This window comes from Shinella sp. H4-D48 (assembly GCF_022637395.1).
Taxonomy (GTDB): Bacteria; Pseudomonadota; Alphaproteobacteria; order Rhizobiales; family Rhizobiaceae; genus Shinella; species Shinella sedimenti.
This window is the reverse complement of the sequence record NZ_CP093337.1, coordinates 535,720-991,752: the sequence shown is the minus strand read 5'-3', so window position 1 is coordinate 991,752 and position 456,033 is coordinate 535,720. Positions and strand designations below refer to the sequence as shown.

Below are 456,033 nucleotides of genomic sequence, written 5' to 3'. Positions count from 1 at the left end.
GCGGTTGCTGCACGTTACGACGATACGTGGGTTCTCGTGCAGGGTGGCTACAAGAAAGGCCACGAAACGAAGAACCGCGGTGAAATCGGTGGTTACGGCAACACCCGCACGGAAGCCAATCCGTCCGATTTTGTACAGAGAAACCTCCTTGTCAAATTCCATCAATATCTCGAAGGCGGTCACCGTCTCGGCCTGACAGCGGATCTTTACAATCGCGACCAGGACATCGACAACCTGCGAGGCACAACAGGCAGCTACCAGGAGGGCACGTTCAAAAGCGGAGAGGAAGTCGACCGCAAGCGCATTTCCGCATCCTACGATTTCGAATCCACGGATGACTCTGATATTGTCGACAAAGCCAATATCAACATCTACTGGCAGAAAGAGCAGCTCAATAACACGACGGACGCAATTCGTAACATAGACGGCCGTGCTTTTATTCCTGGCGCAGCTGCATTGCTTTATGGCCCTCCTTACGGGATCTACAAGCGCGACAATATGATTGATCAGTCCTCCTACGGCATCAATGGAAATGCTGAAAAGGATGTGCTGATCGGAGGCATAAGCAACACTTTCCGGTTCGGCGGTGAAATCTACTGGCAGAAGACACAACAATATTCTGCCGGCGTCGATAATTGCCCGGACGTCGATTGGTCTACGATTCCCCAACTCGTCTTCATGGGTATTCCCATGGGCCCGCAGTCGTGCCGCATGCTGCACACCAACGCATCCGACATGCCCGATGTGGACAGCACCGTGGCAGGCCTGTTTCTCGAAGACGACATTAAGTTCTTCGATAACCGCCTGACAGTGACGCCAGGCGTGCGCCTGGACTGGTACAGACATTCGCCTCAGCGGACGGCGACCTTCGAAAGCAGCCCGAACTATGACCCGGCTTACATGAAGAAAGCCGATGACTTCGGCATCTCGCCCAAGTTGCGTCTGGCATGGCAGGCAACCGAGGAACTGGAACTCTTCACCCAGTACGCCCGCGGCTTCCGCGCGCCGAGCGTGACCGAACTCTATCAGAACTACGGCGCGCCCGGCTCGTATGCCCGCTTGGGCAACCCGAACCTGGATACGGAAACCAGCAACGGCTTTGAAGCCGGTGCGCGGTACGAGAGCGACGACTACACGCTGTCTGCCACGGTCTTCAACAACTACTACCGCAACTTCATCGACACGGTTGTCATCGCCCCCCCAGGTGGCGATTATCCGGTCGGTGGCATTACGGGCTACGAAAATCGCAACAAGGTGCGGATCTACGGTGTCGAACTCGGCGGCGAATGGCGCTTCCATGAAAACTGGCGCACATGGGGTTCGGTGGCCTGGTCGCATGGCAAGGACACGCAGAAGGACGACTACCTCAACTCCGTCGCCCCGCTGCGCGCCATTGTCGGTCTCGGCTACGCAACGGAGACTTGGGGCAGTGATCTCTCCCTGACTATGGCATCGGCCCGCAACAAAGTCAGCCGTGGCGAAACCAGCAACGGCCAAGTAACGGGCAAGGGATTCGAAGCGCCGGGTTATGGCATCGTTGATGCGACCGTCTGGTGGCAGCCGGAAAAGATCGGCGACACCGATCTGAGCGGCCTGCGCGTCCAGGCCGGCGTCTTCAACGTCTTCAACAAGCGCTACTGGAATGCGATCGACGTGCCGGCAGACACGTCGCTTGCCGCCCGCGACTACTTCAGCGAACCGGGCCGGACCTTCAAGGTCTCGATTACGAAGAAGTTTTGATCGCTCGCAAAACCTGAGAAAGCCCGCCTGACGGCGGGCTTTTGCATTTACAGGCCGAGTCGCGGCAACCAAATCGGTTCCACGGCGTTTCAATCCTGCTCTTCAGTGGGAGACAGGTCCGATCGCTACCATTTCTCGCATAGCGCTTATTGCTGCCATGCTTACCCTCACAGGCGCCGCCGAGCTGCCGGAGAACGGGCCGCGGCCAATTGCGCGACCGGAGGAAAAAGTCACGCTAGGAACGGAAAAGGCCACGCCGGATGGCGCCGCCGAGCCCGACAAGGACAAGGCCTCCGACCAGGGCAAGACGACACAAAAGGACAACGGTAAGTCAGACGACAAGGAGAAGGCTGCCGACAAGGAAAAGGATGCCGAGGAAGAGAAAGCCGCGGAGCGGCCTAAGGAGAGCGCGGCAGATGAGGCGGCGTGCCGGGTTGCCTTGCAGAAGATCGGCGCCGTCTTCACGGACGCTCCGGCCATCGAGGACGGCATGGCCTGCGGTATAGACAAGCCTCTCCTGCTAAGTGCGCTCAAGGATGGTGTGAAGGTCGAGCCCCCTGCCACGGTGCGTTGCGAAACAGCCCTCCAGCTTGCGCGCTGGATGGAAGGTTCGGTGGCGCCGGCCCTTTCGACGGCCATGCCGGGCGAGACCATAAACCAGCTCGCGCAGGCATCCGCCTACGTTTGCCGAAACCGCAACAATGCCGAGACCGGGCGGATTTCCGAACACGCTTTCGGCAATGCCATCGACATCGCCGGCTTCACGCTGAAAAGCGGCGAGACCATCACCATCCGCCCGGCCGACAAGGACCCGTCCCTCGAAGGTGCGTTCCAGCGCGCCATCACGGAGGCCGCCTGCCTCTATTTCACGACGGTGCTCGATCCCGGCAGCGACGCCGCGCACGAGAACCACCTGCATCTCGATGTGAAGGAACGGCGCGGCGGCTATCGCTATTGCTGGTAAGGCGCGCAGATTAATTGCACGGGCCTCCTGAAAAGACCCTTCGGGCCACCTATCTGTCCCGGACCCGCTCTATCCTCAAAGGTCCCCATATGACGATCACGCCCTACGAAATCTCCGTGCCCACCTTCCAGCGCGGCTTTGCCGTGCTTTCTAAATTGCTCGACAAAGCGGAGGCGTTTGCAGAAGAGCGCAAGATCAAGCCGGAAGTGCTGGTCGAGGCGCGGCTGGCACCCGACATGCTGTCGCTGGCCGGCCAGGTCCAGCGGATGAGCGACACGGCGAAGTTCGCTGCCGCGCGCCTCACCGGCACGGAAGCGCCGAGCTTCGCGGATGACGAAAAGACGCTCGCCGACCTGCGCGCCCGCATTGCCAGGACCACCGATTATCTCGCTTCCGTGCCGCAGGACGCTTTCGACGGCGCGACGGAGCGCATGGTCACGGTAAAATCGCGCGGCGGCGAACACACTTCGACCGGCAAGGAATATCTCCTCACCTTCGCGCTGCCGAACTTCTACTTCCACCTCACGACCGCCTACGCGATCCTGCGGCACAATGGCGTGCCGGTCGGCAAGCTGGATTATCTCGGCCGCGCATAGCCGGAAACGTTGGGGGCGCCCTGCGGCGCCCCCAAATCTCAGAACAGGCCTTCGATATGCCCCTGGTCGTTCAGTCGGATCCGTTCCGACGACGGCGACCTCGGCAGGCCGGGCATGGTCATGATCTCGCCTGTGATGACCACGACGAAACCGGCGCCGGCAGAAAGCCGTACCTCGCGCACCGGCACGACATGCCCGGAGGGCGCGCCACGCAGGTTCGGATCGGTCGAGAACGAATATTGCGTCTTGGCCATGCAGACCGGCAGGTGCCCGTAGCCCTGAGCCTCCCAGGCATGCAACTGGTCGCGCACGCTCTTGTCCGCGGTGATCTCCGAGGCGTGATAGATCTCCCGGGCGATGGTGTCGATCTTCTCGAAGAGCGGCATGTCGTCGGGGTAGAGCGGAGAAAACTGCGCGTGGCCGGACTCGGCCAGTTCCACCACCTTGTGCGCCAGTTCCTCGATGCCCGCCGAGCCTTCCGCCCAATGCTTGCACAGCACGGCTTCCGCGCCCAGTGTCGCCACATAGTCCTTCACCGCCTGGATTTCCGCGGCCGTGTCGGACGTGAAGTGGTTGATCGCCACCACGACCGGAACGCCGAATTTCTTGACGTTCTGCACGTGCCGGCCGAGATTGGCGCAGCCCTTGTTCACCGCCTCGATGTTCTCGTGACCGAGATCGTCCTTCTTCACCCCACCATTCATCTTCATGGCCCGCACCGTGGCAACGATGACGGCCACATCAGGCTTCAGCCCGGCCTTGCGGCACTTGATATCGAAGAATTTCTCCGCGCCGAGATCGGCGCCGAAGCCGGCTTCCGTCACGACATAGTCGGCAAGCTTCAGCGCCGTCGTCGTGGCAATGACGGAGTTGCAGCCATGCGCGATATTGGCAAAGGGACCGCCGTGCACGAAGGCGGGATTGTTTTCCAGCGTCTGTACGAGGTTCGGCTGCATGGCGTCCTTCAAGAGCACCGTCATCGCGCCGTCCGCCTTGATATCGCGTGCGAAAACCGGTGACTTGTCGCGCCGGTAACCGATGATGATATTGCCAAGGCGCTTTTCGAGATCCTTGAGATCGACCGAAAGACACAGGATCGCCATGACCTCCGAAGCGACGGTGATGTCGAAACCCGTCTCTCGCGGATAGCCGTTGGCGACGCCGCCGAGCGACCCAACGATGTGGCGTAGCGCGCGATCGTTCATGTCCATCACACGGCGCCAGGCGATGCGGCGCACATCGATGTTCTGCTCGTTGCCCCAATAGATGTGGTTGTCGATGAGCGCGGACAAAAGATTGTGCGCCGAAGTGATGGCGTGGAAATCGCCGGTGAAATGGAGGTTCATGTCCTCCATCGGCACGACCTGCGCATAACCGCCGCCAGCCGCCCCGCCTTTCACGCCGAAACACGGACCGAGCGATGCCTCGCGGATGCAGGTTATCGCCTGTCTGCCGATGCGGTTGAGGCCATCGCCGAGGCCGACCGTGGTCGTCGTCTTGCCCTCGCCGGCCGGCGTGGGGTTGATGGCGGTGACGAGGATCAGTCTGCCGTTCTTGCGGTCTTGCTGCGCAGCGATGAACGCGGCGTCGATCTTCGCCTTGTCGTGACCGTAGGGGATCAGGTGTTCGGACGGGATGCCGAGCTTCGCCCCGATTTCGACGATGGGTTTCTTTTTCGCGGCGCGGGCAATTTCAATATCGGACTTCACATCGGCCATACGGTGTCGCTCCCTCTTCAGCGTTTTTGGCTACCACGGGCTCCTCTCCCGTAGCGGCACTTTCTTGTCTTGGCGCGTCATTTCATCGTGAAGCTGTGTGCGATGCCACGCCGGAATTTGCCGCCCGGTACGCCAGAAACGACATGCAGCCCCTAAATTGCGCCCGAACTAAAAACGGCACGCATCTGACGATGCGTGCCGTCCAGAATGGATCGGGTGATCAGCGTGCCAGAACGTCGCGCATTTCCACGAGGTTGGAGCGTACGCGCAGGATATAGAAGCCGATGGTGGCCAGGTGCGTCGGCATGATCCAGCCGTCCTCGCGACCGTTGGAGATGATCGCCGGCTGGATGTTGAGGGCCGAGCGCAGCTGCTTGATGCTTTCCGTCCAAAGCGGCTCGATGCCGCGCGCCTTGATCACTGCGTCGAAATCCGCGCCGGCGGCGGAAAGAATACCGTAATAGCCGTAGAGCTGGCCATAGGCGAACCAGAATCGATCATCCGCTCGCGTGTCGAACCAGCCGCCATTGTGGAATTCGGAGCGCTCGCGAATGATGGCCGAGGTGGAGCCTATGTCATTCGAAATGCGGTCGAGGAACTCGATCAGGTTGTCGGAGCGGCCATCGAAGATCGCGTCGCACGCCTCGAGCGACGCGTTGAACTTGCGCAGGTCCGCCATCGCGGTGCGGTAGTAGTTCGGCGTCGGGGTCTTGGGCAGCAGTGAATCGGAGCCAAAATACCAGGTTTCCTCGTCGAACTGCATATTGCCGCGAGCGCGCTGGAGATCGGCGTTGATACCGGACGTGCCGCGAACGCGGCCGAGCGCATCCACGAGCTCGACGGCCGTGCGGCGGACGGTCTGGTTGACGCCGCGCTGGAACGCCGCCTTGTTGTCAAACCACGGCGTCCTGTCCCAGTCGAGCCCGAACAGGCCGAGCTTGTAGAGCAGCATGGACGAAATCCAGGCGTTCTGGTTGACGTTGTAGTCGATGAGATCGGCCGTCACGTCAACGATGGCCGAGCGCACGCAGGTCTTCGGCGCCGGCTCTGCGATTTCACCGGCGGCCGGCGTGGTGGTCGTCGTGGTTGAAGACGCTCCCGCATCCTGTTTGCGCTGCGCGAGGTTGTAGTTGTTGATGTAGTCAGGATTGAATCCGCTCCAGACCTGCGTCTGCCAGATGAAATAGGCATAGAAGCCGACGAGCAAAAGCACGCCGATGCCGATCGGTCCCTTGATGATCCAGCTGCGCTCGCGGCACCAGTTCGTCGCCGTGACGAAGGGCCAGAGCAGCCAGGCGACCGCGGTGCCGATGCCCCGGCCGATGGCCGAAAAGATGCGCTGGAAGAACGCGACGACCGGATCAAGCATAAGGGTCATCCTCTCTGATGCCGTAAAGTTTCCTGCGGAAGGCAGCCTTGTCTTGCAGATAGGTCCGCGTCAACGTCGCAACAACATAGGCGCGGAACTTTTCGCTGTATTGATCGTAGGCCGTGTAGAAACCCTGCTTGTCGAACACGAAGCGGGATACGAAGTCGTAGGGAACCATCTGCGAAATCAGACGGTTGACCAGCCACTGATCGGGATGCGCCGGGGCCGCGCGCACCAGCATGAACCGCCGCTCCGGCGCGATGTCGGCAATCTTGATCTCGCCCGTCGCCGCCACCGTGCGGATCGCCTCTTGCAGGAAGGGATAGGTCCCGTCGCGCGCCACGCGATCCGCATTGCGGTGCATCCAGGTCTGCAGCCAGATCCGGTCCATCTTTTCCAGATCGGTTGTCGGATCGGCCTGGTTGACGAGGTTCACGATCGTCATGTCTGCCCGGTGCTGGAAGAGCCCCGACGGCTCCACCCACGAGGCGCGCGGCAGTTCCAGTCGCCCCGTGGAGGCAAGGAAATCGAAGATGCGCTTATGGTCGTCGAGCGCGATGTAGCTGACCTGCCACGGGCGCGAACGGCGGAAGCCCGGCACGGTCGGATCGCAGACGACAGTCGTCGTCTTGTCGTCGAGAAAGACATAGACGCCGCCGAAATGGTTCGCCCAGTAAGCATCATGACGGAACACCAGCTGGTCGGGCACCAGCGCGTTCTGCCTGATGTCGCCGGTCTGTTTGGCGAGGTCCACCATGCGGTTGAGCATCGCATCGTCCGACCAGGCGTTCGGCACTGTCTTCAACCGATCGACCAGCCCGCGCAGCTCCGCCGCCTTGCCGAGCATGTCTTCGGCCGATAGCACCTTGAAGCGCACCTCGTTGATCGACAGCAGGTCGTCGATATCGTTGACGACCGAAACCGAGTCCTCGATCTCGCCATAGAGAGCATCGCGAATGGTGATCGCATTGATCGCCCGCGCATTCGCCGAGAAGAATTCGTGCATCAGCGCGGCGGTATTGGAAAAGCTCGTATGCACCACCGGCAGGTTCACCTGGTCCGGCGTCATGATGATGAAACGGCGGTTGACCCGGTTCGGATCGAGATAATCACGGTCGCCAAGCTCGTCGGCAATTTCCGGCGAAAAGCCCGTCATGTCGATGCGGAAACGGGAAAGCGCCGTGCGCCGCATGCCGAACCCGTCGAGCGCCTTGTTGTAGCGCTCGACAAGATGCGGCTCATCGATCGGCAGCAAACGCCCATAGATCAGTTCGGCTTCGAGGAGGAGTTTCATGCCGAGACACCGGAAACTTCAGGAATATATTTCACGCCGATGTCCTACACGAACGACAACCACGACAAGCCTGTTGTCCTGGATGTCACAAATGATCCGATAGTCGCCAACGCGATACCGCCAATAGCTTCCCAGCCGCGCGCCCTGCAAAGCGCTGCCCAGCAGGCGAGGATTTTCCGAGGAAGCAAGCTTCGTGACAAGAAAATTAAGAATGCGCTTTGCCTCGACATGACCGAGTTTATCGAGCTCTTTCTTAGCCCCTTCGGTGATCTCAATCGCCCAGGCCAAGCTCGTCCTCAACCTCCTTCAGAGAATAGACACGGCTTTCGCCACGCCGCACGTGCTCAAGTTCCTGCTCCGCGAGATAAATATCCTCGAGATCCTCGATATGCTGTTCAATGGCCTCGCGAATGTAATATGTCGCTGTGCGCCCAGTCCGCGCGGCCAACGCCTGCAGCCGCTCATAGGTCTCGTCAGGAAGTCGGATTGCCGTCTGTCTCGCCATGCCATCCTCCTTGGGGTACATGTATCCCTAACATATAGCATCTGTGCCAAGACTTTTCCAACAAAGCCGCTACCACCGCCCCTCGGCCTTCATCTTCTCCATTTCGCGGATCGCCTTCTCGCGCTGGCGTTCGCGGCGGATGATGTCGGAGACGGCGGCGTCGTCGGATTTGTCGGTGTAACGGAATTCCGAGTCGGCGTAGCGGTTGATCTCCTGCAGCACCATGTCCATCGAGATCGGGCCGCGCAGCTCCTCGATCATGGCCTTCTTCTCGTCGTAGCTCTTGTGCATGAAAGTGCCGGCATCCACGAACCAGTCGTCCGGCAGGTCCACGTCCATCGCGCGCATCTTGATCGCGTCGGTGATGTTCTTGATGGCGCGGCCGGTGAAGCGCGGCTCGGCAACCTTGATGCGGTGAAGATAGGCACCGACATCGGCGAGCGAGCGTATGGCGCCATGCTCCTTCTCATGCGCTTCCCACACGGCAAGCAACCCCTCTTCCTGCGGCCTGGCGTGCTGCCCGTAGGAGGTCGAGACGGCGCGCTTGATCTCCTGCCCCTCGAACAACGTGTGCTCGCCAAGCGGGATCGAGTGGTTCTTGCCGACCAGCATGGCGAAAATGTCGATATAGTCGTCTTCGGTCTGCGGCCCGTCCACCAGCCAGCGGGCGCCGGCGCGCTGGCGCAGCGCGTCGTCCACATTCTCCGGATAGTTGGAGAACATGCCGAAGGTGCAATTGCCGCGCACCACCGTCGAGGCGCCGGCGAAGCTTTCCATCAGCACCGCCGTCACCTCGTGCTGACCCGCGGACGCCCGGTCGTCGGAGCGCTTGGCAGCGACCTGGTCGACATCGTCGATGGTCCCGAAGCCGATCGCCTTCGGATTTATGACGTTGGTCACGAACTCCTTGCAGTTCTGGCCGGATTTGCCCTGATAGGACGAGATCTGGTCGACGCCGAAATTCTCGTAATGGAAGGCGTAGCCGGCGGTCTGGCAATAATCGTTGACGAGGCCGGCCAGCATCTGGATCAGGATCGTCTTGCCGGTGCCCGGCATGCCGTCGCCGATGAAGGTGAAGAGGAAGCCGCCGAGTTCCACGAACGGGTTCATCTGCCGTTCGAAATCATAGGCGACGAGCATCTTGGCGAGCTTCATCGCCTGATATTTGGCGATGTGGTTGCCGATGATCTCGTTCGGCTTCTTGAAGGTCATGGAAAGCGGCTTGCGCTTCTGGCCCGGCGCCACGTCGAAACCGGAGAGCGTGAAATCGTCCTGCTCGATGCGGATATGCGCGTTCTCGAAGCCGGCAAGCCCAGTGAAACGGGCGCGGCGCGAGATCAGCCCCTCGATGGCGACGCGCGAAAAGGCACGGGCACGGCTGACAAGGGCCGCGTCATCAGGCGCGCCGGCAAGTGTACGATCCAGCCCGGAGATCATGCTTTTCAGCGCATCCTGTGGCGTGTCGAACAGATAGTCCGGCTCCCCGCCGTCCTCCACCGGTTCCCCCTCGCCCGGCAATGTGGCACCGAGATAGGCGGCAAGGGTGAAAGCAGCGATATAGGCGGACGCCGCAAGCAGCGCCTTGAACTGGTTGGCCTCGTCACCGGAAAGCGGCGCGGCAAGATTGCGTGATTGCAAACCCTCAAGGTTCGTCTGGCGCGAAAAGGCATCCGTCACGGCAAGCGCGACCTGAAGCCCGCGCCGCGTGCGGTAGAGCACGGCGTGCTGCTGCGGCGACAGCAGCGGATCGCCGGCCCGCACCGCCTGGATGGTCCTTGCCAGCTCCACCTCGCGCGTGCGCCGCGCACCGGCGGTCGAGACGGTGGAGACGAAACGGCGTCCGGTACCGGCAAGGGCGGTTCCGTTCTTGCCGTCATCGCTTTCAAGGATCACAAGCTTGGAAACGAGGCTCTGTGCGGCGGCCTGATGTTTGGCGATGTCGTCTTCGTGGATCGTCGTCAATCCGGCATTGAGGCTCATGGGGAATCCTTATGCAAAATCCGGGAATGCGGGCCGAGACCATTTGGCCTCAAACCTCGCTGATCACCTGGTTTCCTGAAATCACATGCACCTTGTAGGCGCCGAAAATGCCTTCGGTTTCCCCGGCGGCGTAGAGCGCCTGATAGGCATCGTGCGGCACAAGCGCATGTTTCTCATAGGCGCTGACGCCCATGCGGGTGGCTTCGAGATCGCTGGTCTCGATGTGGAATTCCTCCTGCGCCGGCGTCGAGCTCCAGAAGCCCTTCTGGGCGGGGCGCTCGGCCTTTGAGAACACCTCCTGCACCGTCCAGGTCAGAAGCCAGGCGTTTTCCGGCCGGCGCACCTTGGAGAGGATATCGTTGATACGCGCATTGTTCTCTGTGATGCCGGCCGAATAGAACGGCCCCAGCACGATGCGGCGCAGCTGCTTGGGATGCAGCGTGGGGAAATCCTTGTCGAGGTTGGTGGCGATCGTCACCGGCGTCAGCGAATAGGCGCTGTTCTTGAGGGCGAAATCGTCGAAGCGGCTGGCAAGCTCCGGGTTGAGCAGCCCGCCGACCGGCAGCGGAATGTCGACATCCGGATTTAGCTTGCCGTCCTTCGTCACGAGCATCTTCACGACGTTTTCGCTCGAATCCTCGATCATCGCCATATAGACCATCGGCAGCGTCGCCGAGCCGTCGAACGCCCCCCAGCACACCACGTAGTAGGGCCGCATGGTCTTGGGATTGACCGCGACGCGAATGGTCTCGGGCAGCACGAAGGGCGAGAAGATGTCGCCCTTGCCGATCTGCTCCAGATAGAGCCGTTCGGCCATGCGGGCCTGCAGATCGCTCGGGAACGCCTTCTGGCGAAGAATGAAATCCGCCATTTCCGTGCGCAGCTGGTCGGCATTCGGCATGGAGGAAAGCCGTTTTTCCGCGCTCTGCCGGTCGTTTTCCAGTTCCAGCACGTTCTGGAACACCGGGAATCCGCTTTCGGCCCGCGACACGCGGAACTGGTCGACGAAGCCGATGCGGTTCTCCCAGCAGGCAAAGGACGCCTTCAGCCGCGCGAGATAGGGCATGATCACCTCGCCCACCACGGAATTGCGGTAGAGCGGCGAATTGCGGTCGCCGAGAAAGATCTCGAGACCGCCGAGCGCGGATCGGATGGTGGAAAAATACTGCGCGATGGCGCTGTCGGCTGGCGCGTTCATTGGGGGTGTGCCCCATTGCTCGTGAAGGCGGAAAACACCCCCCTCTGCCCTGCCGGGCATCTCCCCCACAAGGGGGGAGATGGGATGGGGTGAACGACCTGCCCTTCCTTGACGTCGACCGCTGACACTTTTGTGACGTCACGATCGAGACGCGGACCGCGCGAACTGCCGATCTCCCCCCTTGTGGGGGAGATGCCCGGCAGGGCAGAGGGGGGTGTCACCGCGCCCCGTAATCCCATGCCTGAAACCATCACGACTTCACGTAGTTCGCGGCGTTGTGCTTGTCCATGACGGCCTGGAACCGGCGGGCGAAGGCGTCGTCGGCAAGTTTCTTGCGGCGCTGGATGTCCTGCGTCGCCAGCATGTTCTTCTCGTGCATCTCCAGGAGGTCGCCGATATGGCGCTGCGAAGCGGAGCCGATGCCGGCCATGGTTTCCTCGGCGGCCGTATCGACCTGCGAGCCGAGCGTGTTGATCTTGTGCGCCACGTCCTGCTGGGCAGCCGTCTTCAGCGAGTCTTCCAGCGCCTTGTAGAGCACGATGCGCTGCTCGGTATCGATAGTCAGCTTGTTGATCAGCGTGTTCTGGGCGGCGATCTGGTTGTTGAGCGAATCCACGAAGGTCTGGAACATCGAGGTGTAGCGCTCCAGCGTCTGGCTTTCGGCCAGAAGCTCCTGCTCCTTCGCCTGCATCTGGTTGTACTCGGTCGCCAGCGCCGAGCGCTCGCCTTCGAGATCCGTGCGGGCGCGCTGGTCCGTGGAGGCGGCGATGCGGTTTTCGAGGTCCATCAGCAGCGGGTTCAGTTCCTCGATACGCTTCTGGGTGGCCTCCAGATTGGTCATCGTGCCCTTGCGGCGCTCGATCACGCTGATCAGGCTGGCCTCGGAAGTCTTGTAGCGCTGCTCGAGGATCGACTTCTGCTCCTTGAGGATGCCGACGATCGTGTCGGACTTGGCGAGCAGTTCCTGCAGGTTGCCGGCAAGCGACATGTTGCGCACACGGTCGGTGCGCATGCGCTGCATCTTCTGCTTGGAGAACATGCCGATGAACTTTTCGTAGCCCGTATAGCTCTTCATGCTCTCGAATTCGGTGCCGAAGATGTTGGTCGCATCCTCCAGCCCGATGATGAGGTCGGCGATGTTGCCTTCCATGACCTTCTGCTGGTTGATGACGTCCTGAATGCGGGCGTTCTCGATATCGAAATTGACGTCGCCGAGCTTGGTATCCGCCTTGGCGAATTGCTCCAGCACGATGCCGGACTGCTCCAGCTTGCCGCGCATCTGGTCGACGACCGAGCGGGTTTTCTCAATTTCCGTATCGAAGTTCTGAAGTGTGGCCATATGCCTCTATCCCCTTGAGCTCTCCACGGCAGACGTCTTCGCCCCCCGATTTATTCCGGCGCAACACTATACGATTTCAGACAGATAGGAACCTGCCTGCGTGTTTTCCCGCAGAACATGTGGGACAGGCGGGACGCGCCGCAAGGCTGCGCGGGAAATTTTTCAGCGCCCGCTAGGGGGCCGGGGCCGCCTTCAGGAACGCAATGAGATTTGCGATCTCCTCCGCCTTGCGCAATCCGGCAAACGTCATGCGCGTGCCAGGCACCATCGCCTTGGGCGCCATGAGGTATTCGGCCAGAAGTGCTTCGTCCCAAACCTTGCCGCCCTCGGCGAAAGCCTTCATGGCGGGCGAATACGTATAATCCGCAACGGACGCGACGGGCCGGCCCACGATGCTGGCCAGCGTCGGCCCCACGCGGTTGACCGGTTCGATGGAGTGGCAGGCCTGGCATTTGCGGAAGACCGCGGCACCGGCGGCAGCGTCCCCGTCCGCGAAGGCCGGGGTGACAAGACAGAGCAAGGCGGCCAGTGCGGCAAGCGGCTTCATCGCGGGGCTCCTTTGCCGGCGCCGAACCTCAGTCGGTATTCATTATGTCGTCCCAATGCCGGCGGCAGTAGGATACATATTTGTCATTGCCGCCGATTTCCACCTGCGCGCCCGATTTCGCCACCTCGCCGTCGGCGCCGAGCCGCACCACCATCGTGGCCTTGCGCCCGCAATGGCAGATGGTGCGAACCTCGCGCATTTCGTCGGCTATGGCGAGCAGCGCCTTCGAACCGGGAAACAGCTTGCCCTGGAAATCCGTGCGCAGGCCGTAGGCCATGACGGGGACATGCAGCCGGTCGGCCACGCGGGCGAGCTGCCAGACCTGTTCCTCCGTCAGGAACTGCGCCTCATCGACGAAGACGCAGGCAATCGGCCCCTCGCCGTTGCCACTCAGCTCCTCGATATGGCGATAGAGATCGTCGCTCTGGTCGAATGCGATGGCGTCGGCGGAAAGGCCGATGCGTGAGGAGATGCGGCCGGCACCGGCGCGGTCGTCGAAGGAGGCGATGAAGATCGCCGCGCGCATGCCGCGTTCGCGGTAGTTGTAGGACGCCTGAAGCAGCAGGGTCGACTTGCCCGCATTCATCGTCGCATAGCTGAAATAGAGTTTGGCCATGATTTTCTCCGTCCCCGCCTCATGGCCCGTCGGGGGGCGATTTTCCAGCCGCAAACGGCTGAAAACCACAGAAAACACGGGGGCCCATCCGGTGCGACATAGATGTGTTAAATTGCGAACAGGCCCGAAATTTATTGGACCTTTCAGGGGCTTCCGGCTAGTTCAGACGGCTTGAAAGCCCATTGTTTTGATGATTTTCTAATACACCAGTTATAAGGGGAGCCATAAAATGAACTCTGCATCGCCATTCAAGACCCTGCTTGCCGCCGCCGTTTCCGTCATCGCGCTGGGCGTAGCCGGCGCATCCGCCGCCGAAGCCGAAAGCTGTGGCAAGGTCCGTTTCTCGGATGTCGGCTGGACGGACATCACCGCGACCACCGCCACCGCCACGACCATCCTCAAGAACCTCGGCTACGAGACGGAAGTCACCGTGCTTTCGGTGCCCGTCACCTACACCTCGCTGTCGAACAAGGACATCGACGTTTTCCTCGGCAACTGGATGCCGACGATGGAAGCCGACATCAAGCCCTTCCGCGAGGACGGCTCGGTCGAGACCGTGCGCGAAAACCTGGAGGGCGCCAAGTACACGCTGGCGACCAATGCCAAGGGTGCCGAACTCGGCATCAAGGATTTCGGCGACATCGCCAAGCACAAGGACGAGCTGGGCTCCAAGATCTACGGCATCGAGCCGGGCAATGACGGCAACCGTCTGATCATTGACATGGTATCGGGCAACAAGTTCGACCTTTCGGCCTTTGAAGTGGTTGAATCCTCCGAGCAGGGCATGCTGGCCGAAGTCGCCCGCGCCGAGCAGGACGGCACGCCGGTCGTCTTCTTGGGCTGGGAGCCGCATCCGATGAACGCCAACTTCAAGCTGACCTACCTCACCGGCGGTGATGACGTCTTCGGCCCCAACTTCGGCGGCGCGACGATCTACACCAACGTTCGCAAGGGCTACACGACCGAGTGCCCGAATGTCGGCAAATTCCTGCAGAACCTCAAGTTCTCGCTGGAAATGGAAAACCAGATCATGGGCAAGATCCTGAACGACGGTCAGGATCCGGAAGCCGCGGCAACCGAATGGCTGAAGGCCAACCCGGCCGCCATCGAGCCGTGGCTCGCCGGCGTCACGACGAAGGACGGCAGCGGCGAGGCCCTGCCGGCGGTCAAAACCGCGCTTGGTCTCTAACAGACAAGAATCGGGCGGGGAGGAAACTTTCCCGCCCTTCTTGCCGCCGGATACTGCGATAGCTTCAGACATATCCGAGCGGTTTTGCGCCTGCGCCTGCGGACGCCTTGCTGCAAATATTCGCACTCCAGCCAGGGACCTACTCTCGTGGATTGGCTTACCGTTTCCAAAATTCCGATCGGCCCCATCGCCAAAGAGGTTGTCAGCTGGCTGACGACGAACGGCAAGGGACTGTTTGATTTCCTGAAAGTCTTCCTGCAGGCCGGCATCGATGCCGTGCTCTATGTGCTGCAGGGCCCGTTCGCCAGCGCCGGCGGCAAATTCGGCTATTCCATCGCCCTCATCCTGCTCGTCTCGGCCGCAAGCTGGTATTTCCGCCGGTCCGTCGGAGTGGCGCTCTTCACCTTCTTGGGCCTCTTGCTCATCGTGAACCAGGGCTACTGGAAGGAAACCACGGAAACGCTGGCCCTCGTTCTGGCCGCAACCGGCGTCAGCATGGTCGTCGGCGTGCCGCTTGGCATCACGGCCGCCCGCCGACCCTGGTTCTATTCCATCCTGCGGCCGATCCTCGATCTCATGCAGACGATCCCGACCTTCGTCTACCTGATCCCGGCTCTCATCCTTTTCGGCCTCGGCATGGTGCCTGGCCTGATCGCGACGGTGATCTTCGCCATCCCCGCGCCGATCCGCCTCACCCGCCTCGGTATCATCTCCACGCCGCCCGCGCTGGTCGAAGCCGCACAGGCCTTCGGCGCGACGCCGGGTCAGGTGCTGCGCAAGGTCGAGCTGCCCTTCGCCATGCCGCAGATCATGGCGGGCCTCACGCAGACAATCATGCTGTCGCTGTCGATGGTGGTCATCGCCGCCCTCGTCGGCGCCAAGGGCCTTGGCGTTCCCGTCGTACGCGCCCTCAACACCGTGAACATCTCGATGGGTTTCGAGGCGGGCCTGTGTATCGTCATTCTCGCGATCATTCTCGATCGCCTCTTCCGCGCCGCTGATGAAGGAGACGGCAAATGACCGACGCTGTCGTCTTCAACAACGTTTCCATCATCTTCGGCGACAATCCGCAGAGAGCGCTCGCTCTGGCCGATGCCGGCAAATCGCGCGACGAGATCGGCGCCGAAACCGGACTGGTGCTCGGCGTGGCCGATGCCACGCTGTCGATAAACGAGGGCGAAATCCTCGTTCTGATGGGCCTGTCCGGCTCGGGCAAGTCGACGCTGCTGCGCGCCGTCAACGGACTTGCACCCGTCGTGCGCGGCGACGTTGCGGTCAAGGCCGGCAACGGCGCGGTGACCCCCTACAAGGCGACGCCCAAGGCGCTGCGCGACTTCCGCATGCACACCGTCTCCATGGTGTTCCAGCAGTTCGCGCTCCTGCCTTGGCGCACGGTTGCCGACAATGTCGGCTTCGGCCTGGAGCTTGCCGGCGTGCCTGATAGCGAGCGCAAGGCCCGCGTCGCCGAGCAACTCGAACTCGTCAACCTCACCAAATGGGCGAACCGCAAGGTCAACGAGCTTTCGGGCGGCATGCAGCAGCGTGTCGGCCTCGCGAGAGCGTTTGCGACGGGCGCGCCGATCCTGCTCATGGACGAGCCGTTCTCCGCGCTCGACCCGCTGATCCGCACCCGCCTGCAGGATGAACTCCTGGAGTTCCAGCGCCGGCTGAAGAAGACCATCATCTTCGTCAGCCATGACCTGGATGAGGCCTTCCGCATCGGCAACCGCATCGCCATCATGGAAGGCGGACGCATCATCCAGTGCGGCACGCCGCAGGAGATCGTAAAGAACCCGGCCAACCAGTATGTCGCGGATTTCGTGCAGAACATGAATCCGATCAACATGCTGACGGCGCACGATGTCATGCAGCCCGGCGCCTCGCACAGCGGCACCGTCACGGCCACCACCGCGCCGGAAACGCCGCTGGTCGATGTGCTCGACGCCATGGCGCGCACGCCCGGCAATGTCGGCGTCGTCGAGAACGGCACCGTCGTCGGCACGATCAGCGCACAGGACATCATAGGCGGATTGACGCGCCACCGCCGACGCGGCTGACAACCGGCTAGCTTCGGTCTAGACAGGGCGGCGCTCTCCGGGGCGCCGCCTTTTTCTTGCCGATACGGAGCCGAACCATGACCGAGAAGGACAAACCCAGCGTTTTGCGCGAAACCGACGACGAGGCGCGCCACCTCGCCCGCACGCTGCTTCGCTCCGCCCGCTCCTGCGCGCTGGCCGTGCTCGAGCCGGAGACTGGCGCGCCCTTCGCCAGCCGCACGCTGACGGGCACCGACACGGACGGCACGCCGGTCATCCTCGTTTCGGCGCTTTCCGTTCACACCACGGCGCTGCGCGCCGATCCGCGCGCCTCCCTGCTGGCGGGCGAACCCGGCAAGGGAGATCCGCTCGCCTATGCCCGCCTCACAGTGCTTTGCGAGGCCGAGGAAGTATCACGCGAAAGTGAAGCCCGCGTGGCACTTCGCGAACGCTTCATCCGCCGCCATCCTAAAGCGAAACTCTATATCGATTTTCCCGATTTCGCCTTCTTCCGCCTTGTCCCACAGCGCGCCCTTCTCAACGGCGGCTTCGGCAAGGCCTTCGTGCTGACGGCGGACGATCTGCTGATTCGCTCGCCGACCCGCGCCGCCCTCGCAGCCATGGAGCAAGGCGCGATCGACCACATGAACAGCGACCATGCGGAAGCCGCAGGCCTCTACGCAGCCCATTATTGCGGCGCTAAAGAGGGGAATTGGCGCATTGTCGGCCTTGATGCCGCCGGTGTCGATCTCGCGAGCGGAGACCAGTTGAAGCGCCTCGAATTCCCGCATGAGCTGACAGATGCCGACGCGCTTCGCGGTGAACTGGCCCGTCTGCTGCGGGAGGCGCGCCAACCCGCCTGACCCGCGCCAACGGCTTCCTCAGCAACTCTCTTGGCATCAAGACTTGAATATGGCAGTCATATTAGCGCTATGCGTGTATTCCTACCCCCATTTCTTGCCCTTGATGCAGGAGGTTTTGTTTATATGCTTACAAGCGCATTAACTTAAAACGTCATGATTTGAAGCGGAAACGCCCAGAGGAGTTTTCAAATGGATAAGATTTCTGAGGCTGAACATGCGCAGGCCGAAGTTGCATCCGACTTCCTGTCCGCTATGGCCAACCCCAAAAGGTTATTGATTCTGCGGGTTCTGGTCGGCGGCGAAATCGCCGTTGGCGCGCTCGCAACCAAGGTCGGCCTCAGCCAGTCGGCGCTTTCGCAGCACCTGTCCAAACTGCGCGCGCAGAACCTCGTCACCACCCGCCGCGACGCCCAGACCATCTACTATTCCAGCAAGTCCGCAGCCGTTCTCACGATCCTCGATTCGCTGGACCGCATCTACGCCGCGCCGGGCGCGGAAAAGAAGCTGCGCATCGCCTGAGACACCAGACCAATCGTCTCTTCACGCCTCGGCCGAAAGTCCGGGGCGTTTGCTTGTGCGCAATCCCGCAACGCCTTGACGGTAGCCGGCGCGTTGATAGTTTGACCACGGGGTAAAAATCTCGAAGCATTTGCCGGCCGGCATAGCCCTTTGGGCCCGGCACTTCACGGACCATGGAGAACCGCATGTCCAACCGCCTGAACACCCCCAACGATCTGCGTGCCTTCTGGATGCCGTTCACGGCAAACCGGCAGTTCAAGAAGGAGCCGCGCCTCTTCGTCGGCGCCAAGGACATGTATTACACGACGCACGACGGTCGTCAGGTGCTGGATGGCACCGCTGGCCTGTGGTGCGTGAATGCCGGCCACTGCCGCCCCAAGATCACCGAGGCGATCCGCGAACAGGCAGGCGAGCTCGACTATGCGCCCGCTTTCCAGCTCGGCCATCCCAAGGCCTTCGAACTTGCCAACCGCCTGGTGGACATCGCGCCCGAGGGCATGAACCACGTCCTCTACACCAATTCCGGTTCCGAATCGGTCGAAACGGCGCTGAAAGTGGCTTTGGCCTATCATCGCGCCAAGGGCGACGGCTCGCGCTTCCGCCTTGTCGGCCGTGAACGCGGCTATCACGGTGTCAATTTCGGCGGTATCTCCGTCGGCGGCATCGTCTCCAACCGCAAGATGTTCGGCACGCTGCTGACCGGCGTCGATCACATGCCGCACACGCATTTCCCCGACAAGAACGCGTTTTCGCGCGGTGAGCCGGAGCATGGCGGCGACATCGCCAGCGAATTGCAGCGCATCATCACCCTGCATGACGCCTCCACCATCGCGGCCGTCATCGTCGAGCCGGTCGCCGGCTCCACCGGCGTTCTCATCCCGCCGAAGGGCTACCTCCAGAAGCTGCGCGATATCTGCACGCAGCACGGCATCCTGCTCATCTTCGACGAAGTCATCACCGGTTTCGGCCGCCTCGGCGCACCCTTCGCCGCGCAGTATTTCGACGTGAAGCCCGATATCATCACCACGGCGAAGGGCCTCACCAACGGCGTGATCCCGATGGGCGCCGTCTTCGTGACCTCCGAGATCCATGACACGTTCATGAGCGGCCCGGAGCACATGATCGAGTTCTTCCACGGCTACACCTATTCGGGCAACCCGATCGCCTGTGCGGCCGCACTCGGCACGCTCGATACCTACAAGGAAGAGGGCCTGCTGACGCGCGCCAGCGAACTCGCCTCCTACTGGGAAGACGGCCTGCATTCTCTGAAGGATTGCCCCAACGTCATCGACATCAGAAATGTCGGCCTGATCGGCGCCATCGAGCTTTCGCCCATCGCGGGCGAGCCCACCAAGCGCGCCTTTAACGCCTTCCTCAAGGCCTATGAGCAGGGCCTGCTCATACGCACGACAGGCGACATCATCGCGCTATCGCCGCCGCTGATCATCGAGAAACACCATATCGACGAGCTGTTCGGCAAGCTGCGCGACGTGCTTCAAGACAACATCTGAGGCGACCTGCAGGTCGCATACAGGTGATTTCCCGTCGCGCCGGTCCCATAGGGACGGCGCGGCGGGCCGCATCATCTCCGTACCGTGATCCGGGTCGGCTCCCCGCATGGTGGGAGAAAGTCCATGCGATCGATCCATCTGGCTTTTGTCCTGCTCGGCCTCTTCTGGGGATCGAATTTCATCTACATGAAATGGGCGTCGGAGCTCATCACGCCCGCGCAGATCACGCTGCTGCGGGTATTCTTCGGCTTCCTTCCGCTCGCAGCCGTCGCTTGGCAGCGCGGCGTGATCCCCAGGGAGCAGATACGGCATCTGCCACATTTTCTCGTCATGGCGGTGCTGGCGACGGCTTTCTATTATTTCGCGATCGCGGAAGGCACCGCGCGCCTGCCGTCCGGCATTGCAGGTGTTCTCGGCGGATCGATTTCGCTCTTCACCACCATCGCCACGCTTCTTTTTCTACGAACGGAAAGACCCAATGCGCTGATGCTTGCCGGTGTGGTGACAGGTTTTGCCGGCATCGTCCTGATTGCCCGGCCCTGGGAGCGCGCGGGCGGCAGCATCGATATCGACGGCGTGCTGTGGATGCTCGCCGCCACGGGCATCCTCGGTCTCTCCTATGTCTATGTGCGCCGCTTCCTCTCGCCCCATGAGCTGCCGCCGCTGGCACTCGCCACATGGCAGACGGGACTTGCCCTGCTCGTGTTGCTCGCCGTCACCGACCGATCGGGCATCACGGCCATCCTAGGCGACTGGCACGCGGCCGCGGGTGTAGCCATCGGGCTCGGCATTCTCGGCACGGGCATGGCCTTCCTGATCTACTATTATCTGTTACAGGAGCTGGGCGCCGTGGCCGCTCGGGCGCGACATACATCACGCCGAACGTCGCTCTGCTGATCGGCTGGGCGGCCGGCGAGACGGTCGGCACACTGGAAATCGCCGCCATTATCCTTGTGCTCACCAGCATCGCGATGTTGCAGATCGGCCGGCAACGCGCCCTGCGCGAGACGCGGCGATGAGATTTGCGCTACAGTAAGGCCGGCTTTCCGCAAAAGGAGATTCGATGCCGACGAACACCCGTATCGAGAACGCTTTCCTCACCGTCGACATTTCTTCCCTCGGCGCCGAGATGCAGTCCATAACGTCCGCGGATGGCGGGAGGTGGCTGTGGAACGGCGACGCCGCCTTCTGGACGGGCCGCTCCCCGGTGCTGTTTCCCATCGTCGGCAAGGCGCCGAACGATACGCTGGCGATCGACGGCAATCCCTATCCCATGGCCCAGCACGGCTTTGCCCGGCGACGGGAGTTCACGATCGAAACGAGATCGGCCACCGCATGCCGTTATGTTCTGGAGGCCTCCGACGAGACCCGCGCCGTCTATCCGTTCGATTTCCGTCTCACGGTCGAGCACAGCCTTGATGATCGCACGTTGACGGTGACCAGCACGGTTGAAAACCGGGGCAGCGCGCCGATGCCCTTCGGCTTCGGCTATCATCCCGCTTTCTCCTGGCCACTGCCGGGAGCGGAGGGCAAGCCGCATACGGTGACGCTTGCAAATGGCGGCGAGCCGCTGCGCCAACCGCTGGAAAACGGCCTTCTCTCCACGAACCGCACGCCATCCCCCTTTGAGCGAGGGCGCCTCGTGCTCGCACATGAACTGTTTGCCAACGACGCTTTGGTCTTTCCCGAGGGAGCCGGCGATAGCCTCGTCTACGCCGCCGAAGACGGTCCATCCCTCGCCTTCCGTTTCGACAACCTGCCGAACCTCGCGCTGTGGACGAAGCCCGGCGCGCCCTTCCTCTGTGTCGAACCCTGGCACGGCACGGCGGCGGAATGCGGCGCTTCGCCCGAACTGAAGGACCGGCCCTATACCAGCGTGCTGGAAAGCGGCGAAGCGAAGCGTTTCGCCTTCTCGGTGACCTTTTCCGCCTGAGGTTTTACCCGCCCGGCCCTTCCCTCCGGCGCCCACCCCGCTAGAGTCGCAGAAAAGGATTCAGGAGACCCGCCATGACCGACTTGGAACGCATCATCGACCAGGGAACAGGCCGCGAGCCGGCCGATATCGTCCTGAAGGGCGGACAGTTCTTCGATCTGGTGACAGGCGAACTCGTGGCGTCCGACATCGCGATCTGCGGTGACCGCATCGTCGGCACCTGCGGCACCTACAAGGGCAGGACGGAAATCGACATCACCGGCCGCATCGTCGTGCCGGGTTTCATCGACACGCACCTGCACATCGAATCATCGCTCGTCACACCGCACGAATTCGATCGCTGCGTGCTGCCTTACGGCGTCACGACGGTGATCTGCGATCCGCACGAGATCGCCAATGTGCTCGGCACGGAAGGTATCCAGTTCTTCCTCGACAGCGCCATGCAGACGATCATGGATATCCGTGTGCAGCTGTCGAGCTGTGTGCCCGCGACGCATCTGGAAACTTCAGGCGCCGATCTGCCCGTCGAGCGGCTGCTGCCGTTCCGTGATCATCCCAAGGTCATCGGCCTCGCCGAATTCATGAATTTCCCTGGCGTCATCCACAAGGATCCGATCTGCCTTGCCAAGCTGGAGGCGTTCCAGGGCGGCCATATCGATGGGCACGCACCGCTGCTTCTGGGCAATGACCTCAACGGCTACCTTTCCGCCGGCATCCGCACCGAGCATGAATGCACCACCGCCGAGGAAGCGCTGGAGAAGATCCGCAAGGGCATGCACATCCTCATTCGCGAGGGTTCCGTCTCCAAGGATCTGCTGGCACTGCTGCCGATCATGACGGAACGCCTGTCGCCCTTCCTTGCGCTCTGCACGGACGACCGCAATCCGCTCGACATCGCCGAGCAGGGCCATCTCGATTACATGATCCGCACCGCGATCGCGCATGGCCGGGCGCCGCTTGCCGTCTACCGTGCGGCCTCCATTTCCGCTGCCAAGGCCTTCGGCCTCAACGACCGCGGCCTCGTCGCACCCGGCTGGCGCGCCGACCTCGTCGTCATCGACACGCTGGAAAGCTGCAAGGCCAAGATGGTGTTTTCCGCCGGCCGGCCGGTGGACGACGCCCTCTTCGCCACGCGCTCTGCCGTGGAGCCCGTCGGGCTGGACAGCGTCAAGGCGCGGCCCGTGGAGGCCGCCCATTTCGCCGTGCCCGCCACCGACGCCGAGACACCTGTCATCGGCGTGCTGCCGGGCAAGATCATCACGGAACACCGGCGCTACCGCCTGCCCGCTAAAGGCAACCAGACGACCGTCGATCTGGCGCAGGACATCATCAAGGTCGCCGTCATCGAGCGCCACGGCAAGAACGGCAACCATGCCAACGGCTTCGTGCAGGGCTTCGGCCTGAAGAAGGGCGCTATTGCCTCGACGGTCGGCCATGACAGCCACAATATCTGCGTGGTCGGCGTCGATGAAGACGACATGGCGCGCGCCGCAAACCGGCTTGGCGAGATCAAGGGCGGCTTCGTCGTGGTGGAGAATGGCGAGGTCACCGGCGAGATCGCCCTGCCCGTCGCCGGCCTGATGAGCCTCGAGCCTTATGAGAGTGTGCGCGACACCCTGCACCACCTCCGCCAGGCCGCCTTCGCGCTTGGTGCAACGCTGGAAGAACCCTTCCTCCAGCTAGCCTTCCTGCCGCTCCCCGTCATTCCCCATCTGAAGATCTCCGACCGCGGTATGGTGGACGTGGACCGGTTCATGCTGATCGGGTGACGTTTGCCCTTTGGCTGGTTTTTCTCGTACAATATGTACGAAACTCGTACATTCGGTACGAAAGGAGCATGGCATGATGAAACTGGAACAGATCGAGAAGAGCGTCGCAGAGCTGAGCCCCGACGAATTCGACCGTTTCTCCGCCTGGTTCGAAGCACTTCAGGCCCAACGCTGGGATCGGGATTTGGTTGAGGACGCCGGCAAAGGCGTCCTGGACGAACTTGCCGAACGTGCCCTGTCCGATTTTCGCAACAACAGGACCCGCCCGCTTTGAAACATCATGCCACGGAGGCGTTCTGGGCATGTTACGAAGCGTTGCCGTCCCATATCCGTGAGCAGGCCGACAAAAATTTTACACTGTTGAAAGCCAACCCTGCGCACCCGTCCCTGCAGCTGAAGCCGGTGGGACGCCTGTGGTCAGTCCGCGTCGGCCTTTCCTGGCGCGCCCTTGCGGCGCAGGATCATAGGACAGACACGCTTGTCTGGTTCTGGATAGGCTCTCATGCCGACTACGACCGCCTGGTAGGGCGAAAAAGCTAAACCCGCACACACGCCATATCCAGCCCGTCCAGCTCGATCGTGCCGTCCTTCAGCTTCGCGCCGAAGCCCGGAACGGAGACCGGCTGGCCGAGCTTGAGCGATTTCGCCGGCACGAATTCGGCCTTCTCGCGCGTCAGGTTGAAGACGAAGAGCAGCTTCTCGCCTCCCTTTTCGCGCGTAAAGGCGAGAATGTCCTGGTTGGAATGCACAAAGGCCATGTCGCCGTCGTGCAGCAGGTCGTGCGCCTTGCGGAAGGCGAGTGTCGCGCGATAGTGGTTGAGAACGGATCCCGCGATCTTTTCCTGTGTGTCGACGGCGTGGCGCGCATGGTCCTCCGGCACCGGGAGCCAGGGCTTGGCCGTGCTGAAACCGGCATGCGCCTCGCCATGCTGCCAGGGCATAGGTGTGCGGCATCCGTCACGCCCCTTGAATGCCGGCCAGAAGCGAATGCCGTAGGGATCGCGCAGGTCCTCGAAGGCAAGGTCGGCTTCTGTCAGCCCAAGCTCCTCGCCCTGGTAGAGGCAGATCGAACCGCGCAGCGTCGACAGCAGCGTAATTGCTAGCTTGGCCACCCGCTCGCGCTCCTCCGGCCCCTTGATGAAGCGGCTGACATGACGGTTGACGTCGTGATTGGAGAAGGCCCAGCAGACCCAGCCGTCGGTCACCGCGCGCTGGAAGGCCTGCACGCACTTACGGATATGCTCGGCGGTGAAATCCGGGCCGAGCAGGTCGAACGTGTAGCACATGTTGAGCTTGTCGCCGCCACCGGTATAGTCGGCAACCGTCTTCAGCGAGCGCGCACCGTCGCCGACCTCGCCCACCGTCATACGCCCGGAATACTCGTCGAGCAGCGCGCGAAAACGCTTGAGGAAATCGATGTTCTCCGGCTGCGTCTTGTCATAGCGATGCGACTGCATGCCGTAGGGGTTCACGTCGGGCGCATCCAAACCGATCTCTTCAGGGTCGGGCTCGTGCGGCGGGTTGTCGCGCAGCTTCCTGTCGTGGAAATAGAAGTTCACCGTGTCGAGCCGGAAGCCGTCGATGCCGCGGTCGAGCCAAAAGCGCACGGTCTTCAAGAGCGCATCCTGCACATCCGGATTGTGGAAGTTCAGATCCGGCTGCGAGGTCAGGAAGTTGTGCATGTAATATTGCTTGCGCACACCGTCCCATTCCCAGCCCGGCCCGCCGAAGATCGACAGCCAGTTGTTGGGCGCGGTGCCGTCGCGCTTGGGGTCGGCCCAGACATACCAGTCCGCCTTGGGGTTGTCCCGGCTCGCGCGGCTTTCGATGAACCACGGATGCTGGTCAGATGTGTGCGAGATCACCTGGTCGATAATGACCTTCATGCCGAGGCGGTGCGCCTCCGCCAGCATGGCGTCGAAATCGGCGAGCGTGCCGAACATCGGATCGACATCGCAATAATCCGAGACGTCATAGCCCATGTCGGCCATCGGCGACTTGAAGAAGGGCGACAGCCAGATGGCGTCGACGCCGAGCGAAGCGATGTGCCCGAGCCGCCGGGTGATGCCGCGCAGATCCCCCATCCCATCCCCGGTCGTGTCCTGAAACGAGCGCGGATAGACCTGATAGATCACCGCGCCGCGCCACCAATCGTCGGCCTTCTTACGGGGCTTGGTCATGCATTCTCGCTCCGGTTGGTTTGCGTTCGGCCAAGATGTAGCGCGCGCCCGGTGGAGGGTAAACGGCGCGCGGCGGGATTTTTCGCAGGTTGACGAAGCGGCAGCAGGTCTTGATGATACCCCGGATCCCAAGACGAAATTCCCAGGACAGGTTGACCGCATGACAGCTGACGTCACCCTTTTGCCAGATGAAGCCTTTGTGCTTGCGAAAACCGCGCTGATGCGTGTCGGCATGGTCGAGGCGGCGGCAGCTGCCCTTGCCCGCGCGAGCGTGGATGCCGAAGCCGCCGGCAAGGGTGCGGTCGGCTTTGCCCACCTCACCGATTATCTCCACGCCCTCGTCGATGGCCGTATCGATGGGCGCGCCGAGCCCCTCATCACGTCTCCCGTGCCCGCCATCCTGAAATGCGACGTCATGGGCGGCGTGGCGCAATATGGTTTCGACATGGCCTGCGAGGAGCTCGTCACAAAGGCGAAAGCACTCGGCGTCTCCATCTTCACCGCGCACAACAGCTACACGACGGGCGAACTCGGCTGGTATGCCGCACGCCTCGCGGCGGAGGGCCTGGTCGCCATCGCCGCGACGAACGGGCCGGCCCTGCTCGCCGGCGCCGGCGCCACCCAGCCTGTCTATTCCACCAATCCGCTGGCCTTCGCCGCACCGCTTGCCGATGGCCGGTTCGTGCTGATGGACCAGTCCTCCAGCGCCACCGCCTTCGTGAAGGTGCGCGAGGCCGCAGCGCGCGGTGAGCCGATCCCGGACGACTGGGCGCTCGATCAGGACGGCAGCCCGACGACCGATCCCTTCGCCGCCATGCAGGGCGCGCTGCTTGCCTTCGGCGGGGCACGTGGCGCCAACATCGCCCTGATGGTCGAAATCCTCGCCGCGGGAATGACCGGCGCGAACTGGTCGCTCGACGCGCCGGATTTCCAGGCGGGTGACGCTTCGCCCGGTGCCGGCCTCTTCGTGCTGGCCTTGTCGCCGCAACTTCTGGCCGATGATTTCACCGCACGGCTCGAGGCGCAGGCGGAACGGCTTTCCCGCGATTACGGTGTCCATGTGCCCGGTCTCGATCGCCTTTCGCGGCAACAGGCCGCCGAAAGCGCGGGCATCGTCTTGCCGCGCCAACTCTTTGACAGTATTTCCTCTTTCCGGCGCAATTAGGCGGGAGGAACAGGGCATGACAGGGCGGCTGCTTGCAATCGGCGAATGCATGGTGGAACTGATGCAGGCGGAAGGCGGGCTGCTGCGCAAAGGCTATGCCGGCGATACCTTCAACACTGCCTATTATGCCCGCCAGTACCTCCCATCGGACTGGAGCGTCGACTACCTCTCCGCCGTCGGAACGGACACGATTTCCGACGAAATGCTCGCCTTCATGCAGGGCCACGGCATCGGCACCGAGCATGTTGCCCAAATCGAGGGCCGCTCGCCCGGCCTCTACATGATCCATCTGAAGGATGGCGAGCGCAGCTTCTCCTACTGGCGCTCCGCTTCTGCCGCCAGGCTGCTGGCGCGTGACGGCGATCGTCTGCGCGCGGCGATGGATGCGTCTGACCTCCTCGTCTTCTCTGGCATAACGCTGGCGATCCTGCCGCCGGAAGATGTGGAAACGCTGCTGGCCGAGTTGCGCCGCGCGAAGGCCACCGGCAAGCGCATCGCCTTCGATCCCAATATCCGCCCCCGGCTATGGGACGATGCCGCGCGCATGCGCGACACGATCACCGAAGGCGCACGCGCCGCCACCCTCGTCATGCCGAGCCTGGACGACGAAACGACCCATTTCGGCGATGCCGGGCTGGAAGAGACCATCGCCCGCTATCGCGCGCTCGGCGTGGCCGACCTGGTGGTGAAGGATGGCGCCGAGGGCGCGACGCTGGTCTTCGGCGAGGAGCGCAGCCACGCCCCGTCCGCGAAGGTCGAGACGATCATCGACACGACGAGCGCCGGTGACAGCTTCAACGGCGCTTTTCTCGCCCGCCTCGCCACGGGTGCGAGCCCGCAGGACGCCGCGCGGTTTGCCGCAAACGTCGCCGCCGCCGTCATCCAGCATCACGGCGCACTGGTGGCCAGGGACAAGCTGCCGGAAGCCTGATTGATCGGATCGGCGCCAAAATCGATCGGCCGTGCACCGACGCGGATGGAGTCTGCGCCTACACTTTTCCTGTCTCCAAGGTACACAGGAAAAGACCATGACCATATCCCGCTGCATGGCGACCTTCATCGCTGCCCTCTCCTTTTGCCCCCTTGCCGCCCATGCGGCCGATTTCACCGTGACCAGCAGGGCCTTCGCCTCCGGGCAGGTCCAGCCGGCCCAGTTCTCCGACATCATGGGCTGCACAGGGCAAAATCTCTCACCCGATATCCACTGGTCCAACGCGCCTGAGGGCACGAGGAGTTTCGTGGTGACGATCTATGACAAGGATGCCCCGACGGGCTCCGGCTGGTGGCATTGGGTCGTGGTGGACCTGCCGGCGGACGCAACCTCGCTCCCGGCCGGCGCCGGCAACGGCAAAGCCGGGATACCGGAGGGTGCACGCATGACCCCGACGGATATGGGGGCACCCGGCTTCCTCGGCGCCTGCCCGCCGGAAGGACCGGAGCACGATTACACCATCACCGTGAAAGCGCTCGGGATCGACAGACTGCCGGTGCCCGACAATGCGACGCCCGCCATGGTCGGCTTCGTGAGCAATATGAATGCGCTTGCGACAGCGACCATTTCCGCCAAGGGCAAGCGCTGATGGCCGACGTCTTGCCCGGCCCGGCCGCGAAAGGCTAGGCTCGGGCAGGAACAAGGATGAACCGGATGAGCATCGCCATACGCCCTGATGTCGGCGCTTCCGCACGCATCGTGCAGTATAACCGGCTGCGCTATGCCAATATCCTGATCAATCGCCCGGTCCTTATCCTGGTCGAGCGCGGCACGAAGATACTGCGCAGCGGCGAGGAGGAATGGGTGGTGCCGGCCGGCGGGTGCATCGCGCTTGCCCAGGGCGAGACCTTCGATGTGGTGAACGCGTCCGAGGGCGAGCACGCCTATGAAGCGCGCTGGATCGCCTTCGAGCCGGATACCGTGGGCGCCTTCGCCGCCAAGTCTGGGCAAGGCCGGCCTTTCCCCCGCGCTTTCCCGATCCACGGCCCCCACAAGCGGTTCCATGATGCCTTCGCCGATTGCGCGCAGGCGATCACCGAGCCGGGCGGCATCCCGGTCGAGATTGCCCGACACCGTCTCGACGAACTCCTGCTCTGGCTCGATCTGGCCGGTGGGCGTTTTGCTCCACCAAGACCGCCCGGCTTCAGCGACCGCGTACGCGACCTCATCTCGAATGAACCGAACGGGGACTGGACGAGCATGCGGCTCTGCCACCTCACTGGCGTCAGCGAGGCAACCTTGCGGCGCAAGCTCGCGGCGGAAAACTGGTCACTGCAGTCGCTGCTGATCGATGTGCGTATGTCGATCGCCATGCAGCTCCTGCAATCCACTGACCTTTCGATCCTGCGCATCGCGGAGGCGGTCGGCTACGAATCGCAATCCCGTTTTGCCGTGCGGTTTCGCGCGCGCTTCGGTTTTGCGCCAAGCGCGATCCGCGGGCACATCAGACCTGACCCGAAAATCAGCGCCTCTTCTTCGCCTTCGAGGCATACGGATTGTCCGTTGCCCTGAAGTGGATGCGGATCGGCACGCCCGGCATGTTGAAATCGTTGCGCAGACCATTGGTGAGGTAGCGGATATAGGATTCCGGCACGGCATCGGGACGCGTGCAGGAGATCATGAAGCCCGGCGGGCGGGCCTTCACCTGCGTCATGTATTTCAGCTTCAGGCGCCGGCCCGAGACGGCCGGCGGCGGATGCTGCGTCTGCTGCGCATCCAGCCAGCGGTTGAGCTTGGCAGTAGAGATGCGGCGGTTCCAGGTGCGATCCGTGTCGATCACGGCCTGCATCAGCTTGTCGAGGCCGCGGCCGGTCTGGCCGGAAACGGGAACCGCGCGGATACCGCGCGCCTGCGGCAGCAGCCGGTCCGTCTTCTCGCGCAGATCCGCCAGCACCGCCTGCGGGTCGTCGATCAGGTCCCACTTGTTGAAAGCAAGCACGGCTGCGCGGCCCTCGCGCAATACGAGGTCGACGATCTGCAAATCCTGCTTTTCGAAGGGAATGGTCGAATCGAAGACGATGACGACGGTCTCCGCGAAGCGGATGGCGCGCAGGCCGTCGGCAACCGATAGCTTCTCCAGTTTCTCCTGCACGCGCGCCTTGCGCCGCATGCCGGCCGTGTCGAACATCTTGATCGTCCGGTCGTTCCAGCTCCAGTCGACGGAGATGGAATCGCGCGTGATGCCCGCCTCCGGGCCGGTCAGCAGCCGGTCTTCGCCGAGGAAGCGGTTGATCAGCGTCGACTTGCCGGCATTCGGCCGACCGACGATGGCCACGCGCAGCGGCTTCGTCTCGTCATATTCCGGCTCGTAGTCGTCGTCGCGCTCGATGCCCTGCTCGGCGGCTTCCGCGCGCAGGTCGATATTGGTGACGGCCTCGTCCTCTTCCGGATAGGCCCGCTCCTCGCCGATGGCGGCGACGATCGCGTCGCGCAGGTCGAGCATGCCCTGGCCGTGTTCGGCCGAAATCGGCGTCGGCTCGCCAAGCCCCAGCGTGAACGCGTCATAGAAACCGCCGTCGGAGCCGCGGGCTTCCGACTTGTTGGCGACGAGCACGACGGGCTTGCCCTTCTTGCGCAGCATTTCGGCGAGCGCCTGGTCGACGGGCGTCAGCCCCATCTTGGCATCCACGACGAAGAGCGACAGGTCGGCCTCGTCGATGGCGGCTTCCGTCTGGGCGCGCATGCGGCCCTGCAGCGTTTCGGGTGCGGCCTCTTCGAGACCCGCCGTGTCGACGATGCGGAATTTCAGGTCGATGAGACGGGCGTCGCCCGGCCGGCGGTCACGCGTCACGCCGGGGGTATCGTCGACCAGCGCAAGCTTCTTGCCCACGAGCCTGTTGAACAGGGTGGACTTGCCGACATTCGGGCGTCCGACAATGGCGACGGTGAAGCTCATGGATCAATTCCGTTTCGGTGTCCGGCGAAAGCCGGATCAGGAGGACAGCTTGCCGCTTGCCGTAATCAGGTCAAGCAGCATCTGCGCACGGTTGGCGACGTTGCGCGGCGTCTCGTTGTCGTTGAGGATCGCGTCGAACCATTCCTTGGCGCGTGCGTAATCCCCATGCTTGTAGGCGGACAGGCCGAGAACCTCGCGCGCGGAGTGGCGCGTGGCGCTCTGCGGCGTGGTCAGCTGCTCGACTTCAGCGGAAACCTGCTCGTAGGTTCCGGTGTCGACCAGAAGATAGGCGGCGCGCAGGCGGGCGGCATCGCGCACCGGCTGCGGCACGGATGTATCCTTGGCGATGGCGGTGAAGGCGTTGACGGCGCCCTGCGCATCCGTTTCGGCCAGAAGCGAGGCCGAGCGCATGCGGGCGAGCACGGGATAGGAGCCGAAGCCTTCCTTCTCGAGCTTGCCGAGGGCTGCAAGCGCCTCGTCCTTCTTGCCGTCGCGGGCAAGTGTCAGCGCGGCCAGGAACTCGTCGCCGGCCGCGGATGCTTCCGAATCCCGCCAGTATTCGTAGCTCACCTTGCCGATTGTGCCGAGAACGACCAGTACGGCAATGCCGATGAGAATGCGTCCGAAACGCTTCCAGACCAGACGCATCTGGTCCGAGCGCAGTTCCTCATTCACCTCGCGGATAAAGCTGTCGTCCTGATTTACCATTCCCTGCCCGGCTCTTGCTGACGATTGGAGTTCGCGCCTTCTACTCCATTTTGGCCGCGTTGTAAGGGGGCAGGCGCGAAAAGCGCCGGTTCAGCCCCCGATCACGGCAGCGGCGCGACGCCAATCAACCATTCGTGAAGCTTGAAGAGGATCACGAGGTAGAGCGCGAGGCCGATGACGACGGAAATCGCATCGTATTTGGCCGACACGAAGACCGGCAGTTTCGTCTCGCCATTGGCGATGCGCTTCTTCAAAGTGATGCGCAGGATCACCGCCCAGGCGAGAATGGTCACGAAGAGCAGCACGGAATAGCTCTCGCCGTTGGCCAGAAGATGCGCCAGCGCCCAGATCTTGATCGCGACGAGGATCGGAAACTTCAGCTTTGTGCGGATATGGCCGGCCGGGAGAAACCCGGCGACGAGACAGATCGAGGCGATCAGCATCAGCGTCAGCGCGATATGCGATAGGAATTTCGGCGGGAAATAGAGCATCTCCCCGCCATTCTCGCGCGCCTGGACAAAACCGTAGGCGATGAGCGCAAGGCTTACGAGCGAGGCGATGCCATGCAGGGCCATCCAACCCGGCTTGCCGAGCGCTGCGATGGCGGAATTGCGCAGCCCGGGCGCGATGGGCCTCAGCAGATGCGTGGCGATGAAGAGAACGAGACCGGCGACGAGCAGCGTCATGATAATGCCCCTTGAAGAACTTCCGGCCGCAGGGCCGTTTGCGCAGGAATATCCGTCACGGAACGATAATGCCAGCCCGATCAAAGGATTGCCGCATTCACAATCGATGACGGACCCTTTGCAAATTGTCGCGGGTGGTCCTCTTGTCGTTGTTTTCGTCTCGTTTCGTCCTTCTTTGCCTTTCCGTAGCCGTGGCCGCCGTGCCGGCGCTTGCCGAGGACAAGGCCGGCGAGACGGTCAAACGCAAGCAGCTCGTCATCGTCTCCTTCGACGGCGCGCATGACAATGCGCTCTGGGAGAAGAGCCGCGCCATGGCCAAGCGCACCGGCGCGCATTTCACCTACTTCCTCTCCTGCACCTTCCTCTTCCCGAGGGAGGACCGGGCAACCTATCAGGCGCCGCACGAAAAGCGCGGCCGCTCGAATGTGGGCTTTTCGCCGGACAGGCAGGATACGTTGCTCAGGCTCAGCGAAATCTGGATGGCGAAACAGGAAGGCCACGATATCGGCAGCCATGCCTGCGGCCATTTCGACGGCGGCAAATGGAGCGAGAAGGACTGGACGGCAGAGTTCACCTTCTTCACCGATGCGCTGAAGAACGGCTGGCGCAATGCCGGGGCGCCCGAGCGCGAGCCCGCCGACTGGCAACGCTTCGTGAAAGAGGACATCAAGGGCTTCCGCGCACCCTACCTCTCCGCCGGCCCCGGCCTCGTCAAGGCGCTGGAGGCGAAAGGCTTCACCTACGATGCGAGCCTCGTCACCAAGGGGCCGGCCATGCCGGTCACCAGCGGCGATATCGCCCGCTTCGGCCTGCCGCTCATTCCCGAAGGCGCCTCCCAGCGCCCTGTCATCGCCATGGATTACAACCTCTATGTCCGCCATTCCAAGGGCAAGGAGAACCCCGAAAAGAGCGCGGCCTTCGAGGACAGCACGCTGAAAGCCTACCGCGAGGCCTTCACCGGACAATATGACGGCGCGCGCATTCCCCTCCAGCTCGGCTTCCATTTTGTCGAGATGAATGCCGGCGCGTACTGGCGCGCCCTCAACCGTTTCCTGACCGAGACCTGCGGCAAGGAGGATGTGGCCTGTGTCAGCTATGCCCAGGCAATGGACATTCTCGCCAAGGAAAAAAGGGCGGCCGGAGCCGCCCTCTGATCGTTTAAGGTCGAAGCGTTACGGTCGATTGGCCGCAAGCTCCCCTTCGGCAGCTTCCCGCTCCAGGTAACGCTGGTCGATTTCCGGCAGCGGCTTGTCATCGATCGCCGCTTCGAAGGCTTTCAGACGCTTGTAGATGGAAAGCAGCTCGATAATGGTCGACCAGTAGCTGACAAGGTACTGGAAGGAATCCGTCACCTGGCCAAAGGCCGTGCTGATCTGCTGCCACAGGCCCATCGTGATCTTGCCCGCAGCAACGGTGGGAATCAGGATGAAGGTGAGGAAGCTGCCGTCGAGCTGGTTGTAGCCGAAGCGCGCGATGTTGAAGTAGCAATAGTGCCAGTACATGCGGAAGTAGTTCTTGCGCACATTGTTGAACAGCTCCCGCACCGTGACGGGCTGTGCCCGGTCCGCGTCGTCCTCGCCATAGACGAGTTCCTTACGATAGGCCGCCTCGACGCGCTGGTTGCGGAATTGCAGGCCCGGCAGCTTGATACCGGCGAGCGCCAGCAGCGCCGTGCCGAAGATTGACCAGCCGATGGCCAGCCAGAACAGCGAGTGCGGAATGGCGCCGAGAACCGGCACATCCGCCATATGCTCGGACAGCTTGAAGAGCAGCGGCAGGAACACGACGAGCGTCATGATGGAGTTGATGAAGACGACGCCGAGGCCTTCGACGATATTGGCGAAGCGCATCGTGTCTTCCTGCACACGCTGCGAGGCGCCTTCGATATGCCGCAGCTTCGGCCAGAGCGACATGTAATAGTCATTCATCGCGGTGCGCCAGCGGAAGACGTAGTGGTTGGTGAAGAAGGCCGTGACGACATTGATGACGACGGCGACGGCACCGATCTGCAGGAAGTAGATCTGCATGTCCCACAGTTCGGTCGCGGTGACGTTTCCGGGCCCGGTCAGGCCTTTCTGGAAGAGGTCGAAGAACGGGCCGCGCCAGTTGTTGATGGCGACATAGGCCTGCACGGTGAAATAGGCGATGAAGATGAGGAACGCGGTGCCCCAGATCGACCAGTTCGTCCAGGGATGGTCACGCGCGATCACCTTCCAGGCTCCACCGAAGATCGCGACGAAGATCGCGAAATACAGGTAGAACCAGAGATTGTCGGGAGAGAAGAAGTAGGCGATGCCGAGCGGCGCGGCCTCACCGGGCGCCAGTGGCGGCAAGCCGATCGCCGCCCCCATTTGCGGCCCCACCGTATACCAGACCACCATGCAGATGATCGACCAGACGACGAAGGACGAGAAGAACAGCTTGGGCTGCGGGAAGAAGGAATGGAACAAGGGCGAGACTCTCGATCGTTCAGCGGCAGCGGCACCGCCAATTCACGCTGAATCTAGAGGAGTTTGCGCGCCGCAACAATTACCGTGGGCCGGCATTACGGAGATTTAATGGAAAGCGCTCCGCCGGCGACGACCGTCACCGCGGCGATCAATAAGATGCCGGCTGCGACAAGGCTCGGCAGCACATAGCTGCCGGTCTGCGCGGCCAGTACGCCGGCGCCGAGCGGGCCGACGATCTGCCCCACCCCGAAGGCGGCCGTCATCAGCGCCAGCACCTGGCGCGGGCTGTCGCTTGCCAGTCTGCGGCCGAGCTGCAAGCCGTAAGCCGTCACGATCATGAAGGTGAAGCCGAGCAGCGCGCCGCCGATGAGGGCCGATGCCGGAAACGGCAGCACGACGGTCGCCGCGACACCGACCGCTTCCAAAAGAAGCGCGGCCAGATAGGTTGCTGCCACGCCGAGACGGCGCTCGACAGGGCGCCATGCAAAAAGGGAGATTGCCGCAGCCGCGCCGGTCACGAGCCAGGTGAGGCATTCCAGCAGCGGATCATGGGCGCCCGCGCGCGCGATGGCCACGATGAAGGTGGCGGTGACGACATAGCCGATGCCGAACAGGCCATAGCTCGCCGTCAGCGCCACCAGTGGCCGCGTCCATCTGATGGACGGCTCGCGTCGGGAGCCAGCCTGCGCGGCCGGACGGGGCAGAAGAAGCGCCACGGCTGCAAGGCCGACAGCCCCCAGAAGCCCGCCGGCCAGCCAGTCGATGCGCCACGGCGAAATCGCCGTGGGCGGAACCAGCGACAGGACATAGACGAGCACCGCCGAAACCGCGATGCCGCAGCCGACGCCGGAAAAATGCGCCCGCTGCACGCGCGGATCGCCGTGGCTGAGGCCGATGGAAAGCACGATGCCGGAGGTGAAGATCATGGCGAAGGCGCTGGCGAGCCCTGCAAGGAAACGAATGACGGAGAGCACCGCGACATCGGACGCCAGCGCCATGGCAAACAGCAGCAGCACAGTGGCGGCGAGCGCACCGATTGCCAGAGGCCTCTCCCGGCCGGTGGCCCAGCCGTGGGCGGCAAGCAGTGCTCCCAGCAGGTAGCCCGCGAAATTTGCCGCGGCAATCACGCCGGCCTCGGCCGCATCAAGACCAAGCCCCGTCATCATGCCCGGCAGCACGGGTGTGTAGAAGAACCGGCCGATGCCCATCGCAACGGCCATCGCGACCGCGCCGGAAAGCGCGGCCCGCACCGGCTCGCGGGACAGGAAATTTGTGCACTGCGTCATGGCGCGACCATGGCACCGCGGCGCCAGGCGAACAAACGAGATAAATTGATCCGTCGATCAGCGCCGTTGAAGGCTCAGCCCGGCAGCGTGACGACGAGCGGCCCGTTGCGGGTGGCCACCACCGTGTGCTCGAACTGCACGGTCGGCGCGCTCGGCTCGCTGTAGAGCGTCCACTCGTCCTTGTCGCCGCTGCCCGCCCAGTTGGCGCCGAGCGACAGGAACGGCTCCACCGTGAAAACCAGGCCTTCCGTCATGCGGCGCTTTTCCTGTGGGTCTGGCCAGGTCGCGATTTCCGTGGGCTCCTCGTGCAGCGACCGGCCGACGCCGTGGCTCGCAAGATTGGCGATCAGCGTGTAACGGTTCTTTCGGGCGAATTCGCCGATGGCGTTGCCCACCTGCGCGAAAGGCTTTCCGGTCTTGACCTCCTTGAGCCCCACCCAGAGCGCCCGCTTGCCGTCACGGCAAAGGCGCTCCACGGCAGGCGTCGAACGGCCCAAGGTGAAGGATGCGCCCGTATCGGCAAAATAACCGTCCCGCACCGCCGAGACGTCGATATTGATGAGATCGCCGTTCCTGATCACGCGTTCGCCGGGAATGCCGTGCGCAACTTCCTCGTTGATGCTGATGCAGGTCGCGCCCGGAAACTTGTAGCAGCTCTCCGGTGCGGAGGTGGCACCCGCCTCCTCCAGCATGCGCCGGCCGATCAGGTCGAGTTCGCCGGTCGTCATGCCCGGCCGGACGGCCGTCGACATATGCTGCAGAACATTGGCGCAGATTCGCCCGATGGCCTTCAGGCCCTCCAGGTCTTCATCATTTTCTAGAGTCATCGCATCTCTCTTTCGCGGGGCGTCCTAACACAACCGCGCGCCGCTGTCAGGCGGGAGCGGGCGCCTCCGCCGTCTTGTCCTCGGCCAGCATCTCGCGCACCAGCGGCGCGACCTTCGTGCCGTAGAGTTCGATCCCGCGAAGAAGCCGGTCATGCGGCATCAGCCCGATTGCCATCTGCAAAAGAAAGCGATCGTTGCGGAAAATCCGCTGATGCGCCACGATCTTGCGCGCCACCGTCTCCGGGTCGCCCAGGAACAGATGGCCGTCAGGTCCGGTCGACTGGTCGAACTGCGCCCGGCTGGTGGGTCCCCAGCCGCGCTCGCCACCGATGCGGTTCATCACCGCAGCCTGCGGGCCATAGAACGTGTCGGCAGCCTCCTGCGTGGTGTCAGCGATGAAACCGTGAACGTTGATGCTCGTCTTCAGCCCCGCTGCGTCCTGGCCCGCGCGGCGAGCAGCCTCGCGGTAGAGATCGAAGAGCGGCGCATAGCGCGCCGGCGTGCCGCCGATGATGGCGAGCGCCAGCGGCAGGCCATAGGCGCCCGCGCGCGCCACCGATTGCGGCGTGCCGCCGACGGCAATCCAGATCGGCAGCCGGCCATGGACCGGCCGGGGATAAACACCGAGCCCGGGCAGCGGCGCGCGCATGGTGCCGTTCCACGAGACCTTTTCGCTCTCGTTGAGCGCGAGCAGCAGATCCAGCTTCTCCTCGAAGAGCTTGTCGTAATCGTCGAGCGCATAGCCGAACAGCGGGAAGGATTCGATGAAGGAGCCGCGCCCCGCCATGATTTCGGCCCGGCCACCCGAGATGAGGTCGACAGTCGAGAACTGCTGAAACACCCGCACCGGATCGTCCGACGACAGCACCGTCACCGCACTTGAGAGCCGAATGGTCTTCGTGCGCGCCGCTGCCGCCGCCAACACGACGGCGGGGGCAGACGCCGCATAGTCCGGACGGTGATGTTCACCAAGTCCGAACACGTCGAGGCCGACCTGATCGGCAAGCTCGATCTCGTCAAGCAGCTCTTTCAGCCGCCGCTCCCCATCCCGACCCTTGTCGGCGGCATTGGGATCGACATCGGCGAAGGTATAGAGGCCAAGTTCCATGGGAGGTTCCAGATCAGAGGATTTTCCCTGAAATATGGCGTCCGCGCCCCGGTTGAAAGCCCCGCTCGGGAAACAGTGTGTTTACGGAGCGCTTGAAGGCACGGCACCTGCGGCCATCTCACGCTGCAGGCTGTCGAGATGCTGGCGGATATGCGCGGCTTCCGCGGTAGAGGTGGCAAGTGCGATCGCCTTGCCGAAGGCGTCGCGGGCCTCGGCATAGCGGCCGAGCTGTTTCAGGAGCCCGCCGCGCAGGCCGTGGAAGTAGAAGTAGCCCGAAAGCGTATCCGCCAGCGGCTCCACCAGCGCCAGTGCGGCCTCCGGCCCCGCGCGCTTCGACACCGCCACCGCCCGGTTGAGCGTCACGACCGGCGACGGCTGGAGGCGCTCCAGTGTCTGGTAGAGAAGATCTATCTCCAGCCAGTCGGTTTGCGCGGCAGTCAGCGCGCGGGCATGCAGCGCGGCAATCGCCGCCTGGATCTGGAATGGCCCCGGCGCGCGATGGCGCAGCGCCTTGTCGATAAGCACCAGTGCTTCGTCGATCATGCCGCGGTCCCAGAGCGCCCGGTCCTGGTCCTCCAGAAGCACGATCTGGCCGTCGCCGTCGAAACGCGCCTTGCGCCGCGCATGCTGGAGCAGCAGCAGCGCCGTCAGCCCCATGATCTCCGGTTCGGCCGGAAACAGCACCAAAAGCAACCGCGCCAGCCGGATCGCCTCCGCGCAGAACGGCGTATCGAGCTTTTCCGGCGCGCCGGCCGAATAGCCCTCGTTGAAGACGAGATAGATCATCGCGGCGACACGGCCGAGGCGTTCGGCGCGCGCCATCGCATCCGGCGTCTCGAAGGCAACGCCCGCCGCGCCGATCCGCGCTTTGGCCCGCGTGATGCGCTGCTCCATCGCCGCTTCCGATACGAGGAACGCGCGCGCGATCTGGCGCACGGAAAGCCCGGAAACGATGCGCAGCGCCAGCGCGATCTGCTGTGTCGCCGGCAGTTCGGGATGGCAGCAGACAAAGAGCAGCCGCAGAATATCGTCGCGGTAATGCGCGCCGTCCAGCCGGTCGGCCATGTCCGCCTCCCGGTCCTCGAGGTCGGAGAGCATCTCTTCGGGCGGCAGCGGCTGGGTCTTTGCCCGCTTGCGCACCTGGTCGATACCACTGTTGCGGCCCACGAAGATCAGCCAGGCCGCGGGGTCGCGCGGCGGTCCCTTTTCCGGCCAGGTCTTCAGCGCCCTGAGACAGGCCTCCTGAAAGGCCTCCTGCGCGAGGTCGAGGTCACGGAAATAGCGCAGAAGCGCGCCCATGGCCTGCGGCCGCGCCGATGTGAGCGCAAGATCGATCCAGCCGGGGTCCGTCATGCGATGGGCACTCCCGGCATGAAATATTGCAGCGGCCGGATTTCATAGGTGCCGTGCGCCGGATTGGCGGCGGAAAGCTCGCGCGCGAAGGTGATCGCCTCCTCCAGCGTCTCGGCCTGCACCACGAAGAAGCCGAGGAACTGTTCCTTCGTCTCGGCAAACGGCCCGTCCATCACGATGGCGTCGGTCGCGCCCTTGCGCACCGTCACGGCCGCCGTCGTCGGCATCAGGCGGGCGACAGGCCCCAGCTTGCCGGCCTCGGCATAACGCTGGTTGACGGCGCCGAGATCGGCCATGACCTTGTCGTCCTGCTCCTTCGACCAGGCACAGACTTCACTTTCGGAATCGTAGCAGAGAACGGCATACAGCATGGAAACCTCCCGTTGGCTGGAAGACGTAGACGTAGCGCGTCCGCCGACAGGCCGCACCGGATTATTTTCACCGGATCAGATCTTGAAGACGTCGTCCTGCTGGAACACGATGACATAGCCGCCTGTCGACGCCCCCTGGTCAGCCCAGGCCTGCAACTGCGCGTGATACGGCTCCAGCCGCCAGATATCCGCGTGATCGGGATCGACCAGAACGGTGATCTGCGGCCCCTGCCGATAGATCATCATGTGGGAACGCGACGGGTCCCAGGCAGCGCCGAGCGTAGCGTCCGTCATCCACAGACAGAGAAAATCCCGGCAGACAGACGGCCGCTCCTCGTAGATCGAACAGCCCTTGCCAGCAATACAATGCCGGCACCAGGCGTTGGCCGGCTTGTCGAACAGGTCGATATCGGGCAGCCGGCAACACAGCGTGCATCCACCGCACGCCCGGCCCGGCACGGTGGCGGGCGAAGGCGTCGCGCACCGGTCTTCGGCCTGCGGCATGGCGATCTCCATTGACAAACCGGCCGATCCATACCGCTCCGCCCGCCGTCATGCACCGATTTTCTGCACGCATCCGCCGCCGGGCTGGCAAAGCAGAGAAATCGGGCTTAGTTACCGCCAGAGGGAGGACCGAACGCATGACGGTGTTGCAGACCAAGCAACTGACACTGACCCCGTGCACGCCTGACGACCGCGCCGATTTCATCGCGCTCGAAAGCGATCCCGCAGTCATGCGCTTCCTCAATGGCGGCCACCCGGTCGGAAAGGCGGAGAGCGACCCGGATGCAACCTTCCTCATGCCGCGCGGCACCGAGCCCCATGTCTGGACCGTCCGACGCACCGCCAGCCGGGTCTTCGTCGGCTGGATCTGCCTTTGGCCGGAAACGGGAAGGCTGGCCGAACTCGGCTACCGCCTGCGACAGGCGCAATGGGGCCACGGTTTTGCATCGGAAAGTGCCGCAGCCCTTGTGAACTGGGGGTTCGAGAACGCCGGCTACGATACCATCGTCGCCTGCACGATGGCCGTGAACCATCCCTCGCGCCGCGTCATGGAAAAGCTCGGCATGCGCCCCACGCGCACCGTCGATGTTACCGGCCCGGACATCTTCCCGGGCTGCGAACAGGGCGAAGTATGGTACGAGCTGAACCGCGCGGACTGGAAGGGCGCCAGACCGCCCTCCCCGTGACCAAAATCCTAGCCGGCGCTCAGCGTGCGGCGAACCGCATCTTTCCAGCCCTTGATCTTCGTCGCGCGGGTCTTCTCATCCATTTTGGGCTCGAAGCGCGTGTCGCGCGCCCAGGACTTGGCAAAGCCCTTGCGGTCCGGCCACACGCCGGCGCGCTGGCCGGCAAGCCATGCGGCCCCCAGCGCCGTCGTCTCCAGAATGGTCGGGCGGTCGACGGGCGCGTCGAGAATGTCGGCAAGGCGCTGCATCGTCCAGTCGGAGGCGACCATGCCTCCATCGACGCGCAGCACCGTTTCCTTGCCGTTCGCCTTCCAGTCCTTGTGCATGGCGTCGAGCAGGTCGCGCGTCTGGTAGCACACGGCTTCAAGCGCGGCGCGGGCGAATTCCGCCGGCCCCGTATTGCGCGTCATGCCGTAGATCGCCGCTCGCGCCTCCGGGTCCCAGTGCGGCGCGCCCAGCCCTGTGAAGGCAGGCACGAGATAGACATTTTGCGTCGGGTCGGCCTTGGCCGCGAGATCGCCGGTATCGGCGGCCGACTTGATGACCTTCAGCCCGTCGCGCAACCATTGCACGGCCGCCCCCGCAATGAAGATCGAACCCTCGAGCGCATAGGTCGTCTCGCCGTCCAGCCGGTAGGCGATGGTGGTCAGCAGCCGGTTCTTCGAGCGCACCATGTCCGGGCCGGTGTTGAGCAGCGCAAAGCAGCCGGTGCCATAGGTAGATTTCATCATTCCCGGCTCGAAGCAGGCCTGGCCGATGGTCGCAGCCTGCTGGTCGCCGGCCACGCCGAGGATCGGGATTTCCGCACCGAACAGGCTTTTCTCCGTCACGCCGAAATCCGCCGCGCAGTCCAGCACCTCGGGCAGCATGGCCGTGGGCACGCGCAGGATGTCGAGGAGGTCGTCGTCCCAGCTGTTGTCGGCGATGTTGTACATCAGCGTGCGGCTGGCATTGGTGGCGTCGGTGACATGGGCCGTGCCGCCGGTCAGCCGCCAGATCAGGAATGAATCGATGGTGCCGAAGCACAGGTCGCCCTTGGCCGCGCGGGCGCGGGCGCCCTTCACATTGGAGAGCAGCCAGGACAGTTTGGTGCCCGAGAAATAGGGATCGAGCAGCAGGCCGGTCTTCTTCGTGAAGGTCTTTTCAAGGTCCTGCCGCTTCAGCTTCTCGCAATAGGAGGCCGTGCGGCGGTCCTGCCAGACGATGGCATTGTGGATCGCCTTGCCGCTCTCGCGCTCCCACACCACGACCGTCTCGCGCTGGTTGGTGATGCCGATGGCGGAAATGTCGGAGGCCTTGACGTCGGCCTTTTTCAGCGCCGCCTTGACTGACCAGACGACGCTTTCCCAGATCTCCTCCGGATCGTGCTCCACCCAGCCGGACTGCGGAAAGATCTGCGTGAATTCCTTCTGCCCCGAACCGACGACCTTCTGCTTGCCGTCGAAAACGATCGCCCGGCTCGATGTCGTGCCCTGATCGATCGCGAGAACATATCCGCTCATTCCGCCCTCCCGTTGCGGGCCTCTCCAGGACCCTTCGAATCTTCAATACGATACAAAAACGAATGTCAAAGGAAAATAAAACGCACCTTTGCTCCGCTTCCAGCGGGACTGTACCGCGCGCAAAACGCAATTGTCATTGCTTGAATTTTGGGCGTAGGCTGCCGACATCAGAGCATGAACTGGAGATTGCCCTCATGAAAAGCGTCGTCGTCACCGGCTCGACCAGCGGCATCGGTCTCGCCATCGCCACCGCCTTTGCCGAAAACAACGCCAATGTCGTCATCAACGGCTTCGGCGCGGCCGATGAGATCGAGGCGATCCGCGCGAAGCTCGACGGGCTCGGCAAGGGCAAGGTGCTCTACCACCCCGCCGACATGACCAAACCGCACGAGATTTCCGACCTCATCCAGACGGCGGTCGAACAGTTCGACGGCGTCGATATCCTCGTCAACAATGCCGGCATCCAGCATGTCGAGAAGATCGAGGACTTTCCCGTGGAGAAGTGGGACCAGATCATCGCGATCAATCTTTCCAGCTCCTTCCACACCATTCGCAATGCCGTGCCGCACATGAAGCGCAAGGGCTGGGGCCGCATCATCAACATCGCCTCCGCGCACGGCCTGGTCGCCTCCCCCTTCAAGGCCGCCTATGTCGCCGCCAAGCACGGCGTCATGGGTCTCACGAAGACCGTGGCGCTGGAAGTTGCCGAAAACCGCATCACCGCCAACACCATCTGCCCCGGCTATGTGCTCACACCCCTCGTCGAAAAACAGATCCCCGATACGGCCAAGGCCCGCGGCATCAGCGAGGCCGAGGTGAAATCGGATGTCATGCTGAAATTCCAGCCCACCAAGGAATTCGTCGGCACCGACGAGGTCGCGGCCATCGCGCTTTTCCTCGCCTCGGATGCGGCAAAGTCCATCAACGGCACCCACATCTCCGTCGATGGCGGCTGGACCGCCCAGTAAGAACAAACAACCGATAAGCAGCAAACAAGAAGACAACAATGAATTTTCTGCAGGACAGCCTGGAGGGTTTTCTCGCCCGGGAACACCGCGTCGTCATCGTCGATATCACCGCCGTCAAGGGCTCGGCCCCGCGCGACGCCGGCGCCTTCATGCTGGTGGCGCCGACCGATATTCACGGCACCATCGGCGGCGGGCAGCTGGAATACGAAGCCATCGAGAACGCGCGCAAGCTGCTGGCCGAGGCCGGCGGCGAGCCGGTGCTCGAGATCCAGCTTGGCCCCGAGATCGGCGAGTGCTGCGGCGGCCGCGTCACGCTGACCTTCACCTTTGCGGACGAGCCAGCCCGCGCCGCGCTGGATGCACGGCTGGCCGAGGATGAGCGGCGCAAGCCGCAGGTCTGGGTCTTCGGCGCGGGCCATGTCGGGCGCGCGCTGGCCGATGCGCTGACGCCTCTGCCGCTCAAGGTTTTCGTCGTGGAGACGCGCGAGACCGAACTCGACCAGATGACCTCGGAGGTGCATCATCGGCTGAACGCCATGCCGGAATCGGTGGTCGCGGACATTCCGCCGGGCTCGGCCGTCGTCATCGTCACGCATGATCACGCGCTCGATTTCATGATCGCGCGCGAAGCGCTCGCCCGCACCGACCTTGCCTATATCGGCATGGTCGGCTCGAAGTCGAAGCGCGCCAGCTTCCTGCACACGCTGGATGAGGAAGGCATCGAGCGCAGCGTGGCCGACAGGCTCGTCCTGCCGATTGGCGGAACGGCCGTGAACGACAAGCGGCCTGAGGTTATCGCCGCCATGACCGCCGCCGAACTGCTCGTCGCCTTCGCCGCGAAAACCCAGGGCATTTCCAGCCGAAGCGGGATTGCTTCGGTATCGAATGATCCGGCAGGGCTCTAACAGCGCCCGTCAAGAAAGCCGAGATCCCGTTTCAGGTGATCCGATAGCGCGGTGACGTCGAGCCGCGATATAGCCGCCCGCTGCCGGCGGAAGATGCCGTGTGACAGCCTTTGCCAGAAAGTGAGTTCACGAAACGGCAGGACGCCGACGGGCTCCCGATCAACAGCGTAGGACATGATGAAGCCTCGAAATTTCCAGTGATGGATTGCACGATGCCCTGGAAAATGTTGGAATTCCAATCGAACCTTCATCTACATCCATAAAGAGAACTTGGCCTTGAAGATGTCCCGGAACGTCCCGCTCAATGCGCTACGCGTCTTCGAGGCGGCCGCACGTCACGGCAGCTTCACCCGCGCCGGCGACGAGCTCGGCATGACCCAGACGGCGGTCAGCTACCAGATCAAGCTTCTGGAGGAGACGCTCGGCGTAACGCTCTTCCTGCGCCAGCCGCGTCAGGTCGTGCTGAGCGAGGCCGGCGAGCGTCTGCGGCCCAAGGTGGCGGAAGGTCTCGGCAAGCTCGCCGAAGCCATCGCCGACCTGAAGGGCGCGAGCGAGGAAAAGCTGCATATCAATTCCACGCCCACCTTCGCCACGCAGTGGCTGAGCCGCACGCTCGGCGATTTCCAGCTCAAGCATCCGGCCATCGCGGTGCGGCTGTCCACATCGCAGGACCTGATCGATTTCTCACGCGAGGAGGCCGATGTCTCGATCCGCTGGGGCAAGGGTGACTGGCCGGGTCTTGCCTGCCACCGCGTCATGCGCATGGATTTCGCACCGATGCTCAGCCCCAAACTTGCCGAGACGATCGGCGGCATCCGCGCGCCCGCCGACCTCCTGAAACTGCCCATCATCAGCCCGCTGGACATCTGGTGGCGCACCTGGTTTGCCGCCGCGGGCATCGATGATCCGGGCCTGGAACGCTTTCCGGCCAACGAGCTGGGCGTCCAGACCATCGACGCACAGGTCGCCATGGCCGGCCAGGGCGTCGCCATTCTTAATCCCGGCCATTTTCGCGCCGAAGTCGCCGCCGGCCAGCTCTACCAGCCCTTCGAGCTTACCTGCAACGACGGCCGCGACTACTGGCTCGCCTACCCCGAGAACCGCCGCAACATCCGCAAGATCAAGGCCTTCCACGACTGGATCCTCACTGCCTTGCCCAAGGCGGTGTGAGGGACGGCACCTGCACGCACGCCGCCCCGCCCTCTCAACTGTCCCAACCTTTCCGCCGTCATCCCCAGGCTTGCGGGGACTGTGACGCCACAACAGCGAAATGCGGGGACATCGACGCCGGAAAAACCCAATTCTTCCAATCCTCGCCGCCCTTTTCATCCGCAAATCATCCTCGCCTTCCGCGCATCGCCTATCCTGAACGTCCTTCCGCCGCCGGACGGATCGCGTAACGTGTCGATGCGGGCGGGAGGAGGCGCTTTCGTTGTCTGCCGTAACGTGCGGCAGGGGCGAAAGAGGTTTGGAGCGACGAGGGGGTGACGCCCTTCGCCGTGCGGGGCTTCCCCCTTCCCCGGGTCACGGGGTCGGTTTGGGTCCGCCATGCAGGCAGAGTGGCAGCGCATATCCCCGAAAAGTGCGGAACGCGGTTTTCGGAAAAGGCATATGCGCCAACAAACTGCGCAGCGAAGCCCTGCCATGCCTGAAGGAGGACAAGACCGCCTCCGAAGAACGCCTGGGCCGCGCGAAAGCGAAGCCACCACACACACCCTTTCCAGAGGCAACGCTTTCGCGCGGTTCTCCGGATTGCCGAATGCCCATCACCCCGGCGGTCCTCCGTACGGGCTGAACCGCATGGCGGACAGCATATGCATTCACCCTTCCCTCGCCCGCGAATCTTGCGCAATGTGGCAGTCGGCGCGATCATCAGAGGGGAAGACCGCATGTACGAATATGCCATTGCCTGGGAGTGGATGACCTTCGCCGTCCGCTGGCTGCATGTCATCACCGCCATCGCCTGGATCGGCTCGTCCTTCTACTTCATCGCGCTCGATCTCGGCCTGGTGAAACGGCCGCATCTTCCCGCCGGCGCCTATGGCGAGGAATGGCAGGTTCATGGCGGCGGCTTCTACCACATCCAGAAATACCTCGTGGCACCGGCCTCCATGCCCGAGCATCTGACGTGGTTCAAATGGGAAAGCTACATGACCTGGCTTTCCGGCTTCGCGCTGCTCTGTCTCGTCTATTACGGCGGCGCCGACCTCTTCCTCGTCGATCGCAACGTGCTGGATGTCTCAACGCCGGTGGCGATCCTCATCTCGCTCGCCTCCCTGGCGCTCGGCTGGATTCTCTACGACCTGCTGTGCAAGTCACCGCTCGGCAAAAACACATGGGGACTGATGATCGTCCTCTACTTCATTCTCGTCGCCATGGCCTGGGGCTATACGCAGGTCTTCACCGGCCGCGCCGCCTTCCTGCATCTCGGCGCCTTCACCGCCACGATCATGTCGGCGAACGTCTTCTTCGTCATCATGCCGAACCAGCGTGTGGTGGTGGCCGATCTCATTGCCGGCCGCACGCCCGATCCGAAATACGGCGTCATCGCCAAACAGCGCTCCACCCACAACAACTACCTGACGCTGCCCGTCATCTTCTTCATGCTGTCGAACCACTATCCGCTCGCCTTCGCGACGGCCTTCAACTGGATCATCGCCGCCCTCGTCTTCCTGATGGGCGTGACCATCCGCCACTGGTTCAACACCACCCACGCCCGCAAGGGTAAACCGACCTGGACCTGGCTCGTCACGGCGCTCATCTTCCTCGTCATCATGTGGCTGTCCACCGTACCGAAGGTCCTGACCGGCGAGCGTGCCGATGCCGCCCTGCCGCCGGCCGCCCAGCGTTTCGCCTCAAACGGCCATTTTCCCGCGGTTCGCGATCTCGTCTCGACGCGCTGTTCCATGTGCCATGCGGCAGAGCCGGTCTGGGAAGGCCTGCGTGCTGCACCCAAAGACGTTGTGTTCGAAAGCGACAAGCAGATTGCCCTTCATGCCCGCGAGATCTATCTGCAGGCAGGGCGCAGCCACGCCATGCCGCCGGGCAACCTCACCGGCATGACGCCTCAGGAGCGCGCCCTCATCACCGCGTGGTTCGAAACATCGACAGAAGGAAGCTGACCGCCATGACACAAACCCTCGTTCGCGGACGTCTGCTCTCCTTCGTGCGCCGCCCGCAGGCCATCGATGACACGGCGAGCTATCGCTACGAGGAGGACGGCGGTTTGCTGGTGGAGGACGGCAGGATCGTCGCGGCCGGCCCCTATGGCACCGTGCGCGCCGAGGCCGCCGCGGATGCCGAGGAGATCGATCATCGTCCGCATCTCATCCTGCCCGGCCTCATCGACACGCACCTGCACTTCCCGCAGATGCAGGTAATCGGCTCCTATGCCGCAAACCTGCTCGAATGGCTCAACACCTACACCTTCCCCGAGGAATGCCGTTTCGTCGAAAGCGAACACGCCGCGCGCATCGCAAGGCACTTCTACGACGAGATGATCCGTCACGGCACGACGACGGCCGTCGCCTACTGCTCCGTGCACAAGGCCTCGGCCGACGCCTATTTCGCCGAGGCCCTGAAGCGCGGCATGCGCATGGTCGGCGGCAAGGTCATGATGGACCGCAACGCCCCGCAGGGCCTGCTCGATACGCCGCAGATGGGCTACGACGAGACACGCGCCGTCATTGCCGAATGGCACGGCAAGGGCCGCAACCACGTCGCCATCACGCCGCGCTTCGCCATCACCTCAACGCCGGCACAGATGGAAATGACGGCCGCACTCGCCCGAGAGTTCCCGGACCTGCACATCCAGACGCATCTGTCCGAAAACCACGATGAAATTCGTTTCACGGGCGAGCTCTACCCCGACGCCATCGACTACACGGATATCTACGCGAAGTACGGCCTGCTCGGCCCCAAAAGCCTGTTCGGCCACTGCATCCACCTTTCCGAGCGAGAGGCGGATGCGATGAGCGAGGCGGGCGCGGTCGCCGTGCATTGCCCCACATCGAACCTGTTCCTCGGCTCCGGCCTCTTCCCCTTGAAGGCGCTGTCACGTCGGGAAAAGCCGGTGCGCATCGGCGTCGCCACCGATATCGGCGGCGGCACGAGCTATTCCATGCTCAAGACGATGGACGAGGCCTACAAGATCCAGCAGTTGCTGGGCGAACGGCTGAACCCGTTCGAGAGCTTCTATCACATGACGCTTGGCAATGCCGAAGCGCTTTCGCTGTCCGACCATATCGGCACGCTGGAAGCAGGCACGGATGCCGATTTCGTCGTGCTGGACGCCGCCGCCACCCCGGCCATGGCGCTGAAGATGGAAGTCACACGCTCCCTCACCGACGAGCTTTTCCTGCTCCAGACGATGGGCGACGACCGCGCCGTGCGCGAAACCTACGTGGCGGGCAAGGCGATGAAAGCTGCGTTATAAGCATTTCAACCAACGCGAAGTCGCTTCGGCGTAGAGCATTTCCGAACCCGAAATGCTCTAGCTCCCGCGATAGGTCGAGTAGCCGTAGGGCGAAAGCAGCAGGGGCACGTGGTAGTGGCTCGACGGGTCGGCGATGCCGAAGCGTAGCGGGATCCGGTCGAGGAAGGCCGGCTCCGGCAGATCAGCGCCTGTGCCGCGCAGATAATCCCCGGCGTGGAACACCAGTTCATAGACCCCCGCCATGAAACCGACACCCTCGACGAGCGCGCCATCCACGCGTCCGTCCCCGTTGGTCGTGACGGTGGTAATATGCTGGCGCTCCTCGTTTTCGATCCAGTAGAGATCGATGCGCAGACCGGCGGCGGGTTTGCCGAGCGCGGTATCTAGCACATGGGTGGTGAGGCGTCCGGGCTTGCTCATGGCGTCCTCTCAAGGCTTCTCGATGATGAAAGGCGTGTCGAAGAAATGCTCTTCCAGATTGACGCCCCCGCCGAGGCGGTCGACGACGAGAAAATCACTGACGGCGCCGACCGCGATCAGCGGATGGTGCCACACGTTGCGCCGGTAGTTGATGCCCTGGCGTCCGCCTGCGCGAAACACCTGCGGCCTGCCGGGCCTGCCGCCCTCATCCTCTGCCACCACGACCAGCCAGGGCCGGTCGTCCAGCGGCGAGAAGCTCTGGCTGCCGAACGGATGGCGCTCCATCATGTCGATCGCATAGGGGAAGGTGCGCGGACTGCCACGGAAGAGGTTGATGATGACCTTTGCATCCTCACCCGTCGCCTCGGCCTCGGCCAGCGCATGGTAGCGCTCGGTCGTGCCGCCGTTGATGTGGCGCATGGTGGCGGGGTCCGCCTCGACCACCGTGCCGAACGGCGCGAAGGCTTCGCGGGTCAGCGGCCGGATCGTCAGTGTCTCAGCCATCGGACAGCCCTCCCGGGGAGAGGAAGGGCGGTCGTGGGTCATCGGGCATCGTCAGTCTCCGGGGAGCAGAGCAGTCAATCTCAGGAGCGCGATGCGCTCCACCTGGGTTTTCGCGGCCTCGAATTCCGCCTGCGCGGAATTGTCGATACGCGTCTCGAAGGCAGCGAGGATATCGTTTTTGGTCAGACCCTTCACTGCGATGATGAAGGGAAAGCCGAATTTTTCGATGTAAGCGGTGTTGAGTGCTGTAAAGCGCGCATGCTCTTCAGCGCTCAGCCGGTCGAGCCCGGCGCCGGCCTGCTCCCTACGGCTGTCCTCCGTCAGTCCGCCGGCAATCGCCAGCTTGCCGGCGAGGTCGGGATGCGCCCGCAGCACACCCAACTGCTCGTCCGCGCTCGCCTTGCGGAAAACTTCGGTCAGCGCAGCATGCACGCCGGCCGCCGTCATCGGCTCCGGCACGGTGCCGGCGTCCAGCGCCCGCTCGGCAATGAAGGGCGAATGCTCGAAGACGCCGCCGAAACGGGCAAGGAAATCCGCGCGCTCGATCATGCGCCCCGGCCTCTCGACGGATGATGGTTCTCGATCCAGTGGCGGGCGATGTCGATACGGCGCGGGATCCACACCTTCTCGTGGCCGAGCACGTAATCGACGAAACGGGCGAGCGCGGCGACACGGCCGGGGCGCCCGACGAGGCGGCAGTGCAGGCCGATATTCAGCATCTTCGGGCTGCCTTCGGCGCCTTCCTGATAGAGCACGTCGAAGGCGTCCTTCAGGTAGGTGAAGAACTGGTCGCCGGTATTGAAACCCTGCGGGGTCGCGAAACGCATGTCGTTGGTTTCGAGCGTGTACGGGATGATCAGGAAGGGCTCGCCGTCGAGACCCGGCACCCAGTAGGGCAGATCGTCGGCGTAGGAATCGGAGGAGTAGACGAAACCGCCCTCCTCCATGATGAGCCGCAGCGTGTTGGCCGAGGGTTTGCCCTGATACATGCCGAGCGGATGCGAGCCGGTCAGTTCCTTGTGCAGGCGCACGGCCTCGCGGATATGCTGGCGTTCCGTCTCCTCGGAGAAATCCTTGTATTCCAGCCAGCGGTAGCCGTGGCTGGCGATTTCCCAGCCCGCCTCCTTCATGGCCGCGACCGCTTCGGGATTGCGCGCCATGGCGAGCGTCACGCCGTAGACCGTGGTCGTCACATTGCGGCTGGTGAAGAGCCGGTGCAGGCGCCAGAAGCCGGCGCGCGATCCGTATTCGTAGATCGATTCCATGTTGAGGTTGCGCTGGCCGGGCCAGGCCGCCGCGCCGACGATTTCCGACAGCAGGCATTCGGAGGCGGGATCTCCGTCCAGAATGCAGCTCTCGCCGCCTTCCTCGTAGTTGATCACGAACTGCACGGCGATATTCGCATCGCCAGGCCAGCGCACTACGGGCGGGTTACGGCCGTAGCCGATGAGGTCGCGTGCGTAAGTCTTGTCCGTCATTCCATCTCCTCGGCCATCTCCTCGCGCCCTCCGTCGCGGAGAGCTTCACCCTAGCACCGGAGCGCCCGAAGTCGAACGAAATCTGGCACTTGAGAGGAACCATTAGCGCCCGGGACCGTTTTCTGTCCATGTCAACCAAGGAGAAACACTATGGCCATGCAGGATGCAAACATTCGCGAAACCCAGGATCTCATTGCCAGTGACAAGGTCGAAGGCACGAGCGTTTACGGTGCCGATGGCAAGCATATCGGCTCGGTCGAGCGCCTGATCCTCGACAAGAGAAGGGGTCATGTTTCCTACGCTGTGCTCAGCTTCGGCGGCTTCCTCGGCATCGGCAGCGATCACTATCCGCTGCCCTGGGGCAAGCTGAACTATGACGAAGGCCTCGGCGGCTATCGCGTCGATCTTACCAAGGAACAGGTCGAAAAAGCGCCGCACTATGAGAGCGATGCGGAATATGAGTGGAACCGCCAGAACGGCAAGGTGATCCACGACTATTACGGCGTCCCGCCTTACTGGATGTAAGGGACGCTAGAGACGTCGGGCTTCCTCGAAGTGGGCTGCGACGGCGAAAGAGGGCGGTACGTCGAGCGTGCCGCCCTCGATCTCATTCAGCACCTGTCGAGCGAGGCGATGCGCGATGCCGAAACTCACCTTGAACCCGCCGGCCATCAGGCTGATACGGGCGTGATCGGGGTGACGCCCGACCATCGGTTCGCGGCCGATAGCCCTCGGCCGCAGCCCGGCCCAGCGCTCCACGACGGGCGCGTCGGCAAGGACCGGCGCCGTCAGACGCGCCCTGTCGATCAGCGCATCGAGCAGGCCGTCGGTTCCGTAGGGTTCGGCGAAATCGTTCTCGCTGGTGCTGCCCACGGCAACGAGGCCGTCCTCATGCGGCACGACATAGAGACCATCGGCGAAAATCACCGGCAAAGCCGGGTCGACCGACGCACGCAACAACGCTGCCTGCCCCTTGACCGCCCTGCCGAACGGACGAGCGACTGGTTGGGAAAAAGAGGCGAGCAGGTCAAACGCCTCGACACCGGCGGCCAGCACGCAATGACCAAAGGGTAGATCCGTCCCGTCATCAAGCCGCGCGATTGCGGCATCAGGATCAAGACTGGCGAGCCCGACACCTTCACGGATCGTGACGTTTGCCCGTTGCCCAAGCGCAGCCTTCAACGCCGAAACCAGCGCCCTGGGCGCCAGCCGGGCGGCAAGGCGGTCGTAAACGACGCCATGCGCCATGACCGCAGGTGCCGGCCAGCCGGACACTGGCGCCGTGTCCAGCACCTCGAAAGCGAAGGAGCGGTCCGGCGTCTGCCATACAGAGAGCGCCTCGTTTGCGGTGCGCAGGGCAAGGTCGCGGTTGTGCGGCTTGGGCAGTGGAATGAGGCGGCCGGAGCGGCGGTAACCGGCCGAAAGGCCCGTTTCGGCCTCAAGCGCGGCGATCTCGGCCTCCAGCGAGACCAGCGCCTCGAACTGAAAACCTTTCTTGGCGTTCCAGCGATCCGGCAGATGCGCCATCAGCGCGCCGAGCAGGCCGCCGCTGGCGCCAGAGCCGATCCGCCGCTTCTCAACAAGCGTGACCGAGCGGCCGCTGCGCGCGGCATAGAGCGCCGTCCACAGGCCCATGACCCCGCCGCCGACGACAAGGAGGTCCACGCCCGGTTGACCGGCGGCCTTCCCGCGATTATCGGCATGCGCCATGGCTGATCACGATCCTGAAAACACGACTGATAAGACGGCCCTCGACTGGCACGAGGGCGATATGCCCTATTCCCGCGCCTTTGACGATCACTTTTATTGCCGCAGCGACGGCCGGCTGGAATGCGGCCACGTCTTCCTTGCGGGCAACGATCTGCCGCACCGCTGGCAGCGCGGCGGCGCGTTCCGCATCGGCGAACTCGGCTTCGGCACCGGTCTCAATCTCTGCGAAACCTGGCGACAATGGCGTGAAAGCGCGCCTGAGGGCGCAAGCCTTCACTTCACTTCCTTCGAGCTTTTTCCGATGGCACGCGCCGATATCGACCGCGCGCTGTCGCATTGGCCGGAAATCGACCGTGAACGCGCGCTGCTCACCGCAAAATGGCCCGATGCGCCGGAAGGCCGCGTCGAGATCGCGCTTGAGCCCTCCGTTCGTCTCACCGTCGTCTGCGGCGCGGCACTCGATAGCTTGCAGGCAGGCGAAAAGCCCTTCGACGCATGGTATCTCGATGGCTTCGCGCCGTCCCGTAACCCGGACATGTGGTCGCCGGAACTCATGCAGGCGGTTTTCAGGCTCACCGCACCGGGCGGACGTTTCGCCACCTATGCTGCGGCCGGGTTCGTGCGGCGCAACCTCGCCGCAGCCGGCTTCAACGTCGAGCGACGGCCGGGTTTTGCGGGCAAGCGCGAAATGTTGTGCGGCGAGAGACCCGCTTCCTGAGGCTCAGTGCGGCCTGCCCTTTGCGGCGGCGGCCTTGCTGCGCTTCAGCCAGCGGTCGAGCTGCTCTTCAAGCTTCTCGGTACTGATCGGCTTGGCGAGATAGTCGTCCATGCCGGCGGCAAGGCATTCCTCGCGGTCGCCGTGCAGCACATGCGCCGTAACGGCGACGATCGGAACGCGGTTGCCGGTGCCGCGCTCCAGCTCGCGGATCGCGCGGCTTGCCTCCAGCCCGTTCATCAAGGGCATGGAGATGTCCATGAGGATGACGCCGGGCGGGCTTTCCCGGAAGATTGCGACCGCCTCCTCGCCATTGCCCACGATGCGGAAGCGCAGCCCCGCGGCGGTCAGCATCTGCGTGAAGAGGATCTGGTTGACCTCGTTGTCTTCGGCCACCAGCACGTCAAGCGTCTCGCCCTCGGCCTGAACGGCCGGCGTCATCGGCGCGGAGGTCGGCCGCAAGGGCAATATGTTGTTTTCGACCGCCGCTGCCGCGCCGCGGCGGTTTTGGACGCTGCGTGCCGCCCGCAGCACTTCCGATACCGTTTCGTGCAACTGGTCTGCACGCACCGGCTTCATGAGATGCGCCTGCACATCCTGCGCGGCGAGCATATCATCTTCGGTCGAAAGGTTCATCGAGGTCAGCACGATCAGCGAAATGGCCGCCGTGCCGGGATGGCTGCGAAGGGCCGCAACGAAAGCGGGCGAATGCTCGGGCCGGTAATCCAGAATGACCGCATCGACCCGCACGCCGGCATCCTCGGCCGCCGCCAGAACCGCAAGCGCCTCGTCTTCAGAAGCGACCGCCGTCGCATCGAAACCCCAGTCGAGCAGCATGTCGTGAGACGCCTTGCGCGACAGCGCATGCGCGTCGACGACGACGATACGCGCGGTTTTCATCCGGGCAGGCACGATACGGTCCGGCACCGGCGCAGCAGCAAGCGCCATCGGCAGGCGCACCGTGAAGACCGAGCCGGTGCCAATCTCGCTCTTTGCCTCCAGCGTGCCACCGAAAAGGCGTGTCAGCCCGTCCGTGATGGCAAGGCCGAGGCCCGTTCCCTCATGACGGCGGGTCGACGAACTGTCGACCTGCGAGAACTTCTCGAAGATCGATTCCATCTTCTCGGTGGGAATGCCGGCACCGGTATCCTCGACGCGTATGACGATCTCCACGCCGGCTTCGGTCTGATGGGAGGCCAGATCGATGAGGACATGGCCCCGGTCGGTGAACTTTACCGCATTGCCGACGAGGTTCGTGATGATCTGACGAAAGCGCCCGGCGTCGCCGCTGACGACCGCCGGCATGTTGGCCGCGCCGCGCACGACGAGTTCGATGTCCTTTTCGGCCGCCCGCGCAGACAGCAGCGTCGCGACATCCTCAACGGCCTCGACCGGGTTGAACACCACGTCGCGCAGCGTCATCTGCCCCGCATCGATCTTCGAAAAATCGAGGATGTCATTGATGATCGTCAGCAGCGCATTGCCCGACTTCACCATGATGTCGATGAAGGTCTTCTGGCGCGTGTCGAGCTGCGACTTGGCGAGAAGTTCGGCCATGCCGAGCACGCCGTTCATGGGCGTGCGGATTTCATGGCTCATATTGGCCAGAAATTCCGACTTCGCCCGGTCTGCCATCTCGGCGTGGGTGACGAGCCGGCGCAACTCGTCCTCGCGGCTCTTGATATCCGTGATGTCGGAGAAAACGACAACCGAACGGCCGCGTCCCGTCGGCGTGACATCGAGGCGCAACCAGCGTTGATAGCCGCTGAAAACGGTGAGCGTCGCCGGCTTGCCGGTGAAGAGTATGCGGCCAAAATCGCGCGTTTCGACCCGCTCGTCTCCCACGAACCCGGCGATTTCGCGGTCGGCGCAGCTTTGCACCAGATCCGCAAGCCGCGCGCCGGGCTGCAGCAGATGCGCCGGCATCGCGATCATCGACGCCAGCGCCTCGTTGGACAGGACGACGGTTCCATCCTCGACGATGAGCAGGCCCTGGCTCATCGAGGAAACCGCATCCTTCATGAGGCTGCCCACGTCTTCCAGAGCGCTGCGGGTTTCCAGAACCTCGCGCTCGCGTTCACGCCGGTCCGTAATGTCGATGAAGGTAAGAAGGCAGCGGTCGCCCGAAATCGTGCAGCCGGCCTCTATCAGCGTGCGGCCGTTCGCATAGGCGACCTCGCGTGCCGATCGGGTACCGGAACGTATGGAACACAGCGCCTGCTCGTGACTTTCCAGGCTCGACCCACAGCCGCCCTCGCTTTCCCCACCCTGGTCGCGCAGGAACCGCATCAACTCGCCGAGCGGGCGCCCCCTCATGGGCGGCAGCACCCCATCCCACAAGGACTGAAAAGCGCCATTGACAAGCTCGATGACACCGATCCCGTCCACGACAACGATGCCGACTGGCAGCGATTCCACGACGCTTTCGAGATCCGAGCGGGCGGCTTCGGCCTGTCGCTGCGCCTCGATCAGCTGCGCCTCGCGCTTCATCAGCACGGTCGTGTCGGTGATCGAGCCGATCAGGTAGCGCTTGTCATCCAGCGTCGTGACGCGGTAGAGCCGCGAAATCGTCGGAAGGGCAGAGCCATCGGCGCGCACATACTCGACCTCGCTCTCGACAAGTTCGCCTGTGTCGAGCACGAACTGGTTCTGCTCGTGGAACGCCTCGCCCTGCTCGGGATACATTTCCCGCGTGGTCAGCCCAAGCAGTTCCTCCGGCTGTCGGCCGATCAACTCGACGAAGGCGCGGTTCGCAAAGATCATCCGCTGCTCTTCGTCGCGCATGAAGCTGGCGACGGGAAGCTCGTCGAGCAATGCGCGGTAAAGGCCGATTTCCTGCAATTGCTGGGTCAGGCGATGTTCGCTGTCGCGTACGGCGGTCGCGTCGATTCGCAAAATCACAAGCGCGCCATCCGGCCGGCGCTGCGTGACGATGCGCATCCACCCCTCGCCGACCCGAACGATGGTCTCGAAGAGCGGCAGGTCATAGCTTGCCAGGCGCGCTGCGATCCAGGCTGCACGCTCGGCCTGTGGCTGGTCCCCGACCTCAAGATCGTGCAGGGCGGCGGCAAGAGCGGCAAGAGCGACGGGACCATCCGCCGCATCGCCGAGAAGCCCTTTGTAGAATTCCCGCATCACGCCGTTTGCATAAGCCAGACGATTATCCGCCCCGAAAACGGCGACGCCGGCGCCGAGCGTCTCGAGTGCCTCGACAATGCCGTCGCGGCTGTTCGGGCTTGCGGGCGGCGTACCGTTGGCGTTGGCCGCAGCTGGTGCGGCTGTCGCTGCCAACGGCGTGAACAGGCCGACGAGGATGGAGAGCGCAGGCGACAACCGCTCACGCCTGAGCGCGATGTCGAAACTGCCACTGCCGAAGGGATGGATGAACCGGGCCTGTTCGGGATTACCGAAAACCAGACAGCGGCGCTCCGGGTCGTCCCGGTCGCCAAGCCCGGCGGCCTCGCCGATCTCGTCGCTGCGCTGGCCAATCATCGCCGCAGCGTTCAGGCCGAAGAGACCCGCATAGGCCTCGTTTACCGCGAGATAGCGCAGCTCGCTGCTCTTGACGTAGGCCGGATAAGGATGGGCGCGGACCCGCGCACAGGCCGCTTCCAGCAATTCGTCTTGAGTTTCGGCCATGCCAGTACTCCCCGAAGCGGCACGGAAGGAAGGTTTCACACAGCTCGGGGAGTATCACCAATCCTTGAACGGATGGTTAACACTTCGTTGCCACGACTTGAGTGGCCTGCTTATCGATCACGGCATCTGCCTGTCGCAAATGGCTGGGCATTTCGCCGGCCGATATGCGACAAGGGCGCAATGGCAGAACAGACCGGGGTCGCGCCGCATGGGTGACGTCATCAAGCTCGAAAACCATCTCGAAAATCCGGCGTCCGACGCCCCGCTGGAGCGCCGTCGTCGCACCGGCGGACGCAGCGCTGAACGGGTCCGCCGACCGCCGGCCACCGCGAAATATCTCAACCTCATCAATACGACGGCCCCGTCGGCCGTGCTTTCGGCGGACGCGCTCGAAGCGGTGCATCAGGCCTCGCTCACTATTCTTGAAGACATCGGCATGGATATCATCCTGCCGGAAGCGCGCGAGCGTATGAAGGCGGCCGGCGCCGATGTCACTCCCGGCACCGACCGCGTGCGCTTCGACCGCGGGCTCATCATGGACATGATGGCCTCCGTTCCGTCAGGCTTCACGATGCATGCGCGCAATCCCGTGCGCAATGTCGAGATCGGCGGGGACAATCTCGTCTTCGCGCAGGTCGCGTCCGCACCCTTCGTGGCGGATCGCGAGGGCGGCCGCCGCGCCGGCAACCAGGACGACTTCCGCAAGCTGGTGAAACTCGCCCAGTCCTACGACATCATCCACACGACGGGCGGCTATCCCGTCGAGCCGGTGGACATCCACGCGTCGGTGCGCCACCTCGATTGCCTGTCCGATCTGGTGAAGCTCACCGACAAGGTGTTTCACGTCTATTCGCTCGGCAGGCAGCGCAATCTCGACGGCATAGAGATCGCCCGCATCGGCCGCGGTATCTCGATGGAGCAGATGGAACGCGAGCCCTCGCTGTTCACCATCATCAACACCTCCTCGCCGCTACGCCTCGACGGGCCGATGCTGCAGGGCATCATCGAGATGTCGTCGCGCAATCAGGTCGTGGTGGTCACGCCCTTCACCCTTGCGGGCGCCATGGCGCCGGTCACGGTTGCGGGTGCGGTGGTGCAGCAGAATGCCGAAGCGCTCGCCGGCATCGCCTTCACGCAGATGGTGCGGCGCGGCGCGCCGGTCATGTATGGCGGCTTCACCTCGAATGTCGACATGAAGACCGGCGCACCGGCCTTCGGCACGCCGGAATATATGAAGGCGGTCATTGCCGGCGGCCAGCTTGCCCGCAAGTACAACATTCCCTATCGCACCTCCAACACAAACGCCTCCAATACGCTGGATGCGCAGTCGGCTTATGAATCGGCCTTCTCGCTGTGGGCGCTGACCCAGGGCGGCGGCAACTTCATCATGCATGCGGCCGGCTGGACAGAGGGTGGCCTGACGGCGTCCTTCGAGAAGTTCATTCTCGACGTGGACATGCTGCAGATGGTGGCGGAATACCTGACGCCGCTCGATGTGAGCGCGGATGCGCTGGGCGTGGACGCGGTGCGCGATGTCGGCCCGGGCGGCCATTTCTTCGGCACGCCGCATACTCTGGCGCGCTACGAGACCGCCTTCTACTCACCGATCCTGTCGGACTGGCGCAATTTCGAAACCTGGACGGAAGCCGGCCGGCCGACCACCTACGATCATGCCAACCGGGTCTTCAAGGAAAAGCTCAATAACTATGAGCAACCGCCGCTCGACCCCGCGATCGAGGACGAACTGGATGCGTTCGTCGCCAAGCGCAAGGAAGAGGGCGGCGTTCCGACGGATTTCTAAACGAAATCAGGCGTTGAACATGATCGAGCGGACGGATGAAATGAGCTTTTCCGTCGGCAGGTTCGAAAAGTTCTTGTCGATCTCGGCCATGGTCAGCGTGCGGGATTTGTCGGAGAGCTTGTTGCGCAGATCGCCGAGCGTCTGCGGAGCGGCGCAGACGACGAGCCGGTCGAAGGCGCCTTCGGCAGCGTAATCATCAATCCGCCCGGCAACTTCAGCGGTGAACTTCTGCTGTTCATCGCGCACCGGATCGCTGGAATACTCCATGGCGGAGCGGCCGGGGCCGACCGAGGAATGGCTGCGGCCAGGCTTGTCGGCCATGATGTCCTGCACTCGCTTCGGTTCCCAGCGGAAGACCTCCTGCTCAGGGCTCTGCGATTCGTCCTTCAGCAGGTTCACGCCTTTCAGAAGGCGGGCCTGATTGCCGTCGGCGGCGAGAATCCAAGTCGTAGCGGTCATATTTCACTCCCGTAGCAAGGTTCATCGGTGCAGATCATCTGCGTCGAGAAGCATCCCACATGATTGTGGCCGGATGCGTATCATCCAACGCAACGCGCCCCTTCAGGTTCCGGGTGTCCGCACTCACGAAGCTGTTGGAAAGCTGCGAGCGCCTCTATCACCTTGGCGGAGACGCCCGGTAAAGTCGCCCACCGACAGGAGAAGACCGATGGCCGAACCGCTGAAAAATCTGCTGCATCCCGGGCTCGTGAAGGAGATGGCCGCGCATATCTCCCGCGCAGCACCCGATTTCGACGGCAGCCGGTTCAACGATCTGGCGACGGTGGATATGGATGCGCTCGAGCTGATGCAGCGGGCCGATCAGATCAAGCACGCGTTGGCGCAGACCCTTCCGGCTGATTATCCCGCTGCCGCCGCCATCCTGCGCCGCGCCCTGCCAGCGGAGGATAAGCCCGGCCTCTCCGGATGGGCACTGCTGCCGGTCAACCAGTTCGTTTCCGAATACGGCCTCGGGCATTTCGATCTGTCGCTTGCGCTTTTGAAAGCGCTGACGCCGCATTTCACCGCCGAATTCGGCATTCGCCGGTTCATCCATGCCGATCAGGACCGAGCGCTTGCCGAAATCTCCGGCTGGGTGAGCGATGACAATCACCATGTTCGCCGGCTCGCCAGCGAGGGCACCCGTCCCCGCCTGCCCTGGGCCATGCGCCTGCCCGGCCTCGTCAAGAACCCCGATCCGATCCTGCCGATTCTGATTGCCCTTCTCGACGACCCCGAGGACTATGTGCGCCGCTCGGTCGCCAACAGCCTGAACGACATCGCCAAGGACCACCCTGCCCTCGTCGCCGACTTCGTGGAGCGCCATATCCCGGGCGCCTCCCCGCAGCGCCGGCAATTGCTGCGCCACGCCTCGCGCACCCTGCTCAAGAAGGGACATGAAAAGGCGCTCGCCAATTTCGGCTTCGCGGCCGCCAAGGGCGTCACGGCAGCGCTGACCGTCGCCACGCCCGTCGTCGTCTTCGGCGACAAGCTGGGCTTCTCGATCGATGTCACGAATGGCGACAAGGCCCCGCAACGGCTGATGGTCGACTACGCCATCCATCATGTGAAGGCGAACGGCACGCTGGCGCCGAAGGTCTTCAAATGGAAGCAGCTCGACCTGCCCGCCGGTGCGCGCCAGACCATCACCAAGGACCACGCCATCCGCGCGATCACCACCAGGGTTTATTACCCCGGAACGCACCGCATCGAGGTGCTGATCAACGGCGCGATATCGGCTGCGGCCGACTTCGATCTGCGCATGGAGTGACGGTTGCGCTTTCGCAGCTGCGAAAACAGGACTTGACTTTTTGCCGTAAAACAACGACATGAGCCCCAGCGTCGCCCTTCGGCCGCCGCGTGAGCGAGCCTGCGATTTCCCACTTTCGGGATGCTAAGAAGGACAAGCGCAAGAGAACGATCCGTCTCCCATTTTTCGGATGCCTGCGCAGACGACTGCCAACCAACCCACAAGTTCCCAATTCACGCGGGGTTCTTGACGCCGAACGAAACCGGAAACGCATGGTGCGTTCCGGCGATTTGCGTTTGGCGCCCCGAAAGGTATTTGACTTGACCACTTTTCACGACCTCGGCCTCTCGAAGACCATCGTCGATACCCTTACCGCCCTCGGTTTCGAAAAAGCCACGCCCATCCAGGCGAAGGCCATTCCGCTCGTCCTCGAAGGCTCCGACCTGATCGGTCTCGCCCAGACCGGCACCGGCAAGACGGCCGCTTTCGGCCTGCCGATGATCGAAAAGCTGCTGGCCGACGCCCGTCGTCCCGACCCGCGCAACATCCGCGCCCTCATTCTCGCCCCGACCCGCGAACTGGTGAACCAGATCGCTGAAAACCTGCGCGACTTCGTGAAGAAGACCCCGCTGCGTGTCGTCACCGTCGTGGGCGGTGCCTCCATCAACAAGCAGTCGGAAATGCTTTCCCGCGGCACCGACATCCTCGTTGCCACGCCCGGACGTCTGCTCGACCTCGTCGCCCGCAAATCGGTGACGCTGACGCAGGCCCGCTACCTCGTGCTCGACGAGGCCGACCAGATGCTGGACCTCGGCTTCATCCACGACCTGCGCAAGATTTCCAAGATGGTGCCGAAGAACCGCCAGACGCTGCTGTTCTCGGCCACCATGCCGAAGCTGATCGGCGAACTGGCTGGCGAATATCTCGTCAACCCGAAGAAGGTCGAAGTGACCCCTCCGGGCAAGGCGGCCGACAAGGTGGAACAGTATGTCCACCACGTTCCGGGCAAGGACCAGAAGGCGCAGATCCTGCGCAAGACGCTCACCGACAATCCGGATGGCCTGTCGCTCGTCTTCTCGCGCACCAAGCATGGCGCCGAGAAGCTGATGAAGCATCTCGACCATATCGGCTTCAAGGCCGCCTCCATCCACGGCAACAAGAGCCAGGGCCAGCGCGAGCGCGCCCTCAAGGCCTTCCGTGACGGCGAAATCCGCGTTCTCGTGGCAACCGACGTTGCTGCCCGCGGCATCGACATTCCCGGCGTCACGCATGTCTACAACTACGACCTGCCGGAAGTGCCGGACGCCTATGTCCACCGCATCGGCCGCACGGCCCGCAACGGCCGCGACGGCATCGCGATCGCCTTCTGCACACCCGACGAAGCGCACCTGCTGCGCGACATCGAAAAGCTGATGGGCATCCAGATCACCGTTGCCAGCGGCGAAGCCCCGGCTGTCATCACCGCCGGTCCCGGCGGCAAGTCGCGCAAGGGTCGCGGCAACGGCGGCGGCGGTCAGCGCTCCGGCAGCGGCCGCGCCGGCCAGCGCCCGGCCCGCAAGCCCTTCAGCGACGGTGCACAGGCAACGGAAGGTGCGGCCCCTTCGGGCGCCAAGCGCCCGCAGCACGGCCGCCCGGCCCAGAAGCAGGGCGAACGCCAGAATCGCAACCATGGCGGCGGCAATGGCCGCCCGCAGCAGGGCAAGCCGCGCCGGTCCGAAGGCCAGCGCCGCGAACAGGCCTGAGCCCACGACAGAGATGAACACGAACGGCGGGCTTTGGCCCGCCGTTTTCGTATGTGGAACACGCGCTTCATCGCTACGAAAGCGTTAAGCCGTCTTTGCCAATTTTAAATGTATATTAATGCAGTTTTAACGGCATCCGGCCATTTGCCGGGCCTTCCGTTGGCTTTCGGGCCGCCAGCATGCAGGCTTACGCTTCGTTTTCATGCGTGAGTTTTGCCCGAATGATATCCTTCATCGTCAGGCTGAGGAGCCGCGCCCATTTCACCATCCGGGCCAAGGCGAACCGCGGCGTGCTGCTTTCACGGCCTGACCCGCGCCGACGCATTGCCTTGCTCATTGTCGGCTTCATCTTGCTCTATACCGGCGTCGGCGCGCGCCTGGTGCAATACGGTCTCACCGATACGCTGACGGCGGGTGCCATCAACTTCAACCAGCACACCGTCGCCTCGCGCCCCGATATCCTCGACCGTCACGGACAACTCCTGGCGACGGATATCAACACCGTCTCGCTCTATGCCGAGCCGCGCAGGGTAATCGATGCCGACGAGGTGATCGAGAAGCTCGCCACCGTCATTCCCGACCTCGACTGGAGCGAAACGCACCGCAGGCTCAAATCGAAGTCGGCGTTTCAATGGCTGCGCCGCCAGCTTACGCCGCGCCAGCAGGCCGACATTCTCGCGCTCGGTATCCCCGGTATCGGTTTTCGCCCGGAAAAGCGGCGCTTCTATCCCGGCGGCTCGACCGCGGCCCACGTCGTAGGACACGTGAACATCGACAATCTCGGCCTTGCCGGCATGGAACGCTATATCGACCAGCAGGGTTATGCCGATCTCAGGGCGGCGGGGCTGACGAACGATACGCGCATGGAACCCGTTCGCCTGTCGATCGACCTGCGCGTCCAGCACATCGTACGCGATGTCGTCCAGAGTGCGATGACGAAATACGAGGCGGAAGCGGCCGGTGCGGTCATCGTTGATGCCGAGACCGGCGAGGTGCTCGCCATGGCCTCCGTGCCGGATTACGATCCCAACCAGCCCTCGCGCACGCTGGCCGACGGCAGCATCGACCGGGAGTATGAAAAGGGCTGGTTCAACCGGGTGAGCAACGCCACCTTCGAAATGGGCTCGACGTTCAAGGGCTTCACGCTCGCCATGGGACTGGATGCGGGGCATATCACGCTGTCTTCCGTCGTCGATGCCTCACGCCCCATCCGCATGGGCGGCTTCACCATCCGCGATTTCAGAGGCAAGAACCGGCCTCTCACCATCCCCGAAGTGTTCCAGTATTCCTCCAATATCGGCACGGCCGCCGTTGCCGACCGGGTCGGCATGGACGGGCATCGCGAATTCCTGACCCGGCTTGGCCTGTTGTCGAAGATGGAAACCGAGATGCCGGGCGTTGCGACCCCCACCCAGCCGCGGATATGGAAGAAGATCAACTCCGTCACCATCTCCTTCGGCCACGGCGTCGCCACCACGCCGCTTCAGACGGCGGTTGCAGCGGCGGCGCTCATCAACGGCGGAAACCTCATCAATCCGACCTTCCTTCCCCGCTCGAAAGACGCCGCAGACGAGATCGCCCGCGCGGTGGTGAAGAACAAGACCAGCGACGACATGCGCTTCCTCTATCGCTGGAACGGCATGAACGGCTCCGGCCGCTCCGCGCAGGTCGAGGGCTTCGACGTCGGCGGCAAGACCGGCACGGCCGACAAGGTGATCAACGGGCGATACGCCAAGGACATCAACTTCAATGCCTTTATCGCCGGCTTTCCGATGGCGAAGCCACGCTATGTCGTGCTGACATTCGTCGACGCGCCGAAGACCGGCGAGAACGGCGGACGCACCGCGGCCTCGACCGCCGCACCCATAACCAAGGAGATCATTTCACGCTCGGCCGCCCTTCTCGGCGTGCAACCCACGTTCGGAACGACGGACAATCCACTGGAGCTTGTGGACTACTAGCAAGCTGTGCAGAACGGTGTTCGGTCACGCCGCAGCGGCGATGTCCTTGCGGTTGGTGAGATAGACACCGGCGACCACGATGGCGGTGCCGAGGATCATCGGGACGGTCAGTTCTTCTCCAAAAACCGCTGCGGCCTGAAGGGCTGCGAGCGGCGGCACGAGATAGATCAGCGAGGCCGCGCGCGAGACCTGGCCGCGGCGCAGAAGATAGAGCAGCAGCAGGATCGCTCCCATCGAAATGCCCAGCACGGACCAGGCGAGCAGCGCGACGAAGGCAAAGCCGAAATCGACATGCTGGGTCTCCAGCGCCAGCGCGAAGGGCACGGTGACGATCACCGCGCCGATATATTGCAGCGTGGCGATCGCCCTGATGTCGCCCGTGCGCAGATATTGCTTCTGGTAGATCGTGCCATAGGTGACGGCGGCCATGCCGAGCATATTGATGATGATGGCGAAGGCAGGAATTTCCGACGCGCCGTGGCCGAAGAACTTCGGCACGACGGCAAGCAGCACGCCGGAAAAGCCGAGACCAAGGCCCGCCTTCTGTGTTGTGCTCAATCGCTCGCCGATGAAGAACGGGGCGGCGAGCGCCGTCATCAGCGGCTGCAGCGCGGCGATGATGGACGAGAGCGCCGCCGGCACCCCCTGCCCGATCGCCCACCACAGCGCGCCGAGATACAAGCCGTGCAGGAAGGCGCCGGAAATGACGGCGTGGGCGACGGTGCGCCCATCACGCGGCCAGGACACGCCCGACGCCAGACACAGGCCGGCAAACAACACCGCGGCGACGAGATAGCGGATGCTGAGGAAGGTCAGCGGTTCGGAAACGATCGTTGCATATTTCGCGACGACCCAGCCGGTCGACCAGAGCAGAACGAAGATGGCAGGCGCCAGGCGGTCGAGCGACATGGGATTACCGGCAGGAGGACATTCGTACGCGAGCGATAGGACCAGACCCGACACCGGTCAAAGGAATTTCCCTGAAACTTAGGTTCAGCAAAAGCGTGGCCGATGAGCCTTTCGGCATCTGCCGTTTTTTTCGGCAATCAGTTTTCTAGTCGATGCCACCAGCTGCTCTGCGTGGCCCCGCAGGCGGCAGCGAAGGGCCGAGTCATCGGGCGGAGCGGGCAGTCCAACTCCGACGCGAATTCTTCATAGCTAATTGAGCATGGTTCTTGCATTGCCCCTTGTGTTGTACTCAAATGGGAAAAAAGGGGAACACGCCTTTGGCATTTGACGAAATGATGAATGCGGTTTCAAATCCGCGCCAGCCTTACGAAAACTATCATGAATGGTACGAGGGGCAGGATCGGGCCCGCCTGATTGCCAAATCGAAGGAAGCCGAAAACCTCTTTCGAAAGACCGGCATCACCTTCGCGGTCTACGGTCACGAAGACAGCTCCGAAAAGCTCATCCCCTTCGACATCATCCCCCGCATCATTTCCGGCCGAGAATGGCGCAAGCTCGCCCAGGGCATCGAACAGCGGGTCATCGCCCTCAACGCCTTTCTCGACGACATTTACCACAAGCAGGAAATCATCAAGGCCGGCCGCATTCCCCGCGAGCTGATCGAGCGCAACGAGGCCTTCCTGCCGCAGATGATCGGCTTCAAGCCGCCGGGCGGCGTCTACACCCATATCGTCGGCACCGACATCGTGCGCACGGGCGAAGACCAGTTCTACGTGCTGGAAGACAATGCCCGCACCCCTTCCGGCGTCAGCTACATGCTGGAAAACCGGGAAACCATGATGCAGATGTTCCCGGAGCTGTTCCACATCAACAAGGTGCGGCCCGTCGAGGACTATCCCAAGCTTCTGCGCCAGAGCCTTGCCTCGCTCGCCCCTCCCGGCTGTTCGGGCAAGCCGCGCGTGGCGGTGCTGACGCCCGGTATCTTCAACTCCGCCTATTACGAACACGCCTTCCTGGCCGACATGATGGGCGTGGAACTGGTGGAAGGCTCGGACCTGCGCGTCGTGGACGGCAAGGTGAAGATGCGCACGACGCGCGGCTACGAGGCCATCGATGTGCTCTACCGCCGCGTCGACGATGATTTCCTCGACCCGCTGACCTTCCGGCCGGATTCCGCACTCGGCATCCCCGGCATCATGGACGTCTACCGTGCCGGCAACATCACCATCGCCAACGCGCCCGGCACCGGCATTTCGGACGACAAGGCGATCTATTCCTACATGCCGGAGATCGTCGAGTTCTATACCGGCCGCAAGGCCATGCTGGAGAACGTGCCGACCTGGCGCTGCTCGGAAGAGGACAGCCTGAAATACGTTCTCGAACACCTGAGCGAACTCGTCGTGAAGGAAGTGCACGGCTCCGGCGGCTACGGCATGCTGGTCGGCCCCACCGCGTCGAGGAAGGAATGTGCGGCCTTCGCCGAGAAGCTGAAGGCCCGGCCCTCCAACTATATCGCGCAGCCGACGCTGTCGCTTTCCACCGTTCCCATCATGGTCAACAAGGGCATCGCGCCGCGGCACGTCGACCTTCGACCATATGTGCTCGTGTCCGACAAGGTGCAGATCATTCCCGGCGGGCTGACCCGCGTGGCGCTGAAAGAAGGCTCGCTGGTGGTCAACTCCAGCCAGGGCGGCGGCACGAAGGACACCTGGGTACTGGAGGACTGAGCCGATGCTGGGACGCACTGCAAACGGCCTATACTGGATGTTCCGCTATATCGAGCGGGCTGAAAACATTGCCCGCCTGATCGACGCGGGCCTGCGCATGGCGCTCACGCGCTCCGGCTCGTCGGAAGAGGACTGGGACGGCGTGCTGCAAAGCGCAGGCGTGAGAGAGGATTTCGACGCCGTGCACGCCACGCTGACAAGCGCGGATGCGATCGACTTTCTGCTGCGCGACCGCGCAAACCCCTCGAGCGTGATGTCGTGCATCGATTCGGCGCGCAACAACGCCCGCATGGTGCGCACCGCGCTGACCCGGGAGACCTGGGAAGCGACAAACGAGTGCTGGATCGAGCTGAAACAGCTCCTGTCCAAACGCGCCAAGCCGGCCGACATGCCCGAGATCATCGATGTCATCAAGCGCAGGACCGGCCTAATCCGCGGCGCGTTCCACGGCACCATGCTGCGCGATGACATCTATAACTTCTCGCGCATCGGCACCTTCATCGAGCGGGCGGACAACACCGCGCGCATTCTCGACGTCAAATACTACGTGCTGCTGCCGGCCATCGCCAAGGTCGGATCCTCGCTCGACAACAAGCAGTGGGAGTCCATCCTGCGCTCCGTCTCGGCGCACCGCTCGTACAGCTGGGTCTATGACGGCGACTATTCGCCCGCCAACATCGCGGATTTCCTGATCCTCAACGACCGTATGCCACGCTCGCTGGCCTATAGCTACGACAAGATCGTGACCAATCTCGGCTATCTCGCCAGGCTCTACGGCGAGAGCCATGCCGCCCATGACACGGCGTCCTCGACCATGCTGCTGCTGCGCAGCCGCGCCATGGAAGACATCATGGAACAGGGCCTGCACGAATTCATCGAGGAATTCATCGTCTATAACAACCGCCTCGGGGAAGAGATCTCCGAAGGCTACCGTTTCTATCGCTAGCGGCTGACGAGGGCAGAGGATGCGACTGAAGATCAGCCACACGACGGAATATCATTATGCCGACCCCGTGCAGTACTCGCTGCAACGGCTGCGCCTGACGCCCAGGAACTATCCGGGCCAGACCGTGCGGGACTGGAAGACCACCGTGCATGGCGCCAATCTCGAGGCAGGTTATACCGATCATTTCGGCAACCACGTCGATCTCGTCAGCACGGACGCCGAGCAGGTGACGATCCGCATTGTCGCTGAAGGCGAGGTGGAGACGGAAGACCGGGCCGGCGTGTTCGGGCCGCACCAGGGTTTCGTGCCGCTCTGGCTCTACCTGCGCGAGACGCCGCTCACCAAGCCCGGCAGGCTTGTCCGCGAACTGGCCAAGTCGTCTGCCGGCGACAGCGAGCTTTCGCGCATGCACGACCTGATGGCGAAGCTGCACGAGGCTGTCGCCTACCGGCAGGGCGAGACCGCGGCGGACACGACGGCCGAACAGGCTCTGGAGAAAAAGCAGGGCGTCTGCCAGGACCATGCCCATGTCCTCATTTCCGCCGCGCGCCATCTCGGCCTGCCGGCCCGCTATGTCTCGGGCTACCTGCTCATGGACGAGCCGGCGCAGACCGCGAGCCACGCCTGGGCGGAGGTTCATCTGCAGGGCCTCGGCTGGGTCGGGTTCGATGCGGCCAACAAGATCTGCCCCGACGAGCGGTATGTGCGGCTGTCGACCGGCCTCGACTACAGGGACGCGGCCCCCGTGTCCGGCATGGTGGTGGGACTTGCAGCGGAGACGATGAATGTCGCGATCCGCGTGGAAGAGACTGGTCAGAGCCAGTCGCAAAGCCAGAGTTGAGACGTGGCGGCCGAAAAGGCCGCCACGTCTGTGCCACTAGCGGGATGCCGTTTCCAGCAGACGGCAGAGCGACACGAGACTCGCGTCGTAACCGCCGCTATTCACGCTGCGGCAACGCTTGATGAGCTGCATGCGCTCGCTGCGCGACATCTGCGAGAATTGCCGCAGGACATCGCGATCACGGCCCCTTGGGCCCGTCGACGTGCCACCGCCCGGATTGCTCGGCGTGACGCCCGTGCCTCCACCGATGCCGACATCAACATTCGCATCAAGCAGGCCGCGTCCGCCGACATTCGCACCGACATTGGCACGCAGCCCGTTGGCACCGCCGACACGGGCATTCACGCCGGCATCAACCAGTCCGCGGGAACCGCCGACATTCGCATTCACCCCGGCATTCACACCGTTGCGGCCGCCGACGGAGGCGGTCGTGCGGGAATCCGCCAGTCCGCGCGAGCCGCCGACCGTTGTGTTCGAGCGTGCGTTGATACCGTTGGAACCGCCGACGCTGGCACCGACGCCAACGCTTGCAAGGCCCTTGCTACCCCCGACATTGGCACCGACACCGGCTTTCACACCGCCGACGCTGACGCCAACGCCGACTCCAAGTCCGCCACGGCTTTTCTGCTGAGCAAGCGCGTGCACGGGCACGGCAAGAACCACCGCAGCCAGCAACGCACCCGTAATTCTGGGGATCGAAACGCCTTGTGATCTTTCAAACATGGGAACCTACCTTTCAGCGAACGGGCCGGGATTGGACCGTATCGTAAGTTGAAAGGGCGCGATGGCTCGCCGGTTCCGTGCGGGAACGAAAATGACCGGTAAAGGGGAAAAAAAATCGTTGCCAGCGGAGTGAGACATCAACCGGCTGTCTCGAAACGATACAAATCGGGCGCGGCTCCTGGAACCGCGCCCGCGAAAGCTCAGTGACTGTCTTTGCCGACCGCGCTGCCACGGCAGCCCTTGAGGAAGTCGAGGTCCGCGCCGGTATCGGCACCCTGCACGTGCTGCTGGTGCAGCCAGGCGTAGCCCGAGGCGGGCTGCTCGTGGTTCGGCTGCCATTCGGCGAGGCGACGCGCCAGCTCCTCGTCCGAGATGTCGAGATGCAGGCGACGGTTCGGCACATCAAGCTCGATCATGTCGCCATTCTTCACGACCGCCAGCGGGCCGCCGACGGCGGCTTCCGGCGAGGTGTGCAGGACGACGGTGCCATAGGCCGTGCCGGACATGCGGGCATCGGAGATGCGTACCATGTCGGTGATGCCCTTTTTCAGCACCTTGGGCGGAAGGCCCATATTGCCGACCTCGGCCATGCCGGGATACCCCCTCGGACCGCAGTTCTTCATGACCATGACGCAGGTCTCGTCGATGTCGAGATTGTCGTCGTTGATCTTGGCCTTGTAGTCGTCGATATCCTCGAAGACGACGGCGCGGCCGCGATGCGTCAGAAGATGCGGCGAGGCTGCCGACGGCTTCAGCACCGCGCCCTTCGGCGCGAGATTGCCGCGCACGACGACGATGCCGCCCGACTGCGTCAGCGCTTTTTCAGCCGGCAGGATGACGTCCTCGTTCCAGTTGACGACATCCTTCACCTCGTCCCAGACGGTCTCGCCCGAAACGGTGATGGCATCCTTGTGCAACAGGCCCGCTTCGCCGAGGCGCTTCAGTACGACCGGAAGACCGCCGGCATAGAAGAACTCTTCCATCAGGTACTTGCCCGACGGCATGAGGTTGACGATGGTGGGCACGTCGCGGCCGCAACGATCCCAGTCGTCCAGCGTCAGGTCGATGCCGACGCGGCCGGCCATGGCGAGCAGGTGGATGACCGCATTGGTCGAGCCGCCGATGGCCGCATTGGTGCGGATGGCATTCTCGAAGGCCTGCTTCGTCATGATATCAGACGGCTTCAGGTCGTCCTTGACCATCTGGACGATGCGACGACCGGTAAGCTGCGCCACGACCTTGCGGCGGCTGTCGACGCCCGGAATGGCCGCATTGCCTGACAGCGCCATACCCAGGGCCTCGGCCATGGAAGCCATGGTGGAGGCCGTACCCATCGTGTTGCAGGTGCCCGACGAACGGCTCATCGAGGCCTCGGCCTCGAGGAATTCGGCCTGCGTCATCTCGCCGGCCTTCACCATCTCGGAGAACTTCCAAAGATGCGTGCCGGAACCGACACGCTCGCCGCGGAAATAACCGTTCAGCATCGGCCCGCCGGTGACGACGATCGAAGGCAGATCGACGGAGGCGGCGGCCATCAAAAGCGACGGCGTGGTCTTGTCACAGCCGACCATGAGCACGCAGCCATCCATGGGTTGGCCGCGAATGGTTTCCTCGATGGCGAGAGCCGCGAGGTTGCGATACATCATCGCCGTAGGGCGGAACGTGTTCTCCGACGCCGAGAAGACCGGTACTTCCATCGGGAAACCGCCGGCCTCCCAGATGCCCGCCTTCACCTTCTCTGCAAGCTCGCGCAGGTGGCCGTTGCAGGGCGTCATGTCCGACCAGGTGTTGAGGATGCCGATCACCGGCCGTCCGTCGAACAGGTCATGCGGATAACCCTGGTTCTTCATCCAGCCGCGATGGTAGATCACGTCACGGCTGGTGCCGCCGTACCATTCCTGCGACCGCAGCCTGCGCGGCCATTCCGCTTTCTTCGTCATCTTTACAGTCCTTGAAGGGACCGCCCGGAAGCCCGAACGGCCTTTGTCTCACGCCAGGGTGTAGGCGGTCTTGACGGTTGTGTAGAATTCGTTGGCGTATTTGCCCTGCTCGCGCGAGCCGAAGGACGATCCCTTGCGCCCACCGAACGGCACATGGAAATCGACACCCGCCGTCGGCAGGTTGACCATCACCATGCCGGCCTCGGCATTGCGCTTGAAATGGGTGGCGTGCTTGAGGCTGGTCGTCGCGATGCCCGAGGACAGGCCGAACGGCGTGTCGTTGGCAATCGCCAGCGCTTCCTCGTAATCCTTGACGCGGATAACGGCGGCGACGGGGCCGAAGATCTCCTCGCGCGAGATGCGCATGTCGTTCGTGGCCTCGGTAAAGAGCGCCGGCGCCAGATAGAAGCCGGGCGTGTCGCGCTTCAGAAGATCGCCACCGAAGGCGAGCTTTGCGCCTTCCTTTTGGCCGATCTCGATATAGTCGGTGTCCTGCTTGAGCTGCGTTTCATCCACGACCGGGCCGATATGCGTGCCGGCCTTGAGCGCATCGTCCACGACGACGCTCTTCAGCCGCTCGCCCACCGCGGCGACGAACCGGTCATGAATGCCTTCCGTCACGATGACGCGCGAGGAGGCCGTGCAGCGCTGGCCGGTCGAGAAGAAGGCCGAGTTGACGGCGGCTTCGACCGCGACGCCGAGATCGGCATCGTCGAGCACGACGAAGGGGTTCTTTCCGCCCATTTCGAGCTGGTACTTGCGGTTATGCTCGACGGAGGCGACGGCGACACGCTTGCCCGTACCGGTGGAGCCGGTGAACGTGATGGCGTTGACATCAGGGCTGTCCAGCATGGTCTGGCCGACGACCGAGCCCTTGCCCATGACAAGGTTCAGGACGCCCTTCGGCAGGCCGGCCCGCACGAGGATATCGACGATGGCCCAGGAGCAGCCCGGCACCAGTTCGGCCGGCTTGAAGACGACCGTGTTGCCATAGCAGAGCGCGGGCGCGATCTTCCAGGCGGGAATGGCGATGGGGAAGTTCCAGGGCGTGATAATGCCGACGACGCCGACCGGCTCGCGGGTGATCTCAACGCCGATATTCGGCCGCACCGACGGCAGCACCTCACCGGCAAGCCGCAGACATTCACCGGCGAAGAAATCGAAGATCTGGCCGGCGCGCACCGTTTCGCCGATACCTTCCGCCAGCGTCTTGCCCTCTTCGCGCGACAGGAGGCGACCAAGCTCGTCCTTGCGGGCGAGGATCTCATCGGCAGCCTTGCGCAGGATGGCGTGGCGCTCGAGAATGCCCGAGCGCGACCAGGCAGGAAACGCTGCCTTTGCCGCAGCGATGGCCGCCTTGGTGTCTTCGACGGAGGCGCGGGCATAGGTTCCGACGACGTCGCCGGTATTCGACGGGTTGATATTCTCGACGCCGTCTGCACCGACCCATTCGCCGGCAATCAGGTTCTGGTGGATCGTCATGGTATCAGCCTCCTATCCGCAGCCTCAGAGCTGGCGGATTTCGATCTCTTCTTCCTTGGCGATGGCAAGCGGATTGCGCAGCGGCAGGCCGAACCCGTCAGCGCCGATCTCGAACACGTCACCTTCCTGCGTGCGGATGCCGTCGCCGAAGGACAGCGTCGCCGTGCCGAACATATGGACGTGGATATCGCCCGGCACGCGGAACAGGCCGTATTTGAAGTGGTGATATTCGAGATTGGCGAAGGTGTGGGACATGTTCGCCTCGCCGGAGACGAACGGCTTTTCCCACAGAACCTTGCCGTCGCGGACGATGCGCGAGAAACCTCTGATGTCATCGGGCGCGGCGCCGATGCGGATTTCCGGGCCGAAGCTCGCCTGACGCAGCTTCGAGTGCGCAAGGTAGAGATAGTTGATGCGCTCCGTCACATGATCGGAGAATTCGTTCGACACGGCAAAGCCGATGCGGAAGGGCGAGCCGTCAGCAGCGATGACGTAAATGCCGGCCATTTCCGGCTCTTCACCACCATCAAGCGCGAAGGACGGCGAGGTGAGCGCGGCACCCGGCGCGACGGACTGCGTGCCGTTGCCCTTGTAGAACCATTCCGGCTGGACGCCCTTCTCGCCGGGCTTCGGCTTGCCGTTCTCAAGCCCCATGCGGAACATCTTCATGGAGTCCGTCAGCGTCTCCTCGGCGGCTTCCGACGTCTTCTTGTGCATGGAATCGCGCGTGGCGGCCGAACCGAGATGGGTGAGGCCCGTGCCCGTGAGATGCAGATGCGCAGCATCCGGATGGGTGATGGGCGGCAGAAGGCGACCGGCGGCATAGGCCGCCTCGAGATCGACCTCGTCGCCAAAGCCCTTGCCCTCGATGACGGCCTTCAGCGACGTACCGGCATTGGCGGCTTCCATGGCCAGTGCATAGACGCTCTCCGCACCCTTGACCGCGCGGCCCTTGCCGCCTTCTTCGCGTGCTACGACCGTGATCGAACCGTCAGCGTTGGATACCTGCGAAATCAGCATTTCCGTTTCCTTCCTCAACCCGGCATCAGCCAAGGCTTCGCACCTGCGGCGGACACACGCCGCCGCACTGGCCGCTGGCGCGGCCGGTCAAACATGCTTGCAACCTGTTTGGCCTGACCGGTTACCCGGTCAGCCCTTGTTCTTGTTGTAGACGTCGAAGAACACGGCAGCGAGCAGCACCAGGCCCTTGATGAGCTGCTGGTAGTCGATGCCGATGCCCATGATCGACATGCCGTTGTTCATGACGCCCATGATGAACGCGCCGATGACCGCGCCCGTGATCTTGCCCACGCCGCCCGAAGCCGACGCACCGCCGATGAAGCAGGCCGCGATCACGTCGAGCTCGAAGCCGACGCCAGCTTTCGGCGTCGCTGAATTCAGGCGGGCCGCGATGATCATGCCGGCAAGTGCGGCAAGCGCGCCCATGTTGACGAAGGTGTAGAAGGTCAGCCGCTCGGTGTTGATACCGGAAAGCTTCGCCGCCTTCTCGTTTCCGCCCATCGCATAGACGCGACGGCCGATCGTCGTGCGCGTCGTCACGAAGGTGTAGAAGGCGATCAGCACGCCCATGACGACGAGAACGTTCGGCAGGCCGCGATAGGTCGCGAGCTGGAAGCCGAGGAAGATCGCCACGGCGCCGATGATCAGCATCTGCACGGCGAAGAAGGCGAAGGGCTCGTTCTCGGTTTCATGCAGCGCGTTGAGACGACGCTCGCGCAGGCCGGCATAGATGGCGTAGGCCACGAGCAGCACGATCATGACCAGCGCGAAATAGTTCTTGATCAGGCTCGTCGAAGGATCGGTGAAGGACAGGAAGTCCGGCACGAAACCCGTCGAGAGTATCTGGAAATCCTTCGGAAACGGACCGACGGGGCGGCCACCGAGCACGACATAGGTCATGCCGCGGAAAACCAGCATACCCGCAAGCGTCACGATGAAGGACGGGATCTTCTGGTAGGCCACCCAGTAGCCCTGCGCCGCGCCCATGACCGCACCGACGAGGATGCACGCCGGCACAACGACAATGGCCGGAAGGCCCCATTTCACCAGCATGATCGCCGATATGGCGCCGATGAAGGCGACGATGGAGCCGACGGACAGGTCGATATGCCCCGCCACGATGATCAGCAGCATGCCCAGCGCCATGATGACGATGAACGAGTTCTGCAACACGAGGTTGGTGATGTTGACCGGGCGGAAGAGGACGCCGTTGGTGATGACCTGGAAGAAGATCATGATCACGACGAGCGCGACCAGCAGGCCATACTCGCGGATGTTCTTCTTGAGATAATCCCCCACCGAAGGCTGGGGCGTCTTTGTCGCTGTATCGGTGGCCATTAGTGTTTCTCCCCGGAGCGCATGATGGCGCGCATGATGGATTCCTGGCTTGCTTCCGCCTTGGAGAGCTCGGCCACGATGCGTCCTTCGTTCATGACATAGATGCGATCGCAGGTCCCGAGCAGTTCCGGCATCTCCGACGAGATCATCAGGATGCCCTTGCCCTCGGCGGCAAGCTGGTTGATGATGGTATAGATTTCGAACTTGGCGCCGACATCGATGCCGCGCGTGGGTTCATCGAGGATCAGCACCTCGGGATTGGTGAACAGCCATTTCGACAGAACCACCTTCTGCTGATTGCCGCCCGAAAGATTGACCGCTTCCTGATAGATCGAATGCGAGCGGATGCGCAGCTTCTGGCGATAGCCGGAGGCGACCTTCGCTTCCTCATGGTTGTCGATGACCGTTGCCTTCGAGACGCCGCCGAGATTGGCGAGCGTCGTGTTGTGCATGATGTTGTCGATCAGCACGAGGCCGAGATGCTTGCGGTCCTCCGTCACATAGGCAAGGCCGGCGTCGATCGCCTTGGGGATGGTACTGACGTCGACCGGCTTGCCGCGCATGCTGACTTCACCGGTGATCTTGTGACCCCAGCTGCGGCCGAACAGGCTCATCGCCGTTTCCGTCCGCCCTGCCCCCATGAGGCCGGCAATGCCGACGACTTCGCCGGCGCGCACGGTAAAATTAACATCGTGCAGGAACTGCCGGTCGCGGTGGTGCTGATGGAAGACGTTCCAGTTCTTCACCTCCAGCAGCGTCTCGCCGACCTTGGGCTCGCGCGGCGGGTAGCGGTCTTCCATCTCGCGGCCGACCATGCCCTTGATGATGCGGTCTTCGGAAATGTCCTCGTTATGACAGTCGAGCGTCTCGACCGTGCCGCCGTCGCGCAGGATGGTGATCTGGTCGGCGACCTTCTTGATCTCGTTCAGCTTGTGCGAAATGATGATCGAGGTCATGCCCTGGGCGCGGAACTCCACGAGCAGCTTCAGGAGCGCATCGGAGTCCTTCTCGTTGAGCGAGGCCGTCGGCTCGTCGAGAATGAGCAGGCGCACCTTTTTTGAGAGCGCCTTGGCGATCTCGACGAGCTGCTGCTTGCCCACGCCGATATCGGTAATCAGCGTGCCGGGCGATTCCTTCAGGCCGACCTTGTCCAGCAGTTCCTGTGTGCGGCGAAACGCCTTTTTCCAGTCGATGATGCCGTTGGTCGCGACCTCGTTGCCGAGGAAGATGTTTTCGGCAATCGAGAGCAACGGCACGAGTGCCAGCTCCTGGTGAATGATGATGATGCCCAGATGCTCGCTGTCGGAGATCGTGGAGAAACGGCGGACTTCGCCGTCGAAATGGATTTCACCCTCGTAGGAGCCGGCCGGATAGACGCCGCTCAACACTTTCATCAGGGTGGATTTGCCGGCGCCGTTTTCGCCGACAAGGGCGTGAATCTCGCCTTCGCGGACCTTCAGATTGACGTTGTCGAGCGCCTTTACGCCCGGGAACGTCTTCGTGATGCCACGCATTTCGAGAAGGGTCTTGCTCATATACAGTTTCCAGCGGTCATCCCCACCGGGCGGCGGGGGAACCGAGCCTATTCGCTCTGCGATCCGGAGAAAAGAGGGTCCGCACGCGAAGCGCGAACCCCCGGGAACAAAAGAACGATCAGTTCTTGATCTGGTCTTCCGTGTAGTAGGCCGAGTCCGTGACGAGGATCTTCTCGGCATTGGACTTGTCCACGGCAACCGGCTTCAGCAGGTAGGACGGAACGACCTTGACGCCGTTGTCGTAGGTCTTGGTGTCGTTCACTTCCGGCTCCTTGCCTTCCATGATCGCGTTGACCATGCCGACGGTGACCTTGGCGAGTTCGCGCGTGTCCTTGAAGACCGTCGAATACTGTTCGTCGGCGAGGATCGACTTGACGGACGGCAGTTCTGCGTCCTGGCCGGTGACGATGGCCATCGGCTGGTCGCCCGAGCCGTAGCCGACGCCCTTCAGGGCCGAGATGATGCCGATCGAAAGGCCGTCATAAGGCGAAAGAACGCCATCGACGCGGCCATCGGTGTAGGTCGAGGACAGCAGGTTTTCCATGCGGGCCTGAGCCACGGCACCGTCCCAACGCAGCGTGCCGACGGTTTCCATGCCGGTCTGGCCGGACTTGATGACGATGTCACCCTTGTCGATCAGCGGCTGGAGAACCGACATCGCGCCGTCATAGAAGAAGAAGGCGTTGTTGTCGTCCGGCGAACCGCCGAAGAGCTCGACGTTCCACGGCTTGGTGTCCGGGAACTTCGCCTTCAGGCCATCGACGAGGCTGGTGGCTTGGAGAACACCGACCTGGAAGTTGTCGAAGGTGGCGTAGTAGCTGACATTGCCCGAATCGCGGATGAGGCGGTCGTAAGCGATGACCTTGACGCCGGCGTCGGCAGCCTTCTGGAGAATGTCGGACAGCGTCGTGCCGTCGATGGCGCCGATGACCAGAACCTTGGCACCCTTGGTGACCATGTTCTCGATCTGGGCCAGCTGGTTCGGGATGTCGTCGTCAGCAAACTGCAGGTCCGGGGTGTAGCCGGCTTCCTTGAACAGCTTTTCCATCGTCTCGCCGTCGGAAATCCAGCGGGTGGACGTCTTGGTGGGCATGGAGATGCCGACCATGCCCTTATCCTGGGCAAAGGACGGCGCCACGAACGACGCGACGCTCATGGCAGCGGCGGCGAGCAGCGAAGTGATCATTTTCATTGAAAGGTCTCTCCCTTTTGCGCACTGGCCCGAACTTCCAGCCAGGCATTGTTCTGTGCGTGATGAGCCGCATTCAGACGGCGGTCCAGGCTGGCAGATACTTCGTCCAGCCGTTCCCCTCCCCAGAGCCCAGCGCACATTCAGCAAGAAATCCACGGAATTGCCATAACTGTCAAATGCAATAAGCTTCTAAAGGGATATCAAAACTGATATATAAAAGCCGATATATATTATTTTTGAGAAAGCGACCGCATGCGCCCGGATGATATCAAAGACGACCCGCGCTTTATCGAGGGCGGAGGCGATGCCCTTCAGACGGTCGGCCTGCTGCGCAGCGGCCTCAAGCTCAACCACCTGCGCATGATCCTCGCCATCGAGGAACACAAGCAGGTCAGCGCCGCCGCCGATGTTCTCAACATATCGCAGCCGGCCGCATCGCGCATGCTGACGGACATGGAGACAATTCTCAAGGCGCAGCTTTGCGAACGCGCAGCGCGCGGCGTCACGCTCACCGCCGCCGGTCGCGCGCTGGCCCGTCGGGCCCGCGCCATCCTGCTCGAACTGCGCGAGGTCGATCGCGAGCTTTCGGCGCTGAAATCCGGTACCGGCGGCTCGGTCTTTCTAGGATCGGTGACGGCCCCCGCCATCAGCCTCGCGGTGCCCGCCATCAAGCAGGTCAGCGCCGCCTATCCCGGCATCGAGGTGAATGTGCGTGTCGAAACGAGCAACGTTCTCGCCCGCGAGCTGCTTGATGCCAAACAGGATTTCATCATTGCCCGCGTGCCCGACGACCTCAATCCGCGCCTGTTCGACGTGACCGAGATCGGCATCGAGAAGGCCTGCCTCATCGTGCGCAAGGGGCATCCCCTGACGGAGAAGCCGGTCGTCCAGCTGACCGACCTGCCGCATTACGACTGGGTCTTCCAGTCCGCCGGCACACTTTTGCGACGGCGCATCGAGGAACTGTTCATCGCCGCCGGCGTGCCGCTGCCGTCCACCGTCGTCAACACCTCATCGATCCTGCTGACGACCGCCATCGTGCACGGTTCGAACGCGATTGCCCCCGTCGCGCGCGATATGGCGACCTTCATCGCAGATGTCGGCGCGCAGGCCGGCGAGATCCGCATTCTCGACACGGATTTCGAGATTGACATCAAGCCCTACAGCCTTATCTCGGTCAAAGGGCGGGCGCTGCCACCCAGCGCCAAACTGCTCTACGATCTGATCTGGCAGCGCAGCCAGACGATTTCGCCGGATTGAGCAAGGACACACGATGCTCGGCATGACGGTTTTCGAATCCGTACTGGAAAGGCTGAAGGCCGAAGCGCTTCAGGCCGAGCCAGAAGAGGACGCCGCGCCAATCGCGCCCGCATCGACGATACGCGGCCTGACCAGCGGCTTTACCGGTCCCGGCGGCAGCGATGCCTTCGTTTCAGGCTCGCAGGCGGCGGCCGCCTATCTCGATCTCTATGAGGAGACGACGCCGCCGGAACCCGCCAAACCCGATCCGTCACCACCACCGCCGGCACCACCGCCGCATCTGCTGCGCACCGCCCCCGAGGAAGTGGCCGACGATCTGGCACTCGATGGGACGCAAAGCGTTGACGATCTCGTCGGGCTGCGCCGGCGTTTCGCGCGCGACAACCATCCCGATCAGGCGCCGCCGGACATGCGCGCCAACGCCACCCTGCGCATGAAGATCGCCAATATGCTGATCGACGAGACGATCCGGCGGATCAACGTGGAAAAGAGCCTCGGGATCTCGCGCTAGCTCTTTGTTTCGCCAGTCTCTTCCACTGGTTTTTCGGCGGCGGCGGACGGCTTGAAGAAGAGGATCAGGTTGGCGAAGACATAGGCGGTCACGACGAGGAAGATCGTGCCCCAAGTCTGCTCGTTGTTGTAGAATTCCACGGCCGTCCATGCCGCACAGACCACGACCAGCAGCAGCCGCCGCCAAAGCGGCCGGTAGAACGGATGGTCGGTGTCGATGATCTTCATGAACGTCTCCTCGGGCCTCTGCGCGCTTACATAGGCGGTTTTCCGGCATTAGGAAACCGGCTTTGCTTTCGGCCATCGCGCAACGGCATCATCGCAACAATCCGCTTTGACGCGCCTGACTGACGTGGCGATCATCGTGCGTGCATGCGAGGCCGCCGATCCGCGGCCGCAAAGACCGGAGGAAACCATTCATGCCGCAGCTGACCTTTGCCCTCAACCATATGACCGCTCCATCCCTGCCGCTCGACGCCTTCTTCGCGCTGGCTGCCGATCTGGGGATAAAGGCGGTCGAAATCCGCAACGATCTGCCCGGCAACGCCATTCACGACGGCACCACGCCCACCGATGTGAAGGCGGCCGCGCAGCGACACGGCCTCACCATCATCTCGATCAACGCCCTGCAACGCTTCAACGCATGGTCGCACGAGCGGGAGGCCGAAGCGCGCGCACTCATCGACTACGCCGAAGCCTGCGGCGCCCGGGCGCTGGTGCTCGTGCCGAAAAACGATGGCACCGGACGAGCCGACGGCGAACGGCAGGCAAATTTGCGAGCAGCGCTGACAGCCCTGAAGCCGCTGCTGGATAAGGCTGGCATCATCGGGCTCGTCGAACCGCTCGGTTTCGAAATCCGCTCGCTTCGCTCCAAGCGGGAAGCGGCAGAGGCGATCCGATCCGTCGGCGGCGAAGGCACCTTCCGCCTCGTGCACGACACGTTCCATCACCACCTTGCCGGTGAGCCCGAGCTTTTTGCCGACCTGACGGGACTTGTCCACATCTCGGGCGTCGAGGACAGCGGCATTGCCATCGGCGATCTGCGCGACAGTCACAGGGTGTTGGTCGGTCCCGGCGACACTCTGGGCAATGTCGAGCAGATCAAAGCGCTGATTGCCGCCGGGTATGCCGGGCCGCTGTCGTTCGAACCCTTCGCATCCGTCGTACACGATCTGCCCGACCCGAAGACCGCGATCGCCGGGAGCATGGCTTTCCTTCGCGAAACCGTCTGACCGGACACGGCGGGCCGTAAGACACGGCGCTGCTTTTCACCACCCCTCATGCCGATCCCGGGACTGCGATGGAACAGACTTGACGCCACGCCCACAAATGGAATAAACATTCCGAAGTTTGAAATTCGCGGTTTGTTTATTCTGTTTTGATCCTTGCGTCCCGGGAGGAGCAAAGGTCATAGGCCTGCAAGGGCCGACCATCCGGATATGTCTGTGGTGCACCGGACACCACCTTGAGGAGGATACGACATGAAAAAATTCATCCTTGGCTCGGCACTCGCCGTCATGATGTCCACCGCCGCCCATGCCGAGACGATCGGCGTGACGATGGCGCAGTTCGACGACAACTTCCTGACCGTTCTGCGCAATGGCATGTCCGACTACGCCAAGACGATGGACGGCGTCCAGCTGCAGATCGAGGACGCGCAGAACGACGTCGCCAAGCAGCAGAGCCAGATTCAGAACTTCATCGCGTCCGGCGTGGATGCCATCATCGTGACCGCGGTCGACACCGATGCGACCGCTGCCATGTCGAAGGCCGCTGCCGATGCGGGTATTCCGCTCGTCTACGTCAACCGCGAGCCGGTCAATGTCGATCAGCTTCCCGAAAAGCAGGCGTTCGTGGCCTCGGAAGAAACCGTCGCCGGCACGCTGGAGACGCAGGAGGTCTGCCGCCTGCTCAACGGCAAGGGCAAGGCCGTCATCATGATGGGCGAACTTTCCAACCAGGGCGCACGCATGCGCACCAAGGCCGTCCATGACGTTCTCGCCACCGACGAATGCAAGGGCATCGAGATCGTCGAGGAGCAGACCGCCAACTGGCAGCGCACGCAGGGCCAGGATCTCGTGACCAACTGGCTGGCTGCCGGCGTCGAGTTCGACGCCGTGATCGCCAACAACGACGAGATGGCTATCGGCGCGGCGCAGGCACTCAAGGCCGCCGGCCGTTCGATGGACAGCGTCGTGATCGCAGGCGTCGATGCCACCCAGGACGCGCTTGCCGCGATGGCGGCCGGCGATCTTGACGTCACCGTCTTCCAGGACGCGGCGGGCCAGGGCAAGGGTGCACTCGACGCGGCAATCAAGCTTGCCAAGGGCGAGAAGGTCGAGGCGAAGGTCTACATTCCCTTCCAGCTCGTGACCCCGGCCAACATCGCCGACTACCAGCAGAAGAACTGATCGAGCAGGGCATCGAAAGCCTATGACAGGGAGGGCCGCGCCTTCGCGCGCGGTTCTCCGGTTTCAGGTCGATCCGGGAGGGAGAGGACGATGGTCAGTCCGACCACCATGGCCGCGGTTCGTGCAAGCGGCGCCATTCCGAATGCTGAATACCTGCTCTCCGCAGAGGGCATCCGAAAGGAATTTCCGGGTGTCGTCGCGCTCGACGACGTCCAGTTCAAGCTCAAGCGCGGCTCGGTGCACGCGCTGATGGGCGAAAACGGCGCAGGCAAGTCCACGCTGATGAAGATCCTCGCCGGCATCTACACGCCCGACCAGGGCGAGGTGCTGCTCAAGGGACAGAAGATCCGCCTGCAATCGCCGCTCGACGCGTTGGAGAACGGCATCGCCATGATCCATCAGGAACTCAACCTGATGCCCTTCATGACGGTGGCTGAAAACATATGGATCCGCCGCGAGCCGAAGAATCGCTTCGGCTTCGTCAATCACGGTGAGATGAACCGCAAGACGGCCGCGCTCTTCAACCGCCTCAACATTACCATGGACCCGCAAACGCAGGTTCGCGACCTCTCGGTCGCCAATCGCCAGATGGTGGAGATCGCCAAGGCCGTTTCATACGAAAGCGATGTCCTCATCATGGACGAGCCGACTTCCGCGCTGACCGAGCGCGAGGTGGCCCACCTCTTCACGATCATCCGCGACCTGCGCGCGCAGGGCATCGGCATCGTCTACATCACGCACAAGATGAACGAGCTGTTCGAGATCGCGGACGAGTTCTCGGTGTTCCGCGACGGCAAGTACATCGGCACGCATGCCTCCAGCGACGTGACGCGCGACGACATCATCCGCATGATGGTGGGCCGCGAGATCACGCAGATGTTCCCCAAGGAAGAGGTGCCGATCGGCGACGTCGTCCTGTCAGTGAAGGAGTTGAGCCTCAAGGGCGTCTTCCACGACGTGTCCTTCGATGTGCGCGCCGGCGAGATCCTCGGCATTGCCGGGCTCGTGGGCTCCGGCCGCTCGAATGTGGCCGAGGCGATCTTCGGCGTCACGCCGGCAACGTCGGGCACGATTTCGATCAATGGCAAAGAGGTCGATATCGACAGCGCGAACACGGCGATCAGGCACCGCATGGCGTTTCTGACGGAAGACCGCAAGGACACGGGCTGCCTTCTGATCCTCGATATCCTCGAGAACATGCAGATCGCCGTTCTCCAGGACCGGTTCGTCAAGGGCGGGTTCGTTTCCGAACGCGCGCTGACGAAGGTCTGCGAGGAGATGAGCAGCAAGCTGCGGGTCAAGACGCCGAACCTTTCGGAGCGCATCGAGAACCTGTCGGGCGGCAACCAGCAGAAGGTGCTGATCGGCCGCTGGCTCCTCACCAATCCGCGCATCCTCATTCTCGATGAGCCGACACGCGGCATCGATGTCGGCGCCAAGGCGGAAATCCACCGCTTCGTGACCGAACTCGCCCGCGACGGCGTCGCCGTCATCATGATCTCGTCGGAAATGCCGGAGGTCCTCGGCATGAGCGACCGCATCATGGTCATGCACGAGGGGCGCGTCACGGGCTTCCTCGATCGCGCGGAGGCGACGCAGGTCAAGGTCATGGAACTGGCAGCCCAGTAAATTCAGGCCCAACGGCCACCAGGGAGGTAATCATGAGCACGAATTCCGCAGCGCAGGCGCAGGCCGCAGCGCAGAAATCTGCCCGCCGGCTCCCGCCGGAACTCAACATCTTTCTCGTCCTCATCGGCATCGCGCTGGTCTATGAAGTCCTCGGCTGGATCTTCGTCGGCCAAAGCTTCCTGATGAACACGCAGCGCCTGACGATCATCATCCTTCAGGTCGCCGTCATCGGCATCATCGCCGTCGGCGTGACGCAGGTCATCATCACCGGCGGCATCGACCTGTCCTCGGGCTCGGTGGTCGGCATGACGGCAATGTTCAGCGCCTCCCTCGCGCAGGCCTCGACGTGGCCGCGCGCCCTCTATCCCTCGCTGACCGACCTGCCGGTCATCGTGCCGCTCGCGGTCGGCATCGGCGTCGGCCTGCTGGCCGGCTTCATCAACGGCCAGCTGATCGCCAAGACCAAGATCCCGCCCTTCATCGCGACCCTCGGCATGATGGTGTCGGCGCGCGGCATTTCGAAGTGGTACACCAAGGGGCAGCCGGTCTCGGGCCTTACCGAACAGTTCAGCTTCATCGGCACCGGCATCTGGCCCGTCGTCATCTTCCTCGTCGTCGCGGTGATCTTCCACATCGCGCTGCGCTATACGCGCTACGGCAAGTTCACCTATGCCATCGGCGCCAATGTGCAGGCCGCGCGCGTCTCCGGCATCAATGTCGAATCGCATCTCGTGAAGGTCTATGCCATCGCCGGCGCGCTGGCCGGCCTTGCCGGCGTCGTCACCGCGGCCCGTGCCCAGACGGCTCAGGCCGGCATGGGCGTGATGTACGAACTCGATGCCATCGCGGCCGCGGTCATCGGCGGCACCTCGCTTGCCGGCGGCGTCGGACGCATCACCGGCACGGTCATCGGCACCGTCATCCTCGGCGTCATGACCTCGGGCTTTACCTTCCTGCGCGTCGACGCCTACTATCAGGAAATCGTCAAAGGGGTGATCATCGTCGCCGCCGTCGTCGTCGACGTCTACAGACAGAAGAAGCGCAAGACGTAATTTTAGGCAGTAAGCAGCAGGCGATGGAAATGCCTCTCGACTAGCAACCCGCTATTCCCTACCGCCTTAACTCCTACCGCCTATCTCCAAAATCAAAGAGGACAACATGACTGTAAGATTTGGTCTCCTCGGCGCCGGCCGCATCGGCAAGGTCCATGCCAAGGCAGTGACCGGCAACCCGGACGCCAGGCTGGTTGCGGTCGCCGATGCCTTTCCGGCGGCAGCCGAGGCGATCGCCCAGCAATACGGCTGTGACGTGCGCACGATCGAGGCCATCGAGGCGGCGAGCGACATCGATGCCGTGGTGATCTGCACCCCGACCGATACCCATGCGGACCTTATCGAGCGCTTCTCGCGCGCCGGCAAGGCGATCTTCTGCGAAAAGCCGATCGATCTCTCGGTCGAGCGCGTCAGGGCCTGCATGAAGGTGGTCGAGGAGACCAAGGGCAAGCTGATGGTCGGCTTCAACCGCCGCTTCGATCCGCATTTCATGGCCGTGCGCAAGGCTATCGACGACGGCCGCATCGGCGACGTCGAGATGGTGACGATCACCTCGCGCGATCCCGGCGCCCCGCCGGTGGACTATATCAAGCGTTCGGGCGGCATCTTCCGCGACATGACGATCCATGACTTCGACATGGCGCGCTTCCTGCTCGGCGAAGAGGTGGCAACGGTTTCGGCAACTGCCGCCGTGCTGGTCGACCCGGAAATCGGCAAGGCCGGCGACTATGACAGCGTCTCCGTCATCCTCCAGACGAAGTCCGGCAGGCAGGCCATCATCTCCAATTCTCGCCGCGCCACCTACGGCTACGACCAGCGCATCGAGGTGCACGGCTCCAAGGGCGTCGTCTCCGCTGAAAACCAGCGCCCGGTCTCCATCGAGATCGCCAATGGCGACGGCTATACGCGCCCGCCGCTGCACGACTTCTTCATGACCCGCTACACGGAAGCCTATGCCAACGAGATCGCGAGCTTCATTGCCGCAATCGAGAAGGGCGCCACCATCACGCCGTCCGGCGCCGATGGTCTTGCGGCCCTGCTGCTCGCCGATGCCGCCGTGAAATCCGTGGAAGAGAAACGGCAGATCGCCGTCGCCTGACGGCCATCTCCTCCCAAGCAACTGGCCGGGCGCTTCGTCGTCCGGCCTTTTTTGTTCGGCGTCATTGCGCAGCCTTCGCCGCGATGATGTCGTGATCCATCTCCGCCAGCGCGCGGGCGAGATGTCCTTCCAGCACCAGCGTCGCCTCCTCCGGCACAACGGAAATCGGCGGCGCGCCGAAAAGCCGGACCTGCTGCGATTGCGCAAGGCCCTCCTCCATGCCGCGCTGCATGAGATCGAAATAGCGCGTGCCCGGTCCTGTGATGGCGATCGGCATGGTCTCATACAGGCTCACCATGCGCGACAGCCCCTGCCCCAGCGCAAGACCCGCCTGGCGGAAGGCGTATTCCGACATGCGATGGCCCTGGCGCGCCCTGAGCGCGATCTTGTCCATTTCCGCAAGCGGCACGAATTTGGCAGGTATGGTATCCGGCGGCACTTCGAACGCGGTGCGCAGGATGCCGTAAAAACCCGCCGAGGCCTCGATGCAGCCCTGCGCGCCGCACCGGCAGAGCTTGCCGTCCGCCGAGTTGAGCATATGGCCGAAATTCGGCGCCGTGACGGTCAGTTCGCCCACACGATCGAAACGCGCGATGCCAAGTCCGATGCTGTGCCCGAGAGACAAAGCGGCCACCGCATGCAGATCGTTCATGCGCGCCTTTTCCATGCGCGAGGCCATGGCATGGGCCACCAGCAGCGTTTCGTTGCTGAGCAGGATCTTGGCCCGCCAGGCCGGCTGAAGCAAGCCTGCAAAATCGACCTGCTCCGCCCCGAAGACCGGCGACCAGACGAGCCGCGCCGATGCAGAATCGACCAGCCCCTTGCTGCTGATGGAAACGACCAGCACATCGTCGTGCCGGATTTGCGACCGTTCCACCAGCCTTTCAAGCGCAGCAACAAAGGCGGCCGCGAACGGCTCGGTCGAAACATCCGCATGGTTGCGCGGCTCCTCGAAACGGTCGAGCAATGTGCCGCCGTAATCGGCCAGCGAATATTGCACCATGTCTGAAGAGATGCGCACGGCGATGAGGTAGCCCGCCTCGCGCCGCTGCCCGAAGATGACGCGGGGACGTCCGCGCGTTGCCGCAGCCTGCTGCTCGCGGCGTTCCAGAACGTCCGCCTTCTCCAATTCCGCAGTGATGGCGGAGACGGTGGCGGATGCCAGGCCGGTATGCTGGGAAATTTCGGTATGGGCGAGCGGGCCATGCCGGCGAAGCGATGCCAGAACGAGCGCGCTGTTTTGCTGACGCACAAGCTCCGTGCTCGATTTTGTCAGCATCTTCCGATTCCATTCGCTCTTTCAGGCGGCAACACATGCTCCTCCCAAAGCATCTGTCACGCTGTCATTCAAGGCTTCACGCCCTGGTTGACAGCCTGGAAAACTTCTGACATTTATTTTCTCGACTGTCGAGAAAAAAGTCCCGGCATGATCGGGAGGGGCATCGAGGCAGTATTATCGTGACCGGTTGTTGATGGGGCGGGAGGTTCGCCCGGCGACCGGCGTTCACTTGGGAGGATATTATGAAGTCCGTTTTGAAGCTGATGGCAGGGGCTGCCATCATCGTTTCCATGCATTCCGCTGTTCACGCCAAGGACCTCGTGGTCGGCGTTTCCTGGTCCAACTTCCAGGAAGAGCGCTGGAAAACCGACGAAGCCGCCATCAAGGCCGCTCTCGAAGCAACCGGCGACAAATACATTTCCGCTGACGCCCAGTCGTCGGCAGCCAAGCAGCTGACCGACGTCGAGTCGCTGATCGCCCAGGGCGCCAACGCCATCATCGTGCTCGCCCAGGACAGCGACGCCATCGGCCCGGCCATCGAGAAGGCCGCGGCGGAAGGCATCCCGGTCGTCGGTTACGACCGCCTGATCGAGAACCCCTCGGCCTTCTACATCACCTTCGACAACAAGGAAGTCGGCCGCATGCAGGCCCGCGAAGTGTTCAAGGTGAAGCCGGAAGGCAACTACGTCTTCATCAAGGGCAACTCGGCCGACCCGAATGCCGACTTCCTCTTCGCCGGTCAGCAAGAAGTGCTGAAGGAAGCGATGGATGCCGGCAAGATCAAGAATGTCGGTGAAGCCTACACCGATGGCTGGAAGCCGGAAAATGCCCAGAAGAACATGGAGCAGTTCCTGACGGCGAACGACAACAAGGTCGACGCGGTCGTCGCCTCGAACGACGGCACGGCCGGTGGTGCGATTGCCGCACTCGCAGCTCAGGGCCTCGCCGGTTCCGTTCCGGTCTCCGGCCAGGATGCCGACCACGCTGCGCTCAACCGCGTTGCGCTCGGTACGCAGACGGTCTCCGTATGGAAGGACTCGCGTGAACTCGGCAAGCGCGCTGCGGAAATCGCGGCCCAGCTCGCCGGCGGCAAGACCATGGACGAAATCGAAGGCGTCACCACCTTCAACGGCGGCCCGAAGGGCGTCGAGATGAAGTCTGTCTTCCTTGCACCGCTGCCCATCACCAAGGACAACCTGAACGTCGTCATCGACGCGGGCTGGATCTCCAAGGAAGCAGCCTGCCAGGGCGTTGCCGCCGGCTCCGTCGCGGCCTGCAACTGACCGCCCGCATCCGGGCAATACGCTGACCATCGACCAGGCGCCGCGACACCACGTTGCGGCGCCTGTTCAAAATGGGCAGCAGGCGCGGGACGACACGGCAATCGATCCTTGAAAAACCGCCCGGACGGATACGTTCAACAGACATGAGGGAACGGCAAAGCCATGGCCGACATCACCAATACCGCAGCCAATCGCGCGCGATCGGCAAGCGAGAACCCGGTGAAGCGCTTCTTTCGCGCCACCGAAATCGACACGCGCCTGCTTGGCATGGTCGGTGCCCTGCTGATCATCTGGATCGGCTTCAACATTCTGTCGGGCGGCCTGTTCCTGACACCGCGCAACCTGTGGAACCTCTCCGTTCAGACCGCCTCCGTTGCCGTCATGGCAACCGGCATGGTGCTGGTCATCGTCACCCGCAATATCGATCTGTCGGTCGGCTCCATCCTCGGTTTCGTCGGCATGATCATGGGTGTGTTGCAGGCTGAAATCCTGCCGCAGATCCTGGGCTTCAACCACCCTGCCACCTGGATCCTCGCGCTGCTCGCAGGCCTCCTGCTGGGCGCCGCCATCGGCGCGCTGCACGGCGCGATCATCGCCTTCCTCAACGTTCCCTCCTTCATCGTCACGCTCGGCGGCCTTCTCGTCTGGCGCGGCGCCACCTGGTTCGTCACCAGCGGCCGCACGGTCGCGCCCATGGACGCGACCTTCCGCCTGATGGGCGGCGGCACCGAAGGTTCGATCGGGGCTACGGCGAGCTGGATCGTCGGTGCCCTCGCCTGCATCGCGATCATTGCCACCATCGTCAATTCGCGCAAGCAGCGCCAGCGCTTCGGCTTCCCGCAGCGGCCGATGTGGGCGGAGTATTTCCTCACCGCCGTCGGTTGCGCGCTCGTGCTCGGCGCCATCGGCGTGGTCAACAGCTATCCCTGGCCGGTCGCCATCGCACGCAAATATGCCGACGCCAACGGCATCGCCTGGCCGGACGGCGGCCTGTTCATTCCGCACGGCATCGCCATTCCCGTGCTGATCGCCATCGTCGTCGGCATCGTCATGACCTTCATCGCCACGCGCTTGCGCTTCGGCCGCTACGTCTTCGCACTCGGCGGCAACCCCGAGGCGGCCGAGCTCGCCGGCATCAAGACCCGCTGGGTAACGGTCAAGATCTTCGCGCTGATGGGTATGCTCTGCGCCATCGCCGCCGCCATCTCCACCGCCCGCCTCAATGCCGCCACCAACGCACAGGGCGAGCTCGACGAGCTCTACACGATCGCGGCTGCCGTGATCGGCGGCACGTCGCTTGCCGGCGGCATGGGCACAATCGCCGGCGCCATGCTCGGCGCCCTCGTCATGCAATCGCTGCAATCGGGCATGGTGCTGGTCGGCATCGACACCCCGTTCCAGCGCATCGTGGTCGGTATGGTCCTCGTCGTCGCCGTCTGGCTCGACACGGTCTACCGCGCCCGCGCCAAGTAAGGAGCCGCACCAATGACGGACACTCGTACGCCCCTCGTGGAGATGAAGAACATCTCCATTTCCTTCGGCGGCATCCACGCGGTCGACAATGCCTCCATTGACCTCTATCCCGGCGAGGTCGTGGCGCTGCTCGGTCACAACGGCGCCGGCAAATCGACGCTCATCAAGATTCTCTCCGGCGCCTACAAGCGCGACAGCGGCGAGATCCTGATCAACGGCGAGCCGGCCGATATCAACAACCCGCGTGACGCCAAGAAATACGGCATCGAGACGATCTACCAGACGCTCGCCGTCGCCGACAATGTCGATGCGGCCGCCAACCTCTATCTCGGCCGCGAGCTGCGCACCCCCTGGGGCACGCTGGACGACGTGGCAATGGAGGCCAAGACGCGCGAGGTGATGGGCCGGCTGAACCCGAACTTCCAGCGCTTCAAGGAGCCGGTGAAGGCGCTGTCCGGCGGCCAGCGCCAGTCGGTGGCGATTGCGCGCGCAATCCTTTTCAATGCCCGCATTCTCATCATGGATGAGCCGACGGCCGCACTTGGCCCCCAGGAGACGGCGCAGGTGGGCGAGCTGATCAAGCAGCTGAAAAAGGAGGGAATCGGCATCTTCCTGATCAGCCACGACATCCACGACGTCTTCGACCTCGCCGACCGCGTCTCGGTGATGAAGAACGGCCAGGTCGTCGGCCACGCGCGCACAGAGGATGTCACCAAGGACGAGGTGCTCGGCATGATCATCCTCGGCAAGGTGCCGGAAAAGGCCATCCCCGGCCCCGGCGCCATGCAGACCACCTGATCCTTACGCCAAAAACGGAAGCCGCCATCCCCGGCGGCTTCCCCCCGGCCAGCACAGTCCGCCCATCAGATCGCCTTTTCTCCAATTTCCCGATTGAAGCCCGCCCCCACCTGAGCTAAGAACCCTTCATCGGACAGGCGATTCATCGCCGTGGGATGCACCCGTAGCTCAGCTGGATAGAGTGTTGGATTCCGATTCCAAAGGTCACAGGTTCGAATCCTGTCGGGTGCGCCATTTCAGAACAAATTGCAGCAGAAAACTCCTATGTGATCGACGATGCCCTGCTCGACCGGATAATTGCCGTGCCGGTCCTGATCAACCGGCCGTTTGTCAGGACGGCTCTAGGGGTGCGGCTCTGCCGGCCGTCGGAGCATCTGCTGGAGATCCTGCCGGAGACACATCCTGGCTGACGTCGGCGTTTCGCGCTGCCGTCGCGGGCGCCATGCCGAAAGCCGCACGCAACGTCACCTCGCTTCTTTGGGCGAACCGTCGGGCCGCATACCGCCCCCAGGCGGCATTTTGCGGCGGAAGGGGACCGGTCAGGCGTTCGATGATCTGTTCCGGCGCCACGGCGATGTGCAGGAGATTTTCAACCGTGCACAGACGGTGGGCAAGCGAGCCCTGCCGCACCACCACGGGAATGCCGAGCTGCACGGCCCGCCCGAGGATGCCGCTGGCGTGATCGCCCGCGCGCGGATAGAGGCACCAGATCACATCGCTCGCCGCATAGGCGCCCAGCAGTTCGGCATCCGACAGGACGCGATCCACAGCCACGCCGCCGGCCTCCTCCAGCACCAGCGCATGCTCGGCAATATCGGGCGCAACCCTGCCGCAGGCAAGAAAGGTAAAGCGCTTTCGCAGGGCGGAAAAGCGGGCAAAGGCATCCGCAAAGAGATCGAAGCCCTTGCAACGGCTCTGCGTGCCTAGAGCCGTCATAACGAAACGGTTTCCCGGGCGGCGCTCCCGGCGCAGGCGCTCGACGGCCTCGCGCTCCTCTTCTGTCACATCCCAGAGCTGGAAGTCGTAGATCCAATCGTCGGCGATCGCGGAGAAGGCCGGAAAGACGCTGAACGGTACGATGGTCAGCGTGCGGACCAGCCGACAACGCTTCATCACGCGCAGCACCATGCGCTTGGAGCGGTAGCGCAGGCGCGGAGAAACGGCGATCGGCATGGGCCGCAACAACAAGCCCACCGTCCGCCGGCCGAGCAGGGCGCGCACAAGCGCGACCAGGACATAAAGAAGAAATGTTTCCTCGACCGCGAGAAAGACGACTGCCGCCCGCGCCAGGAAGAGATCGCGCAGACGCCCATGGCGCGCGCCAAACAGCCGCTCGAGCGCACGCAGATAGGCCGGGCGCCGCCCCGTCTCGCTGTGCATATAAACAACAGGACCGCCGGGGCAGCCGACCGCCCCGCCGGTCCCTTGCCGGCCCCTCCACCAGGCGCCCCACGCCCTCAAACTGTCCGACCGCGCAAGCGAACCCGACGCCGCCGGCTGCCTTGCGTCAACCTGCATGCCTGCCCCCCGAATGTATCGCAGCGTGTTTTCGGCGCACGCAGGAAACCGTCCGACAGGACGGGCTTTCGCCAACCTGTCGGTTGAAGCACTTTTTCAGCCCGAGGTGACACACCTCGAAATGCAACTTTATCGCTAATAATAAGACTTTAACTTGTTTTTAACAGATATCAAGTGTCGTTTTGCAACCTGTAAAGGTACGTGTCGTCAGAGCGCGGTTGCATGCTTGTCGCGCGCCACCTCAGCGTCCATAAAGACCTTTCACCCGCAAGCGCGCAGAGACCCGTATGAACCTCAAGGAATTCGCAAGCCGCATCGGACTGTCAGCGACGACGGTGAGCCGGGCGATGAGCGGCTATCCGGAAGTACGGCCGGAAACGCGCGCGCGGGTGCTGGAGGCTGCCGAGACGCTGGGCTACCGGCCGAACATCAGCGCGCAACGCCTTGCGACCGGCCGGGCCGGCGCCATCGGCATCGTGTTCCAGGGCGGTGGACGCTTCGGCCCGCATTCAAGCGAGTTCATGGGCGGACTTTCGACGCGCCTGCAACGGGACGGCATCGATATTCTCGTCTCGACCGTCGAGACGGAAGTGGAGGAAATCGCGGCCTACCGCCGGCTCGCCGCGAGCAAGAGGGTCGATGCTGTAATCCTCCATACGCCGACCTGTAGGGACAAGCGGATCGCGCTTCTCCAGACGCTCGGTCTTCCCTTCGTCGTCCATGGGAGGAGCGAAGCAAAAAAGCCCTTCGCCTTTCTCGACATCGACAATTTCGGAGCGATCGCAGAGGCGACGCGGCATCTTGCCGTGCTGGGTCACCGGCGCATCGCCTTTATCAACGGAGATACGGCCAGCACCTTTGCCCGCGACCGCCAAGACGGTTACTGCGCGGCGCTGGCAGAACATGGCCTGACGCCCGACTCCACCCTGATGAGCCATGGCGAATTTACCGACGAGACCGGATTTCGCCTCACGCAGTGCTTTCTCGGCCTGCCCTCCCCGCCCACCGCGATCATTGCGGGCTCCATGATGTCGGCGCTCGGCGCCATGCGGGCCATCCGCGTCGCGGGGCTATCGCCGGGAACCGATGTCGCGATCGTCGCCCATGATGACGTCTTTCCCTATCTCAGCCCCGAAAACCTCGTGCCGGCTGTCACGACGACGCAATCGCCGATCCGCGCGGCTGGCGAGCGGATCGGCGACATGGCGCTGCGGCTGCTGCAGGGTGAGCCCCCTGAGACATTGCAGGAGGTCTGGCCGGTCGAGCTTATCGTACGAGACTCCACACGCCCTGCCCCGGCCTGAGATCACACGGCGAGTTCGCGCCGCTCCTTCTCGGTTTCCATGGCAAGATCGAGCACCTTCTGAAGGTCCGCGGCGTGGCGGAAGCCCGGCTCGATGGTTATGCGCGCTTCTACGGCGGCGGCAAAGCGCTGATAGTTTGTCAGGACCGAGCCCGCATCGATATCACGCCAGATGGCCTTTTCGACATCCTCGCCCAGGCAGCCGCGTAGCCTCGATCCTTCCGTCGAGTGCACCACCTCGAGCGCGCCCCTGTCGCCATGCATGCGCAGGCGCAATTCGTTGAGGTGGCCCGTGGCCCAGCGGCTGGCATGGATAACCCCGAGCGCGCCGTTCGCAAAGTCGACCGTCATGGTGAAGCTGTCATTGGCGTCGAGATCGTATTCGCCGATGCGATTGTCCGGCGCCTTGTCGAAGGCCTTCATCCGGGCAAAGACATGCTCCACATCGCTCGCCGCGCCATAGCTTGCAAAGTCGAGGATGTGGATGCCGACATCGCCGAGGACGCCGTTGGAACCGTGACGTGTGGAAAGGCGCCAGAGCCACTGGCTTTCCGTCGCCCAGTTGCCCCAGGCCTTCGAGACGAGCCAGCTCTGAAGGTAGGAGGCCTCGACATGACGGACATGCCCGATCTCGCCTGCCAGAACCATGGTGCGCGCCACCTGAAGCGGCGCGACATTGCGGTAGGTGAGATTGACCATGTTGACGAGGCCCGAGGCCTCGGCAACGCGCGCCATCTCGTCGGCCTTGGCATAAGTCTCGGCCAGCGGCTTTTCGCACATGACATGCTTGCCGGCGGCCAGAAGTGCAAGCGTGGTGGGGTGGTGCGCCCGGTCCGGCGTTACGTTTGTCGCGGCATCGAAGCCGTTCCATGCAATGGCATCGTCCAGCGAGGTGAAAACATTGGGAATGTCGTGCATATCGGCAAACGCTTTTGCGCGCGACGGATCCACATCGACGGCACCGACGAGACTGACGCCGGGGATCGCGGCAAAATGCTGGGCATGTGCCTTGGCCATGCCGCCGGTTCCGAGAATAAGAAGACGCATGGAAACCTCAACGATACCCGGCTTCGCCGGCTTCATGCAGTTTCGGGCCGCGTTCCTCTATCGGTTCCAGCGCCTGTTCGACGGGCACGTTCGGCGCGTCATGGATGGCCGCATAGGTGCCCTGCGGATTGAAGGCCCATTTCACACCGTTCACGAGCACCTTCTGAACGGTAGCATCGTGATAGGTCGGGTAGGTTTCATGGCCGGGACGGAAGTAGAAGATGTTGCCGGCCCCGCGTCGCCATGTCATGCCCGAACGGAAGACTTCACCGCCGGCAAACCATGAGATGAAGACCGTCTCCAGCGGTTCCGGCACCGAGAATTGTTCGCCGTACATCTCCTCGTTTTCCAGAACGAAGTTTTCCCCGAGGCCCTCCGCGATCGGGTGACGCGGATTGATCACCCAAAGGCGCTCGCGCTCGCCCGCCTCACGCCATTTCAGCGCGCAGGGCGTGCCCATCAGCCGCTTGAAGATCTTGGAGAAATGGCCGGAATGAAGGACGAGCAGCCCCATGCCTTCCCAGACGCGCCTGGCCACCCGCTCCACCACCGCATCATCGACGGCGCCGTGGTCCTTGTGGCCCCACCACAGAAGCACATCGGTCTCGGCAAGGCGCTCTTCGCTGAGGCCGTGTTCCGGCTCCTGAAGCGTGGCCGTCGTGGCCTGAATGGCGGCATCCCTGTTGAGCGCGTCGGCGATCGTGTTGTGCATGCCGTTGGGATAGATCGAGCGGACGATCGCGTTCGTCTGCTCGTGGATGTTTTCACCCCATACAATGGTGCGTATCGCCATGTGTCGTTCCTCTGAAGCCAAAATTGAAACCGCTTTCAATTTTCCCGAATCGTTAGAACCAGTCCCGATTCTTTGCAAGCGGGATGCACTGCGGATTCCGGTATCCTTCAGTGGAATGTCGACTTGGAGAAAAGGTTCAGTACAAGAACGCCTGCAATGATGAGACCGAGGCCGAAAAGGGCCGCCGGATCGAGCTTCTGACCGAAGACAAAATAGCCGACGAGCGAAATCAGAACGATTCCCAGCCCGCTCCAGATTGCGTAGGCGATGCCAACGGGCACATAGCGCAGGCTCCAGGACAGAAAGAAGAAAGCGATGGCGTAGCAGACGACCATCGCCAAGGTTGGAACGAGGCGGGTGAAATGCTGTGCGGCCTGCATGGCGGAGGTCCCGAGTACCTCAAAAACAATGGCGACGACGAGGACGGCATAGACAATGGCGGGGTTCATGGCTTTGCTCCGGCGCACAGGCGCCAACAGGACGATCAGAGGCGGGACATATCCAGCAGCCGCTTCAACAGGGTCGCACGCATCGCAGTGTCTATGACCGACACGCCGAGAAGGTCGTCGAGCCACAGACCGTCCACCGCGTAGCGGGCGAGCGTGGCATCGAGTGACGAGTCTGTGCCGATATTCTCGACGAGGTGCCGGTCGAACCATTCCCGCCACCGGTCGCGTAGATGCGGCTCGGAAATCAGCGCGACGGTCAGCACCTTCCATCTATCGCCATCCTCCAGTCCTTCCGGCTGGAAGAACGTGGCGATATAGGCGCGGGTGAACCGGCCCTTCGGCTCCGGATCGACCTGCATCCGCTCTGCCAGAACCCGATCCAGATCCTGTGTCAGGTCGTCGAACAGGCCGTCGAGCAGCGAAAGCTTGTTGGGAAAATGGTGCAGCAGGCCGCCCTTGCTGACCCCCGCCGCCTGCGAGACAGCGTCAAGCGTCACGCTCGCCGGCCCCTTTTCCAGCGACAGGCGTGCTGCCACCGCCAGCACTTGCCGGCGGACCGCTTCGGGACGTTTCTTACGATGATGTGCCTTGCTCATGAAAAAACATACCGTCTGGACGGTTTTCTGTCAATGCCAAGCGATACCGCGCGGCGCGCTTCGTCGCAGGCATCGCATCGACATTGCCAGCCCTGACGGCAGGCGGTAAGACGGACCAAACGGAAGAGCACCATGACGGACGAACCCGACGGTCAGGGAAGAGAGACGATCACCCTTTACGAAGCCGTCGGCGGCGACGCGGGCGTGCGGGCGCTAACGCGCCGGTTCTACGAACTGATGGATACCCTGCGGGAAGCCGCGCGGTGCCGGGCCATCCACCCGCCGGATCTCGCCGGAAGCGAGGAAAAGCTCTACGAATACCTGACAGGGTGGCTGGGCGGCCCGCCGCTCTATACCGAAAAGCGCGGGCATCCGATGCTGCGCCGCCGGCATTTCGATGCGGCGATCGGCCCGGCGGAGCGCGACGAATGGCTCCTCTGTTTCGTCCAGGCGCTGGAGGAGACCGTACCGAGCGAGGGCTTGAGAAAGATCATTCTCGAGCCTGTGACGCGCCTTGCCCACCACATGCAGAACCAGGATTGAACCCATGTCGTTTTCGTTTCGCTCGACGAGCCTTCTGATCGCCGGCCTTATGGGCCTCACCGGCATCGTGGCGGCTGCCGCCGCGTCCCATGGCAGCGACCCGCGCCTGATGGCGGGCGCATCGGCCATGTGCCTTGCGCACGCCCCCGCGCTGATCGCGCTCTACAGCGCCTGGCGGTCCGTGCGCACCGCACCGCTGGCCGCTCTTTTGATGATTGCGGGAACCGCGCTCTTTGCCGGCGATCTCGTCATGCGCCACTTCGCCGGCCACGGGCTTTTCCCGATGTCCGCGCCGACGGGCGGCGTCATCATGATGTCGGGATGGCTGGCCGTGGCACTGGGCGCCGTCCTGCCGCGCAACGAGGCCTGAACGGCGCGTCGTCCTGCCTGCGACGTAAAAGGCCAGGCGTGATGACACACCGGGCTGCCATGAATTGACGCTGGCGAAGGTCGTCTCAGGCGCCGACGACGGCGGTAAAACCTTCGAATTTCGGCGGGCCGAGATACATGGCGCGGTTGTCGCCGGCATTCTTGTGCGCCTGCCGGAAGTTTTCCGATTTCGTCCAGGCGACGAAGTCCTCTTTGCTCGCCCAAACGGTATGGGAGGCAAACAGCGTGTAGCCTTCGTCGGCATCCGTATCGCCACGCAACAGGTGGAAGGTCTTGAAGCCGGGCATTTCGGCGAGGCTCGATTCCCGCCCCTTCCAGATATTCTCGAAAGCCTCCTCATGACCTACGGCGATGCGGAAGCGGTTCATGGCGACGAACATTCAAGACCTCTCAGTGCTTTTCCCACCGCAGGCGATGCGGCACCGGGAAGGCTACGACATTGTCGTTGCGCGCATCAAGCCCTTGTTCGCCTTCGAAACCGGCCGAACGGTCGGAACGGACATTACGGAGGGGGAACTCCGTCACATTCCCGCTCTTCAGCATCTCCTGCCGGTTTGCCATCCATTCGTAGAGCTCCGGCACGAGGCCGTCGCCATTCTGCGCGGCGAGCTTGTGAAGGCCGATCATCATGAAGGGCTCGGGTCTCTCGTCACTCACTGCACATTGTCTCCCTGGCTCATGCTCTGCAAGGCGCGCTCGAAGGAGGATTTGCTGCCGTTGCGCAGCGGCACGAAGGCCTTCTCCCACTTCTTGCAGCCCGTCTTCACGCGGATGCAGGCATCGTGGCTGATACAGTCGATAGGGCAGAAGACGCAGTCGACCGAGGGCAGCACATTGTCGATGCGCGAGACCGCCTCGCGCAGACCGCCGTCGTGGTGGATGAGGTTTGCACCGTAGGAGCTGGCGATCTGCCTGAGATGCGCCACCTGGCAATCGCGGCCGCCGACATACAGGAAACTGCGCCCCTTGAGCTCGGCCTTGCCGTCGGACTTCTGGTCCGCCTCGACGTCCCGGCGGGCCTGATGCTTCTGCCTGTTCTTCTCACGCATGGCTTTCCTCTCCGCTTCGCCGGTCCTGCGCTTGATGGTGGTCACTTCCACACTTTGCTGCGCCTTAACCTCGGCCTGCGCCGTGGCAGGCACCACTGCTGCAACGGCTTGCGGCGCGTCAGCCATCTGCTTCCTGAGCGCTGCCAGCTGGCGTTCCAGGTCGGCGATACGCCGGTCACGCTCGGCAATCTTCGCCTTCAGGATCGATTCCATACGGCCCGCAGTCATTCCGTTCATGCAACATCCCCTTTGGCACTCCACCGCTGTGGAGCCTCAGTCAGGGCAACCTACAAAACTTGATTTTCAGAGTAAAGTATAAAGTTGACCATAAAACTCATATTTTATGGCAAAAGAATCCCGCCGATCATAGGACGGCGGGAAAAGAACGTCAGTTGAAGACGATCGGAACCGTGAACGCCCAGGATGAACGCCCGGCCGCCTCGGGAATCTTGGCGAAGGGTGCCGCGCGCATCACGGCCTCAACCGCGGCATTGTCGAGCGCACCGCTGCCGGAACTGCGCGCAACCCTGACGCCGCTCGCCTGACCGCCGGCGCCCACGGTGAAGCTCACCACAACGCTGCCGCGATCGCCGCCCGACACGCGCCGCTTGGCGCGGTTGATCTTGCTGCGCACCTTTCCCGGATAGTTGCTGACGGCGGCATTGCCGGCCATCGTCGAATTGCCCTTCTTCTGCCCGCCGACGGCGCCGACCTTCACATCGGCGGAACCATCGACCTCGCCGCGGGTCGCATTTTCCCGGGCCTTGCCCTCCTCGCCAGCCTTGCGAACGACTTTCTGCTTGGGCTTCTTGCGCTCCACCTTCTTGACCGGCTTTTCCTTCTTCACCTCGGGAACCGGCTTGATTTCGCGCTCTGGCTCTATTTCAGGCTTGATCTCCGGAATCGGCACGGCCGCAATTTCCACCTCCGCCGAGGGAACAATCATCTCCTCGACAGGCTGGGAAACGATCGGCTCGACGGGAGCGATCTCGCTTGTTTCGGGCGTAATTTCCGTTGGCTGAATTTCGGCCACTTCCTGCGGCTCAGATTCCGCCACCTCGGGCTGGATCGTCTCGGGCGTGATCATGTCGTCGGGCTTGCCCGATTCGACGGCCTCGAATGCGCCATTGCCGAGCATCGCCACTTCGGCGACGACGCCACCGGCGATCAGCGCTTCGTCTTCCGGCGGTTGCGGCGTCATGGTGAGGATTGCAGCCGCACCCGCATGAGCAAGCAGGGAAAGAATGCCCGCACCGCCCCAGAGCCATTTGCTTCCAGCCATCACGCCACCCGTATTTCCGTTTCATGCATCGCGATGCGTCATGCACCGCGCACTCGATTCAATCCCTTCGGCTCAACCATCGAGACCGGCAGAAGCCTTGCTGCGTGTAACGATCCCGTCCATGCAGCGACCCTTTTCCAACCCTTCGCCTTCGCAGACGGGCGCGTCGTTGATCAGCAGATTCTTCACCGTTTCGCACTTGATGCCCGGCACATCGAACTGGCGCACCTTGGACTTGCCGGCAGGCAGTTCACGGAAATCGAGCAGCGCGAGGCGCTCCACCGTACCCTTGTCGTTGAAGATCACGAACTCGAACGACACCTTCGAAACGTCCTGCGCAAATCCGTTGCCGGCGACAAAGGTGAAGAGGCAGCCCTTTTGCGACGCAGCCAGCGCGTTCAACTCGATATCCAGCCCCTTGGCTGCGGCCGCCTCCTGGGCTGCGGCACCGGTGACGGCGGCAGCGGAAAGCATCGCGGAAATCAGAAGGGTGCGTCGGATCATTGTATCGCCTGCTTTTTTTGTCGGCCGACTAGCGCGGCCATCGCCATTCCACCAGCCCCGAACAATTAACATGACTTTCCGGGACTGGTATTGCGTCAATAGATAAATATGAGTAAGCAAGTCAAGATAGTAAAGACCAGAATTCCTGCCAAACCCCTGCTTCAACGAGAAAAATCTCGGGGAAAAAGCAGGCCAAGAAATTGCAACACGCATCTCGACGAAGGCCGCGCCCAATGACCAATACGACCCGACCGACCCCCGCCGAAATCCGCGCTTTCCGCGCCGAAAACCCCAAGATGCGCGAACGCGACATCGCCGCACAGCTCGGCATTTCGGAAGCGGCGCTCGTGGCGGCGGAAGTTGGCCTGACGGCGGTGCGCATCGACGGCGACGCCAATCGCTTTCTGGAGCGCTCGGAAGCGCTCGGCGAAGTCATGGCGCTGACCCGCAACGAGAGCGTGGTGCACGAAAAGATCGGCGTCTTCGAGAATATCAATACGGGCAAGCACGCCTCCATCGTGCTGGGCGAGAACATCGACCTGCGCATCTTCCCCGGCACCTGGGCGCATGGCTTCGCCGTGACGAAGGTGGACGGTGATCAGGTTCGCCGCAGCCTCCAGTTCTTCGACAAGGCCGGCAATGCCGTCCACAAGGTGCACCTGCGCCCGGCTTCCAACCTCGAAGCCTATGAGGCCATCGTCGCCGACTTCCGACTGGAGGACCAGTCACAGGAATTCGTGGAGGTCATCTCGGAGAAGACCGTCGAGACCGGCCCCGTCGACGTGGAGGCGCTGCGCGAAAACTGGAGCACGATGACGGATACGCACCAGTTCTTCGGCATGCTGCGCAAGCTGAAGATCGCGCGCCAGGACGCCGTTCGCAGCATCGGTGAGGATTTCGCGCACGAGGTTCGCGCAGATGCCGTGAGCGCTCTGCTGCATGCCTCCGCCGAGCGCGGCGCCGATATCATGTGCTTTGTCGGCAACCATGGCACGATCCAGATCCACACCGGCCCCGTCCACAACATCCAGCCGATGGGCCCATGGATTAACGTCATGGACCCGACCTTCCACATGCATCTGCGCACCGATCACGTCGCTGAATGCTGGGTCGTGCGCAAGCCGACCAGCGACGGGCACGTCACTTCGCTCGAGGCTTACGACGCCAGCGGCGAAATGATCGTACAGTTCTTCGGCAAGCGGAAGGAAGGCATGACGGAACGCGCTGACTGGCGCGAGATCCTCGAAAGCCTGCCGCGCCCCGACAGCGCCGCCGCCTGAGGGCATGTCGCCGCAGGATCACCACCCGAGGATCAGACCATGAGCAAGAGCTTCGACTTCCGCCGCGCCCGTCCCTGGGAAGTGGCGCTTACCGTGTTCGCCCTGTCCGCCCCACTGCTTCTGCCCTTGTCGCCCGCAGGGTCGCAGGGCTTCGTCCGCCAGGCGATCGCTCAGGAGATGCAGCAGGTCGACACCTCCAAGGTGGTGGTGATCGGCGGCGCGCTCACCGAGATCGTCTATGCGCTGGGTGAAGAGGGTCGCCTCGTGGCACGCGATTCCACCAGCATGTATCCCAAGGAAGCCATGAAGCTGCCCGACGTCGGCTACATGCGCGCGCTTTCGCCCGAAGGCGTGATGGCCGTCAACCCGACCGCCATCCTGGCCGTCGAAGGCAGCGGCCCGGCCGATGCGCTGGCGGTGCTGAAGAGCAGCGGCGTTCCCTTCGAGACGGTTCCGGAAGGCTTCGACCGCGCGGCCATCCTGAAGAAGATCGACATCGTCGGCACCTTCCTCGGCGTACCGGAAAAGACGAAGGCACTGGAGGAGAAGGTCGGCGCCGATCTGGATGCCGCCATCGCCGAAGCTGCCAAGCGTCCTGAAAATGAACGAAAACGCGTCCTCTTCGTCCTCAGCTTCCAGAACGGTCGGGCCATGGCGGCCGGCGGCCACACAGCGGCCGACGGCATCATAGGTCTGTCAGGCGGCATCAACGCCACGGATGGCGCATTCGAAGGCTACAAGCCGCTGACCGACGAGGCGGTCATCAATGCCAAGCCCGATGTGATCATGCTCATGGATCGTCCGGGCCACGGCTCGAGCGACGAGGAGGTTCTGAAGCATCCGGCAATCTCGCTGACACCGGCCGCCGCAAACAAGGCGATCCTACGCATGGACGGCCTGCACCTGCTCGGCTTTGGCCCGCGCACCGCCTCGGCCATTCGCGACCTGAACAAAGCACTGTACGGCAAGGCCGGTAATGTCTCTCAATGATGCCTTGCGCACCCCTGCGCACGGTTCTCGCCTGATGCGTAGCGCCAAGATCCGCCCCGAAGGGGACAGAAGCGCGGTCGCCCGCCTGACGCTGGTCATCCTCGTCGGGCTGTCTCTGATCGCGCTCGCCCTTTCGATCGCCACGGGCGCTTCCGATGCATCCGCGCTGCGTGTCATCGGTGCGCTGCTCGGCGGCACCGAAGACACCGTGCTCAGCATGCGCGACCGCATCATCGTGCTGGATATCCGCATGCCGCGCGCCCTTCTCGGCTTTCTGATCGGCGCAGCACTCGCCATGTCGGGCGCCGTCATGCAGGGCCTTTTCCGCAACCCGTTGGCCGATCCCGGTCTTGTCGGCATCTCCTCGGGTTCGGCGCTCGGCGCGGTTCTGATGATCGTGCTGGGCGCGAGCATGCCCGCCGGTCTCATGGCCTCGCTTGGCGCTTTCACGCTGCCTGCGGCCGCCTTTGTGGGCGGCCTCCTGACCACGCTGCTGCTTTACCGCATCGCCACGCGCGGCGGCCAGACGTCGGTTGCCACGATGCTGCTCGCCGGCATCGCCATTTCCGCACTGACCGGTGCCGTGACCGGCATCCTCATCTACATGGCCGATGACAAGCAACTGCGCGACATCACCTTCTGGGGTCTCGGCTCGCTCTCAGGCATGACCTGGACGAAGGTCGCCGCCGCAGCACCCATCATCCTGCTCGCCCTCGTCGTCGTGCCCTTCCTGTCGCGCGGGCTCAATGCGATCACGCTTGGCGAGGCTGCGGCCTTCCACATGGGCGTGAAGGTTCAGCGCCTGAAATACACCGCCATCGTGGCCGTCGCCGGCGCGGTCGGCGCGTCGGTTGCCGTCAGCGGCGGCATCGGGTTCGTCGGCATCGTGGTGCCGCATCTGTTGCGCCTCGTCATCGGGCCTGATCACCGCTATCTTCTGCCGGCGTCAGCCCTGCTGGGCGGTGTCCTGCTGCTTGGCGCCGACATGCTGGCGCGCACCATCGTCGCGCCGGCCGAAGTGCCGATCGGCATCATCACCGCGCTTGCCGGCGCGCCCTTCTTCCTCTGGGTGCTGCTTCGCCATCGTGGACGCGACAGCTGGTAGAACACATGATCGACGCAAGAAACCTCACGGTCAGCCTCTCCGGCAAGACTATCGTGCACAGCGTGTCGCTGGCCGCGAAAGCCGGCGAGATCACGGCGATCGTCGGCCCGAACGGCTCAGGCAAGACCACCACCATGAAGGCCATCGCGGGTGAATTGCCCAGCAAGGGCGAGATCACCCTGAACGGCCACGATATCCGCGCGCTCGAGCCGTGGCAGCTTGCGGTCAAGCGCGCAGTCCTCCCCCAGGCCGCCACAATCGCTTTCCCGTTCACTGTGCGGGAAATCGTGCGCCTCGGCCTCACCGTCGGTCCGAACCGCCACGCCGAGCGTGTCGATGCTATCACGGCCGAAGCCCTCGCTGCGGTGGATCTCGGCGGCTTTGCCGGACGCTTCTATCAGGAGCTTTCCGGCGGCGAACAGCAGCGCGTGCAGCTTGCCCGCGTGCTCTCACAGATATGGGAACCCGTGCTCGACGGCGAGCCCTGTTTCCTCATGCTGGACGAGCCCGTTTCCGCGCTCGACATCCGCCATCAGCTCACCATCATGCAGCTGGCAAGACGCTACTGTGAAGGCGGCGGCGGCGTGATCGCAGTCATGCATGACCTCAACCTGACGGCGATGTTCGCCGATCACATGGTGATGATGAAGAACGGCACCGTTGCCCATGCTGGCCGCCCCGCCGCGGTGATGACCGACGACGCCATGGAGGCGGTTTTCGGCTGCCGCATGCGCATCAACGGCGTTCCAGGACCGGGCGTGCCTTTCGTTCTGCCGCATACCGCGTCATACTGATTTTTCGGAACCTTTTTTCGTTCGCCACGTTAGGTTGCCGGAAGACCGTTCCGCCAAGGGGGTGGAGCGCGTATCGCACGCGCCTGACGCAGGCGACCGCAAAAGGAGAAACGGCATGGCCAACGGAATGTTTTCATCGCGAAAGAAGAGCCTCCGGGAAGGTCTGGACGACAAGGCAAGCGCCGTAGAGGACCAGATTGCCGAGCTGCGCGAAGAACTTGCAGCACTTGCCCGCAGCATGGCCGATGATGCCGCAAGCGGCGCCAGCAGCATCCGCAAGAAGGCCCGCGCTGCCAAGGCTGATGCCCGCGACACCGTGCGCGGCCTGAAAAGCCGCGCCGACACAGACATCCGCGACATGATCGCCGCCGGGGAGGATATCCTCGCGGACTTCCAGTCGCGTTACCAGGATTCCGGCCGCAAGGCACGCGAGGCCGTGCGGGAGCACCCGCTCGCGACCCTCGGCATCGCCGCCGCCGCAGGCTTTCTGCTCGCCGGCCTGCTGCGTCGCTGATCATACAAATCCTGAACGGGGAAGCCGCAACGGCTTCCCCGCCTTATTTTTGCGGAGCGCAAAAGCATGCTGTCACTGGGGGCCGTTCTCGTCCAAAATCTCGTCAGCCGTGTCAGCGACCGGGTCGATGAGACGGTGGACATCGCCAAGCGAAACGTAATCGCGGGCCTTGTGATAGGTCTGCTTCTGCTGACCGCCTATGTCCTGACACTTGTTGGGGCGGCCATTCTGCTTGCGCGCCATTACGGCGCTGGCCCCGCCCTGTTCGGGCTGGCGGGCGGCTTTCTGGTGCTGGCACTGATCATTCTGGGGATCGTCGCGGCCCGCAACAAGCGGGAACGGGAACTGCGGCGCCTGCGCCGTCAGCAGCTCGCAGCACGTCGCGACCTGATGGCGGCCGCCGCGACCATGGCGACCCGCAAACCCTTCGCCGCGACCGCAGTTGCGCTCGCGCTCGGTTTCATGCTCGCGCCGAAATCGCGCCGCGACGACGACTGAGCAAGGCGTTACATCAACGATATGGTGATTAGAGCGGCAGTCGTATGACTGCCGTTACGCCTTGCGGCAGATATTCAACATGAACGCTGCTGCCGAGGATCTTGTCCAGGCTGCGCTCGATCAGCACGGAGCCAAAGCCCCGACGTAAAGCAGGGGCGACCGGCGGGCCGCCCATTTCATGCCAGGTCATATTGAGCACGTCCTGACCGTCCTCGACTACCACGCGCGCGGTGATGACCACCTTGCCTGACGGCACCGAGAAGGCGCCATATTTGCGCGCATTGGTTGCCAGTTCATGCAGCACCAGCCCCAGACCGACGGCCTGATCCGGTCCGAGCTGAACCTCGTCCTTGTGGACCTCCACCTGCTGTTCGAAGTCAATGGCATAGGGCATGATCTGCTTTTCGAGCAGCATTTTCAGCCGGATGACGCCCCATTCATGATCGCTGAGCAGCCCATGCGCTTCTGAAAGCGATTGCAGGCGCCCGGCAAACGCATCCATGAACGCCACCGGATCGCTTGTCTGGCGCAGCGTCTGCCGCGCAAGCGATTGCAGCATGGCCAATGTATTCTTCACGCGATGGTTCAATTCACGAAGCAGAAGACGCGTCCGGTCCGATGCAAGCTGCGCGTCCGTCACATCCACGTTGATACCAAGGAAAACCGTCGGTTTCCCGTTGGCGTCTCGCTCATGCACCCGCCCGCGTCCGAGCAGCCAACGACCGGACTTCGCCGTGCGGAAAAGCCCGTCATACTCCTTGCCGGAGGCCAGTGCACGACGCAGCCGCCCGATCGCGAGCTTCCGGTCGGCGCCGTGCACCGTCATGAAGAACTTTCGCGCGCTGAGCGGGCGTGGAGGCTGCACGCCGAACATGCGGTAGAACGTGTCATTGCCCGAAATGATCCCGGTCGAGATATCCCAGAGCCAGCTCGCCACATTGGCCGCATCCAGCGCCAGCGCATGGCGCTTCTCGTCGCGCGAGATTGCTTCGGCCGCAAGCGTGCGCCGGCGTGTCTCCTCCTTGAGCTTGATCAGCGATGCCGCGAGCGAGGCAAGCCGTTCCAGCCGCTGCAACAAATCGTCAGGCCAATGCGCCTGCGCAACCACATCGCCGACGACAACGCATCCAACCGGCCGGCCGTCGATCATGATCGGCGCACCGGCATAGGACAGCAGTTTGGGCGTACAGCCAAACGTCTCGAGATTGGAGAAACGGGGATCCACGCGCGCGTCGGGGACCAGCAGCGCATCACCGCCATGGGCCATCAGGCTGGCGTTGAAAGTTCCTCTCAGCGGCATCCTTATTTCTGATGTGCCAAGTCGGGCGAGAAAACACTGGTCCTGGTCAGCGAACACGCTGACGATGGAAACCGGCGCGGAAACGAAACCGGCGGCCAGAGCGGCGATGCCATCGAAATCCGGATCCGGGCCGAAGAACTCAGGGACCGCATTGCCAAGCGCCGACGAGCGGTCTGGTAATCCCAGAGCCGCAGCGTCAACCACCGGCAATGCTTGAACAGTGTCCTTCATCCACCTTCTCGTCAGGCGATCGCGTGTCCGCTGAGCGCGCCCGAAGGCACTGGCACAGCCGCGTTTCGCCTTACCCCTCTTCCTTCCCCGTCATCGTGACGGCAACCCCTCTTACCATCTCACGATGCAAAAGCGCGCGACGTGATCGGCGCCGACACGGCGTCGGGACCGTAGTCGCTCTCCCCGCTCACCTGCAAGAGCTCCTGCAGGCGCTGCCGGGCACGATTGACGCGGCTCTTGATGGTACCGAGCGCGCAACCGCAAATCTCGGCCGCCTCTTCGTATGAGAACCCGGACGCGCCGACAAGGATAATCGCCTCGCGCTGCTCGTCCGGCAGCTTTTCCAGCGCCTTCTTGAAGTCCTGCATGTCGAGCGAGCCATACTGGGAGGGATGCTGGGCCATGTTTTCGGTGAAGATACCATCGGAATCCTGCACCTCGCGGCCGCGCTTGCGCATCTTGCTGTAAAGCTCGTTGCGCAGGATCGTGAAGAGCCAGGCCTTCATGTTCGTGCCCATCTCGAACTGTTCCTGCTTGGCCCAGGCCTTCATGATCGTGTCCTGAACGAGATCGTCGGCCTGATCATGCCGGCCGATCAGAGAAATCGCAAAGGCGCGAAGGCTGGGAAGAACAGCCAGCAGTTCCCGCTTGAACGTGGTCGGTTGCTCCATATGGGTGCCCTCACTCGACCCGCTGGGCGCTGTTTTCAACAGCGTCGAGCTTTTCGAGGAGATCCAGAAACTTCTGGGGAAGCGTCTCCTCCTGCACCGAATGGTAGAACGCGCGCAATTTGACCGCGATCTGCGCATTTGCGCCATTCACCTTCGCGGGAGGCTGTCTCGTGTCTCTTTTCTTTTCCAAGCTATTCACTCACGGCCACTTTCTTTGTTCCTGGCGCCAGTCAGGCGGATTTGGCTTGAAAATGCCCGGCATTGAAAAAAGTTCCATGGTTCGGAACCTAATTTCGGCAAGCGCGTTAATGCCGTCAACTGCGATTGTCGCATTTCCAAAAACAGGGGATAAATCATGCCGATTTCCGACCGCATCGGGCCACACCTGCCGGCGTTGCGCCGCTATGCGCGTGCGCTTACGGGAACCCAGTCTTCCGGTGACGCCTATGTGGCCGCGATGCTGGAGACCATTCTCATCGACCCTTCTACAATGGCCGAGAACGGCGACGATAAAAAACGCCTCTTCTGCCTGCTCAGCCGCATCATTTCTTCGCTGCCGGTATCGATCAGCCGCGGTACGGATGCACCGTTGCCGGGCGTCGCGAACCCCTTTGATCTTTCCACCGTTCCGCCGCTTGCGCGGCAGGCATTGCTTCTGGCGACCGTCGAAACCTTCTCCGTCGAAGCGACGGCCGAAATCCTCGATCAGGAGGTCGATACCGTCAGGCGCCTGCTCGACGCAACATTCGCCGACATCGCCGCTCAGGCTGAGACCGGCATCATGATCATCGAGGACGAACCGCTCATTGCGCTCGATCTCGCCCATATGGTGAGCGGCATGGGCCATCGGGTGGCGGGCATTGCCAGGACGCAGTCCGAAGCCGAGGCGCTGTGGCGCGACAGCCAGCCGGGCCTCGTTCTCGCCGACGTGCGGCTTGCCGATGGATCCTCCGGCATCGACGCCGTGAACACCATCCTGTCGAGGGTCGATATTCCCGTCATCTTCATCACCGCTTATCCGGAACGCCTTCTGACGGGCGAGCGCCCGGAACCAGCCTTCCTCGTCTCCAAGCCTTTCAATCCCGAACAGGTGAAGGTGCTCATCAATCAGGCCCTGCTCTTCACGCCGCAGCCCCGCGTAGCGGCTTGATCCTGCTCCCGGACAAGCCGTAGCGGCGGCGCGGCTGGGCGGCGGTGGGATGGCACGCCCACCGCCGCCTTTTATTTGGGAATTTTTGCCAAAAAAACAGCCAGTGCCGTCGCGGCACTGGCTGCTTGATTGTCCACGAACCGGAGGGGGGACGGTCTCGTGGTCGTGAACCGGTCGAGGGCCTCGCAATTGGGGGATATGCGCAGACCGGTTACAGCAGAAGAACTCACGGTCTGAAATTTGGTTCCGCCGTTTTGCAGATTTATTGAAGGTTTTACACGTCGAGATTTTCAAGCTCCGCCCGGTGCCGGTGGAGCGCCAGGAAACGCTTGTAATCGCGATCGTATCCGGCCTTTCGCGCAGGATCCGGCAGGAAGGCGGACCCGCCCGGATACATGGCAGCCCCGGCTTCGGAAAGATCGGCATGAAGACCGCCTGCAACGGCCGCAACCATGGCGGTGCCGAGAAGCACGGAATCCTCCGTTTCCGGCACCACGACACGGCAGCCCGTGACATCGCGATAGAGTTCCATCAGCAACGGATTGCGCACATGGCCGCCCGCGACATGGAGCGTATCGAACCGGTAGCCGCGCTCGCCGAAGGTTTCGAGGATATGCCGAATGCCGAGCGCGATACCCACACAGGTTCGCCAGTACAGCCGGCAAAGACCGCCGAAGGATGCGTCGAGCGTAAGGCCGCTGATGACGCCCAGCGCATGGGGATCGGCCAGCGGCGCACGGTTGCCGTGGAAATCCGGCAGCACATGCATGCGTGCGGCAAGCGCGACGCCCTCCTCCTCAAGCATCTCTCGAATGCGGGCGACGATCCGGGCATGGTTGCGCGTGGACGGCTCGCCGCCGGCGCTGTGTGAACGCACGATATGATCGAGCAATGCGCCGGTGGCAGACTGTCCCGCCTCGACGAGCCACCACTCGGGCAGCAGCACCTCATAATAAGGCCCCCACGTGCCGTGGCCGAATTTCTTGTCCCGCGCAAAGGCGGCGATGCAGCTCGATGTGCCGCCGATCAGCGCAAGCTGCCTTTCCAGCATTTCAGGTTCGCCGGCGAAGGGACCGAGCAGGCCTAGCGTGCCGGCATAGGCATCGATGAGGCCCGTTGCCACGACGCAACCGGCGTCGAGGCCGAGATCCGCCGCCGCCTGCGGTGTCAACTGTCCAACGGCTTCGCCTGCGGCCAGGATATCGTGCGGCAGCAAACCCCTGCGGTCCATGTCCTCAAGGCCGATAACCTGGAGAAAGCTTTCGTTCCAGGGTTTTGCCTCGTGAGAGAGATAGCACCACTTCGCCGTCATGGTGCAGCGCGAACGGGCATTCGACCCCGTGGCACGCCAGGTGATGAAGTCGGCAAGGTCGAAGACGTAGCCGGCCCGCGCCCATTGCTCCGGCTGGTGGCGCTTCAGCCACATCAGCTTGGGCATCTGCATTTCCGGCGACATCACGAAACCCGAATGCGCCAGCACCGGATGGGCGGTTTCCGTGCAGATGTCGGCTTCCCTCAGGGCCCGATGATCGAGCCAGACGATCGTATCCCAGTGATCGTCCGCGCCGGAGACAGCGAGAGGCCGTCCCTCGGTGTCGCGCATCACGAGGGAGCAGGTGGCATCCACGCCGAGGGCTGCGACCCGCGACGCGTCCACGCCACTTGCCGCCACCGCACCCCTCACGGCGGCACAGGTGGCCCTCCAGATATCTTCGGAATCGTGTTCGGCGTAATCCGCAGCCGGTCGGCGCATCGCGATGGCATGCTCGGATCGGCCGAGCAAAGCACCGCTCCGGTCAAACACGCCCGCACGGGCGCTGCCGGTGCCGATGTCCACCGCAACGATCAGATCGCGCATCAATGCTCTTTCCCGTCGCCCTTTTCGTTGCGGATAAACTGTAACAATTCCCGCATGTCGTCAAACAGCGCGTCGGGTTGCAGGCGATAAAGAGCTTCTTGGTGCTCCGGAGAGCGCGCATGCGAGCCGCCGGTAAAGGCCACGACCCGCATTCCGGCGGATTTGGCCGCCGTAATCCCGGCCGGACTGTCTTCCACCACGACGCAATGCGCAGGCGCAACACCCATCGCAGCACTGGCGTGGAGGAAAAGATCAGGCGCCGGCTTGCCGCGTGAGACCATGGTGGCGCTGAAGATATTGGGTTCGAAGCGGTCGATAAGCCCTGTCACGGCAAGCGAGAGACGGATGCGCTCTGGCTGGCTGGAAGACGCGACGCAGTGAGCAATGCCGAGCCTGTCGACCGTCTCGGCAATGCCGTCGATCGGCTGGAGTTCGGCGCGAAAGCGCGCATAGAGCGCCTTGCGCATCGCTTCCAGAAAAGCGGCATCGACAGCAAGGCCATAATCGTCATGCAGGATTTCCGACATGCTTTTCAGGCTGCGGCCGAGAAAGCGGGCATGCGCCTCCGCCTCGCTCATCACCACGCCGGCCGAAGCCAACGCCTCGACCAGAACCGCAAGCGAGATCGGCTCGCTGTCGACAAGCACGCCGTCGCAATCGAAGATGACCAGTTCCGTCGGGTTGGCGGCCATGAGGTTCCGTTCCATGTTCAGAGCCCCCTCCTACTTCCTGCCAAATACGATGAAAAGGCCCGGATCGACCACGATCTTTCAGTTTGCCAGATTACCTTCCAGATAGAGCTTCAGCGTCGCCCGCGTCCCCTTGCGCTGGAGGGTTTGCAGCGCGTTCGAGAAACGTCGGCGGAAGAGTTCGGAATCCGCCACAGAACCGAAGATCTCCTTCAGTTCCAGGAACGCGGCCGGATTTTCCCTGGCGGCCAGAGCGGCGGCATGGATGCGGTCGATGTTGGGATCGTTGAAGCCGATCGTCTTGCCGCTGTCCGTCGTACCGGCCAGATAGTGGCACCAGAGCGCCGACACGAGTGCAAGCCCCACGACATCCTCGCCGCGCGAAAGCCGGTCGGCAGTCGACGGCAGGATGAACTTGGGCTGACGGTTGGAGCCGTCCTGTGCAAGCCGCGGAATGGTGTCGCCGATCTTGGGATTGGAAAAGCGATGTTCGATGAGCGCGAAATAATCGTTGAGGTCGGTGTCCGGCACCGGCGGGATCACGGGAATGATCTCTTCGCGCTCCAGCTTGGCCAGAAAGGCGCGGATATCCGCGTCCTCCATCGCCTCGTGCACGAAATGAATATCGAGCAGCGCGGCCGGATAGGCGATGGCTGCATGACCGCCATTGAGGATACGGATCTTCATGTGCTCGTAAGGCGCGACGTCGGGCACGAACTGCACGCCGACCTTTTCGAGCGCCGGGCGTCCCTCAGGGAAGTTGTCCTCCAGCACCCACTGCTTGAACTCTTCGCAGAAAACCGGCCAGGCATCCGCAATGCCGTAGTCGTCCGCGACGATACCGATTTCGCGCGGGCCGGTGGCCGGCGTGATACGGTCGACCATACCGTTCGGAAAGGCAACGCTGGCATCGATCCAGTCGGCAAGATCAGGATCGGAAAGGCGGGCAAGGCCGGAGACAGCCGCATGCGTGACCTCGCCATTGCCCGGAATGTTGTCGCAGGACATCACCGTATAGGGCGCGATACCCTTATCCCTGCGGGCCTTCAGGCCGGCGAGGATGAGGCCGAACACGGTCTTCGGCGCGGCGGGATCGGCCGCGTCCGCGACGATGGCGGGATGGGTCGGATCGAAGACACCGGATGCGGGGTTGATGAAGTAACCGCCCTCGGTGATCGTCAGAGAGACGATCCGGATCGCCGGATCGGCGAGCGCCGCAATGGTCGCGGCGGCATTGCCGGGTGCAAGGTAATCGATCATCGCGCCGGTTACGCGCGCGCCGGACCTGTTGTTGTCCTGCTCGACCACGGTCGTCAGGAAATCCTGCCCGGCCAGCTTGTCGCGCATGGCCGCATCGGACGGCAGGACGCCGGCGCCGACGATTGCCCAGTCATGATCGCGGCCGAGATTGAAGAGATCGTCGAGATAGATCGCCTGGTGCGCCCGGTGGAAATTGCCGACGCCGAAATGGACGATGCCGGCCTTGAGGCTGCCGCGGTCATAGGAAGGCACGCTGGCGGTGCCTGAGACGTCCTTGAGGGTGGCGAGCGACAGTTTCGTGGTCATGGTCATTCCTTCCGGTTTGCTCCGGTCAATGCTTGTGCAGGTCCGACGCGATGCGGTTTCGCTCATCGGGCAGGCGCGGGCTTTCGCTACGCCCGACCGATGCCGCGTGCCCCTATCGGATCGCCTTGTCGCTTTCGTCGAAGCGGTGAATGCGGCTGTCGTCCGGAGTGAGGTAGACGACGTCACCGTGGGTGACGATGAAATCGCCGTCGGCGCGAACGGTCAGCATGCCGATACCCTCGACATTTACATGCAGGAACGTGTCGGAGCCGAGGTGCTCGGCCACGCCGACGACGCCCTTCCAGGTGCCGGCATCCTTGGAAAGCTTGATATGCTCGGGGCGGATGCCGACGGTCGGCGCATTCCACGGCTTCGCGGACTCACCTTTGACGAAATTCATGCGCGGCGAGCCGATGAAGCCGGCGACGAAGAGGTTGTCGGGCTTGTTGTAGAGATCGAGCGGCGAGCCGACCTGCTCGATATTGCCGGCATTCAGCACCACGATCTTGTCGGCCATGGTCATGGCCTCGACCTGGTCGTGGGTCACGTAGATCATCGTGGTCTTCAGCTGGTGATGCAGTTCGCTGATCTCCAGCCGCATTGTGCCGCGCAGGGCCGCATCTAGGTTGGACAGCGGCTCATCGAAGAGAAAAGCCGACGGTTCGCGCACGATCGCACGGCCGATAGCCACACGCTGACGCTGACCGCCGGAAAGTTGGCCCGGACGGCGTTCGAGATAGTTGGTGAGGTTCAGCACGCGCGCCGCTTCCGCCACCTTCTTTTCAATCACCTCGGGGCTTGCCTTCGCCATCTTGAGCGGGAAGGCGATGTTCTTGCGCACCGTCATATGCGGATAGAGCGCATAGGACTGGAACACCATGGCAAGGCCACGCTTGGCGGGCGCCGCCGATGTCACGTCCTTGCCGTCGATCTCGATGGTGCCGGAGGTCGTGTCTTCCAGGCCCGCGATCAAACGCAGCAGCGTGGACTTGCCGCAGCCCGACGGGCCGACGAAAACGACGAATTCGCCATCCTCGATGGTCAGGTCGATGCCCGGAATGACCTGCGTCGCGCCAAAGGACTTGTTGACCTTTTTCAGGATGATCTTGCCCATGAGTTCCCTCCCCTTACTTCACGGCGCCGAAGGTCAGGCCGCGGACGAGCTGTTTCTGCGAGAACCATCCCATGATGAGGATGGGGGCGATGGCGAGCGTCGATGCCGCCGATAGTTTCGCCCAGAAGAGACCCTGCGGGCTCGAGAACGACGCGATGAAGGCCGTCAGCGGAGCGGCGTTCGTCGTCGTCAGGCGGATCGTCCAGAACGACTCGTTCCAGGCGAGGATGATGTTGAGCAGGAGTGTAGAGGCGATGCCCGGCACCGCCATTGGCGTCAGAACATGCACGATCTCGTCGAACAGCGAGGCGCCGTCCATGCGCGCCGCTTCCAGGATTTCGCCCGGAATCTCGCGGAAGTAGGTGTAGAGCATCCACACGACGATCGGCAGGTTGATCAGCGTCAGCATGACCGTCAGGCCGATGCGCGTGTCGAGCAGGCCGAAATCGCGGAAGATGAGGTAGATCGGTACCAGCACGGCGACGGCGGGCATCATCTTGGTGGAGAGCATCCACATCAGGATGTCCTTGGTGCGCCGCGTCGGCGAGAACGCCATGGACCATGCCGCCGGTATGGCGACAAAGAGCGCGAGAATCGTGGAGCCGACCGCGATGACCACCGAGTTCATGAACGGCTTCAGATAGCCGCTCTGCGTCTGCACCGTCACATAGCTTTCCAGCGTGAAGGACGGGATGAGGTTGAAACCCTTGATCGCTTCCGTCTCCGTCTTCAGCGAGGTGATGATGGTGTAGAGGATCGGGAAGAAGATGATGAGGGCGATGATCCAGGCGGCGGCGGTGGCCACGGCCATGCGGCGGGTCGAGACTGCTCGTGCCATGACGTTTCTCCCTACTTGTCCAGGTTCTTGCCGACAGCGCGCATCAGGAAGATGGCGATGATATTGGCCAGGATGACCGCGATGATGCCGCCCGCCGATGCGCCGCCGACGTCGTAGCCCAGAAGCGCGGTGCGGTAGATCAGGAAGGCAAGGTTGGTGGAGGCATAGCCCGGCCCGCCATTGGTGGTGACGAGGATTTCCGCATAGACGCCGAGCAGGAAGATCGTCTGGATCAGGATGACGACCGTGATGGCACGCGACAGATGCGGCAGCGTCAGATAGACGAAGCGGCTCACGAAGCCCGCGCCATCCATTTCAGCCGCCTCCTTCTGCTCACCATCGAGCGACTGGAGCGCCGTGAGCAGAATGAGGGTGGCGAACGGCAACCATTGCCAGGCGACGATGATGATGATCGAGAGCAGCGGGAACTGTGCGAACCAGTCGATCGGCTGGAAGCCCAAGGCGCGGTTGATATCCGCAAGCACCCCGTAGCCGGGATGCATGATCATGTTCTTCCAGACCAATGCGGCCACCGGCGGCATGACGAAGAAGGGCGAGATGATCATGATGCGCACGATGCCCTGGCCCCACATCGGCTGGTCGAGCAGGAGCGCGATGCCGATGCCGCCGATGACTGTGATCAGCAGCACGCCGCCGACGATCAGCAGCGTGTTCCAGATAGACTGGAAGAAGGCCGGATCCGTGTAGAAGAACTTATAATTGAAGAGACCTGTCCAGCTGACATTCGCCGGGTTCAGAAGATTGTAGTTCTGGAACGAGAACCACAATGTCATGGCCAGCGGCACGATCATCCAGATCAGAAGCAGGCCCACAGAGGGTGCCAACATTAGACGCGCAAGACCGCGCGTATTCTCCGTCGCCATGATCGTGACCTCCCGGTTTGCCGGCGCGCCAAAACGCCGGACAGGTTTCGCTTCCCCGCATTGGGTGGAACCCAAATGTTCTTGTCACTTGTTTTTTATTGAGCCGGCGCGAGCTGCGGCAAGCGTCCCGCGCCGGAAGAGACTGCCCTTCCAGAGGCTGCCCGGAACGCATTCCGGGCAGCCTGTCCTTGGGGAGGAGGATTTTACTTGATGTAGCCGGCGCGGGTCATTTCGCGCACGGCCGCCGTCTGGGCCTGTGCGAGCGCGTCGTCCACGGAGGACTGGCCGGCAAGCACCGCCGAGAAGAGCTGGCCGACCGTCGTGCCGAGACCCTGGAATTCAGGAATGGCGACAAACTGGCCGCCCGTATAGGGCACCGGCTTGACCGACGGCTTGGTGATATCGGCCGCGTCCATGGCAGCAAGCGTCGGCGCTGCGAAGGGTGCTGCCTTCTCGTAGTCGGCGTTCTTGTAGAGCGAGGTGCGCGTGCCCGGAGGAACGTTTGCCCAGCCTTCCTTGCTGGCGACTAGCTCGGTGTAACCCTTGCTGGTTGCCCAGGCGATGAACTTCTGCGCGGCTTCCGCCTTGGTCGAGCTTGCGGGAACGGCGAGGTTCCAGGACCACAGCCAGTGACCATGGTTGCCGTTGCCCGTGTCCGGGAAGATCGCGTAGCCGACCTTGTCGGCAACCGTCGAGTCCTTCGGGTTGGACACGAAGGACGCAGCCACGGTCGCGTCGATCCACATGCCGCACTTGCCCTGCTGGAAGAGCGTCAGGTTTTCGTTGAAGCCGTTGGAAGAGGCGCCCTGCGGGCCGGCATCCTTCATCAGGTCGACGTAGAACTGGAGGGATGTCTTCCACTCCGGCTGATCGAACTGCGGCTGCCACTTCTCGTCGAACCAGCGACCGCCGAACGAGTTGTTGAGTGCAGTCAGGAACGCCATGTTCTCGCCCCAGCCGGCCTTGCCACGAAGGCACATGCCGCTGATGTCGGAGCTGCGGTCCGTGATTTTGCGGGCTGCTTCACCGATGAATTCCCAGGTCGGGGAATCGGGCATGGTGAGGCCGGCCTTTTCGAACAGGTCCTTGCGGTACATGATCATGGCGGATTCGCCGTAGAACGGCGCGGCGTAGAGCTTGCCGTCGACCGAAAGACCACCACGGATGGCCGGCAGCAGGTCGTCGACGTCGTAGTCGTCGCCGAGGCCGTCGAGGGCGACGAGCCAGCCCTGCTTGGCCCAGATCGGAACTTCGTAGTTGCCGATCGTGACGATGTCGTACTGGCCGCCCTTCGTCGCGATGTCAGTCGTGACGCGCTCACGCAGCACGTTTTCCTCGAGCGTGACCCACTCGAGCTGGATGTCCGGATTCTTCGCGGCAAAATCGTCCGTCAGACCCTGCATGCGGATCATGTCGCCGTTGTTGACGGTGGCGATGGTCAGGGTTTCGGCATTGGCGAAACCGCACAGGAGAGCAGCCGAGCTAACGCCCAGCAGAAGGGTTCTCAAATTCATCATCTTCCTCCCAGAAAGCTTATGAGCATTTGCTTCGCTCATGGGCAATTACTCACAAACTGACGAAGAAAGTCAACGGGCATTCGTTGCTGCGCCGCACAATGCGGGCAGACACCCGTTGAATTTCATGGGATTTTTCTATGAAAGCTATGAAGCGTTGGGCGCGGAAAAGCCCGGTCAGGCCGCAAGCAGGTAGCGGGCCGTCGCCTCATCGGTGATGACGCCGTTGATCATGTGGCCACGAAGGGCTGCAAGCAGGGCGGCATATTTGCGCTTGCCCTTGGCAAGGCCGATGACGGTGGTGGTCTCGCGCGACGGCAGCGGAACGGACGCGACGCGCTCGTTGATGCTGCCTTCCAGGAGACGACCGTCACCGTCATACATCCAGCCGCAAATCTCGCCGGTCGCCCCTTCCTCCATCAGCCGCATCATTTCGTCCGGATCGAGAAAGCCATCCAGGCACAGAGGGGCATCTACGCCGAGTTCGCCGATACCGACGAAGGCGACATCCGCCTCCCGGCCGAGCTTGAGCGTCGACTGGACAAGGCTTTGCCGATGCAACAGGTCTCGCTCCTCGCTGGAAGAAACAAGGACAGGCAAAGGCATGGGATAATGCCGCGCCTTCACGGCATCGGCCATGGAGAAGATGACGTTGTAATAAGCGGCCGAACCGTCGGGACCGATATTGCCGGTCAGCGACATGATACGATGCTGGGGGCACTCCATGGCCGGCAGCTGGTCGATGGCCGCCTTGAGCGTACGCCCGGTCCCGACCGCCAGCACGATAGGATCTGCCTTCTTGAGCCAGCGCTCGATTTCGGCGGCCCCCGCCTCGGCAATGCCGATCGTCGTGGAGGAAGAGCCCGGATCGCTCGGCACGATATCGACATGCGTAAGGCCGAACTTGCTGCGCATCGCCTCACCCAGTTCCAGGCATTCGGCAATGGGATGGTCGAGGCGCACCTTGATCAGGCGTTCCGCCACCGCCAGCGAGACGAGGCGCTGCGCCGACTGGCGGGAGATGCCCATGGCGGAGGCGATTTCATCCTGCGTGCGGCCGGCCACATAATAGAGCCATCCGGCTCTTGCCGCATCGTCCAGCCGTCCGACTGTTTCCGTCCGCTTTGCCATCGTTCACCCCAATCGTTTCACGCGATTTGCTGCATCTTTTCGGACATTCTGTCAAACGTCATGTGCCGGCGCAGACACGGCAAGCAAGCATGGCCGCCGTTACTGACGACCCATAAAGAATACCATAAAACTCATGTTTATTTTTGCGGCAGGCATTGAAAAATCAGCATTTCTTTTGAAGTTTTACCGTTTGATAAAAAAATAAAGCTGGGTTACCGTTCTCCTATTCAAAAAGCCCACGCGAATGGGAGATAACAATGGGAACGACGCAGTCTGGGATACATCGGGGGCGTCTTGCGCCTACCGAATACGAAACGAACTTTTCCGACCTCCACCCGCGCCTTGACGATCACGAGGCGCTGGTCGCAGCTGACCGCTGCTACTTCTGTTACGACGCGCCGTGCATGACGGCCTGTCCCACCTCCATCGACATTCCGCTGTTCATCCGCCAGATCTCGACGGGCAATCCGGTCGGTTCGGCCAAGACGATCTTCGACCAGAACATTCTGGGCGGCATGTGCGCCCGCGTCTGTCCCACCGAGACGCTCTGCGAACAGGTTTGCGTGCGCAACACCGCCGAGCATCGCCCCGTGGAGATCGGCCGCCTGCAGCGCTATGCGACCGACGTCGCAATCGCCACCAACACGCACTTCTATGAGCGCGCCGCGCGCACCGGCAAGGCCATCGCCGTGGTCGGTGCAGGCCCCGCCGGCCTCGCCTGCGCCCATCGCCTCGCCGTGGCAGGCCATGACGTGGTAGTCTTCGAAGCGCGCGAGAAGGCGGGCGGTCTCAACGAATACGGCATCGCCACCTACAAGGCGGTCGATGACTTCGCGCAGGCCGAAGTGGACTACGTGCTGTCTATCGGCGGCATCGAGGTGAAAAACGGCCTGAAGCTCGGCCGGGACTTCACGCTCTCCGACCTCACCGCCAATTTCGATGCGGTCTTCCTCGGCATGGGTCTGTCTGGTGTCAACGCACTCGGGGCGGAAGGCGAGAACCTGCCCGGCGTCGTGGATGCCGTCGATTTCATCGCCGAACTGCGTCAGGCCGCGGACAAGGCGACCGTTCCGGTCGGCCGGCGTGTCGTGGTGATCGGCGGCGGCATGACCGCCATCGACGCAGCCGTACAGGCCAAGCTGCTCGGCGCCGAAGAGGTGACCATCTGCTACCGCCGCGGCAAAGAACAGATGAACGCCTCGGAATTCGAACAGGACCTCGCAGCGTCAAAGGGCGTGATGATCCGCCATTGGCTCCAGCCAAAGCGCGTCATCGCGCGCGACGGCCATGTCGCCGGCATCGAGGTCGAATATACCGAGATGCGCGACGGCAAGCTCACGGGCACCGGCGAAACCGGAGTGCTCGCCGCCGACCAGATCTTCAAGGCCATCGGCCAAACCTTCGAGCCGGCCGGCCTCGGTTCGCTCGCCATGGCCAGCGGGCGCATCGCCATCGATGCAGAGGGCCGTACCTCCGTCGCCAATGTCTGGGCGGGCGGGGACTGCGTGAAGGCCGGCGAAGATCTGACCGTCACCTCCGTCGCGCAGGGCCGCGATGCCGCCGATTCGATCAACCGCATGCTGGCTGCCGGTGCGCAGCCATCGATTGCCGTCGCTTGAGGGAGATGAGACATGGCTGATCTTCGCAACAACTTCGTCGGCATCAAGTCGCCAAACCCGTTCTGGCTTGCCTCCGCACCGCCCACCGACAAGGCCTACAATGTCGAGCGCGCTTTCAAGGCCGGCTGGGGCGGCGTAGTCTGGAAAACGCTGGGCGAGGAAGGCCCGCCGGTGGTCAATGTCAACGGTCCGCGCTACGGCGCGATCTGGGGTGCTGACCGCCGCCTGCTCGGCCTGAACAATATCGAACTGATCACCGACCGCGACCTCTACACCAACCTGCGCGAGATGAAGCAGGTCAAGATGAACTGGCCGGACCGCGCGCTCATCGCCTCGATCATGGTGCCCTGCGAGGAGGAAAGCTGGAAGGCGATCCTGCCTCTTGTGGAAGAAACCGGCGCCGACGGCATCGAACTGAACTTCGGCTGTCCGCACGGCATGTCCGAGCGCGGCATGGGTGCCGCCGTCGGCCAGGTACCGGAATATATCGAAATGGTCGTGCGCTGGTGCAAGCAATACACCCGCATGCCCGTCATCACCAAACTCACGCCGAATATCACCGACATCCGCAAGCCCGCCCGCGCGGCGAAGGCCGGCGGCACCGATGCCGTGTCGCTGATCAACACGATCAACTCGATCGTCTCCGTAGACCTCGACAACTTCGCCCCGAACCCGACGGTCGGTGGCAAGGGCACGCATGGCGGCTATTGCGGCCCGGCGGTCAAGCCCATCGCGCTCAACATGGTGGCCGAGATCGCCCGCGATCCGGAGACCTACGGCCTGCCGATCTCCGGCATTGGCGGCATCACGACATGGCGCGATGCCGCTGAGTTCCTGGCGCTCGGTGCCGGCAACGTGCAGGTATGCACCGCGGCCATGACCTACGGCTTCAAGATCGTGCAGGAGATGATATCCGGCCTGTCGGACTGGATGGACAGCAAAGGCCACCGCTCGCTCGACGATATCTGCGGCCGTGCCGTGCCCAATGTCACCGACTGGCAGTATCTCAACCTCAACTACATCGCCAAGGCACATATTGACCAGGATGCCTGCATCAAGTGCGGCCGCTGCCACATCGCCTGCGAGGACACCTCGCACCAGGCGATCACGCAGTTCGTGGATGGCGTCAGGCATTTCGAGGTGATGGAAGACGAGTGCGTCGGCTGCAATCTGTGCGTCAACGTCTGCCCCGTTGAAAACTGCATCACCATGGTCGGGCTGGAGCCCGGCACGCTGGACCAGCGCACCGGCAAGGTTGTGGATCCGAACTACGCCAACTGGACGACGCATCCGAACAACCCGGCAGCCCGCCAGGCCGCCGAGTAGGGACACGCAGCCGGGGCCGCTCAGGCCCCGGCAAACTGGTCGTAAGCGCGCAATGCGTCTGCCGCATACATGAGAGCCGGGCCCCCGCCCATATAGACGCACATAGCCATAACTTCCCCGACCTCCTGCCGTGTGGCTCCGAGCTCGTGCAGCGCTTTCGCGTGAAAGCCGATACAGCCGTCGCAACGTTGCGTCACGCCAATCGCAAGCGCGATCAGTTCCTTCGTCTTCTTGTCCAGCGTCCCGTCGGCGCCCGCCCCTTTCGCAAGCGCATGAAAGCCCTGCATCGCTTCCGGCGCCAGCTTGCGCAATTCGCCCGTATAGGCCGCGATATCGCGCGTGATTGCCTTGTAATCCTTCGTCATCGTTCGCTCCTGCGCTTTACATTTCATATTTTATTGATATCATAAAAACATGAATCGTAAAGAGGCTGTCATGACAATCACCGAGGAGATGCCGGCAAAAGCGGAGTCGGTCGCAGACTTCCTGAAGGGGCTGGCCAATTCCCATCGCCTGCTCATTCTCTGCGCACTTGCGAATGGCGAGCGTAGCGTAGGGGAGATCATCGAAGAGACCGGCATAGCGCAGACCTCGATGTCGCAGCACCTCGCCAAGCTGAAGGACGAGGGAATCGTGCGTTACAGGCGCGATCACCGCACGCTTTTCTACGCCATCGACCATCCGGCCGTGATGGAGATCATGGCTGTGCTTTACACCCATTTCTGCGGAAAGGACCGCATATGACCAAGACCATTTCCCCGCGAGAGGCGGCAAGCTGGCTTGCCTCCGGTGAAGCCATGCTGCTTGATGTGCGCGAGCCTGACGAGTTCAGCGCAGAACACATCGCCTGCGCCGCCTCGGTTCCCCTCGCCTCGGTCGGCACAACGTTTGCCGGCATGCAGATACCTGCCAGCCGCAAGGTGATCTTCCAATGCCTGAAAGGTGGCCGCGGCGAGACCGCCTGCCTTGCAGCGGAACAAGCCGGCACCGGGCACATGATCTACAATCTCGAAGGCGGGATCAATGCCTGGAAAGCGGCCGGCTTGCCTGTCGTCGGCAATACGGGGCAGCCGGCAGTGCCTATGTTTCGGCAGGTGCAGATCACGATCGGACTTTTGATCGCAGGTCTCATCCTCATGGGTTTCTCCGGCCTGACAGCCGCTTTCGCGCTGGCCGGCATTATAGGCGCCATGCTGGCCTTGGCCGGTGTCACCGGCTGGTGCGGCATGGCCTTGCTGTTCGCGCGGATGCCGTGGAACCGGCGGACGACGTAACCGCGCCGTCAGCCGAAAAGGTTGAAGCTGCGGCCTGCGCTGTAGGCCAAGAGGGCGATGGCGGAGAAATAGACGATGGTCAGCACGACCATGACATAGCCGCCCAGCACAACGAGCCCGTCACGCTGCGAAATGCCGGCCGCCATCAACAGGATCGCCACCCCCGGCAGGGTGTTGGAAAAGGGAATGAGGCCGAGCGGCGCCATCAGCAGCAGGCCCGCCCCCATCAGCACGAGACCGTTGAAACGGTTCATGGCCGCACCGCTCGTCAAGCCTGAGAATCGCGGCTTGAAGAAGCGGTCGATGCGCCGCAGGAACGTCACGCCCCGCTGAAGCACCGGGCGCAGCTTGCCGCTCTCAAGCCGCCGGTCGGCGACCTTCTGCGGCAACCATGGCAGGCGATTGACAGTGATCGCGGCGCTGATCAGCACGATACCCGCACCGAAAACGGTGGAAACACCTGGAATGGAGACGGGAAACAGGAAGGGCAGCGACAGGAAGGCACAGAGCAAAAGCAGCCCGCTTTCGCCCATCATCGCGAGAAGATCGCGCAGGGTGATGTGCTCGCCCTTGATGGAATGCAGGATATCCTCGAGCAGTTCGCTCGTCTTGCGGTCCGTGTCCTTGAAACCGATCGCTGTCGTCATTGCTTCTCCTTTTCCGTGGCACTGGCTAAGTGGTTATTGCGGCTTTCCTGTGCCGTCGTGCGGCATGACACTTTTCGACGTCATCAGTGCCATCGCGAAGAGTGGACGATAGGGCGATTTCGTTGACGAAACGTGGCCCTCATCTCCATCCATGACCACAATGGGCGTCCGAAAACCCGCTGCCGGTAAATTTATCGGGAACGATCATACGCGCCGCGCGTTCCGGCCCCCATAGGGGCGCATCTTGTTTTCAGCGGAGCGCGGATTTTGAAGCGATTTGAGATCATCGACGGCATGCGAGGCTATTTTCTCGTCTTCATGCTCATCAATCACCTGATCTTCGTTGGCGGTTACTGGATGATGGAAGTCAACCATCGTCAGTTCGCCTTTGTCGAGGACGCACAGGGATTTGTCTTCCTGTCCGGCCTGCTCATCGGCATGGTCTATGCCCGAAAGATGCTCAAGAATGGTTATGAGAAGGGCCGGCAGCTCTTGTTTGACCGCGCCTTCGAACTCTACCGCTACGCCATGGGCACGGTGATGGCGGTGCTCGTTGTCCAGATGATCCTGCCCGATGCCCAAAGGCTCTGGTACAACTGGCTCGGCACCACGAATTTCGACGAGCCGCTGCGGCTGGCGGCCATCGCCACCTTCCTCTTCCAGCCGACCTTCATGGACATCCTGCCGCAATATATCGTCTACATGCTGTTTGCCCCGCCGCTCGTCTGGCTCTGCCTTCGCGGCAAGTGGGTCCATGTGCTCGCGGGCTCGCTGATCGTCTGGATGGCCGCGCAGCTTGGCCTGCAGCGCTTCCTCACAGAACCGCTGAACGCGCTCATCATGGGCACCGACGATCAGGGTATCCGCGCCAGCTTCAACATGCTGGGCTGGCAGATCGTGTTCTTCTCGGCCATGGTCATCGGCGTGCTCACGGCGCAGAACAGGATCGAGTGGACACGCATCTTCTCGCCGGAAAAGACGATGCTGCCCAAGGTCGCACTTGCCGTGTGCCTGTTCTTCCTTCCGCTGCGCATCGTCACCGCGTGGGATCTGCTGCCGCCGGCCGTGCTCGACAAGTTCGCGACGATGGAGATCCGCGCCGATTTTGGCCCCGTCTATCTGCTGAATTTCGCAGCCGTCGCGATCGGTCTCGCCTGGTTGCTGATCGCCGGGCCCAAGCACCACAATCTATGGATCCGCAGGCTCGCGGGCATCGTCACGGCCGTCTTCACGCTCCGCTTCCTGCGCCTTCTCGGGCGGCATTCATTGCAGGTCTATGTCTGGCACGTGGCCATCGTTTATGCCGTCTATTACGCCGACGGGCGCACCCCGGCGCTTTCCCAGCTCACCAAGACGACGATTGCCGTGATCTGCATCGGTTTGCTCGCCCTGCCCGCACTATGGCGCGAGCGCGATCAAATCGCCGCAAACCTCTTTGGTCAGCCAAAGACAGAGCCGGCGCGCAGCAAGCCTAGGTCGGCTGCTCGTTGATGTGAAGGCCGTTGAGGAAAAGCTGTTCGAGGAAGCGCGCCGCATCCTCGAACCGCCCGTCACCGGACTGGTCCTGACCGAGAACAGCGCGAACCTGCACATCGAAATCCGCATAGTGCTGGGTGGTGGACCAGATCGAAAAGATCAGGTGATACGGATCGCATTTAGCGATCTTGCCTGCCTTGGCCCAGGTTCGGATGACCTCGGCCTTTTCGTCGACCAGTGCCTTCAGCGGCCCTTTCAGCTCGTCCTCGATGTTCGGTGCGCCCTGGAGGATTTCGTTGGCGAAAAGCCGGCTTTCGCGCGGAAAATCGCGTGCCATCTCCAGCTTGCGGCGAATATAGGAGCGGATTTCCGAGACGGGATTCCCGCCGGCATCAAACTCGCGCAACGGATCGAGCCAGGTGTCGAGAACGCGTGTGATCAGCGCGCGGTGCATCGCCTCCTTCGTGCGGAAATAATAGAGCAGGTTAGGCTTGGACATGCCGGCGACCTCGGCGATCTGATCGACCGTTGCCCCGCGGAACCCATGCAGTGAAAACACCTCAAGAGCGGCCTCGAGGATCTGCTCCTCCTTGGCCTCCTGGATGCGCGTGCGCCGTTGTGTCCTTGCCGCCCTCGGTAATGCCATCGTGCCTCCCGGCCTCTTCTCCGGTAGAAAAGTGCCGCAAAATTCACCAGTTTAAGTCGCCGCCATTTTCTTGGGCGAAGCTTCAAGGTTTTTGGTTTTTCGGCTTGAGTGCCGCCCCGGAAGCTGTAATGTTTACCAACCGGTCAAATTATCAGGCCGTTGTCAAGTAAAGACGACGAAACTGAACGGTAGGCGCAAAACAAACAAGAGCGCTGCCGGCCGGCGGGAACAAAATTGAGGCTTTGAAAGCCCGAAGACGTGGGAGCATACGACATGGCCGCACCCGGCGAGAACATGCGTGTCAACGCGGACCGCCTGTGGGACACCCTCATGGACATGGCGAAGATTGGCCCCGGCATTGCCGGCGGCAACAATCGCCAGACATTGACCGACGCGGACGCCGAAGGCCGGCGCCTCTTCCAGACCTGGTGCGAAGCTGCGGGCCTTTCGATGGGCGTCGACACCATGGGCAACATGTTCATGACGCGCGAGGGCACCGACCCCGATGCGCTGCCCGTCTATATCGGCTCGCATCTCGATACCCAGCCGACAGGCGGCAAATATGATGGCGTGCTCGGCGTACTGGCTGGGCTGGAAGTCGTTCGCTCGCTGAACGATCTCGGCATCAGAACAAAGCATCCGATCGTCGTTACCAACTGGACGAACGAGGAAGGCGCCCGCTTCGCGCCAGCCATGCTTGCCTCAGGCGTCTTCGCTGGCATTCACACGCAGGATTATGCCTATGCCCGCAAGGATCCCGAGGGCAAGATCTTCGGCGAGGAACTGAAGCGCATCGGCTGGGTCGGTGATGAAGAGGTCGGCGCGCGCAAGATGCACGCCTATTTCGAATATCACATCGAGCAGGGCCCGATCCTTGAAGCCGAGGAAAAGCAGATCGGCGTCGTCACCCATTGCCAGGGCCTGTGGTGGCTCGAATTCACACTGACCGGCCGTGAGGCGCATACCGGCTCGACGCCGATGAACCTGCGCGTCAATGCCGGCCTTGCCATGTCACGCATCCTCGAAATGGTGCAGACCGTGGCCATGGAAAACCAGCCGGGCGCCGTCGGCGGGGTTGGCCAGGTGTTCTTCTCGCCCAACTCCCGCAACGTTCTGCCGGGCAAGGTGGTCTTCACCGTCGACATCCGCTCTCCCGACCAGGCGAAACTCGACGGCATGCGCGCGCGCATCGAGGCGGAAGCACCCAGGATCTGCGAGGCGCTCGGCGTCGGCTGTTCCGTCGAGGCCGTCGGCCATTTCGATCCCGTCACCTTCGATCCGACATTGGTCGCCAGTGTGCGTAAGGCCGCCGAAGACCTTGGCTACAGCCACATGAACATAATCTCCGGCGCCGGCCACGATGCCTGCTGGGCCGCCAAGGTCGCCCCCGCCACCATGATCATGTGCCCCTGTGTCGGCGGTCTCTCGCACAACGAGGCGGAGGAGATTTCCAGGGAATGGGCCGCCGCGGGTGCGGACGTGCTGCTGCATGCTGTGATCGAGACGGCGGGGATTGCGGAGTGAAGCACCCTGTCTCCCACGATGATAAAGTGACGGATGAAAGCGGTAAGGCCACGATCGAATACTCCTTCGTCATGCGCTTAAAAGGCGTTTCGCAGTCCGACATCGACCACTTTGCTGCCGGCATCGACGGCTGGAGAATTAAGACAGGTCCTGACGTCATCGTCCTTTATCCGCACGAAAAGGATGGTGTGGGTGGCGATGCCGGCGATTACCTGCAGAATGCCATCGACCGTCATCGTGCAGTGTTCGAGGCCGCCGCGCAGGTTGGGACATCCCGCGAGATCAGCCTCGCGATCTACTTCGATGCAGAGCGGGTCGCTGCAATATGCCCAGGCTTCAACACCGCCATCATTCGACTATTGGCAGACCTGAATTTCTCTCTCGAAATCTGTGTGTTTCCGAGCAGCTTTGAAGACGATGAAGGGACGGAAGAATGAGCACAGTCATCAAGGGCGGAACCGTTGTCACCGCCGACCTCACCTACAAGGCGGACGTCAAGATCGAGGGTGGGAAGATCGTCGAGATCGGACCGAACCTCTCGGGCGATGAGGTGCTGGATGCGGCTGGCTGTTATGTCATGCCAGGCGGCATCGATCCGCATGTGCATCTCGAAATGCCCTTCATGGGCACCTATTCGGCGGATGATTTCGAAAGCGGCACGCGTGCGGGCCTTGCCGGTGGCACGACCATGGTGGTCGATTTCTGCCTGCCCGATCCCGGTCAGTCGCTGCTGGACGCCCTGAAGCGCTGGGACAACAAGTCGACGCGCGCCAACTGTGACTATTCCTTCCACATGTCCGTGACCTGGTGGGGCGAGCAGGTGTTCGACGAGATGAAGGCAATCGTCGAGGAAAAGGGAATCAACACCTTCAAGCACTTCATGGCCTACAAGGGCGCGCTGATGGTGAACGACGACGAAATGTTCGCCTCGTTCCAGCGCTGTGCGGCCTTGGGCGCCCTACCCCTCGTGCACGCGGAAAACGGCGACGTGGTCGCGGCCATGCAGGCCAAGCTGATCGATGAAGGCAACGACGGGCCGGAGGGCCACGCCTATTCGCGCCCGCCGTCGGTCGAAGGCGAGGCAACGAACCGGGCCATCATCATCGCCGACATGGCGGGCGCACCGCTCTATGTCGTGCACACCTCGTGTGAACAGGCGCACGAGGCCATCCGCCGCGCCCGGCAGAACGGCATGCGCGTCTATGGCGAGCCGCTGATCCAGCACCTGACCCTCGATGAGAGCGAATATTTCAACAAGGACTGGGACCACTCGGCGCGCCGCGTCATGAGCCCGCCCTTCCGCAACAAGCAGCACCAGGATTCGCTCTGGGCAGGCCTTGCGGCGGGTTCGCTACAGGTGGTGGCGACCGACCATTGCGCCTTTACCACCGACCAGAAGCGCACCGGGGTGGGCGATTTCCGCAAGATCCCCAACGGCACCGGTGGCCTTGAGGACCGCATGCCGATGCTCTGGACCTATGGCGTCAACACCGGCCGCCTGACGATGAACGAATTCGTCGCCGTCACCTCCACCAACATCGCCAAGATCCTCAACGTCTATCCGCGAAAGGGCGCGATCCTTGTGGGCGCGGATGCCGATATCGTGGTGTGGGATCCGAAGCGGTCGAAGACGATTTCGGCGCAGAGCCAGCAATCCTCCATCGATTACAACGTGTTCGAGGGCAAGGAGATCGTCGGGCTGCCGCGCTACACGCTGACGCGCGGTGTCGTGGCCATCGAGGAATCGACCGTCAAGACCCGCGAGGGCCACGGCCAGTTCGTGAAGCGCGAGCCCTTCGCCGCCGTCAACAAGGCGCTGTCGACCTGGAAGGAAATCACCGCGCCGCGCAAGGTGGAACGCAACGGCATTCCGGCGAGCGGCGTGTAATGCGCGCGCGCCGCTTCTTCCTTCCTCTCGCCGCGGGCTTCGCCGTTTCCGGCCAGGCGTTGGCGGCGGCCGATATTGTCGACGGCAGCTATGGCAATAAGGAGGGCTGCTTGTATTCAGAAACCGGGGAATCCTCCGGTGCGGACGTCTTCTTTCTCCTGAACAAGGAGGGCGTGACGACCGCGGCCTCCTATTGTGAATTCAAGGGCGAGGCCAGGAAAGTCGGCGGCGCGACTGTCGTGGCAGCCGAATGCAGCGATGAGGGCTCCGAGGAACCGACACCCTATGAGCTGACGCTGACGCCGGACGATGGCGGCTACACGGTCAGCTTTCCCGACGGCACACGCTGGGGGCCGCTGGCACGATGCAGGAAATGAAGGTCAGGCACCCAGCATACAGGCTCTTACGCCGGGACGAGCGCTTCGAGATGCGGCAGAAGCACAACGCTCTCCTGCTCGTGGGGATCTGTCCGCGCGATAACGGCCGAAGCCGGTTGGTCGGAGAGATTGGCGGGCAGATGCGGCACGCCGGCGGGGATGTAGAACATCTCCCCCGCTCTGACGATGACATGGTTTTCCAGCCGTTCGCCATACCAGGTGTGTGCCTCGCCGGAGAGCATGTAGATCGCCGTCTCGTGGCTCTCGTGCATATGCGCCTTCGCGCGCCCGCCCGGCGGGATCGTCAGAAGATGCATGCAGATGCCGGTGGCGCCGACGCTCTCGCGGGCGATGCCCTCGAAATAGCTGAACCCCTGCTTTCCGTCATAGGTGCTGACCGGGCGCACGACGTGGCACGTAGGCTTTCCTTCAAGCGTCATGTCTTTCTCTCCCGAAAGAATTCCGTGCGCAGATTGATACCGCAGACAATGCCGATTGCAATGCCGGAAAGGGACATGCAGTCTGCCGGAAACCGCGCCCTGCGAGGCGCCGAAAGATGTTGAGCATGGCCCCAGCGAATACCGTCGTCTCCGCAAGCGATCTCGGCCTCACCTTCCAGACGGCCGACGGCCCCGTCACGGCGCTGACGGGCGTCAATCTCAATGTCGAAAAGGGGGACTTCGTCTCCTTCATCGGCCCGTCGGGCTGCGGCAAGACCACGTTTCTGCGCGTCATCGCCGACCTTGAGAAGCCGACCTCCGGCACGATCACCGTCAATGGCATGACGCCAGAGGAAGCACGCCGGCAACGCGCCTACGGCTACGTGTTCCAGGCGGCGGCGCTCTATCCCTGGCGCACCATCGAAAAGAATATCGCGCTGCCGCTCGAAATCATGGGCTATTCCAGGCAGGACCAGAAGGCCCGCATCGACCGCACGCTGGATCTCGTCAATCTTTCTGGTTTCGGCAAGAAGTATCCCTGGCAGCTTTCGGGCGGCATGCAGCAGCGCGCGTCCATCGCCCGCGCACTCGCCTTCGATGCGGACCTGTTGCTGATGGACGAGCCCTTCGGTGCGCTGGACGAGATCGTCCGCGACCACCTCAACGAGCAGCTTCTGAAACTCTGGGCCGCCACCCAAAAGACCATCTGCTTCGTCACCCATTCAATACCGGAGGCCGTCTATCTTTCGACGAAGATCGTCGTCATGAGCCCGCGGCCCGGCCGCGTCACCGATATCATCGAGTCGCCGCTGCCGAAGGAGCGCCCGCTCGACATCCGCGAGACGCCCGAATTCCTTGCCGTCGCCCATCGCGTCCGCGAAGGCCTGCGTGCCGGCCACAGCTACGAGGAGCACGCCTGATGAAGCTGCCCTTCGTGCTCTGGCTGTTCGGCGCCACCGCTGTCTTTATCGGCGCAGCGACCGCATCGCGCGCCTATATCGGCACCACGAACATTCTCTATCTCCTGCTGTCCCTGGCGCTCTACATCGTCGGCAACCTGATGATGCTGAGGCTCATGCGCGAAGGCGGGCTCGGCCTTGCCATCTCGCTCTCCGCCATCACCCAGTTGCTGCTCGTCAATGTCATTGCCTTCCTGTTCTTCGGCGAGCGGCTGAGCAACACACAGATCGCCGGCGTCGGCCTCGGCATCCTTGCCATGGGGCTGATGCTCCTGCCCTCGCCGGCACGGAGCTGACGATGGAACAGGCCAGCTTCTTCAAGGATCGCCTGCTTCCCATCGGCACCGTCGTGCTGGCCCTTATCGTGCTCTGGTATGTCTTCGTGGTGGTGCTAAACGCGCCCTTCGAGCGGGATACGGCCGCGCGCGCCGGAACGACCATAAGCTTTTCGGAACTCCTGCCGAGAACGATGGCGCAGGAACGGCCGGTCCTGCCGGCGCCGCACCAGGTTCTCGCCGAATTGTGGGATACCACCGTCAACAAGGCGATCACCTCCAAGCGCAGTCTCGTCTATCATGCCTGGGTCACGCTTTCCGCCACGCTGATGGGCTTCGGCATGGGCGCCGTCCTCGGCATCCTGCTTGCCGTCGCCATCGTGCACAATCGGGCGATGGACCGCTCCCTGATGCCCTGGGTCATTGCCAGCCAGACGATCCCCATCCTCGCCATCGCGCCGATGATCATCGTGGTGCTGAACGCCGTAGGGATTTCCGGGCTGATGCCGAAGGCGCTGATCTCGACCTACCTATCCTTCTTCCCGGTCGTCGTCGGCATGGTGAAGGGCCTTCGCAGCCCCGAACAGATCCAGCTCGACCTGATGCACACCTACAATGCCTCGGCGTCCCAGACCTTCTGGAAGCTGCGCTGGCCCTGCTCGATGCCCTACCTCTTTACATCGCTGAAAGTCGCGATCGCCATCTCGCTGGTCGGTGCCATCGTGGGCGAACTACCGACCGGCGCCGTCGCGGGCCTGGGCGCCCGCCTGCTCGCCGGCTCGTATTATGGCCAGACGGTGCAGATCTGGGCGGCGCTGTTCATGGCGGCCGCCGTTGCAGCGCTGCTCGTCATCATCGTCGGCTTTGCGCACAGCCTTGTCCTCAAGCGCATGGGGGCCCGGGCATGAACATTTCCATCCTGATCGCCGCCATCGTCTTCTGGCTCGCCGCATGGGCGTTCAACGAGTGGCTGGTGCGGCGCAAACTCACGGGCGCGGCCGACCGGGCCGCGCGCCTCGCGGTGCCGCTGATCTTCGGCATGACCATCCTTGTGCTGTGGGAAGGCATCGTGAGAGGCTTCAACGTACCCTCCGTCCTCTTGCCGCCGCCCAGCATGATCTGGGCGCGGCTCATCAGTTCGGTGCCGACGCTTTGGGCAGACTTCCGACAGACCTTCCTGAAATCCGTTCTTGTCGGTTATGCGCTGGGCTGTGGCCTCGGCTTCCTCGTCGCCATCATCATCGACCGGTCGCCCTTCCTGCAGAAGGGTCTGCTGCCGCTCGGCAATTTCGTCTCCGCCCTGCCGGTCATCGGCGTGGCGCCCATCATGGTCATGTGGTTCGGCTTCGACTGGCAGTCGAAGGTCGCGGTCGTCGTCATCATGACGTTCTTCCCCATGCTGGTGAACACCGTCTCGGGCCTCGCCGCTACCAGCCACATGGAGCGTGACCTGATGCGGACCTACGCCGCCGAGTGGTTCCAGACGCTCGTCAAGCTGCGCCTGCCCGCCGCCTGGCCCTTCATCTTCAATGCGCTGAAGATCAACTCCACGCTGGCGCTGATCGGCGCCATCGTTGCCGAATTCTTCGGAACGCCCATCGTCGGCATGGGTTTCCGCATCTCCACGGAAGTGGGCCGCATGAATGTCGACATGGTCTGGGCCGAAATCGCGGTCGCCGCGGTGGCGGGCTCGGTCTTCTACGGGATCGTCGCGCTCATCGAGCGGGTCGTCACGTTCTGGCATCCGTCTGTCCGTGGTGGGCAGACGTAAAATAAAGAAGAAAGAGGGAACTGACATGAAAACGAAGATCGCATCGCTCCTGCTGGCAAGCGCCTTCTCGCTTGCCGCGTTCCAGACGCAGGCCGCCGACAAGGTGACGCTGCAGCTGAAATGGGTCACCCAGGCCCAGTTCGGCGGCTACTACGTCGCCAAGGACAAGGGCTTCTACGAAGAGGAAGGCCTCGACGTCGAAATCAAGCCTGGTGGACCGGACATCGCTCCAGCACAGGTCATCGCCGGCGGCGGTGCCGATGTCATCGTGGACTGGATGCCGTCTGCCCTTGCAACCCGCGAAAAGGGCGTAGCGCTCGTCAACATCGCGCAGCCGTTCAAATCATCAGGCATGATGCTCACCTGTCTGAAGGAATCCGGCGTGAAGACGCCCGAGGACTTCAAGGGCAAGACGCTTGGCGTCTGGTTCTTCGGCAACGAATACCCCTTCCTCTCCTGGATGGCACATCTGAAGATCCCGACCGAAGGCGGACCAGATGGCGTGACCGTGCTGAAGCAGGGCTTCAACGTCGATCCGCTGATCCAGAAGCAGGCTGCCTGCATCTCGACCATGACCTATAACGAGTATGGCCAGGTGCTGGACGCCGGCATCAAGCCAGAGGACCTTGTTACCTTCAAATACGAGGACCAGGGCGTCGCCACGCTGGAAGACGGGCTCTACGTTCTGGAAGACAAGCTCGCCGACCCGGCCTTCAAGGAAAAGATGGTCAAGTTCGTCCGCGCCTCCATGAAGGGCTGGAAATATGCCGAGGAACATCCCGACGAAGCCGCAGACATCGTGCTGGAAAACGACTCGACCGGCGCCCAGACCGAAGCGCACCAGAAGCGCATGATGGGCGAAGTCGCCAAGCTGACCACCGGCTCCAACGGCGCGCTCGACGAAGCCGACTACAAGCGCACCGTCGCGACCCTGCTCGGCGGCGGTTCCGATCCGGTCATTTCCAAGGAGCCGGAAGGCGCCTGGACCCATGCCGTGACGGACGAAGCGCTGAAATAACCGCCCGGCTGAACGAACGACCTGCGGGGCCTCAGGGCCCCGCACTTTTTTGAGCAGCAGGCCGGGCGCGGCAACACGCCGCCATTGCCTTGGAAAGGCCAAACACCTAGAATATTGAGGCACCATTCCGTTGCCTCTTGTATGGTTGGCCGGTGCCGATTACATAAACCGCATAGTCGGAACTGGAGAGGCCAGCGCGCCATTCGTGCCCTCCACACTGGCAGGAACAGATCCGGCGATAAACCTAGAGAAGCGCCCGGACACGAAACACGCATCATGCTTTTGGGATAGCTCTGCCTATGGCTTTTGGACACGGGAAAATGCGCTTCGTTTCTGCTGCGGTCATGATGGCGCTTGCGCAGACGCCGGTCTTTGCGGCCGATGCGGCAACCGGCGATGCCGACGGGGCCCAGCAGGTACAGAATCTGCCCGCCATTGTCGTCACCGCCGCCGAACAGCGCAACCTCATTGATCGCGTGATCGCCACGGGCACGATCCAGGCTGTCGAGGAAGTCTATGTGACGCCGCTCGTCGAGGGTCTTTCGATCCGCACGCTTGAAGCCGATGTCGGCGATCGTGTCGCGGCGGAAGGCACGCTCGCCACGCTGAACGACGATGCGCTCCTCCTGCAGAAAAGCCAGACCGAGGCTTCGCTCGCCAAGGCGCGCGCCGGGCTTGAACAGATCAGGGCGCAGCTTGTGGAAGCCAAGGCCAATGCCGACGAAGCCGTCCGGGTCCGCGACCGCGCGCAACGGCTCGTGAAGTCCGGATCCCAGTCGCAGGCCAATGCGGACCAGGCAATCGCGGCGGCTGATGCAGCGCTTGCCCGCGTCAATTCCGCCGAGCAGGCCGTTGCCGTTGCCGAGGCCGACATCAATGTCGCCCAGTCCCAGATCGACGATATCGACCTGAGACTTGCCCGCACCGCCGTCAAGTCGCCCGTCGCGGGCGTCGTTTCCGCGCGCACGGCCAAGATCGGCGCCATCGCCAGCGGCTCGGCATCGCCGCTGTTCACCGTCATCCGCGACGGCGCCATCGAACTGAAGGCCGACGTATCGGAAGACATGATCCTCAAGCTCAAGCCCGGCCTCAAGGCCAAGGTCTCGCTTGCGGGGGGAGCGGCGACACTCACCGGCACGATCCGCCTCGTCGAACCGACGCTCGACCCGCAAAGCCGCCTCGGCCGCGTGTACATCGGCTTCGACGAGCCGGACAGGGCGCGCGCCGGCATGTTTGCGAGCGCCGACATCGTCGTCGAGGAAAAGCAGGGCATTGTCCTTCCCCTCTCGGCCATTACGACGGCGGACGGCAAGACGGTGGCCCGCAAGGTGGAGAACGGCGTGGTCAGGCTGGTGCCGGTCGAAACCGGCATTCAGGACGGCCAGGGGATCGAAATCGTCAGCGGGCTTGCGGCCGGCGACGAGGTCGTGGCCAAGGCCGGTGCCTATGTTCGCGACGGCGACCGTATCAATCCGGTCAAGGGCGAGCAGGCTTCGGCCACGAAATGACGTAGGGGCTCCGCCGCAATCGGAGCCTTGAACAGGGGCAACGGGGTCGCGACCCCTCCCGGACGCGTCTGGTCTCTTATCGAGGACTTTGGGGACATGAACTTTTCAGCTTGGTCCATCCGCAATCCGATTGCGCCGCTGCTCGCCTTCGCGCTGCTGCTCTACGTCGGTATCCAGTCCTTCTATTCGCTGCCGATCACACGTTTCCCCAATATTGACGTTCCTGTTATCGCCATTTCGGTGACCCAGAGCGGGGCGGCTCCGGCGGAGCTTGAGGTCCAGGTCACCAAGGAGATCGAGGACGCCGTCGCCGGCATCGAGGGCGTCGACGACATCGTGTCGACCGTCACGGACGGCAGCTCCGTCACATCCGTTCTCTTCAAGATCGAAAAGCCGACGAACCAGGCGCTGCAGGACGTCAAGGACGCGATAGACCGCATCCGAGGCGACCTGCCGGCCTCCATCGAGGAACCCGTCGTCAGCAAGATCGACGTGGAAGGCCAGGCGATCCAGACCTTTGCTGTCTCCTCGCCCAACATGACGCTGGAAGAGCTGTCGTGGTTCGTCGACGACAAGGTCAAGCGCGCCCTTCAGGGCCAGCCAGGCATCGGCAAGATCGACCGCTTCGGCGGCGCCGACCGCGAGGTGCGCATCGATCTCAACCAGGACAAGCTCGACTCCTACGGCATTTCCGCCGCAGACGTGAACCGCCAGATCCGCAGCATGAACGCCGATGCAGGCTCCGGCCGCGGCCAGATCGCCGGCGCCGAACAGGCCATCCGCACGCTCGGCGACGCACGCTCCGTCGAAAAGCTGACCAATACGATGATCGCGCTACCGAACGGCAGGTTCGTGCGGCTGTCCGAGCTTGGCAAGATTTCCGATACCTATGAGGAGCCGCGCTCCTTCTCGCGCTTCAACGGCAATCCGGTCGTGACCTTCGCGGTCTTCCGTTCCAAGGGAGCGAGCGAGGTGACCGTCGCCGGCTCCGTCGAGAAAGCGCTTGGCGCGGTCCGCGCGCAGAATCCCGACGTTTCGATCGAGATGGTCGACGACGCCGTCTACTTCACCTACGGCAACTACGAGGCAGCACTTCACACGCTGATCGAAGGCGCATTGCTTGCGGTCGCCGTGGTGCTGCTCTTTCTGCGCAACTGGCGCGCGACGCTGATTTCCGCGGTCGCGCTGCCGCTGTCGGCAATCCCGACATTCTTCGTCATGGACATGCTGGGCTTCTCCCTGAACCTCGTGTCGTTCCTGGCGTTGACGCTCGCGACCGGTATCCTGGTGGACGATGCCATCGTGGAGGTCGAGAACATCGCGCGCCACATCCGCATGGGCAAGTCGCCCTATCGGGCGGCGATCGAGGCGGCCGACGAGATCGGGCTTGCGGTCATTGCGACGACCTTCACCATCATCGCGGTGTTCGTTCCTGTGTCGTTCATGCCGGGTATTCCGGGCCAGTACTTCATCCAGTTCGGCTTGACCGTCGCTGTTGCCGTGTTCTTCTCGCTTGCGGTTGCACGCCTGATCACGCCTGTCATGGCAGCCTATCTGATGCGCTCCAGCGATGCCGACGGGCATGGCGAGGAAAAGGAAGGCCGCTTCATGCGCGGCTATACCTGGCTCGTCAGCAAGACGACCGGCACATGGTATGCCCGCTATGCCACCCTGCTGGGCGCCTTCGCCTTCCTGATCGCATCCGTCATGCTGCTCTTCACGGTGCCGGGCAGCTTCATGCCGCCGGAAGACGCATCCCGCGTGGTGTTGTCCGTCGAACTGCCGCCGGATGCGATGCTCGACGATACCGACCGCACGACCACGCAGGTCTATGACAAGGTGAAGGATATCGACGGCGTTTCAAGCGTCTTCGTCCTCGGCGGCTCCTCGCCGAAGGGCGATCTCGAGCTGCGCCGTGCCTCTGTGACTGTTATCCTCGACAGGCTGGAGCATTCCCTCGCCTACCGGCTGGTGAATGACGTTCTCGGCGGCATTCCCGTGATCGGCCCCTACCTGCCGAAGATGGAAGCGCATGGCCGCCTGCGGCCGCAATGGGATATCGAGAAGGAAATCTTCGCCAAGCTTCGCGATATCCCGGATGTGCGCATCATCAAGCTCAACGATCGCGGCGAGCGTGACCTTGCCTTCAACCTGCTCTCCAATAACGAGGCGGACCTGAACGACACGGTCGCGGTGCTGGAAGCCAAGCTGCGTGCCGACCCGCTGCTGGCCAATGTAAGCTCCGAAGGCTCGCTGCCGCGACCGGAACTGCAGATACGCCCGCGCGACGACCAGATGGCCCGCTTCGGCATAACAACGGCGCAGATATCGGAAGTCGTGCGCGTCGCGACCATCGGCGATATCGACTCGCAGCTCAGCAAGGTCTCGCTCGACAACCGCCTCATCCCCATCCGTGTGCAGGTGGACCGCGCCTTCCGCGCCGATCTCGCCGCCATTCGCAATCTGAAGATCCAGACGGCCGGCGGCCAGTTCGTGCCGCTCTCCAGCGTCGCCGACATCGAGTACTCGGAAGGCCCGAGCGCCGTGAAGCGGCACAACCGCAACCGCGTTGTCTCGATCGGCTCCGATCTCCAGCAGGGCGTGGCGCTCGACACGGCAACCGCCCGCTTCAAGGAAATCGCCTCCGGCATCGACATGCCGTCGACAGTGCAGTTCGCCGAAAGCGGTGACGCGGAAATTCAGGCCGAGATGCAGCAATCCTTTGGCAATGCCATGCTGCTCGGCCTGCTGCTCGTGCTGATGGTGCTGATCCTGCTGTTCAAGGATGTTATTCAGCCGTTCACCATCCTTCTGTCGCTGCCGCTCGCCATCGGCGGCGTGGCGGCCGGTCTCATCCTCACGCAGAACGCGCTCTCCATGCCCGTTCTCATCGGCATTCTCATGCTGATGGGCATCGTGACCAAGAACGCCATCCTGCTGGTCGATTTTGCCATCGAGATGCGCCATGCCGGCATGGAGCGCGTGGAGGCCATGATCGAGGCCGGTCGAAAGCGCGCGCGTCCGATCGTCATGACCTCCATCGCCATGTCGGCCGGGATGCTGCCATCCGCCCTCGGCGTCGGCGAAGGCGGCGCTTTCCGCTCGCCCATGGCGATTGCGGTGATCGGCGGTATCATCGTCTCGACCGTGCTGTCGCTGGTCGTCGTGCCGTCGTTCTTCCTGATCATGGACGACGTCTCGCGCTTCCTTGGCTGGCTCTTCGGCCGCTTCGTCGGCAAGAAGGATGACGAGCTGCTGGCCATGGAGCCGCAGGCCCTGACACATCTCGCCGACCAGACGGCGCGCACCGTGACAGAGCTGGAAAAGCGCATCGAGACGCTCGAAAAGAAGAACGGCGAACGAAAGCCCTTCACTGTGGTGCACCACTCCACGCTCGCGGCAGAATAAATCGCCGGGCTCACAGATGAACGGCCGGTGCGGCATTTGTCGCGCCGGCCGTTTTACGTTGTTTGATCGAAATCAAGACGCGTATTCCCGCCCTGGACTATCGTTTCAGCTGGAAGAAAGAACGAGGCCTGCGGGAGCATGGAGTGAGATCGATGAACAGGCTGATGAAGCCCGGCGCACGGGAACGGGAAACGCTTCTCAATTCAGGTTTTCTGGCTTCGCTCGGCGTGGAGAGCGTCGCGGCGATGATGGAAATCGCTGTTATCGGCAACCTGCCCGCCCGCCAGATGCTGTTCCGGGAAGGCGAGCCCGCCGACATGCTGCATTGCGTTCTTTCCGGCTACATCCGCCTCTACAAGCTCGACCCTGACGGCCGCGAAGCCGATGTCAGCCTTTATGGCCCGGGCGACCTGATCGGCGCGAGCGTGGTGCTCGACGGCGGCCGCTATGCCGCGACGGCGCAAGCGGCCGAGCCGGCATTGCTCGCCCGCTTCGATTTAAGGCGCGTGCGCGACATCGCAAGCCGCCGCCCGGATCTCGCGCTCGCGCTTGTCAACATCGTCTCCGTGCAACTCGCCGCAAGCTTCACCAGCCTTGCCGATGACCGGCTGCACACCGCACCCCAGCGCGTGTCGCGCTATTTGCTCGACCATTGCCCCGCAGACGGCAAGGCGACGAGCTTCCGCCTGCCTTACCAGAAAAGCCTGCTCGCCGGGAAACTCGGGCTCGCGCCTGAGGCGCTATCACGCGCCTTCTCGCTTCTGCGCAATCACGGCGTCAATGTTCGTGGCCGGCTCGTCCATATCGGCGATCCCGAGGTGCTGAAGAGGGTTTAATCCAGAGCATTTCCAGCCGAAGCGGGATCACTTCGGCGTCGGACAATGCGGCAAGACAAAAGATTGAGCTTCCGGTGAACCCGTGTTCACCGGAATGCTCTAGAGACCGCCCTGCACACGCAGGAAATCGACGATGCTGTCGATCCCCTCGCCGCGCTTCATGTCGGAGAACACGAAGGGCCGCGCCGCGCGCATGCGCCCCGCATCCGCCTCCATCACATCCAGATCCGCCCCGACATAAGGCGCGAGGTCCTTCTTGTTGATGACGAGAAGGTCCGAGCGTGTGATGCCCGGCCCCCCCTTGCGCGGAATTTCCTCGCCCTGGCAGACGGAGATGACATAGATCGTCAGATCCGCGAGGTCGGGCGAGAAGGTCGCAGCAAGATTGTCGCCACCGGACTCGATGAAGACGACGTCGAGATCGGGAAAACGCCGGTTGAGGTCGGCGATGGCCTGGAGATTGATCGAGGCATCCTCGCGGATGGCGGTATGCGGGCAGCCGCCCGTCTCCACGCCCACAATGCGGTCGGACGGCAGCGCCTGCATGCGCACCAGCGCTTCCGCATCCTCCTTGGTGTAGATGTCGTTGGTCACGACGGCCACGGAATAGTGCCCGCTCATGGCCTTGCAGAGCTTCTCGGTCAGCGCCGTCTTGCCCGAACCGACGGGACCGCCGATGCCGACGCGCAGGGGACCGTTCTTCGATGTCATCGTCAATCTCCGAGAGTTTTCCGGCAGACAGACGGTAGCGCCGTCGATCCGCCCTTGTCTATCTGTGCCCGGCAGGGCTTGGCGGCCAGCCCGCTCATGAGCGGAACAGCCGCGTCGTCAGTGTTTCATGCCGCAGGCTGGCAATCTCCGCGCGGATGGTGGCGGAACCGAGATCGTCGAGCGTCGAGCCCGCCGCACGTCCGGCAAGTGCGATCACACTCGGCTCCAGCCAGGCAAGAACAGCCACGCCGTCGCGCTGTCCGATAACGCCGCAACGGATCGCCACCGAAACGAGGTTGGAGGCAACCGCGTGGAGAAAGGCAGCCAGTGCGGCCTCCGCCCCAATGCCATGTCCGCCAGCAACCGCACCCACAGCGACCGGATAAGCTGCCTCCTCACCCAGCACATCCAGAACGGGGTGCGGCCAGCCCGATGCTGCGGCCAGGAATGCACCGCCCTGCAGCATCGTTTCCCTGTGCCGCTCGGCTGAGCCCGCAAGCGCCTCGGCAAACGCCGCGACCGCCTTCAAGTCCTCTTCCGCATCGACGCTGCGATGCGCCTCGGCAAACAGCACGGCATCATTCCAGAGATTGCCGTGGCTAAGCAGGCTAGACAGCCAGTCCCGAAGCGTCGCGGCGTCGCGCACATCGCCATCGCTCACCACTTGCTCAAGGCCGCCGGAATAGGAAAAGGCGCCGACGGGGAAGGCCGGCGACAGCCAGGTCATCAGCCGGACGAGTGCTGCGGCGTCAGTCATGGCCGTGGTGGTGATGCCCGTGGCCGGAACCGTGATAGGCACCGCGCAGCGGGTGAAACGGCTCCGAGACCTCCTCAACCGTCGCGCCAAGCCCAACCAGCATGTCGCGGATCACATGGTCGCGCAGGATGAGAATGCGCTCCTTCTCGATTTGCGCCGGCAGATGGCGATTGCCGAGATGCCAGGCGAGCTCGACGAGGTGAAGCGGCCCCTTCGGCGTAACCGCGTAGAGAAGCTCCTCAGCCGCAACCACCTCGATCGTTTCGCCGCTTTCCGTCCAAAGCAGGTCGCCATGGGAAAGCTGGACCGGTTCGCGCAGATCGACCATCACGACGTCATCGTGCTGCATGTGCAGGAGCTTGCGGCGAATATGACGCTGGTCGTGCGGGAGAATGACGACATCGATGGGTGCCTGGTCGACGGCGGTCCCCTGCGGCAGTATGTGGATGGAGCGGTAGGGCATATGAAACTTTCGGGCAGAAGAAGGTGTCAAAACAGGAAATAGCGCTGCGCCATCGGCAGCACGGTTGCGGGTTCGCAGGTCAGCAGTTCGCCGTCTGCACGCACCTCGTAGGTTTCCGGATCGACCTCGATATGCGGCGTCAGGTCGTTGAGGATCATCGAGGCCTTTGAGATGTTGCGCGTGTTACGGACCGGCAGAAGCTGCTTGGCAACGCCGAGGCGCTCGCGAAGGCCGAGATCGATGGACGCCTGCGAGACGAAGGTGACGGAGGAATTCGTGCGCATCTTGCCGTAGGCGCCGAACATCGGGCGGTAATGCACCGGCTGGGGCGTCGGGATCGATGCGTTCGGATCTCCCATCGGCGCCATGGCGATGACGCCGCCGAGAAGGACCATGTCGGGCTTCACGCCGAAGAAGGCCGGGTTCCACAGCACGAGGTCGGCACGCTTGCCCACTTCGATCGAGCCGATTTCATGGCTCAAGCCCTGCGCGATGGCCGGATTGATCGTGTATTTGGCGATGTAGCGGCGGATGCGCAGGTTGTCGTTGTCACCGGTTTCGCCGGCGAGGCGGCCGCGCTGGCGCTTCATCTTGTCAGCCGTCTGCCAGGTCCGGATGGCGACCTCGCCGACACGGCCCATTGCCTGACTGTCGGAAGAGATGACGGAGAAGGCGCCGATATCGTGAAGGATGTCCTCCGCCGCGATGGTCTCCTTGCGGATACGGCTTTCGGCAAACGCAATGTCCTCGGGGATCGACGGCGACAGATGATGGCAGACCATCAGCATGTCGAGATGCTCGGAAATGGTGTTGACGGTGTAGGGCCGGGTGGGATTGGTGGAGGACGGAATGACGTTGGCGTGGCCGCAGACCTTGATGATGTCGGGCGCGTGACCACCGCCGGCCCCTTCCGTGTGGAACGCGTGAATGGTTCGCCCGCCGATCGCTGCGACCGTATCCTCCACGAAACCGCTTTCATTGAGCGTGTCGGTGTGGATCATCACCTGCACATCGTACTCGTCGGCCACGGAAAGGCAGCAGTCGATGGCCGCCGGCGTCGTGCCCCAGTCCTCGTGCAGCTTGAGCGCCGAAGCGCCCGCGCGGATCATCTCCTCGATGGGCGCGGCCACCGAGGCGTTGCCCTTGCCTGCCAGCGCGAGGTTCATCGGAAAGGCATCGAAGCTCTCGATCATGCGCTCGATGTGCCACGCGCCCGTGCAGGTGGTGGCGAGCGTGCCGTGGGCAGGCCCCGTGCCGCCGCCCAACATCGTCGTGACACCGCTCGCCAGCGCGTGCTCGATCTGCTGCGGGCAGATGTAGTGGATATGCGCATCCATCGTCCCGGCGGTGAGGATCTTGCCCTCCCCCGCGATCACCTCCGTCGACGGACCGACAATGATGGTCACGCCCGGCTGCGTATCGGGATTGCCCGCCTTGCCGATGCCGGCGATGCGGCCGTTGCTGAGGCCGATATCAGCCTTGAAGATGCCGCTGTGGTCGATGACCAGCGCATTGGTGATGACGGTATCGACCGCACCCTCGCCGCGCGTCGCCTGACTCTGGCCCATGCCGTCGCGAATGACCTTGCCGCCGCCGAATTTCACCTCGTCGCCGTAGCTCGTGAAGTCCCGCTCCACCTCGGCGAAGAGTTCGGTATCGGCAAGGCGAACCTTGTCGCCGGTGGTGGGGCCGAACATGCGGGCATAGGCAGCGCGGGACATGGTGTAGGACATGGGTCAGCTTCTCCGGGAGGCGGGAGGATGATCGAGACGGTCGAGGCGGCTGGCGGTGACAAGCGCAGCGACCCAGCGCCGCTCGGCGGCGAAAGGATGCCATTGCCAGCCTTCGTGGCTGAAACCGGCAATCGACACGCGGTCGCCGTCTTCGGCGAGATTTTCAAGGGCGTGCGCAATCGCGACAAGGCCCGAGCTCGGCACAACGTAAGGCGCGGCATCGAAGGCGGCCAGCCCGGCGTCGACGGCGTTATGCAAGGCGGCGGGGATGACGCGCAGCCGACGCCCGGTTGCCGTCGCGAAAGCCTCGAAGCCAGCCGTGTAATCGTCGCAGAAATCGTCGAGATCGGGGTGGCTGAGGGCCAGCGCCGCGCGCATGGCCGCAAAAACCTCGGGGGATCGCACACACCAGATTTCGCCGGCCTGCCGCACGGTCGCGCTGTCCTTCCAGCGACCGCCACCCAGCATGTCGAGCGCCGGCCGGCCGGTGTTGCACACAGCGATGATATCGGTCTTCATGCCGCCGGCGCCCGCCGACCGGCAGCCGTTGAAACGGATCACGATGTCAGCCGCGTCGATCGTCGCAGCCAGCCCCTGCGGGATGGCGCCATTGCCGACGATGACGATCCTGCGTGACACCGCCGCTCCTCAGTTTTCCTGCTCGTAGAAAGCCTTGAGCTCCGCCGTCCGCTTGCGTGTGAGATCCGCAAGGCAGCTGGAAACCAGCAAGGGCTCCATGGAGCCGCCGCGTGCCTCGAAGCCGGCAAGCTCGCACTGCCCGTCGCGATAGCCGATCCAGGAGCGTTGGGCACGTTTCAGCGCATCGACCGCACCGACATACTGCTCGCCCATGTCCTTGAAGCCTTCATCGGTCTCCTTGGCGGCCTCCAAGGCCTTCTTGTAGACGGCATTCAACTCGTTGTCGGCCGTCTTGTAGTCGCGGCCGGCGCAGATGTTCATGTCCATTTGCGTCTGCGCATTATCGCAGTCGACCTCGGGCTCCTGCGCCATGGCGACCGTAGCCGAAACGAGCAGCGAGGCGGCGGCGAGAAGAAGAGAATGTCGCAATGTCATGTCAGAGTTTTCCCATCACGGCCTGCCGGAACCCGTAAATCTCCCGCTTGCCGGCAAACGGCACGAGGCGGACGGTGCGCGTCTGGCCCGGCTCGAAACGCACGGCGGTGCCGGCGGGGATATCGAGCCTGAGCCCCCTTGTCTGCTCGCGCTCGAACGACAGGCCGGGATTGGTTTCGTAGAAATGATAGTGGCTGCCGACCTGGATCGGGCGGTCGCCGGTATTGGAGACATCCAGCACGGTAACCGGCAGTCCGACATTGAGTTCGATATCGCCATCGGCAGCGATGATTTCGCCCGGGATCATGGAGTTCCTCTCGCAGCTTGCGCCGGGCCGCAGCCCTCGGCTTTCAGGATACGTTTTGTCGATGCCGGATATTTTTCGAGCATGGCAGCCGGCCGCACCGGACGATGCATGAACCCGCCGCCGCAATTCGGGCAGGCGCCGTGCAGAACCGTGCGCACGCACTGCGCACAGAAGGTGCATTCGAACGTGCAGATCATCGCCTCGCCGCTTTCCGGCGGCAGGTCGCGGTCGCAGCATTCGCAATTGGGCCTGAGCTCCAGCATGAGTCTACCGGATGGGTTCGTGCACGGTCACGAGCTTTGTGCCGTCAGGAAAGGTTGCCTCCACCTGGATGTCGTGGATCATCTCGGGGATGCCATCCATCACCTGCTCTCGGGTGAGAACATGCGCGCCAGCCTCCATCAGATCGGCGACGGCACGACCGTCGCGTGCTCCCTCCACCACGAAATCGGTGATGAGCGCGATCGCCTCGGGATGGTTGAGCTTCACTCCGCGCTCCAGACGCTTGCGCGCCACGATCGCGGCCATGGCGATCAGCAGTTTGTCTTTTTCGCGGGGGGTCAGGTTCATGAGTGGTCCGTCGCTGGTTCCGTCGCGCGACAATAGGCGGCTGTTTGCGCGCGCGATATACGCAAAACAGGAAGCGGCAGGCGACCACGGATCGAGCCGGGCCACCCGGTTTCAGAGTGACCAGAGTTTCGGCACGCTCGCGCCCTTGCGCAAGTGCGAAATGATCGGGATCAGCATTTTTCGCAGGGAGAAGCCATCATCCGCCACGACGCGCGCAACGAGCTTGTCCTGCCACTGGCTGACGCCAGCCGCGCCCGCACCGATCAGCCGGCGCAACGGTTCGACGTGCCCTTCTGCATCGGGGCCACACAACAACACGGTTGCAAAGGCGCGCGCACCGCCGAGCGTCGCAAGTTCGCCCGTGAGGCCGGCAACATCGCCATCGATACGCGTTTCTTCAGCATGGATGAGCTTGCCCGCCCGGCGCACGCGCCAGCAGTCATGAAAGAAACCCGTCTCCACCGTCTCGCCCATCGCCTTGCGGCCGAGAATCACCGCCTCAACGGCAAGGAAGACAGCATCGGCGGCCAGATCCACCTCCAGCCGGCGATTCAGCGACGACCGGTCGAACAGGATCGTCTCCTGTGGCAGCCAGTCGACACGCGCACCATCCGCAACGGTGATGCGTGTTTCCAGCCTAGCGGTCGAGGCGCTCGCCTTGTAGATCCGCTCGCAGGCTTGCGTGGTCACGGTCAGGCGCGTTTCGGCGCCGGCTGCAAGCGACCATTCCACATGATCGCCGCCCGTCAGACCACCCGCCGTGTTGATGAGGACGGCCTCCATCGTACCATCGAACGTTTCGGGCAGCCGTATCTTGGCGCAGCCTTCCTGGTAAAACACGTCGAGCCGTGTGCTCTGCGCCGACCGCTTCGCAACCAGGCGTCCGACGCCTCGCGCCCGCTGCTGGCGGCCGACTGCCTCATCCCCCACAAGCGCTACGTCCATACTGCCATTCCTCTCGTCGTGACCTCGCCAGTGGGTCTGAACAGGTCTTCAAGAAAAAGCCCGGCGCAAAGGCCGGGCTCGAAGTGGTCACGGCCGGGCGGCATGCGTGCGCCGCCCGTTCCATGAAACGATTACTCGTTTTGGAAGTAGGTGTACTTGCCGTCTTCACCCTTCTTCCAGGTGTACATGACGTAGTCCGGACGGGTGATGTCGCCCTTTTCGTCGAAGGACAGTTCGCCGATAGCCGTGTTGAACGGGCCCTTGGCCTTGATCGCTTCTGCAACGGCCTGCGCGTCGTTACCGCCGGCAGCCTTGGCAGCTTCAGCGATGACCTGAAGAGCGGCGTAGGAGTAGAGCGTGTAGGCTTCCGGTTCGAAACCGGCAGCGCGGAACTTCTCGACGAGTTCCTTGGCAGCAGGGTTCTTGCGCGGATCGGGCGCGAAGGTCATCAGCGTGCCGTCAACGGCGTCGCCGGCAATCGAAGCCAGTTCGTTCGAAACGATGCCGTCGCCCGAAATGAAGGTTGCCTTCAGGCCCTGGTCGGCAGCCTGACGTTCCATCAGGCCGAACTCGGTGTGCAGGCCGCCCCAGTAGACGACGGAGACGCCGGCTTCCTTCATCTTCGCGATGAGGGCCGAGAAGTCCTTGTCGCCGACGTTGACGCCTTCGTAGATGACTTCCTTGACGCCGGCTTCGTTTGCCGCCTTCCTGGTTTCGTCGGCGAGGCCCTGGCCATACGGGCTCTTGTCGTGGAGAACGGCGACCTTCGCATCCTTGAAGTTGGCCGCGATGAAGGCACCGGCTACAGCGCCCTGCTGGTCGTCACGGCCGCAGGTACGGAACGTGTTCCACAGGCCGCGCTCGGTGTAGGTCGGGTTCGTGGACGCCGGCGAAACCTGCAGGATGCCGTTTTCGGCGTAGATTTCCGACGTCGGGATGGAAACGCCCGAGTTGAAGTGACCGACAACGAACTTCACGCCATCGGCGACGAACTTGTTGGCGACGGAAACGCCCTGCTTCGGGTCGGAAACGTCATCGCCCAGAACGATCTTGATCTGCTCGCCGTTGATGCCCCCGGCCGCATTGATGTCGGCAGCAGCCTGCTCGACGCCCTTCTGGATCTGCGCGCCGAAAGCGGCGTTCGGACCGGTCAGCGGGCCGCCGACGCCGACCAGGATGTCGGCCCAAGCGCTGCCGCTGAAAGCGACCATTGCAGCCAAAGCAACAGCCGACATGAGAGACTTCTTCATTTGGTTACTCCCAGATTTATAGCGGGCTGGTTTCAACCGGGCGCAACACCCGCATTCATTGCGCCGGTATCGTTTTGCCCCGTCCAGGCGGACGGGTGTTCCCTTGATTATTTCGACTTCCAGGAAAAGGGCGAGACCTTCTCATAAAGCCAGTAGTAATTGTTGGTCATCTGCCGCGTCCGGTAGTAGCGGTAGCCGAGCGTAGCAAACAACAAAAGAACGGCAGTGTCCACGACATAGTACTGGGCGGTGAGCATCGTGCCGTTGAACAGCGCGTGGTGGATGAAGCGGATCGCCACACCCAGGAGAAGGATGTAGATGACGAGCGTCCGGTAGGGCTGCCAGCCCTCGGCGACGCTCTTGCCGGTGCGCCATGCGGTCCAGCCGCCCATGATGACGGTGATGAACAGGAACTGCCAGAAAGACGGTTCCTCGTAGAGAATTCCCTGCATTGTCCGTCTCCTTGTCCTAGTGCCTGCCGCCTTCGAGATAGGCCGCGCGCACTTCCGGATTGGCCAGAAGCTCCTTGCCAGAACCGCTCATCGTTACCTTGCCGTTGACCATCACATAGGCGCGGTCCGACAGCTTGAGTGCGGCAAAGGCGTTCTGCTCCACGAGGAACACGGTCAGCCCCTCTTCCTTGTTCAGCACCTTGATGGCGTCGAAGATGCCCTTCACGATCAGCGGCGCCAGACCCAGCGACGGCTCGTCGAGAAGCAGGAGCTTGGGACGCGCCATCAGCGCGCGACCGATGGAGAGCATCTGCTGTTCGCCGCCCGAAAGCGTGCCGCCGCGTTGCGACTGGCGCTCCTTGAGGCGCGGGAAGAGCGTGAAGATCTTCTCCACGTCCTCGTCGAAATACTTCAGGTTGTCGAGGCTCGCGCCCATCTGAAGGTTTTCGTAGACGGTCATGCGCGGGAAGATGCGACGTCCCTCCGGCGACTGCGCGATGCGGCGGCGCGCGATGAGATGCGTCGGCAGGCGGGTGATATCCTCGCCGTCGAACGTGATGGTGCCGTTGCGCGCCTGGGGGCTGCCGCAGATCGTCATCATCAGGGTCGACTTGCCGGCGCCGTTGGCGCCGATGAGGCTGACGATCTCGCCCTTCTGCACCTGGACATCGACGCCGGCAAGGGCGCGGATGTTGCCGTAATAGGTTTCAACGCCCTGGACGCTGAGAAGCGTATCGCTCATCAGTGCGTACCTCCCACAGTGCCCTCGATCTCCTCGATTTCTTCGATCACCTCTTCGACCTCATCATCTTCAACACCGAGATAGGCCGCGATAACCTTCGGATCGTTTTTCACATGGTCCGGCGTGCCGTCGGAAATCTTCTGCCCGTATTCGAGCACGACGACATGGTCTGAAATCTCCATGACGACAGACATGTCGTGCTCGATGAGTAGGATCGACGTGCCGCTTTCCTTGCGGATGGAGCGGAGGAGTTCGTTGAGGGCAAGCGATTCACGCGGGTTGAGGCCCGCCGCCGGCTCGTCGAGGCACAGGACCTCCGGTCCCGTGCACATGGCGCGGGCGATTTCGAGACGCCGCTGGGCGCCGTAGGGCAGATCGCCGGCCGGGTCGTCGGCACGCTCGATGAGATCGGCCTTTTCCAGCCAGTGCCGGGCCACCTCGATGGATTCGGCCGCGGCCTTCTTGTATCCGGGCAGGCCCAAAAGGCCGAGGACCGTGTAGCCGGAGGCCTTCATCAGCGTGTTGTGCTGGGCGACGAGCAGGTTTTCCAGAACGGTGAGGCCCGAGAAGAGCCGGATGTTCTGGAAGGTGCGGGCCACCTTGGCATCGCGCGTGATCTCGAAGTCGTTCAGCCGCTCAAGCAGGAACTCCTTGCCGCCCTTCTGGCGCATGGTGATCATGCCCATGGTCGGCTTGTAGAAGCCGGTCACGCAGTTGAAGACCGTGGTCTTGCCCGCGCCGTTGGGGCCGATCAGAGCGGTGATCTCGCCGCGCTGCGCCTCGAAGGAGAAGTCGTTGATGGCCATGAGGCCGCCAAAGCGCATCGAGAGATGCTCGACCTTGAGAATGGGATCAGCCGTCATCGTGTTCGTTGTCATTGTTTCGGACACCATCAGCCGTGTCCTTCCTTGGTGAAGCTGCCGGAGACCGCCTTGCGTTCCTTCAGGAAGGCAGTCGGTTCACGGCTGCCGACGAAGCCACGCGGTTTCCAGACCATCACGATGACCATGGCGAGGCCGAAGATCAGCATGCGGTACAGTTCCGGCGTGAAGTCGGGACCGAAAATAGCCTTAAGGAACGTCATCTCGCGCAGCAGCTCCGTGCCGCCGACCATGACGACCGCGGCAACGGCAATGCCGACGAGCGAGCCCATGCCACCGAGAACCACGATGGCGAGAATGATCGCCGATTCCAGGAAGACGAAGCTTTCCGGCGAGACGAAGCCCTGACGCACGGCGAAGAAGGAACCCGCAAAGCCACCGAACATCGCGCCGATGGAAAACGCTGTCAGCTTGGTCGTGACCGTGTTGATACCCAGCGAGCGGCAGGCGATCTCGTCCTCACGCAGCGCTTCCCACGCGCGGCCGATCGGCATGCGGCGCAGGCGGATCGTCACGTAGGCGGTAAGCAGGGCCAGCGCCAGGATGAGATAGAACAGGAAGATCTTGTAGTAGGCCGAGGACATCGGCAGTTCGAAAACCTTGGCGAAGTTGTTCGGCGCACCAACGTCGAACGACCAGATGCCGAAGACGGAAGCCTTGGGAATGCCCGAGACGCCGAACGTGCCGCGCGTCACTTCCGTCCAGTTGATCAGCACGAGGCGGATGATCTCACCGAAAGCGAGCGTCACGATGGCAAGATAGTCGCCCTTCAGACGCAGCACCGGAAAGCCGAGGATCATGCCCCAGAAGGCGGCCAGAATGCCGGCGAGCGGCAGCAGGACCCAGAAGGAGAGACCAAAGTACTGCGACAGCAGCGCATAGGAGTACGCGCCCACCGCATAGAAGGCGACGTAGCCGAGGTCGAGCAGGCCGGCGAGGCCGACCACGATGTTGAGGCCCCAGGCGAGCATCACGTAGATGAGAATCTGGATGCCGAAATTATCGACCCATTTCAGCGAGCCCTGCACGCCGAACAGCATGACCATCAGCGGCGGATAGATCAGGAGCGCGACGATGGCGATCTTGCTGAAATTGCGCTTGAAGAAGCTTTCGTCTGCCTCAACCGGCGCCTTGGCGGCAGCCTTGCGGGCATCCATCCACGGACGAATATAGGCGACCGTTAGGAAGCGACCGACAGCGGCCACGGCGACAAAGATGGCGAGCAGGCCCCAGCGCTGGTTCAGCACCAGCTCGTTGCGGATGTTCTGCGTGGTCTCCAGACCGACGAAGAGGACGAACAGGCCGAGTGCCACGATACCGGCAAAAATGCCCTCGCGCAGAGCCCGCGCCGTCAGGTTACCGCCGGCGCTCTCAGGAGAGTGGGAAATGTTGGACATGGATCAAACCTTCTCGACTTCCGGTCGTCCGAGAATACCGGACGGCTTGAAGATCAGGACGATGGCGAGGATGGAGAACGTCGCGACGTCCTTGTAGTCGATGGTGAAATAAGCGGACCACAGGCTCTCGATGAGACCGATGAGCATGCCGCCGAGAACCGCGCCCGGAAGCGAACCGATGCCGCCGAGAACCGCGGCCGTGAAGGCCTTGACGCCCGGAATGAAGCCGTCGGTAAAGACGGTCACGCCGTAATACATCAGGTACATGGTGCCGGCGACAGCCGCCAGCGATGCGCCCATGATGAAGGTCACGGAGATCGTGCGGTCGACGTCGATGCCAAGCAGTGCCGCCATCTTGCGGTCCTGTTCGGTGGCGCGCTGGGCACGGCCGAGCGAGGTCTTGTTGACGATGTACCAGAAGGTCGTCAGCAGGATCGCCGTCAGCAGCATGATGATGATCTGCTTGAGCGAGATCGCGATGCCGAAGACATTGTAGACCGACGAAACCAGCGGCGGGATTGGCTTGTTGCGCGGACCCTGCGTGACCTGGATGAAGTTCGACAGCGCAATCGACATGCCGATCGCCGTGATCAGCGGCGCGAGGCGGAAAGAGCCGCGCAGCGGGCGATACGCCATCTTCTCGATCGTCCAGTTCCACAGCGACGCCGTCAGCATCGCTGCAACCATCATGACCAGAAGCAGAATGACAACCGGCAGGCCGACAAACACGCTGGTCAGGACGAGAAAGGTGATAAGAGCGGCAAATCCGCCGAGCATGAAGATATCGCCATGGGCGAAGTTAATCATGCCGATGATGCCGTAAACCATGGTGTAGCCAATGGCTATCAGACCATAAATCGAGCCAAGAGTCAGCCCGTTAACGAGCTGCTGGACGAAATACTCCATATATAATCCCCCGGATGCAGTCCGCTTTGGCCACATCTCTTGTTCTTGCGCTCATTTTTTGAGCTTGTGTAGACAAATGAATTCCATACCGCTTTCGATACAAAAGGGAAGCCAAAAAAACCCGGATCGACAATTTCTTTGGGCGAAAGCGCCAAATGACGTAATTAACGCCACGATATCCAAAAAAGCGGCAAGAAAAGCGGGACCTGGGTGCAAAACGATGCACCGCGACGACGCGAACATTGGTTCATAACGAAACATCGTCGCAACGCCGCGGCAGGCCTTACTTGCGCATCTTGGCTCCCGAGGGATCGAAAAGCGGCACGCGCTGCAGGCGGGCGGGCAGCATCTCACCCAGAAGCTCCACCGACCAGCCCTCCGCCACGTCTGCGAGGTCCTTCGGCACATAACCGACAGCGACCGATACGCCGGCCGCATGCGCGTATCCCCCAGATGTCACCCAACCGCGCACGACGCCGTCGAGAGAGATCGGCTCGTCGCCGATGACGTCGGCATCCGTCGCCTCGAGGATGAAGGTGCAAAGCCGCAACGTGCCGCCGCTCTCCCGCTCCGATCTGGCAGCGGCCTTGCCGATGAAGTCCGTCGCCTTGTCCAGCGCGACGAAGCGATCAAGCCGCGCTTCCAGCGGGCCGTAGAGCGGGCGATATTCCCGCGACCAGCTGCCATAGGATTTTTCCAGGCGAAGCGCGTTCAGCGCCCGAAGGCCGAACAGGCGGATGCCGAATTCCTTGCCGGCGTCGAGGATCAGGTCATAGAGGTAGCGCTGATACTGCGGTTTCATCCAGATTTCGTAGCCGAGGTCGCCGGTATAGCTGACGCGCCCCACGATTGTCGGCGCCATGCCGAGGTCCATGCGGCGCACCGCCATAAAGGGAAAGGCGGGCGTCGACAGGTCCTTATGCGTGAGCTTGCCCAAGACCTCACGGGCGTTCGGGCCGGCAATCGCGAGGCCGACCAGACCGAGATTGAGGGCCTCGAGCGTGACCGACCCGTCCTTCGGAACATGCGCTTCGAACCAGCGCATGTGGTAATCCTCGGCAATACCGGAGCCTATGAGCAGGAAATCGCCCTCGCCCAGCTTGGCGAGCGTGAAATCGCCGATCAGCTTGCCGTCCGCCTTCAGCATGGGCGCGAGCGTCATGCGGCCGGTCGCGGGCATACGGCAGGCAAGCAGCCGATCGAGAAAGGCTTCCGCACCCCTCCCCTTCACGGCATATTTGGCGAAGCCCGAGGTCTCCATAAGGCCGACGCTCTCGCGCACGGCTTTGGCCTCCGCACCGACCGTCTCGAAATCCGTCGATCGCCGCCAGGAAAAGTGATCCTCGACACCGGCGGGGGCGAACCACAGCGGCTGCTCCAGGCCGTAGGACGCGCCGAAGACGGCACCGGCTGCCTTCAGCCTGTCATAAATCGGCGTCGTCAGAAGCGGGCGCCCGGCCGGCAGCTCCTCGTTCGGATAGCGGATGGAGAAACGGCGTGAATAGTTTTCACGCACCTTGGCGTTGGTATAGCCGAGAGTCGCGAAGTCGCCGTAGCGCGCGACATCCATGGCAAAGACATCGAAACCGGGATCGCCATGGATCATCCAGTTGGCGAGCGCCAGCCCGACGCCGCCGCCCTGGCTGAAACCGGCCATGACAGCACAGGCCGACCAGAAATTCGTCATGCCGCGCACCGGCCCGACAAGCGGATTGCCGTCGGGCGAGAAGGTGAAAGGACCGTTGATGATCTTCTTGATGCCCGCCTTGTTGAAAGCCGGAAAATGGCGGAAGCCCACTTCCAGCTCCGGCGTGATGCGCTCGATATCCTCTTCCAGCAGCTCGTGCCCGAAATCCCAAGGCGTGGTCAGCGGCGACCACGGACGGCACGCCTTCTCATAGGTGCCCATCAGCATGCCGTTGCGTTCTTGGCGGAGATAGATTTCCCCGTCGAAATCCACGCAATGCATCAGCTCCTTGCCGCGCGTCTGGTTGAATTCGATGACCTCGGGCATGTCCTCGGTGATGAGATACATGTGCTCCATGGCCAGAACAGGCAGTTCGAGCCCGACCATGCGGCCCACCTCACGCGCCCAGAGGCCGCCGCAGTTGACGACATGCTCGGCGATAATCTCGCCCTTATTGGTGATGACGCGCCAGCTGCCGTCCTCGCGCTGCGCGAGGTCTTCGACCTTGGTGTGCAGGTAGATTTCCGCACCGTTCTTCTTGGCCGATTTCGCATAGGCGTGGGTGGTGCCGTAGGGATCGAGATGGCCTTCCACCGGATCGAACACCGCGCCGACGAACTGGTCGGGATCGATGAGCGGCATGAGGTCATGCGCTTCTTTGGGCGTCAGCAGCTCTGCCTCCAGCCCCATATAACGCCCCTTGGCGAGGATCGACTTCATCCAGTCGAAACGGTCCTTCGTCGCCGCAAGCATCATGCCCGACGTCATGTGCAGGCCGATATCCTGGCCGGAATAGTCCTCGATCTCCTTGTAGAGTTCCACCGTGTATTTCTGGAGCTTGGCGACGTTCGGATCACCGTTGATCGTGTGCATGCCGCCGGCGGCGTGCCAGGTCGAGCCGGAGGTCAGCTCGGAGCGCTCGACGAGCACGACATCGGTCCAGCCAAACTTGGTGAGATGATAGAGAACGGAGCAGCCGACGACGCCGCCCCCGATGACCACGACCCTGGCATGGCTCTTCATGAAAAACTCCGGCTTACGGCGGTTGAAGGAATGAGAGGCAGTGCGTGAAGGCAGCCTATTTTGTCCCTCGCCGGCCCGGCAAGCCCGGGTTGCGAAACCTCATGTCGCTTTATCGATTTCCAATGTCGGGCGGCGGCGCGCGGCCCCGTCAGCGCGTCGCGAAATCGACTGATAGATCGTGGCTGCGCGCCATGATCTTGATGTCGCCCACCAGCGCTTCGGCAAAGCTGCGCATGGCGACAAGATCGAAGCTTTGCGCGCCGGTGCGGGCCAGATTGACTGAAATGTGATGGCACAACACGTTCGCCGCCCGGCCCACGGGAAAGCTGTCGGCGTGAAGATCGACCGCCACGCCATTGGCGAGAATGCGCGCGGCATCCGGCCCGGACAGGGTCAAAGCAACACGGCCGTGGCTCTGGTCGATGACGAAAGCCGCATCGCCGAGCCGCACGCCGAGTTCGGCGGCAAGCGTTTCGGGCGCATGGACCTCCGACAGCACCAGCCACTCGCCGGGACCGGAAAACCGCACCTCGAAGTCGCCGTTCGCGACGAGAATGCCGACCGCCTCGGGCACTCGGCCCGGCGACGCCAGAACCATGGCCATTGCCGTCGCACGGTGTACGGCGAGATGGTTGGCCCGCCGCTCGGCGATCGCGCCGATCGTCCCTTCCAGAGCATGAACCGCCTGATAGTCGTAAGCCATCCCTGCCCCCTATGCCGTGAGCTTGCTGTTATCAGGATCGACGAAAACCGGATGGCAGACTTCCGCCATGGTCTCGACCCCGCGCAGCCGGTCCCACACCACGACCTTCTCGCCATAGCGCTCGCGGCCGGACTTGAGGAAGGCAAGCGCGATGGGCCTGCCGAGCGTCGGGGAGAAGCAGGCGGAGCTCACCCAGCCCTGGTCATTTATCGTCGAGGGCTTGGCGCCGTCCTTCAGCAGATGCGCGCCGGCCCGTATATCTTGATCCGCTTCAAGCGTCCTGAGGCCGACGAGCTGCGCCCGGTCTGCGGCCGTCAGGCCGAAGCGGCTGGAAAGCCGCTTGCCGATAAAATCCGCCTTGCCCGCGGCCATCATGTGGCCCAGCCCGGCGTCGTCGGGTGTCACGCGGCCGTCGAGTTCAGCGTGGGTGACGTGGCCCTTCTCGATCCGCAACACATTGAGCGCTTCGACGCCATAGGCACATATGCCGTGCGGGGCGCCTGCGCACATCAGCGCATCGGCCACCACCTCGCCATAGCCGGCCGGCACCGCAAGCTCGTAGGCAAGTTCGCCGGAAAAGGAGATGCGGAAGAGCCGTCCCTTGAGATTGCCCTTGAGGCGGACCTCACGGGCGGCCAGGAACGGGAAGGCCGCATGGGACAGGTCGTCCTCCACGATGGACTGAAGGATGACGCGTGCCTTTGGCCCGGCAATCGACATCTGCGCCCATTGGTCGGAGACGGAGAGTAAACGTACGCGCAACTGCGGCCACAGCACCTGTGCCGCAAACTCCATATGCGAGAGCACGCCCGCCGCCATGGCGGTGGTGGTCGTGATCAGGAAATGCACCTCACCTAACCGGCTGACCGTGCCGTCGTCGAAGACTATGCCGTCCTCGCGCAGCATCAGCCCATAGCGGGCCTTGCCGACCGGCAGTTTCAGGAGCGGATTGCAGTAGAGCCGGTTGAGGAATTCGGCCGCATCCGGCCCGAACACCTCGATCTTGCCGAGCGTCGAGACATCGCAGAGGCCCGCATTCTCGCGAACGGCGCGCACCTCCCGGTCGACGCTCTCCCGCCACGTCTTCTCCTCGCCCTTGGCAAACCACGACGGGCGATACCAAAGGCCGGCCTCGATGAAGGCAGCGCCGTTGCGCGCCGCCCAGCCATGCAGCGGCGATCGGCGGGCGGGTATGGCATGCGCGCCGACCGACGTACCGGCAAGCGCGCCGAAGGAGACCGGCGTATAGAACGGGCGGAATGTCGTGGTGCCCACCGCGGCGGGGCTTACGCCGCGCATGGCAGCGAGAATGCCGATCGCGTTGATGTTGCCGAGCTTGCCCTGGTCCGTCGCCATGCCGCCCGTCGTGTAGCGCTTGGCATGTTCGACATGGCCGAAGCCCTCGCGGACGGCAAGGCCAAGATCGCCGAGATGCACGTCGTTCTGGAAATCCACGAAGGCCTTCGACTTCGCCCCAGGCACATGCCAGAGCGCAGTGAAGGATGGATCGGTTTGTTCGCCGACCGCCGGCGCCTTGAAACCGGACGCTTGCCGCCCGAGCGCCTCGACGACGGCGGCAGCCTTGCGTGCACCATCCTCGAAACAGGCAGACAGGCTGTATTGCCCGGCAGCCGCACCGGCAGGCGCGAGGCCGATCCCGACATCGGGCGCCAGAAAGGCCTGCAAAGCGTCCGACCAGACAGGCTTGCCGCCGCGCTGGCAGGCAAGATGAATGACCGGGCTCCAGCCGCCCGACATCGCGACGGCATCGCAGGCGATCAGCTCCTCGAAACCGCCGCGATCCGCGACAATGCCGCGAAGACGCGCACCACCTTTAGTATCGACGATGGAGCCGCCGCGGATGAGCCGAACGCCGGCCGGCGCCGCATCGGCGGCATCCGTGCGGCTGTCGATGAGGGCGGCGATCCCGACGCCTTGCGCAGCCAGGTCCTGCGCCGTGCGGTACCCCGAGGAGCCGTTGGTGAAGATCGTGACGGCCTTGCCGGCGGCCACGCCGAAGCGGTTGGCATAAGTGGCGGCCGCACTTGCCGTCATCACGCCGGGCCGGTCATTGCCGCCGAAGACCAGAGGACGTTCCTCCGCTCCCGTCGCGAGGATGGCGCGCTTCGCCACGATGCGCCACAGGCGTTCGACGGGTTTTGCCGCATCCGTCGTAGCGCCGTGTTTCTGCACCCGCTCGAGCGCGCCGAACACATTGTCGTCGTACCAGCCGAAAACCGTCGTGCGCGGCAACAGGCTGACATTCGGGCTGTTCTGCAATTCGTCCAGCGCGCGCCGGGCTAAGATATAGGGTGCCTCGCCGTCGAGCCGCGTCGTCTCGGAAAGCAGCGTGCCGCCGAGAGCGAAATCCTGCTCGGCAAGAATCACACGCAAGCCCGATCGCGCCGCGACCAGCGCTGCCGCAAGACCGGCCGGCCCGGACCCGATCACCAGCAGATCACAATGCGCCCAGCTCTTTTCGTAGGAATCGGGATCGGCCGAAAGATCGGTACGGCCAAGCCCGGCGGCGCGCCGGATGAGCGGCTCGTAGACCTTTTCCCAGAAGGCCGCCGGCCACATGAAGGTCTTGTAGTAGAAACCCGCCGACAGAAAACGCGACATCCAGCCGTTGACCGCGCCGATATCGAAGGCGAGGCTCGGCCATCGGTTCTGGCTGGTGGCGACGAGGCCGTCATACAGCTCGGCAACGGTCGCCTTCGTGTTGGGGTCACGCCGCACTCCGCTGCCCACGGTGACCAGCGCATTCGGCTCGGAGGGGCCGGCCGTCACGATGCCGCGCGGACGATGATACTTGAAGCTGCGACCGACGAGCAGCCTGTCGTTGGCCAGAAGCGCCGAGGCGAGCGTATCGCCCGCATGGCCAGCCAGGTTTTTGCCGTCGAAAGAAAAGGCAAGCGTGTGGCTGCGGTCGATCAGGCCGCCGGCCGGAAGGCGATAAGCGGTCATTGGCCGCCCTCCGCCGCGGCATCGGCCACGGAAAAGACGGCATGGGTGAGATTGTCGCGCTCCACGAGCAGCCAGCGCCGGCATCCGGCGACGTGCTGCCAGTGTTCCCGCACGCGGCCACGCGGATTGTTCCTGAGATGCACATAGTCGTGCCATGCCTCGTCGGAAGCCATGGCCGACGGGCGAACCGGCGCGGCGTCGCCTCTGATCATAAACTCTTCCTTGGGGCGCATACCGCAGTGCGGACAGGAAATCAGGCTGGCCATGACGCGCTCAATGCAGGTTGGGCTGGGTGCCGGCACCCGCCTCGTCGATGGGGAAACCGCGCTCGAAGCGATCGAGCCGCAACGCACGCGCCACATGATGGCTCTCGCCCTTGGCGATCAGATGCGCGAAGCAGAATCCGGAGGCCGGCGTCGCCTTGAAGCCGCCATAGCACCAGCCGCAGTTGAGGTAGAGATTGTCGATGGGCGTGCGGTCGATGATCGGCGAGCCGTCCATCGACATATCCATGACACCGCCCCAGGAGCGCAGCACCCGCACGCGCGAAAGGCCGGGGATCATCGTCACGCCTTCCTCCATGACATGTTCCGCCGTCGCGAGATTGCCGCGTTGCGCATAGGAGGAGTAGCCGTCGATCTCAGCGCCGAAGACCAGCCCGCCCTTGTCGGACTGCGAAATGTAGAAATGCCCCGCGCCGTAAGTGATGACATGATCGATACAGGGCTTCAGCCCCTCGGTCACGAAGGCCTGAAGCACATGGCTTTCCAGCGGCAGTTTCAGGCCCGCCATCTCGGCGACGCGCGACGAGTTGCCGGCTGCGGCAAGCGCCAGCTTGTTGCAGCCGATGAAGCCCTTCGTCGTCTCGACGCCCGTGACCACGCCGTTCTCCCGACGGATACCCGTGACCTCGCAGTTCTGGATGAGGTCGACGCCATGCCGGTCGGCCCCGCGGGCGAAGCCCCATGCGACCGCATCATGCCGCGCCGTCCCGGCCCGCCGCTGAAGGAGACCACCCATGATGGGGAAGCGCGCATGATCGAAATTGAGGAAGGGCATCATCTTCTTCAGCGCATCGCGGTCGAGCAGCTCTGCCGCGACGCCTTCCATCATCATGGCATTGCCGCGGCGGATATACTGATCGCGCTGGCCGTCATTGTGATAGAGGTTGATGATGCCACGCTGGGAGAACATGACATTGTAGTTGAGGTCCTGCTCCAGCCCTTCCCACAGTTTCAGCGAGAACTCGTAGAACGGCTCGTTGCCGGAAAGCATGTAGTTGGAGCGGACGATCGTCGTGTTGCGCCCGACATTGCCCGAACCGAGATAGCCCTTTTCGATGACGGCGACGTTGCGCAGGCCGAATTCCTTGGCGAGGTAATAGGCCGTCGCAAGACCGTGGCCGCCGCCGCCCACGATGATCACGTCATAATGCGGCTTCGGGTCCGGCTCCCGCCATGCAGGTTTCCAGCCGAGATTGCCGGCGAAGGCTTGCTTGAAGATCGAAAAGGCGGAGTAACGCATGCGATGTCCCGGATGAGATGCGCCACCTTCGCATATGGCGCGCAAACGGCAAGACGGGAGATCGCCGCACCCTGCCCTCAGCAATGATCTTTCCACATCCACGGCCGGCCACGTCTTGGCATTTGCTTTCGGACCGCGCCGGGATTAAGCCATTCCATCATGCAAACGGACCTCGCAGAGCTGAAACAGGTGCTGGAGACCGCGGCGCTCGCCGCCGGCCACGCCATCATGCTCATCCACAATGCTGGCGCCCATATCCGGCACAAGTCGGACAATTCCCCCGTAACGGAAGCGGACGAAGAGGCCGAGCGGGTGATCCTTGCGGCCCTGCGCCGGCATTTTCCGACCATACCCGTCGTCGCCGAGGAGGCGGTCGCCGCGGGCATCGTGCCGGATATTTCAGGTGGCCGGTTCTTCCTTGTCGATCCGCTCGACGGAACCAAGGAGTTCGTGGCAGGCCGCAGCGAGTTCACGGTCAACATCGCTCTCATCGAGAATCGCGCGCCGATTGCCGGCATCGTCTTCGCGCCGGCGCTGTCGTCCGGTTTCGTGGCGGTGGACAATCGGGCGGAACGCTTCACGGTAGCGGAAGGCCGGACCATCGCCGAACGACAGGCCATCGGCTGTCGCAAGCACGGCGCGGCTATTACCGCCGTTGCGAGCCGCTCGCACGATACGCCGCAGACCGCCCGTTTTCTCGACGATCACGGCATCGATGCCTGCACGGCCATCGGCTCTTCGCTGAAGTTCTGTCTGGTGGCAGAAGGTATCGCAGACGTCTATCCGCGTTTCAGCCGCACCATGGAATGGGATACGGCCGCGGGCGATGCGGTGCTGCGCGCGGCCGGCGGCGGCACGCGCACGCTGGATGGCGAACCGCTTACCTACGGCAAGCGCAACCAGCCTGATGACAGCGACTTCGCCAACCCGAACTTCATCGCCGCTCGCGCCGGCTGGAACGCCATCCTGTCACCCAAAACGAAATGACCTCGCTTCCGGCGAGGTCATTTGCAGGTGATATCAGGCGGCGGTGACGGGTTCGGGCTCCGGTCCGGGCGTCGCCTCGTCCTTCTCTTCCGGCTTGATGCGGAACCAGGCGATATAGAGCGCTGGCAGGAAGAGCAGCGTCAGCACCGTACCGACGATGATGCCGCCCATCATGGCATAGGCCATCGGGCCCCAGAACACTTCCCGCGAGATGGGGATGAGGGCAAGGCTCGCTGCCGCCGCCGTCAGCATGATCGGCCGCATGCGATGCTCCGTCGCCTCCCGAACCGCATCCCAGGCATGTTTGCCCTCCTCCCGCAGATGCTCAATCTGCACCACGAGGATGACGGAGTTGCGGATGAGGATGCCGATCAGCGCCAGCACGCCCAGGATGGCGACGAAGCCGAGAGGCGCCCCGCTGCCGAGCAGCGCGATGACCACGCCGATGAGTGCCAGCGGCGCCACCGCGAAGACCAGGAACAGCCGCGAGAAGCTCTGCAACTGCAGCATCAGGATCGTCGCCATGGCAAAGAGCATCAGCGGTACGACGGCCACGATGGGCGCCTGGCTGTTGGCGCTTTCCTCGACCGCACCGCCGACGGCAATATCATAGCCGGAGGGCAGTTCGGCGCGGAAGGCATCGACCTGCTTTTCCATCTGCGAGACGATGGTCGCCGGCTGCACGCCGCCGGTCACGCTCGCCTTGACCGTGATTGTGGGCTGGCGCGAGCGGCGCCACACCACCGGCTGCTCCATCTCGTAGCGGAAGTTGGCGACGGCGGCGAGCGGCACCGAGGTTCCGTTGGCCGTCGGCAGCTGCAATTGGCGCAGCGTCTCGATGGACTGGCGCTCGCCGGCCCGCGCCCGGCCGATGACATCGATCAGGTAGGTATCATCACGGATCTGCGTGACCGTCGTGCCGCCGACGACACCGTTGAGCGCCGAGGCGATATCCTGCGATGTCACGCCGAGTTGGCGGGCCTTGTCCTGGAGGACATCTACCTTCACGACGCGCGCTGGTTCATTCCAGTCATAGACGATATCGCCCAGCCGGTCGTTGCGGCCAAGAAGCTCGCCGAAAGCAAGCGCCTGCTTGCGCACTTCCTGGATATCGGGACCGCTGACACGGTACTGGATCGGACGCCCAACCGGCGGGCCGATGTCGAGCAGCTTCACGAGCGCGTCCGTGCCCACAAGCGTCGTGCGCAGATAGGCATCGAGATCCGCCTTGAGCCTGTCCCGCGCTTCAAGATCCTTGCTGACGATGACCGTCTGGCCGAAGGCCGGCGACGGCGGCTGCACGTCGAAGGACAGGAGGAAGCGCACCGCACCCTCGCCCACATAGGACGACCAGCGCTCGATATCGGGATTTCCCTTGAGCTTTTCCTCTTCCAGCCTGGCGATCTGCGCGTTGGTTTCGGCAATGGAGGCGTTCTGCGGCAGCGCCCAGTCGATGACGAGCTCGGGACGGTCGGACGACGGGAAAAACTGCTCCTGCACGAAGCGCATGCCGAAGACCGAGACAGCGAAGACGGCGACGGTCGCAACGATCGTCGTCCACTTCCAGCGCATGCACACATCGAGGATGCGGGCGAAGATGCGTCCGAACCAGCCCTTCTGCTCATGGTGCTGCTTCATGCTCTTGGGCAGGATCGTCACACCGAGCAACGGCGTGAACACCACGGCCACGACCCATGAGACGACAAGCGAGATCGCGATGACGACGAACAGCGAGAAGGTGAACTCGCCGGCGGCACTGTTGTTGAGGCCGATCGGGATGAAGCCCGCCACCGTGACCAGCGTGCCGGTCAGCATCGGGAAGGCGGTGGATGTGTAGACGTAGGTCGCCGCCTTGCGCAGCGTGTCCCCCGCCTCCAGCCGTGCCACCATCATCTCGACCGCAATCATGGCATCGTCGACGAGAAGCCCGAGCGCGATGATCAGCGCGCCCAGCGAGACGCGCTGCAGGGATATCCCGTCGTAATACATGAAGACGAAAGTGATGCCGAGCGTAAGCGGAATGGAGAGCGCCACGACGAGACCAGCGCGCAGGCCAAGGCTCACGAAACTGACGATGAGCACGATAGCGACTGCCTCGAACAGCGCGCGCGTGAACCCCGACACCGCCTCCTCGACCACCTTCGGCTGATCGGAGACCAGATGCACATCGACGCCAACGGGCAGCTCCTGCGAGAGCGTCTCGATCTTCTTCTCAACCGCTGCGCCAAATTCCAGCAGGTTCGAGCCCTGCTTCATGCCGATGGCAAGGCCGATTGCCGGCTGGCCGTTGAACCGGAACAGCGCCGACGGCGGGTCTTCGTAGCCGCGGGTGATGGTGGCGATGTCGCTCAGGCGGAAGAAGCGGTTGTTTACGCGCAGATTGACCTCGCGCAGGCTTTCCTCCGAACTGAACTGCCCGCCGACGCGCACGCTGACGCGCTCCCCGCCTGCCTGCACGACGCCCGATGGGGCAATCGCGTTCTGCGCCTGTAGCGTCGAGACGACCTGCTGGGTGGAAATGCCGAGCGCGGCGAGCTGGCGCGTGGAGAATTCGAGATAGATGACTTCGTCCTGCGCACCGATGAGATCGACCTTGCCGATATTCGGCACCGTCAGCACGCGCCTGCGGGCATCCTCGACGTAATCGCGCAGCTGGCGCTGGGTCAGGCCATCAGCGGTGAAGGCATAGATATTGCCGAAGACATCGCCGAAGCGGTCGTTGAAGGCGGGACCGACGACACCGGCAGGAAATTCTCCTCTGATATCGTTGATCATATTGCGGACGGTCTGCCAGGTCGGCGCCACGTCGCGGGCGCGCGTCGTCGGCTTCAGGTTGACGAAGACGAGCGTCTGGCCGGGCGTCGTCACGCTGCGGGTGAAATCGAGCGATTCCAGCTCCTCCAGCTTGCGCTCAATGCGCTCCGTCACCTGTCGTGTCGTCTCCTCCACGGAGGCGCCGGGCCAGGCAGCGCTGACCGTCATGGTCTTGATGACGAAGGACGGATCCTCTTCACGACCGAGATTCTGATAGGTGAAGAAGCCGAGCAGCGCGAAGACGATCATGAAATACCAGACAAGCGACGCATGATCGAGCGCCCAGTCCGAAAGGTTGAACTTCTTCATAGGCTTGCCTCGTCTTCGATCTTTACTTTCTGGCCGTCCTCAAGGCTGTTCACCCCGGCTGTCACCACGCGGTCGCCCTCTTTGAGCCCGCTTGAGACGGAGAGATACCGTCCGGCAGCGGCCCCTGTCTCCACGGCGGCAAGGTGCACCTCGCCCTTTTGCGTATCGACAATCCAGACATGCGGCTTGCCATCTTTCAGGAGGATAGCCGTCTCCGGCACCATGATCGCCGTGAGGTCCGGCCCCTCCAGTTCGGCCGTAATCGTCGTGCCGAGCCGCACCGTGTCCGGCGGGTTTTCCAGAGCGATTTTGACGCGCCGCGTGCGGGTGACCGCATCGGCGGACGGCGCGACCTCGCGGACGGCACCGTTGACGGTTATGGCAGGGTTGATCTGGAGGGAAACGCGGAACCGGCTGCCCACCGCAATCGCCACGGCGGTCTCGGGAATATCCACCACCGCATCGCGCTCATCGGGGCGGGCAATGGTCACGATGGCCTCGCCCGGCGAAACGGTCTGGCCGACTTCCGCCCCCGTGGCGACGACGACGCCGTCGAATTCGGCCTGGATGCGGGTATAGGAAAGTTGCTCCTCGGCCTTCTTGAGCGCCGTGCGCGCCCTGGTCAGGCCGGCCTCGGCTGCGGCGCGCGATTGCTCTGCGCTTTCGACGGCAGCCCTTGCGGCGGCGTTGGACTGAAGCAGCGTCCGCTGCCGTTCATCGGCCGCCACCGCGCTCGCCAGCGTCGCTTCGGCGCTGGATAGCTCCGCCCGGGCCGAACGAACCGCCAGCTCATAGGCGGTCGCATCAAGCACGGCAAGCTCGTCGCCCTTCCCCACGAGATCGCCGACATGAACGCTGCGCGAAACAAGGCGGCCGGCGACCCGCGAACCGAGCGCGGCCTGAACCTTCGCCTGCACCGTGCCTGCGAAGCGGGTGCCCGGCAGCGCGACCGGCGTGGCCACGGTGTAGAGCACGGGCCGCGGCGGCGCGGCCGCTTCTTCTTCCTGCTTGCAACCGGCAAGGGCCGTCGCAGCGATGAGAACCGCGCTCATGACAAAGAACCGTCTCATTGGGCTTTCTCCTCGGTCGCGGTGATCGTCTGGCCGGGCCTCAGCAGCTTTGTTCCATCGGTGACGTAGGTCTCCCCTTCCTCGACCCCGCCGGAAACCAGCGCTACACCCGTTTCGAAGGAGAAGATTTCAACGGGGCGGAGGTTTACGGTGCTCTCCGCCTTGTCGACGATCCAGAGGGCCGGCTTGCCGCCCGATTCCGCGAGCGCCTGCCACGGCACCACCACGACGCGGCGCGGCGCAAGCGTGCCGACACCGAGGACCGATGCGCCGAGCGTCATTTCCGGCGGTGTGCGGTCCATCGCGACCTTCACGCGCACCGTACCGGTCTGCGTATCGATGGTCGGCGAGATTTCCCGGACATTGCCGGTCGTCTGCACCTTGTCGTCGCTGAGCAGCGTAACCTGCACAGCATGCTTCGAGGGTTGCTCGAAGAACAGGGATTCGTAGACGTTGAATACCGCGTCACGCGGTCCGTTGTCGGCGACGGAGAACATGGTCTGCGCCGCCTGAACGACCTGGCCCGCTTCGGCGAGACGCGCTGTCACGATGCCGTCGGCCGGCGCGCGAAGCTCGGTATAAGAGAGCACGTCCTTGGCGGTATCGCGCTGGGCAATGGCCGTTTCGCGCGCGCTTTCGGCGTTGCGTAGCGCAGCCTCGGCATCGTCGAAATCGCGCTGCGTGCTGATGCCATCATCGAGCAGCGACTTCTGACGGTCGAAATTGGCGCGGGCGAGCTTCAGCTGTGCTTCCGCCGCCTGCACGCCGGCCTCGGCCGCCTCGACATCGGCCTTCTGCTCTTCGGGATCGAGCCGCGCTAGAACCTGCCCGGCGCGAACGGCATCGCCGACATCCACGAACCAGCCTGTGATGCGGCCGCCGACGCGGAAAGAGAGATCGGTTTCCACCCGCGCGATGACCTCTCCGGTGATGGAGACGGTCTGCTCCCGCTCCTCGAAATGAACGGGTGCGACATGAACCGGACGCGCCAGGCCATCTGCGCGGACAGGCAGGCAGACCAAAGACAGCGCCAGCGTCGTCAACAGCATCCTGCCGGATAGGGTCATCATCATCTCCAACTGCGGAACACCCACTTAATGTGGGTCCTCATTATATCGAGAAGAACAATCTGGCAAGCGACGACATAACTGGACGTCGCGTTCCACGCTCACGAATTTTGACGCAGTGTCCGGAAAAATCCAACGGCGAAACGTGTTCGACGGAAATTAATGGAAGAGGCGTTTCGCACCGACGCTTGAAACAATAAAGCCGCCGGCAATCCTGGAACCTTGCTGGTCCCTTCAGGCTGCGCGGCGGCTTGATCGGAGCACCGTTTTTCGGACGCTTCTATCTCGGTCCCCTCTGGACCTGCAATTTAAGAAGCAGGAAGCGTGCCAGCTTCGGAGAAAGCGAAAAAATCTTTTATATTCAATACCATAATGGAGAGTCCAAAATGTAGACCCTCCTGGTATCCGCAGTAAAACAGATCAAATTTCATGCAGCGCACAAAACTTGTGCACGCTTTTGGCACCCACAAAAAGGGCGGCCTGTCGAGCCGCCCTCATCACACTTGATGCAATCTCAGAATTCTTCCCAGTCCTGCGCGATGGCCTGGCCGCCACCCAACGCCGCGACGAGCTTGTTGCTGAGCGCACGGGCGCCGGATGTGACGGGACGGTGTTCGCTCGCGGATGCTATAGCCGGACGCGTGGCAACGCCGCCGGCGCCGAGGCGGAACTGTGCGACGAGTTCGTTGAGTGCGGCGGCCTCGCTTGCCAACGCGTGGCTTGCGGCGGTCTGCTCCTCTACCATGGCCGCGTTCTTCTGCGTCCCCTGGTCGATGGAGTTGACGGCGGCGTTGATCTCGTGAAGGCCGGTCGACTGCTCGCGGGCCGAACGCACGATGGCAGCAACGTTCTCGTCGATCTCCTGCACCTGGTTGACGATCTGCTCGAGCGCCGAGCCTGTCTCGCCGACGAGCGCCACACCGAGGTTGACCTGCTCTCCGGACTTGGTGATCAGCGCCTTGATCTCCTTGGCCGCATTGGCCGAGCGCTGGGCAAGCTCACGAACTTCCTGCGCCACGACGGCAAAGCCCTTGCCGGCCTCTCCGGCGCGCGCGGCCTCGACACCGGCATTGAGCGCCAGCAGGTTCGTCTGGAAGGCGATCTCGTCAATCACGCCGATGATGTTGGAAATCTCCCGCGACGAGGTCTCGATGCCGCTCATCGCGCCCACCGCCCGACGAACGACGTCACCGGACTTTTCCGCGCCGAAGCGCGTGCGCTCGACCAGCTGGCCGGCATCCTCCGCGCGCTTGGTCGCATCCTTGAGCGAAGTCGTAATCTGCTCGAGCGCAGCCGCCGTCTCCTCGACGGAGGCAGCCTGCTGTTCGGTGCGCTGGGCAAGATCATTGGAAGCCGTGCGGATTTCCGCGGAACCGGCCTGGATGGCATTGGCATTGCTGCCGACAGAACGCAGGACGGCCTGGAGCTTTTCGACTGACGCGTTGAAATCATGGCGCACCTGATCGAGCGAACCGGCAAAGCTCTTTTCGATTCGGTAGGTCATGTCACCGTTCGCCAGCTTTTGCAGGCCATCGGCAAGGGCCTCGACCGCGACGCGGGTCTGGCGCTCGCGCTCGGCGGCCTCTTGCGCGCTCTGGCGGCGCTCTTCTTCGGAAAGGGCGCGGCTCTGTTCCGCCTCCCCTTCCAGACGCACCTTGGCGAGTGCGGCGTCACGCAGCACGGCGAGCGAGCGGGCCATTTCGCCGATTTCATCCTGACGCGTCGATTCGGAAAGGTCCGCATCCATGCGACCCGCCGCGATCGCGCTTGTCGCGTCGATGACCTTGGCGAGGCGCTTGCGGAAGCGCGTGGCGAGAGCCCAGCCGATCGCCGCCATGAAGCCTGCCGCAATGGCGATCACGACAATAGACGTGGTGGCGAGCGCCGACACGCTGGCAAAGAGCACCGATTTCGGAACGGCGACGACGGCAAACCACGTCGTATCCGGCGTCAGCGAGATCGGCACGGCCACGGCCGCCAGCGCCACGCCGGCAGCATCGGCGATGTCTTTTACCGCCCTGGGATTGGCGATCAGGTCCTGCCAAGCGGCGGCGTCGAGCCCGGAATCGGCAAGCGACTTGCCGAGCAGGGCCGTATCCGGATGGCTGATGATGCCGCCGTTCTGGCTGAGCAGGGCAACGTAACCCGCGCCGAGAGGCTTTAGTTGCATCACGTCGCCGGCCAGTGAATCCAGCGCGATATCCACGCCGGTCTCTCCCATGAACTTGCCGTCGAACAGCAGCGGTACCATGAAGGATGTCATCAGCACGTTTTTGCCGCCGACGGCGTAGCTGTAAGGCTCGGTCAGGAAGTCCTTACCTGTGGCCTTCGGCACCTGGTAGTAGTCGCCGGCACCGGGCTTGTCATAGTCAACGAGCGCCTCCACGCCGACCTTGCCTTCGTTGCGCACAAAATAGGGAACGTAGCGGCCCGTGGCGTCATGGCCGGGCTTGCCTTTGTAGGCATCGTCCTTGCCGTCGAAGGCATTCGGTTCCCAGCCTGTGCTGACACCGAGAGCGAAGGGATTGTCCGCCATCAGCCGCTCAAATATCTGGTTCATCGTCTCGCGGCTGGGCTCGGCGGTCGCCTTCATCGCATAGAGGGCGGAGCGCATGTTCCAGCTTAACGCCTTGACCTGCGCGAAATAGGTCTCGACCTTGCCGGCGCTGGCGTCAGCGGCATTGACCATTTCGGAAATCGACCGCTCCTCCACCGCCCGATGGGAAAGCCAGACAAGAACACCCGCTGTCGCAACCGTCGTGGCAACACCGGCCGCCACGATGGCGAGCATGTTTCTGGCAGTCGCGGTTTTAGGCAGCATCAGTCGTCTCCTGAAATGAGCGTATCGGTCGTCATAGGGAAGGAACAGGACATGCCGCCGCCAGCGGCCCGGAGAGACGAAATTCATTTCGCAAGAATGAACGTAAGCTTGTGCTGGTTTATGAAACGATAAAATTTGATGGACCAATCTTGCGCCGGCCCGAAAAACCCGTCGTTTTCAAACAAATGCGGCAGTCCGGGCTGTCATGGCACCGTGACACGGCTGAAACGCCGTTCAATAAAAGTGAACAATCCGTTCGCCCTGCCTGGGCTTCCGGGCGGGGCCTTCAGACACGATATTCGGATCAATGACAGGTCTCGCCCCGAGGCCGCCAGATGTGCCGAAGTTCCGGAGAGGAGTTCATCATGACCTTGCAGCTTACAGGCATCCATCACCTGACCGCCATCACCGCGAATGCGCGCGAGAACCTGCAATTCTATACCCAGGTTCTGGGCTTGCGCCTCGTCAAGAAGACGGTCAACCAGGACGATACCAGCGCCTATCACCTTTTCTACGCCGACGGCCTCGCCTCGCCCGGCTCGGACCTCACCTTCTTCGACTGGCCGGTCGGCCATGAGCGGCGTGGCACGCACAGCGTCTCCCGCACCGGCCTGCGCGTCGCCAGCCTGACGTCGCTCGAGTGGTGGAAGGCACGCCTTGCCGAAAACAAGGTCAAGGCAGGCGGCATACGTGACGTCGCGGGTCGTGCCTCGCTCGACTTCGAGGATGGCGAAGGCCAGCGCTTCCGCCTGACCGTCGATGATGCCGGCGCACCGTCCAATCCCTGGGACAGGAGCACGGTCCCGGCCGAGCACCAGATCAAGGGTCTTGGCCCCATCACGCTCAGCGTACCGGATATCCGCAATACGCAGGCCGTGCTCGTGCAGGTGATGAACATGACGGAAATCTCGACCTATCCCAACCCGGATGGCGAGGGCGATGTTCATGTCTTCTCGATGGGTGACGGCGGCCCGGCGGCCGAACTGCATGTCGCTGTCGAACCGAACCTGCCGGCGGCCCATCAGGGTGCAGGCGCCGTACACCACGTCGCCTTCCGTGCGCCTGACGTCGAGGCCCTGCACGCCTGGACGGAACGCCTGCGTGGCTTTCGCCTGCCTTCCAGCGGCGAGGTCGAGCGCTTCTACTTCCGCTCGCTCTACTTCCGCGAGCCGAATGGCATCCTGTTCGAAATCGCGACGGACGGCCCCGGATTCGCCGTGGACGAACCGCTAGAAACCCTGGGCGAAAGCCTCTCGCTGCCGCCCTTCCTCGAGCCGCGCCGCGCGCAGATCGAGGCCCGGCTGAAGCCGCTTGCCTGACTTGACCCACGACCCCGGCGCGACGAACAATCCGCCGGGGTTTTTCATATCCATGAACGGAGACACGAGATGACAAAACTGGTCGCTATTTCCGGCAGCCTGCGCAAGGGATCCTTCAACACCGCACTGCTGCGCGCATCCCTTGGAATGGCGCCGGAGGGTGTCACCATTACGGCAGGCTCCATCCATGGCATCCCGCTCTACGACGGCGATGCGGAAGCTGCCGACGGCATCCCCGAAGCCGTCGTTCGCCTTAAAGACCAGATCGCCGAGGCCGACGGTGTCCTGCTGTTCACGCCCGAATACAACAACGGCATTCCCGGCGTGTTCAAGAATGCCATCGACTGGCTGAGCCGTCCCTCCTCCGATATCGAGCGAATATTCGGCGGCAAGCCCTTCGCCATCACCGGCGCCTCCCCCGGCAATTTCGGCACGCTCCTGTCGCAGGAAGCGTGGCTGCCCGTGATGCGCACGCTCGGCACAGTGCCGTGGTTTGGCGCAAAGCTCATGGTGTCGCGCGCCGGCACCGTCATTCAGGATGGCAAAATCGCCGATGAAGCGACCGAGAAGAAGCTGCGCGATTTCGTGGCCGGCTTTGCCGCCTTCGTGCGAGACTACAAGAGCTGACTTTATTCAACTCATCGAATCGAAAAGGGGCGTGTCCTGCGACGCGCCCCTTTTGTGTTGTTACCTTCGGCATCAGCCGATGATGCGTTCCTTGTAGGCCTTCGCCAGCTCGAGATCGGCGGCGCCGATATCATGGCCCGCGCCGAGCAGGGTGTTTTCCACCGTGGCACCGGCGGCCTTCAGGTGCGCCTCCAGGTCGCCCGCATAGCGGCCATAGGGGTCGGACTGGCCTGTGATCATCAGCACGTTGGCGCCGGAAAGATCCGCCTTCGGCACGGTTTCCAGCACGTTCATGCTGCGCAGCAGCACGGCGTTGCGGATAATGCCGGGATGCAGGAGCATCACCGCCCCGATCATGTTGGCGCCGTTCGAATAGCCCACGAACAGCGTCTTGTCCGGGTTCAGCCCGTAGGCGGCATTCGCGCCCTCCATGAAGGCCGCGAAGGCTTCCGCCTCATTGACGATGTCCTTCTGGTCGAAGGTGACAGCGGTCAGGCGGCGGAAGAACCGTGGATAGCCCTCATCGGCGCTGCGGCCACGCGGGCTGAGCAGCACGGCACCCGGCGCAAGCCGCGCGCCGAAGGGAAGCAGGCTCGTTTCGTTCCCGCCCGTTCCGTGCAGCAGCACGACGGCGGTGCCATCGGGGTTTTCAGGATTATGAACCCGGTGGACAAAGGGAAGGTCTCTTTCACGCATTCTTTCTTCTCCCGGCAGTGAAAATTGCGGAAGCCGAGCCCGGACATCCTCCGGGTCGGCGCGGAAATACCTTGGCACGAACAGCTGCGTGCCGAGCGTTTCAAGCGGTTCATCCACCGTCATGCCCGGACCGTCGGTCGCGTATTCCAGAAGCGAACCTCCCGGCTCGCGGACATAGAGCGAGTAGAAGTATGTGCGGTCGTGCATGTTGGTGTCGCCCGCATCGTCGTTCGCCAGCCGGCCGGCCACAGTTTCCACCGCGGCGCGATCGGGCGCGCGAAGCGCAACATGGTCGATGGTCCCCGTGCCCGGTGCCGCTGTCCAGAAACCGCTTGCATCGCGGATATCCAGGATATCGCCGGCATCACCGGCCAGCCGCAGGATGCCATTGGCATCGGCCACCTTGTGGAAGCCGAAATGACGCGCGATGAAATCAGCGGTCGCGGCCGGCGCTTCCGACAGGATCGTCGCACCCCGGATACGCTGGATCGCATCTGCCGCCGCTATATCCTTCAGAACATGCGGGGCCGGCCCTTCGACATCGGCCTCGCCCACGAGCTTGACGATGATGCCGTCAGGATCCTTCAGGCGCAGCACCGCTTCGCCGAACTCCTGCACGGGACCAGTCATCGCCACATTGTAGCGGAGCGCGCGCGTCAGCCAGAAGCCGATGGCCTCCGGCTTGATCGAAAACGCGATCTCCGACGGCTGACCGAGCCCGACCCGTCCGGGAGAACCATCCTCCCACGCCAGGAACGTGATCAGCGAGCCGGGGCTGGCTGCCGCGTCGCCGTAGAAGAGATGAAGCTGGTCGGCGTCCTCGTAGCCGGCCGTCCGCTTGACGAGCCGCAGGCCGAGAAAGCCTGCATAGAAATCGACGTTCTCCTGAATTTTCCGGGTGATCGCCGTGATGTGATGGATGCCACTGGTCATGGGGCACCTCCTTTCACGCTCAGAAAATCAGGATTTGCGGGGCCGCGCCAGCCGAACGACAGTGAATGGATTGTTCACAAAAAGAGACCGGCCTCGCGATAAACGAGGCCGGTCGTCAACCGACACAAGACAGTGCCGGGCACATCCAATTGATGATTACGCCGCCGCGATGCGGCCCTGCGGCATCGCCCGCGCAGCGCCCGGAGGATTGCTGAGAAGACGGCGGATCGCCGCCCGCACTTCCTCTGCCGAGGAAAAACGCTGGGAATCGAGATCCCAGACGGAATATTTTACGGCAACGAACTTCAGCCGATCCTCATCCGGAACGACGACGCCGACGGCTTCACCACCGATTTCGATAACCTGCTTTTGCATAACAACTCCTGCCGTACCGGGGGCACAGCCAATTCTCTTTGCGATGAATTCGAAGAGGGTACTCGGATCACATTCGGCAGAACGCCGTATGCACTTTCCCTGTAATCGTTTCACGACAGGAGCTCGCCACGCGCACGGAGGCGATGCATTTATAATCGTACATGACACACTCCCTTTGGTTGGCGCTGACACCCAAAACCGGATGTCAGAGGCGGACCGGATCAAAACAGCATGCGGCCCTCATGCGATGCTGCGATAGTTAATTGTCCCTTCGGCTCCTGTCAAGGAATTTCGCGGCATTTTGAAAAAAATTACCATCGAATCCATCGGACAACGCGAAACACAAAATAATGTTCGCGCTCGCAGCATTATGCAGAAAAATATGTCACAAAGACGAAAATTGGCGGGCATCTCGGTGACGCAACCCAGTGGCGTTCTGCGCTTTGTCAACTTTCGCAAAGCGCGCAGAAAGCAAGCCGCAGCCGTTGCAGAGCGGACACACCATGCTTCCGAAGCGGGGGAAAAACGCTGTGGGACCATTCTTTTTTTGAAAGGAGGCTCGATCTTGGAGCCAATTATAAATAAAGGATGAATCAGCAATCCGTTCCGTTAAGATAAGCCGAGATGGCCGGCAGGGTAGTGTGACAATGAATTTCACCAGAGCGTTTTTTCCGCTGAGCATGATTCTCTTGTCCGGCTGCGTCGTCGGTCCGGATTACCAGAAGCCGGATGCCGTGCTGCCGGCCAAGTTCTCCGAAAGCAAGGCTGCCAGCGCCGAAAACGTCACGCTTACACCCTGGTGGGAATCCTTCCGTGACCGTCGCCTGAATGACCTCGTGCATCAGGGCCTTGCCGAGAACCTTTCGGTCCGCCAGGCACTCGAGCGCATCACGGCCGCCGAAGCGAACGTGGTCATTGCCGGTGCCGGCGCCCTGCCCAGCCTCGGCGCAGCGGCGGAAGGCAACGTTGCCGGTCAGGACGGCAGCTATCTGCGCCGCACCACCACACGCGATCATTCGGAAACCAAGTCCATCAGCGCGGGTCTGAGCGCATCCTGGCTGCTCGACTTCTTCGGCCAGTATCGCCGTTCGAAGGAAGCCGCCACCGCCTCGCTCGATGCCGCCTATGACGACGTGAACGTTGCACGCCTCGCCTATCTCTCCGATCTCGTATCGAGCTATGTAAACGCGCGCTACTATCAGGAGGCGCTTGCGCTCAACCGCAAGAACCTTCAGTCGCGCCGCGAGACCCTCAAGCTGACCAACGAGATCAAGGAAGCGGGCGCCGCCTCCAGCCTCGACGTGCTGCAGACCGAAGGTCTCGTCAACCAGACGCTCGCCGAGTTGCCGGGCCTGGAAACCGGCTTCCACCAGTCTGCCAACCATATCGCGACCCTTCTCGGCGTACCCGCCAGCACGATCACGTCCAGCCTGATCAAGGGCGCGGCCCAGCCGATGCCGCGCTATTCGACCCGCGTCGGCATCCCCGCCGACCTGATCCGCAACCGCCCCGACATTCGCGCCGCTGAACGCCGCCTGCAGGCCGCGACCGCCGAAATCGGCGTGGCCGAATCGCAGCTTTACCCGAGCATTCAGCTCGGCGGCTCGATCGGCGCCTCGCGCAATTTCAACCTCGTGACCGGCAGCCTTTCGAACTGGTCGTTCGGCCCCTCGCTGAGCCTGCCGATCCTGAACGGTGGCGCGCTGAAGGCACAGGTAAAGGCCGCACGCTCCAATGCCGAGCAGCAGTACCTGACCTGGAAGTCCACGGTGCTGAACGCAGTCGAGGAAGTCGAGAACGCCCAGACTGCGCTTATTCGCGATGGCCAGACGGTCGCCGCCCTGCGCAAGGTGGTCAATTCCTACGAGCAGACCCTGAACCTCGCCCGTGAAAGCTATCGCGGCGGCGCCAGCACCATCCTTGATGTGCTCGATGCCGAACGCAACGTAGCCTCCGCCCGTCTGTCACTTGCATCGGCGATCCGCCAGCTGGCGCGCGACTATGTCGCGCTCAACGTCGCCATCGGCGGCGGCGCCGAGATCGGCGCGGCAACGGTCGCCAGCAAGTAAGCGATCAGGTCTCGAAGAAATTCGCGAGCATCGCGGCGGTTCTGCCGTAATGCTCGCGAAGCGCTTCTGCGGCACCGTCCGCATCCCGCGCAAGCGCACGTTCCAGCAGTTCACGGTGCTCTCCCAGAACATCGCGCGCCGCGCCCGACACGCTCACGGACATGCGGCGATACCGATCGGCCTGTAACGACAGTTTCCCGCAGATTTCCAGCAATGTCGGCGACCCGCAAGCCGAGATCAGCGCGACGTGAAACGCGCCGTGCCGCGCCTCCCAATCCTCGCGCATGACCGAAGGCATATCCTCCCGGCCCTGCGGAATGCGCGCCATGAGATGGTGCGCAGCCACAACCCGGGCTTCCCAATCTTCATCGCCCTTCATCACCGAAAGGCGGAGCGCCTCGCCTTCGCACAATTGCCGCGCTGCCGTGATGTCGCCAAGCTCTGCGAGCGACAGGCGGGCGACGCTATAGCCGCGGTGTTCGTCAAGCACAGTGAAGCCTTCCGCCGTCAGCCGTGTCAGGGCCTCGCGGACCGGCGTCACACTCATGCCGCACAAGTCCTGGAGCGCCGAAAACCGCAGGCGTTCGCCCGGACCGAAATCCCCGGTGCGGATCGCCTGCCGGATGGCATCATAGGCATCGCCGGCGCGTGTTCCCGCCCCGTCCCGCTTTTGTGTCATGGGCGCCTCCGTACAAAATCCAATAGATTTTCGAAAATCATTGACTCCATGTAAGGCAGCGAGGATGGTGTCCGCAATCGAAATCGGCAAGGCCGGCAATCAAGGAGGACATTCATGAAACTGGTGCGCTTTGGCGCGGCGGGCGCGGAAAAGCCCGGCATTATCGATGCGGACGGCAAGATCCGCGACCTGTCGGGCATCGTGCCTGATCTCGCCGGCGAGGTTCTCGGCCGCGAAAGCCTAGCTCGTCTGCGCGCAATCGATCCCGCAACGCTTCCGCTGGCACCGGAAGGCAGCCGCTTCGGGCCCTGCGTTGGCCGCGTCGGTAATTTCGTCGCCGTCGGTCTGAACTATGCCGACCACGCCGCAGAAAGCGGCATGGCCGTGCCGAGCGAGCCCGTGCTTTTCAACAAGGCCCCCTCGTGCATCGTCGGCCCCGACGACGCGGTCCTCATTCCGCGCGGCTCGGAAAAGACCGACTGGGAAGTGGAGCTTGCTGTCGTCATCGGCGAGCGCGCTTCATACGTCTCGGAAGCGGATGCGCTGAATTATGTGGCGGGCTACTGCGTGTGCAACGACGTGTCTGAACGGGCCTTCCAGACAGAGCGGGGCGGCCAGTGGACGAAGGGCAAGGGTTGCCCGACCTTCGGGCCGATCGGCCCATGGCTTGTGACGACCGATGAGGTGGATACAAGCGATCTTGCCATGACGCTCAGCGTCAACGGCGAGCGGGTGCAGAACGGCTCATCAAGCACCATGGTCTTCAAGGTGCCGTTCCTCATCCACTACATTTCGCAGTTCATGATCCTGGAACCGGGCGACATCATCACAACGGGCACGCCTCCAGGCGTCGGCATGGGCATGAAGCCGCCACGTTATCTCAAGCCAGGCGATACGATGGAAGTTGCCATCGCAGGGCTCGGCGTCCAGCGTCAGAGCGTTGCCGCCGGCTGATGTCATAGAGATGATTCGGAAGGGGCCTGCGGGCCCCTTTCTCGTTCCGGCGGTCAGTGCACCGTTGCGGGCGAGATTTCGTCCTCGAGGATCCGGAAGGCTTCGCTGAGCGCGGCCACCAGAATATCCGTCAGTTCGTCCGCCTCGTTTTCGAGAAGGAAGAGCGCGACAGCCGTATTGTCCAAATCGCTGTAGTGTTCGAGGTCGTTCGACATATCATTGTCCCCATTCCAGCCGGCACCATCCCGGTTAACGGAAAGTATAGGAACGCAGGCTTGCGCATGGCTTGTGCCGGAAAGGGACAGGAGAGGCAAGGCAAAAAGCCGTCAACCGCACCAGGATTGGTGCTGTCCGGTCCACGGTCTTGCGAGGCCCTCGCTAACGAGCCGGCGACCAACGGACTGCCCGCCGCGCAAGACGAGATGCGGTGCAGCGCCCGGTTTTCCAGCCGCCGCACCTCGGGCGGCAACAAGCGTCACATTGCCCTCATTGAGGATTTCGCGCAGGCGAAGCTTCGCATCCCCGCCGCGCAGGCGCTCGGCTTCGCAACGCGCCTTGTCGATAGCGGGCACGTCGATATCCGCAAGGCGCACCTTTCGGCCGGCATAGAGAATGGTGCTGCCGTCCAGCACGCAGTAATCCGTCTGCGTCGTGCAGATGAACCATTTGCCGGAGAATGCCGGAAGCGCCTCCGGCACCGGCACGACTTCCGCCTTCTTCTCTCCCACGGCGACCTTGGGGCGCGGCAGCGCGGCTTCGCGGCGCTCGGCCTTGCGGCTGTCCTTGTCCTTGCGCTCGATGGAGGCCGTGCGAACGGCCGAAGCACCCTTTTCGGGCCCAGGAGTCATGTTGTCCATGTAAAGGACGCCGCCGACGATTGCCGCACCGAGCACGTACCACGGCGCCATGCCGCCCGTGCTGCGCGCGCCCGCACTTCGCCGCGTACCGGTCCGCTTCTTTCTTTTGGTCGTCTTCGCCATAGCCTTCTCCTGGCCCAGACAGTGCGACGATCTCTTGAAGATATGGTTACCGGAAAACGCAAAGGCACGGCGCATCACTGAAGGCGGGTTACGGGCGCACAGGACGCGGGAAAACGGCCCCTGCGCGATGCACGCCGGTTCAACGAGCGCGGGAATCCCCGATTTTCCAATGCTTTCCGGGCCCGGCAGCTTCACCGCACATTAGTAATAACAAGGGAACGCGCTTGCACGCCCATGCCCCCTGTGCCAGTGCTTTGGCAGAGGTCGCAATGTCAGAGGTGTGTCTAATGGGGACGGACGAGTTCGGGGGAGAGCAGCAGGATCGGGTCGACCAGACCACGATCATTGGCGGCTTGCCGATCACGCTTCTCGATCTGGAGGAATCCGCCCGGCTGTTCGTCGAGGCCGCGCATTCGGCGCGCACCGGCAACAGGCGTCCCTATTACTCCACCTCCGCCAACGGCCAGGTCATTGCGCTCGCCCGCAGCGACGAGCCGTTCAAGGCGCTCCTGCTCGGCGCCGACCAGATTCATGCGGATGGCATGCCGATGGTGCTGCTCTCGCGCATCTTCTCCCGCAAGGCACTCAAGGAGCGCGTGGCCACCACCGATCTCGTGCACAGCGTCGCCGCACAGGCCGAGCAGGCCGGGCTGAGCTTCTATTTCCTCGGTGGCACGCCCGACGTAAACCGCACGGCCGTCGCGCGCCTGCAGGAGGCCTATCCCAAACTGCGCTTCGCCGGTGCCCGCGACGGTTATTTCACCGCCGACAAGGAGCCGGCCATCGTTGCCGAGATAGCAGCGTTGAGGCCCGATATCCTGTGGATCGGGCTTGGCGTGCCGCTGGAGCAGCAGTTCGTCGCCCGCAACATCGACAAGCTTACCGGCGTCGGCGTCATCAAGACCTCGGGCGGTCTCTTCGATTTCATCTCCGGCAAGAACAGCCGCGCACCGGCCTGGATGCAGAATGTCGGTCTCGAATGGCTCTACCGCACCATTCTGGAGCCGCGCCGCCTCTTGTCGCGATATCTGAAGACGAACCCCATCGCGCTGTGGCAAATCATGTTCAACTCGCGGTGAGGCCGGCGACATCTCCGTGACGCCGATCCTGCCATAGAACGGCAGCGCAGCATCACGCCCAAATTTTGCAACCGAATACAAATACAGCGTGTGGATTTACAGCATGGTAACCCGGCGATGCGAATGCTCGATGAGCCACGGTTACGGAGCAAGACCTTGACGTCCGTCTCGATAGTCATCCCGGTTCGCAACGGCGAGCGTTACATCGAAGAAGCGCTGGAAAGCGCGTTGCGGCAGGGGCCGCTTGTCGGCGAAATCCTCGTGATTAACGATCGCTCAACCGATGGCACCGCCGCAAAGGTGGCGGCGATAGGGGACGCGCGAATCCGACTGCTCGACCACTCTTCGGGACGGCAAGGCGTTTCGGCCGTACGCAATGACGGGCTTTTGCAGGCGACCGGTGAATGGACCATGTTCCTCGACGCCGACGACCGCCTGCGCGACGGCGCCATCGCCGCGCTTTACGCCGGTGCGGTCGATACCGGTACGGTGGCTGTCTATGGCGACTACGAACGCATCAGCGAGACCGGCGCCAAGATCGGCCGCCGCAACCTGATCCGTGCGCGACGCAAGAGCGGCGGGCATGTCTTGGAAACGCTGCTGGGCCGCAACTTCATCGTCAATGGCGGCATCATGCTGGTGCGAACCGACGCCTTCCGGTCGATCGGCGGCTTCGACGAGACCCTGCGTTATGCCGAAGACTGGCATGGTTGGTGCCGGCTGGCGGCGCTGGGAACATTCGCCTATCTGACGGACTGCTACGTGCTCGACTACCGGGTGCACACGGCGAGCGTGATGATGAAGCAGCTACTGACTTATGCCGATTGCAGCCCCGCGATCGAAGCCGTTTTCACGGACCCCGCAATCGTTGCGACCGTCGCACCCAACCGGCTGGCGGAATTACGCCGCAAGGCCGAGGCCCACATGAACGCCTATGTCGTGGCGCAGGCCTTCCGCGCGCACCGCTATCGCGATGCCTTCCTTTCCCTTGCCGACACGATGCTGAACCGCCCGCGACAGAGCCCGCGCGCCATGTTGCTGTCGGCTGCCGCACTGGCGGGAATTTGAGGCGCCGGGCGTTCTTTTTACGCGAAGAACAACTTCGGCGCTTGCAACTGTCCGTCGACTCGCGCGAGGTTCGCATCTCGCTTTCCGCTAGGCCTGACGCGGCCTTGCTCAAGAACGAATGGACCGATCCGTGACGCCGACAGCCCAGCAGCCCTCCCCCATATTGCGTACCCTCGGTGCACCCGCATTCTGGCTCTGGCTCACCGCCGCACTGCTGGCCGCACTGCTCTGCGTCAGGCTCGTGTTGCCCATCGGCCCGATGTACTGGGACACGTTCCTGTATATCGATGCGGCGCAACGGATCGCCGTCGGCCAGATGCCGAGCGTCGATTTTGCCGCGCCGGTCGGGCCATTCGGCTATTACCTGTTCGCATGGGGGCTGAAGCTCTTTCCGGCGGCGCAGCCGCTCCTGCTGGCGCAATGGTCGCTCCTCGTGGTCATCGCGCCCCTGATGGCCGTTGTCGTGTCAGAGGTGTCGAAGACTAGCCGGGGCCTCGCCTTCGCGCTTCTCATTCCGGCACTGGCCTTTGCCGTTTTCCCTTCCAATGCACAGTTCTACCATCCCCTGCCCGGCGTGGACGGCTTCGGCATCTACAACCGGCAAGGCGTTATCCTGCTTTACGTGCTGACCTGCGGGCTGCTTTTCCTGCCTGACGGGCGCAAGCTTGCCCTGTTCTGCGCCGTCGCAGGCCTCGCCCTGTTCACGATCAAGATCACGGGCTTTCTCGTCGGCGGGCTGCTCGGGGTCATTGCAATGCTGTCCGGCCGGCTTTCGGTTCGCACCGCCCTTTTGGCAGCCGTCGCCTTCGCGGTGCCGCTTGCAGCGCTCGAACTCGCAACGGGAATGGTTTCTGCCTATATCCGCGATATCCTGCAACTGGCATCGCTCAACGAAGGTACCTTCCTGCCGCGCTTCCGCACGGTCGTTTCGGCGAAATTCGATGTCATCGTGCCGGCGGTGGCTCTTGCCGTGCTTCTCGCCTGGCTCGATTTGCGCCACCGTGACCGTTCCGTCCGCCTCCTAGACAGCAGCACGGTGTGGTTCTGTGTGGCGATGGCCGGTGGCGTGATCTACGAGACGCAGAACACCGGTAGCCAGGAGTTCATTTTCATCTGGCCTGTCCTGCTGATGATCTATGGCCGCGTCGCGCCGCTCGAAAAACGGACACGCGTCGTCTTCGTCGCACTCGCCGCCTTCTGCACGATCCCGACCGCATCGGCCATCAGTGCCAAGACGATGAGGGCCGTCGCGGTGATGCCGCTTTACGAGCAGCCAGACCTGTCACGCCTGCGCAATGTCGGCCAGGTCTCAGCACGCCACGACATCCTTGCGCGCGCCGAGATGCTCGATGACCACTTCGCCAGCTTCGAGCCGGCCTACGAGGACCTTGCCAGGCACGAACAAATGCCCGGCTGGCAATATTATTCCGAACCCGACAACCAGCTCCAATGGCTGCTTTCGGCAAACAGGATGCTTGCTGCGCTGGAGACATTCGAGACGTCGAACAACATGCGCCTCGACAGCGTCATGACGCTCGACTTCACCGACCCGTTTCCCTGGATCCTGAACCGCACGCCGACCCGCCATGTCCAGATCGGTCGCGACCCGTCCAGAACCGTCGGCGAGATGACGCCGGAGACCCGGCAGGCGATCGAGGCGACGGCGGGCATTCTGAAACCGAACTGCCCCTATACCTGGGCGCGCCGCGACCTTCAGGCCACCTACGCGCAGGCGCTTCAAGGCCGCAAGGTTGTTGCGCTGACACCCTGCTGGGATCTGCTGTTGCGGCCCGACCTGCAGACGCAATAAAAAAGGCCGGGTTTCCCCGGCCTCTTCTTTCTCCGCGGTGGCGGATTTATTTCATCTGTGCCGTCACGAAATCGCGGACGATCTTGACGATGCCGCGCGACAGGACCTCATCCAGCGCGGTAATGAAATCATCCACATGGCTGCGTTCGCAGATGAGCGGCGGTTCCAACCGGATGACATTGCGGTTGTACTCGGTGAAGGCCACCAGAACGCCGTGATCGCGCAGCAGATGGCTGCCGATAAAGCCCGGCAGCGAGCCCTTGAGTTTGTCGTCCAGCACCGAAAGCAAGGGGCGCAGGACCATCGGCATGGCCTGAGAGAAATCGTGGAACTCCAGACCCACCATCATGCCCTTGCCACGCACTTCCTTGAGGAGCGTCGGATAGCGCGCCTGCAAGGCCCGGAGCCGCTCCAGCAGATAGTCGCCGACCTCGGCCGAATTGTCGATCAGCCCCTCGTCGTAAAGCACATTCAGCGCCTCGATGGAGGTGATGCAGGCCTCGCCGATGCCACCGAAGGTCGCCATGGCATGGATCATGGCTGTCTTGGGCGTTCCATAGGCCTTCATATAGACCTCGCGGCGAGCGATCATCGCACCAACAGCGGCCTTGCCACCGCCGAGCGATTTGGCGAGCGCCGTCACATCAGGCACGACGCCGTAATGCTCGAACGCGTAGAACTTGCCGGTACGGCCGAAGCCGCACTGAACCTCGTCGGCCACCCACAGCACGCCGTACTGATCGCAGAGCTGGCGCAGCTTTTTCCAGAACGCTTCGTCGGCCTGGATGATGCCGCCGCCACCCTGCACGGTTTCCAGCACGATCACGCCAATCTGCGGATCGGAGCGGAAGGCGTTCTCGATGGCTTCGATGTCACCGAACGGCACGCGCACATTGTTTTCGACCAGCTTGAATTCGCCGCGGTAGAGCGGGCCGTCCGTAATGGACAGAACGCCCTTGGTCTTGCCGTGGAAGGAGTTCGTCGCATAGACGATCTTCGGCTTGGCGGGGCCGGCGGCGCGCTCGGCCACCTTGATAGCCGCCTCCATGGCTTCCGAGCCGGAGGAGCCGAGGAACACCATGTCGAGATCGCCGGGAGAACAGGCTGCGAGGTTATGGGCAAGCGCCGTCGCATATTGTGACATGAAGGCGATCGCGATCTCGTGGCGCTTCTCGTTCTGGAAGGCCTGGCGCGCCGCGACGATACGCGGATGGTTGTGGCCAAAGGCGAGCGAACCGAAACCGCCGAAGAAATCGAGGATCTTCCGGTCGTTCTGGTCGTAGTAGTACATGCCATCGGCACGCTCGACCTTGATCTTGTGGAAGCCGAGCAGCTTCATGAAATGCAGCTGGCCGGGGTTGAGATGGCTGGTGAAGATCTCCGTCATCTTCGCGAGGTCGAGGGCCTTGGCGTCGTCAACGGAAAGAAGGGCGGGCTTCGGCGTGACCGGCGTGGAAACCTCGGTGTGGGCCAGGCGGACTTGACTGTTCATGGTGTTCTCCTCAGGCAGCTTTGGACTGGCCGACATGGGCCTCGACGCTGCCGCCGATTTTCTTGCGATATTCCGTATAGGCGGCGATCAGCATGTCCTCGTCGCGGTACTGCGGCACCCAACCGAGCTCCCGCTCGCCCTTGGACACGTCGAGAACGCACATCTCGTCGGCGATGAGATACTGTTCGGGATCCATCAGCGGCATGTTGACGAGATCCAGCATGTTGAGGACCTGCTTGACCGCCCAGGCGGGCGTCGGCAGCAGGATAGACTTCGAGCCGGCATGCTTGACCAGGTCGCCGAGCAGCTTGCGCACCGGCGGCGGGTTGAGCGAGCCCAGATTGTAGACCTCGTTCGGCACGCCGGCCTTGAAGGCGGCATGCGCCGCCGAAGCGCAATCGAACACCGAGATGAACTGGTATGGGTTCTTGCCAGAGCCGATCATCGGCACCGGAAGGTTGCTGTCGATCAGCTTGAACAGCTTGGACAGGATGCCGAGGCGGCCGGGACCGATAATGAGACGCGGGCGGAAGAGCGAGATGTTCATGCCGCGCTGGCGCCAGTCGGCCGCCAGTTCCTCCGTCTTGAGCTTGGACAGGCCGTACTCGCCCAGCGGCGCGCAGGGGTGATCCTCCGTCTGCGGCCAGGTATAGGTGTGGCCATAGACCATGTCGGTGGTGAAGTGCACGAGCGATTTCGCACCCGCCGCATCCATCGCCTTGATGATGTTCTCCGTGCCGTAATAGTTGACCGGGAAGAAGAAATCGTGGCGCTTGGCGCGCACCTGGATGGGCGACAGCATCTTGGCGGACAGATTGTAGACCATGTCGTCGGCGCCGATTCCGAGCTTGGCGATGGACGCCGGGTCCGTGACATCGGTCTCCACGAAACGCACGTCGCGATAGTGAGCGAGATCGCTCTTCACGATGTCGGCAACCACGACCTCATGGCCGTCGGCGAGCAAGCGGGGTGCAAGGTAGCGCCCGACAAAACCGTCACCGCCGAAAATAATGTGTTTCATGGTCCTATCCCTGTCTTATCTGATGGAGTTCTTGTTTCTGGATCGATGTCAGGTCTTGTTGAGCTTGTAGCTCGCCGCCGCCGTCTCGGTTTCGGCCGGCTTGCTGCCGCTCTGCGCAATCAGAATCGTGCCGACGCAGATGAAGGCGATGCCTGCAATCTTCAGCGCGCCTAGTTCCTCCTTGAACAGCAGCCAGGCGCAAAGTGCTACTGCGACATAGGCCAGGCTGAGGAACGGGTAGGCGAAGGAAAGGTCGACCTTCGAGAGCACATAGAGATGCGAGGCCATGGAGATCACGAACATCGCCAGCCCCGCGAACACCCACGGATTGAACACGATCTGGAAAATCTTCTGGATCAACGATTCCGATGAGAAGCTGAGCGGGCCGAGCGTGATCATGCCGTATTTCAAAAGCAGCTGCGCCGCCGCATTGGTCATGACCGTGAACAGGATGAACGGAATATACTTCATGGTGTCCTCATGTGTCCTTGCGGCCGGCGGTATCATCGCGACCCTGTAGCGTCAGTGCGGTGCGCCTCCAGAAATCCGAGCAGAAGGCAGGGTCGCGCATGCTTTCCAGCGCCGTCCATTCCGGAAACCCGGCCTGGAAGGTTGCGGCACTCATCCGCCCGTCCTTGTAGGGATTGACCCGCCCGCCGGCGGCCACCGTCATCCGGTCAAGTGTTTCGAGGAGGGCATGGGTCGAAGCACCCCGATTGGGAAAATCCATCGTCAGCGTGTAGCCGGGCTGCGGGAAGGACAGCAGGCCCGGCGACGGCACCGTTCCGAACCGCTTCAGCACGGTCAGGAACGAGGCATGGCCGGCCGTGCGGCTGGCAGCCAGCATCGCCGGGATGACCGCACGCGCAGCATCGAAGGGAATGACGCTCTGGTGCTGGTAGAGACCGGCCGGGCCATAGAGCCGGTTCCAGCCCCCGATACCGTCGAGCGGGTAAAAGAATGCGCCGTAACCACTGATATGCGGCGCCTCCTTGCGCTTCTTGGCATGGAAATAGGCGCCGTTGAACAGGCGCAGGCTCAGCCCGTTGAGCATGGAAAACGGCAGGTCGAACGGAACGCTCAGACGCGCCGCCCTGTCATCTGTCTTGAAGTTTCCGTTCCGCGCGTGATTGCCGGTGATCAGCACACCACGACCCGCCGAAGCACCTGCGGCGAGCTGATCCACCCAGGCAACCGCGTATTCGTTTTCGGCATCGGCGGCTTCGGCCAGATCGAAATAGCCGTCGAGATTGGCGAAGGCGGTGATCCGTTCCTCGATATCGAGCGAGCCGACAGGCATGAGGCGAAGCTTAGCGCTCAGCACCAGACCGGTCAGGCCCATGCCGCCAATGGTGGCCGCGAAGAGACCGGCATTTTCCAACGCGGAGCAGTGATGGACGACCCCGTCGGAGCGCAGGAGCTCCAGGCTCTCGACATGGCAGCCGAAGGTTCCGCGGACATGATGGTTCTTGCCATGCACGTCATTGGCGATCGCGCCGCCCAGCGTCACGAAGCGCGTGCCGGGTGTCACCGGAAGGAAGTAGCCGGAGGGGGCCGCATGCGCGATGATCTCGGCAAGGCTCACGCCCGCCTCCGCCTCGATGAGGCCCGTCGCCGGATCGAAATCGATGATCGCGTGTCGCGAGCGCATCGCAACGAGAGCACCCGTGTCGTTGTGGCAACTGTCTCCATAGGAGCGGCCGTTGCCATAGGCGAGCAGGCTCGGAAGCGTGCCCGTCCGGCGGAGCAAACCGTTCAGCGCGAGATCGAGGGCGAGGCCCTGTCTTTCATGCCGGTTCACGCGACCGAAGCTGTCGAAAGCTCCCCGCATCATATGAAACTCGCAACGAGAAGCAGGCATGCGCCGAGGAGAATAAAGGCCTGGCTGCGCCAGTCGGTGGCGATGAAGACGACGGGGTCGTCATGCATCTCGCGGCGATGCGCGAGGATCCACACACGCACGATGATGTAGAGAACGATGGGCACGATCGGCCAGATCAGCCACGGCTGGGTATAAAGCTCGGCAGTTTCCCGCGACTGGATGTAGAGCGACAGAACGAGGGCTGCCGCGAAAGCGGATGACACGCCGGCCTGTCCAACCACCTGGATATCCTCCGGGCGATAGCCACGGCCTGCGATCCTGTCTCGCTCGTCAACGGTTGCGACCTGCAATTCGACATAGCGTTTGACGAGGGCAAGCGAGAGGAAGAAGAACAGGGCGAACGCCACGAGCCAGAACGACAGCGGCAGTTCGGTCGCGGCCTTTCCGCCCAGCAGGCGAAGGCTGTAAAGACCGGCCAGGCACAGAACGTCGATCAGAAGCATCCGCTTTACCGACAACGAATACGCCGTCGTGGCGATCAGATAGATTCCGATGACAGCAGCGAAGGCGGCGGGCAGCAGGAGGCAAAGCGATGCTGCGGCAAGCAGCAGGCATGCCGACATGGTCAGCCCGAACGGAATGGACAACGCGCCGGAGGCAAACGGCCGGTTGCGCTTGGTGGGGTGGCGGCGGTCGAGCGGCAGATCGATGATATCGTTCAGGATATAGATTGCCGACGCGGAGAACGAAAACGCCAGGAAGGCGATGGAGGAGGCAATGATCGTTTCCGAATAGGCGATCGTATGGGCCAGCACGGCCGGAGCGAAGACCAGCAGGTTCTTCAGCCACTGATGCACCCGCAGCATCTTCACATAAGTCTTCAGGCTCGCTTTATGGGAATCGAAGCGCTGGGTGCCGTGACGCTTCTGATAACGATCAGCGGCAACATCGGGCGCAACGATGATGGCGCTGCGCGCGACATCGAACACCGGAATATCGGCGCGGTCGTTGCCCGCAAAGTCGAAGCCCTTTTCGCCATAGGCAGCGCAAAGCGCAGACGCCTTGCGTTTGGCGGAAAGATTGTTTCCCGCACTTGTCGAATAAACAGCGCTGAAAAGCTTCAGCTCATCTGCAACGGCCCGGGCGATCGGCTCGGCCGAAGCAGTGGCCAGTACGATCTGCCGTCCCGCTGCATGCTCGCGCCGGAGGAACGCAAGGAAGTCCTTACGATAGGGCAGATGGCTCGCATCAACGGTAACGCGCTTAGCGATTTCCCATTTCAGTCGCGCCTTGCCGGAATACAGCCAGACGGGAAACAGGAAGAGATAAAGCGGGTTCTTCTTCAGGAGGAGGAAGACGGTTTCCCACAGCATGTCCGTCGAGACCAGTGTCCCGTCCAGGTCGACTGCCAGCGGTAAATCCATTCTGTGGTGTACAGGCGCGTTCATCGTCTCAACCAAACCCCGGCCCTCGCCCGCACCCATGACGCGGGCCGCAGGACGGTGTGCCTCCGTAGAATTCGACGAAACCCTAGATGGAAAGTTCGAAAACACCCGTTAATGGGAAATGCCGCAGCGGCCTTTGGGGGCGGCAAACTGGGATTACAGTTAAGAAACCCTCAGTTTCAGCGCACCGCAGCGCGACACTCCAGCGCGCAACGGCGACCGGATTTACGCACTCCGGGCTCCCGTCGAAGTGGCATTTTAATCGGCTGTTAAGGTTGATTTGTTCTAAACGAGCGTGGATTCGCTGCGAGCTCGAGAATGTACACTGACGATCACCCGGACCGGGGACACAGGAAGCGGCTGCGCGCATCGCCGCCGGTCGCCGCCGTTCACGCGTCAAAACCCCGGGTGAGCGCCCGCGATTATCTCAAACGCAGCGCTACGAACGATTACAACCTAGCCCAGTCTCGCTACTCCGCTGACCGCGATGCGCGGGAAGAAGAAACGGCAGGCACATCCAGCTGGCTGGACCTCTTCACAGTCTCCAATCTTTTCGGATGGCTTCTTGCCTACAAGTTGATCATCCTTGCGACGGTCGTCGTCGGCGGTGTCGCAGCCTTTGCCTTTCTCAAGATCACGCCGCCGCGCTACACAACCTATGCTGAACTGCTGGTCGAGCCCACGGATCTGAACGTTGTGGCTGACGACATCTTTTCGCAGAACGCACAACGCGACTCGCAGTTGCTTGCCGTCGAAAGCAAGCTGCGCCTGATCACGTCAGGCAATGTCCTGGAACGCGTGGTGACGAGCCTCGACCTGGCAAAAGACCCGGAGTTTGGTGGAAAGCCGGCATCGGACGCGGATCGAAATGCCCTTGCTGCGCTTGAAAAGCGCATCGACGCGCGGCGCGACACGCGCTCCTTCCTCGTCAGCCTCAGCGTTTGGAGCGGAAATCCGGACAAGTCCGTCGAGATCGCCAATAAACTGATCGAATCCTTCCAGGACGAACTGGGCAATGCCCAGGTCGAAGGCGCCGGCCGCGCCGCCAGAGCACTTGTGGCCCGCATCGACGACCTGAAGGTCGAAGTGGAAAAAGCCGAAGCCAAGGTGGAGACGTTCAAGCGCGAAAACGGCCTGCGATCAAGCGCCGGCGAGCTGGCAAGCTCGACCAGCGCGACCCGGGTCAACAGCCAGGTTATCGATGCGCGCGCACGGCTCATTCTTGCACAGGCCCGCCACAAGGACCTGACCTCGAACGATCCAGAGAGCCGCCTCAACGCTGCAAGCGCCCAGTCGGAAACGATGACCGCCCTGCTGACGCAGAAATCGCTGATCCAGCAGCAGATCCGCTCACAATCCGCGGTTCTCGGCCCCCGTCATCCGAGCCTTCTCGCCCTGAAACCACGCGCCGATGCGATCCAGGCGCAGATTCAGGCCGAAATCCAGCGTGTCGTCCAGTCCAGCAAGGCCGAGCTTGAGCAGGCACAGGGCGCCTATGACCGGCTGAACGCCGAGCTCGGCACCGCCCAGTCCGTCGTCTTCAAGGAATCCGAAGCGCAGCTTCAGCTGCGCCAGCTGGAGCGCGAGGCGCAGGCGAAGTCTTCCGTATACGAAAGCTACATGAACCGCGCCAGCGAGGCCGCGCAGCGCCAGCGCATCGATGCGACCAACGTGCGTGTCGTGACCCAGCCGATGCCACCGATCCATCGTAGCTATCCGCCGCGGGGTGTCATTATCCTCGCTGCCGGCTTGATGGCCGGGTTCATCGCCGGCGCAGGCGTTGCCATTCTCTTCGGCCTGTGGCGAAGCCTTTCGCCGCGCAGGGCCGGGTGATGTCGCGGAAGGCCGGTATGGCAACGACCGCCGTTATAAAGCCTTTTGAGCACGAGTCTTCCGCCAGCCGCCGCTCGGTCAAGCCCATCCTGTTCATCGTGATGGCCTACTTCTGGATCACGCTTTCGCCGTTGCCCGACATGTCCGAACTGACCTCGGACACCGGATGGGGCGCAAGCTCCAGTGCGCTCAATCAGATCATCGTACTGCTCATGGCGGGCGGTATCCTCGCCAGCCTCGCGGCCACAAGGGCGTGGAAGCTCATCTTCCAGCAACGTCTTCTCCTGACATTCATTCTCCTGTGGTTCACGGCGACGGCGCTGCTCGGGAATGACCCTGCGGCCGGTTTCCGGCGCATGATGTTCGTGGTCATCGTCTGCTTCTGCGCCAATGCCTTCCTGCTCGTGCCGCGCAACCAGGCGGATTTTACCTTCACCCTCGCCTGCATCGTCAGCATCGTCGTCGGCCTTTCCTATATAGGGGTCATCGCGCTGCCGGTGCGGGCCATCCACCAGGCGACGGATGGCCTAGAAGCCTCGCTTGCCGGCAGCTGGCGCGGCATCTACAGCCACAAGAACATCACCGCTGCCGCCATGGCGATGGCCGTCTTCATCGGCCTCTATATCGCCTCTACCGGATCGAAACGCCTGGGCTGGACACTGGCCATCGGCGCGCTGCTCTTCGTCCTGTTCTCCGGCGGCAAGACCTCGACAATCATGGTGCCCTTCACCTTGCTGGTCGCGTGGGCCTTCGAGCGCTTCAGACGGGTTCGCGGACTGATGGTGTGGGGCATCCTCATCGTCGCCAACACCATCCTCCTCGGCTCGGCATTATCGCCTACGGTTGCGGACACGCTAACAAGCCTCGGCGTCGACGCGACCTTCACGGACCGCAGCTCCATCTGGCGGCTCTCCATTGACGCCATCGAACAGCGTCCGCTGCTCGGCTACGGCTTCCAGTCCTTCTGGCAGACCCAGGCGCTGTTCGATAGCGACGCGGCCCTCGAAACCTGGGCCGTGACGGCCGCAAACGCCCATAACGCCTATGTTGAGGCCATGGTGAATGCCGGCGTGCCCGGCCTGATCCTGACCCTGATCTGGATGGTCTATTCGCCGCTGCGAAATGCGACGGCAGCCCTTGAAACCCAAAACGACATCCGCCTCACCCGGCTTTTCCTGCGGATCTGGCTTTTCGGCCTTTTCCTGTCGTGCCTCGAAAGTGCTTTCTACGTGAACACCGGGCCGGTCTGGTTCACGATCCTGCTCAGCGTCTTCGGTCTCGGCCTGCAGGCCCGCTCAACGCTGGCAAAAAACGACGCGCTGCCCGCCGCAGGCAAGCCCGCGCGTCGCGGCTGACGTCAGGCCTTCGCCTGATACGGGCTGGGGGTGAGCCCCAGAAGCGGTGCCATACGACCAACCGACATCAGCAACGGATGGGTTGCCGGAACGATTTCGCCGGTCCGTACGAGGATAGCCAGCGAGCGCACGACGCCGAGGCTGAGGCTGACGAGGTTCTTCGCGAACACCTTCACGCCGGCGAAGGCACCCATATGCAGCCGATCGATCACGAAGTTAATGCTGCCGATGCGCATCGACCGCTGCATCAGCCACTTCGGATTGGACCGATCGGACGGGACCGTCTCATGGATGATCGCCTCGGCGCACCACCAGGTCTTGTAGCCGGCCAGCCGGCAGCGGGTGAAGAATTCCATGTCGCCCCCGCCGAGAAAATTGAAGCGCAAATCGAAGAACGGCGCTCCGAAGCGCTCGAAAACATGGCGAGCGATCAGGCAGTTGCCCGACCCGTGGATCATTTCCACCTGACGCGTCTCTCCTTCGATGGAGCCGAAGATCGCATGGTTGCGGATGGACGGGGGCACATCCTCTTCGAATGTCCGCGTGACGGGGCCGCCGACGATATCGGAGTCGTTGCGGCGCGCCGTAGCCACCATATGTTGCAGCCAACCAGCCTCTGCGATCTCGTCATCATCGATCATCAGAAACCAGCGCGCCGACGGATAGTGTTGGAGTGCAGAAGAAAAAGCGCGGTTGATCGCATAACAATTACCCTGCGAGGGCTCGATCTCCAGCGTTGAGGCAATACCGGATGTCTCGAGCATTGCCTTCGCCACGTCGTGGCCGGCGGGATTGGCCGCATCATTGTCAACGACAACGATGGCAAAAGGAAAATCGGTTTTCTGCGAAAGCACGGATTCGAGTGTCTGGCGCAGCCAGGCCGGACGGCGGAAGGTTGGGATACAGACGACGGCTTCCACGTTGCTGTCGAGAGGTGTGCTGTTCATTTGCATTATCCGCGAAATCGAGCCGCGCGCGACCGATGCAGGGATCGCGACGATGCCCCGACTGTAGATTTGCCGTCTGAAGAACGCGTTAAGGACTACTCTTAACGTTGCAATTACCCCTCGCCCCTATGATTGCGGGAACAAGCCAGCCCCGCTGGCGCAGCCTTCCGCGCATGAAGCGCCGCGGGTCGAACGGAAAGTGTGGCTTGAATGCGCAGACGAGACTTCGTCACGGCGGCCGGTGCCGCTGGTCTGGCACTGTGGACCCGCGGGCTCTTCGAAGGGGCCGCTGCCGAATCGCATTCTTCCATTCCGTTTGGCGCCGCCGTCAATGACGGGCCGCTCCAGACGGACGCTGCCTACCAGAAGGCGCTGATCGAACACTGCCATCTCGTCGTGGGCGAAGGCGGGTTGAAATGGGCAGACCTGCGCCCTTCTCCTTCTCAATATGTCTACGATCAGCCTGACCGCCTCATCGCCTTCGCAGAAGCCAACGGCATGAAGATGCGCGGCCATACGCTTGCCTGGTATGCCGCCATGCCCGACTGGGCACTGCAACTGAAGGGCGAGGCCGAGACGAGCCGGGAGCTGATGACGCATATCGAAAACGTCGTCGGGCGCTACAAGGGCCGCGTCCCGAGCTGGGACGTCGTCAACGAGGCGCTTTCGGATGATGGCCCGCGCGTCGGGCTGCGCGAATCCGTCTGGTCGTCCAGCCTGGGCGAATATTATATCGATCTCGCTTTCCACACCGCCCGTGCCGCCGACCCGAACGCCCAGCTCGTCATCAACGACTACGGGCTTGAGGCCGCAACAGCGAAGTCCAGCGCGCGTCGCCGGGCGATGCTCGATCTTTTGCGCCGATTGCGCGACCGCGACGTTCCCGTTCAGGCACTGGGCTTCCAGGCCCACCTTCCGGGTAACGAGGAGATCGACAAGGACGAGGTTTCGCGTTTCGTGTCCGACGTCAAGGATCTCGGCCTCGACGTGCTGGTAACGGAACTCGACGTCATCGACGACCAGCTTCCCGCTGATTTCAAGGAGAGAGATGCGATCGCCGCCAAGCGCGTCGGCGCCCTGCTGGGCGCCATTCTCGACGTCACGCGGCCGACGGCTGTCCTGACCTGGGGCATAACGGACCGCTATACCTGGGTTCCCATCTGGTACAAGCGCTCGGACGGATACGCCAACCGCCCGCTGCCTCTGGACGAGAACTACAGGGAAAAGCCGATGATGCGGACGATCAAGCAGGCCGTAGCGGGAGCCTGAGGCATGTTGAGGCAGGCTTCCACATACCTCGCGGCCCATATGGTGTCGGCGATCCTGGGCTTCTTGTCCATCGTCGTCTTCACGCATCTGCTGACGCCCGATCAATACGGCCTCTACGTCGTCATCATGGGTCTTGCCGGCGTGATCTCGGCAATCGCCTTTTCCTGGATCCGGCTATCCGTCGTCCGTTTCAATCATGGCGGGCCGGAAACGGACATGCGCGGCACCGCGCTCATCTGCTATCTGGGCCTGCTGCTCCTCGCGCCGGTCACGGCAGGCATCGCCTCCCTCCTTGCCAATGTACCGTTCTGGCAGGGCGCGTTTGCGGTGCTCGTGGCTTTTCTCCTCGCCTTCTTCGAATTCGGTCAGGATATCTTCCGGGTCCGGCAGGAAGCGGGGTCCTACGCGCGCGCCGTCATCCTGCGTTCGGTCGCCTCTTTCGCGCTTTCCATGGTCTTCGTGCTTGCCGGTTACGGCGGAGAAGGGTTTCTGGTCGGCATCTGTCTGGGCTATGCGCTGGCGGCACTGGTTTCCGCGCCAAGCGTCTGGCGTGGGCCGCGCCGCGGCTTCGACCACGCGATCCTGCGCAATCTCGTGCAGTTTGGCGTGCCGATGACCATTTCGGGCGGTGCCTTCGCGCTGCATGCGCTGCTCGACCGCCTGATCATCCTCGCCTATCTGGGCGAAGCCGGAGCGGGAACCTACGGTGCTGTCGCCGATCTCGTGCGGCAGATCATCCTCTTCCCGTCTATCGCCATCGGCTCGGCGATAATTCCCGTCGCCGCGCGCCTGCTGGCAAATGACGAGGCGCTTGCCGCCCGCCACCATCTGGAACGCAGCGCCGAGCTGCTGCTGGCGGTCGTGCTGCCGGCGGTCGTGGGGCTGGCGCTCGTCGCGCGCCCGCTCTCGCAGCTCATGCTTGGTGCTGAATTTCGCGAAGCCGGTGAAACGGTTATGCCGATCCTGGCCTTCTCCTGGCTCTTCCAGGCGATCACCCAGCAATATGTGCATGCAAGCTTCCATCTCGGCCGAAAGCCCTCGCTGATGCTCTACCAGGGGCTGGCAATGCTCGCGATCAATCTGGGTGCGATGTTCCTCCTGGTGCCGGCCTATGGCCTTGTGGGTGCTGCCTGGGCGCTTGTCTTCACCGAATTCTGCGGCATGGTTCTCGGCTATGTACTGTCGTTCCGGGCCCAGCCGCTCGCCTTTCGATTGGCAGATATCGGCAAGGTGACGCTCGCCACTGCGATTATGGCCGGGTCGACATTTGCCGTGCTGACGATGAGCCCGTTCGGACCGGCCCTGTCGCTGTTGATCGCCGTCAGTGCCGGCATCGCCGCCTACGGCCTCTCGGCCATCCTGCTCGACGTGCTCTCGCTGCGCGCGACGGCTTGGTCGATGCTGGCGCGCTTGCGGGCCAGACTGGCCTGATCCAGGAGCATTTCCGACGCCTGAGCGACCCCGCTTCGGCTGGAAATGCTCTTGTCGACGTCAGTCCGCCTTCCAGCGCGCGAAATGCCCGATCAACTCGTGATCGATTTCATGAAGAGCGGGATCGAAGGCATCGCGATCAAGACGATCATATTTCCAATTGCTGTTGATCTCGCGGAAATGGCGATAGGAAAAAACGGAACTGACCCTTGCGGCGGGCAGCCAGTTGGCAATGCGGTGCACCCCCCACTGCGCCGCTTCGGGGCAACGCCGGGGCACGACCGTCCATTTCGGCGGGCAGGCATTTGCGTCCTGCGGCAGAAAACCGAAGCGCCGACGCTCGCGGCGCTGCAGTATGGTATCGTAGTCGGCGTGCCGGCGAAGTCTTGCGGTGTCGAGCGGCGGCATCCTGTCCGTCCCGATGACCCATCGACCGCGGTAGCGTACCGTACCGAAGAGATCATCCTCGGCCGCCGCAAACACGCTCTTGCCGGTTTTCGACAAGACCAGTTCATCGATGTCCCCGACCTGCACGGATCGCGCCATTGCCAGAAAACGCCACCGCGCCTGTTCCCAGGCGCCCAGCTGGCAGAAGTCGGAATCCCAGAAACGCCAGGCATCCAGCCCCTGCGGCCCGTATTTGAAGGGCCACGACAAAACTTCGACGCTCTCGATACCCGAAACGCCGGAGAGTGCCTCCCGCACGGTTTCCAGGCCGTACCGATCGGAAAGATTGTCATACAGCAAAACCGCGTCGGCTCCGTGGAACCGCTGCGCAAAGCGCACCCAGTCGCGTATCCACACGGGATCGTTGTTCTTCGACAGCGTGAACAGCACGCGGCGCCCGGCAAAGCGTTCGGACAGGTTGGACCCGACGACCACCTCGGTGCGATGCCCGCCGAGGTCGAGCGAAAGCGCTGCACAATCGGCCGGCGCCTCCACGATGATCTGCATGTGGCGATCGAGCTTGCGGTATCGAAACGCGCATACGCTATTGCCCGGCAGTGCACGGACGCTGTCGGGCCGCAGCAGCGGTTCGAGATTGAAAAGCGGCGGCCCGAGCAGCACGACCTTGCCATCCCGCCGGCGAAACGCGTCATAGATCAGCACATCGCTATCGAACTTGCGGTCGAAGTCATCCGTCCTGAATTCCACCGGCCGCTGCGGCTCCCGCTGCAAAGGCGAAAAATCCGACAGCGAAACAATCGACAGGAGGGGTGAGAACGGCGTTTCGGTCATGAAGCATTTCGCAGGTTGCGCGCCACACCTGCGCGACGAATGCGCAACGGGCCAAATAGACTGGTCACATCCTATGCGAGAGAGCTTCCCTGTTCGTTAAACAACAGACGGTATCGGCACACTCAGGAAACGAATGCACAACTGGCGTTGTTGTCTGACACAGGTATCCCCGCCACCAACCGGACGGAGGACATCCTCCGATTAAACCGTCCAAGCTACGAGATTTGCCATATCGAGTAGGTACAACGGTCGAGTTCCGCTTCACAAAATCGACCGTGGCGGCGCAGCATCGATTTCGTATTATCAATTACCGCCTCTGCACTCAGAGTTTCATCATCTCCTTCCGAAATACAGTCGTTGATCTGAGGGATACAGGCGATAGCAACCAAGATCCCACTCTCATAAACTTTCACAAAAACGTTCACATTTCCGCACCCCCATTATCACCCAGCACACCGCTTAACTGCGAACTGAACTCACCAATTCGCTCATTACTGCGATATTTACTTTAAAGTCTCCAGCCGAAATTGGGAACAAGGAGCAGCGCGCCATAGATCACGAAGCCGTGACACGCGACCTAATGCTTAACCGCACGCAATACGAGGCCAGCAGCAAACCGACCGGAGGCGACCATGCCTAGAGCGCGTAAGTGGTTCACCTGCTCGTATCCTTTCCAGGGCCGCGCCGTGCACGCCCTGAGCTATGCCGAGGGTCATGTCGGCCGCTCGGTCGATCTCATCGTCGGCGGCGGGTATTCGGCCAAGCGTGTTGCCAATGCGAAGAACCCTTATGCTGCCGCCGTCGAAAGTGTCGCAGCCAAGCTGAAGGCGATTTCGATCTTTGACACGGGTGGCCCGGATAGCGAGGCAAGCCTCGCATATCGCGCCGACTTCTCGTCCCGCTTCACCTACCTCGTCGATCCCTATGTGCGTGTCGCGGACGGCAGCGCGATCATCAGCAAGCCGGCCTCGCCCTGGGCAGCGGCCATGTTCGTTGCCAAGGACAAGAAGAAGGGCGGTCCCTACTGGTCGCCGTCCAATCAGGAAGTGCTCGGCATCCTCGGCACCTCACGGCCGATCACCTATTTCGACGGCGAGATCGACCACGAGGCCAACCTCCTCAACGAGGCGGGCATCGCCACCTTCATCCCGTCGCGCATCGTCCAGAGCGCCGGCGGCCAGTTTACGTCGAATGGCCGCATCCTTTGGGGCAACCGCACGGCATCCGAGGACCCGATCTGGCAGTTCGTGAACGTGGTGCGCACGCGCGCCACGATCGAGAAGGCGATCGTCACCGGCTTCCGACCCTGGGCGATCGACGACAACATGGCCTCACACCTGTTTTCCAAATTAAGCTTAACGAGGCAGACTGGACGGATGAGCTATTTATAGCCCGAACCGCCCAACATCTTAGGAACAATTCGAAATGGCTAAGGTCCAGCAATGACCTTAGGTCATCCTTTAGCTTGAAGTACCCTCGGGAGTTTGCGCGACTAAATAACGCTGTAGTCGTAGCCGGAAATGCGCTGAAGCGGTCGGAGGGTTTCAACACCCCCCGCGTTCATGCGCTGGAGATCGAAGAGTTAGCGGCCGTCGTCGTGAAAATGACAAGTAGCCTTTCCCTTAAAGGGCTCCTCGAGCCTTCAGAACAGACACCTGAGACAGATCCAGAAATCTGATAATTCCGATTTTCCGTGTCAAAATTCCGAAACTTCGCGGCGAGCTACAGTGCATTCCTGATCTGATATATTTGGGAAATTCGATGGTAGCGGAGGAGGGATTCGAACCCCCGACACAAGGATTATGATTCCTCTGCTCTAACCTACTGAGCTACTCCGCCGCCCGAAGGGACGATCGACAACGATGTGCGTTCGCGTCCGGTGCGCGGCTTATAAGGCGCTGTTCCCGCGGGTGTCAAGCGACCTTCGCAGGAAAAATCGCTTTGTCCGCAAGGGCCTTGGCATGTGCTTGGCGCTAGGCGGCAACCGGGGTCGACAGGATGCGCTTCAGCGCCTCTTCGGCCGCGGGTTCGCGCTCGGAACGCTGGATGAAGCCGCCGCCATAGATGCGCGCATCCTCGCCCTCGCCCGAATAAAGCGCGCAGGCCTGCCCTGGGGCAACGCCGGCTTCGCCTTCTTCGAGTTCGACGTAGATACCGCTTTCATTTGCCTGAATGCGCGCGGGGCGCGGCGGACGCGTGGAGCGGACCTTCGCGTAACAATCGAAGCCGCCAGCGGCCACGGCATCGAGATTACCGTCCCCCAGCCAGTTGATGTCACGCAGATAGAGCCGCCGCGTTTCAAGCGCTTCCTTCGGGCCGACGATCACACGCCGCGAGCGCGCGTCGAGATAAACGACATAGAGCGGCTCGCCGGTCGCCACCCCGATGCCGCGGCGTTGGCCAATTGTATAATGCAGGATACCGTCGTGGCGACCGAGATGGCGGCCATCGATATGCACGATATCGCCAGCCAGAGCGGCATTCGGCTTCAGCTTGTTGACGATGTCGGAATACTTGCCCTGCGGAACGAAACAGATGTCCTGACTATCCGCCTTCTTGGCGACGACAAGGCCCATCTCTTCGGCCAGCGCGCGGGTTTCGGCCTTGGAGAGATGGCCGAGCGGAAAGCGCAGATAATCGATCTGTTCCTGCGTGGTGGCAAAAAGGAAATAGCTCTGGTCGCGTTCCGCATCCACGGGGCGATAGAGCGCGCGGCGCTCCGGGGCACCCGGCGCGGGATTGGGGCGCGAGCGGATGTAATGCCCCGTTGCAAGCGCGTCTGCGCCGAGATCCTTGGCGGTCGCCAGGAGATCGGCGAACTTGACCGTCTGGTTGCAGGCAACACAGGGGATCGGCGTTTCGCCGGCGACATAGCTTTCGGCAAAGGGATTGATCACGGTCTCGCGAAAACGCTTCTCGTAGTCGAGCACGTAGTGGGGAATGCCCAGAGTTTCGCACACCCGGCGCGCGTCGTCGATATCCTGGCCGGCACAGCAGGAGCCGGCGCGATGCACGGCCGCGCCATGATCATAGAGCTGCAGCGTGATGCCGAGGACGTCATAGCCCTCGCGTTTCAGGATGCCGGCCACGACGGAACTGTCAACGCCGCCGGACATGGCGACGACGACGCGGGTATCTTCCGGCTTGCGATCGAAATCGAGACTGTTCACGCGAGGTCCGTTCCGGTGCCGCGGGACCCTTGTCACCGGACACCTTGTCCTGGGGCCGAAACCGGCCGTTGCGGCGCGCCGTCAAGCCAGAGCGCCTTTCGGGCGACATATAGAAACTTGCCGCTGCAAGGGCAAGAGAAGGCCCGAAACCTCGTCTTTCCGACCCTTGTCACTTTCTCAGGCGACGTCAGATGAGCCGCAGGCGCATGGCGATGGCGATGGCCTGCATGCGATTAACGGCCTTCAGCTTGCGGGTAACGCTCTTGAAGTAGCTGCTGACCGTATAGACGGAAATGCCGAGAATGACGGCGATCTCGTCGCTGCTCTTGCCGGCCGCAGCCCAGCGCAGACATTCGACCTCGCGGCTGGAGAGCTTTTCCCGTCCGGCTGTTGCTGCCGTAAATGTCTTTTCGAGACATTCGAAAAGCTGCAGGGCGGCGAAATGCAGCTCCGTCAACTCCGGGTGGGACAACGGTGTGCGTATGCCGGAAAACACCATCAGATAAGGGTCCGACGTCGTTGAGTGCAAAAGGAACGCCGTTGACGTGGAAAGGCCGTGGCTTTCGGCAAGCGCGATTGCCTCGCCGGCCTGGGTGTTTTCCCAGTCGGCGGGCGCGAGAAGCGAACTGTCGCCCTGCACAGGCAGCTTTGTGGCGCCGGTATCGAGCGCCAGCCGGCTGATGTGGAAGAGGTTCATCGCATCGTATTTGCGCACCAGGTCGGCCGGCCAGTTGCTGACCATCAGGCGCTCGGCAAAACGCTGCTGGGCATTCGCGGGAAAGCGCGTCACGAGGAAGTGACTGAAGGAGAAGTGATTGGCACACTGACGCATGAGGTGCAGCACCTCGTATTCGGTCTGCACGGTCTCGATGTTAGCTGCGGCCAGAAATTCAGGTGACCAACCCTGCCGCATGAGCATGTTGTCTGGGTCTCTCATTTTCCGTTTCCAACGCCGGCGCTCAAGCGCCGGGCTCGGGTGTATTCTCGGTCCGGAAAATTTCAGGAGCACCCGGCGTTCAGACGGCGACTAAAAACGCCGCTTAAAGCCATCTCCCGAAGGGAAACAGCTTGCGGAGGGTATTCAATTGGGTGCTTCCTGGAGGCTTCCGGTGGCATCGATCCGATAGCCGCCTCCAAATTTTGCCGCGTATTAGCAGTATTTGAATAAAATAGAAATGAGATATTTGCATGGCTCCCATGCGGGTCATGCGCCGGGCGATCCGCCCTATGGAGCGGAAAGTGAAGCATTCCCAAGGGGTGCTGCGGTCGCGAAGCCGCTCAAAAGATTAGAAAATTGTTAGCATGCGCTTAGGCAAATCTTAAATGTGGCGGGCTAGAGTTCCGTCATATGGTCTTGCGTTTATGTAGAGAGTACAATGACCGATCTGATACGACCCCGCGTTAAATACGTCATCGGCCCCGATGGCAGCCCACTGACGATCGCCGATCTGCCGCCTGCCAATACACGGCGCTGGGTGATTCGCCGGAAGGCAGAAGTCGTCGCCGCCGTACGTGGCGGACTGCTCAGCCTCGAGGAAGCCTGTGAACGCTACACGCTAACGGTCGAAGAGTTCCTGTCCTGGCAGTCCTCGATCAACGACCATGGCCTTGCCGGCCTGCGCACCACGCGCATCCAGCAGTACCGCCACTAGGCGATCCCATCATTCGTCAAGACCGACCAGCGGCCGCTCAATGCGGCCGCAACGTCATTTGCAGAATGCCTGGAATAATGGCGGAAGCCGCATAGAACCACAGGCCCGGCTGCGTGAACGCCGAGGCCATGCCGCTCGTCTTCGCCGCGACGATGACCAGCGCCACCAGCATGACATCCATCATCGACCATTTTCCGAGCACCGGCAGCAGACGCGAAAGCCAGGTCGCCTTGCCGCTGGCGAAGGCGGGAGCCGTCGCTTCCAGCGCGATCGCACACAGTTTTACCACCGGAAAGAAGATGGAAAACAGGGCGATCAGCACCGCCAGGCCACCACTCCCCTGCCCCCACAGAGAAACGACGATGTCGATCAGCGACGGTGTTTCGTTGAAGAAGTAGAGCTTCTTGAAATGCACGAGGGGCAGGACGAGGCCGAGCGCGAGCGACATCGCTGAGAGAACCAGGAGAACAGGCACGACGAGAATCATGGGCGGTTTCGCGTTTTCGATTTGCCTTCGATAACACCCGCCGCATCCGGATGCAGCACGAACTGTTCACCGCAGCGAAGCTTGCCGTCTTGCCCGGAAGAGGAAAGGATGGTGCCAACGCAAAAAAAGCGAGGGCATCATCATGGACATCCGACACGAAGACACCGGCTCGAAGGGCCGCTACTACACCATCGTCGAGGGGCATGAAGCGGAAATGACCTATTCCCGCGCATCGGCGCAGCTCGTCATCATCGATCATACCGGCGTCCCCGATGCGCTGCGCGGCAAAGGCGTCGGTCAGGCGCTCGCCGCGCACGCCGTCGAGGAAGCCCGAAAGGGCGGCTGGAAGATCATGCCGCTCTGCCCGTTCTTCCGGGCTCAGTCGCTCCGCCACAAGGAGTGGTCGGACGTTGTCAACGCCTGAAAAACGCCAAGAACCCTCGTGAGCGGTCTTGCGGCCACTCGCGAGGGGTCTTCAGAGGTCTTGTCCTCAGGCGCGCAGACGCACCGCGTTGTCGCGCTCTTCGAGCGCCGCCGCCTTGGCGAACTCCGCTTCCGCCTCTTCCAGCGAAAGTTCGGCGGCGTCCTGCTGAACCTTCAATTCCCGGATGGAGACCTGGAGGTTGTCTGAGCGCTGCCGTGCTGCCTTGGCAAAGGTGGGATAGGCGAAGTGAGTGGGATCGGTGATCCCGGATTTCTTCTCTTCGATGGCGATCTGGGTTTCCAGTTCCTTCGACATCCGTTCGAATTCGGACATCATCAACTGAAGCTGGGCCAGCTGCCGTCTTTTGTCTTTGACCTGAAATTCCTTCAGGCGAACTAGGCTCTCACGCGACTTCATACGCAATACTCCCGTGGATAGCGAGACCCCGGCATTGAAGTGAACGATCGCCGAAAAACACATCCGACCGCTCACCGGCACTCCAAATCGGCACACGGACCATGGTGAATCACCACGCGCCGCGCACCGTCATTCCACCCGTAGACCGGCCAGAGTGCCGGACCTTAAAAAAAATTCAGCGAGATTAATGAAATCCTACCGCTGGTAACCTTTCGTTTACGGGCATCGTTAATCATAGGGACCAGGGTTTAAGGCCCGGTAAATGCGGTTCGCAAAAAACGACATGTTCCGCATTGACGAGTCTAAAGAGTCGGTTAGCTGTGTTTCTTCACTTTGTATGTTAAGAGTCACAATTCTGATTCATATGAAAAATCAGGGGACTGCCCGAAATAATTAACAGATCGATACACCTTGCCAAAGTGAATCAGGATTTGTTAACCATTTCGTGGCAGCCTCCAAATCAGGCAACGACTGGATCCGTATCGCGTAGGGGGCCAGGATACCTTGAGCGGCGGAAAAGGGGACAGATATGCGGGTTCTACTCATTGAGGACGATAGCGCGACAGCGCAGAGCATCGAGCTGATGCTGAAGTCCGAAAGCTTTAATGTCTACACCACCGACCTCGGCGAGGAAGGCGTGGATCTGGGCAAGCTGTATGATTACGACATCATCCTGCTTGACCTGAACCTGCCCGACATGTCGGGTTACGAAGTTCTTCGCACGTTGCGCCTGTCCAAGGTCAAGACGCCGATCCTCATCCTCTCCGGCATGGCCGGCATCGAGGACAAGGTGCGCGGCCTGGGCTTCGGCGCCGACGACTACATGACCAAGCCGTTCCACAAGGACGAGCTGGTCGCCCGCATCCACGCCATCGTGCGCCGCTCCAAGGGCCATGCCCAGTCGGTCATCTCGACGGGCGAGCTTATCGTCAACCTCGACGCCAAGACCGTCGAAGTCGGCGGCCAGCGCGTGCACCTGACGGGCAAGGAATACCAGATGCTCGAGCTGCTCTCGCTGCGCAAGGGCACGACGCTCACCAAGGAAATGTTCCTGAACCACCTCTATGGCGGCATGGACGAGCCGGAACTGAAGATCATCGACGTCTTCATCTGCAAGCTGCGCAAGAAGCTCGCAAACGCCGCCGGCGGCGCCAATTACATCGAGACTGTCTGGGGCCGCGGCTATGTGCTGCGCGAGCCTGATGGCGACTACGCCGAAAGCGCCTGATACCCCTCCCCGCTCACGTATTTCGAAACCCGCCGCTTGCCGGCGGGTTTTCTTTTGCGCGATTCCAAATTGCCGCCGATGTTGCAAAAAGCAGAACGCGGCCGGCTCCGGGGAGCGGCCGCGTCGCGGAAGTCCGTCGTTGTGGCGTTCTATTTCAGGCAGCGAGCGAAAGGCTGCCGAAGACCTGCGTCAGGATCTTGCGATCAAAGGGCTTGAGAAGGAAGTCGTCGGCGCCGGCGCGTTTGCCCATCATCATCTTCTTCAGATCGGCCTCGACCACACAATAGAAGATACGCACGGACTTGCCCTGCGGCAGGTTGCGGATATTGCCGATCAACTCGAGCGCGCCATCCATGGTGGAATCGACGATGAGGATGTTGGGCAGTTCCGCCTCGCAGCGAACCAGCGCTTCAAGCGCACTGGACGCTTCAAGGACGAGGAAATCCAAACCTGAAAGAATACGCTTGCCGACCTTCCGGACGACATCGGAACCGTCGGCGATCATCAACCGCTGCATTATCTGCTCCTAGGTCTCCCGCCATCAGGCAGGAACGATACAGGTGCAGCTTACCGACGGCTGGCAAACAAAGCGTTAGCGGCCATGGTTAACGCCACAGCCGCCGACACGGATCATTCAGGGGCGACCATCGAGCGGGCGGAGAACACGATCTCGTCCTCGCGCGGCTCCACGGCGAGTTCCATCCCCGCCTCGTCGGCCAGCAGCACCGTATAATACGGCTGGATCGAGTGCGCATCGACCGCCTCTCCCGGCGTTCCGGACAGGAGTTCCGTGAACTTCGGCGGAACGCGCAGCATGCGGCCCTTGGCCACGAGCTTGAAGACCGCGTCGGTCTCAGGGTTCTCGAGGCTGATATCGATCGAACCGCCGCGCGGTATAGCGCTGTAGGCCACGAGAAACAGGTTCAGCAGCAGCTTGACCTTGTTCTTCGGGATAATGGCGCGCGGGCCCGTCCAGGTGATTTCCGTCTTCTTTTCGGCAACGGCGAAATCGCGGGCGGCCTTCTCGGCTTCGCCCGTATCGATCGAAGCGCCGACGGAGCCGGAGGCACCGAACGCCAGGCGGGCAAACTTCAGCCGGACTGAAGCGTTGAGCGCGCTGGCACGGATAAGATCCATCGCCTCGGCGTCCGCGCCGCCCTCATCGAGCAGTTCGAGCCCATTGTTGATCGCGCCCACGGGCGAGATGACGTCATGGCAGACACGGCTGCAAAGAAGCGCTGCCAGATCGGGGCCCGTCAGCGTAAGGTTCGGATTTTTCGCCATAAAATTCTCCCAGATCCACGCATTCATTCATCGCGGGACGCCTTGTTAAAGGCGCACGCGGATTCATTCCGCGCGACGCATAGCACGCCTGAATTGCGCGAGGCGTGCTCCATTTAAAGACAGCCATAATGACACCACATTTGGTAAACCGATTGTTAATACCCTCGGATCAAATTGCTGCATGGAACGGAGCCTAGAACAAAAGGAAGGCGAACGGGATATGATTGGTTCAAATCTCCTCACCGCGGCGTTCAGGATCGTGACGGCGGCGGCCGTGGCAATCGTCCTCGCTGGACCAGCCGCGGCGCAGCAATCGAATCAGTACAGCATGCAGGAAATCATCGATGCTGGACACGGTTTCTTCGGTGAGGCCTCTGGCGGACTGGCCAAGGTGGTGGAACGCGCGTTCGAATCCTATGGCCTGCCCAACGGCTACATCCTCGGCCAGGAAGGATCCGGCGCTTTCGTTGCCGGCCTGACCTATGGCGAAGGCACGCTCAACACCAAGAATGCCGGCCAGCATCCGGTTTTCTGGCAAGGCCCGTCCCTTGGCCTCGACTGGGGCGGCCAGGGCAGCCGGACGATGATGCTCGTCTACAATCTGCCTGACGTGAACGCCCTTTATGACCGTTTCGGCGGTGTTTCGGGCTCGGCCTATGTCATCGCCGGCGTTGGCATGCAGGTAAACGTCAACCGCGATATCGTACTGGTGCCGATCCGCACCGGCGTCGGCGCACGAATCGGCATCAATGCCGGCTATCTCAAACTGACACGCCAGCCGACCTGGAACCCCTTCTGATCGAATGAAAGTCTGTCCCGGCCCGTCTGGTTAACCGAAAGTTGATTTCGCCGGGACAGCCCCTCCCGCAAATCCGGGTGAACCGCTATAGTGCAGTCGCCCGGTCCCGCGCCGGGCTTCCGTTTGGCGCCTGTTAGGTAGATCCGTGATCGAGTATGCCCTTCTCTTCGCGCTCGGCTTCCTCGCCGCCACGCTGACCGGCCTCCTTGTCGCGCCGGCGGTTCAAAAGCGCGTCGTAAAGTTCACCGAAGACCGCATGCGCGCCACCATGCCGCTCAGCCCGCAGGAAGTGCGCGCGCAGAAAGACATGGCTCGCGCTGCTTTTGCCGCAGAAAATGCCCGGCTGGCGCAGAATGTGCGCCGTGAACGCGAAAAGCGCACCCAGGAGATGGTCCGCAGCGAAAAGCTTCTTGCCGATGCCGCCGCCGTCGGCACGGAAAATGCCGAGCTGCACGCGCAGATCGCCGACATGAACATCGAGGCCGGCGACATGCGTTCGGCGCTTCGCCGTGAGGAGATGAAGAGCGAGCAACTGCGCGCCGCCCTTGCCAATGCCGACCGCGAGATCCGCGCAAGGCTTTCCGATATCGAACGCCTCAACGCTACGATCGCGCATTTCGAAGCCGATATCGACAATATGAAAATCGACCTCGCTACCCGCGACACCACGATCGAGGCCTTGAAGAGCCGCATCACAAATCTGAAGGACGAGCGGGACAAGGCACGCGACGACCTTAAGACGGTGGGCGAGAAGGCAAAATCGCTGGAGCTTCGCGTGTCGCGCGAAGAGGGCCGCTCGCGCCAGCTGGAAACCCGGCTGACACGCGAGCTTGCCGGCAGCGCCGACAAGGACAATGCCATCGAGCGGCGTATTGCCGAAATCGATCGCCTTCGAGACAAGGTGAAGACACTGACAGCGGAAAACAAGGAAGCGGCCAAGGCCGCGCGCACCACGGGGCTTGCCCATACCATCGCCGCCAACAGGATCACGCCGCGTCGCCCCACCAAGGCCAAGTCGGCACCGCCGGTCGATATCGCCACGCTGGAAGAGGAAGTCCGAAACCAGGGCACCGCACTGACGGAGCGGCTGATGGCTGCCGGCAACGGCGGCAACGACGCGGCGCTTCGCGAGGAAATGGCGGATCTCGCCAGCAAGATGATCGTGCTGACAGCCGCGCGCGAAGGCGCCAGTTCACCTGTCCACGACCTGCTCGCAACGATTGACCCTTCGCTTGAAGGCGACGATAGAAGCCTGGCAGGCCGGGTCCGCGAACGGCTTGGCAGCGACGAGGGCTGATCGGCCCCTTAGCCGACACGCCCCATAGCAAGAGCAATCTGGTAAAGTGCGATGCCGCTGGCCGTCGCGACATTCAGGCTGTCGAGGCCCGGCCGCTGGGGAATGCGGGCCGTGCGGAAGGACGAGAGGATACTGGCCGGCAACCCCTCCCCCTCGGTGCCCAGCACCAGCGCAATACGTCGCGCCGCCGGAATGGCCGACACGGACACCGCACCGCGCGGCGAAAGCCCCCAGATCTCGAAACCTGCCGCCGCAAGCCGCTCCAGCATGACCTGAGCCGCAAACCCGCGCGAGAACGGCACGCTCAGCACGGAGCCGACCGAGACGCGGATGGCCTTGCGATAAAGCGGGTCGCAGGACGTCTCGTCGAGAAACACGGCGTCGGCCCCGAAGGCGGCGGCATTGCGGAAGATCGATCCGACATTGTCGTGGTTGGAGAGGCCACAACCGGCAAGCACCAGGCTCGTCTCCGGCAGGCGATCCATGAGGGAGGCCGTCCGCTCTACCGGCGGCTTGCGGCCGAGGGCAAGCACACCGCGATGCATGTTGAAGCCCGCGACGGCATCGAACACCACCTGAGATGCGACATAGACCGGCACGGTGTCCGGAAATGAAGCCAGGATATCTGCAACGCCTGAAAGGCGATTTTCCAGAAGCAGGATCGACTCGGCGGCAAAACCGTTGGCCAGCGCTGCGGGCTGGCCGAGCATGCGTAGCACCACCGTGCCCTCCGCGATGAAAAGGCCCTCACGGCCCGTCAGGTCACGCTCGCGGATGGAGACAAAGCCGGCAATACGCGGATCAGCCGGATCGTCGATGCGGACCGGTGCGGCGGCCATACCGGATCAGTTGCCCGTCACGTCGATCTCGGCGACGATGCGGCCGGCCGCGATATCGAACACCAGCGCCTTGCGCGCGCCGCCCGGCATGACACCGTAGAAGAGAATCTGGCCACCCGATTGCGATACGGCCGACACCGCAAATCCATCGGGCAGCACCGCCGTCGCCTTGACCGGCGCATCGCTCGGAACGGACAGGCCGCTTGACGTCGCCACCGCTTCCGGCTTGCCATCCCGCGTGTTGATCTTATAGACAATGGCAGCAAGCACCGCCAGGAACATCAGGAACATGATGCCGCCGGAGATCAGTTGCAGGCGCATCATCTTGCGGCGGACGTTTTCCATGACCGGGTCGAGCGGCTTGTCTTCCTGATCGTCGTTTTCGATGTTGGACATGGCGGCGCCCTTCCGGCAATGAGTATAATTGAACGATGACCGACCCCTTTAAAGAAGCCGACGCCACAAGAAAAGTCCTGACCGTGCCCGAAGATGCCGAGGGACGCATCGATGCGTGGCTGGCCGCCACCCTTGCTGGCGACTTTTCGCGCAGCCGCATCAAGGCGCTGATCGAGGAAGGCGCAGCACTCGTCAACGGCAAGGTCACGACGGAGCCGAAGCGCAAGATCCAGCCGGGCGACGTGGTGGAGCTGGCGCTTCCCGCCCCGCGCGATCCCGAACCCAAGGGCGAGGATATTCCCCTTGAGGTGCTCTATGAGGACGACGACCTGATCGTGCTGGTCAAGCCGGCCGGACTGGTGGTGCATCCCGGCGCCGGCAATTGGACCGGGACGCTCGTCAATGCGCTGATCGCCCATTGCGGAACGAGCCTTTCCGGCATCGGCGGCGTGCGGCGTCCCGGCATCGTGCACCGGCTCGACAAGGAAACGAGCGGCGTTATGGTCGCCGCCAAGAACGATGCCGCCCACCGCCATCTCTCGGACCAGTTCGCCGATCATGGCCGCTCCGGCCCGCTGGAACGCGCCTATCAGGCCGTCGTCTGGGGTCGCCCTCGCCAGCTCAAGGGCACCATCGACGCTCCGCTCGGCCGAGGCAACGACCGCACCAAGCGCGCCGTCAAGCGCGAGGACGCCGATGACGCGCGCGAGGCCATCACGCACTACACGGTGGTCGAGCGCTACATGGAGACAGAGGCGGCGACCAGCCTCGCCTCTCTCGTCGAATGCCACCTGGAAACCGGCCGCACGCACCAGATCCGCGTGCATATGGCCCATATCGGCCATCCGCTAATCGGCGATCCCGAATATGGAGCGGCCTTCCGCACCAAGGCCAACCTGCTGCCCGAAAAGGCCCGTGCCGTCGTCAACGGTTTCCACCGGCAGGCGCTGCATGCCTTCATGCTGCAGTTCGAGCATCCGACATCTGGCGAAACCATGCATTTCGAAGCGCCGCCGCCTGCAGACATGGAGCAGCTGATCAACGCGCTGCGCGGTATGGATGAAGCCGATACCCCTTGATTTCCCGGCCCTGCTCACCATTTGAGCAGGGTGCGCAAAGCCGTCCGTCATCGCCGCCTTCACGCAGCCGTGAAGCGTGCGGCGTCTTGAACCATTGTTTCGCCATACCTATCTTTAGGATCGTGGGGACGCCATGTCCCACAGGGAGCGTGGTTGCTGACGGGGAGCCTGTTTCAGGATCAAGCTCCATACCAAGGCTTGCCTCAATGGAAGCCGTCTCAGAAAGGGGTGCTGAATGGCCCGCAATACACTGCCGTCTATCACGTCTGGAGAAGGTGGTCTCAACCGCTATCTCGACGAAATCCGTAAATTTCCGATGCTTGAGCCGCAGCAGGAATACATGCTCGCCAAGCGCTATCAGGAACACGACGACCGCAACGCCGCCCATCAGCTCGTGACGAGCCACCTTCGTCTCGTGGCAAAGATCGCCATGGGCTATCGCGGCTACGGCCTGCCGATCGGCGAAGTCGTCTCCGAGGGCAATGTCGGCCTGATGCAGGCCGTCAAGAAGTTTGATCCGGAACGTGGCTTCCGCTTGGCAACCTATGCCATGTGGTGGATCAAGGCGTCGATTCAGGAGTATATCCTGCGTTCGTGGTCGCTCGTGAAGATGGGCACGACCGCCAATCAGAAGCGCCTGTTCTTTAACCTGCGCCGGATGAAGAGCAAGATCCAGGCCATCGACGATGGTGATCTGCGTCCCGATCAGGTCAAGGAAATCGCGACCAAGCTGAAAGTGTCCGAGGAAGAAGTGGTCTCGATGAACCGCCGCCTGTCCGGCGACGCATCGCTGAACGCGCCCATCAAGGCGTCGGAAGGCGATTCCGGCCAGTGGCAGGATTGGCTTGTCGACGACCACGACAGCCAGGAACAGACGCTCATCGAGCAGGACGAGTTGGAAACGCGCCGTGCGATGCTTGGCCGTGCCATGCGCGTGCTGAACGACCGTGAGCGCCGCATCTTCGAGGCTCGCCGCCTTGCGGAAGATCCGGTCACGCTGGAAGAGCTCTCCTCCGAGTTCGACATCAGCCGCGAACGCGTCCGCCAGATCGAGGTCCGCGCCTTCGAGAAGGTCCAGGAGGCGGTGCAGAAATACGCGGCCGAACAGGCCAATGCCGTTCGCGTCATCGAAGACGCCTGAGGCGCCAGCGATATCAGAAATGAACAAAGGCCCGGCAGCAATGCCGGGCCTTTTCTTTTGCGGTTCCAACTGGCGTGGAGGCTGCTACTGGCTGCTGCCCGCCGCTGCCCAGGCGCGCATGACCTTGTCGAACGCTTCGGAGCCGGCCGTTCCCTTATCGAGGGTCAGCAGGGCGCGGCGGCCATTGCGGTAGGTAATCGGGATATCGATCCACGGTCGCGTGCGCAGGAGTTCCGTGTTCTTGGCAATTGCCTCCGGGAAGTCGTTCAGCGCGATCATGTGGAAATCGTCGGTGATCTTCGCCGGCACGGCAATGAGTGCATCGCCACGATCCTGCTCGGTCCGCTTCATCGCCACGCGCTGCACGCTTTCGATGCCGCCGCCCTCGAAGTTCTCCGGCAGGGAGAAGACGAGTTCGATGATATGGCTCGCGGGCAGAGAATTGTCGGCATTGCGGCGGAAGGTGACAAGCGCCGTCAGGCCCTTGGAGGGCACATTGATCTGCGCGCGCACAACCGGCTCCGGCTTGGCGTCTCCACCCGGTGATTCCTCGCCGGACGACCATGCGACGGTGCCTTCGATTGCGGTCGGCGACGTCTGGCCGAGCCGCTCTTCATAGAGGAACATCTTCTGCGTCACGCCGATGGCGGCGGCCTGCTCGCCGCCGGCTGCCGTCGTCTGCGTGTCGGTTCCGGCAGCGGTCGCACCACCCGGGGTCTGCGCAGTGCCATCGGTCGCGGTCGCAGCGGCCTCGCCGCCCGTGGCCGGCGTACCGGCGCCGACGGCAGCAGATGCCGATTCCGTCGTCTGCGCGGCAACGGATTTGCCTTCTTCCGCCGTGCCGTCGAGCGCCTGCGCGGGGCCGTTGTCGACCTCCGTGCCGTCCGCCAGGAGGCGTTGGGTAAACTTGCCGCCGCTTGACGGTGTGACGGCAGCGACTTCCGTGCCGCCCGCCGTATTGTCCTGCGACGTCTGTGCGGTTTCGGCGGGCGGGGTCTCGGCAGACACGCCGCGTGTACCTTCGGCCGTTTCAACGGGTGTGTCATCGTTCGCAGAACCGGAGACCGAGGCCACGAGATTACCGACCCAGCCGTTCACAGCATCGCGGTTGAACCAGTATGCTGCGCCGGCACCGCCAACAACCGCCAGCAACGCAACGGTGGCGGCGAGCGCCCCGAGATTGAGGCGGGACTTGCGGGGTTCGGTGCGGAACGAGCGTTGTGGAGCGCGTGCCGTATCAGCCGTCGAAATGGACGATGCCGCAGCCGACGACGATGCATCGCCAGCAACATTGGCCTGCGATGCCGCAGCCGCCGTCGCAACGGCGGCCGGCGTGGTGCCAAGCAGCGTGTCGAGATCGCTCCAGCTGCCGGCATGGGCAGATTTTTCGGGCTGGCTTTCAACGCTTTTAACGTCTGCGCCCTTGTCTTGCGGCCATTCCCAAGCGAGCAGATCAGGTTCCTGCGCGGCCGGCACCGACTTTTCCGCCGGTGTTTCAAGGGAAGGCTGTTCATGCCACTCCCACTGCGCATCGACATCGGGCAGGCGCGCATCGGCGACCGGCTCGGCCTCGGGGACCTGCGCGTCGTGCACCTCGTAGTCGTGATGCGGGGCGGGATCGAAAGCCTCGGCGGTCTCGACCGCCGCTGGCATCGCCGCCGACTGACGCTCGGCCTCAGGCTCCTGCCAGGACGGCACATAATCGTCCGCCGGCGTTGCTTCCACCTGCCACGACGGCTCCGAACGGGCCTCGACGATTTGCGGCTCCGGCTCCGTTTCGAGCGCGGGTTCGATATAAGCGACCGGTTCGTCTACCGGCGCGCCCTCGGTGAAGGCGTCCTCACGATGGTCTTCTACCGGCTCAGGCGCGGGTTCATCAGCCACTGGCTCATCGTGATAGGCCTCGGGCTGATAGGCATGCGTCTCGGCCTCGACCGGCTCTTCCGGCTCGGATACGTCAGCGACCGCTGGCGGAGCGTCATAACGCTCTTCCTCGACCGCTGCCTGTTCTTCGACAGCTTCGCCGGCAGGACCCGGATCCTCGACGACAGGCTCCGGCTCGACTGCTGCGACCGGTGCAATTTCCTCGATGGGCTCCGGCGCAACCTCCTCGACCGGCAGCGCTTCGGCATGGTCGATTTCCACGCTTTCGATCGCCGCTTCCAGCTTGTCCAGCTGGCGCTTCATGAGGTCATCGGAAGGGCGCGGGTTCATGGATTCAAGCTGGCGGCGAACCGCGCCGCGCGCCTTGTCATAAACCTTCTGCCGCATCTCGGCATTGTTGTCCGAGAGGCCATCAACGGCCCTTCGAATGACTGCTACAAAATCCGCCATCAGAACTTTCCATCGTGTCCGCGCACTATCCCATTGGAATAGGTCGCGGAACTTGTTTTGATTTTGAGATTAATCCTCAAACGGGTCCGTCACAAGTATGGTGTCGTCACGTTCCGGGCTGGTCGAAAGCAGCGCGACCGGCGCGCCGATCAGCTCCTCGACCTGACGGACATACTTGATCGCCTGTGCCGGCAGGTCCGCCCAGCGGCGTGCGCCGACGGTCGATTCCTTCCAGCCTTCCAGCGTGATGTAGATGGGCTCGACACGAGCCTGCTGACCCTGGCTGGCCGGCAGGTAGTCGATCTCCTTGCCGTCGAGCTTGTAGCCGACGCAGATCTTCAGCTCGTCCAGACCATCGAGAACGTCGAGCTTGGTGAGCGCGATGCCGGTGATGCCGTTCGTCTTGACCGTCTGGCGCACGAGAACCGCATCGAACCAGCCGCAACGGCGCGGGCGACCGGTGTTGACGCCGACCTCGCGGCCGACCGTCGCCAGGTGCTTGCCGATCTCGTCTTCCAGCTCGCACGGGAAAGGACCTTCGCCGACGCGGGTCGTGTAGGCCTTGGTGATGCCCAATACATAGTTGATCGCCGTAGGACCAAGGCCCGAGCCGGCCGAAGCCTGCCCGGCCACCGTGTTGGACGAGGTCACGAACGGATAGGTGCCGTGGTCGTTGTCAAGCAGCGCGCCCTGCGCGCCCTCGAACAGGATGCGCGCGCCGGCCTTGCGCTGCTTGTCGAGTAGATCCCAGACGCGGTCGACATAGGGCAGGATGTGCGCGGCGACGGCGGACAGCTCCTCTTCGATCGACTCGACGGAGATTTCCGGAAGGTCCATGCCGCGGCGCAGCGCGTTGTGGTGCGTCAGCAGGCGCTCGATCTTCGGGCGCAGCGTCTCGGGCTCGACGAGATCGATGACACGGATGGCGCGACGGCCGACCTTGTCTTCATAGGCAGGGCCGATACCGCGACGGGTCGTGCCGATCTTGGTGCCGCTGGCCGAAGCCGCGTCCTCGCGAAGCGCGTCGAGATCGCGGTGAAGCGACAGGATGAGCGGCGCGTTGTCGGCGATGCGCAGAACGTCCGGCGTGATGGCAACGCCCTGGGCCCGCAGCTTCTCGACTTCTGCGACGAAGTGGTGCGGATCGACGACGACGCCATTACCGATGACGCTGAGCTTGCCGCGCACGAGACCGGAGGGCAACAGGGCCAGCTTGTAGCTGATGCCGTTGATGACAAGGGTATGGCCGGCATTGTGACCGCCCTGGTAGCGAACGATTACCTCGGCCCGTTCCGAGAGCCAGTCGACAATCTTGCCCTTGCCCTCGTCACCCCATTGCGAACCGACAACCACCACACTTGCCATTTCATCTTTCCCGTTTTCGCGCGAAAACGCATGGACACATGCGTGGGCGCCAGACTTCAAACCCGCGCATCTATACTGTGTTGTCTTTGGGAATGCGACCCTGTTATGACGGCCGGCATCCGCTTTTTGAGTGACTTCCCGCGCTTTTTCGCCTTATCTGTGGCACCCGCCGGCGCCCCTTCGTGCGCCGTTCCTTCATCGAGACAATACAGCCGTGAACAGCAGAGCCTATTTCTACCTGTGCATCACCGCGCTTTTCTGGGGCGCGAACTCCGTGGCGGGCAAACTTGCCGTCGGCCATGTGAGCCCGATGGTTCTGACGACATACCGCTGGATCGTCGCGCTCCTCATCATCCTGGCGTTCCTGCTGCCGCAGGTGAAACGCGACTGGCCGATCATCCGCAGGCATTGGCTCCAGCTGCTGCTGTACGGCGCCGTCGGTTTTACGGCGTTCAACGCGCTACTCTACACGGCACTGGGCTATACCAGCGCCATCAATGCCGTCATCGAGCAGGCCGGCATTCCCATGTTGATCTTCGTCTTCAACTTCGTGCTGTTTCGCATACAGGCGTCTCTCGCACAGGTTTTGGGCTTTAGCGTGACGCTGATCGGGGTTCTCATCACCGCCTCGCACGGCGACTTCTCGGCGCTGGCGGAACTGGAATTCAATTTTGGCGATGCGCTGATGCTGCTCGCGGGCATCGTCTACGCCGCCTATACCGTTGCTCTGCGCTGGAAACCGGACCTGCAGTGGCAGGGTCTTATCGCCGCTTCCGCATTCGGCGCCCTGCTCAGCGCCATCCCGCTGTTCTTCTGGGAGCTGTCGCGGGGTGCTGCGATCTTTCCGGATACCACCGGCTGGGCAGTGGTGCTCTATGCCGGAATCTTCCCATCCCTGCTTTCGCAGGTGCTCTACGTGCGCGGCGTCGAGATGATCGGCGCCAACCGTGCCGGACTGTTCATCAACGCAATTCCCATCTTCGGAACAATCCTTTCGGTGCTGCTGATCGGCGAGACGTTGCACTTCTTCCATGTCATCGCCCTGCTCTTCGTGCTGGGCGGCATAGCGATAGCCGAATGGGGCCGCCCCAAGGAAAAGACAGCCTGAGAAATGCACAAGGCCCGCATGTAAAAAACTGCGGGCCTTGGCTTTCGTCTTGGGAGGACGATGGTCAGTCGACGTTGAAGACCAGCGGCTTGATCTGGCGGATTGCCGAATTGGCGCGCAGCTTGTTCAGCACGTCCTCAGACACGGCAGCATCGACATAGAGCAGCGCGATGGCGTCGCCGCCCTGCTTGTCACGGCCGAGCTGGAAGTTGGCGATGTTCACGCCGGCTTCGCCGAGCGTCGTGCCGATGAAGCCGATCATGCCGGGAACGTCGGTGTTGGTGATGTAGACCATGTGGTTGCCCACGTCGGCATCGAGATTGATGCCCTTGATCTGGATGAAGCGCGGCTTGCCGTCGGAGAAGACGGTGCCGGCGATGGAACGCGTCTGGTTCTCCGTCTTTACCGTGAGGCGGATATAGCCGTCGAAGACGCCCGACTTGTCGCGCTTGACCTCGGACAGGATGACACCCTTTTCCTTGATCATGACCGGGGCCGAGACCATGTTCACGTCGGAGACCTGCGAGCGAATGAGGCCGGCCAGCACCGCGCTGGTCAGCGCCTTGGTGTTCATCGACGCGGTTGCGCCGTCATAGAGGATCTCGATTTCCTTGATCGCGCTTTCCGTGACCTGGCCGACGAAGGCGCCGAGCACGTCCGCAAGACGGATGAAAGGCTTCAGGATCGGCGCTTCCTCGGCCGTGATCGACGGCATGTTGATAGCGTTGGAAACGGCGCCCTTGATGAGGTAATCCGACATCTGCTCGGCGACCTGCAGGGCCACATTTTCCTGCGCTTCCGTGGTCGAGGCGCCGAGATGCGGCGTGCAGACGACATTCTCGAGACCGAAGAGCGGACTTTCGGTTGCGGGCTCCACTTCGAAAACGTCGAAGCCGGCGCCAGCGACATGGCCGGACTTGATGGCTTCGGCAAGGGCTGCCTCATCGACGAGACCGCCGCGGGCGCAGTTGATGATGCGCACACCCTTCTTGGTCTTGGCGAGTGCTTCCTTGCCGAGGATGCCGCGGGTCTTGTCGGTCATCGGAACGTGCAGCGTGATGAAGTCGGCCCGGGCGAGCAGGTCGTCCAGTTCAACCTTCTCGACGCCCATTTCCACGGCGCGCTCGGCGGACAGGAAGGGATCGTAGGCGATGACATGCATGCCAAGGCCGATCGCCTTCTTGCAGACGATGCCGCCGATATTGCCGGCACCGATCACACCCAGAACCTTGCCGGTGATCTCGACGCCCATGAACTTCGACTTTTCCCACTTGCCGGCCTGCGTGGAGGTATCGGCGGCGGGCAACTGGCGGGCGACGGCGAACATCAGCGCGATGGCGTGCTCGGCGGTCGTGATCGAGTTGCCGAAAGGCGTATTCATCACGATGATACCGCGGCGCGAGGCGGCCGGGATATCGACATTGTCGACGCCGATGCCGGCGCGACCGATGACCTTGAGATTGGTCGCAGCGGCGATCAGCTTTTCCGTCGCCTTCGTGGCCGAGCGGATGGCGAGACCGTCATAGTTGCCGATGATTTCGGCAAGCTTTTCCTTATCCTTGCCGAGCTTCGGCTGGAAATCGACTTCGACGCCGCGATCGCGGAAGATCTGGACGGCGGTTTCCGACAGTTCGTCGGATACGAGTACGCGAGGTGCCATGAGAGGCCTCCTTCAATGAAACAGGGGAAATAAGATCAAAGGTGGCTTCGCCCAAGGGACGAAGCCGGTCGCGAGATCAGGCCGCAGCCTTGGAAAGCGTCACCTTCTGGGTCTCGAAAGCCCAGGTCAGCCAAGGCATCAACGCCTCGAGATCGGCGGTGTCGATGGTGGCACCAGCCCAGATGCGCAGGCCCGAAGGAGCATCGCGATAGGCGCCGATGTCATAGGCGACACCCTGCTTGTCGAGGAGAGAGACGAGGCCCTTGGCGAAGGCCGCCTGCGCATCGGCGTCGAGCGCCAGCACGTCCCTGTCGGCGATGGTCAGGCACACCGAGGTATTGGAGCGGGTCGCGGGGTCCTTGGCAAGATTGGCGATCCAGTCGTTCTGTTCGACGAAATCGAAGATGACCTTGGCATTGGCATCGGCGCGGGCCATCAGGCCCTTGAGGCCGCCGACTTCCTTGGCCCACAGCAGCGCATCGATGTAATCCTCGACGCAGAGCATGGAAGGCGTGTTGATCGTCTCACCCTGGAAGATGCCCTCGATGATCTTGCCGCCCTTCGTCATGCGGAAGATCTTCGGCATCGGCCATGCCGGCGTATAGCTTTCCAGACGCTCCACGGCGCGCGGCGACAGAATGATGACGCCATGTGCGCCCTCGCCGCCGAGAACCTTCTGCCAGGAGAAGGTGACGACATCGAGCTTGGCAAAATCGAGGTTCTGAGCGAAAGCGGCCGAAGTCGCGTCGCAGATCGTCAGGCCCTTGCGGTCGGCCGGGATAAAGTCAGCGTTCGGCACACGCACGCCCGAGGTCGTACCGTTCCAGGTGAAGACCACGTCACGGTCGAAATCGATCGTGGAAAGGTCGGGGAGCAGGCCGTAATCGGCGGTAATTTTGCGCGTGTCGGCAAGCTTCAGCTCCTTCACGACATCCGACACCCAGCCCGAACCAAAGCTTTCCCATGCGACCATATCGACGCCGCGCGGGCCAAGCAGCGACCAGAGCGCCATTTCGACAGCGCCGGTGTCCGAGGCGGGCACGATGCCGATGCGGTAATCCGCAGGCACTTCCAAAACTTCACGGGTGAGATCGATGGCCTGCTTGAGCTTGGTTTTGCCGATCTTGGCGCGGTGCGAACGACCGAGCGGAGCATCGGAAAGCGCGTCGAGCGACCAGTTGGGGCGCTTCGAGCACGGGCCAGAAGAGAAATGGGTATTGTTCGGACGTACGTCCGGTGCGGTGACGGTCTTCGTCATGATCGCTATCCTTCCAGATAGATAGCTCCTCGTTGGGGAGGAGTGTCCCGCCGCCGTGAATATGGAAAACCACTATTTTCGTCAAGAGGTTTCTGTCGCTATCGAAAAATAATCCGGCGCAAACGAAGACGGCGCGCCGGTTGCCCGACGCGCCGCGAGGAAGACGGGATTGAAAGGATTTACCAGGTGTTGACGCGGATACCGGCACGTATCTCGTGCTTCTGGAAACCATCGTCACGACCGTTGACGGCATCGATGGAAGTTCCGAGCCCACGCCCGCTGAAGGCCTTGCCGCCCGCCGTGTCGGAGAATCGATATCCGAAATCGAGCTTCACGCGCTCGGTCAGATCGACGGATGCGCCGGCCATCAGAGCGTAGGTGAAGCGCCAGCTGTCCTCGCCCTTGAGGCCGACGGCACCGTTGCTTGCGCCCGCGCAGCTGCCGGCGCCATCCAGGCAGACCGGAAGGACGCTGGTGTCGCTCCATTTCACGTAGGTCGCACCGGCACCGATGCCGACATAGGGCGTAATGCCTGCGACCGTGCCGAGATCGACATATCCGTTGGCCATGACGTTCACGGCGGAATAGTCGCCCTTGTAGTCGAAACGGCAGTTCGTGCCGCCGGGCGCGCCCGCAGCGCAGCCGCCGGAGAACGCCGAATCGCCGGACATGTCGCCGCTGAAGAAATCCGTCGTCAGGTCCGCACGGCTGAAATCGCTGAACTGGTAGCCCACGCCGACACCATAGGAGACCGGCTTGGAGAAGCGCGCACTGTCGAACGGTTGCGAGAACGTTCCTCCACCTGCCCGCTCCGCCGTGTAATCGGGCCTGTCGGTACTGCCCCAGCCGGAATAACCGAGGTCGCCGCGAATGTACCAGCCCTGCGCCAGCGTCGTCTGGGAGACGTCGATTTCCGGCGCGTTGATGATATCGAGGTCGCCGGCAAGGGCGCTCGTGGCAAGCAGGCCGGCGAAGGCCGCGATGACAGGCGATGCGATGCGACGGACCATGATCTCTATCCTTGCAGCCGAAAGCCGGCGATTGAGCCATCGGCGCAGGCCGAATCCGACACGCTACACCGTTGATTAACCATATTCGTTAACCGGTGAAAAAACGGTTAAGCGTCGCCTCGACGCAAAAAGGCCGCCCTTTCGGACGGCCTTCGAATTTCAAATTGCGGAAATGGATTACTTGTAGACGGGCTGCTCGATCGGGATATCGGCCGGCGGAATGTAAGTCGCCGTTTCGCAGCCGTTGAAGGAGTAACGCAGACCGGCGCGCGCTTCGTGGCTGTAGAAACCCTTGTCGTAACCCGGACCGCCATTTGCAACGTATCCGAACATGTCACCCTTGGTGACGTGGCGGAAGCGATAGCCAACATCAGCCTTCAGGTTGCAGGTCAGGTCGATCGCCGTACCGGCCATCAGGGCATAGGTGAAGCGCCAGCTCTTCTTGCCGCCATGTTCGGTCGTGCTGCAACCCGGATTGCCAGGATCGTCGCAGATTGTGTTCCGCAGCTTGTTCCACTTGACATAGGAGCCACCGATACCGCCACCGACATAAGGCGTGAAGACGCCATACTTGCCGATATCGACATAGGCGTTGGCGAGCAGCGTCAGTGCCGTCAGCGAGCTCTCATCGCTCGACGTGCAGGGAGAGCCACCGCAGTCGCCGCTGGTGCTGCCGCGGAACTTCGACTTGAACATATAGTCAAGCGTCAAGTCCGTACGGAAGTGGTCGGTGATCTGGTAACCGACACCACCGCCGATGATGAAGCCGCTTTTCAGCTTGGCGGTGTCGAAATCACGGTCAAGGCCGTTGGAGCCCTGGAAGTAGTGCGCACCGCGCAGCTTGTTGTAGGACCAGCCCGCATCGCCGCGCAGATACCAGCCGCCCGTCTCTACGATGGCGGTTTCCTGGACCGGTGCCTCGATAACCTGCGGCTGATAGATATCGGCCGCATAGGCCGACGTGCCTGTCAGCAACACGGCCGCGACGCCACTCAAAACTTTCCTCATCGCCTGACTCCAATAGGCTTGCGCTTGGCACGCCCGGCACCCCGGTCCCCAAGCCCTTCGATCAGGCGTGGATAATGAAGAAGAAAGGTTAAGGGGCGATTAACTACAAAGATTTACCCTGTTCATTAAATTTCGTTTACCAATTCAGTAAAGTTTTAAATAAAATTGCTGGATCGACTTCAAGACAAAAGAAAAGGCCGAAGCATTGGCTCCGGCCTTCTAGAACACTTGAAAGAGGAATGCCTCAGGCGGCGTTGCGTACGGCGCCGATCACGCTGACGAGTTCGTCCACGATGCGCTCGACCTGGGCGCGATCGTCGCCCTCGGCCATGACACGAATGAGCGGTTCTGTGCCGGACGGACGGATGAGCAGACGGCCGTTCTTGGCGAGTTCACTCTCCGCATCGGCAATGGCCTGCAAAACGGCGGCATCTTCGAGCGGCGCGCCAGCCTTTACCCGGACGTTCTTCAGCACTTGCGGAACCGGCTCGAAGCGGTTGCACACTTCGCTGACTGTCTTGCCGCTGCGCTTGACGCAGGCCAGGATTTGCAGGGCGGCGACGAGGCCGTCCCCCGTCGTGCCGAAATCGGAGAGCACGATGTGGCCCGATTGCTCGCCGCCGACATTGTAGTCGTTCTGGCGCATATGCTCGACGACGTAGCGGTCGCCGACCTTTGTGCGCTCAAGGCCGAGGCCCCTGCCCTTGAGGAAGCGCTCGAGGCCGAGATTGGACATGACGGTGGCGACGATGCCGTTACCACGCAGCATGCCGTCTGCCGCCCAGCTTTCGGCGATCACGGCCATCAGCTGGTCGCCATCGATGATCTTGCCGTTCTCGTCGACGATCTGCACGCGGTCGGCGTCGCCATCAAGCGCGATGCCGATGTCGGCGCGCACTTCATGCACCTTGCGCTGGAGGGTTTCGGGATGGGTCGAGCCGCATTCGAGATTGATGTTGCGTCCATCGGGTTCCGCACCAATCGTCACCACGTCGGCGCCGAGTTCCCAGAGCGCGAGCGGTGCGACCTTATAGGCGGCACCGTTGGCACAGTCGACGGCGATCCGCAGGCCCTGCAGCGTGACATCGCGCGGCAGCGTGCGCTTGGCCTGCTCGATATAGCGATAAATGTCGCCCTCGACGCGCTTGGCCCGGCCGATATCGGCAGGCTTTGCCAGCTGCGTAGAGAGATCGCTGTCGAGCAGTTCCTCGATCTGCATCTCGATGGCGTCTGAAAGCTTGTAGCCGTCAGGGCCGAACAGCTTGATGCCATTGTCCTGATAGGGATTGTGCGAAGCCGAGATCATCACACCGATATCCGCGCGTAGCGAACGGGTCAGCATGGCGACGGCCGGTGTGGGGATCGGGCCGAGCAGGAAGACATCGAGGCCGGCGGCGGTGAAGCCCGCCACCATGGCATTTTCCAGCATATAGCCGGAAAGACGCGTATCCTTGCCGATCACCACCCGGTGGCGATGATCGCCGTTCCGGAAAATCGTGCCAACGGCAATGCCAACCCGCATGGCGAGATCCGGCGTCATCGGGAAGATGTTGGACTGCCCCCGGATACCATCCGTGCCGAAATAACGACGTTTCATGTTCGCTCCTGAAAAAGATCGCAGGCCGGTGCGGCGCTATCCATCCGCAACATGCTCAACCTGCAGCTGTCGCCATGCCATATATCAAGGCGGGCAAGACGGAAACCGTTCAGGCGCGCAACATCACTTTATCCTTAAATGCGCGCGGCCTTCGCGCTTCTTTGCCACAAATGCGGGCAAAGCACATCCACCTGTGCATCAGATTTCATTACAGCCCGTTACCAAAAGAAAACGGCCGGGAACTACTTCCCGGCCGTGTGGCATGCATTATCAAGACGAGCAGTGTTACTGCGGCTGCGGTTCCAGGCCGCCTTCCGGCTCGCCACCCTTCTTGTGGCCCGCCTTCGGTACGGCAGAGCCGCGGCTGGGCGGAGTGTCGTCGCCAAGGTCGCGGGCCGGCTTTTCGCCACGGATCAGCGCCTTGATCTCCTCGCCCGTCAGCGTCTCATATTCGAGCAAGCCTTCGGCGAGCGCCACGAATTCGTGGTGCTGCTCGGTGATGATGCGCTTGGCCTCGGTATAGGCCTCGTCGATCAGGCGACGCACTTCGTTGTCGATCTTCTGTGCGGTCGCTTCCGACACGTTCTTCTGCTGCGACACCGAATGGCCGAGGAAGACCTCCTGCTGGTTTTCGCCGTAAGCGACAAGACCAAGCTGATCGGAGAAGCCCCACTGGGTGACCATCGCACGCGCAAGCTTGGTGGCCTGCTCGATATCGGAGGAGGCGCCGGAGGTGATGTTGTCCTTGCCGAAGGTCACTTCCTCGGCAACACGGCCGCCCATCATGATGGCGAGGCGCGAGACCATCCACTTGTAGCTCATCGAGTAGCGATCGCCCTCGGGAAGCTGCATAACCATGCCGAGCGCACGACCGCGCGGAATGATCGTCGCCTTGTGCAGCGGATCGGCAAGCGGAACCTTGAGCGCGACGATGGCGTGGCCGGCCTCGTGATAGGCGGTCAGCTTCTTCTCCGCCTCAGTCATGGCGGAGGAGCGGCGCTCGGCGCCCATCATGATCTTGTCCTTGGCGTCCTCGAACTCCTGCATGGTGACAAGGCGCTTGTTGCGACGCGCGGCCATGAGGGCAGCCTCGTTGACCAGGTTCATCAGGTCAGCACCGGAGAAACCGGGCGTACCACGGGCAAGAACCTTGAGATCGACATTCGGCGCCAGCGGCACGTTGCGGACATGGACCTTGAGGATGCGCTCGCGGCCGACGATATCCGGGTTCGGCACGACGACCTGACGGTCGAAACGGCCGGGACGCAGAAGCGCGGGGTCGAGAACATCCGGACGGTTGGTTGCGGCGATCAGGATGATGCCTTCATTGGCTTCAAAGCCGTCCATCTCGACGAGGAGCTGGTTCAGCGTCTGCTCGCGCTCGTCATTGCCGCCGCCGAGACCGGCGCCGCGGTGACGACCGACGGCATCGATTTCGTCGATGAAGATGATGCAGGGCGCGTTCTTCTTGGCCTGCTCGAACATGTCGCGCACACGGCTGGCACCGACACCGACGAACATTTCGACAAAGTCGGAACCGGAGATGGTGAAGAAGGGCACGTTGGCTTCACCCGCAACGGAGCGCGCAAGCAGCGTCTTACCCGTACCGGGCGGGCCAACGAGCAGCACGCCGCGCGGAATACGACCGCCGAGGCGCTGGAACTTCTGCGGGTCGCGCAGGAATTCAACAATTTCCTCAAGGTCCTGCTTGGCTTCATCGACACCCGCGACATCCGCAAAGGTGACGCGGCCATGCGCTTCCGTCAGAAGCTTGGCCTTCGACTTGCCGAAACCCATCGCGCCACGCGAGCCACCCTGCATCTGGCGCATGAAGAAGAGCCAGACGCCAAGAATGAGCAGCATGGGCAGCAGGGTGCCGATATAGCTCAGGAAGCCCGACGAGCCATCCGTTTCAGGCCGCGCGCTGACCACGACGTTCTTCGCTTCCAGGCGCTGAACCAGCGAATTGTCGCCGTTTGGCGCGTAAGTCTGGAAGGTAGCCCCCGTCTCGACATAGCTGCCGACGATCTTTTCGCCGGTGATGACGACTTCCTTCACCCGGCTCGCATCGACTTCCTTGAGGAACTGCGAATAGGGAATGTCCCGTGAACCGGTCTGGGTCGGGCTCGTCTGGAACATGCTGAACAATGCGATCAGCAGGAGGGCGATGATCGCCCAGAGGGCGAAGTTTCGGAAATTGGGATTCATCGAACGGTCCGGGCACTTTCCCGGCCGGGCTGTCCCGGCCGCTTCTCTGGTCTCTAACATAGGGTCGCCACGCCGCCTTGCCAAGGCAAAGAGCACGGCAAGCGGGCATTTCTCAAACTATCGTCAACAGGCACGCGACAGCGGCTGTTCTGCCTCCCGCCTGCATCGCTGCATTCTAGCACAACGCCCAAGGCGTGGCCTTCATTCGTTTGGCGGAGAGGGAAACGGCAGCCGGCCGCACAGCACTGCCAGCGCCTGCGCCAGAGGCAGGTCAAAACGCGGCAGAAAATGAGTGTAAGGCGCAATCAACCGCTCCGAAAGCACGGCGCCGTCAGGCACGCGACCGCCATGCTCGAAAATGAGGCGCGGCGCCGCACTTGCAGCCCGCAAAGCAGGTCCACGCAGCCCCTTCCCACCGACCTCATCGGAGGCCGTCACGATAATTGCGCGGCCCCCACGGTTGGCAAGCCGGTAACGGCCGTCCCACAGCGCCACGCCCTCCGGCGGCACAGTCACCGCCGCGATGTCACGGCATTCGCGATAGAGATAAAGCCCATCGCGCCGCCGATCGAACACCACGCGGCCCGCGGTCAGCCGCGACAGCGTGTCGCTGGCGAGGAAAGCGCGAAGCCTCCCGGCAGCCCGCGCCTCGATGACGTGAGGACGTCCGCCCGCCGTTGCTGCCAGCAACAGAAGCGCCCGCCACGCGGCCGGATCGCCCAGTGCCGCTTGAACGCCATCCGGCGACAGTAGAAAGGCCTCACTCGCTGCCTGCACATGGTCGCGCAGGAAATCCGCCCCGCGCAAGGAAAGGGAAAACCGCTGGTTTGGCTCCGTAGCGGAGACCCTGGGGTCATCGCCAGACCGCACCCGCACCCGCTCGAATTTCGGATTGCTGTTGCTGGGATCCTCGATCCAGCCCTGTCCGCGCTCTTGAAGAAACGAGCGGATTTCGGCGCGACCGAGGCCGAGGAATGGCCGAAGCAACCAGATGGCGCTTTCCAGCAGCACGGCGTCCGCCATGCCGGAAAGTCCAACCCCTTCCTGCGACCGTGTGGCGCGCATGGTCACGGTCTCGTGCTGATCGTCCAGGGTATGAGCGGAGAGGATGGCATCGGCGCCCGCTTCGCCTGCGGCATCCACGAGCAATGCATAGCGCTTCGCGCGGGCGGCAGCCTGCAAGCCGGCCTGCGGCTTCAGGCCGCTCCAGCGACGCGTGAGATGATGTACGCCATGATGCGCGCAGACGGTTGCGACCCATTGCGCCTCTTCGGCTGAGCCGGCACGCAAATCGTGGTCGACGGTGCAGGCGCAAAGCCGGATGCCGGGATAATGCCCGCTTGCGCAAAGTTCCGCGAGCGAGAGGAGAAGGCCCAGTGAATCGCTGCCGCCGGAAACCGCGACCAGAAGCGTTACGGGACGCTTGAAACTTTTGAAAAGGCGGTCGGCTGCCTCGATGACGGTATCGTCCGCCCGGGTCACGACCACTCTATGCCCCGCAATCAGCAGGACAGTCGGCTCTGTTCGGAAGAGACCTTGCTTTTCACGGCCTTGGACGCGTCCGGATAGCGCTTGTTTACCTCGCGCAGCGTGGCGCAGGCAGTTTCACGGTTGTCGAGCGCAGCAAGCGACATGCCAAGCTTCAAGAGCATCTCGGGCGCCTTCTTGGACTTGCCGAAGGTCTGATGCGCGTTGAGGAAGGTCTTGGCCGCGTCGTTGAAATTGCCCTGCGAGTACTGCGCCTCGCCCAGCCAGAAATTGGCGTCGGCGGCCTTCTCCGTGTTGGGATAGATGTCGAGATAATCGCGGAACTCGCGCTCGGCGAGCTGGTAATCGCCGGAAAGCACATGCCCGTAGGCGACCTTGTAGAGATCGTCGGGATTGTCGAGCGAAGCCGTCGAGGACTGCGTCGCCTGCGACTGGCCGCTATCGACGCCCGGCAGCGAATTGTCGTTGCCGATCGAAGCGCTCTGGTTGTTGAGATCGGGATTGGTGTCCGCGCCGATCGGATTGCCGTTCTCGTCGAACTTGATGGAGCCGAGCTCCTGCGGCATCGCACCGCCACCGGTATTGGCACGGGTGTTCGCACCGGCGGTATCATCCGCCGGCACGTTGTTCGTTGCAATCTGGCTGTCGGCCGTTCCGCCATTGACCGGCTTGTCGAGCGAGCCGCTCTTTCCGCTGGCGCCAGATTTTCCGCCTTCCAGTTCCTGGAAACGGTATTCGTTGTCTTCCTGCGCCTTGCGGATCTGTTCCTGCATCTGGAGAAGCTGGTAGCTCATCTCCTCGATGCGACCGTTGAGCGTGCGGATCTGCTCTTCAAGCTGGCCGACCCTGGGGTCCATGGCCTGTGCAAGAATGACATTGCCCTTCTCTGCCCGCTCGGCCTTGGCCGTAAAGAGACCGCCTGCCAGCGTGGAGAGCGGCGATGCGCTGATCGGCCCGACAGTGCCCACAACCGCTGCCAGACTGAGAACGCCTGCCGCGACAAGTTTCTTCATCTATCGTCGTCCTGTTGATCGAAAATGCGCCGAAGCACAGGCGCAAGAGTTTTCCAAATGCTCTTAAAAAGCAACGGAGTTCGGCCAAAGTGTGTTGAAAAAAGAAAGGCGGCCTTGCGGCCGCCTCTCCGTTTCTTCCCCTTGGCGGGGAATTACATGCCCGCGCCACCCAGTACGGTGACGGCACGGCGGTTCTGCGACCAGCAGGAAATGTCGTCGCAAACGGCGACCGGCTTTTCCTTGCCGTAGGAGATCGTCTTGATGCGGTTCGCCGGGATACCACGCGAAGCAAGGTACTGGCGGGTCGCGGCCGCACGGCGTGCACCGAGCGCAAGGTTGTATTCACGCGTTCCGCGTTCGTCGGCATGGCCTTCGACCGTGATGCCGTAGTTCGGATAGCGCTGCAGCCACTGGGCCTGACGATCGAGCGTCGCGGCGGCATCGGCGCGAACCGACGAGGAGTCGGTGTCGAAGAAGATGCGGTCGCCGACATTGACCGTGAAGTCCTGCTGCGAGCCAGGCGTGGCCGAGCCGCCGGCCCCGCCGTTCAGGCCGAGATCGCCGGCGCTGTTGGGCAGGTTCTTCTTGGAAGCGCAGCCAGCGAGAGCCAGCGTCATGAACAGAGCGATAACGGCCGGGTTACGGGCGATGGTCTGCATACGGCCAGTGGCCGGGGTATCAATGCGGCTCATGAGCCGGTCTCCTTGCATCAGGTCTAGCGTCAAGTTCGTTGAAGCGTCGGTTTCAATCAGGGTTGCCAGACTGTAACCGCGAGCGGTTAATCCGCATTCAACGATTATGGTTAATGATTGCTTGCAAGACCGTCCCCGGCCCCTCGCATTCCAGTGGATATGGGCCTGCCGCATCTCGCCTCATCCCTGCCTTGCAGGACTTTGCGGCAAGAACGCGGCAGGCCCGTCCCATAAACGTCACTATTCCAGAAGCGGCGACCATGCCGGGTCGGACGCAAAGCCCTTCGTCTGGACCAGCTGTTCGTTATAGCCCGAAAGGTCGATCGAGTAGATCTGCGGACCGCCGGCGCCGGCTGCCTGACGGAAGAACATCAGCACGCGGCCGTTCGGCGCCCAGGTCGGACCTTCGTTATGGAAACCCGTCGTCAGGATACGCTCGCCCGACCCATCCGGCTTCATCACGCCGATCGAGAACTTGCCGCCCGATTGCTTGGTGAAAGCGATCAGATCGCCGCGCGGAGACCAGACCGGCGTGGAATAGGAACCGTCGCCGAAGGATACACGACGCTGGTTCGATCCGTCAGCCCCCATGACATAAAGCTGCGGCCTACCGCCCCGGTCGCTTTCGAACACGACCTGCGCGCCATCGGGCGAATAAGATGGCGAGGTATCGATCGCCGCCGTCGAGGTCAGGCGTGTCGTGGTCCGCGACCGCAGATCCATCGTGTAAATGTTCGAGTTGCCTTCCTGCTGCAGGCTCATGATGACCTTCTGTCCATCCGGCGAGAAGCGCGGCGAGAAGGTCATGCCCGGGAAGTTGCCAACCACTTCACGCTGCCCGGTCTCCAGTTGGAGCAGGTAGACGCGCGGCTGGTTGCCCTCGAAGGACATGTAGGTGATCTCCTGACGGTTCGGCGAGAAGCGCGGCGTCAGCACGATGTCGTTGCCATTGGTCAGCGCGCGTGCGTTGAAACCGTCCTGGTCCATGATGGCAAGCTGGCGCTTGCGGGCGGTCTTCGGACCGCTTTCGGCGACATAGACGATGCGGGTATCGAAGTAGCCCTTCTCGCCGGTCAGGTTCTCATAGATCGCGTCGGCGATGATATGAGCCACACGGCGCCAGTTTTCCGGCTGGGTAAAGAACTGCTGGCCCGTGAGCTGCTGTCCGCCGAAGGTGTCCCAAAGGCGGAACTCGGCACGCAGACGGCCGTCACCTTCCTGCGTCACGCGGCCCGTCACAAGCGCCTGCGCATTGATGACCTTCCAGTCTTCGAAGCGTGGCGGCTGGTCGGGATTGGAAATCTTCTCGATGAAGGCCTGCTTGTTGACAGGCGCGAAAAGGCCGGAACGCTTCAGGTCCGCAGCGATCACATCGGTAATCCGCTGGCCGAGATCACCACTGGCGATGAAGTCGGTCACAGCGATCGGCAGAGGCTCGACATTGCCCTTGTTGATGTTGATTTCAACTCTCGCCGACGCGATCGGCATGGACGCCGCTAGACCGGTCAGCACGATCAGAAATCGAATGAGGTTACGTCTCAGCATGTATCTAGGCCTTCCCTAGTTCTTACATCATCTGGCTGGGGTCGAAGTTCACGACGACTTCGCTCCAGGCATCATATTTTTCCGGCGGCAGTCCCTTGAACGGCCGCGATTTCATGATGGCGCGGCGCGCGCCGCCGGCAAGGGCGCGACGCGCAGAGTCCGTGCCGCCGGTCGCGACGACTTCGGGTTCGCCGATAATGTCGCCGTTCTGATCGAGCTGCATCGTCACCTTGATGCGCACATCCTCGGCGCCTGACATGCCGGGCGTGATCGACCAGTTGTTCTGGATCTGGCCGCGCAGGGCGTCCATTTCGCTCATGGACAGCTTGGTGCCGCTGGTGGTCTTCTTGCCACCCAGCGCCGCCTGCTCCTGGGAACGCTTGGCGCCACCACCGGCTGCCTTTTCCTTGTTGAGAAGCGCTGCGATCTCGTCGGAGTTGAAGTCGCTGTCGTTCTGCGACGTCGCCTTCTCCTGCTTCTTCTTCTCGTCCTTCTTGCGGTCGGGCGTTTTGGCGGTCTCGGCCTTTGCCGTTTCCGTCTTCTTCTCGGCGGGCTTTTCCGCCGGTTCGGCCTTCTTCGTCTCGACCTTCGGCTTCATTTCCGGCAGCGGAATCTTGTCCGGCAGCGCCTCGGCTTCCGGGTCGGCAGCGGGCTTGTCCTCGGAGGGTGTCGCTTCCGGCTTCGGGTCGGGCTTGACCTCTTGCTTGGGCTCGGCAATGGCCGCGACCTCGGTCGAGGGCTCGCTGGCCTTCTGCTCGTCCTGCACCTGTTCGACGGGCTTGGAATCGGGCGTCTGAACGACCTTCTCCGCCTTTTCCGGTGCCGCCGCGGTCTCGATATCACGTGGCTTTTCACCCGGCGTCGGCAGGTTCTTCAGGTCGACCTCGTTCTCGCCGACATTTTCCGCGTTTTCGACCGGCGTTTCCTTCTTCGTCGGAACCGGCGCGGCCTTTTCCTTCATTTCGGCTTTCTTGTCGCCCTGCTGGATCTGCGTCAGCTCCTCGATCGACACGATGTCGACCGGCATCGCCTCGACGTTAGCCACGTCGAAGCTTTCGGGAGAGCCGAGCGATACCAGCGCCCAGGTCAGAACCAGGGAGTGGAGCACGGCGGATGTGGCAAGGCTGCCCTTCATGGCGTGCTGTTACCTGTCCGGTTTCTGCTCGGTGACGAGGCCGATATTGGTGAAACCACCGGCCTGGATGCGCGACATGACATCGGCGACCACGCCATAGGGCGCATTGCCGTCGCCGCGCACGAAGACGCGCTCGGTGTAACCCGTCGTCGCGACGGCCTGAAGCTTGGCGGCGATCTCGTCGATCGGGATTGCCGTCTCCTGCAGGTAGACCTGCCCGTCCGACTTGACCGAAACGGTGATCGGCTGCGTATCGGCATTGAGGGCGGCGGCCTGGGTTTTCGGCAGGTCGATCGGCACGCCGACCGTCATGAGCGGCGCAGCGACCATGAAGATGATGAGCAGAACGAGCATGACGTCCACGAACGGCGTCACGTTGATTTCGCTCATCGGGGCCCGCTTGCCACCGCCGCGACGGCGGCGACCGCCGCCCGAATTCTTTGCACCGACTGACATGCCCATGGCGTTGTCTCCGTTTCAGTCTGCCGTTACTGCGCTGCGGCGCGCGGCTGCAGCTTTTCGTCGATCTGGCGCGAGAGGATGGCCGAGAACTCGTCGGCGAAACCTTCCATGCGCGAGGTCAGCTTGCCTGCATCTGCGGAGAACTTGTTGTAGGCGATAACCGCCGGAATTGCGGCGAGAAGGCCGATTGCCGTCGCCAGAAGCGCTTCCGCGATACCGGGCGCCACAACGGCAAGGCTCGTCTGCTTGGAGCCTGCAATGGCTTGGAACGACGTCATGATACCGACGACCGTACCGAAAAGCCCGACGAACGGGGCTGCCGAGCCGATGGTGGCAAGCGAGCCGAGGCGCGCTTCCAGCGTTTCGGATTCACGCGACAGCGTCACGTCCATTGCCCTGTCGATACGCATCTGAAGGCCGATGGGCGAGCGCGCACCCCGTTCGAAACTCTTCTTCCATTCGCGCATCGCCGCCACGAAGATGGCGCTCATGCCCGACGTCTGACGGTCGGACAGCGTGCGATAGAGCTCCTCGAGCGATTGCCCGGACCAGAAGACCTGCTCGAAATTATCGAGCTGACGACGGGCGCGCCCGTATGTCACCGTCTTGTCCACGACGATCGCCCATGTCCAGACGGACGCGGCGATCAGGCCGAGCATGACGAGCTTTACGACGAAACCGGCCTGCATGAAGAGACCCCAGAGGGTCACACTGTGCGCGGCATCCAAACCCACTTGTTCCATAGACCTATGTCCCCGAATCCAAATACCCGGCACGGGCACATCGCAGCCCGACCGGGTAACATTCCGCCGTCGCGACCGCCTGGGAGTTGGGGCCGCTAGGGCATTCACAAACGCACGTCGCAGCCAGGATCTCGATCCGCACCCGCTTCGCAGCCCGTCAAGAATGTCCGGTTGATGCTGCCGGCCGCCATGCCGGTCAAACGCTTACAACCTGCCTTCTTCACGGCAAATTTGGTTAAAGGATGACGTGCAGTGCACAAAATCCTCACCAACCGAGTAAGACATCATTATGGTTAAGGGAGCGTTACCGCTAAACGACACCGGTCAATTCTTGCGCTCTGGCAAGAAAACGGGTGGCGAGCGCCTCCGGCAGGCGACGGGGCCTGCCCTGCGCATTGATGACGGCGATGATGACGCGCGCGGCAATCAGTAGCTGCTCGCCGCGGCGGATCTCCTGGTTCAGGATCATCTTGGCGCCGCCGGCCTTTTCGGTGGAGGTGAGGATCGTCAGGATATCGTCCATGCGCGCCGGCGCCTTGAAATCGATCTCCATGCGGTGCACCACGAAGACGAGCCCCTCACGGTCTTCCTCCAGCACGAGGCTACCCTGCTCGACCCCGAGCAGGCGAAGATAGTCCGTGCGCCCGCGCTCCAAGAAATGCAGGTAGCGCGCGTGATAGACCACGCCGGAAAAATCCGTGTCTTCGTAATAGACCCGCTGCACGAGCCTATGGCCCGCTTCGGTCAGTTCACCCGAGAGATGGTGAGGCATATCTGTCAAGCTTCAGTCTCCGTTTCGGCCTGCCGCGACACCCCTTCCCGAATGACGACATGTTGAACCGCGGCCGGCAGCCGGTCTATGTGATCGGCAATGAACTGCGGTTTCAGCCGGTCACCGACCAGTGCGGAAGGCGTGGCGCGCAACCAGCGGAACTCGACCTCGAGACCATCAACGATGCGGTGCACAATGTCGGTCTCGTGGAAGGGAAAGTCCTCGTCCATGGACAGCAGATAATAGAAACCGAGTTCGTGAGCGGCGTAGCCTTCATAGGCGAAGAAGCTTTCAACCGTCCATAGCAGGCGCTCGATGCGCACATCGCGATGGAGTTCTTCGCGCATTTCCCGCAGGATCGTCTCCTGCGAGCTTTCGCCGATCTCGGCGCGCCCTCCGGGCAGCGCCCAGTAATCGTCCTTCACCGCGCGCTGCGCGAGAAGATAACCGTCACGGAAGATCAGGCCCGCCACGCGAAAGCTGAAAAGCTGGGGTTTGCGGTCGATGCGGATCATGTGGCGACCCGGCTCACTCATCATCGAGCCCCAGCCGGAACTGCGTGGCTTCCAGCTCCTTGGGCGGCGTGAGGCCCATATGCTTCCAGGCATTTGCGGTCAGAACGCGACCGCGCGGCGTGCGCTGGATGAAACCCTGCTGAATCATATAGGGCTCGATGATATCCTCGATGGCGTCACGTGGCTCGGAAAGCCCCGCAGCGATCGTCTCGATGCCCACAGGCCCGCCGCCGAAATTATGCGCGATCATCGACAGATAGCGCCGGTCGAGCTGGTCGAGGCCCATATTGTCGACCAGAAGCCGCGTCAGCGCCTCGTCTGCGATTGTTTTTGTGACGGCTTCCGCCCGTGCCACCTCGGCGAAATCGCGCACCCGGCGTAGAAGCCGGCCAGCGATGCGCGGGGTGCCCCGGGCGCGGCGCGCAATCTCGCGCGCGCCTTCGTCCGTCATGCCGAGCCCCATCAAGCGGGCACCGCGTCGGACGATCGATTCCAGTTCCTCGACGGTGTAGAAATTCAACCGTACCGGGATGCCGAAACGGTCGCGCAGCGGCGTCGTCAAAAGCCCGAGACGCGTGGTGGCGGCGACTAGCGTGAATTTAGAGAGGTCGATTTTCACCGAGCGCGCGGCGGGGCCTTCGCCGATGATGAGGTCGAGCTGAAAATCCTCCATGGCCGGATAGAGGATTTCCTCGACGGCCGGATTGAGGCGGTGAATTTCGTCGATGAAGAGCACGTCACGCTCCTCGAGATTGGTGAGCAGCGCCGCAAGGTCACCGGCCTTGGCAATGACGGGGCCGGAGGTCGATCGGAAATTGACGCCGAGTTCCTTCGCCATGATCTGGGCGAGCGTGGTCTTGCCAAGACCGGGCGGGCCAACGAACAGCACATGATCGAGCGCTTCGCCGCGATTCTTCGCCGCCTCGATGAAGATCTTGAGGTTGGCGCGCGCCTCCGCCTGGCCGGTGAAGTCGTCCAGCGTTTGCGGCCTCAGGGCCGTGTCGATGTCCTCGCCGCGCTTGTCCGGCGAAAGCAGTCTGTTTTCGTCGCTCATCGCGCCCTAATCCCATTGTCCACGGCGGAAGGCAACCGCGTCACCGCGACAATTCCTTGAGACCGAGACGGATGAGCTTGGCGCTGTCGGCGCCCTCCCCACCGTTCTTCAGCGCGGCCGCGATGGCATTGGCGGCCTGGTCGCGCGAGTAACCGAGATTGGTGAGCGCCGAAACGGCATCGGAGACGGGCGCGGAGGCAACGCCTTCGCCGAGTTCCTGCTTGAGGCCGATGGAAGCGCCGGCCTCGCCGGAAAAAGCCGGGGCCTTGTTGCGCAGTTCCGTCATGATGCGCACGGCCACCTTCGGCCCGACGCCCGGCGCGCGCGACACCGCCGTCTTGTCCTGCAGCGCGATGGCATTGGCCAGCTCACCCGGCGTGAGCGTCGAGAGCACGGCGAGCGCGACCTTGGAGCCGACACCCTGCACGCTCTGCAACAGGCGGAACCATTCCCGTTCCAGCGCCGTCAGGAAGCCGAAAAGCCGGAACTGGTCCTCGCGCACATAGGTTTCGATGAACAACACGGCCGCCTCGCCGGCCGAGCCGAGCTTGCCGAGCGTGCGGGCCGAACAATGGGCGACATAGCCGACCCCGTGCACGTCGAGGACCACATGATCCTCGCCGATCTCGTCGATAGTGCCTTTGAGTTTGCCGATCATGGAAGGATCCGTCAGGGATGGGTTTCGGGAGAGATGATGCCGAGCGCAGGGAAATAGCCACGGTAACGGGCGGCATCGCGTGTAAGAAGCCGATGGGCCCGCACCGCGGCATGGGCACCGATCAGGAAGTCCGGTAGCGTGCGCTCGCGCAGCCCGCCCGCGCGACGATATCGCTGATGCGCCAGTCCCGCCTGGTAGGCGGCGGAAAACGGCAGGGCCTCGCGAACCGGGTTGAGCCGTGAAAGCGTTTGCGCGAGGGTATCCTCGCTCGCCATCAACCCGGCAAGCTCGGCCCAGACGATCGGCGAGAGAATGAACTGCACATCCGGTTTGAGCGCGAGGATGGTTCTCAACGACCAGTCCTTGAATGACGTGTCGAGCCCGAAGACATCGATGATGATGTTCGTATCAATCAGAACCGAGGTCATCGCGCGGTCCACGGAGCCATTCCATATATTCGTCGGTCGTCATGCCGCCGGTATCGAAGGTGCCCGTCCGGCTTTTCAGCCAGGCTTCGAAATCATCCGGTTCCGAAAGTTTTCCGCCAGCGACGACGATCAGCCGCGCGCTCTTCCCGTCCGCAACGAAATCCACCTCCGAGCCAGGGCCGATATTCAATCGGTCGCGGATCTCCTTGGGGATGGTCACCTGACCTTTTTCTGTAACGCGCATAGTAATACCTCTGAGGTATTACCTACCGGTCGCGCCGGAACAAGTCAAGAACAAATCAGCCGACAAGCTTGGCGAGACGGCCGGACAGGCCCTGGCGATTGTGGGCATGGCAGATGGCGATGGCCAGCGCGTCGGCGGCATCATTGCCCACGAAGGTCGCCTTGGGCATGAGGACCTTCAGCATCATGTGGATCTGTTGCTTTTCGCCATGACCGACGCCTATCACCGCCTTCTTGACGGCATTGGGCGCATATTCGGCGACGCGCAGGCCGGCACGGGCCGGCACCAGCATGGCGATACCGCGCGCCTGGCCGAGCTTCAGCGTTGCCACTGCATCCTTGTTGACGAAGGTCTGCTCGACGGCGGCTTCGTGCGGCTGGTGGCTGTGTATGATTTCGGCAAGGCCGTCATGCAGCTGGCAGAGGCGCGAGGCAAGGTCCATGTCGCCATCGGAGGTCACGGTTCCGGACGCCACGAAGCGCAGCGAATTGCCGAGTGTCTCGATGATGCCCCAGCCGGTGCGGCGAAGCCCCGGATCGATGCCAATGATGCGAATCGTTTCCTGCATGCGTGAACCCTAATCCTGTCGGACGGACCCTGCCAGCCAAATGTGAACAAAACAAAAACATTCAAGCTATCGTCACAAACTCGGAACGCCTCGCTTGGATTTCACGAAACTGAACCTACATGGGAGGACGATCAAATTCCCTTACATGAGGCTGCATCCATGGTGCCCTTCTCCATCCTCGACCTTTCACCGGTCATCGAAGGCGGCACCGTCGCCCAGTCGCTGGCCAGTTCCCGACGCCTTGCGCAGGAAGCCGAAGCACAGGGCTACAAGCGCTTCTGGCTCGCGGAGCATCACGGCATGCGCGGCATTGCCAGCGCCGCCACCGCGCTCGTCATCCAGCATGTCGCCGCCGGCACACAGAATATCCGCGTGGGCTCCGGCGGCATCATGCTGCCGAACCATTCGCCGCTCGTCATCGCCGAACAGTTCGGTACGCTTGCAGCCCTCTTCCCCGATCGCATCGATCTTGGTCTCGGCCGCGCGCCGGGAACCGACATGCGCACGGCCCAGGCGCTACGTCGCAATCTCGAAACCAGTTCCAACAATTTTCCGCAGGATGTGGTCGAACTGATGCAGCTTATGGGGCCGATCAGCCCGGTGCAGAAGGTCATTGCTATTCCCGGAGCAGGCAGCAACGTGCCCGTCTGGCTGCTCGGCTCCAGCCATTATTCGGCGCATCTGGCCGGCATGCTCGGCCTGCCCTTCGCCTTCGCTTCGCATTTCGCTCCCGATATGCTGCTCTCGGCACTGGAAATCTACCGTGAACGCTTCGAGCCGTCGCAGTATCTCGACAAGCCTCACGCCATGGTGGGCGTGATGGGAGCCGCTGCCGATACGGATGCGGAAGCCGACTACCTCTTCACGTCCATGCAGCAATCCTTCGTGCGCCTGCGCCGCGGCACGCCCGGCGCCTTCCCGGCACCGGTGGACAGCATGGACGGCTTCTGGAGCGAGCAGGAGCACATCAATGTCGAACATACGCTGCAATATGCCGTCGTCGGCGGCCCTGAAAGAATCCGCCGGCGCATCGCCGATTTCCTGGATCTGACCAAGGCAGACGAACTGATCATCTCCATGCCGATCTACGACATGGATGCGCGGCTGAAATCGGTACGGCTGTTTGCGCAGGCACAGCGGGAATTGGCCGAGGCGCCATAACAAAAGGCCGGGGACAAAACCCCGGCCTTTTTGCTGTTCGCAATCACTCCCTACGCCATTCTCGGGGCCGCCCGATGCGACGGAAGAGATCGAGGATCCAATCAGGCCGAAAGCTTGGCCATGACCTCGTCGGAGACTTCGAAGTTCGAATAGACGTTCTGCACGTCGTCATCGTCTTCCAGCGTGTCGATGAGCTTCATCAGCGACTGCGCCTTTTCCTCGTCAACAGGCACCGTGTTCTGCGGCTTCCAGATCGCCTTGACGGTCTCGGCCTCGCCGAGCTTGTCTTCGAGCGCCTTGGACACTTCACCGATATCCTCGAAACCGCAGATGATCGTGTGGCCGTCCTCGTCCGTCGTCACGTCCTCGGCGCCGGCCTCGATGGCGGCTTCCATGACGGCGTCGGCGTCGCCGACGGAAAGCTTGTAGGTGATCTCGCCGACGCGGTCGAAGGAGAAGGAAACCGAACCGGTTTCACCCAGCGCGCCGCCTGCCTTGGAGAAGGTCGAGCGGACGGAGGAAGCCGTGCGGTTGCGGTTGTCGGTCAGCGCCTCGACGATGACGGCGACGCCACCCGGGCCATAGCCTTCGTAGCGGACTTCTTCGTAGTTCTCGCTGTCGGCACCCGAGGCCTTCTTGACGGCGCGCTCGATATTGTCCTTCGGCATGGACTGCGCCTTTGCGTTCTGGATGGCCAGACGCAGCCGGGCGTTCATCGAAGGGTCTGGCAGACCCGTCTTCGCCGCAACCGTGATTTCACGGGCAAGCTTGGAGAACATTTTCGACCGCACGGCATCCTGCCGACCCTTGCGGTGCATGATATTCTTGAACTGTGAATGGCCAGCCATGGCACCCCTGTCTCGTTTGGCGCCCGTCGTTTCGGTCGCCGGTCTGTACGCTGGAGCACAAGGGCGCTGTATCGCGCCGGCCTGCCGCCCCGATTTTCGGAATGCCGCCTTATAATTTCATTGCCGCCGCACGTCCAGCAGGGCGGCAGAACAAAGCGCGGCGGCTCAGTCTGCGCGCACGCGGGCGCGGCTCAGCAGGAAGGAATGCCCGTCATTGCGCTCGCAGGTCAGCCCCGTGCGCTCCGAGTAGCAGGTGAACGGGCCGCCATTCCAGACCTCGCCGTAGTCGATGGTCCGATCCGCGCTGCAACAGGCCTGGTCGCCGACATTGGACAAGACGGTGGCCTTGCCGCTGCGCCCGAGGGTCGCTCGAAGATATTTCGGCTCGATACGGTCGCAGGAGAGTTCCGGGCCGCCATCCGGCGGCTGATAGACATCCGTCCCGCCCTGGGGAATGTAGGTGCAACCGATATTGCCTGATGGCATGACGAAATGTTCGGCCACGCCGAAGGCGCGTGTCGGCGGCTTTTCCACCGGCTTGGCTTCCGTCTGGCGCGGCTTGCCGGCATCTCCTGCGGGCCCGCCGGGTGTCGGCGCGCCATTCGCGAAGGCAAGGGCCGATGAAAGCAGCACGGCAGGCACGGCAAGAACGAAACGCATCACATCAACTCCGGCGTCAGACGCCGGAGAGAATATGAATCGTCGGCCGTTTCGGCAAGCTGCGGATGGAAACCGTGACGCTGGCGTCATCGTCGGTCACGGCATCGAAGCCGCTGCCGAACATCGAAAGGAACCGGCTGATCGGCGGTCCCCGACGGTGCATGGGCAGAATGAGCGCGGAACGAAGGCGCTGCACGACACGGCTCATGCTTTCCGCGCCCATGGTCAAGCCGCCATCGACCGGCACCATGAGAACGTCGAGCCGGCCGATCTCGGCATACTGCTTTTCCGTCAGTTCATGATGCAGGTGGCCGAGATGGCCGATGCACAGGCCCGCGACCTCGAAGATGAAGATGGAATTGCCGTTCGGCTGCATCGCGCCGCCCCAGCCCCGGATATCCGTCGGCACATTGCGGATATAAGCGTCGCCAACGACGATATCGTGCTCGGCACCGTTCTCGGAGGCCTCGTCCCAGCCGTGCAGGACATGGTTGATCCCGGGATCGGGGTTCAGCGTATAGTGGCTGGAATGCGCCTTGTTCATCGTCACGACATCCGGCACCGCCGGCGGCGCATACCACCCGTTATAATCGGTGGCGATCCGCACCCCGGCCGGCGTCTCGATAAAGAAGGTCGAATGGCCGATATAGGTGATGCGCACCTCCTCATCCGCCTTGGCCTGCACCTTCAGCACCGGGTCGGCGGAAAAGCTGGCAAAAGTGACTGACGGCAACGCACGGGCAATCATCTGGCACTGGCTGACCGGCGGCGTCTCGGACTGGGCAAGGGATGGACGCGGCGCCAGGAGATACACGGCGACCACGATCAACGGAATGAGCAGGAGATGCGGCATGAGCGGCTCCGTTCATTGGTCGACGCGACTATGCGCCCGGTGCATCATCACGTCGAGGCCGCGATACCGGGTGCGCGATCACAATCCGTTGAGCGGAACCTTCGGCGGGGGCCTCACGTTTTCCGCGGGAACCGACCAACGATTGCGAGGAACACCATGTCCAACATTACCCGTGCACGCGAAAATCCCAAGGAACAGCTCTTCGACGAGATCGACAAGATCCATGCCGGCATGCTCGGCGTCGAAGGCAGCCACATGCACATGCAACCGATGTCGCCGCAGCTCGACCGCCAGACGGCGACGATCTGGTTCTTCACCCGGACAGACGCCGAGATCGTCAAGGCGCTGACGCCCGGCGCGCACGCCCATTTCTGCGTTGTGGGCAAGGACCACGACTATCATGCCTGCATTGCCGGCCGTCTGAGCGTAAGCAAGGATCCAGCCAAGATCGACGAATACTGGAGCTCGATCGTCGAGGCATGGTTCGACCACGGCAAGAGCGATCCGAAGCTGACCATGCTCGCGCTCGAAATGGACGATGCCGAAATCTGGGCTTCGACCGGCAGCAAGCTGAAATTCGGCTGGGAAATCGCCAAGGCCAACTTCAATCCGGACGAAGAGCCTGATGTTGGCGTGAAGGCGCATCTGCGCTTCAACGAAGGTTCAGCCGATCATCTGCGCCGTATGATCTGACATTACCAGAAGCTTGGCACCGTTTCGCTAAGGCGTGGCCCGAGGCGAAGCGGTGCGATCTTCTCGGCAAGTCCGGTGCGGTCAGAGATTTCCACGGCAAGCCCACAGATCGTGGCCGGGCCTGATGCGGCCTCGAACCGGCCCTTCGGCATCTTCGAGATGAAGCGGTTGAGCGGTTCTTCTTTTTCCATGCCGAGTGATGAGTCGTAATCGCCGCACATCCCGGCATCCGACATGTAACCCGTTCCGCCGTTCAGGATCTGGCAGTCGGCGGTAGGCACATGGGTGTGTGTGCCGACGACGACGCTGGCGCGCCCATCGACGAAATGGCCGAAGCACTGCTTCTCGCTCGTCGCTTCTGCATGGAAGTCGAAGATGATGGCATCCGCTTGCTCACCGAGCGGGCAGGAAGCAAGGATGGCCTCGCCCGCATTAAAGGGATCGTCCAGTTCCGGATGCATGAACACGCGGCCCATGATGTTGGCGACGAGCACGCGCGCCCCGTTTCGGGCGATGAAGAGGTTCGCACCACGGCCGGGCGTGCCGGCGGGATAGTTGGCGGGGCGCAGAAACTGGTCGTGACGGCCCGCAAAGCCCACAGCCTCCTTCTGGTCCCAGACGTGGTTTCCGGTCGTCACCACATCGGCACCGGCATCGATGGTGCTGAGGTAGATATCTTCCGTGATGCCGAAACCGCCGGCCGCGTTCTCCCCGTTGACGACGACGAAATCCAGCTTGAAATCGCTGATCAATCCCGGCAGGCGCTCCCAGACGGCCGTCCGCCCGGTCTTGCCCACCATGTCGCCCAGAAAGAGAAAACGCATCGAACTGCCTTAAGAAACCTGTTGGACCATTCGGAGACCGCTTTCCGTAAGAACGGCGTCGAGGGGGACGTCGTGCGGTTCCGCCGGTACTGATGCCACTTCCTGGCAGTCGAACGCAATGCCGATCAGTTTCGGCGCCCGCCCTTTCGCTTTCAGCCGGTCGATCGCGCGGTCATAGTGACCGGCACCATAACCGATCCGGTTCCCGGCTCTGTCGAACGCGGAAAGCGGAACAAGAAGAATATCGGGTTCGAGCAAGGCCGCCTCAGGTCCCGGCCCTGTCGTGCCGAAGCCCGTCTTGACCACAGGCGCATCCGGTTCCCATGCGCGAAACACGATGGTTTCCCGGTCGAGCACGACGGGCAGGCAGAGCCTGGCGCCCCGCGCGCGCAGGTGCGCCATGAGCGGCCGGATATCGGCCTCGGAGCGAATCGGCCAGAATCCCGAAATGACGGTGCCCGGCGCAAAGGCGATATGGTCGCCGGCATGAAACGCCATAGCCTGTCCCGCTTCGATACGCGCCTGCGGCGTCATGGCATCGCGCAAGGCAAGCCGTTCGTTGCGGATCGCCGCCTTCTGTTCCTTCGCCGTCATGGAAGATGTCACGGGTATCTCCAGCATTTTTCCGTGCCTTATCAGGTGAAAGTGCGCAAAGGCAAATCCCTCATCCGACCAAAGCAGGCATTCGCCGGCAGCAACGCCGAATCCCGAAATGGCACATGTGTGGCAGAGATCGACCGCGCGCGTTAAGCATTGCGACAGTTTGAACTTTCCGCAGGCACGCCAAGTCTCTAACCGGGCCGCATGCCTGCGCCGAGTAACCGCCCCCCTTGCCCCGAACTGACGGAAATAGAAAAGAGATGTCTCGAGCTCGCCGCCCTCGGCAGGAGCCCGGGTGAGATCGTGCTGGAAACCGACCTGGCCTCGCAGCGCGTGGCGGACGCGATGCGCAGCGCGACCGACAAGCTCGGCGCGCGCAACATTACGGGCGCGATTACGCGTGCGCTGCGCCTCAATCTGATTTGAGATCAGCCGAAGCGGCGTCTTCGGCCAGTTGCAGCATGGCCAACGCCGCGCCTTCATCGGTGATCAGCGTATTGCAGCCGACACGCCGGATCGTGGCCCGGATGGCCGGAGCCCGGTGCGCCCCGCCCGAGACGAGCACGATGTGACGCGCCTTCTTTACCGTATCGAGATCGATCGACATGACGCGGTCGCGGATCGGATGATCGATCGTGCGCCCTTCAGCGTCGAGGAAATTGCACATCGTGTCGCAGACGCAGCCCGCCGCGACCAGTTCCTCCAGCTCATGCCGGGCAATGAAGTCGCGTGACAGAGAACTGGAGCGCGGGCCGATATCACCGCAGCTGACGACGGCGATATCCATGTTCTCAGCAAGGTCGAACAAGGTCTTAAGGCCGCATTTCTCGATGAGGCTGCGCTTGGTCTCGCGGGAATCGACGAGCAGCGGTGCGAGGAACAGGTAGCATTCCGCTCCCAGCTGGCTGGCCAGCTGCCAAGTATATTCGATCGGGTTGATGTGATGCGCCTCGACCACGCCGCCGAGCAGAGACACGACCTTGACGCGCTCGCGCCGCGCCGGGCGGAAGCTTGCCAGCGATGCCGTCAGCGTCCGCCCCCAGCCGACCCCGACCGTGCAGTCATCGGGAATCGCCTCGGTCAGGAATTGCCCGAGCGCGAGCCCCACGCTCTTGGCCGTCGCCTCCGCGCTATTAGCCGCCGGCACCACCACGGCCTCGTCAAGCCCGTAGGCCTTCTCGAGCCTGACGGCCAGTTCCACGCAATCAGCAATGCCCTCATTGATCCAGATCTGGACCTCGGAACGCTTCAGCGCCTCATCGAGCATGCGGATGACGGTGGAGCGGCTGACGCCGATCTTTTCCGCGACATCCTTCTGCGTGAGGCCCTGATTGTAATAGAGCCAGGCGGCGCGCAGCCGAAGTGCCGCCGATTCCGAATAGGCCGTATGTGTGTCGCGCCGAAGCCTTGCCACGTCGCCTCCCGTTTCTGCCATTACTCGTGCTGCCTTGCAGCGCACTGGCACCATAACACATCACTCGAAAATGCGACATATGTTCAAAACAATCAGCAAAAGTACTTGATTTTCTCCCTGCAAACGACGATAGTCCGCTCAGATCCACTGGCGGCATTCCGGCGGCGGATTGGTTGTGCGGGCACGCGCGGCGACGGAAAAGGAAGCACTGTCGCCGCACGCGTTTGCCGACGAGGAACATGGAGGAGGGTTCAGCGTTCCGTTGGAACGCCACCCAGCAACAACCATTTCGGGATTTCGGATATGACGTCCAAGCTTGAACAACTTCGCGCGATGACGACCGTCGTGGCAGACACCGGCGACATCGAAGCCGTGCGCCGCCTGAAGCCGGTCGATTGCACCACCAATCCCACGATCGTTCTCAAGGCGCTCGGCACGCCGATGTTTGCCGACACGGTCGCAGAAGCGATCCGCTGGGGCCAGTCCCAGGGCGGAAACCGTGAAGGCGTCGTTGCGGCCGTTGCCGACCGTCTCGCCATTTCCGTCGGCGCAGCACTTGCTGAGCTCGTTCCGGGCCGTGTTTCGACCGAAGTCGATGCAGACCTTTCCTTCGACACCGAGGCCTCGATTGCCAAGGGTCGCGACATCATCAAAGCTTACGAGGCGCGCGGCATCACCCGTGACCGCATCCTCATCAAGCTCGCCTCCACCTGGGAAGGCATCCGCGCTGCGGAAGTTCTCCAGAAGGACGGCATCGACTGCAACCTGACGCTGCTCTTCAACAAGGCACAGGCCATTGCCTGCGCCGATGCCGGCGCATTCCTCATCTCGCCCTTCGTCGGCCGCATTCTCGACTGGCACGTCAAGGCATCGGGCAAGACCTTCACGGCCGAAGAAGATCCGGGCGTGGTGTCGGTCCGCTCGATCTACGACTATTACAAGTCCAATGGCATCAGCACGATCGTCATGGGCGCCTCCTTCCGCAACATCGGCGAAATCGAAGCCCTCGCCGGCTGCGATCGCCTGACGATCAGCCCGGCCCTTCTTGAGGAACTCGACGCTGCTGAAGGCACGCTTGAGCGCAAGCTCTCGCCGGAAAAGGCTGCGAAGGTTTCGCCGATCAAGATCGACGAGAAGACCTTCCGCTGGATGCTGAACGAAGATGCCATGGCCACCGAAAAGCTCTCCGAAGGCATCCGCGCCTTCGCGAAGGACCTCGGCAGCCTGCGCGCCATGATCGACAAGGAACTGAAGGCGGCCGCGTAAGCGACGATTTCAAGAACCAACCATCGAAAGGCCGCCCCTCACGGGCGGCCTTTTTCGTGTGCTAAACGCCAATCCGCTTTCGACTTTGACTTTACCGGCTCGCGCCATAACTCGGGCCGGACTATTCTGCGCACGAGAGGGTATCCATGAAAACGACAGCACCGTTTCTTTCCAAACTCGCCCTTGCCGTCACCCTTTGCGGACCGTCGGCAGCCTATGCCGACACGGCGTTCAAACCCGGGCTTTTTGTGCGGCAAACCCAGCATTGGGATTCCACGACGAACAGCTTTCTGCCCGGCGCCGAAGAGGGTGAAAGAGACGGATGCTGGCAGGTGGAAAGCGTCGGCGCGGGTGAGGTGAAAATGAAACTGGTCAGTGGTGTCTTCAAGCCGTGGTGGGCAGACAGCGCGATCGAGATCGGCACGTCCGACACTTGGTTCGACAATGAGGTCTACCAGGAAGCCAATCCCGGCGCTGCGCCGCTTTCCCAGCTGCGCAAGATCTTCACGCCCGTCGAATCCTGCGGCTGAGCGACCGCCAGTTCTGCACTGGGCACCGGAGAAAACAGAGAGGGTGCGATCCGCGGCGACCGATGGAGATTTACGATCCTGGGTGCCTACAAACGTAGGTGGGCGCCATATGTCCAAGCCCACGGGCCTGGCCAGGGACAGCTCCCTTTGGATCGAGTATGGCCCCAGGGATTGTGGTTCCTGTCGGGAAGCGCAGATCGCTCATGACATATAGGCGCAAAGCAGCGCCTTCGCCAGTGGCAATCGACTAAGCGTTGGCTGTCTGAACGAAAAACAACGCCCGGATCAGTTGACCTGCGGTTTGCCGTTGAGCTTGGCGGCCATGCCCTGGATCTGGTTGGTGAGTTCGCCGAGCGCCTGGGCGATCGCCTCTTCGCTGCGCGACACCTCGACCAGCACGCCTTCGCGGCCGCTGCGAAGTTGCTCGGTTTCTTTTTCCAGCGTTTCAAGCCGGCGCGTCACATCGTTGAGCTCGTCCATGACCATGATGCCGGCCATGACGGTGATGCGCAGGTCGCCAATCTCGCCAAACTGCTCCTTGAGGTGCCCGACATACCGATCGAACCCGGCGGCGAGGTCTTCGAGGTGGGACTCCTGCCCCTCCTCGCAGGCCATGCGATAGGCCTTGCCATCGATCTGAACGGTTACCTGAGCCATGCGGATTCTTTCTGTTGCGCCTATCGGTCAAGTACGGCGCGGATGGTCTCCATCGCCGTGACGAGACGGCGGGACACCTCGCGGTTGACCTCTTCCAGCCGGTTGGCGCGGAATTCGGACTGGTCCAGCTCCTGGGCAAGCCGCGAACGGTCGGCATTAACGCGACGCACCTCGCCTTCCACCTCGCCGTGTTCCCGTTCACGGTCAAAGCGCATGTCGAGCGCATTCTCGAGACTGCCAAGCGCCTTGCGAAGCTCCTCGATTGCAGCCCTGACTGTTTCCCCGTGTGTCATAACGCCTTCACCGGCACTCTCAAAAAACACGAATCGCCGCCGCCAGCGCCGGTTCCCACGCGTTGACAGTATTCAACTGCGGGGCAGAGCGTCAACTGCGCGGGTGCACCCACCGGAAAGCCCCTGTGGATCAGCTTCCAGATGGCTGCCGTGCGGTGGCATCCGCACCCGCCAGAAAACGCTAAAAAACCCGGCGAATTCGGCGCTCAAACGCCGCAGGAACAGCCGAATTCGTTGACTTAGACGGTGCACCTGCTATGTGTCAGCCGCTTCCAACCGGCGCCCCTCAGGGACACCGGCCCTGACACCCCGAAGAATACGGAACAGTCATGATCTCTCGCGAAAAACACGACCGGATGGCGAACGCAATTCGCTTCCTTTCCATGGATGCCGTGGAAAAGGCGAACTCCGGCCACCCCGGCCTTCCCATGGGCGCAGCAGACATCGCAACGGTTCTTTTCACCCGCTTTCTCTCCTTCGATCCGAAGACTCCGCACTGGCCGAACCGCGACCGTTTCGTCCTGTCGGCCGGCCACGGCTCGATGCTCCTCTACTCGCTGCTCTATCTGACGGGCTACGAGGACATCACGATCGACGAGATCAAGAACTTCCGTCAGCTCGGCGCCAAGACCGCCGGCCACCCGGAATACGGCCACGCCGCCGGCATCGAAACGACGACCGGCCCGCTCGGCCAGGGCATTGCCAATGCCGTGGGCATGGCGATCGCCGAGCGCAAGCTGCGCGACGAGTTCGGTTCGGACCTGATGGAGCACCACACCTACGCGCTCGTAGGTGACGGCTGCCTCATGGAGGGTATCAGCCAGGAAGCAATCTCCCTCGCAGGCCACCTGAAGCTCAACAAGCTGATCGTGTTCTGGGACGACAACAACATTTCGATCGACGGCCCGATCTCCATGGCCGACTCGACCGACCAGCACGCCCGCTTCCGCGCGAGCCAGTGGCACACGATTGCGGTCGACGGCCATGATCCGGATGCGATTGCCGCTGCCATCGAAGAAGCCCACAAGTCCGACAAGCCCACGATGATCGCGTGCAAGACGACCATCGGCTTCGGCGCGCCCAACAAGGCCGGCACGCACAAGGTGCACGGTTCGCCGCTCGGTGCGGAAGAAATCGCCGCCACCCGCAAGGCACTGAACTGGGAATCGGAAGCCTTCGTGGTTCCCTCCGACGTCCTCGACGCCTGGCGCCTCGCCGGCCTTCGCTCTGCCAAGGCGCACAAGGAATGGGAAGCCCGCCTCGACAAGACGGATGCCGAAAAGAAGGCGCAGTTCGTCCGTCGTTTTGCCGGCGACCTCGAAGGCAGCCTCGATTCCGCAATCGCCGCCTACAAGAAGAAGCTTGCCGAAACGAAGCCGAACCCGGCTACCCGCAAGGCTTCGGAAGATGCGCTCGAAGTCATCAACGGCGTGCTCAGCGAAACGCTCGGCGGCTCGGCCGACCTGACGGGCTCGAACAACACCAAGACGAGCCAGACCAAGTCGATCACACCGACCGATTTCTCGGGCCGTTACATCCACTACGGCATCCGCGAGCACGGCATGGCCGCTGCCATGAACGGTATCGCGCTGCACGGCGGCCTGATCCCCTATTCCGGCGGCTTCCTGATCTTCTCGGACTACTGCCGTCCGTCGATCCGCCTCGCCGCACTGATGGGCATCCGCGTCATCCACGTCCTGACCCACGACTCCATCGGTCTTGGTGAAGACGGTCCGACGCACCAGCCGGTCGAGCAGATGGCCGCTCTGCGCGCCATTCCGAACCTGCTCATGTTCCGTCCGGCCGACGCCACGGAAACGGCAGAGTGCTGGCAGCTGGCGCTCGAAAGCCACAACCGTCCTTCTGGCCTGGCGCTTACCCGCCAGAACCTGATGCCGGTCCGTCTGGAATACGAAGAAGAGAACCTCTGCGCCCGCGGTGCCTATGACCTCGTGTCGGCCAGCGACGCCCAGGTGACGATCTTCGCATCCGGCTCGGAAATCGAGATCGCGGTCAAGGCCGAGCAGACGCTTACGGCCAAGGGTATTTCCACCCGCGTCGTCTCCGTTCCCTGCTTCGAACTTTTCGCAGAGCAGCCGGAAGCCTACCAGAAGGCCGTCATCGGCAACTCGCCGGTCAAGATCGCGGTCGAAGCCGGCATCCGCCAGGGTTGGGATCACTTCATCGGTTCGGATGGCATCTTCATCGGCATGTCCTCCTTCGGCGCATCGGGCCCCTACAAGGAGCTCTACAAGCACTTCGGCATCACGCCGGAAGCCGTCGTCGCCGCCGCGGAAGCCAAGCTGGGCTGAGTGCCCGAAGGCGCGGCTTTCGCCGCGCCTCTCACCGCCAAAACGTTTATCCATAGGGAGAGACCCCAAATGACTGTGAAAGTTGCCATCAACGGCTTCGGCCGCATCGGCCGCAACATCCTGCGCGCCATCGTCGAATCCGGCCGCACCGATATCGAGGTCGTGGCGATCAACGATCTGGGCCCGGTCGAGACCAACGCGCACCTTCTGCGCTACGATTCCATCCACGGCCGTTTCCCGGCCGAAGTAAAGGTCGACGGCGACACGATCACCGTCGGCGGCGGCAAGCAGATCAAGGTCACCGCCATCAAGGATCCGGCAACGCTGCCGCACGGCGCCATGGGCGTCGACATCGCCATGGAATGCACGGGCATCTTCACCGCCCGCGACAAGGCCGCCGCTCACCTGACGGCCGGCGCCAAGCGCGTCATCGTCTCGGCCCCGGCCGATGGCGCCGACCTGACCGTCGTCTACGGCGTCAACGATGACCAGCTGACGAAGGATCACCTCGTCATCTCCAACGCCTCGTGCACGACGAACTGCCTCGTGCCCGTCGTGAAGGTCATCGACGACCTCGTCGGCATCGACCATGGCTTCATGACGACCATCCACTCCTACACCAACGACCAGCCGTCGCTCGACCAGATGCACAAGGATCTGTACCGCGCCCGCGCTGCTGCCCTCTCGATGATCCCGACCTCCACGGGCGCTGCGAAGGCCGTCGGCCTCGTGATGCCGCACCTCAAGGGCAAGCTCGACGGCACCTCGATCCGCGTTCCCACGCCGAACGTCTCCGTCGTCGATTTCAAGTTCGTCGCGAAGCGCGACACGACGGCCGCCGAGATCAACGAAGCCATCAAGGCTGCCTCCAACGGCAAGCTGAAGGGCATCCTCGGCTACACCGACGAGCCGCTCGTCTCGAAGGACTTCAACCACGACAGCCACTCGTCGATCTTCGCGACCGACCAGACGAAGGTTCTCGAAGGCAACTTCGTTCGTATTCTCACCTGGTACGATAACGAATGGGGCTTCTCGAACCGCATGTCCGACACGGCCGTCGCCTTCGCGAAGCTGATCTAAGGACGCCCATCATGTTTCCGCCCCTCACCTTCAAGACGGCCCGCTGGCGTCCGTTGAAGGGCGAGGGGCTGGAACACCTTACCGTGCGTGCCATCGAAGGCGGAATCCGCGCCGAAAGTACGGTTGTCGGCGAAGACAGCGACGGACGTCCCTTTGGCGTCCACTACCGTATCGATCTCGATTCGAATTGGTGCGTCCGCTCCTTCCGCGTGGAAGAGACGGATGGCCGTGGCGTGGCGATGACATCGAACGGCGAAGGTCAGTGGCGCAGCCACAGCGGCAAACCGCTTGCGGCCTTCGACGGCTGCATCGATATCGATCTGGCGGGAACGCCCTTCACCAACACCCTGCCGATCCGCCGGCTGGGGCTTGCCCCCGAAGCCGGAACGGTGCGGTTGAAAATGGTCTATGTGCCATTCGATACGTTTTCGCCGTTTCCGGACGGGCAGAACTACACATGCCTCGACCCGGCGCGACGCTACCTCTACCAGGCCGCTGACCGGACCTTCCAAGCGGAATTGCCTGTCGATGCAGACGGCTTCGTGACCGACTATCCCACCCTATTCGCAAGACTCTGACGGGAGCCCTCCCATGACCTTCAAGACCCTCGACAACCTCACCGACATCGCTGGCAAGCGCGTGCTCGTCCGCGTCGATCTCAACGTGCCGGTCAAGGACGGCAAGGTCACCGATGCGACCCGCATCGAACGTGTCGCGCCCACCATCCTCGAACTGTCGAAGAAAGGCGCCAAGGTAATCCTGCTGGCACATTTCGGCCGACCGAAGGGCGAGGTCGTCGCCGACATGTCGCTCAACCAGATCCTGCCGGCGGTGAACGAGGTTCTCGGCACGACCGTCGCCTTCGCATCCGACTGCGTCGGCGATGCCGCGGCATCCGCCATCGCAGAACTCGGCAACGGCGGCATCCTGCTTCTGGAGAACACCCGCTTCCACAAGGGCGAAGAGAAGAACAACGCGGACTTCACAGCAGCCGTCGCCGCCAATGGCGATATCTACGTCAACGACGCCTTCTCGGCCGCGCATCGCGCCCATTCCTCGACCGAAGGCTTGGCTCATCTCCTACCCGCCTATGCCGGTCGCACCATGCAGGCCGAACTGGAAGCCCTCGAGAAGGGTCTCGGCAATCCGAACCGGCCCGTCGTCGCCATCGTCGGCGGCGCGAAGGTTTCCACCAAGATCGACCTGCTCATGAACCTCGTGAAGAAGGTCGATGCACTGGTCATCGGCGGCGGCATGGCGAATACCTTCCTCGCCGCCCGCGGCACGAATGTCGGCAAGTCGCTCTGCGAGCACGACCTCGCCGACACTGCCAAGCAGATCATGATCGAAGCCGCAGGCGCCGGTTGCGCGATCGTGCTGCCGGAAGACGGCGTCGTTGCCCGCGAATTCAAGGCGAATGCCGAAAACGAGGTCGTTGCCGTCAGCGCGATCCCGTCCGACGCAATGATGCTCGATGTCGGCCCGAAGACCATCGACGCCGTCAATGCCTGGATTTCGCGCGCCTCGACGCTGGTCTGGAACGGTCCGCTCGGCGCCTTCGAGATCGCCCCCTTCGACGCCGCCACGGTGGCAGCCGCCAAGCATGCCGCCGCGTGCACCAAGGACGGCAAACTCGTTTCCGTCGCCGGAGGCGGCGATACCGTGGCTGCCCTCAACCATGCCGGCGTGGCAGACGACTTCACCTATGTCTCGACGGCTGGCGGAGCGTTCCTGGAGTGGATGGAAGGCAAGCCGCTTCCGGGCGTCGACGTGCTCAACCAGCAGAAATAACGCGAAGGGCTTGTGTACCGCGTGGGATCACCTACATTGCTGTTATCGTCAACGAACAGAAAGGAAGGTGATCCAATGTCTAATGAGATTTCGGTCTTGGCTTCGGGCATGGGAATTGTGGTGAACGAAACGAGGCAGCCCTCGTTCTGATCCCACCTTCCTTCGAGCCGTAAGGCTCGGGTCCGCACGGGACCAAACCTCATGGGGGCCACCTTCGGGTGGCCCTTTTGCGTTTCAGGGGCGGATGACAACCGTCAGCATCATCAGGGCGATGGCGCCCACCGCGATCTTCCAGAAATCGGCGCGCCGCCGCAGGCCCGGCAGGCCGAGCGGCCGGATGATATGAAGCAGCATGACGGCAAGGAGAAGTGCTGGCAGGATTTTCGACATGGCGGCCTTTCTTGTCTCTTCCTGTCACACCTCAGACACTTTTCCAAGCGATCAGCCCGTAGGGTCAAAACCGCCCCGCCGCCGTCTTTGCATCTGGCAATCAGCAACAGGTGCGCTATTGCTTTGCTATCGATGAATTTGTGAAGAGCTCATGCGAAAAAACCTCATATCCGTCTTCTCGCTTCTGATGGGCACCCTGTTCCTCTTCCTCGGTAACGGCCTGCACGGCCTGCTCCTGCCGATGCGCGGCGCCTTCGAGGGATATGAGACGACCATGCTCGGCCTTCTCGGTACGTCATGGGCATCGGGATTCGTTCTGGGCTGCCTGCTGGCGCCGACGGTGGTGAAACGCATCGGGCATGTGCGCGCCTTTTCGGGCTTTGCATCGCTCATCGCCATCATCGCGCTGTTGACCGGCATGCTCGTCGATCCCGTCTGGTGGATCGCGCTGCGCGCTGTAACCGGCTTCTCGATTGCCGGGACGTCGATGATCATCGAGAGCTGGCTGAACGAGCGCGCCACGAACGAAAGCCGCGGCCTCATCTTCTCCCTCTACATCGCCATCACCCTGGTCGGCACCGTCGGCGGCCAGATGACGGTCGCGCTCGGCGATGTCACCACGCCGATGCTCTTCATGTTCGCCGGCATCCTCTATTGCCTGGCCATGCTGCCGACGACGCTTTCCACCGCCGCATCGCCACAGCCGCTGAAGCAGGTCAAGCTCGACATTCCCGCCCTTTACCGCACCTCGCCCATCGCCTGCGTCGGCATCGTGCTGATCGGCATCGCCAATGGCGCCTTCGGCACGCTCGGCGCGGTCTTTGGCGCCAATGCCGGCCTGACATCCAGCACCATCGCCATCATGATGAGCGTGGCCATCTTCGCCGGCGCTGTCATGCAGCTGCCAGCCGGCCGCATTTCCGATCGCGTCGACCGGCGGATCGTCCTTGCCATTCTGTCAGCCATTGCCGCCGGGGCAGGTTTCGCACTCTTCGTCTTCCAGCCGGCGTCGGTGACTCTCCTGCTCGTGCTGACGGCACTTTATGGCGCCATGGCAAACGCGCTCTATCCCATCGCCGTCTCGCATGCCAACGACTTCGCCAGCCCCGAGGATTTCGTGAAGGTGTCCGGCGGCCTGCTCTTGCTATACGGCGTTGGCACGATCATCGGACCGACGATCGGCGGCCCGATCATGTCGGCCGTTGGCCCCTATGCCCTCTTCGCCGTCACATGCTGCGCCCATATCCTGATCACCGCCTACGCGATCCTGCGCAGCCGGCGTCGCGCCGCCGTACCGGCTGAAATGCGCGATTCCTACACCACCATCAACCCCGGTACGATGACCACGCCGGAAAGCCTTCAGCTGTCGCCGCGCGCCCTGCCCCAGGTGCAGGCCGGCGCCGACGTACCACAGGAGGAGCAGACCGCATGAGCCTCTTCGACGACGATCGGCCCAAGAAGAAAATTGCGCATGAGATCGGCAGCGACCTGTCGCTGCTGTCCGCGGATGAGCTGACAGCGCGAATCGACCTGCTGAAACAGGAAATCGCGCGGCTGGAAGCGGAGCGGCAGAAGAAAGATGCCAGCCGTTCGGCGGCCGAAAACCTGTTTCGCTAGGCACCAATTGTCGCACCCTGGCCGAAAAGGCACAGTTATCGGCAAAGCTGCAACAAAGTTAACCGGCCATTAAGCCTTACAGCCTATTACTTGCACATCCGGTCCTTCCGGGTTCAGACATTTTCACCGCTTGGCGAATCGGTCTGATTTTCTCCCTGTTTTACCTTGAGAGCCGCTTTTCGCGGCTCTTTTTTTGTTTGCCGCAAAGCCGCCGCAAAGTGTCCGGAAACAATTGTGGAGATTAACCCTTTCTTAAGAATACCCTTGCGCGAATTAGGCTAAGAGATCATCCTCACGCCATGGAACGAAGAGCTGGAACACCAGCGTCCGACCTGCCGTTACCTGCAAGTGATGCGTTCAACAGGGAAAGAACCATGTCCGAAAGAGGATTGAATACCGTCAGCTTCGCTGGCCATGTGGCGTCGTCCGCACAATTCAAGTCCATCTATGCCGAGGGCATGGGTCTCGTCGAGGAAACTGCGAGTTATCTGGACGGTGTCGGTCGCCAGGCCTCGAAGGTCCTGCCGCGCATGGCATCCGTGCTGTATGCAGCTGAATCGATGCGCCTCACCACCCGCCTGATGCAGATGGCATCCTGGCTGCTGCTTCAGCGCGCCGTCAACAATGGCGAGATGAGCCGCGACCAGGTCCTGTCGGAAAAGAGCAAGGTCCGCCTCGACAGCTTCAATGTCGACAAGACCGCCCCTGGCTGGAACGACCTGCCGGAAGCCTTCCGCGACCTGATCGAGCGCTCGCTTCGCCTGCAGAACCGTATCGCCCTGCTCGACCGCGAAATATACCGCCCGCAGGATGTCCAGGCCTTTCAGCCGGATAACCAGAACAGCGTCCAGGCCCAGCTCAGCCTGCTGCAGACCGCCTTCGGCAATAGCTGAAGACGGCGCAGGCAGATGTAGAACACCCGGCTTCGGCCGGGTTTTTTGTTGCCCGCAGTTCTGTACTACCCCTCACCTGACAGCGGGCATCCTCGCCTTACAAGTGGCGAGGAACGATAGGCTCGCCGCTTTCCTCAAACCTTGACCGAGAGAAGGGCGCCCGCAGGTAGACGGGCAACCCACCAAATACAGGCAACAAAAAAAACCCGGCCGAAGCCGGGTTTTTGCAATTCTTTGGAAGCGGTGATTAGAGGCCGAGGCCTTCGAAACGCTTCTTGAACTTGGAAACGCGGCCGCCGCGGTCCAGCATCTGCTGGTTGCCGCCGGTCCAGGCCGGGTGCGACTTCGGGTCGATTTCGAGGTTCATCGTGGCACCTTCCGAACCCCAGGTCGAGCGGGTTTCGTACTCGGTGCCATCGGTCATGACGACCTTGATGACGTGGTAGTCGGGATGGATATCAGCCTTCATGACACTCTTCCTGCTTGTTCCGGGGGCCATTTGTCGCAACGCATTGCGGCAGCGGAGCCAAAGACGTAAATGAAGCCGCAGTCGGCTAGACCTACGGCTTCCCAATTCGATGGCGAGCCTATACATGAAGGCCGTCTGGATAACAAGAGCCGAAAGAGAATTCGTGCCGCCAGGCACTGGAAACGGGGGTATGGTGTCCACAGACAGAGAGACAAACGCGGCACAGAAAACCGCGCGTCGCAACATTCGTCCGCTGGGCAGGCTTGCTCCCTATATCGGCCGTTATCGCGGTCTTGTCGGTGGCGCGCTGGTCGCCCTCGTGCTGGCTGCCGTCACGACACTCGTGTTGCCGATCGCGGTGCGCCGCATGATCGACAACGGCTTCTCTGGCGCCGATGCCGGCTTCATCAATACCTACTTCGCGATGCTCTTCGTGCTGGCCGGTTTGCTGGCGCTCGCCAGCAGCCTGCGCTACTACTTCGTCATTACGCTTGGCGAACGCATCGTCGCCGACCTCCGCCGCGACGTCTTCGCCCATGTAACGAAGCTCTCCCCGGCCTTCTTCGACGTCAACCAGTCCGGCGAGATCGTCTCACGGCTGACAGCCGATACGACGCAGATCAAATCCACCGTCGGCGCCACCGCATCCGTGGCGCTGCGCAACCTCATCCTCTGTTTCGGGGCCATCGCCATGATGGTCTATACCAGCCCGAAGCTGTCGAGCCTTGTCATTGCCGCCATCCCGGTCATCGTCTTTCCGCTCGTGGCCTTCGGTCGCTCGGTGCGACGCCGCTCGCGCGAGGCGCAGGATACGCTTGCAAGCGCGTCCGCCTATGCCGGCGAGGCGATCGGCGCGACGCGCACACTCCAGGCCTTCAATGCCGAGAATTCGGCACGCGCCCGCTTCTTCGGCGAGGTGGAAAGCGCCTACGAAGCCGCGCGCAGCGCCATCCGCGCCCGCTCGCTGCTGACCGGCTTTGCCATTGCCATGATCTTCGGTTCGGTCGTCGCCGTGCTGTGGTTTGGTGCACGCGATGTGCTGGCGGGTACGCTTTCGGCCGGCACGCTCGGCCAGTTTCTGCTTTATGCCGTCTTCGCGGCCGGCAGCCTCGGTGCGCTCTCGGAAGTCTGGGGCGAACTTTCGCAGGCCGCCGGTGCGGCTGAGCGCCTGAGCGAATTGCTCGAGGAACCGCCGGCCATTACAGCGCCCGCCAATCCGGTCGCGCTGCCGGTTCCCGCACATGGCGAACTCACTTTCCGGGATGTCCATTTTTCCTACCCGGCCCGCCCCGGCTATCGCAGCCTGAACGGCCTTTCCTTCGCCGTGAAGCAAGGCGAAACCGTTGCGGTCGTCGGCCCCTCCGGCGCCGGCAAGAGCACAATCCTGTCGCTGGTCGAACGCTTCTACGATCCCGATTCCGGCACCGTCCTGCTTGATGGCGTGGACCTGCGTGCAGCAGATCCGGAGGAGATCCGCCGCCGCATGGCGCTTGTGCCGCAGGATGTCACGATCTTTGCCGCGTCGATCCGCGACAACATCGCCTTCGGCATGCCCGATGTCGGCGATGACGCCATCCATGCCGCCGCCCGGGCCGCACAGGCCGAGGAATTCATTGCGCGCCTCGACAAGGGGTATGACACCATGGTCGGCGAACGGGGCGTGACGCTCTCCGGTGGCCAGCGCCAGCGCATCGCCATTGCCCGCGCCATCCTCAAGGACGCGCCGCTCCTGCTGCTCGACGAAGCCACCTCGGCGCTCGATGCCGAAAGCGAAACCCTCGTGCAGCGCGCGCTCGACGGACAGATGGGCAAGCGTACCACCATCGTCATCGCGCATCGCCTTGCAACCGTGCTGAAGGCCGACCGCATCCTCGTGATGGATGGCGGCAGACTGGTGGAAGAAGGCACACACCAGTCGCTGATCCAGCAGGGCGGACTGTATGCCCGCCTCGCCCGGCTGCAATTCGACCACGGCGGCCAGGCCTTCCTGGGCGAAGCACGCGCCGCCAGCTGATGGTGCGGCGGTAGAGCCAACAGGCCGGGAAACAAAATCCCGGCCGTTATTTTTCCGTCAGCTTCAGTTCGATGCGCCGGTTGGTGGAACGCGCGTTTGTGTCATCGCCTTCGGCAATCGGCTGGAACTCGCCGAATCCCGCCGCCACCAGGCGGTTGGCCGGCACGCCATTGGCGATGAGGAATTTCACGACCGACGTCGCACGGGCGGACGACAGTTCCCAGTTGTCGCGATATCGTCCGGCACCGGAAAGCGGCACATTGTCCGTGTGGCCGTCAACCCGCAGGACCCAGTTGATCTCCGGCGGGATTTCCCGCGCAAGATCGAGAAGGGCTGCAGCCAGCTTGCGCATCTCCGCCTGCCCGGCCTCGTTGAGATCGCTGCCGCCGGAGGGGAAGAGCACCTCCGACTGGAACACGAAACGGTCGCCGACGATTCGGATGTTCTCGCGATCCGACAGGATTTCCCGCAGGCGACCGAAGAAGTCCGAGCGATAGCGGTTGAGTTCCTGCACGCGCTGCGCCAGCGCCACGTTGAGACGACGGCCGAGATCGGCAATCTTTGCCTGCGAGGACTGGTCCTTGGCTTCCGACGCCTGCAACGCCTCCTCGACGGCGGCGATCTGGCTGCGCAGCGCAGCAATCTGCTGGTTGAGCAATTCGATCTGGCTCATCGCGCGGGCGGACACCTGCTTTTCCGCATCCAGCTCGCCTTCAAGCGTGGTCGCACGCGCGCTGGCCGCATCAGAGGCACCGGCGCCGCTATCGAGCAACTGCTGGAGGCGCGTGCGGTCACGTTCCGACTGGGCCAGGGAAACCTGGAGATTGGCCAGCGCATCCTCAAGGTCCTGCTTGCCGCTCTTTTCCAGAGCCAAAAGCTGTGTCAGTTCGTTGATCTGGCTCGTCAGACGGTTCAATACGTCGTCTTTGCCGGAAATCTCGCGGCTGAGAAAGAACTGAGCCAGCACGAAAACCGTGAGCAGGAACATGATGGCGAGCAGCAGCGTCGACAGGGCATCGACAAAGCCCGGCCAGTAATCCACCGTGCGTTGGCTGCGCCTGTTTCGGGCGAGAGCCATGTCTATTCGCCCCCTGTAATCTTGGCTTTTTCGGCCTTCTCGGCGGTGCGCGTGACGAGACGGTCAAGCGTGCGGCGCAGCGCCTTCGATTCCTCCTGCTGCGCCTCGATCCAGTCGCGCAGCATCTGCTGTTCGCTGCGCATGTTCTTCACGAGACCCTGAATGCCTTCGGCGAGACTTGCCATCGCGGCCGTCGAGCGGCTACCGCCGCCATCCTGCGCAAGCTTGAGGATCTGCTCGGCCAGCGCCTGCACATCGGCGGAGGATGAGGTTTCGAGAGCGCCGGCAAGCGGCTGGTGTTCGGAGCCGACATCCGTCACCGATGAAAGCCAGTTTTCCAGCTCCGTATAGAAGCGGTTTTGCGCACGGCCGGCCTGAAGGTCGAGGAAGCCGAGCACCAGCGAGGAGGACAGGCCGAAAAGCGACGTGGAGAATGCGGTGCCCATACCCTGGAGCGGTGCGGATAGCCCCTCCTTCAACGCGTTGAGAATATCATTCGCCGTGCCGCCGCCTGCGTCGAGCGACTGGATGACGGAGCTGATCGAACCGATCGTGCCGAGAAGGCCCCAGAACGTGCCGAGAAGACCGAGGAAGACGAGCAGGCCGATGAGGTAGCGCGAGGTGTCGCGGGATTCATCGAGACGCGTGGCGATCGAATCGAGGATGGAGCGCAGGGTCGTCGTCGACAGCGTCATGGAATGGCGGCGGCCGATCAAGGCGCGCATCGGTGCCAGCAGCACAGGATCGCGCCCGACCTTCTCCGCGCTGCCGGCTGCACGGAAGGAATTGAACCAGCGCACTTCCGGCCGCAGCGCCAGCACATGATTGAACACCAGCAGGATGCCGATCAGCAGCACGCCGAGGATGAGGCCGTTGAGGCCGGGATTGCTGAGAAACGCAGTCTGCGCCTGCCTAAAGAGGATGGCGGCCACGAAACCGACGATGATGAGAAAGATCACCATCGTCCAGAAGAAGGCCATGGGGCTTGAGAGTTTGTGCGGGTCTTCGTGCCCGGTCTCGTCGGTTCCGCCCCAGCCCGACAGCGCCAGCTTAGCCATATAGTCGCATCTCCGCTTCCTCGTCGGGGCGGAGACTAGTGGAAGATTGAGCCGAATTGAAGGGCTTGGCGGCAACAGCGGTGCATTCCTGCACCGCGCGTTTCACCCGTCAGCGTGACGGTACAGGCCGCTGCACGACCTCGCGCAACGCCTTATGGATATATTCGTTGCCCGCAACGACAGTGCCGCTCGACAGCACAGTGTTGCTGCCGTCGAGATCGGTTGCATAGCCGCCGGCTTCGCGAATCAGGAGAACACTGGCCGCGATGTCCCACGGCATGAGGTCGCGCTCCCAGAAGCCGTCAAAGCGACCGGCTGCCACATAGGCGAGATCGAGCGAAGCCGAGCCAAGGCGGCGCACGCCGGCGACTTCGCCCATGACATGGCGCAGTTCGATGAGGAACTTGCCGTGGTTGACGTCACCCAGATGCGGAACGCCGCAGCCGATGACGGCATCCGACAGGTTCTTGCGCGCCGCAACGCGCAGGCGGCGATCGTTGAGGAAGGCACCGCCGCCACGCTCGGCGGTGAAGAGTTCGTCCGTCGCCGGGTTCAGCACGACGCCCGCGACGATCTCGCCATTGCGCTCCAGCGCGATCGAGATCGCAAAGAAGGGAATGCCGTGCAGGAAGTTGGTCGTGCCGTCGAGCGGATCGACGATCCACCGATGCGCGCCGTCCGTGCCGATGATCTCCTCGGATTCTTCACCGAGGAAACCGTAGGTCGGGCGGGCCTTCATAAGCTCCTCGCGGATGAGCTTTTCGGCCTTGCGGTCGGCCTGCGAAACGTAGTCGCCCGGCCCTTTCAGCGAAACCTGCAGGTTCTGCACCTCGCCGAAATCGCGCGCGAGCGACTTGCCGGCCTTGAATGCGGCCTGAACCATGACGTTGAGAAGAGCGGAACGTGCCATGAAATGAATGTCCTTCGGGAATGTCCGGCGCATCGGGCGGCAAAAGCCGCAGCGCGAAAATGTACCGGGACCGGATGTGGCGCCTCAAGACCACAAATCCCCCGAAGTTTCAAGCCTCAAGCCGTTGCACGGCATGCAAAGCAGGGGCACCGATCGTGCAACAGGGTAAATAGACGCCCGTCAGGACCCTGTGCGGAACTTGTTGGCGGCCGTAATCGCCGCCTTCTGCTGCGACTCCTCAAGACCGAGATAGAAGTCCTCCAGCGAGGGGTCGCTCAGTCCTGCGCGACGTGCCAGCACGAACCATTTCGCCGCCTCGACGGGATCGGATTTCGTGCCTATGGCGTGGATGTAGAGCTGGGCAAGCTTGCTCTGGGCGACGGCGTTGCCGCCCTCGGCGGCGCGCTTCAGCCAATTGAAGCCCGCCTCGTAATCCCGCTCGCCGGCCGTGCCGTTGACCAGCCACATGCCGAGGTCCAGCTGTGCGGTGTCGTAACCGGCGCGCGCAGCCCGCAGCAACCACTCCCGGGCGCGGTTTTTCTTTTCGTCCGGCAGGTCCTTCAGGCTGATGTAAATCTGCGAGAGCGCATATTGCGCATCGGCAATGCCCTGCTCGGCCGATTTCTCATAGTAAGGCAATGCCTCCCGCAAGCCCTTCTCACCCGGGCTGTCGGCCACCAGAACTTGGGCGTAGTTGAACTGGGCCGACGCGTTACCGAGATCGGCCGCCTTCTTCATCAGCTCGTCGGCCTTTTTGCGATCGTCCTTTGAGCGGGAACGCTCCATCAGCAGAACCGCGTATTTGAACATGCCGGTCGGGTCGCCGCCATTGGCGGCCTGCTCATACCAGAACATCGCCTGATCGCGGTTGCGCTTAACGCCGAGGCCCCGGTCGAGGATTTCGGCGACCAGCGTTTGCGCGGCCGGGTCTCCCAGCTGCGCGCGCGGTAAAGCCAGTTCTATCGCCGTCAGGTAACGGCCACGCTGGAAGGCGCCATAGGCCTCGTCGACTTTTCCGGTGAAAGGCTTTTCCGCTGGCAGGTCGGGAAGTTCCGCGCCCATGCGGTCCAGAACGCCCAGGCCGCCAGAAGGACCATCGGCCTGGCCGTCCTTCTCGGCGGGCGTCGCGGACTCTGTCCCCGCCGCCGGCCGGTCTTCCTTTCCGGTATCGCCGGCAGTGACCGCTGGCCCTTTCTTCGCGACCTGCGCAAAGGCCGGCGCGCACGTGAAAACGCCCGCGGCAAGAAGCGCCACCGGCACGATACGGCAAGCTTGCGAAAGGACGACCCTGATCATGAGCGGCTACTATTCCCCAAACCGTGGCGCTTTTTCGTCAAGCAGTGCATTTACGGCGGCAACGATGTGGGGCGCCTGCGCCGGCTCGGCAAAAACGGCCTTGTCGAGCGCCACGAACTCCGCGCCGCTTTCGGCGACGGCCAGCGCGGACTGCGGATCCGTTCCGCCCAGAACGATGCAGGGGATTTCCACCATGGACGCCCACCATTCGGCGAGCGCCACATTCTTGGGATGCGCCTCCGGCTTGATGTCGCCGCCGATCTTGCCGAAGAAGATGTAGTCCGGCTGGATTTCGCCGATCTCCAGCGCCTTGTGGCGATCCGTGGCGTTGCCGCCGCCAACGATCAGCTTGGGCGTGAACTTTTCAACCGCCTCCGCGAATGCCTCCAGTCCGCCGGTCACATGGATGCCGTCGGCCTTCGCACGGCCCGCGACGCGCGTGTCGCCGGCAACGAGTGCGGCCGCGCCCGCGTCCTGAACGATCTTTACCAGCGCTTCTGCGTGCTTTTGAAACTCACTGTCGTCAAGGCCGTATTGCGGCAGGATCACGGACGCCACATCGCCGCCCTTCAGCGCGCCTTCCAACATTGCGGCCCGCGCGGGAAGGTCATCGCCTTCCGGAAGGATCAGCACAAGGCGGCAGCGGTTTTCGACATCGGACATGAAAGGCACTTTCCTAGGATTAGCGGTAGCCAGGCTCGTCATAACAGAACAAAGCGGATAGACGGAAGGACGAACAGGATCAACCGTCAGCAATGTCCATCGACCCTACCATCTATTACGCAGCGATTCCCGCTGTGCTTCTCGTCGGCCTGACCAAAGGCGGCATGGGCGAGGCACTCGCCCTCATGGGTGTGCCGCTACTCGCCATGGCCGTACCGCCGGTCCAGGCCGCAGCAATCCTCCTGCCCATTCTCGTGGTGATGGATTGGGTGTCGCTCTGGATATGGCGCAAGCACAACAACCGCCAGCTCCTGAAAATGATGTTGCCCGGAGCCCTGCTCGGTATCGCCATCGGCTGGGCCACGTCTGCCTATGTGCCGCGCGATGCGTTGCGCCTCATCATTGGCCTCATCACCGTGCTGTTCGTGCTGCGATACTTCTACAACAGCTGGCGCGTCCGCCACGGCCACGTCATCGAGCCGAAGCCGCATCGCCTGGTGCCGGCGGCCTTTTTCGGCACGCTCTCCGGCTATGGCAGCTTCGTCGCCCATGCCGGCGGGGCGCCCTTCCAGGTCTATGGCCTGCCGTTGAAGCTGCCGCCGCGCGATTATACCGGCGCAGCAGTGCGGTTCTTCGCCATTCTCAACCTCATAAAGCTCGGCCCCTATTTCGCGCTCGGCCAGCTCGACACGACGAACCTGACCATCTCCGCGACCCTGGTGCCGCTTGCCATTGTCGCCACAGCCTTCGGGGGCTTCATGGTCAAGCGCATGAAGCCGGAAGTGTTCTATCCCTTCATGTATTCCATGGCACTGATTGCGGGTACGAAGCTCGTCTACGACGGCATCCTCGCCTTCATCTGAAAGTTGCCGCAGCGCACAAAATACTTGCCGGAAATGCTGCTTTGCCATAGCGTTCAGCCATGGCGAACCCTGATCCCTTTGCTGCGATTGCCGATCCCAACCGCAGGTTCCTGCTGGAGGAGTTGCGCCGGTCGCCGCGCACGGTCAACGAATTATCCGAGGGTTTGCCGATCAGCCGGCCGGCGGTGTCGCAACATCTCAGGGCGTTGCTTGATTCCAATCTTGTCAGCGTGACCTCGGCGGGCACGAAGCGGATTTATGCGATCAATGCGAAGGGCTTCGACAGGCTGAACCTCTGGCTCGATCAGTTCTGGTCCTGAAACAGAACGCCCCGGCACGGAGATCCGGTTGCCAGGGCGTCACGACATCGATGATTTCTATTGCGGTATTTCCATTGCGGGAAGTGGTTTCGCGGAACGGGCTCCTACCCTGATCTTCCCATACAGACCGTCTGTTCCGCGACTTGCTCCCTTAATTCTCCGTGGAATTCCTGTCTTCAGTGCGCCGAGCGAAGCCGCTCGATCTCATCCTTGATGCGCAGCTTGCGACGCTTGATCTCCGCGATCGTCTGATCCTCCGAGGAGGGGCGCGTGACCGCAGCATGCAGCTCTTCCTCCAGAGCGAAATGCTTCTTTTCCAGCGTAGCCAGGTGAGCCTCAATCGTCATGTGACAGTTCCTTCCTTTTGTTTTCCACCCGATCCCGTACGGACCGGATGGTCCAGGTTGCAACAAAGTCAGTGTGCCATTTCATTTTTCATTTGTCGAAGGCGAAAACGTGGCAAGGGATAACTTCCCGTTACCACAGCTTTCGTGATAGGAGCACGATTGATTGAGAATGGAGGCAAGCGGGCCAACCGCTGTTTCCGACGACGGGGAAAAACAGCATGGCAGATCAGGACCAGGCGGAATTGCGGCTTGCGGCCGCACGGCTTCGCCAGGAGCACGAAGATTATGACGCAGCCATCAACGCCATGATCCAGACTGGCTGTGAAGCCCTGAGAATCCAGCGCATGAAGAAGAAGAAACTGGTCCTGAAGGACAAGATTTCCAAGCTGGAAGATCAGATCATTCCCGATATCATCGCCTGAACCGGACGAGACGCCTTGGACACGACAGAAACGCCACCCGTCGCCATCATCATGGGAAGCCAGTCCGACTGGGAGACGATGAAGAACGCCGCCGACACGCTCGATGCGCTCGGGGTGGACTACGAGGCCCGTATCATTTCGGCGCATCGCACACCCGAGCGGCTCTACAGTTTCGCGCGCGGCGCCAAGGCCGAGGGTTTCAAGATCATCATCGCCGGTGCCGGCGGTGCGGCGCACCTTCCCGGCATGGCAGCGGCCATGACGCCACTTCCGGTCTTCGGCGTACCGGTTCAGTCCAAGGCACTTTCCGGTCAGGACAGCCTGCTGTCGATCGTCCAGATGCCGGCCGGCATTCCCGTCGGCACGCTCGCCATCGGCCGCGCCGGCGCCGTCAATGCCGCGCTCCTATCGGCCGCCGTCCTGGCGCTCAACGACCCGGAACTCGCCCATAGGCTCGACGAATGGCGCGAGACGCAGACGAACGCCGTCGCCGAATATCCCGTGGATGGCCCGCTATGAGCGCACGCACGATCGGTATCATCGGAGGCGGTCAGCTCGGCCGCATGCTTGCCATGGCGGCAGCGCGCCTCAACCTGCGCACCGTCATCCTTGAACCCCAGGCCGATTGTCCAGCCGCACAGGTGGCGAACGCCCAGATCGTCGCTTCCTATGACGACGCCGATGCGCTTGCCGAGCTCGCCCGCGTCTGCGATGTCGTCACCTACGAATTCGAGAACGTGCCCGTCGCCGCCGCCCAGGCGCTGGCCGCTGCCGTCCCGGTCTATCCGCCGCCGCGCGCGCTGGAAGTCTCTCAGGACCGGCTGGTCGAGAAGAGCTTCATCCGTGACTGCGGTATCCTCACCGCCGATTTCGCCGCCGTCGACAGCCAGGGCGATCTCGAAGCCGCCCTCGATCGTTTCGGCGGCGTAGGCGTGCTCAAGACGCGAAGGCTCGGTTATGACGGCAAGGGGCAGCGCGTCTTCCGCTCGCCGGCCGAAAACCGCGACGGCGCTTTCGAGGCGCTCGGCGGCGTACCGCTGATTCTCGAAAGCCTTGTGCCCTTCGAGCGCGAGATCTCGATCATCGCCGCGCGAGACCGCGACGGCACCATCGCCTGCTACGATCCGGCGGAAAACGTTCACACCAACGGTATTCTCCACACGTCCACCCTGCCCGCCCGTGTCAGCGAAGCAACGGTGGATCTCGCCCGCAAAGCCGCCCGCGCCATCCTCGACAATCTCGGCTATGTCGGCGTTATCGGTGTGGAATTCTTCGTGCTGCCGGATGGCGGCCTCGTGGCCAACGAAATCGCGCCGCGCGTGCACAATTCCGGTCATTGGACGGAAGCAGCCTGCGTGATATCGCAGTTCGAGCAGCACATCCGCGCCATCTCCGGCCACACGCTTGGCGACCCGCGCCGGCACTCCGATTGCGTGATGCAGAATCTCATCGGCGACGATATCGACGACGTTCCCGCCTGGCTCGCCCGGCCCGGCGTGCTCGTCCATCTCTACGGCAAGACGGAAGCGCGTCCCGGCCGCAAGATGGGGCATTTCACCCAGATTTTCGATTGAGAGAGACTGGAAAACCGGCGATCGGCATGGAAAACCCGGCGCCTGTGGTTGACAGCGGAAATGTCACGGGTTACATGCCTGCCCAACCTGAAAGCGCGCCCGAAACGGCGCGTTTTTGATTGAGGAAATCCGGCGAGTCCATCGCCCTGCAATACGCGGATCAGAAAAATGAAGATCAAGAATTCGCTCAAGTCGCTCAAGGCTCGCCACCGCGAGAACCGCCTTGTTCGCCGCAAGGGCCGCATCTACATCATCAACAAGCAGAACCCGCGCTTCAAGGCTCGTCAGGGCTGATCGCGTCTGCCTGTCCCCTCGTGCGGACAGTGATGAACAAAAACTGTTTGAAGTTGCGCGCTGGCGGTTTACCATGACCGCCATGCGCTTTTTCTCGTTGTCCGTATTGCTGCTTTCTTTCGCCCTCGCCGGTACTGCTCCGGCAGCGGCACTGGCACAGCAGGCCGACAAGGCCTCTGTCGATCCGTCGTCCAGCAGTGCCTTCACGACCCAGACGCAGCGTCTGGACAAGCTTTTCGGCGAGTTGAAACGCGAGGGCGATCCTGACAAGGCGAAGGGCATTGCCAACCAGATCCGACGCGAATGGCAGGATTCCGGCAGCGCCACCATCAACTTTCTCATCCAGCAGTCGGACAAAGCCGTCGAAGAGAACCGGAACGCCGCCGCACTCGATTTCCTCGATGAGGCGATTCGCCTGAAGCCCGACTATGCAGAAGGCTGGAACCGGCGCGCCACGCTGCATTTCAAGATGGGCAACTATCGCAAGTCGATGTCCGACATCAACCAGGTCCTGCGGCTCGAGCCCCGCCACTTTGGCGCACTCGCGGGCATGGCGGGCATCATGACCCAGACAGGGCGGGACGAGATGGCACTGAAGGCCTGGGAGCGCTTCCTTCTGGTCTACCCGACCGAGCGGCAGGCACAGAAGGCCCTTGGGGAACTCGCCGAAAAACTGACCGGACAGAGGACGTGATCCGCAGGTGATCCGCCAAGGCTCCGTCGTCGTAAACAGGCTGTAGCCTTACAGCAGCCCTCACTTCTCCATGCAGCCCGGCCTCCATGCTGACAGCCCTCCTCGCCGTCCCCTTTGCTCTCGCGCTTGTCGGCTTTCTCTTCAGTGCATGGCAGACGCAGTCGATCGAGCGACGATACGACAATATCGGCGAACTCATCGATATCGGCGGCATGCGCATGAACAGCGTGTTCGTGCCCGCCGGTGAAGAGGCAGACCTGCCGCCAATCGTCTTCATCCACGGCGCAAGTGGCAATCTGCGCGACCCCATGCACGCCTTTCTTCCAGCGCTGGAGGGCCGGGCCGATCTGCTTTTCCTCGACCGGCCCGGTCATGGCTATTCCGACCCTGGCGGCCCGGAAAATGCGCGGCCCGACGGGCAGGCCCGCGCTATTGCGCGCCTGATGGAGGCGCGGGGCATGGCGCGCGCAATCATCGTTGGCCACTCCTTCGGCGGAGCCATCGCGGCCAGCTTTGCCCTCGAACATCCGGAGAAAACGGCCGGCCTTCTTTTCCTCGCGCCCGCGACCCATCCCTGGCCGGGCGGTGTCGACTGGTACTATAACCTTGCGAAGATGCCGGTGGTTGGCTGGCTGTTCAGCCATATCGTTGCGATGCCCGCCGGCCTTACGCGCATAGAAAGCGGCACGCGTTCGGTCTTCGAACCGAACCCGCGACCGCAGGACTATGTCGACGCAACGGCCCCTGCCCTGGTGCTGCGCCCGACGACGTTCCGCAACAATGCAATCGACGTTGCCAACCTGCTCGCATATGTCCGCCGCGTGCAACCGCGCTATCGGGAAATCCGCACGCCGACGGTCATCGTCACCGGCGATTCGGATGGCGTCGTCTATGAGGAAATCCATTCCCGCGGGCTGGCGCGCGACATTGCCGGATCGGAACTCGTCTGGATCCGCAACCTCGGTCATAAGCCGGATTATGTCGTGACCGATCTCGCCGTCGAGGCCATCGAAAAGATCGCCGGTCGCGATCGCGACCTCCAGGAATCAGCAAGGCGGGCCGAGGCCCGCCTTGCAAAGCAAAATACCAAATAGCGCGCCGCTCAGACGCCGCTGACGCCGTCAGCTCCGATATAGGCGATGCGCAGCATGTTTGTGGCGCCCGGCGTGCGAAGCGGAACGCCGGCCGAGATGATGATGCGGTCGCCCGGCTTGCCGAATTCTTCAGCAACAACAATGCGGCAGGCGCGGTTCACCATGTCGTCGAGGTCTTCCGCATCGCCCGTGACGACGCAGTGCAGGCCCCACACGACCGAAAGACGGCGAGCCGTCTCGATGACCGGTGAAAGCGCCAGAACCGGAACTTCGGGCCGCTCGCGGGCGGCACGCAATCCCGTCGTACCCGACGAGGTGTAGCAGACGATGGCCGACAGCTGCAGAGTCTCGGCGATCTGGCGGGCAGCAAGCGAGATAGCATCGGCACCCGTGGCTTCCGGCGTCGAACGCTGCGCGTAGATGATGCCGGGATAGTGCGGATCGCGCTCGACCGTGCTGGCGATGGACGCCATGGTGGATACGGCTTCGATCGGATAAGCGCCGGAGGCGGATTCGGCCGAGAGCATCACGGCATCCGCACCTTCGAACACCGCAGTCGCGACGTCGGACACTTCGGCGCGGGTCGGGACCGGCGCGGAGATCATCGATTCCAGCATCTGGGTCGCGACGACGACCGGCTTGCCGGCGCGGCGGCAGGCGCGGATGAGCTGCTTCTGGATGCCGGGAACGGCTTCGAGCGGCATTTCCACGCCGAGGTCACCGCGCGCCACCATCAACGCGTCGGAAAGCTCGATGATTTCATCGATGCGTTCGACAGCCTGCGGCTTTTCGATCTTGGACATCAGGCCGACGCGGCCGCGCGCGATTTTGCGCACTTCCACGAGGTCTTCCGGGCGCTGGATGAACGAAAGCGCGACCCAGTCGACGCTACCGGTTGCCAAAACGGCGTCGAGGTCGACGCGATCCTTCTCCGTGAGTGCGCCGACGCCGAGCAGCGTGTCGGGCAGGCTGACGCCCTTGCGGTCGGAAATCTTGGTGCCTGATACGACGGTACAGACGATCGCCTTGCCGTCGGCGCTTTCGGCGCGAAGATGCAGCTTGCCGTCGTCGATGAGGAGCCGGTCGCCGGCCTTGACGGACTCAAGGATTTCCGGATGCGGCAGGAAAACGCGGGTGTTGTCACCCGGCTCGTCGCGATTGTCGAGCGTGAAGGTCTGGCCGGGCGTGAGCTCTTCCGACCCATTGGCAAACTTCCCGACGCGCAGCTTGGGGCCCTGAAGGTCGGCGAGAATGCCGATCGGGCGGCCACAGCGGGCTTCGACGGCGCGGATGCGGCTGATCAGCGTGCGCATGAGATCATGGCTGGCATGGCTCATGTTGATGCGGAACAGGTCTGCTCCCGCCTCGTGCAGCTTCTGGATCATCTGCTCTTCAGCCGATGCGGGTCCGAGCGTGGCGAGGATTTTGACTTTTCTGTTCCGTCTCATCAGTTCTGGCTTTCCTGCGTGCCGGGCGTATCGGAAAGCTGTACCATCCAGCTTCCCTGCCGCCCCGTGTCATATTCCTTGAAGCCCATGCGCTGGAACCCGCGTGCGAAGCAGTCTTCGACACCGGTGACCTTGAACTCGTTTTCGGCGACGCACATGTTGACGTCACCGGTCCAGCGGCCGCCTCGGGCGGCGTCTTCGGCATAGAGATAATAGTAGCGCGATTGCAGCTCGCCCTCGATCAGCGTCGCGCAGGTCGTGGCGGGCACCTGCCACCAGCCTTCGCTGATCCAGCCCTCCTTGGCGCGATAGCCTATAGCGACGCCCACAAGGTTCTGGGTTCCGTTACAGACACGGAACTCCGCCTTTGCGGCATCGGGAACGGAAAGGGCAAAGAAAGCCGATGCGAGAAAAAGACCGGCCTGCAGAAGGCCGCTGGCTTTCGGGAAAAACGGGCGTTGGCTCTTGGTTCTCACGGCTTCCAATGGAACTCCGTTGATTTGAATATGCGCTTTCTTGCGACGGCGTGGCATGAATGTCAACGCAACACTAATCGATTACATTTTAACGACAACGCGGTGAATCCTTTCGGCGGGCAAGGCCACACTTCTTGCGGGCAACACCACCCCGTGCGATCAATCGGCTTGTGTGACACACATATGGCAAGAGATATGCAGGACCACCCTCCTTTTGAAATCATCGACGGCGACCTCTCCCTCGGACTCGTTATCCTGGCGGACCACGCCACCAATCTCCTGCCTGCGCGTTACGGCCGCCTTGGCCTGCCGGAAAGCGCCTTTGAGCGTCACATCGCCTATGATATCGGCGTCGAGGGCCTCGTGCGAGGGCTGAACCAGCGCCTGAACGCGCCTGTTGTCATGAGCCGCTTTTCCCGCCTGCTGATCGATCCCAACCGCGGCGAAGACGACCCGACGCTCGTCATGCGCATCTCCGACGGAGCGATCGTTCCAGGCAATCATCCGATCACGCCGGAAGAATGGCAATATCGCCTCGATACCTATCATCGCCCCTATCACGATGCAGTGTCCATAACGATCGCAGCCGTCACGAAAAAGACCGGAAAGGCACCACTCGTCCTGTCCATGCACTCCTTCACCCCCACCTGGAAAGGCGTCGCGCGCCCCTGGCAGGTCACGGTGCTGTGGGACAATGACCATCGCGCGGTTCACCCGCTGCTCTCGGCGCTAGAAGCGCCCGGCGACGTGGTGGTCGGCGACAACGAACCCTATGACGGCGCGTTGCGCGGCGACACCATGTTCCGCCACTGCATGAAGCCGGGGATCGCCCATGCGCTCATCGAGATCCGCCAGGACGAGATCGGCGATGCCGAGGGCATCGCGCGATGGGTTGACCGGCTCTCGCCCGTCTTCGCCCGGTTGAACGCGGACGAAAGCCTGCACACATACGAGATATTCCCGTCCCGCACGGGACCTTACTGAGGCCGAGATCATGACCGAACTGAGCAAAGAGCAGCAGACCGAATTCGAGGCAGCCGCCTTCCGCCGGCTGGTCAGGCATCTGCGCGAGCGCACCGATGTGCAGAACATCGACTTGATGAACCTCGCCGGTTTTTGCCGCAACTGCCTGTCGAACTGGTATCGCGATGCGGCCAGCGAAGCCGGCGTGCCGCTCGACAAGGAAAGCTCGCGGGAGATCATCTACGGCATGCCCTACGAGGAATGGCGCGACCGTTACCAGCGCGACGCCACCGACGCGCAGAAGACAGCCTTCGAGACGAACCGTCCGAAGGAATAGACGACACCGTTGCGAAAATCCTGAAGGACCGTGCGATAGGTCTTGATCTTGCCGGAAGTTCGCGGCAAGTCACGGCGCTCACGAATTTCTAGCCCACCAAGGAGAACATCATGTCGGATGCCCACGGCGTCGCACGCGACCAGCTTCGCGCTTTCATCGAACGCATCGAGCGTCTCGAGGAAGAAAAGAAAACCATCGCCGACGACATCAAGGACGTCTATGGCGAAGCCAAGGGTACGGGCTTCGACACCAAGATCCTGCGCAAGGTCATCCAGATCCGCAAGCAGGACAAGGACGAGCGCATGGAGCAGGAAGCCATCCTCGACACCTACCTCCAGGCTCTCGGCATGATCGAACTGCCGCCGGATGCTGAATAAGACCGGATAGAAACGCAAGAAAAAACCCCGCGGATCGCTCCAGCGGGGTTTTTCTTTAAATGGTGAGACAAGCCTAGTTCTCGGCCCGCTCAAACTTGCGCACTTCCATGAAGTTGACCGCCGTTCCGCTGAAACGACCCGAGTCCACGGATTTGCTCTCCGGCTGGAAGCCGGCGAGGTAGACAGTCGTCGGCGCGGCGCGCAGCGTGCGGCTGACGAAACGGGGCGCCTTGACCGGCTTGGCATTCGCCGAGACACTGTCCTGGGCCAGCGCCCACTGCGACAGGATCTTTTGCGTCGCCTTCGGCTCGGTACGGATGGCACCGCGGTTTGCGGCCTCGGCATCCTTCTTCTTCGGACGCCCGCCCTTCGTCGGCGTTTCTTCCGCGGCGGCATTGCTTTCGAAGGCATCGACACCGGAAAGCGAACGGCTTGCGCCACGATCGGACGCGAGCGCGGCCATCTCGATCGGATCGCCCTCCACACCCGTGGCAGGCGAACCAAGCGCGGCAAGGCCGGAGCGGTCGGCCGTCGCCGGCAGCGCGACATCCGCTTCCGCAGCGGCCATCAGCGCCGTCTGCGACTTGTCAAGCTCGACCTGTGGACGCAGGCCCGGCACGGGAACCATCGCGAGTTGCTCGGCATCCTCCGTCGCCGCCTCGGCGGTCATGACACTATCAGGCTGCGCATCGCCGGCCTGGCCGCGTGCGCCCAGCGATACAGGAAGCGGAATCTTGTAGGCGGCAAGATCCTCGAATTCGGGCTTCTGGCCCTCCGTCGTCGCGGCTTCGAGCGCGGCAACGGCACCGCTCGTTGTCGGCGCGACCAACGCAAGCTCGCTTGCGGTCTCGTTCGACTTGAAGGCAGGGCGGCTGCCCGGAACCGGCGCGGTGAAGGCAACCTCCGTTTCGGCCGCAACGGCGGCAGGCTCAGCGGTCTGCTGCGTCGCCCTCCGGCCGGGTGCCGCGCCTTCATCGAAGTCGTCGGCGATCGCCGTGGTGCTTGCGATCATTTCGGGTTCTTCATCCTCATCGCCGCCACCGCCGAAGAGGGCAGCGAGGAAGCCTCCCTTGCGCTTGGATGCTGTCGGCGACGAACCGCCACCGGCCACCTGAATGGCGCTTGAGCCTACGCGGCGCTTGTAATCGGCAACGGCCTGCTCGTAGCCAGGCAGCGGCTTGCCGTCCGTCGGAACGTGCATGGTCTTGCCATCGGGGAAGAGCTGGACGAGTTCCTGGCGGCTCATGCGCGGCCACGCACGCACGCTTCCGACATCGAGATGCACGAAAGGCGAACCAGACGTCGGGTAGTAGCCGACCCCGCCCACCTGGAATTTCATTGCAGTGGCACGCAGCGTCGAGAGCTTCACGCCGGGGATGTAGAAGTCCATCGCCTTGCCGAGCATGTGCTGGCTCTTCTTTGCGACGCCCTTCGAACGCGTCCGCAGCATCGAGTTCGTCGAGGGCGAGCGATAGGCGGAAACGACGTTGATGTAACCCGTGGCGCCGGTCTTGCGGTAGACTTCCCAGACAAGGTCGAAGAGGCGCGGATCCATCTTCGTCGGCTCGTTGCGGCGCCAGTCACGCAGGAAAGTGTTCAGTTGCTTGAGGCCACGCTGATCGTAGCGCCCGTTGCGCTTGAACGTGATCTCGGCCTTTTCCTTCGTATGGATGTAATAGAGCTTCAGCGTGCGGTTGCCGCTCTCGGCCTGAACCGTCGCTGGAATGGCCGCCGGCAAAACGAGGGCAGCAGAGAGCACAGCCGTGGTCACGACCTTGGGCAGCTTATGCAATACGGTCTTGCACAGGCTGCTCAGGGAGGTCCCCGTGCGCTTCATCGATGCGAACAAATTTGCCAACTCTTACCCCGTCCGAAGGACAACGAGCGTCCGTTGCCCCAGATGAATGCCAAATGCGGTGAGAGCATGGCAAATCGGCCACACTCGTCCTCGCGCACCCGTTATAGTGAACAATCCACTAACAGGGAATAAACGGCAATCAGGAAATCTCAAGTGACGGGGATTCCAGCAGTTTTTACGCAGCCTCCTTCATAGGATCATCAGGGTCGATGCCGTAATCCTTCAGTTTCCGGTAGAGAGTCGAACGGCCGATGCCCAATTTGCGGGCAACCTGACTCATCTGGCCATGGTAGAACTTAAGGGCAAAGCGGATCAGTTCTTCTTCCACATCGGCCAGCTTGCGCACATGGCCGCCCCTGTCGACGCTTGCGATGGCGTTGTCGGGCGTCGTGTCCACGGCCTCGGCGGCGCGGAAATCCGGGTAGACGCCGGGCAGGCGGCTGTCCATGGAGTGTTCCGGCGCGCGCGCGGCCACGGCCTCGAAATTCACCCCGCCGCTCTCGGCAAGGCCGTAGCCGGGAACCTGCGCTGCGATCTGCGGGAAGTCGGCAGCCGTCAGTTCATCGCCTTCCGCCAGCACCACGGCACGGAAGATGGCATTTTCCAGCTGGCGAATATTGCCCGGCCAGTCATAGGCCGTCAGCAGCGCCATGGCGCCGGCCGATACGCCGAGCGGTCGCGCGAGCTTCTGTTCACCCGCGAAGCGCTGCACGAATGCGCGCACCAGGACCGGGATGTCCTCCTTCCGCCGATGCAGTGCGGGGATCGTGATCGGGAAAACGTTCAGGCGATAGTAGAGGTCCTCGCGGAAGCGCCCCTCGCGCACCTCGTTGATAAGGTCACGGTTGGTCGCCGAGATCAGGCGCACGTTGACCTTCTGCGGGAAACGGGCGCCGATCGTCTCGATCTCGCCCTGCTGAACCGCACGCAGCAGCTTCACCTGCACCTCAAGCGGCAGGTCGCCGATCTCGTCGAGGAACAGCGTGCCGCCGTCGGCCTCCATGAACTTGCCGGTATGGCGCTCCGTCGCGCCCGTAAACGCACCCTTTTCATGGCCAAACAGGATGCTCTCGACCAGATTGTGCGGAATGGCGCCGCAATTGACGGTGACGAAAGGCTTGTTGGCCCTGTCGCTCGCCGCCTGGATGGCGCGCGCCACCATTTCCTTTCCAACGCCCGATTCGCCTTCCAGCACGACCGGAATGTTGGACTGCGCGGCGCGGCGGCCGAGCTCGATGACCCGCAGCATTTCCGGGCTTGCCGAGATGATGTCCTCGAAATGGATGGTTTCGGCACGGTTGCGGCGCCCGGCACGACTGCGGCCTTCGCGCTGGTCCATCTTGAGCGCATTGCCGACGGCGACACCCAGACGCTCCGGCGAAACCGGCTTCACGACGAAATCGAAGGCACCGGCCCGCATGGCCATGACCACCGTCTCGATACCGCCCTGTCCTGTCTGCACGATGACGGGAATGGTGTTCTCGCGCTCGGCGAGCACTTCGAGAAATGCCGTACCGTTCATCTCCGGCATCATCAGGTCGAGCAGGATCACGTTGATCAGGCCGCCCTTGCGATCGAGCAGATCGAGGCCCGCGCGACCATTTTCCGCCATATGGGCGACATGGCCGGAGCGCTCGATCATGTTCTTCAGAAGCCTGCGCTGGACAGGATCGTCATCGATGACAAGAATATGGGCCGTCACTGGAACCTCCTTGCCTAAGGCATGCGTCATGCATGCCCCGGGAAACTGAATACCAGTGGACCTTGGCAGAAAGGGTTGAACATGCCGTTTTGAGAAAGGCTTGCATTTTAACCATTGCCGACGCAAGCAGGACACCGATCTGCCCATTCTGGAAGAGAGATAGAGATGACCCGCAATTTCCCCGAACCCCGGATCACCTTCGCACCGGCCGAAGCCGCCGCAAGCGCGCAACTCGGTGACCTTCCCGGCTGGAACCTCACCGATCTCTATCCTTCCCAGACCTCTCCCGAATTCCAGGCCGATATGAAGAAGGCTGAAGCCGACACGCTCGCCTTCGAAGCCCGGTGGAAGGGCAAGCTTGACGCCGCCACCGAAAAGACCGGTGACGATGGCATCGGCGCCGCCGTGCGCGAATTCGAGGCGCTGGAAGACGTGATGGGCCGCCTCATCTCCTTTGCCGGCCTCACCTATTTCACCAACACGACCGAGCCGGCGAAAGGCAAATTCTATGGCGACATCCAGGCCAAGCTGACCGACCTTGGCGCGCACCTGCTGTTTTTCTCCCTTGAACTCAACAGGATAGCGGACGAGCGCATCGACGCGGCGCTGAAAAACGATGCGCTGGCCGCGCACTATCGTCCGTGGATCGAGGACCTGCGAAAGGACAAGCCCTACCAGCTCGACGACAAGACCGAACAGCTCTTCCTCGAGAAGTCGATGACGGGTGCGGCCGCGTGGAACCGCCTCTTCGACGAGACGATGGCGTCGCTGCGCTACACGATCGACGGCGAGGAACTGCCGCTCGAAATCGCCCTCAACCAGTTGCAGTCGCCCGATCGCGACGCCCGCCGCAAGGCCGCCGAGGCGCTGGCGAAGACGTTCAGGGACAATATCCGCACCTTCACGCTGATCACCAACACGCTCGCCAAGGACAAGGAAATCTCCGACCGCTGGCGCGGCTTTGCCGACATCGCAGACAGCCGCCACCTTGCCAACCGTGTCGAGCCGGAAGTGGTCGCAGCCCTCGCTGAAGCCGTGCGCGACGCATATCCGCGTCTGTCCCACCGCTACTATGCGATGAAGGCGAAGTGGCTCGGAATGGAGCAGATGGAGTTCTGGGATCGCAACGCGCCGCTGCCGGAAACGCCCGACGCGATCATTCCCTGGAACGAAGCACGCGACACGGTGCTTGCCGCCTACGGCGCCTTCGCGCCTGAAATGGCCGACATTGCCAAGGAATTCTTCGACAAGGGCTGGATCGACGCGCCGGTGCGCCCCGGCAAGGCTCCCGGTGCCTTCGCGCATCCCACCGTTCCGTCCGCGCATCCCTATGTGCTCGTCAACTACATGGGCAAGCCGCGCGACGTCATGACCCTCGCCCACGAACTCGGACATGGCGTGCATCAGGTTCTGGCCGGCGGCCAGGGCGCGCTGATGGCCTCCACGCCTCTGACGCTGGCCGAAACCGCTTCGGTCTTCGGCGAGATGCTGACCTTCCGCAGCCTGCTCGACAAGACGAAGGACAAGCGCGAACGCAAGGCCATGCTCGCCCAGAAGGTCGAGGACATGATCAACACGGTCGTGCGCCAGATCGCCTTTTACGAATTCGAGCGCAAGGTGCACACCGCCCGCAAGGAAGGCGAGCTCACGTCCGACCAGATCGGGGAACTCTGGCTCTCCGTGCAGGAAGAGAGCCTCGGCCCGGCAATCCGCATTTCCGAGGGCTACGAGACCTACTGGGCCTATATCCCGCACTTCATCCACTCGCCCTTCTATGTCTATGCCTATGCCTTCGGCGACTGCCTCGTGAACTCGCTCTACGCCGTCTACAGTCAGGCCGAGGCGGGCTTCCAGGCGAAGTATTTCGACCTTCTCAAGGCCGGCGGCACGAAGCACCACACGGAGCTTCTCAAGCCCTTCGGCCTCGATGCGAGCGATCCGTCGTTCTGGAGCAAGGGACTGTCGATGATCGAGGGGCTGATCGACGAACTGGAAGCGCTTGATAAGGCGTAATCGAAACGGAAGCCGGACGCCGCCCGCATGACCGACCGCGAACGCTTTGTGCTCCTCAGGGACGACCGCGAGGACCGGACGGTGGTTTTCGCCGATCCGCTGGCGGTCGTCACCGTGCGAGACCGTGCCGGCTTCGAGCCTGCCTTCGCAGCACTTCAGGCTGCACAGGCGAAAGGCCACTGGATCGCCGGCTTCATGAGCTATGAGGCCGGCCACCTCTTTGAGGAAAAACTGGTAAGGCTTGCCGTCGAAGGCCGCCCGACGCCGCTGATGAGCTTCGGCATCTTCGAAAAGCCGGCGGATGGCCACCCGCCGGCAAGCCCGCGGCAGCGCACCGAGAACGAGCCGTTCCTGACCGAGCCGAAAGCTGACTGGGACTTCGAAACCTACCGCAGCCGTTTCGACCGCCTCCACCAGCATCTGCGGCAGGGTGACTGCTATCAGGCGAACCTTACAATGCCGATCCGCGCGCGCTGGAACGGCGATCCACTTGCCGCCTTCTGGTCGCTCATCGAACGCCAGCCGGTGCGCTATGGCGCCTTCGTCTCCCTCGACGGTCCGCAGTTGCTTTCCCGCTCGCCGGAACTCTTCTTCGACATCGACAGGGACGGATGGATCGAGACGCATCCGATGAAGGGTACCGCTGCGCGTGGGGCGAGTGCCGCCGAAGACGAGAGCATCATCGCCGCCATGCAGGCCGATCCCAAGACGCAGGCGGAAAACCGCATGATCGTCGATCTCCTGCGCAACGACATTTCGCGCATCACCGAGGTCGGCACTCTGCATGTGCCGAAACTCTTCGCCATCGAGACCTACCCGACGGTGCATCAGATGGTGAGCCATGTGCGGGCGAAGCTCACCTCGGGCACCTCCATTCGCGAGATCTTCGCCGCCCTCTTCCCCTGCGGCTCGATCACCGGCGCGCCGAAGATGCGCGCGATGGAAATCCTGCACGATCTGGAAGACGGCCCGCGCGACGCCTATTGCGGCGCGATCGGCTTCATCGCTCCCGATGGAACCATGCGCTTCAACGTCGCCATCCGCACGATCTCGCTGTTCGACGACGGCAATGCAGTCTTCAATGTCGGCGGCGGCATCGTTTTCGATTCCACCGCTGCATCGGAATATGAGGAATGCCTGCTGAAGGCGCGCTTCGCCGTGGGGGACCAATGGATATCTCGCTGATCGAGACCCTGCGCTTCGAACCCGGCACGGGTTTCATCAGGCTTGAACGGCATCTGTCTCGCCTCACGCGTTCCGCTGCCGCACTGGGGCTGCCCGGCGCTGAGAAAGCGGGGGAGGCCCTGTCCGCCAGCGCCTGTGCCGACACAGCGGCGCGGGTGCGCCTCGAACTCTTCGCCGACGGCCGGATCGACGTGCAGACCGCCCCATTCGCACCGATTGCGGCGGACACCGTCTGGCGCGTGAAAATCGCCACCACCCGTCTTTCGTCCACCGACCCGCTGTTGCGCCACAAGACGTCCCGACGCGTCCTTTACGCCGCCGCCAGAGCGGAAGCGCCTGCCAGCGAAGCCGACGAGATGATCCTTCTCAATGAACGTGGCGATGTGTGCGAAGGCACCATCACCTCGCTCTTCCTCGATGACGGCTCCGGCATCCTGAAAACGCCTCCGCTGGCATCGGGTCTGCTTGCAGGCGTACTCAGGGAAGAGCTTCTGGAAAGCGGCCGGGCCATCGAGGCGGTCCTGCGCCCCGAAGACATCGAGAAGGGCGCCGTCCTGATGGGAAATTCCTTGCGCGGCCTCATACGGGCACGCCTCGCCTGAACCCTGAATTACCGGCGGTTCCAACCGGTTAAGAATATCGCCAAGGAATTCCCCGGCAATCTTTATTGTGACAGAAAACTGTGCTCTAGCGCTGGCATATTATGCTATGGGGGCCTTCGAGGCCCTTTTTTCGAGCGCAAGCGGCCGCCCCGCAGGAGAACCAAATGGCAGACAGCACCTACCCGGTACATGGCGAAATTACCGGCCCGATCGTGATGATCGGTTTCGGCTCCATCGGTCGCGGCACGCTGCCGCTGATCGAGCGCCATTTCAAGTGCGACCGGAACCGGCTGATCGTCATCGAGCCGCGTGAAGATGCCGCCGATGCGGAAATCTACGCGCGTCACGGCGTCCGTCACATCAAGGCGCATGTCACGAAGGACAATTACAAGACCCTTTTGAAGCCGCTGCTGACGGAAGGCGAAGGCCAAGGCTTCTGCGTCAACCTCTCGGTGGATACGGGCTCCGTCGACCTCATCAAGCTCTGCCGCAAGCTCGACGTGCTTTACATCGACACGGTCGTCGAGCCCTGGCTCGGCTTCTACTTCGACAAGGGCATGAAGAATGCCGACCGTACGAACTACGCGCTTCGCGAAACACTGCGCAAGGAGAAGGACAAGAACCCCGGCGGCACGACGGCGATCTCCACCTGTGGTGCCAATCCGGGCATGGTTTCCTGGTTCGTCAAGCAGGCCCTCCTCAACCTCGCCAAGGACCTCGACATCAAGTTCGAAGAACCCTCGCAGCATGACCGCGAAGGCTGGGCCAAGCTGATGAAGAAGGTGGGCGTCAAGGGCGTGCACATCGCCGAGCGCGACACCCAGCGCACCAAGAACCCGAAGCCCTTCAACACGTTCTGGAACACCTGGTCGGTCGAAGGTTTCATCTCGGAAGGCCTGCAGCCCTCCGAACTCGGCTGGGGCACCCACGAGAAGTGGATGCCGAAGAACGCCAAGAAGCACAAGAAGGGCAGCAAGGCGGCGATCTATCTGGAGCAGCCGGGCGGCAATACCCGCGTGCGTACCTGGTGCCCGACTCCCGGCCCGCAATACGGCCTGCTGGTCACGCACAACGAATCCATCTCCATCGCGGATTATTTCACGGTGCGCGATAAGGACGGCGATGTCACCTATCGCCCGACCTGCCACTACGCCTACCATCCCTGCAACGACGCCATCCTGTCGCTGTACGAGATGTTCGGCAACGGCGGCCAGCAGCAGCCTGTCCTGCACGTTCTCGACGAGAACGAGCTGGTCGATGGCGTCGATGAACTCGGCGTTCTCCTCTACGGTCACGACAAGAACGCGTACTGGTACGGCTCGCGCCTGTCGCTGGAGGAAACCCGGCGCATCGCTCCCTACCAGAACGCTACGGGCCTGCAGGTGACATCGGCCGTGCTGGCCGGCATGGTCTGGGCGGTCGAGAACCCGAAAGCCGGCATCGTCGAAGCCGACGAGATCGATTACAAGCGCTGCCTGGAAGTGCAGACGCCCTATCTCGGCCCGGTTGAAGGCCACTATACCGACTGGACCCCGCTCGATGGCCGCCCGGGCCTCTTCCCGGAAGACCTCGACACGAAGGACCCCTGGCAGTTCAGGAACATTCTCGTTCGCTGATCACGGCACCCGTCATCTGCTTGAAAGACGCCCGCGGCCTGCTGCGGGCGTCTTCGCTTTCAATGGGATAATGCCCATCCACCGGGCGGCATGTCTTGCTTTCAAAATCTCTTCGCGGCATGTTCGGGCAAAATGGACGGATGCTTCGCGCCGGCCACGACCTCGGGAGACTTCAGATGAAACCAATCGCTGTCCTGGGCCTGCTTGCGGCAGCAGCAGCACTCGCTTCCTGCCAAACGGAACGTGCACCGCGCGAAATGCCCATGGCCCAGCGCCCGGTTCCGACCGGCGTCGAAGGCGCATGGGTGGATCCGAACGGTATTGTTTCGACCTTTGCGGCCGGCACATTCACGACGCGCACAACCGATACCAACCAGCTCCTGGCATCCGGCACCTACATCAATACATCGCCGACGCTGGTCGAGATCAACATGACCTCGCTCGTGCGTAACACGCAGTCCAAGGTCAATTGTGCGCTGGTCAGCCAGCAGCAGCTGAACTGCACCACCTCCGCCGGTGCGCAGTTCTCGCTCGCACGCCGCGCCTGAAACGGCATTGCCATGTCATGATCAAGGGGCCGAAAGGCCCCTTTTTCGTTGTGCGCCGGTCCGGTAAGGCAGCACGCGTCCTGTTTTTTCTTGAAGTTGCCGCCGACCGATGAAAACATTCACCGGCTGGCTGTCATGTTCGCCGTCTATCTGGGATCGGCCAGCGTTCCGTGCCGACAGGCGCGGCAAACAAGGAGAAGAGGACCATGACGATTTTCCGATCCGGCCTTCTGGCCGCCTCCCTCATCGCACTTTCGAGCGGCTCGGCTTTCGCCGACTACGAGCTGAACATCCTGCACATCAACGATCTGCATTCGCGCATCGAGGCCATCAACAAATACGATTCCACCTGCTCGGCCGAAGAAGAAGGCAAGAACGAATGCTTCGGCGGCATCGCCCGCGTGAAGACGGCCATCGATAACGCGCGCAAGGCGTTGACGGACGCGAAGGCCAACGTGCTGGTGCTGGATGCCGGCGACCAGTTCCAGGGCTCCCTCTTCTACACCACCTACAAGAGCCAGGCGGTCGCCGAGTTCATGAACGGCATCGGCTTCGATGCGATGGCAGTCGGCAACCACGAATTCGACGACGGCCCGGAGGAGCTTGCGAAGTTTCTCGACCAGGTGAAGTTCCCGGTCATCTCCGGCAATACGGTGGCCGGCGCCGAGACGCCCATCGCCAACCGGATAAAGGGCTATGTCGTCAAGGAAATCGGTGGAGAGAAAGTCGCCGTCGTCTCGGTGCTGGCAACAGATACGGGCGAGACGTCATCACCCGGCAAGGGCGTCGTCTTCGAGGACGAGATCACCTATCTCAAGAGCGTCATTCCGACGATAGAAGCCGAGGGCGTCAACAAGATCATCCTCCTGTCCCATGTCGGCTACAAGCGTGACAAGGAGATTGCCGCCGCCGTTGAAGGCATCGATGTGATCGTCGGTGGCCACAGTCACACGCTGCTTTCCAGCACGGACGACAAGGCGGCCGGTCCTTATGCCACACTCGTGAAGAACCCGGCCGGCGTCGAGGTTCCCATCGTGCAGGCCTACGCCTATTCGAAATATCTCGGTGAACTGAAGGTCGTCTTCGACGATGCCGGCAAGGTGACGGCGACGAGCGGGGCGCCTCTCCTGCTTGACGCCGCCGTCACACCGCACACGGGCTTTGCCGCGCGCGTGAAGGAACTGGGCGCGCCGATCGAGGAACTGAAGAAGAAAGAGGTCGCCGAAACGACCGACACCATCGACGGTTCGCGCGAAACCTGCCGCGCGCAGGAATGCACCATGGGCAACCTGGTCGCCGATGCTATCCTCGACCGCGTGAAGGCCCAGGGCATATCCATCGCCATCCAGAATGGCGGCGGCCTGCGTGCGTCGATCGACAAGGGCGTCGTCACCATGGGCGAGGTGCTGACCGTGCTGCCCTTCCAGAACTCGCTTGCGACGTTCCAGCTCAAGGGATCCGACGTGATCCTGGCGCTGGAGAACGGGCTCAGCGAGATCGAGGACGGCGCAGGTCGCTTCCCGCAGGTTTCCGGTCTGAAATACACCTTCGACCGGTCGAAGCCAGCCGGCAGCCGCGTGGTTTCCACTGAGGTGAAGGAAGGCGAGACCTTCGTCCCGCTCGATCCGGAGAAGACCTACGGCGTCGTGTCCAACAACTATATGCGTGCCGGAGGCGACGGCTATTCGGTCTTCGCGACATCAGGGCAGAACGCCTATGACTTCGGCCCGAATCTTGAACTGGTCGTTGCCGATTATCTTGCCGCGCATCGCCCCTACAAGCCCTATACAGACGGCCGCATCGCCGAGGTCACCGCGGCAGCGACGCAACCAGTTGCGAATGAGGCGAAGACCGCCACCGACGAGGCGGCAACGTCGACGCCAGCCGGGAGCGCATCCGGCACCGTCGCCGCCGGGGGCAAACACGTCATCGCGCGGGGCGATACGCTATGGGACATCGCCAAGGCTGCCTATGGCGATAGCACATTGTGGCGCCGCATCGCGGAAGCCAATGGCAATCCGCGCCCGCGCGCCCTGCATATCGGGACGGAACTCTCCATTCCCGGGAAATAAGGACAATTTGTCTCCACATTTTCTGCCGGTCCGGTCTTTTCCGGGCCGGCATTTCTTTTTAGAACCATTCCGAACCGAACGGCCTCCCGCCGCGTAGAAGAACAACGACCGAAACCCCGCACGCACAGGACCGAACCATGCAGGACAGCGCCGCCGCCAAGCCCACCAGTCATCCGCCCGTCAAGCACGGCAAGGTGGGCGTTCTGCTCGTTAATCTGGGCACGCCCGACGGCACCGACTACACGTCCATGCGCCGCTACCTGAAGGAGTTCCTGACGGACAAGCGCGTCATCGAGTGGCCGAAGATTGCCTGGTATCCGATCCTCTTCGGGATCGTGCTCAACACGCGCCCCGGCAAGGTTGGCAAGGCCTACGAGATGATCTGGAACAAGGACAAGAACGAGAGCTACCTGCGCACCTACACGCGCAGCCAGGCCGAACTGATGGCCGCCTCTCTCGCCGAACATTCCAACGTCATCGTCGACTGGGCCATGCGCTACGGCCAGCCCTCCATCGCGTCGCGCATGGAAGCGCTTCAGAAGCAGGGCTGCGAACGGATCCTCCTCTTCCCGCTCTATCCGCAATATGCGGCCGCGACGACGGCGACGGTCAACGACAAGGCCTTCGAGTTCCTGCTCAAGCAGCGCTGGCAGCCGGCGCTGCGCACCGTGCCGCCCTATCACGACGACCCGGTCTATATCGACGCGCTCGCCGTCTCGATCGAAAAGCACCTCGCCACGCTCGACTGGGAGCCGGAGCGCGTACTGACCTCGTTCCACGGCATTCCGCAAAGCTACTTCGACAAGGGCGATCCCTATTACTGCCAGTGCCAGAAGACCGCGCGCCTGCTGCGCGAACGGCTCGGCTGGTCGAAGGAAAAGCTGGTGATCACCTTCCAGTCGCGCTTCGGGCCGGAAGAATGGCTGCAGCCCTACACGGACAAGACCGTCGAGAAACTGGCGCAGGAGGGCATCAAGCGGATCGCCGTGCTCAATCCGGGTTTCGTTTCCGATTGCCTCGAGACCCTGGAGGAGATCGCCGAACAGGCCGCTGAAAGCTTCCTGCACAATGGCGGCGAGAAGTTCGCGCATATTCCCTGTCTCAACGACAGTCCCGAAGGCATGAGCGTGCTGGAAACGGTCGTGCGCCGCGAGCTCTCCGGCTGGGTCTGAGCCCGGATAAATCTTCGCCCTGAGCAAATAGACTGGTATCGCGGCACGTATTGCTTACAGTGCGCCGCGATACATGGCTGTCAGGAGAAGAAGAATGGAATTTGCAGGATTGGATATTGTCGTCATCGCCCTCGTGGTGCTGGTGGTCCTCATCCTCTTCGCCGGGATCAAGACGATCCCGCAGGGTTACCAGTACACGGTGGAGCGTTTCGGCCGCTACACCCGCACCCTGCAGCCCGGCCTCAACCTCATCATCCCCTTCATCGACCGCATCGGCGCAAAGATGAACGTGATGGAGCAGGTGCTGGACATTCCGACCCAAGAGGTCATCACCCGTGACAACGCCAGCGTCTCGGCCGACGGCGTCGCATTCTACCAGATTCTCAATCCGGCCCAGGCGGCCTATCAGGTCGCCAACCTGGAAAACGCCATCCTCAACCTCACCATGACCAACATCCGCTCTGTCATGGGCTCGATGGATCTGGACGAGCTTTTGTCCAATCGCGACGTGATCAACGACAAGCTGCTGCGTGTCGTCGATGAAGCGGCCAACCCCTGGGGCATCAAGATCACCCGCGTCGAGATCAAGGACATCGCGCCGCCGAAGGACCTGGTCGATTCGATGGGCAGGCAGATGAAGGCCGAGCGCGAAAAGCGCGCACAGGTTCTGGAAGCCGAAGGCGCCCGCAATGCGCAGATTCTGCGGGCCGAGGGCGCCAAGCAATCCGCGATCCTCGAGGCCGAAGGCCAGCGCGAAGCCGCCTTCCGCGATGCAGAAGCGCGCGAGCGCCTCGCCGAAGCCGAAGCCAAGGCGACCAAGATGGTGTCTGAGGCGATCGCCGCCGGCGACGTGCAGGCGATCAACTACTTCGTCGCGCAGAAATACACCGAAGCCATGGCCGCAATCGGCAAAGCGCCCAACTCGAAGATCGTGCTTATGCCGATGGAAGCATCGTCGCTCATCGGCTCCCTCGGCGGTATCGGCGCCATTGCCAAGGAAGTGTTCGGCAACGGCAACGCCCCGGCCGGCGGCAACCCCCAGCGTGCGCGCCAGACGACGCCTGCCACAACCACGACCGCCGCCACCTCGTCCTTCCGCAACCCCTTCGACACGCCGCAGGGAAGCTGAACATGATCCAGCGCATCGTCACCGAGCTTGGCCCCTGGGCGTGGTGGGTGCTCGGGATCGTCCTGCTGATCCTCGAAGTGCTGCTGCCCGGCGTCTTCCTCGTCTGGATCGGCATCGCCGCCATCGTAACGGGCGCGGTTTCGCTTCTCCTGTGGGGGGAGGCCTTCTGGGTCTGGCAGGTGCAATGGCTGGTCTTCGCTGTGCTGTCGCTGGTCGCGGCCGTTGTCGGCCGGCGCATCGTCAGCCGCAACGGCTCTGCGAGCGACCAACCCTACCTGAACCAGCGGGGCCAGAGCCTCGTCGGCCGCACCGCGACTCTCGAGCACCCCATCGCCGAAGGGCGCGGCCGGATCCGTCTGGACGATACGATGTGGAGCGTACAGGGACCGGACCTGCCGGTTGGCACACGCGTGCGTGTCACCGCCAGCAACGGCCGCGACCTCACCGTCGAGCCGGCCTGAGCCTCAGGCGACGCCGATCCGCAGAAGATCGTGAAAATGCACGATGCCGACGGGACGGAATGTCTCGTCGGTCACGATCAGCGCCGAGATATTGTGCTGGTTGAGAAGCGCCAGCGCCGATGTCGCGAGCGTCGCCGGCTTCACCGTCTTGGGACTGCGTGTCATGACCTCGTCGACGACGAGTTCGGAGAGGTTGCGCGACAGGTTGCGGGCAATGTCGCCATCGGTGACGATCCCCACGAGCAGGCCCTCGTCATTGACAACGCCAACGCAGCCGTAGCGCTTCTGCGCCAGCATCAGCACCGCATCCGGCATCGAGGTGCCGAGTCCCACCAGCGGGATGTTCTCGCCGCTGTGCATGATATCGCCCACATAGGAAAGGCTCGCGCCCAGCTTGCCGCCGGGGTGGAACGTCTTGAAATCCACAGCCGTAAAGCCACGCGCCTCGAGAAGCGCCACCGCGATCGCGTCGCCCAGCGACAGCTGCATCAGCGTCGATGTGGTGGGTGCAAGCCCGTGCGGGCAGGCTTCCTGTACCTTGGGCAGCAGAAGCACCGTATCGGCCTCGCGTGCCAGCGCCGAGCGCTCACCTGACGTCATGGCGATCAACGGGATCGAGAAGCGGCGCGAATAGGAAACGATGCCCTGAAGTTCTGCCGTCTCCCCGCTCCAGGAGAGCGCCAGAATAACATCGTCGCGGCCGATCATGCCGAGGTCGCCGTGATTGGCTTCGACAGGGTGGACAAAGAAAGAGGGCGTGCCGGTGGAGGCCAGCGTCGCGGCGATCTTCACGCCGATATGGCCGGACTTGCCGATGCCGGTGACGATGACCCGTCCTGCGATGCTGCCGATCAGGCGCACGGCCTCGCAGAACGCATCGTGCAGGTCGCCCTGCAACGCGGTCGAAAGGGCAAGCAGCCCCGCCTTCTCCGTCTCGACGGTCCTCAGCGCAGAGGCAATGGCACCCTCGCCGTCAACGTTTGCCTGTCTCTTGATCATGCGCGCCTCGTTAGCGTTTTTGTCCGAACCTGTCCATGCAGAACGTAGCCGCACCAATAGCGTCCTCGAAACCAAGCGTTAACCATGACGGTTTACGTTCGCTTAGGAATTCGAGAATCGCAGGGCCGATCATGGCAAAGGCACAGCTACAGGCACGCGGGACCCTATGGTCACGCCCGACACGGCGTCTGGCAGCGCTGCTGCTTGCCGGCACCATGCTTGCAGTCGTGCCTGCCATGGCCCAGCAAAAAATGGTCCCCGCTTCAAGCGCCTTCCCGGACCCACTGGCCTCGACCGAAGAGGGAACCGACACTGACGCGACCGCAACGGGCAGCACGTCCGGCACGCCCACGACCACGGGCGCGATAGAGGCGCGCGCCCCCATGTCGGACGAGGATGCGGCGCGACCGGTGGAGACGACGCCCGGCGAAAACGGCGCGTTCCTGCCGGCCGATCGCCGCGCCGAGCGGCTGAACCAGCGCGAGGCCGATCTCGACAATGTGCGCAGCAATTTCGGCAATCCCTACGAGCCGACCGGTATCCGCCTCGGCACTTTCATCCTGAAGCCCTCGCTTTCGCAGGGCATCAACCACGAAAAGACCAAGACAGGTTCCGTCTCCACAAGCCGTTCCTTCTGGCAGACGGGCCTCAAGGGCTCGCTGACCTCCGATTGGTCGCGCCACCAGCTGACGATCGATGCCGAGGGTATTCATCAGCGCAACATCAGCGGCAGCGGCGAAACCGAGCCCAAGGTCAACGTCAATGCCGACCTGCGGCTCGACCTCAGCAACGACACGATTGCCAACCTGACGGCGGGCTACGCGTTCGAGCGCGAAAGCTCCAGCGATCCCAATGCAATCAACGGGGCCACGACCCAGTCCGGCGTGCACAAATTCGCCGCCGGCGCGAGCCTGAAACGCGATTTCGGTCTTATCCGCGGCACGATCAGCGCCGATTTCGACCGCGAGGTCTATGGCGATGCGGCACTTCAGGATGGCAGCAAGCTGGATCTGTCAGATCGCAACTTCTCGGCAGGAACGCTGACCGGCCGCGTCGGCTACGCCCTGTCGCCTGCGCTCATCCCCTATCTCGAAGCCTCCGTCGGACGGTCGCTTTATGATCAGAAGCGGGATTCGCTGGGCTACGAACGCTCCGCCCTCACCCTCGGCGGCCGCGCGGGCGTGGAGGTCGATCTCGGCGAAAAGCTTCGCGGCGATCTCGGCCTGGGCTACAAACGCGCATCGTTCGATGACAGTCGCCTCGCGGCACTCCAGGGCATCGCGCTGGACGGCGCCGTCTTCTGGTCGCCGCAGCGCGGCACCGACCTGCGGCTCGGGCTGCGCACGGAACTGGAGCCTTCCACCGCCCCAGGCCAGAGCGGCTATGTCGAATATACCGCCGATGCCGCCTTGACCCATGACCTGCGGGATAACTTGGTGGCGCGGCTGAGCGGCGCCTATACGTGGCGCGACTTCAAGTCTGCCACGGTCATCCCCAACCAGAGCGTCTACCTCGCCGGGGCAGGCCTGACGTGGAACGTCAATCGCTGGCTGGCGCTCACGGGCGACGTTTCCTACGAACTGACGCGCCAGCGCGGTACGGTCGATACCGGCATCACGCGTGCCGGTATCGGTCTCGTCTTGCGTCGCTGAGCTTTACTTCAGACCCGCGACCAGTTCCTTCAGAGGGCCTTCGACCGAAGGACGGATATCTGCGCGCGCAAGCGCAAAGGCGATATTGGCGAGGATGAAGCCATCCTTCGCACCACAGTCATAAGTCTCGCCGCGGAAATGATAGGCGGCGAACTTCTGATCGGTCGCGAGCTTCACCATAGCGTCGGTCAGCTGGATCTCGTTGCCCGCACCGCGCTCCTGCGTTGACAGGATCGGGAAGATTTCCGGCTGCAGGATGTAGCGGCCATTGATGAAGAAGTTGGACGGCGCGGTACCCTTCGGCGGCTTCTCGACCATCTCGGTGATGGCAAAGCCTTCGCCGATCTTTTCGCCGACGCCGACGATACCGTATTTGTGCGCCTGATCGGGCGCGCATTCCTCGACGGCGATGATGTTGGCGCCGCTATGTTCGAAAAGCTCGACCATGCCCTTCATGCAGCCCTTCTCGGCCTTCATGATCATGTCGGGCAAAAGCAATGCAAAGGGCTCGTTGCCGACCAGCTCGCGTGCGCACCACACTGCGTGGCCAAGGCCAAGCGGCTCCTGCTGGCGCGTGAAGCTCGTGGAGCCAGCAACCGGCAGGATGCTTTCCAGCAGCGTCAGCTCCGCCGTTTTGTTGCGCTGGCGCAGCGTCTGCTCGAGCTCGACCTGGATATCGAAATAATCCTCGATGACGGCCTTGGAGCGACCCGTCACGAAAATGAGGTGCTCGATACCGGCGTCCAGCGCCTCATCCACCACGTATTGGATCACCGGCTTGTCCACCACGGTCAACATCTCCTTCGGAACGGCCTTGGTGGCCGGAAGGAAGCGGGTGCCGAGACCGGCCACCGGGAAGACTGCTTTGCGAACCTTGCGTGTCTGCGACATTTTTCACCTCGTTGAGCCAATTGCCCTCATGGCTAGCCATCACTGTGCCGGAATAGTGTCCAATTGCTATTTTTTTGCAAAGAGAGACGGGGCAAAAGTTTGATGGTAAAGAATTTGTTGACTTCGTTTTTATAAGTTTGCGTCCTCGCCGGTGGTTCCCGGCCACCGAACCGAAATTTGAAAACGGAAACGACAGCTGATGACACAGAATCTCAAAACCGTTCTGCGCCGATCCGCGCTCACCCTCCTCCTCTCGGCCGGCCTCTTTGCCCAGACCGCGGTTGCGCATGCGGACGCGCGCTTCCAGAAGTGGATCGCCGATTTCTATCAGACGGCGGCAGAGGCAGGCATCAGCAAATCGACCTACCAGCAGGCTTTCGCCGGCATCAAGACGCCCGACCCGGATGTGCTCCAGAAGGCCGCTTACCAGCCGGAATTCAAGCACCAGATCTGGGATTACCTCGATTCCCGCGTCAATCCCTACACCGTGCGCATCGGCCGTGAAATGGCGAAGAAGCACGCCCGCACGCTCGCGGCCGTCGAGCGCCATTTCGGCGTGGACCGCAATATCCTGCTCGCCATCTGGTCGATGGAATCGAACTACGGCGCGGTGCTGGCAAAGGACGACCGTCTGCACTACGTGCCGCGCGCGCTCGCCACACTCGCCTATGCCGACAAGAAGCGGGCGAAATATGCGCGCACGCAGCTGATCGCCGCCCTCAAGATCATCCAGCGCGGTGACATTGCCGCGCGCGACATGACTGGCTCCTGGGCCGGCGCGATGGGCCACACGCAGTTCATCCCGACGAGCTACATGCTCTATGCGGTGGATGCCGACGGCAACGGCCATCGTGACATCTGGAACTCCATTCCCGACGCACTCGCAACCGCAGCCAACCTGCTGGCCAAGAACGGCTGGCAATCGGGCAAGACCTGGGGCTACGAGATCGTGGTGCCCTCGGGCGGCGGCAAATATTCCGGCCAGACCAAGACGCTCGCGCAATGGGCGAAGCTCGGGTTCACGCGTCCGGGTGGCAGCGGTTTCAAGAACGGTTCGGACCGTGCGGAGCTGAAGATGCCGGCCAATGGCGGGCCGGGCTTCCTGATGACCAAGAACTTCTTCGTCATCAAGCGCTACAACGCCTCGGATTCCTACGCGATGGGCGTCGGCATGCTCGCCGACCAGATCGCCGGCTACGGCGGCGTCAAGCAGCGCTGGCCGCGGCCGGACGGCACGCTCGACATCACCGAGAAATTCGAACTCCAGACGCGCCTGAAGGAGCTCGGCTACTACGACGGCGAGGTCGACGGCAATTTCGGTTCGGGCTCGAAAGCCGCCATCCAGGCCTTCCAGAACCGCATGGGACTGCCCGCCGATGGCGAGCCGAGCCAGAAGCTCCTGCGCGCACTCCAGCGTTGAAAATAGCGGCAATCCGGCATGAGGGCGCTTCGGCGCCCTTTTTGCTTTCCCTCGCCCCTGGCATTTGCCATCATGCCGCCATCGACCGTCCGCAGAATGCGTAGAAATCGCGGAGCCCTGCAATGAGCATGACGATCCGGATCATCCGCCTCGGGCTTGCCCTCGCCGTCTCCGCTAGCCTCGCAGCCCCCATGGCGACGCCGGCCGGCGCGCAGGAGCGCGTCGAGCGCAGATCGATCCTCGAATTTCTCTTCGGCAAAAAGAAGCCCAGGGAAGTCGCACCCAAACCGACCATTCGCAAACCTCGCGCCGCCGTCAGGAAAAAGCGCCCGGCAACGGCAGTGGCGAAGAGCCCCGAACCGGCGCCGGTGGAAAAGCTGGCGGACGCGAAAGTTGTGCTCGTCGTCGGCGATTTTATTGCCGGCAGCCTCGGTGACGGCTTGATCGAGGCCTTCAAGACCACGCCCGGCATTATTGTCGATAAGCGCACGAACGGCTCTTCCGGCCTCGTGCGCGACGATTACTACGACTGGCCGGCCTCGTTGCCCGGCCTGATCGCGGAGACGAAGCCGGCGCTTGTCGTGATCAGCCTGGGCGCGAATGACCGGCAGCAGATGACGATTGCAGGCGAAAAGGAGAAGTTCCGCTCCGAAGCCTGGACGAAGGAATATGAAACCAGGGTCGAGCGTATTGCCGCAATCGCCCATGAGGGCAACAAGCCGATGCTCTGGATGGGCATGCCCGCCTTCCAGTCCTCGGCGCTCACCGCAGACATGACGACACTCAACGGTATCTACCGCGCCAGCGCCGAAAAGACCGGCGGAACCTTTGTCGATATCTGGGACGGCTTCGTCGACGAGGGCGGCAAGTTCGTGACGTCGGGCTCCGACATCAACGGCCAGCAAGTGCGCCTGCGCGGCTCCGACGGCATCAACTTTACGCCGGCCGGCAAGCGAAAGCTCGCCTTCTACGTGGAAAAGGAAATCCGCCGTATCCTCGGCGATGCGGCGGCCGACGGCCCGAGCCTGCAGAACGACCTGAAGGACCTGATCGTCGCCACTCCGCCGGTCGAGGATGCCGAAATCACCAAGACCCAGCCGATCAGCCTCTCCGACCCCTCGCTCGACGGTGGCACCGCCCTTCTGGGCGCCGCCGCCATCAAGGGCAATGGCAAGAGCCTGAGGGACAAGCTCGTCGAAAAGGGCGAAACCGCCGATGCCCCGCTCGGCCGCGTGGATGATTTTCGCCTCAACAAGAGCGCGACGCCCTGAGCCACGGAATGGTCGGGCCAAGACGGGTCACGGCCGTGCCAGGGTCACTGGATCACTCGGACGAGAGCGCGCCGTTTTTCGGCGCGCGCTCCCTGTGCCTTAACGCGGCAGCGTGGTCACACCCATCAAGGCCTCGTCGATCGCGCGCGCAGCCTGACGGCCTTCGCGGATCGCCCAGACAACGAGGGACTGGCCACGGCGCACGTCACCGGCCGTCCAGAGCTTGTCGACCGAAGTCTTGTAGTCGCGGTCATCGGCGATGACGTTCGACGAGCCGCGCTTGTCGGTGTTGATCGCAAGCTTGTCCCCGAGATCCTTCAGCACGCTGTCGGTTGCGGGACCGCGGAAACCGATGGCGATGAAGGCGAGATCGGCCTTGATGATAAACTCCGTACCGGCGATCGGCCTGCGGCGCTCATCCACCTGGCAGCACTTCACGCCCGTCAGCACACCGTCCTCGTCACCGACGAATTCGAGCGTTCCGACCTGGAACTCGCGCACCGCGCCTTCGGCCTGCGAGGAGGAGGTACGCATCTTTGTCGCCCAGAACGGCCAGACAGCAAGCTTGTCTTCCTTTTCAGGCGGCTGCGGGCGGATGTCGAGCTGGGTAACCTTGACGGCCCCCTGGCGGAACGCCGTGCCCACGCAGTCCGATGCGGTGTCGCCGCCGCCGACGACGACGACATGCTTGCCGCCAGCCAGAATGGGCTCGGACGGCCAGCCGACGCTATCGATGTTTTCCCGACCGACGCGGCGGTTTTGCTGCACGAGATAGGGCATGGCATCGTGCACACCGGCGAACTCGACACCGGGAATACCCGCATCGCGCGGGGTCTCGGAGCCGCCGCAATAGAGCACGGCATCGTGCTCGGCAAACATCTCGTCCATCGGCTTGTCGGCGCCGACATTGACGCCGTAGTGGAACGTCACGCCCTCGCCGCGCATCTGGTCGACGCGGCGGTCGATGAAGTTCTTCTCCATCTTGAAGTCCGGAATACCGTATCGCAGCAGGCCGCCGGCCTTGGATTCGCGCTCGTAGAGATGGACCTCGTGGCCGGCGCGGGCGAGCTGCTGGGCAGCGGCCATACCGGCAGGACCGGAACCGATGACGGCGACCTTCTTGCCCGTCTTCACCGTCGCCGGCTGCGGCACGATATAGCCCATCTCATAGGCCTTGTCGGCAATCGCCTGCTCGACGGTCTTGATCGAGACCGGAGTATCCTCGAGGTTCAGCGTGCAGGCCTCCTCGCAGGGTGCGGGGCAGACGCGGCCGGTGAATTCCGGAAAGTTGTTGGTCGAATGCAGGTTGCGGATCGCCTCTTCCCAGTTGCCGTTATAAACGAGGTCGTTCCAGTCGGGGATCTGGTTGTGCACCGGACACCCGGTCGGACCGTGGCAATAGGGAATGCCGCAATCCATGCAGCGCGCAGCCTGCTTCTGCACCTCGGCATCCGACATCGGGATGGTGAATTCGCGGAAATGGCGGATGCGGTCGGAGGCCGGCTGATACTTCGCCACCTGCCGATCGATTTCCATGAAACCAGTTACCTTGCCCACTTCAGTAATCCTTGCTCAAAGACGGGCGCCGTTCCGGGGCCCGTGCCGGTCGCAGCCCCCGCTGCAAGACCGGCAAGATGAATTCGATCCTGATCGCTTGAAGCGATCGGTCAGTGAAGGTTGGTGAACCGCTGCCTCACTCGGCAGCGACCCCCATCCTCATGCGCTCCATCTCTTCGAGCGCGCGGCGGTACTCGACCGGCATCACCTTGCGGAATTTCGGACGATAATCGGCCCAATGGTCGAGGATCTCCTTGGCTCGCGGCGAACCTGTATAGTGCAGGTGGTTCGAGACGAGCTGATAAAGCCGTTCCTCGTCATGGCGCGTCATGTCGTCGGACACGTCGACCATGCCCTTGTGCATGAGGTCGCCGCCATGGTGGTGCAGCTTCTCCAGCATGTCGTCTTCTTCCGGCACCGGCTCGAGCTCGACCATCGCCATGTTGCAGCGACGGGCGAAATCGCCGGCTTCGTCAAGCACATAGGCGACACCGCCCGACATGCCAGCCGCGAAGTTGCGCCCCGTCTGGCCGATCACGACGACGACACCGCCCGTCATGTACTCGCAACCATGGTCACCCACGCCTTCGACGACGGCGACCGCACCGGAGTTGCGCACGGCGAAACGCTCGCCGGCCACGCCATTGAAGTAGCACTCGCCTGCAATCGCGCCGTACAGAACGGTGTTACCGACGATGATCGATTCATGCGGCACCGCGCGGTTGCCTTCCGGCGGGCGAACGACGATGCGGCCGCCCGACAGGCCCTTGCCGACATAGTCGTTGCCGGCGCCGACCAGATCGAAGGTTATGCCGCGGGCAAGGAATGCGCCAAAGGACTGGCCCGCCGTGCCATGCAGCTTCACGGAGATCGTATCGTCCTTCAGACCCTTGAAGCCGTAACGCTTGGCCACTTCACCCGAAAGCATAGCACCGGCCGAACGGTCGACGTTCTTGATGTCGACCTCGAAGGCAACAGGAGTCTTGGATTCGAGCGCCGGCTTCGCCTGCTCGATGAGCTTGCGGTCAAGGATGTCGTGGATCGGGTGATTCTGCCGCTCGGTCCAGTAGGTCGCCTCCTTCGGCGCATCCACCTTGTGGAAGATGCGAGAGAAGTCGAGACCATTGGCCTTCCAGTGCGAAATCATCTTCTCCTTCTCTAGAAGCTCCGAGGCGCCGATGATCTCGTTCAGCGAGCGAACGCCGAGCGAAGCCAGGATTTCACGCACCTCTTCGGCCACGAAGAAGAAGTAGTTGATGACGTGTTCGGGCGTACCCTTGAAACGCTTGCGCAGAACCGGGTCCTGCGTGGCGACCCCTACCGGACAGGTGTTGAGGTGGCACTTGCGCATCATGATGCAGCCGGCCGCAATGAGCGGCGCGGTGGCAAAACCGAACTCGTCGGCGCCCAGCAGCGCGCCGATGACGACGTCACGGCCGGTCTTCAAGCCACCATCGACCTGCAAGGCAATGCGCGAACGCAGCTTGTTGAGCACCAGTGTCTGGTGGGTCTCCGCAAGGCCGATTTCCCAGGGGGAGCCGGCATGCTTCAGCGAGGTAAGCGGCGAAGCGCCCGTGCCGCCGTCGAAGCCCGCGACCGTGATATGGTCCGCGCGCGCCTTGGCGACCCCGGCGGCAACCGTGCCGACGCCGACTTCCGAAACGAGCTTCACCGAGATATCCGCCTCGGGATTGACGTTCTTCAGGTCGTAGATGAGCTGCGCCAGATCCTCGATCGAGTAGATATCATGGTGCGGCGGCGGCGAGATGAGGCCGACGCCTGGTGTCGAGTGACGGGTCTTGGCAACCGTCGCATCCACCTTGTGGCCGGGCAGCTGGCCGCCTTCGCCGGGCTTGGCACCCTGCGCCACCTTGATCTGCAGCATGTCGGCATTGACGAGATATTCCGTCGTGACACCGAAGCGACCCGACGCGATCTGCTTGATCGCCGAACGCTCGGGATTGGACGAGCCATCAGGCAGCGGCAGGTAGCGATCGCTCTCCTCGCCGCCTTCGCCGGTGTTCGACTTGCCGCCGATCCGGTTCATGGCGACGGCGAGTGTGGTATGCGCCTCACGGGAAATCGAGCCAAAGGACATGGCGCCCGTAGAGAAGCGCTTGACGATATCGGCTGCGGATTCGACCTCATCGATGGAGATTGGCTTGCGACCCGCCGCTTCCGCGCCCTTGATGGAAAACAGGCCGCGGATCGTGTTCATGCGCAGCGACGAGGCATTCACCAGTTCGGCGAATTCCTTGTAGCGGTCGGCGGCATTGCCGCGCACCGCGTGCTGCAGGGAGGCGATGACGTCGGGCGTCCAGGCGTGTTCCTCACCGCGCATGCGATAGGCGTATTCGCCGCCAATATCGAGCGTGTTGGCAAGCAGCGGATCGCGCCCGAAGGCCGCCTTGTGACGGTTGAAGGTCTCCCGGGCGATCTGTTCCAGGCCGACGCCCTCAATGGTGGTCGCCGTGCCGAAGAAGAACTTGTCGACCAGTTCGGACGACAGCCCGATGGCGTCGAAGATCTGCGCGCCGCAATAGGACTGGTAGGTCGAAATGCCCATCTTGGACATGACCTTGAGAATGCCCTTACCGATCGCCTTGATGTAACGGTAGACGACTTCCTCGGCATCGACTTCCTTCGGAAACTCGCCCCGCTTGTGCATGTCGGTGAGCGTGTCGAATGCGAGATACGGGTTGATCGCTTCCGCGCCGTAGCCGGCGAGCAGGCAGAAATGGTGCACTTCTCGCGGCTCACCGGTCTCCACGACGAGACCGACCGATGTGCGCAGACCCTTGCGGATCAGGTGATGGTGCACGGCGGCCGTTGCGAGCAGTGCCGGGATCGCCACGCGGTCCGGCCCGATCTGGCGGTCGGAAAGCACGATGATGTTGTAGCCGCTGTTGACCGCCTGCTCGGCGCGCTCGCACAGCCGCTCCAGCATTTCCGGCATGCCGTCGGCACCGCGCGCCACGTCATAGGTGAAATCCAGCGTCTTGGTGTCGAAGAGATCCTCGACATGGCCAATGGAGCGGATCTTTTCCAGGTCCCCATTGGTAAGGATCGGCTGACGCACTTCCATGCGCTTGGCCTTGGCCGCGCCGCCATGATCGAGAATGTTCGGACGCGGACCGATGAAGGACACGAGGCTCATGACCAGTTCCTCGCGGATCGGGTCGATGGGCGGGTTCGTCACCTGCGCGAAGTTCTGCTTGAAGTAGGTGTAGAGCAGCTTGGTCTTGTCGGACATGGCCGAGATCGGCGTGTCCGTGCCCATGGAGCCGATCGCCTCCTGCCCCGTCGTCGCCATGGGCGACATCAGGAGCTTGGTGTCTTCTTGGGTGTAGCCGAAGGCCTGCTGGCGGTCGCGCAGCGAGACGTCGCGGCGCAGCGCCCGCGGCTCGACCGGACCGAGGTCTTCCAGAATGATCTGTGTGTTATCCAGCCAGTCGCGGTAGGGATGCTTGGCGGCGAGCGAGGACTTCACCTCCTCGTCGGAGATGATGCGGCCCTCTTCCATGTCGATAAGCAGCATCTTGCCCGGCTGGAGGCGCCACTTCTTGATGATGCTCTCTTCCTTTACGGGCAGCGTGCCGGCTTCCGACGCTAGGATGACGCGGTCGTCATCGGTCACGATATAGCGGGCCGGACGCAGGCCGTTGCGGTCGAGCGTCGCGCCGATCTGCTTGCCATCCGTGAAGGCGACGGCAGCGGGGCCGTCCCACGGCTCCATCAGGGCGGCGTGATACTCGTAGAACGCCTTGCGCTCGGGGCTCATCAGCTGGTTGCCGGCCCAGGCCTCGGGGATCAGCATCATAACGGCATGGGCCATGGAGTAGCCGCCGCGCACGAGGAATTCGAGCGCGTTGTCGAAACAGGCGGTGTCAGACTGGCCCTCATAGGAGATCGGCCAGAGCTTGGTGATGTCTTCACCGAAGAGCGGCGAGGAGACCGAGGCCTGGCGGGCCGCCATCCAGTTGACGTTGCCGCGCAACGTGTTGATTTCGCCGTTATGGGCGACCATGCGATAGGGGTGCGCGAGCTTCCACGACGGGAAAGTGTTGGTCGAGAAGCGCTGGTGCACGAGGGCGACGGCCGATTCGAAACGCGGATCGGCAAGGTCCTTGTAATAGGCGCCGACCTGATAGGCCAGGAACATGCCCTTGTAGACGATGGTCGTCGCAGACAGCGAGACCGGATAGAAATTGCTCTCCTCGCCTTCATATTCGTCATAGATGCGGTTGGAGATCACCTTGCGCAGCGTGAAGAGACGGCGCTCGAACTCGTCGCTCGTCGCGGCTTCACGACCGGCGCCGATGAAGACCTGAACGTGGCGCGGTTCGGTGGCTGCGATCTCCGGCGCCTTGGAGAGAGAGGAATTGTCGACCGGCACATCACGGAAGCCGAGCAGAACCTGCCCCTCCTCCGCGACGACATCTCCGATGACCTTCTTGAAATAATCGACCAGCTTCTCGTCCTGCGGCATGAAGATGTGGCCGACGGCGTATTCGCCTGCCTTCGGCAGCGTAACGCCCTGCTTGGCCATCTCCTCGCGGAAGAAGCGGTCCGGAATCTGTACGAGAATGCCCGCACCGTCGCCCATAAGCGGGTCGGCGCCGACGGCACCGCGATGCGTCAGGTTCTCGAGCATGAACAGCCCGTCCTGCACGATCTGGTGCGACTTCTTGCCTTTCAGATGCGCGACGAAACCGACGCCACAAGCATCGTGCTCATTGCGCGGATCATAGAGTCCTTGTTTTTTTGGCAGGCCCAGGGCGGAAGCGCGCGTTTTGGCGCCCGTCGCAGTCGTCGTCTGCGCCCGGGTCTGCCGATAATCATGTGCTTGGGTCTTCACCATGTCTCTCTCCTGTGGCCCGCATTTCGCAGGCTTTTGCTTCCACCCACATGGCCGCGGCCTGCGTTGCAGCAAGCCTCGGCCATGACTGTCTGTTCCTGAGCGTGACGCGGTCAACCAAGACGACCGATCAGCTAGCGATCATCGGACCGTCCTGGGCGGCGGGGCGTTCTGGAGAGCGGCTCTCCTGGCCCGTCGCCTCTGCCCCGGCCTCGAGGGAGGGGCGTCGCTCGGTCTCTTGACCGAAATAGGACAGCAACCCTGTCCTATTTCATGTGCTCTATGCCAGAAACGCCCTTGGCCTGCAAGGCCATCATGCCAAATAAACACGACCTTATGAAGAAAAATTGCCGCCTTCCACGAAAGCCCGAAATTAAATTACGGGACGGCGCCACATTGTTTCCGTTCCTTTCATTTTCGACGACCCTCACCATGCTGGATCAATGCGGCGATTGATCGCCTTGGTTTCTGCATTATGGTCTGCGCAGCCTTGAACCGTACAGAGATTCCGATGTTTTTCGCTTCCGACAACTGGGCCGGCGCCCATCCAGACATTGCGCAAAGCCTTGTGGAGGTCGCTGGCGGCTTTGCCCCGGCCTACGGCACCAGCACCCTCGACAAGCGTGTGGAAAAAACCTTCTCGGAAATTTTCGAGCGCGATGTCGCCGTTTTCTTCGTCGGCACGGGCACGGCAGCCAATTCGCTTGCGCTCGCAAGCGTCAACCGGCCCGGTGGTCAGGTTTTTTGCCATCGCGAGGCCCACGTAAATGTCGATGAATGCAACGCCCCTGAATTCTTTGCGACCGGCGCCAAGCTCGTGCCCGTCGATGGCCCGGCGGGCAAGATCACACCGGACGCGCTCACCGCGGCCATAGGCCGCTTTCCGCCGGATTTCGTGCATGGCGGCCAGCCGATGGCGGTCAGCATAACACAGGCGACCGAAGCCGGCACGGCCTATACGCTGGACGAGATCGCCGCCCTTTCCGATGTCGTGAAGAACGCCGGACTGCCGCTTCACATGGACGGTGCACGCTTTGCCAATGCGCTCGTGCATCTGGGGACGAGCCCCGCGGAGATGACCTGGAAACGCGGCGTCGACATTCTCTCCTTCGGCGGCACGAAGAACGGCTGCTGGTGTGCGGAGGCTCTGGTCCTCTTCGACACATCGAAAGCCCAGCAGATGCATTTCCTGCGCAAGCGCTCCGCCCAGCTCTTTTCCAAGTCGCGCTTCATGGCCGCGCAATTCGACGCCTATTTCCGCGATGACCTGTGGCTTACCCTCGCCCGCCATTCCAACGGCATGGCGAGCCGACTCGCGGACGGCTTTGCCGCCTCCGACAAGGCCCGCCTCGCCTGGCCAACCGGATCGAACGAACTCTTCGCCATCATCCGCAACGATGTCTTGAAAACGCTGCGGGAAAAAGGTGCGGCCTTCTATGACTGGCCCGCCGGACCGGCCGTGAAAGCGACCCTGCGCGACGACGAGACCTTGGTGCGCCTGGTGACAAGCTTCGCAACCCGCGAGGCCGACGTCGACGCCTTCCTTTCGGCTCTCTGAAACGAAAAAAGGCGGCGCCTTGCGGCACCGCCCTCCTCACTCCGATAAAGCCGGGCTTAGTTGCTCTGGGCTTCGATTTGCTTGGTTTCGCGGTTGACGGCCGCAATCTCGATCCGGCGCGGCTTGGCGGCTTCCGGAATCTCGCGAAGAAGATCGATGTGGAGAAGGCCGTTCTTCAGCGAAGCGGCGCGCACTTCCACATGATCGGCGAGCTGGAAGCGGCGCTCGAAAGCGCGCTTGGCAATGCCGCGGTAGAGATACTGGCTTTCATCAGCCGTTTCGTCTTTCTTTTCGCCCTTGACGGTCAGCGCATGTTCGCGCGCTTCGATCGAAAGCTCGCTTTCATCGAAGCCGGCAACGGCCATGGTGATGCGGTAGGTGTCTTCGCCGGTACGCTCGATATTGTAGGGCGGATAGGTTTGAGCCTGATCAGGCTGACCAAGGCTATCGAGCATGGTGAAAAGACGGTCGAAACCGACGGTGGAACGGTAGAGGGGGGAGAAATCGACGTGACGCATGGTGTCCTCCTTCAGAGCAACGGTTGCGATCTTTCTGAAGGCTGCCCCTGATTTCCGAAGGGTCAGCCCGGTTCATCCGGTCTGCGCCCCATTCTGGCGACGAAGACCTCGACGAGCCCTTTCGGCGCCCGTGTCCATGAGATGGGAACGTCTTTTGGCCCGTTCAAGGGGTTGCCGCGGCCGGAAGACGGCTACGCGATTTTTCCGGCATGAACGGCGGATGAACGTGCACTTCGGATATCGTTCAGCTTGGCCTTGCTAGAAACGCGACATCGGAAGCGAAAGCTTTCGAAGACCGGGGTGCAACGTCCCTTCCGCCCTGGTTAAACTGCGCCGGCTGCATGTGTGCCACCCCCGTTGCCATATGCATCCGGCTTTTTTCTTTGACGGCCCGAGAGCAAGCGCATATCCATCCACTAGCAACCTCGAGACCGCCTGCCCCGATGGATCCGATCCTCCACGCCAGCACCGACAACCCCGTTCCCGAGAACCATTTTGCCGGTTTTCTCGAAGGCCGCGGCGGCGTAAAAATCCGTTACGCCGTCTTCCGCTCAAGCACGCGGGAAGCGAAAGGCACCGTCGTTCTGCTGCAGGGGCGCAGCGAATGCATCGAGAAATATTTCGAGACGATCAACGACCTGACCGCCCGTGGCCTTTGGGTGGCGACGTTCGACTGGCGCGGCCAAGGCGGCTCGGACCGCCTGATCGCCGGAAACCGGGCCGGGCATGTGGCGCGCTTCTCGGATTACGAGGCAGACCTCTCGCTGTTTCTTGAAAAGATCGTGCTGCCGGACGCCCGCCTGCCCTTCTTCATCGTCGCCCATTCGACAGGCGCGCTTGTCGCGCTGTCGCAGGCGCCGAGCCTGGAGAACCGCATCGAACGTATGGTTCTCGCCTCGCCCTTCATCGCGCTCGACGGACAGACGATGAGCCAGCGCAAGATTTCCATCATCGCGCGGCTCGCCTCCTGGACCGGGCTCGGCAAGCGCACCTTTCGCAAGGGCGATCCACGTCTCGATTTTCCACGCAATATCGTCACATCGGACGAGCGTCGCTTCCGGCGCAACCTCGCCATCGTTACGGAACATCCGGAACTATCGATCAGCTGGCCAACGGCACGCTGGCTCAACCAGGCGCTCGCGGCGATGGCGAAGGTGACGCGGCAGGATCACCTGACGCGCATCCGCATTCCCACGCTTCTGCTCTGTGCGACCTCCGATGCCCTCGTGCCACGCGCCGCGGTCGGAAATCTTGCCCGCATCTTCCGCGCCGGCCGTCTGATCGAAATTGACGGCGCGCGGCATGAGCTGTTTCAGGAAGCAGACCGCTATCGCGCCCAGGTGCTGGCCGCCATCGAAGCATTCATTCCGGGCAGCGACGCCGAGGATACCAGCCTCGGCGCCTGAGCCGTTCAGCCCTGGAGCAGCGCGATTGCCTCGTCATAGACGGCGCGGCTTCCGGCCGCGATGATCTCCCCGCCGCGCTCCGCCGGCCCGCCATCCCATGCCGTGATGATGCCGCCCGCCTGCTCGATGACGGGAATTAGGCCGCCCACATCGTAGGGCTTCAGCCCGCATTCCACGACAAGATCGACATGACCGGCCGCCAGCAGCGCATAGGCGTAGCAATCGACGCCATAGCGGAAAAGGCGAACCTTTTCCTGAACGGCCTCGAAACGGTCCCGTCCGCCGCCGGTGAATAGATGCGGCGAGGTCGTGAACATGATCGCATCGGCAAGGCTGGGGCACGACCGGGTGGCCAGGGTCTTACTGCCATCCGGGCCGGCATAATGCGCGGCCTTGCCATCAGCGAAATAGCGTTCGCCGGTAAAAGGCTGGTCGACCATTCCCATGACCGCATCGCCGTTGCGATAGAGGCCAATCAGAGTGCCCCAGACCGGCACGCCGGAAATGAAGGCGCGGGTGCCGTCGATAGGATCGATCACCCAGACATATTCACGGTCGAGACCGACGGAGCCGTGTTCCTCGCCGAGAATGCCATGTTCGGGAAAATGCTGCTCGATCAGCGCGCGGATGGCTGTTTCGGCGGCGCGATCGCCTTCCGTCACCGGATCGAAGCCGCCGGCCTCCTTGTTGACCACGTCAGCGCCGACACGGAAGCGCGGAAGAGTTTCCTTCTTTGCCGCTTCGGCGAGAAGGTCGAAAAAAGCACGATCAGGCAGCATGGAATTCTCTCAAGCGAAGGAAACTGTCCTTCCCATAAAACATTGGCAGGAAAAACGAAACTGGAGAGAGTCACCGCCGTCGCGTCATCTGCTCCAGAGCGATGAATACTTCGCAGTCGCACTTGACATTTGTGCAGCGCAGCATTAGTGTTTTCTGGCAGTCACTTGTGGCTGTAATACCCTCCTTGGGTGTTTCCTCCCTAGACTTGAACCGCGCCACAAGCGCGGTTTTTTTTGGGAGAAAACGGGGCCTATTCGGCAGCGAGCGACCGGTCGGCCGCATATTCCTCGACGTAATCCGAAAAATCCTGAAGGAAAGCAGAGATCGCCGTCTGCAGCACCGCGAAGTCGGGCTTCTTCTCCAGTGTCGTCTCGTCGATATAAAGCCCGCGGTTCACCTCGATCTGCAACGCGTGCAACCCCTTGGCGGGCCGGCCGTAATGCTCCGTGATGAAACCACCCGCATAAGGCTTGTTGCGCACGACGGAAAATCCCATGTCGTCCAGCAGGCGCATGGCGACGCGCGGCAAGTCCCCGGACGCGCTGGTGCCGTAACGGTCGCCAATGATGAAGTCCGGCCGCAGACCCGAGCCTGAAACGCGGATATTGCCAGGCATGGAATGGCAATCGATCAGCACGGCGAACCCGAACGCAACGTGCGTGCGCACCACGAGGCGGCGCAGACAGGCATGATAGGGCTTGTAGACCGTTTCCACCCGCTCGAGCGCTTCTTCCACCGGCAAACGGCCGTTGTAGATTTCCATGTTCTCTGCAACGACCCGTGGCACCGTGCCAAGCCCGCCCGCAACGCGGATCGAGCTGATATTGGCATAGGAGGGTAGCGGCCCGTCGAACATGCGCGGATCGAGTTCATAGGGCTCGCGGTTCACGTCGAGCCAGGCACGCGGAAAGTGCGCAACAAGCATGGGCGCGCCCAGCGCGGGGGCGACGGAGAAGAGCTGGTCGACATAATGGTCTTCCGAGCGGCGGATGCCGAGGGCATCGAGACGCGAACGGGCGAGGAAGTCCTGTGGATAACGTCGCCCGCTATGCGGCGAGTTGAAGACGAGGGGCACGCTCTGCGAAACCGGCTCCAGCACTTCGAAGTGGCTGATTTCGCTGAAAGCCTCCGCCATTGCCGTCCTTTACCATGCCTGAAAGTCATTGCGTCGCCCATGTTGCCAGCGGGCCCAGGCCGTGTCCATACTCGATGGCATATGGATGGGGCTTGTCCTGCCCCATTCACCGGATATTTACCGGAATACGATCTTGTAGCAACAGCGCCCCTCCGCGGGCAGATAACCTCAGCAATGGTTCCCGAATTCCATGACACCAAAGATTCTCCTCGCAGAAGACGACAACGACATGCGCCGCTTCCTGGTGAAGGCGCTCGAAAAGGCGGGCTATCAGGTGCTGTCCTATGACAACGGCGCCAGTGCTTATGACCGGCTTCGCGAAGAACCCTTCTCGCTTCTCCTGACCGATATCGTGATGCCCGAAATGGACGGTATCGAACTGGCGCGCCGCGCGACCGAACTCGATCCCGACCTCAAGGTCATGTTCATCACCGGCTTTGCGGCCGTTGCCCTGAACCCGGATTCCAAGGCCCCGAAGGATGCCAAGGTCCTCTCCAAGCCCTTCCACCTGCGTGATCTCGTGGAAGAGGTCAACAAGATGCTGGCGGCCTAAGCCTCGGAAAAGACCACGAAAACGGCACGTAAAAAAAGCTTCAAAAAGCCTATTGACGCCGCCGGATGTTTTGTGGTCTATGCGCCTCATCGAACGGGCGTGTAGCTCAGCGGGAGAGCACTACGTTGACATCGTAGGGGTCACAGGTTCAATCCCTGTCACGCCCACCATTCGATCCAAAAGGCCCTGTTTTCACAGGGCTTTTTTGTTTTTCGGGTTTCGTGATCGGTTCGCGTCGCCTCCTCATTTCCGAGAAACCGGCAGTGCATAGCGGAGCTCGCATGCGGCTTTATTTCTGGCTCATCGCACTCATCGCCGGCACCCTCTTCCTGGCCATGCTGACGGTCGATTTCGGGCTGACTATTGGCGAGCGGGCGCAGGGTGGGTATGCTGCCCGTACCGCCGAAGAACAGGTGGAAGCGGAAGCGCGCGCGGCCGCCAGCAGGGCGGAGGCGAACGACGCCGCGGACGAAGCGATGAAAGCGCTGGACGCTTTGAACGCTTCCGGCAACAAGGCTGCCGACACGAAGGAATGACGCATTGAACGCTCATCGCCATCACCGATGTTCCACCGGACAAAGAGGATGACATGACGGCACGTTTCTTTCTTGCGGCCTTCGCCACAGCGGCCATTTCGCTTTCCCTCCCCGCCTTCGGGCAGGATGCTACGTCGCAGCGCCCTGCTCCGAGCGACAAGAAGAGCTGGTCGCAGGCTGTCGGCGCACAGATCAAGCGGCAGAGCACGCTTGCGGTGATAAAAGCCCGCGAGCTCGGTCTGGACGGCGATTTCGAGGTCAGCGTCGGGTTTACGATTTCTGTCGACGGCAAGGTCTCCGATGCCCGTATCGTCACATCCTCAGGCAATCCTGACCTGGATGCGGTCGCCATCGACATGGCCAATCGTGCCGCGCCCTTCCCCACTTTTACGCCTGACATGGGAGAAGAGCCCGTATCGTTGGTGGCGCCGATCATTCTGAAGCTGAAGAAGCCCGAAACAGCCGACACGCTGTCCGAACCGGCCCCGCCCGCCGCGGCCGAATAACGTTTGCAAGACAGCTGTGCCGTGCAGGAAAAAGTTGACGACACTCCAACTTTGACGTTCAAATAACGTCGCATACAGCTTGCGTGGAAATTTGCCAATTGCGCAAGCGCTTGAAACGAAAACGGAATTTCGATGATGCCCGGTGTTTCCGGGTAATCTGCCTGTGCGTGATTACCCCGGAAATCCGTAAAGTGTTTATTGCCCGCCTATACTTGCAGCCCGCACCCCGGCTCCCAAAGATGCCCCCTCCCGTTGGAGGACGGGACTTGAGGGGTCGACGTGATAGGAGGAGTATCCATGAGCGACGCATCCAGCATACATCCCGTGGATGAGAGGTTGCCCACGGGCAGGCTCGCCACCCTCGGCATACAGCATGTCCTCGTCATGTATGGCGGGGCGGTCGCGGTGCCGCTGATCGTCGGACGCGCCCTGCAGCTCAGCCCGCAGGACGTCGCCTTCCTCATCTCCGCCGACCTCTTCGTCTGCGGTATCGTCACCATCATCCAGTCTCTCGGCTTCGGGCGCCACGTCGGCATCCGCCTGCCCGTCATGATGGGCGTGACGTTCGCCTCGGTCGGCCCCATGGTCTCCATGGCCAATGCCGTGCCGGGCACGGAGGGTGCGCGCATGATCTTCGGCGCCATCATCGGCGCGGGCTTTATCGCCTTGCTGCTTGCCCCCGTCATGGGCCGGCTGCTGCGCTTCTTCCCGCCCATCGTGACCGGCACAATCATCCTGGTGATCGGCGTTTCGCTGATGCGCGTGGGCATCAACTGGATCTTCGGCAATCCCTTTGGCCCCACCGCCCCCAAGCTGGTGGACCCGGCACACAGCGAATGGCTCGCCCAGATGAAGACGCTGGCAGAAACCGGTGGCCCGGCCGTGCCGGATGGTCTTGCCCTCGCACCGAGCGTTCCAAACCCGATCTATGCCGAGCCCGGCCATATCGCGCTTTCGGCGCTTGTGCTTGTCTCCATCCTGCTTATCGCCCGGTTCGGCCGCGGCCTTATCAGCAATATCGCGGTGCTCTGCGGCGTGATAATCGGCTGTCTCGCCGCATCCATCCTCGGCATGATGCATTTCGACCGCGTTTCGGATGCCGGCTGGTTCGCCGTCGTCACGCCGCTGCATTTCGGCATGCCCATCTTCGATCCCGTGCTGATCGCCACCATGACGCTCGTCATGATCGTCGTCATGATCGAATCGACCGGCATGTTTCTGGCGCTCGGCGAAATCACCGGCCGACAGGTTTCGCAGCAACAGTTGACGGCAGGCCTGCGTGTCGACGGCATCGGCACGATGATCGGCGGCCTGTTCAACACCTTCCCCTATACGAGCTTCTCGCAGAATGTAGGCCTGGTCGGCGTTACCGGCGTAAAAAGCCGCCATGTCTGCGTGGCCGGCGGCATCATCATGATCGTGCTCGGCCTTATCCCGAAGATGGGCGCGCTGGTGGAAGCCGTGCCCACCTTCGTTCTGGGCGGCGCGGGACTGGTGATGTTCGGCATGGTCGCGGCAACAGGCGTGCGCATTCTCTCGACGGTAGACTTCAAGTCCTCGCGCAACAACCTGTTCATCGTCGCGGTCTCTGTCGGTTTCGGCCTGATCCCGCTTCTGGCGCCGAACTACCTGATGTGGATGCCGCATGCGATCCACCCGATCATCGAATCGGGCATCGTGCTGGCGTCCATCGCCGCTGTGGTTCTCAACGCCTTCTTCAATGGCGTGCGCTTCGAACAGGCCTCGGCGATCGATGCCGCAAGACTCGCCGACAGCCACTGAAGCACAAGCCAAACAAGAAAGCCGGTCCGTTCATTGCGGGCCGGCTTTTCTTTTTTCGTGATCGGATGATCAGTTCAGCGGAACCCGCATGCCACCGTCCGAAACCGGCGGGCGTGCATAGGTGGTGTTGTCGGCCGACGACGTCGTGCTGCAACCCGCAAGCGACAGAACAGCAAAAGCGGCGGCGATGACGCCGATGATGGGACGCATGGACCTCTCCTTCGTAGTGAACGCAAAACACATAGGCTCTTGAGCGGCATCCGTCCACCGGCGGGGCACGCGGAAAAAGCGCGCGGCCAGTGAAAAGACCCAGGCCATCGCGACACGCCGCCATAAATATTGACTTTTGCTGGCAAAGTGCATAATGCGCAGACCAACAGAGGAAATGCGATGATTGCCGATCTTCCCGCCGTGCTCGTACTCAACGCTAAGGACAATGTCGGCGTCGTGCCTGCCAATGTCGATGCCGGCCGCGCGCTGGTGAACGGCGTCATTGCCGCCGAGCGCATTCCGCGCGGTCACAAGGTGGCGATCTCTCTCATTGCCGAGGGCGCACCCGTGCTGAAATACGGCCAGATCATCGGCTACGCGACGAAGGCCATCCAGCCCGGCGAGCATGTGCATCTGCAGAACCTCGCCATCCTGGATCTGGCACTGAAGCATGAATTCTGCGTGGACAATGCTCCGCCCGTCATGGTGCCGGCGGAGCGGCGACGCACCTTCGACGGCTTCGACCGCGGTAACGGCCGTATCGGCACCCGCAACTATATCGGTATCCTCTCGACCGTGAACTGTTCCGCCACGGTCTCGCGCTATGTGGCCGAGCATTATGCCCGCAGGTTCCGCGAGGCCGGCCACGACAATATCGATGGTGTGGTGGCGCTGACCTATGGCGGCGGTTGCGCGCTGAACCTCCGGTCCGAGGGCGGGCGCATTCTCACCCGTACCTTCAAAGGCTATGCACGCAATCCGAATTTCGGCGGCATCCTGATGATCGGCCTGGGTTGCGAGACCTTTCAATACGGCCCGCTCGTGGAAGAGGCCGGGCTGGAGGAAGGCAAGACCTTCCGCACCATGATGATCCAGAACCAGGGCGGCACGCGAAAGACGATCGAGGCAGCCTGCGAGATGATCGACGACATGCTGCCGGATGTCGGCCGCATCCGCCGCACGCCACAGCCGCTTTCGGGCATCAAGCTGGCGCTCGAATGCGGTGGATCGGACGGCTATTCGGGCATCTCCGCCAATCCGGCGCTGGGCATCGCCTCGGACCTCCTTGTGAGGGAGGGCGCGACGACGGTGCTCTCCGAGACACCCGAAATCTATGGCGCAGAACACCTGCTGACCCGCCGCGCCGCCCGGCCGGAGGTCGCAGAAAAGCTCCTGTCGCGCATTGATTGGTGGCGCGACTACACGGCGCGCAATGATGCCGAACTCAACAACAACCCCTCTTTCGGCAACAAGGCGGGCGGCCTGACGACCATCCTCGAAAAATCACTCGGCGCGGTCGCCAAAGGTGGCTCCATGCCGCTCAATGCCGTCTATGAATATGCAGAGGAAGTGACGGAGCCGGGCTTCGTCTTCATGGACACGCCCGGCTACGATCCGGCGGCCGTGACCGGGCAGATCGCCGGCGGTTGCAATCTCGTCGCCTTCACCACAGGCCGCGGTTCGGTTTCCGGCTACAAGCCGGCCCCCTGCATCAAGATCGCCACGAACACGCCCATGTACGAACACATCAAGGACGACATGGATATCAACTGCGGCACCATTGTCGACGGCAGCGAGACGATCGAAGAGGCCGGCCGCCGTATTTTCGAATTCGTCATCGAGACCGCGTCCGGACGCAAGACGGCAAGCGAGGCCTTCGATTACGGCGACAACGAGTTCGTGCCCTGGCAGGTCGGCGCTATCACCTGATCATCGCGTGTGCATGACGATATTGATGAGGGTGCCGGCGGGATCGCGCACGAAGAAGCGGCGCACCCCCCAGGGCTCGTCCACCGGCCCGTATTCGATGGTATGACCGCCAGCACGCGCAGCCAGATACGCCGCCTCGACATCGTCGACCTCGACCGAAAGCGCCGGCACCGGCGTGCCGGACCCGCCTTCGGAGGCAAAGCTCACCTGTGGTGATGTCTGGCTTTGGTTGCCATAAGTCACGATCCAGCCATGGTCCATCAACAGGTCAAGACCCAGCACCTCCCTGTAGAAGGCGGCCACCTCCGCAGGATCGGTCGTCGCTATATTGGCGACGATGCGCTTGACCTTCATGCCGGTTCTCCCGCGCGCGCCACCAGCGTCGCATAGGCCGGCGTGTCCGGCCGGTGCACCCCGCGCAGTTCCGCAACGCGGCCGATCACCTTGGGCAGCGAAACGACGATATGATGGCGCAGCGTCTCGGCCGCCCGGGCGAAATCCTCGACATCGAGCGCGCGAAACACCGCGAGGTGCTCGGCGATGAAAGGCTCGTCTTCCGGCATGCGGTGCGAGACGCCGATGACATGCTTGCTGACATTCAGCATGAAATGGGCGCGACGCAACGCGATCAGCAGTTCGCGGTTCGGGCAATAGCCAAGGCAGGTGATGTGCAGGTCCGTTTCCAGATTATCCATCGCCTCGACGGACAGGGCAGGATAGACGGCCAGCGCCTCTTCCAGCCGCTCCGTCATCGCCTGCCGCTCAGCCGGCGGAATGAAGGGGGCCGCCTGCAGCAATGCGACGGGCTCCAGCGCGACACGAATGGCATGCAGGTCGCGCATGCGTTGTTCATCGAGCGGAACCAGCGTCCAGCGCATGCGCTCGTCCTTCTCGACGATACCGAGGGCTTCCAGCCGCATAAGCGCATCGCGCGCCACCTGCCGGCCGACGCCGCGGGCGCGCGCCAGCTCCACCTCGTTGATGCGGTAGCGCCCGAACACGGAGAGGTGCACCATTTCCCGTTCAAGGCTCTCGTAGATTGCCTCCCAGCCTGGGGCCTTGCGCAACGCCGGCGCCTCCTCGTCGAGGCCCAGCATGTCCGCCGTCAGCGCCACCCGTTTCGGCCCGCTGCGGCCCTGCCCGACAAGGAACCCGCGCCCGTCGAACCGGCGTACCATGCCCCCCTCTTCGAGAAGGGCGAGTGCTTGGCGAACCGGCGTTCGGGTGGAGGCGAAAAGCGTGGCGACCGGCCCCTCCAGCAAGAGCGCGCCTTTCGGCAGGCGGCCGCCGGAGATCGCATCGGCCAGCACGTCGCGTATACGCAGGTAGAGCGGGCTCTTGTCGAGCGCCGCCTCCACGCCTTCTCCGCCGGCCTCCGCCAAACCCTGACTGCTTTCGTTCATGGCGCGGACCATGCCACGAATGCACCATGCCGACAACGGTCAGCACATAGCCCGCTTCTGGCAAGGAAATTGCGCCGCGCCGGCAAAAAATCGTCATTCCTTTCGTGACGCGCGAGGCGTTTTGCGCTAGGGAACCCTCTCAAGGCTCGCAATGCGGCCGCCAAGGCCCCATATGCCAGCCGCGTCCATCTCCGAGGAACTGACCATGCCCGCATATCGCTCCCGAACCACCACCCACGGCCGCAACATGGCCGGTGCCCGCGGCCTCTGGCGCGCGACCGGCATGAAGGACTCGGACTTCGGCAAGCCGATCATTGCGGTGGTGAACTCCTTCACCCAATTCGTGCCAGGTCATGTGCACCTGAAGGACCTCGGCCAGCTCGTTGCACGCGAGATCGAGAAGGCCGGCGGCGTCGCCAAGGAATTCAACACGATCGCCGTCGACGACGGCATCGCCATGGGCCATGACGGCATGCTCTATTCGCTGCCGTCGCGCGAGGTCATCGCAGACTCCGTCGAGTACATGGTCAACGCGCACTGCGCCGATGCCATGGTCTGCATCTCCAACTGCGACAAGATCACGCCCGGCATGCTGAACGCCGCGATGCGCCTCAACATCCCCTCCGTCTTCGTCTCCGGTGGCCCGATGGAAGCGGGCAAGGTCGTTCTGCACGGCAAGACCCATGCGCTCGACCTCGTTGACGCCATGGTCGCCGCCGCCGACGACAAGATGTCCGACGAGGACGTCAAGGTCATTGAGCGCTCGGCCTGCCCGACCTGTGGCTCGTGCTCGGGCATGTTCACCGCCAACTCGATGAACTGTCTGACGGAAGCACTCGGCCTGTCGCTGCCCGGCAACGGCTCTACGCTGGCCACCCATGCGGACCGCAAGCGCCTCTTCGTCGAGGCCGGCCACCTGATCGTTGATGTCGCCCGCCGCTATTACGAGCAGGAGGACGACAGCATCCTGCCGCGCAACGTCGCCAACAAGCGAGCCTTCGAAAACGCCATGTCGCTCGATATCGCCATGGGCGGCTCGACCAACACGGTGCTGCACATCCTCGCCGCCGCGTATGAAGGCGGCATCGACTTCGACCTCGACGACATCGACGAGTTGTCGCGCCGCGTGCCGTGCCTTTCAAAGGTGGCGCCCGCCAAGCAGGACGTGCACATGGAAGACGTGCACCGTGCCGGCGGCATCATGCGCATTCTCGGCGAACTGGAGCGCGGCGGCCTGATCCACCGCGACACCCCGACCGTTCATGCCGAAACACTGGGCGACGCGATCGACCGCTGGGACATCACGCGCACTTCCAGCGAGACCGTGCGCACCTTCTTCCGCGCAGCACCGGGCGGCATCCCGACCCAGGTCGCCTTCAGCCAGGAAGCCCGCTGGGACGAACTCGACACGGACGGCGAAAACGGCGTCATCCGCTCCGTCGAACACCCATTCTCCAAGGATGGCGGCCTGGCCGTTCTCTCTGGCAACATCGCGCTCGACGGCTGCATCGTGAAGACGGCCGGCGTCGATGAATCGATCCTGAAATTCTCGGGCCCTGCCGTGGTCTATGAGAGCCAGGATGCGGCCGTGAAGGGCATTCTCGGCAACGAGGTCAAGGCTGGCGATGTTGTCGTCATCCGCTACGAGGGCCCTAAGGGCGGCCCGGGCATGCAGGAAATGCTCTATCCCACGAGCTACCTGAAGTCGAAGGGCCTCGGAAAGGCCTGCGCGCTGATCACCGACGGCCGCTTCTCCGGCGGCACCTCTGGTCTGTCGATCGGTCATGCCTCACCCGAGGCGGCGCAGGGCGGTGCCATCGGCCTCGTGCGTCAGGGCGACCTGATCGAGATCGACATCCCGAACCGCACCATCAACCTTGCCGTTTCGGAAGACGAACTTGCAGCCCGTCGCGCCGAACAGGACAAGCTCGGCTGGAAGCCGGCTGCTCCGCGCAAGCGCAATGTCACGACGGCGCTGAAGGCCTATGCCGCCTTTGCCGCCAGTGCCGACAAGGGCGCCGTGCGCATCCTGCCGGAATAAGGTTTTCCCGGGCGCGCGGCTTTCGCTCCGCGCCCGGCTGCGATCCCGCTTGCAATCTTTCTTCGCAGCGCACAAAATCCTCTCGATGGCGGCGTGAGACCGCCCGAGGGGAACAAGAGCGCGTATGTCGATCAAGGCCGGTATCTACCACCTCACCCATTACATCTACGACAAACCGGTCCGCCTCGGACCCCAGATCATCCGGCTGAAGCCGGCGGCACATTCCAAGACCAAGGTAATCAGCCACGCGCTGAAGGTTTCGCCCGAAAACCACTTCGTAAACCTGCAGCAGGACCCGTACGGCAATTACCTTGCCCGCTACGTCTTTCCCGATCCGGTCACCGAACTGAAGATCGAGGTCGACCTCGTCGCTGACATGACCGTCTACAATCCCTTCGACTTCTTCGTCGAAGAGCAGGCGGAACAATGGCCGTTCGACTATCCGGAAGACCTGCGCGAAGATCTCGAGATCTACCGTACCCCCGAACCCATGAGCGCCGCACTCGAAGCCTTCATGGCGACGGTCGATCGCACACCCGGGCAACGCACGGTGGACATGGTCGTGGGGCTGAACGCGCGCCTCCAGCAGAAGATCGGCTATGTCATCCGCATGGAACCGGGCGTGCAAACGCCCGAAGAGACGCTGGAAGTCGGCCTTGGATCTTGCCGCGATTCGAGCTGGCTGCTCGTGCAGATCCTTCGCAACCTTGGCTTTGCGGCCCGCTTCGTCTCCGGCTATCTCATCCAGCTGACGCCGGACCTGAAGGCACTCGACGGCCCCTCCGGGACCGAAGTCGATTTCACGGATCTGCATGCCTGGTGCGAGGTCTATCTGCCAGGCGCCGGGTGGATCGGCCTCGATCCGACATCCGGCCTCCTGACCGGCGAGAGCCACATACCGCTTGCCGCCACGCCGCACTACCGCAATGCGGCCCCGATCAGCGGCGGCTATTTCGGCGAGGCGAACACCGCGTTCGATTTCGCGATGACGGTGGATCGCGTGGCCGAGCATCCGCGCATCACAAAGCCTTTCTCCGAAGAAAGCTGGGAAGCGCTGAATGCGCTCGGCCGCGATGTGGACGGCGTGCTGGCGGCAAACGACGTGCGCCTCACCATGGGCGGCGAGCCGACTTTCGTTTCCATCGACGATTTCGAATCGGGCGAGTGGAATACAGATGCCGTCGGCCCCACCAAACGCGAGAAGGCCGACCAACTGATCCGTCGCCTGCGTCAGCGTTTCGCGCCGGGCGGCTTCCTGCATTACGGACAGGGCAAGTGGTATCCCGGCGAAAGCCTGCCGCGCTGGACCTTCTCGCTTTATTGGCGACGCGATGGCAAGCCGATCTGGCGTAATCCGGACCTGATTGCCGAGGAAGGCAGCGATGCCGCCGTGAGCGAAGCCGACGCGGCGGCCCTTCTCGGCGCTGTCGCGCAGGAACTTGGTCTCGCGCCCGATCTGGTCCAGCCCGCCTACGAGGATCCTGCTGAGTGGATCATCAAAGAAGGCAACCTGCCAGACAATGTCGATCCGTCGAACTCGAAACTCGAAGACCCAGAGGAGCGTAACCGCATCGCGCGCGTCTTCGAGCGCGGCTTGACCAAACCGACCGGCCACATCCTGCCGGTGCAGGCGTGGAACGCAAAGGCGACCGGCAAGCGCTGGATCAGCGAGCGATGGCAGACGCGCCGCGGCAAGATCTTCCTCGTTCCCGGCGACAGCCCCGTCGGCTATCGCCTGCCGCTCGGCGCCCTGCCCCACCTGCCGCCATCGGATTATCCCTACATCAATCCGGCCGATCCCTCGGAGGTAAAGCCGCCGCTGCCGGACTTTGCCGAGGGCGGCCGCGCAATGGCCGAGGCGTCGTTTCAGGCGAGTGATGCCGGGCAGCAGGGCCGCGTCGAGCAGGTTCGCAGCGACATCGTCGGCACCGTGCGCACGGCCATGAGCGTCGAGGCCCGCGATGGCAGGCTGTGCGTCTTCATGCCGCCCGTCGAACGCGTGGAAGATTACCTCGAACTGGTGACGGCTGCAGAACAGGCGGCGACCCGTCTCAACCTCGCCGTCCACATCGAAGGCTATGCGCCACCGCAGGACGAGCGTCTCAACGTCATCCGCGTCGCTCCCGATCCCGGTGTCATCGAGGTCAATATCCATCCCGCCTCCAGCTGGCAGGATTGCGTCGACATCACCAGCGCGGTCTACGAGGAGGCGCGGCTTTCGCGGCTCGGCGCAGACAAGTTCATGATCGATGGGCGCCATACCGGCACGGGCGGTGGCAACCATGTGGTCGTCGGCGGCAGGAACCCGAATGACAGCCCGTTCCTGCGCCGGCCGGACCTGCTGAAGAGCCTCGTGCTGCACTGGCAGCGCCACCCCTCGCTTTCCTATCTCTTCTCCGGTCTCTTCATCGGGCCGACGAGCCAGGCGCCGCGCATGGACGAGGCGCGCCACGATTCGCTGTATGAACTGGAGATCGCGCTCGCGCAGGTTCCGCCCCCCGGCCAAGGCGCACCGCCCCTGCCGTGGCTCGTCGACAGGCTCTTCCGCAACCTGCTCACCGATGTCACGGGCAACACGCATCGCTCGGAAATCTGCATCGACAAACTGTTCTCGCCGGATGGACCCACCGGACGACTGGGCCTTGTGGAATTTCGCGGTTTCGAAATGCCGCCCAATGCCCGCATGAGCCTTGCCCAGCAATTGCTGATCCGCGCGCTCATTGCCCGCTTCTGGCTGAACCCGGCCGAAGGCGGCTTCGTGCGCTGGGGCACGACGCTGCATGACCGTTTCATGCTTCCGCACTATGTCTGGCAGGATTTTCTCGACGTGCTGGCCGACCTGCGCGCCAACGGCTTCGATCTCAGGCCGGAATGGTTCGCCGCCCAGCTGGAGTTCCGCTTTCCCTTCTGTGGCGAGGTGGAATACGAAGGTGTCGGCTTGGAGGTGCGCCAGGCGCTGGAGCCATGGCACGTCATGGGCGAACAGGGCGCGATCGGCGGCACCGTCCGCTATGTCGATTCCTCTGTCGAACGCCTCCAGGTGAAGCTCGAAACAACGAACCCGGCGCGCTACACCGTGGCCTGCAATGGCCGCCCGGTGCCGCTGAAGCCGACGGGCACGCAGGGCGTTTCCGTCGGCGGCGTGCGCTACAAGGCCTGGCAACCCGCCTCCGGCCTCCATCCTGTGCTGCCCGTCAACGCCCCGCTTACATTTGACATTTATGATACATGGTCGCGGCGGGCGATCGGGGGCTGCATTTATCACGTTGCCCATCCGGGCGGACGCAACTATGACACCTTCCCGGTGAACGGAAACGAGGCCGAGGCGCGCCGGCTGGCGCGATTCGAACCGTGGGGTCACCGGGCGGGCGGCTACACGCTGTGGCCGGAAACGCCGTCGGCGGATTTCCCGCTGACGCTGGATCTGCGCCGCCCGCCGGGGCTCTAGCCGCCTTTAGGAGAATGTAAGTGAAGACCACGAGTGCGCAGGCACAGCCCGAAGCCGGAGCGGCCGAAAAGCCGGTCCGCGGCTATGCGCCACTCCCTGGCGTGGCGGACGAGATGGTCGACACGGACGGCAATGTCCGTCCGGTCTGGCGGCATTTCCTCTCGGCGCTCGAACGGATGGACGAGACGGAGCTTTCCGGCCGCTTCGCCCGCGCCGACCGCTACCTGCGTGATGCCGGTGTCTTTTACCGTGCCTATGGCAAGGAGACGGTCACAGACCGTGCCTGGCCGCTCTCCCACATCCCGGTTCTCATAGACGAGGCCGAATGGGACGACCTCTCGCGAGGGCTGGTCCAGCGCGCCGAACTGCTCGAGGCGGTGGTGGCCGACATCTACGGCAAGAACGAACTCGTCGCGAACGGTCTGCTGCCACCGGCCCTTGTCGCGTCCAACAACGAATTTCTGCGGCCGCTCGTGGGTGTGCAGCCGGCCGGGCAGCACTTCCTGCATTTCGTGTCTTTCGAGATCGGCCGTGGCCCTGACGGCAACTGGTGGGTTCTTTCGGACCGGACCCAGGCCCCGTCCGGTGCAGGCTTTGCCTTGGAAAACCGCGTGGCGACGACACGTGCCTTCTCCGATGTGTATGCCGAAACCCATGCGCACCGGCTCGCCGGCTTCTTCGGCGCCTTCCGCAATGCGCTGCAGGCGGGCAAGCCGGCCGAAGACCGCATCGCCGTCCTGACGCCGGGGCTCGCCAACGAAACCTATTTCGAGCACGCCTATATCGCCCGCTATCTCGGCTTCATGCTGCTGGAGGGAGAGGACCTCACCGTCGTTGGCGGCAAGGTCATGGTGCGCACCGTCGCGGGCCTCAAACCTGTCGGCGTGCTCTGGCGACGCCTCGATGCCGCCTTTGCCGACCCGCTGGAGCTGAACCAGAATTCCCATATCGGTACGCCCGGCATGGTCGAGGCGCTGCGCGCCGGTTCTGTTACCTTCGTCAACGCGCTCGGCGCCGGTATCGTTGAAACACGCGCCTTCCTTTCCTTCCTGCCCAATATCTGTCGGCATCTGCTTGGCGAGGACCAACGCCTTCCCTCCATTGCCACCTGGTGGTGCGGCCAGGAAGACGAGCGCGCCCATGTCGCGGGCCATATCGAGCGCATGATCGTCGGTCCGGCCTATTCGACACGCCCGTTCTTCGATGACAACGAACAGTCCGTGCTCGGTTCTTCACTGCGCGAGACGGCTAGACAATCGATTACGGAGTGGCTGGAAACGGATGGGCCGAGGCTCGTCGGGCAGGAAGCCGTCACGCTCTCCACAACCCCCGCCTTCGTTGACGGCAAGCTTGTGCCGCGGCCGATGTCGCTGCGTGTGTTCGCCGCGCGCACCCGCGACGGCTGGCAGATCATGCCCGGCGGCTTTGCCCGCATCGGTGCCGGCGACAATGTCTCCGCCATCGCCATGCAGGAAGGTGGCTCGGCGGCGGATGTCTGGATCGTCAGCCGCAAACCGGTAGAGCGCACCAGCCTGCTGCCGGCGGAAGAGATGTTCATCCGCAACATGCCCGGCAGCCTGCCGAGCCGCGCGGCCGACAACCTCTTCTGGCTCGGCCGCTATATCGAACGTGCGGAAGGCGCGTTGCGCATCCTGCGTGCGTGGCATGGCCGCTATGCCGAATATGCCGACCCATCCCAGCCGCTGCTGAAGGATGTCACCGATTATCTCGACGCACTCGACATCGACACATCGGAAGCCGTGCCGACAAGCCTCATCCGCAACATCGATAGCGCCGTCTTCTCCGCCAGCAACATCCGTGACCGCTTCTCGCCCGATGGCTGGCTGGCGCTGAACGACCTGTCGAAGACAGCCCGGCGCTTCCATGTCAGCATCGAGCCGGGCGACGACGCCACACGCGCCATGACCGTGCTGTTGCGCAAGCTCGCGGGCTTCGCGGGCCTCGTGCACGAAAACATGTACCGCTTCACCGGTTGGCGCTTCCTGTCCATCGGCCGCTATCTCGAGCGTGGCCTGCACATGACGCGCCTTCTCGGCCACATGTCGGGCGAGGATGCCCCTGACGGGGCGCTCGACATGCTGCTTGAGATCGGCGATAGCGTGATGACCCATCGCCGCCGTTACAACGTTGCCACCGCTCGCCTCACCGTGACCGACCTGCTGGCGCTCGATCCGCTCAATCCCCGCTCGATCCTCTACCAGCTCAACGAGATCAAGAACGAGGTCGAGCAGCTGCCGAACGCCTATGCCAACGGCCAGATGTCGCCGTTCTACCGCGAGGCGATGCGCCTGCATGCCGGTCTTGCCGTAATGACGCCGGAGGCTATGACGGACGCCGTCTACAAGCGCTTCGAGGTGGAGCTCGAAAAGCTGTCCGACATCCTCGCGCAAACCTATCTGAGCTGAGCCGGAGGACGACGCTGTGACCATGCTCTACGACGTCAACCTTCATATCGGCTATCTCTACGACACACCGGTCTCCGGCGGCCGCCATATCGTGCGCGTGCTGCCGCTTTCGCTGGGCCGGCGCCAGCGGCTGGTGGCCGGGACAATCGGCGTGGCGCCGGTGCCCGGCGAGCGCGTCGATCACAGCGACTTCTTCGAAAATCCGATGAGCGCGATCCTGTTTCGCAGCAACCACGAGCGCCTGGACATCCGCATGCAGGCCCGCGTTCATGTCGACGTGCCGCAGGCCGCCGCGGATTTTTCGCCGCGTCTGGACGCCCTGCCGTCGGAGATCGCCGGACACTGGTCACTCGATGCCAACTCGCCGCATCATTACACCGGCTCCAGCCCGCGCCTGAAGGACTGCCCTGACATCACCGACTATGCCCGGGGTATCGTCAATCCTGATATGACGGTCCGCGAGATCGCCGCGGCCATCTGCGCGCGGATTCACAAGGACTTCACCTACGACGCGGAGGCAACGAGCGTGGACACGACCCCGCGCGAGGCCTTCAAGCTGAAACGTGGCGTCTGCCAGGACTTTTCTCATGTGATGATCGTTGCGCTGCGCAGTCTCGGCATACCCGCGGGCTATGTCAGCGGCTTCTTGCGCACCATTCCACCGCCGGGCAAGGAACGCCTTGAGGGCGCGGACGCCATGCATGCCTGGGTGCGCTATTGGTGCGGCCGGGTCAACGGCTGGATGGAACTCGACCCGACCAACGATATTCCCGCCGGCAACGACCATATCGTCGTCGCCTATGGCCGAGATTATTCCGATGTCGTCCCGGTCATCGGCGTTCTCAAGGGCTATGGCGAACACCAGACCACCCAGGCGGTCGACGTGGTTCCCGTGCGCCAGCCGGCCTGAATTCCCGTTTGGGAACAGAACTATGGTCGGAATTGCGGGATGGGCGCAATTTTACGAAAACTATACCACGCCTTCAAACCGTTGAATAAGACTTCGCTGATAGGTTGACCGCACATTAGGGCAATGGCGGGTGGCATCTCATGACGAAGAAGATACAAGGGCCGGCGATCCTCTCGCGGTTGCTGAAGGATCGTCTCGGCAATTTCGCCATGGTGACGGCAGTTACGATACCCGTCATCCTCGCCGCCGGCGGCGTCGCCATCGACATGACCAAGATGGTTCTGGCGAAAGCCGAACTCCAGGATGCATCGGATGCGGCCGCACTCGCGGCGGCATCAGCATTGGCCAACGACAACAAGACGGCCGCCGAAGCCAAGAAGATTGCCGCCGAACTTTTCGCCCTTCAGATGAGCGGCACGTCGGGGATCGTCAAGGAAGGCGACAAGACGCTCGTTGATGACGCGCCAGTCATCGATATCAAGGAAACAGCGATCCAGAACAATGGCAAATCCTACACGGTTGACATTGCCACAAGCTACTCTGTCAAGTTCAGCGTCTTCACACGTCTTTTGGGTCACAGCACGATCAAGCTTGCAGCAGCCAGCACGGCCGAAAGTGTTTCCGCGACGGAATCAAAGAATGCCTTCTCGATGTTCCTCGTGCTGGACCGCTCCGGCTCGATGTCGTTTATTACCACTGAGATCGAGAGCAAAGATAATCCGTGCCAGAATTTCACAAGTTCCAACTGGAACGAACAAACGAACCTAAAAAAGAGCAAGCCTTGCTACGTTCCAAAAATCAATGCTCTTAAAAGAGCGGTTGGAACTCTCGCCACGCAGATGAACAAGGCTGACCCGAATGCTCAATATGTCCGCATGGGCGCTTCCTCTTACAACGATATAATATGGCCGCAGATTTCAGCCCTCGCGTGGGGCACGAAGAGCGTGGTCGATTATGTCAACGCAATACCCAGAATGCCAACGGGAGGAACCGATTCAAGCGACGCCTTCGCCGAAGCCGTTAAAAGGCTCAAGGATGCAAGCGAACTTACGGCGCACCAGACCAAGAATGGCAAGACGCCAAACCGCTATATCGTCTTCATGACCGATGGTGAGAACACGCACTATAGAAAACAGGCTAGCGATACCGAGGCGGATCGGCATACGAAGATCAGTTGCGATGAGGCTCGAACCGCAAATATCGAGGTTTATGCCGTTGCCTTTCTCGCGCCCGCACGCGGTCAGAAGCTCCTGAAGTATTGTGCGACGACCGAGCAGCATTATTTTGCGGCGGAAAATGTAGAATCCCTCGTCAGCGCTTTCAGTGTCATCGGCTCGCAAACCGCCGCCGTCGTCTCTCGTCTGACGAAATAATCAGTCAACGTCTCAAAATACGACCGCTGTGCGTCCATACAGCGGTCTTTTTGTCATTTTCATAGTCCTTTAGCTCCACTTAAAATGCATGCGTCCTTTCTTGAAAACGCATATTGCAAGCGCTTCGGATAGATGCATAAATTGATTTAAACGCGCTTTTCGAAGCACCGAAAACAGAATGACGCGAGGGGCATAGTTCACCGATGATGAACCGGGTTAACAGCAACGACCTCGCTCCGGCGCTCCGCACCTCAAATGTCGAACAACTGGCGATCGAGCTTCTGGAACGCCTGAAATACCGCATCGGCAAGGACCCGAAAGTGGCCAAGCCGCATGACTGGCTGACGGCCGCCATTCTCGTCGCCCGCGACCGCATCACCGACGCCTGGATGGACTCGACCCGCCGCACCTATGCGACGGGCGCCAAGCGCGTCTACTATCTGTCGCTGGAGTTCCTCATCGGCCGCCTCATGCGCGATGCCATGACGAATATCGGCATTATGGAGGAGATGCGCCAGGCGCTCGCCTCGCTCGGCGTCGATATCGATGTCATCGCGGAGCTGGAGCCGGACGCCGCCCTTGGCAACGGCGGCTTGGGGCGTCTGGCTGCCTGCTTCATGGAAAGCATGGCGACGGTGGACGTTCCAGCCTATGGCTACGGCATCCGCTACGTGCACGGCCTTTTCCGCCAGCAGATGGCCGATGGCTGGCAGGTGGAACTGCCCGAGACCTGGCTTGCCCATGGCAACCCCTGGGAATTCGAGCGGCGCGAGAGCTCCTACGAGATCGGCTACGGCGGTGTCGTCGAAACGATCAATATCGGCGAGGCCAAGCAGCGCTTCGTCTGGAAGCCTGCTGAGCGCGTTATCGCCACCGCCTACGATACGCCGGCCGTCGGCTGGCGGGCGAAACGCGTCAACACGCTGCGTCTTTGGGCCGCCAACCCCATCGACCCGATTCTTCTTGAGGCGTTCAACGCCGGCGATCACATCGGCGCACTGAAGGAAAGCAACAAGGCCGAAAGCCTCACGCGTGTTCTCTACCCCGCCGATGCCACACCGGCCGGCCAGGAACTGCGCCTGCGCCAGGAATTCTTCTTCTGTTCGGCGTCGCTGCAGGACATCCTGCGCCGCCATCTCCAGCAGTATCCGGATTTCACATCGCTTCCGGATGCCGTGGCCATCCAGCTCAATGACACGCATCCCGCCGTCTCCGTCGCCGAACTCGTTCGGCTGCTAAGCGATGTACATGGCCTCGATTTCGATACGGCCTGGGATATCTCGCGCCGCACCTTTTCCTACACCAACCACACGCTTCTTCCAGAAGCACTTGAAAGCTGGCCGGTTCCGCTGTTCGAACGTCTGCTGCCGCGCCACATGCAGATCGTCTATGCGATCAACGCGAAGATCCTTCTGCAGGCCCGCAAGGAAAAGGATTTCGAGGACCAGCGGATCCGCAGCATCTCGCTGATCGAGGAATCGGGCGAACGGCGCGTGCGCATGGGCAACCTCGCCTTCGTCGGCTCCCACTCGATCAACGGCGTTTCCGCGCTCCACACGGAACTCATGAAGGAAACCGTCTTTGCGGACCTTCACAAGCTCTACCCCGACCGCATCAACAACAAGACGAACGGTATCACGCCGCGTCGCTGGCTGATGCAGTGCAATCCGGGCCTGTTCAACCTGATCCGCGAGTCGATCGGCGACGCCTTCATGGACGACGCTGAGGCCCTGACAGCACTCGATGCGTTCGCCGACAACAGGGATTTCCAGGAGCGTTTCGCCGCGATCAAGCGCGACAACAAGAACCGCCTTGCCAATCTCGTCGGCAGCCGCATGGGCGTGCGCATCGATCCGACCGCGATGTTCGACATCCAGATCAAGCGCATCCACGAATACAAGCGCCAGCTTCTCAACATCATCGAGGCCGTCGCACTCTACGACCAGATTCGCTCGCATCCCGAACTCGACTGGACGCCCCGCGTCAAGCTCTTCGCCGGCAAGGCGGCGCCGAGCTATCACAACGCCAAGCTCATCATCAAGCTGGCGAACGACGTCGCCCGCGTGATCAACAACGACCCGGCCGTGCGCGGCCTGCTCAAGGTCGTCTTCGTGCCGAACTACAATGTCTCGCTTGCGGAGATCATGGTTCCTGCAGCAGACCTGTCGGAGCAGATCTCCACCGCGGGCATGGAAGCATCGGGCACCGGCAACATGAAGTTCGCGCTGAACGGCGCGCTCACCATCGGGACGCTCGATGGCGCCAATGTCGAAATGCGTGATCATGTCGGCGAAGAAAACATCGTCATCTTCGGCATGACGGCGGAAGAGGTCGCAACGGTTCGGGCCGAGGGACACAATCCGCGCGCCATCATCGAGCAGTCGAAAGAGCTTTCGCAGGCGCTCGCCGCCATCTCCTCCGGCGTCTTTTCCCCCGACGACCGCAATCGTTTCACCGGCCTCGTGGACGGTATCTACAATCACGACTGGTTCATGGTGGCCGCCGACTTCGACGCGTATGCCAAGGCTCAGCGCGAGGTGGACGGCATCTGGAACGATAAAACGTCGTGGTATTCAAAAACAATCCGGAACACAGCGCGCATGGGCTGGTTTTCCTCGGACCGGACCATACGTCAATACGCCAAGGAAATCTGGAGAGCTTGATGACCACACCGCCGAACAAAGGCACGACGGACCAACCGTTAGAGCTTCTGGCGAAGGCGGACATCGATGCAATCCTCGAAAGCCGGCACTGGGATCCGTTCGCAGTTCTCGGCCTTCATGCTTCCGGCGACCATCATATCGCCCGATGCTTTCTGCCTGGCGCGACACAGGTGATTGCCCAGACCTTAGCCGGCAAGGAAGTCGGAACCTTGCAGCAGCTGGATCCGGCCGGCATATTCGCCGGCGAGGTGTCGGTCAAAAAGTTGCAGCCGATCCGCTATCGTGCGCGCAATGAAAGTGGAGAATGGGTCGTCATCGATCCCTACAGCTTCGGTCCGGTTCTCGGGCCTATGGACGATTATTATATCCGCGAAGGCTCGCATCTTCGGCTCTTCGACAAGATGGGCGCCCATCCCATGACGGTGGAGGGTGTCGACGGCTTTCACTTTGCCGTCTGGGCTCCCAATGCCAAGCGCGTTTCCGTCGTCGGCGACTTCAACGCCTGGGACGGTCGCCGGCACATGATGCGCCTGCGACGCGACACCGGTATCTGGGAAATCTTCCTGCCTGAAATCGGACCCGGCCATGCCTACAAATACGAAATCGTCGGGCCGGATGGCGCGCTCGTGCCGCTCAAGGCCGACCCTTTCGCACGTCGTTCCGAACTGCGCCCGGCGAATGCATCCGTCACCACCGGCCAGATCGACCAGAAATGGGAAGACGAGGCGCATCTGAAACATTGGGCCGAGGCTGACGCCCGCCGCCAGCCGATCTCGATCTACGAAGTCCATGCCGGTTCCTGGCAGCGCCAGCACGGCGGCGGCTTCCTCACCTGGGACGAACTGGCCGAGCGGCTCATACCCTACTGCGTCGATATGGGCTTCACCCATATCGAGTTCCTGCCGATCTCCGAGTTCCCCTTCGATCCGTCGTGGGGCTACCAGACCACCGGCCTCTATTCGCCCACCGCGCGCTTCGGCGAGCCGGACGGGTTCGCGCGTTTCGTCAACGGCTGCCACAAGGTGGGCATCGGCGTCATTCTCGACTGGGTGCCGGCGCATTTCCCGACGGACGCACACGGCCTTGGCCGCTTCGACGGCACCGCCCTCTATGAGCATGAAGATCCGCGCCAAGGTTTTCATCCCGACTGGAATACCGCGATCTACAATTTCGGCCGCGCCGAAGTGCTCTCCTACCTCGTCAACAACGCGCTCTACTGGACCGAGAAATTCCACCTCGATGGCCTGCGTGTCGATGCCGTCGCCTCGATGCTCTATCTGGACTATTCCCGCAAGCACGGCGAATGGGTGCCGAACGAGTATGGCGGCAACGAGAACCTCGAGGCCGTGCGGTTCCTCCAGTCGATGAACGCGCGCGTCTATGCCGCTCATCCGGGCGTGCTGACCATTGCCGAGGAATCCACATCCTGGCCGAAGGTTTCCGCACCGGTGCACGACGGTGGCCTCGGATTCGGCTTCAAGTGGAACATGGGTTTCATGCACGACACCCTGCAATATCTGTCGCGCGAGCCTGTTCATCGCAAGTTCCACCACAACGACATGACCTTTGGCCTGCTCTATGCCTTCACGGAAAACTTCGTGCTGCCGCTCAGCCACGACGAGGTCGTACACGGCAAGGGCTCGCTGATTGCCAAGATGCAGGGCGACGACTGGCAGAAATTCGCCAATCTCAGAGCCTATTACGGCTTCATGTGGGGCTATCCGGGCAAGAAGCTCCTGTTCATGGGCCAGGAATTCGCCCAATGGCAGGAATGGAGCGAGGAACGGTCGCTCGACTGGAATCTGCTGGAATATCCGCTGCATGAAGGCATGCGCCGGCTCGTGCGTGACCTCAACGGCACCTATCGCCGCAAGGCTGCGCTGCACGCCCGCGATTGCGAAGGCGACGGCTTCGAATGGCTGATCGCCGACGACCGCGAGAACTCCGTCTTCGCATGGTTGCGCAAGGCGCCGGGCGAAAAGCCGATCGCCATTGTTACGAATTTCACGCCCGTTTACCGCGAGAACTACGGCGTGCCGCTTCCGATGGAGGGACGGTGGCGGGAAATACTGAACACCGATGCCGAAATCTATGGCGGCAGCGGCAAGGGGAATGGTGGCGCCGTCCAGGCAAAAAAACACGGCGATGGAACGATAACAGCCAATATCACGCTGCCGCCGTTGGCGACGCTGATGCTCGAGCTGGATGCATAAAACAAGAATCGGGAGGACACCTATGGAGCAGAAGCGCATTCAACCCCTTGCCCGTGACGCCATGGCCTATGTTCTAGCCGGCGGGCGCGGCAGTCGCCTGAAGGAACTGACGGACCGGCGGGCGAAACCCGCCGTCTATTTCGGCGGCAAGGCGCGCATCATCGATTTCGCGCTGTCCAATGCGCTGAACTCCGGTATCCGCCGCATCGGGGTGGCCACCCAGTACAAGGCGCATTCGCTGATCCGCCATTTGCAGCGTGGCTGGAACTTCTTCCGCCCCGAACGCAACGAAAGCTTCGACATCCTCCCAGCCTCCCAGCGCGTCTCCGAGACGCAATGGTATGAAGGCACCGCTGATGCCGTTTACCAGAACATCGATATCATCGAGGATTACGGCGTCGAATACATGGTCATCCTAGCCGGCGACCATATTTACAAGATGGACTACGAGCTGATGCTTCAGCAGCACGTGGACTCCGGCGCGCAGGTCACCATCGGTTGCCTGGAAGTCCCGCGCATGGAGGCGACCGGATTCGGCGTCATGCATGTGGACGAGAAGGACGAGATCATCGCCTTTGTGGAAAAGCCGGCAGACCCGCCGGGCATTCCGGGCAATCCGGAGATGGCGCTGGCTTCCATGGGCATCTATGTGTTCCACACGAAGTTCCTGATGGACCTGCTGCGCCGCGATGCCGCTGATCCGACCTCCAGCCGCGATTTCGGCAAGGACATCATTCCCTATATCGTGCAGCACGGGAAAGCAGTGGCGCACCGCTTCACCGCATCCTGCGTGCGCTCCGATTTCGAACGCGAGGCCTATTGGCGCGACGTCGGTACGGTCGATGCCTATTGGCAGGCCAATATCGACCTGACCCACATCACGCCGGAACTCGACATTTATGACAGCTCTTGGCCAATCTGGACCTTCGCCGAGATCAAGCCGCCGGCCAAGTTCGTGCATGACGACGAAAACCGCCGTGGCTCGGCGATCTCCTCACTCGTCTCGGGCGACTGCATCATTTCCGGCTCCACGCTGCACCGCAGCCTTCTCTTCACCGGCGTGCGGGCAAATTCCTACTCGCGCCTCGATGGTGCGGTGGTGTTGCCCAATGTGATGATCGGCCGGCACGCGCAGCTTCGGAATGTCGTCATCGATCGCGGCGTCGTCATCCCCGAGGGCCTTGTCGTCGGCGAGGATCCGGAACTCGATGCCAAGCACTTCCGTCGCTCGGAAAACGGAATATGCCTCATCACGCAGAACATGATCGACAAGCTGGAGCTCTAACCCGGACATGAATATCCTTTCGGTGGCATCCGAAGTGTTCCCGCTCATCAAGACGGGAGGCCTGGCCGACGTTGCCGGGGCGCTGCCGCTCGCGCTTGCCGGACATGGAATACGCGTACGTACGCTGATGCCCGGTTATCCTATCGTCATGCAGCGCCTCACCGGACCAAAGGTTGTCGCCACCTTCGACGATCTCCTCGGCGAGCCTGCCCGCATTCTCGCAGTGACGCACGAGGGGCTCGATCTCCTCGTGCTCGACGCACCCGCCTTCTTCGACAGACCGGGCGGCCCCTATACAGACGGCAGTGGCAACGACTTCGTCGACAACTGGCAGCGCTTCGCGGCTCTTTCGTTTGCGGGGGCCGAAGTCGCCCGCGGCCTGTTGCCTGACTGGCGACCGGATATCGTTCAGGCCCATGACTGGCAGGCCGCGATGACCCCGGTCTACATGCGCTACACCGGTCTGCAGCACATCCCAACGATCCTTACCGTGCACAACCTGGCTTTCCAGGGCCAGTTCGGTGCCGATGTCTTCGACAAGCTGCGTCTTCCGCCCCAAGCCTTTGCCGTCGACGGTCTGGAATACTACGGTGATGTCGGTTTTCTGAAAGGCGGTTTGCGCACGGCGTGGTCGATCACGACCGTCAGCCCGACTTACGCCCAGGAGATCATGACGCCGGAATATGGCATGGGCCTCGAAGGGCTGATCAATGCCCGTGCGGCCGACCTTGAGGGCATCGTCAACGGCATCGATACGGCCGTCTGGAACCCGGAAAGCGATACGCATATCGCTCGACCCTATGCGGCGGGCTCGCTCAGGCAGCGCGCCGTCAACCGGCAGGCCGTCGCCGAGCGTTTCAACATCGAGCAGGATGGCGGCCCGATTTTCTGCGTCATCAGCCGCCTAACCTGGCAGAAGGGTATCGACATCATCGCAGATGTCGCCGACTGGATCGTCGAGCAGGGCGGAAAACTAGTGGTGCTGGGCTCTGGCGACCAGGGCCTGGAAGGCGCGCTTCTCGCCGCCGCCTCGCGGCATCGCGGACGCATCGGCATCGTCATCGGCTACAATGAGCCGCTGTCGCATCTCATGCAGGCAGGCGCAGATGCGATCCTCATCCCGTCGCGCTTCGAACCGTGCGGCCTCACCCAGCTCTACGGCCTGCGCTATGGTTGCATTCCCGTCGTCGCTCGTACCGGCGGCCTTGCCGACACCGTTATCGACGCCAACGAGGCGGCCCTCTCCGCCCGTGTCGCGACCGGCTTCCAGTTCACACCCATCAATGCGGATGGCCTTCGCCAGGCGCTGCGCCGCGTCTTCAAGGCCTGGCAGGAGCCGAAGGTCTGGGGCCGCATCCAGAACCAGGGCATGAAGGCGGAGGTTTCCTGGGAAAGCAGCGCCGCCCGCTATGCCGACCTTTTTTCCAGTCTCCTGACGCGAGCCAACCTTTCCTGAAGAGTATCAGCCTATGACCATCAAGACCGTAACGACCGCGCCCTATACCGACCAGAAGCCCGGCACGTCCGGCCTGCGCAAGAAAGTGCCGGTCTTCCAGCAGCAGAACTATGCGGAGAACTTCATCCAGTCGATCTTCGATTCGCTGGAAGGCTTTGAGGGCGAAACGCTGGTGATCGGCGGCGATGGCCGCTACTACAACCGCGAGGTCATCCAGCTCGCCATCAAGATGGCGGCCGCCAATGGCTTCGGCCGCGTTCTCGTCGGTCGCGGCGGTATCCTCTCCACGCCGGCCGCCTCCAACGTCATTCGCAAGAACAAGGCCTTCGGCGGCATCGTGCTCTCCGCCAGCCACAATCCGGGCGGGCCAACCGAAGACTTCGGCATCAAGTACAATATCGGCAATGGCGGCCCGGCACCGGAAAAGATCACCGACGCCATCTTCACCCGCACAAAGACCATCGACAGCTACAAGATCGCAGACGTCGAGGACGTCAATCTCGACCTGGAAGGCACGCACGAAATCGCCGGGATGACGATCAACGTCATCGACCCCGTCGCTGATTACGCGGAGCTGATGGAGCAGCTTTTCGACTTCGAGGCTATTCGTGGCCTTCTCGCGGGTGACTTCCGCATCGTTTTCGACGCCATGAGCGCCGTCACCGGCCCCTATGCAAAGGAAATCCTTGAAAACCGCCTTGGCGCCGCCAAGGGCTCGGTGCTGAACTTCATGCCGCTGCCGGACTTCGGCGGTCACCATCCCGATCCCAATCTCGTCCATGCGCGCGCGCTCTATGAAACGATGATGGCCGATGATGCGCCGGATTTCGGCGCCGCCTCCGATGGCGACGGCGACAGAAACCTCATCATCGGCCGGGGCATTTTCGTTACCCCATCCGACAGCCTTGCCCTCCTGGCAGCCAATGCCCACCTGGCACCCGGTTACGCACAAGGCCTTGCCGGCATCGCACGCTCGATGCCCACATCGGGCGCCGCAGACCGCGTTGCCGAAAAGCTGGGTATCGGCCTCTACGAAACCCCGACCGGCTGGAAGTTCTTCGGCAACCTGCTCGACGCCGGCCTTGCCACGATCTGCGGCGAGGAAAGTGCGGGCACCGGCTCTAATCACGTGCGCGAGAAGGATGGCCTCTGGGCCGTGCTACTCTGGCTCAACATCCTGGCGGTGCGCAAGGAAAGCGTGTTGGACATCGTCAAGCAGCACTGGGCGAGCTTTGGCCGCAACTACTACTCGCGCCACGACTACGAGGAGGTCGATAGCGAGGCTGCAAACGGCCTGATGGCCAATCTGCGCGACAAGCTCGTGACCCTGCCCGGCAAGCGCTTCGGCGCCCTCACGGTCGAGACTGCAGACGACTTCGCCTATAACGACCCGGTCGACCAGTCCGTCAGCCGGAACCAGGGCATCCGCATCCTGTTCGAAGGCGGCTCGCGCGTCGTCTTCCGCCTCTCCGGCACGGGCACGTCAGGCGCGACGCTGCGGGTTTACATCGAGCGCTATGAGCCCGATGCAGCCCGCCACGGCATGGACACGCAGGAAGCATTGGCCGACCTCATTGCCGTCGCCGACGAGATCGCCGGCATCAAGTCACGGACGGGCCGCCAAGAACCCAGCGTGATCACGTAAGATGGCCCTCACCCCTCCCTCCTTCGCGCCGGGCGCGACGCTCTCCGGGGACGGAGTGGAGTTTTCGGTCTATTCGCGCGATGCCGCGCGTGTCGATCTCTGCCTGTTCGACGCCAGCGGCGACAAGGAACTCGCCCGCCTCGCCATGGGTCGGGACGAGAACGGCTTTCACCGCGTCTTCGTCGAGGGCGCGCAGGAAGGCACACGCTACGGCTTTCGCGCCGACGGCATCTACTCGCCCGATCATGGCCTGTGGTTTGATCCTGCCAAGCTGCTTGTCGATCCCTACGCAAAGGAACTCGACCGCCGCTTCGTGCATGACGCCCGCCTGACGCAGTTCGGCACCGAAACGGCCGATATCGTACCGAAGGCCATCGTCACACACGATCGCCCGGTCGACGTGAAGCCGCCGCTTTTCCGCACCGGCGGCTTCATCTACGAGATTGCGGTTCGCGGCTTTACCATGCTGCATCCCGACATACCGGAGGCCATGCGCGGAACCGTCGGCGCACTCGCCCACCCCTCCGTGATCGCGCACCTCAAACTGCTCGGTGTCGATGCCGTCGAGCTGATGCCGATCACCGCCTGGATCGATGAGCGGCATCTGCCGCCGCTCGGCCTTTCCAACAGCTGGGGCTACAATCCGATCGCGCTGATGGCACTCGATCCGCGTCTGGTGCCCGGCGGGATGCAGGAGCTTGCCGATACGGTCGCCACACTCAGGGCCGAAAATATCGGTGTGATCCTCGACCTCGTCTTCAACCATTCCGGTGAGAGCGACCGCCACGGAACGACGCTCTCCATGCGCGGCCTCGACAACCTAACCTACTATCGCCACGTACCCGATCGGCCGGGCGAACTGATCAACGACACCGGCTGCGGCAATACCATTGCCGGCAAGCATCCCGTCGTGCGGCAGCTCGTGATCGACAGCCTGCGCCATTTCGTGCGTCAGGCCGGGGTCGACGGTTTCCGCTTCGATCTCGCGACCATTCTCGGCCGCGAGGCCGACGGCTTTTCCGCCAATGCGGCCCTGTTGGCCGACATCTGCGCTGACCGTCTGCTGAAGGAGCGCGTGCTGATCGCCGAACCCTGGGATATCGGCCCCGGCGGCTACCAGCTCGGCAACTTTCCCGCTCCCTTTCTCGAATGGAATGACCGTTATCGCGATGACACGAGAATGTTCTGGCGCGGTGACAGCCACAAGCTCGGCGCCTTCGTCACAGCGTTTGCGGGCTCGTCGGACATCTTCTCCCGCCATGGCGGGGATCGCACACGCAGCGTCAACTTCCTTGCCGCCCATGACGGCTTTACGCTCATGGACCTCGTTTCCTACACGCACAAGCACAACGAGGCGAACGGCGAGGACAATCGGGACGGTCACAACGAGAACCATTCCTGGAACAACGGAGCCGAGGGCTCGACGACGGACGGTGTGGTGCTTTCAGCCCGGCGGGCAGACGTTAAGGCGCTGTTGTCCAGCCTCTTCATCTCGCGCGGCACGGTGATGCTGACAGCCGGCGACGAGGGCGGCCGATCCCAGAAAGGGAACAACAACGCCTATTGCCAGGACAATGCACTGACGTGGCTGGACTGGAAGGATCTGGATGACGGCCTGATCGAACACACCGCCATGCTGTCGGGGATCCGCAAGCGTTTTCCGGCGTTGTCCGAGACGACGTTTCTGAACGGAGGCGGCGATGTTGAATGGCTGACCGCTGCCGGCACGCCGATGACCGTGGAGGACTGGGAGCAGCCGGGAGCAGGCACCTTCGTTGCCCTTTTCAAGACACCGGACGCTCAGCAGCAGCGCATCGTGCGCCTCGCGGTCATCGTCAATCGCAGCCATGGTGAACAGCCGCTGGCGCTTCCCTTGCCGGATGGTCGCGAATGGGTCAGCCTGCTCACCGTCGGCCGTCCGCCCAACGGAATGGTGCCTGCACGCACAGTCGAAATTCTTGTCGAAAACCACTGAAATTCATTGCCCGGCCAAAGCGCGTCTCTAGAACGAACGCCAATCGATCAATGGAAAGCCCTATGCCCGCAGATATTCATTTGAAAGATGTGCCCGCACTCGTGGGAAGTGAACTCGGCATTTCGCGCTGGTTCGTCGTCGATCAGACGATGATCGACCGTTTTGCCGGTGCGACCGAGGATCACCAGTTCATTCACACCGATCCCGTCCGAGCGGCGGCCGAGACGCCATTCGGCGGCACCATCGCCCACGGCTTTCTGACCTTGTCGCTGCTCTCGGCCATGAACTTCGATTGCGTGCCGCGCATCATAGAGCAGACGATGGGCATCAACTACGGATTCGACAAGGTCCGCTTCATCACGCCGGTGAAAAGCGGTGCCCGCGTGCGGGGTCGGTTCGTGCTGGACGAGGCGCGCTTCCGCGGCGCCGGCATGGTGACGATCCGCTACGATGTTTCCGTGGAGATCGAGGACGAGCGCAAGCCCGCACTCACCGCCGACTGGATCACCATCATTCAGTTCGATCCGAAGGATCGGCCGGAGGACGTCTAAAAAAATCCCGCCTCAAGGGCGGGATTTTTCATTAGAGACCGGCGTCTTCCGCACCTTCGGCCAGCATGCCGAAGGCGTAGGACGAGAACGAGCGCCAGCACTCGACGCGGTAATCCTCTTCCCCCGTGCGCAGCAGGACGATTTCTATCTTCCCAAGTACGGTGCGCGCGGCAGCACCGACCGGGAAGACCGTGTTGCCGAGATCGAGCGGGCAGGCCGCTGCGATAGCTTCCGCTGCGTTGGGACCGGAAACGATGATCCCCGTGTTGCGGTGGGAGACATCCGTTGCCGAATGCAGCGCCGAAACGCCACCGGCAATGCCCATCAGGTCCGCGCCGCTCTCGTCGATCAATAGCCACTCGTCGGGACCAAGCCAGACTGCGTGACGACCGCCGACCGAGGCGGAGGTCTTGGCACGCTGCGGCAATTCGAGACCGAAGGCCAGCGAAAGCGTGCCGACGGCATCGGCGCCGGCGCGCAGCGAAAGACGGGTTGCGGGTGCGGCAGGCGTGACGCGTGCACTGGCGGAACCACCATGGCTGCGGCCAAGCGGCGGCTTGCGAAGAGCTTGATCAGCCATTGAGGCGTCCTCCTTCCTTGTCGACAAAGACCATGTCGCTGACCTCGACCGCGATGGTGCGGTCCGGCATCGGCACGTAGAGCGTCTGGCCCAGACGGGCCTGGCCACCGGCGACGAGCGCCATGGCGATCGACCGGCCGCAATTCTCCGACCAGTAGGAAGACGTGACATGCCCGAGCATGGTCATGGGCTTGGGCTGGTTCGGATCGGCGACGATTTGTGCGCCCTCCTCCAGCACCACGTTCGGGTCCTTCGTCAGGAGGCCGACCAGTTGCTTGCGGCCTTCCTTGACGAGATCCGGCCGCTTGAGGCCGCGGATGCCGACGAAATCCGTCTTCTTCTTGGAGACGGCCCAGCTAAGGCCGGCGTCGTGCGGGGTGACCGTACCGTCCGTGTCCTGGCCGACGATGATATAGCCCTTTTCGGCGCGCAGAACGTGCATGGTCTCGGTGCCGTAGGCGCAGGCACCGAGCGGCTCGGCCCTTGCCCAGATCGCTTCCCAGACAGCTTGCCCGTAATCGGCGGGAACGTTGACTTCGTAGCCCGCCTCCCCGGTGAAGGACATGCGGAAGAGCCGGGTCGGCACGCCGCAGATCTTGCCTTCGCGCACGCTCATATGCGGGAAAGCCTCGTTCGAAATGTCGATATCTTCGACTAGCGGCTCGAGGATTTCGCGCGCCTTCGGGCCTTGGACTGCAATGACCGCCCACTGTTCCGTGGTGGAGGTCAGCCAGACCTTGAGATGCGGGAATTCCGTCTGGAGATAGTCTTCCATGTGGTGCATGACGCGCGGCGCACCGCCCGTCGTGGTGGTGACATGGAAGCGATCCTGCGACAGGCGGCCCACGACACCGTCATCATAGACGAAGCCGTCTTCGCGCAGCATGATGCCGTAGCGGCAACGGCCGGGCTTCAGCGTATCCCAGGCGTTGGTGTACATGAGGTTCATGAACACTTCTGCGTCGGGCCCGACGACCTCAATCTTGCCGAGCGTCGAAGCATCGAAGAGGCCGGCGGCGTTACGAACCGTGCGGCACTCGCGGTTGACCGCGTCGTGCATCGTCTCGCCCGAACGCGGATAGTACCAGGCGCGCTTCCAGTTGCCGACGTCCTCGAAGACCGCGCCGTGGGCTTCTTCCCATGCATGCATGGGCGTCTTGCGGGCAGGATCGAAAAGTGCGCCGCGCGAATGGCTGATCAGCGCACCGAAGGTGACGGGCGTATAGGGCGCGCGGAAGGTCGTGAGGCCGATCTTCGGGATCTCGCGGTTGAGCACTTCGGACGCGATGGCAAGGCCATGGATGTTGGACAGCTTGCCCTGGTCCGTCGCCATGCCGTTGGTGGTGAAGCGCTTGATGTGCTCGATCGAATGCATGCCTTCGCGCACCGCGAGGCGGATATCCTTGGCACAGACGTCGTTCTGGAAGTCCACGAAGGCCTTGACGGTCGTGTCGGCGCCGGCGCCTTCGGCGCTACCGGCCATGCCGCCAGTCCATTCGAAGGCGTTTTCGCCGCGAAGCTCGACCTTGGCGCCGCCTTCATTGCCGGTGGCGCGTGCCATCAGTTCGCCGGCAGCCAGCGATTCCTCGATGGTTGCCTGAAGACCGTCCGTACCGTTGCACGAACCGACCGAAAGGCAATCCTGCGCATAGGTGCCCGGCAGGAAGCGGCCGGAAGCCGCATCATAGGCCACCTTGCCTCGCGACTGCGAGAAGAGGTGCACGGAGGGCGTCCAGCCGGCGGACATCAGCAGCGCATCGATTGCGATCGACCGCGCCGAGCCGCCGCCGTTGCGAGCGACCGACATGGCGGAAACACGCAGCTTGCCTTTGGTGTCGATAACCGAGTGACCGGTCAGAACCTCGATGCCGAGCCTGCGGGCTTCGGTCAGCACCGCCTCACCAGGCTTCTCGCGGTTGTCGACGATGGCGGCGATGGTGACACCGGCCCGCTTCAGGTCGAAGGCGGCCTCATAGGCAGAATCGCTTGCCGTATAGACGCCGACCTTGCGGCCGACAGCAACGCCGAAATGGTTGAGATAGGTGCGCGCGGCCGAGGCCAGCATGATGCCGGGCCGGTCGTTGTTGGCGAACACCATGTGGCGTTCGATCGAGCCGGTCGCGAGAATGACGCGCTTGGCGCGGACCTGCCACAGGCGCTCGCGCGGCAGCTTCTTGTCCGGCTTGGGGAGATGATCGGTGACGCGCTCGACGAGGCCGACGAAATTGTGGTTGTAGTAGCCGAAGGCCGTCGTGCGCGTCAGAACGGTGACGTTCTCCATCGCCTTCAGCTTCTCGACCGTCGCCTGTGCCCAGTCGTAACCGTTCTGGCCGTCGATCTTCACCGACGTATCATAGTGCAACGCGCCGCCGACTTCCGGCTGCTCGTCCACGAGGATGACGCGGGCGCCGGATTGAGCCGCTGCCAGCGCTGCAGACAGCCCGGCGACGCCGGCGCCGGCAACCAGCACGTCACAATGCGCATAGCGGTTGGCGTAATGGTCGGGATCGTCTTCCGTCGGCGAGACGCCGAGGCCGGCGGCCTTGCGGATGAAGGGCTCGTAGACCCTCTCCCAGGCAGCCTTCGGCCACATGAAGGTCTTGTAGTAGAAGCCGGCTGCGAAGAACGGCGACAGCAGATTGTTCACCCCGCCGATATCGAAGGCGAGCGAGGGCCAGCGGTTCTGCGATTCCACCTTCATGCCATCGAAGACTTCCTGCACCGGCGCGCGCACGTTCGGCTGGCGGCGCGCGGCATCGCGGGAAACGTCGATCAGCGCATTCGGCTCTTCCGGACCGGCCGAAAGAATGCCACGCGGACGGTGATACTTGAACGAACGGCCGACCAGATGCACGCCGTTGGCGAGCAGCGCGGAGGCGACGGTATCGCCTTCAAGCGCCTGATAGGTCTTTCCGTCGAAGGTGAAACGCGCCGTCTTGGCGGGCGTCAGGCGGCCCTGACCGGCAATGCGATTGGCGCCGCTCATTTCGCGGTTCCTTCCGTGGCTTCATAGGTTTCTACTGTCTTTTCGGACGCGGGCGCGGCACCCGGCAGATCCGGCTTCGGCTCACCGGCCTTGTAGCTCATGACGAACTTGTCGCTCACGGTGTCGCGTGCCGCATTGAAGAAGCGGCCGCAACCATGGATGTGGCGCCAGCGTTCGAAGATCAGCCCCTTCGGGTTGTCGCGCAGGAAAAAGTATTCCTGGAACTCCTCGTCGGAAATGTCGGCGATGTTGGTCGGCCGGGCGATGTGCGCGTCGCCACCGTGGCGGAATTCGAGCTCCGAGCGCTCTTCCTCGCAGTAGGGGCAGTAGATCAGCAGCATTGTTTCCTACCTGTTTAAAGCTCCGGTTCCGTCACAAACGAGCCCGGTTCCTGATCGCAAAGTCGCTGTCCCATGGAGACGAAAGGCACAAGCCGGTAAAGCAGTTGCGCGCTATCCTCATAGGGGGCCAGCACATTCGTTATTCCGAGATTGGCAACACTCATCGCAAGAAGGTTTATGTCGATGTTGTAGGCCCGCTCCATCTCGTCGCCCGGGATGAAATAGACCACCCGCTTGCCAAGCATTTCGACGCACCCCAGCATCCCCCTCTCTGCAACGAAAGGCCAGTTCTGCTCGCCCGCCGCCTTGTGGATCGACTGAAGACGGAAATCGTCGGGTTCGGGAATGATCGAACCCACCGGCATTACACCGGCCGTCATCAGCAATCCGGCGGCGAGCGCCACGTTCATCAGTGTGCCACGGCCGCGGCCGCTGCCTCGTCGATGAGGCGGCCGGTGCGGAAGCGGTCGAGCGTCAGGCCGGCCGCCAGCTTGTGCGGCTCGCCCTTCGCGATGAGATGCGCGAAGAGATGCGCCGAACCGGGCGTCGCCTTGAAGCCGCCGGTGCCCCAGCCGCAATTGACGAAGAGGTTCTTCACCGGCGTCACGCCCTGGATCGCCGAACGATCAGGCGTGTTGTCGGTGATGCCGCCCCACTGGCGCATCATCTTCACACGACGGAACATCGGGAAGAGTTCGCAGATGGCATCCAGCGTATGCGTGATGATCTGCAGGCCCCCGGTCTGGGAATACGAATTGTACTGGTCCGTACCGGCGCCGATGACGAGTTCGCCCTTGTCCGACTGCGAGATATAGGCATGCACCGAGTTGGACATGACCACGCACGGGAAGATCGGCTTCATCGGCTCTGAAACCAGAGCCTGGAGCGGCACCGAATGCAGCGGCAGCTTCACGTCTGCCATCGACAGGATGACCGAGTTATGGCCGGACGCCGAAACCGCTACTTTCTTGGCGCCGATGAACCCCTTCGAGGTCTCCACGCCCGTCACGGCGCCGTCGGGCCCGCGGCGGATGCCCTTCACTTCGCAGTTCTGGATAACATGCACGCCGCGATCCGACGCCGCACGGGCATAGCCCCATGCAACAGCATCGTGCCGAGCCGTACCGCCGCGGCGCTGGAGGGCGGCACCATTGATGGGGTAGCGCGCGGAGGCCGAAATATCGAGGACCGGAACGAATTCCTTCGCCTGCTGGGGCGTCAGCCATTCGTTATCGATGCCGTAGAGGCGGTTGGCATGAATGTGGCGGCCGAAGGACTGCTTGTCGTGCACGTTGTGCGACAGCATCATCACACCGCGCGGCGAGTACATGACGTTGTAGTTGAGGTCCTGGCTCAGCCCTTCCCAGAGCTTGAGCGAGTGCTCATAGATATCCATGCTCTCGTCATAGAGATAGTTCGAGCGGATGATGGTCGTGTTGCGGCCGGTATTGCCGCCGCCGAGCCAGCCCTTCTCGATCACGGCGATGTTGGTGATGCCGTGCTCCTTGGCGAGATAGTAGGCTGCGCCCAGGCCGTGGCCGCCGCCGCCGACGATGATCACGTCGTATTCCTTGCGCGGCTCGGGCGAGGTCCACTGCGCCTCCCACCCCTTGTGGCCGCGCATCGCCTCCCGGGCGACGGCGAAAACCGAATATTTGCGCATCCCGTATCCTCAATATCTCGCCGGTCGCGCCGGCTGTTTCCTGCCCCGATAAAAAGCAAATCCTGGCGTTTCGCGCCGTATCCTTTGCGACGCATTCAGGCGCACCTTGTACCACATGCGACATGGCCCGCATCCGCCCTTTGCTGGGGATTTATGACGGCGCCATGCAAATATCCTTAACACGCGCCGTCAGAGGCTGGACTTTCCTCAGACGATCTGATATCCGACCCGCCAATTGCCGGCCCGTTGGGCTGAGCGAACGTCATCCATTTGCCTCGCGACCAGTACTCGCATGGCTTACAACAACCAAAGGAACGGGATTCTCGTGCAGGTACTTGTCCGCGACAACAACGTTGATCAGGCTCTCCGCGCTCTCAAGAAGAAGATGCAGCGCGAAGGCATTTTCCGTGAAATGAAGATGCGCGACTATTACGAAAAGCCGTCTGAGAAGCGTGCACGCGAGAAGGCTGAAGCCGTCCGTCGCGTTCGCAAGCTCGCTCGCAAGCGTGCGCAGCGCGAAGGCCTCGTCAGCGCACGTCCGGGCGCCCGTTAATCGGCCGTCATTTCGACGTTTTCGGATGCAAGACCGGGCGGGGGCGAACATATCGCCGCCGCCTTTTTTGACGTGAACGGATCTTTTTTCACCCTTATGAAAGACGTTCCGTGCAATTTCGGGCGCACCCGCTACAATTACCCGCCGGAATTGCTGACAAAGCCGTAGCGGTTTCCTTGCGCATGAGGCGCGAGAGAAGCTTACTTTGAGGATTCGCACTTGAATATGGCTGCATCTACCGGGTTTCTGAACAATCGCTTTCCCGCCGCTGACATGCGTCGCTCCCTGATGGCCGCGGTTGCCGCGACCTCGCTCGCCGTTCTTCTGGCGGGCTGCCAGTCAACGACCTCGACGGATGTCCTCAAGGTCGAACGCGCCCAGGGATCGCAGCAGAATATCGCGTCGCTTTCGGCCGTGATCGCCGCCAATCCGCAGGACCCCGAAGGCTACAATGTGCGCGGTTCGGCCTATGGCCGTGCTGGTGAAAACCGCCGGGCCCTGGACGACTTCAACCGGGCGATCGAGCTCAATCCGCGTTTCTACCAGGCCTATGCGAACCGCGCGCTCGTGCAGCGCAGCCTCGGCGATCAGGCGCAGGCGGTCTCCGACTACAACACCGCGCTGCAGATCAACCCGCGCTATGACGTGGCCTATATCGGTCGCGGCAATCTGTACCGCCAGGCCGGGCGCCTGGACGATGCGTTCCGCGATTTCAACCGCGCCATCGAGCTCGATACGACCGATCCCCGCGCCTATCACAATCGCGGCCTGATCTATCAGGCCCGCCGCCAGCACCAAAAGGCGATCGAGGACTTCTCGAAGGCCATCTCGCTGTCGCCGAACTCGGCTGAGCCCTATAACGGTCGAGGCATTTCCTATGCGGCGCTGGGCGACGACGACAACGCGTTCTCGGACTTCAACACGGCCATCGGCCTCGACGGGAAGCTATCGGAATCCTGGGCAAACCAGGCGCTGATCTACGAGCGCCGCGGCGAAATGGCCAAGGCTTCCCGTTCCTACTCGCAGGCGCTGCGCCTCGATCCCAACTACAAGCCGGCCAAGGATGGCCTCGCCCGCACGCGCGGCGCCGGCAACAAGCCCCAGCCTGCCTGACAAGGCTGTCGCCCTTCCCAAACAAAAGCCCGCGAGATGATCGCGGGCTTTTTCATTCCGGGCTGGTTTGAACCGCTTAGTGGTTCATCGCCTTGACGATATCGTCCGTCATCTTCTTGGCATCGCCCAGCAGCATCATCGTGCCATCCTTGTAGAACAGCGTATTGTCGATGCCGGCATATCCGGAGCCGAGCGAACGCTTGACGAAGAGGCAGGTCTTGGCCTTGTCGACGTCAAGGATGGGCATGCCGTAGATCGGCGAGGACTTGTCGTCGCGCGCGGCCGGGTTCGTCACGTCGTTGGCGCCGATGACATAGGCCACGTCGGCCTGTGCGAATTCCGAGTTGATATCCTCGAGTTCGAACACTTCGTCATAGGGCACGTTCGCTTCGGCAAGCAGCACGTTCATATGGCCGGGCATGCGGCCCGCGACCGGATGAATGGCATACTTGACCTCGACGCCGTTCTTCTTGAGAGCGTCTGCCAGTTCACGTACCGCGTGCTGAGCCTGGGCAACCGCCATGCCGTAACCGGGCACGATGATCACCTTGCTGGCATTCGCCATGAGGAAGGCCGCATCGTCGGCCGAACCCTGCTTGACCGTGCGCTGCACGCCGTCATCGCTTGCCGCCGCACCGCTATCGCCGCCGAAACCGCCCAGGATGACGGAAATGAACGAGCGGTTCATGCCCTTGCACATGATATAGGACAGGATCGCACCCGAGGAGCCGACCAGCGCGCCCGTGATGATGAGAGCGAGGTTACCCAGCGTGAAGCCGATACCGGCCGCCGCCCAACCCGAATACGAGTTGAGCATGGAGACGACGACGGGCATGTCGGCGCCGCCGATCGGTACGATCAGAAGCACGCCGAGCGCCAGCGCCAGGATAACGATCAGCCAGAAATCGAAATGGCTTTCCGACAGGGTCAGTCCGACGATGAAGACGACTATCGCTGCCAGCAGCGCGATGTTGATCACATGCCGGTAGGGCAGCATGATCGGCTTGCCGGACATGCGCCCGTCGAGCTTCAGGAAGGCGATGATCGAGCCGGTGAAGGTGATCGCGCCGATGGCCGCACCGAGCGCCATTTCGACAAGCGCCTGGCCATGGATCTCACCGACCTGACCGATGCCGAAGGACACCGGCGAATAAAGCGCGGCAGCGGCGACCAGCACAGCGGCAAGGCCGACGAGCGAGTGGAAGCCGGCGACGAGCTGCGGCATCGACGTCATCGGGATCGAGCGGGCGATATAGGCGCCTGCACCGCCGCCGATGGCAATGCCGAGCACTATGAGCACGAGACCGCCGAAGGACGGCGTTGCCAGAAGCAGCGTCGTGCCGATGGCGATGCCCATGCCGATCATGCCGAGCATATTGCCGCGCCGGCTGGTCGTCGGGTGCGACAGGCCGCGCAGTGCCATGATGAAGAGTACCCCGGAAACGAGGTAGAGGAAGGCTGCGAAGTTCACGTTCATCTGGCCGCCCTCACTTCTCTTTTTTCTTGTACATCGCCAGCATGCGCTGGGTGACGAGGAAGCCGCCAAAAATATTGACGGAGGCGAGGATGAGCGCGACGAAGCCGAAACCCGTCGCAACACCCGAAAGCGAGATGCCGACAGCCAGAAGGGCACCGACCACGATGACCGACGAGATGGCGTTGGTAACAGCCATCAGCGGCGTATGCAGCGCGGGCGTTACTGACCAAACCACGTAGTAGCCGACAAAGATCGACAGCACGAAGATCGCGAGGCGGAAGACGAAGGGATCGATCGCCCCGCCGGAAATGCCGTGCGCAGCGGCAGCGGCCGCATCCGGCACGTATTCGGACGCCGTACGAACGGCTTCCACGGCGCGTTCAAGATCAGTGATTGCCTTGTCGAGAAGTTCGTTCGCCATCACTTGCCCTCCCCTTGCTGAACCGCACCTCCGAAGTTCGGATGCACAACGGCGCCGCCGTTGGTCAGCATCGTCGCCTTGACGAGTTCATCCTCGACATTCACCGAAACCGATTTCGTTTCCTTGTCGACCATGGTCTCAAGGAACGTGAGAAGGTTCTTCGCGTAAAGCGCGGAGGCGGAGGCCGCGATACGGCCCGGCACGTTGAGATAGCCGATGACCTTCACGCCCTCGACCTCGACGACCTTGCCGGGCTCGGCGCCTTCCACATTGCCACCGCGTTCGACGGCAAGATCGACGGCAATAGAACCGTTGCGCATGGCGGCCAGCATCTGGCGGGTCACGAGGCGCGGTGCCGGACGGCCCGGAATAAGCGCGGTCGTGATGACGATATCCTGCTTGGCGATATGGTCAGCCACGAGGGCTGCCTGCTTCGCCTGATACTCTTTGGACATTTCCTTGGCATAGCCACCAGCGGTTTCCGCGGCCTTGAACTCGTCGTCCTCGACGGCGATGAACTTGGCACCGAGGGAAGCGACCTGCTCCTTGGCGGCCGGACGGACATCTGTCGCGGAAACGGCCGCACCGAGCCGGCGGGCGGTGGCGATGGCCTGCAGACCGGCAACGCCGGCGCCCATGACGAAGACCTTGGCGGCCGGCACCGTGCCGGCGGCGGTCATCATCATCGGCATGGCGCGGTCGAATTCATGGGCTGCATCGATGACGGCCTGATAGCCCGCAAGGTTCGCCTGCGAGGACAGGATATCCATCGACTGGGCGCGCGTGATACGCGGCATCAGTTCCATGGCAAAGGTGGTGAGACCGGCATTCGCCATTTCGGCGATGGCAGCTTCGTTGCCGTAGGGATCCATCGTAGCGATGACGACGGCACCGGGCCTGTAGGTGGCGATTTCACCGGATGAGGGCCGGCGCACCTTGAGCACCACATCGGCGGATCTCGCCTCTTCGGCCCCGACGATGCGCGCACCGACAGCTTCATAGTCGGCGTCGAGAATTCGGGATCGAAGCCCCGCTCCGGCCTCTACGAGCACATCCAGCCCGAGGCCTTTCATTCTCTTCACGGTTTCCACGGAAGCCGCGACACGACCTTCTGCCGTATCACTTTCACGCGCTACAAAAACACACTGACTCAAACCGTGGTCCTCCCCCCGAGACTGGCCGTGTTGGATCGCGGCGCCGGATGGCGCCGGAACAAGCTGCGGTATTGCAGATGTTGGATTAACGAAGCAGGAAGAAACCGGCGACGTTGAGAATGATGAAAAGCAGGAAGGCGCTGAAGAAGCCGGCGCTGGTGAAGAAACCGGCAGCCATGGCGATCAACAGCGCAACGCAGATCAGCGTGCCGTACTTGGCGCCCGCGATGAAGAGACCGTAGGTCTTCTCGTGCTCGGGATAATCCATCGGAGCGCCCATTTCGATCGGTCCGGTATGATGTTCAGCCATAGTCACCTTCTCCTAAGCAGCCACGCTCGCCAGCCGGAAATCCCCCATCCGATGAGCGCTTATAACCATCGGGCCTGCGAAGCGGCCCGGCTCTTCCCCAAGCGCCAGAAGCGCACGTTGTTCAGGCCATACACAATGGATCGCCAAAGCGCAACGGCAAGGGGAACTTAGCCTTTGCCACTTTCCCCTTCCGGAAACGATGCAGGCCGGTTTCAGGTGAAACCGGCCTGCACTGCGACATAAAGGCGCAAGCATTACCCAGCGTAGGCGCCGCCCGACAGCTGTATCCGGCGATGGCTGTCGGCAAGGCGCGCCGTTGGCCGCACCGTCAGGGGGCTGAACGGCATATCTTCGCCACGGGCAAAGAGCATCCGCCGTTCGAAGGGTTCCGACTGGAAGAACGGAAAGCGGGCATAGAGCGAAGACCGCACGTCCTTGCAGCGCGTCGCCATCAGCATCAGGTCGATGATGAACTTGCCCTGGTTGCTTTTCGGCGAGGCGACGAAGTCACCGTCGAACACCCGCTTGTAGAAGGCCGCATGCGCGGGCTTCACCATCTGAAGCACGCGATCGGCATCGAAATAGTCGGCCGCCATCGTAGCCAGTCGCAATGTCAGATAGGGAATGGCGGGCATTTCGCTCCAGATTTCGGGATCGGCCGCCAGCCGCACCGGGTCGATCAGCGTCAGACCGGCATCGAGAAATGCCTTCGTCTCATCGGGAAACACCTTGCCCGACGAGGTCACGCGATGATCGGGCGTGACGTGGTGCAGGCGCACGGTCGAGATCAGGCGCTCTTCATAATAGATGCCGAACACATAGGCATGGCTATCGAAATCGACTTCGTCGATGAGGAGCGGCGTTTCCTCGCCCAGATGCATCACGCTGCCGGCCTTGTAGGCCTTGTAGCGGATACGGGCGATATCCTCCATGTCCTCGCTCGTCTCGACGCGGCGGTATTCCACCCCGTCGAGCAGCCCCAGCAGTTTCTCAGAAAAGCGATTGGCTACCGTTCCGACGCTCGCCATTGCCCAACACCCCCGAATACACACCGGCGATACGACATCCCCGGAATCGATAATCAGCGATATAAGACAATTTGTGTAAAATACCATTCATTAACCTTAATATATGGTTAACGCTAAATTTGCATAAACTGATGCACGCGGTGGGTTTTCAGGCCAAGGGAAGATGGATCAGGCGACGCGCCGCCCGCGACGGCGGGGCTCAGCCGGCTTGCGGGCCAGGCTTTCGTAGCGGTCACGGAGGGCATCGGGCGACATGGGCGCCGCGAAGACATAGCCCTGGACCAGATCCGCGCAGTGATACTTGTTGATAAGCGCGAGCTGCTCCTGCGTCTCGACGCCTTCGATGACGATCCGCAGCCCCAGTTCCCGCGACAGGTTGACCGTGCCGCGCAGCAGCTTGAAGCGGCGTGCGTCTTCGCCGATGTTGCGCACGAAGGACCGGTCGATCTTGATGACATCGAGCGGCAGCTGATCGAGATAGCTGAGGCTGGAATAGCCCGTGCCGAAATCGTCGATGGCGATAGTAATGCCGCGGGCGCGCAGTTCCTGCAGGATAGCCTGCACCTTGACCGGCTCTTCCATCAGGCAGCTTTCGGTAACCTCCAGATGCAGCCGATGCGGCGCAAGCCCCGCCGCCTCCAGCGCCTCCGAAACGACACCGATGATTGCCGTACCGCGCAGGTCCTGAACGGAGAGGTTGACAGAAACGCTCATATGCGACGGCCACGTCACGCAGTCGGCGCAGGCACGGTTGATCATGAATCGGGTGATTTCCGAGACGATGCCCATCTCTTCGGCGATCTGGATGAATACATTCGGCGCAACGGCGCCACGTTCGGGATGCGTCCAGCGCGACAGCGCCTCGCAGCATTCTATGCTCGTGCCGTCGGGCACGAACATCGGCTGGTAAGCGACGGAGAGCGCGTCAGCGGCAAGCGCCTCGCGAAGATCTTCCTTGAGCTTCTGGCGATCCACGTATCGCGCGTCCATCTCTTCTTCGAAGACGGTGACGCTGCCCTTGGCGCGGGACTTCGTCTCGAACAGAGCCAGGTCGGCGCGAATCTGCATTTCATCCAGCCGGAACTCATCGCTCGGCACCGTCACACATCCCGCGCTGAATGAGACAAGGAATGTCATGCCGTCGAATTCATAGGTGCCGCGCAGCTGCTCGTGGAAGCGACGCATGCGCGCTTCCAGATCGCGACGGTTCGCCTCATTGGGGAAGAAGAGGATGAATTCGTCACCCATCAGGTGGCTTACAATGATCTTGTCCACCGCCAGCCGCCGCAGCCGCTCGCTGATCGCGCACAGGAGGCGGTCACCCGTGATGTGGCCCTTCATGTCGTTGACATGTTTGAAGTCGTCGACATCGAGCACCATGAAGCCGACCATGCCGGGCTTCTTGCGCTCCGAAAGCGCATCCTGAACGAGATCGGCGAAATAGGCGCGGTTCGGAAGCCCGGTCAGGCTGTCATAGCGCACCATGTGGAGGATCTTCTTTTCCGCCCGAACACGCGCCGTGACATCCTCGAAAATCAGGACAGCGCCGCCGTTTTCCCGGCGCGCCGCGGTGAATTCGAGGTAAAGCCCTTCCCTCACCTGCAAGAGCGCCCGCGAGCGGTCGCCGTTCAGAAGCTCCTGGAGCTGGCGCAGGATAGCCTTGCTCTGCTCAAGGTTCAAAAACGTGTTGCGAACGCCATAGCGCAGCACGAGGTCGAGGTGGCAATCCTTCAGCCGTTCCTGGCTGCCGAGATGCAGAAGTTCGCAGGCACGCCGGTTGGCGACCAGAATGCGGTGGTCCGCGTCCAGCATGAAAAGGCCATGCGGCATGTTGTTGAGCGCCGTGTCGAAACGGTCCGCGATGGTCGCAAGGTCACGCGCCGCCAGCACGTTTTCGTAAAGGAACGTGCGAACGCCGTTGGCCATCGAACGCGTCGTCATCGCAAAGGGCAGAACCAGCGATGCGAGGACGGCATGATAGAAATCCTGCAGGGCCAGGAAGCCGACCGCAATCGGCAGGCAAGCCGCTAGAACCATGTAGTTTACGGTCCGGGGAGAGCCGTAGTTGCGACCGACGACCGAAACCATGGTGCCGAAAGTCACCGAGATACAGGCAATTTCCGCAAAGGCGTCGCGGCTGACCACAAGGCTGTAGCAGCACGCCGTGCCCAGCGCGAATGTCGTGCCGACGGCGCCGAGATTGTACCAGTTCTCCCAATAGCGAATGCCCGCCATGTCGAGCGCGGCTTTATGGGCCCGGTCGAAACGGCGCATGCCGCGCGCGCGCAGAGACCATATGAGCACGACCAGCGCGCTCCACAGCAGGAAGAACGGATCGGAAGTCTTGGCGAATACAAAGGAGAGCGTGATGACATGCGAAATCATGCCCACGAAAAGGGTCTGACGGTTTCCGTACAGCGAGCTGACGAACGACAGGTATACATCAGCCGGCAGTGTGTTTTGACCCTTATCCGTCATGGACTCGGCACTCCCTATGGCATGCGAGGGTTACCGGCCAAAATTTAATGAATGATTTCGGGAGATTACCCAATAACTGGGGACTCACTCGGCAATTTTCGCGTGCACCCCCAACGCGGAAAAGATAGTTTCAACCAAATATTGCAAAATAAAGGCCGAAAGTAAACATACTCAACCAGCCATAGGTTAAACTTGCAACTCTAGGCGTGAAAAAACGCGAAAGTATTTATTCAAAACGCATGGGAGTAATCGTCTAGTACAACCTGGATTCGCCGTTTTGTGGTTAACGATTATTTGCCGATGTACCCGTGAAAACTGGTGATCTCACAAACCAGCGCCACGCAGCAGGGAAACGGCCGTCGTCGTCATTTCGCCCGAAAAGAGGAATTGACTGAAACCAGATTTGATATCAAATCCTCTTTTGGTATTTCTTTTCCCGGAGCCCAGCATGTCGAAACCCGTCGTCGCCATTCCAGCCGATATCAGGGAGATCGAAGGCAACGTCTGGCAGGCAACCCCAAACCAGTATGTGCGTGCCGCCGTAAAAGGCGCTGATGTCACCGTCTTTCTTGTGCCGGCACTTGATGCGGACAATGACTTTGACGGCATCCTCGACCGGGTGGACGGGCTTCTGGTCAGTGGCTCGCGAACGAATGTGCATCCGTCGCTTTACGGCAAGGAGGCGACTGATGCAGAAGGGCCCTATGACCGCGCCCGCGATGCGACCAGCCTGCCGCTCATCAAGCGCGCGCTGGAGCGCGGTATTCCGTTGCTTGCCATCTGTCGCGGCATTCAGGAACTCAACGTTGTTCTGGGCGGCACACTTGCCAACGAGATTCAGGAACAGCCGGGCATGTGGGACCATCGCAAGCCCGATACGCCCGAACTCGACGTTGCCTACGGTATCCGCCAGAAGGTGATCGTCAAGGAAGGCAGCTGCCTTGCAGGCGTCGTCGGCACTGGCGAGATCCAGGTCAACTCGCTGCATCGGCAGGCCATTTCGGACATGGCACCGCGTCTGGCCGTGGAAGCGGTCGCGGAAGACGGCACGATCGAGGCGGTTTCCGTCATCGGCGCGAAGGCATTCGCGGTCGGCGTTCAGTGGCACCCGGAATACTGGGTCGGCTCCGATCAGCCGTCAAACAAACTGTTTGCGGCCTTCGGTGAGGCCGTTCGCGACTACGCCGCCGCTAGGCAGGGCATGGCGCGCCAGACAGCGGCCGAGTAGGCCGGCTCAGTCTGCCGCGACAAAGGTAACCATCGCATTTGCCGGCTCGACGGCCTCATAGGCCAGCCCGTCGCCATCGACAACAGTGAGAAGCGCTTCGCCACGCGCATCCAGCACATCGACCGTGCCGTCGCCGTTCTGCGTCCATGTCCGCGCGCCGGCAAGGCCGGGCCAAACGGCATCGCAGTCCGGATCAGCTGTAAAGCGCGTGCTGCGCCCCGAGATCGCCGCGCCACGTTCGGCAAGACAGGCCGTTTTCGCAACGGAATTGGTGATTGTGTAGCTGTGTCCGGCCGCACCAGCGGGAATGGAGCTCGAAACGATGGGATCCACGTCCGGTGTCCGGTCGCGACCGACAGCCCAGAGCCCCAGAGACACGACAGCGGCCAAAGCGGCGATTGTGAGTGTCTTCATGGAGATCTCCTTTGCACGATTCGACAGGAAAAGCATGCGCCCGCAAGCTTGCCGAATGGTTAACGAAGACTTTCCGGATACTAACCTGATTTTCGGGTAAAGGGCGTTTCCGGCACTGGAGTCAGGGCCTGCCCGCGATCGAACCACGCGATGAGATTATCGACGACCAGATCGGCCATCGCATCGCGCGTGGCGACCGAGGCCGAGGCGACATGCGGCAAAAGCGATACGTTCGGCAAATCGAGCAGGCCGTCGGGGACGTTCGGCTCGTCATAAAACACGTCGAGCCCGGCGGCAGCGATAACTCCGTTCTTCAAGGCAGCAACGAGCGCCGCCTCATCGACCGTCCAACCGCGCCCGACATTGATCAGCACGCCATTGCTGCCCAAAGCCTTGAGAACATCCGCATTGATCGTCCGATGCGTTTCCGGCGTCTTGGGAACGATGGCAATCAGGATATCGACGGCCTGTGCCAAGGCCGTCAGTGAAGAATGATACGTATAGGGTACACCCTCGCGCGGCTGGCGGGTGTGGTAGGCGATGTCGAGGCCGAAGCCCTCCAGCCGTCGTGCGATCGCCATGCCGATGCGCCCCAGACCGTAGATGCCGGCCTTGCGACCACGAAGGCTGAGCCGCGAGAGCGGAAAGGCCCCGTCGCGCTGCCAGCGCCCTTGGCGCAGCCACGTCTCGGCCTGCGGAAGACGGCGTACGGTATTGAGCAGCAGCCCGATCGCCGTATCAGCGACCTCGTCATTCAAAACGTCAGGCGTATTGGTCACGACGATGCCGCGTTCAGCAGCCGCCGACACGTCCACGCCATCATAACCGACACCAAAGCTTGAGATGATCTCCAACGCCGGCAAATGCGCGATCATCGCCGCATCGAGCCGCCCGGAAACAGCCACACCCGACACGGCTGCGGCTTCGGATCGCGCTACCAGAGCCGGGTCCGCACTGTCGATACGCACGATATCGAAGGCGTCTTTCAGGCGTTCAACCACGCGTTCACGGATGATGCCTGGAATAAGGATGCGCGGTCTGTTCATGAAGGAAACTCCTCAGCCTTCCGGATGCGGCTTCAGCGGCCCGGTGGACTGGCGAATGCGCATTTCCGGTTTGATGAGATGAATGCCGTCAGGCTCGTGGCTGCCGGACAGCTTGTCGAGAAGCGCGCGCGCGGCATTGCGTCCCACTTCCGACTGGCCGTTCCAGACGGTGGTCAGCGCGGGCGTCGCGATTGCCGCCTCCTCCAGGTCGTCATAGCCGGTAACGGAGACGTCGCGGCCGGGCACGAGGCCGGCGCGCGCGATGCCGTTCATCAGGCCGATGGCCACGAGATCGTTCCAACAGACGGCCGCTGTCGGCTTTTGCGGAAGCGAGAGGAAATGCACCGCTGCCTCGAAACCACCCTGCTTGGTGCGCGGCCCGGGAATGCGCAGGCTGGGATCAACCTCGATATTGGCCTTGCGCAGGGCGTTGACGTATCCTTGATAGCGGTCGCGGCCGGTGGAGGTCTGGTCCGTCCCGCCCACCATGGCGATGGTGCGGTGGCCAAGGCCGATCAGGTGATTGGTGGCAAGCGAAATTCCATAGCTGTCGTCGCCGCGAAAAATCGGCACATCCAGTCCGTCGATCGAGCGCGCGATCAGGATCGCCGGCATGCCGTTATCCTCGGCGAGCCGGATATCCTCCGGCGGCGTGCCGATCGCCGGCGACATGATCACGCCGTCACCACCCAGCTGGAGAAGCGTCTCGACGAAGTTGCGCTGCTTTTCGACCGAATCGTAGTGGTTGGAAAGGATGAAGGTCTGCCGGTCGCGGTCCAGCTCGCTTTCGATGGCCTTCAGGATTTCCGCATAGAACGGGTTCATGATGTCGTGAACCACGACCCCGATGATGCCGGAGCGCGACGTGCGAAGGCTCGCCGCGCGGCGGTTATAGATATAGCCCAGCGCGCGGGCCTGCTCCTTGATCCGGTCGCGCGTCGATGCCGCCACCAGCGGGCTGTCCCTCAGCGCAAGCGATACCGTCGCCGTGGAAACGCCGAGCGTATCCGCTATGGTGGAAAGCTTGATTTTCTGTGCCACGACCCCTCCCCGACGACCGCGCCATCCTGCGCGTTTAAAACAGTTTATTTAAACAGTTTAAATCTCGTCGGCAACTGTCTTTTCGCTGTCGCGGGCCTCGTCCGGCACGGCGCCATGCAGGTTTTCGTCCATGGCGCGCAGCAGTTTCAGGAGATTGCGCACGTCCTTTTCGCTCAGGCCCTCGGCGGCCTGCTGCTCGCTCAATCGTCCCGCCTCGGTGATTTTCTCCACGGAGGCGTGCCCAGACTCCGTGAGATGCACGACGGTCAGGCGACCATCCGTGCCATCGGCCCGCCGTTCGACGAAACCCTGCGCTTCGAGCCGCCCGATCGTGCGCGTCATGGTCGGCGCCTTGACACCGAGCCGGTTAGCAAGCGCCCCGGCGGTCAGCCCGCCCTCTTCGGCAAGCGCGAGGATAACGCCGTCCTGTCCCGCATAGAGGCCGGTGGCGAGCAGATTGCGCGAAAGCACCGTACGCATGGAGCGCGCGGCATTCACGACGGCCGCGGCGAGACCCGCGCCGGAAACCGCATCGTGCGATTTCTTCTTCTTAGCCTTCTTTCCGTCCTTGCCGTCTTTGTGCTTCTTGCCCATCGATCGCCTCGCTCCTCGCCCTTGCATCATGGGCCTGTCCTTGTATGACTCAGGTTGAAGGCTGGCGGCAAGTGAGGATCGGAGGCAGGAATGGCGCATCCGAAGATGCGGTGGACCGAAAACGACCCGATGCTTGCGCCGGAGGACCGCGCCGGCTGGATCGCGGTGTTGCCGCTCGGCGCCCATGAGGGCCACGGACCCCACCTCCCGTTCGAAACCGACACGCTAATCGCCGAGGGCATCGCGGAGCGCCTGATGGCCGTCCTGCCGACGCATCTGCCCGTGACGTTCCTGCCGACAGAGCCCATCGGCTATTCGCCGGAACATCTCGACGTGCCCGGCACGCGCTCGCTGGATTATGCCGTCGCCATCGAACGGTGGCTGCGCATCGCCGCGGATCTAAACCGCTTCGGCCTGCGCAAGCTTGTCCTTCTCAACGCACATGGCGGCAACGCGCCCCTGATGACCATCGTGGCAACGGAAGCACGCGTGCGTTTCGACATGCTCGTCGTGGCCACGGCCTGGACACGGTTCGGCCAGCCCGAAGGCTGGATCACGCCGGAAGACAAAGCGATCGACATCCATGGCGGCGACATCGAGACATCGGTGATGCTGGCGCTGCACCCGGAAAAGGTCCGGATGGACAAGGCGGAGCGCTTCGGCTCCCGGCAGGCGGAATTCGCCGCGCGTTTCGCCCATCTGCGCGCCTATGGCCCCCATGCCTTCGGCTGGAAGATGTCTGATCTCAATCCGGCGGGCGTTGCCGGCGACGCGAGCGCCGCGACGGCCGAAAAGGGCGAGCGATTGATCATGCACGCCGTGCGCGGTCTCGTCGGTCTTCTCGAGGATGTTGACGGATTTGACGTCGAAACACTTCGCTGACGGCATTTGCGCTGGCCCTTTCGATCTCCTATATCAGTCGCGACGACGGACCCAAACGTCCCATCCCTCGAGGTTCCCATGACCGAAACAGCTCTTCCCAAGCCCATTCCCGTCACCGTGCTCACCGGCTATCTCGGCGCCGGAAAGACGACGCTGCTCAACCGTATCCTTACGGAGAACCACGGCAAGAAATACGCCGTCATCGTCAACGAATTCGGCGAGATCGGCATCGACAACGACCTGATCGTCGAGTCCGATGAAGAAATCTACGAGATGAACAACGGCTGCATCTGCTGCACCGTGCGCGGCGACCTGATCCGCGTGGTGGAAGGCCTGATGCGCCGCCCCGGCCGCTTCGACGCCATCATCGTCGAGACGACGGGCCTTGCCGATCCGGTTCCCGTCGCCCAGACCTTCTTCATGGACGACGATGTCCGTCAGAAGACGGAACTCGACGCGGTCGTCGCACTGGTCGATGCCAAGCACCTTCCGCTGCGCCTCAAGGACAGCCGCGAGGCTGAGGACCAGATCGCCTTCGCAGACGTCGTCCTCATCAACAAGACCGATCTCGTGAGCCCGGAAGAGCTTGCAAGGATCGAGGCGACGGTACGGGTGATCAACCCGTCCGCCCGCATCCATCGCACGACCCGCTCGGATATCGACCTCACCAAGGTTCTCGACCAGGGGGCGTTCAACCTGGAGCGCGCGCTCGAGAACGATCCTCACTTCCTCGACCACGATCATCCGGACCATGTCTGCGGCCCCGATTGCGGCCATGATCACCATCATCATGGGCACGACCACGATCACCACCATCATGAGCACGGTCATGATCATCACCACCACGATCATGACCACGGCCACCACCATGATCATGACCACGGCGTTTCGCCGATCCATGACGTGACGGTGCAGTCTATTTCGCTGCGCGGCGGCGAGATGAACCCGGAACGCTTCTTCCCCTGGATCCAGAAGATCACCCAGACCGACGGGCCGAACATCCTGCGCCTCAAGGGCATCATCGCTTTTGCCGGCGACGAGGAGCGTTATGTCGTTCAGGGCGTGCACATGATCGTTGAAGGCGATCACCAGCGCGCCTGGAAGGACGGTGAGAAACGGGAAAGCCGCCTCGTCTTCATCGGCCGCGACCTCGACCGTGAGAAGATCGAACGGACCTTCAAGGCCTGCGAGGCACAGAAGGCATGATCCGGAAAAGTGTGAAGCGGTTTTCGGATAACACCACAGGCAGGAAAGACGTGTAATGCCGACAGTCGCCCCTCTCGATCTCGACGGCCACGTCGTCGCGACCGCCTTTCTCGGCGACGTGCCGTTTTTCGCTTCCGCTTCCGGCACCGTCCATCGTCTCGACCATGGCCAGAAGGCCACCGAGGCGCATGACGGCCTGCTGGCCTGCGTGCGCGACGAGGCGAACGATACGCTGATCACCGGTGGCGAAGACGGCAAGGTCCAGCGCATCGCCGCCGACGGCACCGCGACGGTTTTGGCAGAGGTGCCGCGCAAGTGGATTTCCGTCGTAGCTGCCGGCCCGCAGGGCGCCGTCGGTTTCGCGGAAGGCCGCACGGCGCGCGTCCGGTTAGCCGACGGGACAATCAAGGAATTCTCCGAAAGTCGTTCCGTCGAGGGCATGGCCTTCGCGCCGAAAGGCCTGCGCATTGGGATCGCCCGTTACAACGGCGTTTCGCTGCATTGGGTCGCGATGGCGGCCCAGCCGGTCGAACTGGAATGGAAGGGCGCGCATAACGGCATCACCTTCTCGCCGGACGGCCGCTTCGTCGTCACCACCATGCAGGAAAACGCCCTGCACGGCTGGAAGCTCGATCCGAAAGCGGGTGCCGATACTCGCCATATGCGCATGACGGGCTACCCCGCCAAGGTGAAGTCGTTCTCCTGGTCCGCCAAGGGCAAGTGGCTCGCTTCGTCCGGCGCGCCCGCCGCCATCGTCTGGCCGTTCTCGGCCAAGGACGGCCCGATGGGCAAGCCGCCGCTCGAACTCGGCACCCGCGCCGATGTCATGGTCACCTGCGTCTCCTGTCATCCGGCGGAAGATGTCGTCGCCATCGGCTATTCCGACGGCATGGTGCTGGCGGCCCGTTTCGCCGACAGCCGCGAAGTCCTGCTGCGCCGCCCCGGCAAGGGCGCCATCACGTCGATGGGCTGGAACCGCAATGGCAAACTGCTTGCCTTCGCTAGTGAAACTGGCGACTGCGGCGTCATCGATCTGGCCGGCTGATACCGAACACGCCCCAACATGATGAACCCGGGAGAGCGAGCTCTCCCGGGCCACTGACCGCAGGGACAGGGTGGGGATTACGGTCAGTGTCTGCGCTTCTTGCAGCCGCAATCGCTGCCGCCGCTGCCGCTCAGAATGCCGAGGGCCGAGCCGTTGAGCACGCCGGAAAGCGTGCCGTTCAGGTTGTTGTTGAGCACACCGTTCAGGATGTTGTTGTCGCTGAGGACGTTCCCGACACCCACGCCGACACTCGGGGCGATCACGATGCCGCCGGTCTTGGTCTTGTTGGCGCTGAGGATACCGAGGCCGAGCAGGCCGCCGGCGGAAGCCTGGCCGGCACCGGCAAGAGCAATCACGGTGGCGATGGCGATGATACGGGTCTTGTTCATGGTCTCTCTCCGTTGGTTGCGCATCTCATGGATGCACAACCAACGGTAATATATAATTCCATCAACACAACCGGATTTGCCCGATATAGCAAAGAGTTAACCATAACGTAGACAAGTTTAACGAATACCTATCGAATGCAACCAATACGGATATATACCTCAATATACCCCAAAATATTCAACCTTTGAGAGTTTTTTAACCACGTAAGTCTAGGTTTCGAGCCATGAACCGACACGGGGCGCGGAACCGGATGCGTATTTTTCATGGCACGCTGACCACCATCCTGCTGCTGGCAGGCAGCAATCCGTCGCTTGCGGACTCAACCATAGATTACACCTTCGGAGGTGGCCGCACATCGAATATCTTCAAGGATACGACGCGCCTTCCAGCCTCCTTTGCCGAAGCAGGACTGAGCCTTCGCGGCAGTTTCGACCTTGAGGAAACCGACGTCGCCTATGCGGTGACCACGCGGGCGCGGCAGGTGCCCCGATACCGTTTTGCGGACGAGCGCGCGGCAGGGATCGAATTAGGCCTCACGCGCGACATCGGTGAGACCGTCAAGTTCACGCTTCGAGGCGGCATCGAACACCGGCAGACCGGCGACATCCTGCTCGCCCTGCCCGGCCTTCTCCTGGGCTACCGGCAGACGGACATTCTGGCCAATGCCAGCACCGGCGTCACCATCGAACATGCCGGCGGCAAGAGCCACCTCACCGCATCGCTCGCCCGTTTCAGCCCTGGCAAGGCGCGATTGACGATTCCCGACCTGCCGCGCGTGCAGCTTGAAGGCGGCAACACGCTCTATGAAGTGACGGCAGGGCATATCCGCCCGCTGCTCGGCGGCGAGGTGGGCGCAACGGTGCAGTTTCGCACCAACCGTATTCCAGGCGATCCCCAGGACAATTTCGAGCGCTATCCTGCACAGACCCTGCGCGGCTCGATCGCCTTCGGGCGCGTGTTCGGCGCAGTAACGTTGCTGGCGGAGGCGGGTCTCGTGCGCGTGCAAAGCCCGCAACTGGGCACGACCGTCGATCCGACCCGTCCGTTTCTGAAAACCGAACTCGCCTGGGCAATCACCGACGCGGTCGTGCTCAAGGGAAAGCTGTCACGAGACATCGCGCTTGCCGACATAGACGACCCCATGGGCGAGGACGTCCGCACGGTCAGCCTTACGCTCGAAACTGCGCTGACGGAGAAGCTGAAGCTCAGCCTCGCCTTCGAGCAGGCCTATAGTGACTGGCTGACCTACGACTACCGGACCCGCACCAATGCCACGACGGCGACCCTCACCTACACGCTTGCCAAGGGCGCGGCCGTGGCGCTGGAATACAGTCATCTCGCGCGCAAGGAGGCCGACGAGACCGCCGACTTCAAGGTCAACGGTCTCGCGGCACGGTTCCAGGGCTCGTTCTGAGCCTCACCACTCCAGTTCCAGATGCGGCCGGCCGTTCGAGGTCTTTTCCAGTGTCCGCCCCGTTTCATCGACGGTGCAGCTGACCCGCTGGCGGAAGGCGGAGAAACTGTCGAAGGTCACCACATCGACGGGCGTGTCGAAATGCAGTGTCATGCGGTAACGACCCGGCTGGGTGGTCAGCGCCTGCACGCCGATCACCTCAGCGTCGAACGGTTGGCCGAGATAGCTGCCCCGCACGCGCGAGCCGAGCATCCAGGGATCGAACGGCGGCCGGTTGCCGACCGCGGCATGCAACGTATTCCAGTCGCGAAAGCCGTATTGGGCCGCGATCAGCTCCAGGGCACGCGAATGCGAAACGGGCTGCATCTCGTCAGCAAAGCGCGCACGCAGGCGCTTTGCCTGATCTTTCAAGGTGTCGAGGGAAGGTAGGGGCGTCGAGAGAGGACGCATGTCGGATCTCCAGTGTCTGCATGCGTCATTTCGGAGGGAGCCCGCATTGCCACCGGTTCGCATGCGTGATGCTGGAAGACCGATTATTCTGAGAGAGACTTCACCAAAGCTCGCGCTCGCGGACGGCAGGGGCTCTCACCCTGCCCTGCACATAGGTCTTCACCGCCCGTCTGTCAAATCCCCCGCTTGCACGACGGCCAGAAGCGTGGGAGCACTTTCGCAGGAGGAACCACCATGACGTCCATTACCCTCATTGCCTTCGCCGCCGTCGCTTTCATCGGCATTGCCACACCCGGCCCCACCGTGCTTCTCGCCCTCACCAACGGCTCGCGCTACGGCATCCGCCGCGCACTTCCAGGCATGGTTGGCGCCGTTCTGTCGGACTTCGTGTTGATCGGCGCAGTTGCGCTTGGCCTCGGCGCACTGCTGGCGGCCTCGGAATTCTGGTTCACCGTCGTCAAATGGCTGGGTGCGGCCTATCTCGCCTTCCTCGGCATCCAGATGCTGCGCTCCACCGGCGCGCTCGGCCGCGCCCTCGACGACGCACAGGCCGCCGGCCGCACGACAGCGCGGGCGATCTTCTCGAAAAGCCTGCTGGTCGCCGTCACCAATCCCAAGGGTTACCTGTTCTTCTCGGCCTTCCTGCCGCAGTTCATCGATCCTTCAGCCCAGCAGACACAGCAATATGCCCTGCTCGCGCTGGTCTTCGCGGCCATCGATTTCATCGTGATGTTCGGTTATGCGGCGTTGGGCTCACAGGCCGTGCGGCTGCTCAAGACGTCGGGTGCGGCCTGGCTCGACCGCATCTGCGGCGGTGTGATGCTGGCGCTAGCAGGCTCGCTCGCCTTCTATCGCCGCGCCGCGAACTGATCAGCTTCCGGCAGTGCCAATGATCTTGGCCAGGAGGTCATGCAGCTCATCCCGATAGCCGGAGCGGGCGGAAGGGTCACCCTCGTCGGAGGTCATTGCGACGGTCAGGGCCAGATCGGGCACGATATAGAGCATCTGGCCGCCAAAACCCCAGGCATAATGGACCGTCTTGCCGCCGATGACCCGCTCGAACCAGCCGTAGCCATAGCCGTCGTTGGAAAACCGCGAATTGGTGCGCGACTGCCAGGATTGGCGGATCCAGTCCTCAGGCACGATTTGCGTGCCCTCCGCTGTGCGCCCGCCATTTCGGTAGAGCTCGCCGAAGGCCAGCAGTGAGCGTGTGCTCATCGCCATCTGGTTGCCACCGAGATAGATGCCCTGCGGGTCTCGATCCCAGGCGCCGATGCGGAAATCTTCGAGCGGTCCGAGCCAGTCGCGCGCCAGCGCCAGGGTGGACTTGCCGCCGACCTTCGTCAGGATCGCCGAGAGAAGATGTGTCGAGCCGGTGGAGTAGAGCATCGCCCCACCCGGATCGTCGGCGAAGGGCATGGCGAGGGCCGCGCGCACCCAGTTGCGGCTGGCCACCCAGCGCCCGTAGTTGCCACCGGAAGTGCGCTCCAGCCCCGCCTGCATCGAAAGCAAGTTGCCGATGGTGATGCGGTCGAGCCGCGGATCGCGTTTCGCCGGCAGGTCGTTGGCGAGGATTGGCGCAATCGGCTGGTCGACGCCCTCGAGCAGGCCCTTGGAAATGGCGATACCGACAAGAGCCGAGATGATCGATTTCGACGCCGATTTGATATTCGCGCTTTCGGCCGGCGTATGCCCGCCATAACCGCGCTCGGCGACGATCTTGCCGTCACGCGCGACGACGACCGCCTTCAGTTGCGACAACGATGTCGCCGCAGACAGCGTCTCCGCGATCGTCTGCGCCGGCCGGGCAATAACGGGTTCCTGCGCGCAGGCGCCGGCGAACGGCAGTGCCAGGGCGAGACCGATGATGAAAAGCTGCTTCCTCATTGGACGGCAGATAGACGACCGGCAGCGCAATTTCATGGCCGATGGCCGGGCTTCACGCAGTGTTGAAAACCTGTGTGCACCCGGCCACGGGCGGCTCCGTTCTCAGAAGCGGTAGGTGATACCGGCGCCCACCAGCCACGGGTCCAGCTTCGCCTTGCCGGTCAGCGGTGTCCCCTGATAGTTGACCTTCCACTCGGGCTCCAGGAAGAGCTTCTTCACGTCGAAGTTCACGCCCCAATGCTGGTCGATCATGTAGTCGAAGCCGACCTGCAGGGCAGCGCCGACCTTGTTCTTGACGTCGAGATCGGTGAAATCACCGGACCCGGACTGGTTATAGAACAGCGTGTAGTTCACGCCCGCGCCGACATAGGGCTTGAATGCGCCGAAATCGGTGAAGTGGTATTGCAGGGTCAGCGTCGGCGGCAGCAGCCAGGTCTTGCCGACCTTGCCGAGGCCGGAAATGGAATCGGCGGCATTCACGTTCGCATAGGTCGTGCCGAGAATGAGTTCCGCCGCGATATTGTCCGTGAAGAAATAGGAAATGTCGAGTTCCGGAACGACCGTGTCGGAGTAGCTCAGGCCCGAACCTGGGATCGCGTCCACATAGCCCGAATCGTTCGTGATGACGCCCAGCCCGCGCACACGGATCTGCCAGGGGCTCTGTGCCGCGATATCCACCGGTGCCTCCGCCGGCGCCATGCGCTCGGCAAGATCAGCCGCAAAAGCGCCGCCACCGATCAGCGTCACAGCTGCGGCAAGCGCCGCAAGCCTGATCCGCACAATCCCATCTCTCTTCATGTCGTCTCTCCATCATCACGACTCGTTTTGCGACGCGACTATGAGAGCGCAGTGCAGGAGAAGCATTTGAGATGGATCAATTGAAAGGTGCGCAAATGGAAGATTGTTCGGAAATCAACACGAGACTTGGCAAACGCTCAATTAAAACAATGACAAGCGTCAAGAATGGAAAGGCCGGCGCACCACCGGCCTTTCTTCAGGCAGCCTTTCGCGTAGCCGGCATGACGCGGCGGCGACCGCTGGCGACGAGCAAGCCGGCAGCGCCATCCAGCCAGTTGTCCTTGAGTTCCAGCGCCAGGAAGCGGCGGCGCTCGAAGGGGCCGGGCATGACGAGATGCTGCGCCTTGGCGGCAAAGAAACCGAAGCGCTCGTAATATTCGGGGTCGCCCACCAGAAGCACCGCACCGTGCCCACGGTCGCGCGCCTCGGTGATGGCAGCCCGCATGAGCGCGCCGCCGATGCCCTTGCCCTCGTGCTGGCAATCGACGGCAAGCGGGCCGAGCAGGAGTGCCGGGACCGCATTGCCATCGGCATCGACGCCGGCTTCGACATTCCACAGACGCACGGTACCGATGACATGGCCATCCGCATCGCGCGCGACCAGCGCCAAACCTTCGGCTGGCAGGCGGCCGCGGCGCAGCTTCTCGGACGACTTGCGAAAGCGAGCTTCGCCCATGACGCGGTCGAGCAGACGCTCGCGCGCGAGCACGTCGCCGGCGTTTTCCTGGTCGATGGTAAAGGCGGCATGCGCGAAGAACGCGCGGACAGAATCAAGAACAGTGGCCATCTCTGGGCCTCCCGTGCTCAAAACCGATTCAAACGGTATCCGGAACGAATTGTGAGGGTGGCGCTCCCGCAGGGACGGGAGCGCCGAGGTGGTCAGATGACAAAAGCCTTGAGCGGTTCGAAGCCGTTGAAGGCGACCGCCGAATAGGTGGTCGTATAGGCACCGGCGCTCTCGATCAGAACCTCGTCGCCGATCGAAAGGGTGATCGGCAGCGGATACATGTTCTTCTCGTACATCACGTCGGCCGAATCGCAGGTCGGGCCGGCGAGAACGCAGGGCTCCATCTCATCGGCATCACGCGCCGTGCGGATGGGGTAGCGGATCGCCTCATCCATAGTTTCGGCAAGGCCGCCGAACTTGCCGATGTCGAGGAAGACCCAGCGATGCGCATCGTTATCCGACTTCTTCGAAACCAGAACGACTTCCGCCTTTATGACACCCGCATTGCCGACCATGCCGCGGCCCGGCTCGATTATGGTTTCCGGGATCTGGTTGCCGAAATGCTTCTTGAGCGCCGAGAAGATCGCCTTGCCGTAGGCTTCAGCTGACGGGATATCGCGCAGATACTTCGTCGGGAAACCGCCGCCCATATTGACCATCTTCAGCTCGATGCCCTGCTTGGCCAGCTGAACGAAAACGCGCTTGGCATCAGCAAGAGCCGCATCCCAGGCGTCGAGCTTCGTCATCTGCGAGCCGACATGGAAGGACACGCCATAGGACGTCAGGCCCAGCTGGTGGGCATAGACGAGCACGTCGACGGCCATCTGCGGCACGCAGCCGAACTTGCGCGAAAGCGGCCATTCCGCACCTTCGCCATCCGTGAGGACGCGGCAGAAGACGCGGGCGCCGGGGGCGGCGCGTGCGACCTTCTCGACTTCCTCATGGCTGTCGACGGCAAAAAGGGAGACCCCGAGCGCATGAGCGCGCGCGACATCGCGCTCCTTCTTGATCGTGTTGCCGAACGAAATGCGGCTCGCGGTCGCGCCGGCATCCAGCGCCATTTCGATTTCCGCGACAGAGGCGCAATCGAAGTTGGAGCCCATGCTGGCGAGAAGGCGCAGGATTTCCGGCGCCGGGTTTGCCTTGACGGCATAGTAGATCGCGCTGTCCGGCAGGGCGTGGCGGAAAGCCTTGAAATTGTCGCGCACGACGTCGAGGTCGACCACGAGGCACGGGCCGTCGGGACGTCGGGTGTTCAGAAAGTCGATGATACGTGCGGTTGCCATCTCGGTATTCCCCATATCCAGGTTGCTCCGGGATAATCCCAGAGGACAAAGGGCGGATACGAACACGCTCTGGAACCAGCCGGTGGAGACCCCGGTACCAAGCATGCGCATCAGCGCGAACGGTGAACCAAAGCCCGCCTAGGCTTCAATTCGGCTTTGTCTGCCTTGGATTGGTGGGAAACCCGACCGCACGTCCGGCAATGAAGGTGTGCCTCTTCAGTAACCCCGGCTGATGGAAAGCCGGCAGACACCAGAAAGGCCCGCACCGTCGTTGCTTCAAGATGTCCTCGCATTTCCCGGTTGGCCGGAATAGCGACTGGAGCGGTTAGTTCCAGGTACCTTACCGATTATCCTCACCAAATCGAGGGTCGGCGGACACCCACAGGCACGTGCGACTTTGGGCAGCACGGGAGATAGGAAGAATCGCTGTCGTAATCAAGAGCTTTTTTTGCCTCGCGCTATTGAAAATAATCCGCCAGCCACGACATTCGCGAAACTGGCTTTTGATGGAACTTTTTTCTACGATCGGCGACCCAAGCGCCGACTTCAGCCGCAGGCCGCACATGCGATCCAGCGGCACGTCTATTTAAGTGGGGACACATGGACACTTTGACCCGAATTCGGGCCTTCATCGACGTCGTCGACGCCGAGGGATTTTCCGCTGCATCGCGCAAGACCGGCCGGTCCAAGGCGCTTCTGTCCAAATATGTACGCGAACTGGAAGACGAACTCGGCGCGCTGCTGCTCAACCGCACCACCCGCCAGTTCTCGATGACGGAGCCCGGCCATACCTATTATCGCACAGCCTCCGACATCCTGAAGGAGATCGACAACCTCGCCGACCTCGTTCGCGAAAAGAACACGGACCTGCGCGGCAAGCTGAAGGTTTCGGCGCCGCGCACCTTCGTCGATGCCGAAATCGGCCAGTCGCTCATCGATTTCGGCAAGGAATATCCGGAACTGTCGCTTGAGATCGTCGCCGACGACCGATTCGTAGATCTCGTCGAGGAAGGCTTCGACGTGGCGATCCGCATCACGCGGCTGGAGGATTCAGCCCTCATCGCCCGCAAGCTCGGCGACTTCCTTCTCAAGATCTGCGTGACGCAGGAATTCCTCGACCGCACCGGGCCGATCAATCACCCGAGCGATCTCGCCCACCTGCCCTGCATCATCGACACGAACGGCAAGTCGCACAGCAACTGGCGCTTCGTGGACGATAAGGGCGCGGGCTTCAGCGTACCGGTCGGAGGGCATATCGAGGTCAACAGCCCGACCGCCGCCATACGCGCGGCCGCAAGCGGCCTCGGTGTTGCGCAGGTGCCTGCCTTCATTGCCCGGCCCTGCCTGGACGCGGGCAATGTCGTTTCGGTCCTTGAGGATTATCTGCCGACCGACCGCGGAATCTACGCGATCTACCCGCACAGACGCTATCTGCCGGCCAAGGTGCGCACCTTCGTCGACTTCCTGCATGGCTGGTTCCGCCGCAATCCGGGTATCGAAGCCTGAGGGTCCCAATTCCGACCCATTTGCGTTAGATTCATCCGGTCGATTCCTATCGCCGAGAGGACTGAACTTCATGCGCTTTCTGCCTCGCCTGCTCGCCGGCGCAGCCCTGCTGGCACCGGCCACGGCCTTCGCCCATCCGCACATCTTCGCGGAAGCGCGGCTGGAGGTGACCGCAAACGAGGACGGCACCGTCAGCGAGCTGCGCAATGTCTGGCGTTTCGACGAAATGTTCTCCGCCAGCGTCGTGATGGACTTCGACAAGAACGGCAACAACCAGCTCGATCCGGACGAGCTTGCCGAAGTGGGCAAGACGGTGCTCGAGTCGCTTGAGGAGTTCAGCTACTACACCACCATCACCGAGGGTGGAAAAACGGTGAAAGTGGCGAAGCCGGATGCAATCAATGTCGATTACAAGGACGGCCAGCTCCTGATGTTCTTCACGGTGAAGCCGGGCGAGGTCATGCCGCTCAAGGGCAAGCTCACCTTCGGCGTCTACGATCCCACCATGTATGCCGCGATGGATTTCGCCTCGGACGACGATCTCGTCGTGGTCGGAAACAAGTTTGCGGCCTGCAAGCGCGAGGTCGTGCGCCCCGACCCAGATGAAGTTCTGGCGCAAAATCAGGCCAGCCTGACTGAGGCCTTCTTCAATGACCCGGCCGGCACCGACATGTCGAAGATGTTCGCCACCCGTCTGGAGCTGACATGCTGACCCGCAACCGCGCCATCGCTTTTGCCACCGTCACGCTGGCCATCGCCGCTACTGCAACGCTTGCCCACGCTCAGTCGCCGCTCGGCATCGGCTCTGCGGAGCCCGGTTTCAACACCAATGGGGCTTTCGGCGGCCTGTTTTCTTGGATCAACGCGCAACAGCAGGGTTTCTATCGAATGATGACCGGCGCGCTGAAGGATATGCGCGAAAACCCCTGGGCGGCATCCACGCTGGTCGGTCTCTCCTTTGCTTACGGCGTCTTCCATGCCGCCGGTCCGGGCCACGGCAAGGCGGTCATCTCGTCCTACATGCTGGCGAACGAGGTGGAGCTTCGGCGCGGCGTGCTGCTCTCCTTCCTCTCGTCGATCCTTCAGGGCGTCGTCGCCATTCTGCTGGTGGGCGCCGCCTATCTCTTCCTGCGCGGCACGACCGTCTCGATGACGGACGCCACCCGCGCGCTGGAGACAGGAAGTTACGCGCTCATCACGCTTTTCGGTGCCTGGCTGCTGTTCCGGAAACTGCGCCCGGCACGTCGGCCCTCGGCGCTGGGTGCGCAGGCCGTGGAAGTCCATGACCACGGCCATCATCATTCGCACGGGCACCATCATCATGCAGGCGAGGTGTGCTCGACCTGCGGCCACGCCCACGCACCGGACCCGTCGCTCCTGAAAGGCGACCGCTTCGCACTGCGCGAAGCATGGTCGGCCATCGTCGCGGTCGGGCTGCGCCCCTGCTCCGGCGCTCTGATCGTCCTGAGCTTCGCACTGCTCAACGGCCTCTATCTCGGCGGGATGCTAGCCGTTCTCGCCATGTCGATCGGCACGGCCATCACCGTCTCGATCCTTGCCACGCTTGCCGTCACGGCCAAGGGCGCCGCCGTGCGCTTTGCCGGCAACGGCTCGGCGGCCGTGCGTGTCGGCACGGCAATCGAGATCGCCGGCGCGCTGATGGTCATGGTTCTGGGATTGCTCCTGCTCGGAGCCTCGCTCCAGCTCTAGTTTTCGCGGTTGCGCTGATAGCGTGCCCGCAGCCAGAAGAGCAGGAAGAAGCAAAGCACCATCGCCGCGCCGAACGCTCCGGCCAGCCATGGCGAGAGGTCGCCAAGCGCGACCATGATGCGGGGCACGAAGTAAAATACCACGCCCGTTCCGAGAAGAATGACCAGTGCGGCGAGCGCCGTCGACCGTGCCTTGTTGTCGCCGCTCATGCCGCGCCTCCTGCCGTAATGCCGGCCCTGATATCCTCAAGCCTGCGCTTTTGATTTCCATCCGCATCGAAATTGTTCGGTGCCAGCCACGCCTCGAAAGCCTTCGCAATCACCGGCCATTCGCTGTCGATGATCGAGAACCACGCCGTGTCACGGTTCTCGCCCTTGGACAACATGTGCTGGCGGAAAACACCCTCAGAGGAAAAGCCGAGACGGGCGGCGGTCCGCTTGCTGGCCGCATTGTCGTTGTGGCACTTCCATTCGTAACGACGGTAGCCGAGGTCTTCGAAGACGTGCCTGGCAAGCAGATACTGCGCTTCGGTGGAGAGCGGCGAGCGCGACATGCCGCTGCCATGGGCAATTCCGCCGATCTCCACGACGCCGTTCGCCGGATCCGGCCGCATGTAATGCGCCATGCCGACGACCTTGCCATTGGCCTTGTCCACGATGACCTCGCGCACCCAGCCGGACGTGATCACCGCGTCAGACCAGGCATCGAAAGCCTCGATACCTGTGAAATCGGGCTGCGCGAAATAGCGCAGCAACGGATTGATGGCCATGCCGCCGAACGCGTCCCACAGCGCATCGAGATGGCGCGCGCGATCATAGGGCTCCAGTCGCACGTAACGGCCTTCGAGCAACACGGGAGCGGGAGGCGGTGCCCCTTTCCAGTCCTTGAGATCGCGCATGATATCCTCCATCGGTCGTGCCGAAGGGATAGAGCAGCGGGCGGTTCCGCGCAATGCGCAAAGCAGGGAGCGGCGTTCCGCCGCCCCCCTCGTTAATCAAACGGTGGCGGCCGAAACCGTCGCTTCGATATGGTCGACCAGCCCATCCGCCAAGCCGAGACGGCCGGCGAGCAAATCGAGATAACCGCGCTCGGCGCGCGACTTCGGCTCTATGGCTATCCGCGAGGCTGTATAAAGCTCGACGCGCTGTTCTTCCGTCTGCGCGGCCGCGACGATCGAGTCGATATCGACCGGGTTGGCAAGTTCCGTTTCGAGGAACGTCGCGGCATCGTCACCAAGACCCGACACCTTCAGCTTGTCGATGATACGGGCACGCTCGGCATCGTCGATATGGCCGTCCGCGCGGGCGGCCGCAATCATGGCACGCACGAGGATGAGCGCGAAGTCGCTGCTCACCGCCTGCGGATGGAAGCCGGAATCGGACGGCGGCGGCAGAAGTTCAGGCGTACCACCCTGCGGGGTTTCAGCGGGGTTCTGTCCGTCGCGGTAGTTCTTGTAGGCCTGGTAACCGAGGCCGGCAATGGCAGCGAGGCCGCCGATCTTCAAAGCGGAACCGGCCACCTTACGGCCGCTGTCCGTGCCCAGCAGGACACCGGCGATGGCGATGCTGGCGAGCGGATTGTCCTTGGCAAGTTGCGTGACCTGACCTGCACGGTCCCGAACGCTTCCACCGGCGCCGGGCACCTGCGAACCGAGGAACTGATCAAGCAACTTCTTCGCGTCAAACATGGGGCGGTCTCCATTGTTCCTGCCGACTATCAGGCAAGATAGGAATGACCTTTGCCGATTACAAACGCATAACGGGCGACCAGGGCCGCCCGTTTGCAAATTCCGAAAACTGCGATCAGCCCTTCAGGGTAGCCGCTTCGGCAGCCAGTTTCTCGATACCCGCCCAGTCGCCCTTGGCGACGAGATCCTTCGGCGCGACCCACGAACCGCCAACGCACACGACGTTCGGCAGCGAAAGATAGTCGCGGGCATTGGCAAGCGAGATACCGCCGGTCGGGCAGAACAGCGTGCCGGCGAGCGGCGAAGACAGCGATTTCAGATAGGCGGCGCCGCCAGCTTGTTCGGCCGGAAAGAACTTCAGCACTTCATAGCCTTCCTCGCGAAGACCCATAACCTCGCTTGCGGTCGCCGCACCCGGCAGGAGCGGAATTTCGGAATCGGCGGCCGCGTCGATCAGCTCCTGGGTCGTGCCGGGGCTGACGATGAACTGCGAACCGGCCTCGACAGCCGCCTCGAACTGAGCGGCATTGAGAACTGTGCCCGCACCGGCGACGGCACCTTCAACCTCGTTGGCGACGGCGCGGATCGCTTCCAGGGCGGCGGGCGTGCGCAGCGTGATCTCGATTGCCTTTAGCCCGCCGGCGACGAGTGCGCGTGCCAGAGGAACGGCCGTCTTGACGTCTTCGATGATAAGAACCGGCACGACCGGCTGGAGCTTCAGGACCGAAAGCAACTTGGCATTCTTATCGCTCATGACACCACCTTTTAAAACGATTGAATTGAAATCGGGCATATCGCGTCTGCGACCACGTGTCGAGCCTTAAGCGCGATTCTTGGACTTGTCATGACACCTGCATGGTGTAGTGTTTGCCCGCTCCTGACGTGTCTCCAACAGCGAAAGCGTGCCTATGGCAAAAGAGATCGAGCGGAAGTTCCTGGTGTCGAGCCAGCGGTGGCGCGCCTTCGCGGATGAAGGCATCGCCATAAGACAAGCCTATATCGTCGCGCAGGATGACCGCTCGCTCCGGGTACGCATCTATGGCGACGGTCGCGCACGCATCACCCTGAAGATCGGTCATGCCGTCCTTGTGCGCGACGAATACGAATTCGACGTCGATCGCGATGAAGCCGAGGACATGCTGCGCCATGCGATCGGCAAGGTGATCGAGAAGGTGCGCTACCGGGTGCCCCACAAGGGCCATGTCTGGGAGATCGATGTCTACGAAGGCGTCCATCGCGGTCTCGTCATCGCGGAAGTGGAGCTTGCCTCTCGTCTCGACGAGCCGGAGCTCCCAGATTGGGTCGGCCGCGAAGTGACCGGCGAAAGCAAGTATTCCAACCAGTCTATGGCGCTCGGCATCAGCAACGGCGCCAGTCTCCGCCAGCTGACCTGAACCGCTACGTCACGCCGCATTGCGGGAAATGCGGCGAAGCTGTATGTGGCGACCATGACAAACGAGATTGCTTCACCGACTGAAGAAAGCGGCTTCCTGGTGGCCGCGCTGTATCATTTCGTCTCTGTTCCGCGCTTTGCGGAGCTGCGCGCACCCTTGCAGGCACTCTGCGAGGAGAACGGCGTGCGCGGCACACTTCTGCTCGCCCATGAGGGTATCAACGGCACCATCGCCGGCCGCCCTGCCGGCATCCGCACAGTCCTTGCCTTCCTTCGCAACCAGCCGGAATTCGCAGGCCTGGAGCACAAGGAAAGCCATGCGGTCGACATGCCCTTCCTGCGCATGAAGGTACGCCTCAAGAAGGAGATCGTGACGATGGGCGTCGAGGACATCGACCCCACCCGCTCCGTCGGCACCTATGTCGCGCCGGCGGACTGGAATGCGCTCATCTCCGATCCTGACACAATCGTCATCGACACGCGCAACGACTACGAGACAGCCATCGGCATGTTCAAGGGCGCGGTCGATCCCAACACCAAGACCTTCCGCGAATTCCCCGATTGGGTGCGCGAAAACACCGGCCTGCACAACAAGCCGAAGATCGCCATGTATTGCACCGGCGGCATCCGCTGCGAGAAGGCAACGGCCTTCATGAAGGAGCAGGGTTTCGATGAGGTCTATCACCTCAAGGGCGGCATCCTGAAATATCTCGAGGAGATCCCGCAGGAGGAAAGCCTGTGGGAGGGCGCCTGTTTCGTCTTCGATGAACGCGTCTCCGTGACGCACGGTCTCGAAGAAGGTGAGCACAGGCTTTGCCGTGCATGCCGTCATCCGCTCACGCCGGACGATATCGCCTCACCGCTCTATGAAGCCGGCGTGTCCTGTCCGCATTGCCACGACACGCGCAGCGAGGACGATCGCCTCCGCTTCCGGCAGCGGCAGAAGCAGATGGACCTTGCCAGACAGCGCGGCGAGCGCCATCTCGGCAAGTGACCCTGGCGCCGGGATCAGCCGGCGCGATGATTGCCCTTCGGGAAATGCCTGGCCAGCGCACCGTACCAGTGGCCGCTCTTCTTCACCGTGCGCACCTGCGTTTCGTAGTCGACATGAACGATGCCGAACCGCATGCGGTAGCCTTCCGCCCATTCGAAATTGTCCATGAGGCTCCAGGCGAAATAGCCGCGCACCGGGTAGCCTTCGCCGATCAGGTCCGCTGTGACGCCGAGATGGTCGACGATGTAGTCGAGCCGCATGCGGTCGTTCACCTCCCCATTCGCAACCTCAGTGTTGTCGCAGGCGCCGTTCTCCGTGATATAGCAATCCGGTAGAGTGTAGACGGCATTGAGCTTGCGGATGAGATCGCCGAGTGCCGGCGCGTAAACCTCCCAGCCGATATCCGTTCTGGTGTCGGCAACCGGCGGCGCGTCGATGGTCGCCGGAAAGATCGCCGTCTCGGACGGATCATGCGAGACGCGCATCGGCGTGTAGTAGTTGAGACCCCACCAGTCGAGCGGCTGGGCAATCGTCTCCATGTCGCCGGCCTCGATCTTCGGCATGCGGTGCCCGAGGGCCGAAAAGAAGCGCTCGGGATACGTCCCCTTGAAGACCGGCCCGAAGAAAACGCCGTTGTGGAAATCGAAGGCGCGGTCCGCAGCCGCTTCGTCTTCGGCGCTGTCGCTGCCAGGATAGATGCTGTGCGCGTTCAGGACGAGCCCGACCGCCAGATTGGGCCGTTCGGAGCGAATGGCCGAAACGCCAAGGCCATGGGCAAGGTTTGTGAAGTGCAGCGCATGCAGCGCGGCATCCATGTTGCGCTCGCCGGGCGCATGGATGCCATAGAGATGGCTGAGCCACACCGAACACCACGGCTCGTTGAAGGTCGCCACGGCATCGAGCCGGTCGCCGAGGCGCGCGATCGTGGTCTTGGCGTAACGCTGGAAAGCATAGACCGTCTGGCGTGCCGTCCAGCCACCATCGCCGGCCAGCATGAGCGGCAGGTCCCAATGGTAAAGCGTCGCGAACGCCTTGATGCCGCGTGCCTTCAAGCCATCGACAAGGCGGTCATAGAAATCCAAACCCTTCTCGTTTACCGGCCCCGTTCCCTCCGGGATGATCCGCGGCCATGCAATGGAGAAGCGGTAGGCTTCCACACCAAGGGCCTTGATCAGGTCGAGATCCTGTTCCAGCCGGTTGTAGTGATCGCATGCGACATCGCCGTTGTGGCGCCCGTAGACCCGTCCCGGCATGTTGGAGAAGGCATCCCATATCGACGCTTTCCGGCCATCCGCCTTGGTGGCGCCCTCGATCTGGAACGCCGCCGTCGCCACGCCGAATACGAAATCACCGGGGAAACGCTCGGCGAGAATCCTGGGATCGGTCATCAGGGGCCTTTCAAAGTCATCGAAATTACTGCAACGTTGCAGTAAAAGTGACAGTCGGAAAAATCAATCGCTTTCTCTGTCGCGATAGCCTCCCTAGCTATCTTCCATTCATATGTAAATCAGATGACGCTTAATCAGTAATTAGGCTTCTCGGGATAAGCTCTGTCAGGTTCTGCGGGGATAAGGGCGTGGTACTCAGAATTCCGAAGCATCTCGTGCGAAAGGGTATGTTCATCGAAACGGTGGAATGCCCGGTCACTGAATTTCAGGCCAGACGCTTTCTTATTCAATCCGAAGAAGCGGTGCGCGCCATTTTGGCAACATCTGCCACTCACGCCTTGGTCAACCAGCAACAAAGCACGATCGACGTGAGAGCCTTGATGGACGGGGCGCCCCAGAGAAGGGAAGAAGAGCAGCAACGGACAGTCGAGGCGGTATCCGCCGCAACACAGTCCTTGCGAGACAGTTTCACGGCAGTGCAGTCCGGCACGTTTGAAATCGATTCGCTCGGCCCTGTTGCCGGTGAACTTTCAGAGCGTATCGAGGCGGCACCGGATGTCTTTCTCGAAGTCACACGCCTGAAGACCAAGGATGAAGGAACCTATGTGCATTCATTGGCGGTCAGTGCACTGATGATGCAGCTCGCCCGGTCGCTCGGCTACGAAGACGAGGCAATCCGCGAACTTGGCGTTGCAGGCCTGCTCCACGACGTCGGTAAGCTGATGATCCCCAACGCGGTGCTCAACAAGACCGATCGCCTTGATGCCAATGAAAGGCAGATGATCCGCAATCATCCCGAACTCGGCTATCGCATGCTCAGGCAGCAGGCCAATGTTTCAGATATCGTGCTGGATATATGCCGGTTTCACCACGAAGCCCTCGATGGCAGCGGCTACCCGCTCGGGCTTTCTGGGCAGAAGATTCGCGCCGAAGTCCGGCTGGCAACCGTGTGCGACGTGTTCGAGGCATTGACCAGCGCCAGACCCTATAAAAAGGCTTGGTCCACCAAGGACGCCATCAACTGGATGTTCGATCACAGCCAGATGTTCGACAAGAAGTTGGTACTGCGCCTCGGAAGCATGTTCTCGTAAAGCAATAGCAGCCGCCGCGAGGATGCAGCGGCTGCTTGACTTGAACCGTTAGACCTTGACCCAGGCACCGTTCTTCTTCGAAGACTGCACGCAGGCATCCACAAAGAGCATGCCCTTCAGCCCGTCATCCACCGTCGGATAGACAACGGCCGCATCAACGGCCGCACCATTACGCTTGGCGTAGATCGCGCGTGCGGCTTCCGAATAGATGTTCGCAAAGCCCTCAAGGTAACCTTCCGGATGACCGGACGGGATGCGACTAACGCGACCGGCGGCGGCACCGGCGCCGGCGCCATTGCGGGTGATCAGGCGCTTCGGCTCGCCGAACGGCGTGTACCAGAGGTAGTTCGGATCGGCCTGCACCCATTCCAGTCCGCCCTTCGTGCCATAGACCCGGACCTTCAGGCCGTTCTCATGACCGGGCGCGACCTGACTGCACCACAGCATGCCCTTGGCGCGCGCACCGTCCTTTTCCTTGAAGCGCATCATGACATGGGCGTTGTCGTCGAGCTTGCGACCCGGCACGAAACTGTCCAGATCGGCCGAGAGTTCTTCAAGCTCAAGGCCCGAGACGAAGCAACCGAGATTATAGGCATGGGTACCGATGTCGCCCGTCGAGCCGCCGGCCCCCGATTTCGAAGGATCCGTGCGCCATGCCGCCTGCTTCTGGCCGCTCGATTCTATGTCCTCGGTCAGCCAGTCCTGGGGATATTCCATCTGCACGAGGCGGATGGTGCCGAGATCGCCGTTCGCGATCATCTCGCGGGCCTGCCGCACCATCGGATAGCCGGTGTAGTTGTGTGTCAGAACGAACAGAGCGTCGCTTTCGTCCGCCAGCTTCTTCAGCTTGCGCGCATCGCCGAGCGTCGAGGTCAATGGCTTGTCGCAGATGACATGGATGCCGCGCTTGAGGAACTCCTTGGCAGCCTCGTAGTGCACGTGGTTCGGCGTGACGATTGCCACAGCCTCGATACCGTTCTTCAGCTTGGCCTCGCGGATCGCCATTTCCTTGAAGCTGCCGTAGCTGCGGGAGGGGTCAAGGCCCAGTTCGCGCGCCGACTGTTCGGCCTTTTCCGGCGAGGACGACAGCGCGCCGGCAACGAGTTCGTAGTGATCGTCGAGCCGGGCAGCCATGCGGTGCACCGCGCCGATGAAGGCGCCGGAACCGCCGCCGACCATGCCGAGCCGGATACGGCGTTCGCGCGTTTCGTTCGCGCTTCCTTCGATTGCCATCCTGTGTTCCTCCTTAACGTTTCTCTCGGGGCAAGGGCCCTCATCCGGCCTTCCGGCCACCTCTTCTCAGCAAGCGGGGCGAAGGTGATATGCTGCCTCGCGCCACGCTCGCAGGAAGGGTCGCCTTTACAGGCCCAGCATGCGCCGGTTGGCCGCCTCGTCGGTGCCACCGTCGGCAAAGTCGTCGAAGGCCTTGTCCGTGACGCGGATGATATGCGCCTTGACGAACTCCGCGCCCTCGCGGGCTCCATCCTCGGGATGCTTCAGCGCGCATTCCCACTCGACCACGGCCCAGCCGGCGAAATCATTGGCCGCCATCTTGGAGAAGACGGCGCCGAAATCGACCTGGCCGTCGCCCAGGGAGCGGAACCGACCGGCGCGGTTGACCCAGCCCTGATAGCCGCCATACACGCCCTGCCGGCCTGTTGGATTGAACTCCGCATCCTTCACATGGAACATGCGGATGCGGTCCTTGTAGATGTCGATATTGTCGAGATAGTCGAGGCACTGCAGCACGTAGTGCGAGGGGTCGTAGAGCATGCAGGCGCGGGCATGGTTGCCGGTGCGCTCCAAGAACATCTCGTAGGTGATGCCGTCGTGCAGGTCTTCGCCAGGGTGGATCTCATAGCAGACATCCACGCCGTTCTCGTCCGCGTGGTCGAGCAGCGGCTTCCAGCGCTTTGCGAGCTCGTCGAAAGCGGTCTCCACCAGACCGGCCGGACGCTGCGGCCAGGGGTAGACGAACGGCCACGCCAGCGCGCCGGAAAAGCTCGCCATGGCATCCAGGCCGAGATTGCGCGATGCTGTCAGCGCCATCTTTACCTGCTCGACAGCCCAGGCCTGCCGCGCCTTCGGATTGCCGCGCACCTCGGGTGCCGCAAAGCCGTCGAAGGCTTCGTCATAGGCGGGGTGAACGGCAACGAGCTGGCCCTGCAGATGGGTGGAAAGTTCCGTTACCTCGACGCCGTTCTCACGCGCCTTGCCGGCAAATTCGTCGCAATAGGTCTTGGATTCCGCCGCCTTCTTTAGATCGATCAGCCGCCCGTCCCAGCTGGGAACCTGCACGCCCTTGTAGCCGATATCGGCAGCCCATTTGGTGATGCTGTCCCAGGAATTGAAAGGAGCAGCATCTCCGGCGAACTGTGCGAGAAACAGGGCCGGGCCCTTGATCGTCTTCATATTCGGCTTCCTCCCATGCAGCCGGACGCTCCTCGCGACCGGTTGAAGATGTTCTTGCGGTACGTACCGCAGATTTTGAAAACTATCGACCTTCGACGGTGCGAGCAATGCGAAAATCGATATGCCCGCCAAAGAAAAGCCGCCCGGAGCGCAATGTCCCGGGCGGCACATCAGCATTGGATCAGAACGGGGAATCCGGGAAGTAGAAATCCTTCGCGTTGTCCTTCGTCACCAGCGTGGCATCGATCGTATAGACGCCGCGGACCGGGACCTGGCCGTAGAAGTGGGCAGCCGCCATTTCAAGGGCGGTACCGACCATTGCCGGCGGATAGAGTACGTCGACGGGGATCATCTTGTCGCCGTCCATGACCTTCTTGATCATGTCCTTCGAACCGGCGCCCGCGACGACATACTGGATGTCCGTGCGGCCAGCCTGCTCGATGGCCTGGAGTACGCCGACAGCCATGTCGTCGTCCTGGCACCATACGACATCGATCTTCTGGTACTTGGTCAGGTAGTCCTGCATGACCTTGAAGGCATCGTCGCGGTTCCAGTTGCCGTACTGACGGTCGAGAATCTTGACGCCCGAGCCTTCGATACCCTTGTCGAAGCCGTTCTGGCGTTCCTGGTCGATCGGGATCGGCATGCCGCGGATGACGACGACTTCAGCTTCCGGCGTGGTGTCCTTGATGTACTGACCGGCCACTTCGCCGAGCGCGAAATTGTTGCCGGCGACATAGAGGTCGCGCACGGTGCTGTCGTTGACGCTCGGTGCACGGTCGACAAGTGCGACGAAGGTGCCGTTGCCCTTGATTTCCTTGACGGCGTTGACCAGCGGATCCGGGTCGGTCGGCAGAATGACGAGCGCGTCGATGCCCTGGGTGGCAAGATCCTGCACGGCGTTGGCCTGGCTTGCCGGGTCCGGCGAGGTCTTGACGACGACGTTGAGGCCCGGATGGCTTGCCATCAGCTGCTTGGCGACACGTTCGGCATGATAGATCACGCCTGCCGTCCAGCCGTGGCTGGCGGCCGGAATCGAAACGCCGATCGTTACCTTCTTCTCTTCCTGAGCGTGGGCGAAGCCGGCAAAGGCGGCAACCGCGGCGACCGTCAGGCCCAATAGTTTCTTGCGCATGAGTTTCCTCCCAAAAGCAGGTCTTGCTTCGCGGCCGGGCGACCTGTGAACCCGGCTATTCTCCCGCAATCCCGGCCGCCTTGTGCTGTGGCCGGAATTGCCTGGCTTACGACTTGCGTACCAGCGAGCGCTGGACGAGCATCGCAATGATGATGATCGCGCCCTGGATGGCTCCGATCAGATATTCGCTGATGAAGTTGGAGAGCAGCATGATGTTGCCGACCAGCTCGAGAATGAACGCGCCGCAGATCGTGCCCCAGACGCGCCCTGCCCCGCCCTTCAGCGCCGTGCCGCCGACGACGACCGCGGTGATGGCCTGCAATTCCCACAAGATGCCGGTGGTGGCCGAGGTGGAACCGAGACGCGGCACGTAAAGCAGCACCGCAATCGCCACGCAGACGCCCTGGATGACGAAAGCGATGGTGCGCACGCGGTTCACCGGAATGCCGGAATAGCGCGCGACGTCGCTGTTGGAGCCGACAGCAACTACATGGCGGCCATACCGGGTGCGGTAGAGAACGAAGGCCGCGACGATCGTCACCGCCAGGATGACGACGATCGGAACCGGCACGCCCAGGATGGTGCCGAAATAGGCCGGACGATAGAGCGTCTGCAATTCCGGTTCGCGCAGCGTGATGGCGCCGCCCTGCGACAGCCATGTGGTGAGACCGCGATAGATGCCCATCGTGCCGAGCGTGGCGATGAAGGGCTCGATCCTGCCGACGGTGGTGATCAGGCCGTTCGCCAGGCCACAGCCGGCGCCGATGATGATCGTCAGCGCCACCGCCGCCGCAAGCATCAGCGACGGATCAGCAATCGCGCCGGAATTCATGAAGAGGATCATGATGCTGGCCACGAAGGCCACCATGGATCCGACCGAGAGATCAAGGTCGCCGGACGAGATGACGAAGGTCGCTCCGACCGCGATGATCGCGATGAAGGCGCTGCGTGTCGCCACGTTCGCGAGGTTGTTGAGCCCGATGAAATTCGGATTGACCAGCGCACCCACGATGAGGAGCAGTGCCAGCGCCGCAAAGGGCGCGACCGCTCTCAGATCGATGTCTCGCCAGGTGCGGCCCCTCGCGCTGGTTTCTGCCGCGTCTTCGCTTGCCGTCATGTTCGTCCCCGACGTGAGTGTTTTGTTGTCGTGCCGCCCGCCATTCGAGGCTCAGGCAGCGGTCTTTTTCTTCAAGCCGGCCGAATAGCGCATGATCTCCTGCTCGGAGATCTCCTCGCCTTCGAGAATGCCGACGATCCGCCCTTCCCGCATCACCGCAACGCGGGTGCACAGCCCGATGATCTCCGGCATCTCCGAGGAGACGACGATGATCGACTTGCCGTCGCGCGCGAGCGCGGAAATGAAATGATAGATCTGCTGCTTGGTGCCCACATCGATGCCGCGTGTCGGCTCGTCGATGATGATGACGTCGGGCTCGGTTTCCATCACCTTTGCGAGCAGAAGCTTCTGCTGGTTGCCGCCCGACATGCGGCCGGCGACGACGCGACCGTCGCGCACGCGAATGTCGAAGCGTCGCCGCGCCCGCTCGAGGGCGGCCGCTTCGCTCTTCGGGCTCAGGTAACCATGCTCGCCGTGTCTGTCCAGCGACTGCAGGGTAAGGTTCGCGGTCATACCGGAGTTCAGAAGCAGGCCCTTATGCTTGCGGTCCTTCGTCATGTAGGCAATGCCGACGCGATTGGCGGCATGCACATCGCCCGCCGGCACCGGCGTCCCGCGAACGGACACCTCTCCCGCAGTGCGGGACCTGAGGCCCGCGACCGCTTCCATCAGCTCGGTGCGCCCTGACCCGATCAAGCCGGAGAAGCCGAGAATTTCACCCTTGCGCACATCGAAGCTGGCGTCCTGAACATACTGTGTAGACAGCCCAGCGACGGAAAGCATCACATCCTCGTCGACGCTCGGCTCCTGCTTGGCGGGATAAAGGCTGGAAAGCTCGCGACCGACCATCAGTTGGGCGATCGACTCGCCGTCGAGAATGCTGGTCGGCGCCGTCTTTACCCATTGGCCATCGCGCAGCACCGTGACGCGGTCGGTCAGCTCCATCACCTCATCCAGCTTGTGCGAGACGAAGACGAAGGACGTGCCACGCTCGCGCAGCTTGCGCACCTGCCGGAAAAGATAATTGGTTTCCTCGCGGGAGAGAACGGCCGTCGGCTCGTCCATGAAAATGATGCGCGCATCGCGGCTGATCGCCTTGGCGATTTCCACCATCTGCTTGTCGGCGATGGACAGAGAGCTGATCAGAGCGTTTTCATCGACATGCGAGCCGAGCTGATCGAGCACGCGGCGCGTCTCCGCGCGCATGAACTTGCGATCCAGCACTCCAAAACGCGTGACCTCGCGACCGAGGAAAAGGCTCTCGGATACCGTAAGGTGCTCCGCCAGATTGAATTCCTGGTGGATGATGACGATGCCAAGCGCCTCGGCCTGACCGTTTGGCGGCAGCTTGGTCGGCTGGCCATCGAGAAGAATTTCACCGGAGGTCGGCTGCTCGAAGCCCGAAAGGATCTTGACGAGCGTCGACTTGCCGGCGCCGTTCTCTCCCATCAATGCATGGATTTCACCGGCGCGCAGCTCGAAATTGACGCTGAAAAGCACCTGCACGCCATTGAAAGATTTGGAGACACGGCGTGCGGCTAGAACAACGGGTGCGCCGTCGGCAACGTCCGGATTCATCGATTTCCTCCCTGCGGCTCCTCGACCGCTTGGGCATTATGTAAACCTTTACACGGTCTATGTAAAGGTTTACATCATCGGACATCAGGAATTTTCGTCAAGCGTCGTTTGACCCTCGGGCCAGTCTGTGTAGTGTCCCGCAAATCGTTTGTATCAGCCGTTCCGGATAGAGAATCGTTTCGCATTTCTGGAACCGCCGCCGCCGAGTGAGAGCCAGTTTGTCGATGTCCAGTCCAGCCACGATCGAGGATGTCGCGCGTATCGCGCAAGTCTCGATAGCGACCGTGTCACGGGCCATCCACACACCGGAAAAAGTGGCCAACTCGACGCGGCTGAAGGTGAATCAGGCGATCGCTATCACCGGCTATACGACCAATGCGATGGCGCGCAGCCTGCGACTCGGCCGCTCGAACATGATCCTCGTCGTGGCGCCCGACATCGGCGACCCGAATTTCTCCAACATCCTCGTCGGCCTTGAGAATGAGGCACGCGCCCACGGCTACGGCATCCTGATCGGCCATACGCAGAACGATCCGCAACGCGGGCTGGAATATCTGAAATTCCTGAATTCGAACCAGGCTGCCGGACTGATCCTCTTCACTGGCATCCTCCCCTTCGGGCACCAGACGATGACCGCCCGCCTGCCGCCTAGCGTCGGCGTCTTCGAACCCGTCTATAACGGCGGCATTCCCTATGTCGGCGTCGACGATATCGAAGGCGCGCGCAAGGCGATTGACCTGCTGATCGCCGAAGGTCACCGAAAGATTGCCTTCGTCGGCGATTCGCGCACGCGCCTTGCCTACAGCCGACGGCGCCAGGGCTATGACGCGGGGCTAGATGCGGCCGGTGTGCCGGAAAGCGAACGGATCGTACTGGAAGGCGATGGTACCATCGAAAGCGGGCGGCTCGCACTCGAGCAGCTCTTCATGCGTGACACCCTGCCGAGCGCCTTCATGTGCGTGAACGACCAGACGGCCATCGGCGTGATGATAGGGCTCGCCGCGCGCGGCTACGATGTACCGAAAGACTTTTCCGTCACCGGCTTCGACGACGTGCCGCAGGCGAGTTTCATGTCGCCGTCGCTGACCACGATCCGCCAGCCGCGCACGGCCATCGGCAAAAGCGCCATGGCACTGCTCTTCGAACTGCTCTCAGACAGCGAGCCGGCCGAAACGGAAATCCTGCTGCGCCCCGACCTTATCGTGCGCAATTCCGTCTCGGCTCCCTCGCGGCGTTTCCTGAAGCGGTAGATCTCAGCCGTACCGCCGCACTTCGGCAACGGCTGCCACTCGGGCGCGCCCGGCCGAGACCGTAAAGCTGTCGACCAGACCCTTCAGGTTGGTACTGATCTGCATCAGATTGTGCGTGGCGGCATTGGTTTCCTCAACCATGCCGGCATTCTTCTGGGTCATCTGATCCATGCTGACGACTGCCGTGTTGATTTCGGAAATCCCAGCGGATTGCTCGCGCGCCGAGCTGGCGATCGCATCGATATGCCCGTTGATGTGCACGACCTGCTCGCCGATATGGCGCAGCGCCTCGCCTGTCTTGTTCACCAAGGAAACCCCCAGCAGCACATCTTCGAACGACTTGTCGATCAATGTCTTGATCTCCTTGGCAGCCGCGGCGGATTTCTGCGCCAGTTCGCGAACCTCCTGCGCCACCACGGCAAAGCCCTTGCCCGCCTCACCGGCGCGCGCTGCCTCGACGCCGGCATTCAGCGCCAGAAGATTGGTCTGGAAGGAAATCTGGTCGATCACGCCAATGATCTGGGTGATTTGCCGCGAAGAATCCTCGATCGCGCTCATCGCCGAAACCGCCTGCTCGACGACGTCGCCGGAGCGCCGCGCCTCCTCTGTGGCGCTTCCGACGACACGGCGTGCCTCGTCGGCGCGATTGGCGGCTTCCCGTGAGATTGTGGTGATTTCTTCAACCGCCGCCGCAGTTTCTTCCAGCGACGCCGCCTGCTGCTCGGTTCTTCTGGACATGTCGTCCGTCGCGGCGACCAGTTCGCTGGAATTGCCGGCCGCGTCCTCGGCCACAGCGGCGATGGAGCCCAGCGTATCGTCGAGCTTGCCGATCGCGGCATTGAAATTGGAGCGCAGCCGCTCGAACTGCGGCGCGAGCGGCTTGGTGATGGAGGCGGTCAGATCACCCCCGGCCACCCGGTTCAGCGACGTGTCGAGCGCAGCAAGCGCCTCCTCCTGCTCTGCATTCTGCGCCTGCCGTTCGGACTCGCCCTTGTCACGCTCTTCCTGCAGCGCCTCGAGATAGACCGAGATCGCGTAGTCCATGTCGACGAGCGCGGCCTTGACGACGGACGAAACCTCCTCGCCAAGCGCCGCGGCCTTCTTGCGGAAAAGGAAACCCTCGAGATGCTTTGAGATGACGCTTTGAAGAATGGAATCGAGGATCAGTGCGTAGCCGCCGATGTACCAGCGCGGCTCGAGCCCAAGGCGGGCATGGGTCTTGCCGATCGTGGTGACCGCATCGACATACTGCGCATCGAATTTCGCGGAGCCGATCAGTTCCCAATGCTTGATCTGCCGTCCCTTTGCGCCCTGGATATGCGCCTCGCTGGAAAAGAAGCGGGCAGTCTCCGGCGTCGCGCGCGCCTTGCGATAGAACGTGTCGAGCGCTCCATCCAGCGAGGCAGAAATCGTGGGAAGAGCGCGCCTGAGTGCTTCGCGCTGCGTTACGTCGAGATCGACAAACTCGAGGCGATCATTCAGTTGCTTGGTCTTGGCATCCTGCGCCGTCATCGGAATAGTCCTGGTGGCCGCCATAAAATCAATCAAAGGTTGAGGCCACAGCACCCCTGATTCCCTTCAATTCTTCGGAATGATAGTAAACAAAGCCTCTATTTTGGATAAAATTCGCACTTAAATTGAAAAATATCAATTCTACAACGTTATCTGAAATCTGAAACGATACAGAATACAACCTGGAAAATATTGGACGAACACATAACGTAACGTTAGGCAGTAGATCCGTCACACCCATGGTTTTGGCATCCTGAAACGCAAAAGGGCGCCATCGGCGCCCTTCGCATTACCAGTGGAATACAATCAAACGTAGCGGTTGACGACGTTCTCCAGATACTCCTGACGGCCGGAACGCGGCTGCGGATTGACATTTCCGTTGACCACATAGGCTTCCAGTGCCTCCAGCGATGACCCGCCGGCGAGAATCTTCTGCGCCTCGGGCGTCTGCCATCCGGCGTAGCGATCAGAAAGCGGTGCCGACAGCGCCTTGTCTTCGATCATCTTCGCCGCAGCCTTCACGCCGCGCGCGCAGCAATCCATACCGCCGATGTGACCGATCAGCAGGTCCGCCGGGTCGATCGACTGGCGCCGCAGCTTCGCGTCGAAGTTCGTGCCGCCCGTCGTGAAGCCGCCACCGGCCAGAACCTGGTAGAAGGCCAGCGCCATTTCCGGCACATTGTTGGGGAACTGGTCGGTATCCCAGCCGGACTGGTAGTCGTTGCGGTTCATATCGATCGAACCGAAGATGCCGAGTGCATTGGCGAGCGACAGTTCATGCTCGAAGGAGTGGCCGGCCAGGATGGCATGGCCCTGCTCGATATTGACCTTGACCTCGTTTTCCAGGCCGTACTTCTTGAGGAAGCCATAGACCGTCGCGACATCGTAGTCGTACTGATGCTTGGTCGGCTCCTGAGGCTTCGGCTCGATAAGGATCGCGCCCTTGAAACCGATCTTGTGCTTGTACTCCACGACCATATTGACGAAACGGCCGAGCTGATCGAGTTCCTGGCCGATATTGGTGTTGAGCAGCGTCTCATAGCCTTCACGGCCGCCCCACAGCACGTAGTTGTCACCACCGAGGCGATGCGTGGCATCGAGGCAGGTCTTCACGGTGGCGGCGCCGAACGCGAAGACATCCGGGTCCGGATTGGTGGCGGCGCCACCCATGTAGCGGCGGTTGGAGAACAGGTTCGCCGTGCCCCACAGTAGCTTGACGCCGGTTTCGGCCTGCTTCTTCTCGAAATAGTCGACGATTTCGTTGAGGTTCTTCGTGTTTTCCACGAAGTCCTTGCCTTCCGGGCGAACGTCCGCATCGTGGAAGCAGTAGAACGGCACGCCGAGCAGCTGGAAGAATTCAAAGGCTACGTCTGCCTTGAGCTTGGCTGCCTTCATCGTGTCGTCGAACCACGGACGCTCGAAGGTCTGGCCGCCGAAGGGGTCGCCGCCCGGCCAGACGAAGGTGTGCCAATAGGCAACGGCGAAGCGCAGATGGTCTTCCATGCGCTTACCGAGAACGATCTCGTCGGGATTGTAATGGCGGAAGGCGAGCGGGTTGGTGCTCTCGGGGCCTTCATATTTGATCTTGGCGATATCGCCAAAGAAGCCTGTGGACATGGTGTCTCCTCTCGTTTTCGTTGGTCAGTAAGCCGCGCGGATCGCGGGGTAGAGGCGGCGGTAGCGCTGATAGGCGTCCTCGTAGGCGGCAGACAGCGCCGTCTCCGGGTGGATTGTCTCCGCTGTCGCGGGAGGCGTCAGGATATCCGTCGGGTTTGCACCGGTCGCGGCAATGAGGCCGAGGCGCGCCGCACCGAAGGCAGCACCGAAATCACCGTCCGCCGGCAGATCGACGGGCAGGCCAAGCGCGGCCGCGATGGACTTCAGCCAATAGTGCGAGCGCGAACCGCCGCCGATGGCCGTAACGCGTGTGAGCTCGGTGCCTGCGGATTTCAGGGCTTCCAGACTGTCACGAATGGCGAAGGCCACGCCTTCCAGCACGGCCTGCGTCAGCACCGTACGGTCCGCCTCGTGGCCGAGGCCGAGGAAGGCGCCGCGGATCGTGGCGTCGTTATGCGGCGTGCGCTCGCCCGAGAGATAAGGCAGGAAGGTGACGTGAGACGGTGCCTTCAGCGCATCGCCCAGTTCCTTCGTCAGGTCGGCAGCGGATGCGCCGGTCACGCGGGCGTGCCAGTTCAGTGCATCGGTGGCCGAGAGGATGACGCCCATCTGGTGCCAGGTATCCGGCAATGCGTGGCAGAAGGCGTGCACGGCGCTTTCCGGATTGGGCAAATAACGGGCATTGGCCGCAAAGAGTACGCCGGATGTACCCAGCGAGACGAAAGCCGTGCCTTCGCGCACCGTTCCCATGCCGCAGGCGGAGGCCGCGTTGTCGCCGGCACCGCCAGCGATGACGATGCCCTCGCCGAGGCCCCACTTTGCGGCAAGCTCCGGCCGCAGCGTTCCCGCAGGCGCGGTGCCTTCCACGAGGCCGGGCATCTGGCTTTCATCAAGGCCCGTCGCCGCAAGCAACTCTGCGGACCATTTGCGCGCGCCCGTGTCGAGCCAGGACGTGCCCGCCGAATCCGACATTTCCGAAAGATGCTCACCAGCGAGCCAAAGGCGCAGATAATCCTTGGGCAGCAACACCCAGCGGACCTTGGCAAAGATATCCGGTTCGTTGTTCTTCACCCAGGCGAGTTTCGGTGCAGTGAAACCCGGAAAGACGATGTTGCCGGTGATCTTGCGGAAGCGCGGATCCTCATCCAGCGCCGCCGCCTCACGGTGGCTGCGCGTATCGTTCCACATGATGCAGGGCCGGAGAACCTTGTCGTCGCCATCGAGCAGCGTCGCTCCATGCATGTGCCCGGAAAGGCCGATGCCGCGCACAGCGGAGAGCGCATCAGGATGGGCGGCCCGCAGGCCGGCGATCGCCTCTTCCGTCGCGCGGATCCAGTCGGCCGGGTCCTGCTCGGACCAGCCGTCATGCAGGCGCGAGGTGGTGACTTCCTTGCTGGACGCCGAGCCGACCACTGTCTGGTCGGCGCCGATCAGCATAGCCTTGACGCCCGATGTGCCGAGATCGATCCCGAGATACATGCGTTTCTCCCTAGTTGCCGGCCGAGCCGGGCGTATCGTCCATGCCCGGTTCGGACGGAAGATTGTCCTTGATGAAGATTTCGAGCCGGATGCGCTCCTGCGCGGCGATGACAGGCAAGCCATCGGCCTTGGCACGCAGCACACGGATGGCGCTGCGCACCTCGTGGCCGGCATCCTGGTTCAGTACGGCATCGACCAGCCCGCCCTCGAGCGCGGCACGCGTCTCATCGGTCACTTCGTGCGCGATCACGCAGAGGTTTCGGCCCGTGCCGGCCGCAAGCGCCCTGACAAGGCCGCGGTTACCGGCGCCGAGACTGTAAATGCCGGCAAGATCGCGCACCTCAGCGAGGCATTCGGCGATGAGCCGGAAGGAAAGCTCGGGATCGTCCTGGCCTTCCAGCACAGGAAGGATCGCCCGGGACACCGGCATGGCCGACATGGCGGCAAGGAAGCCTTCGAGGCGTTCACCGTGGTCGCGCACGCGCATCGATCCGGCGAGAACTGCAACGGGACCGGGCCTTTGGCCCAGGAAGCGACCCATCAGGCTGCCGGCGGTGCGGCCGGCCGCAATGTTGTCGACGCCGATGAAATGATCGCGACCGGAATTGGCAAGGTCCGACACAAGCGTGACGAAGGGTATGCCGGCCTCGCGCGCCCGGCCGATGGCAGCCAGCACCTCCGGTGCATCGACCGCGACAGCAGCGATGCCGGCGACCGCCCGTTCGATGGCCGAGTCGATTTCCCGCGCGAGCGCGCTGCCGTCGAAGGCGGGGACCGTGACCACGGAAAGCTGCGTACGCTCGACCAGCGAATGGGCACCAGCGCGGCGAACCTCGTCCTCAAGACCGCGCATGAACGGATTGTCGCCCTCCGGCAGAATGAAGACGAGGGGATAGACACGGCTCTTGGCGAGGTTGGCGGCAGCCACGTCGCGGACATAGCCAAGATCGACAATTGCGGCTTCAACCTTGGCACGCGTCACGCCGCGCACGCCTGGCCGATCGTTCAGAACCCGATCGACGGTCGCAAGGCTTACGCCTGCCCGTTCGGCAATGTCGTGAACTGTCGGTCGCATGTCTCCTCCGTGGCCAGACCCTTAGAGGAGTTTTTGATGTACGTAAATCAAAAAATGCATCGACGTTTCAAAACCGGTTTTTTAACCGTTCAGGCGCTTGCTGAAAGCGTGGGTGAAGACGATGCCGGCGTCGCTTTCCCCGGCATGGGCAAGTGCCACATCCATGAAGCTATCCGTCACGCGTACAACTGCAAGACCTCCCATGAAGGCGGCGATGGGCTTGAAGATATCGTGGCCGTTGCGGTTGTAGATCATCGGCGTCGGATGTTCATGACCGTGGAAAATACCGATGACATTGTACTTGGCGAGCGTCGCAAGAAGGGCGGAGCGTGCCTCGTCGCTCCACCAGTGCGCGGGCCCGGCGCCATGCGGATCAAAGGTCTTGGCTGTGGGATCCCAGTGTTCGGTGGAGAAATCGTCCCAGCCGTAGTGCTGGAACAGCACGACCGGCCGGCCGTCTGCCGCATAGGTGGCGAGATCCTGCTGGAGCCAGGGCAGGCCGTTTACCGCGCCTTTCGTCGTGTCACCGCCGAAACGTTGGAGCTGGACGAGATGGAGCCCGCCCCAATCCCAGGAATAGTTGTCGGAATCGATATCGTAGTTGGTGACCGGCACAGGGGCTTTGTAGAACACCGTCGAGCGGTGGTTCAGTTCGATGTAATCACGCAACTCGCGGCGATACCAGTCGGCATGCGGCGGCACGCCGTCCTGATCGAGGTCATGGTTTCCAAGCCCGGTATAGACGGGATAATGCACCCGGTCCGGCCCGGTACCCTGCTGGTAGCGGCTGGCGAACTGCTGCAGCTGGCGCCCTTCTCCCGGCACCTTTACCTGCCCGCCGCCGTCATCCGTCATGTCGCCTCCGAAAACGAGGCCGAGCGGCGCGGATATGGGGCTTCCCGCACTGGCAAGACCCGTGGGCCTGCCGTCGATCTCGCCGGGCCATGCAAGGCCGGCAATCCCGTTGACCACCGCGACATGCTTCAGCAATGCCGCGTCCGTCTTCCCCTCATCCGCGCAATTCGGGCTGAGGGCGTCGGCGGAAACGAGGCAGGCATGCACATCGCATGAAAACAGGAAGGTTACGTCCGTCGCCGGACGCTGCGCCTGCGCGAGGCCACGCCGCCCCGGCAGAATCGTCGAAAGACCGAGCCCACCGGCTGCGGCCAGCAGATGGCGACGTGAAATATGGGCGGGCATGCGGACCTCCGGCTAGCGATTCCAGACCCGCATTCTGATGGTATTGCCAAGGCCGGGGCAAGAGGCATGACAGCAGACTCAGTGCCCGCCGCCACCTCCGACGCCCGACTGCGGCTTCTTGATGATGAAGGCGCACAGGACAAGGCTGCCGAACAAAGCCGTCAGGAGCAAGAAGACATCCGCAAAGGACAGGATCGTGGCCTGCTGCTGGACGAGCCCCGACATCTTCTGAATGGCTATCGTACTGCCGTCGAGACCGTGCGCGTTATAGTTCGAGGCCATGCTGTTCAACTGGTCCATCGCGGCAGGATTGCCCCACTGCACATGCTCTGAAAGCCGGGCATAGTGCTCCTGCTGCCGCTGCGTCAGGATCGTGTTGATCACGGCCAGCCCGACGGCACCGCCAAGGTTTCTCGTCAGGTTGAAAACACCAGAGGCGCCTCGGATCTTGTCGGGCGGCAGGGTTCCCAAGGCAACGTTGTTGATCGGCACCATGCAGATCATCAGACCGAAGCCGCGCAGGATCTGCGGCAGGAGCAACTCGTAGAAGTCCCAGTCCGTCGTCAGGCTGCTCATGATCCATGTGCCATAGGCAAAGCACGAAAAGCCTATCATCATCATGAAGCGCGGATCCATGCGGCTCGACAAGGCGCCGGCGATGGGCGCGGTGCAGAACATCGCAAGGCCGCTGACAAACATGGTTTCGCCGATCATGAGCGAATCGTAGCCGCGGATGCGCCCCAGATAGAGCGGATAGAGATAGGTCAGCCCGTAGAGGCCAATGCCCATGACGAAGGAAAACAGCGAGCCGAGCGCGAAATTCCGGTTGGTGAAGGCGCGCAGGTCCACCACGGGAAAGTCCACCGAAAACACACGGTAGAAGAAGATCAGGCCGCCGAGGGTCGAGGCGACGGCGCCCATGACGATGTATTCGTCATTGAACCAGTCGTTGGCATTGCCCTCTTCGAGAACATATTCCAGAGCGCCCAGGAAGACCGCCATGGCGGCAAGTCCGAGCCAGTCGAACTTCTTCATGAGGCTGAGCTGCGGCTTGTCGAAATCGATGAGGTTCCAGGTCAGCACGGTCACGATGATACCGGGCACGATATTGACGAGGAAAAGCCAGTGCCACGAGAAGGCATGGCTTAGATAGCCACCGACGGTCGGGCCGATGGTCGGGGCAAGCGTGGCGACGAGGCCGATCATCGGCGACACAACCGAGCGCTTTGACGGCGGAAAGATGGTGAAGGCCGCCGCAAAGACCGACGGGATCATGCCGCCGCCTATAAAGCCCTGGATAGCGCGGTAGATGATCATCTGATCGATATTCGTCGCGGTTGCGGCAAGCGCGCTCGCAATAGTAAATCCCGCCGCCGACGTGGCGAACAGCACGCGCGTCGAAACGATGCGCGCCAGCGTCCCGGACAGCGGGATCATGATGACTTCGGCGATCAGGTAGGAGGTCTGAACCCAGCCGATTTCATCTGCGCCCGCACTCAGGCCTGCCTGGATTTCGGCAAGCGAGGCGGAGACGATCTGGATGTCGAGGATCGACATGAACATGCCGAAGACCATCGCGAAGAACGCGACCATCCGGCGGACGGGAACCTTGTCTGACTGCGCCGGCGCCGCCGTAAGGGCGCCAGCAGTCGGTTGAGCGGTCGCGGCCATCGCCCGCGCTCCTTCGTTCGTGAGGCCTATTCGGCTTTCGCCACTGCCGCCGTATCGGTCGGCGCCGTTCGGCTGTCGACATCGACGACGACGCTGAGCCCGGCCCTCAGCTTGCCCGTGTCCAACGCGTCCTGCGGGATGGCGATGCGGACCGGCACGCGCTGCGTGATCTTTGTGAAGTTGCCCGTGGCGTTTTCCGCCGGCAGCAGCGAGAAGACCGAACCGGATGCCGGCGCAATCGACGTCACCGTGCCCACGATATCGTCCTTGTCGAAGGCATCGACATGCAGGTGCACCTTCGAGCCCGGCACGAGATGCGCGATCTGCGTTTCCTTGAAGTTGGCCTCGACGTAAAGCTGCGTGACCGGAACCAGCGCGGCAAGCCTCTGCCCGGCCGAGACGAGATCGCCGACCTGCACCGAAACGTTGCCCACGACACCGTCATAGGGCGCCTTCAATACGGTGAAGCCAAGGTCACGCTCCGCCTTGTCGCTTGCCAGTTGAAGCGACCGGACCGTGCTTTCCGCCTCGGCACGCTGGGCCTGCAGGACAGCGATGTTGGCCCTGGCCGAAACGATGTTGGCATCCGCGCCGACAAGGTTCGCCTTTGCCTGATCGAGTGCGACGGTGGCGCTGTCCAGCGAGGCGGTCGTGCCGACAGCCTTCGCATTCAGCTCCTTCGCGCGCGTTTCGGCGACCTGCGCACCTTCGAGGGCAGCCTGGTAAGCGGTTTTTTGCGCTTCCGCCTGGGCAAGGCTTGCCTTGGCGCCTTCGATCTGCGCGTCGATACGGTTGAGCGCCAGCTTCTGGGTCGCTATCTGGGCGTCTGCCTGTTCGCGAGCGATGCGGTAGTCACCGTCATCGAGCGTCACAAGCGGATCGCCGGCTTTCACCGTCTGGTTCGCCACGACATTGACGGCGGCCACATAGCCGGAGACCTTCGGCGAGATGGAGGCGATGTCGCCTTCGATGTAGGCATCATCCGTCGAGATCATGAACCGGCCGTTGGTCCACCACTGATAGCCAAACCAGCCGGCCCCGGTGAGCAAGGCCAGCGCGATGACGGGCAGCACGAAACGGCGCGCGCCCTTCTTTTTCTCCGGCTCGCGAGCGGCATCCGCCGAGGGAGAGACATCAGCGTCGGCCGGTGCGGCCTCGCCGGTCTCCGTCTCGAAATCGTCGTTGACCGGGCGGACCTTTGCCGCGCCGGCACCATGGGAAGTCGACATGCGAGCGTCACCATTCTCTGGATAAATGTTCGAACTGAACTGTTCGGTTCGATTTGACATAATGCTATTTTTCCCCCATATCAAGTGAAATCGAACCAACCGGTTCGAAATAGTTTCACCTAGGGTTTCGGACACACAACGATAGATGGACACGACGGAAGATAGATTGACCGTTGCACAGCCGGGAAGGCGCGCTGCCGGGGAAGACCCGGCAAAGCGTGAGCAGATCCTCGACGGCGCTAAACGCGTTTTCATGAAGCAAGGTTTCGAAGCCGCGAGCATGAATGACATCACGCGTGCTGCCGGCGTCTCCAAGGGCACGATCTATGTGTATTTCCAGAACAAGGAGGACCTGTTCGAGGACATGGTCGAACGCGAGCGCAGCAAGCTCACGGAATCGGTCCGCCATGTGCTGGATGCAAATCAGCAGCTGGAAAAAGCGTTGGAAGAGTTCGGTACACTCTTCGCCACCCATGTCACGACCGATTCCACCATTCGCGCCATGCGCATGGTGATCGCCGCCAATCATCGCCTGCCGAAACTGTGTCGCAATTTCTTTTCCACATCGACGGTCAATCCCGTCTCGGTTCTCCAGGCCTATCTCGACAGGCAGGTGGCGGCGGGCGTCCTCGTCTGCGACGACACCGCGCATGCGGCCCGGCAATTCATGGAACTGACCACCGTCGGCCTCTTCAAGCCACGCATTTTCGGCGTAATGGAGGAAGCGCCGCTGAAAGCGACGATCGAGAAGAATGTTGCTTCAGCGATCCGGGTTTTCACCGCAGCCTACCGTGCCAGGCCCTGAAAACATCCGCGACAGCCGCAATCTTATAACGAATACGTGAAATAATGTGTGCCGGGAGGTCCGGCCGCTTGTCAGCCGTCAATTTCCTCATACATACGGAACCGTTCACACACCGTACCTTGGAGAGGAACACACCGGATGGACAGCATTCTTGCACTCATGCAAGACCCGGCCGCTTGGATTGCACTCGTCACGCTCATCGTGATGGAAGTCGTTCTCGGCATCGACAACCTCATCTTCATCTCGATCCTGACAAACAAGCTCCCGGTGGAGCAGCGCGAACGCGCGCGGCGCATCGGCATCGGGCTTGCGCTTGTCATGCGCCTGGCCTTGCTGGGCACGGTCGCCTGGATCGTCAAGCTGACCACCCCTATTTTCGAACTCTTCGGCCACGGCTTTTCCTGGAAGGACATCATCCTGATCGCTGGCGGTCTCTTCCTCGTCTGGAAGGCCACCAAGGAAATCCATCACAATGTGGACCCGATCGACCACAAGGAAGACATGGTCGGCCGCACGGTCGCAACGAACTTCGGGGCGGCGATCGGCCAGATCCTGTTGCTCGACCTGGTTTTCTCGGTCGACAGCATCATCACCGCCGTGGGCATGACGCCGCATCTTCCCATCATGGTCGTCGCCGTGGTCTTTGCCGTGGCGGTCATGCTGCTCGCCGCGACGCCGCTGGCGAACTTTATCGAAAAGAACCCGACCATCGTGATGCTGGCGCTCGCCTTCCTGCTGATGATCGGAACCACGCTGATCGCCGAAGGCATGGGCTTCCATGTTCCGAAAGGCTACATCTACGCCGCCATGGCCTTCTCGGCGCTCGTCGAGCTCTTGAACATGTTTTCTCGCCGGGCACGGCAGAAAAACAAGGGCGCTACCCATCATTGATAAAGAACCGGCGGGATGACAGATCCCGCCGGTTTTCTTTTCTAGGGCCTTGATCGGGGCTGAAGGCGGACCGGACGGGTTGGGAGCTCGCCTGCCGTTTCGTTGGCCACGGGAAGAAACCGGAAAAATCCCCGTGTTCTCCATCTCCGTCGGGTCCGGTTGACACGGTCCGCCCTCTCCTTGCAAACCGTGCGGGACGAGGATTGTTCCTGAAAAACGGCAGGCGTCTCCCGCCGTGTATAAGGGAACCGCAGCCACCCCAGCGGAATTTCCGCAGACCTTCGCTTCATGCATGGACCCCGACATGACCCTAGAGCAGACCTTCGCCTTCGCCGTCATCGCGCTGATGATGGCGGCATTCATGTGGGGTCGGTTCCGTTATGACATTGTCGCGTGCTGTTCGCTGCTTCTTGCACTGGCGCTTGGTATCGTGCCCTTCGACAAGGCGTTTTCTGGCTTCTCCGACGATATCGTGATCATCGTGGGCAGCGCACTGCTGGTGAGTGCGGCCGTCGCGCGCTCGGGGATCGTCAACATTGCGGTGAAGCGCTTCTTCCCGAATCTCATCGCGATGCGCGCACAGCTTGCCCTGCTGCTCGTGTCGGTCGCTGTGCTCTCCGCCTTCATCAAGAATATCGGCGCACTCGCGATCATGATGCCGCTCGCCTTCCAGTTCGCGCGCAAATCCGGCGCACCTGCCTCGAAGTTCCTGATGCCCATGGCCTTCGCCGCGCTGCTGGGCGGCCTCATGACCCAGATCGGCACCTCGCCCAATATCGTTGTGTCCCGCATGCGCCAGGAAATCACCGGCGAGAGCTTCACGATGTTCGACTTCACGCCCGTCGGCGCGACCCTTGCCGTATGCGGCATCCTTTTCATGCTGTTCTTCAACCGCCTCGTGCCGGAGCGCGGCAACAACAATGCCAGCATCGAGGAATCGCTGGAGGCCGCCCCCTATTCCTCCGATGCGACGGTTGAGGACGGTTCGTCATCCGTCGGCAAGTCCCTGAACGCGGTATTGCGCAACGGCGACGGCGAGGTCATCGCGACAGCCGTTATCCGCGGTAATGTCCATCTGAGGCCGCTACCCGATATCGTCCTTCAGGCCAATGACACGATCCTGATGGAGGGCACGGCTGGCGGGCTCGACAAGGTGGTTTCGGCCGCAGGGCTGGCACTCTCGGGCAAGCCGATCCTTCTTGAGCGGGGAGAGGATGGAGAAATCAGTGCGATCGAAGTCGTGGTCGGCACGGAATCCCGTCTGATCGACCTCTCGGCACGCAGCATCGGTCTTTTCCATTCCTACGGCATCAACCTTCTTGCTGTGAGCCGGCAGGGCCAGCGCCTGAGGGAGAAGCTCTCGGAGGTGCGCCTGCGCCCCGGCGATCTCATCGTCATTCAGGGCAACAACCGCACCCTGCCATCGCTCCTGCCGGAACTCGGACTTCTACCCCTCGCCCAGCGCGAGATCCTGCTCGGTTCCCCGCGGCGCGCGATGATACCCGTGCTGATCCTGGTTGCCGCCATGGCGGCCACTGCGCTCGGCGTCGTGCCAGTCGCCACCGGATTCTTCGCCGCGGCGGTGGCCATGGTCCTGTTCCGGGCCGTACCCCTTCGCGAGGCCTATGCCGCGCTGGACGGCGCGATCCTCGTCATGCTGGCGGCCCTCATCCCCGTTTCCGATAGCCTGCGCACGACGGGCGCCAGCGAACTCATCGCCGAATGGCTCGGCGCGGTCGCCGTGCACCTGCCGCCCTTCGGCGCAATAGCCCTGATCCTGCTGACCGCCATGGCTGTGACCCCCTTCCTCAACAATGCCGCGACCGTGCTTGTGATGGCCCCGATTGCCGCGAGCTTCGCCAGCACGCTGGGCTACAGGCCAGAGGCCTTTCTGATGGCTGTGGCGATCGGCGCGGGTTGCGACTTCCTCACCCCCGTCGGCCACCAGTGCAACACGCTCGTCATGGGGCCGGGCGGCTACAAGTTCTCCGACTACCCGCGCGTCGGCCTGCCGCTTTCGGTCTTGATCGTCATCGTCAGCGTTCCGGCACTGCTCGCTGTCTGGCCCGTACAGTAACAGACGGAGTTTTTCTTGACGCGCCGGGCTGAATATGGTCTCACCCAGCCCAATGGAAAGCCTCTTTCCGCCGTGTGAAACGGCTCAAAACCGGGCTATCCCCTCCATAAGTCAAGACGGGCCACATCATGAGCACTTCCGGAACCGCATCCGGCGTTCGCGTACGCATCGCACCCTCCCCGACCGGCGAACCGCATGTCGGCACCGCCTATATCGCGCTGTTCAACTATCTCTTCGCCAAGAAGCACAACGGCACCTTTATCCTGCGCATCGAGGATACGGACGCCACGCGCTCCACGCCGGAATTTGAACAGAAAGTGCTTGACGCGCTGAAATGGTGCGGCCTGGAATGGTCGGAAGGCCCTGACATCGGCGGTCCCTGCGGCCCCTATCGCCAGTCCGACCGCAAGGACATGTACCGTCCTTACGTCGACAAGATCGTTGCCAACGGCCATGGCTTCAAGTGTTTCTGCACGCCCGAGCGGCTGGAGCAGATGCGCGAGGCCCAGCGCGCCGCCGGCAAGCCGCCGAAATATGACGGCCTCTGCCTGACGCTTTCTGCCGAAGAGGTCACGAAGCGCGTCGAAGCCGGCGAGCCGCATGTCGTACGCATGAAGATCCCGACCGAAGGCTCTTGCAAGTTCGTCGACGGCGTCTATGGCGAAGTCGAAATCCCGTGGGATGCGGTCGATATGCAGATTCTGCTCAAGGCCGACGGCATGCCGACCTACCACATGGCCAACGTGGTCGACGACCACCTGATGAAGATCACCCATGTGGCGCGCGGCGAGGAATGGCTCGCCTCGGTGCCGAAGCACATCCTGATCTATCAGTATCTCGGTCTCGAGCCGCCGGTCTTCATGCACCTGTCGCTGATGCGCAATCACGACAAGTCGAAGCTCTCAAAGCGCAAGAACCCGACCTCGATCTCCTACTATTCGGCGCTCGGCTACCTGCCGGAAGCGCTGATGAACTTCCTCGGACTGTTCTTCATCCAGATCGCCGAGGGTGAGGAACTGCTGACCATGGATCAGCTTGCCGAAAAGTTCGATCCGGAGAACCTGTCCAAGGCCGGCGCCATCTTCGATATCCAGAAGCTCGACTGGCTGAACGGCCGCTGGCTGCGCGAGCAGCTGACCGAGGAGCAGTTCACCCAGCGCGTGCTGGAATGGGCCATGGAGAACGATCGCGTCCGCCAGGGCCTCAAGCTCTCGCAATCGCGCATCTCCAAGCTCGGCGAACTGCCGGACCTTGCCGGCTTCCTGCTGAAATCGGATCTCGGCCTGACGCCGGAGGCCTTCGCCAAGGTGAAGTCCACCCCGGAGGAGATCCTCGAAGTGCTGAACCAGGTACAGCCGGATCTCGAAAAGATGCCGGAATGGACAGTCGAAAGCATCGAGGCGGAACTGCGCGCCAGCGCCGACAAGCTCGGCAAGAAGCTGAAGGTCGTCGTGGCCCCGCTCTTCGTCGCCGTTTCCGGCTCGTCGCGCTCGCTGCCGCTGTTCGACTCGATGGCCATCCTCGGCCGCTCCGTCGTGCGCCAGCGCCTCAAGGTCGCCGCACAGGTGGTGGCATCGATGGTCGGTAGCGGAAAGTAAGGACTTAGAAGAATGAACGACAAGACAGAAACCGCCCTTTCGTCCGATCCGACGGAAGTCCGCCGCCAGAAGCTCGACCAGCTGCGCAAGACGGTCGGCGATGTTTATCCGGCGCATTTCCATCGCACGATGTCGAATGCGGAACTGGCCGACAAATACGAGACGCTGGAACCCGATACGGAAAGCGGCGATGTCGTGACGGTCGCCGGCCGCGTCTATTCCTCGCGCAATTCCGGCATGTTCATGGACATCCATGACGCCTCGGGCAAGATCCAGATCTTCAGCCACAAGGACACCACGCCGGAAGAGGCGCGCAACCTCCTCCCGATGATCGACATCGGCGACATCATCGGTGTCACCGGCGTCGTGCGCCGCACCAAGCGCGGCGAGCTTACGATCAACGCACAGCACATCGTCATGCTGACGAAGACGCTGCTGCCGATGCCCGAGAAGTGGCACGGCGTTTCGGATGTCGAAATCCGTTATCGCAAGCGTCACCTCGACATTATGACCAACGAGGAATCGAAACTGCGCTTCCAGCAGCGTTCGAAGATCGTGTCGGGCATCCGCCGCTTCATGGAAAACGACGGCTTCATGGAAGTCGAGACGCCCATGCTGCACTCGGTCTACGGCGGCGCGACGGCAGAGCCCTTCAAGACGCATCACAATACGCTGAAGCTCGACATGTACCTGCGCATCGCGCCGGAACTGTTTCTGAAGCGCACGCTGGTCTCGGGCCTCACCGACAAGGTGTTCGAGATCAACCGCAACTTCCGCAATGAGGGCGTGTCCACCCGGCACAATCCCGAATTCACGATGATGGAGTGCTACTGGGCCTACGCCGACTACGAGGACATCATGGACCTCGTGGAACGCCTCTTCGCCGAGCTGGCCATCAAGATTCACGGCTCGACCGAGTTCGCCTATGGCGACAAGGAACTCTCGTTCAAGGGCCCGTTCAAGCGCGTGCCGATGCCCGATGCGGTGAAGGAAGCGACCGGCATCGACTTCCTTGCCATCAAGACGGATGAGGAAGCGCGCGCCGCCGCCAAGGCTGCCGGGTTCGAAGTCGAGAAGGACTGGACCTGGGGCGAGTGCCTTGCCTTCATCTTCGAAGAGAAGGTAGAGGGCACGCTGATCCAGCCGAGCCACGTCACCCACTTCCCGAAGGATATCTCGCCCTTCGCCAAGGAAGTGCCGGGCGAGCCGCGTCTTGTCGAGCGTTTCGAGACCTATTGCAATGCTTGGGAGCTGGGCAACGCATTTTCCGAACTCAACGATCCCGAAGAGCAGCGCGCCCGCATGGTCGAGCAACTCAATCAGGCGCATGCGCGCGGCGAGAAGGACAAGCAGCTCGATGACGAGTTCCTCGACGCCATCGACCAGGGCATGCCGCCCGCCGGCGGCCTGGGCATCGGCGTGGACCGCCTGATCATGCTGCTGACCAACGCCCCGTCGATCCGCGACGTCATCCTCTTCCCGGCCCGCCGCGCGAAGGCTGACTGAGGTCGGATCTCGCTCCCAAAAGACAAAGCCCCGTCACCGGCCGGTGACGGGGCTTTCTGTTAAAATCGCGCAGCGTTGCTTTACGCCTCGATCGACACGTCGCCGATAGGCCGTGAGCAGCAGGCGAGGATGTAACCTTCCTCGATTTCGTCATCGAGAATGCCGCCATTGTGGTGCATCTCGACCTCACCGGAGATCTTCATCACCCGGCAGGTGCCGCACAGACCGCCTTCGCAGGCCGCACCGATACGCACGCCAGCCGAACGCGCCGTCTGGAGGATGGTCTGGCCGGGCGCGCATTTCGCGTCCTTGCCGGCCATGGTGAAGGTAACGGTCGAGACCGCATTGGCATCGACCTCCTGTTCACCCGCACCTGCCCGGATCGCGATTTCCTCCGGCGCCGGAGCAGCCGCTGGCTGGAAGCTTTCCTCATGGTAGCGGTCCATGTTGAAGCCGCACACCTTGAGCATGTCGCGCACGCCGCGCATGAAGGGTTCCGGGCCGCAGCAGAAGACGGTGCGATCACGGAAATCGGGCGCCAGCAGCGACAGGCGGGCAGCATCGATGCGGCCGCGCACGCCATGCCACCCGTCACGCGGGTTGTGGCCTTCAACGACGAAGCCCAGGGAAAGATTGGGCATCTGGGCTGCGAGACATTCGAGTTCCGCCTTGAACAGCAGATCTTCCGGCGTGCGGGCGCAGCTGACGAAGGCAACGTCCGACTGCGGGCTGCAATCCGACATCCACCGCGTCATCGACATCATTGGGGTCACGCCGGAGCCGGCCGAGATGAAGAGGTACTTCTCCGCTGGATAGCGCACGAAGGAAAAGTCACCTAGCGGGCCGAACGCCTTCAGCTTCATGCCGGGACGCAGATGATCGAACATCCAGCGCGTGCCGATCGAGCTCTTCTGCGCCTTCACCGTCACGGCGACGGAGAAGGGGCGCGAAGGGGTCGAGGACAGCGTGTAGGTCCGCATGACCGGGTCGTCTTCCGACACCGGCAACTCCAAGGTGACGAACTGGCCCGGCAGATACCGGAACCAGTTGTCGCGATCGGAACGGAAGGTGAAGGTCATCACGTCGGTCGTCTCCACCGTGACGGCGATGCATTCCAGCATGTGCTGGCGATCGTTCCACGGCTGGAGTTCGTCGAAATGGCGAAAATCGCTCGTGACCGTCATGTCAGGCTACCCGCGACAGCGGCTTCTTGGCGCCGTCGAGCCGCTCCACCATGAAGTTGGTGTACCACTCGACAAACTGCATCACGCCACCCTCGTCTTCGGGCGAGTAGGGGCCGGGCTGGTAGGCCGGCGAGCGGATGCCGAAGGCATTTTCCTCGACGATGCGGCGGTCCTGGTCGTTGGTTTCCGTCCAGACATGCGTGAGTTCATCGAGACGGTAGTCGACGCCTTCGACCGCATCCTTGTTGACCAGCCACTTCGTCGTGACCTGCGTCAGCTCGGGGCCGAGCGGCAGGACGCGGAAGGTGATGGCGTGATCGGCCAGCACGTGGTTCCAGGTCGTCGGATAATGGAAGAGCAGCAGCGTGCCGATATGGCTTTCCAGCACGTCGCTCGACAGCGGTCGCTGGACGGCGCGTGCGCCGGACATGGTGTAGCTCTCGGCATCCTGGATGAGAGGCATGCGCGCCGCGCGGAACTGCCCGGTGGGCGAGATCTTGAACTCGCTCGGCAGGCCGGCGGCTTCGCACTTTGCCCAGTGTTCGGCGATAACGGGATCATCCTTGGCGCCCTGCACACCCGTCGCGCTCGGCGCTTCGGGATAGGTGCGGCAGAGTTCGGGGTGGTTGGCCGCGCAGTGGTAGCACTCGCGGTTGTTTTCCCAGACGAGCTTCCAGTTGCCCTTCTCGATGATCGTGCTTTCAAAGGCGACCTTCGTCTCGCCGAGGCGATGGCGGGCGAGATAGGGATCGACCAGATTGCGGAACGGCGCGAAATCCGGCGCTTCGTCGGCAAGGCAGATGAAGATATAGCCGCCGACCGTCTGGCAGTGGATCTGCTTCAGGCCGTGTTGGGTCTTGTCGAAATCCTCCGCCATGTGGCGTGCGAAGAGCAGCGAACCGTCAAGTTCGTAAGTCCACTGGTGGTAGGGACAGACGAGCTTGGCGGAGGAGCCCTTGTGCTGCGTGCACACACGCGAACCGCGGTGGCGGCAGGAATTGTGAAGGGCGCGAATGGTGCCGGTCCGGTCGCGGGTGACGACGACGGGATAATCGCCCACCTGCACCGTGAAATAATTGCCGGACTTGGGGATCTCGCAGTCGTGGCCGATGAAGAGCCAGTCGCGGTACCAGATCGTCTCAAGATCGAGCTTGTAGTAGTCGGGGTCGATGTAGAAGGCCTGCTCGAGGCTGTGGCCTTCGCGCCGGTTCTTGAGCTTGCGGAGCACGTCGCTGTGAATGTCCATGCCGGATCCTCAGAATATCCAAAATTTGCTGAGGCGCGCTTAAGGAGACGGCATCCGGCGGCAAGCCGCACGGTCTGCACGCTTCCCGGCCGCCCGCCGCAGCCAGTCACGATCGTTACTCCAGGCTGGTTTCCGGGCTGAGGAGTGTCCTTGGCCGGTCATGACCCTGTCAGAAAGCCTCGCGGCTCGCTTTGGGACCATGCCTTCCGGACCTGGTGCAGCGCCTTCCCGGACCTCCCGTCCAGTGGCTTCCTGCTGCACCGTGCTCCAACACCGTTGCGGGGGCAGCGCCGGATTTAAACCGGCTTCCCAATTCTCCACCCCTCCCTTGGAGGCGGCACCTTGAGTGTTCTTATCTAACCGCAAGAAAGACCTGGCGGCACGCCGGAAAACGACATGGCATCATGTTTTGACGACAGCAGTCTATGCGGACACATCATCCCCATCGCCTTCATTAAGTCAAAAGTATCAATGCGATGCGCCTAATTTTGCAGCGCAATGCGAATAGTTTCGGCAGCAAGTCGCCGCAGGCTGATATGTTGTCATATTGCGACCACAAAGGGTGCATCTGGAAAGTGGGCCTTTTCGGAAAGGAAAGTTTAACGACGTTTCCATAATCTTCCGTCGACAAGAGTGCGGCGATGGGGTGCGACGGTGCAGCAGACAGCTTTCCGATACTACGACGCTGTCGCTTTCAAGCGTGCGAACCCGCCCCGATCTGCGCATACCGAATTCCTGCGCACCGGGCGGATCGATCGCACGCCGACTTGGAGCCCCACCGAAAAACGGTATCTCAGCTACGAAGAAGTCGCCGAGCGCACGGGCCGCAAACTGGAGCGGGCCGGCAGCGTCACCCATGGCCGCATCAACCGCTTCCATCAGTCCATCCAGTTTCCCCGCCTGATCTTTCACCGAACGCTCACCGGAACGCCGCATCTCGGTTATTGCCACATCACTGTCGCCAACTCCCGCTTCGCCGAATTCGAGAATGTGCAATGGGCCTTCTACATGGCGAATTTTCAGGCTGATATCGGCGCTGACAGCGATCACGGGGAACAGTTTTTCGACAACACATCCCGCAAGCCGGGTCGCATGTACTTCGCCGTGGCCATCACGCCCGCGGAAGAAGCCGGCCGGCTCAAGATTGACTGCAAGATACGTGGAAACGGCGTACTCTTCCGCACCGATGACCCGAAGCTGGCGATGAAGAACGTCCTGATGCTGGGCGCAGGCAGCGAGGCGCTGCGCAAGACCATCCGGGCGATGTAGGCAGGTAGCGCCTGATGGCTCAGGACGCCCGGTAGAGCATCCAGTCGCGCCCGGAAGCAGCTGATGCGCCTGGCCCGTGCACCACAACTCTGTCACCGCCGCCTGCCCGTGCCTCAGCCAATGCCTGCTCGCAGGCGGATGAAAGTGCCAGCGCGCTATCGGCCCGATCGGACATGCATACGCCGGCGGAAAGCGTGAGATGGCCAAGATTGCGGCCCGTGCGCGGATCGCGCAATGCAACCGTTTCGAAGGCGGTACGCAACTGATCGATGAGCCGCAGCACCTCCGCTTCCTCCGACGTGTGGAACAGGAACCCGAAGCGTAACCCGTCGAAGCGAACGGCGAGATCCTCACCGGGAAACACCTGACGGATCAGGCCGCCATAAAACGTCACAAGGTGGTCCGAGAGGGCCTCGATCTGCCCGGGAGAGAAGCGCCGTCCCGCATCGACTTCGGCAATGGCAACGCCGCACAGCATGGGCAATTCGGGATTGGCATAAATGCCGGCGAGCGCCTTGTTGAAGGCCCGGCGATTGCCCAGCTTCGTCGGCGGATCGATGAACTTCATCGCCTCGAATTCCGCCATCTCTTTCTGGATCCCGTCCATGACGGCCGATTGCGCCGCAACCTTCTGCGCCATTTCGGCCGTATGCGTGACGCGTAGCTCCGTCGCCCGCTGAAGGGCTTCAAGCGAACTGCCCAGCACACCCTCACCCATGCCGCTGGCATTGCGGATCACCTGCGACGCCTCGCCGATCAGGCGGCCATAATCGGAAAGCGATGCGCGCTCCTGGCCGAGCAGGTCCATGAAGTTGGCCATTTCGTTGGTGATCGCGCCCGCCGAGCGCTGCAGCACGCTCGCCTCATGCTGATGCGGCAGGTATTTGCGGCCGAGTTCGTCGAGCCCCGCCTGGGTCTTGTACTTGCCCAGCGCAATGAACTCGCGCACGAGATCCGGATTGTTGCCCGAATAGGCCTCATAGACCAGCTCGTAATTTCGCGGCAGGCCCTCGATGCCCATCTGCTTCATAGCCGTCGCAACGCGAAGCGCGACATCAATCGTGGAGGATTTCTTATGTGTCATCAACCGGAACCTGTGGCACAACCTGTTACCATCAGGCATATCAGTGCGCCCTTACGGCCAGTCTAATCAGGTCGCTCCAATTTTAGGCAATGGGCTGGCCTCTTGGCATTCCCCGCCAAACCCCTGTAAAGGAAGCCGACGAAACGGAAGGGCAGAATGGCTGATATCGTGGACACGAGAACGCATGCGGCGGCAGCCCTGGAGCGCGCCTGCGAGACCCTGTCCCGCGGCGTGCCCGTAGCCATTCCCACGGAAACCGTCTACGGCCTTGCAGCCGACGCCACCAACCCGCTGGCGATCACCCGCATTTATGAAATGAAGGGTAGGCCGCGCTTCAACCCGCTGATCTGCCACATGACCGATCTCGCGATGGCGGAGAAACATGCGGTCTTCGATCCCGTTTCGCGGGCACTCGCGCAAGCCTTCTGGCCAGGCCCGCTGACGCTTGTTCTGCCCATTCGTCCCGAGAGTGCCATCCATCCGCTGGCGCGCGCCGGCCTCGATACGGTCGGCATCCGCGTGCCAGCGGGTTTTGCAAGCCGCCTGCTCGAAGCCTTCGACCGTCCGCTGGCGGCACCGAGCGCCAACACGTCGGGCAGGATCAGCCCCACGACGGCCCGCCACGTCGCCGACGACTTCACAGACAAGTTGGAACTCGTTCTCGACGGCGGCCCGGCGACTGTCGGGCTGGAGTCGACCATCCTCAAGGTCGAGGGCGACACGATCCGGCTGTTGCGCCCCGGCGGCCTCGATGTCGCCGAGATCGAACGCGTAGCGGGCCGACGCGTCCAGCGGAACGAAAAGGCCGGTGCTGCCATCGAGGCGCCCGGCATGCTGGCTTCGCACTATGCGCCCGTTGCCCCCGTGCGGCTTAACGCAAGCGATGTCAAACCCGGTGAAGTGCTCATACGCTTCGGCGGCAAGCCGCTTCCGGGCGAGGATACCGCCGCGCTCGTGCTCGATCTCAGCCCGGCAGGCAACCTTGCCGAAGCGGCCACAAACCTGTTCGGCTATATGAAGCGTGCCGACGCGACCGGAGCCGGCTCCATCGCCTTCTCGCCGATCCCTGAGACAGGCCTCGGCGAGGCTATCAACGACCGCCTGCAACGGGCCGCCGCGCCGCGCGGCTAGATTTATGACGGCATTCCCCGGCGCCGATGCAATCGCGTGGGCAGGAGATGCACAGGAAGGAACGACGACGCATGGTCAAGGCGACCTTTTCCCCCGACCTCATCGCGCGGTTCGCCGCCATCGTCGGCCCGACCCATGGCCTTGTCGATGACAGCGATATCGCCCCCTATCTGATTGAAAGCCGTGGCCTGTATCACGGTGTCTCGCCGCTGGTGCTGCGGCCGGGAACCGTGCAGGAGGTCGCCGATATCCTGGCGCTCGCCACGGAAACGCGCACAGCGATCGTGCCGCAGGGCGGCAATACCGGCCATGTCGGCGGCAGCGTGCCGCGCGAAGGGGCCGCCGACGTCGTGCTCTCACTCTCCCGCCTCAACCGCATTCGTGATATCGATCCGGTGGGCAATGTCATCGTCGCCGATGGTGGCTGCGTTTTAGCCGATATCCAGGCGCAAGCCGAGGCGGTGGGCCGCCTCTTCCCGTTATCGCTCGGTTCAGAGGGGTCCTGCCAGATCGGCGGCAACCTTTCCACCAATGCCGGCGGCACCGCCGTTCTCGCCTATGGCGGCATGCGCCAGCTTTGCCTCGGGCTCGAGGTCGTTTTGCCCACGGGCGAGATTTGGAACGGCCTTCGCCGCCTCAAGAAGGACAATACGGGCTACGATCTGCGCGACCTCTTCATCGGCGCGGAGGGTACGCTCGGCATCATCACGGGCGCCGTGCTCAAACTGTTTCCCCGTCCGCTCGGTCATGAGGTCGCGTTTGCCGGGCTTAAATCCGTCAAGGACGCGCTGGCGCTGTTCGAGCGTGCCGCCAGCCGCTGCGGCACCGCACTTACGGGCTTCGAGCTGATGCCACGCCTCGGCGTGGATTTCACCACGCGGCACATTCCCGGAGTCCGCGACCCGCTCGCCACCCCACACGATTGGTATGTGCTGATCGATATCTCGACCTCCGATGCCGCCGAGACCGCCACGCGCATGATGGAGGCACTTCTGTCCGAAGGTTTCGAAAACGGGCTGATCGGCGATGCCGTGATCGCGGCAAGCGAGGAACAGCGCAAGGCGCTCTGGCACATGCGCGAAAGCATGTCGCCGGCACAGAAACCGGAAGGCGGATCGATCAAGCACGATGTCTCGGTGCCGGTTTCCGCCATCCCGGACTTCATGGCGGAAGCGGACACCGCCGTCATGGCCGCCATTCCCGGCGCGCGCATCTGCTCCTTCGGGCACATGGGCGACGGCAACATCCACTACAACATCTCCCAGCCCGTGGGTGCCGACAAGCAGGCCTTCCTCGACCGTTGGCGCGAGATGAACCACCTCGTCCACGGCATCGTGCTGAAATATCACGGCTCGATTTCAGCCGAGCACGGCATCGGCCAGTTGAAGCGCGACGAACTCGCCGCGGTGCGCGAGCCGATCGAGATGGATCTGATGCGCAGGGTAAAGCGCGCCTTCGACCCCGCCGGCATCATGAACCCCGGCAAGGTCTTGAAGGCCTGACGTCAGGCGCCGCCGGTGCGCAGCTGCGCCAGCGACATCATGAGGTCGGCGCTGATGCCGGCCGAACCCGAAGCGGTCAGCACGGACAGGGCGGGATCGGTCGTCGCCTGATTGTCCAGATCGTAAAGCACCGAGAACTTCACGATCATCTTGGAGACCTTCTCCGGGTCCTGCAGGTCCTTCAGGTCCAGATGACGTTTGATCATGTCGGCCTGCGCATCGATGTTGGCGCTGCCGACCTCGTCAGGCAGCTGGAACAGCGTCTTGAAGACCGCAAACAGCGCGTCGTCCGCAAGAATGTCATAGGCACTGCTGACCGACGGGGCCTTGCGCTCGAAATAGAGGGCGAGGCGTACGCCGGCATTGTCGCTGCCCGCTTCCTCTTCCAGCATCTGCCGGACATGACTGTCGATGGTCTCGTAGATGCCGCGCCGCGACTGCACGGCATCGGCATCCGGCTGCACGACCTTGCCATCGGAATTGAAGTTGAAGGAGGCCACCATCTTTCGATAGGCGCGGTTGGACTGCTGGTTGGCGAAGCTCTTGGGATCGTCGAGATCGGAGGTGAAGATCTTCGCCATGAACTCCGCATCGACGCTTTTGGTGTCGATCCCGTTAGCCGTCAGTACGAAAGCGACGAGGCGTGCATCGGACAGAAACTCCTTTACGGTCTCCACTTTCTGCATCTGGGCGGAGTAATATTCCGCCTCCTTCTGCGCCAGCTCCTTGTCGTCTTTCGTGCCGAAACGGGATTTTGCCGTCAGATAGGCGCGCGACATCACGAGAATTTCGGCTTCCGACTGCGCCAGCTTGGGCGCCGTCACATTGCCGTCCGGCCCGAAATTGAACGCCTTCGCCAGTTCGACGAAGCGCTCGTCCTTCAATTGATACACGTAGCTTTTCGGGTCGTTGAGATCGCTTTTCAGCACATTCTTGATTGTAAACGCCGAGACTTTGGCCGGATCGATGCCGAAGGCCTTCAACGCGAAGCTGTAGAGCGTGGACTCGCCGAGGAAGTCCTGCAGGGTCTTCACGGCGCCGATCTGTCCCTTGAAGCGCTTGATGGCGAGCGCGTCGGCCTCTTCGTCCTTGTCATTATAATGTGTGAGATATGCGCCGGCGGTTTTCGCCGTCTGTGTGGCCGTCTGCGCGCTGTCACCCGCAGCAAGCGTGCCGTCCTCCTGAAAATTGAAGGCCGCGCGCAACGCGACATAGTTGGCCTTGTCGGCGCCGCCGAAGGCGTTGATGTAGCTCGACGGGTTGTTCGGGTCAGGATCGCTCGTGATGATATTGCGGATCGTCAGGCTGCCGACCGAAAGCTTGTCGAGCCCGTAGGCCACCTTCAGATAGGCGACGAGGCGCGAGTCATCGGCAATTTCCTGCGCGGTGGTGATGCTGCCGATCCGGCTTTCGAAATACTCCTGATGGATCAGGGCCGCAGCCGTCGTCACACGCGGATTGGAGAGCGTGTAGAGTTCCTCCGTGCTCGTCTTCTGGCTTGCATCCTGAACCGTTCCGGCCACCGCCGTCCCGTCCGCTGCGAAATTGAAAGCCGCTGCAAGCATGAAATACTTGTTGGCACTCGAAATGATCGTGTCCTGACGCGCGATTTCCGTCTTGAGCGACGCGATGCGGGACGCCGCCTCCGCGCGCGGAACCAGCACCGTATCGAGATCGGCCACGGCGGTCTGCTTTTCGACCAGCTCCGCCTGATAATCCGACCGGCGGGTCTGGAGGGTCGCCTTCGCCGCCTCCTTGCTGTCGATGAGCGCTTGAAGCTCCGCAGCGCCAAGCCCATCCGGATTGGTCGAAAGCCGGGCGATCTCGGCATCCAGGTCGGTGATCTGGGTCTGCAAGGCCGGGATGTCGGTTTCGAGCTTGGTGATGCGTGTCAGATGCGTCTCGCGCAGCTGTAGCGGGGCCAGCGCATCGCTCGCCACCTGCCGGGCCTCCTGGGCTGCAATCACACCGGCACCGAACTGCGTGTTGATGTAACTGGACGGATCGTTCAGGTCGCTCGAAAGCGCGCCACGCACGGCCTCGCGCGAGTATGTCTTGGGGTCGATACCGAAGGCCGTGAAGACATAGCTTCGCAGCCGGTCATTGTTGAGAAGCTGATCAACGTTCGTGATCTGGTCGATCACGGCATTGTAGTACCGGCTCTCCTCCTTGATCGCCGATCCGGCATTGGCTGCGCCCGCGGTGTAGAGGCCGATGACTTCATCGAGCTGCGCGTCGGTCTGGGCCGTCGCCGTTGTGGAGGTGTTGAAGGTGAAGGCGCTCGCAAAGTTACGGTAGCGCTCGTCCGTCAGCTTGTTGGCAAAGCTGTTGGGGTCGGCAAGGTCGCTGTCGAGCACCTTGCGCATGAACGCCTTGGCGTAACTCATGTCGTCCAGACCATAGGCCTTGACCGCATAGGAATAGAGCCGGTGATCGTCGAGGAACGCGTCGACCGAGGTAACCTTGCCTATATTTTCCTTATAATAGGCGGCATCGCGCGCATTGACCGTCTCCGTCGCCGTTCTGTCCAGCGACTTCAACAGGTCCTTCGCGATGAGGTTGTAGCTCGTATAGGTCGACAGCATCGGGAACCGTTCCTTCCAGTCATCGGCAAGCCGATCAGCTGTATTGTCGCCGTCGAGGCTTGTCCCGACCTGTCGGCATGGCACCGCACACATTGCCCCGCCGGCATTCATAAGTTCGAAACCCTAGCCGGTTCGGTTTTGCTAACCATCGGGAACCGCAAAGTTTTCTTAACCGCAATTTTTAAGCGGCTCGGAAGGGACCGCGCCTATTCTCGCTCTCAGAGGACGAAAAGTCCCGATGAGCAGACCGGATACCGGCTCTCAAGGAAAACAAGGGCGAAAGACATGCTGAATACCGTTTCCAAGCCGGCATGGGCCGGCAACACGCTCCGGCTCGATCCCAAGCGCTTCCCGCAGCAGGTGTCGTTCGAGCTGCGCGCCGAGGGAACCGATGCCACCATCACCCTCGACGAGCGCGGGGCAGTATTGCGCAAGGTTCTGCCGTCGAGCGGCCTTCCGCTTTCCATCGCGCTGCCGGCTCGCGCCTTCAAGGGCGTCGCCGCCCGCGCCATCGACCATGGCAACGGCGACGTGACCGTCACCCTCGAACTCCACCACGACGACCCGGATCTCTGCATTCCGCTGCTGGTGGCGCACGATCTTTGCGATATCGCCGCCGACTGGCGCAGCTGGTCGGATGCCTACCGCATCCCCATGCTGATGGTTGAAGCCGATGGCGTGGCCCGGCCTCTCGATGAAAATCTTACCGTAGGCAGCCGCCCGGCCAAGCCGCGCCGTCGCCATTCCTACTTTGCGGACCGCCGTCCGCGCTTCCTCGTGCGTCGCACGACGGGCAAGCTCGGCGTCCAGATGAAGATCGACGGACGGGAAATCATCGCCCGCCGTTGAGCATGCGCAGACCTCCATGAAAAGCCGGCCGTTCCCTGCGGCCGGCTTTTTCGCGCCAGCCTGTTCCCGCAGGAACACCCGCCTCCGCCCCTTCATGCCACATAGCGTTCAGCACCGGTCAGGCCGGAACGAACGCAAGGGACGGATCACATGGCAAAGCTCTTCACCACACTCCTCATCCATCTCCGCAAGGCGGATGCATCCCTCGTCTCACATGGACGTCCGCCACGCCGCGGCTTCGAGCTTGCCATGCATCCCGCAACGCTCCGTCGCGCAGGCCTTCGCTCGCAGAACGGCACGCACCGCGGTTAAGGATCAGGCAAAGGGAATGGCGACAGCCAGCGCGAGGAAGATACTAAGGCCGACGACGCCGTTGAACTTGAAGAGCGCCAGGCACTGCTCTGGATCGTCGATGTCGAGTGTCCTGATCTGCCAGGCCAGCATGAAAGCCGCGACGACGAGCCCCAGCCACGCGACGAGGCCGACGCCGGCAAGCCAGAAAGAGACGGCAATCAGCCCAACGGTCAGGCCGTAAAGACCGGCCAGCCATTGCTTGGTTCGTTCGCCAAACAGGCGCGCGGTTGAGCGCACGCCGATGAGTGCGTCATCTTCCTTGTCCTGATGGGCGTAAATGGTGTCGTAACCGACGGTCCAGGCGATTGCGGCGACATAGAGGGCGCCGGCTGCAAGGGACAGCTTGCCAAATTCAGCGGCCCAGCCCATGAGCGCTCCCCAGGAAAACGCCATGCCGAGGAAGAACTGCGGCCAGTCCGTGAAGAGTTTCGCAAAGGGATAGATCGCGACGATCAGCAGCGAAGCGATCGCAAGCAGCATGGCGAACAGGTTGAACTGAAGCAGCACGACGAGGCCGACCAGCGTCTGCAGGAGCATGAACACCTTCGCCTGCCGGCGCGTAACGCGGCCGGACGGCAGCGGACGCGAGCGGGTGCGCGCCACCGCATTGTCGATATCGTGGTCGACGAGATCGTTATAGGTGCAGCCTGCGCCCCGCATGGCAACGGAGCCGATGAAGAACAGTGCGAGATGGAAGACGAAACGCGTCCAGTCGAACGTCCCCGCGGCGGCCGCGACATTGGCGGCGAGCACAGCCGACCAGAAGCACGGCCACATGAGCAGCTGCCAGCCGATCGGCCGATCCCAGCGCGCAAGCTGCGCATAGGGCCATAGTGCGCGCGGCAGCGCGCGATAGACCCAGTTGTTGGACGGTGCATCGGCAACGCGGCCGGAATCGGTCGAAGTGGTGATCATGCACCTTGATCGCAAGCGTCCACGTTCCGGTCAAGCGGCACGCCGTCGCAACCATAAGCCCGCGACGGCGCTTTGGGTTTAGCGGAGCGTGAAATCAAACCTGTAGGTCGCCGCGACACCGATCAGGAACTGATCGCGGTCGCCACGCTGCTTGACCAGGCTCGAGTCCGCCGCCGGGCCGACAAGGCGCTTGTATTCGGCAAAGGCGCTCGTCTCGATCTTCTCGTTGACCTGCCAGGTGATCGCAGCACCCGCGCCAACGGACTGGATGCCACCGCCCGGATCATAGGCCGCAAGTCCGGAGGCCGCGACTTCGCTCGGCTTCACGCCGTAATAGGCCTTCATGTAGTCCTTGGACGCAATAGTCATGCGCGGGCCTGCCGAAACCCGGACATTAGGCACAACGTCGACGAAGGCATCTGCCGCGATATCGGCAACCACGCCATGATGGCTGCGGATACCATGGCGCACCTCGCCGCGCAGGCGCAGGAAATCCGTCGGATAGACTTCGGCGAAAGCGCCGAGCTCTCCGCCGAACTTGACCGGCGTCAGGCCCTTCAGATCGTCCGAATCCCCCTCGTCGCGCGGCATGATCAGCTTGCCGGTCGCGCCAGCGCGAAAAGCGCCGTTGTCGATGAGCGCGAAGGACGGATTGTCGTTGCGCGAGGAGAAGCGAACGGTGCTGCCGGCCTTGCCAAGCGAGATCAGCGGCGTGACCTGGAAAAGGTACTTCTTGGACCCCTCGTAGCGCGGAGCGGAAAACCCGGCCGCACCCACCTTCAGATACCAGTCGCCGGACCAGAAATAATCGCCGGCGCTGGCGGATACGGGCGCAAGCAGAAGCGCAGCCGCAGTCATTGCGGTCGTAACACGGATACTCAAAACACAATCCTCGCTTGACCGGCGGCCCCGCAGCAGGCCGCCGTGAACTTTGATTGCCTAGAATTATCCATGTTTGATTACCGATTTGCTAACCATCGCGTCCGCGCCCGTTACAGGAACGATTCGCTCCAGTTTGCGTTTTTAGGAAATTGAAACAAGGAGTTTCCGATGACCGTAAGCACGATGGAGTTGAAGCTTCAGGAAATCCGAAGCGAAACGGGCCTTTCCCGCCAGGAGAAGATCGCAAGGCTCGAGAAACTTCGCAGCGAAGCACGCGCCCTTCAACGCGCCGCCACCGAAAGCGCGATGGTGGATGACGATGGCTGGTACGAGGACGTACACCTGATCGACACCGAACTGGAGAACCTCGGCCGTCCCATCGAGGAAAAAGGTGCTGCTACCCTCTGAGGGGCCGCGGCCCTTGACCTTTCGCCCCCGTCCCCTTAACCCGCCTGCTAAATCACGGACGGATCGAGGGTACGGGTATGAAGGTTCTGTTGATCGGATCAGGTGGACGCGAACACGCCCTTGCCTGGAAGCTCGCGCAGTCGCCGCTTTTGACCGCGCTTTATGCGGCTCCCGGCAATCCCGGCATATCCGAATGCGCGACGCTCGTGGCACTCGATATCGAGAACCATGAAGCCGTTGCCGCCTTCTGTGCCGAGAACGGCATCTCCTTCGTCGTCGTCGGCCCGGAAGCGCCGCTGGTCGCAGGAATGGCCGACGTGCTGCGCTCCAAGGGTATCGACGTCTTCGGCCCATCGGCTGCGGCTGCGCAGCTCGAGGGCTCCAAGGGTTTCACCAAGGACCTTTGCGCGAAATACGACATCCCCACCGGCGCCTACCAGCGCTTTACGGACGCGGTAGCGGCCAAGACTTATGTCCGCGAACAGGGTGCCCCGATCGTCATCAAGGCCGATGGCCTTGCTGCCGGCAAGGGTGTGACCGTGGCCATGACGCTGGACGAGGCGCTGGCCGCGATCGATGACTGCTTCGACGGCGCATTTGGTGCCGCTGGCGCGGAAGTCGTCGTCGAGGCGTTCCTCGATGGCGAGGAAGCCAGCTTCTTTTGCCTGTGCGACGGCGTGAATGCCCTGCCGCTTGCCTCGGCACAGGATCACAAACGCGTCGGCGATGGTGACACCGGCCCCAATACCGGCGGCATGGGCGCCTATTCGCCCGCCCCGGTGATGGCGCCTGACATGGTCGAGCGCACGATGAAGGAAATCATCGAGCCGACGATCCGTGGCATGGCGGCAGACGGCCATGCGTTTCAGGGTGTGCTTTTCGCCGGCCTGATGATCACCGCCAAGGGCCCCGAACTCATTGAATACAATGTGCGTTTCGGCGATCCCGAATGCCAGGTGCTGATGATGCGGCTCGAAAGCGACCTGCTGCCGATCCTCCACGCGGCCGCCGTCGGCCGCCTCGACAAGGTCACCGCGGAATGGCGCGACGCGCCGGCACTGACCGTCGTCATGGCATCGAAGGGTTACCCGGGCGCCTACGAGAAAAACACGCCGATCCTGTCGCTGCCGGCGGATGACGCGGCAACGAAGGTGTTCCATGCCGGGACAGCCCTGAAGGACGGACAACTGGTCGCGACAGGCGGCCGCGTTCTCAATGTCACCGCCGTCGCGCCAACGGTGGCGGAAGCGCAAAAGGCCGCTTATGCCGCCGTCGACGCCGTAACATGGGACAACGGCTTCTGCCGCCGCGATATCGGCTGGCGCGCCATCGCCCGTGAACAGGCCTGAGGCTCCGGCCGCAACGGGCCGGTTTGCTCAAATTTTACCATCTCTCCTGACGAGACCGTAACCCGTCGCGGCTATTCTTCCCTCAACCATGAGGGAGACCCGTTGATGCGTACCCTGCTGCCGACCTTTGGCCTGCTCCTGCTCGCCACGCCCGCGTTTGCGGGTTCCATCGAGACCGTGCCTGCCACCACCTCATCCTCGAGCATCTCGACGGTGAGCTGCGATGAGTGCCCCGCGCTGAAACCGAAGGCAAAGACATCGACCTATCACGTCGATGCAATCGCGCCCGGCACGCAGAAGATCGAAATCCGCGAACAGAACGGCGAGCGCAAGATTTTCCGTACGGAAGCGTGGATGGGTGGCTCGCCGGTATTGTTCGTCAACAAGGCGCCCACCGAGACGGTCCGGGCGGCCGAGGCCGAAAAGCCGCTGGACGAGAACGCGGTGGCCGAAACCGTCGACACGAGCGCCAAGACGAGCGCACTCGGCACGGATGCAGCCCATGAGACGACGACCGCCGCCGTCGCCACCTCACGGGAGTTTGATCCGGCAAAGTTTGAACTTCGCGTGGAATGACCCCATATTGGAAGGACCCTGCCTCTCGGTCCCTCCAGACTGACGGGAATTCGCGAAAGCGGACGTTGCGCCCCTGACCTCAAGCAGGGGCGTATGCGTGTCAGGCGGTCTCCGAGAGATCACGCGCCAGCGCATCCACTTCAAGGTCAGAGTAGACGGCAATCCCGTTTCGACGCAAAAACGCCGCCGTCACGCCCTTTCCGCCATGCCGCACGCCGGAAAACGAGCCATCATAGATAAAGCCTGACCCGCAGGACGGGCTGCCGTCGATGAGCAGCGCATGCCTGCAACCATTTGCGAGAGCCACGTCGAGCGCGATACGCGCGCCCTCGATATAGGCCGCCGACACATCGAGGCCGGAAATTTCCAGCACACGCGCCCGCCCGTCGAGCACATCGTCGCCATCCAGGCCGTTTTCGATTTCCGCGGGAGGCCGAGGCACGGCGAATCCGCCGGCCAGTTCGGGACAGAGCGTCACCAGCCGTCCCGCCGCACCCCAGCGATCCACGGCCTCGTGAAGCAACGGCTTGGCCGATCCGTTGTAGCGGACCGGCAGCCCCGCAAGGCACGCGCTGATGAGGATCTTCCCGGTCATCAGCGCCGGCACCTCATCCCGCGATCTTGGAGAAATCGGCAACCGTGCCGGTCGCAGCACGGATGGCGGAGAGCAGCGCCAGGCGGTTGGCTCGGACCGCCGGGTCTTCGTCATTCACGAGAACGTCGGTGAAGAACTGGTCGACCGGCGCGCGAAGCGACGAAAGCGCGGCCATGGCGGAGCGGAAATCCTCGCCGGCCACAGCGGCAGCGGCATCCCTGGAGGCCGTGTCGATGGCTGCGTGAAGCGCCTTCTCGGCATCCAGCGTCAGAAGATCGGGCGAGACGGCGACTTCGACTACCGTGCCCTTCTTCTCTTCGGCGGCCAGCAGCTGCGTCGCACGCTTGGTGCCGGCAAGCAGGTTGCGACCTTCCTCGGACGTGATGAACGCTGTCAGGGCTTCCACGCGACGGGCCACCATGAGCAGATCGTCGGCGTCAGATGTCAGGACCGCGTCGATCAGATCATGGCGCGCGCCCATGTCACGCAGGTAGACCTTGAGACGATCGTGGAAGAAGGACACGAGATCGGCGTCTTTCACCACCGTCAGGAGCGGCAGCCGGATGTTCTTTTCGAGCAGCATGCGGATCACCCCGAGCGCGGCGCGGCGCAGTGCGTAGGGATCCTTCGAGCCGGTCGGCTTTTCGTCGATCGCCCAGAAACCGATCAGCGTATCGAGCTTGTCGGCCAGCGCGACCGTGAGGCCGACCTTGCCCGAGGGCACGCGATCGGACGGGCCCTGCGGCTTGTAATGATCCTCGATGGCCTCTGCCACCGACGCATCCTCACCCTGCAGGAGCGCATATTTGCGGCCCATGATGCCCTGGAGTTCGGGAAATTCGCCGACGGCCTCAGTGCGCAAATCCGCCTTGGAGAGCACGACGGCCCGGTCGACCAGCGACGGATCGGCGCCGATGATCGGGGCGAGTTCCGCTGCGAGCGTGCGGATGCGCGCGACGCGTTCGCCCTGCGTGCCGAGCTTGGCGTGGAAGGTCACGTTGAGGGCGTCGAGCTTGGCCATGCGCTGGTCGAGCGGCTTCGAAAGATCGAGACCGAACTTTTCGGCCGAGGCCTTCAGCGTGTCGAGATCCGGCAGGTCGCCCTGGTCGCGCAGCCAGAAATGCTTGGCATCGGAGAGCCGCGCGCGCACGACCTTGCCGTTGCCGTGCACGATCTCCTTGCCGCCATCCTTCGCCTCGATATTCGAAACGAGAATAAAGTGGTTGGAGAGCGTGTCGGCGCCCGGCTTGCGGGTCACGAAACACTTCTGGTTCGTCTTGATCGTCAGGCGGATGATTTCCGAGGGGATCGACAGGAAATCCTCCTCGAAAGTGCCCATCAGTACCTGCGGCCATTCGACGAGGCCGGACACCTCTTCCAGAAGCCCTTCGTCCTCGACCAGTTCAAGGCCGTTGGCGAAGGCGATATTGTTGGCGTCGGTCGCGATGATCTGCTTGCGGCGCTCCGCATCGAGCACCACCTTGGCCTTCTCGAGGCTGGCGGCATAATCCTCGAAACGGCGCACCGTTATGGGTTCCGGCGCGTGGAAACGGTGGCCATAGGTGACATTGCCGGCAACGATGCCGCCAATCTCGAACGGCACGACACGCGTTTCCTCGGTTTCCGAACCGAAGGTGCAGACGATGGATTGCAGCGGGCGCACCCATTGCAGCGAGCCGGGCCTGGCCGACTCCACACCCGAGCGCATCGGCTTCGGCCAGGGAAAATTCCTGATAATGCCGGGCATCACCTCGGCGATGATCTCATCGGCCACGCGGCCCGGCTTGACGACGTGGGCGACGTAGAAGTCACCCTTCTTCGGATCGCTGTGGACATGGGCCTCGGCGATCGAGGAAAGGCCAGCCTTGCGCAGGAAACCCTGGATCGCCTGCTCGGGCGCAGATGTCGCGGGCCCCTTGATATCCTCGCGTACATCGCTTGAACGGGCATTGAGGCCGCGGATATCCAGCGTCAGACGACGCGGGGTCCAGTATTCGCGTGCGCCCTCATAGGTCAGGCCCGCCTCGACGAGTGCGTCGGTGACCAGCTTCTTCAGGTCGCCTGCCGCCTTGCGCTGCATGCGGGCAGGAATTTCCTCGGAGCGGAGTTCAAGCAGAAGATCGGGCATGTCAACTTTCCTCACCCTCTCGATCAGGAGAAGGTCGGCACACCGGCCGGTACGGGGTCAAAATCGTGTGCTTCTGCTAGCAAAGTTGGGTGGTGCTGTACAACGGCAAAGTTGCCATGCGGCGGGCGGAAACGCCGTCAGTGACCGCTCGAGGCAACCTCGTGCGAGCCCTCGTCGGCCTTGTCGGCAGAGGCGTGGCCATCGGCCGGGGCCTCGTGGCCGCCCTCCTCCGTCTTCGCCTCGCCATGGCCGCCGGATTTGTCGGCCTCGGCCACCGCATTGGGATCGATACAGTCTTCCCGTTCCGTCATGGCGGTGACGATGGTCTTGATCTCGTCGAGCGAAAGCTCCTTGCGTTCGCCATAGAACTCGCCATTGCCCGCCGGCTTTCCATCTGTATAGCGGGCGACGAAAGGCGCGCTCATACCGGGGATTGCGGAGGGGTCGCGCGCGAAGAGCACTTCAGCGCCGATGGCGCGGCCACGCATGTCCGCGCGATAAACCGGACCAGCGGCATCCAGCATGATCACCTGGTAGAGATCGGCCTCCTCCGCATTGGAAACGGCGCCGGCAACGCGCAGCGCCGTCTTGATGCGCACCTCCCCGTCCTTGGCATCGGAGCGCACATATTTGCGCAGCCACTGCTGCCCATCGCGATCCAGCCTGACGGTGGTGACCGTAGTGCAGGCGGCACCGGACACCGTTTCAGTCGAGGGTCCGAGAAGCACATCGCGGCCGACGAAGATGGCCGCGGCACCGGACGCGCCGGTCAGCACCGTCACACCGGCAACGATGATCAGAAGCTTCCGGGACAAGCGGAATGAAATCGGGAGCAACTTCACGGGCGACGGACTTCTCTTGAACGCAGAACCACGAACGCGCCGAGAGCGCGCGAACTGACTGCACTCTACAAGCAGGGCGTTTCGGAAGTTTTAAGGGAAAAGGTCCATTTCGGCACATAGTTGCGAATGATTTGCAATAGCGTTGACAGCGCGGGAAAGGGCCCTATAGTTTAATGCAACTCATTCGCAAAAGCAGTTTAGGGCCATTCATGCTCCGTCGTTCATTCAATGCGCTTATCCTCAGCCTGCCGCTTCTCGCCACGGCGCCCGCCTTCGCACAGGAAAAGCCGAAAGTGGTGACCACGTTCACGATCATCGCGGATATCGCAGCCAACGTGGCCGGCGATGCCGCCGTGGTGGAATCCATCACCAAACCCGGTGCCGAGATTCATAACTACCAGCCGACGCCGCGCGATATCCTGAAAGCGCAGGACGCCAAGCTGGTGCTATGGAACGGCCTCAACCTGGAACTCTGGTTCGAGAAGTTCCTGGCCAATCTCGGTGACGTGCCGAACGTTGTCGTGAGCGACGGCATAGAACCCATGAGCATCGTCGAAGGACCCTATCAGGGCAAGCCGAACCCCCATGCCTGGATGTCGCCGGACAACGCGCTTGTTTATGTCGAGAACATCCGCAAGGCGCTGGTCGCACTCGATCCGGCAAACGGCGCAACCTACGACGCCAATGCCAAGGCCTATGGCGAAAAGATCAAGGCGCTCGGCGAGGAGATGAAAGCCAAGATCGGCGCGCTGCCGGAAGAAAAGCGTTGGCTTGTCACCAGCGAAGGCGCGTTCAGCTATCTCGCCCGCGATTTCGGTCTGAAGGAACTCTTCCTCTGGCCGATCAATGCCGACCAGCAGGGGACCCCCAAGCAGGTGAAGACGGTGATCGATGCGGTGCGCGAGCACAATATCCATGTCGTCTTCAGCGAAAGCACGGTGTCCGCCGACCCGGCCAAGCAGGTCGCGGCGGAAACGGGCGCGGCCTATGGCGGCGTGCTCTATGTCGACTCGCTCAGTGAAGCAGACGGTCCCGTGCCGACCTATCTCGACCTGCTGCGCGTGACGTCTGAGACAATCGTGGAAGGTCTCTCGAAATGATGATGGGAAGCAAGCCCAAGAAGGTCGCCGGCATCGTCGCCGAGAATGTGACGGTCACCTATCGCAATGGGCATACCGCCCTTCGGCAGGCCAGCTTCTCCGTGCCGAAAGGCACCATCACCGCCCTTGTGGGTGTCAACGGCGCCGGCAAGTCGACACTCTTCAAGGCGATCATGGGCTTCGTGCCCATCGCCGCAGGCCAAGTGACGATCCTCGGCCTTTCCGTGAAAGAAGCCTTGAAGAAGAATCTCGTCGCCTATGTGCCGCAGGCCGAGGAGGTCGACTGGACCTTTCCCGTGCTGGTCGAGGACGTCGTGATGATGGGCCGCTACGGCCACATGAACTGGCTGCGCATCCCCTCCAAACATGATCATGACATGGTCGACGAGGCGCTTTCGCGCGTCAACATGAGCGCTTTTCGCAAGCGCCAGATCGGCGAGCTCTCAGGCGGTCAGAGAAAGCGTGTGTTCCTCGCACGCGCGCTGGCGCAGGAGGGCCAGGTGATCCTGCTCGACGAGCCCTTCACAGGCGTCGACGTCACCACCGAGGAGCAGATCATCGAATTGCTCGGCAAGCTGCGCGACGAAGGCCGCGTCATGCTGGTTTCCACGCACAATCTGGGCAGCGTGCCGGATTTCTGCGACCGGACCGTCTTCGTCAAGGGCACGGTCATCGCCTCCGGCCCCACTGCCGAAACCTTTACAGAGGCCAATCTGGAGAAGGCCTTCGGCGGCGTGCTGCGTCACTTCATTCTCGGCGGCCAGGACCTGCACGACGACGAGGACAAGCGTTCGGTCAAGGTGATTACCGACGATGAGCGCCCGTTCGTCATCTATAGCGAGCGCGAGCAGGAGAAAGCGCCGTGACCGATCTGCTCATCGAGCCTTTCGCCTATGGCTACATGGTCAATGCCATGTGGGTGAGCGCGCTGGTCGGCTGCATCTGCGGCTTCCTCTCGGCCTATCTCATGCTGAAGGGCTGGTCGCTCATTGGCGACGCGCTCTCGCACTCGATCGTGCCGGGCGTGGCCGGCGCCTACATGCTGGGCCTGCCCTTCGCGGTGGGCGCCTTCCTTTCCGGCGGGCTCGCCGCCGCCGCCATGCTTTTCCTCAATCGTCAGACGCGGCTGAAGGAGGATGCCATTATCGGCATGATCTTCTCCTCCTTCTTCGGCCTCGGCCTCTTCATGGTCTCGCTTTCGCCGACCCCGGTGAACATCCAGACCATCGTGCTCGGCAATATCCTCGCGATCACCCGAGAAGACACGATCCAGCTCGCCATCATCGGCTTCGTCACGCTGGTCATCCTCCTTCTCAAGTGGAAAGACCTGATGGTCGCCTTCTTCGATGAGAGCCACGCCCGCTCAATCGGCCTTAACCCGACGGGCCTGAAGATCCTGTTCTTCACCCTGCTCAGCGCCTCCACGGTCGCCGCCATGCAGACCGTCGGCGCATTTCTGGTCGTCGCCATGGTGGTGACGCCGGGCGCAACCGCCTATCTTCTGACCGATCGCTTCCAGCGTCTCATCGTGATCGCCGCCGCGCTTGGCGCGGGAACCAGCTTCGTCGGCGCCTACCTCTCCTATTTCCTCGACGGCGCGACCGGCGGCATCATTGTCGTGCTACAGACAGCGATCTTCCTCGCGGCCTTCCTCTTCGCACCGAAACACGGACTGCTTGCCGCCCGCCGCAAAAGCCGCCTGGCACTAGAAACCACGGAAAGCCTTCCGTCATGACTGAAACGCTTGAACTCGCGCTTCTGCCTTTCCGGCTCGGCTTCATGCAGAATGCCTTTTTGGTGACGCTGATGATCGCCGTGCCGATGGCGCTCCTGTCCTGCTACCTCGTCCTTAAGGGCTGGTCGCTGATGGGGGATGCCGTCTCCCATGCCGTACTGCCGGGCGTCGTCGGCGCCTATGTGCTCGGCCTCCCCTTCGCTGCCGGCGCCTTCGTCGCGGGCCTGTTCTGCGCGCTGGCGGCCGGGTATCTCAAGGATAACAGCCGCGTGAAGGAGGATACCGTTCTCGGCATCGTCTTTTCCGGCATGTTCGCGCTCGGTCTGGTGCTCTATGTGAAGATCCAGCCCGATATCCACCTCGACCACATCCTGTTTGGCGACATGCTGGGCATCGGTGCCTCCGACCTTCTGGAAACCGGGGTTATCGCTGCCGCTTCCACAGGTTTCATCCTCGCCTTCCGCAAGGACCTGCTGGTTCATGCCTTCGACAGGCAGCATGCATCGGCCATCGGCCTGCCGGTCAGGCTGCTGCATTACGGGCTGCTGGCCGTGCTTTCGCTCGTCGTCGTGGGCGCGTTGAAGGCTGTCGGCATCATCATTGCCATCGCCATGCTTGTGGCGCCGGGAGCCATCGCCGCACTTCTGACGCGGCGTTTTCCGACAATGCTCGCCGTCGCCGTGCTCGTGGCTGTCGGGTCCTCGTTCTTCGGGATCTGGCTGAGCTTCATCATCGATAGCGCACCGGCGCCGACGATCGTGCTTCTGATGTCGATCCTCTTCGTTATCGCCTTCGTGCGGCAGGTCGCGCGCAACCGCAGGCCGGCCGAACAGGTCTGATCGCGACGATTTGTGCGCTGTCGACAGCCATGCCGTTTGCGTCTATCGTCCGGCGCAAACGGCCGGCATGCTTCGGCCGCCAGCGTTGAAATCGACACAAACGGGACGGCATGGCGCATATCGGAATCGTCGGCGGCGGCATCATCGGCTGCGCCACAGCCCTTCATCTGCTTGAGCAAGGCCACAGCGTTACCATTCTGGAGCGCGATGCCGGCGGCCTCCCCGCATCCGTCGGCAATGCCGGCATCCTGGCGGTGCCGGAAATCGACCCGATCGCCCGGCCGGACATGTTGCTCTCCGTCCCGAAATGGCTGCTCGATCCGCTTGGCCCCCTCACCCTGCGCTGGCAGGACCTGCCAGCGCTTGCCCCATGGCTCGTCCGGTTGCTGCTCTCCACGCGCGCCGGCAAGGTCGCCGCCAGTCGCACCGCCCTGCTTCATCTCATGAAAACGGCCGAGGCCGACCATGTGCATCTCGGCAATCTTGCGGGTATTTCCGGCCACATGCGCGACACCGGCGCGCTGACGGTCTTCGACAGTATTGCGGCGCGCGACAAGGCGTTTGCCCACGAGACCGAGAATGCCCGGCTGATAGGCTGCAATGTCGAGAAACTCGATCCGAAGGAAGCCCGCTGCCGTGTGCCCGCCCTGCAGGGCAGTTTCGCAGGTGCCATTTTTAACGACGGCTACCGCACCTTCGATTATCCCTTGACGTTCCTTCGCCGCCTGCAGGCGGTGCTGCGCGAGCGCGCCACGTTGCTGGACGCGACGATCGCCTCTGTGGCGCAGGGTGCAGACGGCGTCATCGTCAGGACCGAAGGCGGACGGGAATTCACCTTTGACAAGCTGGTGATTACCGCCGGTGTATGGTCGCGCCGCTTCGTCTCCGATCTGGGCCTCAAGGTGCTCCTGGAAACGGAGCGCGGTTACAACACGACCTTCATGAACCCGTCGACGACGCTTGAAATGCCCGTCTTCTTTTCCGAGCATGGATTTGTCGCGACGCCCTTCGAGAACGCACTGCGCATCGGCGGCGCTGTCGAGCTCGCATCTCCCGAAGCACCTGCCAACTACAAGCGCGCCGCCGCCATGCGCAGGAAGATGCGCCGCTACGTGCCAGATCTTCAGGAGGAAGGCGGCACGGAATGGATGGGCCGGCGCCCCTCAACACCGGATTCGCTGCCGGTGATCAGCCTGCACCCGCGCGACCCGCGCATTGCCTTCGCCTTCGGCCACGGCCATCTCGGCCTGACGCTTTCAGCCACGACCGGCCGTCACGTCGCCCGGCTGCTGGCCGGCCAACGCGACGATGCGCTTACCCCCTTCTCCATCGCCCGCTTCCAGTAGGCGGCACGCTCTTCATAAGAAAAACAAGACAGAGAAACATATGCATAAGGTAATTTTCGACACGGACCCTGGCGTCGATGACGCCATGGCGCTGCTGTTCCTGCACAATCATCCCGAAATCGACCTGATCGGCATCACCACCGTCTTCGGTAATGCCTCTATCGAGACGACCACGCGCAACGCGCTGTTTCTCAAGCGGGAATGGGGCATCAGTGCCCCCGTCGCCAAGGGCAACGGCCAGACCTACGATCCGGCGCGCAATACCGCCGACTGGCCGGTGATGATCCACGGCCATGATGGGCTGGGCAATATTGGCGTGCCCGAGACGATCGATCTTCCCATCGATCCGCGTCCGGCCCATCGCTTCATCATCGACACCGTTCGCGCCAATCCGGGCGAGGTGACCCTGATTGCCGTCGGCCGCATGTCGAACCTTGCGGATGCCCTTAAGGAAGACCCTGAAATCGCGGGCCTTGTGAAGCAGGTCATCATTATGGGCGGCGCCTTCGATGTGCCCGGCAACATCACGCCCGCCGCCGAGGCCAACATCCACGGCGACCCGGAAGCGGCCGACGTGGTGATGGGCGCGCATTGGAAGGTTATCGTCGTCGGTCTCGACGTGACGATGAAAACCGTGATGACGCGCAAGCGTCTGGCTGAACTCACCGCAGCCAACGGCAGGCACCTCAAGCTGCTCTCCGATATCTCGCAGTTCTATATCGATTTCTACGGCCGGCATGTGAAGGACGAGGGTATGGTGGTGCATGACAGTTGCGCCTGCGTCTACCTCGTGGCGCCGGAACTCTTCACCACGCGAAGCGGCGCAATCCGCGTCGTGGCCGGCGGCATCGCGGATGGCCAGACCATCCAGAAGCCGGACGGCCGCGCGTTCCCGCCGGGCGATTGGGACGGCCTGCCCAGCCAGCACGCCTGCACCGGCATTGATGCGGACAAGGTGATGGCGCTGCTCGACGAGACGCTGGTGCGTTAAGAAACGGCCGGCGCGCTACTGAGGCGTCGCCGGCAGTTGCCAGTCGATCGGCTTGCGGCCATGTTTTTCGAGAAAGGCATTCGCCTTGGAGAACGGCTTGGTGCCGAAGAAGCCATTATGCGCCGAGAGCGGCGAAGGATGCGGCGAGCGCAGCACGAGGTGACGGCGGCTATCGACGAAGGCCGCCTTCTTCTGGGCGTATGATCCCCAGAGAATGAAGACGACGGGCTTTTCCTGCTCATTGACCGCGCGGATTACCGCGTCGGTGAAACGCTCCCAGCCCTTGCCCTGGTGCGAGGCCGCGTGGCCCATTTCTACCGTCAGCACGCTGTTCAAGAGCAGCACGCCCTGCTGCGCCCAATGCTCCAGAAAGCCGTGCCGCGCTGGGGGAATGCCGAGATCCGCCTGCAATTCCTTGTAGATGTTGACGAGCGAGGGCGGAATGCGCACGCCCGGCTGCACCGAAAAGCACAGGCCGTGCGCCTGCCCTTCGCCGTGATAGGGATCCTGTCCGAGGATGACGACACGTACTTCGTCGAGCGGCGTCAGATCGAGCGCCCGGAAATATTCCGCACCCTTCGGAAAGATCCGTTTCCCGTCTTGCTTCTGCGCCAGCAGGAAGGCTTTCAGCTCGGCCATGTACGGACTGGAGAATTCCGCCGCCAGTGGTGCCTTCCAGCTTTCGCCGATCTTCACGTCGCCAGCCGTCATATCCTGCTCCAGGTCACGCATTCCATGACCGAAGTTTAGCGTCTGACGGCGCAATCGACCGGCCAAACGGCCGGTCATCCACAGCTATCTCAGGAAATGCCGAGCACAGTCATCAGGCTTTTCATGCGAGCGACCGCCAGTTCCGGCTTGTCCAGCACATTGGCCTTGTCGGCGAGGCGGAACACATCCGCATAGTGCACGACGCCGCGGGCGGATTGCATGCCGGCAGGCATGGTGAAATGATCCTGATGGCCGTTCAGCCAGGCGAGGAAGACGACACCCGCCTTGTAATATTGCGTCGGCGCTTCGAAAATCTTGCGGGACAACGGAACCGTCGGCGCGATAACGGCCCGAAAGCGTGCGACGTCTCCAGCCGCAAGGGACGCCAAGGCCTGCGAGGCCTGTGGCGCGACGGCATCGAAGATACCGAGCAGCGCATGGCTGTACCTCACCCCGTCGCCCTCGATCAGTTCGGCATAGTTGAAGTCATCACCCGTGAAGCAGAGCACGCCCTCCGGCAGGCGATCGCGCAGCGCCACCTCATATGCATTGTCGAGAAGAGAGATCTTGATGCCTTCGACCTTGGCGCGGTTCTCCTCGATGATCGAGATAACCGTATCGAGCGCCGGCTCGAAGCTTTGCGAACCCCAGTAGCCCCGCAGCTGCGCGTCGAACATGTCGCCCAGCCAGTGCAGCACGACCTTGTCCTTCGCCTGGCCGAGGATGCGACCGTAGACCTTGCGATAATCGTCCGGGGAGCGAGCGATGCGCGCCAGTGCCCGGCTCGCCATCATGATGGCGCGACCGCCATGCCTTTCGACAAAGGCGACCTGCTCCTCATAGGCCCCGATCACATCATCAAGAGAACGGGCATCCGCGGGGTTGAGATGATCCGTGCCGGCGCCGCAGGCGAGGTCCGCGCCCGGCACCGTCTTCGCCTCGGCAAGCGAGCGGCGGATGAGTTCCTGCGCACCGGCCCAGTCGAGCCCCATGCCGCGCTGCGAGGTGTCCATTGCCTCCGCAATGCGAAAACCAAGCGACCAGAGGTGATGGCGAAACGCCATCGTACGCTCCCAGTCGATGGCCGGCGCCTCCCAGGGCAGGGCATCGCGGCGCGGATCGGAAACCACGTGCGCGGCTGCATAGGCGATGCGGTTGAATGATGGCGCTGAGGCCGGACGCGCGGTGGGTGTACCCGAGAGGGCATAGGCTTCGACGCCGCCATCGGCGCGCGGCAGGGAAAGGCTGATAGACACGACATCCTCCCAAAGGTTTTTTAGCGCAATAATTTAGATCGTTCCAAATTTCAAGCACTATTCCTTCACCTGCTTCGTGCGACATTGCGCCCTTTGCGGTGACATATCCCCTTTCGGCTTCAGCTAACGAGCCTCATAACGCCGCAAGGCGACAAGCCAGTTTACGGGATTCGCAAGCGTTATGATGCCTCTCTGATGATTACGATAGCGCTTGCTGGGTGCCGCTGAGTTCACTTGTCACGATATCTGGCGAATTCACTCATCGCTTGCCCACGGTCAAGACTCACCCAAAATGCACTTGACAGATTTGGAACGATCCAATTAATTACCCCTCAACAAGCGAGCGCAAAGCCCGATGCAGGGAGGATGACCGTGAGCAGGAACCGGGTGACCGTTGTCGATATTGCGCGCGCCGCCGGCGTGTCGAAGTCGACCGTCTCGCTCGTCCTGCAGGCAAGCCCCCTCGTCAACGAGACGACACGCGCGAAGGTGAACGCGGTCATCCGCGAGCTGGGCTATGTCTACAATCGTGGCGCGGCCAACCTGCGCCAGTCCGCCTCGTCGCGCATCATCGGCATCATCGTGAACGACCTGACCAACTCGTTCTTCGCCGAGCTCGCCGTCGGCATGGACATGGTCATGCAATCCGCCGGCTATGTGCAGTTTCTGTCGAATTCCGCCGAAAGCGTGGATCACCAGCGTGAGGTTGTCGCCTCGATGCGCGAACACGGCATTTCCGGCCTGATCATCTCGCCCGCCCGGGGAACGGAAGCCGCCGACCTGAAACCGCTGGCCGCCAGTGGCATCCCGGTCGTATCCGTGGTGCGCAATGTGGTGGGCGCCAAGGTCTCCTCCCTCGTTTCCGACAACTATGCCGGCGCGAAGGCCGCCGTCGCCCACCTTGTTTCGCTCGGCCACAGCCGCATCGCCTTTCTCGGCGGCATCGCCAACACCACGGTCTTTGCGGAGCGGGTTCAGGGCTGGCGCGATGCGCTGACCGAAGCAGGACTTGAGGCGCCGGATATGCTGGTGATCGGCTCGACGGCCTCGCGCGCCGGCGGCGTCGCCGCCATCCAGCGCGCTTTGTCACTGCCCGCGCCGCCGACGGCAGCTCTCTGCTTCAACGACGCGGCCGCCTTCGGCGTCTGCGACGGCCTGCGTGCCGCCGGCAAGGAGCCGGGCCGCGACTTTGCGGTGGTCGGCTTCGACGACGTGATCGAGGCCGAAACCGCCGTGCCGGCGCTCACAACCGTCTCCGTCGACCCGCAGGGCATGGGCCGGCGCGCCGCGCAACTGCTGCTGAAGCAGATCAATACGGGCAAGGTGGAGCCCGAAGCGATCGTCGGTTCCGTGCGCCTTGTTGTGCGCCAGAGCTGCGGCGCGGGAGAAAAAGCAGGGAGGACGTCTGCATGACGCGGTGGGGTTTGATCGGGGCAAGCACGATTGCCCATGAATGGATGATCGGCGCGATCCGCGCCACCGGCGGCGACGTCGTCTCCGTAATGAGCAGCAGCGCCGAGCGCGGCCGCAAATACGCCGACGACCACGGCATCGCGAAGGCCGTCACATCGCTCGACGACCTGGCAAACGATCCCGCGATCGATGCCGTCTATATCTCCACGACCAATGAACTGCATCGCGACCAGGCGCTCGCCGCCGCGAAAGCCGGCAAGCATATCCTGTGCGAAAAGCCGCTCGCCATGTCGCTAGACGACGCCCGCGCCATGGTGCAGGCCGCGGAGGATGCCGGTGTCGTCCTGGCTACCAACCACCACCTGCGCAACGCCGCCACGCACCGCGCAATGCGCGAGGCCATCAAGGCCGGGCGCATCGGCATGCCGCTGGCCGCCCGCGTCTTCCATGCCGTCTATCTGCCGCCTCATCTGCAAGGCTGGCGCCTCGAAAAGCCAGAAGCCGGCGGCGGTGTCATTCTCGATATTACCGTGCACGACGCGGATACGCTGCGCTTCGTCCTCGACAGCAACCCCGTGGAAGCCATCGCCTTCTCGCAGGCCGGCGGCATGGGCAAGGGCGGACTGGAAGATGCGGTAATGGGCGTGCTGCGCTTCCAGAATGGCGTGATCGCTCAGTTCCACGATGGCTTCACGACGAAATTCGCTGAAACCGGGCTTGAAGTGCATGGCACGGAAGGCTCGCTGATCGGCCGCAACGTCATGACGCAGCGCGCGATCGGCTCGGTAACGCTGCGGGATGCGAATGGCGAGCACGACCTGCCGCTCGACCAGGCGAACCTCTACGAAACCGCGCTTTCGGCCTTCCATGCTGCCGTCGCTGGTAACGGGAAGCCCTCCGCGACCGGCAAAGACGGCATCTGGTCGCTGGCGACGGGGCTTGCCGTGGTGGAAGCCGCGCGGACCGGCGGCGTGGTCAAGATCGCGCCTGGCATTTGAGACGGAATTCGGAAGAGACGATGGGCAAGCATATCACACCACGCGAGGCCGCAGACCTCATCCCCGACGGAGCCATCGTTTCGGTCTCCTCGTCGTCGGGCCTCGGTTGCCCGGATCTCATGTTGCAGGCGATCGGCGCGCGTTTCGAAGAAACCGGCCACCCCAGGAACATCACCACACTGCATCCGATCGCAGCCGGGGACATGAGCGGCATCAAGGGTGTCGATCACATCGCCCGAAAGGGGCTACTGAAGAAGATCATCGGCGGCTCCTATCCGTCCGGCCCCTCCTCCTCCGAGCCGCCGCTGATCTGGCAGATGATCACCGGAAACGAGATTCCAGCCTACAATATCCCCTCGGGCATCCTTTTCGACATGCACCGCGAGGCCGCAGCCAAGCGGCCCGGCGTGATCACCAAGGTCGGCCTCGACACCTTTGTCGATCCCACCCGCGAAGGCTGCGTCATGAATGCCGCCGCAGCGCAGGAGGCAGTGGTGGAGAAGATCACCTTTGCCGGCGAAGAGTGGCTTTACTTCAAGGCCATCGCGCCGCAGGTGGCAATCATTCGCGCGACCACCGCAGACGAACGCGGCAACCTGACCTATGAACACGAGGGCGCCTATCTCGGCGGGCTCGACCAGGCGCTTGCGGCCCGCAACAACGGCGGCATCGTCATCGCGCAGGTCAAGCGCATCACCAAGGATGGCGCACTCAAGCCGCACGACGTGCGCGTACCCGGCGTGCTGGTCGACTATATCGTCGTCGATCCGGACCAAAAACAGACGACGCAGACGCTCTACGATCCCGCCATTTCAGGCGAGATCTTCCGGCCGCTGGACACATTCCGCGTGCCTGAATTCAACATCCAGAAGGTCATTGCCCGGCGTGTCGCGCAGGAGCTCGAGGCCGGCAGCGCCGTCAATCTCGGTTTCGGCATTTCCGCCAACGTGCCCCGGATCCTGCTGGAAGAAGACCTGCACGGTGCCGTGACATGGGTGATCGAACAAGGCGCGGTCGGCGGCGTGCCCCTGCTCGACTTTGCCTTCGGCTGCGCCTCGAACGCCGATGCCTTAATGCCCTCGCCCTACCAGTTCACCTATTTCCAGGGCGCCGGGTTCGATGCTTCGCTGCTCTCCTTCCTCGAAATCGGCAAGGACGGCTCGGTCAATGTCTCGAAGCTTTCCTTCCGGCCGCATGTAACGGCCGGCGCCGGCGGCTTCGTGGACATCACGGCGCGGGCCAAGAAGATCGTCTTCTCCGGCATGTTCAATGCCGGCGCGAAACTGGCCATCGAGAATGGCAAGCTCGTCATCGAAAAGGAAGGCAAGCTCAAAAAACTGGTGAACGCGGTCGAGCATGTCACCTTCTCCGGCCCACGCGGCGTAGCGCAGGGCCAGGACATCACCTATGTCACCGAGCGCTGCGTGCTGAAGCTGACACCTGACGGTATCGTGCTGACAGAGATCGCACCCGGCATCGACCTCCAGGCTCATATTCTCGACCAGTCGGAATTCGATCTCATCGTCTCACCGGATGTGAAGGTTATGGATGCCGCGCTCTTCACCGACGCGCCGATCGGCCTGACCCTGCCGCAGAAGGCCCCGCGAACACTGGCGAGGGACGACCATGGCTGAGCCGCGCATCAGAGTCAGCATCGAGAGCGCCGTTGCGATCATGACCGTCGCGCGGCCGGAAAAGGCGAATGCCTTCGATATCGACATGCTGAAGGCGCTTTCCGCCGCCTGCGACGACGTCGAAGCCAATGCCGCCGTGCGCGTCGCGATCCTCACGGGCGAGGGCAAGGCCTTTTCCGCCGGCGGCGACATCCGCGCCTGGGCGGGCATGGAGGCCAATGAGTTCGGCCATGCCTGGGTGCGCTTCGGCCACCGGGTCTTCGAACGGTTGGCGACGCTGCGCATGCCGCTGATTGCAGCCGTCAACGGCCATGCGCTGGGTGGCGGGTTGGAACTGGCGGCTGCTGCCGATATCCGCATCGCCGAAACGCAGGTGAAGATCGGCCTGCCGGAAGCTGGTCTCGGCATGGTGCCTGGCTGGTCCGGCACACAACGGCTGGTCAAGCGCTTCGGCGCACAGCCCGTGCGGCGCATGCTGCTGGGCGGCGAGGTCCTGACGGCGGTCGAGGCAATGGCCCTCGGGATTGTCGATCAGGTCGTCGAAACGGGCACAGGCGTCGAAGCGGCACGATCCTATGCGGCCCGCATCGCCGCACGCGGGCCGGCCGCCACGGAGATTTCCAAACTGATGATTTCCGTTGCGAACGGTGAGGACAATGGCGCGGCGGTGGAAGCGCTTGGCTCCATCCTCGTCGCCAAGACCGGGGACCTCAAGGAAGGCGTCGCCGCCTTCACGGGCAAGCGCCCCGCAGATTTCAAGGGAGAATGGTGATGACCGCGCATGTAAGGCCGAAGGCGCTCGACAATTTCAAGGCACGCGACTTCCGAATGCTGATCGACGGGGCGTGGACGCAAGGCGCAGGCAGCGCAATCGAGCGCGTCGCGCCGGGCCATGGCGTCGTCGTCAGCCGCTATCCGGCCGGCACAAAGGCGGATGCCGAGCGCGCCATCGCCGCCGCGCGCAAGGCCTTCGACAATGGCCCGTGGCCGAACATGACCGGGGCGGAGCGCTCCAACATCCTGCTCAAGGCAGCAGACCTCATCGCCGCACGCGCCGACGAACTCGCGTTTCTCGACACGATCGAAAGCGGCAAGCCGATCAGCCAGGCCAAGGCCGAACTCGGCGGGGCCGTCGATATCTGGCGCTATGCCGCGGCCCTCGCACGCGACCTGCACGGCGAAAGCTACAACACACTTGGCGATGGCACGCTCGGCGTCGTGCTGCGCGAGGCCATCGGCGTCGTGTCCATCATCACGCCGTGGAACTTCCCTTTCCTGATCGTAAGCCAGAAGCTACCTTTTGCGCTGGCGGCGGGCTGTACGACAGTCGTGAAGCCCTCGGAAATGACGTCCGGTTCCACGCTGGTTCTCGGCGAAATCCTCATCGAGGCCGGCGTGCCCGCCGGCGTCGTCAACATCGTCACCGGCACCGGCCCGGAAGTCGGTGCGCCGATGACGACGCATCCCGATGTCGACATGGTCTCCTTCACGGGCTCCACCGGTGTCGGCCGTCTCACCATGGCCAATGCGGCGCAAACGCTGAAGAAGGTTTCGCTCGAACTCGGCGGCAAGAACCCGCAGATCGTCTTCCCGGATGCCGATCTCGACGCCTTCATCGACGCCGCAGTCTTCGGCGCCTATTTCAATGCCGGTGAGTGCTGCAATGCGGGCTCACGCCTGATCCTGCACACGTCCATCGCCGATGACGTGACGGCGCGCATCGCCGAGCTTGCAAAGAAGGTCAAGGTCGGCGATCCGCTCGATCCCACGACCCAGGTCGGCGCAATCATCACGCCACAGCATCTCGAAAAGATCGGCGCCTATGTCGACGGTGCGTCGAAGGCAGGCGCCTCGGTCGCACTCGGCGGCGGCACACTCGATCTCGGCATCGGCCAGTTTATGGCGCCGACGATCCTCTCCGGCGTGCAGCCCGATATGGCCGTCGCCCGCGAAGAGGTTTTCGGCCCGGTGCTTTCAGTACTGACATTCGATACGACGGAAGACGCCATCCGCATCGCAAACGCCATCGATTACGGCCTGTCGGCCGGTGTCTGGAGCCGGGATTTCGACACCTGCCTGACCATCGGCCGCAAGGTGCGCGCGGGCACGGTCTGGATGAACACCTTCATGGACGGCGCCTCCGAGTTGCCCTTCGGCGGCTATCGCCAGTCCGGCCTCGGCCGCGAACTCGGCCGCCATGCGGTGGAGGACTACACAGAGACCAAGACGCTAAACATGCATATCGGCGCGCGCACCGGCTGGTGGATGCCGCGATGAGCAGATCCGTCCCGACAACCAGGAAGGGGACCGGCCGTGCAGCCCGCTCAGGGCGTCGGGAAGCCGAACTGCGGTCCCAGGAGCATGGTCAGGTCTTCGGCGTTCTCGCCGGCAATGCGGCGCAGGAGCAGCCGTCCCATCGCCTCGCCCGCAGCCGGCAGATCCTCGTAGATCGTCTCGACCTTCGGCTGGATCTGACTGAGCAGGCGCGACGTCTGCTTGGCGACGATGTCGTATTCCGCGCAGAGCGTGAAGCCGTTATCGCTCATGCCGGTAATAGTGGCCAGCGCGGAGACTTCCCCCGGACAGGTGTAGCCGTCAGGCGGATCGGGCTCGGCGCTGCGGCGGCGCACATAGTCGCGAATCATGTCGGCAGGACTGTCGAGGTCGAGCGCATCGGCAATCTCGTAGGAGACACCCGCCTCGCGCACGGCCGTCATGAAGCCGTGCAGCATATACTGGTGGAACGTCAGCCGCCTGGGGGGCAGGATGATCGTGACCTTGCGCCGGCCCTTGGCGATCAGCCGCTTGGTCGCTTCATAAGCGAAGGCGAAGTTGTCATAGTCGACGAAGGCATGCGGGGTGGAGAATTCCGTGCGCCCGTGGGTCACGAAGGGAAAGCCGTTTTCCAGAAGCAAGCGCACGCGCGGATCGAAGGGCTCGGTGCGCGAAAAGATCAGGCCATCGGCCATGCCGTTGCGGATGATGTAGTTGACCGCATCGACATTGCTGCCGTCGAGAAAGTTCGGCGTGACGATGAGGTGGTAGGACGTCGCCTGCAGCGCGCGGGCAAGACCATGCATGATCGAGGTGCCGAAACCGAGGATTTCCTCATGCGGGTCGAGCAGCACGGAGATCACGTTGGTGCGGCCAGTCTTGAGGCGCTGGGCGGCGCGATCCGGCAGATAGCCGATTTCGGCGGCGACAGCGTGGACCCGGCGGCGCGTGCTCTCCGAAATCTGCGGTGCATTGCCGAGCGCACGCGAGACCGTCGTAATGGCAAGGCCCGTCATCTCGGCAATGGTTTTAAGCGTCGGCTTGCCCGCTCGGGAGATATTGGAAGCGGTTTCGCGGGCGACGGACTTTTCGATTGGGGACACGGCTGCAATTCTTCGGCTGGGGACGATCAATCGCCCGTACCATACCGAGCCATCAGAAGCTCTGCAATCTTGCAATGCACAGGATTTATAACGATTGCAATGCGACGCACAAAATGTCGTGCTGCGTTGAAAACGGGCTGTCAGCCCGAATTTAAAGCCTTCTGAAATCGTGATGCGGTGCCATGCCATGGCGACTTGACTTCGGAAATTTACAACGTTTTAAATTACACCGGCATTGAGCCAGAGAGACAATTCCGACGCCAAGCGCGTCGGGGACATCGGCGGGAGGAGGTTCTCGCCTTTGAACTTGCAACCGGGAGGAAAACGATGCGCAAGTTTGTGACCACCACCGCGATTGCCGCGGTCATGATGGGCCTGGGCGGCACTGCCCCTCGCGCCGCCGAAAATGTGGAAGTGCTGCACTGGTGGACCTCGGGCGGTGAAGCCGCCGCACTCGAAGTCCTCAAGAAGGACCTTGAAACCAAGGGCATTTCCTGGACCGACATGCCGGTTGCCGGCGGTGGCGGCACGGAAGCCATGACCGTGCTGCGCGCCCGCGTCACGGCCGGCAATGCGCCGACCGCCGTACAGATGCTCGGCTTCGACATTCTCGACTGGGCCAAGGAAGGCGCGCTCGGCAACCTGGATGAAGTGGCCAGCAAGGAAGGCTGGGACAAGGTCATCCCGACTGCCCTGCAGCAGTTCTCCAAGTATGACGGCCACTGGATAGCAGCCCCCGTCAACGTCCACTCCACCAACTGGATGTGGATCAATAAGGCGGCCCTCGACAAGGCCGGCGGCAAGGAACCGACGAACTGGGACGAACTCGTCGCCCTGCTCGACAAGTTCAAGGAACAGGGTATCACGCCGGTCGCCCATGGCGGCCAGCCGTGGCAGGACGCGACGATCTTCGACGCGGTCGTGCTTTCGTTCGGAAACGACTTCTACAAGAAGGCTTTCATCGATCTCGATCCGGAAACGCTGGGCAGCGCCCAGATGAAGGAAGCTTTTGACCGCATGACGAAGCTGCGCTCCTATGTGGACGACAACTTCTCGGGCCGCGACTGGAACCTGGCATCCGCCATGGTCATCGAAGGCAAGGCCGGCGCGCAGTTCATGGGCGACTGGGCCAAGGGCGAATTCATCAAGGCCGGCAAGAAGCCCGGCGAGGATTTTGTCTGCATGCGCTATCCGGGCACGCAGGGCTCGGTGACCTTCAACTCCGACCAGTTCGCCATGTTCAAGGTCGCTGCTGACAAGGTTCCGGCCCAGCTCGTTATGGCCTCGGCCATCGAAAGCCCAGCATTCCAGTCGGCCTTCAACGTCGTCAAGGGTTCCGCGCCGGCACGCACCGATGTCTCGGACGAAGCCTTCGACGCCTGCGGCAAGAAGGCCATCAAGGACCTCGCGGAAGCCAATGCGAACGGCACGCTCTACGGCTCCATGGCCCACGGCCACGCCAACCCGGCGTCCGTCAAGAACGCGATCTATGACGTCGTGACCCGCCAGTTCAACGGTGAGCTTTCCTCGGAGGAAGCCGTCGAAGAACTGAAGTCCGCCGTAGAGGCCGCGAAGTAAGGAGGTAGCTCCTCACACCCTACCCTCTCCCCACCGGGGAGAGGGAACTTGAACGTCGCGGCAAAGCCCTTCTCCCCGGCGGAGAAGGTGGCGGCAGCCGGATGAGGGGGCCACGCGCCGCCCTGCAACCCGATTTCAACGGTGGTATCGACCATGGATAGCCGAAGCCGGCTGCAGGAGCTTCTGCCGAAGCTTGTGCTGGCACCCAGTTTCCTCATCGTGCTCGTCTTCGTCTACGGCTTCATCGCCTATACGGGCTTCCTGTCGCTGACGGACAGCAAGATGTTGCCGTCCTACAATTTCGTGGGACTGAGCAACTATTACAAACTCTGGGCGCTGCCGCACTGGTGGCGGGCGGTTTCCAACCTCGCGATCTTCGCCTCGCTTTATATCGTCATCTGCTCGGTGCTGGGACTGGGGCTTGCCATCCTACTCGACCAGAAGATCCGCGTCGAAGGCATCCTGCGGCCGATCTACCTCTATCCGATGGCACTCTCCTTCATCGTCACGGGCACGGCCTGGAAATGGTTCCTCGATCCCGGCATCGGACTTGAGAACACCATGCATCTCTGGGGCTGGGAGAGCTTCGCCTTCAACTGGATCAAGGACCGCAACTACGCCATCTACTGCGTGGTGATTGCAGCTGTCTGGCAATCGTCCGGCTTCGTGATGGCGATGTTCCTCGCCGGCCTGCGCGGCGTCGACAACGAAATCATCAAGGCAGCGCAGATCGACGGCGCCTCCACCTCGACCATCTATCGCCGCATCATCATTCCGTTGATGCGTCCGGTCTTCCTGTCGGCCTTCGTCGTGCTCGCCCATCTCGCCATCAAGGCCTACGACCTCGTCGTAGCACTGACCGGCGGTGGCCCGGGCCAGGCGACCGAATTGCCGGCGACCTTCATGTATTCCTACACTTTCACCCGCAACCAGATGGGCATCGGCGCCTCCTCGGCCATCATCATGCTGGTCATGATCTTCTCGATCATCATCCCCTACCTCTATTCCGAAATCCGCGGAGGCAAAGGCCGATGAGCGTTTCCAGCCCCGACAACGTCATCTCGCACAACAGGCTCACGCGCGCGCTGATCTACTCAGCCCTCATCCTGTTTGCGGTCTATTACCTGCTGCCGCTCTACGTGATGCTGGTGAATTCGCTGAAGCCGCTGGAGGAAATCCGTCAGGGCGGCATGCTGAATCTGCCGCAGCGATGGACCATCGAGCCCTGGATTTCCGCCTGGTCGACGGCCCAGATCGGCGTGCAGCCGACGGGCCTGCGCCCCTTCTTCATCAACTCGATCCTGATGGTCGTTCCGGCCGTGGCGATCTCCACGATCATCGGTGCGCTGAATGGCTACGTGCTGACCAAGTGGCAGTTCAAAGGCTCGAATGTCTTCTTCGGCCTGCTGCTTTTGTCCTGCTTCATACCGTTCCAGATCGTGCTCATTCCGATGGCGCGTATTCTCGGCATGGTGGGCCTCGCCGGGTCGATCTGGGGCCTGACCTTCGTCCACATCATCTACGGCATCGGCTTCACGACGCTCTATTTCCGCAACTACTATGAAAACTTCCCGACCGAACTGGTGCGTGCGGCGCAGATCGACGGCGCGAGCTTCTTCCAGATCTTCTACCGCATCCTGCTGCCGTCCTCCGGCCCGATCATCGTCGTCTCGGTCATCTGGCAGTTCACCAATATCTGGAACGACTTCCTGTTCGGCGCCTCCTTCTCCGGCGCGAACACCACGCCGATGACGGTGGCGCTCAACAATCTCGTCCAGTCCTCGACGGGTGTGAAGGAATACAACGTGCATTTCGCGGGCGCGATCCTCGCCGCACTCCCCACTCTGATCGTCTATGTCGTCTCCGGACGCTATTTCGTGCGCGGCCTGATGTCCGGCGCCGTGAAAGGATAGCCCATGTCGTTCCTGAAAATCAGCAATCTGCGCAAGTCCTATGGTGCGCTGGAAATCCTCAAGGACATCAATCTGGAGATCGAGCAGGGTGGCTTCCTCGTGCTCGTCGGTCCCTCCGGCTGCGGCAAGTCCACGCTGCTCAACACGATCGCCGGGCTGGAACCCATCACTTCGGGCGACATTGCCATCGATGGCCGCTCGGTCGCGGGACTGCATCCCTCCAAGCGCGACATCGCCATGGTATTCCAGTCCTACGCGCTCTATCCGAACATGACGGTGGGCGGAAACATCGCCTTCGGCATGGAAATTCGCGGCGTGCCGAAAGAACAGCGCGAAAAGGCGATCAAGCAGGTCGCCGACATGCTGCAGATCGGCCATCTGCTCGACCGCAAGCCCGGCCAGCTTTCCGGCGGTCAGCGCCAGCGCGTCGCGATGGGCCGGGCGTTGGTGCGCGACCCCAAGCTTTTCCTGTTCGACGAGCCGCTGTCCAACCTCGATGCCAAGCTGCGCGTCGACATGCGTACGGAAATCAAACGCCTGCACCACCGCATGAAGACCACCATCGTCTACGTGACGCACGATCAGATCGAGGCGATGACGCTCGCCACCAAGATCGCCGTCTTGAAGGATGGCGTTCTCCAGCAGTTCGGCACACCGGCCGAAATCTACAACAACCCTGCCAATACCTTCGTTGCCGATTTCATGGGCTCGCCCGCGATGAATCTCCTCTCGGCACGAATCGTGGAAGACGGCTCCGGCGTGGCCGTTTCGCTAGCCCGCCATCAGTCCGACCCGCTGGTATTGTCCGTGCCGAACGCACCGGGCGGACTTGCCGCCTACAAGGGCAAGGACGTGATCTTCGGTATCCGTCCCGAGGCCCTGACCGATCCTGATGGCGCGGACCGCAATGCCCGCACTGTCGGCGAAGGCGATTGCCTGATCGAGGTGGTGGAACCGGCCGGCGCAGACACCTTCGCCGTCACGCATCTCGGCGGCAAGGAGGTCGTCGCACGCCTGCGGGCCGATGTGCGCATCGCCGCCGGTCAGACGGCGCGCCTTGCCTTCAACCTCGACAAGGCCGTGTTCTTCGATCCCGCAAACCAGCTTCGCATCGCCTGAGCAGACCATGACAACACAGCCGGACATCGTCATCATCGGATCGGGTATCGGCGGCTCAACGATGGCCGCCGCCCTCGCCCCGACGGGCGCAAGGATCGTCATCCTGGAGGCGGGCGACCACCTGTCAGACCGTCCGGAAAACCGCGACCAGCGTGCGATTTTCCAGCGCGGCCATTTCCGCCCCAAGGAGATGTGGTACGAGGCCGACGGCACCGCCTTCAACCCCGGCAATTACTACAATGTCGGCGGCAACTCGAAATTCTACGGCGCGGTGCTGGTGCGCTACCGCAAGGAGGACTTCGAGGAGATGCGCCACAGCGAGGGCGTCTCCCCCGCCTGGCCCTTCGCCTATGAAGAGCTGGAGCCGTGGTATTCGGCTGCGGAGAAACTCTACAATGTGCGCGGCGCGCTGGGCGAAGACCCCACCGAGCCGCACCACTCCGCGCCCTATCCTTTTCCGCCCGTGCCGGACGAACCTTCCATCGCGAAAGTCCGCGCCAGAATGAAGGCGCACGGCCTTCATCCCTATTCGCTGCCGCTCGGCGTCGATATCGACCGCTGGTTGGCAAAGGCGAAGACGCCATGGGATGCGCATCCGAACAGCAATGACGGCAAGATGGATGCGGAAAGCACGGCCCTTGCCGAAGCGCTGAAACATGCCAATGTGGAATTGCGGACGAACTGCCGGGTGACCCGGCTCGCCACCGCCGCGCATGGCCGCACCATCTCGACGGTGCACTACATGCGCGGCGATCAGCCGGAAAGCGTTTCACCGAAACTCGTGATCCTGTCGGCTGGTGCGGTGCAATCCGCCGTACTGCTGCTGCGCTCGGCCTCGGAAGCTTTCCCGAACGGGCTCGCCAACAGCTCCGACCAGGTCGGCCGCAACTTCATGAACCACAATTCGAGCGCCGTGATCGGCGTCTCGCCCTTCTACCGAAACACCTCGGTCTACCAGAAGAGCTTCGGCTTCAATGACTACTATCTGTCGGATGGCAACGGTGGCCCTCCGCTCGGCAATGTCCAGCTCCTCGGCCGCGTATCGGGAAAAATCCTGAAGGCCAACATGCCCTCCGCGCCGGAATGGCTGCTGGAGCAGGTCGCCGCCCGCGCCATCGATTTCTACGCCATGAGCGAGGACCTGCCGCATCCCGAAAGCCGCATCACGGTGGATCGCGACCGCATCGTCATGAAATGGACGCGGACCAACTGGCAGGCCCATCTCGACCTTGTGACCAAACTGAAGACCGCGCTGAAGCAGGCCGGTTTCCCCATCGTGCTCGCGCGCGCCTTCGACAAACGCACGCCTTCACATCAGTGCGGCACCGTGCGCATTGGCAATGACCCGGCGACGGCGCCTCTCGATATCTGGTGCCGCGCCCATGATCATCCCAACCTCTTCGTGGTGGATGCTTCCTACCTGCCCACCTCGGCAGCGGTGAACCCCGCGCTGACGGTAGCTGCGCAGGCGCTGCGTGTCGCCAATCACATCCAATCCAGGGATCTGGCCGCATGACGACACCGGACAGACCCGTCGCCATCATCACAGGCGGCCGCCGCGGTATCGGCCTGGGCATCGCAAAGGCCCTGGCATCGGAAGGCTTCGATATCGCCATAACCGGCATCGGCGACGGCGATGCGACGACGGAAAGCGTGATCAGCGACCTTGCGGCGATCGGCGCGCGCGCCATCTACGTCAAGGGCGATCTTGCCGATCTCCCGGGCCATGCGCGGACCGTTGTGGCTATTGAAGACCAGCTTGGCGCGATTGCCTGCCTCGTCAACAATGCCGGCATCGCCTCCGTCGTGCGCGGCGACTTTCTCGATCTCGCCCCGGACCATTTCGACACGATCGTTTCGACCAACCTGCGCGGCACCGTCTTCTTCACGCAGGCCGTGCTGAAGGCGATGCTGCATTCCAAACAGGCCGCCGGACCGCGTTCGATCATCAACATCACCTCCGTTTCGGCAAGCCTCACCTCTCCCGAGCGGCTTGATTACTGCATGACCAAGGCAGGGCTCGCGGCCTTCAGCCAGGGGTTGGCGCTGCGGCTCGCCGATACCGGCATCTCTGTCTTCGAAATCCGCCCCGGCATCATCCGCTCCGACATGACGTCCGGTGTCTCCGCCAAGTACGACGCACTCATCGAGAGCGGCTTGGTACCGATGAAGCGATGGGGCGAGCCGGAGGATATCGGTTCGGCCGCAGCAGCGCTGGCAACGGGAAAATTCGCCTTCGCCACCGGCTCGGTGATCAATCTCGACGGCGGACTTTCGATCGGGCGGCTGTGAACGGCACGGCGCGGGGGTGCCCCTCACCCCGCCCTCTCCCCGCAAGCGGGGCGAAAGATACGAGAGGGCGTGGCAAATTCCTTCGCCCCGCCTGCGGGGAGACGGTGCCGGCAGGCGGATGAGGGGGCAACCCACGACCGCCACGGCACCGAACCATTCTGAGGACCAGGGCATGACCTACGACTATATCATTACTGGCGCCGGCCCGGCCGGCTGCGTTTTGGCGAACCGGCTTTCCGAAGATCCGAGCGTTCGCGTCCTGCTTCTCGAAGCCGGTGGCGGTGACTGGAACCCGCTGTTTCACATGCCGGCCGGCTTTGCGAAAATGACCAAAGGCGTTGCAAGCTGGGGCTGGGAGACCGTGCCGCAAAAGCACATGAAGGGCCGCGTCCTGCGCTATACGCAGGCAAAGGTCATCGGCGGCGGCTCCTCGATCAACGCACAGCTTTATACCCGCGGCAACGCCGCCGACTATGACCTGTGGGCCAGCGAAGATGGCTGCGAGGGCTGGAGCTATCGGGAGATCCTGCCCTACTTCAAGCGCGCCGAGGACAACCAGCGCTTTGCCGACGACTATCATTCCTACGGCGGCCCGCTCGGCGTCTCCATGCCGGTCTCGGCGCTGCCGATCTGCGACGCCTATATCCGAGCCGGCCAGGAACTCGGCATTCCCTACAACCATGATTTCAACGGCCGCCAGCAGGCCGGCGTGGGCTTCTACCAGCTGACCCAGCGCAATCGCCGCCGCTCCTCCGCCTCGCTTGCCTATCTGTCGACAATCAAGGATCGCAAAAACCTGACGATCCGCACAGGCGCCCGCGTCGCCCGCGTCGTGCTCGAAGGAACGCGCGCCGTCGGCGTCGAGGTGGTGTCGGGCACGAGCATCGAGACCATCCGGGCCGAACGCGAAGTGCTGGTCTCCTCAGGCGCCATCGGCTCCCCGAAACTGCTTCAGCAATCCGGCATCGGCCCGGCGGACCACCTCCGATCAGTCGGCGTTCAGGTGAAGCACGACCTGCCCGGCGTGGGCTCCAACATGCAGGATCATCTCGATCTGTTCGTGATTTCAGAATGTACCGGCGACCATACCTATGACGGCGTCGCCAAGCTGCACCGCACGGTCTGGGCCGGCCTGCAATATGTGCTGTTCCGCTCCGGCCCCGTCGCCTCGTCACTCTTCGAGACCGGCGGCTTCTGGTATGCTGATCCCGATGCGCGCTCGCCGGATATCCAGTTCCATCTCGGCCTCGGCTCCGGCATCGAGGCGGGCGTCGAAAAGCTGAAGAATGCCGGTGTCACACTGAACTCGGCCTACCTGCATCCCCGCTCCCTCGGCACAGTGCGGCTTTCGTCCGCCGATCCAGCCGCCGCACCGCTGATTGACCCGAACTACTGGGAAGACCCGCATGACCGGAAGATGTCGATCGAGGGCCTGAAGATCGCCCGCGAGATCATGCAGCAGGCCGCGCTGAAGCCCTTCGTCATGGCCGAACGGCTTCCGGGGCCGAAATTCGTCACCGACGAGGACCTCTTCGATTATGGCTGCGCCAACGCCAAGACGGATCACCACCCGGTCGGCACCTGCAAGATGGGTACGGGCGCCGACGCCGTCGTCGGGCTTGACCTGAAGGTGCGGGGACTTGAAGGTCTGCGCGTCTGCGACAGTTCCGTCATGCCGCGCGTTCCGTCCTGCAACACCAATGCCCCGACGATCATGGTGGGCGAAAAGGGCGCCGATGTCATCCGCGGCCTGCCGGCGCTGCCGGCCCAGGTTTTTCAGTATGAGCGCAACGATGCACGCCCCAGAGCGCGCGCCAATATCCGATAGGGAAGATCATGATCCGCCACTGCGTTTTCATCCGCTTCAAGCCGACCATCTCCACCGCCTATAAGACAGAGCTGTTCAACGAGATCGACACCCTCAGGGACCGCCTGCCGGGCATGCTTGCTGTCCATATCGGCACCAATGTCAGCCCCGAAGAAGGCATGGACAAAGGCTTCTCCGACGGCTTCATCGTCGATTTCGCCGACAGTTTCTCACGCGACGCGTATCTTGAAGACACGGAGCACAAGGCAACCGGTGGCCGGCTTGTGGCGGCGGCCGAGGGCGGGGTTGCCGGCATCCTCGTCTACGATCTCGAAACGGGCGACTAGAGCATTTTTGCATCGTCCGACGTCGAAGCAATCCCGCTTCGGCTCGAAATGCTTTAGACCCGTCCGGCTCGGCGTGCGAGCGCACGTTCGACGGCCGAGAAGGCGTCGTAGATCAGGACAGCCAGCACAGCAACGACGACGCCGCCCTGCAGCACGAAGGCCAGGTTGTTGGATTGCAGCCCGGCAATGATGACCTCGCCCAATGTCTTAGCCGCGACCGTGGAGCCGATGGTGGCGGTGGCAAGGCTGATCGTGACGGAGAGGCGAATACCGGCCAATATGACCGGTAGTGCCAAGGGCAGCTCCACGCGGGTCAATTGCTGCCAGGCCGTCATGCCCGTCCCGCGCGCCGCCTCGACGATCGCCTTCGGCAGCGTGGAAAGGCCGGTCATGGCATTCTCGAAAACCGGCAAAAGGCCGTAGAGAAACAGGGCAATCAATGTCGGTTTCTCGCCGAAACCGACGATGGGCACCGCAAGCGCAAGCACGGCGACCGGCGGAAAGGTCTGGCCGATATTCACGAGGCTTCGCGAGAGCGGCAGGAACTCTGCCCCGACCGGCCGCGTGACGAGGATGGCAAGCCCGACCGCGACGAGGGTAGCGGCGAAGGTTGCCGTGAAGACCGTGGCGAGGTGCGACAGGGTCAGCGAAAGCAGGCTGCCCTGATTGTAGATTGCCGGCGCATTCGCCTGCACCAGCGGCTTCAGCAGCGGCTCGAAAAGCTCAGGGCGCACCAGAAATGCGATCAGCAGGATCAGCGCTGCCAGCCGCAGCAGGTTGGGCAGGAACCGCCTCATTGCGGCCTCGCGGCGCGCCGGGCAAGACCGGCTAGCGTGACACGACCGAGGGGGGCACCATCCGAGCCGACCACCGGCAAGGCCTCGCGACCCGACCAGAGCAGCGAAGACAAGGCCTCGCGCTGGCTGAGGGAGGCAGCGATCGGCTCACCCTGCGCTTCGCCTGCCTCGGCAGCGTCCCCGGCAGTCCCGATCGACAGCAGCCGGAATGGCCTCTCCTCCGTGCCGATCAGGGTTTCGACGAAATCCGTCGCCGGGTTCACCAGCATTTCCTCCGGCGCCGCGCATTGCACGATCCGGCCCTTGTCCATCACAGCGATCTTGTCCGCGAGATGGAACGCCTCCTCCATGTCGTGCGTGACGAGAACGATGGTTGTGCCAAAATGCTTCTGGATCGCCAGAAGATCGTCCTGCGCCTTGGCGCGAATGACGGGGTCGAGCGCACCGAAGGGTTCGTCCATCAGGAGGATGTTCGGCTCGGCGGCGAGCGCCCGCGCCACACCGACACGCTGCTGTTGACCGCCCGACAGCTCATGCGGATACCGCGGACCGAAGGCGGAGGGATCGAGCTGGAACAGCGTCAGCAGCTCCTCGACCTTGGCGGCGATGCGCTTCTTGTCCCAGCCGAGCAGGGTCGGAACCGTCGCGATGTTTTCGCCGACCGTGCGATGCGGGAACAGGCCGTGGCCCTGGATCGCGTAACCGATGTGGCGGCGCAGTTCATAACCGGGGATCGAGCGATTGTCCGCGCCATCGATGCGGATCATGCCCTCGCTGGGTTCGACGAGACGATTGATCATGCGCATCAGCGTCGTCTTGCCGGAGCCGGACGTACCGACGATGACGGTAATCGTGTGCGGCTCGACCGTCATCGAGACAGTGTCAACAACGGTGTTGTCGCCGTAGCGCTTGGTGATGTTCTCGATCTCGATCATGCCGCCCTGCCGCGTTTGGATTTGGAAAGTTCGGCCGCCGCATCGAGCACCACGGCGGCGGCGAAGGCGAGCGCCACGGTCGGCACGGCGCCGAGCAGCACGAGGTCCATGGCCGTCTGCCCGATGCCCTGGAAGACGAAGACACCGAAACCGCCCCCGCCGATAAGCGCCGCGATGGTGGCAAGGCCGATATTTTGCACGAGCACGATGCGGATGCCGGTCAGGATGACCGGGAAAGCCAGCGGCAGCTCCACGCCGAAAAGCCGCTGGCGACCGGTCATGCCGATGCCGCGGGCGGCATCGTTGGCATCCCGCGGCACACCCGCAAGGCCGACCACTGTATTGGCGACGACGGGAAGCAGCGAATAGAGGAAAAGCGCCACGAAGGCCGGAGCAGCCCCGATGCCGCGAATCCCGAGCGCGGAGGCCCCTGGCACATTGAGCGCAATCCAGCCGAGCGGCGCGATCAGAAGACCGAACAGCGCAATCGACGGGATCGTCTGGATGATATTCAGCCCGTTCAACACGCCGGCGCGCAGCGACGGAACGCGATGGCAAAGAATGCCGAGCGGGAGGCCCACCAGGCACGCGGACGCAAGCGAGCCGAGGGCCAGAACGACGTGGCGCCCTGCCTCCAGCCAGAAGGTCTCGGCACGGCTTCCATATTCCTTGAGGATCGAAAGCCCGTCCCAGATGCCGGACACAAGAAGGCCCGAGACCGTCGCGGCAACGGCCAGCAGCAGGCCGATCCGGGCGAGCGGCGAGAGCCGCAATCGCGCCAGCGCATCTGCTGTCAGCAGCGCGAAGGCGAAGCTCGACAGCCAGAAACCGGAGGCGGGCGAGACACGCGCATAGGTGTTTTCAGGCGGCGTCAGGTGACCGGCAGAGAGGCCAATGAGGACCGCAAGGGCAAGGAGTGCGACAAGACCGAGCAGAAGCCGGAAAAGCGTCGGCGTCTTCAGGACGATGAGAACGATGGCGATAGCAATGAAGGCGAGCAGCGCTGCCCCGTAACCGGCCGGAAGCGCCTCGACAATCCATCGCGCCTCGCCCGGCACGATACGGTTTGCCCGGAAATTGGCGAAGGGCGCCAGAAAGCCGCCATAAGCCAGCAATGCGGCGATCACCACGCCGAGCTTGTCGATCCTGAACCCCATGCGCCCCTTTCGGATAGGTCCCTCCGCCCGGATGGGCGGAGGGAAAGTCGGATTACTTGATGAAGCCGTTCTTCTTCAGGAAGTCCTCGGCAACCGCCTTGGCCGGCTCACCGCCCACCTGAACGCGGCCGTTGAGATCCTGCAACGTCACGAGATCGAGCTTCTCGAAAACGGGCTTCAGCAACTCCTCGATCTGCGGGTTGGCCTTCAGCACCTCCTCGCGGATGATCGGAGCCGGCTGGTAGACCGGCTGCACGCCCTTGTCGTCTTCGAGAACGACGAGACCCGAGGGCGCGATGCCACCGTCCGTGCCATAGACCATGGCGGCGTTGGCGCCGTTCGTCTGGTTGGCGGCAGCGGCGATGGTCGCAGCCGTGTCACCGCCCGAAAGCGTGATGAGCCGGTCCGGCTTCAGCGTGAAACTGTAGGTCGTCTGGAAGGCCGGCAGCGCCGCCGCGGAGTTCACGAATTCGGAGGACGCCGCCAGTACCACCTTGCCTCCGTCAGCAACATATTTTCCGAAATCGCTCATGGTCGCGAGCTTGTTGGGCTCGGCGATATCCTTGCGCAGCGCGATCGCCCAGGTGTTGTTGGCCGGCGAGGGCGTCAGCCATACGATCTTGTTGGCGTCGAAATCGAGCGTTTTGGCGAGCTCGTAGGCCTTGGTCGCATCCTTCCACGCCGGATCGTCTGCCTTCTCGAAGAAGAAGGCGGCATTGCCGGTATATTCCGGATAGATATCGATCTCGCCGGCGGTGATCGCCTGCCGCACGACGGGCGTAGCACCCAGCTGTACGCGATCCGTTGTCTGGATGCCGTTGGCATTCAGAACGGCCAGGATGATGTTGCCGAGAACGCCGCCTTCCGTGTCGATCTTCGACGAGACGACGACCTGGGCGTTGGCTGCACCGGCCGCGAGGCTGAGGGCGAAAGCTGCTCCGATAAACTTGACGACTGGGCGCATGTGAAAACCTCTCCGTATTGCAAAAACCCGTGACGGCATTTTCATCACGTTCGGGAATGCCCGTCCCGGCAAAGCATTCCATATATGGCGGCAAATGGCAAAAAACAGATCGCGCCGGAACGATCGACACAATGTTCCATCGGTCGTCAAAAGATGCCGGAAATCAGGCACTCGCCGGTGGCATTCCCGCATGGACCGGAAGAAGCGCGCAAAGCGTATCCGCAACGACACTGCCATCGTGCTGGCCGCGCTGCCAGGCATCCTCGAACTCCCCGACGACCGCCTCTGCGCCCAGCCGCGCGCAGGTCTCCTCCAGCGCGCCGTTGCCAAGATAGGCGAAGGCGCCGGCGCTCTTTTCGAAGGGCAGCAACTGGCGGTTCGCCAGAACATGGGTGAAGAGGCGCATCTCCGAGCCACCTTGGGCGTGCCACACCCGCGCCGCCACATCCAGCATGCGCGCCAGATCCATTCCGCGCGTTTCGCGACATTGCAGGATGTTGCCGATGAAGATGCGTCTTGCATGTACATTGCGGACAATGGCCGCAACAATGCCGTCCACCAGGAAGTGCGGAAGCACGCTTGTAAAGAAACTGCCTGGCCCGAAGACGATGGCATCAGCGCTTTCGATACTCTCGATCACCGCGTCATTGGCCGGCGCACCGTCCGCCCCTGCAGAAAGCGAAATCTCGCGAATACCCGCCGCGCCCTCTTCATCCGTGAGCGCCGTCACCCGGTGCTGCCCGTCGATTACCCTGCCATCCGTCAGCACAGCGGAAAGCGTCACCGCCGGCGAAACCGTCGATGGCCAGACATGGCCGGTAATGTCGCAGAGTTTGCGGAATACGAAGATGGCCGTGTTGATGTCGCGGTTATGAGCAAGATGCGCCCCGGTCAGGATGAAGTTGCCGATGCTGCCATTGCGAAGGTCGAAGTCGTCGCCGACCGCGGACTGGAACGTGCGCAGATAATTCAGGATCGCACCCCGCAGGCCGGGCTCCATGCGCTCCAGCAGCGGGTGACGCCCCTCTGCGTAGAGGGCGAATTCCGTGCGGGCATCCTCCCGCGCACCGGTGGTAAGCCGCGCATTGCAAAGCTTCACTACGTCACCGGACCGTCCCTCGCCATAGGCCATTGTGATCAACGCCTGACGGATGTCACCGACAGCCAGGAGGCCGAGGCTTTCGCGGATCACCTTCGAACTGCCCCCGCTATCCCAGGCGGGTACGATGCGCGTCAGCCGCACCGGCTTGGAACAGAGGGCAAGATTGGTCGAGCGGCAGGCCGTGCCGCCGGAGAAGAGAACGATATGCGGCAGGCGGCCCTCGGCCATGCGGTCTCCCTACGTTTCGGTTCGGGCCACTATATTATAGGCCAAGCCGATCAGAATCTTGGTATAATCCGCCTTCGGCGTGCTGAAAATGGCATCCTTCAGCCTCTCCTCGACAATCCTGTCGAGCCTTGAGGAGGAAAGCGGACCTGGTCAAGCGTCTGCAGCCTGTTCGCGAGACCCTGGAAACGGCGGATGCACAGCCCATATCTTGCTTCACTAAGCGGTCCTAAAGCGCTGAGCGCTTCGGAGAATGAGAAAAATATTCGCATTTGCCGAAACTATTCGCAGTTTTCTGCCCATCGTTTTGCAATGTTTTCTGCGATTGATCGCCCATCGAACATCCAAGCCAGAAACGGAGTCCCGAGATGAACTGGTTGAAGACACTTGCCGCAGCCGCAGCCCTTCAGGTGGCCGTCCTGGCGCCGGCCCATGCCGGCGAAAACCTTGCCGCAATCCAGTCGGCCGGCACGCTGAAGATCGGCACCGAAGGCACCTACGCACCCTTCACCTATCATGACACCGACGGCAAGCTGGTCGGCTTCGACGTCGAGATTGGCGAAGCCATCGCCGAGAAGCTGGGCGTCAAGGCCGAGTTCCTTGAAGGCAAATGGGACGGCCTGATCGCCGGTCTCGACGCCAACCGCTACGACGCCGTGATCAACCAGGTCGGCATCACCGAGGCGCGCAAGCAGAAATACGACTTCTCCGAGCCCTACATCGCTTCCAAGGCCGTTCTGATCGTCCGCGGCGACGACGACAGCATCAAGGGCTTCGCCGACCTCAAGGGCAAGAAGTCCGCCCAGTCGCTGACCAGCAACTTCGGCAAGATTGCCGAGGGCGCTGGCGCTGAACTCGTCGGCACAGACGGCTTCGACCAGTCCATTCAGCTCGTGCTGACCGGCCGTGCCGACGCGACGATCAACGACAGCTTGTCCTTCCTCGACTTCAAGAAGCACAAGCCCGACGCAAATGTGAAGGTCGTCGCCGAACAGGCCGATGCCGATTATTCCGGCGTGCTCATCCGCAAGGGCGAGCCGGAACTGCTCGAGGCGATCAACAAGGCGCTGGCCGACATCAAGGCCGACGGCACCTACAAGACGATCTCCGACAAGTATTTCGGTCAGGACGTCTCGAAGTAATTGCAGCGTGACCGCTTCGCGGCGGTCCTTTCCTCGCATATAGATAGGCGTTCCGACTGGCCGGGGATTTCCCCCGGCCAGTCGCATTTCCGGAGGTTTCGCCGTGCCGCCGTGGCTTCAACTGATGCTGGACTCGCTTGCGCCCCTGCTCTGGGCTGCGCTCGTCTTCACCATTCCGCTCACTCTTCTCTCCTTCGTGCTCGGCCTGGCGCTCGGCCTGCTAACGGCCGTCGTTCGGCTCTTTGCGCCGCGCCCCTTCTCCGACATCGCCCGTTTCTACGTCTGGGTGTTTCGCGGCACACCGCTGCTGGTGCAGCTCTTCGTCATCTTCTACGGCCTGCCCAGCGTCGGCATCCTGCTTGATGCCTTCCCCGCCGCGCTCATCGGCTTCACGCTCAATGTCGGCGCCTATACCTCCGAGATCATCCGCGCCGTCATTTCCTCAGTGCCGCGCGGCCAGTGGGAGGCAGCCTATTCGATCGGCATGACGTGGTCGCAGGCCATGCGCCGCACGATCCTGCCCCAGGCAGGCCGCGTCGCCGTGCCGCCACTTTCCAACACCTTCATCTCGCTAGTGAAGGATACGTCTCTCGCGGCAGCCGTTACCGTGCCGGAACTCTTCCAGACGGCGCAGCGCATCGTCGCCACCACCTACGAGCCGCTGATCCTCTACATCGAGGCCGCCCTGATCTATCTGGCCTTGAGCTCCGTTCTATCGGCGCTGCAAGTGCGGCTGGAGAAGCGTTTTGCCCGCTATGGCGGCTTCCTGGAGGCCAGGACATGATCGAACTCGAACATATCGAAAAGCGCTTTGGCGACAACCATGTCCTGCGCGACGTCAGCCTGCAGCTCGCCGAAGGCAGCGTCACCGCGCTGGTAGGGCCATCGGGCGGCGGCAAGAGCACGCTGCTGCGCTGCATCAACCTACTGGAAATTCCGACCTCCGGGTCTATCCGCCTCGGTACAGAGAAAATCGATTTCGTCCCCGGCAAACCGGTGGGCTGGGATGCCATCCAGAAGCTGCGCCGCCAGACCGGGATGGTTTTCCAGAACTTCCAGCTCTTTCCGCACCAGACGGCGATCGGCAATGTGATGGAGGGTCTCATCACGGTGTTGAAATGGCCGGCCGACAAGGCACGCGCCCGGGCCATGGAGCTTCTTGAAAAGGTCGGCATGGCACACAAGGCAGATGCATGGCCGGCAACACTTTCCGGCGGCCAGCAGCAGCGTGTCGCCATTGCCCGCGCGCTTGCGCCATCGCCCCGCGTTCTGCTCTGCGACGAACCCACCTCCGCGCTCGATCCCGAGCTTGCAGAAGAGGTGGTCGAGGTGCTGAGCCGCCTTGCGCGCGAAGGCACGACGATGGTGATGGCCACGCATGACCTGCGCCTTGCCTCGCGCGTCGCCGATACGGTCGTTTTCCTCGATGGAGGTGTCGTGGTAGAACAGGGCGGGCCGCGCGGCATCTTCTCGACGCCGCAGCAGGAGCGCACGAAAAAGTTCATTGCATCCCTTAGCGCGCCACACAGTTACGATATCTAGGCAACACGTCGCCTCACGTTACGGTAGCGATGAAATTGCGTTGTAGCAGTTGCATCGGCCGGGCGATTCAAGCAGAGTGGCCTCGATTAATATGACCACGCCATGCCCCCGCATGATCGAAGTGGAGAAAGCTCTCATGAACAAGAAAACCCCCAACCCGATTGATGTGTTCGTCGGATCCCGCGTACGCCTGCGCCGCCTCATGGTGGGCATGAGCCAGGAAGCGCTTGCGGATCGTCTCGGCGTTACGTTCCAGCAGGTGCAGAAATACGAGAAGGGCACGAACCGCATCAGCGCCAGCCGTCTCCAGGCCATCTCCGACGTATTCCGTGTGCCACCGAGCTTCTTCTTCCAGGACGACGACGCTTCGGGTGCAACCACGGGTGCCGGCCACGATACCGGTGACGTATCCACCTTCGTCTCGTCGAAGGAAGGCCTTGATCTCAACCGCGCCTTCCTGAAGATCGAGGATGCGGGCGTGCGCAAGTCGATCATTTCGCTCGCCACCGCTCTTTCCAAGGCCAGCGAACTCTCGAGCGAGCGCACAGAAACAGCACCGGAACAGCGGATCTGATTGCCGCATGCAGGCCCGGCTGAAGACGCTTGGCCATCTGCGCCTGCTCGATGAGAGCGGCGAGGATATCGTCTTCCCGGAAAAGGCACTGCTGATCCTGAGCTATCTCACGGCGCGCGGCCTGCCGGACATACCGCGCGCCGATGCCGCCGCTTTGTTCTGGGACGATGCCAATCCGGCTGCCGCCTATGCCAGTCTGCGTCAGACCGTGTCGCGCGTGCAAAAGCGCCAGCGCGATCTCTCGCGCAGCTTCCTCATCTTCACCGACAGCACCATTGCGCTCGGCCCCGAACGCATCGAGAGCGATCTGGATGCAATAGGCGAAAATGCCCCGCTCGCCCTGCTTGCGGAACGGCTGACCGAGGACTTCCTGAAGAACATAAGGCCGGACACGCAGGCTCTGACCAAGTGGATTGCCCTGCATCGGGCTTCTCACATGGCCCTGCTGCGGAATGCGCTGCTTGAAGGAAGCCGACAGGCAACCGGTGCTTCGCGTCAGGTCCGGTCCGCCGCGGCGCTGAGGCTGCTGGAGACAAACCCGGACGATGATGAAGTCCGTAGCGTCCTGACAGGCCATATCGTCACGCCGCGCCCTGCCCTGATGACGGTCCAGCCGTCCGCTTGCCTGCCCGTTCAAGACCACGTCGAGATTGCGCCGGCCCGCCAGAACCCACCGCGTATTGTCTTGCTGCCGCCCGCCACGAACCACGCTTCGCGCGCTGCTGCCGGTTTTTCCGAAGCCCTGATCGAGGATGTGACGATCGGGCTATGTGCATTGCGGTCCATATCGATTATCGCGCCGCACACGGCCACCCAGATTGCCGGCCAGACGGATCGCGCGGCGACCTACGAGCGTCACAAGATCAGCTACATCCTCGAGACCCGGTTGCGGGGCGAAGGTGCCGGCCATACGCTCTTTGCTCAGTTGATCTTCTTCGGCAGCGACGAGGTCATCTGGGCCGAACGATTCCCGCTTTCATCCGACGGCCTGCTGCGGTCGCGCCAGATGATCGCCCATCGCATCGCCGGCGCAATCGCCACGGGGATCGAGGACAACGAACTGGTGCGCAGCGGCTATGAGGGCGATGCAAATGCCTATCGCAACTTCCTCTTTGGCCAGGGCCAGCTGAAAAACCTCGACCTGCGCGATATCCGACGCGCCCGCAAGAGCTTCCGCGACGCCTTGCAATTACAGGCCAGCTTTGCGCCCGCGCTCAGCGGCCTCGCCCGCAGTTACTTCCTTGAATGGCTTGTGACGGCCCGTGGCGACGAAGCACTTCTCCATCAGGCGGAAATCCACGCGCAGGACGCCATTCGAGCGGATGAGCGCCTGCCATCTGGCTACCGCGAACTCGGAGTTGTCAAGCTCTACTCCCGCCAGTTCGATGAAAGCGCGCACTATCTGGACCGCGCCGAGGCGCTTAGCCCGCATTATGCCAATGTCATTGCAAGCTACGCCGACACGCTGGTCCAGGCGTCGCGGCCGGATGAGGGTTTGAAAAAGATCGAGCACGCGATCGACCTCAACCCTCTGCCGCCAGACGAATATTTCTGGACGGCCGCCAGCGCGGCCTATTCGCTGGGACGGTACGAGGAGGCGCTCGCCTATATTTCCCAGATGAAGGATAAGGATCCGGTACACCGGCTTTCGGCTGCCTGCTGGGCAATGCTCGGCGACATGAAGAAAGCACGGCTCTTCGTTCGGCGTACCTATGACATCAATCCGAATTTCGATTTCAATGCCTGGATGGCGGTCGTGCCGATCAAGGAAGAATGGCACCGCCAGCACTATCGCGAAGGTCTGAAAAAAGCAGGTTTCAAGTAAGCGTATTTCACCAAATGAAAAGGAGAGGTTTGAATGGCTAAAATTGTTGTGCTCGGCGTTGCAGGCGAAGACGGTCTCTGGATTGCGGATCTTGACGCCGGCACCGTGTCCAAGATCACGTCGCCTGCAACCGGCGACCTGAAGGCAGCCGACGATCTGCGCAAGGCCGGCGCCGTCGTCGTCAAGGGCGTCAATCTCGCCGCGCTGGCGAAGTCCGCCGATTCCGTTTCCGGCGGCTTCCTCGATGTTTCCGGCGGCTTCCTGGACAATTAAGCCGGTGCCGCATTATTCGGACCGCATCTGCGGCCCCGAACAGACCTGGAGCCGGATCGAGGCCTTGCTGCCCCGGTTCGGCATCACCCGCCTCTCCCGCCTGACGGGACTGGATCATCTCGGCATCCCCGTGTGGAATGCCGTGAGCCCGAACGCCCGCTCGATCGTCATCAATCAGGGCAAGGGCATATCCGATATCGACGCGAAGGTATCGGCCGCCATGGAGGCGCTGGAACGGGCAATCGCAGGCGAGCCCCTCGCGCCAAGTCGACGCGCCGCACGCCGGGATTTCGCCCAAGCAGGTGAACCGTACCTGCCGCTAGACCTCTTCGTGGCGACCGGACAATCGCTCCTGACCGAAGAGGAAAAATTCGATTGGCTCGCGGGCCGCAATGTCGCGACCGGCGAGCGCATCTGGGTGCCGAAGGAGGCGGTCTGCCTGGACCGGACCGACTTCACACCCCGCTTCTGGCAATCCTCCGACGGCCTGGCATCGGGAAACTCGGAAACGGAGGCGGTGCTGCACGGCCTCCTCGAACGCGTCGAACGCGATGCCGATCGCCTGTGGCGCCTACTGCAGCGGGCAAAGCGTCTGTCGACTGCCATCGACCCTGCTGCTTTCGCCGATCCCGTTATCGACGACCTTGCTGACCGTTTTCGCAATGCCGGGCTGGCCCTGCGGCTGTTTGACCTCACCAGCGACCTTGCCATCCCCACCTATGCGGCCGTCCTGGGCAATGCCGGGCTCGCCAAAAAAAAGCAGCCGCTCTTTCATGATGTGACGATCGGCTATGGCACGCATCCTGTTCCGGCCCGCGCCGCGATCCGTGCACTCACCGAGGTTGCGCAATCACGCCTCACTTACATCAGCGGCGCGCGCGACGACCTGTTTGCAGAAACGTTCAGCCGACCGCTGGCGGCCGAAACGCTGGCCTTGTTCAACGCTGCGCCACGTTCGTCCACCCTTTATGCAGCACCTGAGGGCGATGCGGCAGCGCTGCTCGACTGGGTTCTGGAAAAGCTTGCCGCAGCGAAAATCGCACCCATCGTCGCCGTGCCGCTTGGCGATTCCTCCCTGCCGATCTCCGTCGTCAAGGTCGTCGTACCCGGCCTCGAAAGCCCGGAAGGCGCAAGACGCCAGGCTGTCGGCATGCGTGCGCTTTCCCGCATGGCCTTTGCACCATCATGAAGCTTCTCTTTGTTGGACCGAGCCTGCCCGATGCCGCCAAGCTCTGCGGCGATGTCTTGGCTGTCCGTCCACCCGCCGTGCATGGGGACGTTCTGGCGGCCGTTCGCGCCGGTGCAACGGCGATCGGTATTATCGACGGCGGTTTCGAACATGTCGCTCCTGTCTGGCACAAGGAAATCCTCTATGCCTTGCAGGAAGGCGTCGCGGTCTTCGGCGCGGCCAGCATGGGGGCGCTGCGCGCCGTCGAATGCGCCGCGTTCGGCATGGTGGGCATAGGCCGCATCTACGAGGATTATAAAGGTGGGCGACGCCTGGACGACGCCGACGTCGCCCTTTTGCACGGCCCGGCAGAACTCGGATATCCCGCGCTTTCTCTCCCTCTCGTCAATGTTGACGCGACGCTTGATCGGATGGAGGCCGAACGGATTATCGAAACGCGTGAAGCGGCAGGCCTTCGCGACGCCGCCCGGCGGCTTTTCTACAAGGATCGCACATGGTCCGCGATCCTCAGGGCGGGTCAAAACCGGACTGAATGGACGGTTACGACACAACTCCTGACCGAATGGACCGTAAACCAGAAACGGCAGGACGCCCTGGCGCTTGTGCAAGAAATGACCTTGTGGTCGGGCAAAAAGCCCGAAAAACGCAGTGATTGGACGTTTCGGGCCACCTCGCTGTGGCGTATGGCCGCAAATCAATCTTAAACCGCTTTAGTCACACAATTTCGCATTCCGCGTGTGTCACGCCTGAGTCACGCGCCAAAGCCGGTCGCCATGCCTATACTCGCAGGCAGGGGTAAGATCGACGCGGCGGGGGCCAGCACATATGGAAATCGATACGATCGAAATGGAAGACCGCGGCACCGAACTGATGGCGCTCGCGAGGATGCTCGCCTTTGCGGTGGAAACCGCAAAAGGCCTCGAAGTCGAGGCCGTCGAATATTGCCTCGACACCGCGCTACGCGCCGTCCTGAACGAGATCGACGAACCGTCGCGCATGACGCTGACGGCGAACGACATCATGCTGATGAACCGTTCCGCTCTCTGCTGAGCGGAAAGGCACAGGCTGGCTGGCCGCCCATACGGCGATAAAGACCTTTCACACCCTTTCCCAAACCGACCGCACCGTCTATCGGAGGCGGGCGCGCATTCCGGCGCGCGAACGGAGAGCGGTATGACCGAGATGTCCGGATGAGCGCGCTAGCGGCCTATGGCGGCCTTTTCCTCGCCGCCTTCATCGCCGCCACCATTCTGCCGGCGCAATCCGAAGCGGTACTCGTCGGCCTGCTCGCCGCCGGCAGCTATTTACCCACCCTCCTGATCATCGTCGCCGGAACGGGCAACGTGCTCGGCTCCGTCGTCAACTGGCTGCTTGGCCGGGGCATCGAGCGATACCGCCATGCGCGCTGGTTTCCGGTCAGCGCCGCAAGCCTCGAGCGTGCCGGCAACTGGTATCGCAAATACGGCTGGTGGAGCCTGCTTCTGAGCTGGGCACCGATCGTCGGCGATCCGCTGACGGTCGCAGCCGGCATCATGCGCGAGCCGCTTTTCCGTTTCGTGCTGGTCGTCTCCATCGCCAAGTTCGGCCGCTACCTCCTGCTCGCCGCAGTCGTTCTGCACTGGTTTTGAATTTTTTTCGGCAATCAATGGAATGGAAGCCGTTCGGCTCTCGTATATTGGGGCATGAACGCAAAGACACCCGGCTTCAACGTGATCGGACAGCTTGCGGCGCTCAGGCGCTACGCACTTTCGCTCGTCCGCAATCCGGATGACGCCGAGGATCTCGTGCACGATGCGCTGGTGAAAGCGTATGAACGGCAGGGCACGTTCCGCACCGGTGCGAATGTTCGCAACTGGCTGATGTCGATCCTGCACAATGCGCATGTCGATCGCCTGCGCCAGCGCCATTCGATGCAGCGCCGCCACGACGGTGCGGCCGAAGTTGCCGAGACCGCGATACCGGCCAATCAGGATCATTCGGTGCGCCTCACGCAGCTGCGCAACGCCTTCTTCACGCTTCCCGAAGAGCAGCGCGCGGCCCTGCACCTCGTCGGGATCGAGGAGCTTTCCTACCAGGAAGCGGCGACCGCCCTCGGCATTCCCGTGGGTACGCTGATGTCACGCGTCGCCCGGGCGCGCGAGCGCTTGCGCACATTCGAACAAAGCGGCCCGTCCGCGACCGTCACGCATCTCAGGATTGTCGGAGGCACTGGCGATGACCAGCAATGACCCCATCCTCGAAGCCGATCTCAACGCCTATGTCGACGACCAGCTGGCCGTCGGACGGCGCATCGAGGTGGAGGCCTACCTGTCCGAGCGCCCGGCCGTCGCCGCGCAGATCATGAAGGATTTGCGTGTGCGCGACGAGCTGCGCCTGGCGCTCGCCGACCACCGCACCGTGATCCGGCAGGAGACCCGCGAGGCCGCGCGCCAACTGGAGCGCTCGCTGTCACGCCGCCGCATGCTTTCGGTGTTCCGCCGGGCCGCCGCGATTACACTCTTCGTCGCCGCCGGCTGGATCGCCCATGCCGTGTTCGGGCCCTTCGGCGCGACCGAGGTCATCGCCTCGGTGCAGCCGCCGGCCTTCGTGGAGGAGGCTGTGCGCGCCCACCGAACGACGCTGCTGCGCGACACGATGGCATCGCAGCCGGAGACGGAGACGTTCGACCGTGCGGAGATCCGCTCGGCCACCGCGATCGTCCTGCCGGACCTGCCGAAAGGCTGGACCGTCCTCGATACTCAGGTCTTCCCCTCAGCCTACGGTCCAAGCGTCGAACTGGTGCTGCAGCCGGAGGCAAACGAGCGCCTCTCGCTCTTCGCCGTACGCCCGGGTTCGTTTGCCGTGCAGCATGTCCTGCTGTTCCACGCCGACAATGCCCGCGCCGCCTACTGGCAGATCGGCGACGTCGCCTATGCACTGGTCTCCGAAAGCCGAAAGGCCGACGACCTGACACAAACCGCGCGGGAGCTTTCCCGCACGCTCTACTGATCAACCGTTTCCATAAGGAGATATGAGATGGAACCCGTACAACAGCGATTTGGCTACGGCGCACAGGCGCAGTCCGCGGCCCTCTTCGACGAAGGCCTACGCCAGCATATGCTGCGCGTCTACAACTACATGGGCGCCGGTCTGATCATCACCGGCCTCGTCGCCTTCATCGTCGGCTCGACGCCGGCGCTCTACGTGCCGATCTTCTCGTCGCCGCTTAAGTGGGTGGTAATGCTGGCGCCGCTCGCTTTCGTCTTCTTCTTCTCGTTCAAGATCCAGACGATGTCGGCCAGCACGGCACAGATGACCTTCTGGGCGTTCTGCGCCGTCATGGGCCTCTCGCTCGCTTCGGTATTCCTCGTCTTCACCGGCATGAGCATCGCCCGCACCTTCTTTATCGCCGCAACCATGTTCGGCGCGACGAGCCTTTACGGCTATGTGACGAAGCGTGACCTTTCGAAGTTCGGCTCGTTCCTGATCATGGGTCTGATCGGCGTCGTGATCGCGTCGATCGTCAACATCTTCCTGGGCTCCAGCGCCCTGCAGTTCGCGATTTCGGTGATCGGTATCCTCGTCTTCGTCGGCCTGACGGCCTGGGATACGCAGAACATCAAGTCGCAATATGCCGAGAACATCGACCAGGAATCCCAGCAGAAGATGGCGGTATTCGGTGCGCTCTCGCTCTACCTGAACTTCGTCAACATCTTCCAGCTGCTGCTGAATTTCACGGGCGAACGCGAATAGTTTTCGCGAATGATTTCAAAGGGAACGGCGGGGCTTTGCTCCGCCGTTTCTTTTTTTGTGCGGCGCAAACCGGGTAAGTATAAGCTTACCTATATCACGCATGTTGACAAATCGCCCGGCAACGGCTTTGCTTAAGGCATTCACCAGGGGGGTCCCGACAAGGGGCTGAGATACTGCTGGCTTTCGCAGCGCAGTGACCCGTTGAACCTGATCCAGTTCATACTGGCGTAGGGACGGTGCAAGCGCTGTGGCAGGACATCCGAGAACCCGGATTCCGTCTTTGCGTTCTTCCATCATTCCGGCTCTAGGACTGGGTCTCCAAACCGAACTTGGAGCCTCCCGATGAATATTGCCGCCCAGAAGCTTACCCCGACCGTCACCACCGGCGCTCTGCCCGCCTCGCGCAAAATCCACATTGCCGGCGAACAGCATCCCGAGATCCGCGTGCCGATGCGCGAGATCTCCCTTCACCCGACCTCGGGCGAGCCGCCCGTCATCGTCTACGACGCCTCGGGCGCCTATACCGATCCCAACCACATCGTCGCCATCGAAAGCGGCCTGCCGCGGCTGCGCGAAAGCTGGGTCGCCGCGCGCGGCGATACCGAAGATTATGAAGGGCGCCACATCCGCCCGGAGGACAACGGCTTTGCAACCGGCGAGCGGCTAACGCCGGAATTCCCCGTTCGCAACCGCCCGCGCAGGGCGAAGGACGGCAAGGCTGTGACCCAGCTCGCCTATGCCCGCGCCGGGATCATCACGCCGGAAATGGAGTTCATCGCGATCCGCGAAAACCTCGGCCGCAAGGCCGCGAAGGACGCCCTCATCCGTGATGGAGAGAGCTTCGGCGCGCATGTTCCCGATTTCGTCACGCCGGAATTCGTCCGCCAGGAGGTCGCCAACGGCCGGGCGATCATTCCCGCCAATATCAACCATCCCGAAGCCGAGCCGATGATCATCGGCCGCAATTTCCTGGTGAAGATCAACGCCAATATCGGTAACTCCGCCGTCACCTCCTCCATGGCTGAAGAGGTCGAAAAGATGGTCTGGGCGATCCGCTGGGGCGCCGATACCGTCATGGACCTGTCCACCGGTCGCAACATCCACAACATCCGCGAATGGATCGTCCGAAATTCGCCGGTTCCGATCGGCACCGTGCCGCTCTATCAGGCACTGGAGAAGGTCAACGGCATCGCCGAGGACCTGACCTGGGACGTGTTCCGCGACACACTCATCGAGCAGGCCGAACAGGGCGTCGATTATTTCACCATCCACGCCGGCGTGCGGCTGCATTACATCCCGCTCACCGTCAATCGCGTCACCGGCATCGTCTCGCGCGGCGGCTCGATCATGGCCAAGTGGTGTCTCCATCACCACCGCGAGAGCTTCCTCTACGAGCATTTCGAGGAAATCTGCGACATCTGCCGCGCCTATGACGTCTCCTTCTCGCTGGGCGATGGCCTGCGCCCCGGCTCGATTGCCGATGCCAATGATGCGGCGCAGTTCGCTGAACTCGAAACCCTCGGCGAACTCACGCAGATCGCCTGGGCCAAGGATTGCCAGGTCATGATCGAAGGCCCCGGCCATGTACCGATGCACAAGATCAAGGAGAACATGGACAAACAGCTGAAGACCTGTGGCGAGGCCCCGTTCTACACGCTCGGCCCGCTGACCACCGATATCGCGCCCGGCTACGACCACATCACGTCGGGTATTGGTGCGGCGATGATCGGCTGGTTCGGAACAGCCATGCTCTGCTATGTCACGCCGAAGGAACATCTTGGCCTGCCCGACCGCAACGACGTGAAGGTGGGTGTCATCACCTACAAGATCGCTGCCCATGCCGCCGATCTCGCCAAGGGGCATCCTGCGGCGAAGATCCGCGACGACGCGCTGTCGCGCGCCCGCTTCGAGTTCCGCTGGGAGGACCAGTTCAACCTCTCGCTCGATCCGGAAACGGCCCGCTCGTTCCATGATGAGACGCTGCCCAAGGAAGCACACAAGGTGGCGCATTTCTGCTCGATGTGCGGCCCCAAATTCTGCTCCATGCGCATCTCGCACGACATCCGCGCCGAAGCCCAGAAGGAGGGGCTGGAGGCGATGGCCGCAAAGTTCCGCGAGGGCGGCGACCTCTACATGCCGCTTGGCACGACACCCGCAGGAGAATGACCATGCGCATCCTCGTCAAGGGGGCCGGCGTCGCCGGCCTCACCGTCGCCTGGCAACTCTACCGCCATGGCTTCGATGTCACCGTGCAGGAAAAGGCCGACGCCGTCGGCACCGGCGCCTCCGGTTTTGCCGGCGGCATGCTGGCACCGTGGTGCGAGCGCGAGAGCGCCGAGGAACCGGTGCTCTCGCTCGGGCGGACGGCCGCCGACTGGTGGGAGGCCGCCCTGCCTGGGCAGGTCCAGCGCCACGGAACGCTCGTCGTTGCGGGCGGGCGCGACACGGGCGAACTCGACCGCTTCGCATCGCGCACCACCGGCTGGGAATGGCTCGACGAGGCGGCAATCGGCGCGCTCGAACCGGATCTCGCCGGCCGTTTTCGCAGGGCGTTGTTCTTCCGTGAGGAGGCGCATCTCGATCCACGTCGTGCACTTTCAGGCCTGACCGCCGCCCTTGAGGAGGCGCGCATGCGCTTCCTCTTCGGAGCCGGCAAGGACACGGGGCGTTTCGACCGTATCGTCGATTGCACCGGCGCAGCCCGTATCGGCCAGTTGCCGGACCTGCGCGGCGTGCGCGGTGAGATGCTTTATCTCGAGACCGAAGATATAAACCTCTCCCGTCCCGTCCGCCTCCTCCATCCGCGCCACCCGATCTACATCGTGCCGCGCGAGAAAAACCGGTTCATGGTCGGCGCGACCATGATCGAGACGGATGATGCCGGCCCGGTGACGGCCCGCTCGATGATGGAACTGCTGAACGCCGCCTATGCGCTGCATCCCACGTTCGGCGAGGCGCGCGTGGCGGAAACCGGCGCCGGTATCCGCCCCGCCTACCCTGACAACCTGCCGCGCGTCACGGCGTTCGGCGACACCATCCATGTCAACGGCTTCTATCGCCACGGCTTCCTGCTGGCGCCCGCCATGGCGGGCGAGGTGGCGCGGCGCCTGCTGGCGGAAGCCCCGCAACCGGAAAGGCTGGCATCATGACCTTCATCATCAATGGCGAGGAGCAGGACGTATCGGCGACGACGCTCGCAGCGCTGCTCGATGTCCTCGAATACGAGGGGGAATGGCTTGCGACAGCGGTGAACGGAGAGCTTGTGCACCGCGAGGATCGTGCAGCTTTCACGCTCAGCGAGCGTGACCGGGTCGAGATCCTCTCCCCCATGCAGGGAGGCTGACATGCTCACACTCTACGACGTCACCGTCCAGTCCCGTCTTCTGCTGGGCACGGCCCGCTACCCCTCGCCCGCTATTCTTGCCGAAGCCGTGCGGCGCTCGAAGACGGAAATCGTTACCGTATCGCTGCGCCGCGAGACAGCGGGCGGCAAGGCGGGAGGCGCGTTCTTCGAGATGATCCGCGCTCTTGGCGTTCGCGTTCTGCCCAATACGGCGGGATGCCACAGCGTGCGGGAAGCCGTGCTGACAGCGAAGATGGCGCGCGACGTGTTCCGCACCGACTGGATCAAGCTGGAGGTCATTGCGCATCACGACACGCTACAGCCGGATGTCTTCGGCCTCGTCGAGGCAGCACGCATCCTGACGGCGGACGGGTTCCAGGTTTTTCCCTATACGACGGATGATCTCGTGGTTGCCGAAAAGCTGCTGGAAGCCGGCTGCTGTGTGCTGATGCCCTGGTGCGCGCCGATCGGCTCGGCCATGGGGCCTGTCAATCCGATGGCGCTGCGCAGCTTCCGGGCGCAATTCCCCGACGTGCCGCTGATCGTCGATGCCGGCATCGGTCGCCCATCGCATGCGGCAGCGGTGATGGAACTCGGTTACGATGCCGTCCTGCTCAACACCGCGGTTGCGAACGCCGGCGATCCGGCCACCATGGCCGAGGCCTTCGCGCTTGCGCTCGATGCGGGCCGGCTCGCGTACGCAGCCGGCCCGATCGAGCCGCGCGATATGGCCGTTCCCTCCACCCCCGTTATCGGAAAGGCTGTCTTCGCATGAAACTCGATCCATTCTACCTGATCGTCGACAGCGCCGACTGGATCGAGCGCCTCGTTCCTATCGGCGTGAAGCTCGTGCAGTTGCGCATCAAGGATGTGGCTGAGGACGATCTGCGGCAACACATTCGCCGCGCCAAAGCCGTCTGTGCTGAACACGGCTGCGTTCTGGTCATCAACGACTACTGGCATATCGCCATCGAGGAAGGCTGCGGCTTCGTGCATCTCGGTCAGGAAGACCTGGCCGATGCCGATGTTGCAACGATCCGGTCCGCCGGCCTGAAACTTGGCCTGTCGAGCCATGACGAAGCGGAGCTGGAAACCGCACTCGCCGCAAAGCCGGATTACATCGCACTGGGCCCCGTCTGGCCGACAATCCTAAAGAAAATGAAATGGGCGCCACAGGGCGTGGAACGGCTGAAGACATGGAAGGCGCGCATCGGGGAAATGCCGCTCGTCGCTATCGGCGGACTGAACCCCGGCCGGCTCGCGGCCGTCTTCGACAACGGCGCGGATATCGCGGCCGTCGTTACCGACATCACGCTGAACGCAGACCCCGAAGCGCGCACACGCGAATGGATCGAACGCACGGCACGCCGGCGCTGATCGCCCTTTGAGTGAACTGGAGGGACAGCCAACCGGCATGCTAAAGCCATGACGGTTGCGGCAATGGCCCGCACGTTACGATCCAGGGGAATGCAGGAGACCACGATCATGCAGGACAGCGCAGACCAGCCAACCTATGCGTTCACCCCGGCGACGGTGCCCAGCCTGCCGATAAAGGGGAGCGCCACGCGCTTTCCAGTGCACCGAATCTATTGCGTCGGCCGCAACTTCGCCGACCATGCAATCGAGATGGGA

The 456,033-nt window shown here is 62.6% G+C and carries 428 protein-coding genes, 3 tRNA genes, 1 other RNA gene, 1 pseudogene and 2 riboswitches (2 of these 435 cut by a window edge); of the genes and pseudogenes, 214 read left to right on the top strand and 219 right to left on the bottom strand.

Features of this window, described 5'->3' with window-relative positions; genetic code table 11:
• The 3 genes from MNR02_RS04720 to MNR02_RS04710 form a co-directional block, all read left to right on the top strand.
• On the top strand, positions 1-1,740 hold the 3' portion of the coding sequence (locus MNR02_RS04720; RefSeq protein WP_241948269.1) for a TonB-dependent hemoglobin/transferrin/lactoferrin family receptor. The gene continues 579 nt to the left of window position 1, outside the view; 1,740 of the gene's 2,319 nt are visible here — the last part of the coding sequence; the start codon falls outside the window, past its left edge; its stop codon occupies positions 1,738-1,740.
• A gap of 157 nt (positions 1,741-1,897) precedes the next feature.
• Positions 1,898-2,704, top strand: coding sequence for an extensin family protein (locus tag MNR02_RS04715; protein WP_241948268.1), 807 nt, complete (start codon positions 1,898-1,900; stop codon positions 2,702-2,704).
• A gap of 89 nt (positions 2,705-2,793) precedes the next feature.
• Entirely contained in the window at positions 2,794-3,300 is a 507-nt protein-coding gene (locus MNR02_RS04710; RefSeq protein WP_241948267.1) for a DUF1993 family protein, read from the top strand.
• Between the two features lie 38 nt (positions 3,301-3,338).
• On the opposite strand, the gene MNR02_RS04705 is transcribed toward MNR02_RS04710, so the two are convergent.
• The 10 genes from MNR02_RS04705 to MNR02_RS04660 form a co-directional block, all read right to left on the bottom strand.
• Positions 3,339-5,018 (bottom strand): formate--tetrahydrofolate ligase, encoded by a 1,680-nt coding sequence (locus MNR02_RS04705; protein WP_241948266.1) that lies wholly within the window; start codon positions 5,016-5,018, stop codon positions 3,339-3,341.
• A gap of 220 nt (positions 5,019-5,238) precedes the next feature.
• Positions 5,239-6,387 carry a DUF2333 family protein gene (locus MNR02_RS04700; RefSeq protein ID WP_241948265.1) on the bottom strand — a complete coding sequence of 383 codons (1,149 nt, stop codon included), beginning with the start codon at positions 6,385-6,387 and terminating at the stop codon, positions 5,239-5,241.
• Positions 6,380-7,681 carry a DUF6638 family protein gene (locus MNR02_RS04695; protein ID WP_241948264.1) on the bottom strand — a complete coding sequence of 434 codons (1,302 nt, stop codon included), beginning with the start codon at positions 7,679-7,681 and terminating at the stop codon, positions 6,380-6,382. The genes MNR02_RS04700 and MNR02_RS04695 overlap by 8 nt, the downstream gene beginning before the upstream one ends.
• A gap of 18 nt (positions 7,682-7,699) precedes the next feature.
• Positions 7,700-7,969: a type II toxin-antitoxin system RelE/ParE family toxin gene (locus MNR02_RS04690; protein ID WP_241948263.1), complete on the bottom strand. Its 270-nt coding sequence runs from the start codon at positions 7,967-7,969 to the stop codon at positions 7,700-7,702.
• A complete protein-coding gene (locus tag MNR02_RS04685; RefSeq protein ID WP_241948262.1) occupies positions 7,953-8,186 on the bottom strand; it encodes a DUF6290 family protein in 234 nt (77 codons plus the stop codon). Before MNR02_RS04685 ends, MNR02_RS04690 begins: the two co-directional genes overlap by 17 nt.
• A 69-nt stretch (positions 8,187-8,255) precedes the next feature.
• Positions 8,256-10,166 (bottom strand): AAA family ATPase, encoded by a 1,911-nt coding sequence (locus MNR02_RS04680; protein ID WP_241948261.1) that lies wholly within the window; start codon positions 10,164-10,166, stop codon positions 8,256-8,258.
• Positions 10,167-10,215: 49 nt separating this feature from the next.
• The gene (locus MNR02_RS04675; RefSeq protein WP_241948260.1) at positions 10,216-11,364 is read right to left on the bottom strand and encodes a hypothetical protein; all 1,149 of its coding nucleotides are present in this window, start codon (positions 11,362-11,364) and stop codon (positions 10,216-10,218) included.
• A 250-nt stretch (positions 11,365-11,614) separates the two neighbouring features.
• Positions 11,615-12,703 (bottom strand): hypothetical protein, encoded by a 1,089-nt coding sequence (locus tag MNR02_RS04670; RefSeq protein WP_134646944.1) that lies wholly within the window; start codon positions 12,701-12,703, stop codon positions 11,615-11,617.
• Positions 12,704-12,875: 172 nt separating this feature from the next.
• Positions 12,876-13,250 (bottom strand): cytochrome c family protein, encoded by a 375-nt coding sequence (locus tag MNR02_RS04665; protein WP_241597965.1) that lies wholly within the window; start codon positions 13,248-13,250, stop codon positions 12,876-12,878.
• A 28-nt stretch (positions 13,251-13,278) separates the two neighbouring features.
• Positions 13,279-13,866: a thymidine kinase gene (locus tag MNR02_RS04660; RefSeq protein WP_241948259.1), complete on the bottom strand. Its 588-nt coding sequence runs from the start codon at positions 13,864-13,866 to the stop codon at positions 13,279-13,281.
• Positions 13,867-14,095: 229 nt separating this feature from the next.
• On the opposite strand from MNR02_RS04660, the gene MNR02_RS04655 reads away from it, so the two are divergent.
• From MNR02_RS04655 to MNR02_RS04610, 10 genes are all read left to right on the top strand, one after another.
• On the top strand, positions 14,096-15,055 hold the full coding sequence (locus MNR02_RS04655) for a choline ABC transporter substrate-binding protein (RefSeq protein WP_241597961.1): 960 nt from the start codon (positions 14,096-14,098) through the stop codon (positions 15,053-15,055).
• A gap of 147 nt (positions 15,056-15,202) precedes the next feature.
• Positions 15,203-16,075 carry a choline ABC transporter permease subunit gene (gene choW, locus MNR02_RS04650; protein ID WP_241948258.1) on the top strand — a complete coding sequence of 291 codons (873 nt, stop codon included), beginning with the start codon at positions 15,203-15,205 and terminating at the stop codon, positions 16,073-16,075.
• Positions 16,072-17,112: a choline ABC transporter ATP-binding protein gene (gene choV, locus MNR02_RS04645; RefSeq protein WP_241948257.1), complete on the top strand. Its 1,041-nt coding sequence runs from the start codon at positions 16,072-16,074 to the stop codon at positions 17,110-17,112. Before choW ends, choV begins: the two co-directional genes overlap by 4 nt.
• 77 nt (positions 17,113-17,189) lie before the next feature.
• Positions 17,190-17,954 carry a HugZ family protein gene (locus MNR02_RS04640; protein WP_241948256.1) on the top strand — a complete coding sequence of 255 codons (765 nt, stop codon included), beginning with the start codon at positions 17,190-17,192 and terminating at the stop codon, positions 17,952-17,954.
• 189 nt (positions 17,955-18,143) lie between these two features.
• Positions 18,144-18,473, top strand: coding sequence for a helix-turn-helix transcriptional regulator (locus MNR02_RS04635; RefSeq protein ID WP_134646930.1), 330 nt, complete (start codon positions 18,144-18,146; stop codon positions 18,471-18,473).
• Between the two features lie 185 nt (positions 18,474-18,658).
• On the top strand, positions 18,659-19,984 hold the full coding sequence (locus MNR02_RS04630; protein ID WP_241948255.1) for an aspartate aminotransferase family protein: 1,326 nt from the start codon (positions 18,659-18,661) through the stop codon (positions 19,982-19,984).
• Positions 19,985-20,107: 123 nt separating this feature from the next.
• Entirely contained in the window at positions 20,108-20,881 is a 774-nt protein-coding gene (locus tag MNR02_RS04625) for a DMT family transporter (RefSeq protein WP_241948254.1), read from the top strand.
• A gap of 166 nt (positions 20,882-21,047) precedes the next feature.
• The gene (locus MNR02_RS04620) at positions 21,048-21,917 is read left to right on the top strand and encodes an aldose 1-epimerase family protein (protein ID WP_241948253.1); all 870 of its coding nucleotides are present in this window, start codon (positions 21,048-21,050) and stop codon (positions 21,915-21,917) included.
• Between the two features lie 74 nt (positions 21,918-21,991).
• Positions 21,992-23,686 carry an adenine deaminase gene (gene ade, locus MNR02_RS04615; protein WP_241948252.1) on the top strand — a complete coding sequence of 565 codons (1,695 nt, stop codon included), beginning with the start codon at positions 21,992-21,994 and terminating at the stop codon, positions 23,684-23,686.
• A gap of 73 nt (positions 23,687-23,759) precedes the next feature.
• Positions 23,760-23,960, top strand: coding sequence for a hypothetical protein (locus tag MNR02_RS04610; protein ID WP_241948251.1), 201 nt, complete (start codon positions 23,760-23,762; stop codon positions 23,958-23,960).
• A 262-nt stretch (positions 23,961-24,222) separates the two neighbouring features.
• On the opposite strand, the gene MNR02_RS04600 is transcribed toward MNR02_RS04610, so the two are convergent.
• Complete coding sequence (locus MNR02_RS04600) at positions 24,223-25,866, bottom strand: alpha-glucosidase (protein WP_241948249.1); 1,644 nt, start codon at positions 25,864-25,866, stop codon at positions 24,223-24,225.
• 160 nt (positions 25,867-26,026) lie between these two features.
• Here MNR02_RS04600 and MNR02_RS04595 point away from each other — a divergent pair, with 160 nt between their 5' ends.
• The 4 genes from MNR02_RS04595 to MNR02_RS04580 all read left to right on the top strand — a co-directional run bounded on the left by MNR02_RS04595 (position 26,027) and on the right by MNR02_RS04580 (position 29,534).
• A complete protein-coding gene (locus MNR02_RS04595; RefSeq protein WP_241597936.1) occupies positions 26,027-27,031 on the top strand; it encodes an Ldh family oxidoreductase in 1,005 nt (334 codons plus the stop codon).
• A gap of 16 nt (positions 27,032-27,047) precedes the next feature.
• A complete protein-coding gene (locus tag MNR02_RS04590) occupies positions 27,048-27,962 on the top strand; it encodes a sugar kinase (protein ID WP_241597935.1) in 915 nt (304 codons plus the stop codon).
• Positions 27,963-28,059: 97 nt separating this feature from the next.
• Positions 28,060-28,611 (top strand): YbhB/YbcL family Raf kinase inhibitor-like protein, encoded by a 552-nt coding sequence (locus MNR02_RS04585; protein WP_241948248.1) that lies wholly within the window; start codon positions 28,060-28,062, stop codon positions 28,609-28,611.
• Between the two features lie 65 nt (positions 28,612-28,676).
• Entirely contained in the window at positions 28,677-29,534 is an 858-nt protein-coding gene (locus tag MNR02_RS04580) for an AraC family transcriptional regulator (RefSeq protein ID WP_241948247.1), read from the top strand.
• On the opposite strand, the gene der is transcribed toward MNR02_RS04580, so the two are convergent.
• The 3 genes from der to MNR02_RS04565 all read right to left on the bottom strand — a co-directional run bounded on the left by der (position 29,485) and on the right by MNR02_RS04565 (position 32,312).
• Positions 29,485-30,918 (bottom strand): ribosome biogenesis GTPase Der, encoded by a 1,434-nt coding sequence (gene der / locus MNR02_RS04575; protein ID WP_241948246.1) that lies wholly within the window; start codon positions 30,916-30,918, stop codon positions 29,485-29,487. The two genes, MNR02_RS04580 and der, sit on opposite strands and share 50 nt — an antisense overlap.
• A gap of 36 nt (positions 30,919-30,954) precedes the next feature.
• Entirely contained in the window at positions 30,955-31,626 is a 672-nt protein-coding gene (locus MNR02_RS04570; protein ID WP_241948245.1) for a tetratricopeptide repeat protein, read from the bottom strand.
• 101 nt (positions 31,627-31,727) lie between these two features.
• A complete protein-coding gene (locus MNR02_RS04565; protein ID WP_241948244.1) occupies positions 31,728-32,312 on the bottom strand; it encodes an NnrU family protein in 585 nt (194 codons plus the stop codon).
• Between the two features lie 143 nt (positions 32,313-32,455).
• Here MNR02_RS04565 and MNR02_RS04560 point away from each other — a divergent pair, with 143 nt between their 5' ends.
• Positions 32,456-33,466, top strand: a complete 1,011-nt coding sequence (locus MNR02_RS04560) for a polysaccharide deacetylase (protein ID WP_371746707.1) — start codon at positions 32,456-32,458, stop codon at positions 33,464-33,466.
• An 18-nt stretch (positions 33,467-33,484) separates the two neighbouring features.
• Here MNR02_RS04560 and sbmA read toward each other — a convergent pair whose 3' ends face one another.
• The 7 genes from sbmA to MNR02_RS04525 form a co-directional block, all read right to left on the bottom strand.
• Entirely contained in the window at positions 33,485-34,762 is a 1,278-nt protein-coding gene (sbmA, locus tag MNR02_RS04555) for a peptide antibiotic transporter SbmA (RefSeq protein WP_241597925.1), read from the bottom strand.
• A 95-nt stretch (positions 34,763-34,857) separates the two neighbouring features.
• A complete protein-coding gene (locus tag MNR02_RS04550; RefSeq protein ID WP_241948242.1) occupies positions 34,858-36,048 on the bottom strand; it encodes a YbfB/YjiJ family MFS transporter in 1,191 nt (396 codons plus the stop codon).
• 74 nt (positions 36,049-36,122) lie between these two features.
• Positions 36,123-36,875: a type I methionyl aminopeptidase gene (gene map / locus MNR02_RS04545; protein ID WP_241597913.1), complete on the bottom strand. Its 753-nt coding sequence runs from the start codon at positions 36,873-36,875 to the stop codon at positions 36,123-36,125.
• A 46-nt stretch (positions 36,876-36,921) separates the two neighbouring features.
• On the bottom strand, positions 36,922-37,983 hold the full coding sequence (locus tag MNR02_RS04540) for an LLM class flavin-dependent oxidoreductase (protein ID WP_241948241.1): 1,062 nt from the start codon (positions 37,981-37,983) through the stop codon (positions 36,922-36,924).
• A gap of 81 nt (positions 37,984-38,064) precedes the next feature.
• A complete protein-coding gene (locus tag MNR02_RS04535) occupies positions 38,065-39,336 on the bottom strand; it encodes an RNA polymerase sigma factor (RefSeq protein ID WP_241948240.1) in 1,272 nt (423 codons plus the stop codon).
• Complete coding sequence (locus MNR02_RS04530; RefSeq protein ID WP_134646892.1) at positions 39,333-39,707, bottom strand: YciI family protein; 375 nt, start codon at positions 39,705-39,707, stop codon at positions 39,333-39,335. Before MNR02_RS04530 ends, MNR02_RS04535 begins: the two co-directional genes overlap by 4 nt.
• A gap of 75 nt (positions 39,708-39,782) precedes the next feature.
• Entirely contained in the window at positions 39,783-40,211 is a 429-nt protein-coding gene (locus MNR02_RS04525; protein ID WP_241948239.1) for a YkgJ family cysteine cluster protein, read from the bottom strand.
• Positions 40,212-40,348: 137 nt separating this feature from the next.
• On the opposite strand from MNR02_RS04525, the gene MNR02_RS04520 reads away from it, so the two are divergent.
• Positions 40,349-40,897, top strand: a complete 549-nt coding sequence (locus MNR02_RS04520) for a GNAT family N-acetyltransferase (RefSeq protein WP_241948238.1) — start codon at positions 40,349-40,351, stop codon at positions 40,895-40,897.
• 8 nt (positions 40,898-40,905) lie between these two features.
• Here the strand turns inward: MNR02_RS04520 and glpK are convergent, their stop codons facing one another.
• A complete protein-coding gene (gene glpK / locus MNR02_RS04515; RefSeq protein ID WP_241948237.1) occupies positions 40,906-42,399 on the bottom strand; it encodes a glycerol kinase GlpK in 1,494 nt (497 codons plus the stop codon).
• A 194-nt stretch (positions 42,400-42,593) separates the two neighbouring features.
• Between glpK and MNR02_RS04510 the strand changes: the two genes are divergently transcribed.
• The 5 genes from MNR02_RS04510 to guaD all read left to right on the top strand — a co-directional run bounded on the left by MNR02_RS04510 (position 42,594) and on the right by guaD (position 48,707).
• Positions 42,594-43,367: a 3-hydroxybutyrate dehydrogenase gene (locus tag MNR02_RS04510; protein WP_241597898.1), complete on the top strand. Its 774-nt coding sequence runs from the start codon at positions 42,594-42,596 to the stop codon at positions 43,365-43,367.
• Between the two features lie 38 nt (positions 43,368-43,405).
• Positions 43,406-44,272 carry a xanthine dehydrogenase accessory protein XdhC gene (gene xdhC, locus MNR02_RS04505; protein WP_241948236.1) on the top strand — a complete coding sequence of 289 codons (867 nt, stop codon included), beginning with the start codon at positions 43,406-43,408 and terminating at the stop codon, positions 44,270-44,272.
• 276 nt (positions 44,273-44,548) lie between these two features.
• Positions 44,549-45,442: a LysR substrate-binding domain-containing protein gene (locus MNR02_RS04500; protein ID WP_241948235.1), complete on the top strand. Its 894-nt coding sequence runs from the start codon at positions 44,549-44,551 to the stop codon at positions 45,440-45,442.
• A 719-nt stretch (positions 45,443-46,161) separates the two neighbouring features.
• On the top strand, positions 46,162-47,394 hold the full coding sequence (puuD, locus tag MNR02_RS04495; protein WP_241948234.1) for a urate hydroxylase PuuD: 1,233 nt from the start codon (positions 46,162-46,164) through the stop codon (positions 47,392-47,394).
• A 5-nt stretch (positions 47,395-47,399) separates the two neighbouring features.
• Entirely contained in the window at positions 47,400-48,707 is a 1,308-nt protein-coding gene (gene guaD / locus MNR02_RS04490) for a guanine deaminase (RefSeq protein WP_241948233.1), read from the top strand.
• A gap of 57 nt (positions 48,708-48,764) precedes the next feature.
• Here the strand turns inward: guaD and uraH are convergent, their stop codons facing one another.
• The 4 genes from uraH to puuE are packed head-to-tail and all read right to left on the bottom strand — an operon-like array spanning position 48,765 to position 51,109.
• Positions 48,765-49,127 (bottom strand): hydroxyisourate hydrolase, encoded by a 363-nt coding sequence (uraH, locus tag MNR02_RS04485; protein ID WP_241605537.1) that lies wholly within the window; start codon positions 49,125-49,127, stop codon positions 48,765-48,767.
• A 9-nt stretch (positions 49,128-49,136) separates the two neighbouring features.
• On the bottom strand, positions 49,137-49,631 hold the full coding sequence (locus tag MNR02_RS04480; protein ID WP_241948232.1) for an ureidoglycolate lyase: 495 nt from the start codon (positions 49,629-49,631) through the stop codon (positions 49,137-49,139).
• A gap of 51 nt (positions 49,632-49,682) precedes the next feature.
• Positions 49,683-50,180: a 2-oxo-4-hydroxy-4-carboxy-5-ureidoimidazoline decarboxylase gene (gene uraD / locus MNR02_RS04475; protein ID WP_241948231.1), complete on the bottom strand. Its 498-nt coding sequence runs from the start codon at positions 50,178-50,180 to the stop codon at positions 49,683-49,685.
• Positions 50,177-51,109: an allantoinase PuuE gene (gene puuE, locus MNR02_RS04470; protein WP_241948230.1), complete on the bottom strand. Its 933-nt coding sequence runs from the start codon at positions 51,107-51,109 to the stop codon at positions 50,177-50,179. The genes uraD and puuE overlap by 4 nt, the downstream gene beginning before the upstream one ends.
• 150 nt (positions 51,110-51,259) lie before the next feature.
• Between puuE and MNR02_RS04465 the strand changes: the two genes are divergently transcribed.
• A complete protein-coding gene (locus MNR02_RS04465) occupies positions 51,260-51,634 on the top strand; it encodes a PRC-barrel domain-containing protein (RefSeq protein ID WP_241605529.1) in 375 nt (124 codons plus the stop codon).
• 6 nt (positions 51,635-51,640) lie between these two features.
• Here MNR02_RS04465 and MNR02_RS04460 read toward each other — a convergent pair whose 3' ends face one another.
• Complete coding sequence (locus tag MNR02_RS04460) at positions 51,641-52,819, bottom strand: FAD-binding oxidoreductase (RefSeq protein ID WP_241948229.1); 1,179 nt, start codon at positions 52,817-52,819, stop codon at positions 51,641-51,643.
• Between MNR02_RS04460 and mnmD the strand changes: the two genes are divergently transcribed.
• Positions 52,818-53,537, top strand: coding sequence for a tRNA (5-methylaminomethyl-2-thiouridine)(34)-methyltransferase MnmD (gene mnmD / locus MNR02_RS04455; protein WP_241948228.1), 720 nt, complete (start codon positions 52,818-52,820; stop codon positions 53,535-53,537). The two genes, MNR02_RS04460 and mnmD, sit on opposite strands and share 2 nt — an antisense overlap.
• A 3-nt stretch (positions 53,538-53,540) precedes the next feature.
• On the opposite strand, the gene MNR02_RS04450 is transcribed toward mnmD, so the two are convergent.
• Positions 53,541-57,173 (bottom strand): response regulator, encoded by a 3,633-nt coding sequence (locus MNR02_RS04450; RefSeq protein WP_241948227.1) that lies wholly within the window; start codon positions 57,171-57,173, stop codon positions 53,541-53,543.
• A 208-nt stretch (positions 57,174-57,381) separates the two neighbouring features.
• Here MNR02_RS04450 and MNR02_RS04445 point away from each other — a divergent pair, with 208 nt between their 5' ends.
• The gene (locus MNR02_RS04445) at positions 57,382-58,974 is read left to right on the top strand and encodes a trimethylamine methyltransferase family protein (RefSeq protein ID WP_241948226.1); all 1,593 of its coding nucleotides are present in this window, start codon (positions 57,382-57,384) and stop codon (positions 58,972-58,974) included.
• 6 nt (positions 58,975-58,980) lie between these two features.
• On the opposite strand, the gene MNR02_RS04440 is transcribed toward MNR02_RS04445, so the two are convergent.
• The gene (locus tag MNR02_RS04440; protein ID WP_241948225.1) at positions 58,981-59,433 is read right to left on the bottom strand and encodes a host attachment protein; all 453 of its coding nucleotides are present in this window, start codon (positions 59,431-59,433) and stop codon (positions 58,981-58,983) included.
• 208 nt (positions 59,434-59,641) lie between these two features.
• Between MNR02_RS04440 and MNR02_RS04435 the strand changes: the two genes are divergently transcribed.
• The 3 genes from MNR02_RS04435 (at position 59,642) to MNR02_RS04425 (ending at position 64,424) form a co-directional block, all read left to right on the top strand.
• On the top strand, positions 59,642-60,742 hold the full coding sequence (locus MNR02_RS04435) for a DNA alkylation repair protein (protein WP_241948224.1): 1,101 nt from the start codon (positions 59,642-59,644) through the stop codon (positions 60,740-60,742).
• A 299-nt stretch (positions 60,743-61,041) separates the two neighbouring features.
• Positions 61,042-62,463, top strand: coding sequence for a DEAD/DEAH box helicase (locus MNR02_RS04430; RefSeq protein ID WP_241948223.1), 1,422 nt, complete (start codon positions 61,042-61,044; stop codon positions 62,461-62,463).
• 221 nt (positions 62,464-62,684) lie between these two features.
• Positions 62,685-64,424: a penicillin-binding protein 2 gene (locus MNR02_RS04425; RefSeq protein ID WP_241948222.1), complete on the top strand. Its 1,740-nt coding sequence runs from the start codon at positions 62,685-62,687 to the stop codon at positions 64,422-64,424.
• Positions 64,425-64,448: 24 nt separating this feature from the next.
• On the opposite strand, the gene MNR02_RS04420 is transcribed toward MNR02_RS04425, so the two are convergent.
• Positions 64,449-65,333: a DMT family transporter gene (locus MNR02_RS04420; RefSeq protein WP_241948221.1), complete on the bottom strand. Its 885-nt coding sequence runs from the start codon at positions 65,331-65,333 to the stop codon at positions 64,449-64,451.
• Positions 65,334-65,665: 332 nt separating this feature from the next.
• Between MNR02_RS04420 and MNR02_RS04415 the strand changes: the two genes are divergently transcribed.
• From MNR02_RS04415 to MNR02_RS04405, 3 genes are read left to right on the top strand one after another with little or no spacing between them, the layout of a single operon-like run.
• The gene (locus tag MNR02_RS04415) at positions 65,666-67,060 is read left to right on the top strand and encodes a circularly permuted type 2 ATP-grasp protein (RefSeq protein ID WP_241948822.1); all 1,395 of its coding nucleotides are present in this window, start codon (positions 65,666-65,668) and stop codon (positions 67,058-67,060) included.
• Positions 67,061-67,064: 4 nt separating this feature from the next.
• Positions 67,065-68,006, top strand: a complete 942-nt coding sequence (locus MNR02_RS04410; RefSeq protein WP_241948220.1) for an alpha-E domain-containing protein — start codon at positions 67,065-67,067, stop codon at positions 68,004-68,006.
• Positions 68,007-68,025: 19 nt separating this feature from the next.
• Complete coding sequence (locus MNR02_RS04405; RefSeq protein ID WP_241948219.1) at positions 68,026-68,847, top strand: transglutaminase family protein; 822 nt, start codon at positions 68,026-68,028, stop codon at positions 68,845-68,847.
• 36 nt (positions 68,848-68,883) lie between these two features.
• Here the strand turns inward: MNR02_RS04405 and MNR02_RS04400 are convergent, their stop codons facing one another.
• The 7 genes from MNR02_RS04400 to chvE all read right to left on the bottom strand — a co-directional run bounded on the left by MNR02_RS04400 (position 68,884) and on the right by chvE (position 78,077).
• A complete protein-coding gene (locus MNR02_RS04400; RefSeq protein ID WP_241605505.1) occupies positions 68,884-69,570 on the bottom strand; it encodes a hypothetical protein in 687 nt (228 codons plus the stop codon).
• Positions 69,571-69,770: 200 nt separating this feature from the next.
• Positions 69,771-71,510: an L-arabinonate dehydratase gene (araD, locus tag MNR02_RS04395; protein WP_241948218.1), complete on the bottom strand. Its 1,740-nt coding sequence runs from the start codon at positions 71,508-71,510 to the stop codon at positions 69,771-69,773.
• 48 nt (positions 71,511-71,558) lie between these two features.
• Positions 71,559-72,992, bottom strand: a complete 1,434-nt coding sequence (locus MNR02_RS04390; RefSeq protein ID WP_241948217.1) for an aldehyde dehydrogenase family protein — start codon at positions 72,990-72,992, stop codon at positions 71,559-71,561.
• Positions 72,993-73,016: 24 nt separating this feature from the next.
• Positions 73,017-74,012 (bottom strand): AraD1 family protein, encoded by a 996-nt coding sequence (gene araD1 / locus MNR02_RS04385; RefSeq protein WP_241948216.1) that lies wholly within the window; start codon positions 74,010-74,012, stop codon positions 73,017-73,019.
• Positions 74,013-74,141: 129 nt separating this feature from the next.
• Complete coding sequence (gene mmsB / locus MNR02_RS04380) at positions 74,142-75,350, bottom strand: multiple monosaccharide ABC transporter permease (protein WP_241948215.1); 1,209 nt, start codon at positions 75,348-75,350, stop codon at positions 74,142-74,144.
• Positions 75,350-76,885, bottom strand: coding sequence for a multiple monosaccharide ABC transporter ATP-binding protein (mmsA, locus tag MNR02_RS04375; protein ID WP_241605496.1), 1,536 nt, complete (start codon positions 76,883-76,885; stop codon positions 75,350-75,352). The genes mmsB and mmsA overlap by 1 nt, the downstream gene beginning before the upstream one ends.
• A gap of 118 nt (positions 76,886-77,003) precedes the next feature.
• The gene (chvE, locus tag MNR02_RS04370) at positions 77,004-78,077 is read right to left on the bottom strand and encodes a multiple monosaccharide ABC transporter substrate-binding protein (RefSeq protein WP_241605493.1); all 1,074 of its coding nucleotides are present in this window, start codon (positions 78,075-78,077) and stop codon (positions 77,004-77,006) included.
• A 252-nt stretch (positions 78,078-78,329) separates the two neighbouring features.
• On the opposite strand from chvE, the gene MNR02_RS04365 reads away from it, so the two are divergent.
• On the top strand, positions 78,330-79,337 hold the full coding sequence (locus tag MNR02_RS04365; RefSeq protein WP_241948214.1) for a LysR family transcriptional regulator: 1,008 nt from the start codon (positions 78,330-78,332) through the stop codon (positions 79,335-79,337).
• 22 nt (positions 79,338-79,359) lie between these two features.
• The gene (locus MNR02_RS04360) at positions 79,360-79,848 is read left to right on the top strand and encodes a hypothetical protein (RefSeq protein ID WP_241948213.1); all 489 of its coding nucleotides are present in this window, start codon (positions 79,360-79,362) and stop codon (positions 79,846-79,848) included.
• Here MNR02_RS04360 and MNR02_RS04355 read toward each other — a convergent pair.
• Positions 79,845-80,075 (bottom strand): hypothetical protein, encoded by a 231-nt coding sequence (locus MNR02_RS04355; protein WP_241948212.1) that lies wholly within the window; start codon positions 80,073-80,075, stop codon positions 79,845-79,847. The two genes, MNR02_RS04360 and MNR02_RS04355, sit on opposite strands and share 4 nt — an antisense overlap.
• A gap of 191 nt (positions 80,076-80,266) precedes the next feature.
• Here MNR02_RS04355 and MNR02_RS04350 point away from each other — a divergent pair, with 191 nt between their 5' ends.
• The 5 genes from MNR02_RS04350 to iolG all read left to right on the top strand — a co-directional run bounded on the left by MNR02_RS04350 (position 80,267) and on the right by iolG (position 86,038).
• On the top strand, positions 80,267-81,079 hold the full coding sequence (locus tag MNR02_RS04350; RefSeq protein WP_241948211.1) for a TIM barrel protein: 813 nt from the start codon (positions 80,267-80,269) through the stop codon (positions 81,077-81,079).
• A 249-nt stretch (positions 81,080-81,328) separates the two neighbouring features.
• Complete coding sequence (locus tag MNR02_RS04345) at positions 81,329-82,258, top strand: sugar ABC transporter substrate-binding protein (protein WP_241948210.1); 930 nt, start codon at positions 81,329-81,331, stop codon at positions 82,256-82,258.
• A 90-nt stretch (positions 82,259-82,348) separates the two neighbouring features.
• Entirely contained in the window at positions 82,349-83,887 is a 1,539-nt protein-coding gene (locus MNR02_RS04340; RefSeq protein ID WP_241605481.1) for a sugar ABC transporter ATP-binding protein, read from the top strand.
• 32 nt (positions 83,888-83,919) lie between these two features.
• Positions 83,920-84,939 (top strand): ABC transporter permease, encoded by a 1,020-nt coding sequence (locus MNR02_RS04335; RefSeq protein ID WP_241605479.1) that lies wholly within the window; start codon positions 83,920-83,922, stop codon positions 84,937-84,939.
• A gap of 106 nt (positions 84,940-85,045) precedes the next feature.
• A complete protein-coding gene (gene iolG, locus MNR02_RS04330; RefSeq protein ID WP_134646809.1) occupies positions 85,046-86,038 on the top strand; it encodes an inositol 2-dehydrogenase in 993 nt (330 codons plus the stop codon).
• 61 nt (positions 86,039-86,099) lie between these two features.
• Here the strand turns inward: iolG and MNR02_RS04325 are convergent, their stop codons facing one another.
• Positions 86,100-87,317 carry an ROK family transcriptional regulator gene (locus MNR02_RS04325; RefSeq protein WP_241948209.1) on the bottom strand — a complete coding sequence of 406 codons (1,218 nt, stop codon included), beginning with the start codon at positions 87,315-87,317 and terminating at the stop codon, positions 86,100-86,102.
• 242 nt (positions 87,318-87,559) lie between these two features.
• On the opposite strand from MNR02_RS04325, the gene xylF reads away from it, so the two are divergent.
• From xylF to MNR02_RS04305, 4 genes are all read left to right on the top strand, one after another.
• Entirely contained in the window at positions 87,560-88,600 is a 1,041-nt protein-coding gene (gene xylF, locus MNR02_RS04320; RefSeq protein WP_241605473.1) for a D-xylose ABC transporter substrate-binding protein, read from the top strand.
• Between the two features lie 162 nt (positions 88,601-88,762).
• Complete coding sequence (locus MNR02_RS04315; protein ID WP_241948208.1) at positions 88,763-90,073, top strand: sugar ABC transporter permease; 1,311 nt, start codon at positions 88,763-88,765, stop codon at positions 90,071-90,073.
• 12 nt (positions 90,074-90,085) lie between these two features.
• Positions 90,086-90,871 carry an ATP-binding cassette domain-containing protein gene (locus tag MNR02_RS04310; RefSeq protein ID WP_241605469.1) on the top strand — a complete coding sequence of 262 codons (786 nt, stop codon included), beginning with the start codon at positions 90,086-90,088 and terminating at the stop codon, positions 90,869-90,871.
• Between the two features lie 157 nt (positions 90,872-91,028).
• Positions 91,029-91,105: transfer RNA gene (locus MNR02_RS04305), tRNA-Arg, on the top strand.
• Positions 91,106-91,201: 96 nt separating this feature from the next.
• Here MNR02_RS04305 and MNR02_RS04300 read toward each other — a convergent pair.
• Positions 91,202-92,251, bottom strand: a complete 1,050-nt coding sequence (locus tag MNR02_RS04300; protein WP_241948207.1) for a hypothetical protein — start codon at positions 92,249-92,251, stop codon at positions 91,202-91,204.
• Between the two features lie 425 nt (positions 92,252-92,676).
• On the opposite strand from MNR02_RS04300, the gene MNR02_RS04295 reads away from it, so the two are divergent.
• Positions 92,677-93,693: a substrate-binding domain-containing protein gene (locus MNR02_RS04295; RefSeq protein WP_241948206.1), complete on the top strand. Its 1,017-nt coding sequence runs from the start codon at positions 92,677-92,679 to the stop codon at positions 93,691-93,693.
• Positions 93,694-93,695: 2 nt separating this feature from the next.
• On the opposite strand, the gene MNR02_RS04290 is transcribed toward MNR02_RS04295, so the two are convergent.
• The 4 genes from MNR02_RS04290 to MNR02_RS04275 form a co-directional block, all read right to left on the bottom strand.
• Positions 93,696-94,739: a Gfo/Idh/MocA family protein gene (locus tag MNR02_RS04290; protein WP_241948205.1), complete on the bottom strand. Its 1,044-nt coding sequence runs from the start codon at positions 94,737-94,739 to the stop codon at positions 93,696-93,698.
• 7 nt (positions 94,740-94,746) lie between these two features.
• Positions 94,747-95,532 carry a ThuA domain-containing protein gene (locus MNR02_RS04285; RefSeq protein WP_241948204.1) on the bottom strand — a complete coding sequence of 262 codons (786 nt, stop codon included), beginning with the start codon at positions 95,530-95,532 and terminating at the stop codon, positions 94,747-94,749.
• A 107-nt stretch (positions 95,533-95,639) separates the two neighbouring features.
• Positions 95,640-95,981, bottom strand: coding sequence for a multidrug efflux SMR transporter (locus MNR02_RS04280; protein ID WP_241948203.1), 342 nt, complete (start codon positions 95,979-95,981; stop codon positions 95,640-95,642).
• Positions 95,982-96,016: 35 nt separating this feature from the next.
• Complete coding sequence (locus MNR02_RS04275; RefSeq protein ID WP_241948202.1) at positions 96,017-96,577, bottom strand: TetR/AcrR family transcriptional regulator; 561 nt, start codon at positions 96,575-96,577, stop codon at positions 96,017-96,019.
• 132 nt (positions 96,578-96,709) lie between these two features.
• On the opposite strand from MNR02_RS04275, the gene MNR02_RS04270 reads away from it, so the two are divergent.
• Positions 96,710-97,120: a group II truncated hemoglobin gene (locus MNR02_RS04270; RefSeq protein WP_241948201.1), complete on the top strand. Its 411-nt coding sequence runs from the start codon at positions 96,710-96,712 to the stop codon at positions 97,118-97,120.
• Between the two features lie 4 nt (positions 97,121-97,124).
• A complete protein-coding gene (locus MNR02_RS04265) occupies positions 97,125-97,490 on the top strand; it encodes a DUF423 domain-containing protein (RefSeq protein ID WP_241948200.1) in 366 nt (121 codons plus the stop codon).
• Positions 97,491-97,575: 85 nt separating this feature from the next.
• On the opposite strand, the gene MNR02_RS04260 is transcribed toward MNR02_RS04265, so the two are convergent.
• The 5 genes from MNR02_RS04260 to MNR02_RS04240 all read right to left on the bottom strand — a co-directional run bounded on the left by MNR02_RS04260 (position 97,576) and on the right by MNR02_RS04240 (position 100,345).
• The gene (locus MNR02_RS04260) at positions 97,576-97,890 is read right to left on the bottom strand and encodes an antibiotic biosynthesis monooxygenase (RefSeq protein ID WP_241948199.1); all 315 of its coding nucleotides are present in this window, start codon (positions 97,888-97,890) and stop codon (positions 97,576-97,578) included.
• A gap of 10 nt (positions 97,891-97,900) precedes the next feature.
• Positions 97,901-98,167 (bottom strand): hypothetical protein, encoded by a 267-nt coding sequence (locus MNR02_RS04255; RefSeq protein ID WP_241948198.1) that lies wholly within the window; start codon positions 98,165-98,167, stop codon positions 97,901-97,903.
• Complete coding sequence (locus tag MNR02_RS04250) at positions 98,164-98,559, bottom strand: DUF2325 domain-containing protein (protein WP_241948821.1); 396 nt, start codon at positions 98,557-98,559, stop codon at positions 98,164-98,166. Before MNR02_RS04250 ends, MNR02_RS04255 begins: the two co-directional genes overlap by 4 nt.
• A gap of 388 nt (positions 98,560-98,947) precedes the next feature.
• On the bottom strand, positions 98,948-99,841 hold the full coding sequence (locus MNR02_RS04245; RefSeq protein ID WP_241948197.1) for an energy transducer TonB: 894 nt from the start codon (positions 99,839-99,841) through the stop codon (positions 98,948-98,950).
• A gap of 72 nt (positions 99,842-99,913) precedes the next feature.
• Positions 99,914-100,345 (bottom strand): hypothetical protein, encoded by a 432-nt coding sequence (locus tag MNR02_RS04240; RefSeq protein WP_241602479.1) that lies wholly within the window; start codon positions 100,343-100,345, stop codon positions 99,914-99,916.
• A 233-nt stretch (positions 100,346-100,578) separates the two neighbouring features.
• Here MNR02_RS04240 and MNR02_RS04235 point away from each other — a divergent pair, with 233 nt between their 5' ends.
• From MNR02_RS04235 to MNR02_RS04210, 6 genes are all read left to right on the top strand, one after another.
• Entirely contained in the window at positions 100,579-101,625 is a 1,047-nt protein-coding gene (locus MNR02_RS04235) for a hemin-degrading factor (RefSeq protein WP_241948196.1), read from the top strand.
• A 39-nt stretch (positions 101,626-101,664) separates the two neighbouring features.
• The gene (locus MNR02_RS04230) at positions 101,665-102,615 is read left to right on the top strand and encodes a hemin ABC transporter substrate-binding protein (RefSeq protein ID WP_241948195.1); all 951 of its coding nucleotides are present in this window, start codon (positions 101,665-101,667) and stop codon (positions 102,613-102,615) included.
• The gene (locus MNR02_RS04225) at positions 102,602-103,720 is read left to right on the top strand and encodes a FecCD family ABC transporter permease (RefSeq protein WP_371746706.1); all 1,119 of its coding nucleotides are present in this window, start codon (positions 102,602-102,604) and stop codon (positions 103,718-103,720) included. Before MNR02_RS04230 ends, MNR02_RS04225 begins: the two co-directional genes overlap by 14 nt.
• A 5-nt stretch (positions 103,721-103,725) precedes the next feature.
• Positions 103,726-104,514 (top strand): heme ABC transporter ATP-binding protein, encoded by a 789-nt coding sequence (locus MNR02_RS04220; RefSeq protein ID WP_241602468.1) that lies wholly within the window; start codon positions 103,726-103,728, stop codon positions 104,512-104,514.
• A 115-nt stretch (positions 104,515-104,629) separates the two neighbouring features.
• Entirely contained in the window at positions 104,630-105,028 is a 399-nt protein-coding gene (locus MNR02_RS04215; protein WP_241602467.1) for a hypothetical protein, read from the top strand.
• 66 nt (positions 105,029-105,094) lie between these two features.
• Positions 105,095-105,526 (top strand): hypothetical protein, encoded by a 432-nt coding sequence (locus MNR02_RS04210; protein WP_241948193.1) that lies wholly within the window; start codon positions 105,095-105,097, stop codon positions 105,524-105,526.
• Between the two features lie 28 nt (positions 105,527-105,554).
• Here the strand turns inward: MNR02_RS04210 and MNR02_RS04205 are convergent, their stop codons facing one another.
• From MNR02_RS04205 to MNR02_RS04190, 4 genes are all read right to left on the bottom strand, one after another.
• Positions 105,555-107,057 (bottom strand): HWE histidine kinase domain-containing protein, encoded by a 1,503-nt coding sequence (locus MNR02_RS04205; RefSeq protein WP_241948192.1) that lies wholly within the window; start codon positions 107,055-107,057, stop codon positions 105,555-105,557.
• 119 nt (positions 107,058-107,176) lie between these two features.
• Positions 107,177-107,728 carry an RNA polymerase sigma factor gene (locus MNR02_RS04200; RefSeq protein ID WP_160869925.1) on the bottom strand — a complete coding sequence of 184 codons (552 nt, stop codon included), beginning with the start codon at positions 107,726-107,728 and terminating at the stop codon, positions 107,177-107,179.
• A gap of 10 nt (positions 107,729-107,738) precedes the next feature.
• Positions 107,739-107,918, bottom strand: coding sequence for a NepR family anti-sigma factor (locus tag MNR02_RS04195; RefSeq protein WP_370879991.1), 180 nt, complete (start codon positions 107,916-107,918; stop codon positions 107,739-107,741).
• 5 nt (positions 107,919-107,923) lie between these two features.
• On the bottom strand, positions 107,924-108,085 hold the full coding sequence (locus tag MNR02_RS04190) for a hypothetical protein (protein ID WP_241602461.1): 162 nt from the start codon (positions 108,083-108,085) through the stop codon (positions 107,924-107,926).
• On the opposite strand from MNR02_RS04190, the gene MNR02_RS04185 reads away from it, so the two are divergent.
• Positions 108,084-108,878 (top strand): response regulator, encoded by a 795-nt coding sequence (locus MNR02_RS04185; protein WP_241948191.1) that lies wholly within the window; start codon positions 108,084-108,086, stop codon positions 108,876-108,878. The two genes, MNR02_RS04190 and MNR02_RS04185, sit on opposite strands and share 2 nt — an antisense overlap.
• A gap of 274 nt (positions 108,879-109,152) precedes the next feature.
• Here the strand turns inward: MNR02_RS04185 and MNR02_RS04180 are convergent, their stop codons facing one another.
• From MNR02_RS04180 to MNR02_RS04145, 8 genes are all read right to left on the bottom strand, one after another.
• The gene (locus MNR02_RS04180) at positions 109,153-110,736 is read right to left on the bottom strand and encodes an FGGY-family carbohydrate kinase (protein WP_241948190.1); all 1,584 of its coding nucleotides are present in this window, start codon (positions 110,734-110,736) and stop codon (positions 109,153-109,155) included.
• Positions 110,736-111,428 carry an HAD family phosphatase gene (locus tag MNR02_RS04175; RefSeq protein ID WP_241948820.1) on the bottom strand — a complete coding sequence of 231 codons (693 nt, stop codon included), beginning with the start codon at positions 111,426-111,428 and terminating at the stop codon, positions 110,736-110,738. The genes MNR02_RS04180 and MNR02_RS04175 overlap by 1 nt, the downstream gene beginning before the upstream one ends.
• Positions 111,429-111,506: 78 nt before the next feature.
• Positions 111,507-112,991, bottom strand: a complete 1,485-nt coding sequence (locus MNR02_RS04170) for a mannitol dehydrogenase family protein (RefSeq protein WP_241948189.1) — start codon at positions 112,989-112,991, stop codon at positions 111,507-111,509.
• Between the two features lie 112 nt (positions 112,992-113,103).
• On the bottom strand, positions 113,104-114,105 hold the full coding sequence (locus MNR02_RS04165; protein ID WP_241948188.1) for an ABC transporter ATP-binding protein: 1,002 nt from the start codon (positions 114,103-114,105) through the stop codon (positions 113,104-113,106).
• Between the two features lie 13 nt (positions 114,106-114,118).
• Complete coding sequence (locus MNR02_RS04160) at positions 114,119-114,943, bottom strand: carbohydrate ABC transporter permease (RefSeq protein WP_241948187.1); 825 nt, start codon at positions 114,941-114,943, stop codon at positions 114,119-114,121.
• A gap of 11 nt (positions 114,944-114,954) precedes the next feature.
• Positions 114,955-115,827, bottom strand: coding sequence for a carbohydrate ABC transporter permease (locus tag MNR02_RS04155; protein ID WP_241602442.1), 873 nt, complete (start codon positions 115,825-115,827; stop codon positions 114,955-114,957).
• Positions 115,828-116,030: 203 nt separating this feature from the next.
• A complete protein-coding gene (locus MNR02_RS04150) occupies positions 116,031-117,341 on the bottom strand; it encodes a sugar ABC transporter substrate-binding protein (protein WP_241948186.1) in 1,311 nt (436 codons plus the stop codon).
• Between the two features lie 177 nt (positions 117,342-117,518).
• Entirely contained in the window at positions 117,519-118,472 is a 954-nt protein-coding gene (locus tag MNR02_RS04145; RefSeq protein WP_241602436.1) for a sugar-binding transcriptional regulator, read from the bottom strand.
• 257 nt (positions 118,473-118,729) lie between these two features.
• On the opposite strand from MNR02_RS04145, the gene MNR02_RS04140 reads away from it, so the two are divergent.
• On the top strand, positions 118,730-120,091 hold the full coding sequence (locus tag MNR02_RS04140; protein ID WP_241948185.1) for an NAD(P)-dependent oxidoreductase: 1,362 nt from the start codon (positions 118,730-118,732) through the stop codon (positions 120,089-120,091).
• Between the two features lie 12 nt (positions 120,092-120,103).
• Positions 120,104-121,417 carry an NAD-dependent dihydropyrimidine dehydrogenase subunit PreA gene (gene preA / locus MNR02_RS04135; protein WP_241948184.1) on the top strand — a complete coding sequence of 438 codons (1,314 nt, stop codon included), beginning with the start codon at positions 120,104-120,106 and terminating at the stop codon, positions 121,415-121,417.
• A 20-nt stretch (positions 121,418-121,437) separates the two neighbouring features.
• Here preA and MNR02_RS04130 read toward each other — a convergent pair whose 3' ends face one another.
• The gene (locus MNR02_RS04130; RefSeq protein WP_241602426.1) at positions 121,438-121,782 is read right to left on the bottom strand and encodes a carboxymuconolactone decarboxylase family protein; all 345 of its coding nucleotides are present in this window, start codon (positions 121,780-121,782) and stop codon (positions 121,438-121,440) included.
• Positions 121,783-121,852: 70 nt separating this feature from the next.
• Between MNR02_RS04130 and MNR02_RS04125 the strand changes: the two genes are divergently transcribed.
• Entirely contained in the window at positions 121,853-122,161 is a 309-nt protein-coding gene (locus tag MNR02_RS04125) for a helix-turn-helix transcriptional regulator (RefSeq protein WP_241948183.1), read from the top strand.
• The gene (locus tag MNR02_RS04120) at positions 122,158-122,691 is read left to right on the top strand and encodes a rhodanese-like domain-containing protein (protein ID WP_241948182.1); all 534 of its coding nucleotides are present in this window, start codon (positions 122,158-122,160) and stop codon (positions 122,689-122,691) included. Before MNR02_RS04125 ends, MNR02_RS04120 begins: the two co-directional genes overlap by 4 nt.
• 8 nt (positions 122,692-122,699) lie before the next feature.
• Here MNR02_RS04120 and MNR02_RS04115 read toward each other — a convergent pair whose 3' ends face one another.
• Positions 122,700-123,338, bottom strand: coding sequence for an exopolysaccharide biosynthesis protein (locus MNR02_RS04115; protein WP_241948181.1), 639 nt, complete (start codon positions 123,336-123,338; stop codon positions 122,700-122,702).
• Positions 123,339-123,605: 267 nt separating this feature from the next.
• Between MNR02_RS04115 and MNR02_RS04110 the strand changes: the two genes are divergently transcribed.
• Positions 123,606-124,829, top strand: a complete 1,224-nt coding sequence (locus MNR02_RS04110; protein ID WP_241948180.1) for an OpgC family protein — start codon at positions 123,606-123,608, stop codon at positions 124,827-124,829.
• Here MNR02_RS04110 and MNR02_RS04105 read toward each other — a convergent pair.
• Positions 124,810-125,460 (bottom strand): TetR family transcriptional regulator C-terminal domain-containing protein, encoded by a 651-nt coding sequence (locus MNR02_RS04105; RefSeq protein ID WP_241602391.1) that lies wholly within the window; start codon positions 125,458-125,460, stop codon positions 124,810-124,812. The genes MNR02_RS04110 and MNR02_RS04105 overlap by 20 nt on opposite strands.
• A 273-nt stretch (positions 125,461-125,733) precedes the next feature.
• Here MNR02_RS04105 and MNR02_RS04100 point away from each other — a divergent pair, with 273 nt between their 5' ends.
• The 4 genes from MNR02_RS04100 to MNR02_RS04085 all read left to right on the top strand — a co-directional run bounded on the left by MNR02_RS04100 (position 125,734) and on the right by MNR02_RS04085 (position 129,249).
• A complete protein-coding gene (locus tag MNR02_RS04100; protein WP_241948179.1) occupies positions 125,734-126,984 on the top strand; it encodes a Zn-dependent hydrolase in 1,251 nt (416 codons plus the stop codon).
• Positions 126,981-127,421 (top strand): hypothetical protein, encoded by a 441-nt coding sequence (locus MNR02_RS04095; RefSeq protein WP_241948178.1) that lies wholly within the window; start codon positions 126,981-126,983, stop codon positions 127,419-127,421. The genes MNR02_RS04100 and MNR02_RS04095 overlap by 4 nt, the downstream gene beginning before the upstream one ends.
• Positions 127,418-128,872: a dihydropyrimidinase gene (hydA, locus tag MNR02_RS04090; RefSeq protein ID WP_241948177.1), complete on the top strand. Its 1,455-nt coding sequence runs from the start codon at positions 127,418-127,420 to the stop codon at positions 128,870-128,872. The genes MNR02_RS04095 and hydA overlap by 4 nt, the downstream gene beginning before the upstream one ends.
• A gap of 110 nt (positions 128,873-128,982) precedes the next feature.
• Entirely contained in the window at positions 128,983-129,249 is a 267-nt protein-coding gene (locus MNR02_RS04085; protein WP_241948176.1) for a hypothetical protein, read from the top strand.
• 26 nt (positions 129,250-129,275) lie between these two features.
• Here MNR02_RS04085 and MNR02_RS04080 read toward each other — a convergent pair whose 3' ends face one another.
• Positions 129,276-129,689 carry a cupin domain-containing protein gene (locus MNR02_RS04080; RefSeq protein WP_241948175.1) on the bottom strand — a complete coding sequence of 138 codons (414 nt, stop codon included), beginning with the start codon at positions 129,687-129,689 and terminating at the stop codon, positions 129,276-129,278.
• A gap of 116 nt (positions 129,690-129,805) precedes the next feature.
• Between MNR02_RS04080 and MNR02_RS04075 the strand changes: the two genes are divergently transcribed.
• The 8 genes from MNR02_RS04075 to MNR02_RS04040 all read left to right on the top strand — a co-directional run bounded on the left by MNR02_RS04075 (position 129,806) and on the right by MNR02_RS04040 (position 139,464).
• Positions 129,806-130,609, top strand: a complete 804-nt coding sequence (locus MNR02_RS04075) for an ABC transporter ATP-binding protein (RefSeq protein WP_241602377.1) — start codon at positions 129,806-129,808, stop codon at positions 130,607-130,609.
• Positions 130,609-130,944, top strand: coding sequence for a hypothetical protein (locus MNR02_RS04070; protein WP_241948174.1), 336 nt, complete (start codon positions 130,609-130,611; stop codon positions 130,942-130,944). The genes MNR02_RS04075 and MNR02_RS04070 overlap by 1 nt, the downstream gene beginning before the upstream one ends.
• Before the next feature lie 2 nt (positions 130,945-130,946).
• Positions 130,947-131,831 carry an ABC transporter permease gene (locus MNR02_RS04065; protein WP_241948173.1) on the top strand — a complete coding sequence of 295 codons (885 nt, stop codon included), beginning with the start codon at positions 130,947-130,949 and terminating at the stop codon, positions 131,829-131,831.
• A complete protein-coding gene (locus MNR02_RS04060; protein WP_241948172.1) occupies positions 131,828-132,694 on the top strand; it encodes an ABC transporter permease in 867 nt (288 codons plus the stop codon). Before MNR02_RS04065 ends, MNR02_RS04060 begins: the two co-directional genes overlap by 4 nt.
• A 25-nt stretch (positions 132,695-132,719) precedes the next feature.
• Positions 132,720-133,712, top strand: coding sequence for an ABC transporter substrate-binding protein (locus tag MNR02_RS04055; RefSeq protein WP_241948171.1), 993 nt, complete (start codon positions 132,720-132,722; stop codon positions 133,710-133,712).
• Positions 133,713-134,056: 344 nt separating this feature from the next.
• On the top strand, positions 134,057-135,220 hold the full coding sequence (locus MNR02_RS04050) for an efflux RND transporter periplasmic adaptor subunit (protein WP_371746730.1): 1,164 nt from the start codon (positions 134,057-134,059) through the stop codon (positions 135,218-135,220).
• A gap of 96 nt (positions 135,221-135,316) precedes the next feature.
• On the top strand, positions 135,317-138,628 hold the full coding sequence (locus MNR02_RS04045) for an efflux RND transporter permease subunit (protein ID WP_241948169.1): 3,312 nt from the start codon (positions 135,317-135,319) through the stop codon (positions 138,626-138,628).
• A gap of 152 nt (positions 138,629-138,780) precedes the next feature.
• Positions 138,781-139,464: a Crp/Fnr family transcriptional regulator gene (locus MNR02_RS04040; RefSeq protein ID WP_241948168.1), complete on the top strand. Its 684-nt coding sequence runs from the start codon at positions 138,781-138,783 to the stop codon at positions 139,462-139,464.
• 99 nt (positions 139,465-139,563) lie between these two features.
• Here MNR02_RS04040 and ureG read toward each other — a convergent pair whose 3' ends face one another.
• The 21 genes from ureG to MNR02_RS03935 form a co-directional block, all read right to left on the bottom strand.
• Positions 139,564-140,175, bottom strand: a complete 612-nt coding sequence (ureG, locus tag MNR02_RS04035; RefSeq protein WP_241602355.1) for an urease accessory protein UreG — start codon at positions 140,173-140,175, stop codon at positions 139,564-139,566.
• Positions 140,176-140,269: 94 nt separating this feature from the next.
• On the bottom strand, positions 140,270-140,932 hold the full coding sequence (locus MNR02_RS04030; protein WP_241948167.1) for an urease accessory protein UreF: 663 nt from the start codon (positions 140,930-140,932) through the stop codon (positions 140,270-140,272).
• Positions 140,925-141,395, bottom strand: coding sequence for an urease accessory protein UreE (ureE, locus tag MNR02_RS04025; protein ID WP_241948166.1), 471 nt, complete (start codon positions 141,393-141,395; stop codon positions 140,925-140,927). Before ureE ends, MNR02_RS04030 begins: the two co-directional genes overlap by 8 nt.
• 26 nt (positions 141,396-141,421) lie before the next feature.
• The gene (gene ureC, locus MNR02_RS04020) at positions 141,422-143,128 is read right to left on the bottom strand and encodes an urease subunit alpha (protein ID WP_241602333.1); all 1,707 of its coding nucleotides are present in this window, start codon (positions 143,126-143,128) and stop codon (positions 141,422-141,424) included.
• A 3-nt stretch (positions 143,129-143,131) separates the two neighbouring features.
• Complete coding sequence (locus tag MNR02_RS04015) at positions 143,132-143,767, bottom strand: glycosyltransferase family 29 protein (protein WP_241948165.1); 636 nt, start codon at positions 143,765-143,767, stop codon at positions 143,132-143,134.
• Positions 143,768-143,776: 9 nt separating this feature from the next.
• On the bottom strand, positions 143,777-144,202 hold the full coding sequence (locus tag MNR02_RS04010) for a lysozyme inhibitor LprI family protein (protein WP_241948164.1): 426 nt from the start codon (positions 144,200-144,202) through the stop codon (positions 143,777-143,779).
• A gap of 1 nt (position 144,203) precedes the next feature.
• Positions 144,204-144,509 (bottom strand): urease subunit beta, encoded by a 306-nt coding sequence (locus MNR02_RS04005; protein WP_241948163.1) that lies wholly within the window; start codon positions 144,507-144,509, stop codon positions 144,204-144,206.
• Positions 144,506-144,772 carry a DUF1272 domain-containing protein gene (locus MNR02_RS04000; RefSeq protein ID WP_241602300.1) on the bottom strand — a complete coding sequence of 89 codons (267 nt, stop codon included), beginning with the start codon at positions 144,770-144,772 and terminating at the stop codon, positions 144,506-144,508. Before MNR02_RS04000 ends, MNR02_RS04005 begins: the two co-directional genes overlap by 4 nt.
• Positions 144,773-144,776: 4 nt before the next feature.
• Complete coding sequence (locus MNR02_RS03995; RefSeq protein WP_241948162.1) at positions 144,777-145,079, bottom strand: urease subunit gamma; 303 nt, start codon at positions 145,077-145,079, stop codon at positions 144,777-144,779.
• Between the two features lie 111 nt (positions 145,080-145,190).
• A complete protein-coding gene (locus tag MNR02_RS03990; RefSeq protein WP_241948161.1) occupies positions 145,191-146,024 on the bottom strand; it encodes an urease accessory protein UreD in 834 nt (277 codons plus the stop codon).
• 131 nt (positions 146,025-146,155) lie between these two features.
• Positions 146,156-147,274, bottom strand: coding sequence for a branched-chain amino acid ABC transporter substrate-binding protein (locus MNR02_RS03985; RefSeq protein WP_241602291.1), 1,119 nt, complete (start codon positions 147,272-147,274; stop codon positions 146,156-146,158).
• 107 nt (positions 147,275-147,381) lie between these two features.
• The gene (locus MNR02_RS03980) at positions 147,382-147,726 is read right to left on the bottom strand and encodes a DUF6867 family protein (protein ID WP_241602289.1); all 345 of its coding nucleotides are present in this window, start codon (positions 147,724-147,726) and stop codon (positions 147,382-147,384) included.
• A gap of 16 nt (positions 147,727-147,742) precedes the next feature.
• On the bottom strand, positions 147,743-148,468 hold the full coding sequence (locus MNR02_RS03975) for an ABC transporter ATP-binding protein (protein ID WP_370879990.1): 726 nt from the start codon (positions 148,466-148,468) through the stop codon (positions 147,743-147,745).
• Positions 148,468-149,361, bottom strand: a complete 894-nt coding sequence (locus MNR02_RS03970; protein WP_241948160.1) for an ABC transporter ATP-binding protein — start codon at positions 149,359-149,361, stop codon at positions 148,468-148,470. Before MNR02_RS03970 ends, MNR02_RS03975 begins: the two co-directional genes overlap by 1 nt.
• On the bottom strand, positions 149,361-150,746 hold the full coding sequence (livM, locus tag MNR02_RS03965; protein ID WP_241948159.1) for a high-affinity branched-chain amino acid ABC transporter permease LivM: 1,386 nt from the start codon (positions 150,744-150,746) through the stop codon (positions 149,361-149,363). The genes MNR02_RS03970 and livM overlap by 1 nt, the downstream gene beginning before the upstream one ends.
• A gap of 3 nt (positions 150,747-150,749) precedes the next feature.
• A complete protein-coding gene (locus tag MNR02_RS03960; protein WP_241602282.1) occupies positions 150,750-151,652 on the bottom strand; it encodes a branched-chain amino acid ABC transporter permease in 903 nt (300 codons plus the stop codon).
• A 283-nt stretch (positions 151,653-151,935) separates the two neighbouring features.
• Positions 151,936-154,362 carry an FAD-dependent oxidoreductase gene (locus tag MNR02_RS03955; protein ID WP_241948158.1) on the bottom strand — a complete coding sequence of 809 codons (2,427 nt, stop codon included), beginning with the start codon at positions 154,360-154,362 and terminating at the stop codon, positions 151,936-151,938.
• A 148-nt stretch (positions 154,363-154,510) separates the two neighbouring features.
• A complete protein-coding gene (locus MNR02_RS03950; protein WP_241948157.1) occupies positions 154,511-155,065 on the bottom strand; it encodes a sarcosine oxidase subunit gamma in 555 nt (184 codons plus the stop codon).
• A gap of 9 nt (positions 155,066-155,074) precedes the next feature.
• Positions 155,075-158,032 (bottom strand): sarcosine oxidase subunit alpha family protein, encoded by a 2,958-nt coding sequence (locus tag MNR02_RS03945; RefSeq protein WP_241948156.1) that lies wholly within the window; start codon positions 158,030-158,032, stop codon positions 155,075-155,077.
• Complete coding sequence (locus MNR02_RS03940; protein ID WP_241948155.1) at positions 158,029-158,298, bottom strand: sarcosine oxidase subunit delta; 270 nt, start codon at positions 158,296-158,298, stop codon at positions 158,029-158,031. Before MNR02_RS03940 ends, MNR02_RS03945 begins: the two co-directional genes overlap by 4 nt.
• A gap of 7 nt (positions 158,299-158,305) precedes the next feature.
• Positions 158,306-159,556 carry a sarcosine oxidase subunit beta family protein gene (locus MNR02_RS03935; protein WP_241948154.1) on the bottom strand — a complete coding sequence of 417 codons (1,251 nt, stop codon included), beginning with the start codon at positions 159,554-159,556 and terminating at the stop codon, positions 158,306-158,308.
• A gap of 159 nt (positions 159,557-159,715) precedes the next feature.
• Between MNR02_RS03935 and cysQ the strand changes: the two genes are divergently transcribed.
• Complete coding sequence (cysQ, locus tag MNR02_RS03930) at positions 159,716-160,543, top strand: 3'(2'),5'-bisphosphate nucleotidase CysQ (protein ID WP_371746702.1); 828 nt, start codon at positions 159,716-159,718, stop codon at positions 160,541-160,543.
• A 33-nt stretch (positions 160,544-160,576) separates the two neighbouring features.
• Here the strand turns inward: cysQ and MNR02_RS03925 are convergent, their stop codons facing one another.
• The 4 genes from MNR02_RS03925 to MNR02_RS03910 form a co-directional block, all read right to left on the bottom strand.
• Complete coding sequence (locus tag MNR02_RS03925; RefSeq protein WP_241948153.1) at positions 160,577-163,666, bottom strand: efflux RND transporter permease subunit; 3,090 nt, start codon at positions 163,664-163,666, stop codon at positions 160,577-160,579.
• Positions 163,663-164,736 carry an efflux RND transporter periplasmic adaptor subunit gene (locus MNR02_RS03920; protein ID WP_241948152.1) on the bottom strand — a complete coding sequence of 358 codons (1,074 nt, stop codon included), beginning with the start codon at positions 164,734-164,736 and terminating at the stop codon, positions 163,663-163,665. The genes MNR02_RS03925 and MNR02_RS03920 overlap by 4 nt, the downstream gene beginning before the upstream one ends.
• Positions 164,733-165,803, bottom strand: a complete 1,071-nt coding sequence (locus tag MNR02_RS03915) for an efflux RND transporter periplasmic adaptor subunit (protein WP_241948151.1) — start codon at positions 165,801-165,803, stop codon at positions 164,733-164,735. The genes MNR02_RS03920 and MNR02_RS03915 overlap by 4 nt, the downstream gene beginning before the upstream one ends.
• Before the next feature lie 514 nt (positions 165,804-166,317).
• Positions 166,318-168,624 (bottom strand): methyl-accepting chemotaxis protein, encoded by a 2,307-nt coding sequence (locus MNR02_RS03910; protein WP_241948150.1) that lies wholly within the window; start codon positions 168,622-168,624, stop codon positions 166,318-166,320.
• A 365-nt stretch (positions 168,625-168,989) separates the two neighbouring features.
• Between MNR02_RS03910 and MNR02_RS03905 the strand changes: the two genes are divergently transcribed.
• Together MNR02_RS03905 and MNR02_RS03900 are read left to right on the top strand one after the other, a co-directional pair.
• A complete protein-coding gene (locus MNR02_RS03905; RefSeq protein ID WP_241948149.1) occupies positions 168,990-169,943 on the top strand; it encodes a ring-cleaving dioxygenase in 954 nt (317 codons plus the stop codon).
• A 69-nt stretch (positions 169,944-170,012) separates the two neighbouring features.
• The gene (locus MNR02_RS03900) at positions 170,013-170,570 is read left to right on the top strand and encodes an NADPH-dependent FMN reductase (RefSeq protein WP_241948148.1); all 558 of its coding nucleotides are present in this window, start codon (positions 170,013-170,015) and stop codon (positions 170,568-170,570) included.
• A 72-nt stretch (positions 170,571-170,642) separates the two neighbouring features.
• Here MNR02_RS03900 and MNR02_RS03895 read toward each other — a convergent pair whose 3' ends face one another.
• Positions 170,643-172,199, bottom strand: a complete 1,557-nt coding sequence (locus MNR02_RS03895) for a VOC family protein (protein ID WP_241948147.1) — start codon at positions 172,197-172,199, stop codon at positions 170,643-170,645.
• Between the two features lie 156 nt (positions 172,200-172,355).
• Positions 172,356-172,574: a hypothetical protein gene (locus MNR02_RS03890; RefSeq protein ID WP_241602251.1), complete on the bottom strand. Its 219-nt coding sequence runs from the start codon at positions 172,572-172,574 to the stop codon at positions 172,356-172,358.
• Between the two features lie 301 nt (positions 172,575-172,875).
• Between MNR02_RS03890 and MNR02_RS03885 the strand changes: the two genes are divergently transcribed.
• Together MNR02_RS03885 and MNR02_RS03880 are read left to right on the top strand one after the other, a co-directional pair.
• A complete protein-coding gene (locus MNR02_RS03885) occupies positions 172,876-173,166 on the top strand; it encodes a hypothetical protein (protein WP_241948146.1) in 291 nt (96 codons plus the stop codon).
• A gap of 55 nt (positions 173,167-173,221) precedes the next feature.
• Positions 173,222-174,643, top strand: a complete 1,422-nt coding sequence (locus tag MNR02_RS03880; protein WP_241948145.1) for an efflux transporter outer membrane subunit — start codon at positions 173,222-173,224, stop codon at positions 174,641-174,643.
• Positions 174,644-174,647: 4 nt separating this feature from the next.
• On the opposite strand, the gene MNR02_RS03875 is transcribed toward MNR02_RS03880, so the two are convergent.
• Positions 174,648-175,322 (bottom strand): GntR family transcriptional regulator, encoded by a 675-nt coding sequence (locus MNR02_RS03875; protein WP_241948144.1) that lies wholly within the window; start codon positions 175,320-175,322, stop codon positions 174,648-174,650.
• A 114-nt stretch (positions 175,323-175,436) separates the two neighbouring features.
• On the opposite strand from MNR02_RS03875, the gene MNR02_RS03870 reads away from it, so the two are divergent.
• On the top strand, positions 175,437-176,276 hold the full coding sequence (locus tag MNR02_RS03870) for a fumarylacetoacetate hydrolase family protein (RefSeq protein WP_241602233.1): 840 nt from the start codon (positions 175,437-175,439) through the stop codon (positions 176,274-176,276).
• A 53-nt stretch (positions 176,277-176,329) separates the two neighbouring features.
• On the opposite strand, the gene MNR02_RS03865 is transcribed toward MNR02_RS03870, so the two are convergent.
• Both MNR02_RS03865 and MNR02_RS03860 read right to left on the bottom strand, forming a co-directional pair.
• Complete coding sequence (locus MNR02_RS03865; protein WP_167719284.1) at positions 176,330-176,491, bottom strand: hypothetical protein; 162 nt, start codon at positions 176,489-176,491, stop codon at positions 176,330-176,332.
• 111 nt (positions 176,492-176,602) lie between these two features.
• A complete protein-coding gene (locus MNR02_RS03860) occupies positions 176,603-177,256 on the bottom strand; it encodes a hypothetical protein (protein ID WP_241948143.1) in 654 nt (217 codons plus the stop codon).
• A gap of 287 nt (positions 177,257-177,543) precedes the next feature.
• Here MNR02_RS03860 and MNR02_RS03855 point away from each other — a divergent pair, with 287 nt between their 5' ends.
• The 3 genes from MNR02_RS03855 to MNR02_RS03845 all read left to right on the top strand — a co-directional run bounded on the left by MNR02_RS03855 (position 177,544) and on the right by MNR02_RS03845 (position 181,213).
• On the top strand, positions 177,544-178,335 hold the full coding sequence (locus tag MNR02_RS03855) for a WecB/TagA/CpsF family glycosyltransferase (protein ID WP_241948142.1): 792 nt from the start codon (positions 177,544-177,546) through the stop codon (positions 178,333-178,335).
• Positions 178,336-178,458: 123 nt separating this feature from the next.
• Complete coding sequence (locus tag MNR02_RS03850) at positions 178,459-179,403, top strand: glycosyltransferase family 2 protein (RefSeq protein ID WP_371746701.1); 945 nt, start codon at positions 178,459-178,461, stop codon at positions 179,401-179,403.
• Positions 179,404-179,533: 130 nt separating this feature from the next.
• Positions 179,534-181,213 (top strand): hypothetical protein, encoded by a 1,680-nt coding sequence (locus MNR02_RS03845; RefSeq protein ID WP_371746700.1) that lies wholly within the window; start codon positions 179,534-179,536, stop codon positions 181,211-181,213.
• A gap of 46 nt (positions 181,214-181,259) precedes the next feature.
• Here the strand turns inward: MNR02_RS03845 and MNR02_RS03840 are convergent, their stop codons facing one another.
• Genes MNR02_RS03840 through MNR02_RS03820 form a run of 5 tightly spaced genes read right to left on the bottom strand, consistent with a single transcriptional unit; the run spans position 181,260 to position 186,996 of the window.
• Positions 181,260-182,705: an aspartate aminotransferase family protein gene (locus MNR02_RS03840; RefSeq protein WP_241948140.1), complete on the bottom strand. Its 1,446-nt coding sequence runs from the start codon at positions 182,703-182,705 to the stop codon at positions 181,260-181,262.
• A 10-nt stretch (positions 182,706-182,715) separates the two neighbouring features.
• Positions 182,716-183,726 carry an NAD(P)-dependent oxidoreductase gene (locus tag MNR02_RS03835; protein WP_241948139.1) on the bottom strand — a complete coding sequence of 337 codons (1,011 nt, stop codon included), beginning with the start codon at positions 183,724-183,726 and terminating at the stop codon, positions 182,716-182,718.
• A 48-nt stretch (positions 183,727-183,774) separates the two neighbouring features.
• The gene (locus MNR02_RS03830) at positions 183,775-184,197 is read right to left on the bottom strand and encodes a transporter (protein WP_241948138.1); all 423 of its coding nucleotides are present in this window, start codon (positions 184,195-184,197) and stop codon (positions 183,775-183,777) included.
• Positions 184,198-184,204: 7 nt separating this feature from the next.
• Complete coding sequence (locus MNR02_RS03825; protein WP_241948817.1) at positions 184,205-185,557, bottom strand: FAD-binding oxidoreductase; 1,353 nt, start codon at positions 185,555-185,557, stop codon at positions 184,205-184,207.
• Complete coding sequence (locus MNR02_RS03820) at positions 185,557-186,996, bottom strand: UbiA family prenyltransferase (protein WP_241948137.1); 1,440 nt, start codon at positions 186,994-186,996, stop codon at positions 185,557-185,559. Before MNR02_RS03820 ends, MNR02_RS03825 begins: the two co-directional genes overlap by 1 nt.
• A 315-nt stretch (positions 186,997-187,311) precedes the next feature.
• Between MNR02_RS03820 and MNR02_RS03815 the strand changes: the two genes are divergently transcribed.
• On the top strand, positions 187,312-188,826 hold the full coding sequence (locus MNR02_RS03815; RefSeq protein ID WP_241948136.1) for a GumC family protein: 1,515 nt from the start codon (positions 187,312-187,314) through the stop codon (positions 188,824-188,826).
• A gap of 17 nt (positions 188,827-188,843) precedes the next feature.
• Positions 188,844-190,181 (top strand): O-antigen ligase, encoded by a 1,338-nt coding sequence (locus MNR02_RS03810; RefSeq protein ID WP_241948135.1) that lies wholly within the window; start codon positions 188,844-188,846, stop codon positions 190,179-190,181.
• Positions 190,182-190,183: 2 nt separating this feature from the next.
• On the opposite strand, the gene MNR02_RS03805 is transcribed toward MNR02_RS03810, so the two are convergent.
• The gene (locus tag MNR02_RS03805) at positions 190,184-191,128 is read right to left on the bottom strand and encodes a glycosyltransferase family 2 protein (RefSeq protein ID WP_241948134.1); all 945 of its coding nucleotides are present in this window, start codon (positions 191,126-191,128) and stop codon (positions 190,184-190,186) included.
• 210 nt (positions 191,129-191,338) lie between these two features.
• Here MNR02_RS03805 and MNR02_RS03800 point away from each other — a divergent pair, with 210 nt between their 5' ends.
• Positions 191,339-192,397, top strand: a complete 1,059-nt coding sequence (locus MNR02_RS03800; RefSeq protein ID WP_241948133.1) for an endo-1,4-beta-xylanase — start codon at positions 191,339-191,341, stop codon at positions 192,395-192,397.
• A gap of 3 nt (positions 192,398-192,400) precedes the next feature.
• A complete protein-coding gene (locus MNR02_RS03795; protein WP_241948132.1) occupies positions 192,401-193,828 on the top strand; it encodes an oligosaccharide flippase family protein in 1,428 nt (475 codons plus the stop codon).
• Between the two features lie 60 nt (positions 193,829-193,888).
• On the opposite strand, the gene MNR02_RS03790 is transcribed toward MNR02_RS03795, so the two are convergent.
• A complete protein-coding gene (locus MNR02_RS03790) occupies positions 193,889-194,896 on the bottom strand; it encodes a hypothetical protein (protein WP_241948131.1) in 1,008 nt (335 codons plus the stop codon).
• Between the two features lie 857 nt (positions 194,897-195,753).
• On the opposite strand from MNR02_RS03790, the pseudogene MNR02_RS03785 reads away from it, so the two are divergent.
• A pseudogene (locus MNR02_RS03785) lies at positions 195,754-196,395 on the top strand (phage tail sheath family protein); the annotation flags it as partial.
• A 434-nt stretch (positions 196,396-196,829) separates the two neighbouring features.
• On the opposite strand, the gene MNR02_RS03780 reads toward MNR02_RS03785, so the two are convergent.
• The 3 genes from MNR02_RS03780 to MNR02_RS03770 all read right to left on the bottom strand — a co-directional run bounded on the left by MNR02_RS03780 (position 196,830) and on the right by MNR02_RS03770 (position 199,174).
• A tRNA-Met gene (locus tag MNR02_RS03780) sits at positions 196,830-196,906 on the bottom strand.
• Positions 196,907-197,040: 134 nt separating this feature from the next.
• Positions 197,041-198,183: a tRNA 2-thiouridine(34) synthase MnmA gene (gene mnmA, locus MNR02_RS03775; RefSeq protein ID WP_241948816.1), complete on the bottom strand. Its 1,143-nt coding sequence runs from the start codon at positions 198,181-198,183 to the stop codon at positions 197,041-197,043.
• Positions 198,184-198,424: 241 nt separating this feature from the next.
• Positions 198,425-199,174 carry a LuxR family transcriptional regulator gene (locus MNR02_RS03770; protein ID WP_241602181.1) on the bottom strand — a complete coding sequence of 250 codons (750 nt, stop codon included), beginning with the start codon at positions 199,172-199,174 and terminating at the stop codon, positions 198,425-198,427.
• A gap of 439 nt (positions 199,175-199,613) precedes the next feature.
• Between MNR02_RS03770 and MNR02_RS03765 the strand changes: the two genes are divergently transcribed.
• Positions 199,614-199,889 (top strand): DUF1153 domain-containing protein, encoded by a 276-nt coding sequence (locus tag MNR02_RS03765; protein ID WP_023515011.1) that lies wholly within the window; start codon positions 199,614-199,616, stop codon positions 199,887-199,889.
• 37 nt (positions 199,890-199,926) lie between these two features.
• Here the strand turns inward: MNR02_RS03765 and MNR02_RS03760 are convergent, their stop codons facing one another.
• The gene (locus MNR02_RS03760; protein ID WP_241948130.1) at positions 199,927-200,376 is read right to left on the bottom strand and encodes a paraquat-inducible protein A; all 450 of its coding nucleotides are present in this window, start codon (positions 200,374-200,376) and stop codon (positions 199,927-199,929) included.
• A gap of 142 nt (positions 200,377-200,518) precedes the next feature.
• Here MNR02_RS03760 and MNR02_RS03755 point away from each other — a divergent pair, with 142 nt between their 5' ends.
• Positions 200,519-200,800, top strand: coding sequence for a GNAT family N-acetyltransferase (locus MNR02_RS03755; protein WP_241602175.1), 282 nt, complete (start codon positions 200,519-200,521; stop codon positions 200,798-200,800).
• A 66-nt stretch (positions 200,801-200,866) separates the two neighbouring features.
• On the opposite strand, the gene MNR02_RS03750 is transcribed toward MNR02_RS03755, so the two are convergent.
• Positions 200,867-201,217 (bottom strand): flagellar export protein FliJ, encoded by a 351-nt coding sequence (locus MNR02_RS03750; RefSeq protein WP_134650592.1) that lies wholly within the window; start codon positions 201,215-201,217, stop codon positions 200,867-200,869.
• Positions 201,218-201,746: 529 nt separating this feature from the next.
• Between MNR02_RS03750 and ctrA the strand changes: the two genes are divergently transcribed.
• A complete protein-coding gene (ctrA, locus tag MNR02_RS03745; RefSeq protein ID WP_018327818.1) occupies positions 201,747-202,445 on the top strand; it encodes a response regulator transcription factor CtrA in 699 nt (232 codons plus the stop codon).
• A 154-nt stretch (positions 202,446-202,599) separates the two neighbouring features.
• Here the strand turns inward: ctrA and MNR02_RS03740 are convergent, their stop codons facing one another.
• Positions 202,600-202,962, bottom strand: a complete 363-nt coding sequence (locus MNR02_RS03740; RefSeq protein ID WP_241602172.1) for a PleD family two-component system response regulator — start codon at positions 202,960-202,962, stop codon at positions 202,600-202,602.
• A gap of 113 nt (positions 202,963-203,075) precedes the next feature.
• Entirely contained in the window at positions 203,076-203,729 is a 654-nt protein-coding gene (gene chpT, locus MNR02_RS03735; protein ID WP_241948129.1) for a histidine phosphotransferase ChpT, read from the bottom strand.
• A 220-nt stretch (positions 203,730-203,949) separates the two neighbouring features.
• Here chpT and MNR02_RS03730 point away from each other — a divergent pair, with 220 nt between their 5' ends.
• Together MNR02_RS03730 and MNR02_RS03725 are read left to right on the top strand one after the other, a co-directional pair.
• The gene (locus MNR02_RS03730; RefSeq protein ID WP_241602163.1) at positions 203,950-204,528 is read left to right on the top strand and encodes a DUF1134 domain-containing protein; all 579 of its coding nucleotides are present in this window, start codon (positions 203,950-203,952) and stop codon (positions 204,526-204,528) included.
• Between the two features lie 145 nt (positions 204,529-204,673).
• Positions 204,674-205,825 (top strand): hypothetical protein, encoded by a 1,152-nt coding sequence (locus tag MNR02_RS03725; RefSeq protein WP_241948128.1) that lies wholly within the window; start codon positions 204,674-204,676, stop codon positions 205,823-205,825.
• Positions 205,826-205,833: 8 nt separating this feature from the next.
• Here MNR02_RS03725 and MNR02_RS03720 read toward each other — a convergent pair whose 3' ends face one another.
• Positions 205,834-206,664, bottom strand: a complete 831-nt coding sequence (locus MNR02_RS03720) for an RNA methyltransferase (RefSeq protein ID WP_241948127.1) — start codon at positions 206,662-206,664, stop codon at positions 205,834-205,836.
• A gap of 6 nt (positions 206,665-206,670) precedes the next feature.
• On the bottom strand, positions 206,671-207,060 hold the full coding sequence (locus MNR02_RS03715) for a hypothetical protein (protein WP_241602151.1): 390 nt from the start codon (positions 207,058-207,060) through the stop codon (positions 206,671-206,673).
• A 35-nt stretch (positions 207,061-207,095) separates the two neighbouring features.
• Here MNR02_RS03715 and MNR02_RS03710 point away from each other — a divergent pair, with 35 nt between their 5' ends.
• Positions 207,096-208,139: an RluA family pseudouridine synthase gene (locus tag MNR02_RS03710; RefSeq protein ID WP_241948126.1), complete on the top strand. Its 1,044-nt coding sequence runs from the start codon at positions 207,096-207,098 to the stop codon at positions 208,137-208,139.
• Positions 208,140-208,374: 235 nt separating this feature from the next.
• Positions 208,375-209,280 carry an RNA polymerase sigma factor RpoH gene (rpoH, locus tag MNR02_RS03705; RefSeq protein WP_241602148.1) on the top strand — a complete coding sequence of 302 codons (906 nt, stop codon included), beginning with the start codon at positions 208,375-208,377 and terminating at the stop codon, positions 209,278-209,280.
• Positions 209,281-209,364: 84 nt separating this feature from the next.
• On the opposite strand, the gene MNR02_RS03700 is transcribed toward rpoH, so the two are convergent.
• Positions 209,365-211,614: a hypothetical protein gene (locus MNR02_RS03700; RefSeq protein ID WP_241948125.1), complete on the bottom strand. Its 2,250-nt coding sequence runs from the start codon at positions 211,612-211,614 to the stop codon at positions 209,365-209,367.
• Positions 211,615-211,683: 69 nt separating this feature from the next.
• A complete protein-coding gene (locus MNR02_RS03695; protein WP_241948124.1) occupies positions 211,684-212,979 on the bottom strand; it encodes an adenylosuccinate synthase in 1,296 nt (431 codons plus the stop codon).
• A gap of 214 nt (positions 212,980-213,193) precedes the next feature.
• On the opposite strand from MNR02_RS03695, the gene MNR02_RS03690 reads away from it, so the two are divergent.
• Positions 213,194-214,087, top strand: coding sequence for a DMT family transporter (locus tag MNR02_RS03690; RefSeq protein ID WP_241948123.1), 894 nt, complete (start codon positions 213,194-213,196; stop codon positions 214,085-214,087).
• A gap of 64 nt (positions 214,088-214,151) precedes the next feature.
• Here MNR02_RS03690 and serA read toward each other — a convergent pair whose 3' ends face one another.
• The 20 genes from serA to ruvC form a co-directional block, all read right to left on the bottom strand.
• A complete protein-coding gene (gene serA / locus MNR02_RS03685) occupies positions 214,152-215,747 on the bottom strand; it encodes a phosphoglycerate dehydrogenase (RefSeq protein WP_241948122.1) in 1,596 nt (531 codons plus the stop codon).
• A gap of 76 nt (positions 215,748-215,823) precedes the next feature.
• A complete protein-coding gene (locus tag MNR02_RS03680) occupies positions 215,824-217,005 on the bottom strand; it encodes a phosphoserine transaminase (RefSeq protein WP_241948121.1) in 1,182 nt (393 codons plus the stop codon).
• A gap of 179 nt (positions 217,006-217,184) precedes the next feature.
• On the bottom strand, positions 217,185-218,015 hold the full coding sequence (locus MNR02_RS03675; RefSeq protein ID WP_241948120.1) for an outer membrane protein: 831 nt from the start codon (positions 218,013-218,015) through the stop codon (positions 217,185-217,187).
• A 177-nt stretch (positions 218,016-218,192) separates the two neighbouring features.
• Positions 218,193-219,023: an outer membrane protein gene (locus tag MNR02_RS03670; protein ID WP_241948119.1), complete on the bottom strand. Its 831-nt coding sequence runs from the start codon at positions 219,021-219,023 to the stop codon at positions 218,193-218,195.
• A 244-nt stretch (positions 219,024-219,267) separates the two neighbouring features.
• Positions 219,268-220,620 (bottom strand): phosphoglucosamine mutase, encoded by a 1,353-nt coding sequence (gene glmM, locus MNR02_RS03665; RefSeq protein ID WP_241602126.1) that lies wholly within the window; start codon positions 220,618-220,620, stop codon positions 219,268-219,270.
• 285 nt (positions 220,621-220,905) lie between these two features.
• The gene (gene ftsH, locus MNR02_RS03660) at positions 220,906-222,828 is read right to left on the bottom strand and encodes an ATP-dependent zinc metalloprotease FtsH (RefSeq protein WP_241602123.1); all 1,923 of its coding nucleotides are present in this window, start codon (positions 222,826-222,828) and stop codon (positions 220,906-220,908) included.
• Positions 222,829-223,029: 201 nt separating this feature from the next.
• Complete coding sequence (gene tilS, locus MNR02_RS03655) at positions 223,030-224,316, bottom strand: tRNA lysidine(34) synthetase TilS (RefSeq protein WP_241948118.1); 1,287 nt, start codon at positions 224,314-224,316, stop codon at positions 223,030-223,032.
• A gap of 14 nt (positions 224,317-224,330) precedes the next feature.
• Positions 224,331-225,329, bottom strand: coding sequence for a tol-pal system protein YbgF (gene ybgF, locus MNR02_RS03650; RefSeq protein ID WP_241948117.1), 999 nt, complete (start codon positions 225,327-225,329; stop codon positions 224,331-224,333).
• A 152-nt stretch (positions 225,330-225,481) separates the two neighbouring features.
• The gene (gene pal / locus MNR02_RS03645) at positions 225,482-226,021 is read right to left on the bottom strand and encodes a peptidoglycan-associated lipoprotein Pal (protein ID WP_241948116.1); all 540 of its coding nucleotides are present in this window, start codon (positions 226,019-226,021) and stop codon (positions 225,482-225,484) included.
• Between the two features lie 240 nt (positions 226,022-226,261).
• The gene (gene tolB / locus MNR02_RS03640; protein WP_241948115.1) at positions 226,262-227,566 is read right to left on the bottom strand and encodes a Tol-Pal system beta propeller repeat protein TolB; all 1,305 of its coding nucleotides are present in this window, start codon (positions 227,564-227,566) and stop codon (positions 226,262-226,264) included.
• A 22-nt stretch (positions 227,567-227,588) separates the two neighbouring features.
• Entirely contained in the window at positions 227,589-228,701 is a 1,113-nt protein-coding gene (locus MNR02_RS03635; RefSeq protein WP_241948114.1) for a cell envelope integrity protein TolA, read from the bottom strand.
• Positions 228,702-228,710: 9 nt separating this feature from the next.
• Positions 228,711-229,163: a protein TolR gene (gene tolR, locus MNR02_RS03630; protein WP_241602107.1), complete on the bottom strand. Its 453-nt coding sequence runs from the start codon at positions 229,161-229,163 to the stop codon at positions 228,711-228,713.
• Positions 229,164-229,189: 26 nt separating this feature from the next.
• Positions 229,190-229,906, bottom strand: coding sequence for a protein TolQ (gene tolQ, locus MNR02_RS03625; protein ID WP_134645776.1), 717 nt, complete (start codon positions 229,904-229,906; stop codon positions 229,190-229,192).
• A gap of 310 nt (positions 229,907-230,216) precedes the next feature.
• Complete coding sequence (ybgC, locus tag MNR02_RS03620; protein WP_371746729.1) at positions 230,217-230,678, bottom strand: tol-pal system-associated acyl-CoA thioesterase; 462 nt, start codon at positions 230,676-230,678, stop codon at positions 230,217-230,219.
• 5 nt (positions 230,679-230,683) lie between these two features.
• Positions 230,684-231,217 carry an NUDIX hydrolase gene (locus MNR02_RS03615; protein WP_241948112.1) on the bottom strand — a complete coding sequence of 178 codons (534 nt, stop codon included), beginning with the start codon at positions 231,215-231,217 and terminating at the stop codon, positions 230,684-230,686.
• Positions 231,207-232,247, bottom strand: coding sequence for a Holliday junction branch migration DNA helicase RuvB (gene ruvB / locus MNR02_RS03610; protein ID WP_241948111.1), 1,041 nt, complete (start codon positions 232,245-232,247; stop codon positions 231,207-231,209). Before ruvB ends, MNR02_RS03615 begins: the two co-directional genes overlap by 11 nt.
• 40 nt (positions 232,248-232,287) lie before the next feature.
• The gene (ruvA, locus tag MNR02_RS03605; RefSeq protein ID WP_241602098.1) at positions 232,288-232,905 is read right to left on the bottom strand and encodes a Holliday junction branch migration protein RuvA; all 618 of its coding nucleotides are present in this window, start codon (positions 232,903-232,905) and stop codon (positions 232,288-232,290) included.
• Positions 232,906-232,916: 11 nt separating this feature from the next.
• Complete coding sequence (locus MNR02_RS03600) at positions 232,917-233,333, bottom strand: type II toxin-antitoxin system VapC family toxin (RefSeq protein WP_241948110.1); 417 nt, start codon at positions 233,331-233,333, stop codon at positions 232,917-232,919.
• Entirely contained in the window at positions 233,314-233,577 is a 264-nt protein-coding gene (locus MNR02_RS03595; RefSeq protein WP_241948109.1) for an AbrB/MazE/SpoVT family DNA-binding domain-containing protein, read from the bottom strand. Before MNR02_RS03595 ends, MNR02_RS03600 begins: the two co-directional genes overlap by 20 nt.
• Before the next feature lie 55 nt (positions 233,578-233,632).
• Positions 233,633-234,145, bottom strand: a complete 513-nt coding sequence (gene ruvC / locus MNR02_RS03590) for a crossover junction endodeoxyribonuclease RuvC (protein ID WP_241948108.1) — start codon at positions 234,143-234,145, stop codon at positions 233,633-233,635.
• A 159-nt stretch (positions 234,146-234,304) separates the two neighbouring features.
• On the opposite strand from ruvC, the gene MNR02_RS03585 reads away from it, so the two are divergent.
• Positions 234,305-235,306, top strand: a complete 1,002-nt coding sequence (locus MNR02_RS03585) for an LLM class flavin-dependent oxidoreductase (RefSeq protein WP_241948107.1) — start codon at positions 234,305-234,307, stop codon at positions 235,304-235,306.
• A gap of 101 nt (positions 235,307-235,407) precedes the next feature.
• Here the strand turns inward: MNR02_RS03585 and MNR02_RS03580 are convergent, their stop codons facing one another.
• The 3 genes from MNR02_RS03580 to MNR02_RS03570 form a co-directional block, all read right to left on the bottom strand.
• Entirely contained in the window at positions 235,408-236,154 is a 747-nt protein-coding gene (locus MNR02_RS03580) for a YebC/PmpR family DNA-binding transcriptional regulator (protein WP_241602087.1), read from the bottom strand.
• 165 nt (positions 236,155-236,319) lie between these two features.
• Entirely contained in the window at positions 236,320-236,814 is a 495-nt protein-coding gene (locus MNR02_RS03575; RefSeq protein ID WP_241948106.1) for a hypothetical protein, read from the bottom strand.
• Between the two features lie 16 nt (positions 236,815-236,830).
• On the bottom strand, positions 236,831-237,667 hold the full coding sequence (locus MNR02_RS03570; RefSeq protein WP_241948105.1) for an MBL fold metallo-hydrolase: 837 nt from the start codon (positions 237,665-237,667) through the stop codon (positions 236,831-236,833).
• A 156-nt stretch (positions 237,668-237,823) separates the two neighbouring features.
• Here MNR02_RS03570 and MNR02_RS03565 point away from each other — a divergent pair, with 156 nt between their 5' ends.
• Positions 237,824-238,360 (top strand): pyridoxamine 5'-phosphate oxidase family protein, encoded by a 537-nt coding sequence (locus MNR02_RS03565; protein WP_241948104.1) that lies wholly within the window; start codon positions 237,824-237,826, stop codon positions 238,358-238,360.
• A 2-nt stretch (positions 238,361-238,362) separates the two neighbouring features.
• Here MNR02_RS03565 and MNR02_RS03560 read toward each other — a convergent pair whose 3' ends face one another.
• The 3 genes from MNR02_RS03560 to MNR02_RS03550 form a co-directional block, all read right to left on the bottom strand.
• A complete protein-coding gene (locus MNR02_RS03560; RefSeq protein ID WP_241602080.1) occupies positions 238,363-239,184 on the bottom strand; it encodes a YmdB family metallophosphoesterase in 822 nt (273 codons plus the stop codon).
• A 9-nt stretch (positions 239,185-239,193) separates the two neighbouring features.
• The gene (locus tag MNR02_RS03555; protein WP_241948815.1) at positions 239,194-239,778 is read right to left on the bottom strand and encodes a 5-formyltetrahydrofolate cyclo-ligase; all 585 of its coding nucleotides are present in this window, start codon (positions 239,776-239,778) and stop codon (positions 239,194-239,196) included.
• Between the two features lie 418 nt (positions 239,779-240,196).
• Positions 240,197-241,198 (bottom strand): sugar-binding transcriptional regulator, encoded by a 1,002-nt coding sequence (locus MNR02_RS03550; protein ID WP_241948103.1) that lies wholly within the window; start codon positions 241,196-241,198, stop codon positions 240,197-240,199.
• A gap of 303 nt (positions 241,199-241,501) precedes the next feature.
• On the opposite strand from MNR02_RS03550, the gene tal reads away from it, so the two are divergent.
• Both tal and MNR02_RS03540 read left to right on the top strand, forming a co-directional pair.
• Positions 241,502-242,464, top strand: coding sequence for a transaldolase (tal, locus tag MNR02_RS03545; RefSeq protein ID WP_241948102.1), 963 nt, complete (start codon positions 241,502-241,504; stop codon positions 242,462-242,464).
• 146 nt (positions 242,465-242,610) lie between these two features.
• On the top strand, positions 242,611-242,994 hold the full coding sequence (locus MNR02_RS03540) for a hypothetical protein (RefSeq protein ID WP_241948101.1): 384 nt from the start codon (positions 242,611-242,613) through the stop codon (positions 242,992-242,994).
• 43 nt (positions 242,995-243,037) lie between these two features.
• Here the strand turns inward: MNR02_RS03540 and ssrS are convergent.
• The 3 genes from ssrS to MNR02_RS03525 form a co-directional block, all read right to left on the bottom strand.
• Positions 243,038-243,196, bottom strand: a non-coding RNA gene (ssrS, locus tag MNR02_RS03535) — 6S RNA.
• Between the two features lie 83 nt (positions 243,197-243,279).
• On the bottom strand, positions 243,280-243,651 hold the full coding sequence (locus MNR02_RS03530; RefSeq protein WP_241602073.1) for a cell division protein ZapA: 372 nt from the start codon (positions 243,649-243,651) through the stop codon (positions 243,280-243,282).
• A gap of 20 nt (positions 243,652-243,671) precedes the next feature.
• Positions 243,672-243,944, bottom strand: a complete 273-nt coding sequence (locus tag MNR02_RS03525; protein ID WP_134645812.1) for a DUF4164 domain-containing protein — start codon at positions 243,942-243,944, stop codon at positions 243,672-243,674.
• 329 nt (positions 243,945-244,273) lie between these two features.
• On the opposite strand from MNR02_RS03525, the gene tkt reads away from it, so the two are divergent.
• The 4 genes from tkt (at position 244,274) to pgk (ending at position 249,127) form a co-directional block, all read left to right on the top strand.
• A complete protein-coding gene (gene tkt / locus MNR02_RS03520; RefSeq protein WP_241948100.1) occupies positions 244,274-246,256 on the top strand; it encodes a transketolase in 1,983 nt (660 codons plus the stop codon).
• A gap of 69 nt (positions 246,257-246,325) precedes the next feature.
• Positions 246,326-247,336, top strand: coding sequence for a type I glyceraldehyde-3-phosphate dehydrogenase (gene gap, locus MNR02_RS03515; protein ID WP_241948099.1), 1,011 nt, complete (start codon positions 246,326-246,328; stop codon positions 247,334-247,336).
• Between the two features lie 11 nt (positions 247,337-247,347).
• Complete coding sequence (locus MNR02_RS03510) at positions 247,348-247,914, top strand: putative glycolipid-binding domain-containing protein (protein ID WP_241948098.1); 567 nt, start codon at positions 247,348-247,350, stop codon at positions 247,912-247,914.
• A gap of 13 nt (positions 247,915-247,927) precedes the next feature.
• Positions 247,928-249,127 (top strand): phosphoglycerate kinase, encoded by a 1,200-nt coding sequence (pgk, locus tag MNR02_RS03505; protein WP_241948097.1) that lies wholly within the window; start codon positions 247,928-247,930, stop codon positions 249,125-249,127.
• Positions 249,128-249,361: 234 nt separating this feature from the next.
• On the opposite strand, the gene MNR02_RS03500 is transcribed toward pgk, so the two are convergent.
• Positions 249,362-249,517, bottom strand: a complete 156-nt coding sequence (locus tag MNR02_RS03500) for a hypothetical protein (protein WP_241948096.1) — start codon at positions 249,515-249,517, stop codon at positions 249,362-249,364.
• A 151-nt stretch (positions 249,518-249,668) separates the two neighbouring features.
• On the opposite strand from MNR02_RS03500, the gene MNR02_RS03495 reads away from it, so the two are divergent.
• From MNR02_RS03495 to MNR02_RS03485, 3 genes are all read left to right on the top strand, one after another.
• The gene (locus MNR02_RS03495; protein ID WP_241948095.1) at positions 249,669-250,949 is read left to right on the top strand and encodes an MFS transporter; all 1,281 of its coding nucleotides are present in this window, start codon (positions 249,669-249,671) and stop codon (positions 250,947-250,949) included.
• Entirely contained in the window at positions 250,946-251,134 is a 189-nt protein-coding gene (locus MNR02_RS03490) for a DUF1192 domain-containing protein (protein WP_241948094.1), read from the top strand. The genes MNR02_RS03495 and MNR02_RS03490 overlap by 4 nt, the downstream gene beginning before the upstream one ends.
• Before the next feature lie 374 nt (positions 251,135-251,508).
• On the top strand, positions 251,509-252,027 hold the full coding sequence (locus MNR02_RS03485; RefSeq protein ID WP_241602055.1) for a DUF1465 family protein: 519 nt from the start codon (positions 251,509-251,511) through the stop codon (positions 252,025-252,027).
• A gap of 247 nt (positions 252,028-252,274) precedes the next feature.
• Here MNR02_RS03485 and rpmE read toward each other — a convergent pair whose 3' ends face one another.
• The gene (gene rpmE, locus MNR02_RS03480) at positions 252,275-252,496 is read right to left on the bottom strand and encodes a 50S ribosomal protein L31 (protein WP_117370525.1); all 222 of its coding nucleotides are present in this window, start codon (positions 252,494-252,496) and stop codon (positions 252,275-252,277) included.
• A gap of 190 nt (positions 252,497-252,686) precedes the next feature.
• Here rpmE and MNR02_RS03475 point away from each other — a divergent pair, with 190 nt between their 5' ends.
• Entirely contained in the window at positions 252,687-254,510 is a 1,824-nt protein-coding gene (locus MNR02_RS03475; RefSeq protein ID WP_241948093.1) for an ABC transporter transmembrane domain-containing protein, read from the top strand.
• A gap of 46 nt (positions 254,511-254,556) precedes the next feature.
• Here MNR02_RS03475 and MNR02_RS03470 read toward each other — a convergent pair whose 3' ends face one another.
• The 5 genes from MNR02_RS03470 to MNR02_RS03450 form a co-directional block, all read right to left on the bottom strand.
• Positions 254,557-255,588, bottom strand: coding sequence for a peptidoglycan -binding protein (locus MNR02_RS03470; protein ID WP_241948092.1), 1,032 nt, complete (start codon positions 255,586-255,588; stop codon positions 254,557-254,559).
• A 2-nt stretch (positions 255,589-255,590) separates the two neighbouring features.
• Positions 255,591-256,646, bottom strand: a complete 1,056-nt coding sequence (locus MNR02_RS03465) for a MotA/TolQ/ExbB proton channel family protein (protein ID WP_241948091.1) — start codon at positions 256,644-256,646, stop codon at positions 255,591-255,593.
• A gap of 109 nt (positions 256,647-256,755) precedes the next feature.
• Positions 256,756-257,556, bottom strand: coding sequence for an inositol monophosphatase family protein (locus MNR02_RS03460; protein ID WP_241948090.1), 801 nt, complete (start codon positions 257,554-257,556; stop codon positions 256,756-256,758).
• Between the two features lie 180 nt (positions 257,557-257,736).
• Positions 257,737-258,852 carry a tetratricopeptide repeat protein gene (locus MNR02_RS03455; RefSeq protein WP_241948089.1) on the bottom strand — a complete coding sequence of 372 codons (1,116 nt, stop codon included), beginning with the start codon at positions 258,850-258,852 and terminating at the stop codon, positions 257,737-257,739.
• A 9-nt stretch (positions 258,853-258,861) separates the two neighbouring features.
• Positions 258,862-259,515 carry a thiamine phosphate synthase gene (locus MNR02_RS03450; RefSeq protein WP_241948088.1) on the bottom strand — a complete coding sequence of 218 codons (654 nt, stop codon included), beginning with the start codon at positions 259,513-259,515 and terminating at the stop codon, positions 258,862-258,864.
• A gap of 92 nt (positions 259,516-259,607) precedes the next feature.
• Here MNR02_RS03450 and MNR02_RS03445 point away from each other — a divergent pair, with 92 nt between their 5' ends.
• A complete protein-coding gene (locus MNR02_RS03445; RefSeq protein ID WP_241602041.1) occupies positions 259,608-260,378 on the top strand; it encodes a sulfite exporter TauE/SafE family protein in 771 nt (256 codons plus the stop codon).
• A gap of 59 nt (positions 260,379-260,437) precedes the next feature.
• Positions 260,438-260,698 carry a helix-turn-helix transcriptional regulator gene (locus MNR02_RS03440; RefSeq protein ID WP_241602040.1) on the top strand — a complete coding sequence of 87 codons (261 nt, stop codon included), beginning with the start codon at positions 260,438-260,440 and terminating at the stop codon, positions 260,696-260,698.
• Positions 260,699-260,874: 176 nt separating this feature from the next.
• On the opposite strand, the gene MNR02_RS03435 is transcribed toward MNR02_RS03440, so the two are convergent.
• Complete coding sequence (locus tag MNR02_RS03435; RefSeq protein ID WP_134645844.1) at positions 260,875-261,045, bottom strand: YdcH family protein; 171 nt, start codon at positions 261,043-261,045, stop codon at positions 260,875-260,877.
• A gap of 218 nt (positions 261,046-261,263) precedes the next feature.
• On the opposite strand from MNR02_RS03435, the gene MNR02_RS03430 reads away from it, so the two are divergent.
• The 6 genes from MNR02_RS03430 (at position 261,264) to MNR02_RS03405 (ending at position 265,123) form a co-directional block, all read left to right on the top strand.
• Positions 261,264-261,467, top strand: coding sequence for a YdcH family protein (locus MNR02_RS03430; protein WP_241602036.1), 204 nt, complete (start codon positions 261,264-261,266; stop codon positions 261,465-261,467).
• Between the two features lie 51 nt (positions 261,468-261,518).
• On the top strand, positions 261,519-261,986 hold the full coding sequence (purE, locus tag MNR02_RS03425) for a 5-(carboxyamino)imidazole ribonucleotide mutase (RefSeq protein ID WP_241602530.1): 468 nt from the start codon (positions 261,519-261,521) through the stop codon (positions 261,984-261,986).
• Positions 261,983-263,041: a 5-(carboxyamino)imidazole ribonucleotide synthase gene (locus tag MNR02_RS03420; RefSeq protein WP_241948087.1), complete on the top strand. Its 1,059-nt coding sequence runs from the start codon at positions 261,983-261,985 to the stop codon at positions 263,039-263,041. Before purE ends, MNR02_RS03420 begins: the two co-directional genes overlap by 4 nt.
• Positions 263,042-263,209: 168 nt before the next feature.
• Positions 263,210-263,335, top strand: coding sequence for a type B 50S ribosomal protein L36 (gene ykgO, locus MNR02_RS03415; RefSeq protein WP_024271182.1), 126 nt, complete (start codon positions 263,210-263,212; stop codon positions 263,333-263,335).
• Positions 263,336-263,408: 73 nt separating this feature from the next.
• Positions 263,409-264,029 (top strand): tetratricopeptide repeat protein, encoded by a 621-nt coding sequence (locus tag MNR02_RS03410; protein WP_241948086.1) that lies wholly within the window; start codon positions 263,409-263,411, stop codon positions 264,027-264,029.
• Between the two features lie 86 nt (positions 264,030-264,115).
• Positions 264,116-265,123 (top strand): alpha/beta fold hydrolase, encoded by a 1,008-nt coding sequence (locus MNR02_RS03405; protein ID WP_241948085.1) that lies wholly within the window; start codon positions 264,116-264,118, stop codon positions 265,121-265,123.
• Between the two features lie 8 nt (positions 265,124-265,131).
• Here MNR02_RS03405 and pyk read toward each other — a convergent pair whose 3' ends face one another.
• Positions 265,132-266,571, bottom strand: coding sequence for a pyruvate kinase (gene pyk, locus MNR02_RS03400; protein ID WP_241602022.1), 1,440 nt, complete (start codon positions 266,569-266,571; stop codon positions 265,132-265,134).
• Entirely contained in the window at positions 266,571-267,056 is a 486-nt protein-coding gene (locus MNR02_RS03395; RefSeq protein WP_306424464.1) for a DUF1036 domain-containing protein, read from the bottom strand. The genes pyk and MNR02_RS03395 overlap by 1 nt, the downstream gene beginning before the upstream one ends.
• Before the next feature lie 186 nt (positions 267,057-267,242).
• Here MNR02_RS03395 and MNR02_RS03390 point away from each other — a divergent pair, with 186 nt between their 5' ends.
• The 3 genes from MNR02_RS03390 to MNR02_RS03380 all read left to right on the top strand — a co-directional run bounded on the left by MNR02_RS03390 (position 267,243) and on the right by MNR02_RS03380 (position 268,724).
• Positions 267,243-268,031 carry an N-formylglutamate amidohydrolase gene (locus MNR02_RS03390; RefSeq protein ID WP_241948084.1) on the top strand — a complete coding sequence of 263 codons (789 nt, stop codon included), beginning with the start codon at positions 267,243-267,245 and terminating at the stop codon, positions 268,029-268,031.
• A gap of 10 nt (positions 268,032-268,041) precedes the next feature.
• Complete coding sequence (locus MNR02_RS03385) at positions 268,042-268,347, top strand: DUF1244 domain-containing protein (protein ID WP_241602017.1); 306 nt, start codon at positions 268,042-268,044, stop codon at positions 268,345-268,347.
• A gap of 110 nt (positions 268,348-268,457) precedes the next feature.
• Positions 268,458-268,724, top strand: coding sequence for a DUF2312 domain-containing protein (locus MNR02_RS03380; RefSeq protein ID WP_160785259.1), 267 nt, complete (start codon positions 268,458-268,460; stop codon positions 268,722-268,724).
• 73 nt (positions 268,725-268,797) lie between these two features.
• Here the strand turns inward: MNR02_RS03380 and MNR02_RS03375 are convergent, their stop codons facing one another.
• Together MNR02_RS03375 and MNR02_RS03370 are read right to left on the bottom strand one after the other, a co-directional pair.
• Entirely contained in the window at positions 268,798-270,582 is a 1,785-nt protein-coding gene (locus tag MNR02_RS03375; protein WP_371746698.1) for a DUF882 domain-containing protein, read from the bottom strand.
• Between the two features lie 175 nt (positions 270,583-270,757).
• On the bottom strand, positions 270,758-272,284 hold the full coding sequence (locus MNR02_RS03370; protein WP_241948083.1) for a sigma-54 dependent transcriptional regulator: 1,527 nt from the start codon (positions 272,282-272,284) through the stop codon (positions 270,758-270,760).
• 165 nt (positions 272,285-272,449) lie between these two features.
• Here MNR02_RS03370 and MNR02_RS03365 point away from each other — a divergent pair, with 165 nt between their 5' ends.
• The 9 genes from MNR02_RS03365 (at position 272,450) to MNR02_RS03325 (ending at position 283,082) form a co-directional block, all read left to right on the top strand.
• Positions 272,450-274,297, top strand: a complete 1,848-nt coding sequence (locus MNR02_RS03365; RefSeq protein ID WP_241948082.1) for a M3 family oligoendopeptidase — start codon at positions 272,450-272,452, stop codon at positions 274,295-274,297.
• Positions 274,298-274,324: 27 nt separating this feature from the next.
• Positions 274,325-275,482 (top strand): aminodeoxychorismate synthase component I, encoded by a 1,158-nt coding sequence (locus MNR02_RS03360; protein ID WP_241948081.1) that lies wholly within the window; start codon positions 274,325-274,327, stop codon positions 275,480-275,482.
• Positions 275,467-276,084 (top strand): aminotransferase class IV family protein, encoded by a 618-nt coding sequence (locus tag MNR02_RS03355; RefSeq protein WP_241948080.1) that lies wholly within the window; start codon positions 275,467-275,469, stop codon positions 276,082-276,084. Before MNR02_RS03360 ends, MNR02_RS03355 begins: the two co-directional genes overlap by 16 nt.
• Positions 276,085-276,248: 164 nt before the next feature.
• Positions 276,249-277,700 (top strand): homospermidine synthase, encoded by a 1,452-nt coding sequence (locus MNR02_RS03350; RefSeq protein ID WP_241948079.1) that lies wholly within the window; start codon positions 276,249-276,251, stop codon positions 277,698-277,700.
• A gap of 176 nt (positions 277,701-277,876) precedes the next feature.
• Positions 277,877-278,248 (top strand): outer membrane lipoprotein Omp10, encoded by a 372-nt coding sequence (gene omp10 / locus MNR02_RS03345; RefSeq protein ID WP_241601996.1) that lies wholly within the window; start codon positions 277,877-277,879, stop codon positions 278,246-278,248.
• A 206-nt stretch (positions 278,249-278,454) separates the two neighbouring features.
• Positions 278,455-280,320, top strand: a complete 1,866-nt coding sequence (locus tag MNR02_RS03340; RefSeq protein ID WP_241948078.1) for a 5'-nucleotidase C-terminal domain-containing protein — start codon at positions 278,455-278,457, stop codon at positions 280,318-280,320.
• 137 nt (positions 280,321-280,457) lie between these two features.
• Positions 280,458-281,492 (top strand): ferrochelatase, encoded by a 1,035-nt coding sequence (gene hemH, locus MNR02_RS03335; RefSeq protein WP_241948077.1) that lies wholly within the window; start codon positions 280,458-280,460, stop codon positions 281,490-281,492.
• A 94-nt stretch (positions 281,493-281,586) separates the two neighbouring features.
• Positions 281,587-282,621, top strand: coding sequence for an SPFH domain-containing protein (locus MNR02_RS03330; RefSeq protein WP_241948076.1), 1,035 nt, complete (start codon positions 281,587-281,589; stop codon positions 282,619-282,621).
• Between the two features lie 2 nt (positions 282,622-282,623).
• Positions 282,624-283,082 (top strand): NfeD family protein, encoded by a 459-nt coding sequence (locus tag MNR02_RS03325; RefSeq protein ID WP_241948075.1) that lies wholly within the window; start codon positions 282,624-282,626, stop codon positions 283,080-283,082.
• A 3-nt stretch (positions 283,083-283,085) separates the two neighbouring features.
• On the opposite strand, the gene MNR02_RS03320 is transcribed toward MNR02_RS03325, so the two are convergent.
• Positions 283,086-284,081, bottom strand: coding sequence for an SIS domain-containing protein (locus MNR02_RS03320; RefSeq protein ID WP_241948074.1), 996 nt, complete (start codon positions 284,079-284,081; stop codon positions 283,086-283,088).
• Positions 284,082-284,212: 131 nt separating this feature from the next.
• On the opposite strand from MNR02_RS03320, the gene MNR02_RS03315 reads away from it, so the two are divergent.
• Positions 284,213-285,733 (top strand): outer membrane beta-barrel protein, encoded by a 1,521-nt coding sequence (locus MNR02_RS03315; protein WP_241948073.1) that lies wholly within the window; start codon positions 284,213-284,215, stop codon positions 285,731-285,733.
• A 3-nt stretch (positions 285,734-285,736) separates the two neighbouring features.
• Here the strand turns inward: MNR02_RS03315 and galU are convergent, their stop codons facing one another.
• Complete coding sequence (gene galU, locus MNR02_RS03310) at positions 285,737-286,624, bottom strand: UTP--glucose-1-phosphate uridylyltransferase GalU (RefSeq protein ID WP_241601958.1); 888 nt, start codon at positions 286,622-286,624, stop codon at positions 285,737-285,739.
• A gap of 199 nt (positions 286,625-286,823) precedes the next feature.
• Here galU and MNR02_RS03305 point away from each other — a divergent pair, with 199 nt between their 5' ends.
• Both MNR02_RS03305 and MNR02_RS03300 read left to right on the top strand, forming a co-directional pair.
• The gene (locus MNR02_RS03305) at positions 286,824-288,044 is read left to right on the top strand and encodes a lytic murein transglycosylase (protein ID WP_241601955.1); all 1,221 of its coding nucleotides are present in this window, start codon (positions 286,824-286,826) and stop codon (positions 288,042-288,044) included.
• A gap of 122 nt (positions 288,045-288,166) precedes the next feature.
• Positions 288,167-289,315 (top strand): DUF459 domain-containing protein, encoded by a 1,149-nt coding sequence (locus tag MNR02_RS03300; protein WP_241948072.1) that lies wholly within the window; start codon positions 288,167-288,169, stop codon positions 289,313-289,315.
• Between the two features lie 99 nt (positions 289,316-289,414).
• Here MNR02_RS03300 and MNR02_RS03295 read toward each other — a convergent pair whose 3' ends face one another.
• Both MNR02_RS03295 and gltB read right to left on the bottom strand, forming a co-directional pair.
• Positions 289,415-290,872, bottom strand: coding sequence for a glutamate synthase subunit beta (locus MNR02_RS03295; RefSeq protein WP_241948071.1), 1,458 nt, complete (start codon positions 290,870-290,872; stop codon positions 289,415-289,417).
• A 136-nt stretch (positions 290,873-291,008) separates the two neighbouring features.
• The gene (gene gltB, locus MNR02_RS03290; RefSeq protein ID WP_241948070.1) at positions 291,009-295,733 is read right to left on the bottom strand and encodes a glutamate synthase large subunit; all 4,725 of its coding nucleotides are present in this window, start codon (positions 295,731-295,733) and stop codon (positions 291,009-291,011) included.
• A gap of 508 nt (positions 295,734-296,241) precedes the next feature.
• Here gltB and MNR02_RS03285 point away from each other — a divergent pair.
• On the top strand, positions 296,242-297,288 hold the full coding sequence (locus tag MNR02_RS03285; protein WP_241948069.1) for a low specificity L-threonine aldolase: 1,047 nt from the start codon (positions 296,242-296,244) through the stop codon (positions 297,286-297,288).
• Between the two features lie 56 nt (positions 297,289-297,344).
• Here MNR02_RS03285 and MNR02_RS03280 read toward each other — a convergent pair whose 3' ends face one another.
• A complete protein-coding gene (locus MNR02_RS03280; protein WP_241601939.1) occupies positions 297,345-297,806 on the bottom strand; it encodes an Hsp20 family protein in 462 nt (153 codons plus the stop codon).
• A 443-nt stretch (positions 297,807-298,249) separates the two neighbouring features.
• Between MNR02_RS03280 and MNR02_RS03275 the strand changes: the two genes are divergently transcribed.
• Positions 298,250-299,212 (top strand): alpha/beta fold hydrolase, encoded by a 963-nt coding sequence (locus MNR02_RS03275; protein ID WP_241948068.1) that lies wholly within the window; start codon positions 298,250-298,252, stop codon positions 299,210-299,212.
• A gap of 5 nt (positions 299,213-299,217) precedes the next feature.
• On the opposite strand, the gene hisN is transcribed toward MNR02_RS03275, so the two are convergent.
• Together hisN and MNR02_RS03265 are read right to left on the bottom strand one after the other, a co-directional pair.
• On the bottom strand, positions 299,218-299,991 hold the full coding sequence (hisN, locus tag MNR02_RS03270; protein WP_241948067.1) for a histidinol-phosphatase: 774 nt from the start codon (positions 299,989-299,991) through the stop codon (positions 299,218-299,220).
• 251 nt (positions 299,992-300,242) lie between these two features.
• Positions 300,243-301,127 (bottom strand): N-formylglutamate amidohydrolase, encoded by an 885-nt coding sequence (locus MNR02_RS03265; protein WP_241948066.1) that lies wholly within the window; start codon positions 301,125-301,127, stop codon positions 300,243-300,245.
• A gap of 190 nt (positions 301,128-301,317) precedes the next feature.
• On the opposite strand from MNR02_RS03265, the gene cpdR1 reads away from it, so the two are divergent.
• The 5 genes from cpdR1 to MNR02_RS03240 all read left to right on the top strand — a co-directional run bounded on the left by cpdR1 (position 301,318) and on the right by MNR02_RS03240 (position 304,504).
• Entirely contained in the window at positions 301,318-301,680 is a 363-nt protein-coding gene (gene cpdR1 / locus MNR02_RS03260) for a response regulator CpdR1 (protein WP_023512679.1), read from the top strand.
• 95 nt (positions 301,681-301,775) lie between these two features.
• Positions 301,776-301,850: transfer RNA gene (locus MNR02_RS03255), tRNA-Val, on the top strand.
• 111 nt (positions 301,851-301,961) lie between these two features.
• Positions 301,962-302,216 (top strand): hypothetical protein, encoded by a 255-nt coding sequence (locus tag MNR02_RS03250; RefSeq protein WP_241601921.1) that lies wholly within the window; start codon positions 301,962-301,964, stop codon positions 302,214-302,216.
• A gap of 53 nt (positions 302,217-302,269) precedes the next feature.
• A complete protein-coding gene (locus tag MNR02_RS03245) occupies positions 302,270-302,722 on the top strand; it encodes an energy transducer TonB (protein WP_241948065.1) in 453 nt (150 codons plus the stop codon).
• Positions 302,723-303,019: 297 nt separating this feature from the next.
• Entirely contained in the window at positions 303,020-304,504 is a 1,485-nt protein-coding gene (locus tag MNR02_RS03240; protein ID WP_241601913.1) for a nucleobase:cation symporter-2 family protein, read from the top strand.
• Between the two features lie 69 nt (positions 304,505-304,573).
• Here MNR02_RS03240 and MNR02_RS03235 read toward each other — a convergent pair whose 3' ends face one another.
• The gene (locus tag MNR02_RS03235) at positions 304,574-304,714 is read right to left on the bottom strand and encodes a YgdI/YgdR family lipoprotein (RefSeq protein ID WP_241601910.1); all 141 of its coding nucleotides are present in this window, start codon (positions 304,712-304,714) and stop codon (positions 304,574-304,576) included.
• A gap of 180 nt (positions 304,715-304,894) precedes the next feature.
• Between MNR02_RS03235 and MNR02_RS03230 the strand changes: the two genes are divergently transcribed.
• Positions 304,895-306,424 (top strand): UxaA family hydrolase, encoded by a 1,530-nt coding sequence (locus tag MNR02_RS03230; protein ID WP_241948064.1) that lies wholly within the window; start codon positions 304,895-304,897, stop codon positions 306,422-306,424.
• On the opposite strand, the gene MNR02_RS03225 is transcribed toward MNR02_RS03230, so the two are convergent.
• Together MNR02_RS03225 and MNR02_RS03220 are read right to left on the bottom strand one after the other, a co-directional pair.
• On the bottom strand, positions 306,425-306,778 hold the full coding sequence (locus MNR02_RS03225; protein WP_241601905.1) for a VOC family protein: 354 nt from the start codon (positions 306,776-306,778) through the stop codon (positions 306,425-306,427).
• Complete coding sequence (locus tag MNR02_RS03220) at positions 306,775-307,827, bottom strand: GntR family transcriptional regulator (RefSeq protein WP_241948063.1); 1,053 nt, start codon at positions 307,825-307,827, stop codon at positions 306,775-306,777. The genes MNR02_RS03225 and MNR02_RS03220 overlap by 4 nt, the downstream gene beginning before the upstream one ends.
• Positions 307,828-308,032: 205 nt before the next feature.
• Here MNR02_RS03220 and ilvD point away from each other — a divergent pair, with 205 nt between their 5' ends.
• The 12 genes from ilvD to MNR02_RS03160 all read left to right on the top strand — a co-directional run bounded on the left by ilvD (position 308,033) and on the right by MNR02_RS03160 (position 329,813).
• On the top strand, positions 308,033-309,868 hold the full coding sequence (gene ilvD / locus MNR02_RS03215) for a dihydroxy-acid dehydratase (protein WP_241948062.1): 1,836 nt from the start codon (positions 308,033-308,035) through the stop codon (positions 309,866-309,868).
• A gap of 124 nt (positions 309,869-309,992) precedes the next feature.
• On the top strand, positions 309,993-313,316 hold the full coding sequence (locus MNR02_RS03210; RefSeq protein WP_241948061.1) for a DUF2126 domain-containing protein: 3,324 nt from the start codon (positions 309,993-309,995) through the stop codon (positions 313,314-313,316).
• Positions 313,317-313,336: 20 nt separating this feature from the next.
• Positions 313,337-315,742 carry a circularly permuted type 2 ATP-grasp protein gene (locus MNR02_RS03205; protein ID WP_241948060.1) on the top strand — a complete coding sequence of 802 codons (2,406 nt, stop codon included), beginning with the start codon at positions 313,337-313,339 and terminating at the stop codon, positions 315,740-315,742.
• A 22-nt stretch (positions 315,743-315,764) separates the two neighbouring features.
• A complete protein-coding gene (locus tag MNR02_RS03200) occupies positions 315,765-316,652 on the top strand; it encodes a transglutaminase family protein (RefSeq protein WP_241948813.1) in 888 nt (295 codons plus the stop codon).
• A gap of 140 nt (positions 316,653-316,792) precedes the next feature.
• On the top strand, positions 316,793-318,025 hold the full coding sequence (locus MNR02_RS03195) for a VWA domain-containing protein (RefSeq protein WP_241601882.1): 1,233 nt from the start codon (positions 316,793-316,795) through the stop codon (positions 318,023-318,025).
• Between the two features lie 203 nt (positions 318,026-318,228).
• Positions 318,229-320,688, top strand: a complete 2,460-nt coding sequence (locus MNR02_RS03190) for a glycogen/starch/alpha-glucan phosphorylase (protein ID WP_241948059.1) — start codon at positions 318,229-318,231, stop codon at positions 320,686-320,688.
• Positions 320,688-322,901, top strand: coding sequence for a 1,4-alpha-glucan branching protein GlgB (glgB, locus tag MNR02_RS03185; RefSeq protein WP_241948058.1), 2,214 nt, complete (start codon positions 320,688-320,690; stop codon positions 322,899-322,901). Before MNR02_RS03190 ends, glgB begins: the two co-directional genes overlap by 1 nt.
• A 22-nt stretch (positions 322,902-322,923) precedes the next feature.
• A complete protein-coding gene (gene glgC / locus MNR02_RS03180; protein WP_241601875.1) occupies positions 322,924-324,186 on the top strand; it encodes a glucose-1-phosphate adenylyltransferase in 1,263 nt (420 codons plus the stop codon).
• Positions 324,187-324,193: 7 nt separating this feature from the next.
• A complete protein-coding gene (glgA, locus tag MNR02_RS03175; protein ID WP_241948057.1) occupies positions 324,194-325,642 on the top strand; it encodes a glycogen synthase GlgA in 1,449 nt (482 codons plus the stop codon).
• Positions 325,643-325,655: 13 nt separating this feature from the next.
• Positions 325,656-327,287: an alpha-D-glucose phosphate-specific phosphoglucomutase gene (locus tag MNR02_RS03170; protein ID WP_241948056.1), complete on the top strand. Its 1,632-nt coding sequence runs from the start codon at positions 325,656-325,658 to the stop codon at positions 327,285-327,287.
• Position 327,288: 1 nt separating this feature from the next.
• Positions 327,289-329,262, top strand: coding sequence for a glycogen debranching protein GlgX (glgX, locus tag MNR02_RS03165; protein WP_241948055.1), 1,974 nt, complete (start codon positions 327,289-327,291; stop codon positions 329,260-329,262).
• A 62-nt stretch (positions 329,263-329,324) separates the two neighbouring features.
• Entirely contained in the window at positions 329,325-329,813 is a 489-nt protein-coding gene (locus tag MNR02_RS03160; protein ID WP_241948054.1) for a MaoC family dehydratase, read from the top strand.
• A gap of 31 nt (positions 329,814-329,844) precedes the next feature.
• On the opposite strand, the gene MNR02_RS03155 is transcribed toward MNR02_RS03160, so the two are convergent.
• Genes MNR02_RS03155 through MNR02_RS03135 form a run of 5 tightly spaced genes read right to left on the bottom strand, consistent with a single transcriptional unit; the run spans position 329,845 to position 335,383 of the window.
• Complete coding sequence (locus MNR02_RS03155) at positions 329,845-330,393, bottom strand: sarcosine oxidase subunit gamma (protein ID WP_241948053.1); 549 nt, start codon at positions 330,391-330,393, stop codon at positions 329,845-329,847.
• A complete protein-coding gene (locus MNR02_RS03150) occupies positions 330,386-333,379 on the bottom strand; it encodes a sarcosine oxidase subunit alpha (protein WP_241948052.1) in 2,994 nt (997 codons plus the stop codon). The genes MNR02_RS03155 and MNR02_RS03150 overlap by 8 nt, the downstream gene beginning before the upstream one ends.
• The gene (locus MNR02_RS03145; protein ID WP_241601865.1) at positions 333,376-333,720 is read right to left on the bottom strand and encodes a sarcosine oxidase subunit delta; all 345 of its coding nucleotides are present in this window, start codon (positions 333,718-333,720) and stop codon (positions 333,376-333,378) included. Before MNR02_RS03145 ends, MNR02_RS03150 begins: the two co-directional genes overlap by 4 nt.
• Before the next feature lie 14 nt (positions 333,721-333,734).
• Complete coding sequence (locus MNR02_RS03140; protein ID WP_241948051.1) at positions 333,735-334,130, bottom strand: hypothetical protein; 396 nt, start codon at positions 334,128-334,130, stop codon at positions 333,735-333,737.
• Complete coding sequence (locus MNR02_RS03135; protein ID WP_241601863.1) at positions 334,130-335,383, bottom strand: sarcosine oxidase subunit beta family protein; 1,254 nt, start codon at positions 335,381-335,383, stop codon at positions 334,130-334,132. Before MNR02_RS03135 ends, MNR02_RS03140 begins: the two co-directional genes overlap by 1 nt.
• Before the next feature lie 325 nt (positions 335,384-335,708).
• Here MNR02_RS03135 and rpsU point away from each other — a divergent pair, with 325 nt between their 5' ends.
• Together rpsU and MNR02_RS03125 are read left to right on the top strand one after the other, a co-directional pair.
• Positions 335,709-335,936, top strand: coding sequence for a 30S ribosomal protein S21 (gene rpsU, locus MNR02_RS03130; RefSeq protein WP_134645949.1), 228 nt, complete (start codon positions 335,709-335,711; stop codon positions 335,934-335,936).
• A gap of 273 nt (positions 335,937-336,209) precedes the next feature.
• Positions 336,210-337,049, top strand: coding sequence for a tetratricopeptide repeat protein (locus MNR02_RS03125; protein ID WP_241948812.1), 840 nt, complete (start codon positions 336,210-336,212; stop codon positions 337,047-337,049).
• Between the two features lie 76 nt (positions 337,050-337,125).
• Here the strand turns inward: MNR02_RS03125 and MNR02_RS03120 are convergent, their stop codons facing one another.
• The 6 genes from MNR02_RS03120 to MNR02_RS03095 all read right to left on the bottom strand — a co-directional run bounded on the left by MNR02_RS03120 (position 337,126) and on the right by MNR02_RS03095 (position 343,917).
• The gene (locus MNR02_RS03120) at positions 337,126-338,526 is read right to left on the bottom strand and encodes an NAD(P)(+) transhydrogenase (Re/Si-specific) subunit beta (RefSeq protein WP_241601862.1); all 1,401 of its coding nucleotides are present in this window, start codon (positions 338,524-338,526) and stop codon (positions 337,126-337,128) included.
• 10 nt (positions 338,527-338,536) lie between these two features.
• Positions 338,537-338,947 (bottom strand): NAD(P) transhydrogenase subunit alpha, encoded by a 411-nt coding sequence (locus MNR02_RS03115; RefSeq protein WP_241601861.1) that lies wholly within the window; start codon positions 338,945-338,947, stop codon positions 338,537-338,539.
• Entirely contained in the window at positions 338,947-340,101 is a 1,155-nt protein-coding gene (locus tag MNR02_RS03110) for a Re/Si-specific NAD(P)(+) transhydrogenase subunit alpha (protein WP_241948050.1), read from the bottom strand. Before MNR02_RS03110 ends, MNR02_RS03115 begins: the two co-directional genes overlap by 1 nt.
• 85 nt (positions 340,102-340,186) lie before the next feature.
• The gene (locus tag MNR02_RS03105) at positions 340,187-340,411 is read right to left on the bottom strand and encodes an aa3-type cytochrome c oxidase subunit IV (protein WP_241601846.1); all 225 of its coding nucleotides are present in this window, start codon (positions 340,409-340,411) and stop codon (positions 340,187-340,189) included.
• Positions 340,412-340,665: 254 nt separating this feature from the next.
• Positions 340,666-341,439, bottom strand: coding sequence for a hypothetical protein (locus MNR02_RS03100; RefSeq protein ID WP_241948049.1), 774 nt, complete (start codon positions 341,437-341,439; stop codon positions 340,666-340,668).
• Between the two features lie 168 nt (positions 341,440-341,607).
• Positions 341,608-343,917 carry a bifunctional diguanylate cyclase/phosphodiesterase gene (locus MNR02_RS03095; RefSeq protein ID WP_241948048.1) on the bottom strand — a complete coding sequence of 770 codons (2,310 nt, stop codon included), beginning with the start codon at positions 343,915-343,917 and terminating at the stop codon, positions 341,608-341,610.
• Positions 343,918-344,365: 448 nt separating this feature from the next.
• Between MNR02_RS03095 and MNR02_RS03090 the strand changes: the two genes are divergently transcribed.
• Complete coding sequence (locus tag MNR02_RS03090) at positions 344,366-345,145, top strand: gamma-glutamyl-gamma-aminobutyrate hydrolase family protein (protein WP_241601841.1); 780 nt, start codon at positions 344,366-344,368, stop codon at positions 345,143-345,145.
• 6 nt (positions 345,146-345,151) lie between these two features.
• Here MNR02_RS03090 and MNR02_RS03085 read toward each other — a convergent pair whose 3' ends face one another.
• The 4 genes from MNR02_RS03085 to MNR02_RS03070 form a co-directional block, all read right to left on the bottom strand.
• A complete protein-coding gene (locus MNR02_RS03085) occupies positions 345,152-345,559 on the bottom strand; it encodes a hypothetical protein (protein WP_241601840.1) in 408 nt (135 codons plus the stop codon).
• A gap of 80 nt (positions 345,560-345,639) precedes the next feature.
• On the bottom strand, positions 345,640-346,605 hold the full coding sequence (locus MNR02_RS03080; protein ID WP_241948047.1) for a 2-hydroxyacid dehydrogenase: 966 nt from the start codon (positions 346,603-346,605) through the stop codon (positions 345,640-345,642).
• Positions 346,606-346,617: 12 nt separating this feature from the next.
• Positions 346,618-347,646: a LacI family DNA-binding transcriptional regulator gene (locus MNR02_RS03075; RefSeq protein ID WP_241601838.1), complete on the bottom strand. Its 1,029-nt coding sequence runs from the start codon at positions 347,644-347,646 to the stop codon at positions 346,618-346,620.
• A 57-nt stretch (positions 347,647-347,703) separates the two neighbouring features.
• Complete coding sequence (locus MNR02_RS03070; RefSeq protein WP_241601837.1) at positions 347,704-348,240, bottom strand: MarR family winged helix-turn-helix transcriptional regulator; 537 nt, start codon at positions 348,238-348,240, stop codon at positions 347,704-347,706.
• Between the two features lie 90 nt (positions 348,241-348,330).
• Here MNR02_RS03070 and MNR02_RS03065 point away from each other — a divergent pair, with 90 nt between their 5' ends.
• The 3 genes from MNR02_RS03065 (at position 348,331) to MNR02_RS03055 (ending at position 351,373) form a co-directional block, all read left to right on the top strand.
• Positions 348,331-349,122: a creatininase family protein gene (locus MNR02_RS03065; RefSeq protein WP_241601836.1), complete on the top strand. Its 792-nt coding sequence runs from the start codon at positions 348,331-348,333 to the stop codon at positions 349,120-349,122.
• Between the two features lie 78 nt (positions 349,123-349,200).
• Positions 349,201-350,328 carry a GTP-binding protein gene (locus MNR02_RS03060; protein ID WP_241948046.1) on the top strand — a complete coding sequence of 376 codons (1,128 nt, stop codon included), beginning with the start codon at positions 349,201-349,203 and terminating at the stop codon, positions 350,326-350,328.
• A gap of 55 nt (positions 350,329-350,383) precedes the next feature.
• On the top strand, positions 350,384-351,373 hold the full coding sequence (locus MNR02_RS03055; RefSeq protein WP_241948045.1) for a WD40 repeat domain-containing protein: 990 nt from the start codon (positions 350,384-350,386) through the stop codon (positions 351,371-351,373).
• Between the two features lie 83 nt (positions 351,374-351,456).
• Here the strand turns inward: MNR02_RS03055 and MNR02_RS03050 are convergent, their stop codons facing one another.
• Positions 351,457-351,762 (bottom strand): hypothetical protein, encoded by a 306-nt coding sequence (locus MNR02_RS03050; RefSeq protein ID WP_241948044.1) that lies wholly within the window; start codon positions 351,760-351,762, stop codon positions 351,457-351,459.
• Between the two features lie 251 nt (positions 351,763-352,013).
• Between MNR02_RS03050 and MNR02_RS03045 the strand changes: the two genes are divergently transcribed.
• Positions 352,014-353,177 carry an outer membrane beta-barrel protein gene (locus MNR02_RS03045; protein ID WP_241948043.1) on the top strand — a complete coding sequence of 388 codons (1,164 nt, stop codon included), beginning with the start codon at positions 352,014-352,016 and terminating at the stop codon, positions 353,175-353,177.
• A gap of 3 nt (positions 353,178-353,180) precedes the next feature.
• Here the strand turns inward: MNR02_RS03045 and MNR02_RS03040 are convergent, their stop codons facing one another.
• Positions 353,181-353,627, bottom strand: coding sequence for a glyoxalase superfamily protein (locus MNR02_RS03040; RefSeq protein ID WP_241601827.1), 447 nt, complete (start codon positions 353,625-353,627; stop codon positions 353,181-353,183).
• A gap of 234 nt (positions 353,628-353,861) precedes the next feature.
• Here MNR02_RS03040 and MNR02_RS03035 point away from each other — a divergent pair, with 234 nt between their 5' ends.
• Entirely contained in the window at positions 353,862-354,497 is a 636-nt protein-coding gene (locus MNR02_RS03035) for a LysE family translocator (RefSeq protein WP_241948042.1), read from the top strand.
• Here MNR02_RS03035 and MNR02_RS03030 read toward each other — a convergent pair whose 3' ends face one another.
• The 4 genes from MNR02_RS03030 to odc2 form a co-directional block, all read right to left on the bottom strand.
• Positions 354,498-355,514, bottom strand: coding sequence for a serine hydrolase (locus MNR02_RS03030; RefSeq protein ID WP_241948041.1), 1,017 nt, complete (start codon positions 355,512-355,514; stop codon positions 354,498-354,500).
• A gap of 102 nt (positions 355,515-355,616) precedes the next feature.
• A complete protein-coding gene (locus MNR02_RS03025; RefSeq protein WP_241601823.1) occupies positions 355,617-356,312 on the bottom strand; it encodes an OmpW family protein in 696 nt (231 codons plus the stop codon).
• A gap of 196 nt (positions 356,313-356,508) precedes the next feature.
• Positions 356,509-357,099 (bottom strand): GNAT family N-acetyltransferase, encoded by a 591-nt coding sequence (locus MNR02_RS03020; protein ID WP_241601821.1) that lies wholly within the window; start codon positions 357,097-357,099, stop codon positions 356,509-356,511.
• A 92-nt stretch (positions 357,100-357,191) separates the two neighbouring features.
• A complete protein-coding gene (odc2, locus tag MNR02_RS03015) occupies positions 357,192-358,325 on the bottom strand; it encodes an ornithine/lysine decarboxylase (RefSeq protein WP_241601819.1) in 1,134 nt (377 codons plus the stop codon).
• Positions 358,326-358,925: 600 nt separating this feature from the next.
• Here odc2 and MNR02_RS03010 point away from each other — a divergent pair.
• The 3 genes from MNR02_RS03010 to MNR02_RS03000 all read left to right on the top strand — a co-directional run bounded on the left by MNR02_RS03010 (position 358,926) and on the right by MNR02_RS03000 (position 361,541).
• Positions 358,926-359,831, top strand: coding sequence for a LysR family transcriptional regulator (locus MNR02_RS03010; protein WP_241601816.1), 906 nt, complete (start codon positions 358,926-358,928; stop codon positions 359,829-359,831).
• A 70-nt stretch (positions 359,832-359,901) separates the two neighbouring features.
• Positions 359,902-360,543 carry a DUF1007 family protein gene (locus MNR02_RS03005; protein ID WP_241601814.1) on the top strand — a complete coding sequence of 214 codons (642 nt, stop codon included), beginning with the start codon at positions 359,902-359,904 and terminating at the stop codon, positions 360,541-360,543.
• Positions 360,537-361,541 carry a nickel/cobalt transporter gene (locus MNR02_RS03000; protein WP_241948040.1) on the top strand — a complete coding sequence of 335 codons (1,005 nt, stop codon included), beginning with the start codon at positions 360,537-360,539 and terminating at the stop codon, positions 361,539-361,541. The genes MNR02_RS03005 and MNR02_RS03000 overlap by 7 nt, the downstream gene beginning before the upstream one ends.
• Here the strand turns inward: MNR02_RS03000 and MNR02_RS02995 are convergent.
• The 4 genes from MNR02_RS02995 to MNR02_RS02980 all read right to left on the bottom strand — a co-directional run bounded on the left by MNR02_RS02995 (position 361,538) and on the right by MNR02_RS02980 (position 363,982).
• Positions 361,538-361,750 carry a hypothetical protein gene (locus MNR02_RS02995; protein ID WP_241948039.1) on the bottom strand — a complete coding sequence of 71 codons (213 nt, stop codon included), beginning with the start codon at positions 361,748-361,750 and terminating at the stop codon, positions 361,538-361,540. The two genes, MNR02_RS03000 and MNR02_RS02995, sit on opposite strands and share 4 nt — an antisense overlap.
• Entirely contained in the window at positions 361,747-362,439 is a 693-nt protein-coding gene (locus MNR02_RS02990; protein WP_241948038.1) for a GNAT family N-acetyltransferase, read from the bottom strand. The genes MNR02_RS02995 and MNR02_RS02990 overlap by 4 nt, the downstream gene beginning before the upstream one ends.
• 96 nt (positions 362,440-362,535) lie before the next feature.
• Positions 362,536-363,228: a tellurite resistance TerB family protein gene (locus tag MNR02_RS02985; protein WP_241601806.1), complete on the bottom strand. Its 693-nt coding sequence runs from the start codon at positions 363,226-363,228 to the stop codon at positions 362,536-362,538.
• Between the two features lie 115 nt (positions 363,229-363,343).
• Positions 363,344-363,982, bottom strand: coding sequence for a 2-dehydro-3-deoxy-phosphogluconate aldolase (locus tag MNR02_RS02980; RefSeq protein ID WP_241948037.1), 639 nt, complete (start codon positions 363,980-363,982; stop codon positions 363,344-363,346).
• A gap of 154 nt (positions 363,983-364,136) precedes the next feature.
• Between MNR02_RS02980 and MNR02_RS02975 the strand changes: the two genes are divergently transcribed.
• Positions 364,137-364,622, top strand: a complete 486-nt coding sequence (locus MNR02_RS02975) for a CYTH domain-containing protein (protein ID WP_241601802.1) — start codon at positions 364,137-364,139, stop codon at positions 364,620-364,622.
• Positions 364,623-364,676: 54 nt separating this feature from the next.
• Entirely contained in the window at positions 364,677-365,615 is a 939-nt protein-coding gene (locus MNR02_RS02970) for a rhodanese-related sulfurtransferase (RefSeq protein WP_241948036.1), read from the top strand.
• Between the two features lie 14 nt (positions 365,616-365,629).
• On the opposite strand, the gene MNR02_RS02965 is transcribed toward MNR02_RS02970, so the two are convergent.
• Entirely contained in the window at positions 365,630-367,003 is a 1,374-nt protein-coding gene (locus MNR02_RS02965; protein ID WP_241948035.1) for a GH1 family beta-glucosidase, read from the bottom strand.
• Positions 367,004-367,230: 227 nt separating this feature from the next.
• Between MNR02_RS02965 and MNR02_RS02960 the strand changes: the two genes are divergently transcribed.
• On the top strand, positions 367,231-368,094 hold the full coding sequence (locus MNR02_RS02960; RefSeq protein WP_241601797.1) for an HD-GYP domain-containing protein: 864 nt from the start codon (positions 367,231-367,233) through the stop codon (positions 368,092-368,094).
• 48 nt (positions 368,095-368,142) lie between these two features.
• On the opposite strand, the gene MNR02_RS02955 is transcribed toward MNR02_RS02960, so the two are convergent.
• The 5 genes from MNR02_RS02955 to MNR02_RS02935 all read right to left on the bottom strand — a co-directional run bounded on the left by MNR02_RS02955 (position 368,143) and on the right by MNR02_RS02935 (position 374,336).
• Positions 368,143-369,327 carry a Gfo/Idh/MocA family protein gene (locus MNR02_RS02955; protein WP_241601795.1) on the bottom strand — a complete coding sequence of 395 codons (1,185 nt, stop codon included), beginning with the start codon at positions 369,325-369,327 and terminating at the stop codon, positions 368,143-368,145.
• A gap of 126 nt (positions 369,328-369,453) precedes the next feature.
• Positions 369,454-370,506: a sugar phosphate isomerase/epimerase gene (locus MNR02_RS02950; protein WP_241601793.1), complete on the bottom strand. Its 1,053-nt coding sequence runs from the start codon at positions 370,504-370,506 to the stop codon at positions 369,454-369,456.
• A 181-nt stretch (positions 370,507-370,687) separates the two neighbouring features.
• The gene (locus MNR02_RS02945) at positions 370,688-371,641 is read right to left on the bottom strand and encodes a substrate-binding domain-containing protein (protein WP_241948034.1); all 954 of its coding nucleotides are present in this window, start codon (positions 371,639-371,641) and stop codon (positions 370,688-370,690) included.
• A 106-nt stretch (positions 371,642-371,747) separates the two neighbouring features.
• A complete protein-coding gene (locus MNR02_RS02940) occupies positions 371,748-372,758 on the bottom strand; it encodes an ABC transporter permease (RefSeq protein WP_241948033.1) in 1,011 nt (336 codons plus the stop codon).
• A 51-nt stretch (positions 372,759-372,809) separates the two neighbouring features.
• Positions 372,810-374,336 carry a sugar ABC transporter ATP-binding protein gene (locus tag MNR02_RS02935; RefSeq protein ID WP_241601786.1) on the bottom strand — a complete coding sequence of 509 codons (1,527 nt, stop codon included), beginning with the start codon at positions 374,334-374,336 and terminating at the stop codon, positions 372,810-372,812.
• Positions 374,337-374,554: 218 nt separating this feature from the next.
• On the opposite strand from MNR02_RS02935, the gene MNR02_RS02930 reads away from it, so the two are divergent.
• Positions 374,555-375,586, top strand: coding sequence for a LacI family DNA-binding transcriptional regulator (locus MNR02_RS02930; protein WP_241601784.1), 1,032 nt, complete (start codon positions 374,555-374,557; stop codon positions 375,584-375,586).
• 3 nt (positions 375,587-375,589) lie between these two features.
• Here the strand turns inward: MNR02_RS02930 and MNR02_RS02925 are convergent, their stop codons facing one another.
• The 7 genes from MNR02_RS02925 to MNR02_RS02895 form a co-directional block, all read right to left on the bottom strand.
• Entirely contained in the window at positions 375,590-377,098 is a 1,509-nt protein-coding gene (locus tag MNR02_RS02925) for a globin-coupled sensor protein (RefSeq protein ID WP_241948032.1), read from the bottom strand.
• A gap of 306 nt (positions 377,099-377,404) precedes the next feature.
• On the bottom strand, positions 377,405-378,715 hold the full coding sequence (gene xylA / locus MNR02_RS02920) for a xylose isomerase (RefSeq protein ID WP_241948031.1): 1,311 nt from the start codon (positions 378,713-378,715) through the stop codon (positions 377,405-377,407).
• A 24-nt stretch (positions 378,716-378,739) separates the two neighbouring features.
• The gene (gene xylB, locus MNR02_RS02915; RefSeq protein WP_371746728.1) at positions 378,740-380,152 is read right to left on the bottom strand and encodes a xylulokinase; all 1,413 of its coding nucleotides are present in this window, start codon (positions 380,150-380,152) and stop codon (positions 378,740-378,742) included.
• A 52-nt stretch (positions 380,153-380,204) separates the two neighbouring features.
• The gene (locus MNR02_RS02910) at positions 380,205-381,269 is read right to left on the bottom strand and encodes a LacI family DNA-binding transcriptional regulator (RefSeq protein WP_241948029.1); all 1,065 of its coding nucleotides are present in this window, start codon (positions 381,267-381,269) and stop codon (positions 380,205-380,207) included.
• Between the two features lie 81 nt (positions 381,270-381,350).
• Positions 381,351-382,469: a metallophosphoesterase gene (locus MNR02_RS02905; RefSeq protein ID WP_241948028.1), complete on the bottom strand. Its 1,119-nt coding sequence runs from the start codon at positions 382,467-382,469 to the stop codon at positions 381,351-381,353.
• A gap of 78 nt (positions 382,470-382,547) precedes the next feature.
• Complete coding sequence (locus MNR02_RS02900) at positions 382,548-384,140, bottom strand: DHA2 family efflux MFS transporter permease subunit (protein ID WP_241948027.1); 1,593 nt, start codon at positions 384,138-384,140, stop codon at positions 382,548-382,550.
• A 26-nt stretch (positions 384,141-384,166) separates the two neighbouring features.
• A complete protein-coding gene (locus tag MNR02_RS02895; RefSeq protein ID WP_241948026.1) occupies positions 384,167-385,369 on the bottom strand; it encodes an HlyD family secretion protein in 1,203 nt (400 codons plus the stop codon).
• A 280-nt stretch (positions 385,370-385,649) separates the two neighbouring features.
• Between MNR02_RS02895 and MNR02_RS02890 the strand changes: the two genes are divergently transcribed.
• The 5 genes from MNR02_RS02890 to lysS all read left to right on the top strand — a co-directional run bounded on the left by MNR02_RS02890 (position 385,650) and on the right by lysS (position 392,246).
• Positions 385,650-386,174: a TetR/AcrR family transcriptional regulator gene (locus MNR02_RS02890; protein ID WP_241601769.1), complete on the top strand. Its 525-nt coding sequence runs from the start codon at positions 385,650-385,652 to the stop codon at positions 386,172-386,174.
• 138 nt (positions 386,175-386,312) lie between these two features.
• Complete coding sequence (locus tag MNR02_RS02885; protein ID WP_241601760.1) at positions 386,313-387,065, top strand: TerC family protein; 753 nt, start codon at positions 386,313-386,315, stop codon at positions 387,063-387,065.
• A 304-nt stretch (positions 387,066-387,369) separates the two neighbouring features.
• Positions 387,370-389,142 carry an SLC13 family permease gene (locus MNR02_RS02880; protein ID WP_241948025.1) on the top strand — a complete coding sequence of 591 codons (1,773 nt, stop codon included), beginning with the start codon at positions 387,370-387,372 and terminating at the stop codon, positions 389,140-389,142.
• Positions 389,143-389,270: 128 nt separating this feature from the next.
• Positions 389,271-390,740, top strand: a complete 1,470-nt coding sequence (gltX, locus tag MNR02_RS02875; protein ID WP_241948024.1) for a glutamate--tRNA ligase — start codon at positions 389,271-389,273, stop codon at positions 390,738-390,740.
• Positions 390,741-390,752: 12 nt separating this feature from the next.
• Positions 390,753-392,246 (top strand): lysine--tRNA ligase, encoded by a 1,494-nt coding sequence (gene lysS, locus MNR02_RS02870; RefSeq protein ID WP_241948023.1) that lies wholly within the window; start codon positions 390,753-390,755, stop codon positions 392,244-392,246.
• Positions 392,247-392,326: 80 nt separating this feature from the next.
• Here lysS and MNR02_RS02865 read toward each other — a convergent pair whose 3' ends face one another.
• Both MNR02_RS02865 and MNR02_RS02860 read right to left on the bottom strand, forming a co-directional pair.
• Positions 392,327-393,430: a hybrid-cluster NAD(P)-dependent oxidoreductase gene (locus tag MNR02_RS02865; RefSeq protein WP_241948022.1), complete on the bottom strand. Its 1,104-nt coding sequence runs from the start codon at positions 393,428-393,430 to the stop codon at positions 392,327-392,329.
• Between the two features lies 1 nt (position 393,431).
• Positions 393,432-394,676 carry an aromatic ring-hydroxylating dioxygenase subunit alpha gene (locus MNR02_RS02860; RefSeq protein WP_241601750.1) on the bottom strand — a complete coding sequence of 415 codons (1,245 nt, stop codon included), beginning with the start codon at positions 394,674-394,676 and terminating at the stop codon, positions 393,432-393,434.
• Between the two features lie 105 nt (positions 394,677-394,781).
• A riboswitch (cobalamin riboswitch) is annotated at positions 394,782-395,036 on the bottom strand.
• A 294-nt stretch (positions 395,037-395,330) separates the two neighbouring features.
• Between MNR02_RS02860 and MNR02_RS02855 the strand changes: the two genes are divergently transcribed.
• Positions 395,331-395,945, top strand: coding sequence for a DUF6656 family protein (locus tag MNR02_RS02855; protein ID WP_241948021.1), 615 nt, complete (start codon positions 395,331-395,333; stop codon positions 395,943-395,945).
• A gap of 19 nt (positions 395,946-395,964) precedes the next feature.
• Here MNR02_RS02855 and MNR02_RS02850 read toward each other — a convergent pair whose 3' ends face one another.
• Entirely contained in the window at positions 395,965-397,029 is a 1,065-nt protein-coding gene (locus tag MNR02_RS02850; RefSeq protein WP_241948020.1) for a diguanylate cyclase domain-containing protein, read from the bottom strand.
• A 156-nt stretch (positions 397,030-397,185) separates the two neighbouring features.
• Here MNR02_RS02850 and MNR02_RS02845 point away from each other — a divergent pair, with 156 nt between their 5' ends.
• On the top strand, positions 397,186-398,160 hold the full coding sequence (locus tag MNR02_RS02845; RefSeq protein WP_241948019.1) for an L-threonylcarbamoyladenylate synthase: 975 nt from the start codon (positions 397,186-397,188) through the stop codon (positions 398,158-398,160).
• Between the two features lie 71 nt (positions 398,161-398,231).
• Positions 398,232-399,662 (top strand): FAD-binding oxidoreductase, encoded by a 1,431-nt coding sequence (locus MNR02_RS02840; protein ID WP_241948018.1) that lies wholly within the window; start codon positions 398,232-398,234, stop codon positions 399,660-399,662.
• 2 nt (positions 399,663-399,664) lie between these two features.
• Here the strand turns inward: MNR02_RS02840 and MNR02_RS02835 are convergent, their stop codons facing one another.
• On the bottom strand, positions 399,665-402,247 hold the full coding sequence (locus MNR02_RS02835; protein ID WP_241948017.1) for a DUF1217 domain-containing protein: 2,583 nt from the start codon (positions 402,245-402,247) through the stop codon (positions 399,665-399,667).
• Positions 402,248-402,532: 285 nt separating this feature from the next.
• Here MNR02_RS02835 and MNR02_RS02830 point away from each other — a divergent pair, with 285 nt between their 5' ends.
• Both MNR02_RS02830 and MNR02_RS02825 read left to right on the top strand, forming a co-directional pair.
• Positions 402,533-403,096, top strand: coding sequence for a DUF6101 family protein (locus MNR02_RS02830; protein ID WP_241601742.1), 564 nt, complete (start codon positions 402,533-402,535; stop codon positions 403,094-403,096).
• A gap of 150 nt (positions 403,097-403,246) precedes the next feature.
• Positions 403,247-403,408 (top strand): hypothetical protein, encoded by a 162-nt coding sequence (locus tag MNR02_RS02825; protein ID WP_241601739.1) that lies wholly within the window; start codon positions 403,247-403,249, stop codon positions 403,406-403,408.
• Between the two features lie 3 nt (positions 403,409-403,411).
• Here MNR02_RS02825 and ubiA read toward each other — a convergent pair whose 3' ends face one another.
• Together ubiA and MNR02_RS02815 are read right to left on the bottom strand one after the other, a co-directional pair.
• Positions 403,412-404,365, bottom strand: a complete 954-nt coding sequence (gene ubiA / locus MNR02_RS02820) for a 4-hydroxybenzoate octaprenyltransferase (protein WP_241948016.1) — start codon at positions 404,363-404,365, stop codon at positions 403,412-403,414.
• Between the two features lie 78 nt (positions 404,366-404,443).
• Positions 404,444-405,223, bottom strand: a complete 780-nt coding sequence (locus tag MNR02_RS02815) for a MipA/OmpV family protein (protein ID WP_241948811.1) — start codon at positions 405,221-405,223, stop codon at positions 404,444-404,446.
• Positions 405,224-405,415: 192 nt separating this feature from the next.
• On the opposite strand from MNR02_RS02815, the gene MNR02_RS02810 reads away from it, so the two are divergent.
• From MNR02_RS02810 to MNR02_RS02800, 3 genes are all read left to right on the top strand, one after another.
• A complete protein-coding gene (locus tag MNR02_RS02810; RefSeq protein ID WP_241948015.1) occupies positions 405,416-405,655 on the top strand; it encodes a hypothetical protein in 240 nt (79 codons plus the stop codon).
• Positions 405,656-405,732: 77 nt separating this feature from the next.
• Positions 405,733-407,004 carry a phosphoribosylamine--glycine ligase gene (gene purD, locus MNR02_RS02805; protein WP_241948014.1) on the top strand — a complete coding sequence of 424 codons (1,272 nt, stop codon included), beginning with the start codon at positions 405,733-405,735 and terminating at the stop codon, positions 407,002-407,004.
• A 105-nt stretch (positions 407,005-407,109) separates the two neighbouring features.
• On the top strand, positions 407,110-407,580 hold the full coding sequence (locus MNR02_RS02800) for a plant virulence effector HPE1-like domain-containing protein (RefSeq protein WP_241948013.1): 471 nt from the start codon (positions 407,110-407,112) through the stop codon (positions 407,578-407,580).
• A 100-nt stretch (positions 407,581-407,680) separates the two neighbouring features.
• On the opposite strand, the gene MNR02_RS02795 is transcribed toward MNR02_RS02800, so the two are convergent.
• The 3 genes from MNR02_RS02795 to MNR02_RS02785 all read right to left on the bottom strand — a co-directional run bounded on the left by MNR02_RS02795 (position 407,681) and on the right by MNR02_RS02785 (position 411,118).
• Entirely contained in the window at positions 407,681-408,175 is a 495-nt protein-coding gene (locus MNR02_RS02795; RefSeq protein ID WP_241948012.1) for a DUF523 domain-containing protein, read from the bottom strand.
• 13 nt (positions 408,176-408,188) lie between these two features.
• Positions 408,189-410,303, bottom strand: coding sequence for a glycine--tRNA ligase subunit beta (gene glyS, locus MNR02_RS02790; RefSeq protein ID WP_241948011.1), 2,115 nt, complete (start codon positions 410,301-410,303; stop codon positions 408,189-408,191).
• 137 nt (positions 410,304-410,440) lie between these two features.
• Entirely contained in the window at positions 410,441-411,118 is a 678-nt protein-coding gene (locus MNR02_RS02785) for a hypothetical protein (protein ID WP_241601726.1), read from the bottom strand.
• Between the two features lie 236 nt (positions 411,119-411,354).
• Here MNR02_RS02785 and MNR02_RS02780 point away from each other — a divergent pair, with 236 nt between their 5' ends.
• The 6 genes from MNR02_RS02780 to MNR02_RS02755 all read left to right on the top strand — a co-directional run bounded on the left by MNR02_RS02780 (position 411,355) and on the right by MNR02_RS02755 (position 417,156).
• Positions 411,355-412,245, top strand: a complete 891-nt coding sequence (locus tag MNR02_RS02780; protein ID WP_241948010.1) for a metal ABC transporter substrate-binding protein — start codon at positions 411,355-411,357, stop codon at positions 412,243-412,245.
• Positions 412,242-413,111, top strand: a complete 870-nt coding sequence (locus MNR02_RS02775) for a manganese/iron ABC transporter ATP-binding protein (RefSeq protein ID WP_305854514.1) — start codon at positions 412,242-412,244, stop codon at positions 413,109-413,111. Before MNR02_RS02780 ends, MNR02_RS02775 begins: the two co-directional genes overlap by 4 nt.
• Before the next feature lie 35 nt (positions 413,112-413,146).
• Positions 413,147-413,980 carry a metal ABC transporter permease gene (locus MNR02_RS02770; RefSeq protein WP_241948809.1) on the top strand — a complete coding sequence of 278 codons (834 nt, stop codon included), beginning with the start codon at positions 413,147-413,149 and terminating at the stop codon, positions 413,978-413,980.
• Positions 413,977-414,819 carry a metal ABC transporter permease gene (locus MNR02_RS02765; RefSeq protein ID WP_241948009.1) on the top strand — a complete coding sequence of 281 codons (843 nt, stop codon included), beginning with the start codon at positions 413,977-413,979 and terminating at the stop codon, positions 414,817-414,819. Before MNR02_RS02770 ends, MNR02_RS02765 begins: the two co-directional genes overlap by 4 nt.
• Before the next feature lie 110 nt (positions 414,820-414,929).
• Positions 414,930-416,165: an FAD-binding oxidoreductase gene (locus MNR02_RS02760; protein WP_241948008.1), complete on the top strand. Its 1,236-nt coding sequence runs from the start codon at positions 414,930-414,932 to the stop codon at positions 416,163-416,165.
• Positions 416,166-416,205: 40 nt separating this feature from the next.
• Positions 416,206-417,156 carry a nucleoside hydrolase gene (locus MNR02_RS02755; RefSeq protein ID WP_241948007.1) on the top strand — a complete coding sequence of 317 codons (951 nt, stop codon included), beginning with the start codon at positions 416,206-416,208 and terminating at the stop codon, positions 417,154-417,156.
• A gap of 15 nt (positions 417,157-417,171) precedes the next feature.
• Here MNR02_RS02755 and ung read toward each other — a convergent pair whose 3' ends face one another.
• Together ung and MNR02_RS02745 are read right to left on the bottom strand one after the other, a co-directional pair.
• Positions 417,172-417,867, bottom strand: a complete 696-nt coding sequence (gene ung, locus MNR02_RS02750; protein WP_241948006.1) for a uracil-DNA glycosylase — start codon at positions 417,865-417,867, stop codon at positions 417,172-417,174.
• Positions 417,868-417,956: 89 nt separating this feature from the next.
• Complete coding sequence (locus MNR02_RS02745; protein ID WP_241948005.1) at positions 417,957-419,123, bottom strand: dihydrodipicolinate synthase family protein; 1,167 nt, start codon at positions 419,121-419,123, stop codon at positions 417,957-417,959.
• 372 nt (positions 419,124-419,495) lie between these two features.
• On the opposite strand from MNR02_RS02745, the gene MNR02_RS02740 reads away from it, so the two are divergent.
• From MNR02_RS02740 to MNR02_RS02720, 5 genes are read left to right on the top strand one after another with little or no spacing between them, the layout of a single operon-like run.
• Complete coding sequence (locus MNR02_RS02740) at positions 419,496-420,536, top strand: LacI family DNA-binding transcriptional regulator (RefSeq protein WP_241948004.1); 1,041 nt, start codon at positions 419,496-419,498, stop codon at positions 420,534-420,536.
• Complete coding sequence (locus MNR02_RS02735) at positions 420,533-421,534, top strand: Gfo/Idh/MocA family protein (protein ID WP_241948003.1); 1,002 nt, start codon at positions 420,533-420,535, stop codon at positions 421,532-421,534. The genes MNR02_RS02740 and MNR02_RS02735 overlap by 4 nt, the downstream gene beginning before the upstream one ends.
• Positions 421,535-421,554: 20 nt before the next feature.
• Positions 421,555-423,168 (top strand): acyl CoA:acetate/3-ketoacid CoA transferase, encoded by a 1,614-nt coding sequence (locus MNR02_RS02730; protein ID WP_241948002.1) that lies wholly within the window; start codon positions 421,555-421,557, stop codon positions 423,166-423,168.
• Entirely contained in the window at positions 423,161-423,940 is a 780-nt protein-coding gene (locus MNR02_RS02725) for an enoyl-CoA hydratase/isomerase family protein (protein WP_241948001.1), read from the top strand. The genes MNR02_RS02730 and MNR02_RS02725 overlap by 8 nt, the downstream gene beginning before the upstream one ends.
• Positions 423,940-425,445, top strand: coding sequence for an aldehyde dehydrogenase family protein (locus tag MNR02_RS02720; protein WP_241948000.1), 1,506 nt, complete (start codon positions 423,940-423,942; stop codon positions 425,443-425,445). Before MNR02_RS02725 ends, MNR02_RS02720 begins: the two co-directional genes overlap by 1 nt.
• A 47-nt stretch (positions 425,446-425,492) precedes the next feature.
• Here the strand turns inward: MNR02_RS02720 and MNR02_RS02715 are convergent, their stop codons facing one another.
• Positions 425,493-426,458, bottom strand: a complete 966-nt coding sequence (locus MNR02_RS02715; RefSeq protein ID WP_241602516.1) for a LacI family transcriptional regulator — start codon at positions 426,456-426,458, stop codon at positions 425,493-425,495.
• Positions 426,459-426,911: 453 nt separating this feature from the next.
• Between MNR02_RS02715 and MNR02_RS02710 the strand changes: the two genes are divergently transcribed.
• The 8 genes from MNR02_RS02710 (at position 426,912) to MNR02_RS02675 (ending at position 435,601) form a co-directional block, all read left to right on the top strand.
• Positions 426,912-428,123, top strand: a complete 1,212-nt coding sequence (locus MNR02_RS02710) for an ABC transporter substrate-binding protein (protein WP_241948808.1) — start codon at positions 426,912-426,914, stop codon at positions 428,121-428,123.
• Positions 428,124-428,276: 153 nt separating this feature from the next.
• Positions 428,277-429,158 (top strand): carbohydrate ABC transporter permease, encoded by an 882-nt coding sequence (locus MNR02_RS02705; protein WP_241601703.1) that lies wholly within the window; start codon positions 428,277-428,279, stop codon positions 429,156-429,158.
• Positions 429,155-430,036: a carbohydrate ABC transporter permease gene (locus MNR02_RS02700; RefSeq protein WP_241947999.1), complete on the top strand. Its 882-nt coding sequence runs from the start codon at positions 429,155-429,157 to the stop codon at positions 430,034-430,036. The genes MNR02_RS02705 and MNR02_RS02700 overlap by 4 nt, the downstream gene beginning before the upstream one ends.
• Positions 430,037-430,039: 3 nt before the next feature.
• Positions 430,040-431,155, top strand: a complete 1,116-nt coding sequence (locus MNR02_RS02695) for an ABC transporter ATP-binding protein (protein ID WP_241947998.1) — start codon at positions 430,040-430,042, stop codon at positions 431,153-431,155.
• A gap of 7 nt (positions 431,156-431,162) precedes the next feature.
• The gene (locus MNR02_RS02690) at positions 431,163-432,671 is read left to right on the top strand and encodes an FAD-dependent oxidoreductase (protein WP_241947997.1); all 1,509 of its coding nucleotides are present in this window, start codon (positions 431,163-431,165) and stop codon (positions 432,669-432,671) included.
• Entirely contained in the window at positions 432,668-433,447 is a 780-nt protein-coding gene (locus MNR02_RS02685; RefSeq protein WP_241601699.1) for a 3-ketoacyl-ACP reductase, read from the top strand. The genes MNR02_RS02690 and MNR02_RS02685 overlap by 4 nt, the downstream gene beginning before the upstream one ends.
• 172 nt (positions 433,448-433,619) lie before the next feature.
• The gene (locus MNR02_RS02680) at positions 433,620-435,275 is read left to right on the top strand and encodes a GMC family oxidoreductase (RefSeq protein ID WP_241947996.1); all 1,656 of its coding nucleotides are present in this window, start codon (positions 433,620-433,622) and stop codon (positions 435,273-435,275) included.
• An 8-nt stretch (positions 435,276-435,283) separates the two neighbouring features.
• On the top strand, positions 435,284-435,601 hold the full coding sequence (locus MNR02_RS02675) for a Dabb family protein (protein WP_241947995.1): 318 nt from the start codon (positions 435,284-435,286) through the stop codon (positions 435,599-435,601).
• Between the two features lie 53 nt (positions 435,602-435,654).
• On the opposite strand, the gene MNR02_RS02670 is transcribed toward MNR02_RS02675, so the two are convergent.
• The 5 genes from MNR02_RS02670 to MNR02_RS02650 all read right to left on the bottom strand — a co-directional run bounded on the left by MNR02_RS02670 (position 435,655) and on the right by MNR02_RS02650 (position 440,784).
• Positions 435,655-436,398 carry an ABC transporter permease gene (locus tag MNR02_RS02670; RefSeq protein ID WP_241601692.1) on the bottom strand — a complete coding sequence of 248 codons (744 nt, stop codon included), beginning with the start codon at positions 436,396-436,398 and terminating at the stop codon, positions 435,655-435,657.
• Positions 436,395-437,333: an ABC transporter ATP-binding protein gene (locus MNR02_RS02665; RefSeq protein ID WP_241947994.1), complete on the bottom strand. Its 939-nt coding sequence runs from the start codon at positions 437,331-437,333 to the stop codon at positions 436,395-436,397. Before MNR02_RS02665 ends, MNR02_RS02670 begins: the two co-directional genes overlap by 4 nt.
• Complete coding sequence (locus MNR02_RS02660) at positions 437,330-438,490, bottom strand: ABC transporter permease (protein WP_241947993.1); 1,161 nt, start codon at positions 438,488-438,490, stop codon at positions 437,330-437,332. The genes MNR02_RS02665 and MNR02_RS02660 overlap by 4 nt, the downstream gene beginning before the upstream one ends.
• Before the next feature lie 52 nt (positions 438,491-438,542).
• Positions 438,543-439,454 (bottom strand): ABC transporter substrate-binding protein, encoded by a 912-nt coding sequence (locus MNR02_RS02655; RefSeq protein WP_241947992.1) that lies wholly within the window; start codon positions 439,452-439,454, stop codon positions 438,543-438,545.
• Between the two features lie 163 nt (positions 439,455-439,617).
• Entirely contained in the window at positions 439,618-440,784 is a 1,167-nt protein-coding gene (locus tag MNR02_RS02650) for a gluconeogenesis factor YvcK family protein (protein ID WP_241947991.1), read from the bottom strand.
• A 365-nt stretch (positions 440,785-441,149) separates the two neighbouring features.
• On the opposite strand from MNR02_RS02650, the gene MNR02_RS02645 reads away from it, so the two are divergent.
• The 19 genes from MNR02_RS02645 to MNR02_RS02555 form a co-directional block, all read left to right on the top strand.
• Positions 441,150-441,923: an amino acid ABC transporter substrate-binding protein gene (locus MNR02_RS02645; protein ID WP_241947990.1), complete on the top strand. Its 774-nt coding sequence runs from the start codon at positions 441,150-441,152 to the stop codon at positions 441,921-441,923.
• A 103-nt stretch (positions 441,924-442,026) separates the two neighbouring features.
• Positions 442,027-442,707 carry an ABC transporter permease subunit gene (locus MNR02_RS02640; RefSeq protein ID WP_241601679.1) on the top strand — a complete coding sequence of 227 codons (681 nt, stop codon included), beginning with the start codon at positions 442,027-442,029 and terminating at the stop codon, positions 442,705-442,707.
• On the top strand, positions 442,704-443,465 hold the full coding sequence (locus MNR02_RS02635) for an amino acid ABC transporter ATP-binding protein (RefSeq protein ID WP_241947989.1): 762 nt from the start codon (positions 442,704-442,706) through the stop codon (positions 443,463-443,465). Before MNR02_RS02640 ends, MNR02_RS02635 begins: the two co-directional genes overlap by 4 nt.
• Before the next feature lie 136 nt (positions 443,466-443,601).
• Complete coding sequence (locus tag MNR02_RS02630; protein WP_241601675.1) at positions 443,602-444,039, top strand: helix-turn-helix domain-containing protein; 438 nt, start codon at positions 443,602-443,604, stop codon at positions 444,037-444,039.
• A gap of 7 nt (positions 444,040-444,046) precedes the next feature.
• The gene (locus tag MNR02_RS02625) at positions 444,047-445,864 is read left to right on the top strand and encodes a hypothetical protein (protein WP_241947988.1); all 1,818 of its coding nucleotides are present in this window, start codon (positions 444,047-444,049) and stop codon (positions 445,862-445,864) included.
• A 33-nt stretch (positions 445,865-445,897) separates the two neighbouring features.
• On the top strand, positions 445,898-446,137 hold the full coding sequence (locus MNR02_RS02620; RefSeq protein WP_241601673.1) for a hypothetical protein: 240 nt from the start codon (positions 445,898-445,900) through the stop codon (positions 446,135-446,137).
• 4 nt (positions 446,138-446,141) lie between these two features.
• Complete coding sequence (locus MNR02_RS02615; protein WP_241947987.1) at positions 446,142-447,326, top strand: YcaO-like family protein; 1,185 nt, start codon at positions 446,142-446,144, stop codon at positions 447,324-447,326.
• Positions 447,323-448,030, top strand: coding sequence for a TfuA-like protein (locus tag MNR02_RS02610; protein WP_241947986.1), 708 nt, complete (start codon positions 447,323-447,325; stop codon positions 448,028-448,030). The genes MNR02_RS02615 and MNR02_RS02610 overlap by 4 nt, the downstream gene beginning before the upstream one ends.
• A gap of 121 nt (positions 448,031-448,151) precedes the next feature.
• Complete coding sequence (locus tag MNR02_RS02605) at positions 448,152-448,376, top strand: hypothetical protein (RefSeq protein WP_241601670.1); 225 nt, start codon at positions 448,152-448,154, stop codon at positions 448,374-448,376.
• Between the two features lie 140 nt (positions 448,377-448,516).
• On the top strand, positions 448,517-448,954 hold the full coding sequence (locus MNR02_RS02600; protein ID WP_241947985.1) for a YqaA family protein: 438 nt from the start codon (positions 448,517-448,519) through the stop codon (positions 448,952-448,954).
• A 54-nt stretch (positions 448,955-449,008) separates the two neighbouring features.
• Positions 449,009-449,554, top strand: coding sequence for a sigma-70 family RNA polymerase sigma factor (locus tag MNR02_RS02595; RefSeq protein ID WP_241947984.1), 546 nt, complete (start codon positions 449,009-449,011; stop codon positions 449,552-449,554).
• Positions 449,541-450,314, top strand: coding sequence for an anti-sigma factor (locus tag MNR02_RS02590; RefSeq protein ID WP_241947983.1), 774 nt, complete (start codon positions 449,541-449,543; stop codon positions 450,312-450,314). The genes MNR02_RS02595 and MNR02_RS02590 overlap by 14 nt, the downstream gene beginning before the upstream one ends.
• A 27-nt stretch (positions 450,315-450,341) precedes the next feature.
• Positions 450,342-451,058 (top strand): Bax inhibitor-1/YccA family protein, encoded by a 717-nt coding sequence (locus tag MNR02_RS02585; RefSeq protein ID WP_241947982.1) that lies wholly within the window; start codon positions 450,342-450,344, stop codon positions 451,056-451,058.
• A gap of 135 nt (positions 451,059-451,193) precedes the next feature.
• A riboswitch (TPP riboswitch) is annotated at positions 451,194-451,310 on the top strand.
• A gap of 90 nt (positions 451,311-451,400) precedes the next feature.
• Entirely contained in the window at positions 451,401-453,224 is a 1,824-nt protein-coding gene (thiC, locus tag MNR02_RS02580) for a phosphomethylpyrimidine synthase ThiC (protein WP_241947981.1), read from the top strand.
• Between the two features lie 2 nt (positions 453,225-453,226).
• Positions 453,227-454,207, top strand: coding sequence for a glycine oxidase ThiO (thiO, locus tag MNR02_RS02575; RefSeq protein ID WP_241947980.1), 981 nt, complete (start codon positions 453,227-453,229; stop codon positions 454,205-454,207).
• Positions 454,204-454,401, top strand: coding sequence for a sulfur carrier protein ThiS (gene thiS / locus MNR02_RS02570; RefSeq protein WP_241947979.1), 198 nt, complete (start codon positions 454,204-454,206; stop codon positions 454,399-454,401). The genes thiO and thiS overlap by 4 nt, the downstream gene beginning before the upstream one ends.
• Before the next feature lies 1 nt (position 454,402).
• Entirely contained in the window at positions 454,403-455,176 is a 774-nt protein-coding gene (locus tag MNR02_RS02565) for a thiazole synthase (RefSeq protein ID WP_241947978.1), read from the top strand.
• Positions 455,173-455,778 carry a thiamine phosphate synthase gene (locus MNR02_RS02560; protein WP_241947977.1) on the top strand — a complete coding sequence of 202 codons (606 nt, stop codon included), beginning with the start codon at positions 455,173-455,175 and terminating at the stop codon, positions 455,776-455,778. The genes MNR02_RS02565 and MNR02_RS02560 overlap by 4 nt, the downstream gene beginning before the upstream one ends.
• A 108-nt stretch (positions 455,779-455,886) precedes the next feature.
• On the top strand, positions 455,887-456,033 hold the start of the coding sequence (locus MNR02_RS02555) for a fumarylacetoacetate hydrolase family protein (protein WP_241947976.1). It continues 561 nt past the right edge of the window; only the first 147 of its 708 coding nucleotides appear in the window; the start codon lies at positions 455,887-455,889; its stop codon lies off the right edge, out of view.

Excerpts from the sequence above, each read along its gene's own strand:
- MNR02_RS03970 (WP_241948160.1), bottom strand. The coding sequence starts at position 149,361 with ATGGTGTCCGAAACAATGACAACGAACACGATGACGGCTGATCCCATT.
- uraH (WP_241605537.1), bottom strand. The coding sequence starts at position 49,127 with ATGAGCAAGCCCGGACGCCTCACCACCCATGTGCTAGATACCGCGCTC.
- MNR02_RS03795 (WP_241948132.1), top strand. The coding sequence starts at position 192,401 with ATGTTGAGGCAGGCTTCCACATACCTCGCGGCCCATATGGTGTCGGCG.
- MNR02_RS04265 (WP_241948200.1), top strand. The coding sequence starts at position 97,125 with ATGTCGTTTTCGTTTCGCTCGACGAGCCTTCTGATCGCCGGCCTTATG.
- MNR02_RS04535 (WP_241948240.1), bottom strand. The coding sequence starts at position 39,336 with ATGACGGACCCCGGCTGGATCGATCTTGCGCTCACATCGGCGCGGCCG.
- MNR02_RS02605 (WP_241601670.1), top strand. The coding sequence starts at position 448,152 with ATGGAAATCGATACGATCGAAATGGAAGACCGCGGCACCGAACTGATG.
- MNR02_RS03595 (WP_241948109.1), bottom strand. The coding sequence starts at position 233,577 with ATGCGCGTTACAGAAAAAGGTCAGGTGACCATCCCCAAGGAGATCCGC.
- MNR02_RS03065 (WP_241601836.1), top strand. The coding sequence starts at position 348,331 with ATGGCGCATCCGAAGATGCGGTGGACCGAAAACGACCCGATGCTTGCG.
- ctrA (WP_018327818.1), top strand. The coding sequence starts at position 201,747 with ATGCGGGTTCTACTCATTGAGGACGATAGCGCGACAGCGCAGAGCATC.
- MNR02_RS03525 (WP_134645812.1), bottom strand. The coding sequence starts at position 243,944 with ATGACACACGGGGAAACAGTCAGGGCTGCAATCGAGGAGCTTCGCAAG.
- pgk (WP_241948097.1), top strand. The coding sequence starts at position 247,928 with ATGACCTTCAAGACCCTCGACAACCTCACCGACATCGCTGGCAAGCGC.
- MNR02_RS02940 (WP_241948033.1), bottom strand. The coding sequence starts at position 372,758 with ATGACGGCAAGCGAAGACGCGGCAGAAACCAGCGCGAGGGGCCGCACC.
- MNR02_RS03275 (WP_241948068.1), top strand. The coding sequence starts at position 298,250 with ATGGATCCGATCCTCCACGCCAGCACCGACAACCCCGTTCCCGAGAAC.
- MNR02_RS04295 (WP_241948206.1), top strand. The coding sequence starts at position 92,677 with ATGAACCTCAAGGAATTCGCAAGCCGCATCGGACTGTCAGCGACGACG.
- uraD (WP_241948231.1), bottom strand. The coding sequence starts at position 50,180 with ATGATCGAGCGCGCGGATTTCCTTGCCCGTTTCGGCGGCGTCTTCGAG.
- MNR02_RS03840 (WP_241948140.1), bottom strand. The coding sequence starts at position 182,705 with ATGAACAGTCAAGTCCGCCTGGCCCACACCGAGGTTTCCACGCCGGTC.
- MNR02_RS03920 (WP_241948152.1), bottom strand. The coding sequence starts at position 164,736 with ATGAGACGGTTCTTTGTCATGAGCGCGGTTCTCATCGCTGCGACGGCC.
- MNR02_RS03155 (WP_241948053.1), bottom strand. The coding sequence starts at position 330,393 with ATGGCTGATCAAGCTCTTCGCAAGCCGCCGCTTGGCCGCAGCCATGGT.
- MNR02_RS04130 (WP_241602426.1), bottom strand. The coding sequence starts at position 121,782 with ATGACGAAGGATTACAAGGCAATCACGCGCGATATCGCGGCCTATACG.
- MNR02_RS03350 (WP_241948079.1), top strand. The coding sequence starts at position 276,249 with ATGGCAGACAGCACCTACCCGGTACATGGCGAAATTACCGGCCCGATC.
- MNR02_RS02795 (WP_241948012.1), bottom strand. The coding sequence starts at position 408,175 with ATGACCGGGAAGATCCTCATCAGCGCGTGCCTTGCGGGGCTGCCGGTC.
- MNR02_RS03120 (WP_241601862.1), bottom strand. The coding sequence starts at position 338,526 with ATGAACGTGAACTTCGCAGCCTTCCTCTACCTCGTTTCCGGGGTACTC.
- glmM (WP_241602126.1), bottom strand. The coding sequence starts at position 220,620 with ATGAAACGTCGTTATTTCGGCACGGATGGTATCCGGGGGCAGTCCAAC.
- MNR02_RS04460 (WP_241948229.1), bottom strand. The coding sequence starts at position 52,819 with ATGGCGCATGCCGATAATCGCGGGAAGGCCGCCGGTCAACCGGGCGTG.
- glgC (WP_241601875.1), top strand. The coding sequence starts at position 322,924 with ATGGAGCAGAAGCGCATTCAACCCCTTGCCCGTGACGCCATGGCCTAT.
- MNR02_RS02995 (WP_241948039.1), bottom strand. The coding sequence starts at position 361,750 with ATGAGCGGCGACAACAAGGCACGGTCGACGGCGCTCGCCGCACTGGTC.
- ung (WP_241948006.1), bottom strand. The coding sequence starts at position 417,867 with ATGACGGCTGGCGACGTGAAGATCGGCGAAAGCTGGAAGGCACCACTG.
- MNR02_RS02620 (WP_241601673.1), top strand. The coding sequence starts at position 445,898 with ATGGCTAAAATTGTTGTGCTCGGCGTTGCAGGCGAAGACGGTCTCTGG.
- MNR02_RS02945 (WP_241948034.1), bottom strand. The coding sequence starts at position 371,641 with ATGCGCAAGAAACTATTGGGCCTGACGGTCGCCGCGGTTGCCGCCTTT.
- MNR02_RS04585 (WP_241948248.1), top strand. The coding sequence starts at position 28,060 with ATGACCATATCCCGCTGCATGGCGACCTTCATCGCTGCCCTCTCCTTT.
- MNR02_RS04405 (WP_241948219.1), top strand. The coding sequence starts at position 68,026 with ATGCGACTGAAGATCAGCCACACGACGGAATATCATTATGCCGACCCC.
- glyS (WP_241948011.1), bottom strand. The coding sequence starts at position 410,303 with ATGCCCGATCTTCTGCTTGAACTCCGCTCCGAGGAAATTCCTGCCCGC.
- MNR02_RS04355 (WP_241948212.1), bottom strand. The coding sequence starts at position 80,075 with ATGAAGATCATCGACACCGACCATCCGTTCTACCGGCCGCTTTGGCGG.
- MNR02_RS04220 (WP_241602468.1), top strand. The coding sequence starts at position 103,726 with ATGATCGACGCAAGAAACCTCACGGTCAGCCTCTCCGGCAAGACTATC.
- MNR02_RS04040 (WP_241948168.1), top strand. The coding sequence starts at position 138,781 with ATGAACAGGCTGATGAAGCCCGGCGCACGGGAACGGGAAACGCTTCTC.
- MNR02_RS02975 (WP_241601802.1), top strand. The coding sequence starts at position 364,137 with ATGGCAAAAGAGATCGAGCGGAAGTTCCTGGTGTCGAGCCAGCGGTGG.
- MNR02_RS02925 (WP_241948032.1), bottom strand. The coding sequence starts at position 377,098 with ATGACGGCGCAGGATGCCAAGACCAAGCAACTGAATGATCGCCTCGAG.
- MNR02_RS03100 (WP_241948049.1), bottom strand. The coding sequence starts at position 341,439 with ATGGCGAGCGTCGGAACGGTAGCCAATCGCTTTTCTGAGAAACTGCTG.
- MNR02_RS04250 (WP_241948821.1), bottom strand. The coding sequence starts at position 98,559 with ATGCGTGAGAAGAACAGGCAGAAGCATCAGGCCCGCCGGGACGTCGAG.
- MNR02_RS03465 (WP_241948091.1), bottom strand. The coding sequence starts at position 256,646 with ATGGCTAAGCTGGCGCTGTCGGGCTGGGGCGGAACCGACGAGACCGGG.
- cysQ (WP_371746702.1), top strand. The coding sequence starts at position 159,716 with ATGCAAACGGACCTCGCAGAGCTGAAACAGGTGCTGGAGACCGCGGCG.
- MNR02_RS04145 (WP_241602436.1), bottom strand. The coding sequence starts at position 118,472 with ATGGCAAAGCGGACGGAAACAGTCGGACGGCTGGACGATGCGGCAAGA.
- MNR02_RS04080 (WP_241948175.1), bottom strand. The coding sequence starts at position 129,689 with ATGACGCTTGAAGGAAAGCCTACGTGCCACGTCGTGCGCCCGGTCAGC.
- MNR02_RS03010 (WP_241601816.1), top strand. The coding sequence starts at position 358,926 with ATGGACACTTTGACCCGAATTCGGGCCTTCATCGACGTCGTCGACGCC.
- MNR02_RS03805 (WP_241948134.1), bottom strand. The coding sequence starts at position 191,128 with ATGAACAGCACACCTCTCGACAGCAACGTGGAAGCCGTCGTCTGTATC.
- tolR (WP_241602107.1), bottom strand. The coding sequence starts at position 229,163 with ATGGGCATGTCAGTCGGTGCAAAGAATTCGGGCGGCGGTCGCCGCCGT.
- MNR02_RS04480 (WP_241948232.1), bottom strand. The coding sequence starts at position 49,631 with ATGGCTGAGACACTGACGATCCGGCCGCTGACCCGCGAAGCCTTCGCG.
- mnmA (WP_241948816.1), bottom strand. The coding sequence starts at position 198,183 with ATGTCCGGCGGCGTTGACAGTTCCGTCGTGGCCGGCATCCTGAAACGC.
- MNR02_RS03140 (WP_241948051.1), bottom strand. The coding sequence starts at position 334,130 with ATGAACGTGGCGCTCGCCGCCGGATTGCTGATGACGGCCGGTGTAATG.
- MNR02_RS03245 (WP_241948065.1), top strand. The coding sequence starts at position 302,270 with ATGACGGCACGTTTCTTTCTTGCGGCCTTCGCCACAGCGGCCATTTCG.
- MNR02_RS03995 (WP_241948162.1), bottom strand. The coding sequence starts at position 145,079 with ATGAACCTGACCCCCCGCGAAAAAGACAAACTGCTGATCGCCATGGCC.
- puuE (WP_241948230.1), bottom strand. The coding sequence starts at position 51,109 with ATGACGGACAAGACTTACGCACGCGACCTCATCGGCTACGGCCGTAAC.
- MNR02_RS03675 (WP_241948120.1), bottom strand. The coding sequence starts at position 218,015 with ATGGTCCGTCGCATCGCATCGCCTGTCATCGCGGCCTTCGCCGGCCTG.
- MNR02_RS04240 (WP_241602479.1), bottom strand. The coding sequence starts at position 100,345 with ATGATCCGACGCACCCTTCTGATTTCCGCGATGCTTTCCGCTGCCGCC.
- MNR02_RS03285 (WP_241948069.1), top strand. The coding sequence starts at position 296,242 with ATGTTTTTCGCTTCCGACAACTGGGCCGGCGCCCATCCAGACATTGCG.
- glgA (WP_241948057.1), top strand. The coding sequence starts at position 324,194 with ATGAATATCCTTTCGGTGGCATCCGAAGTGTTCCCGCTCATCAAGACG.
- MNR02_RS04435 (WP_241948224.1), top strand. The coding sequence starts at position 59,642 with ATGGCCGAACCGCTGAAAAATCTGCTGCATCCCGGGCTCGTGAAGGAG.
- MNR02_RS02990 (WP_241948038.1), bottom strand. The coding sequence starts at position 362,439 with ATGCGCGATCTCAAGGACTGGAAAGGGGCACCGCCTCCCGCTCCCGTG.
- MNR02_RS03875 (WP_241948144.1), bottom strand. The coding sequence starts at position 175,322 with ATGACACAAAAGCGGGACGGGGCGGGAACACGCGCCGGCGATGCCTAT.
- MNR02_RS04205 (WP_241948192.1), bottom strand. The coding sequence starts at position 107,057 with ATGAAGGACACTGTTCAAGCATTGCCGGTGGTTGACGCTGCGGCTCTG.
- ruvA (WP_241602098.1), bottom strand. The coding sequence starts at position 232,905 with ATGATCGGCAAACTCAAAGGCACTATCGACGAGATCGGCGAGGATCAT.
- MNR02_RS04590 (WP_241597935.1), top strand. The coding sequence starts at position 27,048 with ATGACAGGGCGGCTGCTTGCAATCGGCGAATGCATGGTGGAACTGATG.
- MNR02_RS04155 (WP_241602442.1), bottom strand. The coding sequence starts at position 115,827 with ATGGCGACGGAGAATACGCGCGGTCTTGCGCGTCTAATGTTGGCACCC.
- MNR02_RS03945 (WP_241948156.1), bottom strand. The coding sequence starts at position 158,032 with ATGACCGCTTATCGCCTTCCGGCCGGCGGCCTGATCGACCGCAGCCAC.
- MNR02_RS02880 (WP_241948025.1), top strand. The coding sequence starts at position 387,370 with ATGACCCTAGAGCAGACCTTCGCCTTCGCCGTCATCGCGCTGATGATG.
- MNR02_RS04060 (WP_241948172.1), top strand. The coding sequence starts at position 131,828 with ATGAACATTTCCATCCTGATCGCCGCCATCGTCTTCTGGCTCGCCGCA.
- MNR02_RS04675 (WP_241948260.1), bottom strand. The coding sequence starts at position 11,364 with ATGAACGCGCCAGCCGACAGCGCCATCGCGCAGTATTTTTCCACCATC.
- MNR02_RS04310 (WP_241605469.1), top strand. The coding sequence starts at position 90,086 with ATGACGGACACTCGTACGCCCCTCGTGGAGATGAAGAACATCTCCATT.
- MNR02_RS03445 (WP_241602041.1), top strand. The coding sequence starts at position 259,608 with ATGTCCATCGACCCTACCATCTATTACGCAGCGATTCCCGCTGTGCTT.
- MNR02_RS03455 (WP_241948089.1), bottom strand. The coding sequence starts at position 258,852 with ATGATCAGGGTCGTCCTTTCGCAAGCTTGCCGTATCGTGCCGGTGGCG.
- odc2 (WP_241601819.1), bottom strand. The coding sequence starts at position 358,325 with ATGGCAACCGCACGTATCATCGACTTTCTGAACACCCGACGTCCCGAC.
- MNR02_RS02680 (WP_241947996.1), top strand. The coding sequence starts at position 433,620 with ATGACCTACGACTATATCATTACTGGCGCCGGCCCGGCCGGCTGCGTT.
- MNR02_RS04360 (WP_241948213.1), top strand. The coding sequence starts at position 79,360 with ATGACGGTTTTCGAATCCGTACTGGAAAGGCTGAAGGCCGAAGCGCTT.
- MNR02_RS03985 (WP_241602291.1), bottom strand. The coding sequence starts at position 147,274 with ATGAAGAAGTCTCTCATGTCGGCTGTTGCTTTGGCTGCAATGGTCGCT.
- MNR02_RS04275 (WP_241948202.1), bottom strand. The coding sequence starts at position 96,577 with ATGAGCAAGGCACATCATCGTAAGAAACGTCCCGAAGCGGTCCGCCGG.
- MNR02_RS03085 (WP_241601840.1), bottom strand. The coding sequence starts at position 345,559 with ATGAAGACACTCACAATCGCCGCTTTGGCCGCTGTCGTGTCTCTGGGG.
- MNR02_RS02720 (WP_241948000.1), top strand. The coding sequence starts at position 423,940 with ATGACCGCGCATGTAAGGCCGAAGGCGCTCGACAATTTCAAGGCACGC.
- MNR02_RS04150 (WP_241948186.1), bottom strand. The coding sequence starts at position 117,341 with ATGAATTTGAGAACCCTTCTGCTGGGCGTTAGCTCGGCTGCTCTCCTG.
- chpT (WP_241948129.1), bottom strand. The coding sequence starts at position 203,729 with ATGGCGAAAAATCCGAACCTTACGCTGACGGGCCCCGATCTGGCAGCG.
- MNR02_RS03835 (WP_241948139.1), bottom strand. The coding sequence starts at position 183,726 with ATGAAACACATTATTTTCGGCGGTGACGGTTTTGTCGGGCGCTACCTT.
- MNR02_RS03150 (WP_241948052.1), bottom strand. The coding sequence starts at position 333,379 with ATGAGCGGCGCCAATCGCATTGCCGGTCAGGGCCGCCTGACGCCCGCC.
- MNR02_RS03925 (WP_241948153.1), bottom strand. The coding sequence starts at position 163,666 with ATGAAGAAGTTCAACCTTTCGGACTGGGCGCTCGATCATGCGTCGCTT.
- MNR02_RS02725 (WP_241948001.1), top strand. The coding sequence starts at position 423,161 with ATGGCTGAGCCGCGCATCAGAGTCAGCATCGAGAGCGCCGTTGCGATC.
- MNR02_RS02845 (WP_241948019.1), top strand. The coding sequence starts at position 397,186 with ATGGCTGATATCGTGGACACGAGAACGCATGCGGCGGCAGCCCTGGAG.
- ruvB (WP_241948111.1), bottom strand. The coding sequence starts at position 232,247 with ATGAGCGACGAAAACAGACTGCTTTCGCCGGACAAGCGCGGCGAGGAC.
- MNR02_RS02905 (WP_241948028.1), bottom strand. The coding sequence starts at position 382,469 with ATGCCCGCCCATATTTCACGTCGCCATCTGCTGGCCGCAGCCGGTGGG.
- MNR02_RS02950 (WP_241601793.1), bottom strand. The coding sequence starts at position 370,506 with ATGAAGACGATCAAGGGCCCGGCCCTGTTTCTCGCACAGTTCGCCGGA.
- MNR02_RS04210 (WP_241948193.1), top strand. The coding sequence starts at position 105,095 with ATGCTGTCACTGGGGGCCGTTCTCGTCCAAAATCTCGTCAGCCGTGTC.
- gltX (WP_241948024.1), top strand. The coding sequence starts at position 389,271 with ATGAGCACTTCCGGAACCGCATCCGGCGTTCGCGTACGCATCGCACCC.
- MNR02_RS04540 (WP_241948241.1), bottom strand. The coding sequence starts at position 37,983 with ATGGAACTTGGCCTCTATACCTTCGCCGATGTCGATCCCAATGCCGCC.
- MNR02_RS03680 (WP_241948121.1), bottom strand. The coding sequence starts at position 217,005 with ATGACGAAGACCGTCACCGCACCGGACGTACGTCCGAACAATACCCAT.
- MNR02_RS02635 (WP_241947989.1), top strand. The coding sequence starts at position 442,704 with ATGATCGAACTCGAACATATCGAAAAGCGCTTTGGCGACAACCATGTC.
- MNR02_RS04565 (WP_241948244.1), bottom strand. The coding sequence starts at position 32,312 with ATGACGCTGCTCGTCGCCGGTCTCGTTCTCTTCATCGCCACGCATCTG.
- MNR02_RS03980 (WP_241602289.1), bottom strand. The coding sequence starts at position 147,726 with ATGCAGGGAATTCTCTACGAGGAACCGTCTTTCTGGCAGTTCCTGTTC.
- MNR02_RS03220 (WP_241948063.1), bottom strand. The coding sequence starts at position 307,827 with ATGAACGAAAGCAGTCAGGGTTTGGCGGAGGCCGGCGGAGAAGGCGTG.
- ruvC (WP_241948108.1), bottom strand. The coding sequence starts at position 234,145 with ATGCAGGAAACGATTCGCATCATTGGCATCGATCCGGGGCTTCGCCGC.
- MNR02_RS02865 (WP_241948022.1), bottom strand. The coding sequence starts at position 393,430 with ATGACGGTCACGAGCGATTTTCGCCATTTCGACGAACTCCAGCCGTGG.
- MNR02_RS04055 (WP_241948171.1), top strand. The coding sequence starts at position 132,720 with ATGAAAACGAAGATCGCATCGCTCCTGCTGGCAAGCGCCTTCTCGCTT.
- MNR02_RS04710 (WP_241948267.1), top strand. The coding sequence starts at position 2,794 with ATGACGATCACGCCCTACGAAATCTCCGTGCCCACCTTCCAGCGCGGC.
- MNR02_RS04410 (WP_241948220.1), top strand. The coding sequence starts at position 67,065 with ATGCTGGGACGCACTGCAAACGGCCTATACTGGATGTTCCGCTATATC.
- rpoH (WP_241602148.1), top strand. The coding sequence starts at position 208,375 with ATGGCCCGCAATACACTGCCGTCTATCACGTCTGGAGAAGGTGGTCTC.
- MNR02_RS02600 (WP_241947985.1), top strand. The coding sequence starts at position 448,517 with ATGAGCGCGCTAGCGGCCTATGGCGGCCTTTTCCTCGCCGCCTTCATC.
- hemH (WP_241948077.1), top strand. The coding sequence starts at position 280,458 with ATGCAGGACAGCGCCGCCGCCAAGCCCACCAGTCATCCGCCCGTCAAG.
- MNR02_RS04520 (WP_241948238.1), top strand. The coding sequence starts at position 40,349 with ATGACGGTGTTGCAGACCAAGCAACTGACACTGACCCCGTGCACGCCT.
- MNR02_RS03340 (WP_241948078.1), top strand. The coding sequence starts at position 278,455 with ATGACGATTTTCCGATCCGGCCTTCTGGCCGCCTCCCTCATCGCACTT.
- MNR02_RS03855 (WP_241948142.1), top strand. The coding sequence starts at position 177,544 with ATGGGGACGGACGAGTTCGGGGGAGAGCAGCAGGATCGGGTCGACCAG.
- MNR02_RS04170 (WP_241948189.1), bottom strand. The coding sequence starts at position 112,991 with ATGACCACGAAACTGTCGCTCGCCACCCTCAAGGACGTCTCAGGCACC.
- MNR02_RS03225 (WP_241601905.1), bottom strand. The coding sequence starts at position 306,778 with ATGAAGGTCAAGCGCATCGTCGCCAATATAGCGACGACCGATCCTGCG.
- MNR02_RS03815 (WP_241948136.1), top strand. The coding sequence starts at position 187,312 with ATGTACACTGACGATCACCCGGACCGGGGACACAGGAAGCGGCTGCGC.
- gltB (WP_241948070.1), bottom strand. The coding sequence starts at position 295,733 with ATGGTGAAGACCCAAGCACATGATTATCGGCAGACCCGGGCGCAGACG.
- MNR02_RS03495 (WP_241948095.1), top strand. The coding sequence starts at position 249,669 with ATGCGAAAAAACCTCATATCCGTCTTCTCGCTTCTGATGGGCACCCTG.
- MNR02_RS03865 (WP_167719284.1), bottom strand. The coding sequence starts at position 176,491 with ATGTCGAACGACCTCGAACACTACAGCGATTTGGACAATACGGCTGTC.
- MNR02_RS03210 (WP_241948061.1), top strand. The coding sequence starts at position 309,993 with ATGTCGATCAAGGCCGGTATCTACCACCTCACCCATTACATCTACGAC.
- MNR02_RS03020 (WP_241601821.1), bottom strand. The coding sequence starts at position 357,099 with ATGGCCACTGTTCTTGATTCTGTCCGCGCGTTCTTCGCGCATGCCGCC.
- MNR02_RS02670 (WP_241601692.1), bottom strand. The coding sequence starts at position 436,398 with ATGAGGCGGTTCCTGCCCAACCTGCTGCGGCTGGCAGCGCTGATCCTG.
- MNR02_RS03385 (WP_241602017.1), top strand. The coding sequence starts at position 268,042 with ATGACCGAACTGAGCAAAGAGCAGCAGACCGAATTCGAGGCAGCCGCC.
- MNR02_RS02660 (WP_241947993.1), bottom strand. The coding sequence starts at position 438,490 with ATGGGGTTCAGGATCGACAAGCTCGGCGTGGTGATCGCCGCATTGCTG.
- MNR02_RS03585 (WP_241948107.1), top strand. The coding sequence starts at position 234,305 with ATGGTGCCCTTCTCCATCCTCGACCTTTCACCGGTCATCGAAGGCGGC.
- MNR02_RS03900 (WP_241948148.1), top strand. The coding sequence starts at position 170,013 with ATGACAAAACTGGTCGCTATTTCCGGCAGCCTGCGCAAGGGATCCTTC.
- der (WP_241948246.1), bottom strand. The coding sequence starts at position 30,918 with ATGAGCTTCACCGTCGCCATTGTCGGACGCCCGAATGTCGGCAAGTCC.
- MNR02_RS04245 (WP_241948197.1), bottom strand. The coding sequence starts at position 99,841 with ATGGCTGGAAGCAAATGGCTCTGGGGCGGTGCGGGCATTCTTTCCCTG.
- MNR02_RS03715 (WP_241602151.1), bottom strand. The coding sequence starts at position 207,060 with ATGTCCAACATCGAAAACGACGATCAGGAAGACAAGCCGCTCGACCCG.
- MNR02_RS04140 (WP_241948185.1), top strand. The coding sequence starts at position 118,730 with ATGGGAACGACGCAGTCTGGGATACATCGGGGGCGTCTTGCGCCTACC.
- MNR02_RS03575 (WP_241948106.1), bottom strand. The coding sequence starts at position 236,814 with ATGCGTTTCGTTCTTGCCGTGCCTGCCGTGCTGCTTTCATCGGCCCTT.
- MNR02_RS02590 (WP_241947983.1), top strand. The coding sequence starts at position 449,541 with ATGACCAGCAATGACCCCATCCTCGAAGCCGATCTCAACGCCTATGTC.
- purD (WP_241948014.1), top strand. The coding sequence starts at position 405,733 with ATGAAGGTTCTGTTGATCGGATCAGGTGGACGCGAACACGCCCTTGCC.
- xylA (WP_241948031.1), bottom strand. The coding sequence starts at position 378,715 with ATGTCCACAGGCTTCTTTGGCGATATCGCCAAGATCAAATATGAAGGC.
- MNR02_RS03670 (WP_241948119.1), bottom strand. The coding sequence starts at position 219,023 with ATGAGGAAAGTTTTGAGTGGCGTCGCGGCCGTGTTGCTGACAGGCACG.
- MNR02_RS02665 (WP_241947994.1), bottom strand. The coding sequence starts at position 437,333 with ATGATCGAGATCGAGAACATCACCAAGCGCTACGGCGACAACACCGTT.
- MNR02_RS03460 (WP_241948090.1), bottom strand. The coding sequence starts at position 257,556 with ATGGCACGTTCCGCTCTTCTCAACGTCATGGTTCAGGCCGCATTCAAG.
- MNR02_RS03470 (WP_241948092.1), bottom strand. The coding sequence starts at position 255,588 with ATGGCTCTCGCCCGAAACAGGCGCAGCCAACGCACGGTGGATTACTGG.
- purE (WP_241602530.1), top strand. The coding sequence starts at position 261,519 with ATGGGAAGCCAGTCCGACTGGGAGACGATGAAGAACGCCGCCGACACG.
- MNR02_RS03570 (WP_241948105.1), bottom strand. The coding sequence starts at position 237,667 with ATGCCGCATCTCCTGCTCATTCCGTTGATCGTGGTCGCCGTGTATCTC.
- MNR02_RS02960 (WP_241601797.1), top strand. The coding sequence starts at position 367,231 with ATGTTCATCGAAACGGTGGAATGCCCGGTCACTGAATTTCAGGCCAGA.
- MNR02_RS04525 (WP_241948239.1), bottom strand. The coding sequence starts at position 40,211 with ATGCCGCAGGCCGAAGACCGGTGCGCGACGCCTTCGCCCGCCACCGTG.
- MNR02_RS03355 (WP_241948080.1), top strand. The coding sequence starts at position 275,467 with ATGGATATCTCGCTGATCGAGACCCTGCGCTTCGAACCCGGCACGGGT.
- MNR02_RS03410 (WP_241948086.1), top strand. The coding sequence starts at position 263,409 with ATGACCGCCATGCGCTTTTTCTCGTTGTCCGTATTGCTGCTTTCTTTC.
- MNR02_RS03125 (WP_241948812.1), top strand. The coding sequence starts at position 336,210 with ATGCGTCGCTCCCTGATGGCCGCGGTTGCCGCGACCTCGCTCGCCGTT.
- MNR02_RS03990 (WP_241948161.1), bottom strand. The coding sequence starts at position 146,024 with ATGGACGTAGCGCTTGTGGGGGATGAGGCAGTCGGCCGCCAGCAGCGG.
- MNR02_RS02810 (WP_241948015.1), top strand. The coding sequence starts at position 405,416 with ATGACCGTAAGCACGATGGAGTTGAAGCTTCAGGAAATCCGAAGCGAA.
- MNR02_RS04705 (WP_241948266.1), bottom strand. The coding sequence starts at position 5,018 with ATGGCCGATGTGAAGTCCGATATTGAAATTGCCCGCGCCGCGAAAAAG.
- MNR02_RS03360 (WP_241948081.1), top strand. The coding sequence starts at position 274,325 with ATGACCGACCGCGAACGCTTTGTGCTCCTCAGGGACGACCGCGAGGAC.
- MNR02_RS04175 (WP_241948820.1), bottom strand. The coding sequence starts at position 111,428 with ATGGCCGCCAACCCGACGGAACTGGTCATCTTCGATTGCGACGGCGTG.
- MNR02_RS03330 (WP_241948076.1), top strand. The coding sequence starts at position 281,587 with ATGGAATTTGCAGGATTGGATATTGTCGTCATCGCCCTCGTGGTGCTG.
- MNR02_RS02645 (WP_241947990.1), top strand. The coding sequence starts at position 441,150 with ATGAACTGGTTGAAGACACTTGCCGCAGCCGCAGCCCTTCAGGTGGCC.
- MNR02_RS02815 (WP_241948811.1), bottom strand. The coding sequence starts at position 405,223 with ATGACTGCGGCTGCGCTTCTGCTTGCGCCCGTATCCGCCAGCGCCGGC.
- MNR02_RS04120 (WP_241948182.1), top strand. The coding sequence starts at position 122,158 with ATGACCAAGACCATTTCCCCGCGAGAGGCGGCAAGCTGGCTTGCCTCC.
- xylB (WP_371746728.1), bottom strand. The coding sequence starts at position 380,152 with ATGCTGATCGGCGCCGACCAGACAGTGGTCGGCTCGGCGTCCAGCAAG.
- MNR02_RS03860 (WP_241948143.1), bottom strand. The coding sequence starts at position 177,256 with ATGGCGAAGACGACCAAAAGAAAGAAGCGGACCGGTACGCGGCGAAGT.
- MNR02_RS02775 (WP_305854514.1), top strand. The coding sequence starts at position 412,242 with ATGATGATGGGAAGCAAGCCCAAGAAGGTCGCCGGCATCGTCGCCGAG.
- MNR02_RS03320 (WP_241948074.1), bottom strand. The coding sequence starts at position 284,081 with ATGATCAAGAGACAGGCAAACGTTGACGGCGAGGGTGCCATTGCCTCT.
- MNR02_RS02715 (WP_241602516.1), bottom strand. The coding sequence starts at position 426,458 with ATGACGGGCCTTGCCATTACGACGGTCTCGCGTGCGCTCGGCAATGCA.
- MNR02_RS03240 (WP_241601913.1), top strand. The coding sequence starts at position 303,020 with ATGAGCGACGCATCCAGCATACATCCCGTGGATGAGAGGTTGCCCACG.
- MNR02_RS02840 (WP_241948018.1), top strand. The coding sequence starts at position 398,232 with ATGGTCAAGGCGACCTTTTCCCCCGACCTCATCGCGCGGTTCGCCGCC.
- MNR02_RS02760 (WP_241948008.1), top strand. The coding sequence starts at position 414,930 with ATGGCGCATATCGGAATCGTCGGCGGCGGCATCATCGGCTGCGCCACA.
- MNR02_RS03170 (WP_241948056.1), top strand. The coding sequence starts at position 325,656 with ATGACCATCAAGACCGTAACGACCGCGCCCTATACCGACCAGAAGCCC.
- MNR02_RS04400 (WP_241605505.1), bottom strand. The coding sequence starts at position 69,570 with ATGTTTGAAAGATCACAAGGCGTTTCGATCCCCAGAATTACGGGTGCG.
- MNR02_RS02985 (WP_241601806.1), bottom strand. The coding sequence starts at position 363,228 with ATGTTTGACGCGAAGAAGTTGCTTGATCAGTTCCTCGGTTCGCAGGTG.
- MNR02_RS03880 (WP_241948145.1), top strand. The coding sequence starts at position 173,222 with ATGAATTTCACCAGAGCGTTTTTTCCGCTGAGCATGATTCTCTTGTCC.
- MNR02_RS02830 (WP_241601742.1), top strand. The coding sequence starts at position 402,533 with ATGCTGAATACCGTTTCCAAGCCGGCATGGGCCGGCAACACGCTCCGG.
- MNR02_RS04550 (WP_241948242.1), bottom strand. The coding sequence starts at position 36,048 with ATGACGCAGTGCACAAATTTCCTGTCCCGCGAGCCGGTGCGGGCCGCG.
- choV (WP_241948257.1), top strand. The coding sequence starts at position 16,072 with ATGACCGACGCTGTCGTCTTCAACAACGTTTCCATCATCTTCGGCGAC.
- MNR02_RS02780 (WP_241948010.1), top strand. The coding sequence starts at position 411,355 with ATGCTCCGTCGTTCATTCAATGCGCTTATCCTCAGCCTGCCGCTTCTC.
- MNR02_RS02800 (WP_241948013.1), top strand. The coding sequence starts at position 407,110 with ATGCGTACCCTGCTGCCGACCTTTGGCCTGCTCCTGCTCGCCACGCCC.
- MNR02_RS04185 (WP_241948191.1), top strand. The coding sequence starts at position 108,084 with ATGCCGATTTCCGACCGCATCGGGCCACACCTGCCGGCGTTGCGCCGC.
- MNR02_RS04335 (WP_241605479.1), top strand. The coding sequence starts at position 83,920 with ATGAGCACGAATTCCGCAGCGCAGGCGCAGGCCGCAGCGCAGAAATCT.
- MNR02_RS04670 (WP_134646944.1), bottom strand. The coding sequence starts at position 12,703 with ATGGCCACACTTCAGAACTTCGATACGGAAATTGAGAAAACCCGCTCG.
- MNR02_RS02625 (WP_241947988.1), top strand. The coding sequence starts at position 444,047 with ATGCAGGCCCGGCTGAAGACGCTTGGCCATCTGCGCCTGCTCGATGAG.
- MNR02_RS04350 (WP_241948211.1), top strand. The coding sequence starts at position 80,267 with ATGCCGCAGCTGACCTTTGCCCTCAACCATATGACCGCTCCATCCCTG.
- MNR02_RS03600 (WP_241948110.1), bottom strand. The coding sequence starts at position 233,333 with ATGACCTCGGTTCTGATTGATACGAACATCATCATCGATGTCTTCGGG.
- MNR02_RS03030 (WP_241948041.1), bottom strand. The coding sequence starts at position 355,514 with ATGAGGAAGCAGCTTTTCATCATCGGTCTCGCCCTGGCACTGCCGTTC.
- MNR02_RS03090 (WP_241601841.1), top strand. The coding sequence starts at position 344,366 with ATGTCGAAACCCGTCGTCGCCATTCCAGCCGATATCAGGGAGATCGAA.
- MNR02_RS03060 (WP_241948046.1), top strand. The coding sequence starts at position 349,201 with ATGACCGAAACAGCTCTTCCCAAGCCCATTCCCGTCACCGTGCTCACC.
- map (WP_241597913.1), bottom strand. The coding sequence starts at position 36,875 with ATGACTCTAGAAAATGATGAAGACCTGGAGGGCCTGAAGGCCATCGGG.
- MNR02_RS02595 (WP_241947984.1), top strand. The coding sequence starts at position 449,009 with ATGAACGCAAAGACACCCGGCTTCAACGTGATCGGACAGCTTGCGGCG.
- MNR02_RS04280 (WP_241948203.1), bottom strand. The coding sequence starts at position 95,981 with ATGAACCCCGCCATTGTCTATGCCGTCCTCGTCGTCGCCATTGTTTTT.
- iolG (WP_134646809.1), top strand. The coding sequence starts at position 85,046 with ATGACTGTAAGATTTGGTCTCCTCGGCGCCGGCCGCATCGGCAAGGTC.
- MNR02_RS02655 (WP_241947992.1), bottom strand. The coding sequence starts at position 439,454 with ATGCGCCCAGTCGTCAAGTTTATCGGAGCAGCTTTCGCCCTCAGCCTC.
- MNR02_RS04640 (WP_241948256.1), top strand. The coding sequence starts at position 17,190 with ATGACCGAGAAGGACAAACCCAGCGTTTTGCGCGAAACCGACGACGAG.
- cpdR1 (WP_023512679.1), top strand. The coding sequence starts at position 301,318 with ATGACACCAAAGATTCTCCTCGCAGAAGACGACAACGACATGCGCCGC.
- MNR02_RS04510 (WP_241597898.1), top strand. The coding sequence starts at position 42,594 with ATGAAAAGCGTCGTCGTCACCGGCTCGACCAGCGGCATCGGTCTCGCC.
- MNR02_RS03305 (WP_241601955.1), top strand. The coding sequence starts at position 286,824 with ATGACACAGAATCTCAAAACCGTTCTGCGCCGATCCGCGCTCACCCTC.
- MNR02_RS04065 (WP_241948173.1), top strand. The coding sequence starts at position 130,947 with ATGGAACAGGCCAGCTTCTTCAAGGATCGCCTGCTTCCCATCGGCACC.
- ade (WP_241948252.1), top strand. The coding sequence starts at position 21,992 with ATGACCGACTTGGAACGCATCATCGACCAGGGAACAGGCCGCGAGCCG.
- MNR02_RS04660 (WP_241948259.1), bottom strand. The coding sequence starts at position 13,866 with ATGGCCAAACTCTATTTCAGCTATGCGACGATGAATGCGGGCAAGTCG.
- MNR02_RS04530 (WP_134646892.1), bottom strand. The coding sequence starts at position 39,707 with ATGCTGTATGCCGTTCTCTGCTACGATTCCGAAAGTGAAGTCTGTGCC.
- MNR02_RS03940 (WP_241948155.1), bottom strand. The coding sequence starts at position 158,298 with ATGGCCAGCCTGATTTCCTGTCCGCACTGCGGTATGCGCCCCAAGGAA.
- MNR02_RS03950 (WP_241948157.1), bottom strand. The coding sequence starts at position 155,065 with ATGGCTTACGACTATCAGGCGGTTCATGCTCTGGAAGGGACGATCGGC.
- xylF (WP_241605473.1), top strand. The coding sequence starts at position 87,560 with ATGAAGTCCGTTTTGAAGCTGATGGCAGGGGCTGCCATCATCGTTTCC.
- MNR02_RS03390 (WP_241948084.1), top strand. The coding sequence starts at position 267,243 with ATGCAGGACCACCCTCCTTTTGAAATCATCGACGGCGACCTCTCCCTC.
- MNR02_RS03765 (WP_023515011.1), top strand. The coding sequence starts at position 199,614 with ATGACCGATCTGATACGACCCCGCGTTAAATACGTCATCGGCCCCGAT.
- MNR02_RS03380 (WP_160785259.1), top strand. The coding sequence starts at position 268,458 with ATGTCGGATGCCCACGGCGTCGCACGCGACCAGCTTCGCGCTTTCATC.
- MNR02_RS02610 (WP_241947986.1), top strand. The coding sequence starts at position 447,323 with ATGAAGCTTCTCTTTGTTGGACCGAGCCTGCCCGATGCCGCCAAGCTC.
- MNR02_RS03325 (WP_241948075.1), top strand. The coding sequence starts at position 282,624 with ATGATCCAGCGCATCGTCACCGAGCTTGGCCCCTGGGCGTGGTGGGTG.
- ilvD (WP_241948062.1), top strand. The coding sequence starts at position 308,033 with ATGCCCGCATATCGCTCCCGAACCACCACCCACGGCCGCAACATGGCC.
- MNR02_RS04685 (WP_241948262.1), bottom strand. The coding sequence starts at position 8,186 with ATGGCGAGACAGACGGCAATCCGACTTCCTGACGAGACCTATGAGCGG.
- ubiA (WP_241948016.1), bottom strand. The coding sequence starts at position 404,365 with ATGATCACCACTTCGACCGATTCCGGCCGCGTTGCCGATGCACCGTCC.
- MNR02_RS02825 (WP_241601739.1), top strand. The coding sequence starts at position 403,247 with ATGGCAAAGCTCTTCACCACACTCCTCATCCATCTCCGCAAGGCGGAT.
- MNR02_RS03825 (WP_241948817.1), bottom strand. The coding sequence starts at position 185,557 with ATGCGGGGAGCTTTCGACAGCTTCGGTCGCGTGAACCGGCATGAAAGA.
- MNR02_RS04050 (WP_371746730.1), top strand. The coding sequence starts at position 134,057 with ATGATGGCGCTTGCGCAGACGCCGGTCTTTGCGGCCGATGCGGCAACC.
- mmsA (WP_241605496.1), bottom strand. The coding sequence starts at position 76,885 with ATGAGCAAGACCCTTCTCGAAATGCGTGGCATCACGAAGACGTTCCCG.
- MNR02_RS04630 (WP_241948255.1), top strand. The coding sequence starts at position 18,659 with ATGTCCAACCGCCTGAACACCCCCAACGATCTGCGTGCCTTCTGGATG.
- chvE (WP_241605493.1), bottom strand. The coding sequence starts at position 78,077 with ATGAAAATGATCACTTCGCTGCTCGCCGCCGCTGCCATGAGCGTCGCG.
- MNR02_RS03710 (WP_241948126.1), top strand. The coding sequence starts at position 207,096 with ATGACCGACCCCTTTAAAGAAGCCGACGCCACAAGAAAAGTCCTGACC.
- MNR02_RS02650 (WP_241947991.1), bottom strand. The coding sequence starts at position 440,784 with ATGGCCGAGGGCCGCCTGCCGCATATCGTTCTCTTCTCCGGCGGCACG.
- MNR02_RS03935 (WP_241948154.1), bottom strand. The coding sequence starts at position 159,556 with ATGCGTTACTCCGCCTTTTCGATCTTCAAGCAAGCCTTCGCCGGCAAT.
- MNR02_RS04075 (WP_241602377.1), top strand. The coding sequence starts at position 129,806 with ATGTTGAGCATGGCCCCAGCGAATACCGTCGTCTCCGCAAGCGATCTC.
- galU (WP_241601958.1), bottom strand. The coding sequence starts at position 286,624 with ATGTCGCAGACACGCAAGGTTCGCAAAGCAGTCTTCCCGGTGGCCGGT.
- MNR02_RS03045 (WP_241948043.1), top strand. The coding sequence starts at position 352,014 with ATGCGTATTTTTCATGGCACGCTGACCACCATCCTGCTGCTGGCAGGC.
- MNR02_RS03955 (WP_241948158.1), bottom strand. The coding sequence starts at position 154,362 with ATGAAGAGCCATGCCAGGGTCGTGGTCATCGGGGGCGGCGTCGTCGGC.
- MNR02_RS03870 (WP_241602233.1), top strand. The coding sequence starts at position 175,437 with ATGAAACTGGTGCGCTTTGGCGCGGCGGGCGCGGAAAAGCCCGGCATT.
- MNR02_RS03230 (WP_241948064.1), top strand. The coding sequence starts at position 304,895 with ATGATTGCCGATCTTCCCGCCGTGCTCGTACTCAACGCTAAGGACAAT.
- MNR02_RS02850 (WP_241948020.1), bottom strand. The coding sequence starts at position 397,029 with ATGACACATAAGAAATCCTCCACGATTGATGTCGCGCTTCGCGTTGCG.
- MNR02_RS04235 (WP_241948196.1), top strand. The coding sequence starts at position 100,579 with ATGACCAATACGACCCGACCGACCCCCGCCGAAATCCGCGCTTTCCGC.
- MNR02_RS04160 (WP_241948187.1), bottom strand. The coding sequence starts at position 114,943 with ATGGCACGAGCAGTCTCGACCCGCCGCATGGCCGTGGCCACCGCCGCC.
- MNR02_RS03915 (WP_241948151.1), bottom strand. The coding sequence starts at position 165,803 with ATGACCCTATCCGGCAGGATGCTGTTGACGACGCTGGCGCTGTCTTTG.
- MNR02_RS04030 (WP_241948167.1), bottom strand. The coding sequence starts at position 140,932 with ATGACTGACGCCGCAGCACTCGTCCGGCTGATGACCTGGCTGTCGCCG.
- MNR02_RS04655 (WP_241597961.1), top strand. The coding sequence starts at position 14,096 with ATGAACTCTGCATCGCCATTCAAGACCCTGCTTGCCGCCGCCGTTTCC.
- MNR02_RS02900 (WP_241948027.1), bottom strand. The coding sequence starts at position 384,140 with ATGGCCGCGACCGCTCAACCGACTGCTGGCGCCCTTACGGCGGCGCCG.
- MNR02_RS03420 (WP_241948087.1), top strand. The coding sequence starts at position 261,983 with ATGAGCGCACGCACGATCGGTATCATCGGAGGCGGTCAGCTCGGCCGC.
- MNR02_RS03115 (WP_241601861.1), bottom strand. The coding sequence starts at position 338,947 with ATGGCGAACGAACTTCTCGACAAGGCAATCACTGATCTTGAACGCGCC.
- MNR02_RS04270 (WP_241948201.1), top strand. The coding sequence starts at position 96,710 with ATGACGGACGAACCCGACGGTCAGGGAAGAGAGACGATCACCCTTTAC.
- MNR02_RS03760 (WP_241948130.1), bottom strand. The coding sequence starts at position 200,376 with ATGATTCTCGTCGTGCCTGTTCTCCTGGTTCTCTCAGCGATGTCGCTC.
- MNR02_RS04070 (WP_241948174.1), top strand. The coding sequence starts at position 130,609 with ATGAAGCTGCCCTTCGTGCTCTGGCTGTTCGGCGCCACCGCTGTCTTT.
- MNR02_RS03975 (WP_370879990.1), bottom strand. The coding sequence starts at position 148,468 with ATGAGCGATACGCTTCTCAGCGTCCAGGGCGTTGAAACCTATTACGGC.
- tolQ (WP_134645776.1), bottom strand. The coding sequence starts at position 229,906 with ATGGAACAAGTGGGTTTGGATGCCGCGCACAGTGTGACCCTCTGGGGT.
- MNR02_RS04570 (WP_241948245.1), bottom strand. The coding sequence starts at position 31,626 with ATGGTAAATCAGGACGACAGCTTTATCCGCGAGGTGAATGAGGAACTG.
- MNR02_RS04700 (WP_241948265.1), bottom strand. The coding sequence starts at position 6,387 with ATGCTTGATCCGGTCGTCGCGTTCTTCCAGCGCATCTTTTCGGCCATC.
- ureC (WP_241602333.1), bottom strand. The coding sequence starts at position 143,128 with ATGTCCTACACCATGTCCCGCGCTGCCTATGCCCGCATGTTCGGCCCC.
- MNR02_RS02770 (WP_241948809.1), top strand. The coding sequence starts at position 413,147 with ATGGTCAATGCCATGTGGGTGAGCGCGCTGGTCGGCTGCATCTGCGGC.
- araD (WP_241948218.1), bottom strand. The coding sequence starts at position 71,510 with ATGACGAAGAAAGCGGAATGGCCGCGCAGGCTGCGGTCGCAGGAATGG.
- MNR02_RS03555 (WP_241948815.1), bottom strand. The coding sequence starts at position 239,778 with ATGACGGCGAAGGAACAGAAGGCGGCGATCCGCAACGAACGGCTTGCC.
- preA (WP_241948184.1), top strand. The coding sequence starts at position 120,104 with ATGGCTGATCTTCGCAACAACTTCGTCGGCATCAAGTCGCCAAACCCG.
- MNR02_RS04600 (WP_241948249.1), bottom strand. The coding sequence starts at position 25,866 with ATGACCAAGCCCCGTAAGAAGGCCGACGATTGGTGGCGCGGCGCGGTG.
- MNR02_RS02910 (WP_241948029.1), bottom strand. The coding sequence starts at position 381,269 with ATGCGACCGACAGTTCACGACATTGCCGAACGGGCAGGCGTAAGCCTT.
- serA (WP_241948122.1), bottom strand. The coding sequence starts at position 215,747 with ATGGCACCTCGCGTACTCGTATCCGACGAACTGTCGGAAACCGCCGTC.
- MNR02_RS04180 (WP_241948190.1), bottom strand. The coding sequence starts at position 110,736 with ATGCGCGATCTGATCGTTGCGGTGGACATCGGCACCGGCAGCGCCCGT.
- ybgC (WP_371746729.1), bottom strand. The coding sequence starts at position 230,678 with ATGCCTCACCATCTCTCGGGTGAACTGACCGAAGCGGGCCATAGGCTC.
- MNR02_RS02860 (WP_241601750.1), bottom strand. The coding sequence starts at position 394,676 with ATGGACATTCACAGCGACGTGCTCCGCAAGCTCAAGAACCGGCGCGAA.
- MNR02_RS03720 (WP_241948127.1), bottom strand. The coding sequence starts at position 206,664 with ATGGCCGCCGCACCGGTCCGCATCGACGATCCGGCTGATCCGCGTATT.
- MNR02_RS02700 (WP_241947999.1), top strand. The coding sequence starts at position 429,155 with ATGAGCGTTTCCAGCCCCGACAACGTCATCTCGCACAACAGGCTCACG.
- MNR02_RS03565 (WP_241948104.1), top strand. The coding sequence starts at position 237,824 with ATGTCCAACATTACCCGTGCACGCGAAAATCCCAAGGAACAGCTCTTC.
- MNR02_RS03250 (WP_241601921.1), top strand. The coding sequence starts at position 301,962 with ATGCGGCTTTATTTCTGGCTCATCGCACTCATCGCCGGCACCCTCTTC.
- MNR02_RS02955 (WP_241601795.1), bottom strand. The coding sequence starts at position 369,327 with ATGGCAATCGAAGGAAGCGCGAACGAAACGCGCGAACGCCGTATCCGG.
- rpmE (WP_117370525.1), bottom strand. The coding sequence starts at position 252,496 with ATGAAGGCTGATATCCATCCCGACTACCACGTCATCAAGGTCGTCATG.
- MNR02_RS02885 (WP_241601760.1), top strand. The coding sequence starts at position 386,313 with ATGGACAGCATTCTTGCACTCATGCAAGACCCGGCCGCTTGGATTGCA.
- MNR02_RS03830 (WP_241948138.1), bottom strand. The coding sequence starts at position 184,197 with ATGAAGTATATTCCGTTCATCCTGTTCACGGTCATGACCAATGCGGCG.
- MNR02_RS04665 (WP_241597965.1), bottom strand. The coding sequence starts at position 13,250 with ATGAAGCCGCTTGCCGCACTGGCCGCCTTGCTCTGTCTTGTCACCCCG.
- MNR02_RS03300 (WP_241948072.1), top strand. The coding sequence starts at position 288,167 with ATGAGCATGACGATCCGGATCATCCGCCTCGGGCTTGCCCTCGCCGTC.
- MNR02_RS04595 (WP_241597936.1), top strand. The coding sequence starts at position 26,027 with ATGACAGCTGACGTCACCCTTTTGCCAGATGAAGCCTTTGTGCTTGCG.
- MNR02_RS03730 (WP_241602163.1), top strand. The coding sequence starts at position 203,950 with ATGATTGGTTCAAATCTCCTCACCGCGGCGTTCAGGATCGTGACGGCG.
- MNR02_RS03530 (WP_241602073.1), bottom strand. The coding sequence starts at position 243,651 with ATGGCTCAGGTAACCGTTCAGATCGATGGCAAGGCCTATCGCATGGCC.
- ftsH (WP_241602123.1), bottom strand. The coding sequence starts at position 222,828 with ATGAATCCCAATTTCCGAAACTTCGCCCTCTGGGCGATCATCGCCCTC.
- MNR02_RS04105 (WP_241602391.1), bottom strand. The coding sequence starts at position 125,460 with ATGGCATTACCGAGGGCGGCAAGGACACAACGGCGCACGCGCATCCAG.
- MNR02_RS04190 (WP_241602461.1), bottom strand. The coding sequence starts at position 108,085 with ATGATTTATCCCCTGTTTTTGGAAATGCGACAATCGCAGTTGACGGCA.
- ykgO (WP_024271182.1), top strand. The coding sequence starts at position 263,210 with ATGAAGATCAAGAATTCGCTCAAGTCGCTCAAGGCTCGCCACCGCGAG.
- MNR02_RS04000 (WP_241602300.1), bottom strand. The coding sequence starts at position 144,772 with ATGCTGGAGCTCAGGCCCAATTGCGAATGCTGCGACCGCGACCTGCCG.
- tolB (WP_241948115.1), bottom strand. The coding sequence starts at position 227,566 with ATGCTGAGACGTAACCTCATTCGATTTCTGATCGTGCTGACCGGTCTA.
- MNR02_RS03145 (WP_241601865.1), bottom strand. The coding sequence starts at position 333,720 with ATGCTGCTGATCTACTGCCCCTACTGCGAGGAAGAGCGCTCGGAGCTC.
- MNR02_RS04340 (WP_241605481.1), top strand. The coding sequence starts at position 82,349 with ATGGTCAGTCCGACCACCATGGCCGCGGTTCGTGCAAGCGGCGCCATT.
- MNR02_RS02730 (WP_241948002.1), top strand. The coding sequence starts at position 421,555 with ATGGGCAAGCATATCACACCACGCGAGGCCGCAGACCTCATCCCCGAC.
- MNR02_RS03040 (WP_241601827.1), bottom strand. The coding sequence starts at position 353,627 with ATGCGTCCTCTCTCGACGCCCCTACCTTCCCTCGACACCTTGAAAGAT.
- guaD (WP_241948233.1), top strand. The coding sequence starts at position 47,400 with ATGACACAAACCCTCGTTCGCGGACGTCTGCTCTCCTTCGTGCGCCGC.
- MNR02_RS04625 (WP_241948254.1), top strand. The coding sequence starts at position 20,108 with ATGCGATCGATCCATCTGGCTTTTGTCCTGCTCGGCCTCTTCTGGGGA.
- MNR02_RS03280 (WP_241601939.1), bottom strand. The coding sequence starts at position 297,806 with ATGCGTCACGTCGATTTCTCCCCCCTCTACCGTTCCACCGTCGGTTTC.
- MNR02_RS03105 (WP_241601846.1), bottom strand. The coding sequence starts at position 340,411 with ATGGCTGAACATCATACCGGACCGATCGAAATGGGCGCTCCGATGGAT.
- MNR02_RS03025 (WP_241601823.1), bottom strand. The coding sequence starts at position 356,312 with ATGAAGAGAGATGGGATTGTGCGGATCAGGCTTGCGGCGCTTGCCGCA.
- ureG (WP_241602355.1), bottom strand. The coding sequence starts at position 140,175 with ATGACATCGAAGAACGGTCCCCTGCGCGTCGGCATCGGCGGTCCCGTC.
- MNR02_RS04165 (WP_241948188.1), bottom strand. The coding sequence starts at position 114,105 with ATGGGCAAGATCATCCTGAAAAAGGTCAACAAGTCCTTTGGCGCGACG.
- MNR02_RS03580 (WP_241602087.1), bottom strand. The coding sequence starts at position 236,154 with ATGGCTGGCCATTCACAGTTCAAGAATATCATGCACCGCAAGGGTCGG.
- MNR02_RS04345 (WP_241948210.1), top strand. The coding sequence starts at position 81,329 with ATGAAAAAATTCATCCTTGGCTCGGCACTCGCCGTCATGATGTCCACC.
- MNR02_RS02935 (WP_241601786.1), bottom strand. The coding sequence starts at position 374,336 with ATGAATCCGGACGTTGCCGACGGCGCACCCGTTGTTCTAGCCGCACGC.
- MNR02_RS02695 (WP_241947998.1), top strand. The coding sequence starts at position 430,040 with ATGTCGTTCCTGAAAATCAGCAATCTGCGCAAGTCCTATGGTGCGCTG.
- gap (WP_241948099.1), top strand. The coding sequence starts at position 246,326 with ATGACTGTGAAAGTTGCCATCAACGGCTTCGGCCGCATCGGCCGCAAC.
- MNR02_RS03895 (WP_241948147.1), bottom strand. The coding sequence starts at position 172,199 with ATGACCAGTGGCATCCATCACATCACGGCGATCACCCGGAAAATTCAG.
- MNR02_RS04200 (WP_160869925.1), bottom strand. The coding sequence starts at position 107,728 with ATGGAGCAACCGACCACGTTCAAGCGGGAACTGCTGGCTGTTCTTCCC.
- pyk (WP_241602022.1), bottom strand. The coding sequence starts at position 266,571 with ATGAGACGGAACAGAAAAGTCAAAATCCTCGCCACGCTCGGACCCGCA.
- glgB (WP_241948058.1), top strand. The coding sequence starts at position 320,688 with ATGACCACACCGCCGAACAAAGGCACGACGGACCAACCGTTAGAGCTT.
- MNR02_RS03905 (WP_241948149.1), top strand. The coding sequence starts at position 168,990 with ATGACCTTGCAGCTTACAGGCATCCATCACCTGACCGCCATCACCGCG.
- MNR02_RS03135 (WP_241601863.1), bottom strand. The coding sequence starts at position 335,383 with ATGCGCAAATATTCGGTTTTCGCCGTCGCCCGGGAGGCGATGCGCGGC.
- lysS (WP_241948023.1), top strand. The coding sequence starts at position 390,753 with ATGAACGACAAGACAGAAACCGCCCTTTCGTCCGATCCGACGGAAGTC.
- MNR02_RS03195 (WP_241601882.1), top strand. The coding sequence starts at position 316,793 with ATGACGAAGAAGATACAAGGGCCGGCGATCCTCTCGCGGTTGCTGAAG.
- pal (WP_241948116.1), bottom strand. The coding sequence starts at position 226,021 with ATGAGCCGCATTGATACCCCGGCCACTGGCCGTATGCAGACCATCGCC.
- MNR02_RS03485 (WP_241602055.1), top strand. The coding sequence starts at position 251,509 with ATGTCCGAAAGAGGATTGAATACCGTCAGCTTCGCTGGCCATGTGGCG.
- MNR02_RS03475 (WP_241948093.1), top strand. The coding sequence starts at position 252,687 with ATGGTGTCCACAGACAGAGAGACAAACGCGGCACAGAAAACCGCGCGT.
- MNR02_RS04680 (WP_241948261.1), bottom strand. The coding sequence starts at position 10,166 with ATGAGCCTCAATGCCGGATTGACGACGATCCACGAAGACGACATCGCC.
- puuD (WP_241948234.1), top strand. The coding sequence starts at position 46,162 with ATGTACGAATATGCCATTGCCTGGGAGTGGATGACCTTCGCCGTCCGC.
- MNR02_RS03430 (WP_241602036.1), top strand. The coding sequence starts at position 261,264 with ATGGCAGATCAGGACCAGGCGGAATTGCGGCTTGCGGCCGCACGGCTT.
- MNR02_RS02690 (WP_241947997.1), top strand. The coding sequence starts at position 431,163 with ATGACAACACAGCCGGACATCGTCATCATCGGATCGGGTATCGGCGGC.
- MNR02_RS02895 (WP_241948026.1), bottom strand. The coding sequence starts at position 385,369 with ATGTCGACTTCCCATGGTGCCGGCGCGGCAAAGGTCCGCCCGGTCAAC.
- MNR02_RS04415 (WP_241948822.1), top strand. The coding sequence starts at position 65,666 with ATGATGAATGCGGTTTCAAATCCGCGCCAGCCTTACGAAAACTATCAT.
- MNR02_RS03700 (WP_241948125.1), bottom strand. The coding sequence starts at position 211,614 with ATGGCGGATTTTGTAGCAGTCATTCGAAGGGCCGTTGATGGCCTCTCG.
- araD1 (WP_241948216.1), bottom strand. The coding sequence starts at position 74,012 with ATGCTGATTTCGCAGGTATCCAACGCTGACGGTTCGATCACGGTCGTA.
- MNR02_RS04100 (WP_241948179.1), top strand. The coding sequence starts at position 125,734 with ATGGCCGCACCCGGCGAGAACATGCGTGTCAACGCGGACCGCCTGTGG.
- MNR02_RS04390 (WP_241948217.1), bottom strand. The coding sequence starts at position 72,992 with ATGACGATCCACCAGAACCTGATTGCCGGCGAATGGGTCGGTGCAGAC.
- MNR02_RS02970 (WP_241948036.1), top strand. The coding sequence starts at position 364,677 with ATGACAAACGAGATTGCTTCACCGACTGAAGAAAGCGGCTTCCTGGTG.
- xdhC (WP_241948236.1), top strand. The coding sequence starts at position 43,406 with ATGAATTTTCTGCAGGACAGCCTGGAGGGTTTTCTCGCCCGGGAACAC.
- hydA (WP_241948177.1), top strand. The coding sequence starts at position 127,418 with ATGAGCACAGTCATCAAGGGCGGAACCGTTGTCACCGCCGACCTCACC.
- MNR02_RS04010 (WP_241948164.1), bottom strand. The coding sequence starts at position 144,202 with ATGACATTGCGACATTCTCTTCTTCTCGCCGCCGCCTCGCTGCTCGTT.
- glgX (WP_241948055.1), top strand. The coding sequence starts at position 327,289 with ATGGCCCTCACCCCTCCCTCCTTCGCGCCGGGCGCGACGCTCTCCGGG.
- MNR02_RS03070 (WP_241601837.1), bottom strand. The coding sequence starts at position 348,240 with ATGGGCAAGAAGCACAAAGACGGCAAGGACGGAAAGAAGGCTAAGAAG.
- MNR02_RS04440 (WP_241948225.1), bottom strand. The coding sequence starts at position 59,433 with ATGACCGCTACGACTTGGATTCTCGCCGCCGACGGCAATCAGGCCCGC.
- MNR02_RS04315 (WP_241948208.1), top strand. The coding sequence starts at position 88,763 with ATGGCCGACATCACCAATACCGCAGCCAATCGCGCGCGATCGGCAAGC.
- MNR02_RS03235 (WP_241601910.1), bottom strand. The coding sequence starts at position 304,714 with ATGCGTCCCATCATCGGCGTCATCGCCGCCGCTTTTGCTGTTCTGTCG.
- MNR02_RS03800 (WP_241948133.1), top strand. The coding sequence starts at position 191,339 with ATGCGCAGACGAGACTTCGTCACGGCGGCCGGTGCCGCTGGTCTGGCA.
- MNR02_RS02735 (WP_241948003.1), top strand. The coding sequence starts at position 420,533 with ATGACGCGGTGGGGTTTGATCGGGGCAAGCACGATTGCCCATGAATGG.
- MNR02_RS04045 (WP_241948169.1), top strand. The coding sequence starts at position 135,317 with ATGAACTTTTCAGCTTGGTCCATCCGCAATCCGATTGCGCCGCTGCTC.
- MNR02_RS02755 (WP_241948007.1), top strand. The coding sequence starts at position 416,206 with ATGCATAAGGTAATTTTCGACACGGACCCTGGCGTCGATGACGCCATG.
- ybgF (WP_241948117.1), bottom strand. The coding sequence starts at position 225,329 with ATGAAGAAACTTGTCGCGGCAGGCGTTCTCAGTCTGGCAGCGGTTGTG.
- MNR02_RS03405 (WP_241948085.1), top strand. The coding sequence starts at position 264,116 with ATGCTGACAGCCCTCCTCGCCGTCCCCTTTGCTCTCGCGCTTGTCGGC.
- MNR02_RS03810 (WP_241948135.1), top strand. The coding sequence starts at position 188,844 with ATGGCAACGACCGCCGTTATAAAGCCTTTTGAGCACGAGTCTTCCGCC.
- thiO (WP_241947980.1), top strand. The coding sequence starts at position 453,227 with ATGCGCATCCTCGTCAAGGGGGCCGGCGTCGCCGGCCTCACCGTCGCC.
- MNR02_RS04580 (WP_241948247.1), top strand. The coding sequence starts at position 28,677 with ATGAGCATCGCCATACGCCCTGATGTCGGCGCTTCCGCACGCATCGTG.
- MNR02_RS02705 (WP_241601703.1), top strand. The coding sequence starts at position 428,277 with ATGGATAGCCGAAGCCGGCTGCAGGAGCTTCTGCCGAAGCTTGTGCTG.
- MNR02_RS03820 (WP_241948137.1), bottom strand. The coding sequence starts at position 186,996 with ATGAACGCGCCTGTACACCACAGAATGGATTTACCGCTGGCAGTCGAC.
- MNR02_RS04260 (WP_241948199.1), bottom strand. The coding sequence starts at position 97,890 with ATGTTCGTCGCCATGAACCGCTTCCGCATCGCCGTAGGTCATGAGGAG.
- thiS (WP_241947979.1), top strand. The coding sequence starts at position 454,204 with ATGACCTTCATCATCAATGGCGAGGAGCAGGACGTATCGGCGACGACG.
- MNR02_RS04215 (WP_241602467.1), top strand. The coding sequence starts at position 104,630 with ATGGCCAACGGAATGTTTTCATCGCGAAAGAAGAGCCTCCGGGAAGGT.
- MNR02_RS04325 (WP_241948209.1), bottom strand. The coding sequence starts at position 87,317 with ATGCTGACAAAATCGAGCACGGAGCTTGTGCGTCAGCAAAACAGCGCG.
- MNR02_RS03200 (WP_241948813.1), top strand. The coding sequence starts at position 315,765 with ATGCTCTACGACGTCAACCTTCATATCGGCTATCTCTACGACACACCG.
- MNR02_RS04005 (WP_241948163.1), bottom strand. The coding sequence starts at position 144,509 with ATGATCCCGGGCGAAATCATCGCTGCCGATGGCGATATCGAACTCAAT.
- MNR02_RS04610 (WP_241948251.1), top strand. The coding sequence starts at position 23,760 with ATGATGAAACTGGAACAGATCGAGAAGAGCGTCGCAGAGCTGAGCCCC.
- MNR02_RS04115 (WP_241948181.1), bottom strand. The coding sequence starts at position 123,338 with ATGACGACAGCGATCGGTTTCAAGGACACGGACCGCAAGACGAGCGAA.
- MNR02_RS02835 (WP_241948017.1), bottom strand. The coding sequence starts at position 402,247 with ATGCTGTCGACCTATACGAGCTACAACCTCATCGCGAAGGACCTGTTG.
- thiC (WP_241947981.1), top strand. The coding sequence starts at position 451,401 with ATGAATATTGCCGCCCAGAAGCTTACCCCGACCGTCACCACCGGCGCT.
- MNR02_RS04695 (WP_241948264.1), bottom strand. The coding sequence starts at position 7,681 with ATGAAACTCCTCCTCGAAGCCGAACTGATCTATGGGCGTTTGCTGCCG.
- MNR02_RS03890 (WP_241602251.1), bottom strand. The coding sequence starts at position 172,574 with ATGCAAAAGCAGGTTATCGAAATCGGTGGTGAAGCCGTCGGCGTCGTC.
- MNR02_RS04125 (WP_241948183.1), top strand. The coding sequence starts at position 121,853 with ATGACAATCACCGAGGAGATGCCGGCAAAAGCGGAGTCGGTCGCAGAC.
- MNR02_RS03160 (WP_241948054.1), top strand. The coding sequence starts at position 329,325 with ATGCCCGCAGATATTCATTTGAAAGATGTGCCCGCACTCGTGGGAAGT.
- MNR02_RS03450 (WP_241948088.1), bottom strand. The coding sequence starts at position 259,515 with ATGTCCGATGTCGAAAACCGCTGCCGCCTTGTGCTGATCCTTCCGGAA.
- MNR02_RS03490 (WP_241948094.1), top strand. The coding sequence starts at position 250,946 with ATGAGCCTCTTCGACGACGATCGGCCCAAGAAGAAAATTGCGCATGAG.
- MNR02_RS02980 (WP_241948037.1), bottom strand. The coding sequence starts at position 363,982 with ATGAGCGATAAGAATGCCAAGTTGCTTTCGGTCCTGAAGCTCCAGCCG.
- tkt (WP_241948100.1), top strand. The coding sequence starts at position 244,274 with ATGATCTCTCGCGAAAAACACGACCGGATGGCGAACGCAATTCGCTTC.
- MNR02_RS03500 (WP_241948096.1), bottom strand. The coding sequence starts at position 249,517 with ATGTCGAAAATCCTGCCAGCACTTCTCCTTGCCGTCATGCTGCTTCAT.
- MNR02_RS03190 (WP_241948059.1), top strand. The coding sequence starts at position 318,229 with ATGATGAACCGGGTTAACAGCAACGACCTCGCTCCGGCGCTCCGCACC.
- glpK (WP_241948237.1), bottom strand. The coding sequence starts at position 42,399 with ATGAGCGGATATGTTCTCGCGATCGATCAGGGCACGACATCGAGCCGG.
- MNR02_RS02560 (WP_241947977.1), top strand. The coding sequence starts at position 455,173 with ATGAAACTCGATCCATTCTACCTGATCGTCGACAGCGCCGACTGGATC.
- MNR02_RS02630 (WP_241601675.1), top strand. The coding sequence starts at position 443,602 with ATGAACAAGAAAACCCCCAACCCGATTGATGTGTTCGTCGGATCCCGC.
- MNR02_RS03755 (WP_241602175.1), top strand. The coding sequence starts at position 200,519 with ATGGACATCCGACACGAAGACACCGGCTCGAAGGGCCGCTACTACACC.
- MNR02_RS03695 (WP_241948124.1), bottom strand. The coding sequence starts at position 212,979 with ATGGCAAGTGTGGTGGTTGTCGGTTCGCAATGGGGTGACGAGGGCAAG.
- MNR02_RS03615 (WP_241948112.1), bottom strand. The coding sequence starts at position 231,217 with ATGATGAGTGAGCCGGGTCGCCACATGATCCGCATCGACCGCAAACCC.
- MNR02_RS02675 (WP_241947995.1), top strand. The coding sequence starts at position 435,284 with ATGATCCGCCACTGCGTTTTCATCCGCTTCAAGCCGACCATCTCCACC.
- MNR02_RS03095 (WP_241948048.1), bottom strand. The coding sequence starts at position 343,917 with ATGACGGATAAGGGTCAAAACACACTGCCGGCTGATGTATACCTGTCG.
- MNR02_RS04635 (WP_134646930.1), top strand. The coding sequence starts at position 18,144 with ATGGATAAGATTTCTGAGGCTGAACATGCGCAGGCCGAAGTTGCATCC.
- MNR02_RS03435 (WP_134645844.1), bottom strand. The coding sequence starts at position 261,045 with ATGACGATTGAGGCTCACCTGGCTACGCTGGAAAAGAAGCATTTCGCT.
- MNR02_RS03265 (WP_241948066.1), bottom strand. The coding sequence starts at position 301,127 with ATGGCGGAGGCTTTCAGCGAAATCAGCCACTTCGAAGTGCTGGAGCCG.
- MNR02_RS03960 (WP_241602282.1), bottom strand. The coding sequence starts at position 151,652 with ATGGAGTATTTCGTCCAGCAGCTCGTTAACGGGCTGACTCTTGGCTCG.
- MNR02_RS04365 (WP_241948214.1), top strand. The coding sequence starts at position 78,330 with ATGCGCCCGGATGATATCAAAGACGACCCGCGCTTTATCGAGGGCGGA.
- MNR02_RS04420 (WP_241948221.1), bottom strand. The coding sequence starts at position 65,333 with ATGTCGCTCGACCGCCTGGCGCCTGCCATCTTCGTTCTGCTCTGGTCG.
- MNR02_RS03035 (WP_241948042.1), top strand. The coding sequence starts at position 353,862 with ATGACGTCCATTACCCTCATTGCCTTCGCCGCCGTCGCTTTCATCGGC.
- MNR02_RS04290 (WP_241948205.1), bottom strand. The coding sequence starts at position 94,739 with ATGCGTCTTCTTATTCTCGGAACCGGCGGCATGGCCAAGGCACATGCC.
- mmsB (WP_241948215.1), bottom strand. The coding sequence starts at position 75,350 with ATGGCCACCGATACAGCGACAAAGACGCCCCAGCCTTCGGTGGGGGAT.
- MNR02_RS04230 (WP_241948195.1), top strand. The coding sequence starts at position 101,665 with ATGAGCAAGAGCTTCGACTTCCGCCGCGCCCGTCCCTGGGAAGTGGCG.
- MNR02_RS03315 (WP_241948073.1), top strand. The coding sequence starts at position 284,213 with ATGGCAAAGGCACAGCTACAGGCACGCGGGACCCTATGGTCACGCCCG.
- MNR02_RS04715 (WP_241948268.1), top strand. The coding sequence starts at position 1,898 with ATGCTTACCCTCACAGGCGCCGCCGAGCTGCCGGAGAACGGGCCGCGG.
- MNR02_RS02585 (WP_241947982.1), top strand. The coding sequence starts at position 450,342 with ATGGAACCCGTACAACAGCGATTTGGCTACGGCGCACAGGCGCAGTCC.
- MNR02_RS04425 (WP_241948222.1), top strand. The coding sequence starts at position 62,685 with ATGATATCCTTCATCGTCAGGCTGAGGAGCCGCGCCCATTTCACCATC.
- MNR02_RS03540 (WP_241948101.1), top strand. The coding sequence starts at position 242,611 with ATGAAAACGACAGCACCGTTTCTTTCCAAACTCGCCCTTGCCGTCACC.
- tal (WP_241948102.1), top strand. The coding sequence starts at position 241,502 with ATGACGTCCAAGCTTGAACAACTTCGCGCGATGACGACCGTCGTGGCA.
- MNR02_RS03050 (WP_241948044.1), bottom strand. The coding sequence starts at position 351,762 with ATGAACAAGACCCGTATCATCGCCATCGCCACCGTGATTGCTCTTGCC.
- MNR02_RS04450 (WP_241948227.1), bottom strand. The coding sequence starts at position 57,173 with ATGGCCGAAACTCAAGACGAATTGCTGGAAGCGGCCTGTGCGCGGGTC.
- MNR02_RS02765 (WP_241948009.1), top strand. The coding sequence starts at position 413,977 with ATGACTGAAACGCTTGAACTCGCGCTTCTGCCTTTCCGGCTCGGCTTC.
- MNR02_RS03910 (WP_241948150.1), bottom strand. The coding sequence starts at position 168,624 with ATGCTGCCTAAAACCGCGACTGCCAGAAACATGCTCGCCATCGTGGCG.
- MNR02_RS02685 (WP_241601699.1), top strand. The coding sequence starts at position 432,668 with ATGACGACACCGGACAGACCCGTCGCCATCATCACAGGCGGCCGCCGC.
- MNR02_RS03005 (WP_241601814.1), top strand. The coding sequence starts at position 359,902 with ATGCGCTTTCTGCCTCGCCTGCTCGCCGGCGCAGCCCTGCTGGCACCG.
- MNR02_RS04465 (WP_241605529.1), top strand. The coding sequence starts at position 51,260 with ATGGCCATGCAGGATGCAAACATTCGCGAAACCCAGGATCTCATTGCC.
- MNR02_RS03740 (WP_241602172.1), bottom strand. The coding sequence starts at position 202,962 with ATGCAGCGGTTGATGATCGCCGACGGTTCCGATGTCGTCCGGAAGGTC.
- MNR02_RS04445 (WP_241948226.1), top strand. The coding sequence starts at position 57,382 with ATGGGTGACGTCATCAAGCTCGAAAACCATCTCGAAAATCCGGCGTCC.
- hisN (WP_241948067.1), bottom strand. The coding sequence starts at position 299,991 with ATGCTGCCTGATCGTGCTTTTTTCGACCTTCTCGCCGAAGCGGCAAAG.
- MNR02_RS04620 (WP_241948253.1), top strand. The coding sequence starts at position 21,048 with ATGCCGACGAACACCCGTATCGAGAACGCTTTCCTCACCGTCGACATT.
- ureE (WP_241948166.1), bottom strand. The coding sequence starts at position 141,395 with ATGCCCTACCGCTCCATCCACATACTGCCGCAGGGGACCGCCGTCGAC.
- omp10 (WP_241601996.1), top strand. The coding sequence starts at position 277,877 with ATGAAACCAATCGCTGTCCTGGGCCTGCTTGCGGCAGCAGCAGCACTC.
- livM (WP_241948159.1), bottom strand. The coding sequence starts at position 150,746 with ATGTCCAACATTTCCCACTCTCCTGAGAGCGCCGGCGGTAACCTGACG.
- MNR02_RS03770 (WP_241602181.1), bottom strand. The coding sequence starts at position 199,174 with ATGAGAGACCCAGACAACATGCTCATGCGGCAGGGTTGGTCACCTGAA.
- mnmD (WP_241948228.1), top strand. The coding sequence starts at position 52,818 with ATGGCTGATCACGATCCTGAAAACACGACTGATAAGACGGCCCTCGAC.
- MNR02_RS03055 (WP_241948045.1), top strand. The coding sequence starts at position 350,384 with ATGCCGACAGTCGCCCCTCTCGATCTCGACGGCCACGTCGTCGCGACC.
- MNR02_RS02710 (WP_241948808.1), top strand. The coding sequence starts at position 426,912 with ATGATGGGCCTGGGCGGCACTGCCCCTCGCGCCGCCGAAAATGTGGAA.
- MNR02_RS03750 (WP_134650592.1), bottom strand. The coding sequence starts at position 201,217 with ATGAAGTCGCGTGAGAGCCTAGTTCGCCTGAAGGAATTTCAGGTCAAA.
- MNR02_RS03365 (WP_241948082.1), top strand. The coding sequence starts at position 272,450 with ATGACCCGCAATTTCCCCGAACCCCGGATCACCTTCGCACCGGCCGAA.
- MNR02_RS02965 (WP_241948035.1), bottom strand. The coding sequence starts at position 367,003 with ATGACCGATCCCAGGATTCTCGCCGAGCGTTTCCCCGGTGATTTCGTA.
- MNR02_RS02565 (WP_241947978.1), top strand. The coding sequence starts at position 454,403 with ATGCTCACACTCTACGACGTCACCGTCCAGTCCCGTCTTCTGCTGGGC.
- MNR02_RS04285 (WP_241948204.1), bottom strand. The coding sequence starts at position 95,532 with ATGGCGATACGCACCATTGTATGGGGTGAAAACATCCACGAGCAGACG.
- MNR02_RS03000 (WP_241948040.1), top strand. The coding sequence starts at position 360,537 with ATGCTGACCCGCAACCGCGCCATCGCTTTTGCCACCGTCACGCTGGCC.
- MNR02_RS03635 (WP_241948114.1), bottom strand. The coding sequence starts at position 228,701 with ATGAAGGGCAGCCTTGCCACATCCGCCGTGCTCCACTCCCTGGTTCTG.
- MNR02_RS03510 (WP_241948098.1), top strand. The coding sequence starts at position 247,348 with ATGTTTCCGCCCCTCACCTTCAAGACGGCCCGCTGGCGTCCGTTGAAG.
- MNR02_RS04225 (WP_371746706.1), top strand. The coding sequence starts at position 102,602 with ATGTCTCTCAATGATGCCTTGCGCACCCCTGCGCACGGTTCTCGCCTG.
- MNR02_RS03080 (WP_241948047.1), bottom strand. The coding sequence starts at position 346,605 with ATGAACAGACCGCGCATCCTTATTCCAGGCATCATCCGTGAACGCGTG.
- MNR02_RS03440 (WP_241602040.1), top strand. The coding sequence starts at position 260,438 with ATGGCGAACCCTGATCCCTTTGCTGCGATTGCCGATCCCAACCGCAGG.
- MNR02_RS04300 (WP_241948207.1), bottom strand. The coding sequence starts at position 92,251 with ATGCACAGCGAGACGGGGCGGCGCCCGGCCTATCTGCGTGCGCTCGAG.
- MNR02_RS03560 (WP_241602080.1), bottom strand. The coding sequence starts at position 239,184 with ATGCGTTTTCTCTTTCTGGGCGACATGGTGGGCAAGACCGGGCGGACG.
- MNR02_RS03850 (WP_371746701.1), top strand. The coding sequence starts at position 178,459 with ATGCTCGATGAGCCACGGTTACGGAGCAAGACCTTGACGTCCGTCTCG.
- MNR02_RS02890 (WP_241601769.1), top strand. The coding sequence starts at position 385,650 with ATGAATGACATCACGCGTGCTGCCGGCGTCTCCAAGGGCACGATCTAT.